This window comes from Zavarzinella sp. (assembly GCA_041399155.1).
GTDB lineage: Bacteria > Planctomycetota > Planctomycetia > Gemmatales > Gemmataceae > JAWKTI01.
This window is the reverse complement of the sequence record JAWKTI010000004.1, coordinates 173,015-634,387: the sequence shown is the minus strand read 5'-3', so window position 1 is coordinate 634,387 and position 461,373 is coordinate 173,015. Positions and strand designations below refer to the sequence as shown.

Below are 461,373 nucleotides of genomic sequence, written 5' to 3'. Positions count from 1 at the left end.
GAATGATCCCCCTCTTTCCTTTTTTTCTCATTAATATTGGCATGGGCCTGACTTCGATCCGCACCCGACCGTTTATGATCGCCAGTTGGGCAGGCATGCTGCCTGGCACCTTTCTGTTTGTGAATGCAGGTGCAGAGTTGGGCAGTGCAGCCACTCCAAAAGACCTGTGGTCAGCACGCACGGTGCTGGCGTTTGTGGCACTGGCATTATTTCCGCTTGTGGTGAAATATCTGTTCCGCAGCCGCACCACCCCACGTGGGGATGAAAAAATGAAAAATTGATGAGAAAAGCCGGATGACCGATTTTACAGAGATCGTAATTGTGAATGGGTCAGAATTTCTAACTGATTGGCGACAATGATAGCAAGTCAAAGCCATCACTTATCGTGTAAACTGAAGTACGCCAAGTTATACCAAGAGTAATAATTTAGTTTGGTGCAGGTAAAGTTATCGAATATCGTTTTGCTTGCTTCGTTTAGTCATCTGTCGAATGTAGTCGCACTCTAGCTCGATCAACTCTGTAACTATCTTCTCAGCTGGCCAACCCTTTGCTGCCATCTGGTGTTCTGGTCCTGCCGATCGCCATTTCCATCCACGGTTTACAGCGCAATATTCGCGAACTTCAAATCGACACTCTTCATCCCATCCAAGTGCGTAGCCGGCTGCCAAAGAAAAAGCACTTAAGAAATTGCGTGCATGTTCTGGCTCAACTGGACCAATATAGTGATCAGTCCGATTCTTTACTAATTCCAAAATAGCAAGTAATCCCTGTAATAAAGTGTTTTGATCCACCCGACTACCTCTTTGATCAAGTGCGTAACATTAAAGCAAACTTTATGTGTTGGCATCATGAGAGCAACGATTCTCCATTCGAAAAGTAGCCTTGCATGCAGAAGAATGAATTAGGCTCATAGCGTTGGGTGGAAGATTCTCAATAATCCAATTCACCAGATCACCTTTTTGCCACTTGAAGTCCCACGGACGATGATTTACAGTGGTTTCTTACTCTCCTTGACAAGGAAAACGGATGAAATTGACAACTGGATTGGCCGTGTTGTGCCTGATTTTCAGCCAACAGTTCGCCGAAGGTGCGGAAAAACGCCCACCCAACGTGATTGTGATCTTTGCAGATGACCTGGGCTATGGTGACCTTGGGTGCTACGGTCATCCGGAAATCCGCACCCCACACCTGGATAAGCTGGCGGCAGATGGGGTTCGATTTACCAGTTTTTATGTGGCAGCTTCTGTTTGCACGCCCAGCCGGGCGGGCATTCTGACGGGCAGGTTGCCTGTTCGCACCGGGATGTGCAGTGACAAACGTCGCGTGCTGTTCCCCAATTCTGCAGGTGGGCTGCCTGCCAGTGAACTGACGATTGCCGAAGTGCTGAAAACACGTGGCTATGCTACTGCAGCGATTGGCAAATGGCACCTGGGGCATCTGCCGGAGTTTTTGCCCACCAGACAGGGGTTTGATAGCTACTTTGGCATCCCTTATTCCAACGACATGGACCGTGTGAACGATTCCCCGATGGGGCGGGAGGCGTTCTGGAAACCGAAGAGCGAATACTGGAATGTGCCGATACTCGAAAACGAAAAAGTAGTGGAACGTCCCGCACGCCAGGAAACAATAACCAAACGCTATACGGAACGGGCGGTTGAATTCATTCAGGCGAATAAAGAGAAGCCGTTTTTCATTTATCTGGCACATTCGCTGCCCCACGTGCCGCTGTTTGCTTCGGACAGTTTTCTGGGCAAAAGCCCACGTGGGCTGTACGGGGATGTGGTGGAAGAAATTGATTGGAGCGTGGGACAGATCCAGAAAGCAGTTAAAGATGCCCAGCTTGATGACAATACCCTCATTGTTTTCACCAGCGATAACGGACCGTGGCTGATCTTCAACGAACACGGCGGCAGCGCGGGGTTATTGCGTGAAGGGAAAGGCTGCACCTGGGAAGGTGGCATGCGGGTGCCGGGCATCATGAAGTGGACTGGGAAGATCCGTGCGGGGCAGGTTTCGGCAGATATCGTGTCTTCTTTGGATATTCTGCCCACGGCGGCTGCGTTGGCGGGTGCCAAGCTACCGGAAAACCTGGTGCTGGATGGCTACGATCTGAGCAAATTCCTGACGGAACAGGCCCCCTGCCCACGTCAGGAGATGTTTTACTATCGTGGCACCCATCTTTATGCAGTTCGGCAGGGTGCCTGGAAGGCTCATTTCCGCACGCAGACTGCCTATGGGAAAGACGATCTGGCAATCCATCAGACGCCGGTACTGAACCACCTGACAGTTGATCCATCGGAAAAGTACAATGTGGCCCAGAAGCACCCAGAAGTGATTGAAAAAATCAATCACTTGGTACAACAGCACGAGAAATCGATGCTGTGTGCTCCCACCCAACTGGAAAAGATGATTCAGAACAAGAAGTAGTCGAAGCCTGAACTAATCCAGTGCACCTTCAGCAAGGATGGGGAAGTCAAACTTCGCTTTACTGTATTCCTGTTGCAGCCAACGGTCGAAGATTTCTTTCTTCAACTGGGTGCGTAACGTGTCATCCAGGATTGCCGGGGTGCGTTCCTGCACTTCAAACAGTACCCACGCATTCCCGGCGGCAAAAGGCCCCACGGTGCTGCCGATTTCTGCTGCAAAAATTGGTTCCTGCAGTGCCGGCAATAATTCCCGACGTCTGACAGGTGCCATCTGCCCACCTGCGGCTTTGGTTTGCTGGTCAATCGAATGCTGGGTGGCCGCATCTGCAAACGTGGTCATGTTCGACAGAATCTGATCTTTCAGTTCCGTTGCATGATTCTGATCTGCCACCACCAGTCGACGAAGGGTAACCAGTTCGAAGTGGTGTTTGTTATCTTCAAAGGTTTTGTCAATAAATGGCGTGGCTAACTGATCGCGAAATTTGCTGATCATCAGATCACGGCTCAGTCCCAGGGCAAAGTCGTTCTGGGTAATCCCATTTGCTTTGAACCAGTTCTGCACCTGTTCCGGGCTGAGTAAGCCATTCTGTCTGCGAAAGTTATCCGCGTGCGACTGCAATTCTTCATCCGATACTTTAATGCCCGCGTTGGTTGCCCGGTGGACAAGGTAGCTTTCCGTAAAGGCATCCACCAGCAAGGGCTGCAGGCGACGCGACCGTTTCAGTGCGGCAAGCAGTTGCTTGGTGGTAAGGCGAAACGGTCCTAATTCTACGGCAGTACTTTCCAGATCCATATCTCTCTCCTGATTATTCCGATGCGAACGAACGCTGCAGGACAGCACCATTTCGTTCGCCAAAACTACTGACACGTCCGGTGTGTAAGTTATTAAAGCTGATTTGTGCCGGTGAGAAGAGCAGTGGGTCGAGCTCGTAGAAATTCCCATTGTAGCGTTGAAAAATCTCTACAAACGGTCGACCATAATCCGGGGAACTGCCAGCTGGCACCCTGGGGCCGATTTCGGCAATCAACTCATCCAGTTGTGCTGCCTGGTCTTTCTCTTTGGCCTGCACATATAGGTCTACTTTACCACCGTACAGGATCGCATCGTTTGTGCGTCCAATTGCGGATATTTCATCTTTAGCAACCGGTGGCAATGGAGCCCAGCCAATCCCACTGACAATCGTATCCAGTGGGAAGTTCAATGCATGCAGTTTATGCAGTGCTGTTTCGAGGCACCGTGCAACAACCTGAATATTCCCGGCAATACTGGCTGCAGGTGCCACTGCCAGCACACATTGCTCGACAGTATCTGGCAGTTCGGCCAGAATTGCCTGACAAACTTCTTCCGTGGGCAGTTTTCTGGTTTCCAGCGCACCCACGGCAACAGGTGACTGTTCTACCAGGTGGGGGTATTCCTCGAAGATTGTTTCTTCGGCAAGAATTGCCCGCATCGGGCCGGAGGCCATTGCAAAGTATTTGCCGTAGCTCATCTGCCAGCCTGCGTATTGTGAACCCAGGCAAGCTGCAAGTGGGGCATCGGAATAGACCGCAATACCGTGCCCCAGTTCGCTGCTTTGCAGAGTAACTTCTGCAGCACCACCCAGGCAGATCCGGGCTAATTGCAGGCCTGCTGCAAGACTACCCAGCGTGTGTGCCCCACAATCAATCAAAGTCATGCGTGGAAAAGTCGCCACTTCACAGCGATAACGTGTGGTGTTCTGAAGAAAATCCTGGGCAAGCAGATTAGCAGATTTATTGAGTACAGACATTGTCGTTTCTAATGACTTGATTGTGGGTTGGCAGAGACTGATACAGGAAAGTAGAAATGTCAGGGACCACCGGGAACACCCGGTCCAGGCATAGGTGCTGGCCCTCCCGGACCGCCCGGAAAACCACCCCCGAAGCCACCAAAGTTCTGTTGGGGTTCGTAAAATTGTTTCAATTCCGGATACACCTTGTCGAAGCTCGGGTGGGGCAACAAGCCAGATACAATCACCATCGGTCCATTGCTGTAGACGTCCACCGATTTCGCATAGTATTCCAATGCATCGTTCAAATCACCTTGATTGGTCAGCTTGGGTGGTTCCAACTTTGGTGGTGCACCTGGTGCACTGTTAAATGATGGTTGTTTGGGCAAAAAGTTATTCAGACCATCGGGCTTGGTTTCGCTGTACATTTTTTCTTGAGCTTCACCAAAGGCACCGGAAAGCAGTTTTTTCACTGCTTTTTTCGACTTGGGATCACTGTAATGAGAAGCCTCTGCAACCAGCAATCGGTTACTGTCCGAAGCCACCCAGAATGCGTGGGCAGTTTCAATGTAAACACGCTTGCTGAGTGTCGGGTTGGCAGGATCGTAGATCCCTCTTACATCGTCCGGCACAAAACCCATCGACATCCCCACGTTGAACTGGCCCACACCACGCATGTGGCCCCGCGTGGCACGTACAAACTGACCGTCGCAGTTATCGGCCACTTCCCGCATGACACCTTTCAGGCTGATTTTGGTTTTGTCTCGATCAAGTAACAAATCCATCTCTTTCTTTGTGTCCGTGTAAACCAGGGTGCTTTTATTTGGGAAGTAAAAACTGCTGAAGTACCGTGGCTCCAGAACACCGTTCACCGGAAAATTCACGTAGGCAGTGTAATAGGCCTGCCCGCCTGGAGATTTGTTTTCCTGCAGCTTCATGAATCCATCATCAAGTGCTTTGATAAAACCATCTGTATCGGCATCCTGCAAAAAGGTGATCACTGTGATGCTTGAACGTCGATCCTGTGGCAGACGATCCTGATCTCCTTCATCCGGTGGCACGGAGCAATGGAAATACTTCTTAGCAAATTTCGTTGGCTCCTGCTGCTGGGTGCTGCTGAATAAGGAACCAGCCCTGGCTTTAAAAAATCCACCAGTGGCCTGCTGATTGTTGACAGTAATTGTGCTGTTGCTGCCACCTTGCCACCATGCCAGAATCGATTCCAGGTATGGTTTCATCTTGGTATTCTTGTTCATCTCAATCATATCTGCATAGACGAACGAATTAATCTCTTCCGGTGCATAGACCAGCAATGGCTTGTCGATGCCCATGGGAGAATAAACCCAGATAATCAGATAAAGCAGTGCGGCAGAACCAGCAATGGCACCAATAATCATCATGATCTGCTGGCGGGTCTTGGTTTTGCGTTTTTTCGCCTTGGGAACAAAGACTTCTTCCTCTTCATCGTCATCTTCTTCATCACGACGAGAGCGTCTGTCTTCTTTACCAGGTTTCCGATCATTGACGGGTCGGGAAGCTTTTGCCACAGAAGCTACCTCCAGGAATACAAGTTCGGTTTATGATACAACCTTCCACTTCGTTTGTGCAAGCGAATGCAGAAGTTATTCTGCCTTCGCAATCAATGTCACAGAATCACCTTACCCCAATGTAACGACATGTGATCATGCGAACATATATAATATATCCACGTTCACTAATTAGTGCGGTGATTTTCCCACGAATTTGCCAGCTGAAACCAGAAATGGATCAGCGTAAAACATTACTGGATAAGTACTTACAAAAAAGTAGATTTTTTCTGAGAAAAACAGGAAAATAACAATCAGACAAGTGTTATATAAATAGCAATGTGGAAGAATCACTCATTCGCAGTGGTGCGGCCGAGTGCCACGTCAAACTCTGTCAGCAGTGGCACCAGAAAGGCCGACATCGTAAAGCCAAACGCACTGGCGATGACCATTGCAGGCACCAGTGGGTCGCTGGATTCCAAAGAGCCCGGCTTCCCAATGAGAATATTCAACACCGAATAAAAGACCGCCAGCGGGCACAAAAATGCAGCAATCGTCAGTGCAGGGGCGGGGCGATCTCCTGAAAAGACAAACCACAAGCCTCCGATGCCCAGGCCCAGAAAGGCACTGAAACTGAGGAGCTGATTGCCCAGGCTGCCCCCGTTAATCACAATCAGGTAAATGCTGATCAGTGTGCCAATCGAGATGAAGAAAACCGTCCCCAGGGTGTTAACCACCGCCAAGCGACTGTTTTCCGTACGAAGTGCGACGTGGAGGCCCAGCGTCAGCACGAAACTAATGAGAATGGTGATGGTGCCCACCAATGCCAGGGTGGGGGCAAAATTCTTCATCAACACCGATTCATCTGGTGCCGTATAGGCAAGAGTGCCACGGTAGCCGTAGTAGAGCGCCACCAGGAGTGGTGGGATGATAAATTCTTTGGTGTTGTACAGCACCCCAAGTAGTTTGCCGAAAATAAACTCTTTCGGTTTCAAATCGGTTACTAGCAGCAAATCGAGGCATTTGCCATCCCGCTCCGACGTAATCGAAGTGACTGCTTGTGCGGCTACCAGCAACATCGTCAGCACAGTGATGGGCACCAATCCGTAGGCTGCAACGTAGTCTGGGCGATCGAAATTGCTTTGTAACTGCCCAAAACCGTAATAACAGATCAGTGCCAGCACAATCCCGTAGGCCAGTTTAATGAGAAGCGGCTTGCGACCGTATGCCAGCGTCTTCATTTCCCGCCAGAGGATGGGATTCTCCCACACTTCGCGGATTTTACCAGGTGCTGCATGGGCTTTTGCCCGCTGTTCAGCATCCATTTCCTCAGAATCTTCAATTTCGCTGCGTTTGATGGTTTCGCCAGATGGATTCCATTTCCGTAACTTCAGGATACCAAAGGAGTTCAGGAAAATGGTGATCCCACTCATCACGGCGAGGAATATCCAGGCACTCGGCACTACCGATTGGTCTGTGGCTTTCAAAACGCGGATCAGTGCGGTAAAGGGATCAAAATATCCAGCAAACTGAGCCCACGCAGGAGAAGGAAAGGCCAGATTACCCAGTAACCGAACCCCTTGCACCAGCATCAGGTACAGCATTAACGCCAATACCGACAGTGCCAGAGATTGATAAGTTTTGTCCCGCCAGAGGGCAATTAATGCCCCCAGAGACCCCGCAGCAATTGCGGTGGCAAACATGATGACCATTGCCTGCAGAATCTGCTGCAGGCCGATCCCACCAAGTAGCAGTAGAAACATGTAAAAAGGAATGGTCACCGTGAATAAGGTGACGATGGGCAACAAGCTGCCCAGCATTTTCCCCAGAACGATCTCGTAATCCTTCAGATCGGTCATCAGAAGCAGCAGAAAGGTTTTGCGGTCTTTTTCCTGCGAAACGGTGCTGGATGCTGATACCACCGAAAAGAACATCAACAGGGTTAGTTCCATTAGAGCGGCAATCTGAAAAAGCAAGGGGCCAAATCGGGCAATTTCGCCCAACGAGGCATCGCGTTGAAAGCCCACTGCAGCCTGCCAGGCGGTAATTCCCAGCACCCACAGAAACAGCAGGGCTGCCGCACGCACCAGGTGGTGGCGTTCTCGCCGGGGGACTGTCTGCAGTTCTCGATTAAACAACGGTCCTAACAAATTCGTTCCACCCGTAATCTGAGGAAGAAATGGACAATATCAGGCTACCAAACACAAGCCCAAACGGCGAGAAATCGCCCACAGATTGATTTCGAGCGCTGGCATCCGGAATGGGTTTGAAGCAGAATGACGGGAGTGCAGACGTTGTCCCACCCAAAGGATGAATTTTCATGAAATTCATCCCGCATCTCCAATAAATATCAGCGTGAACTGCAACAAAAATGGATTGTAGTCCCACCGCAGACAGATCGGCATCTATCTGCAAAAATGGTATAATAAATGATTGGAGGTGATCCAATGCCAATGCACGACTGGACAAGAGTAGAAGCTGGTATTTACCACGATTTTCATTTGGAATGGATATCATCCATCAAACAAGCACTCAATCGTGGTTTGCTGCCTTCTGATTACTACGCACTGGCAGAACAGATTGCGGTTGGATTTGGTCCCGATGTCTTGACCCTTCAGGAAGTTGACGAAGAAGACCCTCCTTCCACTGGGGGAACATTACTGCAAATGAAGCCCCGAACCCGCTTTTTTGCAGAAGAAATACCCGACGATAAAAGACGCACCAGCCGGATTTCTGTGCGGCATGTCAGCGGAGATCGCGTCATTGCGGTCATCGAAATTGTTTCTCCTGGCAACAAAAGCAGCCGCAATTCGTTTGAAGATTTTGTGGATAAAGCGATCACATTATTGCAAAAACGAGTTCATTTGCTTTTGCTGGATCCATTCCCACCCACCAATCGAGATCCAGCGGGCATTCACGATGCGATCTGGGAGGAATATACGGTCAAAAAATTTGCACTGCCTCCAGAACAACAACTGACAATGGTAGCGTATGAGGCATCCACTCCCACGCGGGCCTATATTGAAACACTGGCAGTGGGAGAACCCTTGCCCGAAATGCCACTGTTCCTTGCACCCGGATTACACGTTCCAGTACCGTTAGAAGTCACCTATCAGGCTGCATGGGAACAGGTTCCTGCACGTTGGCAACGGGAAATCGCCGGCACGAATTAATGAGGAATTCCGGCCAATTTCTCATAATAAGACAACACTTTGTGCATTCGCCGTTCAAGGTAATTTCTCGAAGACACTTCTAACTCACTTCCATTGGTTATTTCCTGCTTTTTCGGCGATCTCTTGAAAAAGTTTCACTTGGAATGTAACCCATACTAGAGGTTTTTTTGCGCATTTTCTTGGGGACAGGCAATGCCGGGTATGGAATCAGTCGAAGTTCTTGGCTTCAATATGAAGCTGATCGGAAAACGGTCAAAAAAGAAAGTGCTCATTTCTGCGGGAAAAGAAGCAGACAAGATTCGAATGTTTCCCGCTCTGGAAAAATTATCGCGGCTGAATGTGGAGTTTTTTGCCACCCCGGGAACCTACCGGTTTTTGCAGGACCGCCAGATTCCGTGCGAACAAATCCACAAAATTGCCGATCGTCGCGAACCAAATATCCGCTCATTTTTGAACGATAATCGGCTCGATCTGGTGATCAATGTGCTGACGGGCAATAATGATTACGATGAAACCAGCGATTGCAACCTGATTCGTCGATTGGCAATCGAAAACGGCATCCCACTGTTCACTGATGTGGATGTGGCGCTGATGACCATTGAGCAGATTGTCCAGAAGGACTCGGAAGGCCACTACCGGTATAAGGTGGACGACCGGACCCGTCCGTGGGACATGCAGACGGAATTTCTGAAATTAGTCGGCGAGCAGGGCGGGTTTGCCAATTACCACGCCCACTTCGATAAAGCGTATCTGATTTCACTGGAAAATCTGCGGCTCAGCATGGTCGATATGCAGAAAAAGTGGGATCTGTACAAGCACTTGAAGGAAAATTACACCCACGAAGACCTGGTGGAACGCATCAGCCGTGGTTTGCAGAAAATGATCGATCAGGGGGTGGCTTACTGTCGCACGATGGTGGATGCGGACAGTATTGTGGGCACAAAAGCGGTCGAAGCGGCTCTGGAAGTGAAGAAAAAGTTCGCCAAAGAGATTATTTTTGAAATTGGGGTGCAGCCACTGCAAGGTGTACTCGACCCGCAAAGTCGCGAGATGTTTGAAGCGGCATGTTCCATGGCCGACCTGGTGGGTGGGCTGCCATCCCGTGATCGCCCCACGCCCGAGAAACACCTGGATATTATCATGTCGATTGCCAAAAACCTGGGTAAGCGACTGGATGTCCATGTCGACCAGGAAAACAACCCCTATGAAATTGAAACAGAAATGCTGGCCCGCAAAACCATTGAACATGGCATGGAAGGTCGTGTATCCGGCATTCATGCAATTTCTGTTTCTGCGAAGGCCGCTTCGGAACAGGACAAAATCATTAAGCTGGTGAAAGATGCGGGTGTCAGCATTATTTGCTGCCCGTCTGCGGCACTTAGCATGCGTCAGTTGGATATGCCCGCACCACTACACAATTCGATTGCCCCAGTCACCAAACTGCTGGAAGCGGGAGTGCCAGTTTACCTCGGGGTGGATAATGTGTACGACCTGTTTATGCCATTTGTCGATGGGGATATGTGGTTTGAATCCCGGCTGCTGATGGAAGCCTGCCGCCTGTACGATATCGATCAGGTGGTGAAAATTGTCACCGACAAAACGGGCTACGATCCCACACCCAAAACCGCTGCCTGACGCCATCGTTCTTTCAGGATGGGCAATCAGCCCACATGAAAGGAATCTCATTTTTCTGAATTCATGTGATAATTTTTGACGTAACTTTATATCAAATAATAACTTACGTCAATTGATATCGGGATGATTCCGTCGATTTAGTAAAAATGGTTTCAGGGCAAAACTGTTCGTTCAGAAATGCTATTCTGCACAGGGCTTTTTGAAGCAATCGCCCAGCTTTTGCATGAAGTCTGCTTTCCAACTGCTTGAACCACAGGTGCTGAAGCAGGGATCGCACACAGGTTCGCATTTTGGCACCATTCGGCAGTTCACCGTGGTGTGGCAGTACGATTCCATGGAGCAGATGGTTTTCGGAACGCATCGTACTCGTTCTTCGGGAATCAGTTTGCAGGTAGTGTAAGGCACGCAGCACACTTTTTCTTCTGCAACCCAGTTGGTTTTGCAGCAGCGAATGGTTCGTACCCGTTCTTCCGGCACCATTTTGCATGTGGTGTAAGGAATCTGGCACACTTTTTCTTCTGGCACACTGTAGCAGTGGCGGCGGGTTTCGTACCGCACGTGCTGTTCCGGCACCACTTTGCAGGTGGTGTAGGGAATCCGGCGAACGTGGGTTTCCGGCACGGTGTAGCACTGGCGGCGAGTTTCGTACCGCACGTGCTGTTCCGGCACCACTTTGCAGGTGGTGTAAGGAATCTGTTTCACAAAACGATCGTATTCCACGTGGCAGCGGTAACGGGTTTCATGACGAACATGCTGTTCGTATTCCATACGACAGGTGGTGTAAGGAATCTGGCACACCTTTTCTTCCGGCACGGTATAGCACTGGCGACGGGTTTCGTACCGCACGTGCTGTTCCGGTACTACTTTGCAGGTGGTGTAAGGAATCTGGCACACTTTTTCTTCTGGCACCGTGTAGCAATGCTTACGGGTTACGTACCGCACGTGTTGTTCATATTCCATCCGGCAGGTGGTGTAAGGAATCTGGCACACTTTTTCTTCTGGCACTGTGTAACAGCGATAACGTGTTTCGGTGCGGGTGCAGGTTTCCGGTACCTGCCGACAAACAGTGTAAGGTTGATCCACGTAGGTGGTGTAGCATTCTGTGCGGCAGTAAGGCACCTGAACGGTGTAGGTTTCTGTTTTGCACACATTGGTGGTGCACTGTACGGTGCGGTATTCTTCTTTCGGGCACCACACTTTGCGGCAGCACCAGGTTCCAGGGCACTGTACTTTTTGTACCACGCAGCTGCCTGGGCAGAATGTGCACTTGAAAGTACATGGGTCGATGTCCCACTTGCCAGGTAACTGGCAGGTCTGGTCAACAACAGGCCCGGGGATGTATTCCCGAACTTCTTTCCATTCCCCACCACATACTTTGACGCACTGTTCCGTGGTAACGGGAACCATCACCTGGCGGGTGCGGCATTCCGTTCGACATTCCATCACCTGACGGGTTTGCACCACAGGGACCTTGCGGCAATGTTGTTCCTGAACGGTACGGTAGACTGTGTAAGGAACTTCTACCTGATATGGTTCAGTTACTTTCCGGTGCACCACGTAGCGATGTTCTTTCACATGCTGTTCATGCACTGGTTTGCAGGTGGTGTAAGGAATGGCCACCTGGTATTCCTGCACCATCGGCCGATGAACCGTGTAGCGGTGTTCCCGCACGTGCTGCTGATACTCTTTGCGGTAAGTGGTGTAAGGAATGGCCACCTGGTATTCCTGCACCATCGGCCGATGCACTGTGTAGCGGTGTTCGCGAACATGGTGTTCGTAAACAGGTTTGCAGGTTTTGTAAGGAATGGCCACCTGATAGGGGGTCACTACTTTGCGTGGCACCACGTACGGGATTTCCCGCATGTGCTGTTCATATTCCTTACGGTAGGTGGTGTAAGGAATAGCCACCTGGTATTCCTTCACCATTGGTCGATGCACCGTGTATGGCACTTCCTTGACGTGGTGCTCATACTCTTTACGGTAAGTAGTGTAAGGAATGGCCACCTGGTATTCCTGCACCATCGGCCGGTGAACGGTATAGCGATGTTCACGAACATGTTGTTCGTAAACAGGCTTCATCACCGTGTAAGTTTGCTGCACATCGTAGTGTTCGACGACGGGCTTGCAAACGGTGTAACGGTGTTCTTTGACGTGCTGTTCGTAAACAGGCCGCATCACTGTGTAAGTTTCCTGTTCCATCACCGTCTGATAGACAGGTCGTTGCCGTACCTCGGTGCACGTCTCGTACACCGGTTCGTAGCGGATGCGATACTGCACTTTGGGCATTTCGCATGGGTCAGCGCAGGTGGCTGCTGCCCCAGAATAAGAACATAACCCGCAAAACGCCCCCTGTACGTTGGGAGCAATGATCAACACCAGAAACACAGGTGCCAATCGCAAAAACATTTTCCTAAGCATGGAAAAGCGCCTCGATGTAAATTCGAGTGTTGTAAGTGCCTTCCTGACGCGATTCCTTCGGTATTCCGTTGTTATTCTGGCAGCGCCCCGCTGCTTCGCAATCCGAATTCATGTTAATTTACACAAGATGCGTTGTCTGGGGGTGTTACTGCATGAATCTTGATCTCGAACAGACTATTCAGTGCAATCTGCATAATTGCTATAATTGCTGAAATCCAAATGATCCTCGATGTTTCCCATGCAACCTTCCACCATCCTCGACCGTGAAGAATACATTGAGCAGGCATATTTTTTTCGCCTGTTTCGGGAGCGGCTGGGCGAAAATCTGCCTGCACAGGAAATTCTGACCATGGCGGATCAGGAACTGCTTTCTTCCACTCGCTTACCTATGGCGGTGCAGTTTCTGGCCAGCGAAATGAAGCATTCGGGCCTGCTGGGGAGTGGATTTGATCGTCTGTCGCACTATTTCCATCGTTTTCAGGCTTTTCTGATGAACGAATCGGAAGATGAAGACCGTAAATTCACCACCAACGTGGCATTACTGGTGCTGGAACGGGAAGCCTATTACCGTGGGAATCAGCCCACACCCGCGGGGCTGTTTGTCTTTCAATTTGAAACGATTACCCGCAACCGCCTGAACTACTTCCGTGGCATCGATGCCATGCTGGAAGACCCGATCTACGATTCGGACTGGCGTGGGTTTCTGGCCAACGTCCGCAAACAGGTGGGCACCACCGATTTCTGCGAACTGATATACCGCCGCTCTCAATGGATTGTGCTGGAACAGAAACGCCTGCACCCCAACTACGAGCCCAATGTACCCATTCTGTTTGCCGAAAAAGAAGGCAAAATCGCCAAAGCCAGTCGTGGGCGGGATCCCTTGTTTCTGTTTGCAGCCTTACAACGGCAGTTAGGCTATCCGGAAGTTCCCAAACCGAAAAAGAAAGATGAAGCTGCCACCCAGTTGGAAATGCTGCAACATAAGGTGCGCGAAATGGATGCCCGCCTGAAACTGGTGGAAGCCGAAACCCGTGGTGGGCCGATCGACTTACAGCAATTTATGGATAAACCACTACCCACAGATGATGAGTAATACGATGTATGACTACCTGATCTCCGGTGGGACAATTGTTGATGGCAGTGGGCTGCCACGTTACCAGGCCGATCTTGCCATCGTGGGCGACCGGATTGCCGCAATCGGGAAGTTTCCGAATGCTGTGGCAGCCAGGCAGATTGACGCCCGTGGCCTGATCGTGGCACCTGGGATGGTGGATGCCCACGTCCATGGCGACCTGATTCTTTTCCACGATCCGACCCACGAAGCGGCGATTCGTCAGGGGGTTACTACCTATATCATTGGGCAGGATGGGGTGGCAATGGCACCAGCGGGCCCAAAAACTCTCGACTACATGCGTCGTTACACTGCCGCATTCAATGGAAATTACCCCACGCCGGGCCTGGACTGGCAGACACTCGAAGAATACCTGAACTGTTTCAACAACCGCGTTGGGATGAACGCGGCAGCATTATTACCAAATGGTAATATTCGCATGGAGGTGATGGGTCTGGAAAAACGCCCACCGACTGCCACAGAATTGAAACAGATGCGGCACCTGGTGCGTGAAGGAATGGAACAAGGGGCCGTGGGGCTTTCCAGTGGGTTGGACTACATCCCCAGCCTCTATGCCGACGTTGCCGAATTTGTGGCACTTTGTGAAGAAATTGCCCCATACAATGGCGTCTACGTCACCCACATGCGTGGGTATACGCCCGCAGCGTATCTTACTGCCATGGAAGAAGTTGCGCAAATTAGCCTGGGGGCGAACTGTGCGGTGCACATTTCCCACTTTAATTCTGTGGCGAGCATGGTCATCCCAAAAATGGATGAAATGCAGGCACGTGGGGTCGACCTGACATTCGACCTCTACTGCTACCTGTTTGGTTCCACCTTACTGAACATGCTCTGTCTGCCACAGGAAGTTCAATCTGGTGGGATTGAAGCCACCCTGGAACGCCTGCGGGCCGATGATATCCGTCAGCGAATGCGTGGCTGGATGGATAATCCACGCTTTGACATTCGCAAGATCATCTTAGGATCGGTGCCTGCAGCACAATTTCAGCACCTGGAAGGGAAAACGCTGACCGAAGCGGCAGCAGATACCGGACTGGCGATCCCGGACCTGATTATTGAATTACTGCTGGCGACGCAGTTAGCCACCAATGGCATCTGCCCACATCAGCCTGGGCGGAACGATCAGGATATTGTGGCGTTGATGCGGGATCATCGGATGATGGCCGGCTCAGATGGCATATACGTTGGTGGGCACCCTCACCCACGCGGACGAGGTTGTTTTGCCCGCTATCTCGGTCATTATGTCCGCAATGGTGCGTGGACACTGGAACAAGCGGTGATGAAATGCAGCAGGCACCCAGCCCGTCGTCATGGTTTGCACGACCGTGGCCTGCTGGCACCCGGCTGTGCGGCAGATATCGCTGTTTTTTCTGCCACAGAGATTCAGGACCATGCCATGTTTGAACAACCGAATCTGCTGGCCACGGGCATGCACCACGTGCTGGTAAATGGCATACCAGTATTGCAGGAGGGAGTAATGACTAACTCCTTGCCTGGCAAAGGTTTGCGACGGACATTCTGATGCAGGACACCCCATCCGAACCGTTAACCGTTCTGGAATGTTTGTTGTTACCCCAGGGTCAATCGGCGTTAGAAACAGCAGCCACGCTGGTGCCCACGGAAGACAAGTTTTTGCAGCACTTTCAGATGCTAAGACGACAGTTTGATGATTTGCTGGCGAAAGCTGCTTTGGGCATGGCCATTCTCCGCACGCGGGGTGCGACAAAATTCACCCACGCGGGGCATATGTATTTTGAAAAGACAGCACTGGAACAGGCGAGTTCGGAAGCCGTAGCCACTTACCGGGCAAGACGTTACGCCGATATCCCCAGAGTGGCTGACTGGTGCGCCAGCATCGGCGGTGATACCATCGCCCTGCAACAGGTAACAAACGTAGTGGCCATTGACAGCGACCCCTATCGCTTGCGATGTGCGGAGTTGAACTCGGCAGTTTACCCCAGGCACGGTGGGGTAGAATTTCTGAATGAAGATCTCTTTCAATTATCACCAGCAAAGTATATTTTTGTTGATCCATCTCGCCGATCTGGCAGCAAACGAACGGTCAAAGGTGAAGAATATCAACCAAAGCTATCAGAAATAGTCACTTTTGCCGCCCAATCGCAAGGCTTGGGAATCAAAGTCGCCCCCGCAATCCCGTGGGTGGAACTGGAACAATACCGCGAAGCGGAAATTGAAATGATTTCCCTGCATGGCGAACTGAAGGAAACCATGTTGTGGTTTCACGACCTGAAATCGGCCAATTTGCGCGCCACCGTGTTGCCTGGCCCGCACCACCTGGAAGCGGAACAGGCAGAAGACGCACCTGTGACCAGCGAGATTCACGAATATCTGTACGATCCCGATCCTGCAATTGTCCGTTCGCAACTGGTGGGCAATCTGGCTAATCAGCTCGATGGGGAGCAGTTTCACCCAGCGATTGCCTATTTCACGTCGAATGAATGTCGCCCCACGCCATTTGCGACGGTTTTCCGCGTGATCGCCCACTTTCCGTACCACTTGAAACGATTGCGGGCGTGGCTGCGAGAACACAACGTCGGTCGCGTGACGATCATGAAACGAGGTTCGAAGCTCGACGCGAATGAACTAATGCCACAATTGAAGCTTTCTGGTACGGCCCACTACTGGCTGTTTCTGACCCAAACCGAAATCAGTCAGCACATCATTGTGGGGGACTTGCTGCACCGCGGCTTGGAATCTGTTCAATAGGCCATGCGAACTAATCCCAATTGGCGAAACTGAATGGCGTCGTTTCAGGCTACTTGCCAATCTTCGATCATCAAACCAGCAATTCTGTGCAACTCTGCAGTATTGTGGGTAACAAGAACACAATTATTTGCTAATGCAATTGCAGCAATTAACATGTCGTTACTTCCAATAAGCAAGCCTCGTTCTGTAAGATCTGTTCGTAGCAAACTGTAGGAAATGCAGCAGCATCATCGAAAGGGAGTGAAGAAAAGAGTTGCCTGATTTGCTGAACACCCAAAGCATTTTTTGCTCGGTGCTCAGGAGCTGATCGCTCGACACCGAATAACAGTTCTCCAACAACTACAGAACACAAAAAGATCATCCCTTGTGGTTTTGACTGAATCTGTGAACTGATTTGTGGTTGATTTTGGCGTAACCAACCAATACATGTGTTCGTATCATGTAAATAAGTCAATTGAATGACTCGAGTATTTCTAGTGGCAATTGCGTTGTTCGTACGTATGTATGATCGGAAATGCTCCCTCCCAATGATTGAACAATCGAACACCATTCTTCATGGGGCAATTGCTTTCGGACTGGTTCAATCACGATCCGCACTGGTTGGTTTGCGCTGTTCATGCCAACAGGAACTTTCAATTCGAGAGTCCCATCAGGACCAACAACGGATTCAATTACAATATGGCTCATTTTCGCTCCTTTAGTTATCATACAGCATTGCAATCTTCACACAAAGACTATCCTGTAGGTAAACTGGATCATGTAAGCTGATTTTGAGCAAACAAGGAACATCGGAACAACGCGAATACGTGCCAAAGCCTGGAAGGGCCTGGCAAAGTTGTCTTCGAATCCTCCAGAACGAAGCCAGTCATCAAATCATTGTTCGATTTGCTGCACCGCGGGGTTGACCTGGGACATTCCAAAGTCTTCTGAAGATCCGTTTGAAAATTATCATTTTTGCGATAGTTCAGCCACTTCTCATCTGTTACAATGCATCTTGCTTTTCAAAAAGCATTTTTCTGTTGAAATTTTTAGTGGAACGATGAAGCAGTGAATTTTTGGTCCACTCTACTAATGTTGGCAATGGCGTTGTACGTTTTCACGATGCCAGTGATTTCCATTGCGATGATCGTTTCGGGTATCGCAAGATTAATCGCTGGTGGTCAAAACCGTTTCTGGCTATTGGTGAAAGTGATACTCACCATTGTAGTCTGGTTCGTACTTTCAATTGTGATGCTGTGTGTTAATGTGGATCACATTATGCATGAATTAGAAAATCTTGTGCCAAACAGAATTCGCCAGCTTTCCATAGCATTTTTGAATTACATTTACACGATCGTTGGACTTGTTGTGTATTTTCTGGTGTTCAGGCCAGTAAAATGGAACATTTTCTACTAATTGCGTTTTTTCTGTACAATCGCTTTAGGTTGATGTGCAGTCTCAGTACGACACCATTTTTGCAGAGCGGATGCTTCCTTGCTTCATCCTTTTGAAGGATAAATACGGTGCGAATGTTCGCAGCGTGGCAATTCTGGCCACTTCCAACCAAAGTGCTAACGAGGGGATATGTAAACGCACTCATTTTTCTGTTCAGGCAGATCGTGTGCGATATCCCGATAACGCTGCAACCAGCAGATTCGAAAATACAGAGCACAAATCGCTTGTACCACCGCTATCCAGTAGTTAAAATACTCTCATTGCTATCTCAATTAGATTCATTAAGCAAAGCAAGTTTTCTTTGCCCTAAGATGGCAGAAGTCCTTGGGAAATACGATGAGCGACCAGCCGAAACAAGACCCCACGCTGTCGATTTCAGCCGACCAGGCGAAACTCGCTGGTGCCCTGCCAGAAGTTACCAATTCGATTGCAGACCCAGCAGTGACGACGGGTGCCGATTACGCCACAATTACTGAAAATACACCCAAACCAAATTCAGTTCGGTATGAACTTGGGGCCGAAATCGCCCGTGGTGGCATGGGGGCAGTTTTTCGCGCAATCGATACGGTGTTTGGACGTGAAGTTGCTGTAAAGGTATTGCAGGAAAAATACTCTCCCACATCGGGAGCAGCACGCCGGTTCGCCGACGAGGCCCGCATCTCCGGCCAACTCCAGCACCCGAACATCCCTGCCGTGTTCGACCTCGGCACCCTGCCCGACGGCCGCCCGTTCCTGGCGATGAAGTTGATCAAGGGGGAGACCCTCGACGACCTGCTGAAGGGCCGCACCGGCCCGGCCGACGACCGCGGGCGGTTCGTGGCGGTGTTCGAGCAGGTGTGCCAGGCGGTGGCGTACGCCCACGCCCACCAGGTCATCCACCGGGATCTGAAGCCGGGGAACGTGATGGTGGGGGCGTTCGGCGAGGTGCAGGTGATGGACTGGGGGCTGGCCAAGGTGCTCGGCACGCGGGAGGCGGAGCACACCGACCCGGACGCGACGGCCGCCCCGACGGCGATCCAGTCGATGCGAGAGACGGACAGTGCGTTCACGCAGGCAGGGAGTGTGCTGGGCACCCCGGCGTACATGCCACCGGAGCAGGCAGTCGGGGCCATCCACAAAGTGAACCAACAATCGGATGTATTTGGGCTAGGGGCAATTCTCGCGGTCATCCTTACTGGCAAAGCGCCGTTTGCGGGTTCGTCAGCCGAAACTACCCGTCTTCAGGCAGCCCAGGGTAATGTCGAAGAATGTTATGCCCGCCTCAACGAGAGTGGGGCGGAGCCGGAGCTGGTGGCCCTGTGCAAGCGGTGCCTGAGCAAGCGGCCCGACGACCGGCCGGCGGACGCGGGGGCGGTGGCGAAGGCGGTGGCGGCGTTGCGGGCGGCGGCCGACGAGCGGGCCCGCCAAGCGGAGTTGCACCGGGAGAAGGCCGTAGTGGAGAGCCGCGAACAGCGGAAGCGGCGCAACGTGATGCAGTGGGCCGGCGGGCTGATCGCCGGCGTGCTGATGATCGGGGTCATGAGCACCACCATGGGCTTGCTCGAAGCGAAGAAGCAAACCGACATCGCTCGGGAACAAGAACGGATTGCAAGGACGGAGACGGAGGCGAAGGAACAGGCGTTGGCGGCCGAAACGGTGGCCCGCAAGGACGAGCAGCAAGCGAACCGTGAACTCTGGGCCGGGTTGGATGCCATGACCGGCGACATCGTGGGAGATTCCCTGGGTGCCCAGGAGGATGTGAGCGAGGGGCAGCGGAAGTTCCTGTCCACGGTGCTGCCGCTGTACCAGAAGTTGATGGCGAAAGCGGGGGCCGACGCGGTCTCACGGAAGCGGGTGGCGGAGGCGGCGCTCCGCGTGGGGGAGATCGAGTCCCGGATCGGTCGGAAGGAAGAAGGCGCGGCCGCCTACCGCCAAGCGCGCGAGATGTTCGAGCAACTGGTGGCCGAGTTCCCGACCGATCCCGCGTACCGTGCGAACCTCGCCAGCAGTCACCACAACTTAGGGCAGGTGCTGAAGGATCTGGGGAAGTGGGTGGAGGCGGAGCAACAGCACCAGACGGCGCTGGCGGTTCGGGAGAAACTGGCGGCCGAGTTCCCCGCCGACCCGGCGTACCGCTCGGCCCTGGCGGGGAGCCATAACAGCCGGGGGAATGTGCTGCGGGCGCTCGGGAAGCGGCCGGAAGCGGAGGCACAGTACCGGACGGGGCAAACGATCTACGAGAAGCTGGCGGTCGAGTTCCCCGCCAACTCCAGGTACCGGTACAGCCTGGCCGGGGTTCACGACAACCTGGGAGGGTTGTTGAGGGAACTGGAGAAGCGGGCGGAAGCGGAACAACAACACCGGATGGGGCTACTGATCTACGAGAGGCTGGCGGCCGAGTTCCCCGCGAACTCGGCGATTCAGGTGAAACTGACCATGTGCCATAACAACCTGGGGTACGTGCTGCAGGACCTGCGGAAGCGGGCGGAAGCGGAGGAACAGTACCAGAAGGCGCTGGCGATTCGGGAGAGACTGGTCGTCTACTTCCCTGCCGTTCCCGAGCACCGCTCGCAGCTTGCCAAAATCCACCTCAATCTGGGAAGTCTGCTTCATGATCAGAAGAACTGGAGCGAGGCGGAGCAGCAGTACCAGAAGGCGGTGTCAATCTACGAGAAGACGGTGGACGACTTCCCCGCAGTCCCCGAGTACAAGGTGCACCTGGCGGGCAGCTACTGCAACCTCGGCAACGTGACGAGTGCCGGCGGTAAGCCGGCCGACAGTCTGGCGTGGTACGAAAAAGCCATCGGCACACTGCACCCCATCCACGAGGCCGAACCCCGGGAAACGACCACCAGGCTGTTCCTGCGAAACAGTCACTGGGGTCGGGCCAGGGCGTACGACCGGTTGGGGAAGCCCGCAGAAGCCCTCACGGAATGGGACCGGGCGATCGAACTCGGCGCGAACGACCGGCTTCTACCTCTGCTTCGCGCAAAACGCGTGACCTCGATCCTGAACGCCGGGCGAGTGGACGACGCACTGCTCGAACTCGAGGCGTTGCGGAAAAGCGTTTCCTTCGGCTGGCCAGACGAGTTCCTCTACGGCTTCGCCTGCGTGTACGCCGCCGCCGCGGGAGCGAGTGAGGACAACCAAGAAGGGTACGCCGCCACCGCGGTGCAACTGCTGCGCGACGCGGTACGTCGCGGGTACAACGATGTGGATTCACTCAAAACCGATAAACATCTCGACCCCATCCGCGACCGTGATGACTTCAAGCAGCTCCTGAGCACGGTACGCGAAACCGACCCCATGCCCCGGCTGGTGAAGTGAACTTTCATGCTCCCCGGACCATGAAGATGAAGTCGTTCACCACGGGGGCAGCTATTGCCGTGGTACGGGTGGTTCGTGGAGAGCCCGGACGACCCGCGTGGTTGGGGAGATTGCGGCCAAACGAACGGGCACGACTGGCGGAACTGGAAGCTGTTCAACTGGAAGGGGACCGGCAGAAAGCCGAAGTGCAGGCGAAAGAGCAAAGGAAGAGGCGACGGCTGTGGCTGGGGGCGACAGTTGCCGTGGTGCTTGTGCTGATTGTGGGCACAACGGTAAGCTTCCTGAAGTACCGCGACGCCGAAGCACAGAAAGGCATCGCAAACGAGCGGCGGAAGGAAGCCGAGACGGAAGCTGACAAGGCGACGAAGGCCCGGGAATTCCTGGTGAGCATCTTCCGGAAGGCCGAGACGGACGTGAAGGGCGGGAACGTGACGGTCCTGCAACTGCTGGCGGAGGCGGACACGAGAATCCCATACGAGTTCGCGGACCAGCCGGAATTGCAACGGAAACTGGTCGCAGCCCTCGGGAGCGTGAGGCGCGGCATTGCCCGACGAACGCCCCAGGCGATGATCCTGCAAGTGCGCGGGGTGGTGCAGTTGCACTCGGCCACCGGGGTGCCTAAAGCGGCGGTACCTAACGCACTGGTCAACCTTGATGACCGGCTGACCGTTTCGGCAGATGGCCAGGTTCAACTGGTCTTCCTGTCGGACCTGCACAAGGAGTGGGTGCAGCCAAGCCGGGAGGTGACCATTGCGACAGCCGGCTGTGAACCAGCCGACGCCGTGCTGGAACGCGACTCCAGTATCCTGATGACCTTCGTGAAACTGCCGAAAGGGACGACCTACCTGGGTTGGGACGGCACGCCTGGTTCGGCGAAAAAGACAGAGATCGAGGAAGACTTCGAGATTGCCGTGCACGACGTGACGCAGGGCCAGTGGGAGGCAGTCATGGGCAAGAACCCGAGCGATTTCTCCCGCACGGGGAACGGCCGGAACAGCCTTCTGGACCTTTCGGACGAGGAGTTGAAGCTGTTCCCGGTGGAGAATGTATCGTGGGACGACTGTCAGGAGTTCCTCAAGAATCTGAACGAACAAGAGCGTGGGCGAGGATGGGTGTACCGTTTACCGACGGAGGCGGAGTGGGAATACGCCTGCCGGGGTGGGGCTACTTCTGAAGATGAATGTTCGTACCGCTACTACTTCGCGAAGCCAACAAACGTCATTTCCTCGACCCAGGCAAACTTTTTTCATGGCGATGGCCTCAACCTGCGGCGGCCGACTCGGGTTGGTGCGTACCCCTCCAACAAGCTAGGGCTGTGCGACATGCACGGCAATGTGTGGCAATGGACCTCCACCGCCCGCGGGGCCTCACTCCGGGTGTTCCGCGGGAGAGGCTGGGGCAGCAGCAGCATCATGTGCCAGGCATCGAGCAACGCCAGGGCCGAGCCGTCATTTCGGGGCAACGACCTTGGCTTGCGTCTGGTCCGAGTTCCGTCGGCTCCGGCGGGCAAATAAAGCTGTTTTTAGAAAAATGAGATCGATTACACTAATTTCTGCTTATTCCTCTTCATCTTCCTCATACATTTCACTGCTGACGGTGCGAAGTGGCATCACGGCACCCTGGGCGTTGATGGTGTATACCATCTTGTCCGATGTCAATTCGGTAGTACGGCGGAGATACTTGGTTTTCACCGTTACGTTGCCACTCATCAGCAATTCGCCGGTGGCACTCATGATCGTCAGCTCGTCGCACGTACCTTCCAGACCGGGCCCAAAGAACTTCACTTTGCCTTTGGCGGTCAGGCCGGTCATGGCAGAAGAGGTCTTCTGATCTTCATTTTTACGGATTTCAATGCTGTCGCCATAAACCTTGAACAGTTGATCCAGAGTTTCCACATTCCGGATTTCGAAACGTGGGCGACCATCGCCCATCCGCAGCACCACTTTAAACTTGGACTGTACCTGGATGCGGTCTGGTTTGGCTTCCGGAGGAATGGGTGCTGGCATGGGTGCCTTTACTGAAGGTGGCTCCACTGGCGGAATATTATTTGCTGGCAGTTCTGGCTGCACCGCAGGTGGCGTAATTGATGGGGGAGCCATTGGCTTTTCTGGTGCGATTTTCGGCACCGAAGGCGGAGGCAGCATCGGTGATTTTTCGGCTGGAATCGGAATCCGTTCCACAATCGGTGGGGAACTGGGCGGCGTTGCCACTGGTTTTTCGGGCAGCGGTGGCAGAGTATCGGTGGCACCCGTCAGATTGATGGTACCTGTTGGTTTCGCAGGTGGCGTGGGAAGGTCATTCAGCGACGGGATCAGTGGTGCAGAAACGTCTTTCCCCGTACCACTGGTCGGTGGAATTTCATTGGGCAGTTCAATCGGCTTGCGTGGGGCAGGCGGCACCACTTCGGGTATCAGTTCCAGCATTTTCGGCGGTGCCACGGGTGCTTTTTCTGTCCCACCTGCAGGTTTCAGGTCAAACTCCAGGTTGCCCAGTTCCGGCATGGTAATGGTGGGCGGTTTTTCGCTGGCGGGCAGAGTCGGAATAGATGGGATGTCAATTGTCGGTACAGGAGTGTCTTTACTCACTTTCGGTGTGGGAAACTTGTCCGAAGGTGCTACGGCGGCGGGGAGTACAATCGGCGCATCCCCTTTAATGGTCGGTAGTTGCGGCGGGGTGGTTGTTTTATCATCTGCGGTAATGGTGTGGGCTGCATATCCACCTGTACCAATTCCTAACAGGCAGGCGATTAACTTCATCTTGCGACCAATCATCTCGTTCTCCGTGAACATCATGTTCCATCTGTCCGGCAAGACTTGTACCATTTACAAAGTGTGTTGTCTGCGCCAACTCGCCAATGGTGGTAATTTGGCCGAACCCATACGAATAACTGCACTTGACAAAAAAAGGTGGAATCGGCGGATGTCTGCAAAACCACGTGTTTTCGTAACCAGAAAAATTCCCGAAGTGGGGCTGAAAATGATCGCACCGTATTGCGATGCGGAAGTCTGGCCGGAAAAATTACCCCCTTCACCAGAAGTGTTACAAAAAAAAATCGTTGATTGCGTGGGGCTGATTTCGCTGCTGACCGATCAAATTAATGAGAGTTTAATGAGTGCCGCCCCCCAATTGAAGGTGGTTAGTAACTATGCCGTGGGGGTAAATAACATCGATCTGCAGGCAGCCACCCGCCACAAAATCCTGGTGGGCAACACGCCCGGTGTTTTGACGCAAGCCACTGCCGATATTGCAGTTACGTTGCTGATGGCTGCCGCACGGTGCCTGAAGGAAAGTGCCGCCGATGCCGAAGCAGGTCGCTGGCTGACCTGGGATCCGTTAGGCTGGCTGGGTCAGGACCTGCACGGTGCCACGTTAGGCATTGTGGGAATGGGCCGAATTGGCCTTGCCACCGCACAACGTTTGCACCATGGCTGGAAAATGCCCGTGCTGTACACCGCACGCACACCGAAAGTGGATGCGGAGCAGGAACTTGGGGCAAAACGCGTCGATCTTGAAACACTCTTACAACAATCAGACATTGTTTCTGTCCACTGCGATCTGAATAGTGAAACCACGGGGCTGTTTGGTGCGAAGCAGTTTGCATTGATGAAGCCCACCGCCATTTTTGTGAACACATCCCGCGGTCCGGTGGTGGATCAGGTGGCGTTGGCAAACGCACTACGCACAAAACAGATCTTCGCGGCGGGCTTGGATGTCACCACGCCGGAACCCCTGCCACCAGAGCATGAACTGTTCGCACTGCCGAATTGCGTGATTGCCCCACACATTGCCAGTGCCACCGTACACACCCGCAACGAAATGGCCCGAATCTGTGCGGAAAACCTCATTGCTGGCCTGGCGGATAAGCCACTGACCTCGTGGGTCAATCCGTTCTGATGTTGTTCATTCATTGTCACGCCATCCGGAGTAACCGGCAGACTTCCTGATATCCTACTGGATTCCCACCTACGCGGGAATGACGGTTGTTGCACAACCGTCTTAAGGCAAAAAGCAGGGGATACGGAGTTGAATCGAGTAGCAGGCACCTACCCGCAAGGTCATTCCCGCGCAGGCGGGAATCCAGTGCAGAAAACTGGAAGTGTTTTCAAGAATTCTTGAAATACCCCACATTCTCTGATATTCTGTTTTTGGCAATTTTACGCCACGGAGCCCACATGTCGCATCACGTCCACTACCGGTTAGAGCACCAGAGCGGATTGGTGGATTACGAGTTCACTTATGATGGTGCGAATCGGGTGACTTCGGAAAGCCGTGGCACCTATGTGAAGAACTACGATTACGACCGCACCTCGCAGGTGGTGGATGATGGGCTGAGCAGTTACAGTTACGATGCCAACGGCAATCGCACGATGGCGGGGTATTCGGTAGGCAGCAATAACCGCACCAGCACCGATGGCACGTGGGATTACACCTATAACGATGAAGGCTCCATTGTTAAGAAGGAAAATATAAGCACCGGGCTGACCTGGACATATGGCTTTAACCACCGCAATCAGATGGTTTGGGCGGAAGAACGAGCCACCGATGGCGGCACACTGTTGACACGGGTGGATTACACGATTGACGCCTTTGGCAATCTGGTGCAACAGGAAACCGATACAGGTTCGGTTAGTACGGAACGGTTTGCGTTTGAAATTGTTGATACTTCCCCAGGGATTACCCATTCTGTGCACCGCCGTTGGGCCGATCTGGATGGCAGCAATGCAATTATCACCCGCTATCTGGATGGCCTGGCCCGCAGTGATGGCACCGATCTGGAATGGCTGCTGACCGACCGCCTGGGCAGCATCACCGAAATACTTGATGACACCGGCGCGATCGTCAAGGAACTGGAATGGGATGCCTTTGGCAACATCGTCAGCCAATCCGGCAGTGCTGCACTGGGGAACATTGGCTTTACCGGCATGTATTTTGATGCGGCGACTGGCCTCGGTTTCACCAAATACCGGGCGTATAACTTCGACCTGGGCCAGTTCATCGGCGAAGACCCCATCGGCTTTGATGCTGGTGATGCGAATCTAAGAAGGTATGTGGGAAATAATGGGCTGAATGGGACTGATTTGACTGGACTTATAGTTGACGTAGTTAAACTTCAAGAAAGTTTGGGGTTACTAATTTTCGACCTAATTGATGCGGAAGATAGTGATAGCAATATGGTTAGGATTGGACTAATAAATGTTCAAATAAACACGATCCTTGATCAGCTAGTGTTCGAATGGGAGAGGCTACTCAATCAACCATTCAAACAGCAAATCAACAGACCATTGCCCGACTTCTCCAAACCCCAAAAGAATAATCGTCAGATTCTGTGGTACGTTTATGAATTATCAAAAATGAATAGAGGTCCACTGAATCTTAACCCGGTAGATATTGTTAATAGCAATACACTTTCAGAAATTGATAAGAATTTCGGCGAATTGGGCAATCCTAGCTTCAAAGTCAGAGAGAGTGCACAAACAGCTTTAGAAGAAATGTTGCTATGGATTTACGTGCAGAATCCGATGGAATTTTATGCCCTAATAAACAAATACCTTCAAGATGAAGATGCCGAAATAAGCACTCGCACTTCGAGAATTCCAAACAATGTTATTGGACGATTTCATGATATTTACGACATAGAATTTCAGGAAAAAGGTTGGAACTTTAGCTTAATAAACGGTTCGATATTAAATATATCAAACAAAGAAAAAATAAATAGGTATAAACAGTTACTCGTAAAGACTGTGAAAGATCGGCGAGTCGTTAGGGCCGATAAACATATTCTCATAGTCCAATTGCGATATGGGTTTAGCTATCCTGTTGAGACACTGTCAGAATATCTAAAAGATTGATTTTAGTGTAGTTTTATTTTGAGAGTAAACGATAATGTGGCACTTCACAATTATTCTATTGTCGATACTTAATAATCAGCACAGGTCACTGTTAGAACACAATAGTTCAATTAAAACATGGGTAAAGTTTAATGCCACAATTGGCTGGTATGAGAGCGGTTACTTTTCAGATTTTATTAAAATCAATCATTTTAACATAAAGCCAAGAATCCCTTGCATACGATGTGATAACTTCCTTATTGCTGAAAATGAGGCATGTGGTAGCTTACAACAGCCTACATTTAGCCATGGTATCTATATACAAAATTCACAGTTCGGATTAGATTTTCTTAAGAAGGTCGTTAATGACAAATTAAAAGTTCTAACTTTTCAACGATGCAAGCTAAGTGATGAAATGTTTGACTTGATAGCTTCAAATCAGTCGATAGAATCACTGCAGTTTCTCTCAACTAAAGTAGATGGAAAATCACTCGCAAAACTTGGAAAAATGAAAAATCTGAAAAATTTGATGTTGCGAGGCACAAGTACAAGTGACACTGAAATCGGGTGTTTGTCAGACTTTGCTAGTTTAGAAGCGATCTGCTTATCAAATACTCAAGTAAGTAACGATACGTTGTCTGTACTTCTATCAAAACTCGCATCTTTAAAATGCGTCGAGCTAATTTTTCGCAAAGTTGATAATAGACTTATTGACAAAATTACTTCATTAAAGAATCTCGAAGTATTAGCTATCACTGGCGCTGACATTACTCATGATATGATAAAATCAATTTCCAAAGTTAATACTATTAATTTTCTAGATTTGTCTGAAAACAGAATCTCCAATCAATTTCTTGAAGAAATTCAGAGTATGCAGTCACTGTCGGCGTTAGTGCTAAGAAACACTGGGTTAACAAATGCTTCCATTCCCGTTATTGCGAAAATAAAGAATTTATCACACTTATCAGTTTCTTACAATCGAATTGATGATAAAGGAGTATCGCATCTAAAGTCAATGGAAAAACTAACTCATTTTGAAGCGGCTTACACTGACATTAACGGGCTAACTTTGCACGAACTAGATGCAGTTGTTGTACTAGAACTATTCAATTGCAATATGAACGTTGACGCAATTTCAATTATATCAAAATTACCATGCCTTAAATTTATTGATCTAACAAACTCTTACTCACAGCTCGATAACAAGAATTATTCTAGCTTGCTTTGTTCTCCCAACTTATCAAGGTGTCTTCTAGTAAACACATCGTTAACACTTTCTAACATGTCATTTATCCATAAAAATGATTTTTTACATAAACTTGTTTTCAATTAGAGTGTAACCAGTCATCCGCGCAGAGTGGCATTTGGGGCAAGTTTAGCAATGTCAGAATTCGTCATTCCTTTGGTATTCTCGGTTGGCCAGGTAGACGTGAAAATCCCTACTAGTTCGACCTGGCAGAGGCCCGCGTACTCTGGCAAGAATGTCTGGCAGAACAGCCCAGCTTTACCCCCGCTCGGGATGCTTTGCAACGATTGTCTACCTGAGCAAATGATTCCAATTTTCAGCACAAAAATGCACATTAGCGAAGTACTGAACAGTGCATTTGAAATGTATACTTTGCCCGATTCTGTACACTTTGAGATCGCCTTTTCCAACGGAGGGTGATATCGATTTTGGAAAAATTCACAAAATAATTACCATAGACGCAAACTATTTGTGAATAAGCACTTACAGAAGCAACCTCTTCAAAAAACTCGTCCCAGCAACAGAAAAATTGCCGAAAGTGAACGGGTCGTGGATATATTAATATAGCGTGAAAATAATTCCATGCTTGGTAGGCGTTGGTTTTGGCAACTTACCTGAGTTGAAAAACTCCCAGGTAGCCTGCCTGAGCGTGGCGGTGCCAGCCCAGTTCACGAACGTGGGCATCAACTACCTGCCGCACCGCAGGGTGGGCAGGATCGGGATAATCGTGGAAGGCCAGGAAACCACCGGGTGCCAGTCCGGGTAAGGCCAGTTGAATATCCCGCTGCACACTATCGGCACCGCGCCCTGAAGAGGCTGTGGGATACCTCTTCAAGTTTTCTGTACTGGATTCCCGCCTTCGCGGGAATGACGATTGTTGGCACAATCGTCTTTATAAAACCGTAGCTAGCTCCAACGGCTTAGAAAACTCCTTAACGCACGTTGGCTCCCAGCCTTTGCCGGGAGGCCATTCGGGAGGGCTGCATAAAGACATCGATTGGTTCGCCCCAGTCGCTCTGTTGGAAATTGGCGACTGTTTTTTCTAGGTTGGCCCGGTTCTTTTCACAGATTTTTCTTTCATTTTTGCCTAATTTGGGGTACGATGAACCTAATCTCCTGCCCTGCCACGCCGCCTGTTTTCGGTTTTACTTCAGGATCGTTCCATGTTTCGTCATTGGTGCTGCAGCACTGCCGTTCTCATAATTGCCCTAAGTGCTTACGCAGCAGATAGTTCCGTCGTACGCATTGAGCTGGAACCTGGCCAGCACCGTGGGGATTCGCTGGTGTTATCCGGGCGGGATGCGACGCACCAACTGGTGGTAACCGGTATCGATTCTAACGGCAAACGCACCGATGTGTCCCATCAGGTGAAAATTACCCCCACTACGGATGTGGTACAACTGGAATCAGGTGGTTACCTGCGTGCCCACCGTGAAGGGAAAGGCACCCTGAAACTGACACTGGGGAAGCTGGAAACCAGCGTGGCGGTCGAAGTTCAGCACATTGAAAATGACCTGCCGGTTTCGTTTCGCCAGCAAATTGTGCCAATCTTCACCAAATTCGGCTGCAATGCAGGTGGGTGCCACGGTAAGGCGGATGGGCAAAACGGCTTTAAGTTATCGCTGTTTGGGTTTGAGCCGGCAGAAGATTATGAGTACATTGTGAAAGAGGCACGTGGGCGACGGATTTTTGCCTGTGCACCCGAACATAGCTTGCTGTTGGCCAAGGCCGATGGCACCGTGCCCCACGGTGGGGGGAAGAAACTGCCGAAAGATTCGCCCTTTCACACGGTGGTGAAACGGTGGATTGAACAGGGTTGTCCGGCGGGTAGTGCGGAAGATGCCCGCGTCGAGCGAATAGAGGTGCTGCCCCACGAACGGGTACTGGGGTTGAAGGATCGCCAGCAATTGGCAGTGATTGCCCATCTTTCTGATGGCCGCACCGTTGATGTGACACGAATGAGCCAGTTCGATGCCAACCGCACCGATCTGGTTGGTGTTAGTGCCAATGGCCTGGTGGAAAGCGCTGGCCTGCCCGGGTCCACCGCGATCATGGCACGGTATCAGACGCACGTGGCAGTGTGTCAGGCCACGATCCCACTGGGGCAAGCAGTGGAAAAGCTGCCCCCGGTGGCCAATATCATCGATGAACATGTTTTTGCCCAGTTGAAAGCGTTTGGGCTGCCACCATCGGAACTGTGCGATGATGCCACCTTTTTGCGACGAGCCACCATCGATATTACCGGTCGATTGCCCACTTTGGAGGAACTGGACCAGTTCAACAACGACAAATCAGCCGACAAGCGGACCAAATTAGTTGATCGATTACTGCATAGCCCTGCCCATGCTGATTATTTTGCCAATAAGTGGAGTGCTATTCTTCGCAACAAACGATCTTCACCGAACGATCCCATCCAGCCCACGCAGGCGTTTTACGACTGGATTCGCAAAGCGATTGCCGATAACAAGCCCTACGACACGTGGGTGCGGGAATTGCTGACGACTACTGGCGAAGAAGTTACTCACCCGCCGGTGGTGTGGTATCGGGAAACGCGCGACCCCACCGTGATGATGGAAGATACCGCACAACTGTTTCTGGGCCAACGCCTGGGCTGTGCCAAGTGCCATCATCACCCGCAGGAAAAATGGAGCCAGGACGATTACTATGGCTTCACGGCGTTTTTCTCCCGCGTGGTGGTGCAGGATGCCAAAAAAGAGAAAAAAGGGAAAAAGCCAGAGCCTGCCACCCCAGCTAATGTCAAATTTCAGCCGGGCACGGCAGAATTTGTGAACATTCGCTCTGGCAGTAAGGTCAAGCCCACGGGACTGGGCCAAGGCGAGCCAATGACCATTGACAAAAATACCGACCCACGTGGGGTGCTGGCCGACTGGCTGACCGAACCGGAAAACCCGTATTTCGCCCCCACCATTGTCAATCGGTACTGGAAACATTTCTTTGGTGTGGGGATTGTTGATCCGGAAGATGATCTGCGGGTAACCAACCCACCGAGTAACCCGAAATTATTACAGGCACTTTCGCACCAATTGCAGCAGAACAAATACAATCAGCGGGAATTGATTCGCCTGATCTGCACGTCCAGTACCTACCAACTGAGTGCGGTGCCCAACCAGTACAATGGCGACGATCGGCAGAACTTTTCGCGATATTTCCCCAAAAGATTACCCGCCGAGGTGCTGCTGGATGCCATTAATGATGTCACTGGTTCGGAAACCAGCTTCAAAGGAATGCCGAAAGGCACGCGTGCGGTGCAGTTGCCCGACAATATGTTTGATTCTTACTTTTTGAGTGTCTTCGGGCGACCGGATGCCAGCAGTGCCTGCGAATGTGAACGACGCACGGATACCACGCTGGCCCAGACACTGCACCTGTATAATTCAGCGGAGATGGCCACGAAAGTAGCTGGTCCCCGGGTGCAGGCAATGGCGAAAGATAAACGAAGCCATGAAGAAAAGCTCAGCGAAATCTATCGTCGTGCGGTATCCCGCCCACCCACGGATGCAGAACTGAAAATCCTGTTGGCCCACATTGAAAAGCAGGACAAGCCACAAACGGCCTACGAAAACATTCTGTGGGCGTTACTGAATTCAAAAGAAATGATGTTTAACCACTAATCAGGTGGGGAAGTTGCAATGATTACCCTGGAATTGAACCAACGAGCCGCACCCGATTGCTCTGGCATCTCACGCCGCAATTTTGTCCGTGCGGGTTTTCTTGGTTTAGGCAGTCTCACGCTGGCCGATCTTCTTCGGATGCAGTCCCAGGCTGCAGAAGGATCGTTCATCAAAGATAAAAGCGTGGTGATGGTTTTTCTTTCGGGCGGTGCCAGCCACATCGAAACGTTCAATCCCAATATGGACGGCCCGGAACCTTCCCGCAGTGTCACGGGCTCGGTGGCGACCAGTATTCCAGGCACCCACCTGGGTGGAACGTTTCCACGCCTGGCCAAACTGATCAACAACATTGCGATTGTGCGTTCGTTTGCCCACAACAATGGCAATCACGATCAGGCAATCAGCCATGTCCTTACCGGTGGGACTGATCCTAACGGGCAGGCAGCTTTGGGCTTCAGCATCGGTGCAGCCACGGCACGCCTGGGAGGCACGAACCATCCCAAAACGGGATTCCCCAGCAATGTGTTACTGACCGCACCCCACAAAGATCCACAGTACAATCGGGAAATACCGCGGGTAGTGAAAGGTTCGCGTGCGGGCACGCTTGGGGATCAGTTTGCCCCATTCATCCCGGCAGGAAAGGGACCTGCCATTGATAATCTGAAGCTGCGTCTTGATGCGGATCAACTGGAAGATCGCCGCACCCTGTTGAAACAGTTAGATGATCTGAAACAGGGCCTGGATAGTGGTACGGTTTCCGGTACCGATCAGTTTGATCGCCAGGCAGTTGAACTGCTGCTCAATGGCAGTCAATCGGTGTTTGATATTACCAAAGAACCTGCCGATGTGCGAAAACGCTACGATACCTCCTCCTTTAAATGTGGCAAGAAGATCTTTGAACCTTCTGTGCTGGGGAATCAATTTCTGATTGCCCGCCGATTGATCGAAGCGGGCAGTCGCTATGTCACCATCCACAGTGCGGGCTGGGATATGCACGCCGACGGCAATAACCCGGGCATCAAGGATGGCATCAACATGCTGGGCAAGCCACTGGACCAGGCACTGGGGTGCTTCATGGAAGACTTGCAGCAACGCGGCATGCTGGACAAGGTACTGATTGTGGTGACGGGTGATTTTGGCCGCACACCCAAGATTAACAATCGTGGGGGCCGCGATCACTGGGCCAGCCTGGGCACGCTGGCTTTCATGGGTGGCGGCATCGAAGGTGGCCCGATCATTGGCCAAACCGATCGCAACAATGCGAAGCCTGCCGACAAACCCTATACCACCATTAACATGTTTGCCACGGTGCTGAATGCCCTCTTCGACGTGGGCACCCTGCGCGTTCAACGCGGCATCCCCGGCGATCTGATGAAAGCAATCGAAGCCCCACCCATCCCAATCGTTGGCTAACTGCTTCCGTTCCGCCCCGTGACTTCAATTGCACTGCCCCACGCAGATGGTGCAGCAGATCACACACATATTAATATTGCCATCTCGCACCCAAATTGATTTTGAATTTCCCACAAAATGGAGAAATGGCGGAAAAAAGTCGAAAAGGGCTGATAGTTGATATATCAGGTGATTGAATTTCAATAATGAAGACGCCACAAGCTGAGAGATTCAACAAACTACGTTGTTGTCTCGAAGGCGGGAAGATGGTTTTACCAGAATCTGAATCAGTCGCCGCGGAGTTTTAAGCCCATTTCAGTGAGCTTTTCTTTCACTTCGTTCAGCGAGGTGACACCGAAGTTCTTAGCATCCAGCAGTTCATCGGAAGTGCGGGACAGCAATTCGCCGATTGTCGAGATCCCCAGCCGGTTCATACACTTGCGGGCACGCACCGTCAGGTTCAGTTCGGAAACCGGGCGATCCATCATCGCCTGCTGTTCTGGTGGCAGGCTGGCATGCTGGCGATGCACTGGTGGGGCAGGTCGCGTGGGCTCGAATTGCGTGCCTTGTTCCAGCGCCTGACCAATTCGCAGATTGTTTTGGTTCATTACCGCACGGATTTCGGTCAGTGATGTTTCGCCAAAGTTCTTGCTGGAAAGCAGGCTCATTTCGCTGGTGCGGGTCAAATCGCCCAGCGTGCGCAGACCCATTTTTTTCAGGCAGTTGCGGGAACGCACCGAAAGTTCGAAATCGGTGATTGGCAGATCGAGCACTTGACGAAAACGGCTGTCAAAGACTTCGTCTTCGGGAACTGCGGTCTGGTCGAGCGAAGCCTGAGCATCTTTCAGGAACAGGCGGGCCCGTTCATCGTTGTAATCTGCTTTCAGAAGCCGTTCGAAGCATTTGGCCGCACGGTCGTACTGGTGATTGTCTTCGTAAAGAATCCCCAGGTTATACAGCACGCCTTTGTTCACAGGTGGGTATTTCAGGCACTGTTCGTAATAACGAATCGCCTCGTCATCCTGACCTGCCTGATCATTAAAGAATCCTAATAAAAACAGTGCCTGCGAGTGAGAAGGATCAATCTGGACTGCTTTTTCCAGCGATTCAATTGCCTGCTTTTTGTGTCCCTCTTCAATGGCAATCGAGGCCATCTGAAAGTGAAATTCGGCAGAAAATGCACTCAGTTCGCCCAGTTTGCCGAGGATTGCTTTTGCCTTTTCAATCTGGCCCTGTAACCGCAGGATGCTGGCTTTCATCAGCAGCACCTGGGGTGCGGAATAGCCCGCCTTTTCTGCGTTATCGAATGCAGCTGCTGCCGCTTCGTAGTTGCGGCAGTTTGCCAGCGATTTCCCCAGGTAGAACAGACCCAAGGGGGTATCCACTTCCTTGAAATAACGAACAGCTTCCTTCATATAGCCAAGGAAGTAGTTGGTAATTCCGAGTTTCAACGCCAGTTTTTTCGACTGGGTAGCCGGTGCGGATTCGTACCGTTTGAATAAAGTTTCATTAATTTCGTTTAATACTTGAAACTGGGAGCCACCTTGGGACAAGCCTTCTTTCACCCGAGAGATGGTACCAGCGTCGCAATCTTCCCGTTCCAGGATGAATGCTTTCAAATCAATCGTCTGTTCCACGCGTGTGGTACTCCAGGAAATGCACAACCAGGACGCTTCGTCAAATTAGCAATTAATTATTGTAATAAAGTGGGCAAGGGAAAGGCAAGTGGCGGATGGGAAAGAGTTTAATATATAATTTATTGTTTATATAACTGATCCTGCAAAATTTGGTTGTTTTCTGATGATTCCAATACACCACATTCCTGTAAAATACTCCCACTGTCAGGTCTGGTGGGCAGCAGCATCGTAGGGGTTTCCATGTCTTCTTTCAATGCACCACGTGTGCCGGTTTTTGTATCGCTGCCGCTGCTTGCGGTGCTGTTCGTTGCCAATGCTGCCTCACTGGTGATGCAACTGTTAGCTGGTCGGTACCTGGCACCATACGTTGGCTCTTCCATCGAAACCTGGACTTGCATCATTGGTGTATTTCTGACAGGGATCGCGATTGGGAATGCTCTGGGTGGCCGAATCGCCGACCGCAGGCCAAATACCAAAACACTTGCAGCAATTTTGTTGGTTGCTGCACTGTGTACCGCCTGGTTTGTGGGGCTGCACCGTCTGCTGGATGCCACCAACCTGGATCAAACGATGGGTCTGGGGGTGCGAATTGTGGTGCTGGCGATTGTGTTCTGCCTGCCGGGTGCCATCACCTTCAGCTTTGCCACCCCACTGACCATTAAACTGCTCCTGCCCGATGTGGGTAATGCCGGCCGCATTGCAGGTTTTGTTTTCGCTTTGAGCACGCTTGGCTGCCTGCTGGGGAATTATGTCACTGGCTTCTGGCTGCTGGCATCCTTCCCGCTGGATCAGATTACGTGGTGGGTGACTGGTATCCTGATAGCACTTGCTGTTGCTTGTTATCTGATGAACTGGCACAAAGATCAGACCCTATCCACCACGCCTTCGACGACAAAATCATCGGAAAGTGTGCCGCAAAGTGATCTGCTGGGATTTCGCAAACAGCCTTCACGTGCTTTTGCCGTGGTGTTTCTCGCCAGCTTTTGTGGAATGTCGCTGGAATTGTCCGGCATGCGGGTGCTGGCCCCCACGCTCGGGGTATCGTTATATTCCTGGACAGGGATTATTGGTGTGATGCTGGCAGGCACCGTGCTTGGGAATTACACGGGTGGCATTCTGGCCGACCGTGGTGCCACCGTAGGCATTCAACGAATCCTGACAATTTTCTTCCCAATACTGATGGCTGCCATTGCACCCGTGCTGGTGCGGTGTGGTTTCCCCAATTCTGCCCTTGGTAATGCGATTGCGTTCGACAAACTGCTGCATGTACCTGAAGTTGATGGTTGGTTTTCTTACAACCCCACCGTGCTGGTACGTATTGCTGGTGCTGTTCTTGGTTGGCTTTGTATCCGATTTGCCATCAAGAACGATCCGAAACCGTATGGTCGTGCCTTAAACCTGCTTTTATTCGGCGGTTTTTTAGCAGCAATTTTCAGCCATATGTTTGTGCATTCGCTGGCAAATATTATTGAAAACGAAAAACTGCTCGATCTCCCCAAAACCAGTTTAGGAAGTGCGTTTATTTATATTCTGGGCTTTGTGGTGGGTGCGTTAATTACGCTGGCACTCTTTTATGATGTGAATCGCAAACCCTTATCCTTCCAACCCAATAGTATTCTGGGTGCTTGTCTGCTGCTGGCCGCAGCAATGTGCGTCGGGGTAATCATTCTGCAAATTGTGTTCAATCGGGTGAACAATCTGTTTGAAGTCTTTAACGCACCGGATATTGTTACGCGGGTGCTGGCCTGGACCTTCGCATTGTTTTTCCTGCCGATGTTTGCTCTGGGCACCATATCACCACAAGTGATCCGGTTGACCATTCGCGATGTTGGCAGTGCCGGACGTACTGCTGGTACGGTGTATGCATGGTCCACCACCGGGGCGATTGTGGGCACCTTTGTTACTGGCTACTTTTTGATCGATCTGCTGGGCACCGGCCGAATCCTGATGATTCTTGCCATTCTGCTGACGGTTGTTGCAGTGATTGTGGGGCAGCAGTGGAAGACGGTGGTGCTGCTTTTCGCTGCCAGCATTGTCGGGATTGGTTCGTTTGTTGGCATTATCTTTTATGGTGGTCGGCCTAACGACAGCGAATTGGTCTACTACGAAGAAACCAAATACTTCCTGATCGCTGTTCGGCACGAACAGGATCCCCCTGTTGGGCGGGGCAGTAATTATCGCTTTATGTCGCTGGATCAATTGATTCACTCTTTTGTGAATGTGGAAGACCCGGACTATCTGGGTTACGAACATGAAATGATTCAGGCTGAATTTATTCACCAGGCCCGCGTCGCAAGCAAAGAACCTGCACGTACCTTAGTAATCGGTGGGGGTGGCTATACCTTCCCACGTTATGTCAATTCCACCATGCCCGAAGTGCTGCAGGATGTGGTAGAAATTGACCCTGGTGTCACGGAAGCAGCCCACGTGGCGATGGGCTATCCACGCGATACGCGGGCGAAGTCTTACCATATGGATGGTCGACAGTTCATTCGCGAACGGGCACCCGCTGGTCACTATGATGTTGTCATTCAGGATGCGGTGAATGACCTTTCTGTGCCATACCATCTGATGACCAAAGAGTATTTTGCCCATGTGAAGAAATCGCTGAAACAGGATGGCGTATTTCTGCTGACGCTGATTGACAGCATCGATCGTGGGGAGCTGTGGGCAGCAGCGTTCCGCACCATGCAGGCAGAGTTCCCTTACGTCTATATGCTGCAGCCATTTGAAGTAATCGATCGCAAATCGAGAATTGTATACGTAATTTACGGTTCCACGCAGCCACTGAATGAAGAGAAGCTATTCAGTGCGGTGCAGCAATTCCGCCTGCCGGGCACAGAGCAAACCAAGCCACTGGTTACCAAAACGATTCCAGCGAATGTCCTGCAAGAAGCATTAGATAACAAAAAGCCGATCGTGCTGACCGATCAGTACGCACCGGTGGATAATCTGATGCTGAATATCTTCCGCCTGCGGGTAGAAGATTTCGATAAAGACCCGAAAAAGCCGTAGCGGGCGTTGGAATTACGTTCATCCCTGGCATGAATTGTAAGCGAAGCCACCCCACCATGCCGATAAAGCATTCATCGGCTTCTGCCGGAAATGGTGCGAAAAACGCGGTGCTCCGAAGTAATCTTATTGCAAATCAAGACTGCAAGAACGTGATATCAATGATGCAATTCGGGTCGTTGTTAAGTTCGGTTGTAACAATTCCTTCGTAGGTAACACTGACTTTCAACCCATACCAGCACGCAGTGGGGTCTTCCTTTCGAACTTTCCAAATTTCCCTAAACAAGTTCTTCATATCACGAGAGGTATAGATTCCGTGGAGTTTCTCGTTTGGTAAGATAATACGTAACTTTCCACTAAATCCTTCCGCATCAGCAAACCAACGCACATCTACGAAAGCGGAAAGCCAAGCAGGTTCTTCAGGCATTTTGTGCCTTAGGGATTGTTGCAAGGGGAATTCCTTATCTGCCTCAGCTTTGATTAGTCCACCAAGTTTCTGAATCAGATTTTGGTAGGTATCCTGGAAATTATCTGACACTTTTTACTCCGATTGTTGAGCGATTCAATTAGCTTGCGCGATGATTAATCGACTGCTTATTCTGTAAATACTTGCGTTGAGAGAAACTTTTTTATGAAATTTTCCCAAATTCGAATCAGTCTGCTCTGATCAGTGGGGTATTTTTCACGCGTATTGACCACAGTAGCTCCTGGTTGGGATATTTACTATCTGGAGCAGCAATGGATCACCGAACCACCCCACCATGCCGATAAAGCGTTCATCGGCTTCTGCCGGAAGTGGTACGAAAAACGCGGTGCCTCGAAGGAATCTCTTAGAACTCACGACTGCAAGAACGTGATATCTATGATGCAATTTGGGTCGTTGTTAAGTTCGGATGTAACAATTCCTTCGTAAGTTAAACTGACTTTCAACCCATACCATTTAGCGATATTGTTCGCTTTTCGAATGTCCGATAATTTCATGAATATTTTCTCTATTTCGGTAGTGGTCGCTAACGAATAAAGGTTTCCAGAAGGTAAAACTGCACGGAGTTTAGCACTCCAGCCTTCCGCATCAGCGAACCAACGTACGTCTACGAAGGCGGAATTCCAAGCTGGGCCATTTGACTTCTTGCTGTCCTTAACTTTCGGCAATGACAAAACCTTGTTGACCTCGTCTCGCACAAGCTGACCGAGTTTCTGAACCAGTTGCTGGAACTTTTCCTGTATATTTTCAGACATATTACTAGATTCCAATTTGCAAGTGTGGTTATGTTGTTTGGGCAACAAGTAATATATTCTCCAGATATTGCTTTTGTTGCGTGTTTAACTGCTGGTCGCTGTTTTCGAAGCTCAAAGAAAATCGAACACCTCGAAGTGTAATCATGATGTCGAACGACGAAGGTCTTAGTTCTTCATTCCCCCGAGTAATTCAGAATGATGAAGATATTGCTGGCCGCATTATGAAACCGCTTCAGTGAGAATGCGATCCCCAGGCACCAGATCGCGGGCGGCTATCCAGCCTTTATCATAGGCAAAGAATGGGAGTTTGTGCGTGGTGCGAATCACCTGCCCACCGACGTGCAGGCTGTGCAAAGCCGGAAGGCTTTTTCGAATTGTCAAAGATCAAAACCAAAGCATGGAATTATTTCCACGCTATATTAATATATCCTCGAGCTTTTCGATTTTGAAAATTTTCTTCTCGCCGGGAGGAGATTGTGCGGAAATTGGCTGTCACAACTGCTTATTCTGTAGATACTTGCAGTGACGAAAACTTTTTTGTGAAATTTTCCCAAATTTGAATCAGTCTGATCTGATCAGTGGGGTTTTTTCAAGAGATTGACTACCGTGTCCCCGCTGGGATAGCCCGAGCGACAGTGACAGGAATGGATCACCGAGCCACCCCACCGGACGATTTCGCCCAGATGTCAACTGCAGATCAGTAACACCGCTTCCGTGGTGCGTTCAGTGGGTCAATTTTTGCTGCCCGTCGTTGTTTGCGGGAGTGTACTTTTTTCGCAGTTTTGCGAATCACTGCAGATTTAATTGTTGTGGAACCGTGGTCTCGAAGCTGAATTGCTTTCGTCATGATGTTTCCCCATTGAAATGGCGACATCAGTTAGACAAGTGTAGTTGCCGCACGGTTCGCTTTTGAGGAATGATTAATATTTTCTCAGATTCGATCGCGCATCAGACGGGCCACTTCGGCACAATCTTTGTCCCCACGGCCAGAGAAACAGAGCACCACATTCGCAGTGGGGGGTAAGCTGGCGGCAATTCGCATGGTTTCCACCACCGCGTGGGCTGTTTCCAGTGCGGGTAAGATCCCTTCCAGCCGGGAACAGAGCGAAAAGGCATCCAAAGCCTCATCATCGCTCACGCTGCAGTAATCCACGCGGGCACTGTCTTTCCAGTAGCTGTGTTCCGGGCCGACAGCAGGATAATCCAGGCCAGCAGACACCGAATGAACATCGGCAGTCTGGCCATCATCATCCTGCAGCACATAAGTGAAGGTGCCGTGCAGCACCCCAGGCTGACCGTGGCTCAGCGTGGCTGCGTGCCCACCCAGCAGGGAATTGCGGCCACCAGCTTCCACGCCCACCAGTCGGACCTGTTCATCATCCACAAACGGGTAGAACATGCCAGCGGCGTTGCTGCCACCACCCACGCAGGCCACCACCACATCGGGCAGGCGATCCAGTTGTTCCAGGCACTGCTGGCGGGTTTCCAGACCGATCACCGATTGGAAATCACGGACCATCATTGGAAATGGGTGGGGACCAATTGCAGAACCAATGATGTAATGGGTGTTTTCCACCGTTGCCATCCATTCCCGCATCGCCTCGTTCACTGCATCCCGCAAGGTTTTGCTGCCTGATTCCACCGGAAACACTTCCGTACCCATTGCCCGCATGCGGAAGACGTTTAATTCCTGGCGGCGAATATCTTCCGAGCCCATGTAAACACGGCAGGGAAGGCCCAGCAACGCGGCTGCAGTGGCACTGGCGACGCCATGCTGGCCAGCACCAGTTTCGGCAATGATGCGCTGTTTGCCCATTTTTTTGGCTAACAGTGCCTGCCCAATGGCATTATTGATCTTGTGGGCACCGGTGTGGTTCAAATCCTCGCGTTTCAAAAAAATCTGTGCCCCACCTGCTTCTGCAGTCAGGCGTTCTGCAAAGTAGAGACGGGAAGGTCTGCCCACGTAATCGTGCAGGATCTGGTGAAAACGTTTCTGGAACTCGGCATCTGATTTCATCTGCTCGTAAGCTGCCGTCAGTTCTTCCAGAGCAAACATCAGAGTTTCCGGCACAAAACGCCCACCAAACTGGCCAAATCGACCACGTGCGTCCGGCACCAGGTGGGGAGAGGTTGCTATCGACATTCAAACACTCATTAGGTTGTATGGTTATCTTGCTGTCTGGGCGGTCTTATTTTGTTATTTTAGCCACCTCTGCCAACAAACCAATGAAATCCGCAGAATTGTGTCGCGATCAGGAAGGTGGGCGATTTCTCCAGGCGCCCTGTCCTATACAATAGTTAGGAAAACTTACGTAACAATCGAGTTGTTGATCGATGCATTTTCAGTTTGTGGTTGGCCCACCAGTGACCGGCCTGCCAACGCAGGCTCCCATGCCGCCTGACGAATCGACGCCGTTATTGCGGGAACTGATTCAGATTCAGCGGGAACAACTTGCCTTGTTGCATGCCACCCAGTTGCACAAACATCAGAATGCCCGCTGGCAGGCATTGCTGGAACGGTGGTCTGCCGAATTTCCTGAAATTGGCCTCTCCTGTCAATCGGCGTTGCCTCAGGTGGAGCGGGCATTTCTGGGGTTGATCGAGGATATGACCAGTTACCTGCTGGAAAATGATCGTGCGGACTCGCTGGATGAGTTCACGCTGGCAGAATTTCTGGACAGGTATGGTTCCCGCATTGGCCAATTGGGAACACTGCTGAATGTACTTGGCCCAATCTCGGAAGCTGCACGCTCAAAACAGCAGTAACGTTCTTCATTCGATTCGCACCGTTAGACGATCCCTTGCGAGTATTCAAGGAGTTACCATGGAAGTAACCACATCTGATTTATTGCCCATCCGTGAAAAATATTCGCAGGGGATGTACCTGCAGGCATATGAGCTGTCGAAACAATTCGGCCCACTGGAACAGTGGGAAAATACCCCCGCACGCCTGATGGGTGGGCGGATTGCCATTCAACTTGGTGGCAATCGGCTGGGGCGAAAGATGCACCTTCAGGCGTGGAAAGACACCCCCACGTATCCGGAAGCAATCTACTACCATGCTCGCTATCGGCTGGAGCAGTTCGGCCCGTTTGCGTGCTGGAATTTCATGCGAACGTTTACCGAAGACGACTGGTCGATTGCCCCACCTGATATCCGTGCGGACTGGTACGCACTGCACGCCTATATTTGTGGGCGGCTGCGGGATTTTGAACAGGCAGAACGCTGGCTGAACAAAGCCGATACGCTGTGCCAGGACCGTGCCTGGTTTGATGTGGAAAAATCGGCCGTGCTTGAGTTTCAGGAAAAATATGAAGAAGCCCTGGAAGTGGCCCGTCATTCACTTCAGTTGGTTCCGAACTTCCGCCCTGGGGTGCAGTCCGAATGCCATCTTCTTTTGGTGTTAGGGCGTACACAAGAGGCCTTAGAGCGGCTGAGGGAAGCTTCGCAGGCGATTGAAAGCAGCATCCTCTATGCCCACCTGGCTGCGGTGCAGATGGAACTGCGACATTTCCACGATGCGCGGGCAACCTACGAAAAATTTGTGCAGTTTTCTCCACTGCTGGATCGGGAAACCAAAAAATGGACTGCGGCACGTCTGGCCGATGTCGCCTACTATTGTGGGGATTTTTCCACCGCACTGGAGCAGTGTCCACATGCCAAAGATGAATTTTACGATGATCTTGCAAAACAACTGCCTTTAGTCAGCCAGCCAGAGCACTACCACGTGCGGATACCGTGCCTGACGCTGGGCGAAATGCAGTACCCTTCCCCACTGGATGTGGGCGTGCGCTATTGGCTGAATAAACAGGTCAATTGCCCACAGGAAGTAATTGCCAGCGACGGCCTGCCCGATGTGCGCGAACGGGAATGGGTTGAGGCACAGGGCCTGGTGTGCCGCGAGTTCCGATTTGCGCCCGAAATCGCCAAAGATTTACTTTCACGTGGGCTGCCATTCACCTTAACACTGTTTGATGGTGGTTACGGCCACCCGCACCTGGTGGTGGGGGTCGACATGGTGCGGCAATCGTTGCTGTTCCGTGATATTTATGAGAATCGCGACAATGAAGCATCGTTCAAACTATTAAACGAACGTTATCAGGGCACCGGCCCACGTGGTTTGTTGTTTGTCCCACCAGAAAAGGTGGGGGAACTGGAAGGGATCGAGTTTCCAGACGGCAAAGAATTAGAAAAACTTCATCAGTTGCAGCTTGCACTCCATCAGCACCGACGTGCTGAAGCAGTAAGCATTTACGACGAATTGCGTGCGGAATCTGCCACCCACCTCGTGACACGATTGGCACGACTGGCACTGGCTCGTTACGATGCCCACCCGGTGCTGATGGATGATGCGATCGACGCACTGCTGACGTTGGCACCCAACGATTCGGCATACCTATCAGTAAAGTTGAACACCTTACGGGAACTGAGCCGCAAAGACGAACGCCTGCAACTGGCCCAGAAACTGGCGTTATCGCCCAAAGTAGACCCCAGTTTCTCCCACCAGTACGTGCACATTGCCCTGGCCGATCCGGAATTACTGCCCGATGCAGAAATGGTGATGCGTCGAACGATCCGCAAACGTCCTTACTACCCAGGTGGGTATTATCTGTTGGCCAATGTGCTGTGGGAACGTGGCGAATTCGATTTATCGCGGGAGGTTTATCGCTTTTCGGCAGCACTGGATGACCGCGATGATCAATTCTGCGAATCGTACTATCGGGCCTCGCGAGCCACCAGTCACAATAAAGAAGCCTTGCGCTTTCTGGAACACCGCTACCACCGCACTCTGGGTAGGTGGTCCGCACCTGCCCGCGTCTATTTTTATGCTCTCAGTGAAGAAGGCGAGATGGACGAGGCGTTCGATTGTCTGCGCCGAGTTTGGGAGCCAAATCAGGAAACGGAAGCCACTCCTCCAATGGCCACAAATGCCAGCGAAGTGGGTGATGTGATTCTGTTTGCTGCCGAAATGCACACCAATTACAACGATGCGGAAACGGGTGAGCAGTTACTGGAACTGGCAAAAAAATTCAGCAATCGGCTGGCCATTGCCAAGGTAGAAACCCGCATTGAAATGACCCGATTGCATTTCAGTCGTTGTCAGGCGATCTGGAACGAAATTCTTGCTGCAGAACCACTTTCGAACGAAGCCCACCGCAATGTGGCACGGTTGATTGCCGATCTGCGAAGTCGTGATGAAGCGATCGAATGGCTGAAAAGTTACATCCAGACCTTCCCCCACCATTATCCATTACGGCAATTGCTGATCGACTGGCTGCGTGGGGAAACCGTGGCCCAGGGGGTGCGTCCACCAGCAGAGACGGTCATTCGGGAAATGATCGAGCAGTGCCCCACCGATGCCTGGATTCATCGCGAATTGTCGCTGCATCTGGCAAATGCGGGCTTTCGTGAAGATGCTCTGGTCGCACTGGAAGAGGCGAAACGCCTGGAGCCAGACAGCCCATCGTACTTTTACACGCTGGGACATGTCCTTACCCGCGCAGACCGGATTGAAGAAGCGAGGGAGGCCTATCAGGAAATTATTCGCCGGTCGGTGGACAATGATATTGCTATCGCGGAACTACTGACATTGTCGCCAGGTGATGAAGAGAAGAAAAATGCCATTGAATTTGTAGCAGACCAGTTTCAACTCCAGCAGAAATATGGTGAAGGAATTCTCACATTTCGGGATACCGCCTCCCAGGCTGGGGATGTGATTGAACCGGATGAACTGCTGAAAATTGTGCAGCAGGCATACGATGAATACCCCGAAGTGTGGCAGACCTGGTCGGCGTTGAGCCAGCAACTGGTGGATGCGGAACGGATAGAAGAAGCCCACCAGGTGGCACTGGAGGCGGTAGAACGCTTCCCATTACTGCCACGTCTCTGGAAAGAGCTGGCAGATATTCGCAAACGGCTGGGCAAAATTGAAGACCAGATTGCCGCCCTGCGACAGGCGGTCATTACCGCACCTGGCTGGAGTTATGTGGCTCGGGAACTGGCTGATCTGCTGGAAGTCCATGGTGATAAAGAAGAAGCACGGGCCATTCTGGAACAGGCGGTTGCCCGCAACCCGATTGATCCTGGAAACCACGGTTATCTGGCAGACCACCTCTGGAAAATTGATGAACCGGAAGAGGCATTACGACGCCAGGAAATCTCTGTAACGCTTGATCCTGGTTACGATTGGGCCTGGCGTACCCTTGGCGAGTGGTGCGACGAGGTGGGCCGTTCGAACGATGTGGTGGAAATTGCCCGTCGGGTCACCAAAGCGAAACCCGGCGACCCACGTGGCTGGCTGGCACTGGCACGCTGGCTTTACAATTCCGACCAGCACGAAGAACTGCTGCACGCACTGGATCGGTGCATCACTCTCAACCCACGTGGAACGGATGGCCACGACCTGAAAGCGGAACGGCTGGCAGAATTAGGGCGGTTTGATGAAGCCAAAGCTGCCGCCCTGCCGGATGTGTACGACAACGACATCCCGATTCTCCTGCAGGGGCGTGCAGCCTGGGTAGAAGCGAAGCGGGGGGATCTGATTACGGCCTGTCGCGAAATGCAGGCACTGGTTGCACTGGAGCCCACCTATTACTGGGGCTGGCAGCAACTTGCGGAGTGGTACAATCTGTTAGGCCGATCGGAGGATTTTCTGGAAGCGGCCAACAAAATGGTTTCTTTACGGCCAGACAATCCGTTCGCACTGACTGCACGTGGGGAAGCCCGCATGCAGAACGAAGACCTGGAGGGTGCCAAAGAGGATTTTCGTGCTTCGATGCATCTGGACCCGAATTATACCTATCCCGGGATGTTGCTGTTCGATGCTTTAATGGAAGATAAGGATTATGGTGCTGCGCGTGGAACGCTGGCGATTCTGGATGAAAATGCAGGGAGCAGTGGGCGACCATACGTGGTGGCCCGTTACGTCCAGCTTTATGCACGGTCGGGCGAAAAGGATGATGCTTTTGATGAATTTGAAGAGGTAATTACGCTGCCATGCGAATCTTCGTGGCCGATCAGCTCTTCGGCAGCAGAATTGCGGAAAGCTGGCTGGCAGGAGCATGTGGATGGCCTGTTGAAGCACAAAATACTCACTACAGATAATTTCCAGACCCCCTGTCTGCTGGCCTGGCTCGATAGCCCGATGGGCACTGCAGCCACCATGGAAGAACGTCTGGAAGTAGTGCGACGTGTCATCAAAATTCACCCCACCTATGTCACAGCACATGACCTGAAGGCAGAATTGCTTTGTCAGTTGGAACGATTTGATGAAGCGCTGGCGGCCTGCAAGCCGGAAGCCTTAGAAGACCAACTACCGATGATGCTGCTTGGGCGGGAAGCATGGATTTATGCCCAACGGGGGAATCGCACCGAAGCAATTAAGAAAATGCGCTTGATTGTCGAAACGGAACCGGATTACGACTGGGGCTGGAAGCAACTTGCTATCTGGTACGACGAAAATCAGCAGCCACAGGAATACCTGGAAGCGGCGGAGCATTGGTCGCAGTTACGCCCGAATGATCCGGTGGCTACATCGTATCTGGCCGATGCCCTGCAGCAAACAGGTGATCGACGGCGGGCGAAAGCCAATTTCCGGAAAGCCTATGAAACTAACCCCGCCTACGCCTTTCCTGGGTTGAACCTGTTTGATTTCCAACTGGATGATGAAGAGTTTGATGCGGCCAGCCTGACATTAACGAAACTTCAGGAGCATGTCGGTGGGCCACAGGTACAGTTGCGGCAGATTCAGTTGTTGGCACGCCAGAAAAATGAAGATGAGGCGATGGATGCCCTCTATTCGCTGTTGCTGATGGAAGACGCACCAAACTTTATGCTGACCAGATCGCTGGATGCTCTACGGACAGCAGGTTACCATCGCAGCACCCTGGCGTTGCTGGCGGAAGCAATGGAAGACAACGATATCCACCCCGCCACCGGCCGACTGTGGGTGGAAGAATCGATGAAACTGGACGACTGGGCGTTTTGTGAGAAATTATTAACATTTGAGACCGATACCAAAGCCAGCCTGGAGGCGGTGGCGACCTTTCTGGATAACTGTCGCCCACCCCACATGCGGGATAAGTTGTACGAGTTTCTGGAAAAGGCGGGCAGCCGAGTCCGCTCCAGTAATACCATCTGGGCGAAAGTCTCTGCCAGTTTGCTCCGGTTTCAGGATTTCGCCATGATCCGCACGTGGGGTGCTGATTGGCGGGAACGTGATCTCGACGAACAGTGGCAACTACATGCCTATGCCACCGCATTGCGTGTACTGGATGAAACGGAAGAACTGGTTGCAGTCTGCCATTTCGCACTGAACGAACTGGAGGAAGATGGCTATACCACGTGCGATTTTCAGGTGTGGTTGTTGTTCGAAGCTGCGAACAGCGGTAATGTGGAACTGGCAACACAATTACGCGAGGCGATTCAGGAAAATCTGGAAGAAGACGAGGATTACCTGGATTCTGCTGGCAAAATCCTCTATCAGATGGCACTGGGACTGCTGCAGGTAAAACAACAGGGTGGTGGGGCGTTTGGCGTTGCCAAAGCGGACGGTCGTCAGAAATATCTGGAACTGGCTGGCGAAGTGCCACGTCCGGATATGGTGCGATCGTACAAACGCTGGGCAAAAAATCTGGCATCCAGTGCGGGAGGCATTCTGCCACGCTTGTGGTTCTGGTTCCGCGGCAACCCACCGCAGTAGACTGCACGGTAGTTAGAGCGGGTTTCGAGTAACTGTGATCATGGCTGTTTAAGGCTTATTGTCTGTTGGCCCTGAAGGGGCCATTCTGTCAGCCCAGGGTGAGCGAAGCGAGCCCTGGGAAAAGAATTTACCATACCCGCAGCCCTGAAGGGGCCGTTCAAAATGGGTCTGTGTTCTGATTAAATCTGTTAGGTTCATCACTTCGAATTTGAACGGCCCCTTCAGGGCCGAAGATCCGGAATTACTGCGACTGGAAGAACTGAAAACTTTTCGGGAACTGGCGCAAAATGCAACAGCTCGGCTCTATGTGGATTTCAACAACCCCACCCGGTTGCAAAAAGACTCTGCTGCAGAAAGTGACATCGTCGACTGAACAACAGCCTTGAAGGATTTCAAGTGCTACTACTCCTCGCATCGATCTAGCCACCACGGTGTAGCTAAGAACAAAACAACTTCATGAAGCAAAAACAATTGTTACTGTCTATTTCATTGTTGCCATTACTTGAGCATCCGTTATTTCTTGGCATCCCGCTCTTTTAGCCATTTGACAAACTCGGCAAATTGTGGTGACTTGACGAACTTGGCATAGGTTTCTTCGTCACGAAGCGATGCTTCAGTTATTTCAATGTCAAGTTCAAGAATGATTATTTGAAGAAAATTCAGAGTGTCTTCATGATTGCCTTCCTCTAAGGCCACCTGAATCCTCTGCCAATATGCATCTTCGAGAGTTGGCTCCAATTCTATCGCTTTTTCATATGCAGCCTTGGCCTCTTTTAACTGCTTGTTCTCTAGAAATGCGTTACCTCTTAGTGTATACAAAAACGGGTCGCCACCAATCGATTTTTCAAGCCGATCAATACACTGAAAAAGGCCTTCTTGATTTTTCTTCAGAATATAGTAATCGATCAGAATGATGTCGAGTGATGGATCATCGGCATATTTTTTGCGGTATGTTTCAAGCAGTTGAAGATATACTTCGTCTTCTAATTGTGCACCTGCCCGCAATGCATGGAACAATACAAGTTTGTTCTGCTTTACTGAAGGAGATAATTGTTGATAAGTTGCGTAAGCTTCTTGATGGCGATTGTTATCAATGTCCGATACCATTGTTTTAATTTTTGGTAGGCTGTTGACTAATTCCTGGTCTGCCTTGTTTATTTTTGCAAAGAGATCTCTTCTCGATCCAGCCAAGATCTGAATAAATAATCTTCTGAGCACCTGGCTAATGCTTTCCCCTGCATGGACAAGATAAATATCTTCTGCAGCAACGGTGCCATCTGGATAGCGTGCAAGTGTAAATCGCCAATATGCCAATCCTTCATCGCCAGAAATTCTAATCAAAAGTTGTTGCTGACCTGCAATCGTTCGAAGTCCAAGAGATGTAAGTATTTCTCCATTCTGTACTTGTGTAATCAACTGTTTTACCAATACTCCACTTCCCTTAACAAATCCTGCCTTGATTTCCTGTTGAATCTGTTGTGAAATCCCCAAATCACTAATGCATCGCTCACACAAACTATTAAAGCGTAATAGATCTTCAGCAGCTTTTTGATCTGCATTGCGTATAGCTTCTTCGAGTTTTCTGCCAAAATCAAGGTATTCCTCATCCGTAGGTGGGGGGCCAGAAGAAACTACCGATGGGGCGGGGCTGACATACTTGTAATCTTCTTTTGCCTGTTTTTTACAGCCACCGATCAGGCTGAAAATGATTAACAGGGCCACTGTAGTGGGCCAGGAGGAGCGCTTCATCGGCTGTCCTTAAGGTTGTGTGCGATGTTTGAATTTCCCCATTATGGCGGGAATCAACCCCTGTTACAAGCAGTTTTCTGGAAATTCAACTGTTGCACTCCACCATGGGGCACATCCAGAAAATGAATTAATCCTCATTTTTCATTTTCTCATTTCTACTCCCTCATTGTTCAACGGTCGGGGAAATTGTAAGCTAACCGATACTCGTTTCAGGTGCGTATGATGGGTTCGGACCGATATGTGCGGCGGCAGGATCAGTTGATCCAATTATTAAAAGAGCGTCAGACCAAGTGCCTGCTGGTGACGCACACACCCAATATTACCTATCTTACCGGCTTTACCGGCGACTCCAGTTTCCTCCTGGTGCACACCGATCATCGGCCAATTCTCATTAGTGATCAGCGCTTTACCGTGCAGATTGCCGAAGAATGCCCCGACCTCGAAGCCAAAATCCGTGGGCCACAGCGAAATACTTATCAGGAAACGGCCGATCTCCTGAAACTCTTACAGATTCAGAACTTAGGTGTGGAAAGCAGCATCACATTTGCCAGTTGTGAGCTGCTGAAAAGCCTGGTCCCTGCGTTGCAGCTTCACCTGTGCAGTGGGGCGATCGAACAGTTGCGGGCGATCAAAGATTCTGCGGAAATCGAACTGATCCAGACCGCTATTCAAATTGCGGAGGCAGGTTTTCAGGCGTATCGACCGATGATTCAGAATCGGGATACCGAAAAAGATCTGGTGAACCTGCTGGAAATGCTGATGAAACGCGTCGGGGCAGATGGTCCCGCATTTCCCATTATTGTGGGGATTGGTGAACGTTCGGCGTTGCCCCACTGTCCGCCGAGCAGCAAAGTGGCCAGCAGTTCCGGCTTTTTATTGACCGACTGGGGTGCGAAGTACCACGGTTATCACAGCGATATTACCCGTGTTTTCCGACGCACCGGTGGGGAAATCAGCCCCACCGATCTGGCACGGATCGAACAGATTTACAATGTGGTGCACGAAGCCCAGCAACGCGCAATTAACAAATTATACCCCGGCACCCATGTGCGGGAAGTGGATCAGGCGGCACGTGGCTGGATCACGGAGCAAGGCTTCGGCGAGCAATTTAATCACGGTTTAGGCCACGGAATCGGGCTGGAAATTCACGAAGCACCGTCCATTCGATACAATTCCGAAGATATTTTACAGGCGGGAATGGTGGTCACCATTGAACCGGGTATCTATCTTGAAGGTTTCGGTGGTGTGCGAATTGAAGACGATGTCTTGATCACCGAAGACGGTCCACAAGTATTGACAAAACTGACAAAATCGTGGTCTGATTTGTGGTAAAATCGCAATTAGAGGCGAGTTATGGCGAATGAGCAACCAGCGGAACAAAGTCCCTTTCATGTGGCACGGATCCAGTCGCTGGTCGAGTTAATGAAAGAATTCGATCTGAATGAGATCGATTTAAACGATGGCGAACAACGTATCCGTCTGCGACGTGGGGCACGACTGGTGGCAGCACCTGTTGCAGCCGCACCAGTAGCCACGGCACCTGCACCCGTTGTGCCCACAGCAACGGCAGTGCCTGCAGCAGCACCAACGACACCAGCTGGGCGGAAGCTGATCGAAATCAAGAGCGAACTGATCGGCACGTTTTATGCCAAGCCCGCACCGGACAAGGACGATTACGTGAAGGTGGGCTCTCGTGTTTCTCCCGATACCGTGGTCTGCCAGGTGGAGGCCATGAAGATTTTTAACCAGATCACCGCGAAATGTTCCGGCACCATTGTGGAAGTGTGCGTGCAAAATGCGGAATTTGTTGAGTTTGACCAGGTTCTGTTCCGTGTGGAACCAGACTAAATCAACAAAAGCATCCCAAAATAGATCAAAACACTTATGTTTCAACGCATCTTAGTTGCTAATCGTGGTGAAATTGCCCTGCGGGTGATCCGTGCCTGTCGTGATATGGGCATCAGCACCGTCGCTGTGTATTCGACCGCAGATCGGGATGGCACCTGGCTGAAGCAGGCAGATGAAGCAGTTTGCATTGGTTCTGGCCCCGCCTCAGACAGTTATCTGAAAATTAACCGGATTATTGCCGCCGCTGAAAAAACCAACGTCGATGCGATCCACCCTGGGTATGGTTTTCTGTCGGAAAATGCCGAGTTTGCCCAGATCTGTCGCGATTGCAACATTGAATTTATCGGCCCACCCGCCGATGCGATGAGCCGCCTGGGTAACAAAAACGCTGCGAAAGCGATTGCCCGCGAAGCAAAAGTCCCACTGGTGCCTGGTTCCGATGGGCTGATTACCGAAGAAAACGTCGCACTGGATGTGGCAAAAACAATCGGCTACCCCGTACTCATTAAAGCTGCCGCAGGTGGGGGTGGCCGTGGCATGCGGGTTGCCCGCAACGATGGCAGCCTGTTTGCAGGTTTGCAATCGGCACGTCAGGAAGCGGAATCGGCCTTCAAAGACGGTTCCGTGTTCATTGAAAAATATCTGGAACAGCCCCGCCACATTGAAGTGCAGCTACTAGGTGACAAGCACGGCAACGTGGTGCACCTGTTTGAGCGGGATTGTTCGCTGCAGCGTCGGCACCAGAAACTGGTCGAAGAATCGCCCGCACCTAACCTGCCCACGAAGGTGCGGGACAAAATCTGCGATGCAGCGGTGCGTCTGGCAAAAGCTGCAGGTTATTACTCTGCAGGCACTTGCGAGTTTCTGCTCGATAAAAACAATAACTTTTACTTCATCGAAGTGAACTCGCGGATTCAGGTAGAACACCCCGTTACTGAACTGGTGACTGGCATCGACCTGGTGCGGGAACAGATTCGAATTGCTGCGGGCGAAAAACTGCGTTTCAAACAGTCCGAAATTGTTCAGCGTGGCAGTGCCATTGAATGCCGCATCAATGCCGAAGACCCCAATAATAACTTTCAGCCTTCTCCGGGTTTGATTACCCACTGGTTTGCCCCAGGTGGGCCTGGAATTCGCCTCGATACCCATGCCTGTACGGGTTATCGCGTGCCACCCAACTACGATTCGCTGGTAGCCAAATTACTGGTGCACCAACCCACGCGGGCAGAAGCATTTGCCGTCATGCGACGTGCGTTGGCCGAGTTTATTGTGGAAGGGATCAAAACCACCATCCCGATTCACCAGAAGATTTTTCAGACATCGGCCTTTATCGACGGGCAAGTGGATACCACGTTCATTGAGCGGGTGTTCTATAATCAAGTCACCGAACCTGGAAAGAGTTAACCGACGATTCCATCTCTCCGGATCGTCAATGTTGTGGACAAATCAGCTATGGAACCGATCGATCGCACCCGCATCTATGAATTAATGAATAAATATTCATTTTCTGGGGCGACGTTGCGGTCGTTCCGGGTGCAGCACCGCAGCAAAAGCCAGCTAAATGCTACTTTGGTGATCAGTTTACTGAACAAAAATCGCACCAAGCGGTATCGGTTGAAGATCGTATTCTTCAATGTGGTGGAATTTCGCTTTCAAAAACGTCCCAACTCCAGCCTGAAACGCATCAGCGATGTGCGAATGGCGTTCTTTAATGAGCAATTCTTCATGAATTTGGATCCGTATGAAGAAATCGGGTTACCCACCGTCGCCGATTTTCGCAATTCCGACGCCTTCCTGGGCAGCGAACGTGCGGAGTATGAGCTGGAAGAGATCCTGAAGAAGTAGGGGAATGCAGTATATCGAGGATATCAAAAAGGAAAAATATTCTGGTAATCAAGCTGTTTTCCTAATAGTATATAACTTCACTAGAACATCACACAACCTTGTTAGTCGAAGTCAAGCAATGCCATATTGCCATCAAGAGATTAACTTGTGAAATCCTTAACTGGTCTCGAATCATGCAACTTCATTCTTTTCTGATTAGAAAGCGGCTTGTTTTGCATATGCCACTCATTGGGCTATGTTTAATTGCTGTGAGTTGCTCTGATATATCAACTGATAATTCAGATACTTCTTCTATTTCTACAACTAACAACAGTAATAATGAAATAAGTAACGGCAGAAGCAGTAGTAGAGCTATAAAACCACAGAAAAAAGTCGAATTTTTAACGTTTGGTGCAAAATGGTGCGCAGTTTGCCGAAATGTGCCTGCGCAATTAGAACAATTGCGAAAAACGTATCCAAAATACTCGTTCACATACCTTGATGTAGACGATAACATGAAGTTATCTGAGAAATATAATGTAAATGCATTGCCTTACAGCTTGATCATTTGTGATGGAAACGTAGTTGCAAGAATAAAGGGGCTTATTCCACTCAATGATTTGACTGAGTTCATAGATAAAACGATAAAAACTCATGAGTGAATATTTGTCTACAGCATATTACTGAACAAGCACACTGTGCATTGCTTCGACAGAGGAACGATGCCATGGGCCGAAGTGAGGGTATGGGTGTCATGAGAAAATTTTCATGAGAATCTGCTCGATTTTTGCTGCAAACCACTTCGCATCGATTTATGCTGGTGCTGCAACGACTGCAGGTTCCAGATATGCAACATCAGATTCTATCAGCCGATCATCAATCACAAACGTCTCTCAGATCTCTGGGTATCATTCCGATCTTTTGTAGTGCCATCGCAATGGTCATTTCAGGCAACTTTTTGCTTTCAGCACCATTGGCAGCAGCAGCAGAATTATTCACTGAGAAACCTGTGGTCTCTCAGAAAGCGGGCAGCACGACAATTCAATTGACGCTGGCCGAAGAAACGGATCTGGAAATAGCGATTGTTAACTCCCACGGTCAGGTGGTGCGGCATCTGGCTGCGGGTGCTGTTGGTAGCAAAGCACCACCGCCAGCTCCACTAAAGCGAGGTTTGACGCAAACCATTGTCTGGAATGGACTTAATGATGATGGCCTGCCTGCCAAAGGTGGGCCGTTTCAAGTCCGCATCCGCACCGGCATGGGCGTGAAAGTAGATGCGGCTGCTGGTGGAGACCCTTACGCCTGGTGGACAGAAGATAGCGGGCAGGGTGATCACGCACAATTTCGCCTGACAGGGCTGGATGCCAAAGCCGATGGCAGCGTTTATCTGTTTGGAAACATCACTCCCTACGGCCTGCCCGCTCTGCGTCGGTATGATGCACGGGGCAACTTTGTCCGCACGGTTTTCCCACCACCTGCCGATCATCAGGCTACCAGCGTCGAGGGGTGGGGCATTAACAAGCGGTCTGACGGCACCTGGACGTTACAGGCAAATTACAGTTGGGGTGGCCACACTTCCGAATGGACACTGATGACAGGCACCAAAGGCAATATCTGGAGTGGGAGACTGGTACCCACGCCAGAACCGGACAAACTGTGCCTCGTTAGCCTGCCATTAGGTGGGAATCGAATGATGTACTTTGGCACCGATGGCAAATTGCCTCAATGGAACCCACAGCCGGCACTGGGTGGGGAGCCACTGCCGGAAAAAGGGCTGATCCGATCATTTTTTACCGCACTCTCGCCGGATGGAAAGCACCTCTATATCAGCGGCATGAGCACGCTGCAGGATGGCTTCTGGCGCGAAGGACAGGTCTGGCAGGTGGATCTGGCAACCAGGCAAACACGCATCTATTATTCACTTGGCGATGACGAGCGGAAAAACCGCACCGCAATTGGCCATTCTGCCGCCTGCCCCTATTCCGCATTTCAGGGTGTGGCGGTTGATCGCGATGGGCGGGTATTTGTTTGCGACCGGATGAACAAGCGGGTGCTGGTGCTCGATCCAAAAGGCAAGGTCATCAGTGAATTGCCTGTTGAAAATCCCGATGCGATTGCCGTCAGCCCCACATCGAAGGCGGTGTATGTTACCACGCGGTTTGGCAATTACAGTGGGAATGGCAAACTGGAACTGCTGAAATTTACGGACTGGACCAAAAAAGCCCCCGCCACCGTGCATGTGCTGTTACGAAATGGTATTGGCAAACGACAGGAATCTTCCCTGCTAACCGTCGTGGAAGACAAAGGCGAAACGCTGGTGTGGGTTGGCTATACCCAACTGCCCGTTCGCATCTACCGCGATCGCGGCGAGAAATTGGAACTGGTCAAAAACTTCTACGAAGCGGGCCCTCAGCGGGCGTTGGATCTGCAGCACATGACACTCGATCCGAAAACGGGCGACCTCTACATTGCCGATTCGCAGGGATTTCTTTCCCGCATGAGAGATTGGAAAAAACCACTGTTTGAACCCTGCATGCTGGATGCAAAAACCCGCCTGAATGCATCAACCATTGCCATTGATACACGCAGTCGGCATCTTTACAGTCGCAATCACTACCGCGATCCGGTACATCGCTGGAACCTGGATGGTGAATATCTGACACCCGCACCTATTGAAGGGTCCAATAATATCATCCCACCGGTAACCTGTGCGTGGGTCTTCACCGGATTGTGGGAACGTGGGATGGCTGCCTGCCCTGCGGGACTGGCCACACTGGGGGTGGTTGTTGATGGCACAGGTGGCAGATGGGATAACTATCAGGGCCCAATTACCTATTTTCGCGCCCATGGTGCAAAGACACCCTGGCCTGCCCAGCCATTTACCGGCATTGGTGGGCAAAGGCCGAATACGGGTGGTATCGCTTTCGACCGCCAGGGCAATCTGTATGTGGGCATTGTTGATATTAAGCCAACCAATGTCCTGCCTGGGTTTGAGAAAGACAAGGATTATCAGGCGAAAATTGGCCGAATCCACAAATTTTCAGCCACTGGCAGCATGGCTTCCGGCAATCTGTTTCCCACGGTGCCTGCAAAAGCATCAACCGTGTACGATATTCAATATGGTCCGCTGATGCATTATCCTCGCTTTACGGTCGATGATTTTGGCCGGATTTACTATCCCAACGGCCTGCTGCCCCAGGTGGGAATCATTGATAACGAGGGGAACAGGATTTTGTCTTTCGGGACATGGGGAAATCGTGATTCTCTAGCTGGTTTACCGGGCGATCTGGTACCCACGAAAGATGTGCCGATGGCCTGGCCAAACAGCGTGGCTGCGGACGACAACTATATCTACGTTTCGGATATTCTGAACGCCCGCCTGCTGCGACTTGCAAAAACATTTTCCAGCACCCAGCTGATCCCACTGAAATAACTCTGTGGGCGATTTCCGTGCGGAGAAACAATAACGCGGAAAATCCGAACTTTCTACTTAATTACCAACTCCTTTTCTCGTTCAGAGATTATCTGACGTGGCTTGGACGTTGCCACAAGGTGATCTACTTCTCTGGAATTTTGACGCGTGAGCATAAATTTTATAGCAGCGAGCGCATATCGGTTACATGGTGAGGAATCGCAGATTGATCAGAGGATAAGCGGTGCCATTTGATATTCGGCAAGTTTCACGCCCAAAGGGGCGTACGACTCGATTGCAATTTCGGGTAACAGTAGAGTCTGAAATCGTATTTGATTCAACATGGGTTGCAGTGCGATTTTCAACAGTACACGAAGCTGAATGGCTCGCAGCAACAATCGACCGACTTGCCCAGATTGGTAAATTCGCAGGGTGTCCTGGCCATCGCAATGAAGTGATACCAGTTTTTCAATTTTACGATTCATTTGACACCAACCATGGGAAAACAGTTGCGGGAATCATGTGTCATGCAGAGTACCTGGATGGCCCATATCGTGGCGGATGCTGGTATTGTCAGGTAGTTTCCGGAGGCACGCAGTTTTTTCATACTGCTGAAACGGCTATCACGCCAAGAAGTGGGTTAGCAGCGATGTGGTTGTGTGAGGTCGTCATTTCCGCAGTGCTGTCTGATGTTTGGCAACGTGGACCGACCCATTGCTGGCAGGATTCTCATTAAAAGTGAGCAAATTTTCATTTATCCTCTTTGGGCACCTGACAACTTCCGCTTGCGATAAATGCCACTTTGCGGTATTCCCACGGTGCGTGGGGGATGCAAAATGCGTAAGTTCTTACTGGGCAATCTCTTATTGATCGTTTGCCTCAGTTCAGGGTGCGTCGAACGTCGCTTCCGAATCGAATCAAATCCACCTGGTGCTCAGGTGCGGATCAATGGGAAGCTGCACGGTCCCACGCCAATCGATATCCCATTCCAACATTATGGCGACTATCATATTGAACTGCTGAAAGGTGGCTATGAAACTCGCACCACGGTGGTTCCGATCGATACACCCTGGTATCAACGCCCACCGATTGACTTTATCAGCGAAGTACTCTGGCCGTGGCAGATTACCGATATTCGCCAGTTGAACTTCGATTTACCACCGAATGTGAACCCCACTGTGGATGAATTGAAGGCGGAAGCAGAAGAATTACGCAATCAGGCAAAAGAAATGCCACAACCACGCCGAGCCCCGACTGAAAAAACAACAACGCCCACACCTGAACCACCCAAATCGTCAGATTTACCCGAATTGCCCAAGGAGCCGTAACGCTGGCCCTATTTTTCCCCTTCAGTGCGAAACAGCAGTGGGGCGAAATAGTACAAATCTGCCTTCCAGACAGCAAAATCGTGCTTGCCTTCCGCATGAACATGCCATTTGTGGTTGATTTTGTTCGATTCCAGATATTTGTGCACGTTTTCACTGATGCGGAATAGCCCGTCGCGGTCGCCGCACGACACCCACAGAAGTTGAAGTTGTTTGTTCGCCTGATCGGACTCTTTCAACAGGCTTTCCGGCCGCTTGGTGTTAGGAGCGGACGAAAAACCGCCCACCCAGGCGAAGGTATCCAGGTTTCCAAGGCCAAAATTGAGCGATTGTCCCCCACCCATCGATAGGCCGGCAATCGCACGTGACTTGCGGTCTTTCAGCACCGAATATTCCTTTTCAATGAAAGGAATCAGATCATTAAGCAAATCTTTTTCAAACGCTGCGAAGGCTGGCGACTGCTTTGGAATGGGGTCACGTGCAGTCAGATCTTTGGCTGCACGGCCGTTGGGCAGCACCACAATCATCGGAATCGCCTTTTTCGCTGCGTACAGATTATCCATGATCACATCGGCCGCACCACCCCGCGACCATTCGTATTCCGTCCCGCCTATGCCGTGCAGGAGATACAGCACCGGGTATTGCTTTTCTTTCGTATACCCAGGTGGGGTGTAAACCTGGGCCTGACGGGTGACTCCCACCGTTTTCGATGGGTATTTCACCAGTTCCAGCTTCCCTTTGGGATTCTCTGGATTCCGAACATCATACCCACGTGGTGGTTTGGCATGCTTTTGAGCAGGATCCTGTGCAATCGCCGCGGATAAGGTCATCGAGAATGCCAGAAGGCAGGAGAGTTGAAATAGCATTGAAAACCACCTTGATTGTGAGTGATTGAGTATCGCATTTCAGAAGGAGTTTGTAAATGAAACACGGATTTTCTCATGAATTTCTCATCGAAGGGCAACAGCTTTGGTTAGCAGCGCCACAATTTATTGCGGCCCACTGAATTGCTGACTTGGCAGAAAAACCACATAATGAGTGGTAACTTTGCCTGATAAAGGCAGTTCAATGGTTTCAAAAGCTGGTATCTACTCTCCCACCAGTATGGCAGTCGAACAATCAAGGTGCGCTAATGAGATTACTATTGTTGGGTTTGCTGTTTGCCTGTACCACGGGTGGGGTGCTGGCACAGCCCAAATCGAGCCGCAAACCAGTGGTACTGACCGATGAGGCCAGGGAAATCCACCGTGAAGCCCTGTTGGTGGATGGCCATAACGACTTGCCGTGGCAATTTCGCTCTCGTTCGGATGGTTCCTTTCGCAAAGTGGATATTTCACAGAACGAAAAAGAACTTCACACCGACATTCCCCGCCTGAAAGAAGGTGGGGTGGGGATGCAATACTGGGCAGCTTACGTGCCCGTAGAACGCTTTAAGGGCCCCACTGCAATCAAATCCACGCTGGAACAGATTGATACGATCCACCGGATGGTTAAACAGTATCCGGAAACTTTCGAAATGGCGGCCACCACAGCCGATATTTACCGGATCCGCAAACAAGGCAAGATTGCCTCGATGATCGGCGTGGAAGGTGGGCACAGTATTGATAACTCGCTGGCGGTTTTACGCACCTATTACGATCTGGGCGTGCGATACATGACGCTGACCCACAGCGAAACGCTGGATTGGGCCGATTCTGCCACCGATGAGGAAAAACATGGTGGATTGACCCCTTTTGGCGAAGAAGTGGTGCGAGAAATGAACCGCCTGGGGATGCTGGTCGATTTATCCCACGTTTCAGCCAAAACGATGCGTCATGCGTTGAAAGTGACACAGGCACCTGTGATCTTCTCTCATTCTTCGGCATTTTCGATTGCCGACCACCCACGGAACGTACCGGACGATGTGCTGAAAATGGTCACCAAAAACCGTGGCGTGGTGATGGTTAACTTTTACAGTGGCTTTATTGTGCCGGAAGCCTCCCGCCTGCGGAAAGAACGAGCCGATGTTGTTCGCAAGTTGAAAGAAGAGTTTCCGGATGAGAAAAAGTTCGATGAAGCCTACCGCCAGTGGCGAAAAGCCCACCCGATCCCACGTGGGGATATCCATGATGTGGTGAACCACATTGAACATATCATTAAAGTGGCCGGTATCGACCATGTGGGGCTGGGTTCCGATTACGATGGTATTGATGCAGTACCAGTACAACTGGAAGATGTGTCGAAGTTCCCACTGATTACCCAGGAGCTACTGAACCGTGGCTATAAGAAGGCAGACATCCTGAAGATCCTGGGAGGCAATGCCATGAGGGTGCTGGAGGAAGCGGAGGCCTTTGCACGAAAGAAGTAACTGTTAAAATTGTGTTGTTATCAATCAAAAATTCTTCTTGGCTGGCTCGCCTTGATTCATGGGAACAGAGCAGAGAAACAGAACCTTATTAAAGAAGGTGCCCAAAATCATGAGCGAAGAATACATAAAAACTGATTGATTAGTATTCCATGTTATTCATCGAGTTGAATCCAGTATGGTCGAATATCCAGACGGTCATTCCTCCAGCGTGACCCGAAGTTTTTGACCAAACTTCGGCATTTGTTCCGCTGGATCCACTTCCACGTGGCATTCCAGCACACGCTCGTCGGTCATCGTCAGTAGTTCTTGTGCATTCGTGGGACGTTTTGGCAAAAACTCGTTGGCCACGAACGTTACTTTTCCTTTCCACTTCACGGATGGATCTTCTTCATCTTCGATGATGGCGATCATTCCCATTTTTACTCGAGAGGAAAATTCCTGAGAGATTTCAATGCGTACAATCAAAGCCTGTTTTGGCAAAAACCAGAAAGCAGGTTCCCGCGTGTGGGGACCAAAGGTGATCCCGTCATGCACAAACGAACGCAGAATCACCCCATCGCTGGGTGCCTTGCAGTCCAGATATTTCAGGGCTAATTTAGCCTGGGCCAACTGCTGTTCTTTGTGCTTGACGCCCAACTTGGCAGAATCGATCGTGGGCTGGGGTGACTGCAGACGCACCGCTTCCTGCTTCCAGCGTGCCGAATCGATCATCCGCTCGGCAGATTGGATCGATGCCAGCGCAGCCTCATATTCTGCTTTAGACTTCTGCTGCAGGTCCAGCAATCTTCGTGTATCTTCAAATTCTGCTTTGCGATTCTTCAGATCTTCTTCGCGAGCCTGGAGTTCAAATTTAGCCGCATTCATGGAAGCATCAAACACCTTCAGGCCGGCTTCTGCTTTCACCAGGTCTACCTTGGCCAGTTCGAGTGCGGTAGTGGCCTGTGCCACCAGCATCTCAGCATGTTCCTTATCCATCGTCAGCAGAGATTGGCCCGCTTTTACTTCTTCACCAGTCTTCACCAACACGTTCAGTGCTTTGGATGGCTGGGGGAAGTTGTCCGGGAAGAGCTTCAGATACGATTGTCTGGTATCGACAAAGCCAATGCATACCAGGCGTTTCCCATTCACCCGTTCTGCTGGTGGTTGCGCAGGTTCACCGGTGCCCGTACCCTTGGCCGCATACAACATGGCCACCACGCTGAACAAACCAACAAGAACTGCAAACATCAAAAAGCGTTTATTGGTCATGAAGGTGACCTCCAGGACTCGACCCCATGGTGGGTGGGAATGGCGGATTCATGCAAGTGACCATCTTCCATCTGGTAATAAGTATCCACGTGCTCCAACAGGCGATGATCGTGGGATACCACGATAATGGTGGAATTATATTCGTGGGCAGCCTGCTGCAACTGATCAATCACCACCTGACCACTGGTCCAGTCCAGTGCACTGGTGGGTTCATCAGCGAAGCAGAATCGTGGACGTTTAATCAAGGCACGGCCAATGGCGACCCGTTGTTTTTCCCCACCGGATAGCTGGGCGGGCTTTTTGTGCTCTTTCCCTTTCAGCCCCAGCAATGCCAGCATTTCATCGGCCCGTTTGCGAGATTCGCGACCGGAAATACCATGGCCCCACCGCAGCACAATTTCCAGTTGCTGCCGGGCACTCAGTGCGGGGAACAGGTTGTAACCCTGAAAGATATAGCCACAGTTTCTCAAACGAAACTGTTCCCGCTGCGATGGACTGAGCTTCCAGATATCCACCCAGCGATCGGCTTCTCTTACCAGCACCTGACCTGCATTGGGTTGCAATAGGCCGGAAAGAATTGCCAGCAGAGTCGACTTACCGGAACCGGAAGGCCCCATGAGCATCGCCACCTGACCTGGGTACAGATCAAGTGAAATCGAATCGATGACGTTTCTCGCCGTGGCACCATCGGTGAAGGCCCGCGTTAAGCTAATGCTTCGCATCGATGGTTCCAGGTCGTCGGTCAACACAGTTGGTCCTCCTGCTGGTTATCGCAGCAGCGACATCGGTTCAATACGACGCACCGACCGTAAGGCAAGCACGCCAGAAACAACAGCCATTAACAAAGTTAATCCACCACACAACGCCAGTAATTCCCAAGGCAACGGAATCTGCACATCAAGCAGATCACCTGCGTAGGCCAGAAGTTGCACGCATGGATAGCCCAGGGCAATGCCAAACAGGCCCACGATAAATGATTGCGCAACCACGGTAACCATAATACGCCAGCGGGGAATACCCATCGCCAGCAGAATGGCATATTCTTTTGCAGAAGCCATCGTGGCAGCGAACAGCGTCTGGCTGGTGATTAACGATCCTACCAGTAATCCCAGCATGGCGGTGTAACCCAGAGCAATCCCCGCCTTGGTTTTAATTAACCAGTGGATACGGGATCGACGGGAGAACTGGTCGGATGTAAACACCGACATATCGTTACGATCCTTGTAAGATTCCTGCAACGAGGCCGCTACTGCGGGAGCATCTTTCGGATCGTGACACCGGATCAGCATGTAAGTCACATGATCCGATGGCGTGGTGCCGCGTAACAGGTTCTTCGCTGTGGGGCGAGAACAGAATACATAAGGCCCTGCAAGACTTTTCAGTCCGTTGGTTTCCCCCACGATACGAACTTTGACACGGTTGATCGTGGCATAATCGCCAATCCCGGTCACGCCCAGGCGTGCCCGTTCGGATTGATCAATAATGATGGTGTTCTCTTCGGTGATCGCATCCCGCAGGGTGGGGGTCAATTCGTTGATGGAACCCATACTGCCATCATCCAGGCAGGAACCAATCAGTACGCACAGTTCCGAACCACCGTCGGGTTTGATCCACGATGCGAATGATTGAAAGTAGGTTTCCACTTCCGCCACACGTGGATCTCCGGCAACGCGGGAAAAATGACTGGTTGGAATCGGTCTTCCCAGGTCAACGCTGAGAACCTCCGGCGATCCAATCCAAACGTCGGCCCGTGTTCGATCCACCGGCAAACTGGTAATCTTGAACAAACCAAGCAACATGCCACACTGAATTGCAATCAGCACTGCCGAAAAGGCCACCGCCACAATACCTGGAAGGTATCTTGGTCGTTCATGCCAGATGGTGGTCAATGAGTAATTCATTTCGCCTGTGCGGTCAATTCCTTTGTGCTTACCAGCCAATTGGTGCAATTGGTAATCAGCATTGCTGTTTACCTGAATTGCCCAACAAGTTTATTCTAGCAATTTTGCCAATGAAAATTCGTCCAATGATTGTATCGGACAAATCGATTAGCATGCTTGTGCAAAGATTACCAGGAACACCGAAGTAACTCAATATTCCTTAATATCAAACGGTTCCTGTTGCACAGAGAAAACAGAAGATAGCACCTGGAAACTGGTATTTACAAGTGGAAGAGCAGGCACGAACATGATCCGCCACCCAGATTGCCCAAATTAACTGTGAAATTAGGTAATTTGAGTTGTCTGTGCAATCAAATTGAGGTCTGCTTAAAAAATTGTGACAGAAAATGAAAATTTCATGAAGGGCTTATGGCCATCAATCAAAGTGGGGCCACGAGTGACTTTTTCATCTGCAGCAGTTGAAGCAAAAAGAAACCGAGCAGCATGTAGAACGGCCAATTGATGATCAGCAGCAATCCAATGGGGCCAGTGGGGTCGCTTAACAAACCCAGCCGCTCGCACCAGGTAAAAATCTCCTTCGGACTCAGCCAGAAAAACGCCAGAATGCCAATCAGGGCGTAGGCACTCCCACCTTTAGGTGGGATGCAGAAATTGCTGGTGCGGCAAAAGAGCACCACCGCAGGCATCAGCAGAAGTAAGGAATGGTCCCACGTCAATGGGCCCAGCAGTAACATCACCGTGACAAATAACCAGTAAAGTTGATCCCAACTGCTTTTGCTTGAAGACTTTACGGCAAATCGAAGTAACAGGAAGACGAGCACAGCCGCTGAGACAAAAGTTGCCCCCCATGCAATCCGTGGTTGGTGCAGGAACGGTCGAACCCCTTCGCTGATTTCACCCACAAACAGGCGGTGCCACACCCCCAGCACCGAATGATTCATCCAACTGCATCGGAAAGGTTTTAACGCTGGCACCACTGTTTGCGCATAATCAGTAATGGCATTTGTACCCAGTAATAGGGCGGAACCGCCCGCACAGACCAGTAACGTGACGCACCCCGCGACGATGGCACGATACTGCTTCCGGAGCAAAAAATAGAGTAGCAGAAAGCCGGGGAATATTTTGATCGCTGCTGCCAGGCCAATGGCAATTCCTGCCCATGTTGTGTATTGGCGGGCAGATGCCACCCAGCCACCGACAAACAGGAATAATAACAGTGCATTCAACTGGCCCTGATTGAACTGTTGCTTCAATGGGTTGCAAAAAGACAACAGCCCCACCGTGGGGAGAATCAGCCAGGCATAGTCCGGCTGCCATTTTATGCGTAACTCCTTAGCCAGTAAGAAGATAGCTGCCGCCAGCAATATCAGCGACAGCACGTGCCAGACTGCTAAAGCGGACAGAAAATCCAACTTGCCCAGTGGCAGCACCAGCACCACAGAAGGTGGAGGGTGGGCGTTGTATTGCAGTTCAATTTTTACATCTTCCAGCCGCACCGGCACATAGTCTGCCAGATTCTGCTTCATGTGCTGGTAGATGGGTCGACCAGTCCACCAGTTGCGTGCGGAACTCCACTCCTGAAAAAAATCGTTTGCAGTTTCGTTCAGTGGGGGCTGCAACTGGTACAACCAGCCACTTTTCTGGATTTTGCCATCAACGACAGTTTCCCGCACGGGGACCTGCATCCAAAGCACAAAAAGGGCAATCAGTTGCCAGAAAATACGGATACTCAACGGCCACTGGCGAATAGTCATGAAGGGATTTTCATTTTTGCAGGATAATATGGTGAAGTATACCACACGACCTGGTGAAGGCACCACCATAAGCATCGGGGCAGGATATCACCCCCACGAACCGCAAACCCACTGATACCCACCAGTGGGTGCAGCATTTTTTTGCATGAAACAAAAATTTTGAAAAAATTTCCTTTAGTAAACTGTTCCGAATACGGTGGATAAACCACAAAATCTTCCTGCAAACCCACCCGCAAACAACAAAATAGTGAAGGCAGGAAAATGGTAGCGGCGACTTGGCCCGCAGGCCTAAATTACCTAAGTTGATATTTGCTTTAATTCGTTATTTCCGACCGATTTTCATTTGGAACACGTGCTAGAATGCCTGCGAGTCGGCGACGAAAGCCAATCCAGTTGCTACATTAAAAAAACACCAGGATTGTACTGCCCAAAGAAGCCGACGATGCTGATTTTCATGTACCTTAGTAAGTAAAGGCCAGTCGGAACGTGACAACCCTTACATTACCTCACTTAAAGCAAAAACGCTACGGATCCTTCCTGCTGACTGATGCCATCCGGCCTGGTCAGGATGTCCCCGTGATCCCTTCCCAGGGTTACCGGATCAGCAGGCACCGTGATTTTCATACTGGCAAAGTAATGCCAGTGCTTGGTGCGGCTGTATCTGCAGAAATTATTTTCGATGTCTTTATTGAGCTGTTGGAACCACTTGGACAGGAAGTTCATGTGATTCTGGAAACCAGCCACGGCTTGCATTCTGCAGAGCACGAAGATTTACGTCGCTCCCACATTGATATGTCGGTGCTGATCAGTCATCTGTACGATTTTGAAGATTTGCTGTTGAATGACGGCTGCACTGGTGTGGCCGTTCTGTCGCGAAATCTGCGAATGGAAGTCCAGTTCGACGAGCACAAATTGTTCTTCATTTATGCACGCGACCTGACACCATTTCGCCGGATTTTACGTCGGCATTCGGTGCTGCGGAACAATAACCTGCGGCTGATCGCAGAAGCAGAACATCTGCACCACAGCCAGCTTCGACATGCAGAAGAATTTCAGGTATTGGCTAACCGCCTGAGCGCTGGGGACTATTCCGATCACTTTACAGCAAACGATGATCCCGTCTGGTAGCCACCTGCATTGTTAATTCTTTTGCAGGGTGGCCGCATCCTGTCGAATCTCATCTTCCAGCATATTCAACTGAATCTGATAATTCGCTGCTGAAATATCATCTGGCTGCACCAGTGAAACCGAAGCTGGCAGTGGTGGTGCGGCAGGTGTGGTTACTGTCGCTGGTGCGGGCTCTTCCGGCTTAATGACCGGTGCCTTACTTTTTTGTGGCTTCAATGGTACGCACCCTACGGTTGCAAGTACCAGCATCAGAGCCAGCTTGTAGCAAAAACTTTTCATCGTTGGCCCCCATTTCCGATGCGTGGTTCGTTATTAGCGCTGGAAGTTCCAAGTGGTGCAATCGGTTCCAGTCGCGTGGCATCGATGCCCATGTTCGGACGAATGCGGGATACCTCTTCCAGACCGGGCAATTGTGCCAGGCGTTGTTCGTAAATGGTGGTTGCTTCCCGTTCCAGTGCTTCTGCTTTCAGAACCAGGTCGCTGCGACCTTCCATATCGGCCAACTGTTTAATTTTCGAAATACTCGCGAGCCGTCGCAAGTACGTGGTTTTTTCCATTTCGAACGATCGGCGGATCGTTTCTTTGGATGGTGGCTGCACCACCGTGGGCGTTGGCACTTCTGCCTTGGGTTCAGGTGCAGATGCCTGACCTAAAAGGTTACGCTGTAACCAGTTAGGTTCGTCTTTATTCGTATTTGGCTTTGCTAGCGGCTGTTGTGCGGTTACCGCGGAAACGGTTCCTAACAGCAATACGCTGCACCAGCCTAGTCGGCGCAAAGTCATGATTTTTCCCCCCCAGGAAAAAGGAAGTTGTCCACAGCCCCCCGACTGTGGACAACTCGCAACATCTGGTGCCATTGCCAGAGCGAGGGTGTACATGCCAAACTTAGAAACCGTTGTAAAGCCCAGTTTGGCGAAAAATTCAATTTTTGTACCGAATTGCAATTTTGACAATTTCAAACGGTTTCCTGCCTGTGCAAATTTGAGCCACCCCAGGAAGATACCGTCTTATTTCCCCTTCCTGCGAGGGAAGGGGCTGGGGGTTAGGTTGTCTTCAACTTCATTGCTCTCAACACAAGCAAAGTATTTCTTCTAAAGATTGACCGCAAAGCCGCAAAGTGAACAAGGGAGTAATACGAGCCGGAAACGTGAGTGAGGTATTATCTCTGTGCCAAATTCGCGAAGTAGAAAAGGGACAAAACAATCTTTGAAATGTGAATCTGGGAAAAATGGGCAATCTGAGTAATATCCCCGAGAGGATTCGAACCTCTAACCTTTGCCTCCGGAGGGCAACGCTCTATCCAGTTGAGCTACGAGGACGTCTAATTAGTAATTGTAGCTGACAAGCACCTGTCGGCCAGTAAAGTTCAGAGGCAATTCAAGATAACAGGGACTTCTGAGCAGCACTTTACTTCATCACTTTGCCATCACCAATTACGAGTGCACGGCCGGCGTCCAGTTCGCCTTTTGGAGTTTCCACTCGGATCCGCAACAGATCACAATTCTGCAGATTCACATTGATCTCGGTAATCGGGCTGCCTGCTTTGATCTCATTTCGCAGCAGTGGGGTGCCGTCACCTTCCACCACCAGATTAATGCTGACATCCGAATTTCCATAATAACGTGGGTCAATCCCCACAGATGCCCGAAATGTTTTGAACTTTCTTTCCAGTGGGAACTCGAGAATCACATCAGGATGTACCCACAGTCCTTTGCGGTAGGTGACCTTTTTCAGTGTCTTGGCATCAACGTACAGTTCCAAACCTTTGCGATCGGGGAATTCATTCTTAAAAACTTTTAATAATTCGATTGGCAGCACACTGCTTTCATACGCCAGCTTATATTCCATCTCAGAAAGATATTTGACCGAATTCGAGCCAAAATCAAACTTGCTGATCTGATTGCTGGCCATTTCCAGTTTTAACCCTGCCACCGTGTTGACGGTAAAGCCATTCGCGGTGCGTTCCACACTTTTGGCGGCATAATTGTTGCCCAGACTGTCCTGAACCGTACAGATCGTGGGTGGGGCCTCACCAGGAAGCTGGTTGAAAATCATGCCGGCGATACGATCAATGGGTAAATCAAGCGGGTTAGCACCCTGGCGGGTAAACTTGATGCTGTTCTTTTCCAGATCACCTGGGCCAAACGTCCCGGGGATAGCATCGTAGGTTTCCTTATTTTCCATCGCACCTGGTTTGGAAATTACCCACAGGTCAAAGCGACCTCGGGAGCGAATCAGCTCGCGAAAGCGTAATTCCCGCCGTAAATCCTGCGCTTCTTTCAGCACCGTGAAAATCGTGGTCATCGGCACCTGCATCCGCGACGTGGTGCCTGCGGCAAAGTCCGGCACTTCCAGAATTGCGGTTTTCCCATCCAGTTTGAACGATGTGCACCGGATGGTGGTGCCATCGGTCAGTTCCACCATGGTATAGGTGGCGTTCGCGGGAATCGGCTTGGGCTTGTTTCCAAACTCGACGGTGTTCAGTTCGGTCAACGGATATTTTTGCGGCATCCCATTCACTTGAAAGGTCAGTTCCAGTTTGCCAATCGCCATCACTTCGCCAGTGGCTTTTTTCCCTTCCAGGGTGGTCAGTTCTGCACCGTACGCACCAATACACCAACCAGCCAGCACCAGAATACTCAAACGCATCGCAATCTTCCTATGTTGTGTGGGCCGCACCCGGAATCAAACCAACCAGAAGTTAATGTATTGTAACGAATTGCCCCCTAGTGGGGGAATGTTGTCCCACTCGTTACAAGAGTAAAGACGATTCAGGTGTCACGTACCTATCGAAGTTTCCCAAAAGTGGGAACTGGAGCTGTTTTCTCACTGGTTTTTAATGAAAATTTGTTCATTAAGAAGAATTCATGAAAATTTGATTAGTGTTTTGCCCCACGCACGGGGTATCTCGCCGGGAATTTCAGCTTTCTGTACCATTTCATTTGCGGCACTGGAAACATGGTGTTCCCAGACCGTACGGAAAATACACTCGAGTAATTTATGTTGCGGATCGGAATGGCGTTTGCCCTGTTCACATTGGTGGGGCTGGTAGGCTGTGATTCGGATTCTTCCAAGAGCGGAAGTGGCAGCGGTAGCAAGAATGCTCCCGCGTCGGCATCGATTGTTGGCACCTGGGAAGGCCGCGACCCGGAAATCAAAGGATTTGTGTTGGTAATGTCTTTCCAGGCGGACGGCAAAGCAACCATGGAAACCGTGCTTGAAAACATGCCAAAAGCAGACAATGTAACGATCGACAACGGCAAACAGGAAGGCACCTACAAACTGGAAGACAAAACGCTGTCCGCCACGTTCATGGGTAGCGAAAAGAAAATGACCGTGAAAGAACTGACTGCCGATAAAATGGTGCTGACCAACGATAAAGGGAAAGACATGACCTTTACCAAGAAGAAGTAAGCTGCGGGACTGAAGCCCACCAGAAGTGGCTGGCGATCTACACGCATCTACTCAACAAAGGCGGCAATGAGTCAAGCCCCTTAGTTGTATAACTTTCAGCGAAATGTCATTACTTTGTTATATTGTACACATCGCAGACATTGTTTTGAAAAAAAATCCATAATATGTAAGTAGTTAGATGGGACTGTCCCATCTATGTTTTCAACAGTGTTATTTTGCAAAATCGCAGGATAATTACAAGTTACGCCCATAGACTTACGCATCCCAGGTTGAATTGTTAAATGACAGCCTACGCAGATTATCAAGAACATTGCACCGCGTTAATTAGAGGTGTGATCAGTGATCGTGGTTGCCAGCCAATTATATTCGCTGGTTCAGGGCTTTCAAAGCGTTTTTTTGACTCTCCGAGTTGGGATGAATTGCTTGATCACCTCTGTAAAGCATGCCCGTCGATTGAGTACGACTACGCATACTACAAACAGAAGCACACCGATCTTCCGTCGATCGGTTCGGAAATTGCTGGGCATTACCGGGAGTGGGCTTGGTCAAAGTCAGGTAAAAAGAGGTTTCCCGCAGAACTATTCAATTCCGGGCAGACAAGCGACATATACCTCAAGTACTGCGTCGCTGAACACTTCCGTGAAATTACACCCAAGCCATCGGAGATAAGGAAGGATACGGCCAAAAGAGAGTTGGCGGCACTTCAAGAGATACAGCCTCATGCCATCATCTCCACAAATTACGATGAATTCTTGGAACGTGTTTTCCCAGACTTTGTGCCGATTGTTGGACAGCAAATTCTCCGAACAAATTATGTTAGCGTCGGAGAGGTTTTCAAGATTCATGGTTGCGCAACAGACCCAAAATCACTTGTGCTCACTTCCGAAGACTACAGTGAGTGGACACGCAAGAAGAAGTACCTCAGTGCCAAACTTCTCACCTACTTCGCCGAGCATCCACTAGTCTTTCTCGGCTACAGCGGATCCGATGACAACATTCGCGCAATTCTTTCCGACATTGATGAGATACTTGCCGAGCCGGATGGCCTGGTTTCGAATCTGATCTTCGTGACTTATAGACGTGATGCAGAGTTGGCAGTAAACCTCCCTGTCGAAAAGATGATTGAACTTCAAGATGGTCGGTCGATTCGAGTGCGAAACATTGATGCCGCCGACTACGAGTGGATTTTTCGAGCTCTCGGCACGGGAGCGCCGATCGAGAAAGTTGATCCAAAAATTCTGCGAGCATTACTGGCAAGAAACTATAACCTTGTGCGACACGACATTCCAAGAAAAACCGTCCAAATCAATTTTTCGACACTAGAACATGCAGTTAATACCGACGGGCATTTTGCACACTTGCTTGGGATCTCGACACTGGACAATCCAAGCGTTTTCAACGCTGTCTACCCATATACACTGACAGGGGTTGCGACAGAGCTTGGATTCACGCATTGGTCGCACGCTAACAAGCTTTTGGCGAAGATTGAAGACGAAAAGGGTGTCGATATCAAGAGTTTCGACAACAAGTACCACATTAGCTTCAAGGTAGGTGCCTCAGACAAGTCGATCGCACAGAAATATTCGCAGGCTTGTGTCGACCTCTTGGCAGCGGTCCGCGACGGAAAACCATATTTGATTGACCAGACCGAACTCAGTGGCCCTGAAAAAAAATCTATATAAGTAGATTTGCGTAACAATGCGACGCATGCCGAGTTGCCGATATGGCAGTTTTTGACAATGGAGGATCGCGAAGATTGACTCATCCAAGGTTTTAAGTGGCAATTGTTCATTTATCTGCTACAAATTTTTCATTTTAAGGCGTAGTGGTGGCATTTGCCGCAGGATATTTTTCTCAATGCACCTGTAGAAATCGATTTGTGAAAGAACAATAAATCAAACACAGACCTTCGCTGGTTCCATTTTCTTCCGCTCAAAACCCAGTTCTGTCGCCAGGCTTCAAAACGATTTCCCACCTTCATCATTTATTTGAACAAGTTCAAACTGAAAACTGATATCCCAAGCCTCTGATTATTGTGTCTGAGCGGGGTCTCGGTCGGCTTCAACCATCTGCCGTAAACGGAATTGCAGTACCGATACCCGGTCAGGCAGCTATAATAGAAGAGACTTGATCACACCGGAGGAGAAGTCTTGCCGATCTCTGCAGACGAACAGGAAAAAACCGGGCTAGGAAATTACTTCATCGCCAACTACCCCTCGTTCTCTTACTGGAAGCCAGACTACCTTGAGCAGGCCATGGAAGCGATCAATCGCCCACCGTTGCCTGGTGTGCCGATGGGGTTATATCTCCATATTCCCTTTTGTCGGAAGCGGTGCAAATTCTGCTATTTTCGCGTTTACACCGATAAAAACGCCAAAGATATCGAAGTTTACACCAACGCATTGATTAAAGAAGTAGAATTGCTGTCCAAAACACCCATTGTGGGTGGCAGATCACTGGATTACGTCTACTTTGGTGGGGGCACGCCATCCTACCTCAGTGCCAGTCAGCTCGAAAGCCTGATGACCAGTCTCGCAGCAATTATGCCGTGGGACAAAGCCCGCGAAGTCACTTTTGAATGCGAACCGGGCACTCTGCAGCAGCACAAACTGGAAACACTCCGCAAAATGGGTGTCACCCGCCTGAGCCTGGGGGTGGAAAACTTCAAACCGGAGATTCTGCAGTATAACGGGCGGGCCCACCTGGAAGAAGAAATCTATCGCGCATTTGGCTGGGCCAGAGACCTTGGCTTCCCACAGATTAATATTGATCTCATTTCCGGGATGGTGGGTGAAGATTGGGACAACTGGAAGGTGTGCGTTCAAAAAACGATCGACATGGGGCCGGATTCCGTCACCATTTATCAGATGGAATTGCCGTACAACACCACCTTTTCCAAAGAACTGCGGGTAATCGGGAACGATCAGCCCCCACCGGAATCGCAGGTGGCCGATTGGCCCACCAAGCGGGCATGGGTGGACTATGCTTTTGCCGAGTTTCAGAAGGCGGGTTACGAAATCTCCAGTGCGTACACCGTGGTGAAAAGTAAAGCTGCCAACCAGTTTGTTTACCGCGACGCCTTGTGGCACGGTGCGGACATGTTTGGCACCGGCGTGGCTTCGTTTGGCCACCTGAACGGGGTACATGTGCAGAACGTGGACACCTGGGAAAACTACATCGGCAAACTGGATCAGAACGAAATCCCACTGGGGCGAGCTTTTCCGGTGACCAAACGCGATGAACTGATCCGTGAAATGATTCTGCAACTGAAAACCGGCAAACTGGAACTGCCTTACTTCGAAACGAAGTTCGGCGTCAACATTTTGCAGGAATTCGACGAAAAGTATCGCAAACTGGAAAAGGATGGCTGGTTGAAAGTGACCGATACTGGCGTGGAGCTGACCCGCGAGGGGCTGTTGCAAATTGATCGCCACCTGCCGATCTTTTTTGATCCCCAATACATTGGCCCCCGCTATACCTAAACTGGCACCATGGCTGACGAACTGACATTCATGATGGGAAAGTACGCTGCGGTGCTGCCCAGTGGCTTTCGCTATTGCAAAAACCATATGTGGTGCCGCACGCTGGAGAGTGGCATCCACCGCTTTGGTTTCAGCAGCTATGCCATTCGCCTGATGCAGGACGTGTATTTTCTGGAATGGTCGATTGATGCCGACACACCCGTGGTGCTGAAGCAGCAGATCGGTAATATTGAAACCAGCAAAGCCACTTCCGACCTGTACGTGCCCATTGCCGGCCAACTGGTGGCCTTCAATCAGGCGGTGCTGGCGGATCCCTCTCTCATTAATATTTCAGGGTACGATCAGGGGTGGCTGTTTGATATCGCGGGCGATATTACCCCCACCCTCAGTCTGGAAGAATATTTTGCCTTTCTCGACGGTGCGTGGGAACTGACCCAACGCCATATCAAGAAACAAATGCACGAAGAATGAGTTTTTCCTCATTTTTGTGCCATTCCCCCGCCCACTTCTGCCGATTTAAATTTTGCTGTTCCCACATTTTCACTGTAAACTGAACTCTGCTTGAACAAACCTTCGCCTGTTTGCGTCTGATTATCATCTATGAGCCAATATCGTCTTACTGTTGTGCTGTCTCAGGCACCTGGGAAGCACCCTGCCAAGCGTTCTCTGGAAGAATCGATTGCTGCCGCACTGATCATGGAATCTGGTCTGGATGTGGCGGTGATTCCCAACCTGTACGATCTGGGGCCCGACCATACTGGCCGGCTTTACCTGGAAGGGGTGCGGGGTGACTTCTGCGTCCTGACCTGGCACTTCCCACGGGCCATTTTCTGGCTGCTGGACCGCATCGGCATCAAGGGGCACTTTGGTGAAAACCAACTGAGTGCCCCCAATGATGAGGATGAGGAAGAAATGGAAGCAGAGAGCACCAATCGTGGGATTGGTGCGGCGGGCGACATCCCGAATCGGCATATTTACTGCCTCGATTTGCGGGATCGCAACACGCCAGAAGCATTTGTTGCAGAATTGAAACGGATAGCCAAAGAATGTGGGGAACGTCGTCAGGCCGAAAGTGCCGCAAAAGCCCCACTGCTGCAGTTAGGGGTACAGCGGCCTGAACCTGCAAATGGTGTTTCTGCCAATGGCACCAACGGCAAGCACCACGAATTGCAACTGCTTGAGAATCAAGACTTTACGCCAGAAAAGCTGCTTGCCACTCCCAACCGCAGGTGGTACCCGGTAATTGATTACAGTCGCTGCACCAACTGCCTGGAATGCCTCGATTTCTGTCTTTTCGGTGTTTATGGTGTTGATTCGTTCGAACGCCTGTACGTGGAATCGCAGGACAATTGCAAAAAAGGCTGTCCCGCCTGCAGCCGGGTTTGTCCGGAACAGGCGATTATGTTTCCGGAATACAAATCTGCCGCCATTGCCGGTGCACCCGTGGGGGGCATTACGGGTATTAAAATCGACCTGTCGAAGTTATTTGGCGGAGAAGATGCTGATCCTGTGGCTCAGGCGGTTGCGGAACGCGACCGGGAATTAGTTGCCGATGGTCGCACCGCAGTGGGGGCGACAGTTGGTCTGCCCAAACGCCAGGAAAACAAATCTAACGCACCCAAGGACGATCTGGATAAGCTGGTGGATGATCTGGACGCATTGGATCTGTAGTTGCTTAGTGCCTGGGGCTGTGGCGTTTTCAGGATTCACCATCCTTTGTTGTCGACGCCTTTGGTCGAAGGCTCGAATCAGATCGATTTCGAGGATCATTTGATCGTGTTGTTTTTAATTATTGCAGCATCAATTGCATATCAAATCCAGTTTCAACCCTGAAAAAACTATCCCAGAAACTGTAAATGAATCGCTCGCTAACTAAGCTGGTAGCGAAATCAAGTTGTTTCATCGACGACGAGTTTTGTACTGTTGACTTCATTACGATACCGTTGAATCTCTACCCAGCGGGTGCGACGGCGGTACATGATCCACAAACCAAACATCGCCCAATATCCAAGTAGCAAACTGCCAAAACTCTGCCCCCCTGGGGCATAATCGAACATCATCGCGGTAAAGTAGAGAAAGTACATCGTCCCGGGCAGGCCGACAATGACGCCCATCCAGTCGAATAGGCGAAAATCGCTGTCTCGGCGGGGATCGCGAGTCCATTCCAGAGACAATACCAAGCCAAACGGGCTGGTGGCTCCATACGTGACAATGCCCAACAGCGCCAGAACTGTCCCGGCCAGTTGCCCCCGCTGTTTCTCGGTATCGATCATACTGTGCCACTGGAATTTGAAGATTTTCAGAAATGATAGCACACTTTTTGAAAACGTATTCAGCAACAACAGGAGCAATCGGTTCAGGTTTCCGCTCATTCCGTTGCCGGTGCCGAAAGCTTAAATCCTTATTGGAAAACAACTTATTTCAACAGCACCTTTGCCAGCGTGGTGCCGAAGGTGCTGGCGGAATCGAAGTTCTCTGCGGTAATGATTTTTCCATCAACTACCACGTCATCCGCAACTGTGGAGCGATTGCCCACCGAACCAGACGGGAGAACCGTGGCCTTATTGAACTCTGAATGCCACCGCGAGCTGGGTTGGGTTTGCTGGCGATTATGCACAAACTGTGGGCCGGCAATTGCTGGTGCACACACTTTTTTACCCGTCAGTGGGCTTTTCCCATCCACGCGGGCCCATGCCAACACGGAAACCCCATGGCAGATTCCACAGACATAGTTGTTTGCCGTCAGCGATTCGGTAATCAGGCGATTGGCCTGTTTGCGAATTTCTGCGGTGCCGTTGTAACTTGCTGTAGTGTAACTGTTTGTGAACGAATACTGGTAGCTGGAAGCACCCCAGCCACCGGCAAAAACGATCGCGGAATAATCGGCACCACGTGCGTCTGCGAGTGCGATGTCCGGCATCACTTCGCCACTATCCGACTGACCAGAACCTGGGTGGGGCCGACAGATTGACTTTCTGCCCGCACCAATCACCACCTTGATACCCACCTGCTCCAGCACCTGTTTCGGATCGGCATATTCGCGGTAATAAAAATCCTGGTTGGCAATAATCAGCAGCACCGGTTTTGGTTCTGCCGCATGTGCGGGAAATAAGCTGGCAATAGCACCTAAAGTAAAAGCGGTCAGCAACATTTTCATGATTGGTTTTCCTTTTTGAAGCACTTTTTTGTCTCACGTGGGAAAAATGGCCCACCAGTGGGGGCTTCTTTCAGGAAAACGGAAAAAAATCTGTGTGAAGGGTTTACCTGGTTGTCGCCAGGTCAATCGGTGCACCAATGCCAAACACCTTTACTTCGCCCAGATAAGAACTTGCGTGCAAAAAACCCTTTTTCGGTGCGACAAATGTTGCGGTGAAATCGGCACGCACAGCGTTCCCAAGTGGTTCGCCCGTGTCGGCATCCAGGCCAGAGGGAATATCCACCGCCAGGCAATGCCTACTATGTTGATTCATTAAGTCAACAATATCCCCATAGGGTGGGGCCATATTCCGGTTGAGACCTGTGCCAAATAACGCATCCACTGCCCACGGTGCCTGTTGCTGATGTGCTGCCAATTCCTCCTGCCAAGTGGGACGGCTGAAGATCTCATAAACGGGAATTTGCATTGCTGCCACAATATTCCAATTCAGTAATGCATCGCCCCGAAATCGGCTGGGGGCTTCGGCCAGCACTACCAGCACCTTCCAGCCCCACAGATGCAGGTGACGTGCCATCACGAGGCCATCGCCCGCGTTGTTTCCGGTCCCACAGTAGATCAGGCAACTGCCCACCCCACCTTGCAGGTGGTGCAACCACTCCGCAGCGGATCTGGCCGCATTTTCCATCAGAATGCAGCCAGGGATTTTGTATTTTTCGATGGCAACTCGGTCGCACTCTCGGACTTCATCGCGAAACAAATATACTTCTGGTAATGTCATCCGTTCCTCACGCTGGGTGTTCTCTCCAGTTCTCACGGGAGCTGTAACGGTTGTTTACCCACATTTTACTGGGAGCTTTGGTGGCATGAATCAATCTTCTGAACCGGAACAGTTTCAACCATACGTTCCAGACAACCAGCGAATACCTGAATTTACCATACTGCCGATCATCATGGGCACGCTGTTCGGCATTGTGTTCGGTGCGTCCTCGATTTACCTTGTCCTGAAGGTGGGGCTGACGGTATCGGCTTCGATACCTGTCGCCGTGCTGACCATGACAATGTTCAAAGTACTGGGTGTGATGCCCCGTTTTCGCCCACGCACCATTCTGGAAAGTAATACCGCCCAGACAGCAGGATGTGCTGGTGAATCAATCGCCTTTGGCGTGGGTCTGATTATGCCCGCATTATTACTGCTGGGCTTTGAAATTGACATTATTCGTGTGATGACCGTTTCGATTCTTGGTGGGCTGCTGGGCATTCTGATGATGATTCCCCTGCGGCGGGCATTTATTGTCAAACAGCACGGCACTCTGAAGTTTCCCGAAGGCACTGCCTGCGCGGAAGTATTGATTGCCGGAGAAAAAGGTGGGGCAACCGGTTTATATGTGCTGGTCGGCTTTGTGCTGGGCTTTATCTATCAGTGGTGCGTAAAAGGGTTTCTGTTATTGAAGGAAGAAGTCGCCCGCCACCTCAGCGTTGTGTCCGGTGGTAAAACTGTGGGCCTGAAAGGTGCCAGTGTAGGCATGGAAATGAACGCCGCCCTGATGGGAGTAGGCTATATTATTGGCCCACGCGTATCCTGCATTATGGTTGCTGGTGGGGTGCTGGCTTATCTGGTGCTATCACCCACCATTTACTTTTTCGGCGAACAGTTACCCACCCCACTGCCACCTGCGGTCAGTAGTGTGGAAATGATTGATGGCAAAGAAGTGGATACCGGCCTGATCCGCAATATGGATGAATCGCAGATCCGCAACAATTACATCCTTTACATTGGTGCGGGTGCCGTGGCAGCTGGGGGCATCATCAGCATGTTACGGGCATTGCCTGTCATTTTTGGTGCGATTGCGGGTGGCTTTCGCGATCTTCTTGCTGGTTCTGGTGCCCGCAGTGCTGCACGTACGCAGCGGGATCTTTCGATGGTGGTAGTGGTGGTGGGCAGCCTGCTGCTGGTGGGTTTGCTTGCTGCCATCCCTCAGTTGGGGCTGGGGATGTCGTTAACTGGCTTTCTGGGTGCCTTAATGATTGTGGTGTTCGGCTTCCTGTTTGTTACCGTTTCTGCCCGCCTGACAGGTGAAATCGGCTCTTCATCTAATCCCATTTCCGGTATGACGGTGGCCACCCTTCTGCTGACCTGTCTGCTGATTCTGGTACTCGATGCGGTCAATGTTCTCAGCATCACCAAGGAAATTAAGCTGACCGCACTGATGATTGCTGGGGTGGTCTGCATTGCATCTTCCAATGGTGGCAGCACTGCCCAGGCATTAAAAACCGGCCACATACTGGGTGCAACACCGATTTATCAGCAGATTTCGATCCTGATTGGTGCCTTGACTGCCGCAGCTGTGGTGGGCGTGGTCCTGCTTTATCTGGATCGTGCGGGTTCCACTTACACGAAAAAAGAGTTGCCCGATGTGGCCGTGGATGTTCGCACGCTGACAGAGAAAGATCATGTCCGCCGTGGAGAATATAGTGCGGATACCACCGAATACCATGTCCTGAACATTGGCGACAACGAAGAGTATCGTGCCAGCAACGATCAGGTGGTGCGGCCAGGTCGATATCTGGTCAATGATGAAGGAAAAATCATTTATCGGGTGGATCCCGCCATCAATGGCAAGCTGAAGACCGATGATTCCGGCAATCCGGAAACATTGAAGTTCGACGCACCCAAAACGCGCTTGATGCAGTTGATTATTGATGGGGTGCTGAGCAGCAAATTACCGTGGGACCTGGTGCTGATCGGCGTGTTGATTGCACTGACACTGGAACTGGTGGGTGTGCCCTCGCTGCCATTTGCGGTGGGAGTCTATTTGCCACTCTCCGCTTCCACCCCCATCTTTGTGGGTGGGGCGATTCGCTGGCTGACCGATAAATATCGCCGACGTTCAGAAGCAGAAGGTGACAAATCACCTGGGGTACTGCTCAGTTCTGGTTACATTGCAGGTGCGTCAATTGCCCTGATGGTGATTGCGTTTCTGAACTTCAGCAGCACCATTCCGAAGCAACTGGATTTAACCTCCAGCGTACCCGCCTGGTGGCTGACCTGGCAGGATGCCATTACCATGAGCGTCTTCGGCGTGCTGGGCATCATCCTGTTCTGGTGCGGCATCCGCAAACCGAAAGATTAAGGAAAACTCATTAGGATATGATGAAATTATTTGATACCCACGCCCACCTGGATGATGATCGTTTTGGGAAAGATCTGCCTGAAGTGGTGCAACGTGCCACAGAAGCTGGCGTAATACGAATTATTACCATTGGCATTGATGTGGCGACCAGTCGGGCGAATCTGGCACTGGTGGAACAGCACCCACTGCTTCGTGCGGCAGTGGGGATTCAGCCCAACCACGTGGCAGAAGCGGTGCAAGGAGATTGGGAAGTTATTCTGCAACTGGCAGCCGATCCGAAGGTAGTTGCCATCGGGGAAACAGGGCTGGACCGCTATTGGGATCGAGCACCCTTCCCACTGCAGGAAGACTATTTTTGCAGGCACCTGGAATTGAGTTATCAGTTAAAGAAGCCTGTCATCATTCATTGTCGCGAGGCCGAAGAGGATATCATCTGCACGTGCGAGCCATTTTTTGCCCAACATGGCACCGTACATGGTGTGCTGCATTCTTACACAGGCAACCTCCCATGTGCCTTACGTGGGGTGGAAATGGGGCTTTACGTTTCGTTTGCAGGAATGCTGACCTACAATTCTGCGGAAAATGTGCGTGAAGTGGCGAAAGAAATCCCTCTGGATCGACTGCTGATTGAAACCGATGCCCCCTATCTGGCACCTGTGCCGAAACGTGGGAAACGGAATGAACCAGCATTTGTTGCCCATACGGCGGAGTTCATGGCAAATTTGCGGGGCATTTCTGTGAGGGAACTATGCGATCTGACCACCCACAACGCCCAGACATTGTTTGGCTGCTGAAGGTTGCGGCAAGCAGTATCCTGCAGAAAAAGGGGCCTGAAAAACTTCTATGCTTGTGATAGGTTACCGAGGCTTCCAGAGAATGGCATGAAGAAGAAACTGGTCTATCGATCTTTGCATCAACTACGGATCAGCGACTTCTCTACAGCTAAAAAACAAGCATAATTCATTGCAAACTACCGAAAACTGCGTGATCTGACCCTGCTGCAGGTCTCTCTGGAATCTTGGAGAAACGATAACAAAGATCCTCACAGTAGTACAAAGGAATTCCGAAATCATCTAAGGAACAATTTTTCCATGATGGACGATATAAGACAACATGCTCGCCCATTCATCTGCAAAATAACTTGCATCTTTAACAAGCAAATGAAATGAAGAAGTAGATATAGAAATTCCAATTTTTGCGGCCAAATAATTATAATAAATATTGATATTTTCACTCTCTGATATAAATCGTTCAATTAAACAACGCGTTTGTTGAAGTTGAATGGAATCCAAATTGAAATAGAACAATAGTTCAATCAAGGATAGACAATCAACCGAATCGCTATCTGCATCAGAAGAATCAAGAAATAATGAATCCAGTTCGATTTCCAAAGATTTGTACACATGGACAAACAGTACATTATCAATATACTTGCTTTTTTTAGAATAATAATACAGAAATTGAAGAATGAATGACAATGAATGACGAGACATCAGCACTTGGACATGAGAGTGAAAAGCCGAGCTGATACATGAGCGATAGATACATTTACTAAATAACTGCAAGTCGACTGCTGGATTGCCCTGCAATCCCAGGTTACGCCAAAGCAAGTGCGCAATGCTATCAGGAACCCATATTGGATAGCATGCATCGATAATCAACAGAATTTCGTCGCTTAATAAATTGTGATTCTTTAAATGATCGGCAATTATTATGTCTTGTTTTGACCGATATGCTATCAGAAGACAGGCAGCAATTATTTCAGGTTTCTGAAAAGGCTTGTTAGCGATTTGCAATAGCTTTCTGTTGGAACTTCCTGCTTCATCGTAAAGTGCTAGCAACAAAAACTGCGAACAACAGAATTCTTCTGCAAGAACAAGGTGTGGTACATCATTTAAAGAATCAATTGTAGTCTCAATAAGCCAATCCAAAGACTGTTCCTGAAACTGATATTTTTTTATAATACACACTGAATACAGCGACATCAGCATTATTTTATCTTCAACACAAGCTCTTGCTGCATCAATAATCAGCTCCGGTCCGCAATGGTCACTGTAGAATTTGACAAGTCTGGCATATGAGAGAGAAATTGCATCATGTGAGTAATCGGTGCTCAGATAGCTCGCTGATTGCGGTGAAAAATATTTTATACATGTGCTATAAATACTATCCTGGTAGTAATTCAGAAAAATACGTTTGGAATGTAGCCGCTCTAACGCGTAATAGAACGCATCGCCATCAAAGTCTTCTTTGCGGACTCTTGCAATAAAATCCAAGACAATCTTTCCATAGAAATCTGTTACAGAGTTTGATAAGAATACAGCAAACTCTAAACGTGGATCACAATAACTTGCTTCATTTCTCATCAGTGCGGTACGCAGTGTTAAGCTGCTATAATTTGCACGTAGTGCCGAACTAGCAATACCATGAGGATTCTTGCATAGTGTAATAACATCTTTTACTTCTGAAACTAAAGCATCGATATCTTGATGTGATAGCAATGGAAATAAAAAATGAAACCACTCAGATCGTTCTTCCAGGAAGTCAAGGCGAACAAGTTTTGTAATTGTTTTGAGAGTTTCATTTGGTATAACTGCCGGGGGCATTCCAGAAATCCTATTGCTGGTACAGGAAGCAAACTTCAAGAAGTGAAAACCTCTTCTTAATCTCTCATTTTTGCACCGAAGTCGCGTTTTTTATCGCTGATGAAGTAGGTCATGCACGCAGAGTCAATCAGATCCGGGCTGAAATTGATCCGCTCCATGTTATATTTGGCCATCGAAATCATCTGATCCAGAATGTCGCGTGGCTGGCACATCCGGAATGGTCGGTTGGTTTTGTGGTACCACTTCTCAATCAGGTAATCGATCCCACGTGGGTCGAATTCCACTCGTTTGGCACGGCACACCAGTTCCCAGATCTGACGGTACTGGATTTCGTCTGGGTCACGGATTTCAATTTTGAACTTAATCCGTCGCAGAAAGGCCTCATCTGCCAGTTGGGTGGGGTCCAGATTGGTCGAAAAGACCAGTAATTGTTCAAACGGTACTTCGATTTTTGTTCCAGCCACCGTGGTCAGATAGTCGTACCGTTTTTCCAGTGGCACAATCCAGCGGTTGAGCAGATCCATGGGTCGCATTAATTGACGACCGAAGTCGTCGATCATGAAGATCCCACCGTTCGCCTTCATCTGCAGTGGGGCCTCATAGAACTTGCCCGTTGGGTTATATAACAGATCAAGCATGGAAAGGTTTAGTTCACCCCCCACCACGATCGTGGGACGCTTCACTTTCACAAAACGGGTGTCGTAGGTGATCCCACTGCGGATTACCCCTTCCGTGCCCTGATATTCCTCTTCTTCTTTTACCACCTGATGGAGAATGGGATCGAACACCTTAACAATCTGGCCGTTGGCTTCTACTGCGTATGGCAGATAGATTGTATCGCCCATCAGGCGGGTAATTCGCTCGGCAATACTGGTTTTGCCATTTCCCGGATAGCCAAAGAAGAAGATCGATGACCCGGAATTCACAGCGGGGCCGATTTCATTAAACACTTCGTTGGAAATCACCAGGTCTTCGAAGGCTTTCTGAATACTGAGCCGGGTTACCACCAGTTTTTTGATACTCTGGGCCAGCACGGAATCGGTGTAATCCAGAAAGGGGACCGGACAGGGGCCCAGATAGCCTGTTTTTGCCAGTGCGTCTGCGACAGCAGCAGTGCCTTTCGGCGGCTTAATTTCATACACGAAAGAGGCATCGCCACTACTGCCACGCTGGGCAACAATATCGACAAGCGTTTGCTTTCGCATCAATTGCAGGATCGGATTGACTGTTTGAAACGGCAATTGCAGTTCCAGTGCAATTTCCCCACCGGTCAGTTGGCCGCGGTTGTAGATCGTCCGCAGAATCATGTCGAACATGGACGATAAAGGCAGACCAATTTCCTCCCACTTGGTGGGTGGTTTGGGCACATACGCATTGTGAACGCGTGGCACGGCCTCTTCGATATCCGGTGGGGGGTCGCCCAGCAAAGTGACTCCTTCCAGCCCGCCTGCTTCTTCGGCTTCCTTCAATAAATGTTCGTAGTGGGAATAATGGAGACCTAAATGCCGGAGTGCTTCATCATCCTGACGCTCTTCCGCTTCCTGAAGACAGGCAATCAACGCAGGCACAATCACGTATTTTACGCCATCGATATACATGTGGTGCAGATACTCCCCCGGCCGCACGTAGCAATCGGCTTCATGAAAGGGTTCCTGCAGGAGTTGCTCGTAAAATTCGTTGGCAATGATAAAACGCATTGGTTTCCTGTGATCGTAACTAGGCGGCTGACTGTTGGCTACAAATCAGCAGTTCTGGTCAATTTTAGCACTCGTATCGCAATTTTCAGCAGAAAACTGCCATTTGAAATGGTGGGAGGTGCCAATTCACCCCCACAATCGAGTTTTTTATTGCTGGACCGAGAGGAGTGTGGTACATTCCAAACAATGAAAATTTGATGAGAACGTGCTTGAACGAGGTTATCATGAATCTACCAACGATGATCTGGTTAATCGGTGGGGGCACTATTTTTCTGGTCATCACCTGGCGGCTGGTGCGAATTCGGAAAAGAACATCGAATCGATCTGTGCATCGCCAGGAGTTTGGATTAACTGCAGCAGTGACGATGATGGTGCTGGCTTCGATGATTGTCAAAATGATTGATTTGTACCCAAATCTGACAATAATCGATGTCGTTGCACTCTTCGCGGTCAGCGGACTGGCAATCTTCTTTCTCTATCAATCGATTCTGCCACGTGCGAAATCTGCTTCCTGATGCCAGTGAACAACAGCTTCTAACAAATGCGACAAACTCCATAGCAATCTTCAAGCGTTAGATCAATCTGATTCCGATCACGAAATTCCAATGAAATTCCGTTTCTGGTCAAACAGTATTAATCCCACCAAAGCCCGAAGCGCGCTCGTTGAGCAATTCTAATGCAAACGCTGCAGTATCGTTTTCCGTGGTTTGCAGATCAGGGCAGAATTCCAACATCTCTTCGGCGAGCTTCTGGGCACCCAGAACTTCATTCAGAAATTCTCCCTCCATTCCATCGTGGGTCGCGGCAATCAGCCGGAAAGGGTTTTTCTGTTCCATTTTCTGCAGCCAGACGATGACATCGTGTGTACTGTGCCCGTAGTTATTTCCATTTGTCCCAATCATATGCAGAACATCATACTTTTCTGAAGATGGAAACAGAAGTAAAGTGCACCGGTCATCGGCAATGAAGTCGTTTCGAATCAATAAAAACCCAGATTGTTCGATTTCCCGGACAAAACGCCGAAGCAGCTCATCAACCTCATCGAAGTTATTTTTGAGCGGCAGTGCTTCTGAATAATACGTAGCAAGTTGTTCAGCGATTGGTACGTTGTGGAAACGCATCACCCCCGCACGCCGTTTCCATGTCGATTCCTTTCGATGAAATATCTTTCTGATTTTTTCTGTTACCAGCTTAAATTCGGGGGATGCAGCAGTTAAGGCAATTTGATCTGTTTTTGGCTTTTTCGGTGCAGGGGTCCTTGTTTCCTTTGATTCCTCCAGACCCAAATGATTCAGGACAAGTTTTAAGTTCGCTGATCGTTCGCCACGTAACTTTTTAATGAGTTTCTGTTGGGTGTCGGGGTCGATTTCCAGTTTGACACCACAATCGAAACATGTTTCCAACACTCGTTTTGTTGAATTGGCAGCAATTTCTGCGATGACCGGAATCCCCGTTACCCCCGCGGCCTGTGGGTCAGCACCCGCTTTCAACAACATTTTCGTCATTTTGACAGGCATATTCGGGTGGGCAAGCAATGGCCGAGAACCATATGGAGATCGATAGTTGACGTTCGCTCCGCGTTCAATGAGCAATTGCACCAGGTCCGGATTGTACTCCCAGATGGCACACATCAGCGCAGAGCGACCGTGGCTATCCAGATCATCAACTGGATGACCGCTGTCAAGCAATTCGATTATCCGATCTTGATCGCCAGCGGCAATAGCCCTGATCAGTGGGCTGGGGTCGTTTGTTGAATCAAACATGCAAATCTCCGGCACCGGGTTTCCAAAACAACCAAGCATTGACAGGAATTCTGGCAAAATCCGGATTTAGATTCCCAAATAACTTCACCACACCTCGTTTTTCAAAAATCTAGCACATGGAATCTGAATTGCCACTTTGTATCAGGTCTTTGATCGATCAACTGGAAGCCCGGGAGTTGCTGCAGCGATTTCACCTCACCCCAAAAGTTACTTTGTTCCACGGTGATGTTGCCGAGGTAGTCCCACACACCGAAGGACTGTTTCCCCGGATCTTGGTTGGACGAGCTGCATTTTCATGTTTGTCGATTACTAAATTTTCTCTGTTGTTCTGTCCTGGATTCTCGTGTTCGCGGGAAAGACGTTACAGGGGTGCGTTTCGGTGCTGTGGTACTTACTTCAAGTTTTCTGTCCTGGATTCCCGTGTTCGCGGGGATGACGTTTGTTGGGTTGCTTCGGTTAATTGGTTTTCGTTCGAGTTTCTGCTCTGGATTCCCGCGATCGCGGGAATGACAGTTTTGATCAAACGTTGCATCGAGCACCACAATCGGGTAAGCTGATGGAAATGTCTCCCGTGGGAGATCCGATGCTGTTGATTGGAAGCCAGCCACAGAAAAATCGAACACGTCGGGCCTTGCTCCAGGTGGGTGCCTGCACGTTGCTGGGGCTATCTGGTGCCGACCGTTTGCGGTTGCATGCCGAGGCTCCCTCTTCGTATTTGCAAGGGAAAGCCAAATCGGTCATTCTCCTCTGGCTGTGGGGTGGGCCTGCCCAACTGGATACCTGGGACCCGAAGCCAAACGCCCCACTCGATTACCGTGGGCCATTTTCTTCAATTCCAACCAGAACAGCCGGCGTGCGAATTGGGGAATTATTTCCCCAGATCGCCAGACTCAGCGAACAATACAGTATCATCCGTTCGCTTCACACCAGTTCCAACGACCATGGAATCGCAGGGACGATTGGCTTGACTGGTTCGAACGCGGGTGCACAGGGACTGGGTGGTCAACCTCTTTCTGGTGCCCCACGGCCAGCGTTGGGTGCTGTGGTTTCACGCCAACTGGGCGAACGCAACACCACCCCACCGTACATGATTGTGGGCGGTAAACTGCATCAGGGGAAAAAACAGGTCACTGGGGAAGGTGGGGGCACGCTTGGCGGAAAGTATGATCCGTTTCGGCTGGAATATGATCCGGTCAAAGGTGTCCGCATTCCCGGGTTGCAGTTGGCAGAACAGTTGACACCGGAACGCCTGACCGATCGACGCACCTTGCTGGATGCACTGGCACGTGCGGAACGCCAGATTCAGCAGCACCATGGCGATGCGTATTATTCACAGGCGATTGCACTGCTGACATCGCCTGACGCCCGCAAAATGTTTGATCTGTCGCAGGAAAAACCACAAACCAAGCAGCAATATGGATACACCCGCTTTGGTCAATCGTGCCTGCTGGCTCGTCGTCTGGTCGAGCATGGGGTGCCCTTTGTGCAGGTGAACTGGTCCGACCATGTGGAAGCGGAAGAAGATTCCGGTGACGGTGGCTGGGATCATCATTATCGCAACTTTCAGATCATGCAAGATCGACATGCTGCCTGGCTGGATCAGGCATATGCAGCACTGCTGACCGATCTGGCACACCGTGGGTTACTGGACCAGACGTTGATCCTGGCCGTGGGAGAGTTTGGCCGCACCCCACGAATTAATGAGAAGGCTGGCCGAGACCATTGGGAGCACTGCTACAGTGCCCTGATTGCAGGTGGGGGGATTCGTGGGGGCCGCGTGATTGGGGAAAGCGATGCAAAAGCAGAACGACCTATCCTTAAACCATTGACTCCCGCCGATCTGGCTGCCACGATACATCATCAGGTGGGCATCAGTAGCGAGCAGGCCGCTTTACTGGGCCTGCAACTGAACGGCACCGTCATTCAGGAACTGCTGTAAGCACAAACAAATCGACTAACTTGCAATCAGCATGATTCTGGCTATCCAATTTTTGGCTGCAATGCCTGTGCAATGGCCTCATGGTCGTAGACACACCCGCCCCAAACCCCACCGCTGGCATTCTGCAATAACGCCCAAAGATGAGTGTCAGCAGGCAGGGCAGCATCTGGTTTCAAGTCTGGTCGGCTGGTGCGGCTCTGCATTTGTGCATCCCCCCACGCAATACCGTGGTGCCCTGTCGCGTCTCCCACCAGGTTGATTTGACCCGCCAGGCGGTTGCGGTCGATCATGATTTCAATCAGATCACCATCACGAACCTTACCAATCGGCCCACCTGCAAGCGCTTCCGGGCTGATATGCCCGACGCACGCACCTGTGGAAACGCCACTGAAACGAGCATCGGTCAACACTGCAACTTCGCGGCCCCAACTGATGTGCTTCAATGCCGAGGTAACCTGGTAGGTTTCTTCCATGCCCGATCCCATTGGGCCGCGGGCACAGAGTACCAGAATATCGCCGGGTACTACTTTCAGATCACCCTGGCCTTTAATTGCCTGGATTGCAGCCTTTTCGGTGGTGAATACTTTTGCCGGTCCGGTTTTGCGATAGATACCGTCCGCATCCACCACACGTGGGTCAATCGAAGTCGATTTGATCACAGAACCCTGCGGGCAGAGATTGCCACGTGGGAAGCATAGCGAAGGGGTCAGCCCCATCTCTTTCGCTTTCTGCAGCGACATAATCACATTTTCCGGCGACACACCATCACCAGTGGCAAGTAACTCTCGAAATCGCTGTCGCCTTTCCGATTTTTCCCACCATTCCAGGTTGGTGCCTAAAGTTTCGCCGGTCACCGTCAGGCAGTTCAGGTCGAGCAGATTGGCTTCTCGCAGGTGCAGCATCGTTTCCGGCACGCCACCTGCCAGAAACACCTGCACAGTGGGGTGGCCAACAGGTCCGTTTGGCAGTGCATCCACAATACGGGGAATCTGCCGATTGATTTCTGCCCACTCATCAATTGACGCACGTGGGACACCCGCATGGAACGCAATTGCGGGCACATGTAAGAGTAAATTGGTGCTGCCCCCGAATGCAGCGTGTACCACCATAGCGTTTCGGAATGCAGCAGGCGTTAATATCTGGCGGGTCGTGATTTTGCGTACTTTCAGTTTTTGCAGGGCACGTGCGGAGCGACGGGCCATATCCAGCCAGACCGCCTGGCCGGACGGTGCCAGCGCACTGTGGGGCAACGACAACCCAAGTGCCTCACCGACAACCTGCGACGTAGCAGCCGTGCCCAGGAATTGACAGCCTCCACCAGGCGACGCACAGGTGTGGCAGCCTTCAATGGCGGCTTGCTCCAACGTGATTTCACCCGCGGCATACCGAGCACCAATTGTCTGCACTTTGCCAGTATCTTCGTGCCCTTTGGTGGCCAGCATTACCCCACCAGGAACCAGCACGACAGGGTGATCGTGTTCCGAAGCCAGAGCCATCATCATCGCAGGCAGACCTTTGTCGCACGTTGCTACGCCCAGCACCCCCGCACGGGTGGGCAGCGAACGAATCAGACGCCGAAAGACCATTGCTGCATCGTTGCGATACGGCAGACTATCGAACATCCCCGTGGTGCCTTGGGTGCGGCCGTCACACGGATCGGTGACGGCACCGGCAAACGGAATTGCACCGCCTCGACGCAATTCTTCTGCGGCTGCCTTCACCATCAGCCCCACTTCCCAGTGGCCCGTGTGGTATCCCAAAGCGATGGCATCGCCATTATCGGCACGCATCCCACCGTGCGTGGAGAGGATCAGATATTCATTTTTTCCTAATAAATCGACCTGCAGGCCCATCCCCACATTCTGCGACCAGCCAAAAAGATCCCCACTGGGGGCGTTTCGCAGCATTTCATCGGTCAGTGGTAAGGCACCTTCCGGCCCAGGGGTATGGGTGGCAAACGAATAAATACTGACATCGGTGCTGTCAAAGATCGGGTTCGTCGAACTCATGAGGAAATCTCATTGTGAGGGAGAGAGGCTATTTCTTACGATTCAAAAACGCTGCAATTCGTTGTTGTGCCAGTGGTTGTGTTGCAAGTTCCACAAATAATTCAGTTTCGTTGGCGATTCCTTCTCGCAGGGATGACAGGCACCCAGTCACCACCAGGCTGATCAGACTGAGTGCGACCGGAATGATCTGCTGATCCAGTTCTGCCAGCGATTCCTGCAGATTTTCGAGCATGTCATCCAGATCGGGCAATTCTTCCTTGCTCAGTGGTGCCTGTTTCGCAGCTCGGCGCTGTTGCCAGTCGGTGCGTTGCAGACAGGCTTCAATGGCAGACTGAAAGTCACCCGATTCCACATAATCGCTGATGAAATCTTCCGGTGGCAAATCTTGTGGGTCGTATGATTCGCCAGAAATCAGGCGCATGATCGCTTCTTCGATCCCCACGTATCGTGGCAGTCGCTGGGTGCCGCCCCAACCGGGGATCACGCCCAGGTTCAGTTCGGGCATGCCGAGCTTCCACTTGGGCGAACTGCCAATCAGACGATAATCGCACGCCATGGCCAGTTCGAAACCCCCACCCAGTGCGGCACCATCAATGCAGGCCACCGTGGGACAGGAAAGCTCTTCCAATTGGAATAACACGCGATGACCACGGTCGATAAAGTTCCGCACATCGGTTGCGGAGGGTTCGCCGCTCAATTCCTTCAAATCAGCCCCAGCCAGAAAGTTGCCCGACTTGCCACTTTGAATGATCACGCCGCGACATTCCAGTTTCCCCACTTCTTCCAGGTGGGAACCAAGTTCTTTCCATAAACTGGTGGACAGAATATTGACTTTCTGGTCGGGCTGATCAATCGTCAGCGTCACCACGCCAGCTTCCAAAGTTCTTGTGATCGCACTCATTGCAATACCGCTTGCCCTCCATTACAGGCGATTCCATTCGATGGGCGATGTTTACACAATCCTTTTATATCAAATGCCCATCCCACGTAGGGTGAGGTGATGGCACCTGTCAGGCATACCTGTAATCGCCCTACGACATTCAAACGATTGTCAGTGTTCCACGTGGAACGTTTTGGTATTTTCTGAATTTTGAGAAAATAGCTGAAAAGTGTTAGGTGCTGCTGCACTTTGTGCCTAAAGCAGATTCATGAAATTGCTTGATGAGAAGCAGGGCGATTAATCCTCGATTACTTCGCACCAGCTTTTTTCAAATCGTCGATCAGTGTGGTAGCCTGGGCACTACGGTCTACCACGATCCCTTGTGCGTTGGTAATGAAGATATTCGGCAGCACGGTAATCCCGTATTGTGTTGCCAGACCACTTTCCAGACCACCGGTTTCGTGGATGTGAACGCCATTCCCGATTTCGTTCTGTTTCAGGAAATCGATGGCCGATGCGGGATTGTTATCAAGATTGACCCCCACCAGTTCCACATTTTTATACTGGGCCATCGCAATGCGGATCTTTTTGAAATCATCCATTGCGGTTCCGTTCCAGCTTGCCCAGTAATACACCACGACGACTTTACCTGCCAGAGCTTTCACATCAAAGGACTGGTTTCCGGCCAGGGTTTTTCCGACCAGTTCCAGTTGTTTCCCTTCCAGGTTCATCCGGGTCAGGCAGCCTTGAGCCTTTCTTGCCAGCGGGTGGCGATCGAAATTCTTGATCAGCAGTTCGTACCACTTTTTGGCTTCGTCTTCCTTACCTGCAAACTCATAAACCATGCCCAGTTGCATCATGGCATCGGGGGTATCATCTGCGGTGCCAAAATCACTGACAAACTTGGTTAGTGTGGCTTTCCAGTCGTCCTGCAGTTTCTGCATATCCTGTGGGTTTGGCTCTTTCTGGCTGGCAAACTGGGCGAGACGAATTGCATAATTCGCAGTCAGCGTGCGGAAGGTCACGTAGGCCAGTAACTTCACCGATTCCGGGTCGTTGGTTTTTTCCAGTTGCTGGCGGAGGCCATCCAGCTTTTGCAGTGCGGTGCCATCTAGCTGCTGTGCTGCCGCAGCGTAACTTTCCGCCACCTGACGCACCCACACATCGCGATTAGCACGATCATCTGGTTTGATCAAGGCAACAATCTTTTCCAGAATCGCAGCCCGCTTCAGGTGATAATCGGTCAACTGAGCGCGGTCTGCAGGTGCGGCGTTCGTGTCGTGCGTTTTCAACTCTTCGATGAATTTTTCAGCTCCGGCAGGAATTCGCACGCCGCCGATATTATTGCTGGCAACCGCTTCTTCGGGTAAACCACCGTAAGGTGCCTGCACAATGCGCCAGGCTCGGCCCACCTGAATCAGTTCGCCAGTCTGAATATTCTGGGTTTTGGTATCGGTACCATTGCCCACCTGGGCCAGGATGGTGGCGTGGGGGTAACGAATCAGATCGATTTTTGATCCCAGTTCATCCGCAGCCAGTGTTTCTGGTTTGCGGGTTTCCAGGTGCAGCCAGACCGCTTTGTCATCAACATTGACCAGTGCGGCACAGGTTTTCTGAAAATCAGCTCCAGCAGCAGCCATTTTTTCGTTCAAACGGCTCAACTCTGCGGGTGGCAGACCCAGTGTTTCAACGTCTTTCTGGGTAAGCATCAGTGCCTTTACCCGTTCAAAATCGCGAGTGCCGATGGCAGCCAGAATTTCCTGACTGACTTCTTCGGGTGAAATGGCCAGCCAGGAATCGATTTTGCCATCTTCATCGACATCAACACCCCACTTGCTGCCATTTTTACCCAGCCAGCGGTATTGGTCGACGCGATTGTTGTTATTGGAATCGATTTCCCGATACGCTTCGACGCCATCGCGGAAGTAAGACCAGGTATTGATCTGGCCACTGCCAGACGCATCGACAAATTTTCGCAACGTGTTGCCGTTGCCATCGGTCAGAATCCAGCCGATTACCGAGTCACCTTTTTTGGCCGCTTCCACTTTACAAGCGGAAAGCTGGGCACCAGCAGGAATGGTAATTTCCACCCCACCGATCCGTGGTTTAAAAGCCAGAATATCATTCACAGCGGGGGGTGGGGCTGCGTGAGCAAATTGGTTGAACCCACCGACGATAAACAATGAAGCAAACAGACGCATACGGAAGCGTTTCATAACCATTCCTTTGGAACTCCCAATTTCACTGCAGGCAGCGTCCCACTGCCAATGCGTTACAGGGAAATTCATCGGCATTGATACCCACCGAATTGATGGTGCGTGGGTAAAATCCGCAAGATAGGCATATCAGGATCGGTACATCTTCTTTAAATTACCCACTTTTGCCCAATTGTTACAATTTGTCCGTTTGATGGGATTAGGTGACCACACCGCTCTTCCTTCTCAGAAAAGAGGGCTCTTGAGTGAGATTTCGGTATTTTTTCAAAATCGACCGCGAAGACGCGAATTCGGGAAGTGCAACCGGACAAAACAAGCCGGAAGCGTGCACCATGGAATTTTGCTGTGGGGCGATTGCAATTTCGTGGGTGTTCGCTTTGAGTTGGGTGCTGCGGATATAATAAACAATTAACCCGAATTGCCCAATTCATGCTTAGTTAAGTGGTGTATGCAGCAGATCTATCTGAATCAGTACGAATCATTGGGCAAAATCGGGTCAGGCGGGATGGGCGATGTCTTTCTGGCCCGGCCGATCAACGATCCCGCACGTAGTGTGGTGGTAAAAGTACTGAAACCACAAAAGCAACTGACAAAAACAGGTCGGGAGTCGATTATTCGGGAAATGCAGTTTGCTGGGCATCTGCACCACCCGTACATTGTCGAACTGCTCGACCGTGGGATTGATCCTGTTGCCGGGCCGTGCCTTGTATATGAATTTGTCCCCGGCAGCCTGCTGCGAGACATTCTGCGCGTCGAAAAACGGCTGGATTTACCACGATGTGGCTGGTTACTGGGGTGTATTTGCCATGCACTGCAGACCGCACACCTTGCGGGAATTGTTCACCGCGATCTGAAACCCGGCAACATCATGGTGGTGGGGGCTGGCACCAGTGAAGAACTGGTCAAAGTAATGGATTTTGGCATCGCTTCCGCAATGACACAGCCCTATCTGACCACGGATCAACTGGCTGGCAAGAAGGATGTTGTTCGCACGCAGGGCACACCGAAGTACATATCGCCAGAGCAGTTACGTGGTGAAACCACCGATGCCCGTGCAGATATTTACTGCCTGGGAGTGATGCTTTACGAAATGGTTACTGGCCAGCTTCCATTTCCTTATGAAGATGTGGGCAAATTAATTGATGCACACCTGAAGGCAGCACCACCCAGTTTTGCTTCGATTCAAGTTTTCCATATTCCCCCACAAATTGAGCGGCTGATTCTGAATTGCCTAAGCAAATACCCACCAGAACGCCCAGGTAGTGCGGGTGCGTTAGCAAAGCAGTTTGGCGTGGCATTGGGAACCGATATATGGGATGCCACCCGACCAGCAGGAGTGCGTGAAGTGGTGCCTCTGGCGGAAAGTTTGCCTGACATGCCAGAAATATCTTCTAACGAAATGGTGTTTGAAACAGATGCCTGGATGCCAGATGCTATTGCCAGCATGAAACTGGGTGGGTTTTTAACCTCCATCGGTGCCACAATTCTCGATACTCAGCCCGGCAAACTCGATGCACGCTTTGATTTTGCGGTGGAATCTCCCAAATCAGGCTGGCTGGGGAAGATCTTTCCCAAAAAAAGCACCGTACCAATTCGTATTCGACTGGAGTTGCACCGCCCGAATGTCAGCGAAGGAAAAATACATATCAGAATGATCATGAATGCCACTGAAGAACTCATGCAACGTAATTCTGTTCGCACAATGTGTGAAGCATTGTTTGCAGAACTGAAAAAGTTTCTGTAAATAACGTGCTGCACGGCTGAGGAACGCCTTATCGGTGGGTAGTTTCGAGTTGTCAAAGATCAAATCCAAAGCATGGAATTATTTCCATGCACATATAATATATCCTCGAGCCATCAGGTTTCGGCAATTTTTTCCTCGCACGGGTGACTTTTTTCGAAATTTCGCTGACACAACTACTTATTTTGAAAGCACTTGCGCACAAGTATACTTTTTTGTGAATTTTTGCAAAATTGATATCACCTGTTTCCGACTGTATTACTTTTGTACGTAATATCCCACCGATTAAATAACCGATTTCATATATAGCGAATTGGTTATTGGCTCGGGTAATGAGAACGAAATGAGAAAACCTTTGTCTTTGTAACGATCTGGCCCGCAGTTGTGTTACAAAGGTGTAGTTGAAATAAGGTGGGGTAACCAACATGAACCATTTCTACCAGATGAAGTCGGGTATATTCATCGCAGCACTCGCTGCCTGCCTGACCATGGGCAGTTCGCTTGTCGCACAGCCAAAAGGGCCGAATCCGGAAATATTAAAGCGTTTGTTTGAAACTGCTAACAAGAATGATGACAAGTTTCTGGACAAAGACGAATTCAAGTCGGCCATTGACAACATGCCGAAGCTGAAGGATAACCCACGTGCGGGTGATTTCATATTCAACTTTCTCGATAAAGACAAAGATGGCAAACTGAATGTCGAGGAATTTCAAGCGTTGGGGAACCTGCCACAGCGGAAGGGCCCTAATGGTTTTCCCCCACCGAAGAAAAATAATCCCGAACCGAAAAAAGATCCAGAGCCAGCCACAAATTTGGGGAAGCCCGCCTCAGCAGAGCAGATTGCCTTTTTTGAAAAGAAAATCCGCCCCATCCTGGTGGATAACTGTTACAGTTGCCACGCAGAAGAAAAACAGAAAGGTGGCCTGCGGGTAGATACTCGCGATGGTCTATTGAAAGGTGGGGATTCTGGCCCCGCACTTATTCCGGTAATGCGAATCGTAGCCTGCTGATTACAGCAGTGCGGCACACCGATCCCGATATGCAGATGCCACCCAAGAAAAAATTAAGCGATGCCCAGATTGCCGATCTGGAAACCTGGGTACGCAATGGTGCGGCCGATCCCCGCGATGGTGCGGTGACCAGCAAGCCAACCGAAATTGATATTGAAAAAGGAAAACAGTTCTGGTCTTTTCAGCCGGTGCAGCCAAGAAAGTTACCACCAGTGAAGAATCCCAAATGGGTCAAAAGCGATCTGGATTACTTCGTATTAAACATGTTGGAAAGCAAGCAGATGACGCCGGTAAACGATGCCGACCGCTATACTTTGCTGCGGCGAATCTATATCGATCTGATTGGCTTGCCACCCACACCAAAGGAAATTGAAACATTTATCAACGATAAATCTGCCAACGCCGTAGAAAAAGTGATCGATGAGCTATTGTTAAGCCCCCAGTTCGGTGAACGGTGGGGTCGGCACTGGCTGGATGTGGCACGCTTTGCCGAATCGACTGGTAAAGCGGTGAATATCTCCCACCCGTTTGCCTGGCGTTACCGCGATTATGTCATTGAATCTTTTAACAAAGATAAACCTTACGACCAGTTCATTCGTGAACAACTGGCGGGAGATCTGTTGCCTGCTTCGAACGATCAACAAGCGGCGGAACAGTTGATTGCAACAGGATTTCTGGCAATTGGGCCAAAGGACCTGAACGAACGCAACCGCTTGCAGTTCGAGCTTGATCTTGCCGATGAGCAGATCGACACCACCTTCCAGGCATTCCTGGGGCTGACGGTGGCCTGTGCCCGATGCCACGACCACAAGTTCGATCCGATCCCCACAGAAGATTACTATGCCCTGGTTGGCATCTTCCGCAGCACCTCCACCCTTTATGGCACAGTGCGAGGGCTGCAGAGCAATCGCCCCACCAGTCTGGTGCAGTTACCCAGTGGATCGGGTGAACCGGTGGGCCTGGCACCAATTACCAAAAAAGAATACGAGCAGATGGAAAAGCAGATTGCTGATCTGCGGAAAGAACTGCTGGAAGCAAACCCACGTGATAATAACACGTTGAATACCCGCCTACGGATTCTTATTCAGACTTCGACGATTGAAGGCCGCAAATCGATGTACAATGCGGATGGTACACCCAAGCTGCAGGCAATGGGGGTGCGGGATTCATCGTTCCCACGCGACAGTGTTGTCTACACGCGCGGTGAACCCAATCAACCAGGTAAATCGGTGGCACGTGGCTTTCCACAGGTACTGACTGACAAGCAACCCACCATTCGACGCAATAGTGGGCGAATGGAACTGGCAAACTGGATCGCTTCGCCAGAAAACCCACTCACCGCACGGGTGATGGTGAACCGGATCTGGTCCCACTTGTTTGGGCGTGGTCTGGTCTCTTCAGTTGATAACTACGGCACGATGGGACAACGCCCGGCAAACCAGGAACTGCTCGATTACATGGCAGGGGAATTTGTCAAGAATGGCTGGAGCATCAAAAAAACAATCAAGCAGATCATGCTGAGCCACAGCTACCAACTGGCAACCACCTACCACGCAGAAAACTTTGATAAGGACCCGGACAATCAACTGAACTGGCGGATGACTCCCAAGCGGGTGGAATCGGAAGTAATTCGTGATTCGATGTACTACATCGCCGATCAATTGGATTTTGCCCCACCTGCAGGTTCTCCATTGTTGCGGCAAGGTGAAGGGAACGTCCGCCCACAATTTGGTGGTGGTGCACCGTTTGCCAAAGGACCTCGCTTTGGCCAGCAGGGTGCATCACGCGTCAATCGCACTGTATACGAATCAGTGGTTCGCGAACAATTGCCGGAATACCACACTCTGTTCGATTTTCCCGATACCAACGTGGTCAATGGCGAACGAGCAACAACAATTGTCCCCGCCCAAGCACTCTACATGCTGAATAACGATGCGGTGATCGCGGCATCCCAGTCGGTTGCCCGCAAGATTACCCAGGCCCACAGTTCAGACAAAGATCGGATTGAATATGCCTACCTGCTGTTCTTCGGTCGACCAGCGACAGAACAGGAAATCGCCAACGCCACCAACTTCCTGAAAAACTATCAGGAGATTCCCGGGCAACGTCGCTTTGGCTTCGGACGGGAAGGCAACGCCTGGCCGGCATTAGCCCAGGCAATGTTTGCAGCGGCAGAATTCATCATGCGTAACTAATTGAACAAAACTAACGAACGAAATCGAATATAAGGAACTCAATATGAATCCGATCTTCTCTCGCCGGGCGGCATTGCAGACTACCTCGGCAGGTTTTGGCTATCTGGCGTTTTCTGGCTTGGCAACAATGGCAGCAGAAAAAGCTGCCGGGCCACTGGCACCCAAAAAATCACACTTCCCCAGCAAGGCGAAGCATGTGATCTTTCTGTGCATGGATGGGGCACCTTCCCACGTGGATACCTTTGATTACAAACCACGCCTGGGCACCGATACCGGCAAAACGTTTTCCAAAGCACGTCAGCCTTTTGCCAAACTGCTGGGATCACCCTGGAAGTTTCAGAAACATGGGCAGTCGGGCTTAGCCATCAGCGAACTGTACCCGAATCTGGCAAAACATGCCGATGAAATGTGCATCATCAATTCCATGTACACCGATGTGCCTGCCCACCCACAGGCATTTATGATGATGCACACAGGAAGTTTTCAGTTCAAACGCCCATCGTTGGGTGCGTGGACGGTCTATGGCCTGGGAACCGACAACGATAACGTGCCTGGCTTCATTACGATTGATCCTGCACGCAATAATGGTGGGCCAACCAACTACGCTTCGGCCTTCCTGCCCGCCTACTACCAAGGCACGCCCATTACAGGCCTGGCACGCTTTGCCCGCCCTGGTGGGGGTGGATTTGGCCGTCCAGGTGGTTCGCAGGCCAGTGTCAGCAATATCAAGAACCCCCAGCAGACGACGGATCAACAACGGGCACAGTTGGATTTCATTCAATCGCTGAATAAATCGCAATTACGCACCGAACAGCCCAATCCCATGATTGAGGGTGCCATCGAATCGTACGAATTGGCGTTTCGTATGCAGGCCGACCTGCCAAAACTGATGGATCTTTCGAACGAAACCAGAGAAACCCAGGCGTTGTATGGCATTGGCACCAATGAAACGGATTCGTTTGGCAAACAGTGCCTGCTGGCCCGCAAGTTTGTGCAGGCGGGGGTACGGTTTGTGGAAATCCGCAGTGGTGGCTGGGATCATCACCGGGCCTTGAAAGAAAGCCTGGAACGCACCACCACAGCAACTGACTTGCCGATTGCGGGCTTACTGGCCGATTTGAAACGCACCGGACTTCTGGAAGAAACGCTGGTGGTCTGGGGTGGGGAGTTTGGCCGCACCCCTTATGCACAGGGTGATGATGGCCGCGACCACAACCACAAAGGGTTTACCACCTGGATGGCAGGTGGGGGCGTCAAGGGTGGCACCACCGTGGGCAAGACGGATGAATATGGCTACGAAGCGATTGATAACCGCGTTCACATCCATGACTGGCACGCCACCATCCTGCACCTGCTGGGCCTCGATCACGAAAAACTCACTTATCGCCACGCTGGCCGCGACTTCCGCCTGACGGACGTGAAAGGGAACCTCGTTAAAGAAGTTCTGGGGTAATCTTCCAGAAGTTTGTTCATTCTAACTAACCAACAATCCATTCGATTTTACCTCAATTGAATGGGATTTCTATCGTTGCGCTTACATCCGGAGTGATGATGACTCGCAATGTATTCTTCGTAATTTACATTTGCATGGCATTGCTGCTGGCAGCACCTGCTATTCTTGCGCAAGCTAAACAACCACTAACGAATCCCGAAGTGGCAAACCCTACTGCAATTACTAACTTCAGTGATGGTATCAAAATGCAGGGCAACATCTATTTTCCGGCTGGATTCAAGACAGATGATAAAAGACCTGCAGTGATCTTCTGTAATGGCACGGGAGGTACTCGTAAGGGCACGCCTGCAAAGCTGGCCCCTCACTTCGTAAAGGCAGGGTATGTGTTTCTTGCATTCGATTACCGCGGCTGGGGTGACAGTGATGGTAAGTTGATGCCTGTTGAAGCACTTCCGAAGTCAGGGGACAAAGGCGAAGTAACAATTATGGCCCGCATCGCCCGCTGGCAGATGAACTACGCTGATCAAACAGAAGATATCCGCAAGGGGATGAATGGCTTCGCCATCGCGGATCTCAACCACGATGAACGGACAGACGGGTCGCGGTGTTCACCCCGCCGATCACCATGATGCTTGGCTGGCCTTTAACTCTCCGAACCCGTGGATACAGGATTCTGAGCAGGGGAGGTGGCGGTGGATGAATTCGCTGGGCAAGTCAAGCCGAATGCCTGCAAAAACTGCTCGGTGTCCATCACGCCATACCCAGTGCCTGGGTGCCAGGATCCGTTGCAGTGCATCGTAGACGTTTGAAGTGCGCTGCGAATTTGGGCAGCATTTACCTGCTGGCCATTTCCCTTGCCACGCTGGGAAAACAACAAGGCAATCGCCCCTGCTACATGGGGAGCCGCCATGCTAGTCCCGCTCTCGGCGTGCATAGCCGACACCGACCGACTGCTAGCTGCGGGGATCGAGACACCTGGCGCGGCGACTTCAGGCTTGTGACGCCCGTCCAGGGTTGGGCCATAAGCAGAAAAAGCCGGGTTTGCGATTGGAATGGTGGTCGTGACGGCACCTACGGAGATTACCGTCGCTGCTGTACCAGGGATGCTCAGGGTCCGCTGCTCCTCCACATGATTCAGAAAGGAAACAAGTTGAGAATCTGTTCGGTCGATCCAGGCATCGATGTAGATGCAAGCGTGAAGATGTTGAGCTTCGCAGCGCAGTTTCCATGTTCCCTCCAGGATGACCGGGCTCGTGCCGTGCTCAATGGTGATGTAGAGCCGACTCAGCCCGTTGTCCTTGTGGAAGCGCGTGTATGTTAGCCTGTAGGTGTTTCCGCCTGGGAAAGTGCCTGTCTCATAAGAGTTCGACCAGGAAACAAACGGCGAGGATTGTCCGGCTGGATCGATCAACGAAAACTGGAGTTTCGCTAACGCGGGCAGCCAGAGATCGATAACATCCTGTCGACGAGCCATCGGTCGTTGAGAGCATTTTTTCGGGGAGAGCCATTGTAAGTGGCTAACAGACATGCTGTTTACCGGAACGGTAGCGTGCAAACAACTGGCCCGGTCGTTCCCCGCAGACTTGACGATAGCGAATCCAGGGGTCTGCCCATTTCCGGAAAACTCGTCGAAAGCTAGTTCCAACAACGACCTTCCGTCATGAGCACCGGCCTGCGCTCCGAGGCTTACGTTAACGACCACGGGCAGACCCTTTTCTCTCGCAACGTCCCTGATGAAAGTCAACGCAGCGCAGTGGGCGACGGAATACCCAATGCTTGCTGGCTCGTCCTGCCCAGGTTGCGGGTTCGCAACAATGACAATGACGAGTTTTGCTTCCGGAGCCATGCCACCGGGAAAAGCATTGTTGCCAAACGTACTACCGGCTGCGATACTAGCCACATGCGTACCGTGACATTGATTTCGGATTATTAGATTGCCGGGGACGGTGTTTGTATTGATATATTCATCGATCTGATTTTGGGTGTGCAGTGTGCCGAAAGTCTGACCAGAAGGAGGCCTCCCCGTGTTGTCTCGTTGGTCCCACACTGCAAGAATCCTGGTTTGGCCACGATCGTCGCGGAACGCCTCGTGCAGCACATCAATGCCGACGTCGATAATGGCCACGATGGCCCCATCCCCCCGTTCGTTGTAGCGTTGGTGGATCGTGTCTGCTTTAATGAAGGAGAACGAATTAACGCATTCTGGGTTGGCGAAGGATGGGCTTGCTTCGACAGAGATGACTCCGGAGTAGTGTTCGAGGGCCAAGATACTGCGCGGACTGCCGACACCCGCAATGATCCGTCCGATACGCGAAACGGTCTTGAAGTCTGGGATGTCTGCGAGCTGCACTTTGTCATCATCGACCGCCACTAACATGGAGATTGGTCGAGGCTTAGGTAGTTCCTTGGCTGTCGATTCTTGCCCCGTTGGTGCTTCACTCGCGTCGAAAAACGAAGTGAGTGCAGCGTCAATGCGGGAGACATTAGGGATTACTTTTTGCAACAGTCCTTGCAAAGGATCAACTTGGTGAGCGCGTACGATGTGAAATTCTAAGCCGGGGGCCGTGGATTCTGCCCAAGTGACGAACTTCTCCGCTATCGTATCGCTCGTGCTTTCGGACCGAGACGGAAGTGATGCTTCCGGAAAAGCTTCGCAGACAGCGTGGAGAGCCTCGGGTGAGAGGGAGGAAATCGTTTTCACAACTTTGTCGCGATCAAAAGAAGTTTGCGAGGGTCTATACTTAACCTCTCCCGTCCACCAGCTGAAACGCACATCGCCTTTGCCCGACAGTCGTTTCGCCACTTCGGTAACCAAGCGTATGAGGATGCTGCCGTGCATCCCCGGGCCGTCCGCATCAATGTGGATTCTGCCGTACATCCCCGGGCCGTCCGCATAGATGCGGATTCTGCCGAGCATCCCCGGGCCGTCCGCATCAATGTGGATGCTGCCGAGCATCCCCGGGCTGTCCGCATCAATGTGGATTCTGCCGTACATCCCCGGGCCGTCCGCATCGATGCTGATTCTGCCGTTCATCCCCGGGCCGTCCGCATTGATGCTGATTCTGCCGTACATCCCCGGGCCGTCCGCATCAATGAAGATAAAGCCGGCAGTTTGTTCGGGTGGTAGCGGCTCGACCTTCATCGGCCAGCTAAAGTAGGAAAGGCGTGAAGTATCGATCGTTTCTGATGCCTCGATTGGCCAAGCGATGCCTACCGCCGGCACTCCATCGACGTGAAGTACCCAGGCAAAGCCTCGTTGCTCCCCTTCGAACAGGGGCAAAGCGATGGCTTCCCCACCACTCCTTATTAGGTATCGAAGTGTGCCGCACCTCTTGCCTTTGGAGATGATGTGAAGATGTGTTACTGAATGAGTGGACAAAGGACACCTTTGCTTTCGCTTACCAAAATGATTTCGTAGCTCATACGTGAATCATCTCTGGAATCGGCATTTGCAGCGATAATTGGGAAAATTTTTTGGATTTCTTTTTTGAAAAACTACATAGTTTTCGATATAGATGCCGTCGGAATACTCGGCTAGGTTAAAAAAATCGGGTTCGGAAAACGACACTCTCGTAACGGCTTCAAAACCGCTGTCGAACTCAACGTGTGCGATTTTCTCGCCATGCAGTTCGGCTGCCGCGTCGGCATTGCCACTTTTGCTTACAACGACATGCTTCCCGTCGTCCACACAGGCACCTGGGCAAAGGCCCATTTCATCGGCCAGTAGGTGGTCGATCCTCTGCGGTGAGACCGACTCCACCGGTAAGAGTTCGTGGTACATTATGGAAACTATTTTTTCCCAAGAATTGTTTTCATGTCGATTCCAGTGGTACCTACTTGAACAAATTCAAAATTTCGCCCTTGGTTTTGGGCTGGTTTATCCTGTTTTTCAACAATATCCACTGGCAACAGATACCTTTTTTCCTGCTCACCGGCATCCATAGATGAATCAAACTTAATTTGTGCAAGGTATGCCCCTGCTAACCAATACTGGTACGATTTGCGGGCAGGCAATTTGTATTCTTTCCAGACATTAAACATGTGAATATCCGTTGGTGTAACCATGATGAAACGGACGTCAAATACCAGATCAACATCCAGTTTATTGTCGATGTTGAGCACACCCATTCGTAGCCCAGGGTTGTGAAATTCGTTCAGAAGAAGTTTTTGCCCAACAAATTCCGGTTCTTTGGGGTGAGATACCACCTGATATTCCAGATTTCCATCTTGATTAAATGTTGCATTACCGTTTTCTCTGGCTCCTTCATCCCAGTCAATGGTAAGACGATTTCGGACATGGCTCCATTTTCCAGTAAGTTTCTGAACAGTATCGCCACTGGGCCGGAACTGATTTACTTTACCATAAGGTTCAAAATGCCATACAGATGTCTTAAGTTTATTGTTCACAGAATGAGACAGATGATATTGTCCTGCGAGTGTTCGGCCTGTGATGAGAACCTGGAACTGGCGGCTCGAACCATCTCGCAACGCCTCCAACTGTAGCCGGGTTCCTAATGGGCTAGTTGCGATAATGTCTTTGAATTCAGCAAGTTTCATGCCTGCAATCGCGTGACCATCATATCTGGTAATAATGTCATCTGTTTTCAATCCGGCATTGGCTGCTGGCGAATAAGGGATAACTTCGTTCAGTTTCATTCCCTCTGGGCATTCTGAAAAGACTACCCCCAGAAACGCACCAGTGGGCACGGATTTGGCTACGACTGATTTTGCAGGCACACCAGGTTTTGCAGAGGAACTGGTTTTCGGTGCTGTCACTGATAATGTTGCCTGGGTGGGTGCTTTCTCCCGACTGCTATCTTTCTCGTCGTTGTCCTGAAACAGATAAAGGGCTCCAACGATTCCAATAAACAGCAGCAGCATTACCAGGAAAATAATGAATAGTGTTTTACCATAACTCTTTGGCGGTGGGCCACTTCGGTCGAATGCAGGTGGGATGCGTTCCCGACGGCGACTTCCCCCACCCCGTTCCCGTGAAGTGCGTGGTTCCGGTCGACGCTCTCGTGCTGATCGAACTTTGGTTTCACGCACCGGCAGTGCTTCGGGAAGTTCTTCAAACTCATCGATCAATTCCACAACCACGTGGGCGTTATCAGCAATACTTTCACCCCGCCCACCCGCAGTGGAAACCATGCTCTGGTCGGGCAAATCGACCTTTTCAAACACGGTCGCTTTCGCCGTATTCGGTGCCTGGTAAGTAGTGTTCGCCGTATTCTGCGATTCGATTCGGTTGACAATCGCTATGAGCTGATCAATGGCGGCATCCGCACTGGGAATCCGTTTGGCGGGGTCGTGCTGCATCAGGCCATCAATAAACTCCACCAACTCTTGCGGTACCGCCGAGTTGTGCGTGGCGATCGGTGCGTATTTTCCACTGATAATCGCGACCATCACGGCGGGTGATGTTTTGCCTTCAAACGGGTAATGTCCGGTGCAAAGCAGGTAAAGCATCGTGCCCAGGCTGTACAAGTCAGATCGGGCATCCAGTGGGGTGCCCAGTGCCTGTTCCGGACTCATAAATGCGGGCGTTCCTACCACCCCACCGGTGCTGGTGATCCCTTTATTGGTGCTGATCGGCTTCGCTAGCCCAAAATCGAGGATTTTGATGCGACCTTTGGGAGATTCCAGCCAGATATTGGCGGGCTTGATATCACGATGGATGAGATTTTTCTCATGAGCAACTTTCAAGCCACGGCAGGTTTCCAGGGCAATCCGCACTACCTGCATGAAGTTGGGCAGCCCTTTGTTCCGCAAATAATAATCCAGCGAACAGCCATTCAGCAGTTCCATGGTGAAATACGGCAACTCATTAATGAGACCAGCTTCATAAATTTTCACCACGTTGATGTGGGAGATCTGGGCCACCGCACGTGCTTCGTCGATAAAGCGGGTCTGGGCAGATTGATCGTGCATCACCTCTGGCAGCATCAATTTCAGTGCGACTTTGCGATTCAGGAATGAGTCTAAAGCGACAAAAACGGCCCCCATGCCCCCACGGCCAAGCTCTTTCAGGATGCGATATTTGCCAAACGTGCCCAAATCCCCCACTTCGGAAGGTGGGCCAAACAGGTTTCGTTGGGGTTGAATCATGCGAGACTCCTTGACCTGTGCGATGAATCTGGGGAGGTCTGATTATTCTATTACGTCAAACGGTTTGTGGGAAAATGAAAAGAGTGTGTGATGTACATTCGATTTTGGCAGGGTTCCCCCACGTGGGTCTGTCAAACTGACAGATTCAGAAAAATAATGATATTTGTTAACAATTTTAAGCGCTTTATTCATAATAACTTACGAAAATTCAGCCTGCATTTTTCAAATTGGCATCTTCTTTGCTATTGAATTATTTTGTGTCGCACATAGCAGCCCGAGGTGGTCTCGGCGGATGTGCCTGTAAAATTGATTCAGCAAAGGAGCTTGTCATGCGTAATGTAGTTCGATGGACGGAAAATCCACTGCGTTGGGTAGATGCGCTTCATCAGCAAATGGACGATGTCTTTAACCGTGTTTACCAGGATGGCTCGGAAGTCGCCAAAGCCTCCACGTGGGCACCTCGGCTCGATCTGGTGGAAACCGAAGGTGCATATGAAGTGAAGGTCGACCTGCCGGGAATTGCACCGGAAAATGTGGAAGTGAACCTGAATGACAACGTGTTGACAATTCAGGGTGAACGCAAGGTGGAAACGGAAAACAAAGAAAAGAACTACCACCGCATTGAACGTGTCAGTGGGACTTTCTACCGTGCCATCACCTTGCCCGCCAAAGTCGATGACGAAGCTGTTCAAGCGAGCTTCGAGCATGGCGTGCTGCACGTGGTGGTGCCGAAAAAGCCAGAATCACGTGGCAAAAGGATTACTGTGCAGGCAAAACAGAACTAACGGTCATTTCGCAAGAAAGTTTGCAAAGCCTTTTGTCTGCACCGTTGTTTCTTTGTCACCCACCATCAAAGAGATGGAGCATTCCATTCCAGGAATCTTTTCGATCGCGGCAATGGCTTTCTCAGGAGCCCAGATGCTGGCCATCTTGGTATAGCTGTCCGCATCGATCCCGCGTGGGGCAATCACTGTAACACTGCGTCGGCCTTCAATCCCATACCCGGTGCGTGGGTCGATCAGGTGAGAATAACGCTTGCCGTCGATTTCCAGAAATTGAAAACTGTCCCCAGATGTGGAAACGGCCATCTCTTTCAGCAGCACCGTGCGTTTGTCAGTGCTGCCCACTGGTGGGGCGATATCGATCTTCCAGCCTTTGCTGTCCGGAGGTATACCCATTGTGGCGATATCACCACTGGCAGCCACCAGGGCAATTGAAATGTTGAACTTTTTCAACGTGGCAATCGCTTCATCGGCCGCATAGCCTTTGGCGATGCCACCCAAATCAAGCTGCATTCCAGGAACAAGTAATTCCACCGTGCGATCTTTGGGATTTAGTTTGACGTTTCGATAGCCCATCCTGGTAAGAGCTGTTTGAATTGTTTCCGCTGGGGGCAATTTCTTTTCCTTGCGTGCTGTCCGCCAGATTCGGCTGAGTGGTCCAATGCTGGCATCAAACGCACCTTCCGAAAGCTGGGAAAGCGCTGTGCATTTTTGCAGAACGTAGAACAGTTCCGCACTGACCTTCTGTGGGCCAGCCAGAGTGGTTTTGTTCTTGCTGCACAACTGCATCAGTTCGCTTTTGGGATCGTAATCGCTCATCAATGTATTCAGGTGGGCAACCCGTTCGAAAGCTGCTGTAACAGCACGTTCGGCAAGCTGCTCCGTTTCGGCATACAGTGTAATACTGAAGGTGGTGCCCATCTGGGGCGATTCGTATCGAAAGCGTTGGATTTCCCCACCTTGCAGGGGTGCGGCAAAAAGCAGCCCACAAATGATGGTAAAATGGCGTAAGTTCATAAAATTCACAGTTAGGCGAGAATTTCTCGATTGACAACGATTTTGGCGGTGCAACACGCGTATTATACAGTTAGTTGGCAAACGCCTGAAGATGATTAGAGTTCGCCCGGGGAGTGATAATGTATCTGAAAAAATTGATCCTTTCCACAGCACTGGCAACCGCCACCATCTGTGGAGTAACGTGCCTGGCAGTGCTGGCACAACCAGAGAAGCCAAAGCAGGAATTGCCAGCACTCAAAAATTACACCGAAACTGTCAAAATTACCGACCGCTCTTCGAAAAGTGAAGTCAAAGTCGATTTTGACATGGTGGCAGTCCCAGGTGGGGAATTCATGATGGGCAGCCCTGAGACCGAAGAGGGGCGAGCTTCCAACGAAGGCCCCCAGGTGAAGGTGAAAGTGGCACCATTCTGGATGGGTAAATGCGAAGTTACCTGGGATGAATACGATTTGTACTTCCGTTACAACAACGCCAACCTGCGTCCTGATGTGGAACGCGGCACCGTGATTACCCGCAAGAAAGAAGATATCAAAGAACCTGCCGATGCGGTCAGCCAGCCCACCAAGCCGTACGTGCCGGAAACATACAACCACCAACGCTCGAAGCATCCTGTGATCTGCCTGACACACCACGCAGCAATGACTTATTGCGAATGGCTGTCCAAGAAAACAGGCAAGAAGTATCGCCTGCCCACCGAAGCAGAGTGGGAATATGCTTGTCGTGCAGGTTCCCAAGAAGCCTATCCCTGGGGTGCAGATGCCGGCAAAGCAGACGATTATGCCTGGCACAAGAAAAACTCTCCCACGGAAGAACTGCCAGGTGGCACCACGCACGCAGTTGGTTCCAAGAAACCAAACGCATTTGGACTGCACGATATGAATGGCAACGTGTTGGAATGGTGTATGGACCATGCCATTGCTGATGCCTACAGCCGTTATCCGATGATGTTCGGTAAAGATGGCCTGGTGCTGAATCCGTGCATCAAACCAACCAATCTGAAATGGTCCCACGTGACCCGCGGTGGGCATTTCAAGAGCCGCAAGCTGACCGATCTGCGAAGTGCAGCACGCACCTTCTCTGATCCGGAATGGATGGAAGACGATCCCCAATTGCCCCAGAGCATCTGGTGGCTGACCAATTACGATACAGTTGGTTTTCGCGTGGTACGTTCGCTGGATGAAAGCGATGAATTGAGCAAAGTGAAGCCACTGATTGTGCTGGATGATGACAACGATAAAATATACAAACTGAAATAATTCTCAAACAAGATCGCAGTACGGGCGTTCCGCGCGTGGAAGAACACCATCGACGAGACATCCATGCTACGAGAAAAAATAATCCTTGAGAAACCGAAGCTGATTGATTAACATTGTGAAAAGAATTTAACTTACAGGGGATCTCTCTACATGTCAGAACAAAACAATAATCGTCGTGAATTCATGACGCACAGTGCACTGGCCGCAACGGGTGCCGCACTGTTGACCGGTGGTGTGCACGCAGGTGGCAGCGAAATCATTAAAGTAGGCGTCATTGGCTGCGGTGGTCGTGGAAGTGGTGCAGCTGGCAATATTCTGGATGCAGACAGCAAAGTGGAAATCACTGCTCTGGGTGATGTTTTCCAAAGCCAGGCAGAAGGTGCTGCACAGCGCCTTGGCCGCAAATATGGCGAACGGGTCAAAGCAAGCAAAGGAAAAGGGATCTTTTCCGGCTTAGACGCCTACAAGCAAGTGCTGGATACCGATATCGATCTGGTGATTCTGGCTACCCCACCTGGGTTTCGGCCGTACCACATTGAAGCGGCAATCGAAGCGAAGAAAAATATCTTCACCGAAAAACCAGTCGCTGTTGATGTCACGGGTATCCGCAAGTGCCTCGAGCTGGTGAAGAAGTCGAAAGATGCCGGCATCGGCATTGTTGCAGGTACGCAGCGTCGCCACCAGACAGGTTACATTGAAACCATCAAACGAATCAAAGATGGTGCCATTGGCGATGTCACTTCCGCACGTGCGTACTGGAATGGGAACGGCATCTGGTTCCGTGGCCGCCAGCCGGGCATGAGCGATACCCACTATCAGATTCACAACTGGTACCACTTCCTCTGGACCTGTGGCGACCACATTGTGGAACAGCACGTTCATAACCTGGATGTGATCAACTGGGTGCTGGGTGCCCACCCAATCAGTGCATCGGGCATGGGTGGCCGCAGCAATCGACCTGTAGGCGATCCCAACTCTGTGGGGCATATTTTTGACCACTTCTCCGTGGAATACGAATACCCCAACAACGTGTTCGTGCAGAGCTTCTGCCGCCAGATCGAAGGCACCACGTCGAGTGTTTCGGAAGCAGTCGTGGGCACCAAGGGTATCAGCCAGGTCAATGGTTACAACATTAACGGTAAACGAGTGTTTGAAGGCAAAGAAATCAACCCATACGTGCAGGAGCACATGGATCTGATTGCCAGCATTCGCGAAGGAAAACCGCTGAATGAACTGGAACAGGTGACGATCAGCACCATGACGGCGATTCTGGGCCGGATGTCCACGTATGCGGGCATTCGCCTGACCTGGAAAGATGTGATGGAGAAAGCAAAGGAAGATACTTTCCCCGCGAAGATCGACCTGACTGCCCCACTGCCCGTGACACCAGTCCCAGTGGTAGGCAAAACCCGCTTCTTCTAAGAAGCCCACGTTGCAAATTGTTCAGCCAATTGGTTTTGTGATCCTACGGTGTTAGCCGCAGGATCACAAGCCGGAAGCTTGAACGACGGAATCTTCTCAGCCGAAGTCAAGGGATAAACTTTGACTTTGAGCCTACGGTGTTGGCCGCAGTATGCTTTTTCATTTCGGTTTCATCGCCCGCGCGTGGGTCTTTCTTCTTCATCATCTTCCGCGAAGCCGCAAAGACACAAAGAATTATCCAACCGTCATTCCCGCGCAGGCGGGAATCCAGTACACAAAAAGTGAACTAGCATTCCGAACACCTGACCTGGAAGCCGATTGCGTTAGCCACGGTTGACTGGCTGGGGAGTAATCCAATAGACTACAAAAAACACTGAGGAAGTATTATTGTGAAATGGTTGTTCATCGAGATTAAATAATGAATGCAAGAATCCTATATGGCAATCGACAAAACTTTGGCATCGAGTTTTCGTTTGCAAAATCAAAGAATTACATTCATGTGCAACTTTGGCTCGGTGGACAATGGGTAGGTGATATTCAAGACTCGATCATGCCAGAATACATGTGTGCGAGTCTCTTAGAACTGGCCTGTCCTAAGCGCTATCCCAGATACGCATACGATTCCAAAGAAGACATTCCTTCCTACGAAGATCTGCTAGATAATTGTGGTTCGTTTGGGGAATCATTCGATCCTTTTGTACTAGCTTATTGTTCTTTGACAACACGTGAATATGTTAATTTCACATGGCGATTAGATGAAGATTACTACTACTTATTTCCAGATTACCCTAGGCAGATATTTCATCGCTCAGTGCCGCTGCCGACTTATAATAATGTTGTCAGAATGTTTATTATGACTATGATCAACGATGGATACTATGTAATCCGTAATGGGATTCCCACTCTTGACGATCTTGATTGTTTCTAACCATCAAATTAAAGAAGAAGGACAGTACAACTTTCAGCCATTTTGCTCCCTGGGTGATTTCAATAAGAAGCGAGGGCACTTGCATTCAGCTGGCGTACGTTTGATTCTGCGGTAGGATGCCGCTGCCAGGTGGCTTGAGCATCGTCATTCCCGCGCAGGCGGGAATCCAGTGAAATTTCTCAAATTTGCGGTCATCTCCTGTTTTCATCGCCGACAGCGCCAGTGAGGGACTGTTAAATAATAAGCGACACCCACGGAAAAGACACACCGCCTCCGGCTCTGAGAATTGGCAGTAGGCGGGAATCCATTGCTTGAGGCACTGAAAGTGCCGATCGTTTATCTGAAGGTGCTTGCAGTGAAGGTCAGGGTGAGATGATTGGCGAAGTTCCAACCCTGAATAGGGGGATTCGCTTTCAAGATTCATTGGTCATTAAGAAATTTTCATGGATTCCCGCTTTCGCGGGAATGACGATTTCAGATGAGTATCATTTGATGCGCCACCATGAATCAGGCCTGTAAGGGCATCTTACGAATTGAAAAAGCCGGCAATCTCATGCGTAAGTCGTCTAGCTATCCGGATTCGCGATTGAGCCTATACCAACTTGACAGACGCAGGCGACTAAGTAAGCGATTGGAGCAGAAATCGATCCATCATACCCCCACACCGCTGCTCTGTGTGGGTCGATTATCTAATTTCGTGACGCATGAATCATAGTCGAATTTTCACCATCGAACGATTTTTATCCTCAAGTGAATCTGCTTCACTGGCAGATTTGTGTGAAGGGATCGGTTTTGAAAACCAATATTCTGGAGAAGGGCTACTAATTCGCAGTCGGGCGCAGTTCGAGGATCATTATTGGGCTAAACTCATCTGGGAAAGACTCCAATCTGCACTTCCACGTCTGACAGACGTTTACACCAACGGATTTTCACCGGAGCCTGCCCCACCATATCCGTTGCATCTCTACTCGCCGGTGCAATTGAATGAACGTTTTCGGTGCTACAAATATGGCCCTGGTGAAGAATTTCGTCGCCACCAGGATATTGCCTTCGAATACTCGAAAACAAAACGAACTTTTTTTACTGTGCTGATCTATCTGAACGATGGCTATGCAGGTGGTGAAACCACTTTCGACGACTGTATTGTCACACCGAACCTTGGCATGCTCGTAATGTTCCCCCACGAACTGGAACATGCAGGGCAGAAAATTGTGTCAGGATTAAAATACACAATTCGTACAGATGTTGTGTACGAAGCATTCGCTGGGTAATGGAATCAGAGTGAATTGATTGTAAAACTTGCTCAAAGTGCAACCCGCTATTCAGGAAATCGCACCTTTCGAAAATCGTCATTCCCGCGTAGGCGGGAATCCATTGCTTGAGGCACTGAAAGTGCCGATCTTTCATCTGAAGGTGAATTGCAGGGAAGCTCCGGGTAAGATGATTAGCAAAGATCCAACCCTGAATAGGGGGATTCACTTTCAAGATTGATCATTAAGAAATTCTCATGGATTCCCGCCTACTGGGGAATAAATCGCTGTGTGAATGTTGATCCTCATACCCCTATAACCACGTGGGCAGGCAACGGCCACGATGGCAAGCATGTTTTGTATCAGAAGATCGCTCAATCCCGTTTTTTCCACACAATCGGGTGGATGGTGTAAACCAGTTAACAGAATTAAACGGCCACGGGAAGGTGGGAATTCTAGCCGCCACTCCTGCCAGTAATTTGCATTCTGGTGTAGAATATGCCCATGGAAGCGACATTTTTACCAAATGCGGAACGACGGAAACAGGTGCGGCTACGCACCCGTTCTGACCTGGTGATCACCCCACAGCGGTATGAGGGGAAGTGGTGCCAGGTGGTGAAAGACCCGGTGGCCCTGAAGTATTTTCGGTTCAACAAGCACGAATATTATGTTTTCTCCCGCCTGAACGGTGAAAATACACTGGAAGATATTCGGACGGGCTTTGAAAAAGAATACGCACCCGACCGCCTGAAACTGGAAGAAATTGAAGGGTTCGTGCGGCAACTGGTGACCGCCGGACTGGTACAGCACCAATCGCCCAATGCGGCCCGCGAACTGTTCGAAAAGCAGCGGAAACAACGCCGCACCAAGAAGCTGGCAGGCATTACCAACATTCTGTACATGAAGATTCCGGTGTTTGATCCGGATCGCCTGCTGAACTTCATGATTCGGTACACCCGCTGGATCTTCACAAAGACATTTTTGTGGCTCAGTGTGATGCTGATGATTTCAGCCGCACTGTTTGTGGCATTCCACTACAAGACCTTTTACGAAAAGCTGCCCGCCTACCACGAGTTCTTTGCTTTCCGCACCATGTTATACATGTGGCTGGCCCTGGGGGTGGTCAAGGTCATCCACGAATTCGGCCACGGGCTGAGTTGTAAGGCGTTTGATGGAGAATGCCACCAGATGGGCTTTCTCTTCATGTGCTTCTCGCCTGCGCTGTACTGTAATGTGACCGACTCATGGACGGTGGCCGACAAGTGGAAGCGAATCATCATCAGTTTTGCAGGTATCTGGGTGGAGCTGATTATTGCTTCGATTGCCACCTTTGTCTGGTGGTACACCCCCCACTGGCCGTTTGTCAATAACGTCGCGATGTGCCTGATGGTGCTGTGTAGTGTCAGCACGTTTCTGTTCAATGCGAATCCGCTGATGCGGTTTGATGGTTATTACATTCTGGCCGACTGGCTGGAAGTGCCTAACCTGCGGGAGCGAGCCAACCGCTACCTGGGTAATGTCTTCAAAGCGACCGCATTTGGCATTGAAGTGCCACCGGAACAGTACATGGCCCCACGCCGAAAGGTGCTGTTTGTTGTGTTTGCCATTGCCAGTTGGGTTTATCGGTGGGTGCTGACGATTTCGATTCTGCTGTTTCTTTCTGGCTGGTTAAAACCTTACAAACTGGAAAATTTAAGTATTCTGCTGGCCTTTTTCGCACTGGCATCAATGACGGTGTGGCCAGTGGTGAAAATGGTGAAAGGCTTTCGGCAACGGGGGAGGTTGCCCGATATGAAACGACCTCGTGTGATTATTACTTTGCTGATCTTTACCGGCATGGTGGCGGCATTTTTCTTTCTGCCACTGCCTGTGGCACGGGTGCGGGAAGCTGGCCTGGTGCAGATTGAAGAAGGCTACGCCGAAAAAGTGCACAGCCTGGAAACGGCAGTGCTGACGGAAGTGCTGGTGAAAGACGGCGAATATGTGCGTGAAAACCAGGATCTGGCCCGTTTTCGCAATCTTGATCGGGAGATGCAGCTCGATTCAGCGGTAAAATCGGAAGAAGCCGCCCGCGAAATGATGCAGCAACTGACTACCCGCCTGCGGGCAACCAACGACCTGCGAGCTAGGATTTCGCTGGAACAGGAGTTGAAAAAGGCGGAAGCTAGCTGGAACGATGCACGCACCAACCGTGTGGGGCTGGAACAACTGATTAAAGAAGTAACCGTGCTGAAAGCCCCGCGGGCAGGCGTGGTGATGGGCGTACCGAAACAGGAAGATATTTATCGCACGTGGGTGGTTGGGGAAAGCCCACCGTTCTGCACCATTGGCGATATCAAGCACCTGCGGCTGGTGGTGCCAGTTGATTCCACCGATTATCTGGAAATCAAACGCAATCTGGCGTTAGCAAAACAGAATCACCCACAGACACCATGGATTGATGTCGATATTCTGCCGAATTATCAGCACGACCGACGCTTGAAAGGGCGTGTGACCGAAGCGGGCATCCCACTGGTGGATCAGAAGAATATACCGATCGCCCTGACCAATCGTGGTGGGGGACCATTGGCAACCAAGCCCGGTGGCGACCCCAATGTGAATGAGCCATTGGTGCAGACCTACCTGATTCGGGTGGAAGTGGATGATCCCTACAATTGTCTGGTACCGGGCACCCGTACCACCGCAAAGATGAACCTGCAGTGGCGATCTGCCGCCTGGTGGAGCTGGCGTGCGATTACTTCTGCACTCGATCTGGGTTTGTGGTGATCGATGCTCCCCACAGTGGGGAAATGAATTAAACCCTACTATGGCGATCAGTTTAGTAGGCAATAATCGGTCTTCTTCTCGTCTTGGCGGTTTATTTTAATTCGATTCCAGGTATCCGGTTTTCGAAGAATTGAAGCCCAATTGAATCATTTGAAGTGTCAGAAATTCTTCCGATTTTCGAACAAAAGCTGGTTTAGCCTTTGTTTTTCACAATCATCACTTCCACGATGTTCAAAGCGGTGTCGCCATCGAGTTCCAATTCTTTCTGCAAGTGCTCCAGAAATGCCCGCTCTTCAGGTTCCACCACACCATCGGCCAGCACGATATCGCAGGCGTTGGCAAATGCCGTATCCCGCAGATCTTTCGGAAGTGCGGGAGCACACAGTTCTACCACACCTGGGGCACCTTCCCGACGCAGCATCTTGATCAGTGAATCCATCAGGTTGGTCCACTTCTTCTCATTCATATTCTCGAACATTTTCATTCGAGTGATCGTGCCGAACAAGCTGCCAATTTCTTCATCGGCAATGTGGCCATCACATGCACTGGCGGCAAGCAGAATTCCCGCAAAGGCCTGTTGACGCGTAATTTCACCACGGTTCGCGCTTTTATCGCCGAAGATGTTATCAAACAAACCCATGTGGATACTCCCAATACAGAAATGTACGTTTTGCTCAATTTACTTGTGGGAGAAGAAACTTCAAGCAATGGGCATGAGTTCCAATTCCCGGTACGACAGGACGTGCAACACGGCACCTAACCGGCTACAGGAAATGTCTTTGCTGCATGGTACAAAATCTCTGAAGCGATGTCAATCTGTTGCAGCTCAATCCATTCGTCTTTAGTGTGGGCCTGGGCAATATCCCCTGGTCCAAAGACAACTGCGGGAATACCCGCCTCTGCCAGCGTCGAGGCATCAGTGCCATAAGGAACTGCCAGCACCTGGTGGTGGCCGACAACCGCATTGATTGACGCACCTAATTGCTGGGTAAGCAGTTGCGACAAATCGGGTTGCAATGCAGGACAGGTCAACGTGGTGGTGACACTCACATCCGGCACACCCGACTGGGCAATCAACTTCATTAAATTCTCATGAATTTCGGCCGCTTTTTCGCCAGGTAACATCCTGCGGTCAATTTCAATCAGGCAGCGGTCCGGGACCGTGTTCACACTTACCCCGCCTTCAATTTTGCCCACGCTCAGGCTGGGTGGGCCCAGTAAAGGATGTGGCGGGCTGCTTTGCAGGTGTTGGGCATGTTCCTGTAAGAGCTGAATAATTCTGGTCATGCGATAAATGGAATTGACCCCATCCTGTGGGCGGGAACTGTGGCACGCCACACCGGTAGTCTGTAAGTGCCAGCGAATGACGCCTTTATGGCAATTCACAATATTCAGCGAAGTGGGTTCTGCAACGATGGCCCCGTCTACTTTCAGGCCATTTTTCACCAGATCCTGCACCCCAAGAAAGGTGTGCTCTTCATCCACGGTGCAGGCCAGGGTCACCTGGGCACACTGTTCTGGTTGTTCGCGGTGCAGCCGAAGAAAAGCCTGCAGCATTGCCGTCAGACCACCTTTAACGTCGCACGCACCCCGGCCGTACAGTTTCCCGTCGCGGGTGGTGCCAGCAAACGGATCGATTGTCATGCCGGTTACCGCCACGGTATCGGTGTGGGACTCCCACAACAGGTGACCTGTGGGCGATTTCGGGGTGAATGTAGTCAACAAATTATCCCGACCCGGAGCAACAGTCCGACGTGTGAACGGAATCCGGGCTTCCTGCAGCACCGATGCCAGCACGTCTACCACGCGGTTTTCCAGGTGCAGATCAGGTAGAATTCGCCCACCCATCGGATTGACGGTGGGGCAATTGACCAGGGCACGCAGGAGTTGTTCCGTATTCATGAATGCGACTCGATGACCACAGTATTCTAGGAGAAATCCCCATGGATGCCTGTGCCTGTGCATGGTTTCCGCCTTACGAAGGACGGGATTTCATTTCGTTGCCGTTCATCTGAAACACCATTTTCTCCAGCATTAGAGGCAGTTTCACAGATTTTCCTGTCGCTTGGGCAGTTGTCTGTACAATTTTCCCATATCTAGGAAAGGATGACGACTGCAGATGAACAGAATCAAACGGCTTGCCATTTTAACGGCAGGTGGGGACACTCCTGCACTGAACGCGACTCTCGATGGTGCAGTGACCCGCGCCAATCAGCTTCAAATCGAAATCCTGGGTGTGATTAAAGGTTTCAGTGGGCTGTTAAACCCGCGAATCCCCCACGTGGTGCTCAATCCGTTGTTTACCACCATTCCAGAACTGGATCCCACCCGTGGTGGCACCATTCTGGGTGCGTCGCGGGATTACGTTGACGCGAACGATCGCACGACAATCAAATCAATTGCAGATCGGCTGCAGCAGCACCAGGTCGATGGCCTAATCTGTATCGGTGGGGATGGCACCCTGAATGGAATGCAGGCGATCGGGGAATTGTTGCCCACGGCACTGGCGCCGAAAACGATTGATAACGATCTCGGCCTGAATTACCGCAACGAACCCGATGAGTGGCTTCTCGACGTAAGTGCTGATGGCAAAAAGAGTTATCATCGCACACCAGCCGCACGTGCGTTTGATCTTAGCCAGATGGTGAATTACGTGACGCCCGGCTTTGCCACCGCTGTCTACGTTTCCGCCAGTGGGGTAGAACGCATTCGCACCACGGCAGAAAGCCACCGTCGTATTGCAATTGTGGAAGTCATGGGTCGCCACAGTGGGTATATTGCGCTGGGATCGTCCTACGGTCAGCCCGATATTCTGCTGATACCGGAAAATCCCCTCAATTTGCCCCACCTGATTGAGAGAATCAAAGAATTATACGAACGTCAGAAACATGTGGTCCTGGTGTGCGGCGAGGGAATTGTTGACGAACAGGGGAATGATCTGGGGGCAGAACGTGCCTCCAGCGACCCAGCAGGCAACAAACTGCTCTCCGGTGCGGCAGAATCACTACGCCGATTGCTGATCGAAAATATCGGCGACGACTATTTCCGCTCGAAACGCCGCAATGAAAGCGCTTCGGCAGCGATTTTCACGCGGAAAATCGGCCACACCCAACGTGGGGGCCGCCCAATTCGTTTCGATCGGTTCTATGCCAATCTTTTGGGTGGGAAAGCAGTAGATCTGATCGTGGAAGGCCGCAATAATTTCGTCAGTGTGCTGCAATACGACCCCACCAACGGCTTTTATGTCGATGGGGTGCCCGCAAACGATTTCCGCGACCGCTGGGGCCACATCCACGCCCGCAAGGTGCACCTGGATTGTTACGATGCTCAGTACCTGCGGGCCTCCCGCACCGGTGTGGACTATTTGCGGCCGATTTTCGATAACGCACTGGGTCAGGACGACCTGCAGGCGATGCACCACATCTTCTCTCCAGGCCACGTGGGGCTCCCTTTCCATTCGGTACACGTGGATGTCAGCAAGCGAATCCGCTTTTTGGAACCAAATTCTTAATATTTTCTCACAATTGATTACTTTCTGGAGAATGTCCCATGCTGGGTCGCATCCGTCACAAAATCGTTCGATATTTTCTGAAAGGTGATGTCGATGTGCGGGATATTGACGCACTCCGCTGGAATTGTAAGAACTTTGGTTTCCAACTGGCCATCCAGCTGCAGGGGCTGATCCCGGAACGAATTGAAAACAATTTTCAGCAGGTGGGCCTGGTATGCCAGCCATGCCGTCAGGCCGATCTGGATTCCCCATGGACGTGGTACTGGCTGAATCGATTGAAGGTGCCTGTGATCTACCACCGAAAACTGTGGGAACTGGCTTATGTGATGCAGGCCATTATGGAAAACCTGAACTGGCAGCCGGGCCTGAGTGGGCTGGGTTTTGGTTGCGGGGAAGAGCCGCTACCCAGTTTGATGGTGCAGATGGGTGCCAAAGTCACAGTAACCGACCTGGCACCGGAAGCCAGTGCGGGTAAAGGCTGGGATAATACGAATCAGCATACCACCACACTGGCAAAAGCCCACAATGCCGGGCTGGTGGATCAGAAACTGTTTTTCGACAATGCCGAACTGAAATATGTGGATATGAATGCCATCCCAGCAGAATTGGATGGTCAGTATGATTATTGCTGGTCGGTCTGTGCGCTGGAGCACCTCGGTTCGATCCAGCATGGGCTCGATTTTATCCTGAATTCGGCGAAAACATTAAAACCGGGCGGAGTGGCAGTGCACACTACCGAATTTAACTACACAAAAACCGAAAAAACGATCGACAACCACGGCACGGTGTTGTTTCTACGAAAAAACTTTGAACAACTGGCCGTGCGTGCCAAAGAGCTGGGCCTGGAAATGAAACCACTCTCATTTGATGTGGGCGACAAACCACTCGATCGCTTCATCGATCTGCCACCCTATGTGTGCGATGACCAGACGATCATGACACAATGGCCTTTGCAGGTCGGCAATCACCCACCGCATATCGGGAATAACAGCCTGCAGCAGGCCCACCTGAAGATGCTACTTGATGGTTTTCCATCCACCTGTTATGGGATCATCGTCAAAAAACCGGCCTGAAACTGATCTCTGCACGAAACCTGGGCTGTTTACTCGCAAACCCAGTTAACCACCAGGATTGTATTTTCACTGTACAAGGAACTGTTGATGTCGATCTTAAAAAAAATCTATCAAAAGGTCATGATGCGCCTGTTCAGAACCACAATCTCACAGATTGTTGATCAACGGGTACATGAATTAGTTGACCATCGAATCCATCAATACATTCAACTTCGTGTGCGACCCTATCCAGATTCCTTGTTTGACAGTATGCTCCGGAATTGGACCGATATTGAAACATTGCGCTGGAATTGCAAAAACATGGGTTACCAACTCGCCATTCAGTTGCAGGGGCTGATCCCGGAGCGAGTGGAAACCAATTTTCAACAGGCGGGGCTCGTGTGCCAGCCGTGCCGTCAGATCGATCTGGATTCCCCCTGGACCTGGTACTGGCTGAATCAATTAAAGATCCCGATTATTTACCACCGGAAACTGTGGGAACTGGCCTACGTGATGCAGGCCATTATGGAAAACCTGACCTGGAATCAGGGTGTGCGTGGGCTGGGTTTCGGTTGTGGGGAAGAGCCGTTGCCCAGTTTGATGGTACAGATGGGTGCCAAAGTGACAGTAACCGACCTGGCACCGGAAGCCAGTGCCGGCAAAGGCTGGAGCGAGACGAATCAGCATACGTCTACCCTGGCAAAAGTACACAATGCCGGGTTGGTGGATCAAAAACTGTTTTTTGATAACGCCGAACTGAAATATGTCGATATGAACGCCATCCCAGCCGAATTGGATGGCCAGTACGATTATTGCTGGTCGGTATGTGCGCTGGAGCACCTTGGCTCGATCCAGCATGGGCTTGATTTTATCCTGAATTCTGCAAAAACCCTCAAACCAGGCGGGGTAGCAGTACACACCACTGAGATCAATTACACCAAAGCAGATGAAACGATCGACAATTACCCCACCGTAATCTTTTTGCGGAAGCATTTTGAACAACTGGCCGCACGTGCAAAAGAACTGGGCCTGGAAATGAAGCCGCTCTCATTTGATGTGGGGGATCAACCACTTGATCGTTTCATCGACATGCCACCCTACATCTTTGACAACGAAGCGGTGATGGGGCAGTGGCCTTCACAATTTGGCAACAGCCCCCCACAGAAGGGAAATAACAACCTGCAGCAGGCCCACCTGAAGATGCTGCTCGATGGCTTCCCATCCACCTGTTATGGGGTGATCATCAAAAAGCCCGTCTGAAGCCACTCAGTTCATCCCAAGGCTGGTAGTCGAACTGAAGTTGAAACTTCATCCGCACCACCACCTGGTTCAGTTCAACCAGCTCGACCGGAAGAGGTTTGTTCATCTGACAAGGCCCCACGGCTTTTTGCGATATTGCACCAGAGAAAAACCATGTGGAAAACGACCTGCTCCAGGCTGCAAAAGCAAATTGGGGAATTAGTGCAATTTATCAAGCTGAATCAGAAACATGACTGGATTGCTCGATATAATTTCCCAAACTGGCGAGACATGGCATGAATATGTACGCACGAAAATTACTTATGTGTTCAATGTATTTCAACAAAATATTGGTTTCGGGAATAGGTCGACAGTCAATTACCTTTGTTGTAATTTTCTTGATAGTATGTATGTGCGGAAGTTGTGGACGGAACGCCTCGAATCCGTCAGCACTGGAGCAATATTCTGAAGAAAACCAGCATTATGAGCCTCTAGCAGATGAAATTGTAAGAGCTTGGGAGAAAGCCGGAGCAATGATTGGCTGGATGAAGGTTGATAGTTTTGGCCACATCAATTTTCATAATGAACAAGAACATGGTGCTATTCCAGCATTTTCTTTTAAATATTGGAATAATGAAGCCATTGATTCGTTGCCCCCACCTAGAAAGCCGTTTGGGATTTCTATAGTTGATAATGGTCTTGATGAAATTCGTAAAGGATTTTCTGATCGATCTGCTATAAAATTAATTCGCTTTAAGAATCTGAGATTTTTACAATTAGCTGGTGCTCAATTAACTGATGAAGGGATATTGCATCTGCAATCACACGCTGAGTTGACCACACTGGATCTTGCGCGCACTTTAATAACTGACCTTGGTTTACAGTATTTAACACCGCTCAATCGATTGCATACTTTATGTTTATCGAGTACAGCGATAACTGATCATGGTTTGCCTTCAATGAAAGCATTAAAGAATCTCAATAAGCTAGACCTAAGTTTTACTGAACTTACTGGAACTACTTTTGACTCACTTAGGGATTTGCCGAACCTAAAGTTACTCAATTTGAATGGCATGAAGATCCATCAAAATGGATGGCAGAAACTATCACTTCTTACTACCCTGGAATATCTGGATCTTTCGTATGTAGTGATGGAAAATAATTACTGTAATCATTTAGCAAAACTCGAAAATCTGACCTGTCTGAGTTTGCATTCAGTAAAAATCCAAGATGATTAGAGTGCAACCGGTCATCCGGGCAAGGGTAATAAGTGGGACAGATTGAGCTGTTTGCGGAACCTGTCTGTTCTTTGGTATTCCTGGTTAGCCAGGTAAATATGAAAATCTCTGGTTCGACCTGCCAGATCAATTGCTCGGGCGTGTAGCATTGCCTGGGCCCCTTTCGTTTTCCATCTCATTCCCGTGCGGCACATTCGATCCATCACCAGGTGCCGACAAGCCCCTTCAATCACCCCAGTTGCAATCGGCAGCCCTTGCTGCAAATAGCTGTCATATCTCATCCGGTGGTAGTTCTTTTCAAAGTAGTTGCAAACCTGATTAATCTTCTTTAACTTTTCTGCTTTCAATTCGCTTTTTGTCGCTTTCTGACGGATTCCCGAAACCACACTTTTCACATCTCCCTTCAGGATTCTCAATAGGCGGTCTCGAGCAAACGCTTCCTGATGTTCACGGTGAGACTCAAACACTTTTGCCGCATCCCACACATAACTGGCAACATGAATGATATCCAGGATATCAATTGTTTCGTATGAATCGAAATTGACATCAGATGCTTCCCACAAACTGGTCTGACCATCCATCAGCCGTACCAAAGGCTGACCTGATTGGTGGCGACGTTCGACCTGTTCTGCTGCCCACACCATCGCGTGGTGCGTGCCTCTGATCAGCACCCCCTCCGCATCACATTGCGACAAAAATCCCGCAACCACTTTGCCCACCGGTTCGGGGCGTTTCTCCTCACGATTCGAGTTTTCTCGAAATAACGCTGCGACAATCTCTTCAGCCGTTCGAAAATATTCATTCACGGAATATACGGTCGCCAGCGTCGCCATACGCCGATTACCAGGAAAATACCGTTGATCAAACGCTGGAATCGCCTTCGTCTTGCGAACCATGGGGACTCCTTTGGCATCGGCACTCACCACCAGAATCTTTCCCTCTGCTGTTGGTGCAGGAATTGGGATCTCATTCAGAAACTGTTCTGCAGATTCACTCAGATTGTGGATATTTCGTTCCAGAGTATCGACCGGACTCTTTTGCAGATACAACAAAGAAATCACATCTGATGATTCCTGATACGACATCTTTGTGCTGAGATAATGCATGACCTCGCGAAACCACGGAGAATATGTGTTTGCTGGCATCTGAATCATGACATCCACAGGATACAAATCAATCTTGCGGCCAAGATCGACGCCATAAACATACTGCTCAAACCGATGCTCACCAAAGATCGTTCGGATGGACCGTTGTCGGGGTTCTTCGCTGCGATGAAGCACTTCACCTGTTTCTGTCTGGATCTTTTCTCCCACGTCGCCATCGCCAAGCATTTCCAGGTACAACGAGATTGCTGAAGCACCAATTTGAGCAACCGATTGTTGAACATGTTGCTCGAAATCACGAATCGGCATGCATTCCTGTACAGCACGATTGACTTCTGATGCGAGTCGATCAAATAGGCCAAACAGGAAGTTGGGGTTGATTGAAGAAGATGTGTCTGGGATAATCATTATTGGGTCTCCTGCGATGTTTGGTTGTCAGAACCCCTGATATCGCAGAAAGACCCATCTTTTTACACCCCAATTTGCTAAATCAGTTACCCAACCCTCCCGAATGACCGGTTGCACTCCTCTAACAGGACCAGATATTACTGGTGAAGGCTTTAAGGATTTGGCTTCACTACAGCAAATCAAAGGTCTTTATCTCTCAAAAACCAAAACTACGGATGAAGGACTGAAACAAATCAGCAGGTTTAAAAATCTTGAAGTTTTACGTTTGGACGAAACCCAAGTCACTGATGATGGCTTAAAAGAGCTGATTCAATTAAAACAATTAACGCGTCTTGATTTGCAAAAAAATCAGCTAACCGACGCCGGATTAGTACATTTGGCACACTTGACTCAACTCATTGATTTAAATTTGGAAGATAATCTAATCACAGATGCTGGGCTGCAACACTTGTCTAATTTGACAGAACTTACTGATCTGGATTTGTCCGAAAACGAAGTAACTGCCGTTGGATTGCAACACCTAGCGCCGTTAACAAAGTTACGTCGACTTAGACTTGCTGATGAATCAATAACTGACAATAGTTTGAGTGTGCTTCGAAAAATTGGTTTGCTTCATACGCTTGATAATGCCCATTCCGTTAACGGCAGCACAACTGATAATCCAGATCAAGTCGTGTACCTCTATTTATCGTATGCTTCTGTAACTGATGCAGGTTTGCAGGAACTCAAGGTATTTAAAAATTTAGAAAATCTTGACTTGCACGGAACTCAAATTACTGATGCTGGACTACCAGAACTGGCTGCATTCACACGCTTAACAGATCTCGATGTTGGCGATAACCACATCACAGATGCTGGGCTGAAAACGATCAGCAAATACAAAAATCTGACAGAACTGAATGTATCGTATACAAAAATTACAGATGTCGGGTTGAAAGAAATTGCTACTATAACAGCTCTGAAGGAACTTCATTTGAATCGAACCCAGATCACAGATCTGGGACTGAAAGAGCTGGCATCTTTAAAAAATCTTTCTTCACTTTACTTGATCGATACCAAGGTTTCCGATGCAGGGGTAGCAGAGCTGCAGAAAGTTCTGCCAGATTTGAGCATCAATCGATAATCCGCCATTTTTGTACACTATTCCCCATCTACACTGATCGCGATTTTGCAAAAATTCACAAAAAAGTTTCCTCTTCCGTAAATCCCTGCAAATCAATCACTTGCGGCGAATAATTTTCCGATATCGGTGCCACTTTCGAAACAAAATTGCATTTTTATTAATGGGCGTGGATATATTAATATGTGAACTAAAATACAGATAAAGGAGCTGTACCATGGTGCCCGATGTTCAATTACTACCCAACCCCACCTCCATGTGGGGGAGATTTCTTAAAACTTTTCACCGAATTCCCCGCAAGGTTCGTGCTTGTGAACCAGCCGTTGTTGCCTTGTTGGTCGTTTTAGGTGGACCAAGAACAGAATGATAGTACTTTTTTGTCACGATTTACGTGAAATGGTTAAGTAATGGTATGTGAAGATGGTGACAATAGGAATGACTCCGGAAATCTTCGAAGCGACACGACTTTGGACGTTAGCTGTACCTGTAGTTTCAGCGTTCATTACGTCCTTAGTGCGTGATTTTCCAGATCGCGACGACGTGCTTCAAGAAACTGCTGTAGCCGTTCTGGAATCCTTTTCCCGGTACGACCCGGCCCAGTCATTTGTCGGTTGGGCGATCGGAATTGCACGCAATCAGGTGCGATTGCATTTTCGACGAAAAAGTCGAGATCGAATCGCATTCGACTCCGAAGTTATCGATGCTCTGGCTAATGCCTTTGCTGAGCAACCACCACATGATATCAAACACGATCGTCTTGGTGAGTGTTTCGATGCGTTAGATTATCGCTCGAAAGAGTTGTGCCGGTTGCGATACGAGCAGGACTTGAAGCCAGCCATGATCGGTAAGAAAGTTGGGATGGCGCCCAATGCAGTGGCAAAAGCTCTCCAGCGAGTTCGTGACCGCCTTCGGGAATGTATCGAGCACAAAGCGAGGGAGGTTGACGCTTGAACCCTGAACATCGACAGTTAGTGAATGGTTACCTCGACGGTATGCTGACTCCGGAGCAAGAAGCGGAACTGAATACCTGGCTGAAGGCTGCACCAGAAAATCCAGCAGCATTCGCAGAGATCGTGCGACTTCATGACCGCTTGCATCACGAAATTGCAACTTTAGCGACAACGAAATGGCAGACGACGTCACCGCGGGTGGTTTACCGATATCGCAAGTTAAGGCAACAGCTTGTTGTGGCTGGCAGCGTGGTCACAGTCGCCGTGGTTGCATTTTTCTTTCTCTGGTCAGGCAACTCATCGCAGGTTAGTGCGTCTACAGAACTTGACCGCTTGATAGAGAAAGCCTCAGATAATAGCGACCGGTCCTACATTATTCGGAACCTCGATGATCAGCCGGAACAACCCGAAGAGCGACGGCCCCCGATTGATGGTGCAGCACTCTATATTCGCCCGCCAGATCAATATGTGCTGGTTCGGAATTTCCCAGACGGCCGCCGGTTCGTGACTGGATGCGATGGTGAGAAAAGCTGGGCAGTGCCTCCAAACGGTGTTGTGCGGGTGAGTGGCGATCCACTGAGATTCCGAGGACCACTGCCTGGCAACCAGCACGGAATACCATTCATCAACCTCCGCTCCGATCTGGTACAACTCCGCGATGCGTATGTTGTGACATCACTCAGCTCTGATCGGAACGGAAACAACGCGTTACTGGCGATTAAGAAACTTGCCGAATTTCGTGGACCAAATCGAGTAGAACTCTGGTACGACAATGCCACTGGAGTAATTCAACGAATGGTGTTTAAAGGGATGCCGAAAGCACGCGGTGGTCCTGATAGCGTTGAAGTGGAACTCCTGAATCGACGAGAATTAGGGAAAGATTTTTTTCAGCATCAGGCCCATCATGACAATAGTAGGCAGGTAGTCGAGGAGGATTAATGTGCGTGACATTCGAGCAACAAGGGGAGAAACAGAACTGGGAATCCTCTTGAAATTTATTACTTAATATCGACTTAATACCACTGCCCGGAGGAATGAGAAGTGAACTATTCTAAATCCATTTTACTGATTACAGGATTACTGTTACTTGTGGCTGGCAACGTATTCTCCCACCCAGGACACGATGACGTTGCTTACCTGAGAATGTGGAAAGATTCTGATGGGCGATTCGAAATTGAAGGTTCATTTGTCATGGCCCGAGATGGCAAGGTGCAAATACTCCAACAAGATGGATCGTTGATCTGGATGCCGCTCGATCAATTGAGTGATACCGACAAGGCCTGGGTGAGAGAACGGGTTGAGAAGATTAAACTCGTCAACGGAAAAACAAGAAGTCCAGTACCAGAGTCGACGCCCACAGAAGGTGTTGTACTGGATGGCACAAGCTCGTTCTCAAACTCCTTACAAGCTGTATTTGCAGCAGTAGTTCTCGGGATTCTGGCTTTGGGATTAAGTAAGTTGACATCGAGTCGTTCAGGAATGTTTGTTGGAACATCCGTGTCTACTGTGTGCATGGTTTGCGTTCTCGGCGTAGCACAGGAAGTGAAGACGAAGCCTATGATCCAGTCTCACTTTGAGCCCTTTAAAGACAAACTGTCATTTCGTTCTGATGATAAATGGTTCTATGTTGAGTCAAAAGGGATACCCGACCACCAGATGATGGTGGGTATCACGGCATGGCAACAACAAGTTCCGATCCCTCAGGCTTATGTGGGTCGAAATGCATGGCAAATACCACTAAATCCTAAATTTTCCGAGAAGCCGATATCTGCAAAATTTGCGTTATTTCGTGGCGCAATCGCCCTGGCTGCGAACGGTGTGCCGATCTTCAACCCAATCAAAAACGATGGCCGTACCGACACGTTTCTTGCTGGAGAATTGGATGAGTTTGGAGGGCATTGTGGCCGGGCAGACGATTACCATTACCACATAGCCCCGGTTCATCTGGAAAAGATTGTCGGTAAAGGGAATCCGATCGGATACGCGCTGGATGGCTACCCTTTGTATGGGTTCACCGATTCGAACGGTAAAGAACCGAACGATCTCGATGAGTTCAACGGCAGAATGGAGAAAACTGGTTATCGGTATTACTCGACAAGAAAGTACCCCTACGTCAATGGTGGGCTACGTGGTATCGTCACGGTAAAAGATGACCAGATCGACCCTCAACCAAGGGCTTACTCACCCCGGCCTGCACTCACTCCGCTGCGTGGCGCCAGGATTACAGGTTTTACACGTGATGATGCGAAAAAGACATCGATTTTGAAGTACTCCCTGGGTGGTAAGGTCGGCTCAGTAAAATACGTAGACGGTGGCGGTAGTTACCAGTTCACTTTTACTGATCCCAGTGGCAAGGTTACAACCGAGAGTTACCAGATCCGCGAGGATGGCAAACGGCCGCCACCAAAGAAATCGAATACCCCACCAAAAAAGAAAAACCCCGGACAGCCGAAGCAACAGGATCCCCTGAAATCACTCGATTCGGATGGCAAACAACTATTCAAGGAAGATGGTCCAACGCCCAAAGAAGTTAGTGGATTCACGCTTTCCAGTCCAGCTTTCTTACATCATGGAAAGATACCTCATGAATTCACGGGCGATGGCACTGGTGTATCACCACCTCTGAAGTGGTCCAACGCACCAGAAGGTACGAAGTGTTTTGCACTCCAACTTTGGCACAAACCTAAGGACGACGGCGATGAGGTGAAGTCGTATTGGGTGCTCACGAACATTCCCGCCACCATCACGAGCCTGGAGAAGAACAGTAAGGGCATCGGCAAGGATGGCATCAACGATAAGAAACGCACTGGCTACATTCCGATGAATTCGAAGGGGCCAGGTGTAAAAGAGTACCACATCACGCTATATGCCCTGTCCGCTGAGCCGAAGTTAAACACGGACAAATGGAATCGTGCCGAACTGCTCGAAGCAATCAAGGAAATTACCCTTGCAGAAACGACACTCAGTTTCACTCATGAGACGAAGCGAAAGTAGGTTCCCTTCAACCCAAAACACAACGAAAGACGAATAACCATGAATGATCAGCACACCGATCGACGAACATTTCTTGGAGCCAGCTCGGCTGCAGCAGGCAGCCTTGCAATTTTCCCTGAATTAGCAATCTCCCAGCAAAAGAAACCTAATGCCAGCAACTATGTGCTGCCAGATGACCTGTCATCCTACAACGTGCTCTCACTGGTGCTGGGCCGGGCCGGGAATACGTCGATCACTGCCAACCTCTTCGCGAGAGACCGGCTCGATGTGTTCTTAGAGTATGGCACAGTGGCAGGTAAGTACGAATACAAGACAAAACCAGCATCGCTGGAAGCTGGCCATCCTGTCGAGATAGTGATTAGTGACCTCCGCCCTGGAACCCGATACTTTTACCGACTCCATTTTCGCAAGCCCGGAGATATCGCGTTCCAAACGAGACCTGAGTGCCAGTTCCACACGCAGCGAAAGCCCGGAGATACATTTACATTCTGTGTACAGGGAGATTCGCACCCGGAACGCCCACAAATGAGCGAACCGAACCTGTATGCACGCACGCTTCAGCATGCCGCCTCGAACAGCCCCGACCTGTACTTCTGCATGGGTGATGATTTCAGTGTAGACAAAGTGCGGACAGTGAACGCAGAGAGTTTGACTGCCCCATACCTGCTTCAGCGGCCGTTCCTGAGTCTTGTTGCTCAGTTTGCATCACTGTACCTGGTTAACGGCAATCATGAGCAGGCATCGCTCTTCAATTTCAACCAGAAGAACGAACTGCACGAAGTAGCTGTGGGGGTACAGACCGCCCGTAACAGGTTCTTCCCAATGCCTGCCACGGAAGGTATTTACACTGGCGATGCATTGAAGTTCAAGGGAATCGGGCTGCTTCGTGATTACTTCGCCTGGACGTGGGGAGATGCTCTCTTTGTGGTACTCGATAACTACTGGCACTCTACTTCCCAGGTGGACAGCGGATTCAAAGGAGGTGGGGGCAAAAAAGGGGACAACAAGAAAAATCGTGACTGGTGGGGCATTACCCTGGGGGATGCGCAGTACCAGTGGTTCAAGAAGACGCTGGAAGGGAGCAAGGCGAAGTTCAAATTCGTCTTCGCCCACCACGTTTTAGGAACCGGACGTGGAGGAATCGAGGCTTCTGAGATGTATGAATGGGGTGGTAGAAGCAAGGGTAAGGAGAACGAGTTTAAGACAAAACGACCAAGGTGGGAACTGCCTGTCCATCAACTGATGGTGAAACATGGTGTCAGTATCTTCTTTCAAGGGCATGATCATCTCTACGCACGTCAGGAACGTGATGGTGTCGTATATCAGGAAGTGCCGCTGCCTGCGGATCATCTGTACGCAACTCACAATGATGATGCCTACCTCACCGGTATAAAGAAGCCCAACTCAGGTTATCTGCGGGTCGTCGTTTCACCGGACGAAGCGAAGGTGGATTATGTTCGGTGCTGGCTGCCCAAGGATGAAACAGCTACCCAAAAAACTGGAGATATCGCACACACTTACACTGTCAAGGCAAAATCATGACAACAATAACACCGCTTCAACGAAGCTACGTTCTCAGGTTCTTGACAGCCTTTCTGTGTGCCTTGCCAGCTACCATTCAACCGGTCCTGGCACAGAAACAATCGAAAAGCAAAGGTGGGCAGACGCACGTATTTTCCGGAGGTTCTGTCCCTCTGCATGATTTCAATGTGATTCTGACCCGTCCGACAGATCAGTCAGTGACAATAAGTGTTCTGGCTTACAAGGATCTTGTAATACAGATCGCTTACGGTACAGAATCTGGTAAGCTTGATAAACAAACACCTACGCAGGAGTTGAGTAAAGGTAAACCAGTAGAATTGATACTCACCAAGTTACATCCTGACACCAGATACTTCTACCAACTCCATACACGTGGCAGTGGGGAAAAGAAGTTCAAGGTCGACGAAGAACATACGTTCCACACACAGCGGAAACCCGGTAGTTCATTCGTATTCAGCATGCAATCTGATTCTCATCTCGACCAGGGTACTCGACCTCCAATGTACGAACGCACTCTTGCGAACGTCCGCGCCGACAAGCCTGACTTCTACATCGACATCGGTGATACATTCATGACCGATAAGTACGAAAAGTACAAGGATTCACTGCCGCAGTACTTCGCACAGAGGTACTACTTCAGCAGAGTAGCACACTCTGCACCCCTGTACCTTGTGCTCGGCAATCACGATGGCGAGCGATATGATCGCTACAACGGCACTGCCGACTGCATGCCAGTGTGGGCGTGTCTCACACGGAAGAAACTGTTTCCGAACCCTTATTCAGATGGTTTCTATACAGGTAACACTACTGAAATGAAACATGTTGGACGTCTGGAAAACTACTATGCATGGGAATGGGGAGATGCCCTCTTCATCGCACTCGACCCATTCTGGACCACCAACAAGGCAGGAAAAAACAAGGCTGATGGGAATTGGGCAAGGACGCTAGGCAAGGTGCAATACGATTGGCTGGCGAAAACACTTGCTGCATCTAAGGCAAAGTTCAAGTTTGTTTTCATCCACCATCTCGTCGGTGGTCTTGATGATTCGGGGCGAGGTGGCAGTGAGGCAGCAATCCTTTACGAATGGGGTGGAAAAGGCAAGAGTGGCGAAAATGAATTTCAGGCTAAGCGGCGTGGCTGGGATATGCCGATTCATCAGTTACTTGTCAAGTACAAGGTATCGGCTGTCTTCCACGGGCACGACCACTTTTTCGCCAGGCAAGAACTGGATGATATTCCCTATCTTCTAGTTCCACAACCGGGACACTCAGGCTTTGAACGTCTCCGAAACGCTCACGAATATGGTTACATTCGAGGTGATTTCCTACCACCCTCCGGTCATATTCGCGTTACTGTGACGAAAGAAAAAGCCATCGTCGAGTATGTTCGGTCCTACTTGCCACAGTCCGAAACTGCCACACGAAAGAACGGAGAAATCGGATATCGCTTTTCGATCCAACCATGAGATGAAAACTGCTTTCTGTACACTATCTCCAGTGCGGGTGATCGCAATTTTGCAAAAATTCACAAAAAAGTTTTCGACGACGTAAGCTATTTCAAAATAAGCACTTACGGCAATTCAATTTCCAGAAAGCCAGTCAAAATTTGAACAAAATTGCATTTTTCCTTGGTATAATGGATATATTTATACATGAACTAAAATACAGTTAAAGGAGCTGTAGCATGGTGCCCGAAGTTCAATTACTACCCAACCCCACCATTACGTGGGGAGATTTCTTAAAAACTTTTCACCGCTTTCCCCGCAAGTTGGTGCTTGTGAACCTGCCGTTTTTGCGGTACAATCCATCATTCCCTACCACACATAATCGCATTAAAACGATGACGAAACTGTTCACCTTATTTGCCCTCTTCACTACCATGCTGGCTGGAACTGCCAACGTGCAGGCCAAAGAGATACCCACCTACGAAGGTTCGGTGCGGCCCATCCTGAAGGCGTTCTGCTTCGATTGCCACGGCGAAGAAAGCAAACCGAAAGGTGGGCTGGATCTGCGTCTGGTGCGATTGATGCTGGTCGGTGGGGATAACGGGCCTGCGATTGTGCCCGGCAAACCCGAAGAAAGCGAACTGCTTGCTCGCATCGTCAGCAAAGAGATGCCCCCAGGCAAGGTGAAGCTTAACCCGCAGCAGATTGAAACCATCCGCACGTGGCTGGCCACAGGTGCAAAAACTGCCGCACCCGAACCGGAAAAGGTGGGCACTGGCCTGCTGATCACGCCCCAGGATCGGGCGTTCTGGGCGTATCAACCAATCAAGCGTCCTGTGGTTCCCACGCCACATGGGCATCCTCAGCACCCGATCGATACGCTCATTGAAAATCGACTGAAGAAGGAAGGACTAACCTTTTCACCCGAAGCAGATCGGCCGACTCTCATTCGACGTGCGACATTTGATCTGCACGGGCTGCCACCCACGCCGCAGGAAGTGGAAGCATTTATCATTGATCAATCGCCTGATGCCTATCCGAAACTGATCGAACGCCTGCTGGCATCGCCCCGTTATGGGGAACGGTGGGGCAGGCACTGGCTGGATGTTGCAGGCTATGCCGATTCCGAAGGCTTCGCTGCCGAAGACAGCCCACGTGCGAATGCCTGGAAGTATCGCGATTATGTGATCGGTGCTTTCAACCGCGACCTGCCCTTGAACGAGTTCATCAAACAACAGTTAGCGGGCGATGAGATGATCCAGAATTCTTACGCCAGCCTGACACCCCAGGAAAAGGAATATCTGGTGGCTACTGGTTTTCTGCGTATGGCACCCGATGGCACAGGTGGCCGGGGTGTCGATCAGAAGGAAGCCCGCAACCAGGTAATCTCCGATACGATCAAAGTAATTTCCACCACGTTCCTGGGCATGACGGTCGCTTGTGCCCAGTGCCACCATCATCGCTACGATCCCATTCCCCAGGAAGATTATTACCGCATCCGTGCGATACTGGAACCCGCCTACGACCTGCGAACCTGGAAGCCACCTGCAGCACGACAGGTTTCGCTGTATAGCAAGGAAGACATCGCCAAAGCAGCAGAAATTGAAAAGCAGGCAGTGGCAATTGATCAAGATCATTCGGTGAAGCAACAGGCTGCCATCGAAGCCACCTTCCAGAAGGAACTGGCGAAACTGCCCAAGGAAATCCAGCCTGAAGCATTAAAGGCACGCAACACCGCTGCGGATAAACGCGACGCGAAACAAAAGGATATCATGCAGAAGTACCCCAGTCTGAATGTATCGGCGGGGTCGCTGTATCTGTACGACAAGAAAGCAGCCGACGAGTTGAAGAAACTAACCGATCAGGCCGCAGCCATCCGTGCGAAGAAACCTAAACAGGAGATGATCCGTGCGTTAACGGAAGCTCCTGGCAATCGCCCGGTAACAAAGCTCTTCCATCGTGGTGATCCCGATCAGCCCAAGGAAACCATTGCTCCAGGTGGGCTGACGAGTCTGCAGGATGTTCTGCCACTGACCGTGCCTGCACGCACCGACAAGCAGACATCGGGCAGACGCATGGCACTAGCCAACTGGCTGACAGACCCCCGACATCCACTGACCAGTCGTGTGTGGGTGAACCGTGTGTGGTATCACCACTTTGGGCGTGGTATTGTCAACAGCATGGGCGACTTCGGCATGCTCGGTGAACTTCCCAGCCATCCGGAACTGCTCGATTGGCTGGCAGCCGAATTCATGCAGCCCAGCGACAAAACCAATCCCGCTTGGAGCACCAAGCAACTGCACCGAATGATCATGAATTCCCGTACGTACCGTCAATCATCGCGCCGCACGGACAAGCTGGATAAAATCGATCCTGATAACAAGTGGTATGGCCGCATGAATGTGCGTCGTCTGGAGGCCGAAGCAATCCGCGACAGCATTCTCGCAGTCAGTGGGGCCTTGTCGCTGAAAATGTCTGGCCCACCAGTGCCAATTCGGGAAAATGATGTCGGGCTGATTGTGGTAGGCAAAGGTGTGAAAGATCTCGCACGTGGCACTACGAAAGCAGAACCGATGCCACCCGAAGAAGAGTTTCGCCGTGGCATCTACATCACGGTGCGTCGCACTACACCGCTCACCATGCATTCCGCATTCGACCCACCAACGTTGGAGCCGAACTGCACCGGGCGAATTACTTCCACCAATGCCCCCGCAGCACTAGTGCTGTTGAACGATCCGTTTGTGGAACAACAGGCAGCACTGCTGGCCAAACGCATTGAAACCGAAGTGGGCAAAGAACTTCCGAAACATATCCAGCGTGCCTGGCAACTTGCTTACGGCAACCTGCCCACCGCACCGGAACAGGAAATGGCCAACAAATTCCTGGCAGAAGTCAGCAAAACGAAGACTGGCCCCAGCCCACTGACCTTGCTGTGCTGGGGGTTGTTGAATTCCAACCGCTTTGTGTATGTGGATTAACTCGTAGCACGGCGTCCCGCCCGTGATGAAAGCACATGGTCGAGACGACCATGCTACGAAAGCTGATGGTATGAACATCGTAGAACGGGCCGCCCGCCCGTGAAAACCCATGGGAATAAACATCGTAGCACGGGAATCCCGCACGTGAAAACTCCATGGTCAAGACGACCATGCTACGAAAGCTGATGGTATGAACATCGTAGAACGGGCCGCCCGCCCGTGAAAACCCATGGTCAAGATGACCATGCTACGAAAGCAGATGGGAATGAACATCGTAGCACGGGCGTCCCGCCCGTGAAAGCCCATGCTAAAAGAACGTAACTGAAAAAGATTCTTCGCCCCAACGATAATGAGAACCTCACGATGAATGGGAACCAATTCAGCCGCAGGCAAATGCTCCATACCAGTACTGGTGGTGTGGCCAGTCTGGCACTTAGCTGGTTGTTGCAGCAGGAGGCCCGTGGTTCGGTGAAGCCGAATCTGGAACGGCCGCACTTCGATCTGCTGCCGAAGAAGCCACACCACACGCCCCAGGCAAAGGCGATGATTTCGTTGTTTATGCAGGGTGGGCCCAGTCATATGGATCTGCTCGATCCCAAGCCCGCACTGGATAAGCTGGATGGAAAACCGTTCCCGGGCAAAATCAAGTACGATAACGCAGCCCAGGCCAGTTCTAAAGTAATGGCCAGTCCGTGGAAGTTCAAAAAACATGGCAAATGCGGCACAGAAGTTTCTGAACTGCTGCCCCACCTGGCAAAAATTGTCGACGACATTACCGTGGTGCGGTCGATGCATACCGGGGTCAACAACCACGGTCAATCGATCTACGCGTTGTTGAATGGTCGCATCGTTGCGGGTAATCCTGTGCTGGGAAGTTGGCTCTGCTACGCACTGGGGTGCGAAACGCAAAACCTGCCTGCATTTATTGCACTGCCAGACCCAGCCAGCCTGCCGGTGTGCGGCACCGATCACTGGTCGAATGGCTGGTTGCCATCGCTGTACCAGGGCACCGTGGTGCGTGCCAAGGAACCTCGCATCCTGAATCTCGATCCCCCACCTGCGATTGCGGGTGGCACGCAGAAACAGTTGCTGAACTTCATTGATCAACTGAATCAGAATCATCTGGCCCAGCGACCGGGTGAGCATGATCTGGAAGCACGCATCGCCAGCTACGAATTGGCTGCAAGAATGCAGGTTTCTGCCCGCGAAGCATTGGATCTGACGCAGGAAACCAAACAGACGCAAAGCATGTATGGCATGGATAACCCCGCCAGCAAAGACTTTGGGGCAAGGTGCCTGATTGCCCGTCGTCTGATTGAACGTGGTGTGCGTTTTGTACAGGTAATGACCCGCAATCAGTTCTGGGACCACCATGGCTCGATTCGCACCTCGTTGCCGCGTTCGTGCGAAGTAATTGACCAGCCTTCTGCCGCACTGGTAACCGATTTGAAGCAACGTGGGCTGCTGGACAGCACCCTCGTGGCCTGGGGTGGAGAAATGGGTCGCCTGCCGGTGATTCAGAACGATGCAGGCCCCGCCAAAGCAGGTCGAGACCACAATACATACGGTTTCAGCTACTGGCTGGCAGGTGGGGGCATCAAACGGGGTTACGTGCACGGTGCGACGGATGAGTTCGGCCACCATGCCGTTGAAGATGTAGTGACGCACCACGATTTTCACCGCACGCTGATGTATCTGTTCGGGCTGGATGCCGAAAAAGTGTCTTTCAAACGGAACACCCGTGAACTGAACATCCTTGACGGTCAGGCGGCAAAAATTGTGGAAAAATTATTGGCTTGAACTTCCGACCTGCTATTGTAATTTGCGTTAGGTAATCGGGGAAAGCTGGAACGATTATCGGGCTGATAGCTGTCGCAATATTTGCAGGATTTTCGCTACAGCCCGCATATTCTTTGGATTGTGGCCAGTCTGCCCGAATTCCCCGCTTTAATTGGGTAGAACTTTCTGGACGAATGGCCCCCACAGTGCCATACTCGATACTGTATGCCGACGCAAAACGGCTTAAGCGGCCTGGGAACTGCTTAACGCTGGTCGGTAGCAGAGGTGTCTTAATGCCTCTGCACGTGTGTCCATCATAGTTGGGCAGAGTCTCTTCAACCAACTACGACCCGCTGCTTCGGGAGTGACACGTTCAGCCACGTGACAGTAAGGCTGAAAGCGAACAAAACGTTTGTCTGCTTGATGTGCTTGTTCACAAGTAGTTTTCAAGAGAGGTTGGCTCGGAAGACAAACCACCGTTGTTCGTTGGAACCACCGGCCTGGGAACTGGTGGTTCACCATTCAATCGAAAGTACCCTGGACTCTGGGGGTATTTTCGATTGGATGACTTTTTTGAAAAGAAACGGGAAAATTTCACCTTACCCCAGTAATTCTTTCGTGCAATCTTATTCAGTGCAGATAACCGACACAAAGAATTTGAAAAGCAGTACCCGTTCAGTGAACGACTGTTCTGATTTCATACATCCGTGAGTTGAGTTTCTCACAACTTGCAGAGCTCGTTGAGATTTCGCAATTGTTTAGAATCGGGTAGATGGATTCAGGATGGTGTGGGATTGTTGTTGTCGAATTGTTGAGGTTTCCAGGCTGCAGGGGATAGCTCGCTCAGGCGATCCTTGGGCCAGGTGGGCAGTTTTGCCAGGATATCGGTCAGGTAGGCCTGCGGCTCCACACCCGCGTGCAGGCACGATTGCACGATGCTGTAGATGATGGCTGCATTGCGACCGCCTTGTTCACTGCCTGCAAACAGCCAGTTCTTGCGTCCCAGGGCAATCACTCGCAATGCCCGCTCCGCGGCATTATTATCAATATTCAAATACCCCTGCTCGGTATATCGGTGCAGGGCCTGCCAATGGCGCAACGCATAGTTCACCGCTTTGGCAATCGGGCTTTTGGGCAACAACTTTGGTGCCTCCGCATGCAGCCAATCGTGCAATTCTTTCAACACGGGAATTGCTTTTTCCTGGCGAATCTGCACTCGAGACGCTTCCTGCACAGACAATTCCCAGGACTGCTCAGCCAGATCCTTCTTAATCTCCTTTTCAATCCGATACAGTTTGCTGATCAGCACCATGGCCCGCGCAGCCTGCAGCGGTGCCGTAATCTGGGCCTCATGAAACTTGCGCGCATGTGCCCAGCACGCCACCTCGGTCATATTTTGCCGGGTGTACAACTGGTCGTACAAGTTGGCTGCATCCGCATGCAAGTAGCCGTTGTAATCATTCAGCAGTGCTTCTGGCCCTGCGCGTGCTTTGCTCAGTGTGAAGTCATAAATCAGATGCGGATGCAGTGCGCATCACCAATCGCTACCCACATGCGGGCGGGATGCAACTGACGCTGATTATCTTTTTCTGCAGTGGCAAACTGGTTTCATCGATATGAATTACCCGGGATTGCAAGAGATCCGCCAGCATCCAGCAATAAAGTGGCTCCAGCAATTGCGCGACATCGCCCAGCCAACTGCACATTGTAGAGCGAGATAACTTCAGAGCGGCTCGCTGAAACAATCGTTCGAGCCGGTGCAGCGGCAGATGATCAACAAACTTACTGACCAGAATAAAAGCCAGTAACCCAGGTCCAGCATTTCCCTTGGGAATCGGATTTGCAGGTGGTTCTGCCACGCGGATCAAGTCATTGACGGGTACAGGGTTGTTATCCGCAGGCCGGCGATCAAGGCAACGTTGACAGGCATATTTCTGACGGGCAAACTCCATCACAAATATTGAAGCAGGTTTGTATTCGTAACGACTACTGATCACTTCGCCAATTCTTGTCAGCGGCTGGTGACAGCAGGAGCAGGTTTTCTGTTCCGGCTCAAGATCAATCACTACCCGCTGCCGAGGCAAATCTGTCAGTGGCCGCTTGCGTCCATGACCTTTGCGACGAGTTGGCGATTCTGGCTCGATAACTGGTTCAGGTTCGAGTTCGATAACAGGCTCTGGTTCCGGTTCCGGCTCTTCAAATAACTCCCCTTGGCCCGGGTCAAAATATTCCCGTTTCTGATTCCGACCAGATCGCATCAGGTTGTTGATCTGGTTCTGAAGGGATTCAATCAGTGCTTGTTGCTGCAGATACTTTTCGGAAATTGTCCGAATTATTTCATGACACTGACCGAGGTCAACGGGTAGAGAAGGATCGTGATCAGCCGATGACTCGCTCATACTATTAAGACGCGAGGTAGCAAAAACTATCAATCAATCATGGAGAATTTTGATATTTTTTCTGAAATCAATTGAGAACTGATTTGCCAGTGAAATCTTCAGTCGGCTGGTCGCTGATAACGATGCTGACGTTGAACCTTACTCAGATCGATTCCCTGCAGAATCAGTTGCAGATCAATGCCGGTCAACGTCAGAACGGCACTGGGATCTTTCGGAAACAGAAAGTTGCCTTGTTCCAGGCGTTTGTACCAGATGGCCAGGCCATCACGATCCCACCAGAGCAATTTCAAGCAGTCGCCACGGCGATTGCGGAAGACAAACAGATCACCAGACAACGGATCCTGACCCAAATATTGCTGAACCAGGAAACACAAGCCATCAAAACTTCGCCGCATATCCACGGGATGCGTGGCCACGAATACACGCACGCTGTCGGGCAGATTCAGCATGATGATTCTCCCAGCAGGTGAACGATTTCTGCTAGTAATTGCCGATCGCATCCCGCCCGTACGCGGATCGTTTGTTGACCAGACAGAATAATCTCGATCGGCGTATCGCTATATTGTGGAACCTTGAGATGTTGAAAAACGACCGGGATGAACGCGGGCGGTTCTGCTTCCTTGCTTGTTGGTGCACCGGGCTGATGGTTGACTGGTGCTGATGCCTGGGCAGTTTCACCCGCTGCCACCTTTGGTGCCACCTGTCGTTTACCAGCGGAAGATTTTGACGGCATTGGTTCTGCTTTACCAGCAAACGACTTGGGCTGTATCGAAATAATCTCCTGTTCTCGCTGCATAATGGTTCGTTTCCAAAAATAAAATTGAATCGCACTCAAACTCTGCTGACGACAGTATTCCGCAATCGAAAACCCACTTGTCAATTGCTGCTGCAAATGCACTCGCCAAGATTGTTCCAGTTCTAAATTGCGACGATTCTTCAGCATCACTGATCTCCTTGAAACAAGAAACCAGCAGCTTACCACGCTACACAAGACAGTCGTTCACCGAACGGATACAAAAGCGTAAAGTTTAAATTCTGTTTCAAAGGCTTATTTTTCAATGTGGGTGCCTGAATATCACAACATCAATCGAGAATCATGTCCATGAATGAACAGAATGAAGCGATGGAAAGTGGCTATGGCAAAACAATTAAAATTGTCAGTTGGGTAGGTTTGGTACTTGCTGCAGTAATTTCGGCAAGCATGTTTTATTACATGAATTTCGTCAAAGCCGATGATGTAGACTTTGCTCGCAAAGGAAAAGAACTGATCGCATATTTCCTGCTTCCAGTAGGGGGATTCATTACCGGAATGGCTGGTGCCATCACGTGTGCCCCTGCTTCCTATTTGAAATCACCCCAGGGAGCAAAATGGCTGAAAGTTGTAGGCACCAAATCGATTATCGGTGCTCGTGTGGCCGCGTCCGTGGTTACGTTACTGGGTATTGCCTTCTTTACATTGCTTGTGGTACTTGTAATCACGGATGATTTCAAAAAACCACTATTTGGCTGATGAGATACGTTGGCGTTCAGGTGGCAGTATCATGGTCTGCATTTGGATGCCAAAGTTTGCGTATCTCTGGGCCACATACTTCTTTTTCGCACGACAGTAAAGTACATGCGGAAAAATAATGTGCCGAATATTGTCTCGAACTTTGTCAATCATCGACGAGGAGTTTCCTAAGCGGGAATGGCGATTTTAGAAAGGTACGAATTCCTGAATAGCGGGTTGCACAGTCCATGGTATCCCGCAATGCGCTTGTTTCGACAGACGGAGCAGGGAAAATGGCCCACTCCGATTCAGCAGGTGAAGAAAGAGCTCATTCAAATAGCTCAACATAAAAAAGCCGCGGATATGTAACAATTTTGGCTTTAGGTGTCGTCATCAACGATTGGCTCGCAAAAACCTGGGAATGCGACTCAGATTTCCTGTCATCTGCTAGAATCCTCATAGATCGCAACTTTACCAGTCGTGCCTGATTCGAGTGTACCATGATTGCCAGACAACATTTATCTGGGCTAACAATAATGCTTCTGCTGGTATTGCCAGCGTCAGCCTGCCAGTGGGATGAAGACACACTGATGATGGAACGAGTGCGGTTCCCATCGACGATGGAATTACTTACCGGCAGGTTTGTTCGGCATTCCGAAAAATACTACACTTGGCGTATCGAAGATCGTCTGAAAAAACTGCAACAAGACCCCAATAATCTTGAATTTCTTGATGATTTGGCGGTGGCGTACGAAAAAACCGGGCAAACAGATCTGGCAATTGCCACCGCACGAAAAATGCTGGAATTACAACAAGATCGCTACGAAACGTTGGCAAATCTCGGAACCTTCTATGTCCATGCAGGGAAACTGGAAGAAGGGGCCAAATGGATTCAAAAAGCGATCGAGATTAATCCAGACGCCCACTTTGGCCGTGAAAAGTACCAACTTTATCTGGTGCAGTACCTGATTTCGATTCCACCAGATCAAACCGCATTTTCTAACCAAAATGGGTTATTGAAGGCACTGCACGTCAATGACATTGCAGATCGCGGTCCAGCCATCAAGGGAGTGCTGGGAATGATGCGGTTTGGTAATTACCGTTCGCCAGTTTTGCTTTATACCCTGGGTACATTATTGGCAAATTATCACGTGGGCTATCAACCAGAAAGTGATGCCAAGTTACTGGCAGGCAGGGCATTTCTTCTGGCAGCAAAATACACCCCATCAGCAAAAGATCAGGAAACTTTAAGATATCTTGCAACAAATATCCTGCAAGAGCAATACCGTGAGGGTACCACGATTCCAGTGACACTTGAAGAGATTGAACAGCAACTGGAAACAGAACTACTCGAGGCTGAAAAGTGGTACGAGGAACTTCGCACCAAAGAACTTCAGTGGCTGAATGACGGACTCGATGTCAATGCGATGTTTGCCAGGCTGTTGAGACATGAACAGCTACGAGACAGTGCCACCTATGTAAAAATGGTGAATACCAAACTCGAAGTGGGCAAAGTTGTCGTCATTGCAATTTTAACGATCTTGCTCACGCTGTGGTGGCGTCGCCTGCGAAATCGCAGACTGGCACTCCATCGAACCTAAGCTGCCTTACTCAAAATCCAGCAGCCAGTTTTCGGCTACTTTCTTCACTTCTTCTGCCGTGCGGGTTTTACCGTGGGCTTTCAGAAAGCTGGTAATCGCCATTTGCAGGTTTTTCAGCAACATGGCATGTTCTTCCCGAAATTCCGGATTGTCTGGTGCAAAGCTCATTGGTTTGCCAGATAACTCTGCGTCCAGTTTGTTAATCAGCACCAACGATCTGCGTGCCCCCAGTTCAGCCTGCACATGTTTGCTGGCTCGCAGGCGGGCCATTAACTGATTTGCTTTCAGTGCAACGGAAGTATTCTTGTAAAGATCGGGAATGGGTTCCAGCATCAGGTAAGCCGTCACATGTTCCTGCTGCAGGATTTTATTGGCCTGCTCGACCACCTGCTGGCCGCCTTCAATTAATTCAAGTGCCATTTTCTTGATCTGGTCGGCATCCAGGCCACCGCTACCCCGCAACAATACCACCAGTTTTGCCAGCATTTCATCCGGATCCTGAGCACTTCGCAGAATAGCGGCTGCCTGCTCTGCTTTGCGGGTCATTTTCCCCACCTTGGAGCGTGCGATAGCCGCTTCACCAATTGCCAGATACATATGGCGTTCCGCATCCAGCAGACTGCCACGGAAGACGCACTTATCTTCATGATTAAAGATCATGCAGTGGGGTAACGCGAATGTATCTTCCGGAAATGGGATCATCACGCGTTCTACCACTGGGGCCTTAATGCCAAATCGCTGCCGTAACACCGCAGGATCAGTTCGTGCTGGCTGACTCGATAACACCATGTAACTATTCATGCTGAACTTTCGAACCATTCGTTCCAGCACGGAAAATCGGTGCAGTTCGACCAGAGATGCCTCACTGTCTGGGTGGAACATATAGTAGACGGTGGGGCGTAATTCACGTTGCTCTGGAGTTAATTCCGGCCCAACGACAGTGCGACCAATGCGAATTTTCTTCCCATCGATCGCCAGGCTGAAACGCCCATCGGCATTCGCTGAAGGTAATTTGGCACCAGTGCTACCCGAATCTGCAATAACCCCCCAGTAACGCTGCATCATTTTAAAGCCTTCAGCATCGTGCTTCTGCAAATCCCGGCGATCTCTGGGGAAGTAACTCAGCCGATCCAGATAGGCACAGGTTAATTCCGCACAATATTCCGCCGGATTGGTGGCAGCATACATTTTGGGATCGTACAGTTTGCGTTCCATCGCTTGTTTGTGGGTATTTGTCACCACCGAGTTTTCCATGCCCACCTGAAAGAAATGGTAAGCGTGGGCAAGTTCATGCAGGGTGACGCACCGATCCGAATCGGTTGCAGGCTGATGTTCTTCCGCAAGATTTTTCAAACTCAGCACGGTGACGGCATTAATTTTGGAAACTTTGCCGCCATTATTCATGGCCAGATTCGCCTGGTGGCCACCCATGAATACTGCCAGAGCACCCCCTGCCCGACCGTTGCTCATCATCAATTGTTCATCCCATTCCACCCAGATGGGCACTTGCTGCAGGATCTTCAATTTGTCCGTTGGCACCACTTTTTCGACAATCTGAAATTCTTTTTCCAATGCTTCCAGTGGTTTGCGTTCCAGGCGACTGCGGGCATCTTGCAGCACGGCCTGTTCGTTCACAAGCAGTGTAAACCCACCGTAATTCAACTTCTTGTAGCCATCGGGCACCTCAATTTTTGCAGGTAACTTGGGCAGTCTCCCCACTTGAGCAATCAGGTGGGCTGGTGTCGCTATCGACAGTATCGCAGATACAAGCAGGATCGACCGGAGCATCGGTTTTTACCTCGGCGTGGGGGAATTGTTATCGAAGATTCGATAACAAACGAGTTCTTTTCAGGCCTAAAAGAGGCCATTATCATTATAAAGAATGATTGCGGAAACTTGATCAGAATTCATGGAAAATACGGTACCTCATTTTCGTCAGAATCCCAATCAGTGGTCGAAAGCCATTCCACTGCTGATTCTTTGTTGTCTGTTTGCCTACGCGAATTCCGTCACCAAAACTTTTATTTTCGACGATGATGGCTGGCTGACCAATGCACCCAACCTGGACCATCCCATCAAATACTTGCGTGGGTTTCACACCCGCATGACGGTGGCAGCAGTCAATCTGCTGAATCACCAGATGGGAAAGAACAACCCAGTCAGTTTTCATATCACCAACATTTTGATCCACCTGGCAGCAACGCTGGTGCTGTACGGCTTAATCCGTCGCACGTTGCTGTTGCCACGCTTTGAAAACCGCTATTTCACCAGAGCCACCTATCTCGCCTTTGCCAGTGCCCTGCTTTGGATGCTGCACCCAATTCAAACACAAAGCGTTACCTATCTGGTGCAACGGTGCGAATCGATGGCTGGGCTGTTTTACATGTTTGTCCTGTATGCCCTGGTTCGGTCCGCAGACCACGATCAGCCGTTACCTCCAGAAGCCCGCAGCCGTTTCTTCCGCAGTCCCCACACCCGGTGGGGCCATTGGAAGTGGTATCTTCTTGCAGGCGTCAGCATGATCCTGGGATATTCTTCCAAAGAAATCCTGGCCACGGCGATGATCGCTGTGGTGCTGTTCGACCGTATTTTTATCGCACCCAGTTGGAAAGAAGTCAGCCGGCGCTGGCCATTTTACCTGTGGGTTGGTGGTATCTGGCTGGCCTATACGATCTGGAATATCGTTCGATCCACCAAAGCAGTAAACAATGTGGGCTTTGGGCTGGATAATGTTACCCCCATGCAATACGCCTACACCGAAATCGGTGTGATGATCCACTACTTCAAAATTACCTTCTATCCCACGCGGTTGTGCCTGGATTACCAGACGTGGCCCTGGAGCCATAGCTGGCGGGAAGTTACCCGCGAGATGATTGTCGTTGGTTCGATCCTGCTGACCTCCTTTGGTTTGATGCTTTGGCGTTTACCCATGGGCTTTGTGCTGTTCTGGTTTTTTCTGATTCTTGCACCCACGTCGACAGTGATGCCGATTGCCGATGCCATTTTTGAACACCGCCTGTATCTGTCGCTGGCCACACCAGCAATCCTGGTGGTGTTTGTGGGCGACTGGCTGTTACGCACGGTTCGGTTGCAGGTGCTGGCACCATGGCTATTATTTGTGCTGGCAGCCATTCTGACCATCCTGACAATCCGACGCACAGAAGACTATCGCACCCGCACCCGATTGTGGTATACCGTTACCCAGGTGATGCCAAAGAACGTGCGTGCCACTTCGAACCATGCCCACGGCTTAATTGCCGAAGGGAAGTTTGAAGAATCGATTCCCCACATGGAGCGGGCGTTGGCAATGTTTGCCTATGATGCTACCTCCTTACAAAACTCCGCATTTGTTTACGAAAAACTCGGCAGGTTAGACCGGGCCGAAGAATTCTACCGCTTCATCCGTGAATGTGGGTGCTGGCCAGATGATGACAACCATGTGCGGAACCACGGCAGCAGCTTGCTGGCCATCCGCAAATGGGATGAAGCTGCCGATGCATTCCGATATATGTTGTCCAAAGAACCGGATACTGCCAGCAACTACTATCGCCTGGGCGTGGCACTGCACTATCAGGGCGATGCCGCAGAAGCGAAAGAAATGTTTGCCAAGGCTACTGAACTGGATCCCAATTGGACAAACGACTTAATGAGTCCCCTGCGGGAGATGGCAATTAACCGCAAGTTCATGCAGCAAACCCACATGCAGCAGGCGATCATCATGTGGGGCGAAATTGCCAGCATGAACAACCCACAGTTGTATCTGGAATGTTACGATACCTGGGCGATGGCTTACGCTGCCGCCGGCAACTACGAACGTGCCGCACAGGTGCTGGAATACGCACTGCAATTCAGCAACGGCGGCCCCTGGTATAGTTTGCTGCGGGAAAACCTGGCTAAGTACCATGCTAAAAAGGCACCCTGGCCACCCGATCCGGAATAACTCCTTGACACTGCCACCGCGGCACAAATCAAGTGGAATTATTTCCATTCATATATAATATATCCACGTCGATCGTCAGATTGACTATTTTTTTCTGAAAACGACGAAAAATCACTCAGACAGATTTTTGTAAGTATTTGCACAAGAGATACTTACGTCGAAGAAAAATATTTTGTGAATTTTGCAAAATAAAGATCACCCAAGGTGATCTCGAGGGATTTCGGGCATTCTTCATACTTAGGGCTGGTTCGCCTGAATGCCCAGATATTTGCCACTGGCGGTGAGAAGTTGCTGCAGTTGTTCCGCTTTGGCTTTCAAGTCCACCACCCGGGCTCGTTCGTCTTCATCAAAAGCATTCTGTGCCAGTGCTGCCAATTTCTTCGCGTAATTATCCAGAATTTCCGGACCAGACAGGAAAAACTTCAGCACTGTGTAGCGATCGTTCACTTCCTGGCACTTGGTAATCGCCCGTTGCAGTGCGGGAATGGCCGCAGCAACTTCTGCTGGTTCCTGCATTTTGGGCAATTGATCGTAAATCAGTTGCCTGCTTTCCGCATGTTGTGGGTCGCGAATCAACCATTGATCATTCAGTTTTTTCAATTCGGCCTGAATTGCCATTTTCGCGGCTTCTTCCGCCCCCACCTTCATCAGTGCCAGTTCAAACTGAGCAATTGCTGCCGGAACGTCGGCTTTCGTCAGCAGTAAGCGGGCCTGCACCAGTGCGGCTTCCACCTGTTTCCGTTGTTCCTGAACCTGGGGGTCGTTGTCGAGTTTCTGCAACTCTTTCAGTTTATTCAGGTGATCTCGCAATTCGTTCGCTTTCACTTCCAATGCCACCACGTCGGCTTCTGCAAAATCCAGCATTTCTGCCACTTCCTGCCCCAGGCGTGGGCGAACGCGGGCCAGTTCTGCACGCACCGATCGCGCTTCGGCAACGGAAGAATCGAGTGTCTGCTGCCCCAGGTCAATCGCCTTCTGGCGATCTTTCTGTTGAATCTGGCTGAGCTTTTCAAAGGCCCCCACCTGCAGCAGACGTGCGGACCGCACCCGCTGCACCAGATCCTGGGCAATCCCTTGCGCATAGGTCAATTCTTCAATTCCCGGATCCACTTTCACACGAATGGACTGCACCTGTCGGGTGGTGTTGGCAAACGGCACACGGGCAATGGTTCGTTCCCCCACGGCAATACGCAAAAATACCAGGGGTGGGACTGGTTCCGCAGTAACAAACTCGTTTTCATTTAATTCCAGGCTGTTTTTGGCAGTGCGTTTCTCTGGATAGTTTTCGGTACCCAGGCACACGTTCAAATCGCGTACACTCAATGGTTTGCCATCCATATCCAGAAGTGTCAGTCGCATCGCTGTTTTCAGGGTTCCAAGTTTTACACAGTAATACTCTGCATTGGAAGTGTTTCTGCCAAAAGCGTTGCGAAAGCGGGAGAGGATTCTGGCACGCACCAGACCATTTTCGGCTGCGGCTTGTGCCTGCAACAACACACCTTCCACTGGTTGAGAAATCGACATGACTGTTTTCGTTTTAGGATCGCGGCGTTGTTGCATGCTAAGAACCATGAACAGGTCACCCGGTGCGGCCAACCCTTGCTGAATCGACCCACCCAACAGTTGAATTTCTGCCTGTTGTGGGTTGCTATAGCGGAATATGCCGACGATGCCAAAATCATTGGCCAAAGACAGGCATAGTTGCCGTGCGAGATACTTTTGCAGCACCACAGCTTCATCGCGTGCGTGCATTTGCCACGATTGGGTGGCACCATCGAACTGTCGGTGGGCGAATCTGAGAGTTCTCTCATTAAATTTCAGGTCAACCAGGTGCAGCTTTTGCCCCACGGTGCAAGAGGGCTTTTGCAGCACCGCAGACAGTTTCTTTTTGTCGATTTCCTGCCAGATGGCCTGCTGGGTGTTGTTTTCTGCGGTATCACGAACCACCACTTCGACCACAGAGCCCATTGCCGACTGAAGTTGCTGATGAACCTGTTTTAGAAGCTGTTTTTTCCAAATGGGCGTACAAATTTCATGTTTGGGAAAGCGAATTTCAATCTGAAGCTGGTAGCGTAGTTGCATCCAGCCTTCTTGAGCCTGCACCTGATGGCACAACCCCAGAGACAATAAAAAGACGCCAATCGCACGAAAAACAATCATCACCACATCCTGCAAAGTTATTTCTGAAAATGCTTCTTCGCAAAGGCAATAAATACTTCCCAGTCTGGGCGGATCATGGAGTGTTTGCCAGGTCGAATAAAGTACCCCAGGGTGCTATCCACTAATTGGTTATTCGGTGGGAACTCTTTTGTTGAGATCCCTTCTTTACCATACAGGCGATAGACCGGATTTGCTGCCTGAAGTACCTCAAATTGCCCACGTGGATTGGCCCAGCTATCTTCTTCGGCATTGGTAAACAGCACCGGACGTGGGGCACACAAGGCCACCAGCCCATGCTGATCGAATGGCAAACGAGCGGTATCTTTGTTAAATAGCTTAAACTGGTCGTTGAACCAGTGTGGGAAACTGGTATTGATCCGTTCCACGCTTTCCCCCACAGTGCCTCTGCTGGGTGCAGTGCCCCCACACCCTGCCTGGTGGGGCATGGCAATCGCAATCCGCTCATCCATCGCGGCTGCCAGAATGGCAGTTTTCCCAAGGCGGGAATGACCCACCGATACCACTTTTTTGGCATCGATTTCCGGCATTTTTGTCACTACATCGACGCACCGGGAAAGTGCCCACGCCCAGCAGGCAATGGTGGCAGTGGGATAGTTTTTCGGCAGGATATTGCGTACGCCTGCCCGCAAATCTTTATTGTCGGGATCAATTTCGCAGTAGTAGTAGGTGGCCACCGCAAAGCCGCTTTCGATAATCAGATCGATGTTCCAGGTGTCCTTATTTTTGCCACGTCCCTGTTCAGTCAGCCGATTCTCTACCACGGTGGGGTTATTGCCACGGCTCCAGGCGGAAGAAATCTGCACTTTGGGATCGTCCACCACGGAATGATTACCGGTAAAGTTTGGCCCCACAAAAATGGGTACGGGTGCCTTACTGTGGGGCACCACCACCAGCAGGCGAAAACGAAAATCGGTACCGGTAAACGCCAGTTCGATCTCTTTCAGCGTGGCTTTCCCACCGTAAGCCTGTTTGTCTTCATGCAGCACCTTTGAGGTAAATGGCAAATTGGTGGGTAGTGTGCCATACATGTAATGTTGGAATAATTTACGTAATTCCGGTTTGCGAATCGTCTCCCACTGCTCGGTGGTGGTGATGGTCTTGCCATCCATTGTCTTTAGCAGATCTGGCAAGCCAGTCTGCTTTGGCAGGTTTTCTGGTTTCGGAAAATCTGCCCAGGTGGGCAGAGCTAAAACCAACAGGCAAAGAGAGGTCAGCCGCATTCCAGTTCTCCAACGTTGCGAAGTACTCCCCCACATTGGGAGTTTCCCTACGAAGTTAGGATATTCTGTCTGGCAGTTCAAGAAGAATCTCCCCACCCACAGAAAAGCAAAAATCGCAAACTTTTCAACAAAATTGTCCCATGTGTTGCCCAGAAACTACTGGTTACTGGTAGGAAGTTGCGACCAGCATACCAGAATCTGGCGCGATGCGCCCGTGGCAACTCCATCTCCGCATGTATCAACTCTACTATCAACCTTCAACAATACTAAGGAGATTTGCATGAGCACTTCCTATGTTACCCTGCGTTTCCGCGATGGCAGCATTCCTGTTGGCAAGAAAGTAATCCTGAGTTTCAATGGAGCCCAAACGAGTCCAGCATTTACCGATTCCAGGGGCACAGCCGCAGTTCAGCACTCATCCAGCGGTAATGCCACTGTATATGTCGATGGCAGGAGCGTTGGAGTCATGCGGGCACTAGGTAGCGAATCGTTCCTTATTTAAGCTACATTTGTATGCATTACTGCAATATTTTCGGCTGCCAGATTAATCGTTTGAGCATTTGAATATTTATTTTCAAAAAATTCTCCTCTTTTGCTGTCCTCAATTTCTGTTGCCCGCATTTCATCTGTGTCATCCGAATCATCAGCCACTGGAGGCAAACTTTCAAATCGGGTGCCATTTATTTTGAGGAGAATGCAATGTTGACAGTTTCCCGTTCTTTCATGATTGTTGCCATCACCGTTGTGGGCTGCACCCTGACCAGCCAGTCCGCATTTGCTGGCGAAATGAATGCCGCACAGAAGGCAGCCCGCGACAACGCACTGCGAAGTGGGTCGGCAATCACCAAACTTGCCTATGTGACCAGCAACAGCCACACATCGACCACTTACCAGAAAGGGGTGGACTATGGAGATACCTTCGAATTGACCTTCCGCTACGACTACAAAGACAGCGATGGGGACCCACAGTACTTCGTACTGACCTACAAATTTCTGAAAAACGGTACCTACACAGGTTTCAGCAAAGGCCCCCACAGCAGTTTCTGGCCTCCATTCAATGTCATTGAAATATCGGGTGCCGTCATCGAAGAAGCTCTGAAGAAGTAAGCGGTCATCACAAATCTGAGATTAAATTACCTGCGTTTTTTCTGATCATTTTCTTTTGCTTGCAGTTCCAGGAAATAGCCCATATTGTTCCTTCATTTTTGTACTGCCAGCAATCAGCAAAGTTACATTAGCCCGGTTCCAATTTCGCTGATTACTGCGGGCTGAGTGATCAATGGACAATAATTCGTATTTCGAACTGTGCTAACGCAGTTGATTGAAAAAGAAATGAAAGCAGATTATTTTCGAATCACTGCCTTGACTGGCACTCCTGTACCGACGAAGTAGCCGACAGGTGTATCTTTGGTATCAGTGATCAGCCACACTGCACCCTTGCGGATGTTCTGGCGATAGTTATCATTTGGCTTCACTTCTGCATACAACTTGCGCTCGCCATTAGGATTGACCCAGTAAATCCGAACTGGTTGCCCCAGAGAGTTAACAAACTGGATGGTTGCAGGGGCACCTTCCGGTTTCGATGGTGGGATCTCTTTTTCAGGTTTTTTCATGGCGATTGCTTTCATTTCCGGTTCAACCACCTTTGCAAATACTGTCGGCGCGATTTTCCGCAGTTCGTTGAGTTTCTCACGGTGTTCCGGTTTGCCTGCAAGATTCGTCCACTCGTACGGATCAGCTTGAATGTCGTAAAGTTCTTCATCACCAGTGTGATACTTGATGTATCGCCAATGATCAGTACTCAGCCCGAAGCTGCCGGGAGTATCGAGATAGGTCACCGAAATATGTTTCCATTCCCCTGCGGGGTTCTTGAGCAGTGGCACAAGCGAAGGGCCGTCACACTCTTTATGAGCGGGCAGTCCAGTCAATTCGAGGATTGTCGGCATTAACGAAACTAAATTGACGGGGCGATCACATACCGCGGGTTTGTTCAGTTGTGGAACGCGGATCATTAATGGCACACGCGTGCAAGCTCGCCACGCTGTGTATTTCTGCCAGTGTTGTTTCTCACCGAGATGCCAGCCATGGTCGGACCAGAGGACAACGATTGTGTTGTCCTTGTGCGGACTCTTGTCGAGTGCATCGAGTACCCGGCCAAACATCGCATCCGAGTAGTAAATGGCTGCAAGGTAACCCTGGATACCTTGCTTCCACTGTTTGTGCTCCTGGATGTGAGCAAAATAACGGTTCGCCCCGCGGCGTTTTCCCTCGGCAGAGAGGTCATCAAGGTCATTCTCCTGATAACCAGGTGGGAGCTGAATTTTGTCGAGTGGGAACGGTTCGAAATATTTTTTGGGCACGAACCACGGTTCGTGGGGGCGATAGAGTCCGCACGCAAGGAAGAACGGTTTGTCGTGCTTTTTTGCAAGTTGCTGACCGACGTAATTAGCGACGAGCGAGTCACCGCCGTATTCCTCGTCAGTGGCATCGAGTGGCCCCCAATCGGTCTCAATATACTGCCATGGGCCAGCCCGCGGCAGGGAGAGTGGTCGCTGTTTCGGATAAAGAGTGAATGGAATTGGGGATTCGGTCTTCGCTTCAGGGTAGTACCCGTCCCATGACTTTGCATCGGTGAAGTAATGCAGGATTTTTCCGGAACCGAGGGCAGTATATCCCTGTTCGCGGAGAAGGACCGGTAGTAGCTTCGTGTCCGGCAAAACATCCCGCATCCGTTGTGTGTTGGTGTAAAGACCGGATTTCGCTGGCGACATCCCCGTCATAATGGCGGTACGAGACGGATTACATGAAGGTGCTGCACAGTGGGCGTTAGTGAATAACACCCCCGATTTGGCAAGCCGATCGAGGTTGGGTGTTTTCGCTTGTGGATGGCCTCCCATACAACCGACCCAATCATTGAGGTCATCCACTGCGATGAACAACACATTGGGTTTCTTTATTGGTTCTGCAGACTGGGACGTAGCCGTGAAATACCACACGGTTGCAGTCAGAATAGCGATAGTGAATCGGATCATGGATCGTTTCCTTGAAAACTGTTCAATCGTAACAGGTTACACAAAGTGTCAACAGAAACAACGCATCACTTCGGACCAGGGGGCAGATGATCGAGCAGGTAGCGGGTCATGAGCATTCTGAGATGGACCGAAGTCCCCTTACCTTCACGCAGGCCATGATCTCGGTGCGGATAAGCCATATAGTCGAACTTCTTGCCCAATTCTATCAGGCGATCAACAAGGCTTTCTGTGATTTGCAGGTGGGTATTCGTTTCACCAGTGCCGTGGACGATCAGCAGATCACCCCGCAAACCTTCAGCATAATTAATCGCGGCAGCGGTGCGATAACCTTCCGGGTTCACCTCGGGCGTACGCATGAAGATTTCCTGAAACCAGGCGTTGTACAATTCTGGCCGTGGTTTCGGTGCAACAGCGATACCAACATGATAAGTTTCTGGTTTGCGGAACATCGCATTCAGGGTATTGGAACCGCCACCACTCCAGCCCCAGATACCAACTCGTGACAGATCGATATATGATCGCATCCGGCCCAGTTCCTTCACACCTGCAGCCTGCTCGTCGCTGGATAGTGGTCCGAGGCTGCCAAACACCGACCGCCGCCATGCTGCGCCTTTGGGAGCTGGTGTGCCTCGGTTGTCCATCGACACTACCAGGTAACCGAGATCGGCAATCATTCGATGAAACATGGTGTGGTTCTGCCCGCCTGCCCAGTCATCAAGTACAGTCTGGCCATGTGGCTCTCCATAGATGAAGAAAAACACGGGATATTTTTTACTTTCGTCGAAATCTTTTGGCTTCAGCATCCAGGCATCCATCTCGACACCATTGCCAATATTCACCTTCAGGAATTCTGTGGGTCTGTGAATGTTAGGTTGGGCTCGTTTCCGAACCTGTTCATTCGCTTCCAGCACATGCATCGAGCGATGATCGGAAAGCCGAACTAAATCAATCACTGGGGGATTATCAAATGTCGAATATGTATGGAATGCCCACTTTCTGTCTGGTGAGAACAGATAACTATGCGACCCCGGCTGGTCAGCAGGTGTCACCCGTTCTGCTTCACTTTTACCATCCAGTTTGATGCGATAGAGATATCGTCGTGTGGCATTTGTCGGCGATGCGATGTAATAGAACCAGCCACCCGCTTCATCCACGGGACCACGCGAAATGATGTCTGACTTCTCTTTGGTCAACAGGGTTTGCTGCTTGCCGTCGCGGGAAATCAAATAGGCCTGCCGCCAACCATTACGTTCACTGAGAAGCAGGAATTCCTTCCCATTACGAATCCATTCCAGACCGGCATTGGCAGCATAACTCGCATCGATCCAGGCGGGATCTGTTTCTTCATAAGCTGTTTGAACCGCTCCACTTACGATATTGGCCAGCAGGAATTTGCGATGATCTCGGAAACGACTTTGCAACTCAATCAACAGTTCCTTGGAATTTCCCGCCCAACTGATGTTCTGGATATAAAAAGTCCCCGGTTCCGCAGGCAGTTTCAACCACTGCGAATCACCTCCATCACGATCCACGATGCCGATGCGAAGTGTTGGGATGGGGGTTCCTACCCTGGCGAAGTGATCAAACCGAACTTCGGGATAGGTGGGGTCGGTAGGCAGAATTACTGCCCGGCGGCGAACTTTTGAGTAGTCCGATTGGATAAAGGCGATCCGGCGCCCATCGGGGCTCCAGTGTGCGTCAAAATGATTGAAGTCGCTTCGATCATCCACTTTCGTTAAGGCCGTAATTTTCCCGTTTTGCAACTCGACGACCGAAAGATTTCTTCCACGACGGAAGACGATCCGATCAACTTGTGGCGAAAATGAATCCGCCAAAGCTGGTTGCGGTGCCACATTCGGAAGTTGTTGGAGTTTTTGAGATTTCACATCGAAGAGCCATTGGCCATTTCGGGTTTCGAGACAAAAAATGTGATCGATGGGTGTCTGAATGATCTTCTGTGCGTGAAGTGGCACTTTTTTGACAGGTTCGATGAGCTGATCTGCACTGATGAAAACAGTTCTTTTTCTATCCTGGACTCCGTACTTCACTACATCCGGTGCGGTGCCAGGTCTGGCACTTTCCAGCACCAGATAGCCGGAACTATCGGCAAGCCAATGACCAGCAAATGTGGCTGGGGCAAAGTCTCGGTTTTCATAGATCGATTTCAGGCGGGACTCAGCAATTGTGAGTAATTTCTCATGTGTAGTGCGTTCTTCCCCGACGAGGTCCGTGCCGCCAAAGATCAGGCTCCAGATCAGCAACAAATTCAATCGCATGTTGTTTTTCCTGTTTTAGAAACCGAGGATACCGTTTGGGTCTGGCGGCCCGATTTTGTCTGAATGTTGTTGTACTTTGTCGAAAAAGTCTGACCAACTGGAAATGGAATGCAAACCTAACCCCCCGGCCCCTTCCCTGGCAACGTAGGGGGAGCAAGCGGGGAGAGGTAATCTGCCGGCCAGCTTATTCCTGTGCTGGTTTTCTCATCATTAACTGATTGATGTAATCCAGTGGGGCGATGCCATCATACAGAACGCGGTAAACTCCGGTGCAGATCGGCATGTCGATTTCCATTTTCTGGCACCGCTCGTATACACTTTTCGCCGTGCTGACCCCTTCCGGTGTCGATGGGACACTGGCCAGAATATCGGCCAGCGACTCCCCACGTGCGAGGCGTTCCCCCACCATGCGGTTCCGTCCGTGGGGGCTGAAACAGGTGGTAATCAGGTCGCCCATCCCTGCTAAACCGTAAAAAGTTTCGTGTTCGGCTCCCAAAGCACCTGCAAAGCGGGCCATTTCCACCAGACCTCGTGTCAGCAACGCCGATTTTGCATTATCGCCAAAGCCAAGGCCATCGCTGATCCCTGCCGCAATACCAAGGATGTTTTTTAACGCACCTGCCAGCTCGACACCCACAATATCCTGGTTGGTGTAAACTCGAAAACGGTCGTTGGTGAACAGTTTCTGCCCCCAAGTGGTGAGAGAGCTCTCATTTCCGGCAATCACTGCAGACGTGGGCATGCCTCGAGCCACTTCTTCCGCATGGTTGGGCCCGCTGAGTGCCAGTAACTGGTGGGTACCCAGCACCTCACCGATAATCTGAGACGGTCGTTTGAATGTGCCAATTTCCAGTCCTTTGGTCAGGCTAATCACTGGTTGCTGGCGGTAATACCCAGGCAGCCTCATCATGGTGGAACGCAGATAGATGGTGGGGATGACACTGACCCAGCCTTCCGCATCTGCCGTGGCGGCTGGGTCGCACGTCAGGTGAACTTCGGCAGGAATTTTCACGCCGGGCAATAATCGTCGATTTTCCCGATCCCGCTCCAGTTCAAGGCCATGGTCACTGCGTGGACTCCATAAAGTGATGTGCAGTAAGGGGTTGCGCGAAAGGACAATGGCAACGGCAGTGCCCCAGCCACCGGCACCCAAAACAGCTAATCTGGTTTGTTGGGTCATGGAAGTTTCCTGCATAATCAGTGCAGTCGTTTCAACCTGCACAGCAATTTTTCACACTTGTGGGTTTTCTATGAACATCCCACGTGGGAAGCGCCGAAACTAAAGGATAGCGGGGGACTATCGCCAGAAAAAGACACCAATTCGAGTAGTATTGCTCGGGATTGGTGCCGTATTGCTCAACCACCAGGACATTACTACCGGGAGGGACTTCCATGGTACCATTTTTGAAGATCTATCGGGAGCCGGCTGCAGAAATACCTGAAGAAACCTATGACAGCGAAGGGGAGCCGGATGTAATTCCACTGCCCACCAATCGTGTATCGCTGCGAGATTTGTTACCACTGGTTTCGAACGCACAAAAGCGACATTTCATCTGGTTACAGGATTTTCTGGACGATGAGGTGTGCATCTCGAACGATTTATTAGAAATCCTTCATGAAATTCAGGGGAGTCGGCCTGCTTAACGAGCGCAGATTCGGCTTCTCATTTTTCATTTTTTCTTCATCACTTTGTCATTTTGCCCACCTAACAAGTTAGCTTTCGTGTACGATGAGGTCAATCCCTGATCTATCTCGATCCTTCGTTGTCGGGGCACACCAATGAAAGACTTGATCGCACCACCCGTACTGCCCCAGATAGAGATTCCAGGCTATGACATTCTGGAAATCCTCGGCCGCGGTGGGATGGGCGTGGTGTACAAAGCACGTCAACAACAGCTCAACCGGCTCGTCGCTTTAAAAACCTTGCGGAGTGGTTTGTATGCTTCGCCGGAAGAACTGCACCGCTTCCAGCACGAGGCGGAAGTCATTGCCCGCCTGCAGCACCCCAACCTGATCCAGATTTTTGAAGTGGGTGAAGCCCACGGCAGTCTGTTTCTGGCACTCGAATACGTCGAAGGTGGCACACTCGATCAACAACTGGATGGGACACCCTGGTCTGCGGTGGCAACCGCGACATTGATGGAGAAACTTGCGCGAGCGATCGATTATTCGCACCAGCATGGGGTGGTGCACCGTGACCTGAAACCAGCGAACATTCTGCTGAAATTACCCCCACCGAAGGAGGGTGGCAGCACCCACCCCAAAGCTGCCGAATCTACCAAAGAACAGTTCAGTGGGGCATCGACCATCCTGTATGTATCCCCACGTGACCAGACAGAAGCAATTCCAAAAATCACCGATTTTGGTCTGGCGAAAGATATTCAGGCCAATCAGGGTCAAACCCAGTCGGGTGCGTTCATGGGCACCCCCAGTTATGCCGCACCGGAACAGGCCGCGGGAGACAGTCACAAAGTCACTGGACAGACCGATGTGTATTCTCTGGGTGCAATTCTGTACGAATTATTGACAGGTAGCCCACCGTTCCGTGGGCAGGATATGCTGGAAACGCTCGAAATGGTGCGGCACAAGGAACCTGTCCCTCCGCGGCAGTTGTATCCCAAAACACCTATCGATCTGGAAACGATCTGCCTGAAATGTCTGCGAAAGCTTCCCACCGATCGATACCTGACCGCGAAAGATTTCGCAGATGACCTGCACCGTTTTCTGACAGGGCAGCCAATTGCAGCACGTCCGGTGGGAGTTCTGGAACGCACCCGCAAGTGGGTACGCAGGCATCCCACCCAGACAGGGCTGATACTAGCCAGTCTGGTAGCATTTGCCGCAGTTACTGCTGCGATTGTGGCTGTTGCCTATCAGGCAAACCTGCAGAGCTTGAACAAAGACCTGGTGATTTCTGCAGACAGGGAAAAAGCAGCTCGTCAGGAAGCGGATATTCAGCGTGATGCCGCCAATGAGGCGAGATTTCAGTTGGCCCACCAGCGCTATGTCTCCGATATGACGACAGCCCACCGCACCTGGCAGGCGGGCGATACCAATCGGATGCTGTCGCTGTTGAATCGTTATCAGCCGAAAGCTGGCGAGCTCGATCACCGGCAATTCGAATGGTATTACCTGCGAGGTCTGGAGCAGCAACACCTCTGGCAGACGTCTGCGGGTGGGGAGTACTTTCACAACGGCACGATGATCCTGGCAGACCTGGAAGACAAGTTGCGAATTCTGGATGCCACTACAAGAAATGTGGTGATGGAAATCGAACGAAATCCAGAATTTAGTATCGCCGGGTATGCTTCCAGCCGCGTTTCCAGTCGTTTCCTGGTGAATCCCACATTCGATACCATTGAAGTCTGGGATGCAAAGCAGAAGAAATCAATTCAACGCCTCCATGCAGATGACCAACTATTGGGAAATATGCTGATCAGCGATGATGGAAATTGGGTAGCCGCTGCTGGCACAGGTTCAGATCATTCCCTGCGTATCTGGGAAGTAGCAACTGGGAAACTACAATTACACAAAACGACTGGCACATATGCCAATGTGAAAGTATTTTCGCCTGATAACCAATACCTCGCTTTCCAACGTGGAACAAAGGTTGAAATTCTCAATCTCATCAACAATCAGAAAGTGCTGGAAATCCCACTGAAAAGTGGGTTCCTGCAATCGATGTGTTATCACCCTTCTGGAAATTGGCTCTTTGTTACCAACTCTGAAAATCAAATTCAGGTTTTTAATGTCAAAACGGGGACGACAGCCAAGCCACCTTTTCTGTCTGCTGATTTGCAAGGAGCTTACATTCAATGGTCAGCCGATGGAAAAAGAATGCTGATTGGGAATTCGAAAAGGAATACGATTGAATTGTGGAATACCGAAACGAAACAACTGCTCTCGCAACGCAAAGGGCTGTTGGGGACATTAACCGCAATCTCCCTTCATCCCGATGGTTTCAATGCAATCACAGTAAGTACGGAACGCGAGATGCGGATCTGGGATTTACGCGAAAGTCAGGAAGTACTGGAATTAGACACCCCTTTCCGCATGATGCGGCAGTTAAAGTATTGTTCCGGCAAACACTCCCACCTGATGGTATTTATTGATGAAATGGGGAAGCTGTATCTTTCGGATGGAAAAGAGCACCACACGTTAATTGATCAACACGATCCGATCAGCAGTTATGCCTTCAGTCCCGATGGCAAAACTCTGGTAGGCGCATCTCAGTTTGGTAGAACCTATTGGTGGGAGGTTGCAACCGGCAAAAAACTGCATGAACTCCAGTGCCCTCAGCGTTCCGTGGATAGCATTGTGTATAACAATGCAGGCACCTATGTTGCCACGGTGAACTTCGACAAAACAATTCGCATCTTCGATGCCACGAACGGTCGACAACTGCACCAGCTTCCTACCCCAAATACCAATAATGGCCGCGTGAAACTGTATTTCCAGCCGGGCACCGATCATCTGATTACTGCCCAGAGTTTTGATGGTTTCCAGCGAATTATCGTGGAAGACCAGCTCCGGGTTGAAGCCATTCCCAGCCAGTTGAAAACATATGAACTTCAATTCAGTCCAGATGGGAAATTTGTTGCTATGGGCAAAAGCCCTCTGGAAGTGGGGATCTATCGATTTCCAGAGATGGAACAGGTGCACGAGTTATCCGGGCACAGTAGCGTCATCAGTACCTACCGTTTTTCGCCTGATGGTCAGCGTGTAGCCACCATTGCAATGGACCAGACTTTAAAAATCTGGGATACTCGGACGGGCGATGCTTTATTGGATTTACAGTCTCCCGCAAATTACGATTTGGCATTTCGCAGTGATGGACTGCTACTGACCACTGTGGGGCCAAACAAAATAACCACTTGGGATATCTCGAAATCTTACCAGCGTAACAAGTGAGTGTTTTGAAACTGAATTACTGTCACTTACTTGGAGAGACATGGCTTGAAATCGTGATGTAGGCGACGCTGGACAACTCATTGGAACAAATCGTGGATCACTGAGCCTTCCGTAATTCTGACGGGGCGGTTTTGCAGATCATTCAGGTGGGTGTCTGCTGGTATGCCCATCGCGTGATAAAGTGTTGCAGTCAGGTCTGCGGGTGACACAGGATTTTCAGCCGGGTGGGCGGCAAAGCGATCCGAACTACCATGCACATACCCTGCACGGATTCCCCCACCTGCCAGCAGGCCACTGTAACAGAACGGCCAATGCTCGCGGCCTGCATTGTTCCTGGTAATCTCCGGTTTGCGGCCAAATTCCCCCACCCATACCACCAGGGTTTCATCCAGCATGCCACGCACCGCCAGATCGTCCAGCAGTGCGGTCAAACCGGCATCGGTGGGTGGCATCAGATCGCGTTTCAGCCGATTAAAATTGTCGCCGTGGGTGTCCCAGAAGTTTTTCCCATCCTGGTGCCAGTTGATGTTGACCACCCGCACGCCATTTTCAACCAGCCTTCTGGCCATTAACAGGCACTGTCCGTGGATGTTTCTGCCATACCGATCCCGTGTGGCGGGGGATTCTTCATGAATATTGAAAGCTCTTTGGACATTCGCTGAGGTCAACAGATCGAAGCCTTTCTGTTGCATCTGTTGAACCGCACCACCATTAAGTTGTGCCAGCAGATGACGCCGGGTGTCCATACGTGTTTCTGGCAGGTGCTGATTGGGCTTCAGGCCCCGCACCTCGAACTGTGGGTGGTTGGGATCGCCGGAAATGACAAACGGATCAAATTTCGTGCCGAGCCAGCCTGCGTGCTGGCCAGGTGCCATGCCACCGGGTGCGGCGGGGTGGGAAACAATCCATGGCAGGGTGATAAATGCCGGAAAACCATCCGCAACCGGGCGGAACTGTGCCAGCACCGACCCTAACGGTGGGGAATCCCGCCTGGAAGGTGGTTCAGCGTCTGATTTCGGCTTGGGTGCCAGTCGGCCCGTTGTCAGGTGGTGCACACTCGACAAATGGGCGGGGTCATCGTGCGTCAATGAACGCACCACGGTAAGGCGGTCGGCCATTTTCGCAAGTTTGGGAAAATGTTCACTGAACTGTACCCCTGGGATGCTGGTAGCAATTGGCTTGAACTGCCCACGAATCTCTTCGGGGGCATTCGGCTTCGGATCCAGCGTATCCAGTTGGGAAGGCCCACCCCAGGCAAAAATGAAAATGCATGATTTCGCCTTGCCCACTGTTTTGGTGGTGGCCTGTGCAATATTTGGGGTGCCAGCCAGAAAATGACTCGCTGCCCACCCGTAAAGCCCCACGTGCCCTGCTTGCAGCAGAGTGCGACGTGTGATTGCGCGGTTTGGAGATGAAGATTTCTTAATAACTCGCTCCCACGGTGGGTACCGGCAGATTTCCAAATTGCGTAGTGTTAATTGTAACCGAAAATCAGCTTTCCAGCAATGAGAAATGCCCCACCTGCAATGAATGTGGGTTAATCGAAATGATTGAAAACTCTTTCCAACTCATGATAATTTCAAAATGTGCCTGTTTTCCGGACCCCGTTTTCAGATACTGGTAGCACCTGATTCGATCGATGGAGAACCAAAATGATAGATGCCTGCCCACATTGTGGTGTAAAACTACCTGGCTTCAGGGATGTTGTTTGTCCGGAATGTAATGAAGATGTTACTGTTCGGCCCATTCAAAAACAACAGTCTGTGCCACAGAAGCAATCTCGAGATACATCGAATGATTTGGCTTCAGGTTTGTGGTATGCCACGGAAAAGCATTTATTTGCCTGGTGGAAGATTGGTTGGTATGTTGATCGCGGAGCAATCGGCCCCACATCCAAGGGGATCTGCTTTTTTGGGGGGAAAGGCCCACAAACATTCATCAATCCTGATCTCCAGATTGTAGGGCCGATTATCAGTTGGCAAACGATTGTTAGCCTGGCAGTCTCAATCCCGTTAACGATGTTAATGGCAGGGATGGGTGCGTTTAAAACCCTTAGCCTGGATGATCCAGTGTTGTACATCTTTTTAATCGTGATCAGTATCTTTGTGATTGCCAATATGCCCATGTATTGGGTTCGGATCGATTATCGTGATGAATATTCCCAGTCCGGCCGTGCGTATTTTACTGCGGGTTCGTTTTTAGGGCGTTGGTCAGGTGGGGTGAATCAACTCGATATCGCCATCCGCACATATCTTGACCAGAAAGAGCAGAGAACTGCAAAAAAATCTTAACCGCAGGAGTATTTAGTTTCCATCGCCTGGTTCGGCGTGCCTTCGCTTAGATGGACGACGAGTCGCTGGATGGCTGCATACTCTGCGACGGTTACGCGGAAGATGCTGATGTCCGGTTGCGTCGTCTAGTCGGGTGGCTCGATCCGCGTCAGCCGAAGCTTTGCCATCCTGGACACCCTCCACCGCTGAGCCGGATCCGCGATTGAGCAGAGTCGCTGAGTGGATACGATGCGATTCCTGCTCCAATCGCTCACATAGACGCTTGCGGCCGCCACCTTTACTGTATGCTCAATCGCGGACCCGTTAAGCCCGGCCTACTCAAGACACGAACTCACGCCCATCGTCTGGGTGCGCCACACTAAGTCTGAATCCATCAACACGGACGAAACCCGCAATTGCTTCAGCAACGACACTGGATGTAATTGCTATCGCGCACGCGCTGAAGAATGCTTTGACAACAGCTGGACGCTCGCCCGAATAATACGCCGATTTCATCTCTTGGCCCAACACGGTCGCAACTTGCCACGAGCCGAAATCACGAGCGAAATCGAAAAATCGCCATGCTGCCATCTCGGCTGGATCGTTAATGGCTTTGTCGGCGACCTCCTTTGCAGTGAGAGCCGCGATACCAATGTTGCCATGCCAAGGGTGGCAGTCCAAGGCCAGCATCGCCAGCGGTTCGGCGCCGACCTGTGGCGCAAGCTCGAGCAACGCACCAGCGATGGCCAAAGAAAGCCGCAGTGTCCAGTTCTTAAGGACCGTGTCGTTCAGCAGCTGTTTCTCCAATTGCATAACGGGTCCCGCGATTGAGTCGAGTCGCAGAGTGAATACGAAGCGACTCCTGCTTCAATCGCTTGTTAGGTGATCACTTGGGAGACGTTCTGTTGGATATGAAGGTTGCTAACCGCTCTGCAATTTCAACGATAGAGAAGCGTGTTGAATCTAGCGCTACAGCATCCGCTAAGGGAGGGCTGTAACTAAGAACCTCAGAGTGTGTAACATTGTACCAAACTGGCAGGATGACTCGCGGCCCTTCAATTTGTTTTGCAACTAAGCCATTCAACTCACGTTTGGTCCAATTCTTTTTTAAAAAGGCAGGAGAGACGACGACAATGCCATAACGTGACCATGCCAATCCAGCGTCGATTTTTTCGCGAAGACTATCTCCAACTGATAAAACATGCTCATCGTACCAAATCCGCAGCCCTTTTTTTTTCAAGCAATCGACGAGAGGCCGAACAAAATCTGCTTTATCTTCAGACGCATGGGAAACAAATGCATCGAAGTCGAAATCTGGGTGAGCAATCGCCACCTCACAAGGTGCATTCGTACTTTTTTCAACCGGTAGGACATTATTCTCAGAAACTTGTTCATAGATCAATCTTTGTCTGCTGCCCACAGCATCTAGGGTTTTACGAAATTCGGTTAACTCAAATTCATCAGAAAGAAAATCAGTGTAACTGAGATCAACAAATTGACATGCAGCGGAAAGTGAGTCGAATGACATACGTTCCGCACCAGATTCATAATCCTGAAAGCGGGATTTGTCGATCCCAAATTTCGTGAGAAAGCTACCCCAAGATTGCCGAGCATCCACACGAGCGGCGACTTCTCTAAGAATTATGGTTTGAGGGTCAGTGTCCATTAGCCTACAACCTTGTATCATCGAACGGGGTCCGCGATTGAGCAGAGTCGCGGAGTGTATACGAAGCGATTCCTGCTCCAATCGCTGGTTAGGCCGCTTGCGGCCGTCACTTTTAGTATACGCTCAATCGCGGACCCGTTAAGCCGGCCGCAGGCCGGCTTAACGATAAGGATAAGCTGCCGGGGCCGCCTGCAAAACCTTCATGCCGCGCGAAACCAGGATGGCGGCCCCAGTCAGCTTCATCCGTTGGTTCTATGGTGGCCGGAGCGCCGTCAGGTTCCGTAGACTTCGCCATGGCAGATCGGACATACCGAGTGCTTTGCCCAACTGATTGTGTCGTAGTCGCAGTGGCTTCCATGCTGACAAATCGGAGCGTGATCGACCCATTTCTCGTTCGGCACCGGGCAAACGAGCGACAACTGCCACGGCGCATTCGGATTGTCGTCGTCTAGATCGCGACTCGCGTAGCCGAGCACGAGGCGAACGTCGTACAACTGCTCCTCGCCCGGCCACGGGTGCACGCCCTCAACAGATTCGTAGAACAATACCGCGAACTGCTTCGCGGTGAGCCCACGTAGATAAGCGAGTACCGATGACCGATCCAAGTCGCGAACCTCCGCCATAGAACGACATAGCTCAGCAGCGGCGGGGGCTGCAAAGACTATGCCTGGAAAAAGCCTACATGCCCCCGCCGGCTGCTGCAGCACCTTGTTCGGCCAGTTCTGGTTTCACCGCAGCCCATACCTTCCGCATCGGGACGGAAACTCGGAAGTGCTCCTCGGGATCGTCGCGGCCAAAAATCGACCAATAGGCGATGCTGCTTGCATGCAGTCGTGGGTTGGCCTTCAGCAGAGCCGCGACGGGTTGCCATTGCGGCAGATCCTCGACCTCCTCCGGCAGCCCCCGGAGGGGCACCATGCCCTCAACACACTGGATCAACATCTCCATCAGCGAGAATCGCTCGTCGTCCGAAAGCGCTGCGTTTTGGTACGTCGCCAGCCACGCGTCGAAATGCGGCGGCCCGGCCACTTCCCACTCCCAATCCTGGGAATGCGGGTCGATAGTCAGGCCGAGCCGGGCTGCGAGCGCTTCCCGCCCGGCCTTGGTCGGATACCGCCTCAGATGGTCGGGCACTTCGTCCAATTCCGACCTCCGGTGGCCTAACGGGGTCCGCGATTGAGCAGAGTCGCGGAGTGTATACGAAGCGATTCCTGCTCCAATCGCTGGTTAGGCCGCTTGCGGCCGTCACCTTTACTGTATGCTCAATCGCGGACCGACGTTGAATGGCCGGCCCGGCGCCGACCATGCTTGCAAACGACAAGGACCGTTCCGCCGGGCCGGTCCATTCCAGCGGCTGGTTATTCCGCCGCCGGTTCGCCTTCAAGGTCCCAGATGTACGGCGAATCGATGAAGCCCGGCCCGAACGCCGCGACGAGACGCCCACTGACGTCTTGCTGACTGATCAGCGAGTTCTCAACGAGCTGCCCACGTGAGCCAGACCGACTGACAATCACTGCGCGCGAGGCGACACCTTCAACAAAATCCGCCCATTCGTGTTTTCCGAATTCGCGGAGTACCGAAGCCCACCTGCCTAGGTTCTGCTTCGTCTCGGCTTCCTCATCCCACATTGAGGACGCGTACTCTAACGAAATCCGATACAGCCAACCGAGAAAGCTAGGCGCGTACCATTCGCCTTCGTAGGAATCGCGTGGGCAGAGAACGATAGTTGGCTCGCCGACTTTGGAGACCCGCTCTGTTTGCCATGCCCACAAATCGCGACGGCCGCTAAAAGCGAATGCGACCAGACCCGGCTTCGGACTGCCCAGGTCCCCGAACCCGCCATGATCGAGCATATCTTCAGTCGGCAACCACTCAGCCTCGTGGACCCAAAGGTATGCGTCGCCGGGGTAGGTGACATACCCGCGCTCGACGAACGACCGGTACACGCTCGGCAGCGTGAAGCCGTACTTCTGTTCGACCTGTACGAGTGCGTCCATAGGCGGAATAACGGGGTCCGCGATTGAGCAGAGTCGCGGAGTGAATACGAAGCGATTCCTGCTCCAATCGCTGGTTAGGCCGCTTGCGGCCGTCACCTATACTATATGCTCAATCGCGGACCCCGTTAAGCCGGCCGCAGGCCGGCTTAACGGATCAACGTTCAATGGCCGGCACCGCACCGGACGACCTTCAATTTACCAAAACGCTCGACGCGGGGCCGGTCCATTGCAGCGTGTGGTTATCCGACATCGCCGTCCGCCGTGCCGAGCATGAGCAGAATTGGCACGCCGCGATCTTCATGCGCCGCAGCGGCGAACAACTGCTTGTCCTCGACGGACCAGATCGCGAAGCGAAACACGCTGTTGAGCGGAATCACCTCGTCATCCTCTTTGCCCGTGCGCGACGGCTTGCCGTACTCCTTGGTCAGTACGGCTTCCACGCGATCAAACTCGGCTGAGAAATCGGTATAGAGCTTCTCGATCGCTTCGTCGTCGTGCGCCTCTTCGTCTTCGTCGAACTCGTGAATGCGCAGTTCCTCAAGACCGCCGGTGTCGCCTTCGAGCAGTTCGCTCGCCAATGTTGTCGCGGACTTGGCCATATGCCTCCTGATGTCGGATAACTATAATTAGACAGAATTGATTTCTATCTATTCCGTTGAAGATTCTGTCTATCACTTTTTGTGTGTTATGTACCAATGCGCATGCAAAAGTTCATCCTGAGGAACGCCCTCATTGGACTGTAATATACTCAGTAGATCGTAGGGGTGCAATGAAAAAACCAGATAGCGATACAGAAACATACATTACGTGGGCAAAACTGGATTCCCGCCTGCGCGGGAATGACGGTTGTAATGGGCATCAGCTTATTGGTTGTAATTCGAGTTTCTGATATGGTTTCTCGCCTGGGAGGTAATAACGTTTTCCCTTACTCCTTCGCGACTTTGCCGCTTTGAGGTCAATTTGACTAAGAAATTCCCTCTCTGCGCTTCGGAATATGAAGGCAAAAGAAAAACAAACCGCGGCTCAAGGCAAATTCCGTCGCTCACGCTTCTGGCTCATTGCTCCGATGTTCTCATTGCGACTTCGCGTCTATGTGTGCGATCTCTTGCTAAGAAATTCCCTTGCTCACGCTGCGGGCTATGAAGGCAAAAGAAATGTAAACCGTGTCTAATGTCGTCGGTTCACAAAACGCGGTTTTCCGAATCGTCAAAACTCCCCAATTACAAGCTGGGGCTGCTTTCTACGGGTGGGGTCCAGCGCAGAATTGGCTGCTTGGCAGCTTTCACTTCATCTGGACGGCTGATAATAAACTCGTGGGGTGCCTGATGCAGAAAATCAGGGTCTTCCTGCGTGATTTTGATCATCACTTCTGCAAAATGATCCAGCGTTTCCTTACTTTCGGTTTCCGTGGGTTCCATCATCATCGCTTCCGCCACTACCAGCGGGAAATAGACCGTGGGTGCGTGGAAACCGTAATCCAACAGGCGTTTGGCGATATCCATTGCGCTGATTTTTCGCTCTCGCCTCAATAATTTCGCGCTGGCCACAAATTCGTGCATGCACCGATCGCCGTGCGGTACCTGATAGACATCTTTGATTTTGCTTAACAGGTAGTTGGCATTCAAAACGGCATGTTCGCTGACTTTCTTCAAGCCATCTGGGCCCAACGTGCGGATGTAAGCCCAGCCACGGAACAGAATGCCCACGTTGCCAAAGAAGCTTCGCACGCGGCCGATTGACTTGGGCAGGTCGTAATCCAGGTAAAATCGGTCGTCTTTTTTCCGAACAATCGGTGCTGGCAGGTACGGTGCCAGAAAATCACGTACGGTAATCGGTCCACTGCCCGGCCCACCACCACCGTGGGGCCCAGTGAAAGTTTTGTGGACGTTATAGTGCTGCATATCCGCACCGAAGTCGCCTGGGCGGGTGATGCCCAGGATCGCGTTCATGTTGGCACCGTCCAGATAAACCAGGCCACCCGCAGCATGCACTTCATCGGTGATGATTTTGATCTGATTTTCAAACAACCCCAGCGTATTTGGGTTGGTAATCATGAACACTGCAGTGTTGTTGTTCAGTTTGCTGCGAAAATCAGCCAGATCAACCATGCCATTGGGAGCACTTTTGACGGTGACCGTTTCGAAGCCGGCCAACACGGCACTGGCAGGGTTGGTGCCGTGGGCACTATCGGGCACCAGCACCGTTTTGCGGTGGGTTTCCCCACGATCACGAAAATAGGCGGCTGCCACGTACAGTGCGGTCAATTCCCCCTGAGCTCCGGCGGCAGGCTGCAGTGAAATGGCCGGCAGACCAGAAATATCCATCAGAAAATTCTGCATTTCCCACAGAATTTCGAGCATTCCCTGGCAGGTTTCATCATCCTGCAGTGGGTGCAGCCCGGCAAACGCAGGCAGCATTGAAAACCGCTCGTGACGTTTGGGGTTGTATTTCATCGTGCACGATCCCAACGGATAAAAGTTGGTATCGATCGACATATTTCGCGTGGAAAGGTTGTTGTAATGCCGAATCAGGTCGATTTCGCCCACTTCCGGCAGGGGTGGTGGGGCATCGGCAATCATTTCTGCTGGCAGCAATTCGTTCAGCGGACGCACTGGGACATCGCAATCCGGCAACAAATGGCACCGACGGCCACTTTTAGACAATTCAAACAAAAGTTCTGTGGATTGCGTGTTATTCATTTTCTGTGTGAACGGTTCGGCAACTTAACTAACGGAAAAGTAATATCCTATGCTAGGCGAAAAATTCCACAACGACCAGAGAAGTGGCTGGAAGGGTTATTTTCCGGTTTGTTCGCGGCATCACCTTTAATCCTATCTCATTAAAAACTCCCCTTGCGGTGCGCAGGAAGTTCGATTATGCCCCACGTGGGAGTACGTGGCGATGAAACTAATTAAAATTTCATGTTTGGCAACAATTATTTTCTTTTCTGGGTGTGAATCCCTGGAAGATATGGCATTTCATCCAGGTCCACCCGCCTCGACGCAGGCACACACCCGTGTGGAAGTGATTGGGCAGAAACTGGTTGCGGCGAAGCCGGATCTGTTTCAGAATCGCCCACAATTTTCGGTGGTGGGCATTCCCGAAAAACAGTTGTACCACCGCAAGAATATGATTGTGATTTCAGAAGGCATGCTGAACGCATTTCCCAATGATGATCAATTAGCAACCGCAATTGCCTATGAATTAGGCAGTATGGCTGCGGAAATGAAAAATCAGCAGGCGAAAGCTGCTTTGCAAAGTGCCGCACCGCGTCCCCTGGCTGGTGATGTCGTGGGGGGAAACATGGCACCTGATATGACCCACCAGGCAGAACAGGCGTTATTTCAACGCGATCAGCAGCGAGAAGTCATGGCGGCACGAGTTGATCCGCGGGAACTTTCTGAAGCGATTCTGATTCAGGCTGGGTACAGCACGCAGTTACTGGATCAGATTGCCCCCATCGTCGAGAAAACTCAGGTGGGCACCGGTCACCAATTCTTACGCTAGAAATGAATTAAAATTCATTAATGTTTATCCACCTTTACCAAATCTTCGCATCATTTAGCAGAGTCCGGTTTCAATCCCTTCGAATATAACTGTAATTGCAGGCACCTGAAGATTTCAGTATCATGCCCGCGTGCAGGAGAATTGTGGCATGATGTCTTGCTGGTCTCATCAACGGTGGTTTCATTATCTGTTAATCACCTGTGCGTATGCACTGCTGACCCTGCCGAATCTTGGCAGCCACACCCTGTGGGACATGGACGAGGGCGTCAATGGCGAAGCAAGCAGGGAAATGCTGGAAATTGGCAACTACATCACCCCCTATTTCAATTATGAAATCCGCGTTGCCAAACCGGTAATGCTTTATTGGCTGCAAACTACTTCGATTCGCATTTTCGGAATTAATGAGTTCGCATTAAGATTTGCATCAGTCTTTTGCTGCTGGCTGGCGGTGCTGTTGTGTTACGAGTTGGCACGCACCATGTTTGGAAGTACAGTGGGGCTGCTTTCAGGCATAATTCTGGCAAGTTGCATTCAATTCTGCATCTTGGCACATGCGGCAACTCCCGATGCGTCGTTGATGTTTTTTCTGATGGCAGTCATGGCCTGTTTTTACATCGGCTCCCACGGTGGGCGAAGGTGGTGGTTCTTCCCGTGTGGTATCGCAGCCGGGCTTGCCGTTCTGACAAAAGGCCCCATTGGTATTGGCTTGCCAGGACTGATCATCCTGCTGTACCTGATCTGGGATCGGCGTTTGAAAATTGTCTGGGATCGGCGTCTGATCTATGGCTTCCTGTTGTTTTACCTGGTGGCGTTGCCGTGGTACATTCTGGTCGCCGTAGATACCAAAGGGATCTGGCCCACGCGGTTTTTCATGGGTGAAAATCTCAATCGCTTTCAAGCCCCCATGCAGGGCCACAGTGGGGGAATCTGGTACTATCCCGCGTTGCTGCTGGTGTTGTTTGCACCCTGGAGTTTTGTGATTGTTTACACGCTCTGGAAGGCAGTGGACTTCTCGGTGAAACGTGATCGCGATACCGCACCTGAAGAACTTGAAGAGCGATCTGCAATTCGTTATCTGGTAAGCTGGTTTTTCGTTTGGCTGATCGTGTTTTCTGCGGCAGCAACCAAGTTACCGAACTATATTCTGCCGTTGTACCCCGCACTGGCAATTTTGACCGCACGTGTGCTGGTGCGGTGGTTTACAAAAGTAGCAGAGCCAGCAAAATCAATCCAGTGGTTGGCTTGGTCGGGTTTATTCCTTACCGGTGCGATCACCATAGTAGGCATTCTGATCGCCGGTGGCACGATCCCACTGCCGGGTGGCAAGTTCAAACCATTTATTGGCCTCAGCACTTACGCCTGGATCGGAGTATTTCCATTAATCAGTTCCGCATTTGTGTTGCGTGCATTGATTACCAGAAACTACTCGCAAGTCCTTCCTGTACTGGCAGTTACGGGCGTATTGTATACGGCTGGGCTTTCTGCATTCCCCCCTGTAGTGTTTAATGACTACAAAGCACCCGCGAATCTGATTCGAGAAAACAATTTATTGCAACCAGACAGTGATTTGCGACTGGCTTCCCATGGCTGGTTTCGGGAAAGTGCGGTGTTTTATGCCCAGCGCGAAATCAAGATTTTGTACTCTATCAAAGAAGTGAACCAGTTTCTGGAAGCACCCACGGGTGGGTATCTGTTTGTTCTGGAGCAGGAATACCCACGCATTCAGAAAGAGTTGACCACGCAACCCATCATCGTTGGCAGTCATTACGATTTTCTTTCGAACGGGAATGTGCTGGTGCTTTGGAATGGTTATCCAGTTTCAAAATAACAACAATTCATTAGTTTTCTTTCACAATTCTGCCCCCATCCAGGTGCAGGGTGCGTTTCACACACGTGGGGATTTCTTCCGCACGGTGCGTGACAAACAGAAGTGCCTGTTCGGGTTGTAAGTGATTATCCAGCCAGGATTTACAGCGAGCAATCAGCGTGGCATCCAATCCTTGAAACGGCTCATCCATGATCACCAGCGGGGGGGATTTCACCAACGCCCGCAGAATTAGAAGAAGACGTTGCTGACCGGTCGATAATTCCCGAAAGCGACGATTTTCGAGCTCGGTACATTGAAATTCAGCCATTAATTGCAGCACTCTGGCCAGCTGTGGTGCGGAAATAGGCCGAAAAGTCATTTGATCGTAAAATCCAGTCGCAATCACCTGCCACCCTGGCAACGATTCCCGAAAGTACAGATGGATTTCGGGCGAAACCAAACCGATGGGGCGTTTCGCTTCCCAGATCGTCTCGCCAGTGCCGCGTTTACGACCAAAAAGCACCACGTGGTTGGAAAATGCCTGGGGCTGATCACCTGCAATTACAGAAAGAAGGGTCGATTTGCCGGAACCGTTGGGCCCCACTAATGCCCAACGTTCCCCCGCGTGAATCGTCCAGTTGATGTGGGAAAGAAGCGTTTTCTGCCCATAGCGAATAGTGACATCCCGTAATTCCACAATCGGTGGGCCCTCGGACTGCTCTTGTGCTGTTTCTGTTAGCAGTTCTGCCGAAGAATTAGGCATAATATAGCTTGATTTTGCACAGGACTGAGCAATCCGCCCATCTTCGAGGTGCAGGACATGCGTGATCCAGTCTGGAATATCTTCAGGTGCCACAATCAGCAGCATTTGCCGCCCAGATCGATGGCAGTGGTGCAGCACATCCAGAATTGCCTGTTTCCCAGCAACATCCAGCCCCACCAGTGGGTTATCGAAGATCAGGATTGGCCGATCCATCAACAACGCACGTGCAATGCGGGCCCGACGAGTTTGGCCGTTCGAAAGATGAATCAGTGGGTGAGAAAGCAAGTCAGGCGACAGCCCCACCTGATTCAAGGCGGGAAGTAATTGTTCTGCTGGCCAATCGCCCAAAAACGCCCCCACCGTGGGGATATCCGCATCATTGGAGAACTCAAACCGCTGTTGGTAGTAGAGGTTGTCGTACCGAAAGCGACGCGAATCTTCTTTGAAGGATACTTCTGTAAACAACAGCCCAGGGTGGGTCAGGCGGGGATTTTTGGCCCGCAGACGGTCCCACAAGGGCCAGATGGTTTCGCCTTCCCGACGCAGCAGTTTCCCCTGAATGGCAGCTGTAAAAGTTGATTTACCCGCACCCGCCGCACCAGTAATTGCCCACTGTTGGCCAGACTGGAGTTGCCAGTTGAGTTGATGTAACACTTCACCACTGCCGGGACGTGCCAGTGTTGCCTGTCGAAAGTCGATCAGTGGTTGAGAATCCATCGCACCTTACCAACGTCTGGAAAACTAACATAATAAGAAAACGTTATTGAAATTGCAGGGCCGCAAATGACTTGGAAGGACTTCCTCTCCAGCAAATGGTTTCTTCTGTTGCTGATTTTCTTGTGGGCAGTTGCTTACTTGCCCAATTTCGGCAACCGCACCCTGCGATTGGAAGAAGGCCGTCGCGCCCTGCCAGCCCGCGAGATGTTGCAGTCAGGCAATTTCATCGTACCCACGTTATATGGGGATACCTATCTCAATAAGCCACCGTTGCACTTCTGGATCATTGCGGCAACTTCTTACGTGCTGGGTGGGGAAGTAACCACCTGGACTGCACGGTTGCCATCGGTAATTTCCGCTCTGCTCTGTGCGCTGGTGGCTTTCCAACTGGGCAAGCGTTATCTCAGCCCCGTGGGCAGAGCAATGTCTGCCTTATTTGTCCTCACCACCGCCACATTGCTGGAAAAAGGCATGCTGGCAGAAATTGATACCGTTCTGTGCCTTTTTGTCGCCTGGTGCATGAAGCTCTTTTGGGATGCCGAGGTAGAACATGAAAAAATTCCCATGAATGTCTGGGTAAAAATTGGCATCATTCTGGGCTTCAGTGCGTTGCATAAAGGCCCCACCGGTCCCGCGATCTTCTATATGACGGTCGTTCCTTACTGGCTGTGGGTAGGGAAGTTCCGTCAGTTATTCACCCTGTCGCATATCATTGCGGTGGTGCTGTCCACTCTGCCCACCATCGCCTGGGTGGTGGCATTAATGAAAGTTACCTCATTTTCTCTGTTTCAATTGATTAATATCGCCTCAGAACAAGTGGGAGTGCACCAGACAACTGGGATGATTGCTGGCACGAATTCCTTCAGCGATTCCAGCCATTATGTTACTTTTCTGCCAATTTCCCTGGTAATGATGGCACCCGGCGTGTTCTGGATTGTGTTTGCTCTGTCCCGCCGTTGGTCTGCATGGCTGAACATCCCGGAAAACTGGCATAAGTTCTTAATTTGTGGCTTCGTGTTTCCATTATTTCTGACCTATCTGTATCCGGAATCCCGCCCACGACACCTGATGCCGATGTTCTTCATGACAGCAATTTTTGCAGCCACGGTGGTGGATTACTGGATTCGCAACACCACCCGCCTGGATATCACCGACCGATTGGTGACCAAAATAGCGCTTGGTTTTTTGGCAATCATCGGTGCGGCAGCCATTTATCTGATGGTGCGATACTATCCCCAGGCAACCTGGGTTGCTATTCTGACAGGTGTTTGCACATTGGTTTTCGTAGTGATGATGTGGAAATGGAATCGCCCACCCAGCCACGGATTTCTGAATCTGGCAGCCACCACGTGTGTCTTTTTTGCACTAATCTGGATGCAGATGAATGCCTGCATTTACCCGTGGCTGGATACGAAGTCAGTCAAAAATCGGGAGATTGCCACAATTAAGAGTGAATTCCCCCATATCGAACAATTATGGACTACCCGAAGTTACGCACTGACAGGTGGGGACAATCTGTTCAACCACTGTTTCCACTATTCCAAACATGTTCGTGGGGTGGCAGTAGAAGATTTAACAGATTTTGAGGGGAAGCGGATTGTCTTGCTGTCTGAGAAGGAACTGGCAACAATCAAAGACCGGGGAAAAGTACGCATCTTAAGAGCCGCCCCACCAATACGCGAAGGGAAGATTCTGGTTGTTGAAATGGAAACGGTGCGATAGAAACACCACGCGAATACTTCCGGATCTGTGCTTGACTCAACATCCCAGTTTTTCGTTGTATTTTTGGCAGAAGAGATTATTCTGAAAGCAGGTCGCAGTCGGCGTCTTTGAGCGATTAGAGAAGGAATTGCTTCGTATCCACGTCCGCGATTCTGCTCAATCGCAGACCAGGTAGCATGTTTCGCAAGCGGCACTCGACCTTTGCGATGGCAGCCCGACCGTAACAGTTGTTTTCATGGATGAGCCCGGAGCACACCACTTGGTACTCACTGGTTCCCAGGATTCAGGCGCGGTACCAGAAATCTTGTAGAAGGACCAGAAAACACGCACCCATGACATTGTTTAACGGCCATCGACGACAGTGGATCCAGTTTGCCAGCGGCCTGGTCAGTGGGCTGATCTCATCTGCCACCGTGCATGCCAGAAAATCCACACCTGTCAAGACGGTGCTGGTAGTTTTCACTGGTGGCGGGATGAGTCAATTTGAATCCTGGGACCCGAAGCCGGATGCACCTGCCGAGATCCGTGGCGAATTTCAAAGCATTGCGACCAGCACGCCGGGCGTGCGATTCAGCGAACATCTCCCACGAACCGCACAGTTGGCCCACCGATTGTGCGTTGTGAGATCGATGAGCCATGACGACCTCGACCATGGCTCCGCGTGCTATGTCTCCCTCACTGGTCGGTTTCATGCCAGAAAATCTTCAAATCCGCCCATTTTGCCCACCGATTTCCCAGTACAGGGTGCGGTGGTGAAACGGCTGAAACCTGCCAGAGAATTACCATTTACAGCAGTACATTTGAATGGACCATTGCTGGCACCTATCGCGCTGTCTGCGGGGCAGAATGCTGGTTTCCTGGGACGGGGCTTCGACCCATTACTAATTGGTAATGTGCTGGAACCATTGCCGGTGGTCGAAGGAATCCGCATGCGTGCCGGCTTACCATTGGAAAGATTGGAAAGCCGCAAGGTACTGCGGGATCAATTACAGCAGACCGCAGCCTATTTTGCGGATCACGATCGCAGGATCAGCACCGAACAGGCCCACGAACTGTTGCACCGCCCTGCATACCTGCGTGCGTTTGATCTGCGAGATGAACCTGCCCGCGTGCGGGAAAGCTATGGCATGAATCGCTCCGGTCAGGCCTGCTTGATGGCACGTCGACTGGTGGAAGCCGAGGTTCCGTGGGTGAATCTCTTCTTCAACCATGGCATTCGCGGCCAGGATACCAGTACCCAGGCGGACGACTACGGGTGGGATACCCACAACGATATCTTCGATTCATTGAAGACTCAATTGTTACCTCGGTTCGATCTGGCCTTCTCGGCCCTGATAGATGATCTGCACCATCGTGAACTGCTGGAACAGACACTGGTGGTGTGCATGGGTGAATTTGGCCGAGCACCCAAAGTGGCGATTGAAGCGAATTTTGCGGGCAATTCCCCAGGGCGGAAGCATTGGGGGCAATGCTACAGCATTGTGCTGGCAGGCGGTGGCGTGAAGCCGGGTTTTGTTTATGGTTCGTCCGATCGTATGGGGGCCTATCCTTCTGAAAAACCAGTTTCCCCACCAGATATTACGGCAACCATGTATCACGCGCTGGGCATCGATCCGACAAGCCACTTCGATGATCTTGCAAACCGCCCGAACATCGTTTCCACAGGCACCCCACTGAAAGAACTGTTTCTGTAAGGGAAAGACAGTGAATAATAAAGAAGCAACCGATACTCCAGGTCTGGGCGGCTATGGCTGATTTCTTGTTCTTCACAATAATGGCTTTCATCGTCCTGATGCCAGGAATATTCCTTGCAATGATTGTATATAGCCTGGTAATTCTGATTGTTGGCGAACAAGATCGTATCTTGCTTGTGGTGAAACTGCTTCTGATGCTGATATTCTGGTTCGTAGTTTCCGCTACGATGCTGTATATCAATGTCCTTCATGTACTGTGGGAGTTGGAACAGCCAGTTCCAGACATGTGGAAACAAGCTGGCATTTTCGGCCTGAATCTTGGATACGGACTGTTGGGATCACTCTTAATTTACCTCCTTGGCAGCAGAATTTCCAACTGGAAGCTCATTCGGAAACGCCTAAGTTCAAAACAAGTTATCTGAGATTTGTTTGAAATACTACGATAAGATGCCAGCATCTTCAGATGAATGTGGCTTTCAGGCAAGTGAACCTCCCCACAATGCTAATGGGCAAAGGACGATGAAAACTCTACAGTCAGCAATCTCTGCATACGAAACAGGAAATCATTCTGAAGCATTGGGCATATTCCAGCAATTGTCAGCACAGAGCGAAGCTATTGCGATGCGTTATCTCGGTCGTATGTGTGCCAATGGGGAAGGACTTCCAGCAAATCTGGCCGATGCCGCCCGCTGGTATCTGCAGGCATGGAAAACAAATGATGAACAGTCTGCTTATGAATTAGAAAGCATTCTACCGCACCTGGAAGCTGAAGCAGCACACAATGAAGTCATTGTGCTGTTTGCTATTGGTTTGATCTACCAGGTAATCAAAAATGACCCTGTCCTGGGTGTTCCCTGGCTGATGAAAGCTGCAGACCAGAACCACCCGGAAGCCTTGCAACTGGTGGGCGACAGTTATCGCCAGGGCAAAGGTGTTCCGATGGATGAGCAGCTTGCATATCGTTATTACCACCAAGCCGCGCAACTGGGGAATGGGAAGTCAATGTACCAGCTTGGCAGGCAGTATTGTGAAGGACTTGCCGGCCAGCAACCTAACGAAGAACAGGGACTGGAATGGTACCGCAAATCGGCAGATCAGGGCTTCTGGCCTGCCAACATGGCACTGTGCAAACTGTTGGCAGATAGAAATCGCGATCTGGATGATGCCCGCGAAGTGGTTCAGCGACTCTGTGCTCTTTCTGCTGCCACGAAAAAAGAATGTTCTGTTTCTTCGAGCGATGGGCAATGGAGTGCCGTTGTCAGCGATGGTGGGAAAACGATCGGGCTCAGCGGGCTGACGATGGAAGATCTGGGTATAGAGCTGTAAACTGCAAATTCAACAATTACTTCCAGCCTTTCCCTTTCACGGTGGTGCGAATGCGGCACAGGTTTTTGTCGGCTGTCAGGTATAACACACTGCCATCGTTGCCCCAGCCACAGTTCGCTGTTTTTTCACCTGTGTAGACCGTGCCGATGTGCTTACCGGTGGCATTGAATACCCACACCCCACCTGGACCGGTTGCCCAGATATTTCCCTTGTTGTCTACTTTCATGCCGTCTGGCAGGCCAGGATCGCCCGCTTTGAACTCTTTGGTGGCATCGTGGATCAATTTGCCCGCACCGATCGTGCCATCGTCTTTCACAGGATAGCTCATCCAGATTGCTTTATCCGGATCGGAACTGGCGACATACAGCGTTTTTTCATCTGGTGACAGGGCAATGCCGTTGGGGCGTGTCACTTCTTTGGTCAGCAGAATCGGTTCTTTGCCTTCCCGCAGCAGATACACACCTTGAAAATCAAGCTCTTTCGCAGGATCCTGCATGATTTTAGGCAAGCCGTATGGGGGATCGGTAAAGTAGATATCGCCGTTTGATTTAATCGTCAGGTCGTTGGGGCTGTTCAGGCGTTTGCCCATGTATTTGTCTGCAAGAGTGACAAATTTGCCATCAACGTATTTTGCCACCCGTCGGTCACCATGCATGCACATCAGCAGTTCGCCCTTCGCATTGAATGCCAGGCCGTTGCTGCCCGGTTCGCGACCCGTGAATGGTGCTTTGCCAGTGTAACCGCTGGATTTCAGGAATTCTTTCAGGCCGTCTTTTTCACTCCACGACCAGATCATGTTGCGTGGGATATCAGAAAACAGCACCCGCTTGTTCGGTGCGTCCCACACGGGGCCTTCCGACCATTCAAACTTGTTGGCTTCCAGCAGTTCAATCACCGCACCGGGGGCCAGCAGTTCTTTGAAACTGTCATCAACTACGATAATTTTGCCAATCGAAGGCACTTTTTCAGCCGCGAGAGTCGGTGTTGCAGCCAGTGCAGCGACACACGCTGCGGTCATCATTCCGACGGAGAAGAGTCTCATGTACGTTTTACTCCCTGGGTTGTCTATCAGGATGGTTCCATCGTAACCATTCGCTGGGCGGTAGCAAGCAAAAAATCAACTATCAAATAAGTCGGGCTGTGGGGTAGGGCGAATGTTGGGCAGCTTCTGCAACAGCTCAAAAGAACGCAAGGTCGCTTCTCGCCCACGTGGCGTGCGACGGATAAATTGTTCCCGCAGTAAAAACGGCTCAATTTCATCTGAAAGTGTATCCGTGGGCACATTCATGGTAGCAGCCAGGGCTTCCACACCTGCAGGCCCGCCACCAAAGACATCGATCAGGATTTCCAGGTACTTCCGGTCCTGCCGATCCAGGCCTTCACGATCCACTTCCTGCATTTCCAGTGCAGCACGGGCCACATCCAGCGAGATTTCGCCATTCCCTTCGCTGGCTGCAAAATTTCGCACCCACCACAGGCGTGAATTGGCAATCCGTGGGGTGCCACGGCACCTGCGGGCAAGTTCGTGGGCGGCTTCATCCGAAAGAACTGCATTTAACTTGCGGGCATTAATGCTAACAATCTGTGCCAGTTCTTCCGTAGAGTAGAACTCCAGGTGTTCCTGTACCTTAAAGCGATCCCGCATCGGGCTGGAAAGCATCCCACTGCGGGTGGTGGCACCAATCAGGGTAAAGCGTTTTAAATTCATTGAAATTGTGCGGGCATTCAACCCTTCCCCCAGCACAATATCAATGCGAAAATCTTCCATCGCCGGATAGATGAATTCTTCCACCACGCGGGGCATCCGGTGGATTTCATCAATAAACAGAATCGACCCTTCTTCCAGATTTGTCAAAAATGGCAGCAGGTCTGCCGGTTTGGAAAGTGCCGGTCCACTGGTCATCTGAATCGGCTTGCCCAGTTCGTTGGGCAGCACCGTGGCGAAGGTGGTTTTGCCCAGGCCAGGTGGGCCATCAAATAAAATATGCCCCAGTGGTTCCTGCAGTTTTTTGGCCGCACGCACGTTGATCATCAACCGTTCGACCACTTTCCGCTGGCCAATTACTTCCCGCAGTAACTTGGGGCGAAGTGCAGCATCCCGATCTTTTTCCACCACTGCCGGCGTGCCGGAAATAATTGTCTCGCGTGTCATGCTCCATCCTTTGAGTTCCCGTCTGCGTGGCTGCCAACACATCATATCGATGCTGGGAAGTAGGCATCGAAAGTTCATCGCCAGAAAATAAATCTTTCAGGCAATTACGATTGCAGCCATTTTTCGAATGCGTTCAAACCTTCTTCCAGTTCCTGCATACTGTTGGCATAAGACATCCGCACAAAGTTTTCGGTGCCAAAAGCCGACCCGGGTACCAGATTCACATGGCCTGTTTCCAGACAGCTTTTACAGAAACTTGCGGAATCTGTTACCTGCTGCCCACCGATCGTCTTGCCAAAGTGCTGTGAAACATCGAAGAACAGATAAAACGCACCTTCAGGATCGGAAAAGCGAATACCGGGCACTTTTCGCAGGCGTTCGCACACATACTTGCGGCGTTCGTCAAATGCCTGGTGCATCTCGCCAACGCACTCCTGTGGGCCGGTCAGTGCCGCAACCAGTGCGTACTGGCTGATGCTGGAAGGGCAACTGGTTTCCTGGCTTTGAATATTCCCCATCGCATCAATCAACGGCTTGGGTGCAATTGCCCAGCCCATCCGCCAGCCGGTCATGGCGTAACTTTTGCTGGCACCACTTACGGTAATGGTGCGTGCGGCCACTTCGGGCGATAACGTGGCAACGCACGTCGCCTGGTGATCACCGTAGATTAATTGTTCGTAAATCTCATCGCTGAGAATTGCAACATCCGTGGTCATAATCACGTCGGCAAGTGCCTGTAATTCCGCACGCGAATACACCGCACCAGTGGGATTCGAAGGTGAATTCAGCATCAGCAGACGGGTCTTCGGTGTCAGTGCTGCCTGAAGCTGGCTGGGCAACATCTTGAAGCCGTTTTCAGGAAGTGCCTGCACAATCACGGGCACAGCACCGGTCATCTGTACCAGATCGCTGTAGCTAACCCAGTACGGTGCGGGAATGATGACCTCGTCGCCTGGATTTAACGTGGCAGCCAGCACATTATGAAGCGAATGCTTGGCACCGTTGGAAACCATTACCTGTTCGGGTGTGAATTGATAGCCGTATTTCGTTTGATACCACTGGCAGATGGCTTTTTTTACTTCCGGAATGCCATTAACGGGCGTGTAGTGGGTATGGCCCGCATCCATGGCCGCCTGTGCGGCAGCACAGATGTGCGGTGGGGTGGCAAAATCAGGCTCCCCCAGGGAAAAATCATAAATCCGGATCCCTTCTGCTTTCATCTTTTTGGCTTTCGCGCCGGCCGCTAAAGTAGCAGATGGTTGAACAGAATTGGCCAGTTGCGAAATACGGATCATCGTCGTACCCACTCCCAAGTTTCAAAAGAATTATCGTTTCCAGTCAGGTGGTCAGCAAACTTCACCAGTTGAAGCTGCGTGCCATTGTACAATGTATGTTTTCCGATGCAGAGTTGCAGCGGTAGGACCAGGCCCACGTCACGGTGGTTGGCTTTCTGGCCGCTTGGAGAAACCCTTTCCCTGCTGAGAATTCTTGATCAGAATCAAAGCATGGAATTAATTTCACTCACATATAATATATCCTTCTCAATTAATGAAAAATGCCTCATTTGGCATTTTTGGTGCAATGATTCACTTGGTAATTCGACGTAAGTTATTGCAAATTAGTAAGTTGAGCCAACAGAAATTATTTTTCACTTTTTTGAAAAATCGCGATCACCTGATGATCAGTTGCTACTGTCTGTTCAGTAGATAGCGGTACACAATTTCTGGGTGTGATTGCTATTTTGGAAAAATTCACAAAAAATTGTATTTGTCGTAACTAATTATCAGATAAGAACTTGCGGATTAATTCCTACATCCGTTGCGGGACATTCTGAAAGAAAAATTCTCATTTTGAAGCTCGACAAGGATATATTATATGTGCATGGAATTAATTTCATGCTTACAAAGTGAAGTTCGTGTCACTTAACGCAATTGGGATCCTACGCCAATGGTAGTTACGCAAATTTCAGGTAAAATTGTGATACGTGCTGTTGTGATGCCACATATCGGACAGCTCGCAAAGGAATGATCATGGGATGGAAAGCAGCCTGCATTGTTGCCACAACAACAGACAAGCCATTGTTGTCAAAAATCGCCCACCACGACCACGAATTGGCAGATCAGGTGGCGACACAGATCGCACCCAGCTATCTGTTCCATCGACAATCGAGCTTTGAGGATGGCTGTTATCCCCAGAATGGCAACTTGTATGTGGGGGCTTATCACCACTCCATTGTGATTGGCGACATCGCACTGACGAACAGTTGTTTTGAAGAAAAAGCCCCACCGATTATCAGCCAGTTGAATCAATTATTGCCCAACTGCTGTTGCGTGGCGTTACTGCTGCACAGTGTGGTGAACCTGTATGGCTATGCTGTTTTTCACAACGGGAAACCCGTGCGAATCCGAGCAGGTTGTGCAGATGACGGGGAGTATTTGAATTTTGGTGTGCCCATTGCGGAAGAGTTGCCGCTGGATGCGAAAGCCAGCACCACACCCACTGGGGAGCGAATCTGGACAGTGGATATCCAGGGCACGCCAGAAGAGTTCGACCATTCCAGCATTGGCGAAGAGTATGTGTTTGCGATTTCGAAGCGATTTTTTGGCGAACAGTTTGATCAGTTCGATCACGATCAATTAACCATGTCGGAGTACAAACTGCAGAAAAAATCGTTTCTCTCCCGCCTGATGGGGAAATAGGTTGAAAGGATCAATTTACCCTACGCTAAGGCTGTACCCCGAGAAATATCGCTCGAGTAATAACGTGTTATTGGCAGAAAATACTCCTGCCCACTACAGTGGTGGCGTTGAGTAATTGTCTTTGATTCACATTACTGCATTCCTACTCGGAGATTGTGACAGCGGCTACCGCAGCTAGGACACGCCATGCCTCGGAATACCAGATAGTGACCTGCTCCAAGTAATCTGCCGATCCCAACTCGCGGAGCTGCCGGAGGTACAACCCTCGCTCTGCTAGGATGTAGTACTTGTGCCTGTGCTCGTTTTCCTCTTGTAACAAGGACGGGATGTTGTGAAGATGCTCGGCCTCGATCCGGCACACATCAACGTTGCTTGCGTGGGCGAAGTTGCGAAGCAGCACCAACCCGTAGCCCAGTATCGCCAAGTACGCTTGCTCGCGGTTTTGGATTGCGCCACCCATGATTCGCCTTCTGTGGCCAAACGGTCCGCGATTGAGCAGAACGCGGATTAGATTCGAAATGATTCCTACTCGAATCGCTTATCCAGGCCAATTTGCGGCCGTCGCCTTTACTATATGCTCAATCTTAGACTCGGTAAGATATTGTTCATGAAACGATTGCGGCAACCACCCATCAATTGGAAAGGTTAGCTGATCGACACGAAATGAATCAGGCGGCACGCAGGTTGTGGTGGATGTGGGGCATCGAAAGATCGAGATTCATGCTTTCTCGCACGGTATAGGGGCGTTTGTTCTGGCTTTCGTAATACGTGCGGACCAGTACTTCACCCAGTAAGCCCATCGATATCAGTTGCAGGCCCATCAGAAAGAACGCCACTGCCAGCAATAACAGTGGGTTGCCGGTCATATCGATCCGTTCCCCCGTCACGCCCAGCTTCATGGCCACCGTGGTTGCCAATGAGAACGCACTCAACAGGAAAACCAGCAGACCAGCCCCACCCAGAAAGTGCATCGGACGGTTGAAATATCCAGAGAGAAACCTGATTGTAATCAGGTCGAGAATCACCCGACCTGTTCGTCCCAGTCCATATTTCGATTTCCCCGCTGTGCGTGCGTGGTGGTTCACTGGCATCTGGGTCATCAGTGCACCCGCATTTCTGGCAAGCACTGGCAGAAAACGGTGCATCTCACCATATAACCGCAAACTGTGGGCAATTTCTGCTTTCATTACACGGGTGGCACAGCCAAAATCGCGAAATGGCAGTTTGGTTACCTTACGAATCAGCCAGTTTGCCATCCGACTGGGAAGTTTGCGAATAAACCAGCCATCCTGTCGGCGGACGCGTTCGCCCAGCACTACATCGTAGCCTTCATGAATTTTTTCTAACATTTTGGGCAAATCTGCCGGATCATTCTGCAAATCGCCGTCCAGAGTGGCGATATAGTTGCCGAAAGCAGCATCGATCCCCGCCTGAGTGGCAGAAGACTGGCCAAAGTTGCGTCGCAGGCGAATTACCTTTACCCGGTCATCCGCAGCGGCAATCTGCTTTAATTTCAGATAAGTGTCGTCGGTGCTGCCATCATCAACCAGAATCAGCTCCCACGCCACGTGGTTGGTCAACGCATCGCGTACACGCTCGTACATTGCCTGCACATTGGCCGACTCGTCCTTCATGGGCACTACAACCGATAGCAGATCATCCTGTTGAGTCATTGTCTTTCCTTTCATCGTTTTTACAGCATCTGCAATCAGCGAACTTGAAAACTAACAAGTAGTGGTTTGGATCCATACTGGACAAAATCGGTTCTTCGTTCAATCAAGTCCGATCGGTGCGTCGCAGGCAACAGATTCTTCGGTGGCAGGTTTCCTGGTTCCGATAAATCCGCTTTTAGTGAATATACACCTGGCTCCAACTTTGGCACAGGCATTTTTAACGTAATCTTGCCACCCGGGGGCACCGTGCGGCGAAAATTGCCTGCCACACCGATGTAGGAGGCACGTTCGTAAAACGAAGTATTATTTCTGGTGGCCTGCTGCTGCGTTTCATCCACGACGGGGTGTACAAAATAGCGAAGATGAATGCCGGCACCTGTACCTGGGTAGAATTCCCACGGTTCTGCACTGATATTGGTGCAGGTTACCTCGATCAAAATCGGCTCACCAGCCTGAAATTCCTGCTTCTTGCCAACAATCTGCATTTCTGCTGCCCCCACGCCCGGCTGGTAGTGGTGCAGAATCCAATCGCGAAAGAGTGCGGGCTCATGTTTCCTGCCCGCCAGCCAGCGTTGGTACATCACAAAAAAGTAATCCATCGCGTAGGTAGACATCATGGGCAAATGCCCATAACGTGGGGATAATTGCTCCATTGCCTCATCGTAAGGCAGGTCAGAATAGAGCAGCATGTAACACGCACAGGCCAGGCCGGTGCGGTCGGCACCCTGCTGACAATGGATTAAAATGGGGTACTGTGTCTGGTCAAACACTTCCACCATGCGCTGCATTTCTGTGGGTGACGGTAGGTGATTGGCAGAAGTCGTGATATCTTCCTGAGAAATTCTTAATTCCTGGGTGGCACGTGCTTCCAGAGGGTACCAGTCTGAAGGTGCCCGGCCTCGCAGGTTTACCACGGTGCGGATGTTGTGCTTTGCGACAAAATCCTTCAGTTTATCTGGTGGAAGTTGAGCAGACCGGTAAACACGGCCTTCAACCACCGTATGTGTATTATAAAATAATACCATACGAGCGATTTCTGCACCGCCTGCGAGGAAAAGGCCGATGACCAGACCTTTCCATAGCGACCAGAAAATCTTTCGTTGTTTTTGTGGCTTGGGACTGGTTTCGTTAGTGTTATCTTGAACAGTGTGGGCCGTGCGACTGCGATTCTCCTCAGTAACTAACATCGATCCCACCCAGAATGTCCAGATTTTGGCATTGTAGCCAGTATCACCAGATGTTGGGAAGGTCAATTATCTGCTGCGATGCAAAGTTAGTCGTATAAGATGATTCAGTGAAGATTTTGCCGCCGAATCGGGCAAATTGTTCAAATTTTGCACAGTTTCAGCCATCAAATTATTGGCATACTCATAAGAGTGTTCAATTGCCTGGGAAAGCTGGAGAAAATAGCGAACCTGGCGAAGATTGTTGCCTTCAATCGCCTCACGTGCGGCTGTTTTGTCTTCAGGATGAAGCTTTTCCAGCATCATAATCAGTGGCAGCGTTAATTTTTTCTGTGCCAGATCGGTACCCAAAGTTTTGCCGGTTTCCTGTTCCGATCCGGTTAAATCCAGAATGTCGTCTGCCATCTGGAACAATACTCCCAACTGCCTGCCAAATTGGGTCAGTGTTGCAACGGTGCTGGGCGATGCACCAGCATAGTATGCACCCATTCTGGTGGCAACTGCCGTCAATGCACCCGTTTTTCCCGCAATCATCTCTTCATATTCATGGAGGCGTAGGTGCAGGTTACCCGCGTGGAACGTTTGCTGCATTTCACCCAGACAAACTGCCGAGGTGGCCTCGCCAATCATCTGGCCAGCGGTGGCATCGATGGTGCTGCACAAACGGTAGGCTTCCGAAAAGAGAAAATCGCCTAGCAGAATAGCTGCTTTGTTGCCCCACCGTTGGTGAATCGTGGCAACATCCCGACGACTGGTGGCGTTATCCAGAATATCATCGTGTACCAGTGTTGCTGTGTGGATCAGTTCCACCACCGCAGCTAAAGTATTGTGGGCACTGGTCACCTGCCCACAGGCACGTGCGGCCAGCAGCATCAGAATTGGTCGAAGTCGCTTGCCGTGGTAACATCGCACGTGCTGGAACAACTCGGGAAATTGCCCACGAATTGCATCCAGACTTGTGAGAAAAATCTCATCAACGCGTGCCAAATCGGGCAGCACCTCGCACCCAACGTGCGGCAACGATTCCGCAAAAGGTGTGTGAGCAATGGTGAATGGTGCCTTAATCATTTCTGTTCCGTGTCGCGGTGGTAATCACCCGATTTGCCACCTGTTTTAGTTTCTAACTGAATCTGGGAAATCACCATCGAACGATCAACTGACTTGCACATATCGTAAACAGTTAATCCGGCAGCACTTACGGCAGTTAATGCTTCCATTTCCACGCCTGTCTGCCCGCTGGTTTTCACTGTGGCAAGAATTTTCAGGCGGTCTGGCAATTCCACTTCGAAATCGACGGTGATCCCACTGAGCAGGATGGGGTGGCACAACGGAATGATCTGGCTGGTTTGCTTTGCCGCCATAATCCCCGCCAGGCGAGCCACCTCGCACACATCGCCTTTGGAAAACTGCCGTAACTGAATCATTTCCAGTGTGGTGGGTGCCATGATGATGACACCCGATGCCACCGCAACGCGTGCGGTGCTGGCTTTGGCAGAAATATCCACCATGCGACTGGCACCGGATTCATCGAAATGGCTGAGCTGGCTCATGATTCCCAGATTCCTGAAAAAGAAAATCTTTTTCTATGTGGCTAACCGCTGAAACGTGGTTGAGATAACTTATTTTCCCAAATTTGGGAATAGGAAGGGGGTGATAGACTGGATGTAGAATCTCTTTTTTGCATCCTGAAAAGAGATACCTTTCCGCACTCCTTGTGGGAGAGTGGTGGGAAGCCTGGGATTGGTAAAATTGATCCCAACTGAGCAACCCTGGGATGCAAGCCACTTAGAATATCAATGGAGACCTTTCAATGGCAGCGAGTGATGTAGAAGCAGTGCAGGAAATCGCCGCTGCCTACGAGCGAATGACCACGCAGATCGGCAAGATTATTGTGGGGCAGCACCAGGCAATTGAACAGATGCTGATGGCGATCTTCAGCCGTGGGCATTGCCTGCTGGTGGGGGTGCCTGGTCTGGCAAAGACCTTGCTGATCAGCACCGTGGCACGGATTATGGATCTGAGTTTCAAACGGATCCAGTTTACCCCCGATCTGATGCCCGCCGACATTACAGGAACAGATATTCTGCAGGATGACCCCGAAACGGGCCGCCGCACCTTTCGATTTTTACCCGGCCCGTTGTTTGCCAACATGATTCTGGCGGATGAAATCAACCGCACCCCACCGAAAACGCAGGCGGCACTGCTGGAGGCAATGCAGGAACGCCACGTAACCGCAGGTGGGACAACTTACGAATTGCCGGAGCCGTTTTTTGTGCTGGCCACCCAGAATCCGATTGAACAGGAAGGCACCTACCCACTGCCGGAAGCACAGCAGGATCGGTTTATGTTTCACATCAAGGTGCATTACCCCAGTCGGGCGGAAGAAATTCAGATTATGAAGGCCACCACATCCAGCCACCAGCCGGAAATCAGCAAGGTACTGGATGCCCAGACGATTCTGCGGTTACAGAAGGTGGTGCGGAATATCGCGGTGGGTGATCACATTTTTCAATACGCCGCCGACCTGGTACGCGCCACCCGCCCCAAAGAACCTGGTTCCCCCAAATGGCTGGCAGATCAGATTGCCTGGGGGGCAGGCCCACGCGCCAGCCAGTATCTGATTCTGGCAGGAAAGGCCAAAGCGGTCCTCAACGGTCGCTTGCATGTCAGCACGGAAGATATTCGTCAGGTGGCCTACCCGGTATTACGACACCGCATGATGACAACGTTTCTGGCTGATGCGGAAGGGATCAGTACGGATGATATCATCCGCAGACTGATTGAAGTCCTGCCATCACCAGTTGAAGAAGCTGCAGGCAAAACGAAACGCCATTAACCACCCAGCGATTGCCAATTTCTGCGATCAACAATCAGATATCATCGGAACGCAATCGTTCTGGCACACATCGGCCCAGACTTTCCTCTGGAACAGATGGCTACTTAACGCAATTTCCAAGACTGCTAAAGATACTTCCAGTGCAGTAGAATAACCAATTCTTACTGAAATAAAGGAAAACAATGGAGCCCAAAGCATCACAGTCTGCAAAGATCGACCGCACCTGGCTGGCATTGATACTGATCTGTGGAAGTGTCCTCAGTGCCTATCTTGCAACAAGCATTTTTGATGCGACAGTATCCCTGTCTGGCATTCTCTGCGTAGGGCTGATTGCGATTGGTCGACGTGAAGGATACATCATCGGCATTTATAACAGTCTTTCTTATTCGTATCTGGCGTACAAAAACGGTCTCTTTGGTGAACTCTATCTCAATTTGTTCTTCTTTGTTCCAATGGGCATTATTGGTTACATCATGTGGTCTCGTCACATGACGAAAGTCAGAACAGTCACCATGAGGCAGATGAGCTGGGGGCAGCGGTTCGCCGTTGCGGCCATCTGTATTGCAGGCACCATTGGATTGGGAATGCTGTTGAACCTCAATCCTCGACAGAACACGCCGTTCATCGATGCCACCACAAACGTACTATCTGTCGTGGCGACAATTCTAATGATGTGGCGTTACAAGGAACAATGGTTGCTGTATATCCTGCTCAACATCGTGACGATCTGGATGTGGGTTCTGCGCTTCCGCGCGGGAGGCAATGCTGGAGATCTGATGATCCTGATGTGGTCGCTTTTCCTGCTGAATGCGTTGTTTGGCTACTGGCGGTGGAACACCGGCGTCAAAAAATCAGTGTCATCGTCCACCTGTGAGAATACTGAGGTGCCGCCATGCGCCGTGGTCTAACCCTGGGGAAATTTGCCCCTTTTCATCTTGGCCACCAGTTAATGATCGAAACCGCTCTGGCTGAAGTCGATGAGCTATTCGTCATGGTGTACGCTACGGATGTCATCGAGATTCCGTTACAGGTGCGTGCCGGCTGGATAAGAAAGTTATACCCCACGATTAAGATTATTGAGGCTTGGGATGGTCCAGAAGGCTATGGGAATACTCCAGAGATTTGTCGCGAGCAGGAAAACTACATTCTTCGAAAACTCAACGGACTGCACATTACCCATTTCTATTCCAGTGAGTTCTATGGAGACCACGTCAGCCGTGCACTTGGGGCGGTTGACCGCAGGATCGATGAACCACGCAAGACTGTGCCGATCAGCGCGACTGCACTTCGCGAAGACTATTTTCTAGGTCGGCAATTTCTTTCACCCGTGGTGTATGCCGATCTGATTACAAAGATCTGCTTCATGGGTGCACCATCCACAGGAAAAACGACTCTCGCCAGTACCCTGGCAGAGTTTCACAATACCGTCTGGATGCCGGAATATGGTGCAGAATATTGGCGGAATCACCAGGTTGATCGCCGAATCACGTTGGAGCAATTTGAAGAGATCGCACCGGAACATCTGAAACAGGAAGACGAGCGGATCCTGCAGGCTCGAAAATACCTTTTCTGCGACACGAACCCGATTACGACCTATCTCTTTGCCAAGGACTATCACGGTACTGCTGGTCCTGTGTTGACGCGACTTGCAAAAGAAGCAGAGAAAGGGTACGACTTATACTTTCTCTGTGACACCGATATCCCCTATGCCGATACCTGGGACCGTAGTGGCGATCAGAAAAGAAAGTGGTTTCAACAGCAGATTATTGATGATTTAGCTGAAAGGCAGGTGCCGTTCTTTCGAATCAGGGGCACGTTGGATGAACGGGTAACGCAAGTGAGCGAAATCCTGCGACAGCATCGAAAATTTGGCAATATACTGGATATCACCCACCGACTTCAATGAAACATTTCATCCTAACCCAATCGCGAATTCCTTTTCCAACTGCAATATCGTAAACTTGGTGAATCATCGACATGAGAAACGGATACATCGCATGACACCCTACCAGATTGATCGTCCGGAAGAGATCTTCAGCCCGGGGCTGATTTTCTTTCGGGACATTATTGAAGAAAACCTGAAGGCGGCACTGGAGATTGCGGGCAGTGCCAGCCGATTGTGCCCACACGTGAAGACGCACAAGACACGAGAGATTGTGCGGATGGAACGGGCTATTGGTATTCAATCGAACAAGGCAGCCACCATCGCCGAAGCGGAAATGCTGGCACAGGAAGGGATGCCGGAGGTGGTGATCGCTTACCCACTGGTGGGCCCCAATCTGCTCCGTTTGGTGCGTCTGATTCAGAAATATCCTCAGACCCAGTTCAGTGTGCTGGTAGACAACTTGACAATTGCCCAATTGTTAGAGGATACTCTGTCCGCACATCAGGTAACGTGCGGTGTCTGGCTTGATCTGAATGTTGGCCAGAATCGTACTGGGATTCTGCCCACCGAAGAGGCGGTGGCACTCTATCAGGCACTGAATCGCTTTAAGTGCTTACAGGTGCTTGGTTTACATGTGTACGATGGCCACAATCACGCTGTCAGTTATGAACTGCGGCAGGAATTGGTGGTTCAGATTGTCGAACAGGTTCGGGAGTTTCGCAGCCAACTGGCCAAACTGGGCTTGAAGGCACCCAGAGTGATTGCAGGTGGCACACCATCATTTCGCATCTGGGCGGAACAGGATCTGGAAGGTTTGCAATGTTCCCCCGGGACGTTTACGCTCTACGACGTAGGGTATGGAAACAAATTTGAAGATTTAGGCACCCTTCGCCCCGCTGCCGTGCTGCTGACCCGTGTGGTGTCTTTACCTTCGCCTGGCAGAATTACCCTGGACCTGGGCCATAAAGCAGTTGCTGCCGACCCACCTGCAGGTCAGCGGTGCACCATTCTGGGCATTGATGACTACACAGTAGGCCCACAAAATGAAGAACATCTCACAATTGATCTACCCAATGGGCACGACTTTCGACCTGGAGATGAACTGCTGGCGATTCCGACGCATATCTGCCCCACGGTGGCGTTGCACCAGTTTGCATACATCCTTCAGGATGGCAAGCTGGTAGAACAGTGGGAAATTGCCGCACGTAACCGCGTGATTACAGTCTGACAGACAGGAAAAATGAATAAGTCTTAATTTTTCGACTTACAGACGATCCATTGTTTCGATCCAACGGAGCATTTCGTAGAAGATCGGCGGGTCATCATTGAGATACTCTTTGCCGGAAAGTTTCATTTCACGGAACATCGCATCATATTTCTTTTCTGTCAGTTTGTTGACACTTTCCTGAATTTCCTTGATCAGAGGGTCTTTGGCCCCTGCGATTACCAGGAAGCTGACTGGCTGGTTTGCCACAGGCTCTTTCGGATTATTGGCCATCACCGCACCAACCGCAACCACCCCACGGATGGTATCTTTGTGGTTGACGCCCAGATAAAAGGCCATTTGCCCACCAACACCCTGACCGTGAACGATGACTCGTTGCTTGTCGATGGTGTAGTTGGTCATCACCCAGCGGAGGTCAGCAATCACTCCATCGGATTCACCAGCGACCCAACCAGTGTTACTGCCAGCGATCGATCCCACCATGATCAGGTGGTATTTTTCGCAAAACTGTCCCCATAGTGCTGTCATGTCATCCGCATCACGGCCATCTCGGCCGGCAGGATGCAGCCACATCACAATACCGTGGGCGATATTCGGATCGTAATTTTCCGGAATGTAAATCCAGAAATTACGGCCAGCTTCGCCAATGTTTTTGATCTGCTGTAAGCCAGTTTTCAAATCTTCCTTTTTAGGAACCGGCTTGGGATCGACTTCTTTTTTCGGTGGGGCACCTTTCTTGGGTGGCAACGGATTTTTTACCGGTGCTAATGCCAGACCAGCGGACGATTTTTCTGGCAATTCTTCTGGAATATCTACCGGTGCGGCAGCCAGTGTCAGGCTGATCGTTTCCGTTTTCCCGTCTTTGCGTTTCACTTCTAACTGGATGTCCGTACCCACGCGGGTATTCTCGAGCAGTTTTGCGAGCTGGTCCCGACCTGCAAACGGACGGAGCAGCGAAGCACCTGGGGGTAACTTCGGCATCGGACCGGCAGGTTTTGGCCCCACCTTCATAATCCGGTCACCCACCTTCAGGCCAGCCTGCTCTGCGGGTGATTTGGGATATACAAAGCGAATTTCAACACCCAGTTCCGGATCGTCCCGCATTGGCAGGATGCCCAGGAAACCCGTTTGGGACACCTGCGTCACTGCAGAGAGTTCAATATCTTTGAACTCCATTTCTTTGTCATCACGCTTCACTTTCAGCGAAACTTTATCGCCAGCGTAGGTGGGGCCAAGAATATGCAACAGCGACGCCTGGTTGTACAACGCTTTGCCATTGGCTTCAATCACCACGTCGCCTACCTGCAGGCCAGCTTTCTGAGCCGCTGATGCTGGTGCTACGGTGCCAATGGTAATCGTTTGGGAATAACGGTCCTGTTCGCGAAAATTGACCCCGAGCTTGCCTGCTTCCAGAGTCACAGGATTTTCGGGAGTACCAGCTTTGTATTTGGGGAGCGTTTTGAAGACATCTTCCAGCGGAACGGCAAAGCCAATTCCGGAATCGTACCATTCAAAGCCAGCCGTTTCAGCGGTGGAGTTGGGTGAAATCGGCACCACAATGCCGTAAATATTGCCAGAGAGATCAACCAGTGGGCCACCGTAGTTTACGGGTGAAGTTTTGGCATCGGTCTGAACTGCTTTCCCCCACACGCGGTTAGTGGCACTGATAATCCCTTTGCTGATGCTGGGATTCACCGCCAGATCGGGGTTCAGGGTACGGCCTAACGCAGCACACCACTGACCGGATTCCATTTCCGAACGGCTGAGCGCCTTCGGAACTGGTAAGCCTTTGGCATCCACTTTCAGCATTGTTAACATACGGGTGGGATCGGTACCGACAATTTTCGCGACCATTCGGGGTTGGCCAGGCACGGTCACAAAGATGGCGGTTGGTTTGCCCAGAAAGTTGAAGCTACTGGTGACAATGTAACCATCTTCAGAAACCACAATACCAGTGGTAGCGCCTGTCCCACGGCGGAACATCACTTCCGGGCCTTTTTTGCCAGCACCCCACACGGCTTCTTGTCCGCCCGATGTTTCGATCCGTGCCACGCTGGGTGCGACTTTTTTGGCCGAATCCTTCAACATCGCATCCAACTCGGTCACAATATCCTGACCCACTGCGAACATGGGCAGGCAACAACCGAGCATGCATCCGATTAACCACTTCATGGTGAACTCCCAAAGATTATGAAGATTGCCTGATCCAGTTGTTATTTCTGAGGTTGGGGGGCCAATTCGAGGCTGAGGGCGGTTAACTTATCACCACGGCGGATTTCAATTTGCACTTTATCCCCCGGCTGATAACGTTTGATCAGATCCTGAAACACATCCAGACTGTAAACTGGCTCACCTTCGAGGTACACAATCAGATCATCCGCCTTCAGCCCCACCTTTGCAGCAGGCGAATCGGCCAGAATCCGTTCAATGTACGGTGGGGTGCGTTCCACCACGCGGGGCACAAACACAATTCCCGTGTAAGGGCCAGGTCCGCTGGCAGTGCCTGCGGGGCGTTTGTCCGGGCTTTTCCAGGTACCTGCAATCACGCGAGAAACGTATTCCTGCAGGGTGGCCTTGGTTTTTTCACCTTTGACAATCAGATCCGCTTCCGTCTGCAACGGCACCGCATAGTTCACCCAGGTTTCTGTTTGAACGTTGCGATATTCCTTGCCCACGAAGCCGAGCAAATCACCCTTGCGGTTGATCAGTGGGCCACCGGCTGCACCGGGATTGTTGGTAATGGCATCCAGATAGTAGACGTCGCCATTAAATGGGACCTCGAAGGCGCCACGGCGGGCGGAAAGTTTGCCCACGGCAGTGATGGTGCCCTGTTGCACGCTGACCATTTCGTCCCGTGTCGCCAGTGAGTAACAGTTGGTGAACGCGAGAACCGAATCGCCCGCTTCCCCAGGTACTTTCTTGATTTCAGCGGCGATATCGAAATAAGGCAGGTCAAGTTTTGTCGCCGTTTTCTCGTCCTGAACGATCTGCAACACCGCAGCGTCAAATTCCGGTTCGACATCCAGCACTTTGAACATAAACTTGCGGCCATCGGGCAGGTGCAGGCGAAGTAACCGCCCATCCAGGAAGGTGCTGGCGGCAGTCAGAATATGCCCCTGTGGGGAAACGATGATGCCTGTGCCGTACGATTCCGCACCACGGAAGCCGCCAGCACCGAACAATTTCACCACTTTTTCATTCGTTTGCGACACCACTTTTTCGATCGGCTGCACTTGTCCGCTGGCAATCGCAGGGAACAGGCAACAGAGCAACAGGGTGGGTATCTTCAGCAATTTTATCATGATCATCTGGTTATTTCGTGACGTAGTTGTTCAGGGTGATCAAAGCAAAGCGTTTTTCGGCGTGGCGAACATCGATTTTCGATGGCAGTGTTTTGCCATTAAAATCTTTGAATTCGTGGAAGTATAATTCACACGGATCGGCTTTCGGATCCACGAACAGTTCCATTGCAATCAGGGCACCTTCCGGATAAGGGTGCTTGCCCTTGAACTGCGGGTTGATGGCACTGTTGTAGAAGAAATACTTCACCGGGTGGGTGATATGCTTCCCACGGATCACCTCCGCCATGATTCGAACATCTTCAAATTTCACCGCTTTTGAAGCATCGAGTGGCATGGGATAGATCGGCTCGTAGCCACCATGGTGGCAGCCACCGTTGAAATCCGCTTCGGCTTATTTTGTCAAAAATCGACGGTAATAAAGCAGGCTCATCGCCAGACCACCAGAAAAGGGTGATTCAGAAATATCTTCGATACTTTGGTTAGGAATCGCAGGTACCACTTTGTAATCGGTCAAGCCCATTTGCAACGTGGCTGCGTATTTATCATCTTCCAGGAAAATCTTGGCACTGAAATCGCCATTTCGGGCTTCGCTGGCATAGGTGCCGACCATCAGCCAGTCACCCTTTGCCTCCCGCATATCTGCCAGCTTGCGGGAACCCGCCAGCAGGCGATCACGCTCCTGACGGTTGAAGTAGTAATTCACAAAGCCTGGTTTTGCTTCAAAGAACTGGGCTCCTTTCCCAAATGCTTTCGGTGGGGGAGCCAGCGGGCCTTTTTTCGGCCCAGGACTGACTTCCTGCGGGGTGTAACTCATCAGCCGCACCAGCGTTTCTTTGCGAGTTTTCCCTTTCTGGAAAGTAATGGGTAAACGCCATTCTTTGGGATAAATCCCCAGAGCACTTTTGAAGGTATTGGCATTTAACAGTGGGCGACCAGCAAAGCTTAATAACAGATCCCCTTCCCCAATGCCACGTCGGGCGGCATCGGAATCATCCATCACCGCATTGACCAGCATTTTGGGAAGTTCCGCTTCATCATTTCCTTCCGAAGCCACGGTCGCACCCAGGGTGGCGTGGTCGCACGCGTTACCGGACCGCAGGTGGCCAAGGAAGTTCTTAATTTTGTTCACCGGGATGCCGTACCCGACGCCGTTGTTCATGGAGCCACGCTTAACGGAGTTACCACCGAACACCAGGCCCATCAGCTCGCCTTTCAGATTAAAGATTGGACCACCGGAATTGCCCTTGTTAGCGGCAGTGTCGTACTGCAAAGCATCGGTATGTTCCGCAAAGCCGAAATCGCGATAGCGATTGACTCCACTGATCAAGCCAAAGCTGATGCTGGGATCAAAATCGGTGGCTAATAACGAGGGGTTACCAATAATAATGGACCATTCGCCGGGGCGAATCTGGTCGCTGTCGCACATTTCAACAAACGGGAATTCCTCGCCTTCTTTATTCGGGAAGAGTTTAATGAGTGCCACGTCGCCCACCTTATCGGTGCCAACAGTGACCGCATCATACATCTGACCATTGGGCAGCGAACAGACAAACGTGGGGCGGAATCCTGTGAAACCCTGGCCCGCGACCACGTGGTAGTTTGTGAGGCAGTAACCATCTTTATCGATCAGAACGCCTGAACCGCCACCCAGGATGTTGTTGCCTTCTTTGACAAAAACACACACTGATGCTTGTTTGACTTTGCGAATAGTGGCAAGGCGTTCGGCCTCGGCTTTTTTCACAACTTCTGACGCAGTAATGGGTTGCGGTGATTTTGTGGTGGTGATCCCAACCAGGACAGCCAACATGTAGATTGCCAGAAATGGCAACCACGAATATTTTCGCATCCGATCAATCCCCGAATGAAGAACCAGGTGCCCAGCATTTGCCCCACTTTTGCCACGACGGTGCGTCACAAAAAGTGAACAAATGGATAATAGCGACATTCGACTGCAATTCTGCGTGGGCAAGAACGAGCCGTATCCATAATGACGACTCAGTTACCCAAGTTTAACAATTTCTCTCCACCGTGGGGGAATTCTCATTAAAATTCGATTGCTTCGCCCTGAATCGTGGGAATGATGAAGATTTTGCCATCGCCAATCCGTCCGGTGCGTGAGGCACCTGCGATCTTTTCTGTGAGAATTTCTAATAATTCATCGCCCACCCAGGCGGTGATTTCCACTTTAGGCAAAAATGCCAGGCTGTATTCGCTGCCAATGTACTTTTCCAGGTAGCCTTTCTGCCGGCTGTAGCCTTTGACTTCACGCACCGTGTAATCGGTCAGTTGGTGGTCGGCCAGCACCTGCAGGACCGCTTCGGCTCGAAATGGTTTGACGATGATAATGACGTAATTCATTGAATGGTAGGCATTTAGAGATTTCTATTCTGCCCGAAGGAACACTTCGAGTTGTTGACCCACATAAAGATCCTGTGGGGTTGATTGTACAGCAAAAATCACCTGCAGAACACGCGTATCTACCCGTTCAGTGCCTAAGCCGGTCAGCGATTTTTTAGGCACCACCAGGGGTTCCACACGCACAAATTTTAATGGAATTTTCACTTCCCCATTCCCACGTGGGCTGGCAATCGCCTCGGCTTTCAGGTTCAGGCGGGGTATATCGGCTTCATCCACGTCCATTCGGATGTGCAGCGTGCTGGTATCTCCCAGTACCATCAGGGTACGACCTGCTGGGATTCCCACATATTCCCCCACGTGCAGGTCTTTTTGCAGCACCTTCCCACGGATCGGTGCGGTAACAATCATCCGTTTCCGTTCCACGGCCACCTGCCGTACTCTTTCCTCTGCCAGTTGGATGCGGGAACGCAGAACATCTTTCTGGCGTTCCCAAACTACTTCGACCTCTTTTTTCATTAAAGCCAGGTCCGCTTCGGCACGTGCCAGTTGTGCAATCGCCGTTTTTTCGGCGTTGCGTCGCTGCACCACTTCCTCTTCGCCAATGGCTCCCGTGCGTGCCAGATCGTTCGCTCGTCGTGAAGCATCCACCGCACTGGCCAGCACCGCTTTCGCTTCCTGCACTCGTGCTTCCAGTGGTAGCAATTCCTGTGGCTTGGGGCTTTGTTCCAACTGTTTTAATTCTTCCTTGGCAATCGTCAGTTCCGCCTTTTTCACTTCCTCATCGGCTGCCAGATGACGATCATCCAGCCGAAACAATGGCGTTCCTGGTTCCACTGTATCGTTTACCTTAACCATAATTTCCGTAACGATGCCTGGAAGATAGGCACCAATCGAGATGTTTTCGCTTTTGGGCTCCACAATCCCGGCCCCAGCTACTGTTTTGGCAAACGGTTGTTTTGCGGGTTCCACCATCGGTGGGAGTTTGGGATTGGTCTGATTCCCACTTACCACATGAATCAAGGCGAAACAAAGCATAGCAATCGAGATCAGTGGCAGGGCAATTCGTGTCAGCATTTTTCCACCTGTTTAATTAATGATCCTTCGGAAACTGATCTTTCGACAGTACTTGTTCAACCAAACCATCATTCATGGAAATCATTCGATCACCAAAGTGATACACGCGGCTGTCGTGGGTAACCACAATGACCACGCGATCGGGCTTGCAGGCCACTGCCGTCAGCAACTGCATTACCGTTTGGCCCGATTTACCATCCAGTGCTGCCGTGGGTTCATCGCAGACCAGCAGGCGGGGCTCGTGAACGAGAGCACGGGCAATTGCCACTCGTTGCTGCTGCCCACCGGAAAGCTGGTTAGGATACGAACGCACTTTGTCGCCCAGCCCCACCGATTGCAGCACTTCGGTGGCATGCTCCACCGCTTTCTTTCGCTTGACCCCACGGATAATCAGTGGGATGGCTGCATTTTCCGCCGCATTCAGTGCGGGCAGCAGATTGTATTGCTGGAACACAAAACCAATATTTTCGCTGCGAAAATTGGTTCGCTGATTCCCTCGCATCCTGCTGAGTGGGGCATTCAGGACATCAATCGTGCCTCCCGTGACATCGAGCAATCCACAAATAAGCGAAATCAGGGTAGTTTTGCCACACCCCGATGGGCCGACCAGCAAGGTCAATTCGCCATAGCGGGCTTCCATATCGACCCCACGCAGCACCTGCACACGGGTGTCGCCGCTACCAAAATCTTTGGTTACTCCGTGGCACCGCACCGCCGCATCGGCAGGTGGGGCGTTCAACTGATCGGAAATCGGCTGGGTCGATGCATTCATTTGGTATTACTTCGCTATACGCAACTGAGAACCAATTATCGAAACACCACTGCGGGTTCCAGCACCAGCACCTTGCGGATACTGAGCAAGCTGGCGAGTGTCACAATCACAAACACCACGACAGCAGTGCCACCCATGACCTGCCAGATCATTTTAAACCCTTTCAGTGGGAGCGAACCCTGTGTTGATTCAAAAAATGCTGCGGTGCAACCCATGCCAATCCCATATCCGAGCAGGCCCACAATAGTGGCTTGCAGCAAAATCATCCCCACAATACGGATGTTGTTCACCCCCATGGCTTTTAACGCACCAAATTGCTTCAGATTTTCGATGGTGAACAGGTAAAATGTCTGTCCGGCAATGGCCACCCCAACCACAAAGCCCAACATGACTGTAATGCCAAAGTTGAACGGAATACCGGTATTTTTCAGATAAAAGTTGATCGTTTTCCAGGCAAACTGGCTTTTGGTCAGTGCCTGCAGATTAGTGCGTTCCTGAATTCGTGCTGCCAGCACTTCCGGCGAAACATCCGGTTTCCCTTCCACCAATACGTAAGAAAGCAATCGCCTTTCGGGTGGGGAATATTCCATTGCCTGTGCGTAACGGGTATAAAAAATCGGCTGCGAAACGAACGGTTGCCCCACTTCGCAGACTCCCACCAGGACTGCCCGGCGGTCGTTCATTTCCAGTTCTTTGCCCAGTTGATGTGGTTCGCCTGGCCATAAATAGTTGTAGCCGGCCTCGTCAATAATCACGGCATCTGGCAGGCGGAGGTCATCGACGTTGCCCAGCAGCATCTTCCGTGGGGCACCGATCAGCGTGGAATCATCCAGTCCGATCAGGATCACGCCGCGGAAATCTCCACGGGCATTGGCACCATTCCCTTCGGCAAGACGTGCACGCACGGTGCCGCGGTATAGTTTTACTGCCCACGACACCCCTTCAATGCCACGGATGCGGTCGATATCGGTTTCGGCCAGCCCGATCACTTCGTCCACCTGCCGCACGTTGGGATCCATTACCCACACGTCGCCTTCCTGCACATTATTAATGAGGTAAGTGGTGCGATCCATAATACTGACGAAAATCGACACCTGGTGGGAGATCAGCAGTGCCGCAAATGCCACCCCAAAGACAATCCCAAAGTACTTGGTGCGGTCTCCGGTAAGCATTTTGATCGCAACCCAGCCCATGAAAGGATTCTCACAAAAAGAAGCTGTCTACAAATGAGAGAAATCTCATTAAAATTACTTGTAGATACAACTAAATTAATTGTAGTCACTTCGGTTCAGGCAGAGGTAAAAAATTACAGAAAAAATTGGCCCACAAGGCATGGAAAAATTAATGAGAAATGGGCAAATTAGTTTACACATCAATCAATTTGTGGAAAATTCTGACAATTTTGCAATTTTGTTGGTGCGTTTCGCGAGCACTTTCCGCATGAATGGATGAACTTGATCTGGAAACGATCCAATGAATGATGAAGCCTTGTTTGCAGCCGCACTGCAAATCACAGATCCGAACGCCCAACTGCAATACTTGCAGGAAAATTGTTTCGACCAGGCCCAACTGGAACGGCTGCAGGGGATGCTGGCGTGCGACCAGCAGTCCCACCTGATTGATCAGCCGGCCCAGTTACCGGAAACGGTTCTACGCCCACCCACGATGGCTGTGGGGGATCGCATCGGCAATTATAAACTGCTGGAGCAAATTGGCGAAGGTGGCATGGGCGAAGTGTGGGTCGCCGATCAGTTGGAACCCATGAAGCGCCGAGTGGCATTGAAACTCATTAAACCAGGCATGGATAGCCGCACGGTGCTGGGCAGATTTGAAGCAGAACGGCAGGCTCTTGCGGTGATGGATCACCCCAACATTGCCAAGGTGCTGGATGCGGGCACCAGCAGTGAAGGCAGACCTTATTTCGTGATGGAACTGGTGAAGGGAACACCCATCACCGAGTTTTGTGATGCCAGAAAACTGTCAACCAAACAGCGACTGGAACTGTTTGTGCCTGTCTGCCAGGCGATTCAGCACGCCCACATGAAAGGGATTATTCACCGGGATATTAAACCCAGCAATGTGCTGGTGGCCTTGCACGATGAAGTGCCAGTGGTCAAAGTAATCGACTTTGGCGTGGCGAAAGCAATCGGCCAGCAATTGACCGACAAAACCATCTATACGGGGTTTGGTGCCCTGGTTGGTACCCCCGCATACATGGCACCGGAACAGGCTACCTTCAACCAGCTTGATATCGACACCCGCGTCGATGTATATGCCCTGGGGGTGCTGATGTATGAATTGCTGGCAGGCAGCCCACCGATCGAGCAGGATCGCCTGCGGAAAGCCGCACTGGATGAAGTACTGCGAATCATTCGTGATGAAGAACCCCCACGCCCCAGTCAGCGGTTAAGCACTTCCCAATCCCGAGCAACCATCGCCGCCACCCGTGGGATCGAACCAACCAAATTATCCGCACTGATGAAGGGCGAGATTGACTGGATTGTGATGAAGGCATTGGAAAAGGACCGCACCCGCCGATACGAGACTGCGAACGCACTTTCCAAGGATGTACAACGTTATCTGACGGGCGATGCAGTCGAAGCCTGCCCACCCACGTGGATGTATCGTCTTCGCAAGGTGTATCGTCGAAACAAAACGGCGGTGCTCGTAGGCAGCGCATTCATTGGGCTGGTGCTCGGCGCTGCACTCATGGGTGGCGTGCTGGCTGTTCAAGCGCGTCGGGCAGAAAAGGTGGCCAATGCGAATGAAGATAGCGCCCGGCGTGCGGAAGCCGATGCGTTTCAGCAAAGGAAACAAGCAGAAATCGAGCGGGATACTGCCCAGGCAGCCCGTAATGAGCTTCGTCGAAATCATTACCTGGCAGCGATGGCGCTGATTCCCGCCGCCTGGAAAGCAGATAACGTCAGCCGAGTGATCGAACTACTCGATGAGCAACGACCCAAACCAGGCGATTCGGAAGATATCCGTGGCTTCGAATGGCACTACTGGGACCGGCTTTGCCGTGGACATACCCGCGAGATGTCACTGGGCGAAGATGTCTACTACTGTGCCATCAGCGGGGATGGCAGTCGTGCAGCGATGGCTCGAAAAACCAAAGACCCCCTTCCGGAACAGGTCGAGAGTAGGGGATCGCCTGTAGCTAACTACCGAATCGAGATTATCGATTTGGCGACTGGTCGTATGGTTCGCGAGCTTGCGACGCTGAATGCAAGATATTTCAGGCTGAAACTGAACCAGGATGGCAGTCGATTGTTGAGTTTGCTCGATGATGGGAAGAGCGGATTGATTGCCTGGGATGTGGCCACTGGTCGCGAGCTAATCAAGATGCCCCTGGATGACGAGCAACTTCCTGTTTCCCAAATTGCTCTCAGTCCCAGCGGTCGGCTTGTTGCGGTGGTGGAATATCAAGTGAGTCGACGACTATTTGAGGAACCATCCGACCAGGTTCGGTTCACGCTCATTGACTTGGAAAATGCGATCAATTCACAAAAATCCGTTCAGTTCCAACTGCAGAGACCTGTCTCAAAATTTCTGCGATCACTTGTTATCAACGACCTTTGTTTCAATGCGTTGGAAGATCAGGTTGCGTTCTTAACAAACCCGCGTGTCCAATCTACGTTTACCGGTGGAATTCAAGCAGAGCAATTGGACTGCTCCGTTTACCACATCGATATCCGTACGATGAAAGCTCGTAAAGTCGTCGATGTTGCAGCCGAAAAACTGTGTATTGCGTTCACTCCAGATGGCAAACACCTCACGGGAATCACCGCTGGCCCCGAACGTTTGCTTCGCTGGGACATCAGCAATCCTGACCAATGGAAAGAAGTGCTTGCCAGACAGCTGGCTTTTTCAATCCATCGTTCAGATTTTTTAAATTACAAGCCACCCTTTGCGATTCAGCACAGCCCGGATGGTCGAACTATTCTGCTGACAACTATTTATTCAACAACTTGGATCATTGATGCCGAAACAGGGGATTTGCGCCGTATCATCAAAAGTCCGGGCAATACCAGGGCTGCTTCCTTTGCGCACAGTGATGTAATCCGAGCAATCTTTAAGCAAGATGAGATAAAGCACACCGATATTGTAATGCAGGAGTGGGACTTTGCTAAAGCACAAGCTACAAATCGTGCGAACGATACCCCACGAATCCGTACGATTCATAGCCCCGATGGCGAACGACAAGCGGTCTACTTGTTGGATGAAAACAAGGTCAGTATTCGAAACCGTCATGGAAAGGAATTGCACTCCTTCGCGGTTGCAAAGTTGGGTGAATACCAAGAGCCAACGAGGACAATAGATCCCATTCCAACAAAAACAAAGTGGTCCTTACCCAGTGTATTGCTGACATTCAGCCAGAATGGACGCTATTTGTGCGTTCGAGAGAACAAAGTTCCCTACGGTTTTACGGGTCCCATTCTTGAGACAGACACGGGCAAGGTGTGTTGGACACCCGTCACTACGAACATCAACAATGATCCTTTAGATCGGATGATGAATCGTACTATCACCATCCTCAGTCCCGATCAACGCTATCTTGCGCTCTTTGGAGCGGGTCAGGTGCAGGTTGTTTCCCTGGACAATCCAGAAGATCGCTTAGAAATCAAGACAGAATCTCAATCGAACGGTACCTTCAGCCCCGATGGGAAGCGATTGCTGGTGGAAGATCGTCAGTCATGGGGCTCGGTGCGCGATGTTGGTCGGATGCAATTGTGGGATCTGGATAACAAACGCCTCATCCGCACCGAAAACTATGGCCCACCCTATGATGCCTTCAGTGCAGATAGTCAATATTTTGCTACGGTTGCAAAGGCTTCAGACGGAAAACACATCTTGCATTTTGGCAATGCGGCCAATGGTGAGGAACTTTGGACTGCGATTTTATCCGATCCAAATGGTTCTAGTCTGGCAATCCATCCCCGCGGCAAATCACTCATATCATTCTCAAGTATGTTGTTGTCCCAAGGTCGTCGATCAGCGCCGATTGTTTGGGACGCAGCAACAGGCAAAATCCTGGGATTGCTCGAAGGCTTTTCTGGTCGACTCGACGACGTTCTTTACAGTCCGGATGGAACGCGTATCGCCACCTTATCGCGAACTACAGATGATCATATCGAGGTGCGTCTGTGGGATGCCACAACATTCCAAGAGTTGCTCACGTTGACGCATTGGAGGGTTCCCTTTGGTACTCTCTCTTTCAGCTCGGACGGCAATAAGCTGACCTACGATACTTATATGATCCCGGAAGATCCAAACTACGGTGGGATCACCTGGAATGCAACACCTCAAGTCACAGGCAAAAAATGACCCCCGTTACCCAACTTCTGAGAGCGGCAGAACAAGGCGATCGGCAGGCTGCTGCTGAATTGCTGCCTGTCGTTTACACAGAGTTGCGTGTACTTGCCGCTGCCAGGATGGCACAGGAGCACCATGCCCAGAGCCTCGATGCCACAGCGTTGGTGCATGAGGCTTACCTGCGTCTGGTGGGAGATCAGCAATTTGCAGGCAGGGGCCATTTTTTTGCCGCTGCTGCTGAAGCGATGCGTCGCATCCTGATTGATCGTGCCCGCGAACGTGCCAGTCTGAAACGTGGGGGAAACCATCTGGTGCAATCGCTGGATCAATTGGACGTGCCCGCTGGCAATCAGGATGATGATGAATTGTTACATCTGGATGAAGCGATGCAGTTGTTCGCTGCCACATATCCCGACCATGCCCAACTGGTCTCTCTGCGTTTTTACGGTGGGCTGACACTGGATGAAATTGCCCAACTGCAGCAGATTTCGCCCAGCACGGCAGACCGACGCTGGCGCTTCGCACGTGCGTGGCTGAAATACCAAATGCAGCGGGACAAGAAAGCAGAATGAGAATTTTCTCATTTTTCAAGTTCGGCGATGGTGCAGTGCAAAACATTAAAATTCACTCATTTTCATTGGTCCACGTTTCAAGTGCAACGTGTTTTGTCCCTGTTGGCGATTCATTTTCATACTTCTCTCATTTTTCAGCTCGCGTTTTTTTCCCCGCGTGGGTAAAAGTTACACCCAGCACAACGATTTTTCCGATAATATCTGGAAGGTAAGGACGATGCATGTTTGCTAGAGAGGAGTTCGCCGGAAATGATGTGGAAGTTGACCATTTCCAATGGAACAATTCGTTACATTGCTGGAATTTTACTGGTAGCCGTGGGGGGGGTGATCTATTGGGCGGTTTCTCCGGAATCGCACCCCAGCCAAACAGCAACATTGCAGGCGGCAGAACCCAAAGGCACCCCACTTCCGCCTCAGGAGCTGTTTACCCACTGGCCTGATCCGGCAAAACAAAAACCGGATCTGGTGCTGGTGATTACCGGCCAGACTTACGGCTATCTGCAGAAGTGCGGCTGCTCCTACCCACAAAAAGGTGGGTTGGAACGTCGGTATAACTTTATCAAATCGCTGGAAGCACGTGGTTGGGACGTGGCAGCAATCGATATTGGCGATGTACCGAAACCGTTGCCTTACACCCCCACTCGCGAGCAGACGATTACCAAGTATGCCACCGCGATGCAGGCGATGAAAATGATGAATTATCGCGTGACGGGCGTGGGGTACGAAGAGCTTGCTGGCCCACTGCTGGAAATGCTGGCAAAGTATTCTCTACAGCCCGGCAATGAATTGCCCAAGGTGATCAACAGCAACATTGCCAATCCGAAAGATTTTGAAGGTTTTAGTGGTCCGATGATTCGGCCCGCAGAAATCCTGAAAGCCAAATCCGGCCTGACCGTGGGCATTACCAGTGTGATCGGCCAGAAAGTGATTGAGAAGAATCCAGATAACAGCGTGAAGTTTGCCGAACGCACCGATCTGGAACTGAATAAGGTGCTGGCACAATGGAAAAAAGATGGCGATCCGATGATCAAGATTCTGTTATATAGCGGACCGTTTGATCATGTTGATCCCACCACGAACAAACGGGTGGATGCCCAGGCTGCAGCGGAATTGTTTCCGGATTTCAATGTGATTGTGTCGCAGACTGCCGAATCGGAACCACCCAGCCTGCCGAAGGAAGTGAACAATAAGCGCACCATGATCCTGCAGGTGGGCCAGCGTGGCCAGAACGTGGGTGTGGTGGGGATTTATCAGACGAAAACCGGCATCCAGATGTATTACCAGAAGGTGGCGATGGCGGAAGAATTTGCCACCCCAGCCGATAAGACGAAAGACCACCCCATCCTGAACCTGTTGCAGGATTATTCCGACACGGTGAAAAAGCAGGATTATCTCAGCCAGATGGCCAGCCGCAAAAAGCTGCATCCGGTGCAGGCCCAGAACCCAACCGCGAAGTATGCTGGCGATCAGACGTGTGTGCAGTGCCACGCCAACGAGCACGCAATCTGGTCGAAATCGAAGCATGCCCACGCCTACGAGGCACTGGAAAAGATTGCGGCCTTCCCCACCGGTCGGAACTTTGATGGTGAGTGCATCATTTGCCATACGGTGGGCTATGCCTACCGCAGTGGGTATCTGAATGCCGAAAAAACGCCCACCTTAAAGAACGTGCAGTGCGAATCGTGCCACGGCCCTGCCAGCCTGCATGTGACGGAAGAAATCGAGAATCTGAAGAAAGCAAACCCCACCCACGCGATGAAGAAAAGCCTGACCCCATGGAAAACAGGTGGCCAGGGGCATTTACCATCACCTGAAAAACTGGCAGCCTACGCCGCGGAACCGGACCAGAAGAAGCGAGAGGCGATGCTGACCGTTCAGGAAAACGAAGTCATGAGCCGAGTCTTCCAGGTGTGCTTCGGCTGCCACGATTCGGATAACGATCCAAAGTTCAAGCTGGAAGATTACTGGAAAACAATCAACCACACCGGCTTCCTCAAAGGCCCCGCCAAGAAGTAAAGAAATCATTTCACCTGCCCAGCACAAAATACCTTCTCAACGCATCATGGTCTCTCAATGCACCCAAGATCCCTATTCCTGGCGGTGTTCAAAAAGCAGTCAGGATGCCTGCTGTCCCAGGAAAGCAGCAACTGACATTGACGAATTGTTTCTGTTTTTGATTGCATTTTGCTCATGAGAGATTATTCTGAATTCAGTTGAGGCCGCAAGGGCCTAAGTGAGCGATTGGAGCAGGAATCGCTTTGTTTTTTCACCATACATCCCGCGAATCTGCTTAACCGAGGACCCGTTTTCCCCATGGCGACACCACTCACTTTCGACATTATCCCGCACGTTGGTATCGGTCCGGTTCTTCTCGGGATGACTTTGGACGAGGTCAGGATGGCACTCGCTGATCTACCAGGTGCTTTCCCTGAAGTCAGAAAAGGTCAAACAATTCACTGCTATTTCGATGTCGCTCTGCAAGTGAGCTTCGGTCAGTCGAAATTGGTAGAATTCATTGGAGTATACAACACTTCGCTGCTCCTATGCAAATTTGAGGGCCATGATGTGTTTGACCTGCCAGGTCCCGAGCTATTCTCTTTGATTGCATCTAAAGAGCGAAGCGACCAGCACAAATATAATTCATCGGAGTACCTTTTCCCGGATCAGATTGTCACCCTATACGAAGCCAACGAGCAGTATGATCGCAAGCGTGGAGAATTGCGACCAGTCTTTATGGAGGTGGGTGTCGGAAATGCTGAGTATCTTGCAGCGATTGAAGCGATCAACGCAAGATACAGTGGTCATGAGGCTGGATAACCAGATGCAGCCATTTGAATAGGAGATGCGGCTGATGGAAGATGGACGTCACTTCTTGTTTTGGCGAGACCGATGAGCGAGCGTGAGTGGGCAACCGCTGCATACGAGGCACTGACCCGTGGTGAATCGGTTCAGGTACGACCCCGCGGGCATTCGATGCGGGGCCGGATCGACGACGGCTCACTCGTCACATTGGCCCCTTGCCTGCCTGACGAGTTGGTGGTCGGCGATGTCGTTTTGGCCCGTGTACGGGGCTGGCTGCTGGTGTTGCATCTCGTTGTCAGCATCGAGCGAGACAGGTTCCAGATCGGCACCGCGGCAGGCCGGTCGGACGGGTGGGTCTCTATCGCCGACATCGGTCGAGTGGTTGTTATCGCGGAGTAAAGGCACCTCAACCCACAAAGCCATCTGCTGAAGACGAATTTTCACATCAATTACATTCCGTTGTAGTTGGCATTTGGTTGCAATGAGGCGATCCTGGGCGAAACGATAGCGTTTGCGGTGGGCACAACAATATTTCTGTGATACCCCCAATGTAACTCTAGTACTATGCCTCACCACATCCTTGTCGGTCACAGTGCAAGTGCTGCACTTCCTTCACCAAGTCGCCTCTTTCGTTACAGCACATTTCCTCTGGTGGTCCCCCAACAAAATTCAGGTGTCCACAAATCGAACTTGGACGCTTTTCCTTTCACCAGGCCCACGTGGGGTGCAGAAAACACTAAAAATGAGAAAGATTTCATCAATTATTGGTATTGGGGTGCGAATAATCTGTTAGATTCCATTTCAGGTGGGTAACGTTCCATCTGAAAAGTCTGCTGGCCCCCACAACGTTCGAGGAGCGTCGAATGACTGGCAAATTAGCACCATGGAAATCAGCCTTTCTGGGGCTGGTTGTTCTCATCTGCCTTGCAGCAGCGGGCAGTGCACTGCTGGGCATTGGCAATTTCGGCCTGTGGAGCAGGCAGCACACCCTCATTATTCACGCACCGGACGCACAATCGATCCGACCTGGCAGCCACGTGCAGATGGCAGGGCTAAACATCGGTCAGGTGCAGGACGTGGCTTTTGCCAGCGACCACCCAGGGGTAACCATTACTCTGAAGATTGATGAAGAGGCCTATCGTCGGCTGCATGGCGATGCCGCGGCCCGCGTGTTAAGCAGTGGGCTGCTGGGTACCTCGCAACTGGCGTTATTACCCGGAAACAGTACAGCAGGACCGTATCAGGACCAGCCACTGCAACTTCGCAGTGCCGGCGGGGTGACGGAAGTAACCGATCGCCTGACGGTCGTTGCGGAACAGGTCGATACGATGCTGGCGAAAATTCAGGATGGCAAAGGCACTCTGCCCAAATTGCTGAACGATGAAGAAATTTACAACGATCTGAAAGTGATTACTTCCGATTCCAGAAAACTGGTGAAAAATCTCGATTCCGCAGTGGCAGATCTTCGCACTGATACCAGGAAAACACTGGCAAAAGTTGATGAAGGGGTGGATACCATCAAGAGTGATCTGGGCGAAATGAAGCAGTTTGTGCGAAACGGCAACGAAGCAGTGACAGCGATCCGCCAGGATGCAGAAGCGATAAAATCGATGCCGATCGTGCGGAGTTATGTGGAAGATGCTGCCAAGTTGATGGTACAGCCGAATTTCGATCGACATCGCGTGCTGTACAACCCGGATGCGTTGTTTGCCCACAATTCCAGTGTGCTGTCTGAAGAGGGGCATCGCCACCTGACGGAAGTAGCCAACTGGCTGAATTCCAACAAAATTAAAAAATCCAATGTGGTGGTGTGCGTTTTTGTAGACCCGGAATCGAAAGAGCACACCCCTGCTGGTGCCAAAGCGCTGTCGAAAATGCAGGCAGAGGCAATTGTGAAGTTTCTCAAAGATAAGAAAGTGGATGATATCAGTTTCTGGAGAGGTCGGGAAATAACCCCACTGGGGATGGGGATGGACCTTTCACCCGTAGTCGAACCCGCAGGTAGTTCCGTGTCACCCACGCGGGTAGAAGTGCTGTTTTTTCAGCCAAAGTAATCGCACTAAAATCGGGAGATAGGTGCAGAATGTTGCCTTATCTGCGGGCAACTGTTAAAGTTGGTATATGGTGAATACGGAACCGCCCCCACACGATCGGACTTTTGTCCTGTATCACTACTGCAGGATGCAACTTCCCGCACTGCAGTTGAGCATGGACCAATGCACTTACCACCTGCAACGCACATTGCAGCTTTATCTGGCTAAAAATCCTCATGAAGTGGTTACCTGGCCCACGTATTTCGATTCGCTGTACGTACTGGACTGGTACATCTGCAACGGCTGCATTGAAAACAATAACCGAGCCTGGGAAATTCTGTTTGCCACCCGCACTGGCCGAAGCGATACCCTGCTGGTGGATGCGTTGCGGGCACGTGCGATCCGGCTGTACCCTCGGGATGAAGAACGACAGGAAGGAGTCATTCAGGAATTCTGGACCCACCTGTTAGTGGCGAACAACCCTAATTCTCTGCCGATTATGGCCCGCTACGACGGTCAACGCCCACTGGCACCGTGGCTGATTCGCGTTTTTCAGAACTGGCACGTATCGCAAATGCGGTCGCACCACCCGACTGCGGCGTTACCGGATGACGATCTGGCACTGCCCATCCCACAAACTCAGGACGATCGGTGGCACGATGCCTTCTGCAGTGCCGCACGAGACTGGCTGAATTCTCTTTCCGATGCAGAAATTCTGCTACTGGGACTTCGTTGGCGGTATCGCTTTTCTCAACGGCAGATTGCCCAACAATTAAAAGTTCATGAAGGTACCATTTCCCGCCACACCGATGCGTTGCGGGATCGGTGCTATCAGGTGATTGGCCAACGCCTGACCAGCCAGGGCTGGACCGGCGATGAGCTGGAAACATTTATTCTGACAGAGATGCAATCGTTGCTGATGGATGAGCCACGTCTGGCCGCAGATCAGTTGACTTTGTTGCTGGCAAAAAAAGGAATTGAACTTCCAGGGGAAGCGTAAGACTGACGGAAGAACCTTCAGATAGGTTTCGCATCAGTTCTGGGCGATTTTTAAAGTTACCTGTGCTGAAAAGAGGTATTCGCGGTCGCCACGTGTCAGCGATTTGATGATTGTTTGAATGTTTCGCTGTACTTTGACGTTTTCCGATGCCTGGTTGGCAATTTCGATATCAACTGGCTTGTCGAGATCGAACATCCGGTCGTCGAGGTGGAGAATCAGCTCCGAAATGCCTTCAACCTGGGCAATTGTTATCTTGTCTTTGCTTCGCTGGGCAACCACTAGTGTGTTCGGCTTTGCCCCACCTTCGGGTAAGCCGACCCAGTAAAAATGTTGATGTGGGACACCCGTTTGCTTCCATACAACCTTATCTGGTAAGGGGTTACGCGTAAACTTTGCCATCCAGGGCAGGGCGATCTTATCTTCCAGGTTCATCCAGTGGCCTTTCCCTTCATGAATCTTCACCAGGTGGGTGTAGCCTTCGGGGTCTTCTTTGTGATATTTTTCTAATAGTTTGCCGTATTGTGCCCCCACTTCGTTGCGTTTGTAGGCACTGTCATTTCCACCGACCTGTAGTGCGAAGGGTAAATTCCGCACGGACAGCAGCGAAACACCATTCGGGTGGCCTGCCATCATTGCTGCAGCCGCAAACTGATCGGCCATTCGTGGGGCTAACTGGTAGACACCATCCCCACCTGCAGAGTAGCCCAGCATGTAAATGCGGTTAGGATTGACGCCATGCAGCACCACAAAGTTTTCGATCAGGCGGGTAAACATCCGGTCGATATGCCCTTCGTGCCACAAATTCCAGGTGTTGGTGGGAGCACGCGGTGCCAGATAAATCCCTTCCTCTAACTGATAAAGCTTCTTTTGATTATTCCACTGCTGATCGTTAACGCGGGCAGGTGCACCCCCACCTCCATGCATGGAAATCCACAAACTATGACCATCTTTGGGCTTTTTGCCGTAAATGGTGAAATCGTAAGGCATTTCGAGCTTGCCTTCAGTTATTTTCTTCTGTTCATCTTCCTGCTTTCGCTCCACCTTCAGGCGATCGGTGTGCCACTGCCAAAGAAGTTTCTTGGCTTCTTCGGCTTCCGCTTTCCCCAACGCGGTGGTCAAACACGAATCATTAAGGCTTTCTAATGATTTTGGGTTCTTTTCCAGAAACTTTTTCAATTGTGCTACCGCTTCTGTCGCAGGGGTTGTTTGCGCAAACCCTTGCTGAATAAGCAGTTGCGACAATAGCAGTGCGACGAAGAGTGCAGTCGGTTTCATCAGAACACGCAGCACAGCAACAACAGGTAAAAACATCGGATCTTCCTACGAAATGGTGACGGTTCTGTAGTTCTGTTCGATTTTATTCAGGAATTGAAGTGTTTCGCCGCTTCTGTGCATAATTTTTCCGCTTGATCCCGCGTGGGTGCCTCGGCGATGACACGCACCACTGGTTCTGTATTACTGGGCCGGATATGCACCCAACTGTCTTTCCAGTCCAAACGCAGGCCGTCGGTGGTGTCAATCTGGGCATCGGACCACTGATCCTGAATCGCTTCCAGTGCGGTTGGCAGGATGGCACGATCAATGTCATACTTTTGCTTTAACATTTCATACTTGGGCAGTTCGGCCACCAGTTGCGAAAGCGGCTTTTTGGTGCGTTGCATGTGCTGCAGAATCATCGGCATGGCCGCAAAAGGATCGCGTACCCAGCCAAGACGAGGATCGATCACACCTCCGTTACCTTCCCCTCCAATCACTGCCCCCATGGCTTTCATGCCCGCTACCACGTTGGCCTCTCCCACGGCAGTGCGGTGAAACAAGACCCCTGCCGCCATCGCCAGATCTTCCACCACACGGGATGACGACATGTTAATTACCACCGGGCCGGGAGATTCTGCCAGCCGAAACTGCACCGCGAGCGCTAAAGTCAGTTCCTCGGAGATGCATTTGCCGTTTTCATCAATCAGTGCCAGTCGATCGGCATCAGGATCGAGCACAAAGCCCACCGCACATTCAGCTTCCTTCACCCGTGGTGCCACATCGGTCAGGTGGGCAGGGATCGGTTCCGCTTCATGCATGAACACCCCATCCGCGTTGCATCCCTGTGCCACTACTTCGCACCCCAGGTGGTGCAGCAGATTCAAGCCTAACGGCCCACCCGCACCGCCATTGGCATCCAGCAGCACGCGAAAGTGACGGGATTGTAAGTCTGCCACACTGACAATATCACACCCCATGCGGGCGTGGTCTTCCAGCAGATCCGGTGGGATATGCACTTCGCCCTGCTTGCTCCAATCGGCCCACTTCAGTGGTCCACGTTCAAACAGGCGTTGGACTTGTTTGCCCCGCTCTGCCGATAGCACCGCACCATCGTTGCCAAACATTTTCAACCCGTTCCATGGTGCGGGGTTGTGGCTGGCGGTAATCTGGATGGCACCTGCCGCAGAAAGCTGACGCACTGCAATGCCGCACGTGGGGGTTGCCGCAACGCCAATATCGTAAACTGAACAGCCCACCGCCGTTAAGCCAGCGATTACCGCTTTGTTCAGCATTCGGCCACTGGGTCGACTGTCGCGAGACACCACCACACGGCCCCCACCCAGATAGGTGCCCAGTGCCGCAGCAAACGTGGTCGCTGTAGCAGGCAGCAGCGATTTTCCAACGATCCCACGGATGCCGGAAACGGAAACAATCAATGAACTTGGTATTTCGGGATTCATGCAGAAACCTAGCACAGTTTGAGTAGATGACACGGAAATTCGAGCGACACGGAAAGTAGTTTCCTGCAAAATCTGGATGAAAACTGGCGAATTCGAATTCCAGATAGAGCGGGTTTCGAGTAATTGTGATCATGGCTGTTAATGGCTTATTGTCTTTTGGCCCTGAAGGGGCCATTCTGTTAGCCCAGGGTGAGCGAAGCGAGCCCTTGGAAAAGAATTTACCATACGCGCGGCCCTGAAGGGGCCGTTCAAAATGGGTCTGTGTTCTGATAAAATCTGTTAGGTACATCACTTCGAATTTGAACGGCCCCTTCAGGGCCGAAGATCTTTTGTATCAGCTTCCCAGGGCTCGCTTCGCTCACCCTGGGCTGACAGAATGGCCCCTTCAGGGCCAAAGACTGTTTATTATCTAGCCAGCTCAATTCATATAATTCATGGTAGCGAGCAACAGCATTTAATAATTGTCGCAAATAGATAATCAATCGAATTGATCTCAAAATATTGAAACCCGCTCTAAACCAAAATCAGTTTGAAATTCGGTGTTTCTGGTATTTTTCGATCCAACCGCGGCAAACGCCGTCGGCTCACAAACCCAACCGTCGGTTGGGTTTCAGACAGTTGTGTCTACAACCGTCATTCCCGCGAAGGCGGGAATCCAGTACTAAACACTTGAGTTGGCAACTCAACATCATGTTTTGTGAGCCGCGGTTCGCATGATAGACGTTAAAACACCGATTTTTACATGAAATTGGGTTTAGTTCGGTAAGTGGCTTAATAAACCGATCGCACCAGCGATTCACTTGAAGATATCTTACCTGTTCTTTTCTGCCATTGGTGGCAGTGGCAGCACCACGCGTTCGTTGCTGGCAAAACTTTCCACCACAATACCAGTAGGATTCACTCGAACGCTGATCGCGCCCATGGGCCAGGTCGACCAGTATGGCACACCCAGTGCCTGCATTGCTTCAATCGCCTTGCCCGCATCTCCCCGCCCCTGGCTGGAAATGGCCAGTTGAGGCGTGCACCATCTGGCCAGAATCGCTGGACCAGATTGCAATGGACGCTGACCATCCCGCCCCAGGCTGCCATGGTGCGGGACCATCATCATCGGCATCGCACGTGGGGGCTGTTCTGCCAGATCGGAGATTCCAGGCCCTTCCAGGTCGCCCGTCAGCAGCAGCAGTGGGCGATTCTGCTGGGAAATCTGCAACACAAGACTGCGAACATTTTCCACCCCACCTGGCCCTTCCTGTGGGGGATGCAATACATCCAGTTGGACTACTCCCGCTTCCAGATGATCTCCCGCCTGCAGCGTGCGAATGGGAATGCGGTATCGTTCGCATAGTTGCACAAACTGTTCTGTTAACGCGGATGGTTTTTCACGAAACGATGGTGTCAACGAAATCTGGCCAATGGGAAACCGCTCAATCAGATCGGGCAAACCATTGTAATGATCAAGATCGGCGTGGGACAAAAAAATCTCGTCAATGTGGGCAACCCCCTGCGACCACAAATAAGGTGCAATGATATTCCGGGCCACGGGTGAGCCCACAGAAGAACCTGCATCATACAGAAAAATCCGGTCATCGGGCGTACGCATCACTACACAACTGCCATGATCCACTGCCAGAAATGTCACCTGCAATTCATCGGTGCGGTGGGGCAGGCGATTCCAGAGAATAATCATGGCAAACCAGGCACCAAGCAGCCCTACACACAGCAGACGGGATGGAATGGCACTGATCAGATGGATGAACAAGCGGTGGCGAGCCAGTAACAGTACAGCCAACAGAACGTAAAAGCCAATCAACCACCAAGATGGTGGACTGGGTGCATAAATTACCCCACCTGGCAGGCCATCTGCAGAATGCACCAATCGCTGGCACAGTATCAGCAGGTTTTCTGTAATCCAGGCAAACGGTTCCACAATCCCCAGTGGGCTGAGAATCAGAAACAGAAAACCCATGATCAAAGCGAGTGAAGTTAACACGATCGCGACTGGACCAATAAGGATGCCCACGGGAGAGCAGAGGTGTTGCCAGGCGAGTGTCAGTGGCATCACGCATAACGATAGTACCAGCGTGATCATATACATGCGGGCCAGCCACCGCCCAATGGCTTTCGCTCCCAGCCAGAACAGGGATGGGTTTTCATCCATAATGTCGGCATCGTTTCTGTTTGGCAGACCCCAATCCGGGATTCCCCAACATAACAGCGCAACGCACACAAATGACAGTTGAAAGCCAGGTGTAAACAGATCCGTAGGCTGCAGAACAAGCACCAGCAGCCAGGCAAATGCAAAAATATTTGGCTGGTGCAATGATCTCCGGAAAATGATGCCGGAACACACTGCACTGACCATAATTGCGGCACGCATCGCAGAAGGTCGGGCACCAGTCATCAGGGCATAAACCGTTACGGTGGTGGCTACCAGAAAAGCAACTTTGCCCGGTGCCACCGGAAACAGTCGAAACAGGCACCACAGAAAAAAGCTGAGCACCACCAGGTGCTGTCCGGAAATTGCCAGCACGTGAATGACACCCGTGCGGATATATTGTTGCCATTCATCCTGTGACATGGCAGTCCCATCACCCAGTAACAGGGCGATCGCCACTTCGGGCTGCTTCTGGAAGTGTTGCTCGATCCGCGTCCGGCATGACGATTGCAACTGGTTGAGAGACCGTTGCAGAGACCAGTTGCCCGTGACCAGCCGCACCGCAGCATCGGGCGTCTTCTTGCACTGCATGCTGGCAACAACCAATTGATCGGCATAACGATTTGCCCAGTCGAACTCCCCCGGATTCAGTGGGCCTGCCATTGGGGCAAGCCAGCCAAACAGTTCAATTTCGTCACCAATCGTCACTGCAGTCAATTCGCCAGAAATGCGAACCTGCACCCCGCCGGAAACGGGCAGCCAATCCCCACGCACCTGAAGGTGGGTTGCATCGATCCGTAACGTGGTAGATACTTCAAAAACATTCGGATTTTCTACAAATCGTGCAGGCAGTTTGCGGTAGACAGGTCGCTCGATGACCACACCACGCACACGGGAGATGACGGGGTCTTTGTGTAACTGATGGCTGAGACTGTCTGCGGGTTGATACCACCGATAATAGTGATGGTACGCCCCACCTGCAAAGAAAAAACAGAGGATCAGTAGCCAGCCTCGATCAGCGGGGCGATACGCAACCACGAAGATGATCCCAAGTACCACACTGATTGCACCTGCGGTAGTCCAGGGAATATCATTGGGATAGTAGCGATCGAGCAATATCCCCAGGGTGGCTGCTGCGGCCAACAGCACCAGTGGGCACTTGAGTTGCAGTTGCAGATAGGCAGTGCAGCGAGCCCATGGTGGCGACCCTTTTGACGAAGATTATAGCGAATCGGAATCCACAGATGTGCGACAGAAGCCCATGGAAAATGCTGGTAAATTGTCTTTCAGCTTGATTCCAATTCAGAATACGCCGAAAAATCTCACACTGAATAGAGCAGAAATGAAAATTTATTCATTACTTGCTTTCAGCAAGCGGTGCAGTTCTTCCAGTGCCTGGGGAATGACTTTCGTGCCTCCAACGACGGGCATAAAATTGTTATCCCCCTGCCACCGTGGGACAATGTGCCAATGAAGATGACCTGGTAATCCGGCACCTGCAGCAGCACCAAGGTTCAGCCCCACGTTAAATCCGTGGGGTGAGATCAAATTTCTTAATTTTTTCACATATTTGACGAGCATGTGCTGAATACTATGTTGCTCTTCATCGGTCAGGTCCACCAGATCTGCCACGTGGCGTCGTGGGCAGATTAACAAATGGCCATTGTTATATGGATATTTGTTTACTAATATGATTGTTTGATCGTTCTGCTCTACCACCAGCAAATCTGCATCGTCGGGGTGCGAATCGGCATGGCACACGAAGCACCCTGCAATCTTCTCTTTAGGCTGAGTCACGTAGCTAAGCCGCCACGGTGCCCACAATCTATCATTCATTTGTATGCGCAACTAATTATATAACTACTTGCCTTTGGCTTCCCGCAGCAAGTTGGCAAATTCCACATTCACGTTCGATTTGGTGGTGGCATCAGTTTTCACGTCAGATGATAATTTATTCAGAATATTCACATATTCTTTGTAATTGGCGTTCAGGAAATCAACGCGGGCCCGCAGCACAGGATTGACCACCAACTGGATTTTCCAGTACTTCTTTTCGCCTTCCTGCACCAATTTGGGATTAGTGACATAACTATAGGTAGCTGGGGCATTAAAAGCAAAAGCGTTGTTGCGGAACAACGCACCCATGATGCGTGCGTCGAGAGAATCATCACTGAACAGGTGGGCGTCTTTAAGCCCCACTGCGTTCGGGCAGGTGATGGTGATGCTGGCCACCGCTTCGGTGTCTCCGGTTTTCGCCAATTTCACTTCGGTGGTTTTGGGCAACGGGTCGAGAAAATAGAGCATCAGCTTTGCTTCGTCTGATTTCACGCCAGACTGCTCCAGGCGGGCATCCAGATCATCAATTGCTTCTCCAAAAGCTTCGGCTGCTTCGGCTGCCTTCACAAATTGCTCTGCGTATTCGGCAGAAACATATTTCGCAGCCATTTTGTAGTTACGTTCTTTGATCGCTTTCTGGAAGCGAGTGACGCACTCATCCGGCGTGGTGGCAGAACCATAGCCGGCCAGTTTGTCTTTCAGTTCCAGGGTGTCTTCTTTTTTGTAGAAGTACAGGAAGGCTCCCACACCCAGCACGGCCAGAAGGCCTCCAATCACAAGAATTTTTCGCATTTTGCACCTGATGAAACAATAATTCAGAAAAATAGTGGATAGAACATCCAATAACCATGAAGATAGTTGCATTCCTTGCAAGATGCAAGAATGAAAAAGTCCAATTATCCATAAGTCACAGGTAGACTCTTTTGTCCACAGCAGCACCGCTACCCCCATATACACGCCTGGCAACCAGTTCGCTGGCTTTGTTACTGGCGATTAATTTATTCAATTACATCGATCGCCAGGTCCTTTCAGCGGTGTTATCACGTCTGGAAGTAGACCCCAGCATCCTGGCAGCAGACGACCCACTGAAAAAGACGAAACTGGGTTGGCTGACACCCGCTTTTCTGTTCACCTATATGTTCGCCTCACCTATTTTTGGCAGACTTGCCGTGCGTTACCGTCGCTGGGCGTTAGTGGGTATTGGCGTCATCGTCTGGAGCCTGGCCAGTGGGGGGTCTGGACTGGCACGCAGCATCGGGCCGATCGATGGCTTCTGGATTCTGCTGATCACCCGCTGTCTGGTGGGGATTGGCGAGGCGGCCTATGGTCCAGTCGCACCCGCAATGATTTCTGATCTCTTTCCCGAATCCCGCCGTGGGCAGATGATGGCCTGGTTTTATATGGCCATTCCGGTGGGCAGTGCTCTGGGTTTTGTGCTGGGTGGGCTGATGGTCGACACATCGTGGGGCTGGCGTGGTGCCTTTTACCTGGTAGTGCTGCCGGGGATTCTTCTTGGCTTTCTGGCTTTCACCATGCGTGAACCGCCCCGCGTGGGCAAGCAGGAAATACAACCCTGGCGGGCAGTGCTGAAGGAATTACGTGGAATTCGTTCTTTTGTGCTGTGCAGTGCCGGCATGACCTTCAGCACCTTTGTGTTGGGTGGTGTGGCAGTCTGGGTGGTGACCTATATTTACGAACGCGAAGCCCGCTTTGATTTTTCCGAAGCGAAAATTGCCCTGGTGAGTACGGAGCAGGAAAAATTAACCAACGGCATTCCCTCTGAAGTCCTGCAGAAGTTGAAGCAATTTCCCAAAAATGAGAATCTCACTTATAAAGATGCCCAGTCCCACCTGAAAGTGGCAGGATTGACCGACAAAGAACTGGAAAATGAGCAATCGAAGATCTTCAAGGCATATTCTGCCCGCCCCAGCATGGATCTGGATGCGATTAACCAGAACTTTGGGCTGATCCTGGTGATTGGTGGGATAATTGCCACGTTTACCGGAGGCATTCTGGGGGATAAACTCCGTGGCAAAATCCGTGGGGCCTACTTTGTGGTTTCGGGTGGTTCTGCCCTGGTGGCACTTCCACTGTATCTGGCGGTGTTTTTTGTGCCCTTCCCACTGGCGTGGGTGTTCCTGGCGGGTACGATCTTCTGTTTGTTTCTGAATACCGGCCCCGCCAATACCATTCTGGCGAATGTGACCCGCTCACCGATCCGTGCCACCGCTTTCGCGATTAACATCCTGATTATTCACCTGCTGGGTGATGCGATTTCACCTGCAATCATTGGCATGATTGCCGATTTCAGCAGTCTGGAAACGGGCCTGATGCTGGTGACGCCGTTCATTCTCGGTGCAGGTGTGCTCTGGTTATACGGTGCGCGCACACTGGATGAAGACACCGCGGTGATCAGCCAGGCAGAACACCCCGCGCCATCGAGCCCCACTATATGATGCATAGGGGCCAACCTGGAATCGATAATGATGAGAAAATTATTAATCTTCACCTTGTTGACCGCTGGTGGGCTACCATCGACTTCTCCCGCTTACATTGCAGTTCAGGCCGACAGGCTCACGCTGTGCGAAGTAATGCTGGAGTTCCCCACAATAGTTGTGCTGGAAATGCAGAAGGGCGACCCCGCACGTGGGGCCTATCTGTTTGACATCAAGGAGGTTTTGCAAGGACCTGCACCCAAACAACCAGTCCGATTTTCATTGCTGGAAGATGGCAAGGTACCATCGCGAATTGGGAAATTGGCAAAAAGCCAGCAAATCGTTGCCTTCATGGGTTCTCCAGATAATCGTTCCTTGATTGTCACGGCTGGGGGATGGTTCCTGACCCAACCAAATCAGGGGTGGGAACGATTCAGCGGTTTTCGCGATGATTTCCGGTCTCTTTTTGCCGGAACACCCACCCAACTGATCGAGGCGATTCGGAGTTTGAAAGGCGGTGGCATCGTCACTGTGGAAGTTCATCCGAAAGGACTTGGCGAAAAAGAACGACTGCTGATCCGTTACGACAGCGACTACCCCCACCGACGCTGGCCGACATTACCACGAGGATTTTCGGATCGAACCATCGATACATTACGCAAAGAATTCAACAGTTCATCCGTGGTTGTGCGTCAACAGGCGATGTTGGCCGCAGCAAAATTTCCTACACTTGAAGAGAATCTTCGGGCAGGGATGCGGGATCCCCATACGGAAGTGCGACTTGCTGCGATTGTCAGTCTTGGCGACTTGCCAGCACTCACAGCAGAAACGATGAAAGAACTTACTCGCTGTCTGAATGATGAGGATCGATTTGTCTGTGCGATGGCAGCCTGGCGGTTGGGGCGGCTTGGACCTGTGGCAAAGTCAACAATTCCGGAATTGCTGAAAGCATTGAATGATCGGGATGCGAATTACGATTTTCGTCCTCATCGTGCTGCGGAGGCGGCTGAAGCGATCCTGGCTATCGCACCGGATAGCGATGCTGCACCAAAAGCCGTGCAATTCTTTCTGTCCAACCGCATGCTCAACGACCACCGGATTGACAGTGAAGGCACTCGCACTGCTGCGGCACGTGCATTGGGACGAAGTGGGAAAGTTGCCAGCGCTGCTCTGCCGGATCTGACTGCCGCCCTGAAGGACAAATTGCCCGCCACACGAATTGCAGCAGCGGAAGCGGTTCATCTCATCGGTGGGGATGAGAAACCCAGAGAATTTGCTCTTGCGGTATTACAAGTAGAAATTTCTAAGGGCGAACTGGCAACTCGGATTCAGGCGATTCGTGCAGCAGCGAATATTCGCGCGACTACCCTGCGGCCCGCATTGCAGAAATTTCTCAATGATCCCGCCCTGAAAGTTCACATTGCCGAGGCACTGCAGCGGCTGGAGAAATAATAGAAATTAATGAAAATTCATTCATAAAATCCGTAGCCAGGCAAATTCTATCAACGGGAACTTCAGCCACTTCTGGCGTTATTGCCACGGATTCCCCCTGAAGTCAGCGACATTCTGATCGGTGCCTATTGTTTTCTGGATGCTGAAGGCCGACCCCGCACTTGGGGCCTATCTTTTTGATATCAAGGAGGTTTTGCAAGGGCCGCACCCATACAACCAGTCCGATTTTCATTGCTGGAAGATGGCAAGGTACCACCGCGAATCTGGTCTCCAGATAATCGTTCTTTGATTGTCACAGCGGGAGGATGGTTCCTGCCCCAACCAAATCAGATGCGTATTCAAAAAAAGTTATGGAAAAAACATGAAACAAAACTCAGTTTTTGCAGGTAACTTGGTAGTGACTTGGGATGCAATTGGAAATTACATGATGAAACTACTTTTTAGCTGGATCACACTTGTTTCCACGATTGGCGTGGTGCGTGCTGCCGAAGATCCATTGCGATTTTTTCCGGCTGATGCACCCCAATTGATTGTGAAAATTGAACGCCCACTGGATCTGATTAATTCTGTGGTGAACCACCAACTAGTGAAAGAAGCAGAAAAAATCCCACTGGTACAGGATTTTCTGGATGGTGCGGACGCCCGCCGTGCCTTTCAATTATTAAAATATTATGAGAATGACCTGCAAGAATCGTGGCCAAAACTGGTGGAAAAGACCACCTCAGGCGGGGTTGTTCTTGGGTTACGCCTCCCCAAAGAGGGTGAGCCTGTGCCGTTGCTGGTCATTCAGGGTTCGGATGAAGCCACCACGAAGGCACTGATTGATAGTGTGGCACGTATCGTCAAAGACGAGTTGGCGCAAGAAACACCCCCACAAGCACTTAAGGAATTCAAAATTGGCAAAGCACAGGGGTATCGCCTGGGAAATGACTTCCACCTGGTGCGTAGCGGTGCGGCTATTTTGATTGCAGGAAATATGCCTGTTCTGGAAGAAGCGTTGCAGCAAAGTGCTAAGCCTACCAGCTTTATGACCAGCAAAGGGATGCAGCAGGTGAAAGCGGCTTTGCCCGGAAAGCCTCTCGTATGGCTGTGGTCAACGCTGAAACCGGTGCATGAGAGCCCGATGGGTAAAGATCTGTTTACTAACCCACGGAATGATCCCGTCTTAACTGTATTGTTCGCTGGGCTGATTGATATCGTGGGGCGATCTGATCATATTGCAGTCGGCCTCTACCACGAAGATGGTGATTTTCGTATTGCTGTCCGAATGCCTGCGGGCAAAAAAGGCAGTGCGGGCGATGTGGCGATCCACGTTCCGGTTGATGGAAAGTTGCCTGGCACTTTGCCCCCACTAGAACCGGAAGGGGTGCTGTTCAGCCACAGTTTCTATCTGGATTTGAACACACTCTACACTGATCGCGAAAAAATATTCCCCAAAGCGATTGCAGAAAGTTTTGCGGAAGGAGAGAAGCAGATTTCTCGCTTCCTGGTTGGTTCCAGTCTGCCGAAATTTCTCGCTCAAAGTGGTGTGAATCACCGGATTGTCATTGCCCAGCCAGAAACGGTAGAACGTTACAAGGTCAAGCCCACACAGAAGTTGCCATCGTTTGCGTTTGTTACGTCGATGCGGGATCCTGGTTTTGCCCGCACAACCAAGAGCATCATTCGTGCGGGTGTGTTGGCGGCCTCTGAAGATATCCCACTGCGTTCCTGGAGCGGGGAAATCGAAGGGGTGGAGGTTTATGGTTATTACTTCCCGGAAAAAGGGAAGTTTCCTGATGATGAGGAAAATCTGCGGTTCAACTATGAACCGGTGGTGGGCGTTGTCAATGATCAATTGATTCTGTGCAGCAACCATGGATTGATGGCCAGCCTGATTAAAGAAATTAAGAAATCGGCACCACCTTCCAAAGAAGCCAATCTGCAAACGAAGGTTTTTGCAAAAGGGTTAGGCGATTTTGCTCTGGTGGATCTGGATTCCACGTTGGCAGGAATGATTCTGGCCCAGGGGGTGAAATTGCAGGATGCTAAGCAGCAAACCAAAGATCTGTTGAGCCTGTTGCAGAAACTGGGCACAGGCAGTGTTACCACAAAATATTTTGATGACAAGTTTGAATTGGACATCCAACTGAACACGAAAGCGACACGCTAAGCGAGAACACCATGAATACGATTGATCCAGCCTGGGCGTGGGATGCCTATTCCCCCAATGCCAAGACACCATGGAATCTGCAACGTGCTGGCCATTTATACCGCCGAGCGGGCTTCAGTGCACCGTGGGCAGTGCTGCAGAACACTTTGAAGATTGGCCCAGAGAAGGCAGTCGATGAGTTATTGCTGCCCGGCATTCCCAGTGGCAATTACGATGAAACCACTTCGGAGTTTCTGGAAAAGAATGCTACCCGGCTGAATTCGGGTGAAGAAGCGGCAGGCTGGTGGTTGTACCGAATGCTGTATGGCCCCCACCCACTGCAGGAGAAGATTTCGCTGTTCTGGCACAACCACTTTGCCACCAGCTACGCCAAAGTGCTGAATGTGCAGTACATGGTTGGCCAATATCGGCTGATCAATCAGCACGCCCTGGGGAAGTTTGACCAACTCCTGCAGGCAATGAGCAAAGATCCAGCGATGATGATCTGGCTGGACACGGTGGAAAGCAGCAAAGAAAAACCCAACGAAAACTATGCCCGGGAACTGATGGAACTGTTTTCGCTGGGCATCGGCAATTACACCGAAAAGGATATTCGTGAAGCAGCGAAATCATTCACGGGCTGGAAAATCGAAAACGACAAGTTTTCCTATGACGAAGCCGACCATGATGAAGGGCAGAAGACGGTTTTTGGCAAATCCGGCAACTTCCGTGGCGAAGATATTGTTGCGATGTGCCTGGCAAAGGATGCCTGCCCGAAGTTCCTTGTGCGTAAGATGTTTCGTTATTTGATCAGCGAAACAATGGAACCGGAAGATGCGTTACTGGCCCCACTGGTGAAGCAGTTTCATGATGGTTACAACGCTGGCAGGCTGGTCGAAACGATCCTGCGTTCCAACTTGTTCTTTAGCGAAAATGCGTACCGCAATCGCATCAAGTCTCCGGTAGAATATGTACTGGGCATGGTGCGGGAAACAGAATTGACTATCGGTACTGTCAACCCGGCATTGAATCTGGAGGAAAACCTGGCGAATCTGGGGCAGAAAGTGCTACACCCACCTTCCGTAAAGGGCTGGGATGGTGGCACCAACTGGCTGAACGGCCAGACGTTGCTGTTTCGACAGAACTTTGCACTGGAACTGGCCCGCAAGCCACGTGGCTATCGACAGCCAGCAAATGCCTATGCGTTGGCAAAGTCGAATGGCATCAACAAAGTGGAAGAAGCTGTGCCATTCTTTCTGGATCTTTTCCTGCAAGGGGATGTACCGGAAGAAACGCGTAAAGAAATTACAGAATACGCCCGCAAAGCCGCCAAAAAGCCTGCTCCCAGTTATTGGGACCCGGCAATTGTACAGGAACAGAACATTGTGAGTGTGTGTCATCTTGTGCTGGCATTACCAGAATACCAACTGAGCTAATTAATGAGGAGTCCAATATGTTTCGCCGTGATTTTCTAAAAACAGGTTCTGTCCTCGGTATGGGGGCTTTTGTTCCGGGTTTCATCGCACGCACTGCACATGCAGCACCGGAACTGGGCAGCAAAGGTGCCAAAGACACCATCCTGGTGGTGGTGCAACTGACCGGTGGGAATGACGGATTGAATACCGTTATCCCGATCAAAAATGAAAAATATTATCAGCTCCGTCCGACGATATCCATTCCCGCCGATCAAACATTAAAAATTGATGATTCCCACGGTTTGCATCCCAGAATGAATGGCTTTTCTGGTCTGCTGGAGAAAAATGCGCTGGCAGTGGTGCAGGGTGTTGGTTACCCCAACCCCAGTCAGTCCCACTTCCGCTCGATGGATATCTGGAATGCGGGCAGTACCAGCGAAAAACTGGTCGAAGGCTGGGTGGGCAATGCGTTGAAGCAGATGCAGTGCCCCGCATTTCACATTGCAGGTGACAACGAATCTGCCCCACTGGCATTGAATGGTTCCCCTGCCAAGGTCCCATCGATTACCACGGTTGAAGATTTCATCCTGAAATATATTGACAAGAAAGGCCAGAAGCCGATCATCGAAGCGACCGCCAAAGTGAAAGGAAAGCCCGGCCTGCTCGATTTTGTGCAGAAAACTGCCACCAGCACCTATTCCAGCAGTCAGCGGTTGCAGGAAGTAGCGAAAAATTACCAGCCGAAAGTCACTTATCCTGCATACGGATTGGCCAACCGCCTGAAAGTGTGTGCCCAACTGATTGATGCGGGCATGGGAGCACGGATTTTCTATGTTTCGATGGATGGGTTTGATACCCACGCCAACCAAGGTGGTACGGCAGGCAATCACGCCAACTTGTTGCAGGAAGTTTCAGATTCTATCTCCGCGTTCTACAACGATCTGGCCGCACGTGGGCATGAAAAGCGGCTGATGGTGATGACGTTCTCCGAATTCGGCCGACGTGGGATGGAAAATGGCAGTAAAGGGACAGACCACGGTTCTGGTGCCCCGATGTTTGTGGTGGGGGATGCAGTGAAATCGGGCCTGATCGGGAAGCACCCCAGCCTGGAAAAACTGGATAATGGGAATCTGCCCCACGCGATTGATTTTCGCCAGGTTTATGCCACAATCCTCGACAAGTGGCTGGGCGTTTCCAGTAAAGACGTTCTCGGTGCGAAGTACGACCACATTGGTGTTCTTTAAGCTCTCATTTGGCTTTCATTTTTTAGCCCAACGAATCAACCATTCATTTTGTCCTAACGGTGCATTCCAGATTGATGCTTATTTCACCAGGTTGCGTCCAAATTCTTTCCCACTTTTGCGAAAATCTCTCAGGCACAGGAAATGAAAAATTGATGAATAATTAATTGACCGACTGGTCAGTCAATTAATTCTGCTACAATAGATTCATGGGAGATTCGGAAAAAAAACCTGGTCGTCCGGCTAATCCGGAGCTGCGTTCCCAACGCACGGAAGCGATTCTGGATGTTGCAGCACAACTCTTTGCAGAACAAGGGTTTGCGTCAACCGATCTGCAGCTTATCGCAGATCGCTGTGGGGTGGCTAAGGGCACAATCTACCACTATTTTCCCAACAAGGAAGAATTGTTTCTGGCTGCGGTAGACAGGGGATTGGAACAATTAAATGCAGCTATCGACTCAGCCATTGCTGATTGCACAGATATTCTGGAAATCTATCGGCGGGCGATTGTTACATTTCTGAAATATTTTGAGCAGCACCGGGACTTGGTAGAACTTTTTCTGCAGGAACGTGCTCTCTTCAAAGACCGAAAAATGCCCGCGTATTTTGCGATGCACGAGCAAAAATGTGGTGAATGGCAGGCGATGCACCAGGAACTGATTGCACAAGGGCGTGGCAGGCATTTACCACCAGATAACGACCCAAGTATTTTTAATGATTTTCTGTATGGCACGATAATTGCCAATCATGTTACCGGCAGGCAGGTTTCATCGGAAGAACAGGCCGCCAAAGTAATCGACATTTTCTTTCACGGCATTCTGTCGGAGTCGGAGCGAAAGAACAATCGCGAGTAAGATGATGATGAATCAAACACCCATCTTGGTTTCAGAACAACCGCCCCATGTGGAACCCCCGTCCCGCCTGCGTTACTTAAAGTGGGTCGTGCTGGCCCTGATTGTAGGTGCCGCGGGCTATGCCGTGCTGAATGGAGGCTTGACCAAAGACACACGGGAAGAACTCCCACCCATGGACCTGCCACCGCGGGAAAGTACGATGGTGACTGTCGATGCGGTGCAGTATCGTCCGGTGCAGCGAAGTATTGAAGCGATTGGCTCGCTGCATCCATTCGAAGTGTTCAAAATCAGTTCGCAGGTGGAAGGCAAAGTCCAGCAACTGTATGCCGATGTTGCCGATCAGGTTGGCCCACAGCACATGTTGTTGCAGATCGACCCCACCGATTATCAGTTGGCAGTCAATCAGGATCAAAGTGCGTTAGTGGCAGAACTTTCCAAAATTGGCATTTCGGAAGAACAATTGCCACGATTTCAGGTGCTGGATGTGCCAATGGTCAACCACGCTCGTCTGAAAATGGAGCACGCCAAGCAAAAAACGGTGCGGTATTCGAGCACCCCGGACGCATTTTCGATTGATGAACGCACCAACGCGAAAAACGATTATGAACTTTCCACTTCGGAATATGCCAACCAGATTCTGCAGGCGAATTCGATTCTGGCGATGGCAAAAATGAAAGCGGCGACATTGGAATTGTCCCGCAAGAAATTAAAAGATACTCATATTATGACTCCCGATTTCCAACGCACCATGCCTGGTGTGGCGGGGGAAGTTCAGTTTGAAATTACGAAAAGGCACGTTTCGGAAGGGATGCTGCTTCGACCTGGCACTGAAGTTTACGAATTAATGATCACTCAGGTGATTAAGCTGAAACTGGCTGTCCCAGAACGGTACATGCTGGATATTCAGCCTGGCCAGAAAGTGCTGGTCGAGATCGCCTCCCAAAAAGAACCTGTGGAAGGGGTAGTCAGGCGGATCAACCCAAGTGTCAATGTGGAATCCCGCACCGTGGAAGTGGAGGTAGATATTCCCAACCCCACCCGCACCCTGAAGCCGGGTAGTTTTGCCAGGGCTAAGGTGCTGACACGGGTGGACAACAATGCCTGCACTGTCCCACTGACAGCAATTTATACCTTCTTAGGTAAAAACCGCGTTTTTGTCATCGAACAGGGGAAAGTCAAAGTCTACGATGTTGAACTAGGTATTCAGACCCGCGACTGGGTAGAAATTGTGGAGCCCAAACTGCCCAAAACTGCCCAACTGATTACCAGCGGCCATGCGTTGCTCAGTGAAGGTATGCCAGTGCAGATCCGAGGAGAAAAATAATGACTATCTCGGATATCTGTATTCGCAGACCGGTCTTTACATGGGTACTGGCAGCAGTTCCCGTTGTGCTGGGGATTGTTTCCTACTTCGAACTGGGTGTCGATCTTTTTCCCAAAGTCGACTTTCCGGTTGTTTCGGTGACAGCCAACCTGAATGGCATGAATACCGAAGCAATGGAAACCAGTGTCACGAAACCGATTGAGGAAGCAGTCAATTCGATTTCCGGTGTGGATGAATTGCGTTCCACCACCCGCGAGGGTTCCACCCAGGTAATTGTGCAATTTAAACTGGAAAAAGATGGCGACGTGGCTGCCCAGGAAGTGCGGGACAAAGTGACGGCGATTGTGCGACAACTTCCGGAAGGAATTGAAACGCCCATTGTCAATAAATTCGACCTGGATGCTGCGCCCATTATTACGCTGGCCGTTTCTGGTAAGCGCGATGTAAAAGACATTACCGAAATTGCCAAACGCAAGATTCAGGAACCACTACAAACCATTTCGGGCGTGGGGGCAGTTTTCATTTCCGGTGGTCGGAATCGTGCCATCAATGTGTATGTGGATGTCGAATTAATGTCCGCCCACGGCCTGTCCATTGATGAAGTGCAACTCGCCCTGAAACGCCAGAACGTGGAGATCCCAGGTGGGATCGTCGACCAGGGACAGCGGGAACTAGTGCTCCGCACCCTGGGACTGATTGCCAACCCGAAAGAGTTCAACGAACTCATTATTGCTAACCGCAAAGGCATCCCCATTCGACTGAAAGATATTGGTCGGGTGGATGATTCCATCGAAGAGCCTCGGGGCGAAAGCAGCCTGGACGGGAACAAAAGCGTCAGTTTGTACATTCAGAAGCAATCCGGTGCTAACACGGTAGAAATTTCCGATGCGGTGCAGGAAAAGCTCGAAAAAATCAAGAAAACACTGCCGCCGGATATTACGATTGAAACCACCCAGGATCAATCTCGCTTTATTCGCGATTCGATGCGGGAAGTAAAATTCCACATTATTCTGGCAGCGTTTCTGGTGGCAGGCACCATCCTGCTCTTTATTCGGGATTGGCGTACCACCTTTATTGCCACGATGGCAATACCCACTTCAATTATCCCCACTTTTCTGTTTATGAATTACATGGACTTTACGTTGAACAACATTACCATGCTGGCACTGATTCTGGCGATTGGGATTGTGATTGACGATGCGGTGGTGGTGCACGAGAACATTTTCCGCCACATGGAAGAACATGGCCTGGATGCGATGACCGCTTCCCGCAAAGGAACGCAGGAAATTGCCCTTGCGGTGCTTGCCACCAGTATATCGCTACTGGTCATTTTTCTGCCTGTTGCCTTCATGGGTGGTATGGTGGGGCGCTTCTTCAGTAGTTTTGGCTTAACCGTTGCCTTTGCCATTGTCATGAGCCTGTTCGTTTCGTTCACATTAACCCCGATGCTCTGTTCCCGCTTCCTGAAGCTGGAACAGAAAAAACCAGGTGAAAAAAGCACGAAAGATGGGGTGATTTACCGCTTCACTGACAATGCCTTTGGCCGGATGTTACGGTGGTCGTTGCGGCACCGTATTCTGACGTTGTTTTTCTGTTTCCTGATTTTCTGTTCCACCGGACCAATTGCGATGGCGATTGGATTTAACTTTGTGCCACGCGATGATCAATCGGAATTTCAGATCAGCTTTATCACACCGGAAGGGTATACGCTGGAACGCACCAAGAACGTCATTAATGAAATTGAAAACCGCATTGGAAAATTGCCTGGTGTGAACCACCGCTTTACCACGATTGGGCGAAATACCGAAGCAAAGGGCCAGGGCGATGTGACGCGTGGGTCGATCTATTTTCGAATGAAAGACCTGGAGCATCGCAAATACAGCCAGTTCGACATTATGTTCCGTGCCCGCCGAATTGCAGAAGAGTATCCCGAACTACGTCTGGCAGTGATGGACGTCGCGGTCATTGGTGGCGGCCCAGACGGTGACAGCCGTGTTTTTCAGCTGAATATTCAAGGGCCTGATTTGAAAAAGCTGGAAGAGTATTCTGCGACGATGATGGAAAAACTTCGCACTCTCGGTGGGTTGAAGGATATTGATTCCACTTTATCATTACGCAAACCGGAAGTTCAGGTAGAAATCAATCGCGATCGTGCCAGCGACCTGGGCATTCCAGTAGAAACGATTGCCAACTCCATGAATGTACTGGTCGGTGGGCAGATTGTTTCCCGTTACAAGGAAGATACGGAACAATACGATGTCTGGTTGCGGGCAGATAAAAACTTCCGCGTGAACCCACAATCGCTGGGCAATATTACGTTGCAATCACCCACGGCAGGCAGTGTGCAGATGAGTAGCTTTGCCAACTTCAACGAAGAACGTGGGCCCAGCCAGATTGATAGACTCGATCGGCAACGCACAGTAACCATCCTGGGCGCACCTGAGGAAATTTCGCTGAACGATGCAATGCAGGCTGCCCAGAAGTTTGCTCAGGAAATGAATTTACCCCCTGGCTATGAAATCAATTTCAGTGGTCAGGCAAAGATGCTTGGTGAAACCGGATATTACTTTATGATTGCTCTATTATTGAGCATCACCTTCATGTATCTGGTATTAGCCGCACAATTTGAGAGTTGGTTGTACCCAGTCAGTATTCTGGCAGCACTGCCTGTGACCATCCCTTTCGGTTTGCTTTCGCTCTTTATTTTCCGCGAACCAATGGACTTGTACTCCATGTTTGGCTTGTTCATGCTGATCGGTATTGTGAAAAAGAACGGCATTCTGCAGGTGGATAAAACCCTGGAACTGCGGCGGGCAGGCATGGAAAAGAACGCCGCCATCCTGGAAGCAAACCATGTGCGACTGCGGCCAATTCTGATGACCACATTCATGCTGGTGGCAGCAATGATCCCACTGGCACTGGGACAGGGACCAGGTGCGGGGGCACGTGCCAGTATGGCCAAAGTAATTATCGGCGGGCAGATCCTCAGTCTGTTCCTGGCGTTGCTGGCAACACCTGTCACCTATTCGCTGCTGGACAGCATCCAGGAACGGTTCCGTCGCAGGAAGAGTCTCCCGCCCACAGTGGCTGACCCAACCGTCTGACCAGAATTATTCCTGGGTCAGGTCGTCCACACGGGCATCGGGTGCGTTTGTCATCACCGAAGCAATCCCTTTCTCCATCGAAGACTTGGATTTGTACATCTCACTGCGACCCAGGATTTCTCCATTGGTGGCAGTCAGCACAAAGTAAGGCTCCCCTTTCTTCGATTCTTTCCGTTCAAAGCGGGTGTCCTTCTTTGAATTGGTCTTCACGGAATTAATTCCTTTGGTAGCACCAGCACGTGCTTCGTATGATTCGCTGGTGAAAATCACCTGGCCATTTGCTGCCTTCAGATTGAAGAAAAACTGGCCATTCTTACTTTTCTTCACTTCAAATTTTGCTGCCATCTGCTTACTCCTTGCTGTGAGAGGTAATACCCAAGATAAAGTGGGTCGTTGTCCCAGGACAAATTGTCCCAGGCCAGGCAACATCTTACCCATACTCCATCTTTACACGATCCATATTCAGATGACAAGCAGAAAATCAGAATGAGGCTGCAAGAAACGTTGAAAAGATGGTTTGCTGACTTTTGAATTGTGCCAAGAGTAGCGAGATTTCAGGGTAAGTACTTTTCTCCGAGATTAAATGATTGCCCACTTGGCTCGAACTTCGCGACTGGTTAACTTATTCGCTTCCGCATCATCAAACTGTTCCTTGACGGGGTCCCACTTCAGGCGTTTGTGCAGGCGATAGCCAATGTTGCCCAGGTGGCAGATGGTTGCCGAGCGATGCCCCGTTTCCGCGGTGCAGATCGGCTGCTTGCGGGATCGAATGCATTCAATCCAGTTTCGTTTGTGGTTATTTGAAGGATAGACGTGCCACTCTTTCTCACCCGTGGGTGTTTCCACAATTTCTTTCGGATCACTTTCGATTTTGCCACGCGAGACGCGAATGGTGCCCGTGGTGCCGATGAAGACACAATCTGCCTGGGCACCGTGGACCATTTCCACGCCACTGGCGTAGATAAACTTCAAGCCGCTGGTTCCTTTCTCTGGCGGGATAATTTCTACCGGGCCAGATTCATCCATCCCCATTGCCCACTGGGCAATATCAAAATGGTGCGCCCCCATATCGGCCAGGCCACCCCCAGCAAACTCCTGGTAGTTTCTCCAGGCGGGGAAGTGCTTGTGAATCCCCTTCGGGCAGAGAATTTCGTTGTATCCCCGCATCGCTGCAGGCCCCACCCAGGTATCCCAATCGGTGCCTTCCGGAATTTCCTGCGTGGGTAAAGTGCATGGCACTGCCGGACCGCCCACGCCAATTTCTACTCGTTTCAACTTGCCGATGCGACCATTACGAACGTACTCCACCGCACGTCGAAAGCGATTGCCGAACTCACTGCGTTGCTGGCTGCCCGTTTGAAAAATCACATCAGCTTTCTTGACGGCGTTGACAATCGCCCGCCCTTCAGCAATATTGTGGGTCAGCGGTTTCTCGCAATAGATATCTTTGCCCGCCCGTGCTGCCAGAATCGCTGGTATGGCATGCCAGTGATCTGGTGTGGCGATCACCACCGCATCGATATCTTTGCGATCCAGGATTTTGCGAAAATCGCTTTCCGAGGCACATTCTGGTGGAGTGCCTTTCTTTGCTGCTTTGTAGCGATCAAGCACCCGCTTCTGGGCATCATCGCGGCGTTCCTTCACCACATCACACACCGCCACAACGTGCACATCGTTCATCCCCAGAAAACCACCCAGGTGGCCACGGCCCATCGTGCCCACACCAATAAAGCCCAGGCGAACAGGGGGTAATGGTTTTTCTTCCGTAAAGCCCACGTGGGGAAATAAACCAATCGCTGCCAGGCCACTTGTGGCATGCAGTACTTGTCGACGAGAGAGGTTTTTCATCGGTCGCTCCTATGTTGTAACAGATTCCTAAACAATCCGTGAAGTGTAACGGAAATGCGTTGCTGGTGGTAGAAAAATCCACACCAGCGATTATGGAACTGACAGCATCACCCCAGGTGACTATCCCGGAATCGTGATACTGTATATTAATATACGCTATGAATCCCAAATTGTTTCAAAAATTTTGAAAAAAACTTTGATTCTGAGGTGGGAAATTACCTGGTTCGTATCATCCAGGACTCAGATATCGGCAAACGATTCAAACAACGTAATCGCCACCACGTCGGAACGGAAAACAAGTACTTTGCGACGGTTCCGTTTGATTCCCGTCACCAGTGATGAGGCGATGTAGTTCTCCCGCGAGGTATCGGTATCCCGCAAATCGTGGAAATCGGCGTTTTTCACTTCAAAGAATTCCGCATCGTACTTCACCAGCGTGCCCAGACACACGTACGGACTTTGAAAATCGATAATGACCTTTTTGCCCAGATAATCATCAAGCATGAGAGAGTTTTCATCTATTGTGGGGCCTTCTTATCCAATGATAGACTACCTCGCCAAAAAATAAATACTTTTTTGGACCCCACCGGTGAAGGTGCCGTCTATTCGACCCAATTTCAACGTTCAGTTGTCCCACTCAAACAGTTATGTAAACAAAAAGCAGGTGCTACTGATCCCATTTTGGAAAAAAACAGTGAAAAATAACATCTTTCTGGTGGTTCTGTGGGCTTCGCTTGGTTCGTTTCTGTCTGCCCAGGAAAAATTGGAACGTGGGAAGGATCGGGTGGATATTCCCGCCCAGGCAGAAGGGCTGATCCTGCACAACATGTTTCAATCCGGGATGGTCATCCAGCGGGAAAAGCCAATCCGAATCTGGGGCTGGGCCGAAGCGGGTGAAAAAGTTTCAGTTACCTTTGGCGAACAAACTCAATCGGCCATTGCGGCAGCGGATCGCACCTGGAAGGTCGAACTGCCCGCGATGCAGGCCAGCAGTACTCCCACAAAGCTGCTGGTGCAAGGCCAGAAGCAGAAAATCGAACGGGATAACATTCTGATTGGCGATATCTGGGTGCTCAGCGGGCAGAGCAACATGGAATTTGAAATTGCCAAGGTCGATAATGGCGATCTGGAGATTGCATCTGCCAATTTCAAGAATATTCGGCTGTTTACAATGCCCCACCTGAATGGTTTCGAACCTCAGAAATCGTTCCCGATCCTCTATCAGTGGAGCGATTGGTCAAGTCGGCATTACCGCCAGGGATATTGGGATCTCTGCACCCCAGAGACCGTACGGGATATGTCGGCGATTGGTTTTGTCTTCGCAAGACGGATCCACCTGGCGACTCAGGTTCCAATTGGTATTGTGGATGTGTCACGTGGGGGCACCACCTTAGAAACCTGGATCCCCACCGAAGTGCTGAAAACGGTCGATACCGTGGAAGTAAAGGCAAAACTGGCAGAGTGGGATGCCAAAGTAGCAGCATTTGACCCACAGAAAGATCTGGAACAGCGAATCAAGAACTTTCAGGACCGGGCAGCCCGCCTGAAGGCCCAGGGGAAGGAATTACCACCCAATTCCGTTGCCCCCTCCGATCTGAAACCAGGACCTGCGTTTGATCAGAATCGGCCAGGAAACTGTTACGCCAGTATGCTGGCACCTATTGCAGGTTTTCAGGTAAAAGGGGTGATCTGGCATCAGGGGTATAACAACGCACTTCAGCCCAATGGGCATGTCATGTACCATCAGTTATTTGCCAAAATGATTGATGCCTGGCGTGCGGCATTCCAGGACCCCCAGCTGCCCTTCGGAATTATTTCGCTCTGCACTGCTGGCGATCCCCAGGATCAGGATGATTATCTGGAAAGAATGGTTGATGAGGGAATCTTCATCCGTGCGGTGCAGTACCAGACTTTTCTGGAGTTGTACAAAGCTGGGGACAAAAATATTGGTTTTGCCAGTAGCTTCGACCAGCGTCGGTCGTGGTATCATCCCCAGATCAAAGTTCCCGTGGGAGAGAGGATTTCACGTTGGGCGTTAGCCACCCAGTATGGCATGGCTAAGCAGATTCGCTGGCTCCCACCCATGCTGAAGGAAATGTTTCTGGAGCCTGGGGAAATGCGCTTGCAGTTGGATAGTCCTGCTGGGCCGTTCAACGATGGAGCAATTGAAGGTTTTGCGATTGCTGGTCCCGATGGTTTATTTCAGCCAGCAAAAGCCGAATGGCTAACTAAGAAAGACAGCCAGGGCAAGGCCCAGCAAAACCGCAGCATGATTGTGCTCACCAGCCCTTTGGTGCCAGAACCACGGTACTTTCGCTATGCGTGGGGCCGAAATCCGCTGGCAAATCTGAAATCGCTGGACCATACGGATTTACCATTTGCCACTCAGCGCAGTGATACCTGGACGATGGCTGGAATGTATGAAAAGTACACCCAGAAAAAGCCTGTCGACCCCAATCTGCTTGATGGTCGCGAAATCGGCGAACTGCGTAACGCCCTGAAAACGGCTGATCTGCAACGTCGTCTCTGGTTGGCAAAAGAATTGCTCCAGTCTGCTGAGAAACCCAAAAAGAAATAACACCGCGGAACAAGGCAACATTGCAATCTGAACTGGATAAGGCCAAAATCCAGGATTGTCGAGTGATGTGTTCAGATTTCCGCCTTTTTGCCAGGCGATATTGGAATTCTATTTAAGAAATGAGCAAAAATTAATCTTTGGCGGTCACTGATGCAGGGCCGTTTGCCGCTGGGGAGTGCCCACCTGTTGCCCGAGCGGCACGAATCCGGTCGATCAGCATTTTCGAAGCGGTCGCTGGGTCAACCACAGGGGCTTCTTTCGGTTCGGGTGCGGGAATCACTTCCGGTCGTGGCAACCTGCGGGACGAGATGCGTGGGTTTGTCCACGGTTTGCCGTTGTCGATCATATTCGTCAACTCTTCGAGCGTGATTTCCTTCTCGAGTTTTAGCAGCACCATATGAGAATACGGGATGAAAAACGCCCGGGCTTCATCGGTGGTGCCCGCTTGTCGACCGCGCATCACCAGATAATTGGGTTCCAGGCGAAATAACGTATCCATGGTGTACTCGATACCCGTATTGAGCACCACAACCAGTTTCGTATGTTCGGTTTCCGGGATACTGCGGAGCAGATCCATCCATTCCTGATTTGTCATCGTTCGTTCTCCGGCTGAAGTATAGGACAGGAAAACGGGCACAAAAACAGAAATTTAATCCTCATCGGGTGTTTCGGGCTCTTCATTTCGCTGGTAAATGGGTAAAAAGCGGTACTCTACTGTCAGGGCTAACACTGCCATTGCGGTGCAGTAGTTCACTCCGTAAATCCGGTCATCCCAACTGTCGCTGGTCCAGTAACCACCTTCCGCAGGTGAAAAATCGCTTAAGAGTAACTGGTGTAATACTTTACGATAACTGGCCCAGTAGCCACCACCCAGTTGAAACATGGCCTGCGACGTGTAGTAGATACCATAAAAAAAGTGGGGGCGATTCTGAGTCAGGCGGTTTTCTGTCCGCAAAATGTACGACCCTGCCCTGCGGGCTTCCAGAGACAGGTGAAACTCTTTGCCACACAGTTCCAGTGCCAGCACACTGGTGCCTGTGCACGGCACTGTCACCTGAGCGGACCGCATGTAACGATACCCACCTGATAGAGGGTCGTGGCACCGTTTGATATATTCCACCGCACCATCGATCGTATCAGTGGGGATGTCGCACCCCACATTGCGTGCGGCCCGCAACGCCATCACCTGCCAGCCTGTGACACTGATATCGGAATCCAATGACTGCAGCCGATATCGCCAACCCCCACTGTCGAGCCCATTGGTGCATTGGGCAGCACGGATCAGCTTAATGGCTGCCACCAGTTGTTCGCGGTATCGATCGGCCACTTCTCGCGAATTGATCATGCCGATCACTTCTGCCAGCATTAGCGTACAGATTCCGTGCGAGTACATAATCGTCTGACTGGTGGGCTGGGCGGCAAACAGGCCGTTCCGATGCTGGCTGCTGGTCACATAGCGAATGCCTTTGTCGATCACTTCGGCATATTTCCCTTCACCAGGCACATGTCCTGCGGAAAGAAATGCCATCACTGCCAGTGCGGTCACGGCTGGTTCGCGAATCCCCCGTCCCTGATTGATGTTGCCAAAGGCCCGCCCAGTCATCCAGGAACCATCCTGCGATTGATTTTTCGACAGCCATTCAAGGCCACGATCAACCGCATCTTCAAAAGGCTCGCGGGTGGGTGCTCGCTGCTGTGCCAGCGCATCAGGTGCGACGACAACATTGGTACAAACTACGATCAGAAGAAGAGTGAAGAATTTCGCCATGAAATCATTTTACACCCGAAACCAGCCCAAAGGGAACCAGTAAACAGGTAATTCACTGAACTGCTTCTGCGGTCTTGTCAAAGAGGCAGCAGCAAATCAAGAACTTGACCCCAGGGTTTGATTCAGCTAAACTGCTAATGTGGACAAGATTGTCCAATTTAGGGGTCCAACCATGCATCGAACACTTTTCAGCACCGTCTGCCTGATATTTTCAATGGCTGCCATGGCAGATGAACTGGAAAACGCCCCCATTTATTACTCAAAATCGCAGCCCAATAACGCCATCGAACGTCTGCAGGAAAGTCTGCGCAAGAAAAAAATCTCGCTGGCCTACACGGAAGACCATGGCTGGCTGAAAAGTGTGCTGGCTGCTCTGGAAATACCAGAATCTTCTCAGACGCTGGTATTTTCCAAAACCAGTTTGCAGCGGAATTACATTACGCCGAAGACCCCTCGGGCGATTTATTTCAACGATGATACGTACGTGGGGTTCTGCTGGCGTGGCAAGGTGCTGGAAATTTCGACCGCCGATCCCGAATTAGGCACTGTTTTTTATTCCATGGAGCAACGCCAATCCGAAAAACCGAGGTTTGTGCGGGAAGTAGATTCCTGCACGATCTGTCATTCCTCGTCGGCGTTGTACGGAAAACCAGGTCATTTGATGCGATCACTCTTTCCAGACCGACGTGGCGATCCCAATTTCGCCTCGGGTTCGTATCGCACCGATGCGACCAGCGATTTTTCCAAACGTTTTGGTGGGTGGTACGTCACTGGCACCCACGGAAATCAACGTCATCTTGGAAATCAGATATTCACCAGCAACGAAGCACGGCAGGAAAAGCCGGTGTTTGACGATGCTCAGAATCTGACCAGCCTGTCCAAGCGCTTTACGTCGGCGATGTACTTAACCCCCCACAGTGATCTGGTGGTACTGATGGTGTTGGCCCACCAGACGAGTATGCACAACCGAATTGCCCGTGCCACGCTGGAAACCCGGCTGGCGATCCATCAGCAAACAGAAATTTTAAAAGCATTGAAAGAACCTCCTGATACGATGCTGGATTCGACGAAATCCCGCATCAAGTCGGTGGGGGATAGTTTGCTGGAATGTCTGCTGTTTTCGGAAGAATATCGGCTGACCGATCCGATAAAGGGCACCACCACATATGCAGACGATTTTTCCAAACGTGGGCCGCACGACAAAGAAGGGCGATCGCTGTACCAGCTTGATCTGCAACGCAGGCTCTTGAAATATCCCTGCAGTTACCTAATTTATTCCGATTCTTTTCAGAAGTTACCCGCACCAATAGCGGAATATGTGCTGAAGCGACTCTATCAGATTCTGACAGACCAGGATTCTGACCGTGCGTACCAGCACCTCAGTAAAGCTGATAAAACGGCAATTCTGGAAATTCTGCGTGGGACGCTGCCAAATCTACCCGAATACTGGTTCAAATAAATATTATGAGAAAAAAACTCATGAGGTTGTTTTAATCCAGATTCAGTGTTTCCCCACCATTCATGGTGCTGACTGCCTGCCAGGCGGCCAGCGTGATTCCGTTGCGAACAAATCGTACGGACCCATCGCACAGAGCCACATTCACCCCACCGGTATGGCGGCTGCGGGCAGAAACTTTCCCATTATTGCTGGTGGTACAGGGCAGGCCTTGTGCAGGCATATTGGTGCAATACGGAGCCCGGATCTCGTCGATCCCGTTGTTTGGCTGATCCAGCGTCATGAATCGCCCGCACTGGTCATCATCGTTCAACATATCACCACGCCAGTCAACATTGTTATCTGAACTGAACATAATCTGTTCGGACATCATCAACGTGTTTGACGTGCCATCCGTGATATCGGCAAAACGTGAAGTCAATGGTTGGTCTCGGCTGGCGTTATTCCGGTAACCGAATGGTGCAGCAAACGGTGCCAGTGTGGCACTGGGTTGACGAATCGGCCCCCAGTTGACTGCATAGTTACCACGTGCCCGCCAGTAAATATCGCCAGTGGCATAGGCTGGGCCCCCACGGTCGCTGGGGCAGTAATACACCTTTGAAGTGGCCGATTGCGGCCCGTTGTGGGTGCTGGTAATGGTATTTGGTGCAGCGTAGAAGTGGGTGTTGATGTTGTATTGATTGGCAACATTGCCCATTTCCACATAAGACCACAACTGCACCACCCAGGTGGTGCGGGGGTTACTACGTGCACCATATGGGAGGGTACCCACCGTATCGTGGTGGGCGTGCATCGCAATCCCCCACTGTTTGAAATTATTGGTACACGATGCGCGATTCGCCGCTTCCCGCACCTTCTGCACAGCTGGCAGTAACAGCCCAATTAAAATGGCGATAATCGCAATTACCACCAGCAACTCAATCAGGGTAAAGCCCCGACGACCACGAATTGGAAGAGAGGTCATTCGTTTTGTCTCACAAAAGAAAGAAATGATGGACAAGTGAAAATCACTTCATTATTTTATCGGCTACAAAGATTAAAAAACAGTGAAGAATTTTCTTTCTGGTGCTCGACAGGCGAATTCATTTCCAAGAAGTTCCATTAAATTGTAGTCGCCACTATCATCCTTGGTGGGTCGACATTTGCTGAAAACACCCACTCCAGTCACTTTTTTCAGATCGATCCTGATACAAGTTTCCACCAGATCCGCTACTTTGAATTGAGACGAATAGCAAAACCAGCTTTGAAGCAGTGGCGGAGCTTATGAATAATTCCTGCTCATCCAAAATAGTGGACTCTCTCGTGTTAGTTCGCCACAATTAAGGTATCTTTTCCCAGTTATGATCTGTAATCCAAAAGCCTTGATGGCCTTTTCTAACAGTTTTCCTTATACAGTGTTAATTCAACTACCTAAATTTAAGAGGTGTACTCTTGGTAAGAGCCAGAGATGTTCTGCAACCAGGGAACTATTCAACCTATCGCAATGTACGAGCGGTACTATTTTTAATTGTTTTTGTTGATAGTTGCCTGTTTATTGGTGGAATCATCGCAATATTGAATCCAACTGAGAAGGACGACTTTGAAATAGGGATATTTCTTTCCATACTTGGATTGGTTGGAGTTGTGGGCGGCATTGCTGGACTTCTTGGCAGGCGAAAAGTGGTACCATTACTTTATGTTCTGACAGTAATGCACATGTGTATGTTGCCTTTAGGAATCATTATGGCGTTAGTTTTGTTCACGGGACTCTCAGACTACTTCATGAGTGTGGAGCAAATTCGAGATGCAGAAAAAAATCCACACAGACTTACCTGGTAAAGCCCAACTACTTCGACCTCAAACTGAGCAAAATAGTACAGACAATTCATTTTTGTGATCTTTGCCGTTTACTTTTCCGACATAACACTTGTGTTGATGATGGAATTTTCAACAATCACATCAAAGACATGCCTGTCGATTCATCAACTTAGTGGCCACATGGCTAATTTTGAATTCTGGGTGGTTGAAGTGTAAGCACGTGAATCAGTGGCTCGATAATGTCTTCTATTTAGGGAACTGTGAGTCCTTTGGCATCTGTCAAACCAACACATGATGCGCCAATGCAAGAAGCATACATCAGGCTGTTTACCAACGGATGAATTTTTGAATTCTGAATTGTGTGATAATCAGCCAGCCGGCTCACTACTGGTATCGCTAGCGGCTTTGAAGTTAAGGAAATGTAATTACCTTGAGTAGATCAAGCAGAAAAGCAGGAAGCAAGTTTTCATTTTTACCTCTATTGTTTGATAAACTTGTTGCTTCAGTTGAGGCTCATCTCATCATAACTTCATGTCAATGGACTTTTGCGTTTGATCTCCCGGATATCAAGTCCCAAAGTGTCTCCTGCTTGTTGAAGCTGTAGTTCTGTAATCAGTTTTTCTTTGAAACTGCGTTGAAGTATGTGATACATTGCATTCGCGAGGCGAACGCGCAGATCGTTCAATTCGAGATGTTTTATCCCACGTCTAATCGGTGGAATGCGACGGCCAGCATTGTCTTTTTCGGCTTGAGTCATCTTCTTGAATCTTGTCTGATAGCCATCAATCACATCAAAGGCATGTCTCACTTCACCCACCCAGAATTCAAAATTAGCCATGTGGCCGGCAAGTTGATGAATCGGCAGGCCCCCTGTGTGCGTCAGCACGTGAATCAGTGGTTCGGTAATGTCTTCAATGTAGGGCACAATCTCGACCTATTGCATTTTTTTGCAGACTTTCATTCTGCATTATTGTACTCCCGACGTACGTGGGTCGCAAATGGAAGCATCGTGCGTGCACCCTAGAAATCATCTCACATGTAAACTAATTGCCAGCACCACAGCGTGGGTGGGATTGTATCCTAACTCAGTTGCAAAATGTCCATTCTCAACAGGTACCGTTTCCTATGAAGTTGATCAGTGCCGTCGTCGAAAATTTTCGTTCGATTCACCACAGCAGCCCCGTTTCGATTGATCCGAAAGTTACCGTGCTGGTGGGACAGAATGAATCGGGCAAAACCGCTTTCCTGCAAGCTCTCCACCATAGTCGCCCGGTGGAACAGAATGGTGGGTTTGATGTCGACCGCGATTACCCTCGAGCTGCCGTAAACGAATACCGCGATCGTCATGAGGCGAATCCGGCCACGGTGGTCACGCTGACGCACGAATTGACTGCAACGGAACTGGATGCCATCACCTCCCATCTTGGGGTGCGGCTGTTTCATTCCCTGCAGGTCACAACCACCCACCACTACAAGAATCATTTCACCATTGGCATTAAATTTGACGAAGGACCCTATATTCGCCACCTGCTGGACGATGTTTCCCTGCCACGGGAGATCAAAGCGGAAGCACTGGCTATGACCTCCATTCGTGGGCTCTTCGACCTGCTGCGGGCGCGGGATTTGAATGTGGAAGGGAAGGAATTTGTCGAAAGCCTGACCAGACGCTTTCAGCCCGATGCCCACAAAAACTGGCAGAACCTGCTGGCCCACGAACTGTGGGAGCAGTTTTTGCAGAATTGGCTGCCCAAATTCTTCTATTTCGATGAATACTACCTGCTGCCCGGCAAAGTGAACCTAAAGACGCTGGCTCTGCGTGCTCAGCAGGAAAATTTGCTTTCGGAAACCGACAAAACTGTGCTCAGCCTGCTGCAACTGGCGGGTGTGCAGTTACAGGAATTAATTGCTCCCCAGGGATATGAGCAGATCAAAGCACGGTTGGAAGGGCTGCAGAATTCCATCACCGACCGAATTTTTGAGTATTGGACACAAAATCGCGAGCTGGAAGTCGAGTTTGATATTCGGGAAGATCCCAAAGAGGCCCCACCTTACCAGGATGGGCCCAACTTGTACCTTCGAATCAAAAGCAGGCGACATCGCGTGACGGTGCCATTCAACCAGCGAAGCCGTGGGTTCATCTGGTTTTTCAGTTTCATTGTGTGGTTCGATACCATCAAGCGACAGGTGGGAAATTCCCACGATCTGGTGCTGCTGCTGGATGAACCCGGCCTGAACCTGCATGTACTGGCACAAGCCGATTTTCTGCGGTATATCGACGCACTGGCCGAAAAAAAGCATCAGATCGTTTATACCACGCACTCTCCATTCATGGTGCCCAACAATCGACTGCAACAGATACGACTGGTGGAAGATCGGCCAGAACAAGGCACGGTGATCACCACCGACTTTTCCAATGTGGCGAGCAGCACGCTCTATCCGATTCGTGCCGCACTGGCCAATTCTGTGGCAGAAAATCTGTTCCAGAATGAACCCACCTTACTTGTAGATAGCCCCACCGACCTGGTTTTTCTGAGGATATTCTCATCTATATTGGAGAAGGCAGGTCGCACCGGCCTGCGGGACGATCTGACCATCGTTCCTGTGGGTGGTCTGGATCGCGTGGCAGCAGTGCTGGCGCTGCTGGGCACTCACCCACCCGAAGTGGTGGTGCTGCAGGCCACCCACGATCATCAAGTGCCACCACACGAACCGCTAGTGGAAAAATTCATGAAAACCAATCATGTGCTGCAATACGGGCAGTTTCGCACTGTAGACACGGACGGTGAAGGAACAGAAAATGCCCCACCTGCATCTGGGATTGAAGACCTCTTCTCGGTGGGCTTTTACCTGAAGCTATTCAATGCCACATTTACGAACAAACTGCCCAAAGTGGTGAAGGAAAACGATCTGCCAGCGGGAGATCGCATCGTCGAACGCCTCAATCGCTACCTGATTGCTAATTCCGTAATGCTGCGAAGCCAGGAAGGATACAATCCCTATTCTTTGGCGAATTATCTGGCCGCAAACCCACCCAAAACGTTCGATAAGGACACGCTCGCCCGCTTTGAGGAGTTGTTTGAAGCAATCAATTCGATGTTTTCTTGAAAGTTGCTCGGCCATAACTTCTTATTTAGCAAGCACTAACAACTTTTTTTAAAAATATTCCAAATTATAGGGAACAAAATACCACTATGTTCGTCTATATACTATAGGTGGGATTGGTGCACAACTGCGGTTGTACAGGAATCTTTTCACCCACGTGCGGGTTGAATTGGTACACTATTCATTTGGTGGTATCGCTTCCCAACGAGATTGAAAGAGCAGTCATGGCACGGATTAAGAGAGTTCAGGCAGAAGTTCCCGCATGTTTTGCCGTGGTGCACCCTGGACTGGAGCCAATTGCTGCCGATGAAATTACCCGCGATTTAGGCGGGGTGGTGAAAAAAGCGGAGCGAGGCATCGTGGTATTCCGTGTGGATGCCATTACGCCCGATCTGTTGGAACTGCGTACGGTGGAAGATCTGTATCTTTTCGCCTGGGGTACCGATTCGCTGACGCACCGTGCCATGGATTTGAACCAGATTCGCCAGTGGACCGTCCGCGATGCCAACTGGAAAGATCTTTTTCATTTCCACCATCAGGTGCGGCCACAGGGAAAGCGGAAGCCCACCTATCGGTTGATTACTCAGAAAGATGGCACGCACGGCTATCGCCGCATTGATGCTCAGGATGCGTATGCGGAAGGTTTGCGCCGAAAGATTCCAGAAACCTGGCGTCTGGGTGACGATGATGCCTGGGTTGAGATGTGGTTGATTATTCGTGGCCCCACCGCCATTGCGGGAGTGCGACTTTCCGACCGCACGATGCGTCACCGGACGTACAAAGTGGAGCATTTGAAAGCATCGCTGCGTCCCACAGTGGCTGCTGCAATGGTTCGTCTGGCGGGTGCTGGCCCAGGCGATTATGTACTCGATCCCATGTGTGGTGCGGCAACCATTCTTGCAGAACAGATTGAACTGAGCAAACTTCGGCGTGCTGGAAGGATCGAAACTATTGGTGGCGATCTGGATATGAATATGCTGCGGGCCGCACGTTCCAATTTAGCGAAGGTGGGCCCCGCAGTATTGGCAAACTGGGATGCACGCACGCTGCCATTGGCTACCGATAGTGTTCAACGGATTATCTGTAACATGCCATTCGGCAAACAGGTCAGCACGCCGGAAGAAATTGGCCCACTATACCAGCGCACGGTGCGTGAACTGGATCGCGTGCTGCAGATAGGCGGTCGGGCAGTGCTGCTGGTTTCAGAAATGGAACCACTGCGGGCGGCAATCCGCAAAACAGAATGGAAAGCCCTGCGACAACTGGATGTGGAAGTGCTGGGTCAGGATGCCACGATCAGCGTCTGGAATAAACTGTAATTTTCCTGTACATTGATCGGTGCGGGTAGAAAGTAGAATTTTTGGCTTTTTACCCACGTTGCGAAACTTATCTTGTGTGTTTTTACCCCTGGCGGACGAAATGACACGATATCAATGTCCCGAATGCGATGAGATATTGAAGCGGGCAACGCCGCTACCGGAAGGGAAAAAAGTTCGCTGTCCCAAGTGCGACGCGGTATTTGTTGCGAAAGCACTGGCAGAGAAGAAAGCTTCTGCCCCACCACCTCCACCTAAGAAAGAAGCACCCAAGCCCGAACCAGTGATGGCGATGGCAGATGATGACGAGGAAGACAGCAATCCTTACACATTGAAAGAAGAAGAACTGGGGGAAAAAGAAAAGCCCGATCTCTTCTTTGGCAGTCTGCGCGATAAGTTTGCGAAAAGCCAGATCGGCCCCGCCATGAGCCAGACGGTAAAGCCATCTAACTGGCTGATGCGGATCGGCTTGGGCACAGGGGTGCTGTCAGTCATCATCATGGTACTGGCACTATTTCCGGTGGTTTTTTCCGAAGTGGATCCGATCAGACCTTTTCTTCGGCCTCAGGTAACCAAGTTGCTGTTCGGCATCTTTGTATTTATCTGTGCTTCGCTGATGGTATGGGGTGCCTCGAGCATGCATGCTGTCAGTAATTTGCCCATGGCGATCGTTGGCTCCGTAATGGGTATTCTGGTTTATGTTGCACAGGGAATCATCGCTTACAATCGCGTCCACCAGTTTGGGGATGGGTTTGAGCGTTACATAGGCTACTTGGGTGTTGCGGTAATTTTCGCATCTTCGCTCATGGGTGTGTGGTGCCTGGTGGTAATCTTTAAACCGGTTGTCCAAACGGGATTCAAAGAATATCAGGAAAGGGCGAAGGATAAACGAATTGTGTAGAGGATTGTGACAAAATCGAGCCTGTACCAAACCTCAACGTATCGCCTTTCTGCCGCTTTGACGTGCGTGCCTACAATAATAATCTGATTTCCAATTGAAGGAGTACATCGATGAAAATGGCGATTGTTGGATTGCTGGGATTAACGCTGGTCGCTGGTTCCATGGCCGCAGATATTGAATTTGCCGGTTTGAAAGGCAAAGTTCCTGCGGGCTGGAAGGAAGAAAATCCTTCTAACACCATGCGTACCGCTCAATACAAACTGCCGAAAGCAGAAGGCTCTGAAGATGCCGAACTGGCAGTGTTTTACTTCCGTGGCGGCAGTGGTTCTGTCGATCAGAACCTGGCCCGTCAATTGGCCAAATTCAAAGCCGCAGGCGATGTGAAGCCCAAAGTGAACGTGGAAAAAATGAAGCTGGGCGAAAAGGAAGCCACCTACCAGGACATTCAAGGTGTGTTTCTGTCGAAATTCCCACCATTTGCTCCTAACGCAAAAATCACGGAAAAGGCAGACTACCGCCAGATTTATGTGATCTGTACCACCGACAACGGCGATTACTACATCACCCTGCTGGGACCTGCGAAAACAGTAGAAAAGCACAAGAAAGACTTCGATGCCATGTTGAAAGCCCTGAAGTAATCGATTCGATTTTTCCAATTGAGTTTACTGCCTAAATCACATCAGCAATTGTATTCGCATGTTCATCAATTAGGATTAAATTCGCCCCAATATGCCATCCGGATCAGATGGGGTGATTTGAATTTTGCAAAAATTCACAAAAAAGTTTTTCTTGCCGCAAGTTAATAATTTGTAAATGCTTACGATGATTTCATTTTTCAGAAACGGATCAATTTTGAAAAAAAATTGCGATTTGAAACCGCAACGTGGATATATTAATATGTACACGTGGCAATAATTCCATGTGTGGGGAGAGTGGTTGACACGTTGAAAGGAGTCAGAGTGGCTGGTGCAGATTTACCTGTACCCAACGGTTCACCGTGTTTCGGCCAATTTTTGCCCCTCCCCTTGAACTACGTGCGGTTTTTTCTTGTCTTAACTTTCAGGGAAAATGATTTCCTCTTCCAGAAAGCTACCCGTTTGAGGTTGGTATGCGTACGGCGAATGAAATTCGGCAACAGTTTATCGATTTTTTCTGCAAACAGCACCAGCACCGCTTCGTGCCATCCAGCAGTGTGGTGCCGCACGATGACCCCACGTTACTGTTCGCCAACGCCGGCATGAACCAGTTCAAGCCCATTTTCCTGGGCTTCGAAAAACGCGACTATGTGCGTGCGGCCAACACCCAGAAATGTATCCGGGCTGGCGGTAAGCACAACGACCTCGAAGATGTGGGCAAGGACACGTACCACCACACCTTTTTTGAAATGCTGGGCAACTGGAGCTTTGGCGATTACTTCAAGCAGGAAGCAATCACCTGGGCGTGGGATCTGCTGACAAATGTGTGGGGGCTGGACGCCGCCCGCCTGCACGTGACGGTATTTGAAGGCGATGCAGAAAATAATGTTCCTGAAGATAAAGAAGCAGCCGATATCTGGCGTGCCGTGGGGGTGCCAAACGACCACATTCACCTGGGCAACAAGAAAGATAACTTCTGGGAAATGGGCGATACCGGACCGTGTGGGCCGTGCACCGAGGTCCACATCGACCTGACGCCCGATTGCAAAGGCGGCCACCTGGTGAATGCAGGCACGCCCGAAGTAATTGAAATCTGGAACAACGTCTTTATTCAGTTCAACCGCAACGAAGATAAAAGCCTGACCCCACTGCCCGCGAAGCATGTGGATACGGGCATGGGCTTTGAACGGATCTGTGCGGTGCTGCAAGGCAAAACAAGCAACTACGATTCGGATGTGTTTACACCTTTGTTTTCTGCGATACAGGAACTAACGAAAGTTGCCCCCTACGGAGGGGATTTAAAGGATCGCGTGGATACTGCGTACCGCGTGATTGCTGACCACATCCGCACACTGACCTTTGCCCTCAACGATGGAGCTGTTATTGGCAACGATGGCCGCAACTACGTGCTGAAGCGAATCTTGCGGCGTGCGTCGCGTTATGGTCGGCAGGCACTCAACACCACGGGGCCATTTCTGCACAATCTGGTTGGTGTGGTGGTGGAGCAACTCGGCGGAACCTTCCCGGAATTGAAACGCAACCCGGAAAAGGTGCGGGAACAGATCTACGACGAAGAGACTTCCTTCCTTCGCACACTGGACCGTGGGCTGAAGCTGTACTCTCATTTGAGTGAACGAACGAAGGCTACTGGCAGCACCACCATCGATGGGGCGGATGCCTTCAAACTGCACGATACTTACGGCATCTACATCGATATTACCCAGCAGATGGCTGAAGAAGACGGTCTGAAGGTGGATGAAGAAGGCTTCAAACAGGAATTAAAGGATGCCCAGGAACGAGATCGTGCGGGCAAGAAAAAGTTTCATACCGCGGCAGTAAAAGGTGACCTTCCTCCCACAGATGATGCACCGAAGTACCTGCCGGAAGTTCTACAGGCAACGGTGCTTGGGTGGGTGATTGGCAACGAAGTACACCGCACGGGCGAACTGCAGGCAGGCGATGCGGCAGCGCTATTGCTCGATCGCACCAACTTTTATGCGGAACAGGGTGGTCAGGCAGGTGATACGGGCATCATCCGCACCGAAGATGACTGTGAGTTTGAAGTGCAGGATACCCAACGCCTGGGCGATACGATTCTGCACCACGGGATTCTGGTTTCTGGCAAACTGGCCGTGGGCACCAGTGTTTCAGCAATGCAGGCAACCTTCCGCCGTATCGATATCATGTGCAACCATACAGCTACCCACCTGATGAACCTGGCATTGCGTCAGGTATTGGGTAACCACGTGGAGCAGAAAGGTTCGCTGGTGGATGAAGACAAAACCCGCTTCGATTTCAGCCACGAAAAGCCACTGACTCAACGCGAGTTGCGACAGGTGGAACATAAAGTAAATGAGATGATTCGCCGCGACCTGGCAGTAAATGCGGTAACTCTGCCACTGGCAGAAGCCAGCAAGATCACCGGTGTGCGAGCTGTCTTCGGTGAAAAATACCCCGACCCTGTGCGGGTGGTGATGATTGGCCCGGAAACGCCAGAACAGGCCCGCTACGACGATTCGATTGAATTCTGTGGTGGCACGCACATCCCACGTACTGGGCATATTGGTTATTTCAAACTGGCCAGCCAGGAAGGGGTTTCCAAAGGTGTTCGCCGTGTAACCGCTGTTACAGGTCGTGTGGCCGCACAGGATCTGGCGACGCTGACCAACACAATGGAAGATTTGACCAGTAAGTTCCAGTGCAAACTGGAAGAACTGCCTACACGGCTGGAAGCCCTGCAACAGGAATTCGAGCAACTGCAGAAGCTATTCCTGAAGAACAGTTTGCAGGAATTACAGCGGGTGGCAGATCAGTTATTTGAAAGTGCTGTCAGCATCGGTGCGTCGAAAGTGATCGTTGGTGAAGTCCCACCTGCGGATATTGAGGTGATGCGTGGTCAGGTTGATCGGTTACGACAAAAAGCAGAGTCGTGCATCATCATCCTTGGTTGGAAAAACCCGGACCAGTCCGCAGGTTTTGTGGTGGGGGTATCGAAAGATCTCAACCAGGCGGGGCTGAAATCAAATGATCTGATGAAGCCCGTCTCTGCAATTGCGGATGGCAAAGGTGGCGGCCCACCTCACCTGGCAACGGGTGCAGGCAAAAATGGCGCTGCACTGCCAGCAGCACTGGCGAAAGGAACGGAACTCGCCACAGAGTTTTTGAAAAAGAAGGGGTAGGTTTCAGTGGTTGAACCTGCTTATTACTCGGCCAGATGAATCGAAGTGGACACCAATTGCAGTTATGCCAAGAAAATCTTTATCATAGTACCACGTCGTTGTTCCATCTGGCCTTGTGTATTCCTCAGAAGGTGGTCCATACCTTGCCCGCAGCTCTTCCATGGTATTACCTTTCTCTGCTTGAAAATTAACATATTCACTGCTGCTATGCCTGTTAATCAGACTAAGCACGAAACAGCTACACAGGAGAGCAGAGAAAGAAAAATAAATGTACACTAACGATCTGTTACATTTGGAGTGTGGGATATTAGCTTTCGTTTCTGCCACGGTAGAAAACTCCGTCTGCTAGAGCGGGTTTCGAGTAATTGTCATCATAGCTGTGGAATGCTTATTGTCTTTTGGCCCTGAAGGGGCCATTCTGTCAGCCCAGGGCGAGCGAAGCGAGCCCTGGGAAAAGAATTTACCATACCCTCGGCCCTGAAGGGGCCGTTCAAAATGGGTCTGTGTTCTGATTAATTCTGTTAGGTTCATCTCTTCGAATATGAACGGCCCCTTCAGGGCCGAAGACTTTATACCACTTACCCAGGGTGAGCGAAACGAGCCCTGGGGAAAAGAATTTACCATACCCTCGGCCCTGAAGGGGCCGTTCAAAATGGGTCTGTGTTCTGATTAAATCTGTTAGGTTCACCTCTTCGAATATGAACGGCCCCTTCAGGGCCGAAGACCTTTTGTACCACTTGCCCAGGGCTCGCTTCGCTCACCCTGGGCTGACAGAATGGCCCCTTCAGGGCCAAAGACTATTTGTTAACTAGCCAGCTCAATTCATGGAATTCAAGGTAGCGAACAACAGCATTAAAGATTTGTCGCCAATAGAAAATCAATCGAATTGAACTCAAAATATTGAAGGCTGCTCTAAATTTCGTTTGTTGCACTTCCGCGCAGAGCTTGGGTTCCAAGTGTAATCACAAAACAATTTGATGAACCGCGCATGGGGTAGCCCAATGTAGCATACACAAAACAGAATTTCATCGCTGAGTTCCGGCTTGGTTTTTTCTACATGGCGACTTTGCGGTCAGCATAAACCATCTGAATTCAGGCGTAAACGTAGGCCCAATTGACACACAATTTAGTTCGGCTTTCGTAACAGGTGCAGTCGTAAGAGATTCAAAGCCATTTTGGCGGTGCGACTTTGAATTTCGGTACGGGTTCCTCCCCAGGTGTGGTGCTGCACTTCACAACCACCGTCCCATGCTAATGCCACAAAAACGGTGCCTACCGGCTGATTTTCCCCACCTGTGGTGGGGCCTGCTAATCCTGTACTGCTCAGGGCAAAATTGGTCTGCAGGCGTTCGCGGCAGCCAATGGCCATCGCACGTGCTACCGGTTCGCTTACCGCACCATGTTCTGCTAACAGTTCCCCAGGCACACCCAATAATGCCTGTTTTGTTTCATTGGTATAGGTAACAAAACCACCATGCAGAACACTGGAAGCACCCGGCACCTGCCCGATTCGGTTGGCAATCAGTCCTGCCGTCAGGCTTTCTGCGGTGCTGATCGACAATTTTCGCCGTATCAGTTCTTCGACCACCACTTCGTGCAACTCTTCGTGATCCACCCCAAACACCAATTCACCCAGCCGTTCGCGTATAATCGCCTCAATTGGTGCGTACTGGGCCTGGGCTGTGGCAAAATCGTTGCCACGGGCAATTATCCGAAGTGAAATCACTGCATCGCTGGCGGTAATCCCCACTTCCGGTACGTGCCCACGTCGGGTCAGGTCGCTTACCTTCTCTTCAACGGCAGATTCCCCCCAACCGAAGGTGTTTATTTTTCGCTGGACAACCACCCCGCCGATCAGGCCAAGTTCCATCAGGCGTGGGCGAACTTCCCGTTCGTACATCAGCTTCATTTCCGATGGCACGCCGGGCATACAGGCAATAATGCTGCTGCCCACCTGCATCCAGATTCCGGGTGCGGTGCCATTCGCATTGAAAATCGCCATAGCTCCTTGTGGGAAAAGAGCTTGCACACGATTTCGCTCTGGCATTTCCCGCCCACGGCGGGTGAACATATCGCGAATCTGTTGCAGTGAAACCGGGTCTTCCACCAGGGGAACATTCACCAGTTTTGCCAGCACTTCGCGGGTCAGATCATCCAGCGTGGGGCCCAGGCCTCCCGTACTGAGCACCAGCTTTGCCCGTTGCACCGCATTGTGAAAAACCTGAACATTATCGTCAAAATCGTCTGCCACGGTGGTGTGAAAGCCCACCGGAATACCATCTTCGGCCAAGCGCTGACTCAGCCACTGGCAGTTGGTATCCAGATTCTGGCCGCTGGTAATTTCGCTGCCAATGGAAATCAATTCTGCCTTCATTACCCACCTGTGGTCTCGGAAAAAGATTATTGTAAGCGACCACCGCAATCACTGGGCCACTTCAGCCCGGAATGTGGGCAATCGGCATCCTCGGGACCTACAAGTTAGACTCGTAAAAACGTGATCACCCATAGTCTGCTCGTACATGCAGAAAAACTTCTGAGAGCTTAATGAAGTGGGATGGTTTAGACAGATGAGAAAAAAATGAAGGCGCTGGGACTTGAACCCAGGACCCACGGATTAAAAGTCCGATGCTCTACCAACTGAGCTACGCCTCCAATCTGAACAGTAACACTGCCAGATAGACCTATGTTAGTGGGCAGAGGTTCGTTTTCCACACCAAAATGGGGTAATTTTTTGGTGATTTTTCTTCCACGTGACGGTGGGGAGTCGAAACGGCAAACTTTGATAGCAGCTCAATTATATTTCCAAATCGCAATATTGTAAATCATGCAGGCTAATTGTTTACTGCCCACCTTATCTTGATTTTGAACATGCTACAAAATTCTCATTCCCACACCTGAATTCGCGAATTTTTCTGTCTGATTTTTCAGATTATCGCGATTATTTCTCCGCTTCGTGTTCCGAATTATGCTAAATCTCAGCATGGAATAGTCCCCCTCCAAGTTTACCAAGGAACATAATTCGCCTTCCCTATGTGGTGAAAGAGGTAGTTGCGTATGTCCAGCCCAAAAACAGTTCAACAATTGTTTGATCTGGTAGTACGAAGCGAACTGCTGACAAAGCAGGAAATCGAAAAATATCTGCTGCAGCGGGAAGCGGAAAATGAAAAATTTTCTGATGCTTCCGCAATGTGCTCTGGCATGGTGCGGGACCACCTGCTGACACACTTTCAGGCCAAATTGCTAATGCAGGGCCGCTGGAAAAACTTTTTCCTGAAAGGCAAATACAAGGTATTAGAGCATCTTGGTGCCGGTGGCATGGGGACGGTTTTCCTCTGCGAGCACCGCCATATGCGTCGCAAAGTGGCGATTAAGGTTCTCCCGCCCGATCGCGTGGATAGTGCCACGCTGATGCGTTTTCAACGGGAAGCCCAGGCAATTGCGATGCTGAACCACACCAACATTGTGCGGGCGTTTGATATTGAGCAGGAAGGCTCCCTGAACTTTCTGGTGATGGAATACATTGATGGCGTCAGCATGCAGCACCTGGTGGAGCATCTGGGGCCACTACCCATCCCACGTGCGGTGAACTATCTGTGTCAGGCGGCTAACGGTTTGCAGCACGCCCACCAGAAAGGTTTGGTGCACCGAGACATCAAGCCCAGCAACCTGATGCTCGATTTTCTGGGTGTCATCAAGTTGCTGGATCTGGGGCTGGCACGATTCACCAATCCCATGGATAATTCCGAAATCACGATGGCGGGTGGCTCCAGCCCCACTGTGTTGGGAACAGCCGATTATCTGTCGCCGGAACAGGCACGCGATTCCACGGTAGACCATCGGGCCGATATTTACAGTCTGGGTGCGGTCTTTTACTACTTTCTGACTGGCCAGCCACCATTTCATGGTGGGAACGTGGCGATGAAACTGGTTCGCCACCAAAGCGAAAAGCCCAAACGCGTCGATCAGGTGCGGTCCGGTATTCCGGTGGGGATTGCAGATGTGGTGTCTCTGATGCTGGAAAAATCACCCAATGCACGCCCGCAGCAGCCAAAAGATGTGATTCGCTATCTCGAACCGTGGCTGGTAGATGTAGAACCACCGACACCCGATGAAGTGCCGGAAAACCGTTTCTCATTAAATCGGGAACTCGCCAGTATGTCGAAGGCATCCACGGTATCGCTGATGTCCCACTCTGGCCGAACGTTTATCCTGAAAACGACCGATACGCAACAACATATGTCAATCCTCTCAGCCCCAGGTGTGCGGATTGAATCATCGCCTGCGAGCCACTATCCCAGTACCCCCAAGTAACAACATTGTCCACCATGACTACTGCAACACATTCGATCGATCGGCACCAGCTATCGAACCTGAAAAAGATCATCGTGCAAAGCGAATTGATCCCACAGGCGAAGTTTGACCAGTTTCTTTCTGGCCTGCACGCACGTAACGTGGGATATAATGAACCGATTGATTTACTGCAACTACTTGTTTACGAAGGACTTCTGACGAAATTCCAGGCCCGCCTCCTGTTGCAGGGCAAGTGGAAGAATTTTCTTATTGATAACAAGTATGTTATCCTGGACCAGCTTGGCAAAGGTGGGATGGGGACAGTTTTTCTGTGCGAACATCGCCACATGAAACGCCGGGTGGCCATAAAGGTGCTCCCACCTGAAACCACCAGCAGCCCCACCATGGTGCACCGCTTTCAGCGGGAAGCAGAGGCAGTGGCACGGGTCAATCACCCCAACATCGTGCGGGCCCACGATATTGGCTCTCACAAAAACATGCACTATCTGGTGATGGAGTACATTGATGGGGTCAACCTGCATGAACTGGTGACCGTCAATGGGCGTCTGGCGATCGACCGTGCCGTCGATTACATCATTCAGTCCGCACGCGGGCTGGCCTGTGCCCACGCAGCTGGCGTGGTACACCGAGATGTCAAACCAGGGAATATTCTGGTTGACCGCAGTGGCACCATCAAGGTACTCGACCTGGGTCTGGCACGAATGGTGAACGACGACCGGGGCTCCGTAACCATGGCAGGTGGCAATGGCACCCTGTTGGGCACAGCCGATTACGTTGCACCAGAACAGGCACTCGATGCCCGCAATGTCGGCCACCTGGCCGATATTTATTCGCTGGGGGCAACGTTCTACTTCTTACTGACTGGTCGTGCGATGTATCCCGAAGGGAATATGGCTCAGAAGTTAATTTCACACCAGATTCGCCACGTTCAGTCCCCACGTCAGATTCGGCCAGAGGTACCCGACATGGTGAATTATCTGGTGATGTCGATGATTGCGAAAAAGCCGCACGAACGGCCGGAAGATATGGTGGAAGTGATTGAAACATTACAGGAATTTCATGTTCCGGTGCTACCGCCTGATCCGGATGAAATGCCGGTAACGGCTTTTGCTGGCCGCACCGATATGAGCCAGTCGATGCGTGGCCCCGCCTCCCAAACAACCCGCGTCTTCCACCAGGCAATGATGAACACACGACACTCTTAAAGATTTCTCATTTTTGTAGGCTAAAATCGGGACATCGATTCGTGTTATTTCCTCGAATTCGTAACATGGGCGTCCCGCCCATGGCTGTCCTGCACAGGCGAGTCACCGTGCTACGAAAAAGGCTGAGATACGCGGCTTACTGACAGACCCGATTTTGAACGCTCAAAACGATCAAGCATGATTGTACCCATGTGCGAAGTCTGTCGAATTAGGGAATTGCGAAGCGGCAACTCATAATCGAAGTGGAGGGACTCAATTCCGTGTAAGATGCTCCACAACACACCCCCTCCATCGGCACGACGCACCGTCGGGCAGAAGTTTTTTATGTGATCCTGGACATCGTGCCATTCGTTTTCTCTTCATAGCCCGCAGCGTTAGCAAGGGTTTTTTACTTTACAAACCCTTGCTAACGCTGCGGGCTATGAAGCAATTTGCAGGCTTCGGTTAATATTTACGACATTTCGGCCCAGTTTTTCGGCTGCAGCCAGTAATTGGTTAATTCATGTTCCGGTGTGCCTGCTTCTGGGTGGTAGTCGTACCAATACCGCACCGTGGGTGGCAGCGACATCAGGATCGATTCGATCCGCCCACCAGTTTTCAGGCCGAATGTGGTACCACGGTCATAGACCAGATTAAATTCCACATATCGCCCACGGCGGTATTCCTGAAAGCGGCGTTCCCGCTCGCCCCAGGGGGTGTTTTTGCGTCGTTCGATGATCGGTGCGTAACTGGGAACGAACTGATCGCCGCAATCCTTCACAAAATCAAACAGTCCAGCCATATCTTCCGAACGATAATCGAAAAAGATCCCGCCGACACCACGTGCCTCTTCGCGGTGCTTCAAATAGAAGTATTCATCGCAATCGTGCTTCATCGTGGCAAAATTGGCCACGTGGGCGTGGCGGTCGCAGACCGCCTTCCAGGTGCGGTGGAAGTGCACAACATCTTCGAGAAACGGGTAATACGGTGTCAGATCGGCCCCACCACCAAACCACCAGTGGTTGCCTTTGGTCAGATAACGGAAATTGGCATGCACGGTGGGGCAATACGGATTTCGTGGGTGCAGCACCAGCGACACACCTGTCGCAGAAAATTTTGTACCTTCACCAGGGATCGCTTTTGCAAATTCAGGGCTCATTTCGCCATAAACTTCAGAAAAATTGACGCCCGCTTTCTCAAACACGCCCCCTTCTTCCAATACACGGGAACGACCCCCGCCCCCACCTTCGCGGTCCCAGCGATCTTCGCGAAAATCCTTCAAACCATCCAGTGCAGCCAGACCCTGGCAGATTCTGTCCTGCAAACCGAGAAAATAATCCACACATTCTTGGTGCAATTCCGCTGCAGTCATGGGAGCCCCTGACAAGTTACATAATTGTTACAAAAAGTTCGCGGTGGGAGGGCAGTTGCCTGTCAACACGTCTCTCTACGCTTTCTTACCCACCTGCACGCCGGATGGGAAGTTCATTTCAGCCAGAATTTCTAGGATGAACAGCACAGCACGTGCGAGAAGTTTATGAAGTATGTTATTGTTATACCGGATGGCTGTGCGGATGATCCCCAGGAAAGCCTGGGAGGGAAAACTCCGTTGCAGGCAGCGAAATTGCCCAACATGGACCGACTGGCCGCCATGGGGTGTGTGGGGCAGGCAAATAACGTCCCGAAACCACTGACACCTGCCAGCGATGTGGCCACACTGAGTCTATTTGGTTACGACCCGCTGGAAGTGTATACCGGTCGAGCCCCACTGGAAGCGGTTGCCATTGGCGTGAAATTAGGCCCCAACGACTGGGCGATCCGCTGCAATCTGGTGCACATTCGCGATGGTGCGATGAACGATTTCACGGCAGGCCACATTGAAAGCACCGATGGTGCCCCACTGCTGGCCAGTATGAATGCCGAAATCCGCAAACATTCACAGTTCGATCGTTACGAATTTGTGCCTGGGGTGCAGTACCGCAATCTGCTGGTCTATCGTGGGGATGGTGCACCCGCCCCATTCAGCACCGAAACCAAAACGCAGGCACCGCACGATATTCCCGACCAGCCAATCGAACGTTACCTGCCCAGTGGACCTGGCAGCGACGTTCTGCGGGAACTGATGGAACTGTCCCGTGGGGTGTTTCTGGATCATCCGGTGAACCAGAATCGCCACGCTGCGGGCAAAAAACAAGCCACCCGCATCTGGTTGTGGGGCCTGGGCAAGGCACCACAGGTTCGCCCATTTACCGAACAGTACGGCCCGAAAGGTGCTATCATATCGGGGGTTGACCTGGTTCGCGGAACCGGAATGCTGATCGGGTGGGATCGCATCGATGCACCGGGCAGCACCGGCTATCTGGATACCGATTACGCCAGTAAAGGCCGCACGGCGATTGCTGCCCTGGCAGACCACGATCTGGTGTGCGTGCATATTGAAGCCCCAGATGAGGCCTCCCACGAGGGCCGCACCGATGAAAAGATTCTGGCTTTGGAACGGATTGACGAACTGATTGTTGGCCCGCTATTAGAATATCTGCCCACAGTGGGGAATTGGCGGATGTTCATTAGTCCGGACCACCGCACCACCTTGCAGACGCGTGCCCATGCCTACGGTATGGTGCCCTTTGTGGCAGGTGGAACCGGCATAAGCACAGATTCTGCAAGCAGTTACGACGAAGTGACTGCTGCCGCTTCGGGCCTGGTTTTTGAACGTGGCTGGCAGGCAATGGGCTGGTTGTTACGCACCGAAAACCAGTGACAGAACAGAAAAGGAATTTTTCCTGATTTTTTTAGTTTGATCCAATCTATTGCAGGAACTGCATCGTCTTAGGGATAAGGAATCGCACATGGACCAATCCGCAGCGAGCCTGAAGCAACACCCAGGGGATAGCACCTCCACGGGAGAAAACCCCCAGCCACAAGCGGGGGAATCTGGAGTATCCAATGTCATGGAACCAGTGGATGTGCTGACAAGTGCTTTCAACGAATATCGAGACGAGCTGATCAGCACGTTGATGTACATATTGGGGAATCGGGATGATGCCCAGGATGTGGTCCAGGATGCTTTTCTGAAATGTTGGCGAAATCGCCAGCAGTTATCGGAAATTCAAAACCTCAAGGCGTTTATCTTTCGCGTGGGGCTGAATGCAGCAAAGGATTTTCAGCGTTCAGCCTGGAAGAGAAAGTGCAAGACATTTAAGGGAGAAGAATCGATGATCGCCGATGCATCTACAACGGGTCAATCGCTGGAATTCCAAGAGGAAGTCGCCCGCGTATCGATGGCGATATCGGGCCTGCGGACAGAAGAAAAGGAAGTTTTTCTCCTGCGGCAAAACGGCGGCCTGACCTACGAAGAAATTGCAGAAATCCGGCATGCCCCCGTGGGTACTGTCAAAACGCAAATGCGTTCCGCACTGCAAAAACTTCGCAAAGTACTGAATTAGTCTTCCATCCTGTAATTGATTAATAACGGTTATACCAATGAATACAAATGAACGAATGCAGGCTTTGGCCCTGGAACAACTCTATGGCCTGATCGAGCCTCAAGATGCCAAAGAACTGGAGGCCTATCTGGCTTCTCCAGAAGGCCAGCCATTAAAGCAGCAAATGGCACAGTGGGGGACCGTGCTGTCCACCGCAGCCAAAACAACTTTTCCGGAGGTGCAGTTTGCACCGCCCGTGGCAACGAAGATCACCCCGACCTCGACTGGTGTGCGTGCCCCACGAAGTATGTATCGCTACGCACTGACGGCTGCCATCTGTGCGGCTATTGCAATTCTCGCCGTACCAGCAGGTGTGCAGTTTTCCGGCTGGTGGAGTGCGTCGCAGGAAGTTGCAAGGCAGGAACTTGCGCGAAACAAAGCGAAAGATGAACAGGCGACGCTGGAAAAGGAAATTGCCAGCAAAGCAAAAGCAATTGTGGAAGAACGGAAGCGTGCACAAGACGAACTCGCTCGCCTGACTACCGAACACGACCAGAAACTGAACGAAATTCAGCGAAAAGCAGCCGACCAGGAATTCAGTGTCAGCCTGATGGGACCTGCCACGATTCAGCCGGGTGCCCCCAACTCCTGGAAGATGATGGTGCGGAACCAGAAAGGGAAATACGCCATTCCCAACCGTCTGGAAGTAGTGGTGAAAGACCAGAACGATACGGAACTGGTGCACCAGAGCTTTGAAAAGCCGAACGAGCCACCCGTACTGAACCTGACTACCGCATTCTGGAACAAAGTGCAGCCAGACACGCAGCTATTCATGCATGTTACGGCGATTTCCACCGACAACCGCAAAAGTACTTTGATGGAAAAGTTGCCCCTGGCACGACCAGTCTATGTGACGCAACTAACTACGGATAAGCCACTTTACAAACCAGGTGAAATGGTATTTTACCGCTCCCTGACCCTGGACCGTGGGACGTTTCTGCCACCGGAACAGGATATGTTGCTGGTGTTCAAAATGACCGATCCTTCTGGTGCCACCAAAGAAATCGACCGCACCAACGGCCGGATTTTCGATGGCCAGAAGCTGATTACCGGACCAGACCGCAAGCCGATCCGTGGGATTGGCGCTGGGCAGTTTGCACTGGCGGATGCCGCCCCAGGTGGGGAATACCAGTTGCAGGTGTTTGAAGTGGAGCCTGCCACGAACAAGGAAAAACTGCTCGAAACCCGCAAGTTTATCGTGAACAATTACGATCCGGATATTTTTGAAAAGAAACTGGAATTTGATGGCAAGACATACGGTGCAGGCGATCTGGTTCAGTTCAAACTGACTGCCAGCCGCACGGAAGGTGGTGCCCTGAAGCAGGCGAAAGCTACCGTTGTTGCCCGAGTGGACAATAAAGAAATCCTCAATTCTCAGGCACGCCTCGATAATGAAGGTGCATTGCGAATCCGTTTTGAATTGCCCAAAACATTGGCCAAAGAAGAAGGTACCGTTTCTGTCACCATTCAGGATGGTGATTCCGTAGAAACGATCGTGCGTCCGATTCCGATTATCGGTACCAAACTGAATATCGCCTTCTTCCCGGAAGGTGGGGAACTGGTTGCTGGGTTGAAGAGCCGGGTTTACTTCCAGGCACGCACCCCACATGGGAAGCCAGCTGATCTGAAAGGCTATCTGACCGATGGCAAAAACCGTCTGGCAGAACTGAAAACCCTGACCGATGAAGAGCTCCCTGGTGTAAACCGTGGGCAGGGAATGTTCGAGTTTACTCCTGTGGCTGGTCTGAAGTACCACGTGGTGCTGGAAAAACCATCGAAAATTGTCCCACCCAGCCCGGAAGGTTTTGCACTGCCCACCGTCCAGGCCAGCGGCGTGGTGCTGAAATCGCTCGATCCCATTAACGAAGTGGGCAAACCAATCCGACTGGAACTGCAAAGCACCCAGGACAAAGTGCTGCACGTTGGTGCGTATGCTCGGGGCAATCTGTTCCAGCACGTACCGGTGGATGTGAAAGCCAATCAGCCCACAGCGTTCGAATTAACGGGTGCCGCATCTTTTGGTGGTGTTACACGGATTACCGTGTTCGAAGAAATTGGCAAAGACGACCAACTGGATCTGAAACCAGTGGCAGAACGATTAGTGTATCGTCAGGCGGCTGAAAAGCTGGCATTGAGTGTACAACCAAACAAAACCGGTTACACACCTGCCGGCAAGGTGGAATTGAATCTCTCAACTTTTGATGAAAAAGAAAAATCTGTCCCAGCAGTGGTGATGGTTGCTGTAGTGAATCAAAGTGTGATCACCATGGCGGACAACAAAACAGATCGACTGTTACCCACGCACTTCTATCTGGCTGGCGATGTCAAGAATCCTGCAGAACTGGAACATGCTGATTTTCTGCTGACCGACCACCCCAAAGCGGGCGTGGCACTCGATTTACTGTTAGGCACCCAGGGCTGGCGTCGATTTGCAGAGCAATTGACAGCACCTGCAACGAAAGATCGAGAAGCTGTGGATCAACTGTTGATTTCAACGGGCCAGAAGGCAACAGAAGCCGTTGAAGTAACCAAATTGCAGTTCGAAGCAGTGAATGCCAAATATGTACCACAACTGGAGGCAAGTGCGTTGGCCGTGGCTGATGCACAATCGGCTTACGAAGAGTTTGCAAATACACAATTGCCGATTCTTCGAACAACCTTCAACGAAAAACGAGCCGAACTGGAACGTCTGAATAACTCCCACACCAATGCCTTGAGTGTGCTGCATGGCTATGAAACCCGTGCCGAATCGTTCCGCACGCTTGCAATGCCGATACTGTTCTGCCTGATGCTGACCGTGGGGATTATCATGGGCATCCGAGCGATGCTGGCATCGACCCAACGTCGGCTGATCATTTCAGGCAGCATGGCTTCATTTGCAATTGCCGGCATCCTGGTTGCTGGTTTGATCATGACCCGCCCCACCGAGGAAACCACGGAAGCTTTCTTTGCCAAGGCCAATGACAACAAGGCTGTTGCAACTGCAGAAGGGATAGAAATTGAAGATCAGGCTGCGTGGCATTTTAACGCAGACAATGATCGACTTAACTTGATGGAAGGCGGTGGATTCGGTGGTGGAGGTGGCGAACTGGAAAAACTGGCCGAAGGCAAAGGATTTCTTCGCAATGAAGATCTTTTCCAAGGCCGTGGTGGTGTCAGACGGGAGAAGATGCTGAAAGCTGGTGGGGGTAACTTTCCAGCACCTGGAATGATGGCACCGAGAGCACCTGGTGGTCCCCCTGTATTTGATGGTGTACCTGAAATGGCCGTACCCCAAGCGAACGCTGTCGATCCAGGACAGAAGTTCGATGCGAAATTAGCACTTGGATTACAGAAGAAAAATGCAGAGGATAAAGCGAAAGAAGCACGTTTTGGTGCCAATCGCAAGCAACTAATGGATCAGCTGATGCGTCAACGCCGGCCCAATGATGGACCGAACCGTGGTGTTGGCTTTGGACGCGGGATGCCCGGTGCAGGAGTGCCTTTCGAAGCTGGCATGGCAGCCGAAGAACTAAAAGAACAAGCTCAGAATGGTATGGTACCTGCATCCCCTGCATATATTCGCGAGTTTGCCCACACACGTGATGTGACTCTGGGTGAAACCCGTTCGGACTTTGCCGAAACTGTTTTCTGGCATCCCGCATTGGTAATGCCGGAAAATGGTCAGGCCACCGTCAGTTTTCAACTGTCGGATTCGATTGCCCGCTATCAGGTGCTGGTGGCTGGCCACACTCTGAACGGCCGCATTGGTGCAATGACACAAACCATTGAAGCCCGCAAGCCGTTCTCTGTTGAACCGAAACTGCCTCTGGAAGTCACCAATACCGATCAACTGGTGATTCCGATTCGCGTAGTGAATGATTCGGACAGCAGCAGGTCGATCAGCTATCAGGCAACTGCCAATGGTTTGAAGTTCGGCAATGAAGTCACGGTGAAGGATCAGATGAACCTGGGGCCGAATGGCAAAGGTCGCAAACTACTCCATGCTACCCCATCGATCCTGCAAGGCCCAGCCGGGGTGTATGTGGAAGGGAACAGCGAACCCGCAGCAATGCCAGACAGTTCGCAACGGTTATTGAAAGTAGTGCCCGATGGTTTCCCATATGCAGTTGCCTACAGCGATGTGCTGGAAAAAACTGCCCACGGTAAACTGTTTCTTCCCAAGGATGTAGTGCCTGGAACATTACAGGCACGCCTGGAAGTATACCCCAACACAATGAACGATCTGGTGAAGGGACTGGAAGGTTTACTGCGGGAGCCACATGGTTGCTTTGAACAGACCAGCACCGTGAACTATCCCAACGTGATGATTCTGAATTACCTGAAAGACACCAATCAGACGAATCCGGAACTCAGCCAGAAAGCGAAAGGCTTGCTGGAAAAAGGTTACCAGCGTCTGGTTGGTTACGAATGCCCCAATACACCCACCAGTGCCAAGTTGGGCTTTGAGTGGTTTGGAAATAAAGATCGTGCCCACGAAGCCTTGACTGCATACGGATTGCTGCAGTTCAAAGATATGGCCAAAGTGTTTGATGTGGACCCCACCATGATCAAGCGGACCCAGGAATTCCTGATGTCCCGCCGCGATGGGAAAGGTGGTTTCCTGCGTGATTCCCAAGCACTGGATAGTTTTGGTCGTGCTCCGGAATACACCACCAACGCCTACATTGTCTGGTCGCTGGTAGAAAGTGACCCAGACAACAAGGAAAAGCTTGACCTGGCAAAAGAAATCGCGGCACTGAAAGAGCAGGCCACGGATGCCAAATCGGTGGGGTATAGCGATTCTTACTTCCTGGCAATTGTCGCCAATATCCTGGTGCAGCGGGATGATCGGGAAACCGCCCTGAAGATTCTCGATCGTCTGGCAGGCAAGGATCTGTTCAAGGAAGGGAAGGTAACTGGTGCGAAGACCAGCATCACCAACTCGGGTTGTGTGGCACTGGACATCGAAACCACTTCGATTGCGATCCTGGGCTGGTTGCGTTCCAACGAACCACGCTTTGCCAAGACATCCAAGGATGCCACCCAGTGGCTGACGGCACAGAAAGGTGCATTTGGTGGCTATGGTTCAACACAGTCGACCATCCTGGCACTGAAAGCGTTGATAACCCATGCCAAGAAGAATGCCCGCCCTGCAGAAAGTGGCACGATGGATGTTAAGATCGATGGCAAGCTGGTTGCCACCCGCAAGTACAGCAAGGACGATCTGGAAGTGATTGCAATTGAGATTCCTGATTATGCCAAAATCCTGACCCCAGGCCAGGAACACACCATTGAACTGGTGAAGACCGTAGATGAAGCGGGCAAAGAACCGGAAGCGGGTTATCCCTTCACGTTCGCCTGCGAAGCGACGGTGCTGACACCTGTATCCAGCAAAGAAACCGCACTGCAATTAACCACTTCGTTAAGTCGTGCGGCTGCAGTGGAAGGTGAAACCGTGCCAGTACAGGTGAAACTGCAAAACCTGCAGAATAAAGGTCAGGGGATGAGCATGGCGATTATTGGGATTCCTGCGGGGATGAAAGTTCCCACTGATATGAAGCAACTGACCGATCTGCGGGAACGCAACAAGATCAGTTACTTTGAAATCAAAGGCCGTGAACTGATCCTCTACTGGCGGCAGATGGAACCCAACCAGACCGTGGAAGTCAGCGTTGATCTGGTGTGCGACCTGCCCGGCAAGTACCGTGGGCCTGCAAGTCGTGCCTATCTGTACTACACCAATGAATATAAACATTGGGTGGCACCACTCAGCATTGAAATTGCTCCCGCCGATGAAGAAGTGGTCGCCGGGAAATAGTTGATGATGTGTGATTGAAGCCCACAATCACTTTTTTTCTAACAGTGATCGCAATTCGCCCAGATATTTCGGCACCGCCACCAGTGGGTCTTCACTGCCTTCATATTCCAGTGCCACGTACCCACGATAGTTTACTTTGTTCAGGATTTCGACAAACTTGCCCAGGTTTGCCTCCTCCTTGGCTTTTCCTTTGGTAAAGATGTCGGTCTTCACCTGCACATTGACCGCATAAGGGGCCAGTTTTGCCAGATCGCCATAAGGGTCTGCGGTGCGGAAGTTGCCTGTGTCCAGGTTCACGCCAAAAGCGTCGCTTTGCACCCCCTGCACAATCTTCAGCATGTCGTCTGCTTCTGCAGTAATGCCACCGTGGTTTTCCAGTGCCACAAATACGCCAAACTTTTTGGCATGTTCCGCACATTCCTGCAAAGCCTTGATCGCCTGCTGAATTGCCTGGGTGGGGTCCAGATTTTTGGCAGGTTTGCCTGCAAAAAAGCGAATAGTCTTCCCACCCAGCATTGCGGTATGTTCAATCCATTGTTTGGCCGTCTTGATCTGAGTGGCCAGTTGTTCGGGTGTGCCCACGCAGAAATCGTTGCCGATGGCAGTCCCACTGATATCCAGGCCAAGGCGGGTACTGTGCAGTTTTAATTCTGCCAGATAGCTGGCATCGGTGGATTTGAAATAGTACCCAGTCAGCTCCACAGCATCCAGCCCTTGTGAGGCGGCATATTCGATAAAATCGATAAAGGTCCATTCTGGCTTTTTCAGATCCAGTTTTTTGCGGAAGGTATACGCTGCCAGACTTAATCGGATGTGCGGTTTCGCCGTTTTCCGAACGATTGGTTCAATTGCAGCAAGCGGGTTCGTCAGCAGCACCGCAGCACCAGCTACAATTGCTTCGCGACGTGTGAAATTCATGAATTATCTCCTGACCGGTATCTTTTGGCCGGTTGTTCGTGGTACATCCTGTACTATTGGAAATGCTGGCGCAATGCTTGTCAACCTTCAAAATTGTTTAACAGGCGAAAAACTATTATCCCGTACTCAATTCCTGGGAGATTTCCCCCACGTGGGCGAATCGGTCTGTCGCTTTTTGAACGGTGTGCCATGATGGACATGGTGGGAATGGAATGTTGCAAGAGCATGGAGCAAAACGTGGCACAAGCGGTCAATATACTTGTACTAGTGAAAAACAGTATTCGCCATGTGTACGTTTACGATCAGGAAAGTCGGACGGAACTGGCCCAGGCAATTCGAGAAGCTGCCGCCAACCCTGAGGTGGCCCTCTCCTGGTTTGATGCTTCTGTGCTGATCCAGCGTGCCCGGCAGCAAAGCGAAGAATCCAGCTACATGATTGCAACGCCGGACCCGGAATGACGCGAGGGCATGATGAAGACGATGGATAGCTATCTCGCGGACTTCATGCGGTACCTGTCGCTGGAGAAAAACTCATCGAATTATACGGTCAAATCGTATCGGGAAGATCTGCACCAGGCCGTGGAGTTTTTTCGAGAGCGAAGTGGCAATAAGAGCATTGCCCCCTTAGAAATCACCACCCGGTTGATCCGGGCTTATCAGGCCTGGCTTCATGAACAGGGCTACGCAAAAACCACCATTGCCAGGCGAATGGCAGCAGTTCGATCGTGGTTACGCTTCCTGTGCCGGGCGGGTGTAATTACCGTGAATCCCGCGGAAGGGTTACGCAGTCCAAAGGCCGATCGCAAACTACCACATTTTCTGAGTGTGGACGACATTCAGCGGTTACTTGATGCCCCGGGATACGAAACGGCATTGGGCTTGCGAGACCACGCGATTCTGGAAACGCTTTATTCCGCAGGCTTGCGGGTGGGCGAACTGGTGGGCCTGAACCTGGATGACCTGGAACTTTCGGAAGGTCTGGTGACGGTACGTGGCAAAGGGAAAAAAGAACGACTGGCCTTACTGGGCGACTATTGCGTGCATGCAATTCGTCGCTGGCTGGTTGCACGGGAACAGATGCTGGAAGCTGTTGGGAAACGATCACCTGCGGTTTTTCTGAACAAACTGGCGACGCGGTTATCCACGCGGAGCGTGGGCAGATTACTGGAAAAGTATCTGCAGGAAACAGGTCTCGATCCGAAAACATCGCCCCATACGATACGGCATTCCTTTGCCACTCATCTGCTGGATGCAGGCGCGGACATTCGCGGGGTGCAGGAATTGCTGGGCCATAAAAACCTGACGACCACCCAGGTATACACACATGTCTCGACACAGAGGTTGCAGGAAAGTTATCGAAAATCCCATCCCAGGGCGTAAGCGGAGGAAAATCTTGAATTGCTTTCTCACACGAAACGTGGTGCCTGGTCCCACGTTAATGTTACTTGTTGTTGGTGCCGCCAGTCTGCTATGGGCTCCAATTAATGGATTTTCCCAGGACGTACCACAAATCAAGTGGCGTGCAGATTACGATTCTGCCAGAAAGGAATCTGCCGATAAAGACCTGCCAATGTTTGTGGAATTTCAGACGGATACGTGCATCCATTGCCGCCGACTGGAACAGGAAACCTTTGCGGACAAAGGCATCATTGACAAACTGAACCAGCATTTTGTGCCTTTGAAGGTCAATGCATCGCTGTTTCCACGTCTGGTATCCGCTCTGCAGATCAAACTTTACCCCACGATGGTAATCGCATCGCCCGATGGCAAAATCGTGGGCTTCATCGAAGGTTATCAGGATGTCAAAGCCCTTGATGGCCAACTGCAGAAAATTATTGAACAAGCCACCCCCACCTGGATGGTGCAGAAACAGGAAGCAGCCGAGAAGGCAGTTGAAGAAGGAAACTATCTGCTGGCAATGCAGCACCTGCAGCTCATTCTGAAAGATGGCAAAGAACGCACAATTCAGAAGAAGGCAAAACTACTTCAGGCGGAAATCGATCAACTGGCCGCTGCCCGCCTGGTGCGGATCCAGCAAGTGGTGAAGCGTGGGGATAACGATACGGCAGCCGACCTGTTGACCGATCTGCAACTGCGATTTGCCGGCACCAAAGCTGCTCTGGCCAGTGCCAAAGAATTTCCGGCAGATCACGAGATCTTTACAGCTCAAGCCAATCAGGAACAACGTCAGGTGCGTGATTTACTGGTGCAGGCCAAAACAGCATACCAGAAAGAACGCTACCACGATGCGCTGGAAGTCTGCCGACTGATCGAAAGCCTGCACGCAGACACCCCGGAAGGGAAAATTGCCCGCGACATGGTGGCTGATATCCATGCCGACCCAGCCAAACTGGAAGCAGCAACGATCAGCCTCAATGAAAAGCTTGCAGAATCGTATCTGTATCTGGCAGAATCATTTCTGGAAAAAGGCGAGCAACATGCTGCAGCACTTTATTTTGAGCGTGCTGTCCGAACAGCACCCGCTTCTGTGGTGGCTCGTGAAGCTCAGTTGAAACTGGTGCGGTTACAACCTAGAACCGTTGCTACCCCAGCCAGCCTGAAGAAAGAGAAATAAGCCTTTTCAGTGAAGAGTGTTTGCCTACAGAATATATTTGCTCAGATCTTCGTTCTTCACAATATTCCCCAGGCGTTCCTGCACATACTTCGCATCAATCACCACCTTTTTCGCCACCTGGTCGGGTGCGTCGAAACTGATCTCTTCCACCACTTTTTCCATGATGGTATGCAGTCGGCGGGCACCGATATTCTGTGCAGTGCGGTTTACTTCAAATGCAATATCGCCCAGTGCTTCAATTCCATCCTGGCTGAATTCCACCTGCACCCCTTCCGTGGCAAGCAGTTGGGCATACTGCTTGGTGATCGCGTGCTTCGGCTCTGTCAGAATCCGAAGGAAATCGTCTCGCGTTAAATCAGTCAGTTCCACCCGGATGGGGAATCTTCCCTGCAATTCCGGCATCAGATCGGCTGGTTTGGCTACATGGAACGCACCTGCGGCAATAAACAGAATATGATCGGTGCGTACCTGCCCGTACTTGGTATTCACGGTGGTGCCTTCCACAATCGGCAGCAGATCGCGTTGCACGCCCTGCCTGCTGACATCCGGCCCACTGCTGGAACCCTGTACGCACACTTTGTCAATTTCATCGAGAAACACAATCCCCTGATTCTCAACTAAGGCCACTGCCTTCTCGTGCAGCGTGCCACGGTCAATCAGCGATTCCGTTTCATTTTCCAGCAGAATCTTGCGGGCTTCCGCCACCGTAATCTGACGCGGCTGCGTCGATTTGGGCATCATCCGTTCGAACATGTCCTGCAAGTTCATGTCCATCTGTTCCATCCCACCGGTGGATGAAAAAATGCCCACGGGAATTGCTTTGTTTTCTACCTGCAATTCCACTTTGCGGTCTTCAAGTTCGCCATTTAACAGCATCTGGCGAAACTTCTCCCGCGTGCGTTCTCTGCGGGCGGCTTCATCTGTGTCTTCCGGTGGCAACCACTGATCCTTCGGTGCGACCAGCATATCCAGCAGGCGTTCATTCACCTGTTCTTTGGCTTTTTCAGCCACCTCAACGCGTTGTTCCTGCTTCACTAAACCCACGGCAATTTCGGTTAAGTCGCGAATAATGCTTTCGCAATCGCGGCCAACGTAGCCCACTTCAGTAAACTTGGTGGCTTCCACTTTCACAAATGGTGCCCCCACCAACGTGGCTAATCGGCGGGCAATTTCTGTTTTCCCCACACCAGTGGGACCAATCAGAATAATATTCTTGGGTGTAATGTCTTTGCGTAACTCTTCCGAAAGTTGCTGTCTGCGCCAGCGATTGCGGATAGCCACAGCCACTGCTTTTTTGGCATCGTGCTGACCTACGATATATCGATCCAGTTCCTGCACGATTTGTCGGGGGGTCATGTTCATCTTCATCCTCTGTATTTTTGCCGCACGTGGGTGCCCAAAAGCAGCCCGGGGTGTGGAGCATTTGTTCCGGTTAATCCAAACTCACCACATCAATGTTCTGGTTGGTGTAAATGCAAATTTCGCCAGCAATATTCAGCGACGCACGCACAATCTCTTCCGCAGGCAGGGTGGAATGTTTTACCAACGCACGTGCGGCTGACAATGCAAACCCACCACCAGAACCAATCGCCAGAATATCGTCCGTGGGCTGAATGACGTCGCCCGTCCCGCTGATCAGCAGCAGGTGGTTGCGATCCATTGCAATCATCATTGCTTCCAGCCGACGCAACGCACGATCGGTTCGCCAGTCTTTGGCTAATTCTGTCGCAGCACGTGGGACAGACCCTTGAAAATCGCGCAGTTTGGCTTCGAAACGTTCCAGCAATGCAAACGCATCGGCACTGGCACCTGCAAAGCCCACTGCCACTTTACCATCGTACAATCGACGAATCTTGTGGGCGTCGTTCTTCATCACCATCGGGCCCAGCGTTACCTGGCCATCACCACCAATGGCGCTTTTGCCCTGGTGCCGCACGGCCAGGATTGTGGTTGCCCGAAATTGCATGTCCATCGTCTGCTGCACGTTACTTCCGCCTTTGGTTACCTTCACCCACCGTTCGTGGTCGATCATTCCTACCAGCAACGGGATACCATCTGAAATAGTTCTCGTTTTTCGGAAAGCGCTTTATTGTACCCACGTGGGAAAAAGGGAGGCTAGATGCCCGTCAATAAAATCTGTGTGGGGCATTGAAAATAGTCCCCCACGGTGGTCAAAACGTTCCAAGCTGGAACATCTGGAATTATTTCCAGATAATATAATATATCCACGTGATGTTGCTTACTGGCCATTATTGTTTGAAGTAGAACTGATTCTGGCCATGACGACTGACGTAACTCTTTATTTGGCAATAACTTGCTCGATTTGCAATTTTCTGATGAATTTTTGCCAAATAACGATCAGACAAATATCAGAACACAAGGTTATTGGGCAAAAAGGTCCCTGCGAGCCTGCTCAACTGTGCCACCGTAGCAGTGGGAGCACCCCTCTCATTTCTTCATTTCGGGTGCCTGACCACAAGAAAGATAAAGCAAATTGCGAGAATCGTTGCTATTCAAACGGGACGAAGTCTTCAAGGAACTCGTCCCAGTGGTCCGCTCTAGTTAGGCTGATTGATTTTTGATCCTCTTCGCCGACATAAAAGCCCGTTAGACTCAGACCAAGTTTCAAAAAAAAGATCACGCCTACTGCTGACTGCGGCGAATCGTCAAATTTCCGAAGATAATCGATCAAGTCGGCGATCGAAAGGAGATTCACACCTTGGAAATACAAATCACCCTTTGAGAAGACAGCTTCGGTGAGCAGTCCAGAATTTGCATCGTAACCCAGCGAGTAGCCTGATCTTGATTCGGATCGATTTCCAAAGGGATCGGAAAACGTTCTGATAGGTGGGCCTATCAGAGCTGTGACTTCGTCTGGGGTCATCCCAAATTGAAGAGGTAACGAGCCGATGAACGGCACAAACGTAAACATTTTCATTCATTTAGATCTTTCTTCATCCAAGGCTCAAGCTGGTCGATCATCTCTTTGATTGCTCGTCATAATTTATCACCAGACCGCTGTATTCTTTGCTTTCCCACCAATGAAGCAGGATGTCGTGGAGCCATTCGCGTTCTGGTTCTCTTAGCCCAGCGCCGATCTCAATGCGGTCCGCACCAATGTCAATCGCAAGTCGCTGGGACTGGCCAGTGCCGTGTAACGCAATTTTGTCAATATGTTTCCGCAGATAGGTTTTTGGCTTTCTGCTTCGGAATAATTCGCCAAGCGTTACAAATCGATGGATCATTTCCTGATTGTTTCTCATTGTCTTTCTGCCAATGAACTGCGAAGCGACAAACTTTTGTGCCGTTGCAGCTGTGCCTATGTAGTGGGTGAGCGAATCTATATCCATGGTGATGGACTCCGGACGTAGGGGCAGGGCAACAACAATGCTAATACCAGTTATCCATACCATTGATAATGCTGTAAAGACCAGAAAAAAGATAGTAGACGGGTTCAAAGCAAACTGTTGAAAAACATTAAGCCATATTGAAGTCATGAATACCAGAAATGCTGAAATGCAGACAATCGCAAAGATTCGTCCCAGGGTGTGCGGCTTGACAGTCCAGCTGATTTTGACAGCGCCGGGCATATCTTCCACTGAAAAATTCGAATTCAATGGAACCGGGGGCACATACAATCGCATCAGGCAATCTCAAGTGACATTACACAAGGTGGCATCGGCTTCCAGCCGGTGAACAAGAAAAACCAGCGGCAGGATGCCGCTGCCACTTGTTTGACCCTAAACGCGGGCTTTGTTCTTGATCAGTGGCAGAACCACGGCGTGGCGAACTGCGCGGTACGGTTTTCGGATCAGATTCGCGTGCAGACGCAACAGGAAACCCTTTTGGTTTTTTGCCGTAAGTTCTTCATTGGTAAAGTCTTGCGGCCGGTCTTTCATCCGATGCTTCCGCAGGTGGTAGCAGTCGACACTTTGCATGTATCCCAGCACTTTTCGTAACAGGTGGTGCAATGGCCGTAACCGCGAGCTGAAACAGTGGGCAATCTGGAAATCGATAATTACTGGCATTCCCTGCTGATCCACCAGAATGTTCTCTGCCTTGCTCAGGTCGTTGTGGGAAAAACCCTGGGCATGAATCGCCGTAAGTGCCTGCTCCAGCCGAAGATAGAACTCTTTGGTGGGCAAGTTTCCTGTTTTGCGATACTCCCGCAGGTGGCATCCAGGGATATATTCGCGGATGAAGCCCGTTTCTCCGAAACGTTCCAGCACCTGCACCACGTTGGGAATGCCGAGCACCTTGGTCTGGTAATATAGTTCGCGATTGGCCAGCATCCGGCCCAGCCACCCAAGTGGGATTTTACACCAGGGTGCCTGATGATAAATTTTTAATACTATTTTGTCCGGAACAGCCGCACCGGTGGGGTTGCTGTGCAGTTCGTACAGCCCAGTTGCAGCGTAAAAATCTCGCTTAAAGTGGGTCACACGCTGGTAAGTGCAACCACGGAACGGAATTTGTTCAGGTAATTCCTGCCCACGAAGTTGTTTGTAACTGGACCAGTCTGAATCGGCCATGGTATCCCTGTGGATGGCAAAAGTTCAGCATCCTGCTGGGTCACTGGCGTTCCATCGTGCGAAGATGCCTTGAACAGGTAGTATCGGCGGGATCGCACCTGGAAGTTAATTTATCAGAATTTGAAGAAAAATTGGGGAAGAAATCGGGAAAAAACACCCCGTTTGCTTCTTCGTACAGTTTACTTCACCACGTAGCTTTCTACTTCTGCCACGGGTCCGTTGCGGGATGCCCCACCCAGAAAGATCATTTCTTTTGCCTTTCCGGGCACCAGACGGTGCACAATACGGGTGTGGTGCAGGTCAGTTAATTGCTTCCACTTTTCTTCTTTGGTAAACTCGTAAAGTGTTCCATCAGCAGGACTTACGTACAATTTTCCATCAAGGCTGAGTGCGGCAGACGAAAACCCACTCATCGTGCCCGTGGGCAGATCGGTACTGGTCGACCAGCTTTTGGTTTTAGTATCCAGCACATTCACTGTGCGTTTCAGGCCACCTTCCGCATCCATCCCACCCAACACGAAGATTTTGCTTTCATGGGTAGCGGCAATCAGTGCACGAAGCACGAATGGTTGTGAGTGGCTTTCCCACTTCATTTCCTGTGCATTCAGGTTAATCGTCAGGTAAGTGTTGTGCCAGGTAGATTTGGCATCTTTGCCATTCATTTGCCAGCCACCTACTACGTACAGGGTGTCGCCAACCACCACGGCATCGTGGGAAGAACGGCCCGCAGGCAACGAAGGCAGGTCGGTCCACTTGCCGGTTTCAGGATCATAGCTGGCGAAGGAATCCACTGAATACATATCAGTTTTTTCACCTTCCGCATTCCGTGGCTGGGTGCCCGCGATCCGATAAATTTTGCCACTGTGGGCAACCAGTGCCAACCCTTGCAGATGGGGCCCTTCTGCCAGTTTTTCCCAGTTTTGGCCACCATCCAGCTTCAGGCGATGAAAAGTTCCTAAAGTTGTGTCTTTTGAATACGTGTGGGCTTTGCTGCAATGTCCACCGTAGACGTAAATGTAGCCATCTAACGTACAGGCACCCAGGCTGGAAACGCCTTTCGGCAGTGCAGGGTAGCTATTCAACTTTGTTTTCACCACTGAATCTTCCGTATTAACCACTAAAGTGGCGTAGTCACGCTGTTCTTCATACTTCATGCCTTCGAGTTCGCCTGTTTTTGCGGTAGAAACCTTCCCCCACGCAGCGATCATTCCGGTGGCGGCGAAGACCGGAGTATACCCTTTATCGTCTGTGGTGAACTTATCGCTTTTGTCCCCACTGTGTTTGACGGTAATTTCCACACCTTTCACCGGTTCGCCCGCAGCCAGAAATTGCAACTGGCTGCCCGATTTGTCTCGCATCCAGTTTATTTCTACAGGAACAGACTTGCCGATAGCGGGTTTTTGCTTGCCGATAATCGCTTTCGCGTGGTACTGCAGCAAAAACGGCTTCCCTTCGCCACGTTTCAGCACGCCATAAGTGACAGAACCATGCAGAATGCCCGGTGCGGTGGGTTCTGCAGACAGGTGGTGCTCTTTTTTCTTCAGTGCCACTGCCACCGATTTGCCATTTTCGAACTGCATTAAGCCGAACTTGGCAATTTTTTCAATCGGTACATTCTCATCAGGTTCTAATGAATCGCTGAAAATGACCTGAATTTCTTTTTCTTTGGGCACAATGTACAAAAAGTGGCCAAAACCTACGCTGGGAAGCAGAGCCAGCAAACTGGCGGCTGCCAGTGTAAAATATCGAATCAACGGAAATCTCCTGAGTAACGATCAATTTTGTTATACATTATCATACCAATAGTGGCATGCTAACCTTTCTTTTTCAAATGTGGGGGTAAGGCGTCTTCGGGTGCCCCACCTACTTCTTTGGGGATGGTCTGCGTTCCTGTGATTGTGGGTGTTCCACTACCAGAAGACGATTGGTCGTCGCACCCCACCGATATTATTGCAGTCCAAAGCAGCAATGTTGCAAAAAATCGCTTCAACATTTAGTATTCTCCGGGAACTTCCCCACCATTGCGGGTGCTTAACGCCTGAAAGGTGGGCAGTGCCAGACCATCGCGAAGCATTCTCACAGAGCCATCGCCAAACAGGTAGTTGCAGCCACCGGAATGGTCGCTGCGGAACGATTGCAGGCGATCAATCATGCCGTAATTAGTCGTTTGCAGGTGGGTGTTCTGCCCAATGAAGGTGGAAGCAAAGCTGTAGCCGGGATAGCCCCAGGCCCAGGCACCCAGTCCTCCACGCAGTTGGCCGAGATTCGGTCCACTCGTGTACATGTAATCGGGCATCCGATAGTTGGTTTCGCCAAAAGCAATCGTATTCGACGTGCCATCAGTAATGTCGGCCATCCGTGTACCGTTCGGTGCGGTGGTCAGTCGGGCAATCATGCCGTTACTGCCTGCGGCATTGTACCAGGCGTGGGCATTTCCGACGGATGCGACGTAGCTGCTCCATGCCACATCGCCCGCGATGGGATTGGGAGGGGGCACCATCGAAGGACAGCGGTAAAGCTTTACCGGGATGGAAGTTACAGCATTATTTGGTGGTGTCGTCGGTGGCAGGGTGTGATTGTAGCCCCGTTCCAGATTGCCTTGTTCGATATAAGGCAGCAATTCCGTGAAACTACTGCCAAACGAAGCCGTATCTGCATTTGGGAAACGCTCGCGGGTATCGTGATAACCATGTAGTGCGATGCCAATCTGCTTCAGATTGTTGTAACACGATGCCCGATTGGCAGCTTCCCGCACTTTTTGCACAGCGGGCAACAGCAACCCAATCAGAATGGCAATAATGGCGATCACGACCAGCAGTTCAATCAGAGTGAAACCACGTCTCAATATAAGCCTATTCTTCGATGTACGATTCACTTTACTACCTCCGTTTCTGAATATTTTCAGAAAAAGCAATCAAAATCCAGGGAAATTCATGCGTATCACCGATTCAGAAGATTGGTGGTGACAATCTATTGATACTGAATCTCAGTTGCGCTAAGGTTTCTTATCCGATCCAAACTTCCATGGCAAGTGATTGGGATTTTTTTTTGAAATGTTGTTTTGTGCCCACCAGCAGTGGGAGGAACAGCAAATAAGATGAGCCCTACTTCTGATACGATGGAGAGTTTTTCAGATGTCGAAATCACCAGCCGAAGATGGACCGAAAGAAAAGAAACCACGTCGTTCGCGGAAGAAATCGCCCGATATCAGCGTGCAGTTGCGGGCCGCCATCGTCGAAAGTGGGATGCCATTAATTAAACTTTCTCAGAAAAGTGGTGTCCACTCGGCACAGATCAGTCGTTTTTTGAACCAACAACGCACGTTAACACTGCCAGCAGTGGTGAAAATTTGCCACGTGCTGCGTCTGACACTGGTCCCCTTTGAAGGATAATGAGATGGTTATATAGCTGACTTGTTTGTTATGTGTATCTGACTTGTTTCATTGCTGCCAGAAAGTTTCATAAAATTCGCAACAGGAAAACCAGGAATAGCCAGGAACAATACCAACAGGTATTGGCGTTTTTATGCACGTTGCGTGGTGGTATTGGCCGTTGTGTTATCTCTGTGGTGCGGTGCCTTTTGCCTGGATTATTGCCAGAGCCAAAGGCGTCAATCTGTTTCAGGTGGGCAGTGGCAACATTGGTGCCACCAACCTGGGCCGCACCCTCGGGCGAAAATATGGCATTCTGTGCTTTCTGCTCGACTTTTTGAAGGGTGCAGTGCCGGTGGGCATTGCCAGCCTGTTTGCAGTGGCGGATCGCACCGTGTGGGGGATTCCACAGCTCCTGAATGTGGGTGCCGCCGTGGCGACATTTGCAGGTCATTTATTCCCCATCTATCTTCGTTTTCGAGGCGGAAAAGGAGTGGCAGCGGGTTTGGGAACAATCTGCGTTCTCGTGCCCGGGCCAGCGGCCATTACGGGCCTGTTCTGGATTGCTACCACCACCAGCACGCGGATGATTTCTGCAGGTTCCATGGTCGGTGTGGTCGTGCTGTGGCTGAGCCGATATTTCAGCACGCCCGAGTGGTTTTCTCTCCCAAATCTGGCCACCAGCACTTATTTACTGGTCGGTGGGGCGTTTGTATTGCTGAAGCACTACCCCAACGCCAGGCGAATGCTGGCTGGCAAAGAAAATCTTTTGAAGGATACGTCAATGAACCGTTCTCTTTCCCGCTCCATCCATGTGATGGCACTGGGACTCTGGTTTGGCAGTGGGGTGATGTTCAATCTGATCAGTGCCCCGAGCATTTTTCGATCGTTTGAGGAAGTTGTCCAGACCGCACCGAATGACCGCACCGTGGGGATTGATATTACGGCCAATGGCACTGCGGAACAGAAAAAAGCCTTGTCCAGTGCCCTGGCAGGTGCCGCCGTCGGGCCAATTTTCCCGAAATACTTTATTCTGCATGCAGTATGTGCCGGATTAGCATTGATAACTGCCTATTCAATGCGGCACCACGGTAATTTCCGCTGGATCATCATTGCAGCAGGGAATCTGACCGTCTGGGCGGGGTGGCTGATTTCTGGCAAGGTTGCAGATTTGCGACTGGAACGGCTGAGCGATCCCTCGTTAAAGGAGGCATTTGCCCAGTGGCACCTGTTGAGCCTGGGCCTGAGCCTGTTGACCATAGTCATTTCGGGCATTGCATTGGGATTCGCGGGCAACTTACCCAGCCAGCAACAGAAGTAATCTGTTCTGCAGACCCAACAGAGGCAGAAATTGTGAGGAAATTATAATACTTTTACCACATCGTGCGTTGCAAATCGCACCTTCGGCATGGTTGCAGCTCGGTCGGTTGCGGCACGATAGCCCAGGGCACATGCCACCACGGTGTGATAGCCTTCGGCGTTACAATTCAGCAATTCATCGTATTTTGCCGGCACAATCCCTTCCATTGGGCAGGTATCCACACCCAGAATGGCTGCGGTGGTCATTAATTGCCCCAGAGCAATGTAGACCTGACGTGCTGCCCACTCATTAATGTCAAAACCTTTGGGTGGCACCAAAGTATTCACCATCATCGAGCGGAAACCACCCAGTGCAGCAACTTCGCCCCCACGCACTTCAACAATGCGGTGCAGGTACCGGTCGATATCTGCCTCACTGAGATCTTTTTTGATCGTCAGCACCACAAAGTGGGAGCAATCCGCCGGTTGACGCTGATTCCAGGAAAATTCCGGTAGTTGGTCTTTGATTTCCTGACTGGTCACCACGTAGAACTTCCAGGGTTGCAAACCATAACTGGAGGGTGCCAGCACCAGCGACTGTTCGAGCACTTCCCACGTGGGCTGGGGAATTTTTTGGGTTGGATCAAACGCTTTCGTTGCATATCGCCATTGCAACTGCTGATGTACCACCGCCGGATTCAGTTCACTCATTCCTTCCCTCTCTAAATGTTTTATTCGTTATATAACTGCAACACAATATTAGGGCAGTGGGCAGTCGTTTTGCCAAATTCAGAAGTGGGATTTTCATAAAAAGAATTGCCGATTCACTGAATTAACTCAGGATCAAATGCGGTTCTGCACCTACATTGAAGGGATTGCTCTTCAAAGAATCAACCTTCGAAATAACTCGATCAAGTAGCAGCAAATACCTTTGCCAGCACCCATGATATTGCAATGAAATCATCATGCAGGCGTGGATAGGCTACTTGGGTTCCTGTTGTGTCATGCAGTGCAGTGTTCCCAGACCCCACACCAGATCGACGCAGTGCACACCCACAACGGTCCGATCGGGAAACAGGTCTGCCAGGATCCCCAGAGCCAGTCGGTCTTTCGGATCGTTGAAGGTGGGCACCAGCACAATACCATTGGCGATGTAGAAATTGGCGTAGCTGGCAGGCAAGCGCTGCTTGCGAAACACCACCGGATTTGGCATCGGAATTGGGACCACTTCCAGTGATCTGCCATCTGGATCGGTCAACGCCCGCAACCGCTGCAGATTAGTCTGAGTGGGGGCATAGTTTTCATCGTCTTCATTCTCTTCTACCGCCAGCACAATGGTCGTGGGATTGACGAATCGTGCCAGATCATCCACATGACCGTGGGTATCATCGCCAGCGATGCCCCTGCCCAACCATAATACTTTGCGAATCCCCAGGTATTTGGCAAAAACCGCTTCATAATCTGACCGCGTCATCCCTGGGTTGCGGCATTGCACATCGCTTAATAAGCACTCTTCGGTAGAAATCAGCAGTCCGGTGCCATTGACATCAATACTGCCACCTTCCAGCACAATGGGCTTGCCTTGAAAATCCGGCGATAGTGAAGTGACGCCTACCGCACCAGCGACTTTCTTCGGCAGGCGATTATCGTGCTGGTAATTATCGTACTTTGCCCACGCATTAAACTTCCAGTCGAGTGCCACCCGCTCCTTGTTTCGGTTATTAACGAAAATCGGGCCGGAATCTCGCGTCCAGGTGCGATCGGTGGGCCAGTGCCACAATTTTACGGCGGCTGGATCGGCACCTGCTTTGGCCAGAATGCTTTCCACGGTCGCCAGTTTGGTGGCAGTCGAAACTACAATATTGACCAGTTCATGCTGGCTGAGTAAACGGACAAATTCCGCATACACCCACGGAATGGGGGTCATTTTGCCTGGCCAGTCCGAAGCCTGATGTGGCCAGGCAATCCATGTCGAGGCGTGCGGTTCCCATTCGGCAGGCATCCGCAATTCTGGTACCGAATTTGCCTTTTTCTTTGCCATAACGCTGGATTTCCTTAGGTCAGATCGTGCGATTACATGCGAATCAGACTGACTTTATTAGAATATGGAAAGAAGATACTTTTCGAAAACCACCTTCTGAACCCGAGCCGACGATGACAGATGTGCGAACAAGATCTCCGCGGCTAATGCCGTCGGCTCACAACAATTAATCAACCGTTGCAACCGCCGTTAGAATGCCAATTCAAATCTTTCGCCCTGGATTCCCGCCATCGCGGGAATGACGGTTATTAGCAAAATCGTCTGAAGGGAACCGCAGTCCCTGAAAGAACAAACCTGCGACTAACTGCCGGTGAACAAACAATTGCGGTCAAAATGAATGGGAGAACTGATGCTTAGTAGATCGTCATTTTGGGATGCATCTGTTTAGCTTTTTGAATGGCGGCGGGGGTGACTTTGCTGCCGCCTACTGTAATGGATTTCAATTTCGGCAACTTCAGTAATTGTTCGAAGCCGGTATCATCAATGCTGGTATTGCCGATGTTGACTGTTTCTAGTTGAGCCATTTTCAACAGGTCTGAGATGCAGGCATTGGTAACTGCGGTGCGTTCCAGCGACAAGCTGGCTAATTCAGACATCACAGTTAATTCAGCGACTCCGCCATCGGTTACATTGGTGCTGCCCAGGTAGAGGTATTTCGTGCCCGTACACGGCAGTAGCAGTTTCAGTCCGCTATCGGTCATAGTACTGTTTGAAAAATCAATCGAAGTGACGGCTGACGCTGTTGCAGGCTTCTGTTTTTTTCCTGCTTCTGGACTGCCAGGGCCGTACAACCAGTTCTTTTTCAGGAGAATTTCCAGTAATTCATCATCCAGGAGTTTCTTGTTGAACTCGAACTTGTAGGGCATGTTCTGTTCGGCGATTGTCTTCACCCCTTGTTTGGTTAATTTGGTCTGCAGAATACTGGACAATCTGAGTTCCATTAATTTCGGCAGTTTGGCAATCGCAGCAGCCCCTTCATCATCAATGTCGTTCATATATTCACATGTCAGCGAGCGTAATTTCTTCCAATTCTGCAACGCTGCAAAGCCACTGCCAGTAATTTTCAGATTGAGCAGATAGAGTGATTCCACATTGGTCAAAAGAGCCAGTTTCGCGATTCCCGCATCGGTCACTTTGTCCATTAGTATTAACGTCAGATTATCCAACTGGTTGCACTGAGCGAGGTGGGCAATCCCAGCATCGGTGACATTCTCTCCAGAGAGAATCATCGAAGTAACTTCCCGGTTCTTACCCAACTCAGCAAGGCCGGCATCGGTCAGGATGACATTGCGCAGATCCAGCACTTGGACCGACTGCACTTTGCCCAGTATTGCAAAGTCTTCTTGCGTTAATTCCAGATTTTTGAATGGGTCTTTACTATCAGCAATCGTAAGATATCGCATTGGTTTACCATCGGAAATGCGAATATCTCCATATGGTTTCCAGCCTTTCATCGCCAGATATTCTGCCACTTCAGGTGTATCCGATTTGGTGGGCGGTGCCTTCGGGAAATTGGGAAATGCTGGCGGTTTGGGTGTGGCAGAATTCGCTTGCGAATTACTACTTGTTTCTTTCTCTTTTTTGTCACACCCCAGCATCAGACTGAAAAGCAAAATACTGGAAATGATGAATGATGAAGGTTGCAGGTATCTCACGTTGTTCTTCCTGAAAGTAAGTCATTGAGCGTGCCGCCAGTGCCGCACTGCAAAGGGTGGTATACGGATTTGGTAGCGGGTTTTGTAACAAGCCGACAGGTGATTACGCGTCGATGACGGGCAAGGAACGCAGTTCGCGTGGGAGTTGGAAGTGGACATCTTCCTGTCGAATGACCCGCTGATCGATTTCCGCCTGGAAGTTGGCTTGCAGGTATTGCACCACTTCCTGTACTTTTTCTTCGGGTGCACTGGCACCCGCAGTAATGAGCACCGTATCGGTGGGTGAAAACCAGTTTTCGGACAGATCCGCTACCCCATCAACGAGGTAGGCGGGCTTGCCTGCGGCCAAAGCGATTTCCTGAAGTCGCCGACTATTCGAGCTGTTCTGGCTGCCCAGCACAATCACCCGATCAACTTCTGAAGAGAGAATTTGCACAGCTTCCTGCCGATTCTGGGTGGCGTAACAGATATCGGACTTGTTTGGCCCAACGACCTGTGGGAACCGGTTTTTGATCGCAGCGATGATCCCCCTGGTTTCATCCACAGAGAGGGTAGTCTGGGTGAGATAGGCAAGCCTTGCACCCTCCCCAAACTGTAGTTGAGCAACATCGGCTTCCGATTCGACCAGTGTAATGGCATCCGGGGCTTCACCCATCGTGCCAATCACTTCATCGTGGCCTTCGTGGCCAATGAAAATAATGTGGTAGCCATCTTTGGCATACCGCACCGCCTCGGTGTGCACTTTAGTCACCAGTGGGCAGGTGGCATCGATTGTCCGCAGGTTGCGTTGCTTTGATGCTTCGCGGATCGCAGGTGAAACACCGTGGGCACTGTACATCAATGTTGCCCCGGTGGGGACTTCATCAACAGAATCCACAAAAACCACCCCTTCATTGCGAAACCGCTCCACAATTGAGTGGTTGTGAACAATTTCGTGGTAGACATACAGCGGGGTGCCATAGGCTTTGATGGCTGTTTCCAGTGCCTCTACCGCCATATTGACACCAGCACAGAAGCCACGGGGATTCGCTAAAAGGACTCGCATACCTGCAATACCTGAAAAAATCTTAATGAATCAGCACTATCAATGAAAAAAGGGAACGTCCCGCAGTATTAACCGCGAAAGTTCCCCCACAGTTTAGCAGAAAAACAGTTTCTGCAGCAGAATTACTTCTTGAATTCCAGCGATTTCACGGTGATCACCATTTTATCGCCATCTTTCTTCACTTCACCAGTCACGGTGCCTTGTTTGATGCCTTTGCAGCATTCCTTGTGGTACTTTTTGTGGGCAGCGGCATCAAAGTAATAAACTTTGTCGTCCACTTTGATCACGCTGGCACAAGCATCGGCAACACCCAGTTCGCACTTGGCGCACTGGATCCCACCTTGCAGTTTAACGGTTTTTTCTTCGGTCATCGCAACGGTGCTGGTAGCAAAAGCAACTACCAATGCAAAAATGGTCTTCAACATGTATTTCTCCAACTATTAAAATTCTGTGATTGTTCTAACCACACTAAAAGTATAACCGCACTGTGGGGAGATGATCAAGGCAAATGTGAAAAAAACAAAAGAACACAAAATGGCAATATTACAATATTGCCAGAATATCTTTAGGTAATATTCCAATCAAGGAATCATTTCACAAAGTTTGGTGATGTGCCGCACAGCATCGCGTGCGGTCAACAGGCCAAGTGGGCGATTTTCCTCGTCCACGACGGGTAAGTGGCGATAATTCCCCACGTCCATTTTTCGCAGTGCAAGTGCCACAGTATCGTTCATGGTCACCGTTTCAGGTGCGGGCTGCATAAAGTGTCGCAATGGTAAGCGGTTGTAATCGAGCAATTTGCCCACTACTTTAATGAGAAAATCCCGCTCGGTGACAATTCCGGCCAGTTTGCCTTCTGAATCGGTCACCAGCACCGCACCAACTTTCTCAGCAACCATGCGGTCGAGTGCAATGCCCAACAGTGCGTCTTCATGCACAATCACTGGTTCTCGCACTTTGAGGGAACTGACTGTTTCGGTGAGAAAGGCCTCTTCCACCAGATCCACCCCACTGGGCAGATCCAGGGGTGCGAGCGAAAACTGACATTTTTCACAAGTATCAGCGCCGGGGATGTTGGCATAGCCACAAGAAGGACAAATCATGAGAATTTCCTCACGGATCGACCGCACGCACAGAACTGCGATCAGACAATGACAGTTATCTTATGGCGGAGAACCAGAAAATTGAATCCTGCCCACAGAAATCGCCAAAATGCTTTATTTGAGTTGATTCGCAGTGAAAAACTCTTGTACCGTTTTTTCGTTGATTGATTCCAGTACTTTCAGGCTTAGCAGGAACTCCCGATCCCGAGGGAATTCCAAGTTCGCATGCAGCACTCGAATCGGTATTCCATGTGCAGGAGATAAATCAGTAATTGGAGAATCATTACAAGCCAATTTGCGCAATGTCATGCCTTTCACAACGGATATATCTCTGACAGCAGTATTTTGGATCAACAACTCTTTCAAAGGCATGCCACGGAGTGGTTCAAGGTCGTAAACCTTCGCATGGTTCATGCACAGAAATTCTAATTTCATCCCTTCCAGCGGCGACAAATCCGTCACAAGACTGTCACCAGCATTCAAATAGGTTAAAGGCATCCCGCGCAGTGGCTCCAGCGTGTCACCCCGAAACGACCAGATACTCAACGCTTCCAGCGGCAAACCACGTAATGGCTCCAAACTTTTGAACGGGTGGTTGTTCATATGCAATGCTTTCAGTGATTTCATCTGCCGCACGGGGGATAAATCCTGAACATTACCACCAAAGATACCCAGTGTCACAAGCGGTAAATCTGCAATTGGTGATAGATCATCCACTTTCGTGTATGCCAATTCCAATTGTTCTACCTGCATACCGCGAAAACTATTCAAAGTGGTAATTGCAGATTGTTCACCTGGAGTCGGATCAATGAATAGTTTTTTAAGGTGTGGAAAACCCTGTAAAGGCGAAGCGTCATGAATTTTTGAAGAACGGATCCGCACTTCGATAACTTTCGCATCTCTGTCGATACCATCCTTGTAGATTTGCATAACAGCGAGATTCTTGGGATTCATTCCCGGATTCGTATCTTCTAATCGTTTATAAACCGCTTCCAGTTGCTGCATAGGTGGTAACTTGTGGACACGTGCTTTCCATTCCAGGAAATCTTCCTGATGATAACCCCGGTGCTCCGGCGGTGGCGGCAAATGCATTTTTGGGTGGGGGCCAAACGGTGGATGTGGTGGGGGCAAATGCTGTTCCGGGAAATTGTTTGGTGGTTGTACCCCACTTGGTTCGGTGTTTGCAGATACCTTTGGGCTGCGATCACCCATCAGCAGAACCGAAACCACACTGACACAGATAATTGCCACACATACGGGAATCAGATACCACGGTGGGGTCCGTTTTGCCCGATCATCTACCACTTTTGGCACCACGTGGAAATTTTTGATCGCATCTACCACTTCTTTGGCCGTCTGAAAACGCTGAACTGGGGATTTTTCATGAAGTCGATCCACCAACTGGCAGACAAAATCAGGCAAATCGGGATTGACCTCTTTGATGCAACGCGGGCGATCCTCTACCACTCGCTTCAGCACAGCCATTTGAGTATTTGCCCGAAATGGCGGACGGCCAGACAGCACGGTGTAAAGCACACTGCCAAGGCTGAAGAGGTCTGAGCGATGATCGACAGGATCACCATTTGCCTGTTCTGGCGACATATACATCGGTGTGCCCACCACAGCACCACTTTGGGTCAGGCTGGCATCATCCACGGTGCGTGCAACGCCAAAATCAGTAATTTTGACGCGATTGCTGCTCCGTTCGATCATGATGTTTGCTGGTTTGATATCGCGATGGATCAAACCATACTGGTGGGCTGCTTCCAGGCCTGCGGCAATCTGTTGACCGATTTCGATCCCCTGATCGACTGGTAATGGCCCTTCGCGATCCAGTTTATCCTGAAGTGTTTCCCCCTCGATATATTCCATCACCAGATACGGAGTAGGAGATTCTTCAACAGCAAAAATCTGCACTACGTTCGGGTGGGAAATTTTTGCCGCACAGCGGGCTTCACGCAGAAAGTATTTTCGTGGGGCCGAAGTGACCGCCAGACGGGGATCGAGCATCTTGATCGCTACCAGCCGATCCAGTTTCAGGTCGCGGGCCAGCACCACTGTGCCAAAGCCGCCTTGACCCACCACTTTCATGATCTGAAAGTGGGAAATCTGTCCAATACTCCCGGGGGCACCTGGCTGCAGGTAGCGACGGAATGGTGCCAGTTCATCGACAGATGAATTTCCCTGCTGATCACCAGGCATTCCAACCAGTAGTGTCCGTTTTTCATCAGTGATATCATCCATGGTGCTCGCCCCGATAATCAATTAACTAATGTTTCAGCTTCCAGACGGAGTAAAAAGTTGCGATTTCCTGGACTACCCAGGCTTAGCTGATACCCATGATCCTTTCTTAATCAGTTCCCACCAGCCTTTTTCCGGTGAAGGAACCCCATCGTAATTCCTGATGTTGGGATAGAGCCGAAAGTAGTGATATCCGTGGTCTGTAATTTTTACCGATGGGCTGCTGCGATCGAATGATTGAAGTTGCAATTCACCGCTCTCATCGGTGATTGTCTTGTAATTTCCCAGAAACTCATTACCAATGAGATTACTTAAATTGGCGGCATCTAATATTAGCACTTCACTACGCCAATTACCAGCACTTACTTCTTCAAAAATGACACGTTCCACAATGCTTGATTGATAGGTCTTATTCAGATAAGGCGGTGCGTCATAAAGATATTTTCGCTTTTGATTTTTGAAAACAGGTTTTGCCGTAACAGTTGCCCCATTGATTTCAACTGGTGCGGGTGTTGCAGGCACTTCTACTTTATCGGCTGGTGGATTCTTTGAATCCTGTCCCGCAATCACAACCGGTTGGTGTTTGTCTGATTGTACCGCAATGATGATGGATAGCACCATGATGATGCAACAACATGGAACCAGGTACCACCATTTTGAAAGTGGCTGTTTTGGTTTTTTGGTATCCGTGGGCTCCACCTTCATCGTCTGCAAGGCTTCCAGTACCTGCTTTGCCGATTGAAAGCGATCCTGTGGGTTTTTCTCATGCAGTCGATTGACCAGGTGGCTGATGAATTCGGGTAAATCCGGATTTACCTCCAGAATATTCCGTGGGCGATCTTCGGTGACTCTTTTCAACACGGCAAATTGATTGCCGGCTCGAAACGGTGGCCTGCCTGAAAAGATCGTGTACAGAACACTGCCCAGGCTGAAAAGATCGGAACGATGGTCAACGGCATCGCCATCAGCCTGTTCCGGCGACATATACATTGGTGTGCCAATAATGGCCCCACTCTGGGTGAGACTGGCATCATCCACCGCTCGGGCAACTCCGAAATCGGTGATTTTTACTTTTTCGCTCTTTTTTTCGATCAGAATGTTAGCTGGTTTGATGTCGCGGTGAATCAACCCATACTGGTGGGCTGCCTCGAGTCCCGATGCCACCTGCCGACCGATGTCAATTCCCTGCTCCACCGTCAGTGGGCCATCGCGGTCGAGACGATCCTGAAGTGTTTCCCCTTCGATGTATTCCATCACCATGTAGGGCGTGGGGGAATCTTCCACCGCAAAAATCTGCACCACGTTGGGGTGGGAGATTTTTGCCGCACAGCGGGCTTCCCGCAGAAAGTACTTTCGTGGGGCCGATGTCACTGCCAGCCGTGGGTCCAGCATCTTAATGGCCACCAGGCGATCCAGTTTCAGATCGCGTGCCTGCACCACTGTGCCAAAGCCGCCCTGTCCCACCACTTTCAGAATCTGAAAGTGCGAAATCTGCCCCATGCTCCCTGGTGCTCCAGGCTGCAGATAACGCCGGAATGGCGCTAACTCGTCCTTTGGCTTTTCCGGATCATGATCATCAGCAAAGCCTAACATGGTCCGTTTCAATTCTGATTCTTCAAACATGGTGCGAATCCCATTCTCTGCGAGAGACAATGAAGGATAGTGCACCCAATCGAAAGAGGATCAGAATGAACAATGAGAAAATTCAAATTTGTTATCGCAGGATTTGAAAATTATTATTTGGCGTGAATTCAGGACCCGATTTCGCTGGTAATTTCCTGGCACGTAATGCCCAGGGTGGCTAAAGTTTCTTGAAATGGCTGCAGGAATTCTCTGCTCACAGCAAAACTGGTGGGGCCCAAACGCTCACTGATCCAGCGTTTTGTTTCCGGCCACTGCAACAATCCTTCCGCTGTGGTGCTGTCCGGTACCGACACCACCATCATGGTGCGGCACGTAATCAGTGGGTCATCACTGGCATTGAAGAACACTTTTACCGCTGGTGGAATATCGTGTCCGGTGCGTTCCTTCGACCACTGTTCCAGTTCTTCCAGTTTGCCCCCACCCGCACGAAACTGCTGGACGATGGCAGGCGTCATCCGAAAGATTCGGTCATTGCCACGATTCTCCATCGGCACCGCCAGACGCAGCAGTTCTGCTTCCAGCAATAAATCAGATGTGGGCAGCACAGTGAAGGTCACGCCATCCGAATCAAACACCACGCACTGCGGTGTTTTGGTGCCATAATCCCGATTCCCCAGCAGACGCAGGCGGGAATAATCCGGTTCGGTGGTGGTAATTCCAAAACGATCTGACAATCGAACAGATATCAGACCCTGCTCCAGTGCTGCTTCCAGCTCACTTGGATGAGAAAATTCTAATAAAGTGGCATTATCATAGACGGCAATCCGATCGCGTTGCCCAGCCCAACTGTCAATCAGGTGCAGCACATTTTCCGGAACAGGATAAGTGGTGCCATTTTTCAGCACGCGGTGCATTTCCAGTTGGGTCAGCCCCGCTTCCAGACCGTGGTACACGCTGTTGGAAGTTAATTCAAGTGTGCACGCCGGCCCCACCGTTTGCCATTTGGCCATGCGGGTCAATTTCGAAATCAGCTCCGGCGTCAGCCCTTGCCTGTAGAGGATGATGGCACCGTTCGGCTGCACCACCAGTGGCTGGGTCGTCTGTGGTTCCCCACCTGGCATGGGGCCGAACATCACCAGCTTGCGGCCCAGTTCGCTTAACTGAAACCACTTTTGTGCATCCGCTTCCATCCATTCCACCAGTCCGGTGGAGGCACCCAGACCCAGCAGCAATGCCTCATACCACGCTGGGGTCAGCGCGTCGTATTCACGCTGATCGAGGATTTCCTGAATCTGCTGTGCGGAGAGCCAGGTATCGTGCTCTTGGTATGACAATAGCACAAGTGTTAGAATTAATTCCCAGCCCACGTGGGTGAGATTCTCTTCGGTGAAACCTTTTAAGGGATCCCACGAGGTGAGGAAAGATAACGCCTCTAATATTCTTGCAATCATTTGACTGGAAGATTCCTGCCAATGACTGCCAAAACCTTTCGGGTGGAATTCCTGTTCAATTTCGGTCAGCAGGTCGAGGTGTCTGGCCATGTGCAGGGCAATCCAGCCAGCTTCCGGCAAACTGCCCTGAGATTCAACTGCCAACGCCTGGATAACAGGGTCGTTATCAAGAATATTCCAATCGCGTTTGTACAGACTTCCCGTGGTGGTCTTTTTGAAACGGGATTCCTGCAGCATTGCCCATACAGAAGCTGCGGCAAGCATCCAGTCGAAACCATCCCGCACCGGGTGGGGCTGGCCCACAACGGCTTGCCCCACTTTCGGCAGGTTGGGTGCGGGCATCCGGATCGCGCGATCACGCACCGGTGGGGGCAACCATAGCTGAATCTGGTGTGCAGGCGATTCCAGCAGCGTCTTCCAACTGGCAACGGGCACCACCTGCTGTTGTACCAATGGCAGCAGTAAACCATGATCCAGCAGGATAATGGCAGTTTCCAGTGACTGTTCTTCGAACAGCAACTGGCTGAGCCGGATTAATTGATAAGTTCCCCAGTTATTCGAACGAAAGCGGGCCAGAAAGGCCAGCAACTCTTGAGCGTGCGGGGGTAATTCCTTCAACCGGCGATCGAGCATCGGCGGATTGTTCAGTGTTTCTTTACACCGCGCAATCAGCTCTTCCACCGGCCAGAGGGAGCGTGGTTTAATGAGTTTCTGGGCCACCGTGCGGAGTAAATCTTCACGATAGGCACCAAGAATTGATTCCACACGGTCTTGATTAGCATCCTGTTCCATCTCATTAGGATACGGATTTTTGCCGTATGATGCAGGAGAATCCTTTCCCACGTGGGGCCGATTTTTCCAGTTGGGAGGGTGTTGTGGGCAGGTTGCAATCTACGGAAAGATTCAATTTTCTTTATTATCCGTTTCTTGTGAAGAGAACTTTGCAGGAATTGCTGTGTGCTGCCAGAAAGCTGCGTAGCACTGCCACCCGCAGGCCGATAACAACCGCGATCATACATTACCCGTGGTCACTGCCCACAGAATGTGGAACGCAGGCTCGGGAAAGGAATCCAAACGATGAAAAAGTTATTTCTGCTGGTGGCCTGCGCCATTGCTTTATCTGTCGGTGCCAGTGAAAGTGCCGCCCAGCAGCCTGGTGGTTGCCCAGGCGGTTGTGCAACTCCTGGAATGCCAGCAATGCCTTCTCTCGGCCATCCTGGAATGGGAATGGGCCACCCGGGCATGGGTGGCGGCATGTTTCATTCCAACGGCCGATTTGGCTGGAATCCAATTTTCTCGCGGTTGTTCAGCTCCCACGACGACAACTACGGCAAAGGCATGTTCCGCCGCGCCGACGTAATTCCACTGAACTACCAGCCCTACTACGGTGGCACGCTGGTATTCCCAGTGAATCCGTACATCCGCAGCCCACGTGACTTCTTCATGGCCGATTAGTAACCCGAATCAGGCAGAAAATGGCAGCCGATATTCACCAGATTGCACGTTGGTTACACATTGCTAGTGGCACTGGTGGTTTTGTTCTCGGTTTTCTGGTTGCCTGTGCTCCTAAATTCGGTCCACTTGGCCGTTTTCACCGGTATCTTGGCCGTTTGTATGCCATTTGCATGTTGCTGATGGCAATACTGTCGATCCCACTGGCATATCGATTAGGAAGTGAAATACTTCTCATTATTGGTGTGCTGACCACGCTGGCGATTCTGTTTGGTTGGCAGGCAATCCGCACTTTCAAGTCTGGGAAAGCCAGTTTACGGTCGTTGCGCCGCCACATCATCCTGATGGGAGCATCTTACATTGCAGCATGGACTGCCTTTCTGTTAACCAATCCAGTTCTGGCAACTGGTCAATGGTTCGATCCTCACCTGCATCGTTACGGTCCTACGGTGGTTGGCACTCTCTTGATTAGTTGGTATATCCGCATTCGACTGCCGAAATTGCTGCAACAGAAGTAAGCCAGCGCGCGACAATCAGTGGCAGAACTTGCCGGGACCAGAAACACACCCAACAGATTTTCATTGTTGTCTTCGGCCCTGCATGAAATTATTTTCATTGTTGTCTTTGGCCCTGAAGGGGCCACTCTGTCAGCCCAGGGTGAGCGAAGCGAGCCCTGGGGAACTGATGTAATAAAATCTTCGGCCCTGAAGGGGCCGGAGGTCGTTAAATCAATCACCCAGGGCCGACAGAGTGGCCCCTTCAGGGCCAATGGCTGCGAAATCCTGTAAGCGTTCCATCGATTTCTAAAAGGTGCGGGCTTGGATATCCGCAAGAATGTGGAAATAATTCCTCATCGGCAGCGGTGGCAGCGGTCGCGATCTTTTTGCCCATCGTTTTTGTCAATGGAGTGTTTTGGTTCTGGATACATCGTTCTAATATTCAATTGCATATCATCGCGTAATGCTGGCATTGGCCAAAGTATCTCCACAACAGGCTGAATTGATCGAACGCAGGAAAATTCTGCCACAAAAGCCCCTTTTTCGGATTCCCGCGGTGGCATCTCGCACATCACCCACCAGAAAACTAACATAACTTCATGGATATTCGTTCTGTCGCCATTGTGGGCGTGGGGCTGTTGGGTGGTTCCATCGGTCTTGCCATCCGCAACCGTTTCCCCCACGTGGATGTACTGGGTATTGGTCGTTCGCGCGAACGCTTAGACGTTGCTGTGCAGTGTGGGTCAATCAGTCGTTACCTCGTTCAACCCACCAGTCAGCCGATACCTGCCGATCTGGTGGTGATCTGCTCTCCCGTGGATACAATCGCCGAACATGCAGTTGCGATTGAACGGAACAGCCCCCAACCAATTCTGATTACCGATGTCGGCAGCACCAAAGCCTCCATTGCCCGCATGGCAGTGAGTGCACCCTGCCCGCGATTTGTGCCTGCCCACCCGATGGCTGGGTCGGAAAAGCAGGGTGTGGAACATGCACTGGCGGGCCTGTTTCAGGATCGATTGTGTCTGGTGACCCCCACACCGATCAATTCGGCCGAATTGATCGCCAAAACCAATCAATTCTGGCAGCATCTGGGCTGCCGGATCGAAATCATGACGCCGGAAGAGCACGATCGCGTGCTGGCACGGACCAGCCATGCACCCCACATGGTGGCGACAGCGATGGTGCAGGCGTTACCCACAGCAATGCATCTGTGCGTGGGCAGTGGTTTTCGCGACACCACCCGGCTGGCAGCAGGAGACCCCACCATTTGGCGGGCAATCTGCGACGATAATGCGACCGAAATTGGTGGGGCATTAGCAGAACTGATTACTGAATTAACTCATTTAAAACAGCTCATTGAAGAGAAAAACCCCACCGCTGTGGGGGACTACCTGGAAAGTGCAAAGAAGGTGCGTGATGATTTGGGAAGTTGAAATACACCCAAACTTGAAAGATACCGAACGCGAGCGAGTGTGCGATGAATTCGACCTGCTCACCCACAGCGAACGTGGGGGCGATCTGGTAAAAGCATCCAGTCGCGGCTTTCTGCTGGAAGGGGAAATCACACGACAAGCCGTCGAACGCTTCTGCCACGATCTGCTGGTAGATCCCGTGGTCGAAAATGTGCGCGTTTCGGAAGTGGGCACCCCACCGGATGGGCACTGTTACACCGTGTTATTGCAGCCCGGCGTGATGGATCCCGTTTCCCAAAGTGTGCTGCAGGCCGGCAGCGACCTGGGGATCAGTCTGCAGGCAGTACGTACATTTCGCCGTTATTACGGTCCGGCAGACGTCACCGAAGTGGATGTCGATGTACTTTCCCACAAGATTCTGGCGAATGATGCCATTGAACAGGTGGTGGTGGGGCCAATTGAAGCCAGTCATCTCGCACTCGGTGGGCAATATGCCTTTCAGCCCATATCCGTCCCACTCCGCAGTCTGGACGATGCCGGCCTGGTGGAATTGAGCAAATCGGGCCAACTGGCACTGAATCTGGATGAAATGAAAACAATCCAGGCCTACTTTGCCCAGCAGGATCGTGACCCCACCGACATTGAACTGGAATCGATTGCCCAGACCTGGTCGGAACATTGCTCCCACAAGACCTTACGTGGGTCGATTACCTATACCGAAACGATCCATGGTCAGCCCAAAACCAGAAACATTAAAAATCTATTAAAAGAAACGATCTTCGGTGCCACCCAGGAACTTCGGCAACGCTGGGGCGACCGCGATTGGTGCGTCAGCGTATTTTCCGACAACGCGGGCGTGGTGCAGTTTCTGGACGATCTGCACGTCTGCTTTAAGGTGGAAACCCACAATCACCCCTCAGCCATTGAACCGTACGGTGGGGCAAACACTGGCATCGGTGGTGTCGTTCGCGATCCAATGGGCACCGGGCGGGTGCGAAACCAATTTGCAATACCGATGTGTTCTGTTTTGCTCCGCCCGACTATCCACCACAGGATTTACCCCCGGGAACATTGCACCCACGACGCACGATGATGGGCGTGGTGGCGGGTGTTCGCGATTACGGCAACCGGATGGGTATCCCCACCGTCAATGGTGCGGTGCTGTTCGACGAACGATATCTGGCGAATCCTCTCGTTTACTGTGGCACGGTGGGGGTCATTCCTGCTGATCGGATGCACAAAGCAGCCCAGGTGGGCGACTATATTGTGGCAGTGGGTGGCCGCACCGGTCGCGATGGGATCCACGGTGCCACCTTTTCATCGCTGGAACTGACGGCAGAGTCCGATAGCGTCAGTGGTGGTGCAGTGCAGATTGGCAACGCCATCACCGAAAAGATGGTGCTGGACGTCATTCTGAAAGCCCGCGACCTGAATCTGTACCACGCGATTACCGATTGCGGTGCGGGTGGTTTTTCTTCCGCTGTGGGCGAAATGGGGGCCGATCTGGGTGCCCGCGTCGATCTGGATCAGGCACCTCTGAAGTATTCCGGCCTGAGCTATACCGAAATCTGGATCTCCGAATCACAGGAACGGATGGTGCTGGCTGTCCCACCGAAAAACTGGGATGCTCTGCGTTATTTGTGTGCGGAAGAAGGGGTGGAGGCCACCGTGATTGGTGTGTTTGAAGATACCAAACACCTTCGCCTGTACTACCAGCAGCAACTGGTGGGCGATATCGACATGGATTTCCTGCACGATGGCCGCCCCGATGTGGTGCGATCTGCCACCTGGAAAGAAAGCCAGCAGGTGCCATTCGATGAAACATTGCCGCATTCACATATTGAAATATTGAAGAAGGCGTTGGCCGATTACAGCACCTGTTCCAAGGAATGGATTATCCGCCAGTACGACCACGAAGTGCAGGGCGGCAGTGTGGTAAAACCACTGACGGGTGTGAAGAACGATGGCCCATCTGATGCTGCGGTGGTGATGCCACAACTCGGCAATTGGAAGGGACTTGCGGTGGGCAATGGCATCAACCCGTGGTACGGCGACCTGGACCCTTACTGGATGGCTGCAGCCGTCATTGACGAAGCAATTCGCAATGTTGTAGCAGTGGGGGCCGATCCCAGCCGCATTGCGATTCTGGATAATTTCTGCTGGGGAAATACCAACGACCCGGTGATTCTTGGTTCGCTGGTGCGTGCAGCAATTGCCTGTAAAGAAGTCGCACTGGCTTACAATACCCCCTTCATCAGTGGGAAAGACTCGTTAATGAACGAGTATCAGTCGGCGGATCGTCGCATTTCTATCCCCGGCACACTGCTGATTTCTTCGCTGGGTCAGGTCGCAGATGTGCGGAAGTGCGTGACGATGGATGCCAAGGCACCTGGTAACCTGATTTACCAGATTGGTGAAACCCACGACCACCTGGGGGCTTCCCTGCTGTCGCGGGTGCTGAACAAAACCGGCGGCCTGGTGCCACAGGTCGATTTGTCTCTGGCACCCACGTTATATCAGGCGGTGCATCGGGCAATTTCCAGTGGCCTGATTCGCTCGTGCCACGATCTGTCGGAAGGTGGGTTAGCGGTGGCACTGGCAGAAATGGCATTTGCGGGTGGCGTGGGGATCGACATCGATCAACTGCAGGCCATTGAGCCCAACATGTCCGATGTGGTGCTGCTCTATTCCGAAACACCCAGCCGCTTTGTGGTGGAGGTAGAACCAGGTCAGCAGCAACAGTTTGAAACAGTATTTACGGGGCTGCCTTACACCCTGATTGGTAAAACCACCAAAGAAGCCCGCTTGCGAATTGCCGATCATCGTGGGGAATGGCTGTTGTGGGCAACACTTTCGGAATTGAAAGAAAACTGGCAGGCCCCACTGCGTTGGTAATGAGATAACGGGAAGATGGACTGATGCCATTTACGTTGAAATATCGTGCCGGGTCTACAGACCGTTCCGGTCCCTGGGCTGGCACGCTGGCCATTGCCCGCACCTCGTTCGCGATGCTGACACGCAGAAGAATGTTCTGGGTGCTGTTCATCATCAGCATGCTCATCTTCACTTTTTATTTCTTTGCCCAGTATCTGCAGGTCTTTCTGGAACAACGGGTTTCTGCCACCGAAATACGCACCGGTGGGATCTTTGGCAGAATGATGAAGCCGGACATTGCCGTGAAATTATTGCGGGATGCCCTGCACATGAACGGCACCACCGATACGTATGGCGATTTCATCTGGACTGAAGGCTATATTGCGGTCATTATCCTGGCCTTTGCAGGTTCTATCCTGATCGGCAGCGATTTTCAGCATAACAGCTTGCCGTTTTATCTGTCGAAACCAATCGGCCGCAGGCATTATGTCTTTGGCAAAGTTCTGGCCGTTGGTGTGGTGATCAACTGCATGACCACCCTTCCCGCACTGGTGTTGTTTATCCAGTACGGCTTTATCGATACCTGGCGTTACTACATCAAGGAATTTCGCCTGGCACTGGGCATCATTGCCTATGGCAGCGCCATTACTGTGGTTCTCAGCCTGCTGCTGATCATGGTTGCCACGTGGGTCAGGCGAACAGTGCCAATCGTCCTGATCTGGACTGCAATGTTTGTGCTGTCTCGACTGATTCAACGCTGGCTGGTGGATGGACTGGAACTTTCCCCGCGCTGGCGACTGATCGATGTCTGGAATAATCTGTACCTCTTCGGCATGTGGTGCATGGGGCACCCGCACAGTAAGATCCGCCCCACGGACGATCCCCAGCCTGCCTACTGGGAAGCCACCGCAGTTCTGGTGGGCATCACACTCTTTTCCATCTGGTATCTGCAACGCCGCGTGCGTGCGGTGGAGGTCATTCGCTGATGGTGGCCCAGCCAGTCCTGAGCTTTGACCGTGTTTCCAAGTGGTATGGGCCTGTTATCGGGCTGAATGAAGTTTCGTTGGAATTACACCACGGCATTACTGGTCTGGTGGGGCCCAACGGTGCTGGAAAAAGTACCCTGATTCGACTGGCGACAGGCCAGATTCAACCCAGCATGGGGACCGTGCTGGTGCAGGGTGTGCCAGCCTGGAACTGGCAGGCCAAACAACTGATCGGCTACTGTCCGGATCACGATTCCTTTTTTGAAGATATTTCTGGACGGTCATTTGTACTGGCGATGGCACGCCTGAACGGTTTCCGCAAACAGGAAGCACGCACCCGCACGGAAGAGGTGCTGCAGCGGGTGACCATGGGGGATCGTGCAGACCGCAAAATCCGTGGCTACTCCAAAGGGATGCGGCAACGTATTAAACTGGCCGTGGCACTGCTGAACAACCCACCGTTACTGGTGCTGGATGAGCCATTATCCGGGATTGATCCGGTGGGGAGGCAGGAAATGCTGCAACTGTTCCGCACCCTGGCCGATGAAGGGCGGTGCCTGCTGATTTCCAGCCACGAACTGGAAGAACTGGAAAAACTGACGGAACAGATGGCAATTTTAACCCGCAGTCGCCTGGCTGCATTCGGGACAATGGATGTCATCCGTGCTCAGTTGAACGACCAACCGTTAACCTTGCGAATTGATACCCCCAGCCCACGTGACTTGGCGGGTATTCTGATCCATTGGCCCGAAGTAGTATCGATTGAATGCCCCATCGAAGCAGATCGGTGCATCGTGCGTGTCCACCAGACCAATCGCTTTCTGGAACAGTTGACACAGGAAATTGCTCGCACTGGCCATCCAATAACCCGTCTGGAACCACTGGACGACAGCACCCAGGCGGTGCTGGAATATCTGCTGGATGGAAAATAATGAGAAAAAAATCGCTGTCCCTGAAAGACACTTTAACGGACATTAGAATATGTTCCACGTGGAACAGTTAAGAATTCGATGAGAATTATACATTTGTATACACAAAATGCAGTAAATTTAGCTGTTCATGCGCAGAATTGCCCGCATTTTTCGCGCAAGTTCGCTTACTGGCACCGTTATTCTGGCAGTAAGATCATATGTGGGGGATATACCAATGACGAATCGCGTTCAACCAAGTATTGCCGAATTAATGTCTGGCTTTTTAAATCGTCAGGACGATGCGGCACTGCTGGCAGCAGCAGCGGATGCCATTGGCGATGTCGAACCACACGAAGTGACTGCAGGCTTCCGTACGGAACCACGCCTGGCATGGAACGAAGCCACCAGCATTGCCACATTGGCAGGACAAACCACCGAAGCTGTTTCCCCACCTTCTCAGTGGGGCGACCTGGTGGCCCGTCAGGCACCTGCATATGCCTTGCCAATGGCTTACGGAAACTACCCACAGCGGGTCAGTGATTTGTCGCAACTGGTGCAGGCCAAAGATCTGCAGAAGTTGCTGTCGACCACCACCCAGCAGGATGCATCCGCCCCATTGCACCAGTGGACGGAAAAATACCTCAGCAATGGCAAGACACCGGAAAGTCTGGTAGCAGTGGGGATGTTGCGTGCTGCAGGTGATCTGCAGGCCACCGAAAAAGCGCTCGAACTTCTGCAGGGGAAACTAGGCACCGAATGGTCTGCATTGCTGCAGAATGAGCGAGCCACCCTGGCCTGGAGCCGCGGGAATCATGCAGAAGCGATAGCGATCTGGCAGGAACTGAAAGACACCGTGTTTGGCCGTTTCAACCTGGGGATGGCGATGCTCTTCACCCACCAGATCGCCGAAGCGATTGTGTTGCTGAAAGGTGCCTTAAAAGACCTGCCAGAACAATCTGGCTGGTACCACCTGGCCCAGTTGTATGTTTCGCTGGCAGAAATGAAGAAGTAGTGCGAAGCAATTGCCAGAGATTCAATTGAAGAAATGTTTCTTTCGCTCCAAATAAATTCTGGCATCATCCAGCAATAAAGCACTTTCAGATCCGCTTACGATTTTTTTCTCTCGCAGAAATCAACGTCCATTTCCAACAATACTCCACGCTACTCTCACGCACAGATGGACAATTTCGGAAGCGATTTTTCAACCAGGGAGCGTTTTTTCTGCTTCGATGGGCCTGTTTTTACCCATTTCCGCGGTGGGTAAATACGATACCCAAAAGAGAAAATTACGATGAATCACCTGATGAACATTACTGTGCAGGCCAGCCAGGTGCCGAAACGCCTGGCGGAACCTGTCACGCGTGGCGTTCCGATCCCACGTGGGAAGTGCCATCACCCACTGCACCTGGAATTACGCGATCAACAGAACCAGGCCCTGCCACTCCAGGTGAAGGTGCTGGAGCAGTGGCCAGATGGGTCCGCAAAGTGGGTGCTGTGCGATTGGCGAGCCACCATCAGTGGTACAGCAAGCTGGAAACTTTCGGTCCTCGATCAACCCGCCAGCACTACCACCGTTGCGGCACCCGCAAGTGCCATGAATGCCGAACAACTGGTGCAGGAACTAGGCAGGCATGGTGTGCGTGCGGCCTATCCCGTGGCATACATGGAAGTGAAAAACGAACATGGCAAACCGCTGAAAATTGAACCCACCCAGGATTGTGTGGTGGAAGAATCCGGCCCGATGCGGATTTGTGTCAGCGAAGTAGGCACCTTATCAATTGAAAATGCCGTTCTGGCACGCTACCACGTGCGGACGCACTATTACCCTGGTACTGGGCTGGCCAAAGTATCTCTGTCAATTCACAATCCCGCCCGAGCTGCCCACCCGGGTGGGTGCTGGGATTTAGGCGATGCGGGCTCAATTCTGTTGAAAACTGTTTCGGTAATTGCCCCGTTCCCAGCTGCACAGGAACTTCGCTTATCGCTTTCGGCAGAATCTGGCTGGCAGACGATCACCCAGCCAGCACTTCTGATTCAGAATTCCAGCGGTGGGGAAAACTGGCAGAGCACCAACCACATTACCCGCACTGGTACGATTGGCCCACAGTTCCGTGGTTACAGCCTGCTGGTAGCACCGGAAACCAACGATACCACGGCTTCGATCAGCGATGCGAAAAATCGTGGGCACCGTGCCACACCCATTGCCCAGGTGGTGCAGAACGATCGCCAGCTTTCGTTGTCCGCACCGTACTTCTGGCAGACCTTCCCCAAAGGATTGCAGTTTGGCAAAAACTCATTAACTCTGCAATTGTTTGATAATGGGGAAGGCCAGCCACTGGAACTTCAGGGTGGGGAACGCAAGTCCGATCTGTTCTGGATCTGTTACGGCCCCGACACCATCTCAGAGGAACCATTAGCCTGGACTCGCGAACCATTGATCCCCACGCTGGCTGCAGAAGATGTGATGCACAGTGGGGCAGAAAGTTATCTGACACCTGCCGATTCAGAAGCGGAAAAAGTGTATCTGGAACTGGTATCTTCTGCAATCGAAGGCAATGATACATTCTTTCATAAGCGTGAAAAAATTGACCAGTATGGCTGGCGGAATTTTGGCGATATCTGGGGCGACCATGAAGCGGTGCTGCACCAGGAAGTCGGGCCGAATCCGAGAATTTCTCATTACAACAATCAATACGATTGTGTTGCTGGTTTTGGCTGGCAGTGGCTGCGAACAGGCGACCACAGGTGGTATCAGCAGATGGTCGAATTAGCCTACCATGTGCGTGATATTGATATTTACAACACCGATGAAGATAAGCCTGCGTATAACCATGGCTTATTCTGGCATACGTATCATTATGTCGATGCAGGCACTTCGACCCACCGCACCTATCCGAAGGCCGGTGTTGTCCCGCCGAAAATGACTCCCATCCACGGTGGGGGACCAGGTAACGAGCAAAACTATCCCTATGGATTAATGCTGCACTATCTGCTGACCGGTGATGCTGCTTCTCGCGAGGCAGCGATTGGACTGGCACAGTGGGTGATCGATATGGACGATGGCTCTAAAACGATCTTCCGCTGGCTGAGCAAACGCCCCACCGGAGTGGCAAGTGCCAGCCGCAGTCCCGATTACCATGGACCGGGCCGTGGGTCTGGCAATTCTCTGGCCGCACTACTGGTAGGTCATCGTCTGACGGGGGAACAGAAGTTTCTGGATAAGGCCGCCGAGCTGATCCACCGCGTCATCCATCCGGAAGATAACATTGCCACCATCGTGGGAATGATGCACGATGGCAAACAGTGTATCGATGCGGAAAATCGCTGGTTTTATGTGATGTGCCTGGTTTCACTTGGCAAGTTTCTGGATCGCAAAGCAGAACTGGGGCAAGTAGATCAGGATTATGCCTACGCTCGGGCGTGCCTGCTGCATTATGCCCGCTGGATGCTGACCCACGAGTATCTGTATCTGGACCGCCCGGAGATTCTGGAATATCCCACAGAAACGTGGGCCGCGCAGGATCAGTGGAAGGTAGAAGTGTTTCAGTATGCTGCTTTACATGCCGAACCAGCAGAGAAGCAGAAGTTTCTGGATAAGGCCGCCGAATTTTATCAGCAGTCCTTGCAGCAGTTACAGGCACTGCCCAGTCGCACGCTGTGTCGACCAGTGGTACTATTAATGGCACATGGCTGGCAGCGGAACTGGTTTGCCAGAAATGCAGATGCCACCAGGCCCGCGCCGGTGCATCAGGGTAAGTTCCCTGCAAAACAGCAGTTTGTCCCACAGAAGGCGGTGGCAATCAAACGGGCAAAACTGTTCGTGCTCGCCAGTGCCTTCGCAGGATTCCTGTTATTGCTCTTTGGCCTCTACTTACTGTTTCGTTAAGTCACCTGAATATTCGCTCTGGAGAAAATTAATATCGTGTTTAAATTCCTTACCAGTATCAGTGTACTATGCCTTGCGATGGCAGTTCATGCCAATGATGAAGACGCCAAACTACAGCAGGTTTTTCAGGATTACCTGAATGCCCAGATGAAGGCATCCCCAGTGGAAGCCAGCCAACTGGGTGCCCGCGATTATGATGGCCTGATGGACGATCTGTCTGCAGCCGCACGCCAGGCGAATATCGATCGCCAACAGAAAATGTACGATCAGTTACCCAAACTGGTGGCGTACGACAAATTATCTGAAAACGGCAAAGTGGATTTTGAAATCTTCCGCGACCATCTGGCGAAACTGCTGTGGCTGGCAAAACACAGCGACCCATTCGCCAACGATCCACGCGTGTGGAATAGTTATGCGACGGATAGTGTGTTTTTAATTTTAACACAATCCACCGCACCCAAAGCACAACAGGTGCGTGCGGCTGCCAGCCGCATCGCTGGGATTCCCAAGGTGCTGGCTGAAGCGAAGAAAGCCGTCAAAAACCCGCCCAAAGTGTATACAGAATCGGCAATTCGCCAGGTGGCGGGTTCGATCGAGTTTTACAAACAAGGGATCTTTGGGATCACCGGCGAAACACGCGGGATCAGTGCGTTAACAGAACCGTGTGCTGCAGCAGTAAAAGCACTGGAAAGTTACCACCAGTTTTTGAAAGACACCGTTCTGCCGCGTTCCAACGACAATTGGCGTTTGGGCAAAAAATTGTTTGCCGAAAAACTGCAACATGAATTGAACCTGGATATCACTGCCGATCAATTGCTGGCAGATGCCCTGGCAGAATCGAAACGAGTGAATGCCGAAATGTATGTGGTGGCAAGGCAGTTATGGTCGCAACTGTTTACTGGCAAACCATTGCCACCTGATGATGCGGCCGGGCGTTCGCAATGCATTCAACTGGTGCTGGCAGAATTAGGTAAAGAGCACGGCACAGTGGAATCACTGGTGCCGGATGCTCAGAAAACAGCTGAAGAGATCAAACTGTTTCTGCAGAAGAACGATCTGCTGCGACTGCCTACCCCCGATCGGTGCGATATTATTGAAATGCCAGAATTTCAACGTGGCTTTTCGACAGCGTATTTGAATCCCGCACCGCCACTGGATCCGAAAGCGAAAAGTTTTTATGCAGTCAGCCCCCCACCGAAAGACTGGGACGACCGCACGGTGCAAAGTTATCTGCAGGAATACAACCGGGCGATGATGAAACTCCTGACGATTCACGAAGCGTATCCTGGGCATTACGTGCAGTTGGAGTATTCCAATCGCTGTCCATCGCTGGTGCGGCGGATTTTGTCTTCAGGCGTTTTTGCAGAAGGCTGGGCGGTCTACACTGAACAGATGATGGTGGATCAGGGGTTTGGCAAGGGGGATCTTTCGCTCCGCCTGCACCAACTGAAGTGGTATCTGCGGGCGGTAACCAATGCCATCCTGGATTATCGCATGCACTGCGACGCACTGAGCGATGAAGACGCCTTCAAGTTACTGGTGGTGGATGCATTTCAAACGGCGGGCGAAGCCAATGGTAAGATTATCCGAGCCAAGTTAAGTTCTTGCCAGTTAAGCACTTACTTTGCTGGTCGGATGGCTTTTTATCGTCTGCGGCAAGCGGTCAGTAGGGAACAGGGCAGTGAATTCCACCTGGGCCGGTTTCACGAAGCGGTGCTGGATCATGGCACCCTGCCGGTGAAGTATCTGCCAAAACTGGTCCCGGAACGCCTGAAGCACCCACGGTAGTGGACGATTGGGCGAAAAAAAACACGGCCGAAAGTGGCCGTGTCACTGATTAACCTTTCAAATTCCAGAGCCCGAATTACTCGCGGGTCAGATAGAGGATTCGCAGGATGTGGTAGAACAACAGGACTACATCAGCCAGCAATTCTAAAGCGGCACCCACGTGCTCTGATGGGTGGTAGTGGTGCAGAACATTCGAGGTGTTGTACAGGATAGCCGCTGCTGCCAAGGCCACAAATGCGAAGCTGAACCAGAGACCCACTCCGAATGAACCAGGGATCAGAATTGCCACCAGAAGAATCCCCAACAGGCTCCAGCTGGCAATGGAGATGATTCCACCCAGGAAGCTGAAATCTTTCTTTGTCAAAAAGACGGTCAGGGTCAGTCCGGCAAATACCACAAAAGTGAGCAGTGCGGCTTCATTAACAATCGACAACCCATATTTCATGGTGCTGATGTAAATGATTGGCAGCAAAAAGAGTGCCTGAATGCCGGTATACAATGCCAGACCGAGGTATTTCACCGCAGGAGGCATCGCTGCGCGGGCCATATAGCGTGCCAGAAACCCACCGCCAATAAACAGTGCCAGTACCACCAGGATAGAAACAGGGCTGGCAAACCACTGCAACATAAACTGTTTGCCTGCAGGTTTTTCGATTGCAGTCAGCAACAACGCTTCCATACCAATCAGTGCGATGATTGACATGGTCAGCGTCAGGTATGTGCGGCGAATGAACGCTAAACGCTCATCGACTGGGCGCGACGCAACTGTGTCGTCTTTGAAATAACCATCCGTCAAGTAAGCTCGTTCTGAATAAGATCGTGGCATCTTTTTTCTCCTGTAGACTTTATTCAATTGGACGCATCGTCTCGCGTTTCAGATTCATTATTATACTACCTGTCCGAAACAAATGCTTCAAGCACCACTGGAATCCCGCATGAGCAGCCAAATATATTGTGTCGAATCAATGCCATTCGCTGAAAACACTTACATTTTATGGCATTCGGGAAGCCCCGAGTGCGTTGTTTTCGATCCAGGCATGGAACCGGAACTCATATTCGACGCGCTGCAAGACAAAAAGCTCCAGCCCGTTGCCATTATCAACACCCACGGTCATTCCGATCATATCGCGGGTAATGCCGCAATGAAAGCTCGATTTCCGGATATTCCACTGATTATTGGTGAAATCGAGGCCCCATTTCTGAGCGACCCCAACCTGAACCTCAGCAGAAAATACGGGTACGACCTCATCAGTCCACCTGCAGATCAGTTGGTGAACGAGGGTGATACTATTCTATTCGCGGGATTCACCTTCCATATTTTGCATATTCCGGGTCATTCTCCAGGAAGTTTGGTATTTTGGGCAGAAAATGAGAAAATACTCATCGTAGGCGATGTGCTGTTCTCTGGGTCGATTGGTCGCACCGACTTCCCCGGTGGGAGTTTTGCCACCTTGGCTGCGGGGATTCAGCAAAAAATTTACACACTGCCCGACGATACCAAAATCTACCCTGGTCACGGACCTGTCACCACTGTGGGGCAGGAAAAACGCACCAATCCCTATGTGCGAGCGGCAAACTGATTCGCAATATTGCAATATAATATATTTGAAATATTTATAGTCCGTTATATAATTAGCCCGTATTCGAGAGCATATGGCAACACCAGACTGGCAACTTCCCGATGGCATCGACCGGGGACTGTGGGATTACCTGCACAGTCTGACCATTGCACAGGAATACGACCAATACATTGCCACGTCACCCGTGATCGCCCGCGATGTGGCATTTTGTGAACAATGGTTTGCTGAACCAGCACCGTTGGTGGATCTGGGCTGTGGCACGGGTCGCCTGGCGTTGCATTTTGCCGACAAGCAGTTCCCCTGCACAGCGGTGGATCTCTCTCAGCCAATGCTCGATGAAGTTTCGCACAAGGCAACCGAGTCCCACACCCACCTTACGTGCGTGCAAGCCAATCTGGTGGACTTATCGGTATTACAGAATCATACATTTCGGTATGCTGCCTGCTTATTCAGCACTCTGGGGATGATTTGTGGTGCAGAAAATCGGTTGCAGGCACTGAAAGAGTTTCGCCGCATCGTTCAGCCAGGAGGTACGCTGGTGCTGCACGTCCACAATGCTAACTACCGGTTTGGTATGGGTTTAGGGCGAAAAGGCAAAGAAGCAGGCGACCGCACCATGAAACAACTGCGTGCCGGAATCGAACTCACCATCCACCACTACACGTGGGGGGAAATTGTGCGGCAATTACACGCTGCAGGCTGGTCTGTGGTTGGTTCGGAACCTATCAGTACTGCCAACGACGGCGTTTTAAACCGTCCGCACTGGCTTCCACGTTACCGTGCCCATGGTTATTTGCTGGCAGCACAGTAAAATCAGAGTTATTCTTATTGTTTGCCGAATGTCATTGCCTCAGGTGCTTGAATCCACTTGTACGCACAGTTCGTTTCCTTAGGATAGGCACAAAGTGAGAAATCCATGAATCAAGTTGAAGCTGCCGCACGCTACTTTCACCAAGCTGCTGACCTGCTGGAATTGACAGAGTGGCAGCGAACTCAATTGCTGACCCCCCATCGCGAAGTGAAGGTAGAGTGCAATATCGTGCAGGATGATGGCACGATTGGCACGTACATTGGGTTTCGCGTGCAGCACGACCTGTCGCGTGGGCCGATGAAAGGGGGGATTCGCTACCACCCAGATGTGGATCTGAACGAGGTCAATGTGCTGGCACAATTAATGACCTGGAAGACCGCTGTTGTTGATCTGCCTTTCGGTGGTGCGAAAGGGGGGATTTCCTGCGACCCACGGAAGCTGTCTCAGGGCGAATTGCAGCGGTTGACGCGTGTCTTTGTTCAGAAACTGCACGAACTGATCGGCACCTATTCCGATATTCCAGCACCCGACATGGGCACGAACGCCCAGGTAATGGCCTGGATTGTGGATGAATACAGCAAGTTTCAGGGGTATAGTCCGGGCGTTGTCACTGGAAAACCAGTCGAATTGGGTGGCAGTTTTGGACGGGAATCTGCCACTGGCCGTGGTTTGATGCTGGCGGCACAGAACCTGTTTGCTGCCCACGGGCAGAAGATTAAGGAATTCTCATATGCCATTCAGGGATTCGGCAACGTGGGTTCCTGGGCCGCACGCGATCTTTACGATCAAGGTGGCAGAATTTTCGCCATTTCCGATATTTCTGGTGCTATTCGCAACCGCGATGGCATTAATATTCCGGAACTGATGGAGTATGTGAAGACCCACCGTGGGGTGGCAGGGTTTCCCGGTGCCCAGGAGTTTTCCTCCGACGACATCTTTTTTCAGGATGTTGATGTGCTGGTACCTGCGGCATTAGGTGAGGTGATCACCAGCAGTAACTGTGGGGATATCAAGGCGAAGTACATCATAGAAGGTGCGAACCACCCCACTACATTTGATGCCCACCAACTGCTGACGAAACGCGGGGTGATTATCCTTCCCGATATCTACGCGAACGCAGGCGGCGTTACCGTCAGTTATTTTGAATGGGTACAGAACATTCAGCAGATGCGCTGGCCCGATGACCGCATCGACAGCGAACTGCACAAAGTGATGTTTAAAGCATTCAAGGATATTCAGGAAACGAAGGACAAGTATCAGTGCGACTACCGCACGGCCGCCTTTACACTGGGCGTCGACCGCGTATCGAAAGCCAAACGCCTCCGAGGGTTGTAAGTACGGAGGGAACGATTTCGTTATCCTTACATGTTAAAATTCAGCGATACTTAAACGGTTTTTAGTACAAGTGTCTGAAGGCTATTAAAGCGTACAAAATGAAACTACTCAATCCAGGTCATCAGATCCTGTTTAAGTACTCTTCAGTTGGGCCAGGATGGCTCTGTGGGAAAGAAAACGATCTGTAAATTTGATCTTTCAAAGTACACAACTGATGCAATTCATCTTGAAAAGATTGAAAACATGCTTTTTGTCGAGCACGCTTTGCCATTTGATGGCGGATATTTTCTCGATATGGTTCGGAATGTACTTTGATCGACAAATCTTCTACAAATCCATTGATCTCAGCAGACAGCACATCCAATTCCGCTTGAACAAATAGTTCGTCCAGCACAGCATTTCGATATTCAGGATAGCTTCTAATCAGATTTTCCGTTTGGTGATGTAAAATCGCAATGGCCTCTAATTGAGCAGTAATTGCCGCAAATTCCATGATTGTTCTTTGCGATTCCGATATCAGCAAACAAGACTTTCTGGCATGCTCCAGCTCATCCTGTTGATTTAAATAATTAAAAAAAATGAGTATTAAGCCGAATGCGATCAGCACGGTTGCAGCACTGACAAACGGAGTTTCACCGGGAAAGTGCAGTTTAAAAACACTCGTGAGTAGAACAATGGTGATGAGAAAAAGATGGAAAACAACCATTCCACGATGTTTGTCAAAAAATTCAATCAATTTCTGAAAATTCTTCCTTTTGCTGGCTTCCATAAAGATCCTACAATGTGTTGCGTGGTTGGAGGGAGAGAACGCAAATAGTTAGTTTAGCACGATTTTCTAGTCAGAAAATAATTTGCCAGCGAATCGACTGCAGTGGAAAAATTTGCTTTGTCTTTGAAAGATAGGTGTTCGATTTTCTGAAACCATCCGCCATCGTTTGCTACTTGCTGGTAGCCTTCTGAAGCTAAACAGTGACGTAAAACATCGACTTTTTCTTTAACCGGCTCTTGTAGCTGTGTACCCGCTAAACAGATTAGAAGTTCTTCACATTTCAAAAAGGCGTGGATCAGTGAATCTGTTTCAGAAGAATGAGGCAGCATGAGGTGCTTTCGAGCCTCACAAAGAAGGTTTGCACACAATTCAATATCAAGCATCCGACCAAAAATCTCCGTGGGGATAATCAGTAAAAACAATTTTCGTACAGAAAAGCTAAAAATTGTAAACAGAGTTGAATTATTTTTCTCAAACATTAACCTAGTGCTCTGTCACGACTTAATTGTCGGGTAAACCGATTTTAATTTCGTTCGTGCTTCGTCGATCTTCATTTGCCAGTCAACGCCACGCTGTGTGGTGTTGACATCGTTCGACCATGCCTCGGTTTCTTCACTCAAAGTGGCAACATCTTCAAAGCGACGGTCCGCGACACATTGGCGGGTTAACGAACTCAGTTCATTCTCTGCGATGTTCAGCCAACTTCCATGCTTGGGTGTGTAGCAGAATTCGATCCGTCGAACCAAGGTCCGCGCACGCGCGGGTTCAAACGCTTCATAGAACGCGCCCTTGGTGTGGGTGTTGAGGTTGTCACACACCACGATCACTTTGGCACATGACGCATAGCGACCCTCCAACAACCGAGCCATTTCGATGGCCCAGTCAATCTTCGTCCTCCGTTCGCGAACGGAGACTTCACGCCAACCGACCAGCGGTTCGGTAAACATGAAGATAGCCGCCGTGCCCGCTCGTTCGTATTCGTAGTCAACCCGCTTGGCATGTTGGGCCGTGGCGGGAATAGGAACGCGTGTTTCTTTCAACAACTGCACCGGTTGTTCGTCCATGCACAGGACCGGCACGTTCGGATCGTACGGTTTTTCGTAGGTTTCCAGCACATCTTCCATATGGGCGACAAACTCGGCGTCCGCCTCCGGAGGAATCACCCAATATTCAATCTTCCGATTCGTCATGCCATTTTTTTTAGCGTGCGTCGGACCGTTTCGTAGCTCACCGACTCCACGATTTCCAACTCCACGACCTTGCGTGCCAGCAACCGAAGCGTCCAGTTGTTGTAGCCTTTCGGAGGCGGCCCAAGCCGAGTCGCGATGATGCGGGCCTCTTGGTCGCCCGTCAATAGCTTATCCACGGGTGGTTGCTGACGTTTAGCTCGGTTGAGCGTTTCTTCAAATCCTTGCTCGACGAACCGCTGGCGAAGCCGTTCCACGGTTCTAGTCCGACACGAAAACGCCTCGGTAATACGCTCATCAGTCCAATTCGGACCATCGGCATCTGCCTTCAGCAGAATTTGAGCACGTCGAACTTTCTGCCCGGTTCCCTTCAACTTCTTGACGACACTCTGAAGCTCGACTCGTTCTTGCTTTGTCAGTCGAATGATATACAACTTCCGCATGGCACCCTCCTTGTACCATGCAGTATCGCAGATTTGACTGGAATTGCCAATCCGACTTTTTAGATGTGACAAAGCACTAGACAACCTGCCGAATCTTGCTCACGATTTAAAAAAGCGTTCCAATCGGCTTCGTTCTAGGTTAATTTGATTTAGAATAATTCACATTTTGTGCCCATCCTTACGCATGAAGTGGGGCGCCGGAATAGGCCATGCGTGCGGCTTCGGCAAGCGATTCCGACAACGTCGGGTGGGCGTGGGTGATGCGGGCGATATCTTCCGCCGAACCTTTGAATTCCACAATCGTGACCGCTTCGGCGATCATATCAGACGCACGTGGGCCGAAGATGTGTACCGCCAGCACCCGATCAGTGGCGGCATCCGTAATTACCTTCACCAGTCCTTCCGATTCATCCATGCAGCGGGCTCGGCCACTGGCTGAAAACGGGAACTTGCCCACCTTGTAGACGGTGCCGCGGGATTTCAATTCCTCTTCCGTGGGGCCAACGCTGGCAACTTCCGGCCAAATGTAGATCACACTGGGGATGGTATCCAGATTCACGTGGGCAGGCTTACCAGCGATCAGTTCCGCAACCGCCACCCCTTCTTCCTGAGCCTTGTGGGCGAGCATCGGGCCACGCACCAGGTCGCCAATGGCGTAGATGTGTGGCACCTTTGTGCGATAGTGGTCGTCAATTTCCACCCGGCCAGATTTGGCATCGATCTGGATTCCCACTGCTTCCAGGCCCAGATTGACACTGTTCGGTCGACGGCCAACAGCTACTAACACCTTATCACCAGTGAACTTACGCTCGTTACCGTCGCCATTGACCGTTGATATCACTGCTTGGTTATCAACGATCTCGCTCCCAGTCACTTTGGTGCCCAGGTGGAAGGTCAGGCCTTGTTTTTCTAACGATTGTTTGACCATCTTGCCGATTTCGGCATCGGTCAGCGGTAAAATCCGTGGCAGATATTCCAGCACGGTCACGTTGCTGCCAAGGCGGGCCCAGACGGAACCGAGTTCCAGGCCGATATAGCCCCCACCTACCACAATCAGGTGCTTGGGAACTTCGCTGAACGATAAGGCATCCGTGGAATTCACCACGTATTGGTGGTCGAACTTCATGAATGGGAGTTCGGCGATTTCGCTGCCGGTGGCCAGAATAATATTGGTTGCTTTGACTGTGCTGGTTTCCCCACTGGGGCTGGTTACCAGCACGTGGTGGGGGTCCTGCAGTTTGGCGGTTCCCTGAATCGCAGCCACTTTGTTCTTTTTCAACAGGTAGGCAATGCCATCGGTCAGCCCTTTGACCACTTTGTCTTTGCGTTCCAGCAAACGCTGCAAATCCAGCTCGACACCGGTAGCAACAATACCATGCTGGGCGAACTTACTGTGGGCCTGGTGGTACAACTCGCTGGAATCGAGCATCGCCTTACTGGGAATGCAGCCCACGTTCAGGCAGGTGCCGCCATAGGTTTTTCGCGATTCAATGCACGCCACCTTCATGCCCAACTGGGCAGCACGCAGTGCCGCAACATACCCACCTGGGCCACCCCCAATTACAACAACGTCGAAAGAATCCATAATGCTGCCAATCCAAAAGATGAAAACTTATCATTAATTTTCATTAATGTTTTATGAAATTATTTTAATCAGATTAAATCTCGAGAAGTAATCGTTCGGGCTGTTCCAGGCACTCTTTGACACGCACCAGGAACTGTACTGCTTCCCGCCCATCGATCAGGCGGTGGTCGTAAGAAAGTGCCAGGTACATCATTGGTCGCACCACAATCTGATCGTTTACCACCACGGGGCGTTTCTGAATGGAGTGCATCCCCAGGATGGCTGTCTGTGGGGGGTTCAGAATCGGTGTCGACAACATCGAGCCGAAAATTCCCCCATTAGTAATGGTGAAGGTGCCACCTTGCAGGTCGGCCACCGAAATCTTGTTATCGCGGGCTTTCACCGCCACATCGGTAATCGATTTTTCGATGGCAGCAAAACTTTGCAGGTCAGCATTACGGATGACAGGCACCATCAGCCCACGTTCGGTGCTGACCGCCACCCCGATATCGTAGAAGTGCTGGTGGACAATCTCGTTCCCATCGATGCGAGCGTTCACAGTCGGAAACTTTTTCAGCCCTTCAATTACGGCCTTCACAAAAAACGACATAAATCCGAGGTTGATGCCGTATTTTTCTTTGAACTTATCTTTGAATTTGGCCCGCAGATCGTTGATAGCGGACATATCCGCTTCGTTGAAGGTGGTCAGCGTGGCAGTGGTCTGTTGCGATTCCACCAGTCGTTCGGCAATTCGCTGGCGAATGCCTGACATTTTGCTGCGGGTTTCGCGTGGTGAATCCCCACGTGAAGGTGGTGCTGCTGGTACAGGCTGGCTGGCCGGTGCTTTTGCGGTGCCGTTCGGTTTTGCTGCGTAAATATCTTCCTTAATGATCCGCCCATCACGGCCCGTGCCTGTGACCGTTGCCGGATCGACACCTTCTTCTTCTGCCGCACGTTTGGCAGCAGGCGACAGGATCGGCTCTTCGGTTTTTGCAGCAGGTTTCGACGTATCTTCTTTTGGAGCAGGTGTTTGCGGCGAATCGTCCTTTTTGGCGGGTACTGCCTGCGGTTCAATTTCACCAATGACCGCACCCACGGCAACAATTTCGTCCTCACTGGCACGTGGGGTTAAAATGCCCGCAGCCGGTGCGGGGATGGGCTGGGTGGCTTTGTCGGTTTCAATTTCGCAAACAGGATCGTCTTTTTCGACGAACTCGCCTGCTTTTTTGAACCACTGCACCAGCCTGCCTTCCACGACAGACTCCCCAATTGCCGGAATCACGACAGGAATTGCCATACCTTACCCACGCACCAGAAAGTTCGAACTCTATACAGTCTTTATAGGTGTTCTGTCTCCTAGCCATCGACCGCAAATGGGAGAAATTCCGATCCAAGCAGGTTTCCGGCTGAAAAACCAGCACTTCCGAGAGGCAAAATCGTTATAAGTTGGAACACCCACAGGTGGGGTACCGGATAAATGAATTTTTCATGAGAAGTCGTTCGAAGTGGCACGTGGGCAAATTGTTGCAGAATTGGATTTTTGTGTTCCGGAAATCAATTTCCAGTGCCTGGGTGCTTCGCGACGGGTCTGAGGCTGAATGAAATCAACACCGCACCCAGCAGGATCGCCCCAGCCGTAGACAAGTTGGAACTGGGCTCTGCGATACCTTTAATCAACAAAACGATGCCGGTAATCAGCAGTACAATTGGAAACAAACTGCCAAGAAAGTACGCCATTGACAATTCCTCTCGATGGTATGAGTATTTCGAAAAACCATTCAGCTGTTATAGCTGGGTTTCTGCAATTTCCAGTGCCCGCATCAAGCCAGCGGCTTTGTTTAATGTTTCCTGATATTCTGAAGCGGGATCGCTGTCGGCCACAATTCCCGCCCCCGCCTGAATGTAGGCAGTCTGGCCCTGCAGCACCATCGTGCGGAGGGCGATGCAGGTATCCATATTGCCGTGGTAGTCGATGTAACCCACCGCTCCACCATAAGGGCCACGGCGGTGGGGCTCCAATTCGTCAATAATTTCCATCGCACGCACTTTCGGAGCACCGGAAAGGGTGCCGGCAGGCAGGCAGGATCGCAAGGCATCGAATGCTGTTTTGTCTGGCAGAATCTGCCCCACCACCGTGCTGGAAAGGTGCATCACATGGCTGTAGCGTTCCACCGTCATTAATTCACTTAATTCCACGGTGCCATACTGCGAAACCCTGCCCACATCGTTCCGGCCCAGATCGACCAGCATAATGTGTTCCGCACGCTCTTTTTCGTCTGCAAGCAGTTCTTTGGCAAGTGCCTCATCTTCGGCGGGTGTTTTCCCTCGTCGGCGGGTGCCTGCCAGTGGGCGGGTAATCACGTAACCTTCTTTCACCCGTGTCATAATTTCTGGCGACGCCCCCACCAGTGTGGCGGGGCCTACCTGCAGGTAAAACATGTATGGGGAAGGATTCACACTGCGTAAAGCGCGGTAAATATCGAAGCTGCGAGCGTTGGTTTTCATCGCGAAACGCTGGCTGAGTACAATCTGGAAAATGTCGCCCGCCAGGATGTACTCCTGACAGCGGCGTACTGCATCCTGAAACTGTTCTGCCGTAAAATTGGAAGTGGCAGGGATTTTCAGTTCACCGGGAATGGCGATATCAGTGATTTGCAGATCTGCCACCCCACGCTGCAGGCGTTCTACCAACTGATCGACCTGACTGCACGCTTCCCAATACGATTGGCGAACATCGTTCGGATTCACCTGGGCATAAACCACCACCGTCATGGTTTTGTCGACGTGATCAAACATTACCATTTGATCATATAATCCAAAAGCAATATCGGGCAAATGCCGGTCATCCACTGGTGGGTGGGGGAGATTTTCCACATAACGGACGCTGTCGTAGCCAATATACCCCACGGCACCGCCACTGAAGGTTTTCAGCCCCGGTACAGGTACCGTGCGGTAGTCTTTCAGCAACTCCTCGAGTTCTCGCAGGGGATCTTCGGCGTGGTATTCGTGCGCCTGGGCCCCCTGCCGCACCACCACACGATTGCCGTACGCTTCGAAAGTTTTAAACGGCTTGGTGCCCATGAAACTGTGGCGGCCATGCCGTTCCCCACCGACAACGCTTTCGAAGAGATACGACCATTCTCCCTCGCGGATTTTGCAGAATGCGGTGACCGGTGTCAGTGAATCGCTCAATAGCTGGCGATAGACGGGCACCATGGTGGCTTTGCCGGCAAGTTCAGTAAACTCTTCGATCGATGGATAGTACTGCAACGAACATTCCCTCTGGCAAACGGTTATCCAGGCCGATTTTCGCGTACCAGATCAGGACAATCACCCACGATTTCCTAAAAATAGTACGTCTCTCTCAGTCACTGTTTTACGGAGTTTTCAACATGATGCGCACCCTGTTTGCAACTTTCATTGCCCTTGCTCTTTGCCTGTCGGTCCAGGCCGCCGACAAGCCCCACATTGGTCATATGGTGTTCTTTCAACTGAAAGATGCCTCGCCGGAAGCCCAGCAGAAGCTGGTGGCTGCCTGCAATAAATATTTGAAGGAACACGATGGGGTGGCCTACTACAGTGCCGGCGTCCGTGGCAAGGAATTTGATCGGGAAGTGAATGCCCAGGATTGGGACGTTGCCCTGCACCTGGTGTTTAAAGACAAAGAATCACATGATAAATACCAGACCCACCCGATGCACCTGAAATTTATCGAAGAAAACAAGGAAAACTGGAAAAGCGTGAAAGTGTTCGACTCCCACATCGCCCCCAGCAAGTAAACAGTGGCCCGTTTGACGTTACTTCATTGCGAGATATCAGCATATTGTGGTTTCTTTCTGGTCATTCCGGCCAAGGTGGGAATCCAGTGTTGGTTTCAGAGAGCAGGGGGCTAATGCAAGAATGTGAACAGCATGGTGTTCAAGCTGAAGTAATGGTCTTAAATAACTGATGTCCTATTTATTAGATACAATACGTATTTTTCAGTTACAAAGGGTTTGGCAGCGGAGAAATTTGAATACTAATGCGTTCTCTGACTTCCTCATAAATCGGAATATCGAGGCCTTCGGCTACTTCAAGCGATATGGCCAAACCATATGGAATCGAATCACTCATCTTCCCTGCGTCGGCCTTGCAGTTGACTCGGATTTCAATTCGTTCGTCATCTGGAATCACGACGATCTTCTCGCTCTCCCACACTAGATGCTGAACAGTGCCTCGCTGTGAAGTCTTTTGGTCCAGTCCGGCCTTTTCGAGTTGTAGCTTTTCCTTGCCAGCGATGTCGGTCCAAAGAAACGCTTGCCGATAGTTCCTGTGCCGCACATTTATGGGCGAAAGCCACGCCAAGGTCACACTTACTTTCCGTTTTACCTTACGCCCACTGAGGGAGGGCGGAAGCGGAAGTGAATAAACGTGACTCTTTCCATCGGCTAGGGAATCCCACGCGAGCACGGTAGCTCGTTGATCTGTTGCGGATTGTGCCTTTAGTGGGTCAACCTTTCCGCAGCCGATAAAGCGGTTCAGAATTCGCTGAAGATGCTGCCAGTTACGATTTCCATTCTTTCCTTTGAGCCCATCTGGCGGTAAAGCTGCTTCGATCATTTCGGCCTCGTTACCCCAGGAAGCGCCATGAACTAGAAGAGTTTTCAGGATAACTGCAAGGTATTCATCGGTGAGGCGATCCCAACCCGGTTGATTCCGGTATTCGAGAAGCCGTTCGTATGCCAAACCAACAGAATGAGTAGCTAGTGCAGTCGCGTGACTTGTGCCACGACCATGACTCACAGTGGTCAACTCGCCTGAGTTGGTACCTGGCGCAGCCACTTTCAGGCCAGGTGGACGGTTAGTAGTAACAGGCGTGAATTTCGTCGGGTTCACATCTTCAATCGTAGGCCCTCTGTAAAGCTGTCGCCCACCGGGAAAGTACACTTCTGGTTTTACTGCCTGAGCATAACCAGCTGCAACGGTGCAAAATGGACTTGGAAGGGAACTGTCCTTGTACAAATCCACCGCATTTCCTTGCAGAGTAGTGCTTGCATCCTCGTGCCACGCACCTACTGTGATTGCGTTCACTGACTCTGCGGGGGAGAGCGGCCGGCGGGCAACTTGATCGTTTCGAATCGCCTGAATGACCTCGTTCCGCAACTGATCAGGTGAGAGGTTTTTCCACTGATCCGCTGCGGTATTTATCATGATTTCGCGGCCGTGGTTCCCAACGCTTATGATGAAGAGCAACTTGTACTTCCACGCAAGCCAGTCCAGCAAACGAGCGAGCGGGCTGTATCTATTTTCAAAAGGTTGCCAACGATTCCCGAACGAAAGGTTGATAACTTTCACGTTCGGCGCTGCTGCCTGTTCGTTTCCGTCAGCATCGACGATGCGGCGAATAGCCCGGTGGACGAGATCGATGAGGAGTATTTCTTCGGGCGTACCTTCGTCCCGGTATTGCCCGTTCCAATCTGTCAAAGGAACGAAGATCGGGCGCACGTAGATTTTCTGCGAAAGCCGCTGCTCGTTCTTGTTCAAGTCGCCGTTCACAATGAGCGAGCACATTGCCGTCCCGTGTTGTTGGTGGCCCGGCTGAGTGTAGTGTTGACTAAACTGATCCGGATCATCAACGATCAAGTGGTCTCGGATCAGAGTGTGGTTTTCGAGTGGCAAACCATCAAGAACAGCAATAACTGGGGATGTGACCACAAGGGCCCCAGGTGCGGCTGAAACTGGATTCTTTTCTTCGCTCAGTTCACAAAGTGGATGGAGCGATTGTGAGCAAGGGCGAAAGAACATAACATCTTTGCAGCGGAGAAGTTCTGTGTATTCTTGAGACTGGATAGCAGAAAGTGTATCGGCAACTGCATCGGCTGGAAGTTCGGCAAGAACACCATGGTAGCATATGTCCCTGATAGCAGATTGAGCAATACAACGGCCGCCAGCATTCTTAATGATATCCTCAAGATGTGTGTAGGCATTAGTGCGTGTCGCATCAACGTCCCGATACCAAAGCTCAACCTCAAACCGGACTGGCGGCTGATTAGTTTCAGCATCAAATTGAAGGTTCGCTCTCCAGTCTTCAAGAACCCCGGTTCCTGTCAAGCGGTCAAGGGGGCCCCATCGGCGGATGTCCTTCAAATGCTGAAAGATATTCTTGAAAGGGCCTAAGCCCCGTGCGGCTGTCTTGTCCGGTTCCAGCAACCAGTTATTCCACAGCGACAGAAGCGATTGGGCCGCTTTTTGGTTGCTCATTACGGCGTACAGTCGGGCTGTAAGAGGCTTATCTTCACTACCTTCTTTATCAATATGAAAATCGTTGTCGCTCGCTTGGTCACCGAGATCTAATTCACCGACCCATTCAAGTCCCTCGACATTTGCGGCAGCTTTTGAGAACTCCTTTATGTCATCGGCTATCGTCTCAAAAACGATAACTAGCTCCGGTTCAAACCCCTCCACATCTGGCTTCATGTCATCGAATGCACTAACGATCTCATTGAATTTTTGTTCCAAACGCTCACTCTGTCGTGACGCTGAAGGTAGCTGCATCTTTGGTAGTATAGCTTTATTGAGATCGGCTCGTTTGACGGTCTCAGCACTGGGAAAAAGCAGAAATGGTTGGTTAGGCATAGTAATCGAAAGGAGAGGTTTACTCGTTAGGACAGAAACGGTGCTGCCATTGAGCAACCCGTTGGGCAACAATCTTCTTAAGGCCCTGATTCGGAAGGCTCAACACATAGCGGCGGAAAACATCTGCGACGAACTCTTCCAGTTCAGCAAAACTGGCACCGTGGAGCTTATCTGCCAATCCATTCAAAGACGTCTCGAACAAGAGATTGGATCGGTTTTGTGCTCTTCGAAGATATTCTTCGATCTGAGCTGGAGTCGGATTCGGCAGTTCCATTCGAATTTGGAATCGACGCCATACTGCTCGGTCGAGCAATTCCGGATGGTTGGTTGCCGTGACTACTACGACGTATGTGGGCAGGTCGTCTACTTGAAGGAGCAAAGAACTAACGACACGTTTAATTTCACCAGTTTCCTGTCTGTCGCCACGTTCTTTACCAATGGTGTCGAACTCATCGAAGAACAGCACACACGGCCGCGTGCGTACGTGATCGAAGATTCGCTTGATCCTACTCGCGGTTTCGCCGAGATAGCTTCCAATGAGTCCTTCGTACCGAGCAACGATAAGAGGCAGCATAAGAGAGTGTGCGAAACCCTCGGCCAGAGAAGTTTTCCCGTTTCCCGGCACACCCGCGAGAAGAATACGGTTGCGTGGTACAAGATTGTACGAGCGGAGCAAATCGGCCCGCTGATGTTCTTCGACAAGCTCGCGGCAAATTTGCTCAACATCATCTGGAAGTATCAGAGTATCGAACCCTCTTTGTGGGATCTTTTCAGCCCACAACTCGTTCGGCGACTTTACGACCCCGTTTAGATGGCCGTTTCCGTTCAATTGTGGTGGCGGATTTAGCGGCTTATCGTTCAAGAAGGTGGCTAAACGATCGGCAAGAACATCGTGCTTTTTTCCACGTTCCTCGGCAACGAGTGCTTCCACAGTCTTACGGAATAGAATCTCATCGCCTGAAGTTCCAGCGTGAACCAATTTCAGTAGTAGATCAGACCGTGCCATGATTTTTGGGAAAAACTTTCGTTTAGGTGTCTTTCAAGTGGGTTTGGAGCACGTTGGAGCGAGACTGCCATTATTATTAATATTATTGCACAAGATCATCATTTAAACTACACTAATTGCCACAAACCCGCGCCCTGAACATTTATTGTATTCTATTAAAAGGTTTGCATCTCAGGAATAGGATTGGCGAAGGGCTGGAGGCGAGATATTTACTTCACTGGAACATAAACTGACGCACTGTCTTCAAAATCGAGTAACTTCGTGCCAGATTTCAGTTTGCAGCCAGTAATTTTGAATTTGACATCGAACTGCTCGTACACACCGATGCCGCCGTCTTTCTTGCCGGACGATTTGCTGGCGAGTACTTTCCCGCAATCTGCAGGCAGGTCTTCCGTGGCAGATGCTTCGGGTGCGTCTGCATACAGCCCGTCGGAATGCTGGTTGTTGAGCCATTTTGCCAGACCTTCCGCGTTGACCTCTTTGGCAAAGTGGTAGACTTTGCCCTTGATCGGAAAGTCTTTTTTGCTGTTGTCGAGATGAATGACTACCACCAGATTCTGATCGACAATGGTGTAGAATACTCGGGTGCTGACATACCCAATCTGTGATTGGTTGGCGACAAATCGTTTCACTTCTTTGCTTTTCACATCAATGCCGTCCTGCTTCTTTTCTGGCTTCACTGGTGCCAGTGCAAAAAGCGTGGCTGGTTGTGCGACCAGCGTTGTCAGGGTGAAAAGTATGGTGCCAACCGCCATTAATGAAAGCTTTTTCATTTTTTGCTCGTCTTTTGAAGAATTATGCATGGTTAACTAAGTTGTTGATTATAGCAATTACTGCCACCGAACCTGCCACGCCTGAACCCGTGGGTGCCATTGATATACTGCTGGCCGCACAGCCCGCTGTGGGGCGGTACTGGGTTCCCGCAGCACGACATAACGGGCGATCAGCAAAAAGCCGCCGTACCATAACCAGTTATGTCGTAAGAGGTTATGGCCAAAATTTCCCTCAAACAACAGTAAGAACAACCCCATCATCAGTGCGTTGTTCAGGTGCTTCACAAAATCATCCTGCGGTGCAGTTCGTGTCCGCTGGCGAATATCCTTCCACGTGCGATAAAAACACCACAAGATGAAGCTGAACGCAATAATCCCTAAAAATCCCAGCTCGCCTGCCAGTTGCCCGTACAGATTGTGGGATTCGAGCGAACTGCCGGTTGCGGGACGCCAGGCACCCGGGCCCACCCCCGTAAGTGGATACGCTGCAAGGAGTTCAAACCCTTTGAAGAAGCCTTCGAGGCGACCTTCACCGGATGTGCGGGCGTTTTCCGGCCCCACATCGGGGTTCACAATCGTTTCAAAACGGGTTTGCAGAGAATCTGGCAGTGCAAAAAAGGCCATTGGTGCCAGAAAAGTCACTGCCAGAATGGCAGAGTAGCGGTATTTGCTTCGAAAAACTACCCAGCTTCCCCAGACCACCAATCCTAGCAGCGAAGAACGGGAGCCGGTCAGCAAAATGCACAGAATCGAGAGGCCAATGTAACTTAACACCCCTGCCCGCAACCACTTACGACGATCACTGTGCCAGAAAGCCATCACCACAGGTAACGCAAAGACAATGCTGGCCCCAAAACTGTTGGGATCGCCCAGCGAACTGTCAATGCCCAGCATCCGCACAATGCCCATGCGGTAGGTGTGCCTGCCACCGACATATTCCTTTAATGAGTGCAGCATGTAGATGAACATGACGCACAGAAAACCAGCGACAACCAGCCTTAACGTGCGACGATTGGAGACGCTGGTGACGAGTAAAAAGTAGAAAACCAGTATTTTGAACCAGTTTTCGACGACAATCTGCCCACGATCGGCCCAGGGGGACATCAGCCACGCACCCGCGATGCAAGTGGCGAAAAAGAGATAGGCAGCGTGCAGTGGGTTGGGAATCCAGCGTTTTCCGGGTGCCACCAGCCAGCAGAGGATCACCAGGATAATGTAGACCCGCTCGATGTGCATTTCGCCCAGCATCGGCCAGAATTCGAACGGCCGATGAATAAACAGAAACATGTAACCAATGAGCAGCCAATGCATGAGCACTTCCCTGTGCAGCCACCCGTGGGTGGATTTCTTCCGTGACAGATAGCCTACCGCGTAGGTAATTCAGGTGGAAAGGGCAATTTGCCGATTATCGCAATTTTTCTGGTATTTCTTTCCCACGGTGGGAGCCAAGTGAAATAAATGAATGATTCTTAATATTTATCGCAAGACAACTAACACGTTAAAATGTTTCTAACCTATCTCGGACGATTCAGGATCAATCGATGCACAGGATATCAGCCACATGATCCTCATTCTGGAAGATGATGCTGAGCGTACAAAGCGTTTTCAGGCTGTTTTGCAAGCTTTGAATTGCTCGCACGCATTGTACATCTGGCGAGATGCCCACACGATGATCCTTGAAGCGGGACCACTGCTCGAAAGTTCGCTTTTTCTCTCCCTTGACCACGATTTATTTCCTGAAAGTGGTGAGCCAGACCCAGGGGATGGTTATATGGTTGCGCAATGGCTTACTTCGATGCCTGTAGTCAAACCGGTTATTATTCATTCCAGCAATGGTGAACGTGCTGGTTGGATGGCCGGTGAGTTTGACCTGGCTGGTTGGCCGCACTGGCGGGTACTTCCATTCGGTGATGACTGGATAGAAACTGATTGGCGGAGAATTGTCCGGAAGTTGATTAAAACTCAGAGTCGAAAAAGTAATTGAAACACATACCTAAAAGAGCCAACCTCATCGGCAATTATTCTAAACGAACGATGATCGAGGCAACGGTGCGGACTTTTTCATACTTTTTGCCATCGAGTTCACCTTTTTTATCCACCTGTACCTGTGCTGCGAGTGCGTAAGTGCCTTTTTCTTGAAAGACCTGGGTGTAACCGTCCTTGTCCGTTTTTACCTTGATATCGTCTTCATCAGCGTTGAAGGTCAGCGTTATTTCTGCAGTGGGAACGGGTTTGCCATCCTGAAGCAGTTGAAATCGCACCCCCTGTTCGTGTTTCGCCGCAGTGAATTCCAACGCCAATTTGGCTGCCACTGCTTTGTCGGTCAGGGTGGGGACTGTTTTAGAGTAGTACGTTGATAACATGGGTGGCATTTCCCCACGTTGGGTAACGCCCGCTTTGGTTTCGCCATAAATCACTTCGGGTGCGGTCTTTGGCATTTCCGCCACGTAGTAATTGCCTTCCGCCTTTTTCACGGTCAGTTCGGTCGCGGTATCGCCTGTTTTCGCAAACAGTTTGGTTCCTTCAGCACGTGCCACCGGTACATCCGGATCGGGTGTCGCACCATGGCCAAAGACCACACGGATATCTTTCGCCTGTGGGTCGACATACACAAAAATAAAGTGTCCCTGGGCAATTGCTGCCGATGCCAACAAGCCACACAAGATGAAAAACGCTCTCATTTCTATACTCCGGTTGAATATTTCAGTAATGGCAATGAAAACTATCGAAAAACCAATCACGGCTCGCAAAGCAGGATCGGTTAGAAATCGCCTGGGACTTCCCCACCATTGCGGGTAGCAAGTGCGGCCCAAGTGGTTGGATTGACGGCATCGCGAACAAAGCGAACACTGCCATCACCCATCAGCATATTGACCCCACCCGTGTGGGCACTGCGGGCTGCTTTCCAACCTGGATTGCTGTGCCGCAGGCAATCGGGCGTGCGACTGTTAGGTGTCATTACGTGGTTGTAAAGCCCAGTGGGAAAGGCACCATCTGCCCAACTGGCGTTCCGTTCTGCATTCCAGGTCAGCGTGGCATCGCACTCGGCGGTTGTTAAGGATTGGCTGGTTCCAAGTGCCTTGTAATATTTTTGCGGATCAGCAGTAACACCCGTAGGTGCGGTGCCACCGGGGCCACGCAGCGATTCGGAAAATGCTGCAGTGTTGCTCAGGCCATCGGTCACTTCTCCCACGCGAACTTTGGAATTCATGAAAAACATCCCTTCGCCAGTGGCAGCATCGCCACCATTCGCACCGTTGCCGGCACAGGCATTGTAATTGGAAGGTGCCCGACCTGCCCGTACCTGCAGTGACGCTGGATCGGATGGGCAATTGAAAATGGTTACCACCTGAGCTACCGGTGCCACGTTTTGTGGGAAAATACTGTAAGGCGGTGCCTGATTGGGCCCACCGATCAGTGGCACGGTCAAATCCAGGGCATCGTACAGATTGCCTTGTTCCAGATAAGGTGTCAACTGGGCCAGCGTCGACCAGCGAAAGTGCCCGGCAGGCACGGTTGGGTCTGGTGCCCACGATTGGCTGAGGTAGGCTGCCGGGTAATGCTGCAACGCACCTTCAAAGTTGTGCTGGGCCAGGCCGATCTGCTTCAGATTATTCGAGCACTTCGCCCGATTCGCCGCCTCCCGCACTTTTTGGACTGCGGGAAGCAATAGCCCGATCAAAATGGCAATGATGGCAATCACCACCAGCAATTCAATTAAAGTAAAGCCGATTCGCTTCATGATGCACCTCCAGGGGGTTCGGTGTTACGAATCTGAAATTTGTATTACCAGAAGTGCCGAGTGGGGCAATGCCTACGCACCATATTCATCCAATTTTAATGGAACAAGAATTGCAGTATTACGATATGTGCATATGGAGATATTGGTTGGTATCAATTCCGGCTGCCCACCAACAGGTTTTTGCTGTCTTGGCCAGCAAATACGAATCACCATACAACATGAGAGTACTTTCACAGGAGAATTGACATGGCTGATTGGCGAAAATTGTCGAAGGCATTAGCATTGGCAGATGGTCGGATCGATACCAAGGAAACGGAGATCATCAAAAAAGAACTCTATGCTGATGGCAAAATCGATCGCAGTGAGCTGGAATGGCTTCTGGATGTCCGTAAGTCCGCACAGAGCACTGTTCAAGTGTTTGATCTGATGGTTTTCGATGCCATTAAGCCAATCGTGCTGGCAGACGGTACGATCGATGCCAAAGAAGCAGACTGGTTACGCAAGTTCATCTATGCGGACGATGTGGTCAGCGAACTGGAAAAGCAATTCCTGCGTGAACTGAAAGCCGCAGCCAGCTCTGTTGATCCTTCATTTGATAAGCTGATGGCCGACGCTGGCTGCTAATCGGCTTATCTGATTCTCGGGCTACACTCGTCTGAATAGCAGTTCTTATCATCTGTAACCCAAATCTATAAATAGCAGTTAAAAGTGCCCAACATAACAAGACCTCGGCGCAGCACCTGACACCACCGACTGATTCGGGACGCACTGCTCATCGTGTGGTGGCTGTGAAGGTGAGCTCAATGTTAGGTTCTGTTGACGAATGAACGGCATTTGATGAACGTAGCAGCCAGATGAATGAAGCTCAGAAAGCAGTCTGACAGTTTGTCGTATCGAGTTGCAATTCTTCGAAATTGCTTCAATTTATTAAAGAATCTTTCTATTTTGTTCCGGCTTTTGTAAGCTTCTTCGTCGATTGGCCATTCTTCCTTCGCATTTGATTTGTTTGGGATATGTACTGGAATATCCCCTTCTTCGATCACTTTTGATCGGATACTATCGCTATCATAAGCTTTATCTGCAACAACTTCCTCAATATCAGGAACTTGTATGATGCTTTCATCAAACAGATTGTCGAATTCAGGTGCATCTCCAGATTGTCCAGGAGTTACTTCCACTGCGATTAACGTGTTTTCGTCAAGACATGCAACGTGAATCTTCGTACTCAATCCCCCTCTACTTCTCCCAAGATCCTGATCATCGTCATCACCAGTTTTTTGCCGTGCCAGCAGCATGTTGATGTGCTCGAACTACTGAGCTATCGATGAATATTCGTTTGATGTTTTCCAGTGGTGTATCTTTCGGCATGTCCTCAAAAAGTCGCTGAAAAACATTGTTTTCACGCCAACGTTTGAACCGCTGATAAACTGCATTCCAGTCGCCAAATCTTGAAGGTAAATCTCTCCAAGGAAGCCCAGTTCTGATAAGAAATAACAGTGCCTCAAAGAACATAAGATCAGTAAGTTTTGGCTTTGCACCAGCAGCGGATCTCTTGGCTCGTTCGACCAATGGCCTAAAAATTGCCCAAATTTTGGGTGTAAGCATTGCTCTCATGATGCGCCTGCCTTGACGTTAAGTGCCTGTAATAAAAGGGTTTAGAAAGAAACTCCGATTCGTCAACACGCCCTAGGCTGGCCTGCGACCAGCTTAACGGGTCCGCGATTGAGTATATACTAAAAGTGACGGCCGCAGGCGGCCTAAGTGAGCGATTGGAGCAGGAGTCGCTTCGAATCCATGTCCGCGACTCTGCTCAATCGCGGACCTGTTTGGTTTGGGACATTGGGTCCCGCTTTCTGAAAGTCGAGGAAACCATGCCAATCGTGAGATGCCCAAAATGCAAAAAACGATACGATCCTGGTATCGACGAAGCGCTCGATGATATCGATGATGCGCCGGTCGAAATGTCTTTAAAAGTGGTTTGTCCTTCGTGTGGCCAGTGGCTGCGCTTGCCTGAATACGAAAAGATACCCGCTCCTCCTTTACCACCCCACATACTAAAAGAAATGATGTCGCAATCTCGCTTAGTTGACGACGTAGATGAAGACCAGCGGCCGAAGAAATCAAAGCAGGTAAAGAAACCAAAGCGCGAGATGCAAGAAGTGAAACCTTGGTGGAAGTTTTGGTGATGCAGGTCCAGCAGCGTTCTTGATTGCTACTTGGAATCCTTGTCAGTTTGCTGTTTGGTGGGCTGTTTCCGAATGTACCACCAACAAGCGCTTAACTTGACCGGGGCCGAAGGCCGCATTACGGTTTCGCGAGATTTGAGGTTGCAGCGATCCCGGCAAGTTAACGAGTCCGCGATTGAGCATATACTAAGGGTGACGGCCGCAAGCGGCCTAAGTGAGCGATTGGAGCAGGAGTCGCTCCTTAATCATTCTGCGTTCGGCTCATTCGCGGGCCCGTTAAGCGATGAAATCCAACCATGACACCGAGTGATACAGCGCGTATACATCTTCTGCCAGCGAAGGCAACCCCCTACGTTCTCGTGATCCGCCGAAAACCCTCAAAGTGCTTCCACTTAATCCGTTGGAACACGCAATCGGACACACTTGAACATGGCTCGTGGTTCCACGGCAAATTGTATCCGAAACGCTGCGATATCTCGTTCGATGGCCAATGGATGATTTATCTCGCCATGGGTACATCGGGTGATACATGGAACGGCGTCTGTCGCCTCCCGTATCTCCGCACGTTCGTTGAAGCGCCGAACATGGGCACATGGTACGGCGGAGGATATTGGCGTGATCGCCAGACCCTACTCCTCAATCAATGGCAGCCCGCAAAGGGATCGGTTCCATTCAAATTCGCCGAACTTCAGCCTGAATTCGGCGGCGAAGATTTGGGCGTTCTCTATCCGAAATGGGAACGTGATGGGTGGCAACGTCGCGGCGAGAATTATGGAACAAATCGTGAGATAAGGAATGCATCCAAGTACACGGTCAAATGCGATGCCGATGACGGCTGGCAAAACAGACCATCGCGCAGACATCCAGCGTTGATCGTACGGTATATTGGCTATCTGGATCACGGTTACACATTCAGGTTTGCGCTCGATGGTTTTGACAACCTGCTCGACGATCATGTCGATTCGGCGTGCTGGGATAGTCTTGGAAATCTTGTGTACTCACGCGAAGGGATTCTGTACAAATACTCGTTGGATGACCTTGCCAGTGGTCACCCGGGAACCGTCCACGATTTGGAACCGCTGGCACAAAACGAGGCATAACCATGCGGCGAACGGAGTCCGCGATTGAGCATATACTTAAAGTGACGGCCGCAAGCGGCCTAAGTGAGCGATTGGAGCAGGAATCGTTTCGTACTCACTCCGCGCTCTACTCAATCGCGGACCAGTTCATTCACTTCCGACTATGGACTTTGTGCGATGACGACATTAGCGTTTGAAAAGGTGGAGCGGCTGCAAAGCCTCTATAATAATTTTGGGCCTCCCGATGAGATTAAATCACTTAAAGCATGGCTACTTGCACACCCCAGCGAGACCGTGGCTGCCATAGCCAAATTAAAACTGTACAAGTTTGACGTGCCTATCGCCGAGGTTATTGCCAACATTGGGCCCCCAGTTGCAAATGTTTGCCTTCCCCAGCTTTTGGGCCTCGTAGCAGACATAAACTGGCCAGTTTATGCTAAAGCGTGCGAAGCCTTGACTCGATTCAGTTGGCCTCTGATCCTGGAGGCGCTGGCCCAACTGGTCGAACAGAGTGAGATAGAAGATGTATCCCGTTTCTGTCTTTGGGTGCGATATACTCAACCGAGCCTGGTCGGTGAAGTGAGACAGTTCCTCGCCGCAGTGATCGCACAACCAGGCCATCATGAAATTGATCTGGAAAATGCCCACGAAGCATTGGCAGATATTGATGAATCGCTTGGCACGGGTACCGTAAATATCTAAGGGAAATAATCAAACAACGGGCTCAAGACATGTCCTTCAGTGCTCACAAGCGAGATGCTCTTGATCCGACGTTGCCGCTGAATTACCGGATGTCGCATGTCCGGTCCTGCGCGATGCTGATGGGGCATAAGTACCGCGTCCACCGCGACGTTGTCATCGATCGAGTGCGCGAGTTGTGCGGGGTCGATGTACGTATAGTCGGCACGGAGGAAGATGCAGTGAAGGCCGTCACCGCTCTGATACACATCAAGAGTGTCGGCTTGGATGTCGAGCCCGATAACCGGGCCGGATAACTAAACGCTGGAATGTTCCAGAGGCGAGATAACCAGCGGCATTTCATCTGACAACGACTATTCTTGTAGCCATGCTCGGGTATTCCTGGGTTCACAACAGATCAACTTCCTTAATCACACCGTTTTCCAGTCGAAAAAGGCAATCTGCAAGCTGATTCGCTTCCGACTGTTGGTGGGTGACGTGTAGCACCGTTACGGTGCGTTGATTCCGGATGGTGTTCAGCAACAGAATCAGACTGGCACGCAGCGATTCATCCAGCGAACTGAGTGGCTCATCCAGCAACAGCCAGTTCGGTGCGGCAGCCAGGGCACGCCCCAACGCCACTCGCTGGGCTTCCCCACCGCTCAGGTGGCTGGGAAATCGCTTTAACAGGTGGGCAATATTGAACTGTTCGGCCAGTTCTGCCACGCGGTGGGTAATTTCGTTCCGTTTTCGTCCACGCAGGCGAAGTGAAAAAGACAAATTGTCTTGCACGGTCATCGTGCGGAACAACCCCAGGTCCTGTGGGACGTAGCCGATCTGGCGTTCATTTGGTGCCAGATCAGTGACATTTCTGTCACCCAGGTGAATCGTGCCCGAAGTGGGGGACCTTAAGCCCGCGATTAACTCTAATAATGTGGTTTTGCCATTTCCCGACCCACCCATCAGTACCGCATACTGCCCCTGTGGCACCACCAGGGAGATTCTGGAAAGTGAAAATTGCCCCTGACTGATAGAGACTTCGTTTAAGGCGATCATCCCAATCGAACCTCAAAATTGCCGTAAGTCACGATCATACAGTCAGTTGCAGTGGTGCGGGGCCAAGTGTTGCCAGACTGATCGGTGCTGTTGGGTGCGACCGCACATATTCCAACACCTGTTCAATTGTCATTGCTTCCACTTCATTCCGAATCTCTTCCAGGAGACGGATTCGATCGTAAATTCTCCAATCGCTGCTCAGGCTCGACGCACGGGAAGCGGTTGATTCCTGGCTCATAATCAGTGCAGATTTGACGCCAATTTTCACCCGATCCAGTTCTTCAGCATCGATTCCCTGGCTGAGATTGTGGATTTCTGCGAGGGTGCGATCCAGGGTTTCCTGTGCCTTATCTGGTCGGGCAGCCGCCATGCCAATGATGTCACCGCGGTAGCGCTTCCCCTGATAAAACGCTTGAACAGAGTAACACAAACCGTATTTTTCCCGCACATTCATGAACAGGCGGGAGCTCATATCCATGGAAAGCACCGCAGTGGCCATACGTGCGGCAAGTGCGTCGGGGTGGTTCATTGCCACCGCAGGAAACGCAAAAGCGATCTGCGTTTGATCGAGTTCTTTCTGCACATGCCTCGAGGTGGGGGTAAAATCGGGATAGTTCCGTGGCTGACGCACATCGGTTCGCCAGGTTCCAAACAATTGCCCCACGCGATCGAGCAGTGCGTTCCATTCAAAATCGCCTGCCACGGCCAGCACCACCCCACGTGCGTGATAGTGCCTGGTAATAAAGTTCTGCACATCCACGTGGGTAATGTTCTCAATCCCAGCCACGGTGCCGTTGGAATCCCTACTAAGTGGATCGGGATAGTAGGCTTTGCTCAATTCGGACATCACTTTGCCCATCGGCTCGTCTTCCAGTCCCGCAATCTCCTGGAGTGAAATTGCCTTCGACGCATCCAGATCGTCCGCTGGCAGGTGGGGGCGTTGAATCATATCCGCGTACAGTTCCATTGCGGGAAAGAGATTTCTCCCCAGAAGTGAACAGGCAAACGAATGATATTCCTTGTTGGCACTTTCGGATCGATCGACGCCCAGTTGATCGAAAGCATCTGATAATTCGCGGTTGCCCCGCGTTCCCGCACCGCGGGTGGCAAGATCGAGACTGATCGTAGAGAGCCCCAGCTTCTCTGCAGGGTCATCAACAGCGCCGCACGGAATGGAGATTCCGAAGGCCGCCGACCGCACGTGCGTCATCCGTTCTGCAAGCAGGGTAAAACCATTATCAAAAACATGGGTAAAAATTTCTTGTTCCACGAATTGCAACCTGGATCGTAGTAGTAGCGGGCTGATTACAGGCGGATTCAGGCACTGAAGACGCCATCAGTTATGTATTCTATGAGCTGAAAAGCGCGAACAGGGCCCCCAGTTGGGACAACAAATGAAAAATTAATGAGAGATTAGCGACTGCGGCACATCACTTGACGTCTTTGAAGGCATCAAACGCCAGATACAGCAGCACCGCAGAAGCAATGATGCCGCCAATGTCTGGCAGGAGAAATGCACCGAATCCTTCGCCGCTAAAGGGAACACCGATCACCAGATCCAATGCACACAGGATGAGCACCAGTCCGGCAACGATCATGGATCCGAGGCACATCCATTTCTGCATCGTTTGGCCTCAAGTACAAGAGAGTAAGAGATTTACGTAATTACTGGCAATTGTAGCTGATCGCGTTGGTATCGCAACGGTGGGGGAATTAAGTAAATCTGAATTTCTCAAAATTAAAATCCCTACGACCGGAATACTCTCTCAGTGAGGCGAATAATTTTGTTGGGGAAAAACGAAATCAGGGAGTGGAAAAATCGGCAGTTCATTCTCATTAATCTTCAATCGATCATCAAGGATTCTGTACTTTACGACCGAAACTCAGCAGCGATGGTGGGCCAGGTGAAGCTGGTCTGGCGTATCTGGGCAATCAGGTCGGCATTTTCCTGTTCAATTCTTCTTGCCTCTTCGGTGGGGGTTGCCTGCAGGGCCAGCACGGCTGCCTGACGATCCCACGTGGTGGTGGCACGCAGTAATTTCTGATAACTTTCTAATATTTTGCCGTCGGCATGGGGCCCAATCGCGTACCACAGTAACGGATTCACCACCCGTTTCGCGGCCCAGCGTTCTTTGGCATACTGAAACAACATCTGGGCCAGGTGGGGATTACTTCGCTCCCAAATACCTTGCACATCAATTATTGATACATCAACAAACAAACACTTCAGCACCATCTGATTCCAGGCCATTTCCTCTAACTGTTCTGCCGGATAGGGGTTATGCGTGGCAATGGCAGCAAACACCGGCTTCATATTGGTGCGGACACCTTCTGCCGCACGCAGGCGGTGTGCTGGGGGAAAGGGTAGAATCGGCAACGCCTGATACAACGCCACCAGTTCTTCAACGCCCGAGGTGGCATAAAGCTGATCAAGCACTGCCACGTAATCTTCGGAACTGCTTGCAGGCCAGATACTTACAAAAAATGCCCGCGTGGCCTGATCGATGCTCCAGCGACTGGGATCCCAACCCGGTCTGACCTGCTGTGCGTCTGCAAGGGAATCCGCAGACAGGTTCAGGTCGGCCTTGCCCACCTTACGTGGTGCCAGACTGAACGCACGGAACAACGCAGTTTTATCCCCTGCCGCGATGGCATCGTGGGATGTTTGCAGCCACGAGAGACCGGTGACATTCAGACGACCGTTTAGCCATTTCAGTATCAGTGCTGCACCGTTCAAAGTTCTGCCTCGCTGGTTTTTGCATGTATCATGCCACATTAATAGATTATCAGTGAATACCAGAATCAGGGCAACTTTCTCAGGGTGGGGCACATGCAACCGTTATTTCCAACTTTTCAGCCCAGCCAGCCAGTTCACCATCGTCCCCGTCGACTGCGTCGTTACCCGTGGATTCGGGAAATGGTTGCCGAAAACACGTTGTCACCAGCCGATTTCATCTGGCCGGTGTTTGTGCATGAAGGTGAAGGGGCGATTCCCATCCCCAGTATGCCTGGGGTGGAACGGTTGTCGATCGATCTGTTGCAGCGTGCGGCAGAACAGGCTGCAAATCTGGGCATTCCGTCGATGGCTCTGTTTCCAGCCACCCCACCAGCAAAGAAAACTGCCGAAGCAGAAGAAGCGATCAATCCGGAGAATCTGGTTTGCCGCGCGGTGCGTGCGGTGAAAAAAGCAGTCCCCCACCTGGGCGTGGTGTGTGATGTGGCACTCGACCCCTATACCAACCACGGCCATGACGGACTGCTTCGCAACGACTATGTGGTGAACGATGAAACGGTTGCGGTGCTGTGCCAGCAGGCAGTCGTTCAGGCACAGGCGGGGTGCGATGTGATTGCTCCTTCCGACATGATGGATGGTCGCGTGGGGGCAATTCGCACCGCACTGGATCATCAAGGATTCATTGACACGTTGATTCTGGCTTATTCTGCAAAATATGCATCGGCGTTTTACGGCCCATTTCGGGATGCGGTGGGCTCCGCGAAAAATCTGGGTGGGGGCGACAAAAAGACCTATCAGATGAATCCCGCCAATTCTGATGAAGCGATTCGGGAAGTGGCATTGGATATCGCCGAAGGTGCCGACATAGTGATGGTGAAGCCCGGCATGCCCTATCTGGATATTGTCCGGCGGGTGAAAGATACTTTTGGCGTGCCCACGTTCGCCTACCAGGTCAGTGGGGAGTATGCCATGATGCTGGCTGCGGTAGAACGTGGCTGGCTGGACCGCACCCGCGTGGTGATGGAAAGCCTGCTGGGCTTCAAACGTGCTGGTGCGGATGGCATACTGACCTATTTCGCAGTCGAAGCGGCAAAATTTATGAAAGAAAATTCATAAAGGACCGCGAGCAGACATTTCTAACTTGCCTAAAGATCACATGATTCAGAAGTTACAGGATCGTTACAATAAAATCTTGTTTCAACTGGTGAGTAAATGGCAACAGTTCTGTTGGGTGTAACCGGGTCCGTGGCAGCAATTAAAACGCCCGAGTTGGTGCAGTTATTGCTGGAAGCCGGTCACGAAGTGCAGGTGGTCACCACCCACTCAGCGCTGTATTTTTTCGACCCTGCCAGCTTGAATACCCATCGCACCGTGCGGTTGATTACGGATGAAGATGAATGGCCCGGCCAGGACACTGGCCAGCGTTACCACCGAGGGCAGGATGTGCTGCATATTGAACTGCGACGCTGGGCAGAACTGTTTCTGGTGGCACCGCTGGATGCGAATACGCTGGCAAAGTTTTCCCACGGAATCTGCGATAATTGCCTGACTTCCGTGTGGCGGGCCTGGGATTTCCAGAAACCAGCGATTCTGGCACCAGCGATGAACACTCTGATGTGGGATAAGCCCTTAACTCACAGGCAGTTACAGCAATTGCAGGCCGATGCCACATTGGAAGCTGGGCGGGAGGAAATGTTGCAGATTATCCCACCGATTGAAAAAGAACTGGCATGTGGCGATACGGGCACTGGTGCCATGGCAGAACTGCCCACAATTGTGGCAGTTTGCCAGCAGGTGCTGGACAAGCGGATTCAAGAAGCGTAAATCATCCCACTGTGGGAAGTATTCCCAGAAATTCTTAAAAACAGGAAAATAGCATGAAAATTTTCAGCAGTCTGGTAGTTTTGGCATTCGTAGCAGCACCGTTGTTCGCACAGGACAAGAAAGAAACTAAAATCGATGTCAATAAGCTGTATGGCACGTGGGAACTGGTAAAAGGCCCCGAAGGTGCCCCCATGGGTGCCACCGCCGAAATGAAGAAAGACGGCACCATGCTGATCAAAGTGAAAATTGGCGACATGGAAATCAAAATCGATGGCAAGTTTGAAGTGAAAGGCGACAAACTGACCGTGATTCTGACCGGCCCAGGCGGCGAACAGGAAAAAGAAACCGACACCATCAAAGAATTAACCGACAGCAAAATGGTGACGGAAGACAGCAAAGGCAAAACCACCGAATTCAAAAAGGTGAAGTAAGGTTTGCGATTGCCCATCAGTTACGTTGACAATTCTCCAAGCAAACGCGATTCTGCCCACATTGATTGAACTCTCACGCCCACCTGTTTCGACAATCTCCAGGTTTCCAATCGCCCACGAATCAAGTGGAAACAGAAAGACTAAACGGGGACAGAAAACTGCCTTTTCCTGGAACCGCGGGCATCCTGCCCGCTTTTTTTGATATCCCAATTCTAAATGCATAGCCTGATGTTAGTTTCAGCTTCGATGATCGCAAGTGTATTACAGTTTCTCGAATTCACCATCAAATCCTTCTGGCCACACAACTTCATAGGTCCCGCTCTTGCAACGAATGATGATCAGCACTTTGTCGAGTGCATTGTGATGCTTCAGGTAGGCCATGATGATGGTCAAAGCCGATTTCCAAGAGCCACGGGGAAATATGAAGATGTTTGCGGTTCCGTTACCGAAATCGTGTCCATCGACCATAGCGAGATCATTCTGCGAAAAAGCTTGGATGAGTGTATCTTCAAGAGCGATTAGCCGATCCCAATCACCTAATGCGCCATCTGTCTTGAACTGCAAGATGATGGTGTTTTTTTCTTGAGCCACTTCTTGCACGCCTAACATATCCGCGATTGAGCAGAGTCGCGAAATTGGATACGAAGCGATTCCTGCTCCAATCGCTTACTTAGACCACCTTGCCAAATACACATCTAGTATATGGTGAAACACGGACGCCGTTCATTAACCTGAACTTACTTTTTCCGCCACTGAATACGATCCAGGCTCCAGGGGCCGGAACCCATCCCCAGTACAAACACCAACCCACCCAGAATGGAAGAGTTTTTCATGAATTGCAGCATTTGCAATTCCGCTTCGCTACCAGTTAACTTCCAGAACGCATGAAAATATGCGGTGGCGAGGATCAGGAAAATAATCAGCAGCACGCTGCCAAAGCGGGCGTAGTAACCAAGTATCAAACTCAGGCTGCCCAGCAGAAGGAAGACAATCGCACCGACCAACGCCAGTTTCGGCTGTGGGACGCCCGCACTGGCCATGTACCCCGCCACTTCATTGAACTTGGGGATTTTGTTCCCCAGCGCACTCATCAGGAATATCCCCGCCAGCAGGATTCGACCCAGTAATGCAAATAGACCTTGAAACAGATTCATTTCTCCTCCGTTTATGCCAGATCAAACAGCATGATTTCCGCCGCACCGTTTGCAACAATGTGCAGGTGGTTCTCTTCACTGATCGCCGCACCATCGCTGGTGGCCAATTTCGTACCATTTACATCCACCGCACCACGCAACACCTGCAGCCACGCATGTCGACCTTCTGCCAGTGGGAGTTCCACGTGGGCACCATCATCCAGTTTGCTCAGATAGATCCGCGCATCCTGATGGATCAGCAGTGAGCAATCTTCCGCAGTGCGGGAAGCCACCAGTCGCAATTGGTTTTGCATCCCTTCATCGGGGAACTTTTTCTGCTCGTAACTGGGTGTCAGGCCCTTCGCTTCTGGAAACAGCCAGATCTGGTACAGATGCACTGCTTCTTTTTCAGACGGATTGAACTCGCTGTGGGTAATCCCAGTACCGGCAGTCATCCGTTGAAATTCCCCAGGCCGCAGCACTTCGCCATTCCCCATGGAATCTTTGTGTTCCAACGCACCTTCCAGCACGTAGGTTACAATTTCCATGTCGTTGTGGGGGTGGGTGCCAAATCCCTGCCCCGGTGCCACCCAATCTTCGTTCATTACCCGCAACGACCGAAAACCCATATGGTTGAAGTCGCGGTAGGAAGCAAAAGAAAAAGTATGCCAGGTATCCAGCCAGCCATGGTTGGCATGGCCACGTTCTTTTGCAGGTCGAATCGTTATCATTGAAAATCTCCGTTTTTTTGGTTAACGAGCTAAAAATCCTCCATCAACTGGTAAAGAAATCCCGGTGGTGAACGATGCGGCATCGCTCGCCAGAAACAGCACTGCCGCTGCCACTTCTTCCGATTTACCCATTCGACCAACTGGGTGCAGTGCAGCCAGCATCTTGTTGCCTTCCGATCCTGCGGGACCTGCAAACCTTTCGATCATATCGGTCACGATGGCACCTGGGGCTACTGCATTAATCCGAATGTTTTGTTGAGCAAATTCCAGTGCGGCCGTTTTTGTAATCCCTTCCACCGCATGCTTGCTGGCGATGTAGATTCCCGCGCCTGCCATTCCGATATGCCCAGCAATGCTGCTGGTGTTGATAATGGAACCACCTGTTTTCAGCATGGCAGGAATTTCGTACTTCAGGCTGAGAAAAACCCCTTTTACATTGATGTCAAATACACGCTGGTAATCCTCGACCCGAAACTCCGTGGTGGGGGACGCATACTCAACACCGGCATTGTTGAATGCAATATCCAGCCGCCCAAAGTGGGTAACGGTGGTATCCACTAGATTTTTCACATCTTCTTCATTTGCCACATCAGTGCGGACAAAAATGGCCTCTCCACCTGCTTTGGTGATTTCCGCAACTACGTCCTGTCCTTCTTTTTCCCGACGACCAGCAACCACTACCTTCGCACCGTGGTGGGCAAATTGCAGTGCTGTTACTTTGCCAATTCCTGAAGTACCACCGGTAATTAACACCACTTTTCCTGAAAACATCACAATTTCCTCACATAAAATAGATTCACATGTCAAAAAATCACATATCAACTATCAGGCCAAAAAATTTTTAGCCTGCTGTGCGGGCTTTTTCCAGCAACCGCGACAATTCTTTCAGTTCTTCTTCGTTGAGATGACCAATCAACGCTTCGTGCATCTGTTCAATTGGCTGATCGATCATCGAGAGCACTTCTGTGGCACGTTCGGTCAACGAAATAAACACCGACCGTCGATCTTCAGCGGATCGCTCCCGCACAATATAATCCTGGGCCTCGAGACGATCGAGCAGGCCAGTCATTGCGGGCACCACCTGGATCATCCGGTTCGATATTTCCTGGCACGGCATCGGCGTGCCTTCCCCACGCAAAATCCGCAGCACGTTGTATTGCGACTGGGTCAGCCCGTATTCCCGCAAAAGGCGACCAATGGCGTTGTGAAATACATCGCTGGTTCGCAGAATGTTCAGAATTGCTTCCTGGCACGGCGAATCAAACTCGTTTTTCTTTTTCAATTCGTCCTTCAGCTTTCCAGTTGACATTACTGATGCCTCAATTGATCACATGAAAATATATTACATGTAAAATAATAATCTGTCAAGTACTAATTCCAATTTTGCTTATTTGAGGTCGAAAAGAGGCCAAACAGAATGAAACAAGTTTACTCACATTTGAATTTGAGGTGCATCGCCAGGTAGTTGGTGCAGTTGTATTCTGGCAGAAATTGCCTACCCTGTTGATTAAGGTGCTACCGTGACGTGGGCGTCGCATGTCTGAAGTTTCGAGTCTTGCTGCGAAATTAGTGACCAACATCAGCAAAGTGATTATCGGCAAGCGACCGGTGATTACGCTTGCCCTGGCTGCTTATCTGTGCGAAGGCCATGTGTTACTGGAAGATGTCCCTGGGGTGGCCAAAACGATGTTTGCCAGAGCCCTCGCCATCAGTGTGGGGACTTCCTTCAAGCGTCTGCAGTGCACCCCCGACCTGTTACCCACCGATGTGACAGGTGTTTCCATTTTCAACCAGAAATCCACCGAATTTGAGTTTCGACCGGGGCCTGTTTTTGCCCAGACTCTGCTGGCAGACGAAATCAACCGTGCGACCCCACGAACGCAGGCCGCCTTGCTGGAAGCGATGGCAGAACGTCGCGTGACCGCAGACGGCAAAACCTACAACCTCAAGCCGCCTTTTCTGGTGATTGCCACCCAGAACCCGGTGGATCAGGAAGGTACTTTTCCATTGCCAGAAGCCCAGCTCGACCGGTTTCTGGTGCGTCTGAGCCTGGGCTATCCCACGATGGAAGAAGAAGCCAAAATGCTCTCCCGCCTGCAGTTAGGTCACCCCATCGACGAAATTCAGCCGGTGGCCAAAGCAGAAGAGATTATTGCCGCACAACAGGCGATTCGGGAAATCTTCATCGACGACAAAATCCGCGACTACATTCTGGAAATTGTCCACGCCACGCGGGAACACGAAGATGTTCTGCTGGGTGCCAGCCCACGTGCGTCGATTGCCCTGTTTCGCACCGCACAGGCACTGGCAGCGATGACGGGTCGGGATTTTGCACTGCCAGATGACGTCAAACGGATGTCGATCCCCATTTTGGGGCACCGCATCATCTTAAAACCGGAAAGTCGCCTGCGGAAACGCACCGCAGCACAGGTAATTGACGAGATTGTTGCCGATACCGCAGTGCCAGCACTGGCGAAAGCTTATGAAGGAGTGAAAGACCACTTTGGGTAACCAGACAGTTATATAACTGATCTATAATTATTAATAATTCGCCATATCGCAATATTTAATTATTAAAATATTGCTAAATCATAATATGGGTATAAATTCATGAATCCTCTCTCTCGACGTGATTTTATCGTAACCGGTGCGGCACTGGGTGCTGCCAGCACTCTGGTGGGGCAGGATTTGCCCACAAAAGCGATCGTACATGGCAAAATCAAGCAATCGGTCTGCTCGTGGTGTTTCACTGGTAATGGCAGCAAGTGGTCGCTGGACCAATTATGCCAGATTACGGTGAAACTGGGCTGTCCTTCGGTGGAACTGCTGAGCCCGGATGCCTTTCCCACGTTGAAAAAGCACGGCCTGACCTGTGCGATGACTTCCAACACAATGCCAGGTGGCTTTCGCCGTGGCTTTAATAATTTGAAACACCGCGAAGAATTAACCACCCGCACCAAGAAAGTGATTGATGCGGCAGCCGAATTTGGATCTCCCAGCGTCATTGCGTTTACAGGAATGGAGTGGATCGACCCCGAAGATCCCAAAAGTGGCACCATCAGCCGGGATGAAGGTGCCAAAAACTGCGTGGCCGGTTTGAATGAAATCGCAGGTTACGCAGAAAAGAAGAAGGTAACTGTTTGTCTTGAACACCTGAATACTCGCGACGACAGCCACCCAATGAAAGGCCACCCTGGGTATCAGGGCGACGATCTGGACTATTGTGTCGATATTCTGAAGGCGGTGGGTTCCCCGCGGGTAAAATTGCTGTTCGATATCTACCACGTACAGGTAATGCATGGCGACGTGATTCGTCGACTGGCACAGAATAAGGAGTGGATTGGCCACATCCACACCGCAGGAAACCCGGGTCGTGGCGAACTGGATGAGAATCAGGAGATTTTTTATCCCGCCGTCATGCGACAATTGCTGAAAAACGGTTACACTGGGTTTGTGGGGCAGGAATTTATCCCCACCCGCGATGCCCTGAGTGGGCTGACTGCCGCACTGAAGTGGTGCGACGTGTCGGAATGAGAACTTTTTCCAGATTTTTTGGATTTCGTTCGTAACTGCTTGACAGATAACGATGTTCCCTTGAAAATTAACAAAACGTGAAAGATACCTACAGGCCCACCCCAACGGGAGCGAATCAATGAGCCGTCGATTAGAAGTGGAAGACAATGGCGATATTTCGATTGTCAACTTTGTGGACAAAAAGATTCTGGATGAGCAGAACATCCAGAAAATTGGCGACGATCTGTTCCGTCTGGTGGACGAACTGGGCCGCCGCAAGATTCTGTTGAACTTCAGCAACGTGGAATTTCTTTCCAGTGCCGCACTCGGCAAGTTAATGGCCATGAAACGCAAAGTAGACGCAGTGCGTGGCAAATTGGTTCTTTGTGAAATTGCCAGCGACATCATGGAAGTCTTTTCTTTGACAAATCTGGACAAAATTTTCACGATTACCAAATCGGAACAACAGGGCCTCGACTCCTTCTAGCAGTTGGGTGCTATAATGTCATTACGGGTGCATCACGCACGTCTATCCTTTCTGAAGGCGATTCTAACCTAGTGGTAAAATGTTATGGCAACTACTGGTCGTGAAGCCGTTCTTCCTAGTGATCTTTCCGTTGTGCGGAAAATTCAAGACGAAATCAGCACAGCGTTACAGGAAGTGGTTTTTCCGGAAGAGCACCACTTCGCCATTAAAATGGCAGTAGAAGAGGCACTGGTAAACGCAATCAAACACGGCAACCAACTGGATCCCGATAAAACGGTGACTGTTCGGTACGAATTTAACCACGAATGGTTTGAAATCGAAATCAGCGATGAAGGGAGCGGCTTTGATCCGGAAGATGTTCCTGATCCCACCGCACCGGAGAATCTGGAACGACCCTGCGGGCGGGGCCTGTTGCTGATGAGATATTACATGAACCAGGTGGTATTCAAGAACAGTGGCCGCACACTAGTCATGCGGAAACTGCGAGAAAAGAAGCCGGCCTGATTTGTCGCATTCGTTTCGCCTGTTGTTTGCGAAGTCGATGTTCTGCTTTTCTCGTTTATCCAGGTGGTTTACTACCTTCTCAATCTTCATCTACTTCATCTTCATCCTTGCGTTGCCTGCGACGGCGTTTACGTTCGTATTCGTCGAAATCGTAGCGCTGGCTTTGGGCCGATGACGTTCGTCAAATGAACGCCGCAGTTTGCCACCATACCTGCCAATATGTACCCAGTATACGATGTAAAAGACGAGAAATAAAAAAGCAACAATGTTCAAATGATTTTGGCTGGTTTTTCCATATCAATCGAGAGTTGCATTAGTAAATAAATCGCTGTTGGAAGTAAGACCAATCCTGTCACACTAATGATGGCCAGGATGATTCCCGTTATCTTATTAAACAGTAAAGTACGGGTATTCCAGTCACGTGCAATGAATTCTTGTTGCAGTGAACTGCTCATTTTCAGTACTATGAAGAAAAACCAGATAAGATGAAACATCGGGATCAATACTAGAAATACCATTCCCGGGGCCATCGTTCGATTGTCTGGATGAACAGCGGAAAGTGTTCGATACAGGGTGATTGGGAACAGCATGATTGCGATCAATATCACCAGAAAGACGATCACACCGCATATCAAAGCGCCTACAATCAGGTACTCAGGCATTTCCTATCTTCCTGTTCAATTGAGATTTAAGCAATAATGCGAAAGATGCATAGAACACCAACTGTGTGTGCCGAAACTTAATAGCTGGTGCGAGGCGTCCGCGGACCCCCGCCTTCATTGTCATCATCTTCATGATCTTGATCGTCATTTCTCCTGCCCCCACGCTCCCTGCGACGGCGTTTACGTTCGTATTCGTCGAAATCGTAGCCGCGCTTGGGCCGATGACGTTCGTCAAATGAACGCCGTAGTTTGCCACCATATCCGCCAATCTGAACCCAGTAAATAATGAAACCGACTAAAATAACCAGGATCAGTAGATTGCCCATCAGACCGAAAGCGGCTGCTGGGGCAAAATCTTCCAGGTTGTTCATTTGAAGTAAACTGGAAAGTCCATGAATTATGATCGAAACCATGATCAATACGGCAGTTGACAAGCCAGTCGTTTTGCCAAACGATTCCCCCTGTGTATTCCAGCCGCGATCGCGGTACTCATTCTGGAGTGATTCTGCCATTTTCAGTACGACGACAAATAACCAGAAAATATTGATGACTGGCAGCAGCAATAACCACACCAGTGCTGGTGCCAAAGCTCGATTCGCTGGTTGAACGGATCCTAACGTACTTTGCAACGTGGCTAGAAACAGGATAGCCACAATCAGCACTAATAGCAGAACGATTCCGAAGCAAATCAGCAAACCAGCGAAAAACTCAATCATGAATCAACTCTCAATGTTGCAGATTTTTTCTGTATGTGAGCCACTGAATGGAAGAGATGATGATCCGACCCCAAAAGTTTCGGAAGTCATTATCCTTCTCGGTGACGCTGCCTACTTTCAGGGAACCAAGGTAGAGGTCGTAACGCATAAGACTTTGTGGCCCAACGGGGTCCGCAATTGAGCAGAGTCGCGAAAGTGGATACGAAGCGATTCCTGCTCCAATCGCTCAATTCGGCTGCCTGCGGCCGTCACCTTAACTATATGCTCAATCGCGGACCCGTTAAGCCGGCCGCAGGCCGGCTTAACGGTCAGGATAACGCGGTCGAGAGTTGACGTTGCCGAGCGAAGCGAGCCAGCCGGCTTAATCCGGCTCGCGTTCATCCGTTTGTTCGGTGCTTGCTATAGCTAGACTCGATCGCCTCGCTATCCGTTTTGGCATCACGAATACTAGCTGGTAGTTCGGACCAGATTAACAAGTCCCTTTGCTCCGTGTGGAAAGTGTATCGCATGCATTCTCCATCCATATCCTCGTGGGCTCCGATGATTGACTCCATGCATTCATCATCTTGGTCGTCCCATGTCGATTCGATTTTGGTAACGGCAATAAATTCGATCAATTTCTCTGTGGTGGAGATTTCAGGATTGTGGGTCAATCCGATGCGCACCGTGCTCGACGAATCGTCCGAAGTGACAAACGTGATCCACTGGGCGAAATCGCCAGTTATTCGATCTTCAAAATTGTCATCCAACATCGTGCACCGAACGGGTCCGCGATTGAGCAGAGTCGCGAAAGTGGATACGAAGCGATTCCTGCTCCAAGCGATCACTTCGGCCGCCTGCGGCCGTCACCTTTACTATACGCTCAATCGCGGACCCCGTTCAGTAAAAGAGGGTAGACGATGGAGATACCGGGGCTTGGCTCATTTACCAAGGACACGCACTCCGGCTGGCTCGTCAGCGATCCGGTGCAGGTACCGGTCATCGGTGGGAGGATGTGTCAGTTCCTTGTCAAGGGGTATGAGGGCGACTCCAGGAGAGAGGAGTTCCACGCGGCCATCGTCAATTTCCTCTCGGCTTCGCCCTCCGTCCTCAAGGAGGTCGAGCCACACCTGTTCCAGTATTACCGGGATTGTTGCGAGGGGTTGGAGCCGGAAGACTTCGAAGACCTGGGGATCACCGAACTCCAATCCCCCGCCGATGTCTGGCAATATGTCCGCCTCGGCAACGACCCGCTGGTCACTCGGCGGGCATACGGCGATCACGGGATCTATGTATCAGTCGAATGCGGGTGTGATTGGGAGCAGGAGCACGGGCTGCAAATCATCTTCAAGGATGGCCTGCGGGTCAACAAGATCGGTCCGTATGATGGCCATGTCACGAATTCCGATGCCTACGGCGATGACCCCCTCGAAAACGTGATCTACCGGCAGGTAAGGGCTTGACCTCGTGCTACTGCCCAATTTCGTGAGCAAGCGCAGATGGCGAAGGACAGAAGGAGTTCTTCACTCGAACGTGTCGTGGACGCAATCGGATGGATTGACTCATCTGCTTACTAAGGATATTGTTGCGCAGGAAGCCACGTTGGCTTTCCTTTGGATGAGACAGAACCACATCCGAATTAGACAGAAATAGGTTCGGTCAAATAACAACATTCGATAAGGATAACATGAAACGCATTCTGATCAGTTCTGGTTCGACATTTGAAGGTGAAATCGGCTACAGCAGAGCGGTTGCTCAAGGCGATTGGGTATTTGTTTCGGGAACGACTGGGTTCGACTACGCGACGATGACAATTGCGGAAGATATTGAAACACAGACTGACCAGTGCTTCAGGAACATTTCCGCCGCACTTGAACAGGCAGGATCAAGCCTGAACGATGTCGTCCGGGTAACCTACGTTTTAGCTGACGGCAGTGAATTCCCCAAATGCTGGCCGGTGCTAAAGAAGTATCTCGGCTCGGTCAGACCCGCCGCGATGATGATTTCTGCAGGACTCTCTGACCCGCGAATGAAAATTGAGATTGAAGTGACCGCACTGAAGCAGGCACAGTAGCGTGGGCAGTCATTCTTCAATCGGCGGATAGTTTGCATATCAAGTATTCTTTATTTCATTTGCTGATATATTTACGTTGATGGTCACAGGTGGCTTAAGTAATCGATTGGATCAGCAATCGTTTCGGATCCGCTTTAGCTGCCTCCTCAAATGCGGATTTATTTGTCGGTAGTTTCCTGCTACATCATTCAGTCACATTGGAGTTCACCATGAAGCGAGTTACAGGCATCGGCGGTATCTTCTTCAAAGCCAAAGACCCCAAGGCGATGCATGCCTGGTACAAGCAACATCTCGGAATCGATGTTCAAGAATGGGGCGGCGCAGCATTTCTTTGGGTTGACGATGAAGGCAAACCGACATCAGGCAGTACCATCTGGTCTGTGGGGGCACAGGAAAGCAATCACTTTGCACCCAGCACAGCACCATTCATGATCAACTATCGGGTTGCTGACTTGAAGGCACTACTGGAAGCCCTGCGAGAGGAAGGCTGTAACGTACTCGATAAACTGGACGAATCTGAATATGGCAAGTTCGGTTGGGTGATCGATCCTGAGGGAAATAAGGTCGAATTGTGGGAGCCACCTGCTGGCCAGTAAGTCTTGTAATCACTGAGGTGGATCCCATTTCATCCATATCCAATGCTACCACCTACGTGGGCAACTATTCTTCGATCGGCGGATAGTTTGCATATCAACTATTCACTTGATCATTTACTTAGTATCAAGAATTTGATCAGTAAACCATTCTACCGTGGGCCAGATTTTCCTTCCCGCCTGGTTTCCCGTAAAATAGCCTTTTAATGCTTAATGAAGGATAACGACGAGTGGCCAAAATCATCGAACCCCGCACACTGAGAGGGTTTCGCGATTATCCGCCGGAACTGATGATCCCACGGGAACGATTCATGGAAATCGCCCGTGGGGTGTTTCGCTCCTATGGCTTTGCACCGATTGACACTCCCGCACTGGAATTGACCGAAATTCTGCTGGCCAAACTGGAAGAGGGTGCGGAGATCAACAAGCAACTGTTCCGCTTTACCGATGCAGGTGGGCGGGATGTTGCGTTGCGATTTGATCTGACGGTGCCACTGGCCCGCTTTGTGGCCCAGCACGCCAGCAAGCTGACACTGCCCTTCAAACGGTACCACCTTGCCCCCGTCTGGCGTGGGGAAAGCCCGCAGGCAGGCCGATTTCGCGAATTCATGCAGTGCGACTTCGACATTCTTGGCACCGCCACAAACTACGCGGATATCGAAATTGCCCTGGTGATGAATCATCTGCTGGAATCGCTGGGGTTCGACCGATTTTCGCTTCATGTGAATAACCGCAAGATTCTGAATGGCCTTCTGACGCAGTTGGGCATCGTGGAACACACCACCGCCGTGCTGCGGGTGCTGGACAAATTGCCCAAAGTGGGTGCGGCGGCAGCACTTGAGGAAATGGGTCGCGAAACGCCGATCAGCACCGACCAGGCTCAGGCGGTGATCGATCTGGCAGCCACAGTGGGTAGTAATGTGGAAATTCTGGAGCAATTGCGGGCTCGCTTTGCCGATAATCCTGCCGCACTGCAGGGGGTGGCCGACCTGCACCAGATGAACCAAGTGTTCCGCGAGGTGGGCATTCCCGAACATCGGCTGAAAATCGATCTTTCCATCTGCCGTGGGCTGGATTACTACACAGGCACGGTATACGAAACCTTCCTGCACGATAAAAGGGAAATTGGCAGCGTCTGTTCCGGTGGGCGGTACGACAACCTGACTGGTTCCTACACCAAAAATGTGATCCCAGGGGTGGGGGCCTCATTGGGCCTGGATCGCCTGTTGGCAGCAATGGACGCCCTGAACATGCTGCCCACTGTGGCCACACCGGTGCCCGTGCTGATTTTTCAACTGGATGAGGCACTGCTGGGTGATTATCACCGCTTTGCCCACGTGCTGCGGTCGCACAAGATTGGTGTGGAACTGTTTCCGGACAGCAAAAAGCTGGGTCAACAGTTCCAGTATGCAGAGAAAAAAGGCTTCCGTGTGGGACTGTTGGCAGGCACCACCGAACGGCAGCAGAACCAGTGGAAAGTGAAGGACTTGCACGCACGCACCGAGGTGACGGTGGCAGAATCAGAAGTGCTGGCAGAAATACAGCGAATCCTGGCAGTTATATAACAAAATAGTTATGTCATCTTTTAGCCTAGCCCAAAAGTCAAAATTCTCTCACATCGGTCAGAGTGTGGTATTCTGGGAGATCTGGCGAAAGCAAATTGCAGAAAATTCAAAATCTGGTGCCTCAAATCGTAAAAATTGCTCTACTTTTTTGAAAAAATTTCTGGTAATCTTCCACTCTCGACGTTGGGGGTGCGGCTTCAGGAAGAAGTTGCAGATGGTTCGAGGGTTCTACAAGGAGGTTCCCAGTGGCACGACGGCGTCTCCGCAACCGAATGTTGCTCGGTTTGTGCCTGGTTGTAGCCAGCTTAGCAGTGCTGCTCGCTGGGAGTATGTACGGACTGTCGGCATACCGTGCCAACATGCGAACCACCGAAGACAAATTAACCGAATTATTAAAACTTGATGAGTTAAAGCCGGTCGCAGCAGGGATTCTGGCCCAACCTGTTGCCAAGCCCGCACCTGCGGAAGGTCCCCTGGAGCTGTTTCAGGACGATCCACGCACAGCGGAATTGCGGCACGCCAACGAGCGATTACTGCAGACCCGCGAACTCTTTCATAAATATGTGGCCACCTACCGCCAGGGTGCCACCAGCGACATGGCTCAGCCCGAACTGTTGCCCGCTGTGGATAAGGCGTTGCAGCAACTGGAAGCCGCCATCGATGGCTTTTCCGAAGTGCAACCAGTCAACCGTAGCACCCCACTGGCAGTGGACCCACAGGCCCGGCAGCACCACGAACAGTTATTACGGCTGATCGATGAGCTGCGTGCGGAAGTTTCGACAGGCATGTACGAAACAATCCGTGCCTCCCGCACCACCTATCAACGGTCTGCCCTTACTGTGGGCATCGCCAGCGTAGTAGCAGTGCTGCTGCTGATCAGCCTGATCAGTTGGTATTCCAGCATGATCTTCCGCCCGATCCGCCAGTTAATGGCTGGGGTGCGTCGCGTTACCAATGGCGATTTCAGCCAGCCGATTATGTTGAAGTCGGGTGATGAACTGGAAGAACTTGCGGTGGCATTCAATGAGATGACCGCCCGCCTGCATGCGGTTTATGTCGATCTGGAACATAAAGTCGACGAACGCAGTCGGCAGTTGGTGAAATCGGAACGGATGGTCAGCGTGGGTTTTCTGGCAGCCGGGGTCTCCCACGAAATTAATAACCCACTGGCCAGCATCGCTTTCTGTGCGGAAGCACTGCAGACCCGCCTGGCAAACTATCTGCAACGCTACCCGGAAGAAACCGAAGTCATTGCCAAATACCTGAAAATGATTCAGCAGGAAGCGTTCCGCTGCAAGGGAATTACCAGCAAGCTGCTGGAATTTAGCCGCATGGGCGAACGCCGCCGCGATCCTTCCGAAATGACCGAACTTGTGCAGACGGTGCTGGAAATTGCCCAGCATCTGCAACAGTGCCGTGGTAAGCGGATTATCTTCCAGCCTTACACCCGCGTTACTGCACTGGTCTGTGCGGAAGACCTGAAATCGGTGGTGTTGAACCTGGTAGTCAACGCACTGGAAAACATGGATGAAGGTGGCGTATTAACCATCACTCTGCGAGTGGTTGGCCCCACGGTGGAAATGCAATTCACCGATACAGGCGTGGGGATGAATTCTGAGACCCTGCAGAATATTTTTGAGCCCTTTTTCACCCGCAATCGCACAGGAAAAGGCACTGGCCTTGGCCTGTTTATCAGTCACCATATTGTGGATCAGCACGGTGGGGAAATCAACGCCACCAGTGCCGGTCCCGGAAACGGTAGTACATTCACGGTTCGGATTCCGCTTCAACCCAGTAACCGGCAGGATGCTGGCGACTGGATGAATGTTTTGCCTTTCGGCAATGGAGCGCAATCGCATACGAAAACGGAGGAAGGAATTGGCCACGCAGCCTGATACCCTACGCATCCTGGTCGTGGATGATGAAGCGAACCTGCGGGATATTCTCAAAGATAATCTCGAGTTTGCCGGTCACCAGGTAACAGTGTGCCCCAACGGCACCACTGCCATTGAAGTGATGCAGAAAGCCACCTTCGATGCGGCCATCTTGGACCTCAAGATGCCCGACATGACCGGAATCGAAGTGCTGACACACCTGAAAAGCGTTTCGCCGCACACAGAAGTGGTGATGATGACTGGTTTTGCCACCCGCGAAACCGCATTAGAAGCCATGCGCCTGGGTGCGTTCGACTATATTGAAAAACCATGCGAGATGGTGGCGATTAAAGCCTTATTAATGAAGATTTCCGAACAGCGGAAACTGAAACATAAAAATCTGGCTCTGCAGACCGCAATGCAACAGGCGGAAGGCACCATTCGCATGATTGGCGATTCACCGCCCATGCAAGCGGTAAAGCGTCTGATTGCCACGATTGCTCCCACCGATTCTCCCGTGCTGATTCAGGGCGAAACAGGTACGGGCAAAGATGTGCTGGCCCGCACCATTCTGCAGATGAGCAAACGGGCAGAAATGCCGTTTGTGCCGGTGAACTGCGGTTCGCTTTCCCCCACCTTGGTGGAAAGCCAACTGTTTGGCCACCGGAAAGGTTCATTCACCGGTGCCGATCGCGACCACAAAGGCTTCTTCGAAGTGGCCAACGGTGGGACGATTTTCCTCGATGAGCTAGGTGAACTGGATAAAAACATCCAGGTCAAGTTGCTACGATTGCTGGAATCGGGCGAATTGTACCGTGTGGGCGATACGGAACCCCTGCGTGTGAATGTACGGGTTATCTGTGCCACCAACCGTGACCTGCGTGGGATGATTCGCAAGGGGGAATTCCGCGAAGATCTGCTCTATCGACTGAATACCTTCGAGATTATGCTGCCCCCACTGCGAGAGCGTCTGGCCGACCTTCCTGCACTGGCACGCCAGTTATTAGCACGGAATGCCAAGCGGCACGTTGATTCCTACACCGATCTGCTGTCACCAGAGGCACTGGACGTGATGTTCCAGTACAGTTGGCCAGGAAACGTGCGGGAATTGGCCAACGCCATGGAATATGCCTACATTGTTTCCGGTGGCAGCCCAATTATCCCCGCCCACCTGCCCAATCAGGTGCGTGCTGGTGGTACCTTGAAAGCCGTTCCCTCACCCGCACACGACTTGACGGATGAGGATATCCTGCCCATGCCTGGGATGGCGGGTGGGAAAACCCTGCACGATGTGGAAATGGAGCACATCCTGAAAACCCTGGACAAGAATAACGGCAATAAACCGTTGACTGCCAAGGAGTTAGGGATCAGCTTGAAAACGCTTTACAACAAACTGAACCGCTGGGAAGAACAACAACGCTTCGCAGGATAGGCGGGCAAACGGTTCGTATTTATTTCGGCATATTTCCTAGTTGCCTGTCTTTTTTCATCGCCCGCAGTGCCAACAAGGGAACTTCTTCCCAACTATCGTCGTTCCCACCATCGGGGACTTCCTGTTCGTCATGTTTTTTTTCTCTTTCGACTTTGTAGCATTGCGAGCAACCGTCTTAAGAAATTCCGTTGCGGTCGCTAAAGGGTAAAACAACCGCGACTCCCTTCAGAAGATTGTGCCAAAAACCGTCATTCCCGCGAAGGCGGGCGAAGAAAACGGGTTGGTAATGTAACAGACTGACTAACATGGGAGCGAGGATGACCCATCCGCATTGGAATTTGAACCTGTCCATGTCTTCAAGAAGGTTTAAATTTTAACCGCGCTTAATTTATGTTTTGTGAGCCGATGGCGTAAGCTGCGGCTTCAAACCTAATCGTCATTCCCGCCTTCGCAGGAATGACGATAACGTGTAATGGTGAAAGGTAGAGCTTTCTTTGATCAACCGTCGCTGACGTTTCCGGTTCGTAAAGGAAATCACCCTGAAGTATGCTACTCGACGGATGCGAAGGCCACGGAGCAGTTGTGGCCACCGAAGCCAAAGCTGTTGGACAGCACCCGCTTGACCTGTTTTTCCCTGGGTTTATTGGGGACATAATCCAGATCGCAATCCGGATCGGCATTCATCAGGTTGATGGTGGGGTGCATGATGCTGTTTTTAATCGTCAGGGCACAGGCAATCGCCTCAACGCCCCCGCTGGCACCTAGAAGGTGACCAATCATGCTTTTGGTGCTACTCATCGAAATGCGTTTTGCATGGTCACCAAAAACCTGCTTGACCGCCATGGTTTCCGCTTTATCACCCAATCCGGTGCTGGTTCCGTGGGCGTTAATGTAATCCAACTGATCCAGGTTCCAGCCCGCCTGTTTGATGGCAATTTTCATCGCCATCGCTGCCCCAATGCCTTCGGGGTGGGGGGCAGTAATATGGTTGGCATCAGCCGTATTGCCACAGCCCACCACTTCACAATAAATCGTTGCACCGCGTTTTTTGGCCCGTTCGTATTCTTCGAGAATCAAAACGCCCGCGCCTTCACCCAGAACAAAACCATCGCGATCCCGATCAAACGGTCTGCTAGCTAATTCGGGTGCATCGTTGCGACTCGATAATGCCCGACACGCCACAAACCCACCCAGGCCCATCGGGGTAATCGCAGCTTCTGCACCACCTGCCACCATGACATCGGCAAGATCCCACTTGATGGCGTGAAAGGCGTCACCAATCGCATGGCCTGCTGTGGAGCACGCCGTCGCAACAGCAGTGTTTGGCCCCATCAGGTTGTATTCAATGGAAATGGTGCCCGTGCCGGAATTGGCAATCATCATCGGAATGGTGAACGGACTGAGCCGACTGGGTCCACGCGTGCGATAAATTTCGTGGGCGTTTTCCCAGGTAGCCAGACCGCCAATCCCACTGCCCACAATTGAGCCGCAACGGAAGGGGTCTTCAGTTTTGAAGTCAATCCCGCTGGCTTCAATTGCTTCCTTGGCAGCAGCCAGGGCAAATTGTGCGAAACGGTCGAGGTGTTTGGACAGTTTCTGGTCAATCCGGTTTTCCGGCTGCCAGTTTTTTACCTCACCGCCGAAATGAACCTTAAAGGCGCTGGTGTCGAACAACGTAATCGGTGCGATACCGCTTTTCCCAGCGAGAAGATTCTGCCAGTACTCAGCAACATTGTCTGCAATGGGATTGACCGTACCCAGTCCGGTGACGACAACACGCCTCGACATAGTTAGTTCGACTCCCGGTTGCGTGCGATGTAATCGATTGCTTCGCCCACAGTCTTGATCTTTTCCGCTTCCTCGTCCGGAATCTGGATGTTGAACTCTTCTTCCAGTTCCATGACCAGTTCCACGATATCCAGCGAGTCGGCACCAATATCTTCAATGAAGTTGGTTTCCCGCTTGATCTGATCTTTATTCACAGCGAGATGTTCACAAACAATCTCGATCACTTTCGGCTCGATTTGATCTACAGTCACTCGTTTTCCCTCCAAAAGGCGGGTAGCGGTAGCCCACCCTGCCAGCGTCAATGATAGAACTTATCCAGCAATTATCCGCACGGGTGTACCACGTGATGGATAGAATCTATGATATATCCCGCAAATGTAAAGAGTTGATTCTATTGGCTTTACCACCAAAAGTAGATCACGCGGGACAACTTCTGCACTCAATTTTTCGGTTAATTCGTTTGAGCAGTCCTGCCAGTACTTTTCCTGGGCCAATTTCGACGCACCGTTCCACGCCAGCATCCAGCATTGCCCGCATCGATTGTTCCCACTGTACCGGTTGAAGTACCTGGCGAACAAGCAGATCACGGATCTCATTCGGATCACTGTGGGTGCGGGCATCCACGTTCGACCACACAGGCACGGTGGGGGCGGAAATGGTCACATTCAACAACGCCTGGGCCAGTTGATCATCTGCCGGTTTCATTAATTCCGTGTGAAAAGCCCCAGCCACACTTAATTTTTTAGGTGACCCCCCACGTGCGGTGATCAGTTCGCAGGCAGCATCCAGTGCGGCGTGCTCGCCAGAGAGGACGGTATTGCCCGGACACAAGTAGTTGGCAATCCAGATTCGCCCGGCACTACTGGCTTCCTGCACCACTTCCTGCAGGTTGGGCAGGTCGATAATCAACGCACTGACCATCCCACTGGGAGTGGCATTGGCAGCAGCCTGCATCGCACGCCCACGTTCCTGAACCACGCGAAGTGCATCGGCAAATTGTAACGCACCTGCAAAAACGAGGGCGGTGTATTCGCCGAGGCTAAGTCCTGCTGTAGCAGTCACTTGCGGCAACAGGTCCGGTTCTGATTCTTTCAGCACTTCCAGTGCGGCAATGCTGGCCACAAAAATGGCTGGCTGGCTGATATCTGTGGCGTGCAGACGTTCTTCGGGGCCGTTCAGACAGATGTCTAACAGATCGAACCCCAAAATTTCATTCGCATGATCGTATAATCGTTTTGCTGTCGGGTGGCTTTCGACCAGATTTTTGCCCATACCAAGGTACTGGGCACCTTGACCAGGGAAAAGGAACGCGACATTGCTCATCGTTTGGTTCCTGAAATGTAGGTTTCGCGGGTTCGCACGGTAAGCGAACACCATGCTGCATCAGCGCAAGTTATTGACAAATAATTAGTTAAGCGAATTCGTTTCGGATTGCGAGTTACTCATCGTCCTTCGGTTGGGGCAATTGCTCCAATTCCTGAACAATTTTCTCATTAATTTTGCTTTCCACAAACTTGGCACCAAATGCCAGCGCATTGCGAATGGCGACTTCTTTCGAACTGCCGTGACAAATGACACACGCCCCATCGACACCAAGCAGTGGGCCCCCACCGAAGCTGGTGTAATCGTATTCTGCGATCAATTTTTTGAGGGCTTTCATCGCAAATTCCTGGTCGTTGGGCAATGGACCGATCACTTGCTTCACAATGGAATGCATCAGAAAGTCGAGAACACCTTCCGACAGTTTCAGGATGACATTGCCGACAAAACCGTCGGTGACAATGACATCACAAACGCCCTGATGGACATCCCGACCTTCAATATTACCAACAAAATGGTCTTTCAAGCCGTTTTTCAACAGCACATAGGCACGCTGGGTCAGTTCATTCCCTTTGCCAGCTTCTTCGCCAATATTCAACAGACCCACGGTGGGATTTGGTTTGTTGAAAAAGTGACGGGCAAAAATCAGGCCCATCACCCCATACTGGTAAAGGTGACTCGGCTTGGGTGCAACATTAGCACCCACATCTACGACAAGTGACAGTCCCTTGGCGGTGGGCATAAATGCACAAATACCTGGCCGACGAACATTCGGCAGAAAGCGACGTGATCGCAATCCACCAGCTACCATCGCGCCGGTATTGCCCGCAGATACCACACCGTCAACTTCTTTGTCTGCAAGCAGTTTCCAGCAGCCACTAATTGAGCTGTCGGGTTTACCACGAATCGCATCGACTGGCGATTCTGCCATGCCCACAACCTGTGTGGTGTGAACGATTCGAAGACGCTCAGCAGGTGCATCGGAAGGCACTAATTCGCCGATAGCCTCGGAATCGCCTACCAAAGTCAGGTGTAAGTTCGGGTTGGCATGCAATGCCTCTAATGCACCAGCCACAATGGGCTGTGGTGCATGATCCCCACCCATCGCATCCAGGGCCAATCGCATGGAAGCCTACTCCGCCGTTTTTTCTTGTTCGGACTGAACTACTTCGCGGCCTTGAAACCAGCCACAATTGTCGCAAACACGGTGGCTGAGCACTGGTTCGTTACATTTCTTGCAATAATTCGTCTGGCGGGGCTTCACTGCGTGGTGGCTACGTCGATGCCCCTGTTTTGCGTGCGACGTGCGTCTCTTCGGTACTGCCATGACCCTAACCGTCCCGTTACCGTAAACTGATCAATACGAAATAACTATTCTGAAAGGCACTGTGGTAGAATTCAAGGTACACACAAATGAATTTTCCCCACTTTAGGCATATCCGACTTCCATATTGCAATATTGCGAATTAGAAATAATGCAATATTACTGATGTAGTGTATCATTTCATTGTTGCTAATGCGGGAAATTTCGACACGAAGTCGTCACTTCCTAATTGCAGATTGATTTGTGGTTCACTTCTGCCAGAACGAGGGCAGGTCGTGGGTTAAAAATCGCCATGTGCCATAAGCGGCGAGGATGCTTTTCTTTGCTTTCTGGCGTTTGTTGAAGCACAATCGGATGCCCGCCTGCAGCAGTTTCGCCATCAACGTAATCGGTGCGTCCATCGTCAGTGCCAGTTTGAACAGCAGCACCTTTCGTGGCGAGACACCTGTTTTGCGGAAATAGAGCACGATCCCTTTGAGGTGACTGGGGGCACTAAAGGCGACGTTCCTGCGGGAACTCACCCGCCCGTAGTGCTTGATTCGCACGGAAGGTAGGTGCATTAATGAGAATTTTTTCCCAATTCGGGCACAATATTCCACATCTTCAACGCCAAATGGAAAATCTTCGTCCCAGCCACCACATTGGTGGTAGACCGCACGCGGGACCAGAACCGCCGCACCTAACAGCACTTCGACCGTGCGTTGTTCGTCCGGCCGGAAATCTTCAGAACGATAGGCCAGATAGTCCCGACGAAAACGAGGCACCCACCGAAACAGACAGGTGCGATATAACATGCCTGCCACCGTGGGCATCCGGCGGTGCGAAATCTGTAGGTGGCCGTTCACATCATATAGTTGCGGCCCAAACATCCCCACCTGGGGGTGATTTTGGGCAATTTTGAACAGGGCAGCCAATGCCCCTGCTGGCACCACTGTATCGTTATTCAGAAAAAACAGGTACTGGCCTGTCGCAATCCGGGCGGCCTGATTGTTAGCCTTAGAAAAGCCCACGTTTGCCGAGTTTCGGATCAGCGTCACTTGTGGAAAGTCCTGTGCAACCATTTCCGGTGCACCATCACTGGAGGCGTTATCCACCACAATGACATCGAAAGGAACACCCTGATCCTGTTGAAAAAGTGATTGCAGGCATTCGCGCAGGTAAGCGACACAGTTCCAGTTGACAATGCAGACAGTAATTGCCAATTCCGTATTGGGTGGTTGCTGCGTCTGTCCAGCGGGTAATCTGGCAGTCGGGTGGCTGGTGGGTGAAGAGATGGTCGCGATTGCTTCATGCCTGTCCATCAAACTCATCTCTTCCTGAGATGCTCACTCGGTGCGGGTGAAACTCCCGCCAATTGTCCCTGATTCCCGAAAAGCTGTCAACCGGAAGGTTATTCAAAGTTTTTCAGTTCCCATGTTCCAAACTTGACTTTCATTCACTACCGGGTGAAGATAGTGCTTGTTTATTTGGAGAAATGTACATGAAATCCCTTTCCCGCACGCTCTTTGGTGGGCATTTTGCCCTGCTGGCGTTACTTTGTGCACCGCTGGCGGCCCGTTCTGCAGAAGTGACTGCGACCAAAACAGAAGACACGATCGAATTTCGCATTGGAAAAGAGCTGGTCACCACGTACCACTTTGGACCGAAGGTGGCCAAACCGTATTTCTGGCCACTGTTAGCTCCAGGTGGGGTGCCCGTTACCCGCGATTGGCCCATGAAAAAAGGTGCTCCCAAAGAAACGGTTGACCATGTGCACCAGAAATCGGCCTGGTTCTGCCACGGCGATCTGATTCCCGAAGGGCTGGAACTGAAGGTAAAATCAGCAGACAAGCATGTTACTGGGGTAGATTTCTGGTCAGAGGCACCTGGCCACGGCAAAATGAAGTGCGTGAAAGTGGGCAATCCAGAGAGTTCAGGCAATTCTGTGCGAATTGACACCTTTAATGAATGGCAGACCGCAGATGGGGTGAAAATTCTGGATGAACAACGTACCATTGAACTGATTGACCTGGGCGAAAGCCGGCTCCTGGTGCTTTACATCGAACTGGAAGCCAGCACCTATCCAATTACATTTGGCGATACCAAAGAAGGTTCGATGGGCGTGCGAATTCGCGACGAAATGCGGGTGAAAGGTGGGAATGGTGCCATTTTTAACTCATTTGGCAAGAAAAATGAGAAGGAAATCTGGGGCCGCGAAGCCGACTGGAATGACTATGTGGGCAAAGTTGGTGACAGCGAAGTGGGCTTGGCTATTTTCGATGATCCCAGAAACCCCCACCAGGCGGTATGGCATACCCGTGAATACGGATTGATGGCTGCCAATCCGTTTGGACGCACCAAATCGGGCTTCCCTGACCGCAAAACACAGTCCGACTTAGTGAAATTGCCGAAAGGTGGGCACATGAAACTGCGCTATGGCCTGTTAATCCATAGCGGTAATACGGAATATGCCAAAGTTGCTGAACATTACAAAAAGTTCACCGGCAAATAGCCCCACCTTTCATCGACAACCACCTGCAATGACGTCGAAACAATAGCCTGTTTCCAGTCTTCCAGGTAGTGTGATGAATTCTGATATTCGCTTGCATGTCCAAACATTAGAAAGTCGTGAATTACTCTCCACTGCAGCAGCAGCCTTTGCCCTCCGTGGGATTACCGCGGGTTCCGTTCGCAGAATGCCTACTACCCCTACTAATCCAGTAGAGAATGATCCAGAGCCTGCACCTGTACAGTCTGCGTACCGTATTTTTGGCGGCGGAACAATAATCACTTCATCCAGAAGGCAGATTCCCGCACCCACAGGTGGGGGTGAAACGGGCAATCTTCCCCAGCGAATGTCGCACATCCGTCTGGCGATGCTGGCATATTCGTCCCTGTCTTACGGTGCATACGAGCAAAACCTGTTACAAAACCGTGTCGATCTGGTGATTCCGAATCCACGTTTTCTGCAACAGTTTGAAAACGATGCCCCCACCACCGGGAAGATTCTTTATTCCAATGCGTCGAATATCTACCTGGAATTACTGACTGACTGGCTGAAATATGCTGATGACCAGCAGATGGATCGTGAATCGGCCTTCTACCACGTGAATCAACCGGTAGCTTTTCAAGGAAACAGCCCTTCCAGCATTCCGGTCAGCCGTTTCTGGGCGATGAATCTGACCCGCAGTAACGGGACAGTACAGGATGTGACCCAGAGATCGAATTCGGCCAACCCCGTTGCCCTGCCCACCGTGGGGGAAACCTTAGCGATTGGCTACCCGGAAAAGTTTGCCGAGATTACCCTCGAAATCGCAGGTGGTGGGGCCTGGACGGGACGTTGGGAATACGCAGCCGGATTCAACTCCAGCGGTCAGCCGATCTGGAAAACCTTGCAACCCACCTCCGTTGGTGGGGGCGTTTTCCGATTCGATCCGCCAGCAGATTGGAAAGCGGGCAGCGTCAATGGTTCGCAGCACCTGTTCGTCATTCGCATGGTGGGGCAAACATCAACACCCGTTGTAGCGAATCGCATTTCAGGCAGAGATTATGTAAATGCCGGACAAGGCACAACAGGTACGATACCGGCGTATGATTATCAGGCAGATTCCAATGGCGATGGTTACCTGACCGATGCGGAATATGCCAACCGCCGCAGTGGTTTTGAAGCACGTTTTGAATATGAAAGCAGGCTGTTTTACCCCTATTATGGCCAGCAACGCTATGCCACGCGGCCGGACAGTGCGGAGTTCACACAGTGGGCTGTCGATTACCACCAGCGGATGCTGGCTGCCCACCCGGATGCGGACGGCATTTTCCTGGATAATTCGATTGGTCGCCTGCAGATTACCCCCACTACAGTGGTGGAAAACTACAACGGCTATGCAGCAAACTACGGTCTGCTCGTGGGTGCCATTCAACGTGGGCTGGGTACGAAACTGGTCGTCACCAATATCTCCGGTGCCCGCCAGGATGCCATCCCACAGTTACAGCAAGGTGTTTCCGGACTGGATGAATTTGCAATTCGGCCGATGCAACACCACCATAGTTTCTTTGAGGATCTGGCAACCAATACTCGTGATCGGCTGGCGGCATTGCAACAAGGGCAGTATCTGATTCTGGACACCCACCCGAACGGTGGGGATATTACCGACCCACGCATGCAACTGGCGACATTGAGCTATTATTATCTGCTGGCCGATCCCACTGATACGATGTTGATGGTAAATGGTGGTAACGAGCCCTCCAGTGCCTGGACCCGGCACTATATTCCTGCCGCGGAATATAACGTGGGACAACCGAAAAGCGACTGGATTACGTATGCCACTGGAGGCGATCCCAGTAATACTGCCTTGGAGTATCGTGTGTACGCCCGCTCGTATGATAATGCTCTCATTCTTTATAAGCCGTTATCCTACACGCGGTTAGTGGGCACTGGCACCACTGCAGACAATACTGCAACAACGCACCAATTGAAGAGAAACTACCAGATTCTGAACGCCGACGGCACCCGCGGAGCCATTGTCAACAAGATCACTTTGCGAAACGGTGAAGGTGCGATCCTGATCCCAGTCTAAAGTGAAGACTGACTTTGCTCAATTGGGTGGCTTACATCACCAGGAAACGGCAACTCAATTGCCTTTCTGTATACTATCATATCAGTTCTCCCATTGTGGGGGTGATATCGATTTTGGAAAAATTCACAAAATAATTTTATCAGACGTAAGCTTATGCCAAATAAGCATTTATGGCAGATGCTTATCCAGAAAACTCTTTCAGGCAACAAAAAAATTGTCAAAATATAATGGGTCGTGGATATATTAATATAGCATGGAAATAATTTCATGCTTTGTTCTGGCCGGCTTCGGTTGTTCACATGCTTTGAACAACCCCTGAGCGTGGCGTTACCAGCACTGCTTTTCAAACGTGCGTGCAAGTGAATCGCCTTCGCGGCACTCATATAGTTCTGGTAGGGGCTTTTATCGTGCAACCGCTGAAAAAATGAGAATTACATCATGAAATACTGCATCCTGTTACACAAGCATCTCCTTTTTCAACTGAGTGCGTGCATGAAATTATCCTTCCTGATTGCACTGTTCGCTGCTGTCATTCCCCAGTCCGCTTCAGCTCAATACCCAAAGTGGAAGCATTCAGGGTCGATGTTCATTCTGACCACGCCAGAAGGGGTGGGGCTGCCTGCTGAAGAATCTGTAGCAAACTTCCCGCTACTGGTGCGGCTCCACAAAGATTTCTTTGATTTCTCGCAGGCACAGCCGGACGGATCAGACGTGCGTTTTTCGACTGCACAAGGAAAGCCGTTGGCCTATCAGATCGAAGAGTGGGACGCTGCCAAAGGTAACGCCAGCGTTTGGGTGCGAATCCCACTGATCCGTGGCAACGCCCGGCAGGAAATCAAAGTGCACTGGGGCAATGCCACAGCGAAGTCGGAATCGGATGGCAAAGCAGTTTTCAATGAATCCAATGGCTATCTCAGTGTCTGGCACATGAACGGCCCAGTGCATGATACCGTAGGAACACTGCAATCGCAGGATACAGGCACCACCGCAACTGATGGTGTGGTGGGAGGTGCAAGGCACTTTCCCGGCCAACGTGGCATTTTTTGTGGCGACAAAATTACTAACTACCCCGTTGGTGCCGGTTCCCACAGTACGGAAGCATGGTTCCTTGCTGAAAAGCCTAATGCCAACATCATCGCCTGGGGCAACGAACAAGCCCAGGGCAAGGTGGTGATGCAGTACAACAGCCCACCACACATCCGCATGGATTGTTATTTTTCCGGCGGCAATGTGATGGGGAAAACCATTCTTCCAAAGGCGGAATGGGTGCACGTTGTTCATACCTACGAAGAAGGTACCGCCCGCCTGTATGTGAATGGCGTTCTGGATAACACCAACATGGCCAAATCCGGCCCACTGAACATCCGAAATCCCGCACGTTTGTGGATTGGTGGCTGGTACAACAATTACAACTTTGTGGGCAAAATTGATGAAGTGCGCATTTCCAACGTGGTGCGATCATCAGCATGGATCAAACTTCAATACGAAAATCAGAAACCGCTGCAAATGCTTGTGGGACCGATTGTTCAGGCGGGGGATGCCTTCGATGTCGCCCAGTCGCAACTGGTCATGAAAGAAGGCAGCAGCGTGAACCTGCTGGCGAAGGCTGGAGGTGCCCAGAAAGTGTACTGGACGGTATCGCACGGTGGGAAGGAAAAGATTGTTGCGACTGATCGGTTTTCCTATACCTTTGAGGCAGGCCGCACAACTGGTGAAAAATTCCCAACTATCCGCTTCATGGCGGTTTATCCCAGCGAAGTGCGTGGCCGACAGGTTCCCGTCAAGATTACCGAAGATATTCCAGAGCCAGAGTTTGAGTTGCAGGCACCACAAAGCTGGGATGGACGGACACCCATTGAATTGGTGCCAAGGATCACCAATCTGGCGGCGATGAAAGCCAGCGGCGCGGACAAATTAACATACCACTGGCACATCGGTGACCTTGCCACCATCAATGAGGCTGTGGGTAATAAACTGGTTCTGAAACGGTCTCAGAACAGCGGCAAGTTGACCGTGACTGCCAGGATCGACAATGGGGGTCAACCCACGGAAAAATCGGTGACAATTGCAGTCACAGAGCCCACGTCCGATGCGTGGGTGCACCGCGTACCCGATCAGGATGAAAAGCCCGTTGATGGACAGTTCTACGTCCGCGACGACAAAAATGTGGGGACATTGTTTTACAATGGTACCTTGAAGGAAAATGCCGACGAAGTCTTCCTGAAAGTATTTGCCGATGACAAGCCATTCAGTACCACCAACCAGCAATTAAAAGCAGATAAGACTTATTCATTTGCGGTGAAGTTGAAGCCCGGTTTGATCAAGTATCGACTTGAATTCGGCTACCGACAGAATGGCAAAGAAACGGTGCAGCACCAGGTAGGAAATCTGCTCTGTGGGGATGCCTTTCTGATCAACGGTCAATCCAATGCAGTAGCCACCGATTTTGGGAAAGAAGACCCGAACTTTCAGAGTGACTGGATCCGCACCTATGGCACCATGTCTGGGAATGCTCAGTCAGTTGCACAGTGGGGCAACGCGATTCATCGCAGCCGCGAAGGCGGCAAGTTCCAGATTGGTTACTGGGGGATGGAACTTGGTCGGCGACTCGTGGAAACCCACAAAATCCCAGTTTGTTTCATCAATGGTGCCGTCGGTGGCACGCGTATTGACCAACACCAGCGGAATGCTGCCGAACCGGAAGACGCGTCCACAATCTATGGAAGGTTGCTTTGGCGTGTGCGTCAGGCAAAACTGACCCATGGTATCCGTGGCATCATTTGGCACCAGGGAGAGAACGACCAGGGTGCAGACGGCCCCACCGGAGGCTATGGCTGGGAAACATACCGCCAGTACTTCATTGATCTGGCGGCTGCCTGGAAGCAGGACTACCCGAATGTGCAGCACTACTATGTGTTCCAGATCTGGCCGAAATCGTGCTCGATGGGCATCAACGGTTCCGATAATCGCCTGCGGGAAGTACAGCGAAACCTGCCAACCGCGTTCTCCCGCATGAGCATCATGTCGACGCTGGGCATCAACCCACCGGGTGGGTGCCACTTCCCAGCAGCAGGCTATGCCGAATTCGCACGTTTGATCGTGCCACTGATTGAACGGGATCACTATGGCAAGGTACCCACAAAATCGATTACCCCACCCAACTTGCAGCGTGCGACAGTTTCTGGCAGCGATCAACAGGAAATCATCCTGGAGTTCGACCAGCCAGTGGCATGGGATGATGCACTGATCGGCCAGTTTTATCTGGATGGACAAAAGGACGTTGTTCTATCCGGCAAAGTGAATGGAAACCGCCTGGCACTCAAATTAGCTGGAAAATGCACTACGAAACAGATCACGTATCTGGACAGTGCCTCCTGGAGCCAGAAAACACTACTAATGGGTACCAATGGCCTCGCCGCCCTGACTTTTTGTGAAGTCCCACTGAATTACGGCGAGAAATAGTGCATGACGTTGAATAACAGTGCATGAAACTGCCGATGTTGGGCAACCTGTGAGATCTGATTCCAGAAGGTACCGAATGCCAACGTAAGGCTGACTAACACTGACAACAACGCACGTGGTACAGTTGCCCAGGCCTCGAAAGAAACATTTGCGAGCCGACTTCATTCGCCGCGGTTTTATCAATTCTATTGTGCAACAACCGTCATTCCCGCGCAAGCGGGAATTCAGTACAGAGAACTTGAAATGGCCTTGCACAGATTGGTCGGAACACGATGCAGGAAGTGTGCAGCGGGATATTCAACTGGCCTCAGCCAACCCAACTCCAGCAGTAGTCTCGCCAGATTGTGCTTCTCTTTGTGCCCACACAAGCCGCTATCCGCACTGGCAAAATGAGGTGCTTCATTACTGGCCAGTAATCGCCGAAAAAAGTATCTATTGCTAAGTTTGTCCACCTACTAACGCTGCCCGGATTACTTATTGCATTCCCTGCGATGTTAGTTGTCAGAACCGAATATCGGAAAAGATGCATTTATTACAGTCCAATTTGGTCAATCCATTACCCAACCCTTCCGAATATCCGGTTGCAGTCTTTTCAAAGTGTAAAAGGGCTTTCTTTTTAGTCGGCAGATTGTATAAGAATTATTTACAGCAACAAAGCAGAAACCAAGCAATAGCATAAAATTTATCGTTTGGGAATCAATGCAAGTCTAAAGCCAATATATGTTTCAGGATAATCATCCGTCGCTAGTCTTGATGCGCCGCGGCAGTTCCATGGTCTAGATATCCAACAGCCTCCTTTACAGATTCTTTTTTTTGGGTTTGTTGAATCTACGGAGTCTGTCAGTTCCCAAACATTGCCACTCATATCAGATAATTTCCATGGATGCGGAAAAGTTTTTGCATAATTTCCACTTTTAGAAATTTTACCTAAGAATGTCCCTTTATCATTATCTCCGTCGAGTGCAACCGGTCATCCGGGCAAGGGTAATAAGTGGGACAGATTGAGCTGTTTGCGGAACCTGTCTGTTCTTTGGTATTCCTGGTTAGCCAGGTAAATATGAAAATCTCTGGTTCGACCTGCCAGATCAATTGCTCGGGCGTGTAGCATTGCCTGGGCCCCTTTCGTTTTCCATCTCATTCCCGTGCGGCACATTCGATCCATCACCAGGTGCCGACAAGCCCCTTCAATCACCCCAGTTGCAATCGGCAGCCCTTGCTGCAAATAGCTGTCATATCTCATCCGGTGGTAGTTCTTTTCAAAGTAGTTGCAAACCTGATTAATCTTCTTTAACTTTTCTGCTTTCAATTCGCTTTTTGTCGCTTTCTGACGGATTCCCGAAACCACACTTTTCACATCTCCCTTCAGGATTCTCAATAGGCGGTCTCGAGCAAACGCTTCCTGATGTTCACGGTGAGACTCAAACACTTTTGCCGCATCCCACACATAACTGGCAACATGAATGATATCCAGGATATCAATTGTTTCGTATGAATCGAAATTGACATCAGATGCTTCCCACAAACTGGTCTGACCATCCATCAGCCGTACCAAAGGCTGACCTGATTGGTGGCGACGTTCGACCTGTTCTGCTGCCCACACCATCGCGTGGTGCGTGCCTCTGATCAGCACCCCCTCCGCATCACATTGCGACAAAAATCCCGCAACCACTTTGCCCACCGGTTCGGGGCGTTTCTCCTCACGATTCGAGTTTTCTCGAAATAACGCTGCGACAATCTCTTCAGCCGTTCGAAAATATTCATTCACGGAATATACGGTCGCCAGCGTCGCCATACGCCGATTACCAGGAAAATACCGTTGATCAAACGCTGGAATCGCCTTCGTCTTGCGAACCATGGGGACTCCTTTGGCATCGGCACTCACCACCAGAATCTTTCCCTCTGCTGTTGGTGCAGGAATTGGGATCTCATTCAGAAACTGTTCTGCAGATTCACTCAGATTGTGGATATTTCGTTCCAGAGTATCGACCGGACTCTTTTGCAGATACAACAAAGAAATCACATCTGATGATTCCTGATACGACATCTTTGTGCTGAGATAATGCATGACCTCGCGAAACCACGGAGAATATGTGTTTGCTGGCATCTGAATCATGACATCCACAGGATACAAATCAATCTTGCGGCCAAGATCGACGCCATAAACATACTGCTCAAACCGATGCTCACCAAAGATCGTTCGGATGGACCGTTGTCGGAGTGCAACCGGTCATCCGGGCAAGGGTAATAAGTGGGACAGATTGAGCTGTTTGCGGAACCTGTCTGTTCTTTGGTATTCCTGGTTAGCCAGGTAAATATGAAAATCTCTAGTTCGACCTGCCAGATCAATTGCTCTGGCGTGTAGCATTGCCTGGGCCCCTTTCGTTTTCCAGCCGCATTCCCGTGCGGCACATTCGATCCATCACCAGGTGCCGACAAGCCCCTTCAATCACCCCGGTTGCAATCGGCAGCCCCTGCTGCAAATAGCTGTCATATCTCATCCGGTGGTAGTTCTTTTCAAAGTAGTTGCAAACCTGATTAATCTTCTTTAACTTTTCTGCTTTCAATTCGCTTTTTGTCGCTTTCTGACGGATTCCCGAAACCACACTTTTCACATCTCCCTTCAGGATTCTCAATAGGCGGTCTCGAGCAAACGCTTCCTGATGTTCACGGTGAGACTCAAACACTTTTGCCGCATCCCACACATAACTGGCAACATGAATGATATCCAGGATATCAATTGTTTCGTATGAATCGAAATTGACATCAGATGCTTCCCACAAACTGGTCTGACCATCCATCAGCCGTACCAAAGGCTGACCTGATTGGTGGCGACGTTCGACCTGTTCTGCTGCCCACACCATCGCGTGGTGCGTGCCTCTGATCAGCACCCCTCCGCATCACATTGCGACAAAAATCCCGCAACTACTTTGCCCACCGGTTCGGGACGTTTCTCCTCACGATTCGAGTTTTCTCGAAATAACGCTGCGATAATCTCTTCAGCCGTTCGAAAATATTCATTCACGGAATATACGGTCGCCAGCGTCGCCATACGCCGATTACCAGGAAAATACCGTTGATCAAACGCTGGAATCGCCTTCGTCTTGCGAACCATGGGAACTCCTTTGGCATCGGCACTCATCACCAGAATCTTTCCCTCTGCTGTTGGTGCAGGAATTGGGATCTCATTCAGAAACTGTTCTGCAGATTCACTCAGATTGTGGATATTTCGTTCCAGAGTATCGACCGGACTCTTTTGCAGATACAACAAAGAAATCACATCTGATGATTCCTGATACGACATCTTTGTACTGAGATAATGCATTACCTCGCGAAACCACGGCGAATATGTGTTGGCTGGCATCTGAATCATGACATCCACAGGATACAAATCAATCTTGCGGCCAAGATCAACGCCATAAACATACTGCTCAAACTGATGCTCACCAAAGATCGTTCGGATGGACCGTTGTCGGGGTTCTTCGCTGCGATGAAGCACTTCACCAGTTTCTGTCTGGATCTTATCTCCCAAGTCGCCATCGCCAAGCATTTCCAGGTACAACGAGATTGCTGAAGCGCCAATTTGAGCAACCGATTGTTGAACATGTTGCTCGAAATCACGAATCGGCATGCATTCCTGTACAGCACGATTGACTTCTGAGGCGAGTCGATCAAATAGGCCAAACAGGAAGTTGGGGTTGATTGAAGAAGATGTGTCTGGGATAATCATTATTGGGTCTCCTGCGATGTTTGGTTGTTAGAACCCCTGATATCGCAGAAAGACCCATCTTGTTACACCCCAATTTGCTAAATCAGTTACCCAACCCTCCCGAATGACCGGTTGCACTCCCGTTGTCGGGGTTCTTCGCTGCGATGAAGCACTTCACCTGTTTCTGTCTGGATCTTTTCTCCCACGTCGCCATCGCCAAGCATTTCCAGGTACAACGAGATTGCTGAAGCACCAATTTGAGCAACCGATTGTTGAACATGTTGCTCGAAATCACGAATCGGCATGCATTCCTGTACAGCACGATTGACTTCTGATGCGAGTCGATCAAATAGGCCAAACAGGAAGTTGGGGTTGATTGAAGAAGATGTGTCTGGGATAATCATTATTGGGTCTCCTGCGATGTTTGGTTGTCAGAACCCCTGATATCGCAGAAAGACCCATCTTTTTACACCCCAATTTGCTAAATCAGTTACCCAACCCTCCCGAATGACCGGTTGCACTCATCTCCGTCAAATGAATTACCGAAACAATTGGCTTCTTTGCCAGTTAATTCGCTGCCCCAATAATACGGTCGCTTTTTTTGCAAGCCAAAATATGCATATTCCCATTCATCCTCAGTTGGAAGGCGTAGCACGAATCCTGCGGGTGGATCGCATTTTTTCAGAAATCTTTGTATGCTGGCATAAGTTATTCCAGTAATAGGGTATTTTGAAGGTTCATCAGTCGGCAATTTTCTCTCATAATTATCATCAGTCATTACTTGCTTCCAATCAGCAATTGATAATTCATTCATTGCTAGCCAGTAGCCATTGCTAGTGTATTTTCCTCGTGTGCGATTAGCTTCAGAAAACAAATGATCTGGTGTGATATTTTTCTTTTTGAGAAATTGGGATAGTTTTGATATCTCTTCGTCACTTGAGCCTAACTGCAATTCACCTTGTGGAATGTAGCAAAATGCAATACAAACATTCTTAAAGATTTTGACTTGGCATACATCGCCGGGCTTAACTTTTGTGTCAACAATATGTTGTAGAAGCAAGAAAATCACAAAGTATGAATAGCACATTTCACTTTACTGCCTTAAAATGGACACTGATAAATTCGGGAAAATCAAAATAAAGCGGGTCTTCACGAAAGCTTACTTCAACAGAATTCAGTTCATTTGAATCTAGAAGTCTTATACGACTAATCGTTAAAGAGTGGTCACAAACAATAGTTGAAGTATTAGACTGTAACCCGTATTCGTGCTGAACAAACGAAGGGACTTCTGGGTGTGGGGCAACAAGATCCTGGCTAGGGTATAGGTATATTTCATCAATAGTTGATGAGTCATTTTTTTTGTATCGAATTACAAATCGTAAAGAATCCTTGGGCTGCAGTTCAATTACTTTCACGGCAATATCAGGCCCGCCTGACACATTGGCAAATCTCTTTGTGGCTGGCTGCTCAACCCAACAGTCAAGAATTTCAAATTTTCCTAGTCTCCCAATTGTGATAAGAGTGCAACCGGTCATCCGGGCAAGGGTAATAAGTGGGACAGATTGAGCTGTTTGCGGAACCTGTCTGTTCTTTGGTATTCCTGGTTAGCCAGGTAAATATGAAAATCTCTAGTTCGACCTGCCAGATCAATTGCTCTGGCGTGTAGCATTGCCTGGGCCCCTTTCGTTTTCCAGCGCATTCCCGTGCGGCACATTCGATCCATCACCAGGTGCCGACAAGCCCCTTCAATCACCCCGGTTGCAATCGGCAGCCCCTGCTGCAAATAGCTGTCATATCTCATCCGGTGGTAGTTCTTTTCAAAGTAGTTGCAAACCTGATTAATCTTCTTTAACTTTTCTGCTTTCAATTCGCTTTTTGTCGCTTTCTGACGGATTCCCGAAACCACACTTTTCACATCTCCCTTCAGGATTCTCAATAGGCGGTCTCGAGCAAACGCTTCCTGATGTTCACGGTGAGACTCAAACACTTTTGCCGCATCCCACACATAACTGGCAACATGAATGATATCCAGGATATCAATTGTTTCGTATGAATCGAAATTGACATCAGATGCTTCCCACAAACTGGTCTGACCATCCATCAGCCGTACCAAAGGCTGACCTGATTGGTGGCGACGTTCGACCTGTTCTGCTGCCCACACCATCGCGTGGTGCGTGCCTCTGATCAGCACCCTCCGCATCACATTGCGACAAAAATCCCGCAACTACTTTGCCCACCGGTTCGGGACGTTTCTCCTCACGATTCGAGTTTTCTCGAAATAACGCTGCGATAATCTCTTCAGCCGTTCGAAAATATTCATTCACGGAATATACGGTCGCCAGCGTCGCCATACGCCGATTACCAGGAAAATACCGTTGATCAAACGCTGGAATCGCCTTCGTCTTGCGAACCATGGGAACTCCTTTGGCATCGGCACTCATCACCAGAATCTTTCCCTCTGCTGTTGGTGCAGGAATTGGGATCTCATTCAGAAACTGTTCTGCAGATTCACTCAGATTGTGGATATTTCGTTCCAGAGTATCGACCGGACTCTTTTGCAGATACAACAAAGAAATCACATCTGATGATTCCTGATACGACATCTTTGTACTGAGATAATGCATTACCTCGCGAAACCACGGCGAATATGTGTTGGCTGGCATCTGAATCATGACATCCACAGGATACAAATCAATCTTGCGGCCAAGATCAACGCCATAAACATACTGCTCAAACTGATGCTCACCAAAGATCGTTCGGATGGACCGTTGTCGGGGTTCTTCGCTGCGATGAAGCACTTCACCAGTTTCTGTCTGGATCTTATCTCCCAAGTCGCCATCGCCAAGCATTTCCAGGTACAACGAGATTGCTGAAGCGCCAATTTGAGCAACCGATTGTTGAACATGTTGCTCGAAATCACGAATCGGCATGCATTCCTGTACAGCACGATTGACTTCTGAGGCGAGTCGATCAAATAGGCCAAACAGGAAGTTGGGGTTGATTGAAGAAGATGTGTCTGGGATAATCATTATTGGGTCTCCTGCGATGTTTGGTTGTTAGAACCCCTGATATCGCAGAAAGACCCATCTTGTTACACCCCAATTTGCTAAATCAGTTACCCAACCCTCCCGAATGACCGGTTGCACTCTTGTGATAATTGCAGTGCTAGGCTGGAATCTCAAGACGAGCAAATTTAACCTTTCAGCCTGTGTTGAACTAAAACATGGTTTCTCACTCTTGTAAGTAACCTTGGAAGAAATGGTATTGCACGAACATAAAAAAAATATCAATAATGCTGCTGGCAAAAATATTAGATTATTCAACATTGATTGATCCTCGAAAACTAATTATGCTCAAATCGTAGTTCTTGACATAATTACCACGGTTTTCCTATGTCACCCGATCGGCACCATCATAGGTGAATTCGAAATCCACCAATGTGGCCAGCGACCTGCTCTGGTGCTTAATCCAGTAGATGGTGGGATGCGATATGTGGGCCCCGTGGCGAAAAACTGCCTACTATAGGATAACAGAGAAGGCAGGGAATTGCAATCCTTGTTGAGTCTGCTTCAAGTTTTCTGCCCTGGATTCCCGCGTTCGCGGGAATGACGTTGCAGGTGGGCTGCAGTGTAGTGGTAACTAATTCAAGTTTTCTGCTCTGGATTCCCGCTTTCGTGGGAATGACGGTTAGCTGTAGGTAAAGATCTTGCCAAACAGCCCCGAATTGGTGCTCACTCGCCCCAGATCGTCGCAGGTGAAGGTGTAGGTGCCCGCATTGTTCGCGAATGCCTCCAGCATCCATTTTCATACCACAGATAATCGTGTTCCTCGACGATGTCGCCCACAGAAATCTTTCTAGGTTTCGGTCAGCAACTGCCCCACAGCATCGTAGGCGTATTCTGTGCGGCGATCCAATCGATCCACGTACGCACTTCGGTGGGACAGGGAATCGTATTCATAGCTCTTTTTTCTTTGGAAAGCGGATCGATTTCCTTCACCAACTAACCACCTACATCGTATTCCCATTGAGTGGTGTTCATCAGGGGTCGATTAAGGCAATCTGCAAGCCTCCGCTGTTGTAGTGGGCACAATTTTTCCCGCTTCGTAAAATAATCTTCGACTTTTCGGACACACTCCATGGCAGAACAAGACAGGACGTTTGTATTTTTAGGCACAGGAACTTCGACCGGTGTGCCCGTAGTGGGGTGCGACTGCACGGTATGCCGCTCCAAAAACCCAAAAAATCAGCGATATCGAGCTTCCGGACTGATTCAGACCCCACGTGGGAACATTCTGATCGATACTGGCCCGGAAATGCGCTTACAGTTATTGCGGGAAGAGATTCGCCGTGTCGATGCAGTGCTCTACACCCATTACCATGTGGATCATCTTTATGGGATGGACGATTTGCGGGTGCTGGGCAAATACCACACAGAACCGATCCCGGTGTATTGCACCGAGGAAGTAGAAGCGGTAATTCGGCGGGTGTTCGCCTACATGTTTGAATGGGACCACGCCAACCGTAACTACTTACCCCGCCTGGAGTTCCGAACGATTGACGAACAGCCGTTTGAGGTGCTGGGTGAGAAAATTACCCCCATCCCGTTGCAGCACCACACTTTTCATGTATTTGGCTATCGCGTGGGCAACATGGCCTATTGTACCGACGTCAATGAATTCCCCAGCCGCAGTTGGCCCTTGCTGGAAGATCTGGATGTTTTCATCATTGACACCCTGCGGTATAAATCGCATCCTGCCCACATGGGGCTGAATGAATCGCTGGAAGTGATTGAGCGATTAAATCCGGGTCAGGCCTATCTGACCCACATGTCCCACGAATTGGACTATGATGCAGTGAATGCCAGCCTGCCCGGTGGGGTGGCAATGGCCTACGATGGCTTGCGTTTTCGATTTTGAGGCAGAATCAGATGAATCCCATACCTACCGACCTGCGACACCGCCTGCGATTACACCACCAGGAACATCTGCTGAACGGCTGGGATGCTCTGACGGTCGATACCCAGCACCGCCTGATCCTGCAACTGGCTGGGGTCGATCTGGAAGAAATCGACCAGTTGTTTCAATCCAGCAGAACCAGCCACGCCGCATTTGATGAACATTCGATTGCCCCGATTCAAGTGCTGGCCCAGCAGGAAGTTACGGCAATTCATCGGGATCTCGGTCACCAGGCAATTGCAGATGGCAAGTTCGCCGTCTTGCTGGTTGCAGGTGGACAGGGGAGCCGCCTTGGCTTCCCCAAACCAAAGGGAATGTACCCCATTGGGCCGATTTCGCAAAAAACGCTTTTTCAGATCCATGCCGAAAAGGTATTGGCGTGCGGGTTACGCTACGGTCGAAAAATCCCACTGATTCTGCTGACTTCGCCCGCAACCCATGAAGAAACTCTCATTTATTTGCAGGAAAACCACTACTTTGGCCTCGATCCGAAGTGGGTATTTCTGATCCAGCAAGGAACGATGCCTGCAGTTGATCGCACGACAGGAAAATTGCTTTTGGAGGCACCCGGGGTGCTGTTTACCAGCCCCAACGGGCACGGTGGCACCATCAGTGCACTGATTGAAGATGGGATGATCGACCGCCTGACTGAACTGGGCGTTGAGCATCTCTTCTATTTTCAGGTGGATAATCCGCTGGTGCAGGTGCTGGAACCAGGTTTTGTTGGTCTGCACATCGAACAGCGGTCACAGGTTTCGTCCAAAGCAGTTGCCAAAGCATATCCCAAGGAAAAAATGGGTGTTTTTGCCACCATCGCTGGCAAATGCGGCATCGTGGAGTATTCTGACCTTCCCGAAAAGAAAGCCGCGGAAATCACCAACACGGGCGAATTGGTGTATCGTTTCGGCAATCCGGCGATTCATATGTTCGAATTGAAATTTCTGTCTGAGATCAGCGGGACGGGCCTGCCGTACCACATCGCCCACAAAAAGGTGCCTTACATCGATGAACATGGGGTTAAAATTGAGCCCACCACAGAAAACGCACTGAAATTTGAAAAATTCATTTTTGACAGCCTCCCACTGGCAGAACGGTGGGTGCTGTTGGAAACCCCACGTGCCGATGAGTTTGCACCGGTAAAGAACCTGGAAGGCACCGACACCCCTGAAACCTGTCAACGTGGGATGATTGAACTGTTTGCCCGCTGGTGCGAGTCTGTCGGCCTGGATGTGGAACGCACCGAACAAGGGTTGTCGAGCCACCCGATTGAGATTTCGCCCCGCTTTGCCAGCACCCCGGAAGAACTTGCCGCCCGCATCTGGGGCAAACTGGCGATCCGCGACGCCCACCTGTGGGAGTAATGCGGCGGCAAACAGAGGACTATTTCCTTCGCCCAGACTCCAGGCTCGTATTTTATGCCGGGAAGATCACCCGTAGTGCCAACCATAAAACTGATACCCACCTGAATCGTCATTCCCGCGTAGGCGGGAATCCAGAGAAGATCACCCTTTATGGCACCGCGGTAAACTCATCATGGACCGTTAGATTCCATTTTGACCTTATTCATCCCTGTGTGATTCTGCCGGGGCTGGGGATTGCTCCCCACCTTCTTCTATTGGTGGTGGGGCCAGCAGAGAAGGCAGGTTTGCCGCACCTGCTTCTGGCCGTTGTTCCAGATCCTTCCGCAGTTGCCGTAACCAGTCGCGTTCAGGCAGCTTAAACGGGCGGAATTTTTCCAGTTGGCCAGTTTCATCGGTGTAACTAATTGCTCGATAACGACTTAGCCTGTTTGCTACGGGTGTATCTATCAGCAGACTCGAATCGTTGGCACTCATCTGGAACAGGATCCGTTGCGAAAATTCCCGCAGACCCTGGCGGTCCACCGCACGCAGAATGTTGGCGGTGGAATCTGCCCAGACAACACAATACACCCCCACCGCAGGCCCATCCCGCAGAATCGTGGCGAAAGCCTGACCTGGGGTGACTGATTTATCCCCACGGCGGTTGAAGCCAAAATCATCGTCCTTCTTCAAATCGCGATAGCGGTGAACAGCGTGAATGATACAGAAAACAGGTGTGCGGTCTGCCGCTGGATCACCATTTCGGTGCTGCACCAGATCGTGCAGTCTGGTGAATACGCTCTGGATCTGAGTGCGATCCACCAAATCTACACGGTGGGGCAAAACATTGGCCACGCTGGCCAGAATCCCCGCCTGCGGGTGATCGTCCAGGGTGCCATCCAGTACCACAAACTGTACTTTGGCAGGGTGGTGACTCAGACCCAGCGATAGCAAGGTGGTGCTGGCAACGGATAACGCCAGCTCTTCATCCTGCCCCACAATGAGCAGATTCTGGCCAGAATTGTAACGGAAAATCACGTTCGTGGGATCCTTAATCGCAATCGGATCACCCAGCCAGACCTGATATTTCCGCGATGCTTCCGGCCACAGATTCTCACCCACCAACTTCAGGTAAGTGGGGGAAGATTCCAGCATCGAAGGCACATTCCCTTCAAAAACGAGTGGCGAGAGCTGTTGAAATTGCAACAGATCGGCCCGTTTGCGGATGTCCTTCAACTGGTTTTCCCGTGTTTCATCCGACATCCAGACTACCTGGAACAGGTTGTTGCCTTCAATTAAGCCGTTGCGATCGTTGAAAATCGCTTCCCCAGGTCGATTGAGCAGGCGGGCGGCGTTATTGTCCTTGCTGAGAATCAGTTGAGCATCTGCTTCAGAGCATTGCAGTGCAATGCGGATCGCCATCTGATCGATCGTGCTGCGTGCAAGCGAATAGGCACCACCCAGCGTTTGCGAACCAAGCAGAATATGCAGTCCAAACGCACGGCCTTGACGCACCAGTCGGTCGAGGAGCAGGGCAGCATCCTGAGCCAACCGGTCGTCTTCCACAAAAAATTCCTGGAACTCATCCACCACCAGCAGGATGCGTGGCATCACTTTCGGCAGACCCTCCGTGGGCTGACGGTCCAGATGATCACGATATTCAGCAATCGAATTCACCCCGATCGATCGGAACATATTCCCACGTTCCTGAAGTTCCAGATCGAGCTTTTGCAGCACACTCAGACCGAATTCACGTTCACTTTCAATCGCCACCGCTTTGGCGTGGGGCATTCGGTAAGCAGCGTAATCCTTAAACTCTACGCCTTTCTTGAAGTCAATCAGGTACAGGTTCAGTTCGTTGGGGGAATAAGTCAATCCCATGTTCACGATAAGTGCATGCAGCAAGGTCGACTTACCCGAACCGGTTTTCCCAGCAATCAAGGCGTGTTGTGCAGTCCCTTTACCAAAGGAAAGGATCTGCCGGCGGGTTGCACCTGCACGGCCGATGGCAACGGACAACCCATGGCGGGAATCGCCCTGCCAGATGTCATACACGGTGGGTGCAACGTATTCAAAGGGCACTTCGACAACATTGGCGTTTTTGCTGTTTTCACCCACCCAGCGGACAATGCGCGACATTTCGCTTTGCACTGGTGGCTTGCCCAGTTCCAGCGGAAAATCTTTGAAGGAATCGTCCTTCCAGACAAATGCATTTTCTTTCCAGACCAGGTTGATTGACTTTTCTTCCAGATCGGCAATAGAAAAGCCCTGGGGCAACGGTTGTCTGGGATCGTGGGTAATCAGTGTATAGACCCCACAGGATGGCCCACTGTTGACAATGCTGACTAGCCGCCTAGCCGCCTCCAGCGTAAAGTTCGCGGGAAAGTTTGCAATCACCAGCACGCGAAACGGCTCTGCTACCTCACCCGCTTCGCGATTGTAATCTTCAATCGTTTTGTATTCGTTGCGAAGATACTTCTGGATAATCGTTTCCATGTGGCCTGTCAAATCGAGCAAACGCTGCTCAATATGGGCAGGTTCCGTCCAGATCCGGCTGCCCACCAATTGCTCATCATAATCAGACAGGTGCATGAACGAGGCAAAGTTTTCACCCAGCCCCACCGGGTCAATAATGGTGAAGCGCAACTTTCCAGGTGGGATCGCCGTCAGCAGTCGCAGCATAATTGCCTGTAAGGCGGCAATGGCATGTTCGCGGGCATCACCCGTGGAGCGGATCAGGAACGAACAGTGGTCGGGAAACGGCAAAAAGGCGGGCACCTTCATCCGAATCGGCAACGTGGGCTCGGTACCTTCATCTTCGAACGAAATCCCGCCCGGCAAACGGGTAAGATCGACCTGAAAATCGCCAAATCGCACCCCGGCAGGCACTTTTGTTGCCACTGTGGGCGAATACCAGAATGGGCTGTTCCAGTCGGGAAAATGTTCCAGTCCGTTTGCTTTCAGTTTGTTCAGCATCCTCCCCACGCGATCCTGTCCATCGCCCCAGGCGATGGCGATCGCACCTTCCATGCTGTCCAATGTGGCTTTCGCCTGCACAGCCATGTCCAGGTGGGTGGTTTCTACTTTCTGAATCGCCTGCTGAAAGGCAGTATCGCATTTCTGCTTACTGGAGTTGAAGTGGGTTTGTGCCTGTGAAGTGGCATCTTCCCGCCACTTCTGCAGTTTGGTTTTGGTGCGGGTGTGCTTATCGCCCGCTTCAATCAGTTCTCGTTTGCGATCTTCCAGAAACTGCTGTAATTTCGGATTCGCCGTTTCTTCTGCCATTTTGATATCATGGTTGCGTTTTTTATTCGCTTCCATGATGGTGTGGCGAAAGGTCATTTCCGATTGCTTCAGATATTGTTCGCTTCCTGTTTCAATCGTCTGGATCGATTCCACCAATTCCTGCACATACTGGCTGATTTTGCGGGTAACATTTTTCACCAGCACCCAGCGGAGCAGAATGGCCAGAGCAGTAGCAATAATTGCTCCTACGGTGGCACCCAGCCACCAGGGATTGGTAAATTGAGCCACCACCCCTGCTGCCACGCACAGTGGGAGGAGAAACCACAAAACAGAGATTGGTTTGAGAAAACCAATAAACTTTAAATCCCGCAGTGAGTGCACTGCGGCGGCACCAGAAACCAGGCCAGATTCCATTTCCTCTTCTGGATTGCCTGGGATGGGGGTATTTTTGGCGATTCTCTTCTGTACATCCTCAATTTTCAGGCCAGCCCTCAATAATGGGCCAGTCGCCGACTGCCACAATTCTTCTACGCGGATCGCGGTATCACCCACAATCTTCTTGGCATCAACATTTGCCTTCCTGGCTTCTTTTTCAACTGCTTCATGGATCGAATCTGCAGACCAGCGTGCATCCTGCAAGGCGGCTTTTGTTTCTTCCTCCAACTGATTGTAACGTGCGGTGACCTCCGATTTCGTTACTTCATACTCCCGATCTGCTGCACCGGTTTCATCGCGAAATTTCCGTTCAATTTCTTCCAGAGTGTTTGTCAGCGATGCCTGTAATTGCCCAAGTTCTTCCTGGTGTTGCTTTTCCAGCAATGTTTTTTGCCGCACCAGCTCTTTTTCCGAGCGGGCCAGCGCATTCTGATAGGCTTCCCGTGTGGTCTTTTCAGTTCTGGCACGTGTTGCCACAATATTCAGCAGTTCGGACAGTGCTTCGCGCTGGATGTCGAACAGGTTTTTACGCTCTGTTCCTACTTTCGCGGTAGTCAGTTGATTATTCATCCGCCCCAAACTCCTGATTCATCGGAACATTCCTGCCGACATTGCCGGAGGATAGTGGATAACTGTTCCATAGCACGTATTTCGTTCGCGACAAGCTGCTTCAGTGGCTCCCAGAAATTCTCCTGAAAATCCTGATGAACAGTGTCATTCCAGGTTTCGCTGGTCAGATCCCAGTGGGCTTGAAAAGTTTTCCAGGCATCGGCCAGTTGCCCTTTGGGGCCTTCCACGTGCATCATGGTATTATCCTACTCCCCCACCGGTGGGGCGATTGTTTGCAGGTACGCCCGCAATGCCTCGATCCGCACCGATATGGTGGTCAGTGCCTTATTCATGTTGTCGTCAAGAAAATTCGACAGGTGGCGGGCGTGTCCATCGTAGGCCTCTTCGATCAGTTTGGGCAATTTTCCATGCCAACGCTGGCATATTTCCAACTGGTCACGTGCGTGCTCGACGGCATATTTGGCACGTCGCAGATTTTCTTCCTGGACCGATGTGTCTGGAATCCGACCATCAAAATTGGGTGTCTGCCTCTGCCGTAATTCCATTTTGGCACGATAAACTTCGTCTTCTAACTTTTGTATCTGTTTCCGCCAGTGGGCACTTTTCTCATCAATCCAGTGGTACGCTCGGCGGATTTCCAATGCAACAGCAGTTAGAATTTCACGAAACTCCACCTGATACTTGCTCATTTGCTGGTACCAGTCGTGCAGAACATCGATTGAACGGACATCGGCTCCGGGATTCATCGTAGCCCCCTCGCACTGACAGGATTATTTCTGCTGCAGATATTCTTCGATCCGTTCCGCTTTCCGCTGCAAATAAGGTACGTGCTGGTCGGAAATATCCAGAAACTTCTCCAGCACCGCAATCGTCTGCTCAAATTCGCCAGTGAAGTGGATATGTTCCTGATCGCGCCAGGTATCCCCCAATGCAATCAATTGGGCGTGCAGCCCAGCCAGATTTCCACGGAGATCTGCATTAAAAACCTTCAGGGCGTGGGCAAAGCGCCGGAGTTCGGCTGGATCGACAATTGCTTGAGACATGATCCCATTCCAGAAAGGATAATATGTTGCATATTGACAAATCATATCCGTTGAGGCAAGAGAGAAATGTCAGAGAAGATAAAGAAATGGGGCGATATTACCTGCTGATACCAGCAATTCTGGCTGGGCAACTGAAATTAACGGCTTTCTTTGCCAGCCTGTTTCGAGTTTGGTGCTGTGTTGGAACCACTGGCGCCACTTGATGAATCATCGCAACCAACTGCAACCAACATGGTTACCAACAACAAACTCGCCACACAAATCTTAAACTTTTTCATAATTCACCAAAAATTAAAATACCTTCATAAAGGCGACTATGTTTTTCAGTGGGCTATCACTGATTAATTCCAATCGCTGCCTAGCACTTCACCGCCGGATGCGGTGCTGGCTGCCCACCAAGTCAAACCGCTGACACTGTTGGTGACGGTGCGTACGCTGCCGTCAGCCATACCTACCAGAATGCTGCCACCGGAACCATAAGCGGTAGCCAGTCGAAAATCACAAGTTGCTGCCGTACCAGCCCAGGTAGGGTTTGCCTGGAACTTGGTTGCGGCACCGGTCAGGTAGCCAGGAGAAGCTGCGCCATCACGCCAGTAGTTCACCACCGGCATCCATTCGTACCAACTGCTGGCGTTGGCATAAGGAGCAATGTTGTACAGGGGTGCGGTGTAACCAGGACGATAATAGCTGCTGTTTCTTTCGCACACCGTGGTACGTGTGGTATACATGATGGTGTTGGATGTACCATCGGTAATCCCAGCCATGTAGCGGAAGCTGTTGAGGCGAGGGGGATTGGTAGCCGGATTGCCACCAATGAAGCCACCTAAACACTCATAGTTCGCTACGTAGCCAGTGACAGCATAAACGCCCCACCCACTATCGTTGTAAGCACCATTGCTGCTCGAAGGATCCAGCGGATTGATGAAAATCTTGGGTGGAGACTGATTGTAAGTAATAGCGTAATACTGACCGCTGGTTGCAGTGTTGTTCTCAACAAGTCGCTTTAAGTTATCTTGTTCAACATATGGAAGAATGTGCACAATGTACGAGCCATCTTTGTAACCTTTGGTCGAGCCGAATTCCACGAAGCTGGGAGGCATGTGGCCAATTGCGTCATGGTAACCATGAGATGCAATTCCCAATTGCTTCAAATTGTTCTGGCTCTTGGTGCGGTTGGCCGCTTCCCGAACTTTCTGCACTGCTGGTAACAGCAAACCAATCAGAATTGCGATGATGGCAATGACCACCAGCAATTCAATTAACGTAAACCCACGACGCATGGTAAAAACCCCTTAAAATGAGTGAAAACACACTTTCATGTTAGGTAGCCACCTTTTGAAAATGATAAAGATCTCATGTAGATCACATGAAGATTAATGCAGGTCACATCCACGCAGCTTTCTTACGCGAGAAAAGCTCGCAAATTCTTAATTGAAAATAACTTACATCGATTCAACACACAAAAGGTCTCCTTGAATTCACCGAATAGCCCTTCATCTATGTGAAAATATATCCACATAATAGTAGACGATTAAGAAGTGTAATTTGTTCCACAAAAATTAGAAATTTGGCAAAATTCGCCAATTTCTCTTTCAACCCTCTCTGATACGTTGGGTAAACTAGAGAATTGACCCAATGTTATCTTTCAACCCACATAATCTGGCGAAACGTCTGCGATTTCAATTATGAACAACGACCCAAAACAGTATTCCGATGGGGAATCGGGCATGTTTTTGCATTCCCAGCCGTCTGAAGATTCCGCGGTAGACATCATGTCCCGTGGAGCCCGCGTCGATTTGCCTGTCAGTGGGGAGATGGTTCAGGCCAACTTGCCTCTTGCACAGGCTACCGCTTCGTTTGCACCAGAAGCCATCGCGGGCAATTCCCCCGTATTGGAGATGGCGACTTTTTTACGCAGTTACGAGTTGGGGGTACCAGTTCAGCAACTTCCTCAATCAACACTGTTTGAAGCGATTGATCGGCGAATGAACCTGCCCGTGTTGATTCGCATGGATGAGGGCCGCCAAACAGCCGACTATTCACCCAGCTTTCGCCGTGAACTACAGGTGCTGGCACGTCTGCATCACCCTTGTATTCCCACGCTGCTGAACTTTGGCCTGCTGCCTGATGGCAAACAGTTTCTGGTAACCAGCATGATCCCTGGAATACCACTTGATAAGCTGTTCGGCGAGCGGTTAAACAGTACATCCGATCGTGATCTCTGGTTGGAGCGCTTTGCCCAACTGGTGCGTGCGATGGTCAGTGCCCACCAGGAAGGGGTAGTGCATGGGGCACTGTCGCCCACCTGTATCCTTTGTGGGCCACTGAATGAATTGGCCATTGTCCACTGGAGCAAGGCCTTTTTGCGAAGTGATCGTGCTTCGATCCAGCAGCTATTACCTGTCGATTCGAAAACGATTACCTGTTATACCGCACCTGAGTGGGCACGCAACGAACAACACCGCATTGATGAACGCATTGATGTATTCAGCCTGGGGAGTATTTTGTGCGAAATACTGACAGGAACACCCGCATTTTTAGCCACCCCCAGCCTGCCAGATCAGGTGTGTGAGGGGAATACCATCGATGCCTTGAACCGCCTGAGCCACTGTGGTGCACCAGGCGACTGGATTCAACTGGCAAAACAATGCCTGCAGAATGATCCGAACCTGCGACCTGCAAACGCCTTCGCGGTGCTGCAATATATCCACGAAATTCACCGTTCTGCTGCACCAAAAACGACGCTGGCAACAAAAATTGCACCAGTGAACCGCAAAACATTCAGCGAACCCGCCATCACCCGCGTGGTAGAGCGAACGTTGGAACGCACCAGCATCTGGGGCACCTGGATTGCTCTTGCGGCAATTGCCGTGGCAGCAATCTTTGCTTTTGCCTGGTACCGGACCATGCAGGCCGGAAACGATGGGGCAAAGGCATTTGAACAGGCGAAAATTGCATCCACAGACTACACCCAGGCGGCGTTGAAACAGTCTACTCAACTGTTTGATACGGCAAGCGAGCAACTTCCCAACGCCCCCACCGATGCATTGAAGCAGGCTAAAGAGGGTTTTCAGTTGGTGCAGGCCGCACGCAACTATCGAGAGATTGCCACAGTATCCCCGGAAACCAACGATCAGCTTCAAGCCACTTACCACCGAGGGGAGAAGCTGGTAAAACTGGCCCAGTTTACGGTTGATCTGCAACAACAGCAACTGGAAGCAGTGCGTGCCCAGCAATTGCCATCGGTCAGCATGTATCGCCGCCTCTTTGAATCTGTGGGCATTGATCTGGTGCTGCAGAACGATGAATCGACTCGTGATTTCATCGCTGCATCCACCTACCAGGATTCTTTACGCGAAGGCTTATTCAACTGGCTGCTGGTTAGTGACCGTGCCAGCGAACGCAGCAAGCTGGCGCAACTGCTTTCCCAGGCCAAACTGATGCCAACTTCCATTCTGGAACTGGCACAATCGACCAATTGGAACTATCCTCGTTTTGCAGAAGAACTGGAACAGTTACCCCCTGCCAGTAGCTGGTTGTTCGCACAACAACTGACCGTACAACAAAAGCCAGTCTGGGCGAGAGATCTGCTTTTGGCTGCTGTCAAACGATATCCCACGGACTACATGATTAACATTCAGTTGGGTGAACTGACCCGTGGCGATGATCCTGCAAGTGCGACCGCGTATTACACCGCTGCGCTTGCATCCCAGCCTGGGGATCTTTTCACCCAACGCCGCCTGGCGGATGCCATGTTGGCTCAGGGCGATACCAATGCGGCCAATTCACTGCGTAGATTACTTGCTTTGCAACATCCCAAATCTGCAGTAGCACAGCAGGAGTACGCCACCCAGATACTGGCAGGTGGGAATGTTGCGGAGGCAAAATCCTTTTACCAGCGGGCCATTGCCGCCGACCCAGGTGATACCACTTCGCTGGTGCAGTTGGGTAAACTGGCACTGGAAGAACAACAACCGGATCAGGCGTTGCAGTACTGGCGCACCGCACGTGCGTTTGATACCTACGCACCAGAACCATTGCTGCGGGAGACGGAATATCTTACTGGTAACAAGCCAGCAGAAGCGGATGAACTGTTGCAGGCACTTCTCCTGGAAGAACGCGTGCGATACCGGATGACCTTCGAACAGCATCTTCGCGTGGCCCGCCTGACCAGTGTGCGTGGCTACGATGACTGGACATTGACAGCCACGGCACCGTTGTTGGCCAGTCAACCGAATAATCCAGAGCTACAATTCCTGCGTGGGCATGCACTGGTTCGCAAAGATCGTCGCGAAGGTCTTGAGCTACTGCAAAAAATTGCCAGCCAGCCCCAGGCACCGATTGAATGGCAATTGGCGCTCGCAAATGCAGAACTGCAGTTTGGCATGATTGCTCAGGCAAGCAAACACTTTACCAATATTCAAACACAGCTACCCACACAGTCACCTTGGCGGACCACGCTGCTGGATAAATTGCGGGAGTGCCGCACGTGGGACAGCGTGGGCATGCAACTTCCCAAAGCACTGGCCGCACCAGAGGCAGTGGATGCGAAAGACTGGCCGATGCTGGCAGAATATTGCCGCCGCACACAACAATATGTAGAAGCGGTAAAGTGCTATCAATTCACCAGGCCCAGCTTGGAGATGAATGAATTGCTGAACCGGTTTGGCTGTCGCTTGCTTGCTGGCCTGGGCATGGGGCAATCGAAACAGAAATTGCCGGTGGCAGAAGCACAACGCTACCGCGATGATGTGGCTCAATCGATCCTGGCATTGCTGGAAACCAGACCCGATGAAGTTGATCAAATCAAGTCGTTTCCTGCTTTTCAACTGGCACGAATTGCGATCCCGCTGCAGGCGTTGAGCGATGCAGAAAAGAAAAACTGGCAAACCATTTGGAATAAAGTTGACCAGACGATGCCCGCTGGGGATAATCCACAACGATAACCCAGGTGGGGCTTTTCCCGCCGTATCGTTGCGTGCAACAATGAACCTCGTTCGCAGTCTGTTTGGCATTTCCTTTTTCATTTTCATTTTCTCGAACAACATGGTACATGGGCAGGAAGGCCCACTTCCTGGGACAAAACTGCTGCCCGAAGATGATTACGCAAAAAAAATGGTGCAGGTAATTCGCGCCGATCTTCTGAAGGAAACAGACAAAGTAAAACAAGCCACCCACCAACGCTGGCTGGCTGCTGTGGGCATACCCAATGAATTACCCAACTACATCGCCCAGCAACGTGCGGCGTTGCGGCACTCACTAGGCATGATCGATCCACTGATCGAATCTCTCAGAATCGAACTGGTGGGCACTCTGGAACAACCAGCCCTTTGGCACCAGGGGCCTGATTATTCTGTCTACCACATTCGCTGGGAATACCTGCCAGGCGTCTATGGACGTGGGCTGTTACTGGAGCCCAAAGGCAAGGTGGTTGCAAATGCCATTTGCCTGCCTGATGCAGGCACCGCACCGGAAGTGGCTGCGGGTCTGGTTCTGCCCGGCGAGCACGAAAGTGCGTTCGGCATTCCCCTGGCCACTGCGGGTGTGCGTGTGTTTATCCCTGAACTGATCAACCGCGATGACCAGTTCTCTGGCAGCACCCTGGTGAATCGCTGGACCAATCAACCTCATCGGGAGTTTATCTACCGGATGGCCTATGAAATGGGCCGCCATGTCATTGGCTACGAACTGCAAAGCATTCTTGCCCTGGTTCGATACTGCCAAGCGAAGGACCCCACCCTCTCCATGAACGTGGTGGGTATTGGCGAAGGTGGGCATCTTGCCCTGTTCGCCGGTGCCATTGATGAACAGATTCGCCACACCATGGTGGTGGGCAGTTTTGGCGACCAGACCAAACGCTGGCAACAACCGATTGATCGCAACATCTGGGCTCTGCACCAGATCGCCAATTCTTCCGCACTGGGCTTTCTGTGCATCCACGGCAAAGCCCCTCGAACGCTTGCAATTCAACAGGCCCCCACGCGAACAGCCACCTTCCCACTGCCGGTGAAGCCACAACGCTCTGCAGGTGGGGCACCAGGGAAACTGGAACCGATTCCTGCAGAGGAATACGCCGCACAAGTGGAGCAGTTGCAGGCACTCGTGCGTGCCGGTGGCAAAGAACAATCCATTACTGCACTTCCTGCCAACGATACCACATTCGACGAAATCATCATCCGCACCGACAACGCATCGCTGAAGTTAGCAAATACTGCGATGCCAAAGCCATTGGCAACAATTCCCAGCAGTGCTGCAGAACGCCAACAGTTGCTGGTACAGGATCAGATCGCATTCACCCAGCGTGCGTGGCGAAACAGCGATGCTGTGCGTCAGGCACAATTCGACCCACTCCTGAAACATCTGCAGCCAGCAAGCCGCAATGATGCTGCCTACCAGCAGGGAATCGAGCAGGCACGTTCCTTCTTCTGGGAAGAAGTGATTGGCAAGATCCCACTGGCACCCGCAGGTACCAACGTGGAAGCTTCATCTCGGTTGTGGAAAGAAACACCACGGTGGACAGGGTATGAAATCCAGCTCCGCACCAGTGGGGAAATCTTTGCCTACGGCATTCTACTCTTACCAAAAAACCTGAAGCCAAAAGAACGCCGACCCGTGGTCGTATGTCAGCACGGTCTGGAAGGCACCGCACAGGTTGTCTGCGACCCCGAACTGCCCAGCACGCCCTACCGTGCCCAGGGTGCCCAACTGGCCGACCTTGGCTACATCGTATTTTCCCCACAGAATCCGTACATCGGCAAAGACGATTTCCGCGTGCTGCAACGAATGGCCAACCCATTGAAAAGGTCGTTGTTTTCCTACATCATCTACCAGCACGATATCATTCTCCGGTGGCTGAAACTGGGTGCGAACGTGGATGCGAAACGCATCGGCTTTTACGGCCTGAGCTATGGTGGCAAGACGGCAATGCGCGTACCGGCAGTGCTGCCCGACTATTGCCTGTCGATCTGTTCGGCGGATTTCAACGAATGGATCGGCAAGAATGTGTCGCTGGGCCTGCGCAGCAGCTACATGTTCACCGGGGAATACGAAATGCCCGAGTTTCAGCTAGGCCAGACATTCAATTATGCGGAAATGGCCTACCTGATTGCCCCACGGCCATTCATGGTGGAACGCGGGCACGATGATGGTGTGGGGATCGATGAAATGGTGGCATATGAATACGCAAAAGTAAGGCGATATTACGCCCGCCTGCAGAAGCCGGACGCCACCCGGATCGAATTTTTTGACGGGGGACATGTGATCCATGGCAAAGGGACATTTGAATTTTTAGCACAACACCTCCAGTGGCCAACCAAAAAATAGCCTGCACATGACAGTGCTATTAAATACACTATTTAAGTGTACACTTGGATTGTCACCAGGTCAAGTGGTGAGTGCAAATTTTTTCACTATTTTTAAAAAAATGCCCACGAGTCGCATTGACTTTATGTGGGAAGATTTTAGGATACCGTTTGCCGCACAACGGGGTGTAGCTCAGTTTGGTAGAGCGCTACGTTCGGGACGTAGAGGCCGCTGGTTCAAATCCAGTCACCCCGACTATCTTTCTGAAGAAGCCCTTTGGCCAACAGGTCAAAGGGCTTTCTCATTGCCACGCAAAGGTTTGCGTCAACGAGAGAGCAGTTCAAACAGATGATTTCGAGGATACGACGTTTAGCGGCGTAGTCAGCCGTAACCCACTTCTCTCGCAGGCTTTGCGAAAGTTCAAACGCTTTCACCGCAATGTCGATGATTTCGTGCCTGCATCGGTCAGAAGCGTCGATTTCCAGCTTCAACTCCGCTTCACGATCACGCATGTCTCGGCTCGTTGAGGCGAACGTTTCGGCGTCGATCTCTTCAAGCATCCGCAGGTTGAGTAGTTGCTTCTGCCGGTGACGTACTGACGTAAGTTCTTCCTGTAACTGCGCCACTTTCGAAATAGCGCCATCCTGATCCCAGTTCGTTGCCTGCCGAAGTTGTTCTCGGAACAGGTCACGGAACTCGGCGTCCTCCACACGCAGGGTGTCAAAGATGGCAAGCATTTGACTGTCGAGTTCGTTCTCGGTCAGACGTGTGCGGGGATGATCGCCTTTGTGGTACTGGGTGCATCGGTAGTAAACGTATTCCCGCTCACCGCTCTTGGTCATCTTGAACTTTCGCTCGCCGGTGATCGGCGATCCGCAGTGGGCACACTCGATCAGATCGCTGGCGTAGGTCATCTGGTGCGACTTGTAGACTTTCTGGCCGAGGAGAATCTGCACTCGCTGCCAGAGTTTCTGGTCAACGAGTGGCTCGTGTGTTCCCTGATACCACTGACCTCGAAACTTGATCTCGCCGATGTATGCTCGGTCGGTCAGGATTGTGTAGAGCTTGCTGCGGACAGCCTTCGGCATGGAAGGAAGGTACTCGATCCCTTCGCTCAACAACGCATCTGGGAGTGTATCCAGCGTGTGACTGTGATATCCGTACAACTCGAAGATGCGTCGAACTGTGCGAGCGTTCTCAGGGTGTACTTCGATGATGCTGCGGCCATCGATGCGAACGTTCTGGTAGCCATAGGGCGGTCGGCTCGGGAACAAGCCGCTCTCGACCCGGCGTTCGATGCCTTCCTTCACATCAATCGACTGCTGTTCGGTGTAGAAGCTGGCCATGCTCGCCAGCATTCGCCGCTGCATTCGACCGGCAGGCGTATTCTCGGTGGGCTGGGCCACGGAAATGAACTGAACGCCAAACTCGGACTCCAGCCGTTCAAGCTCGACGTAATCGAAGAGATTCCGAGCGGCCCTGTCCACTTTGTAGAACAGTAGGCCGTCGAGCTTGTGGGCGTTCTTCTTGGCGAACGCCATCAGTTCCTTGAAGGTGCTACGCTCGTCGTACTTGGAGGCCGTCTCAGCAATGCGGAAGAGCCGAACGATCTCGCCGTTGTTTCGCTCGGCATACTGACGCAAAGCATCCACCTGAACGTCGAGAGAAAATCCCTCTCGCTCCTGTTCCCTGCTGCTGACCCTCGCCAATGCGACGTACCGCTTTTCCACTAAAACCATCCCCAAAAGAAAACAGACTTCACCATGAGATGAAGTCCATTTTCTCCGAGGAGTCTCGATAATCAACTAATAACGACTATCCGGCCAGAAATAGTTCTAACGGTGTCCCGTTGTCTGGGATCAGCGTTCGGCGTTCCAGTCGAAAGCCTCCAAACAAGGCCGACAACGCAAGTTGTCTGGCCCGTCGCTCAATCTTCAACCATTCGTCCGGCAACGTGTCGAAGACTCTTTCAGCATGTAAGCAGGCCGAATTGATTTGTCGTCCGATCTGCTCTTGGCGAGTCATTTGACTCCTGAGTCGCCGCTCTTGTTCGTCGTACTCAGCACACTGCTGGTCGTACAGGTCATCCGAAACCGAGCCTGACAGATTTCGGCTCAAAAGTTTCTTTCGCTGTGTCTCCAACAGCGAAAGTAGCCTCTTCGACTCCGAAGCCTGAAGTCGCTCGTCGTCGAAGCGAGACTCCAGAATGGATCGAGCCACGAAACCGATCATCTTGCGGTCATCGTCCGACAACTTGGGAAGCGAGGCGAGCATCGTCTGTAGCTGATCGTCAAGTTCCTTCTCAGTGAGACGTACTTGTGGGTGGCCTGCCGTTCGATACCGAGAGCATCGATAGTAGATGTAGGACTTGATGCCCTTCTTGGTTGGCTTGAACTTTTCCTCGCCGGTCACGAAGTGACCGCAGTGTCCGCAACAAATCAGTCTGCTGGCATACACGAGTTCGTGAGAGCGATAACTTTGCTCATTGAAGGAGACCCTGACTTGATCCCACGTCACCGGATCAACCAGCATCTCATGTTGCCCCGGATGCCAAGTTCCTCGAAACCAGATGAAGCCAAGATACGCCCGGTCGTGCAAGATCGCACTGAGCTTTGACTCTGAGAACTTTGGCTTCGAGTCCGAATAGAACAAACCTTCCTCGAACATTCTCTCTGTGATCTCTGGAACAGTAAGTCCGAAGTTGGCCCGCAGGTCAAAGATTCGTCTGACCTTGTTGCCGTTCTGGACATGGGTTTCCACAACGCTTCGTTTGTTGATACGACGGGTGCAATATCCAAAGGGCGGCCTCGAAGGAAACCAGCCTTCTGCAACCCTTCTGGCGATGCCATCTCTCACATCGAGTGATTGTTGCTCAGTCTGAAAAGCAGCCACCGTTGCCAATGTGCGGCGCACCATCCTGCCTGTCGGTGTGTTTTGAACTGGCTGAGTCGTGGCAATGAACGGCAAGCCGTACTCCGACTCGATCTCCTCAAGGGTCATGAAATCCTTGAGATTTCGTGCGGCTCGATCAATCTTGTAGAAAAGAATGCCATCGAGTTCTTTGGCGTGCTTCTTGGCGTAGGCGACCATCGCCTTGAACTCGTTTCGCTCTTCGGTTCTCGTGCCTGTTTCTGCGACCTTGAACGTCTTCTGGATGGTGGCTCTTTCACGCTTTGCAAAATCTTCGAACGCATCCATTTGAACATCAAGTGAGAACCCCTCGTCTCTTTGCTCACGGCTACTCACCCTTGCCCAAGCGATGTAGTTCTTCTTCATCATCGATCTCCAGCTTCAACTTCCCAGTTGCTTCAAGAAGCTGGTTCAACGAGATCAATAACTGCACAGCCTCGGGTTCGCCGAACGATCCAGAACTTTTGGACTCAAAGTGACTGACAATCTCCTTGACGAGTTGTTCATTCATCCATCTAGGACGCTCCAAGTCACCGTCGCCGATCAGTTGTTCGTTGTCGCCGTTCACTGCACCACTTTCACCTTCGTTTGAACCAGCAAGGGAACACCTCATCCCCTCTGGTGAAGAAGTCCACACATGGCGTGTAGCATCGTTACTTCGAGCGTAGCGCTGGAAAATTGGGAAGGTGGATTGACGCTGCTTTACAGTCTTCAGAACCGCCGTAGAGTCCCTGTAGACAATGATGTTGTTGATTCAACTGAGGACTGCACCATGAAACAGAACTCCCCTCAAATCCGAAAACCAACTGCTCAGTTGAGCCTGTGGGCCGCAGCACCTCCTCAGCCAGAGGTCGTGCTTTCGGAAGTTCTCAAAGAACTCAGCGTGTTACGGACTGAACAGCAAAGGCTGTTGGCATCGATGTCCAGTGACACTCTTTCTCCCAAAGTTGAGCAGTATGTTGGAAGGCCAGCACAGGCTGAACCTGACAGGCAGCTTTCCTGCTGTCATCAACTGACGTTCGAGGGCTTGAACTGGCGTATTCATACGATGGACGGTCAGGATCACCAGATCGAAAACTCGGTCGGAATCCGGCACATTGCCGTCCTGCTTAAGTCCCCGAACGAACGATTTCCTCCGATGGAACTGGCTCGGCTGAATGGAAGGAAGTGCAAGCAGTTGGGGCAAGCTTCAACAAGGCTGTCCTCCGACCACCAAGCTGCCACCGAACAGGGGTTCAATATCAGAGATTCATTGGATCGGAATGAAGCTGTCATCGATCAGGAATGTGACGAACAACTTCGACAAGAGTACAAGCGACTGCGTTCCGCACTGGATGATGCGTATGAGTTAAAGAACACTGAAATGATCCAGCAGCTTCAACCCAAGATTGAATTCCTCGTCAAACAGTTTCGTCAGGATCACGACCCCAAGGGCAACATTCGGCTGTTCGATAAGCGAGAGTGGGAACGATCACGGGCAAGCGTGACGAATGCGCTCACCCGGTCACTCGCAGCGATTCGCAGGAAGTCTTCTGAGATCGCAGACCAGATCGACTCACAGATTGACCGAAGGGCTGGGTTCACCTATCGGCCACTTGAATCGCTACCACTCTGGAAAGTGGTCGAGGCAAAGTAGATGTCAGGCACCCCCTGTGGCTTCCAGTTTCGACCTCAAACTGGGAGACACACATGTCACGACGCACTTCTGCCTACTCCGTTCTCATTCGATTCTGGGTCGTCGCCTTCTTGCTGTCTCTTCCAATCGGCATTCCAGCCGTTCTGGTCGGTGCGATCTCATTGTCGTGTCTATCGCTGCTCGTTTGGGGCGCCGTTCTGCTCTTCAATGGCTTCCAATGGATGGCTCACCGGCTCGTTTTCTGGGGACTCTTCGGCGACGACGAGGATTACCAGAAGTTCCGTGCGAGCGGTGGCGATCCGTGGATCGATGTCGGATGCCCAGCGCCCTTCAACACCGATTCCGAGCAAGTCAAGATGACCGGCAGTGAAGAGCCTGCGACTCGATGGCTTTGTCGCCGCTGCGGAGCGGGCATGTCTGATCCCCGAAAGTCATGCCGAGCTTGCGGATTTGGTCGATGGCGATGTGGTCAGTGCGGTTCGATTGTCCTCGGCCAGTTCACTCGTTGCGCCGAGTGTGGAAATCATCCTCGGCCCGAGTGAGGCACCCCCTAGTACGAGATGATTTTCAACTTTCCACGAGAACTGGAGGATCATCTCATGCAAATGGACGTGAGCGACTGCGAAGTCCTTTCGCTGGATTCTGGCATTGCCGACTGTCCGATCAATGACGAACCACTGCCGGTCTTATTCCTGACCATCCGTGTAACTGGGCAGGGCATCGTCAATCTGGCGATCAGAAATCCGCACCGTCTGGCCGAGGACTTACCAAGAGTCATCGAGCGATCCGCTGTTCTCAACGGTGGTGAGTTCATACCAGAGCATCCCGAAGGAGATCAAGAATGAGTAAAAACCCAACCCCACCAATTCTGTCGCTCGTCAAAATTGGAAGTGACGAGTTTCCTCGCTACCGGATCGTCAAAGGCGATGTCCTGCGAAATCCTGTCTACTGGAACTGCGAGTCCGAGACGTGGACGACGATTGAAGCCGAGGCCAGCGTCTATGCCGACATGAACCAAGCCCTTTGGGATCAACATGACCTGCTGATGGAAAGCGTCAGCGATAGTCCTTGCCACCGCTACGTCGCTCCTCTCTGTATCGAACTCTATGGGAAAAAGCCAGACTTGGCTCGGTTTCGAGAATGGTTGGAACGAGCCATTCGGATCGTGGTAAACACACCAGATTACGGCTATGGCCCTGACGGTGCGGTCGGCCTCATCGTGGCGCACTTCGGCGAATTGAAGGAAGAATGAACGTGACTTGCGGGACGATGGGAGAAAGGCTGGGAACTCGCTGTTCCAGTATTTGCATCTTCAATCGATGACGACCCACCGCCCATCGTTCCCCATCCCACTCGTGTCGAACACATTCAATCCTTCGACATTCTCTCCCTTGTAGATCAACACCGTTTCGTCGTCAGCATCGAACTCTTGGTCAGGAATGGAGTTCTCCGAGAAACGTGATCCTCGGCTGATCCGCACGCAACGGATTTGGCCGAGGAACTGCTCGGAGATGCTTGTCGTGCTGCTGCCGCCGATCAGAAATCGCTCGTCGGGATTCGGAGTACACGCCGCCGCATTCCAGACCTTCTTCCCATCGACGAAAAGATATGTACCCTCTTCGGTGAAGACGGCTGCTACATGTGTCCAACGACCAGCTTCGACTTCGGCGTCACCCGTTTCGTGGCCAGTGAAACCCTCGGGAGCGAGGTCGAAGCCTCGAAGCGTGAGCGACATGGACGGTGAACCGACAATGTGACGAATGCCGTCCGAGGTCTTGGGCAAAACCCACGCCTCCAATGTGCAGGGAAGAAATGTCTTCACCGGCGTCTCGATCACCGCACCACCCTCGAAGTGCAAGTTATGACGAGTGAGTTCCGGCCAAGCAGCAGTGACAGGGGATTCTTCCAGTTGGCCGTGGTTGCCCCTTCCGCTCAGATCGATGACTTGTCTCCCCGACACGTCTCGCAGGTCGTACAGCAGCACCGTTCGGTTGTCTGGCTGAAAGTTCTCTTGTGGTGAGAAGTCTTGGTCGTACTGATTTCCTTCCGTGATTCGTACCCATTTCATGTGCCCTCGAAATTGAAGCTCTCGGCTGCCGTAGGATAAGCCTCCCACCACGAAAGGAGCGTCACCAAAAATGGCAGTCGGCTCGCCCTCACCAACTTCAGCACCATTGAGGAACACTGTGGTTCTTTCGGTATTGAAAACCACAGCGACGTGCGACCACTGACCCGACGGGACACGAGCATCCGTCTCGACCGATCCGCTCAGCCGTTCAGCGAACAATCGACCGCCGTGTGTTCCGAGGGATAAGCCATATTCTCCTCGGACATCACTACCGACGAACGCCGCATGTGCGTCGTGTTCTGGCCGCACCCAAGCTTCCAGTGTACAGGGAGCAAGACGAGCCAATGGTGTCACGATCCGGGTCTGACCGTCGAAGTACATGCCTTCGACCTGATGTGCCTGTTCAGCGGTTGTCTTTGTTGAATCGTTCGACCAGTCGAAACCGCTGATCCCCCCAAAGATGACCAATGGGACAAGTACGATCAGGCCAAGGAGCAACGGTAGTAAACTCAGTCGTTTCCGCTGCACTGTGCGAAGTTCATGAGCCAATTGCTCGGCTGTCTCGTACCGTTCTTCCGGGGCTTTTGCTAAACACTTCAAGACGATGGCTTCCAGCGCAGGCGGGATGTCCGAGTGGATTCCTCTTGGTGGGAGCGGCACATGGTTTCTGATCTGTTCGCACAATTTCGCAGGCGAGATGTTATCGAATGGGAGTTTCCCAGTGAGAAGTTCATACAGCACGATGCCAAGCGACCAGATGTCTGTGCGAGGATCGCCGACAGGCGGTTCTTCTCCCAGTTGCTCTGGTGCCATGTAGGACAGTGTGCCAGTGATCTGCGTCTGGGATTCTTCAAGTGCGGTGGCAATTCCGAAATCAGTCAGTAACGGTCGGCCCTGCTGGTCGATCAGGATGTTCGCCGGTTTGATGTCTCGGTGGATGAATCCCTGTTCGTGAGCAGCGTGAAGACTCTCTGCGATCTCGGCAATGAGAGCAGCAGCTTGTTGTGGAGTATGTGGCCCGGCTGCGCAGAGCGTCGTGCCGGATACGAAGTCGCTGACGATAAACGGCCCTCCTTCGTGCTGCCCCACGTCGTACACGGTGACGATGCCGGGGTGTCGCAGCCGGGCGACCTTGCGTGCTTCTTCGAGAAGGTCGCTCGTGTTCAGCCTGCGGTCGTTCGGCAGCTTGATAGCGACCGGACGTTGAAGTTCAGGGTCGAAGCCACGGTAGACTTTTCCGTGTCCACCTTCACCGACGAGTTCATCGATTCGGTAGCGAGAGGCCAGCGTCGTTCCAACTTTTGGATCAGGTGTATCGGATCGTGGCCGGGTCATCCAATCCATGCGTCGTAGGGCGGTGATCCGCTTCCGCACAAGTTCGATCAGTTCGGGATAGTCAGCGCAGAGAATCTCAGCGTCGAGGTCTTCACCTCGTTCTTGGGCCTCTTCCCACAGAAGAAGCAGGTCGCTGATCTTCTCATCATCACTCACTGAAAATCCTCTCCATTCAGACATTCACTCAATCGAAGTCGAGCCGCCTGCCAGCGTCGTTTCACCGTCGCCAGCGAGACGCCCAACACATCGGCGGCCTCGGGCTGTGTCATCTCTTCGTACCAAAGCAGGTTGACGACTTCTCGTTCTTGATCCGGCAAAGCTTCGACTTGCTCGTGGAACTTCACCCAAGCCTCGATGGTCTCGGGTTCAGCAGTGTTCGGCTTGTTCTCTGAGGCGATGCCTCCATCCGTGTGGTGATTCGCACCGAGTCCTTCTGCTCCAAAGTGCTTTCGAGCGAGATCGATCAGTTCCCGACGCATGTGCGTAGTTGCCAGCCCGTAGAACTGCCGGGAGGACTCTGGACGTACCTCGGACAATGACCGGTGTAGCCGGATCAACGAGTTTTGCAGCACATCGTCGGTCTCGGCCCATCGTCGTACTCGTTGATTTGTGCGCATCATCCGACTCGCCAGCGATCTCAGCCGGTCGCAGGCATGTTGTAAGGTCGCTTCCCACGCCGAGTTGTCGCCCTTTGTCGCAAGGTCAATCAGATTTTGCAGTTGTGTCGTGTGGCCAGTCATGCCGCCATTCTACCGATCGTGACAAGTCAACCGAACGCATCCGCCATTCGTTTTAGCGAGATTCATCTCAAAACCGGCTCAGAAAATTTGAGCCGGTTCGCTCAGCGGTCTCGCTCAGGCTCTCAGTAGAGGCACCCCCTGATGGTTCACGAATCAATAAACACCTCACCACGGGAGACTTTGGATGACGCTGCAACCACTACGTTCGGTCGGAGGATTCAACGATCCTCCCGATCCTCAATCGGAAATCCTGCGTGAGATGGCTCGCAAACGGGCTAACGACAATACATGGAACATCGTTCATACGGGCATGATGGCCGCACAACTGGCCGTACAGTCTGACATTCACGATCAGATGGAAGAGGTGAAACAGCAGAACGCCAACGCTCTCGCCGTCCAGCAGGAACTTCTCAACCGGGAACAACTCCAGCAGTACCTCGAAGAGTTCATCTTTCAGACTGAGAAGCTCGTCGAGAAGTTCTCGGCCAAGTCCGATGTACCAGCCTCCACCCGTTACTTCCTGCTCCAGAGTGTTTTGGCACAAGTCGAGGAGGACGGCATCGACACAGCCACTATTCGAGGCAGGGACAATAAGGCGGCGTTTCAGAAAGTCATGGCCAACGTCCATCGGCTCACCGAAAGGCTTCTCGAAGATTCGGAAGTTCAGGAAGCCATCGAGTGGGCCAAGAAGCAAGAAACCAAACGAATTGCCAATCAGCAGAAGATCGAGGCACGGCTCAGCCAGCTTCAGACGCATCGGGCTGAAATTGAATCAAGTCGCAAGTCGATCACATACGCCTTCGCCGCCAACGATCTGTTCAACGAAGTCAAACCCAACGTCCCGTCGTGGGCATGGATCGCCATGGTGCCGGTTTTGGCACTTGCGACCTTCATGGTCGTTCCGTTGGTCATCGCCGTAATCGTTGCTGCGGTCACGATCCATCGAACTCGGGCAGAACTGGAGGAAAAGTACAACAGTCCCATCAATTACCAACTCTCTGTTATCGACGAACAAATCAACGGCTTGGAAACCCAACTCAACGAACTCTAGGAACAAAATCATGTCGAAGAACTGGCATTATGCAAAAGGCGGTGAGAAGCACGGGCCTGTCACCGCCGCTCAACTGAAAGAACTCGCCAAGAACGGGCAGCTTGCATCAGACGATCTCGTCTGGCGTGAGGACATGAAGGAATGGAGAAAGGCAGGCACGGTCAAGGGCCTCTTGCCTGAACAACCTCAGCCCTCAGCCGCATCCTCGCCTCCCCCTGTGGTCAAGAGAAAATCGCCTGATGATGCTCCATCCATCTGGGAGCATCCGGCTGTGATCGCCCTGTTGTTCCTCCTCTTCTGGCCTCTTGGCGTCTACTTGCTATGGAAGAAGCAAGCTGGAAACACTGGCAGTTCAACGAATCCGAGAATCTCCAAAAAGTGGGTGGTTATCGGAGCTTGCGTTGTGGGCATCATGGTCATCGGTGGCATCTTCCTGACAGTCACGCAGACGAGTGCGGCCCGCAAAGAAATTGCAGAAGCAGCCACGCTCTGGGAACAAGGCAAGCACACCGAAGCAGTCGCCATTTACCAGTCCGTCATCACCGAACGAGGGCCATTCATTCCCGACGATCAAGAATCACTGGCCTACGGACGAGTCATCGATCAACTAGCCCAAGAGGGGCGAGAGCAAGAAGCGAAGCAGATTCTCGAAAAGCTGAACCGCCTTTCCTCGTCGTCCTCAGTCATACCACTCGTCGAAACTGAGGCCGGTCGGCAATTGCTGGCGGACATCCGCAGAGAGCAAGAGGCGGAACGCCAACGATTAGAAGAGGATAGACGCAAGCAGGAGGAACAAGAAGCCTTGGCTCGTGCTGCAAGCAACCCCATCACTTTGGACAAGTCGGAGCGAGCAGACTTTCTCGACAACACCGCCGACTATAAAGGCAAAGCCGTAAGATTCGAGTGCGAATGGATCGGAGGCGGTCTGCGAAGTCGCAGTACGGGTCGGATGACCGTCTTGGAATTGGACGTGTACCACGGGAGCGGACTCTTCAATGTCAACGTGCGAGTGCCTGAAGAACTGGAGATTCCCAACATCCAAAAGGCCGATGATCTCGTCGTCACATTCCTTTGTGAGCAGGGCAAGTTAAACACGGGCAATAAGGCTCTGAAGATCGAGAGGCGTTGAAATTGCGACTTTTTTGAGCCGCATTCGGCTCGGGTCTCGCTCAGTCCACTGGATGCCACAAGGCATCTGCTGTGAACAATCAGATCACGACACCAACCCCAAACCACAGGAGTCCATCGAATGAAGCTACTTCGCAAGTTACTCGCCCTTTCTCTCGTTGTGACCGTTCATGCGATCATGACACTGCCTGCTCATGCTCAGGTCAAGAAAGTCGAGGTTGAGATCACCACTGTTGATCCCGAGGCTCGAACGATCACTGTTACTCAAAGCGGAAAAGCACTGCAACTCGACATCAGCCGCAAAGCAACGATTTCGGTTGCCGGTAAGGAGGCTGATGTCTCGGCAGTTCTACCGGGGGATAAAGCGACCATCGAGTATCACGACGACTTGGGTGTCGTTACCAAGATCGAAGCAGCAGGCAGTGGAGGCAACGGTTGGAAGTTCTACGATGTGTTCAACAAAGGCATCGACCCTGATCGAGCCATCATCATTACCCGTGACGGTTCGCTTGTCTGCCAAGGAAAGGTCAACGGTTACTGTCTGGCTTCGCTCCGAGATTACTCCGAGTTCACCTTCTCAGTCGAGTACCAATACGACTCTGAAAAGATCGTTGGTGGCCCATTTGTAAGCGTTGCTTCCAGCCTTCCGAATCCCAAAGCGAAAGACTTTCGTGAACTGTATCCGTTTGGAATCGAGGTGAAGCTCGCACCGGCGAACATTGGAGAACTCGTTCTCCCCAAACCCGACTTCAAGGTTGAACTTCCTCTGGGGCAGTTGCGGGATCAGAGAAAGGTTGTTGCGTTACGCAAACCCACCCTGAATGTCTCGGACTGGAATAAGCTGGAGATTACCTGTGACCAGCATCGGAACGTGACCGTGAAGATCAACGGCACGACGGTCAACGCCGTTGCGAAGGCGCAGACGACAACCGGCCACATCGTTATGTTTCCGCAGAATGCTGAGATGCGATTCCGCAATCCCATTATCGTATTGGGGGAAGAGCAGACTTCGTTGTCATTTGAGACTGTCCAGTGACTTCATCGGCTTTGGATGCCAGAGGGCACTTTCTGTGAACGACCAAACCACTACTAAGAAATCTCAACCACAGGAGTCAAATTGATGAAGCATGTCACCGCTGTTTTCTCATTCGCTTTGTTTTTCGCCGCCGTACCTGTTCTGACCGCCGTTGGGGATGATGCCACCACCTTCACTTCGGTTCGTCTTGCTGTTGATGACAAGGGCGCAGGCGTGTTGACCGTCGATAGCCGTCCTGTAGAAAAGCAGCCTGAATCGTCGTCCTCCGAACACGTCAGTCTGAAAGTCTTCGGCAAGGCGACGGTCTCTAAGCGTGAAGACGGTCGCCTCGATGTCACCTACGACTTCAAGAACATTACGGAAATCGCCGATGTGATCCCTTCGTATGTTCCCCCGCAGGTTCGCACTGCACTGGAGAAGCAACTCAACATTGACGGATACGAGGGTGTCCTTGTACTGATTCCTAATGAGGCCCAGCGGATTCAACTTCCCTTTGCTCGGATGATTCGACCACCATTCGAGATTCAGGTAGACCTGATCGGGCATTCTGAGGGTTTGCTTCAACTGACCACCGCACCGGGAAACTACCTGCTGGGTGTTTCTCTGCATGGCGCAAACACGCCCGAGGAGGGTGTCGAGCCAAACACTGTCGCCGTCTTTGAGCGGCCTGCTCCGAAAGAAGAGTTCAAGACGCTTCTCAAGATCACACACGGAAGTTCGGAACAACGTGAGTACCGCTTCCGTGCGAATGCCGACGCCATCCAGCGAAACACGATGCTGTCCATCGGCTACTTGGGTGAGTTGCCGTTGGCAATCCGCAGGATTCAAGTGACAGCAAGTTTTCCGGCCTCATTCGGCATGGCTCTTGGACAGCGTGGAAACCGAGTCATGGTGACGCAAGTTCTCGAAGGCAGTGCTACTGAGGAAGATGGGATCAAGAAAGGTGACATCCTGCTTGCCGTGGATGGCAAGGCGGTCGCCGATTCTGCAACGGCTCTAAACCTGCTGGCAGCGTGTGAGATTGGTTCGCCAGTCAAGCTCAGTGTTCTGCGTTTCGGGAAGAAACAAGAGATCGAAGTGACGCCAAAGTAGGCGTAGCAAACGCAGAAAAAAGCCGTCTGGGAGAAACGGACTCCCAGACGGCCTACTGCCAAGAAGGAAATACTACATTCCGGGGGGAGAATGCACTACACGTTCGCCTAAACGTAAGAACTGCTGCGTTTCTTTCTCACGGGACTGCCAAGATTGAGGAGATCGTCATTTATAGTGCGACTACCCGGCTTACTGATGGGCATTCAACTTCCCTTGCTGCATCTTGGTCGATTTCCGACAATAGCGTTATTTACCCCGAAATGAGGGAAGCCAATGAACGAATCTGACGACGCACTTCAAAGAGAAGAGATTCAGGAAGAACTCTTGGAGTCCGAACAGGCAGGGCTTGAAATAAGCGTGGCGAAGGAGAATCTTGATCTCGTGATCGGGTGGGTGGGTCACGCTGACGCCAAGGCGACGTTCTACCTTACGGTCGTACTCGTCCTGATCGGAGCATCATTGACCGAGATTCCAATGCTCGTGACCGTGTGCCAGAAGTTGCCACACTGGGCCTGCTCGGCGTTACTTGTACTTAGCCACTTAGCCTTTTACAGCTGTGCAGTCCGATCAGGCTGGATAGCAATGAACATCGTCAAGCCACGTCTCGCCCCAGACAGTAGTACACATTCATGGTACTACTTCCAGTCTGTGGCCGAGTTTGACTCCACCGAGAAGTTTCGTGACTACAGCCATGGCTTGAATCAAGAGGACAGAACGAATCTACTGCTTGACCAGATTTGGAACGTCTCCCGTGTAGCCAAATCAAAGTTCGCTGATGCTGGAAATGCGGATTGCTGGCTACGGCTTGCCGTTGTGTTTGGAGTCGTTTCCGTCTCGATTACACTTGTAGCGAATTCCCTTATGGAGAAGTAGCGTGAAGAGTTCGTATCAAGCCTATGATTTGGACAAAAGTGTTGATCGCATCGATGCAATCTTAGATGCTCCAACTGGAAACTACAAAGAGGTCAAGTCGATCCCGTCCAGAGATTCGCTGACTTTTACAAACGGCTACTATGTCAACTGCACCAGCATTTACATGGACATCAAAAACTCGTCGAAGCTACCCGAAAAGCATCAGCGTCCACGACTCGCCAAGATTTACCGATCCTTCATCAGTGAAGCGGTGGCTATTCTAAATAGTTCCACGCTTTGTGCCGAAGTGAACATCCATGGCGATGCAGCGTGGGCTGTGTACGAAGGACAATACACGAAGAATATCGACGAAGCATTTAGTGTGGCTGCAAAGTTGTCAAGTCTTGTCAAAATCATCAATTGCAGACTCCAAAAACGTGACATTGATGGAATAGCAGTAGGAATTGGCGCTGATTACGGTCGTGCCCTGATGATTAAGGCAGGATACAGCGGCAGTGGAATTAACGATCTCGTGTGGATGGGGGACGTTGTGAACCGGGCTGCAAATATGTGCAAGAAGGCCAAAGAACTCTCGTACCACAGCCAATATATCTGTGTCTCTAGCGTTTTTTATGAAAACTTGAATGACGACAACAAGAAGCTACTGACGAAGGACTTCTACTCTGACTATGCGCACGGATCGGTAGTGAACAGCGCTATGGAAGACTGGTGGGAAAAGAACTGCAAAGACCAATAGTGGCATGGCGTCCCTACTCGTCGTGCATGGCAATCTCGACCGGCCAGTAACCTCGCTCGCTGAAGCGTCAATCAACTAAAGCGCCTGCATGTCTTTTGACATGCAGGCGGCTTCACTTCAAGTCACTCTTCGAGACTGGCGAACTCAAGCTCTTTAAGCAAATCCTCGTCACTCATCTCGGGCGACGTGGTAGGTTCACCCTGTGAAGCAATCCATTCGTGGACATGACGCTTGACGATGGCCTTCCATTCATCGCCTTCCGTTCCAGCTTGCCTCAGTTCGGGCATGGCGGCATCAAGGATGCGGTATCGTTCCGTTATGGAACACCGACGCTCATTCAGAAGTTGTCCGATATGCCGATGAACGGCTGCCGAGTCCACTGGTCGCCAAGACTTCGCTGGCTCGCTCATGCCGGGAATGCCGCCCGGAGCGTAACCCTCGTCAAGCTCTCGCATGTCTGGCTCGAACGTCCCCAGAGTGATCTTCTCCTTCACCGTGTATTCTTCACTCTTGCGAATGAACCACTCCTCTTGAAGCAGCTTGAGATGTTCAGGGACAGCCCATTGACTGCCTGACACTTTGAGAAGGCACATCTTTTCGAGACGGGCGATGGCGTCTCGGACGGTTCTCTTGCCGAGCTTCAGAATGTGAGCCAAGTACGGCACAGACCATCCTTTCGGCGGCTCGAAACTTGTGACTTGACCGTACCAGATGTAGGAGAGAACGCATTGGTCAGTGACCAACATCGTTGAGCCTTGGTTACGGACAAGACACTTCCAGAACCGGAGTTGCTGTGACCAGTGTTCCACCTGCTTCTTGGGATCAGCAGTGAAAAAATACTCGGGCCGATTGACAGGTGATCGATCTTCCAAGACCAAACCTTCAGAGTAGAGGTTCTTGAGTAGCTGAGGAATCGAGTTGCGGTTGAGACCTGTACTCCAAGCCAGCTTGGTGTTTGTAGGCTTCCATTCTCGTCGGTCGGCGTGAGCGAGAGCGGAGTAGACCAGCAGTTCCTTGTTACGCAATGGGAACTGCTTTTGCGGATTAAAAACCCAGAGGGTGACAAATCCGTCAAAGACGGGGTGGGTAATGTGTTGAGACATCACTGCCTCCTTGCCTTAATAACTGCCGGGGCTGGGACATGCCCAGCACGATTACGACCCAAGGCTGCTCCATTTCGCCCGGCCCGTGCATCATCCCGTGCCCGATAAGGATAGTAGGATGCACGTTATTTTGCAAAATTGCTTGTCATTCACCCAATTACTTATTGAACAGAGTGTAAACGAGTGAACCACTCAGTTGTTTAATTAGTCGCAAGCTCGCATTCGCTCGCTTGGAATTAGTGGCGTATTTACTCCCAGCTTCTTTGAGCAGGAGCAGATTGCCTTTCAGTCGCCTTCTTTCAGAGCGACTGGAAGGCAAGTCAAGCTGAACTGGAGAAGACTTTGAGATCGAAAGTTGCGTGGTATCTGCGGCAGTCTTGGCTGGCTCGCTTCGCTCGCTGCGCCAAGACAATCGGAAGGCTGCGCCTCCCGATTATGATTCACGCTGACGCAATCTGATGGACAACACTGCCAAGTAATAGCGGGCTTTCTCAAGCTTGCCTGATGTGATCTCCTGTCAGCGTCCAGTGCCTTCCGGCCACATTGGTCTGGTGGCTCTCTGGCATGAACCATCTGTTTCAAGAATGCAGGTTTGAGGCTCAAAGTGTGCCGACTGTCTGTTGAGCATCCGACTCGGCGAGCGTCAGGAAGTTTTGTTGTCACCGTCTTGCTTCCTCTGACTTCTGCGGTACGCCCAGAGACCAACCAGCAAGCCGACAGTTCCGCCCACCGGAGCAGCAAGTAGGCCGAGGAACGTTGTGATACCCGGCCTCATCGTCTGTTCCCCTCTGGTAAGCTCGTCAGCGTTTGCGAGATGCGCAGAGAGCAGGAAGGGCGCTGCGATAAGAATTGCACCGGCGACAAACGAGAATACGCAGATCAGGGTGGTTCTGGGCATTGCTCCAGCTTATCTGTTTTGCCCGCTGACTGCCCGCCGACCCTCTGGGATTTCCGAGAAGGCGGCGGCGGTGCTATCGGAGTCCCGTCCTTTTAACCACCCGTTTCACGCCCACGGCCAGAAGAACATTCGCCCGGTCATTACAACTTTTGCAACAACTCTGAGTAGACGACCTTCAGGCAGGCTGGATTTTTGCGGCGGGCGATTTTTCAACTTCCGATTTCTGACACTGACTTCAGCCCCTACGGAAAAATGAATCTGCCGAGGAACAATAAAAAAGGTGGGCCTATAGTCAACAGGAAGCCCACCCTCCCTACTTCTACCGGCAGGTTTTCAACGGAAGTTTCTCGGTTTTCAACTTTGCCGCCCACTTTTATCAGTCACAGATGCTTCATCAACCGGCGTCATCAAAGCGTATGGCACGTTCCACCGGCATCCTTCCGGCTTCGATTCACTCCCTGCGATGACGACGACCTTTGCTCTGGCTGGATTCACCTTCAGAATGCGTGCGACAGTGGCCGGTTCTCCGTCTCGGTTGAACTCCACCAGCATTCCGATGTGTGCTTGCTCTCGCTCCATGTTCTATCTCCCACAACGAAAAGCCAGCCTCGATCCCACCAGAAGCAGAACCGAGGCTGGCCCGGAGACCATCCGATCAATCTTCCTCGAATCCGTAATACAGCCGGGGAGCGTGCTGGAAATACAAGCTGCCCTTCACGCCATCGCTCTTCCGCTGCACGACTACCAGAGGGGAAAGAAAACCAAGGACATGGAAATCACGTTGGAGTTCCTGCGAGTCCCACACCTGTCCTTGCTCCTGTTCCAAGGCTTCTCGACTGTCCGGCTCAGCATTGATCTCGGCTGCCATCTGCTTGCGAATGTTCTCAGTCGAATCGCTCATGTGTCCGTATCTCCTTGTGAGTGAGTTGTTCTGACGCTGGACTAGGGGGTGCCTCGATTTGCAATTCAATACTCATGACTGCATAACAACGTCGTCACGGATCGATCCCACTCGGTGATGCAGTACAGCTTGACTCCCAGCTTCGTCTTATAAACGCTGAGCAGCCGCTCGTTGTTGCGAAGAGCATCCTCGTTGGCTTGTCGGTCTTCCTCGCAAACCAATCCCCAGTTTCCGGTGGCATGTTGTTGGATGAATTGAAGAGGCGTCTCGCCCGAGCGTTCGAGTTCGCCGACGCACTGCTGGGTAGCAACGACTTGTCCAAGTGGAAACAACTGCTTTCTTTCGGCGACCATGTATGACTCCTCGTGCTGAGCGGCGATGATGTTGTGACGTTGAACTAAGGGGTGCCTCTCCACCGCAGTCAGATCGCATCGCTGATGTGGTCGGCGAAGTAGGCTTCAAGCGTGGAATTGGTGTCGGAATTGAGGACTTCTGCCCAAGTCTCAATGAAGCCGGGAGTGCCGGGATAAAGGTTGTGACCGTCTTCGTCGAACAGTGTGTCCACGCCGTCGCCCACCGGGTGTTCGTCACCCGATGGGTTATGGCGAACAGCAAAGAAGCTGCTGTATTCGACGACGGTGAAGTGTGGTTGTTGAGGCATGTTCTGCTCCTGAGTGATGGTTGTGGTTTGCCAACACTCAACTGGAGGGTGCCTCGTCCGAGCCAGATCAGACGATGATGGCTCGGCATTTCCGCTTCTCCGCACGACGGCGGTGATGCTCGATCACTTGCTCTCGCCATTCTGTGTTGCCGCCGTAGCGGTCGATGGGGACGAGATTGAGATAGCCGAGCGGACAACTGAAATAGTAGGGGAACATGCTCTCTTCCAAGTCCTTGAAGCCCCAAGTCCCCTGATCGCAGCGAAGCAGGTCGCATTGAATCCAGCGCTCGCTCGGCTGCACTTCTTTGTCATCTTTCGTGAAGGTGCGTTCCCACACGCTCCAAAGGACTCCCGAGAATACGCCGCCTCGATAGCAGTGTTTGAGGCAGACGCTCTTCACCAGCATCTCGCCGGTGTCACGCTCCCAGCCTTCAACTCGCTGGGCAATCAGTTGTTTTCGGTTCAGGCCGTGTGGATACGTCCAACCCATTCGTGGTCTCCTGTTGCTTGAAGAAGAGTGACTTGTCTACCCAACAAGGGGGTGCCTCAGTCGTCCACTTCGCAGCAGTCCCAACAGAAGTCGGTAGGAAGGACGCCGCCATCGGGAAGGCCGTCCCCGTGGTAGCGGCAAAGAAAGGGAACGTCGCATCCCTCGCAACCGTGAATCATCAGGTGGTCGAGGTCGATCACTTGACCACTCGGCCCGTAGTGGCACGTTTCCGAGTCATAATCGCCGAGGTCTTCATCGGCGACCACGATGTGATGGCCGAACTCTTCCGACTCGGCGAGTTCGTCGATAGCGTCACTCGCCGAGCCTGCTTCAACGATCAGGAACAGCGGCGAGTAACATCCGCCGATTTCGAGAAGCCACGTTTTCCCAAACCAGTCGCCAGCATTCAGCACAAGTACGCCGGTGAGTTCGTGGCCATTGAGATTGCAGCTTGCTGTGATTTTCGTCATCGCCAGTCTCCGTTTGCAAAAGTTGGATTGACTGGTGTACTTGGGGGTGCCTGATCGGGACGGTGGACTGACGAAGTAATCGTTGCGACAATGTTTCAAACACGAACGAGATGACAAGGATGCACTGCCATGACGATTTCACGACGCCAATTTTGCACCGCAGTTGGTGCTGCCGGACTATCCGCCGTCACTCTTCCAGCCTTCGCTGACGACAAGAAGCAGCAGCCACTTCGAGTAATCGCTTACAATGTCTACGCCTGCAAAGGTTGGCCGGAAAACCGACCATTGGCGAAGAAAGCCGTCGAGAAAGGCCAGATGGCGAAGCGACTGGCGATGGAATTGGCCTTGTATGAGCCGGACATCATCAACTTCTCCGAATCACCGAGTGAATCGATTGCGAAGGAAGTCGCCAAGCATCTCGGCATGAACCATGTCCGTTTTCCCAGCGGCGGCAACTGGCCGGGGACGCTGCTCAGTAAGTATGAGATCACCAGTTCAGAAAACGTTCCGCTCGGGTACGAGCGTCCCCGTGACTTGTTCACTCGGCACTGGGGACGAGGCACGGTCAAGTTGCCCAACGGTGAGTCTTTGATCGTTCACTCGGCTCACCTTTATCCGGTTGCCGATCCGACCGTTCGCCTGAAAGAGATCAGGGCGATGCTGGCTTCGATGAAGGACGACCTCGAATCAGGCCGCTCGATGTTGCTTATCGGCGACCTGAACCACGGCCCAGATTCAGACGAATACAAACTTTGGATCGACGCTGGCTGGATCGATACGTTCGCCATAGTGGGCGAAGGTCAAGGTTTGACGATCAAGGCCGACGATCCCAAGTATCGCATCGATTACGTTATGGCAACCGGCCCGATTGCCGAGCAAATCAGCGAATCGAGACCACTCTTTGAGGGAGCGTTTCGTCTGAACGTTGCAGATGACAACTCGTACGCCCTCAGCGATCATCTGCCTCAGTTGGCCGTGTTCGGAGCAACGAAATGAGTCCTTTGGAAGGACGAATGGGTGCCCGCAGAAGTTGTTCTCTCTGTTGATCCGTAATTGTTGAACCGTCGAACGTCATCGTCAGCACGAGATGATTTCGGAAACGAGCGTAGTCGATGCCGAGTTCTTTGGCAGCCTCACGCATCGTGTACTGTTTCCCGGTTCGCCAGTTGATGCAATGAAATACTTGCCGAAAGAGCTTCCCCTCCTCCCACGTCGTCAAAGTCTCGTTCCGAAGCCGTCTCTTGGACTCGGCGATCACCTTGTTTCGATGTCGTTGGCGAGCAGATTCCAGATCGATCTCGTGTGTGGGCTGCTCGTCATTCACGTCTGCCCAAATGAGCAGAACGAGCCGATCGCCACGATTCTCCAGACGCACCAAATCATTTCCGCAACGATAATCGTCGGCTCGAATGTGGACGCTGTTGGTCGCACACTCGCAATGAATGACTTGATTTGGTGCGTTGTCGTCGTCAAGTGAAAACTTCGTCTTGTTCGTCATTGGATCGGTCATAGTGGAAGTACCTCATACTCAACGTTTTCGCCCGCTTCCAGCTTGGTGATGGCGTCGAAAGCGGCCATCTCACGGGGCAGCGACATCCGGCACAGGCTGTTGAGCTTGCTGGTGAAGGCGATGGTGACGGGATGGTTCATTAGATCGTCGCCTGAGATTCCGACACGATGTAGCGCAACGAGGTGTCGGTGAAAGCAGCCGACGACGGCCACGACATTACACGCATCTTGCACGGCGTTCGCATCGCTGGCAGCTTTTTGGACGACCTCTTGGTTGCCTTGGGCAGTGGTGGTCTTCGACATGAAATCCTCCGAGAGAAAGTATCGTCATTGTTCGCTCGGACTAGAGGGTGCCTCGGTATCCACTTCTACCCAACAGGCAGATAGTTGCCGCTGGATTCTGTCGGCCTCGCATGAAGGTATCGTCCAGTCGTCGCAATCGACGAGTGCCCCAGCGTTGCCTGAACCAAGTGAATCGGACAACCACGATCCAAAGCATGGCTGGCGTGTGCATGGCGAAACCAGTGGCATGACACATCCTTGTCGATCCCGGCTCGCTTCGTAGCCTTCTTGACGATCCGCCAGACCGCTGACTCGTGAAGATGACCTTTCTTTCGACTGCGAAATACTGGCTCATCGGCGGCAGCATCACCTTGCAGTGTCATCAAAGTTTCCCAGACGCTTTGCGGCATCAGCACGGTGCGAGTCTTGTCACCCTTACCAAAGACGGTGATCTGTCCGGCAGTGTCACGCTCTTGGAGGTGCCTCCATTTGAGGGAACAAATCTCGGAAACTCGGAATCCACCAGCGTAGAACGTCAGCAGGATCGCACGGTTTCGGGGGTTCGGTTCGAGTGAGATGATCCGAAGCACTTCGGATTCTCCGAGAATGCGCTCGGCCAATTCATCACGGAAGCCCGGCAGTTTCAACGCCCGCCCTACGTCGAACTGGAAGAATCCAAGATGGAATCCAAAGGCGAACAGGCTCTTCACAGCACTCAGACTGCGATGGACTGACGATTCCTTGAGGGTTGCTGCCAGATTGTCGGCGAATGCTTGGAGGTCGATCAGCTTCACTGACCGAAGCGGTTTGCCAGCGAAGTCAATGAAACGCTGGGCATCTCGCTGATAGGCTCGCTGGGTGTGTTTGGGACGACCATGCAGCCAGAGATGCAGGAGTTGCTCGTCCGAGTCGGCTTGCCGGATGATCTGGCCATTCTGATCGCTCGGTGAATCAGGCGAACGCAAGATAATGTTTCTACTCTTGCCTAATTCCGAACAGTCTTCGGACGGTTTCTCGCTCATTCTTCTTGCTCCTTTCGTAACAACTTCACACACAATCCGAACACTGGTCGCACGGACTTCAACGGCGACCGAACGCACTTCGACGGCGTTTCAAACAGACTTCGTGGAAACACCGACCAGATTTCGACGACAAATCAACCAATTCCCGCACGCTTCAAGTGTCGGAAGACTGTGCGAAGAATGTCGTTTTCATCTTCAGTGAGGGTGCCTTTCGGGTAGCACTGATCGACCGCTTCGGCCACTTGCTTGGCCGTTACGCTGGTCAAACCGAGCGATTGCAGGCCGTGCAGCAATTCGGTGTGATCGCTCTTCGGCTGTGGGGTCTCACGAGGCTTCGATGGCTCATCTGTCCGCTCGTAGAAGAGGACGTACTCGCCGTTGACTCCGATGCCGAGTTCCCGAGCCTTGAGGTTGTCCTCGACCTGAGAAGCATTGAAGTATGGCCGCCCGTTCGACAGTCGCAGCGGTGCATGGAACGTTCTCTTTTTGACGTGCCAATAAAATTGGCTTCGTGACATGGAAAGCAGCGAACACATTCTGCTCACCGTGATAGCGGCTTTCGGCTGGTTGTCGGTCATCGGCTTCACATTCACGATCAAGTCTCCGGTCAAGAATCAAACAGTTCTGCTTCATTTTGAGTTGAGATGTTCGAGGCCAGCAGGCGTTAAACTACGGCCTTTCTCGTTCTTCGTGACGAGTCCCAATCGGATGAAGTCGCTTTCGAACATTTCCACAGTCTGCCGAGGCAACCCCAAGTGTGTGGCGAGTACGTTCAGACGCATTGCTGCTTGATGTTCTTTAAGAAGTCTGAGGTATCGCTGCTCGACAGAATCAAAGCCCAGACCATCGATGCCCTCCATGTCGAGCATCTCGGCAACATGTTCTGGAACGATGATCTCGTCGGCATTGGCTGAGCAGACCCGCCTCGCACTCTCAAGCATCCTGACCGCCAAGCGGGGAACGCCACGGCTTCGGCGGGCAAGTTCGGCAACCGACTCACTATCGATCTGCCAACCCAGTCGTTGGGCACGCTGACGAATCAACTGGGCGACCTCATCCTTCTCGTAGTGATTGAGCCTAATGACCAGCTTGAAGCGTTGCTGCATACTTGTGTTGAGCATGTATTCGTGAGTTGTCGCTCCAGCCAAGCAGAACGGCGGCAGTTCAACTGGCTTCCGGTTGCCGCCGAGAAACAGCTTGCGTTCCTCCAACGCCCGATAGAGGCAGACCTGCACCGTGTCATTGAGTTGATGAATCTCGTCGATCAGCAAGATGTGCCCCGGTTCAAGCATCATGAGAAGCCCCTGCATCTGGCTGATGTTGCCGATGTTTTGGGCCAACTCGATGTGTGTCTCGGTGCAGAGTTCTCGGGCAATCAATTCAGTTAGCGTTGTTTTTCCCGTCCCACTCGGGCCGACGACCAGCAGGTGAGGGAACGCATCTTCTTCGCCGGTCTTGGATCGCTCGTTCCAGTAAGCATCCAGCGCCGTTTTCAACACTCGCACTGCTCGTCGCTGGCCGACGACATGCGAGAGGCTGGCAATGATTGGTTCAGTTTCGCTCATAAGTTTCTTGTCTCCGACTCAAATACCTTCATCTTCAACATTGAACTAAGGGGTGCCTACTCCAGCACGACTTTGTGGTAGCCCTCACGGTCGATCCAGTAGGCGAATCCGCCGTTGTCGCAAGTGTTGTTCTCTTCGATTAGTTCGTATGCCCGATCTGCGAGAACATTGTGCGGCAGGTTTTCGAGCCGCTGGCGTTCGGCGTCGGCGGCACTCTGGACATGATGCTCACCGCCCTTCTCGCTGACTCGCTCAAATGTGTCGTCGCCAATGGCAGCGATCAGAGACGCCCGATCCCAGTCATCGAGCTTGTCCCTGATTTGCTGCCACCCTTCGGTGGTGATGCTGATTTCCCAAGCCATCGTCATTCTCCTGATTGAGTTGTGCTGACGATGGACTAGGGGGTGCCTCGGTTCTCAGCAGGCGGCTTCGACTTGCTCGTATCCAAGAGCATCGAAAGCGTCTCGAAGATCGCTTACATCCGGCCAGCCGCCCTGATCGTCCATGTTTTCGAGGGCGTTACAGCGGTTGTCGCTGAGCCACTGGTAGACGTGTTCGGCCCAATCCTCGGGCAGTTCGTAATCGTCCTTGATGCCGATGGCGGCGAGGGGGATGTTTTCCCACGTCGCATCGAGTTCCATCTCGCTGTAATGGTGTTCGCAAAGAATGGGATAAATCGCCATCCGTTCGAGCAGACCGTGCAGCACCTTGAATGCCTCCGTTATTTCGCCGTCTCGATAGACCCGCACTGACCAGCCCTTGATCCACCCCACTGCCCAGTGAGTGTGATCTTCTACGATCAAGTCAGGATCGTCCGAGTCGGCATCGATAAAAGGTTTGAGTGCCTTGCTGATCTGTGCGGAATTGCTTTGGTTGAGTAGCCCCGAGTCACGGTGATGCCCGTAATAAATGAACCAATCCTCGGGGCGTTCCCGGTCGCTCGCACCAAACCATGCGAATGAGTCCCATCGTTGCCAGTTGCCTGCTGCTTCCTTCGCTGCATCTTCGAGATCGAGTTCGCCAAGATCGTTGCTCATGTTAGGTCTCCGTGAGAGTAGTGAGTTGTCTGGCAAACTAGGGGGTGCCTCGTTGGTTGTTGGGCATGACTCGAAACACATAGACGGCAACCAGTGCCATCACGTCCGGCGTGGGGCAGTCGCTTTGCATCAGACGCCGCCAAGCATCGCCCGTCGCCTCGTTGTTGCGACCCATCCGCCGCCAAATCTGGAAGGCCATGAGTGCGTGGTCGGCGCAGTCGAAGAACTCGCCGGACATCGTGCGAATCGAAAGCTGGTCAGGATCACGAATGAGGGCCAGCATCGGCTGAAGGGCGTCACGTTCCTCGGCGGTGATTGCTGCGGGGATGTGCTGCATAGCTGCTCCGTTACAAAAAATGGATTGGATAGACCGAGAGAGCCGTCTGTGGATGATCCACACGGATGCGTCGAGACCCCGCAGGGGCAGAGCGATCACTTCACGCTGCGCAGACCGTGGGAGTGATGCTTGCTGCTGCGATTGAGCGTCGAGGCCCGAGAGCCGATGGGATCACCTAATGGGCGGCACGACTCGGCTGTCCCGATCAGGAACGCTTGACTAGGGGGTGCCCACAGTTTCGGAGACGGGCTGCTCTTCTGGCTGGCGAACATGGCTGAGCAGAAAATCCACCGCTTTCGAGGCCGTGGCAGCCGCACGGAAGATGAAACGGGTGTCCCCTCGCATACCTTTCAACCAGTGGCCGACGTAAACAGCATGGCTGTCGAGATTCTCGGTCGTGGGCAATCCGAGTTCGCCCATGAGAAAACATGCCCCCAACTCAGCGACCAGTTCTCCAAGGGCGTAAGCGTTAGTTTCCTGCTTCCGGTCGAATCCGATCCTCCGTTCGCTCCAGTGAATTGCTTCGTGAGCCAGAGTCTCGTAGTAAGCTTCGGACGACTCGAATTGGTGGCGGTGTGGCATCTGGATGTAATCATCGCCCGGCGAGTAGTACGCTCGGTTGCCGCCGTATCGAATGTCCGCACCGATAGCGTCGAATAACCTGTCGGCCTGCTCGTAACTCTCGAACGTGTTTTCCTTCGGCTCCACAAAGCCGACCCGGAACTGATCGAGGCCGGTGGTTTGCTCGACGTTGAATACGCTGAAGGTACGCATTACGAGGAACTTGTCCTCGACTTCTTCGCCTTTCTCATTCATGCGTTCCCGCTTGATGGGCTTCCACAGGACGATCTGAACCGCCTTTTCTCCCTTCTTCACGCTGCCACCAGCATGTTTGATCTGCTGAAACGTGGAAAACCATCGGCTCTGGTATCCCCGTTTCATTGAAAGACACTGAAGGACGAGTTGATTTATGCCGGAATACGCTCGACCCGTTGACAGACTCGTCGCCAGCCCAAGACCGTTGGGATCGTTGGCCCACGGTTTTCGCCAAGCCGGGAGTCCACCGGCCTCAAGGCTCTCGACGATAGTGTCGGTGATGGTGGTGCGGATGTCGCTTGCGGTTTGCTTCGCCATGTCGTCGTCTCCGTTGTGTGAGTGAATCGGAACGACGAACTTGGGGGTGCCTCATCTGTGTTGAAATGGGCGATACAACTTTGGGAACGGGTGCGTTATTAACCGCCCTTGCCTTCTCCACGGCATCAACCCCTACGCCTCCAAGCCAAGTGTCACAGGTGTCACAGGCAAAACAGGGGTTTTGTTTCCATTCAGTATTTTCAATTTCTCCAAACTCAAAAATTGCATAAGAATTAAGGATTTGCCTGTTCCTCCTGTGACACATGAACGCAAGTCCTTGCAAACAAGACAGTTAAGGTGTCACAGGCAAATTGGTTTTGCCTGTGACAGTCCTGTGACAACCTGTGACACTTTGCGGTTCAGACGCCGATGGTGATGCGGTTGAGACGATTTCGGGCATCGGAATTGAGCGTGAGACCGACGTACCAACGATCTCGTCGGCCATCCACTCGTCTTTGCTCGTCCACGATCTTCGGAAGAACGGCCCGCAGCTTCCGGCCAAAGTCGGCGATGCTGCCGGGGACGTGGCCGTTTTCTTCGCACCAGATACGCCAAGCAAGCTGGATTTCCTTCCGCCGCACCGAATGATCTGGCTCAACTTCGCAACACTCGTCCAGAAACGCCTGCATCGGCGAAGACAGGTAGACGAAATCTCGCAGAATCGCCTCACCTGCTGCTGGATTCTCGAATCGCTTATTAACCGTCAACCGCTTGAGGCCAGCCAACGCCCAATTAGTAACACCGGGAATCTCGGCTAATAACCGATCCACCAAGCCCACGTCTTCGTTTCCCTCGTAGCTGTTGAAGTACGGGATCACCAGCAGGCGAGATCGCATGGCGGCAGAAGCATCGGTGAGTCTGGGAAGCTCGTTCATGGCGAGCGTGAACCGAACTTTGAGTGAGACGTTGGCCAGCGCAGCGATGCCTTTGCGATCCACGGTTTGTTCCGAACCACCAGAGATTGCTTTCAATCTTTCCAAAATCAGGGAGGTGTCGCTGTATTTCCCTAGATGTCCTTCATCGATCAGGGCCGACATTTTGCCGATCAACGGTTCTAATCCAAACCGTCCTCCAAGAGCGGCCAGTGAGGTGTTGGCGACGTTGTGTCTGCCCAGCATGGCCGACATCACCGCCAGCGTCGTGCCTTTGCCACTACGAGGTGGCCCAAGCAATAACGCCATTTTGTGGTGGCGATTGTCCGATACAAGGTTGTAGCCGAACCACTGCTGGAGAGTTGAGATTCGCTCGTGGTCGCCGTCAAACACTTGATTCAGAAATGCCAGCCAATGGGGACATTTCGCTGTCTCATCAAATTTGTGAGGAAGGCAGTTTGGAGAAAACCACCGAGGAGTGTGAGGCAGGATTTCCAGCTTTCCCTTGAGCAATCCATCCACATCCAGCAAACCATTCTCGAAAGCGATGATCTGTTCTGGGCCGCCTGACAACCAACAGGGTGCTTCCAGCGAAGACGGTTTGTTGGCGACTGCCTTTAGAGCGTCCATCACGCTGGAAACCACATTGCGAGTTGGTTGAAACGATTGCAGCTTTCCCTTCTTGGAGTAATTGCAGCGAGACAACCACTTCCAGAGACGAGCTTTGATGTCATCGTCACTGACGACCTCGTAGCGTTTGCCCGTCCATTCATGCCATGTCGCCTGATGATGGATCAATGTGCCCTCATCAAAACAATCCCGAAAGAAGTGTCTGGCGATTTCCAGTTGATCTTTGGGATCAATCGTCGGCCCAACCTCGAAGGGTTCGACGACTTCATCGATCCGGGCCTCCAGCTTTCCAAGTTCACGGGGCGCATTCAGCCGGTCGCCGACCTCTCCTCGGTATTCTTGGTGACAGCACCAGTCGATCTTTCTGGCGATCTCTTCTTCCGTCCACGGATACCAGCCACCAGCGTCGTCAAGCTGGTCATGCCGTTGTCCCCACTCGGCGAGTATTGACTGGACATTCCCAGCAGGTAGAGCAAAGCCAAACAGCAGCTTCATCGTCAGGGCTGTACAACGATTGTCTGCTCCGTTGCCTTGCTGAGTGCCGGGGACGGAATCCAGATACCGACGAGCCAATGCCTCACGCTCTTCGACCGCCAGTCCAATTTCGACGATCTGATCGGCATGGCTGTCGTTGCCAATGGAAGTTGGAACGGAAACTGTGGCTTTCTTCGGCTTGCTCTCCGAATGTTCGCATGGCAACCAAGCTGGATCAAACACCGGACACTGCATCAGGAGTTCGAGCGTCCACGGTGTCACCTCTTGGTACAACTTTCCGGTACGGGGATGGATCGAGCCGGGTGACATGATGTAGCCACCATCGGCACGCAGATCGACGTTGTACTGCTTGCCATCAACCCAAGTCTTCTGGCGGTTGCCGAGATACTCCTCGCTGGCTGGCCTGCGGTAGACCCGATGAACACCGCCACTGCCGGTGATCTGCCGCATGGGAGTCTCGGGGCAGTTCTTGGCAACCAGTCGCTCTGCCTCTTTGTCATCGGTGTCCACCACCACGATGCCGGGATTCCTGCTCGACCACGGCGTTAAGCCAGTCAGCAAGGCGAAGTTGAGGTTCTCAGCTTTCCAGAAAGTTTTCCCCTCTTTGGTTGGAAATTTGCCACGCATCCATTCTTTAAGTTCTTCGGGCGTGACTCGCTGAGTTTGGAACGGCTTCCACTCGATGCACGGAGGGTTCTTGCCGTTGACCGGGATCAAGTTGAAATCCATGCCGTACAGTCGGCAGAGGATTTCGGTTCTTTGGGATTTTGTCCTTTCGTCAAGGAGAATTGGTTTCGGATTACTTACATACATTGTGTTCCTTTTTTCCGACTGCTTGGCAGTCGGATCGTTGCAGAAATTGGAATAGATTTGAGAAGCCGTCAGCGACCCTTATCGCTGGCGGTTTTTGTCATTCTGCAAAATCAGCGTATCGCTCACGGAGGTGGCTCAGATCGTCGATTCCGAAGTACAATCGCCTTCGGAGGCGAACCTTTGGCGACGGCACACGACCAGCCCGGATGTCTCGATGAAGCCGAAACACGTCCATTCCGATGAGACGTGCTGCTTCCGAGACATTGAACAGGTTCAAGACGTTTCGTCGTTCGTCTGCCGTTACGACCATGACTCCTCCACACGCAAGATGTTGCTGCCCTTATGTAGTAAGCTGGCCGCAAAATCTGATGCGTTTTTTTTCGGCGAGCATAGATACCCTGATGACCAACTTCGACGAGATCAAATACACCCTGAGACTCTTCGCCACCCACCAGCAGCATCCGACTCAGGTGGACGAGGCCCACGCTGCGCTCAATGGCTTCGGCGATCTCGTAATCGACGGCGTGATTTGGGCGCTTCAACAGGACGACATCGATCTGAAGTTGCTCGCCCTCCAACTGCTCCAAGAACACTACGCCGACGCCAAGCGTGCGTTGCCTGCCGTGCGTGCCCTGATCTCAGCCGACGAGGATCGGCTCGTGCGAGTGACGGCGCTCAACACAGCCAACGTGATGGGCGACACCAGCGCCGCCTTGATGCCGCAACTGTCGCCACGCCTCGAATCCGACGACGACTTCGAGCGACTTTGTGCGGCGGCACTTCTGTGGCGTCTTTGCCGCTCGGAGGATGCGTATGTCGTGCTGCGGAGGGAAGCGGCTCGGGAAGGATCGCCGATGGCAGAAATGGCGATGGGGTATCTAAATGAGGCTGAGGCATGACTTGCGAATAATCTGAATCAAGTTCCCCTTCGAGACGGGGCACCCGTCTCGGCCATCAGCCTCCAAACAGGCCGATGCGAAAAACATTCGGTCCGGTGCTTTTAGCCCACTCGCTTGACTCTGTAGTATAGTCCAGAGTGTAGAATTCTCTGCGGTATTGCTTGTTGCGAGATCACATTCCATGAGTTCAATGAAAATCGGAGAAGTGGCCAAGCTTTCGGGGACCGGCATTGAAACGATTCGGTACTACGAGAAGCAAGGGCTGTTGTTGGAACCGGAGCGAAGACCATCCGGCTATCGCCAATTTGACGAGTCCACGGTGAAGCGGTTGGTCTACATCCGACAGGCCAAAGAACTGGGATTCACGCTGGCGGAAATCCGAGAGCTACTGGAACTGTCTTTCGCTCACTCCGATTGCTCTCACATTCATCTGCGGGCCGAGAGCAAGATCGGAAACATCGAAAACAAGATTCGCAGTCTGCAACAGATGAAACATTCGCTCCAAAAGATCGTGCAGCGGTGCAAGTCAAGCAACTTGTCTGCCGACTGCCCGCTTGTTCACAAGGGCGAACGAGACACTCGATAGACTCAATTTCACGAGGAGGATGGTTATGCGTCGGCTGTGGATTACCTTCACACTCATCATGGTGGCTTCGTTTCTCGTGCTGGGCTGGATTGGTACACGCATCTATCAGGAGATGCCGCCAATTCCAGAACAATTCGTCACGACAGACGGTCAGACACTCATCGGGAGTGGGGACATCACGGCTGGCCAGAACGTGTGGCAGTCGATGGGCGGCATGGAGGTGGGTTCTATCTGGGGGCATGGTAGCTATGTTGCTCCCGACTGGACTGCGGACTGGCTACACCGGGAAGCAGTGTACATTCTCGACCAATGGGCCACGTCGGACCATGACAGCGAGTTCGAGAAACTCGATAACGAGCAGCAGGCCCAACTCGTTGCTCGGCTGACGAAGTTGTTTCACACCAACACTTATGATTCTTCTACCGGCACGGTCACAATCGATCCCATTCGAGTCGAGGCGTTCAATTCCAACCTTGCTCACTACACTGAAGTCTTCTCGGCAGGGAACTCCGACTACGCCATTCCCGCTGGAGCGGTCTCCGACCCGGATCGGCTGCGCAAGCTGTCGGCCTTTTTCTTCTGGTCAGCATGGGCGGCGGGAACCGACCGGCCCAATGACATCAGTACCTACACGAACAACTGGCCTCATGAGCCGTTGATTGGCAATCGCCCTACCGGAGACACCATCGTCTGGACCGGCGTGAGCATTATCATGCTGTTGGCGGGTATCTCGGCGATGGCATGGTGGTACGCCTCGAAGCGTAGTGAAGAAGAGGAGCCAATCCCACCTGAAAGCGACCCCTTGGCGCTGTGGGAAGCCACTCCGTCTCAAAGAGCCACCATCAAATACTTCTGGGTCGTCTCCGCATTGATCCTCGTGCAGATGCTCCTTGGCGTCGTGACGGCCCACTACGGCGTCGAAGGCGACGGCTTCTATGGATTTCCGCTCTCCGACTGGCTGCCTTATAGCGTGTCTCGAACATGGCACATTCAGATGGGACTGTTCTGGATCGCCACAGCGTGGCTGGCAGCCGGATTATTCATCGGGCCGCTCGTTAGTGGCGAGGAACCCAAGGGACAACGACTCGGTGTCAACGTGTTGTTTGGAGCGTTGCTGCTGGTCGTCGTTGGCTCACTGACGGGCGAATGGCTCAGCATCCACAACAAGCTGTCCGACACGGTTTCGTTCTATCTGGGGCATCAAGGTTACGAATATGTTGATCTTGGCAGAGTCTGGCAGATCGCCCTGATGGTCGGACTTTTGCTCTGGCTCGTCCTGATGATTCGAGTGTTGCTCCCGGCTCTGCGAAAGACGGGCGAGGCGAAGCAACTGGTCGCTCTGCTGGCGGTGGCCACGGGTGCCATCGCCCTGTTTTATGGGGCGGGGTTGACATGGGGACAGCACACGCACTTGTCGATGGTCGAATACTGGCGGTGGTGGGTGGTTCACTTGTGGGTAGAAGGGTTCTTTGAAGTCTTTGCCACAACGGTTATCGCTTTTATCTTCATGCGTTTGAATCTGATCCGCCCCGGAGTCGCAGCGGCGGCGGCCTTGTTGTCGGCCACGATTTTTCTCTCGGGCGGAATTATTGGGACTTGCCACCATCTCTACTTCTCGGGGACTCCGACAGTGGCATTGGTCTGGGGGTCAGTGTTCAGTGCGTTGGAAGTGGTCCCACTCGTACTGGTTGGTTTCGACGCCACTGAAGATTTGCGACGGTCCCGGAAGTCGCCGTGGGTTCAACGGTACAAGTGGCCAATTTATTTCTTTGTGTCCGTCGCCTTCTGGAACATGGTGGGAGCAGGGCTGTTCGGGTTCATGATTAACCCGCCCATCGCCTTGTACTACATGCAAGGTCTCAACACGACGCCGCTCCACGGCCATTCCGCCTTGTTCGGAGTGTACGGAATGCTGGGCATCGGACTGATGCTCATTTGCCTGCGTGTATTGATTCCCGGCAAGGAGTGGAAGGACGGCCTGCTGCGGTTCTCATTCTGGTCATTGAACGGCGGCTTGATGGCGATGTGCCTGCTCAGTTTGCTGCCAGTTGGTCTGTTGCAAACGAATGCTTCCGTACAGCACAGCTATTGGTATGCACGCAGTCCAGAATTCATGCAGACCGATCTGATGCAGACATTGCGTTGGATGCGAGTTCCGGGCGACACTGTGTTTTTCTTAGGTGCCGTTGCTCTGGTCCTATTCGTCGCAGGTCTGAAGACCGGGCACTCGTTTAAGAAGGCAAATGAATCATGAGTGCGTGCGATCTCGACACCTCCGTCCCTGACTGGATCATCGAGCATCCTGAAACCCTGACGGTGTTTCTGGACTTCGGCATTGACTATTCGTGTGGCGGAAAGTCGCTCGGATACCTTTGCGATCAGCACGGCTTAGATCAAGAAGTCTTGTTTGCTGCCCTTCTCTCGAAGATTGAGGCTTCTGGCGTCCCACGGGATAACGCACTGAATCACACCGGAGAGGGGGGCCACAATCCATGACGAACAGCGAGACCAGACCACGAATGCTGTTGGGGTGGTTGTGGAAGTGGGGGCGATGGTTGATCGTTCTGGTGATCGCAGGCGGCGTTGTCTATCAACTTCGCTTCGCCCCAATTCCCGTCGTAAGCATCTCTCCCATCCGCCAGACCATCGTTTCCGAGGTGATGGGCACAGGGACGCTGGAGGCCCGTGTTCAGACCACCATCAGCCCGAAAATCGCTGGGAGAATCGGTCAGGTCGTGGTCGATCAGGGGGACGTTGTTAAGCAACATCAGTTGTTGGTCCAACTCGACGATGAGGAACTCCAGCAGCAGGTGGAGATTGCGAAAGCCAATTTGGAAGCGGCTGAGGCGGCATTGGAGCGACTGAAAGCGGACAAGGCCCGGTCTGTGGCCGTCTTCGACCAAGCGCAGACACATCATGGACGTGTGCAAACGCTGCATCAGAAAGGGGCCACAACACGGGAAGAATTGGATCGAGCGGTCGAGTCTCTGGCTGTTGCAACTTCAGATACGACTCGGGCTGAGGCCGCTATCCGTGAAGGTCAGAAAGGACTCCTCGCCGCAGAGAAGACTCTGGAGTATCACAGGGCACGACTGGCGGACACGATCATCAAGGCACCGTTTGACGGACTCGTTGTGGCTCGCCAGCGAGAGGCAGGAGATATCGCTGTTCCCGGCAGTGCCGTGCTGACGCTGATCTCCACCGACGTGTTATGGATTAGCGCTTGGGTCGATGAAACGGAAATGTCAAAGCTGGCAGTCAAGCAGCCTGCTCGAATCGTATTTCGCTCGCAATCAGAGCAGAGTTATCCGGGGACTGTGGTACGGCTTGGAAAGCAGGCCGACCGGGAAACTCGTGAGTTCGTTGTGGATGTCCAAGTCTCCCAGCTTCCTGCGAATTGGGCAATTGGCCAACGGGCCGAAGTCTATATTGAGACACACCGTCAAGACGACGTGCCAACAATCCCTCTGACCGTGTTGTGTCGTCGTGGCACACAGGACGGGGTACATGTCTCAGCAGAGGGAGTTGTTCGCTGGAAGCCGGTCACACTTGGACTGAGGGGACAGGAAGTCGTGGAAGTGCTGGACGGTCTGGCCGACGAGGATATTATCGTCTTGCCTGCAACCGGGGCGGCTACGCCCATTGAGGGACGGAGGGTACAAACCCCATGAATCTCGCCCTCAAAGATATTCGCCACAATCTGGGACGCTTCACCCTGACAACTGTGGGTGTCGGCTTGCTGCTGATGATTGTGATGGGAATGGGCGGCATTTATCGAGGAGTGATCGAAGATGCCACGTTGCTTATTGACCGGGTGGGGGCCGATCTCTGGATTGTCCAGCGCAGTACCAGAGGACCATTCGCCGAGATTTCTCGTGTGCCGCCAAGTCTGGTTCATCGGGTTCAGGCAGTTCCCGGCGTGCATACCGCTCGTGAGTTTGTCTATCACACGGTCCAGCGGGAACGAGCGGGAAAGCCTCTGCGCATCGCCGTGATGGGGCTGAGTTGGCCGACCGACAAAGGAGACTGGCTACCGCTGACAGCAGGGCGTCACCTCGGGCAGAATCATTTTAAAATGATCGCCGACGAGACGTTACGCCTTCCGGTGGGAAGTCAGATCACACTCGGCAAGGAGACCTATCATGTCGTCGGCACAACTAAGAATTTCATCAGTTCCAATGGCGACGGGATCGCCTTTGTTACTGTACAGGATGCGCAGTCCATTCAGTTCGACTCTCCCGGCGAAGGGATACGTCTGGAGCGTGCGGCTCGGGAAGCCAGAGGCGAGTCATTTGAGGCGGCGATTAAGCAGCCCGCACTGCTCGACAACGCAGTCAGGCCGACAGGAGAACTCCCGGCCATTGCCCGCCCACAGTTGAGCGCAGTGATGGTCACGGTTTACCCCGGAACGGATATCGATGATGTGGCTGCCATTATCTCTGGCTGGAGCGATGTCTCGGTGTTTACACGAGACGGCCAACGGGAGTTGTTGCTAAAGGGGTCGGTCGAGAAGATTAAGGCGCAGATTGGACTCTTCCGAGTTCTGCTGACGATCATCGCCGCCATTATCATGGCCCTGATTCTCTATACGCTGACGCTCGACAAGATTCACTCGATTGCCCTGCTCAAACTCATTGGAGCGCCGAACAGCGTCATTCTGGGACTCATTATGCAGCAAGCGTTGCTGCTGGGGGGAATGGGGTTTGGCATTGCCTACCTGCTCGGCCAACGAGTGTTTCCGCTGTTTCCCCGCCGAGTCATCATCACCGAAGGTGATGTCAGTCAATTGGGGCTGATCGTGCTGCTGATATCGGTCGCTTCCAGCGTGCTGGGCATCTGGAAGGCGATGAAAGTGTCTCCGAACGAGGCGCTGTCATGACTCGTACCTCCCCATCAGAACCTGCGTTCCAGCGGTCTGCAACAGATGTTCCTCTGGCCATTCAAACCGAGCATCTGACAAAGGTGTACGGAAGCGGCAATACCGAAGTCATCGCCATGCAGGATGCGTCAATGCGAGTTCGGCGTGGGGAAGTCGTGGCCCTGCTTGGCCCCAGTGGTTCAGGCAAATCGACCTTTCTGACGGCGGTGGGTCTCATCAATCCTCCCACATCGGGGCGAGTCTACATCGGCGGACAACTCGTCCTTGACGGTCCAGAAGCTCGAACAAACCTGCGATCCTTTCGGCGACAGCACATCGGTTTTGTTTTTCAAAAGTCGAACTTGATTCCGTTCCTGTCTGCTGCGGAAAATGTGCGCATTGCGATGGAACTGAACGGTGAATCTCGGCGTGGTGCGACCGAACGCACAATGGAATTGCTCGAATACCTCGGAGTGGCTGACCGAGCCGGGAATCTTCCGTCCATGCTGTCCGGGGGGCAGCAGCAACGGGTCGCAGTCGCACGGGCACTCGCTAATCGCCCCAGCGTCATTCTGGCTGATGAGCCGACAGCGGCCCTCGACAGTCATCGGGGGAGACAGGTGATGGAACTGTTTGCCAAAGTCGCTCACGAGCAACAGGCCGCCGTCATCGTCGTCACCCATGACCACCGTTCACTGGATGTGTTTGACACCCGCTACGAGATGGAAGATGGGCGATTGCTCTCACCGGCGTAACTTGACCTGTTCTTGCAGTTTTTCGACAAAGACATCGACGGCTCGTAGCGGTGCATGTCCCACGGCTCGTAGCAGACAGACCTGACGTGTCGGTGTCGGTTGTTCAAGGCGAAGCACTTTGGCAGTGGACTTCTCCACTCCCAGCTTGGGAAGGATCGTTGCTGGACCCCCAGCTTCCGTGACGGCCACAAGACCTGAAACCGAGTTGAGTTCGACGACGACATGACAGGGAACATCGGCTTGCTGAAACACTCCCTCGATCATGCGCCGAGTACAGTAGGCACGGTTCAACAGGGCCAACGGAACATCTCGAAGCTCTTCAATTCGGACTCGCCTTCGAGCGGCGAGGGGATGGTGTGCATCCACGACCATCACAAACTCTTCGTTGAATATCGGTTGTACAGCGAATTCCCTTCTCACGCTCGGCTCGAACGAAACTCCCAAATCGAGCGTACCTGACAGTACACCCTTCTCAATCTCGTCAGCGGAAAGCTCCTTCACGCTCAGGAAGACGTTGGGAACGTCAGCCACAAACTTCGCCACGACGGGCGGCGTCAAGTAGGCGTTGACCGTCTGCACGACGCCCACAGTCAGGCTTCCTCTCAGCAACTCATCGTACTCGTGCAGGACCGCCTGACCTTCCTCAAGGACGTTCAAAGCACGACGGGCATAGTCTCGGTAGGTCTCGCCTGCTTGAGTGAGTCGAACCCGCCGACCGACTCGTTCGAACAGCGCTATCCCAAGCTCGGCTTCCAAATCCTTGATCTGTTGCGATAGCGTGGGCTGCGAAACCAACAGTTCCTCGGCAGCATTCCTGAAGTGGCAGTTTTCAGCAACTGCCAGAAAATATCTCAAGTGTCGCAGTTCCATGTCACACCCACTGATAGTCTGTGACTATCGAAACGATCAGAAGTAAGTATTGGACGTATCATTCTATCATTCGTATGCTTCCGAGGAACAGTGAATCTTCGTTGCCGACACACGCTTGGCGGATTCATTGGAAAGGCTCTTTGGAGAGATCACAATGTCCAACGCTATCTTCTATCATGCGGGTTGTCCGGTCTGCGTTTCAGCCGAACACACGGTCGCTGACGCTTTGAAAACGCCCGTCGAAAAAGTTCATCTTGGCGAAGCCAAGAGTCGAGTTGCCGAAGCTGAGCGGTTGGGAGTGAAGTCTGTCCCGGCTCTGGTGATTGATGGACAGGTCTTTCACATCAATCACGGTGCCGATCTCTCGGTGCTTAAGTAATCATGCAGCCAACGGTCGAATCGATTCAGGTTGGTCGCCCTCAGCATTTCGCCTCTGAGGGCGACCCCTTCAAGCCGTGGTCATCGGCCATCATCAAGGAGTCTGTGTCCGGCACTGTGTGGCTTGGAGCGACCACCCTCGATGGGGACGAGCAATCCGATCTGATTCATCACGGTGGACCAGACAAAGCAGTGTTGGCCTATTCTGCCGAGCATTATCCCGGTTGGCGGCAGTCGATGAATAATCCGTTGCTGCCCTTCGGAGCCTTCGGCGAGAACTTCACCGTAGCCGGACTGACCGAAGCCGATGTGTGCATCGGCGATACATGGCAGGTGGGCGGCGAGGCAGTCGTCCAAGTTTCGCAACCTCGCCAACCGTGCTGGAAGCTGTCTCGCCGGTGGCGAATCAAGTCGCTTGCCTTGGACGTGCAGCAGACCGGGCGAACCGGCTGGTACTTTCGAGTGCTGACTGAAGGGATGGTTGCTGGCGGAATGAGTCTGACTCTGCGAGAACGACCGTATCCCGACTGGACCATTGAGCGAGCGAATCGGGTGATGCACGCTGAGAAGTCCGACATCGCTGCTGCGTTGGAACTGGGGGCGATCCCGCTGCTCTCCCAGAACTGGCGAACAACACTCACTCGTCGGGCCAACAAGCAGGAGCCTGATCCACAGAATCGGCTGATCGGCGAGAACGAGTGAGCTTGGGCATGGCTCACGTCTTTTTTTCGAGATATTCCTTCAACGCCACTGCACTGTTCCGTTCCTCATCGCTGGCGGCGAAGACGAATGTGACGGTTCCTTCCGTTGTTCGGTGCTTGAGCAGCATCAGCAGATCACCTTTCTCTCCCAGTTCCGACCAGTAGCGTTTGCGAAACTCGTCCCATTTCTCCGGGTCGTGGCCGTACCACTTTCGCAGTTCGGTGCTGGGGGTAAGGTCTTTCAGCCAGAGATCGACCGCAGCCTTCTCTTTGCTCACGCCCCTCGGCCACAACCGCTCGACGAGGATGCGCATTCCGTCCTGCTTGGAAGGTTCATCGTAGGCACGCTTGAGGCGGATCATGCTTGGCTTCCTTCCAGCACCACCTTCAAGGTTTGCAGATCGGCTTTGACCATCCCGGCGTCTTCGGCAAACTGCTCGTCCGACATGCCGGGAAGCTGAAACAACGTGAACATCACCTCGCTTCCGATGTCGTTGACGACGACTCGCACGGGGTTCAGAATCGATTGGCCGTCAGGCAAAGTGACGACGTGATTGAGAACTCCGTAGTCGTTGACGGCAACGTAGCGAATCCCAACCCAGCCGGTGGGCGTCTCCATCTGCCATTCGTCACCGGACTTCCGAACCGACATGCAAAACGACAGCACCCATTTCGGCAGGTTCTCTGGGTTCGAGGCGAACTCGAAGACCGTTGCCGGTGGCTTATTGATCGAGCAGGTGATCGTTCGGGAGTTCAGCATGGCTGGCCTCTAATGATGCGGGACTTTGATTTCGACGCCATATCGGGGCGCAGCTTCAAGCAACTTCTTGATGTCGGCCTGACTTGGCGGTGGTGCGGCCTCTGCGTCGTCGGCGAGCGGCTGTCCCACCTCGAAGAACATCTTTTCCAGTCCGGCTGGCGCTACCGAGATCAGCAATCGAGCCGTCTTGTTGCTTTCATTCTTGAAGCAGTGCAGGCTGCCGACCGGCATGTTCAGGAACGTTCCTTCGCCAGCGACCAAACGGTCTTCCCCAAGCTGAAAGGTCATCTCACCTTCGAGGACGAGAAACGACTCTTCTTCCCGGCTGTGGATATGTGGCGGAGGGCCACTGCCGGGAGGCACAATGGCCTCGAATGTGGCGTACTTGCCGTTCGTCTCGTCCCCTGTGGCGAGGAAGCGGTACACGTCACCGACAACGCCGATCCTTCGGCCTTCGTTCGATTTGCGGATGGTTGCTGGGTGGTTCATCATTCCCTTCCGAGGTTGTCGTAGCAATCCAGTAGCTTGCGACCGACATCAGGCGGAACGCCGAGAACTGCCAAGTCCTCGACGCCGGTGGAAATCGAGATCAGGGCTGCAAGCAACTTCTTTTCGTCTTGGTCGGGCAGCAGTTCATCACCGAGGTACTGCTCGTGGTAGGCAATCCATGCAGCGGTGATGCTGCACCAGATGGCGATTTCATCAGCGGGGTTCGCATCCCGCATAAAACTAATCTCAAATTGCTCCAGCGAGTTGCTGACATAATTGCCGATCACGTCGTAGACCGCCCGAATCTGTTCGAGCATTTCAGGTGAGATCGATTCGTTGCGGATCGGCCCCGGACGCAGGTTCTTGGGATCGATTGGTTCAGGATCAGTCATGACTCGATCTTACCTTTCTGCGCTACCAGCCGCTCACACGCCTCCAGCATCGTCTTCAGTGGTTCAGGATCGGCAAGGCGGTGATCGTCGCCGACTTCAATGAGCGTCTCGGGCGGGAGACCGCTGTTGTTCGTGAGTTCCTCGGAGTCGCTGAATGGGATAACGTCGTCGTGGCGTGAGTGCAGGACGACCGAGTTCGGCTTGAGTTTCTTGACCTTTCCCCAGTTTTTCCAAGCTGGACAGAGCAGAACAAGCGGCGTGTCGCCGCTGTTGATATTCATGGCGACCGCCCCACCACGAGATGACCCTACGATTACGTCCGGTTGGTGCTGGTCGTACTGGGTTTGGGCCGTGCGTACTGCGGCGTCAAAGTCGTCGTCATCAAGGGCAGGATTCAGCACGTCGTGGCCTGCCTCTCGAAGAAAGGCCGGTTTCACGCCACCGACGACGCTGTGCCAGCCATGCAGGAAGAGGATTTTCACGAAGACCCCACCTTCTTTCGAGCAAGCTGTTTCGCCAGTTGCTCCAATGCGGAGTCGTCAAGATTGGCCACGGCATGGAACACGTCGGGGTGTTCGCAGATTCGCTGGCGCAGTGCGGCGGGCACACGGTCGGTCAGAAGCAGCAACTCGTCTTCACTCGCATCGAGGGCCTTCGCCAGCTTCAGAACGAACGCCTCGGACGGATAGTCGCCTGCATTGAGTCGCTCGTTTTCGACCTTCGAGATGTACGAGAGGCTGACATCGAGACGCACGGCGAGCTTCTGCTGCGTCAGCCCTTTCTCTTTTCGAAGTTCACGAACTCGTTCGCCGAACTGCATCGCTTCGCCTTGTACCTCGATTGCCGAAACGCCCCATTCACTGTATTGTAGTGGTACAGTTTGGTCAACTCGCCCGAAATTACGGAGTGAAGTGAATGGCAGCAGAAAGCGGTCGCCTCAGGGTATTCATCAGTTCGACCTGCTTCGATCTTCGTGATCTTCGGGCGGAGTTACGTCTCTTCCTCGAAGACAACGGCATGAGTGTGGCCTTGTCAGAAGACCCAAATTCGCCATTCATCGTTGACCCCCTAGAAGACTCGATTGAATCCTGCCTTGATAACGTATCTGCATCCGATGCCGTTGTTTGCATCATCGACAGGAGATATGGCGGAGTCATCAATACTGGTGAACATGAAGGCCTGTCAGCAACCCATGCCGAGATTCGCCGTGCAAGAGACAACCAGATTCCCATGTTCTTCTTTCTTAGAAATTACGCATGGCAGGACTACGAACAGCTAAGGAAAAACGATTCATACAGCCCAAATTGGATGAAGGAGAAGGGCGAGCGGAAGCAGAAGTGGTTCGATATGGTCAAAGAGTGTTCCAAGTTGCCAACTCACGGCTCTATGTCGAACTGGTGCGATCAATTTCAGTCAAGCGTTGATCTGAAGCTACTAGTGGTGAAGAGGCTTCTTGATTGCTTCCCGCAATATACTGGAGCATCAGCGCTCCAACCCGATCATCTCGTTCGTATTCACTTTGTGATGAAAGAAAGCGGAATCGATGGCAAGGTGAAGGGCCACTTCAGAAATGTTGGAGTCGGGCCAGCACTCGACATCTACCACGGCTTCAGGATAGGCGAAACGGCACGACTTGTTGAGACAAGAGGCGCATTGGGAGAGAGCGAGAACATCAAGTCCAAGAAAGGCAAGGAATACTGCTACGACATACCGCCGAACGAAGCTCCTGTCTTGTTCTGCGAATACAACAACCGATTTGGCGAAAGGTATCGAGTCGAAGTATTGCTCGCTTGGTCGGAAGAGGGATACATCACCAGCGGCGAAGAGAAGTTTTTCCCATTAGCTCCCGCAGAACGAATTGTTTAGCGGTGCTGTCTGGGAGAGACGGCAATAGATCAGGAAACAGCATGGCAAACGGAAACGGCAAACAATCCGCAACGGTTTCTCAAGACGAGATCAACGGCATTCTCTGGAGGGCGTGCGATACGTTTCGGGGGGCGGTCGATCCTTCGGAGTACAAGAACTACATCCTCGTGATGTTGTTCGTGAAGTACATCTCCGATGTCTGGCAAGATCACTACGACACGCTCAAGGAGGAATACGGCGACGACGAGGAGCGGATTCAGCGGCGGCTGAAGCGGGAACGGTTCGTGCTGCCTGCACATTGCACGTTCACGTCCTTGTACGAACAACGAAACGAAGCCAACATCGGTGAGATCATCAACACGGCTCTGGATGAAATCGAAGACTCGAACAAGGAGAAGCTCGAAGGCGTCTTCCGCAACATCGACTTCAACTCGGAAGCCAGCCTCGGTCAGACGAAAGAGCGGAACAACCGTCTGAAGTCCTTACTGGAAGACTTCAGCGATCCCCGTCTCGATCTGCGGCCCAGCCGGGTCGGGAACATGGATGTCATCGGCAATGCTTACGAGTATCTCATCGGCAAGTTCGCCGCCAATGCCGGGAAGAAAGCCGGTGAGTTTTACACGCCTCCCGAGGTCTCGCAACTGATTGCTCGACTGGTCGATCCTCAACCGGGGGAACGCATCTGCGATCCGGCCTGTGGTTCAGGATCACTGCTCATCAAGTGCGGCCAACAAGTGGGCACGAGGGACTTTTCGTTGTGGGGGCAGGAGAACATCGGGGCGACATGGGCGCTCGCCAAGATGAACATGTTCCTCCATGGGATGGACAATGCTCGGATTGAGTGGGGCGACACGATCCGCAACCCCAAGTTGCTCTCCGATGACAAGCTGATGAAGTTCGAAGTGGTCGTCGCCAATCCACCGTTCTCACTCGACAAGTGGGGGCAGGAAGAAGCGGGTGCCGATCACCACGACCGTTTCCATCGTGGCATCCCACCCAAAAGTAAAGGCGACTTCGCCTTCATCTCGCACATGGTCGAAACGATTACCGAGACCAGTGGACGAGTGGGTGTCGTTGTCCCCCACGGTGTGCTATTCCGGGGATCGAGCGAAGGAAAGATTCGGAAGCAACTGATCGAAGAGAACCTGCTCGACGCTGTGGTGGGGCTTCCGGCGAACCTGTTCTACGGCACTGGCATTCCTGCGGCCATTCTGGTCTTCCGTAAGCAGAAGCCTGACAAGACCGTCTTGTTCATTGATGCCAGCCGGGAATACGACGACGCCAAAACCCAGAACCGACTGGGCGAAGAACACATCGAGAAGATCATCGCCACCTACACGGCACGGGAGAACGTGGACAAATACGCCTACGTTGCCGACTTCGATGAGATCAAAGAAAACGACTTCAATCTGAACATTCCCCGTTATGTGGACACGTTCGAGGAGGAAGAGGAGATCGACGTTCAGGCAGTGCAGGAAGAGATTGATTCTCTTGATGCCGAGTTAGCCCAAGTCCAAGAGCAGATGCACGGGTATCTGAAGGAGTTGGGTCATGCGCCTTGAACGTCGAGAAGTGTTACGCCATCTACCGCACCCGGTGGCTGAATCTTTCGCTGGGACGCCATCAGACTGGGATATTTGCAGCCTCGATTCGCTTGTCGAAAGTGATTCTCCCATCTGCTACGGAATTCTTATGCCGGGCGAAGACCAGCCTAATGGCGTACCCGTAGTCAAGGTGAAGAACTTCGACAACGGGAAGATCGACATATCCTCTTTGCTGCGGACGACGCCGGAAATCGACAAAGAGTTTCGCCGCTCAAGGCTCCGTTGTGGCGACGTATTGCTCTCGATTCGAGGTTCTGTTGGTCAAGTTGCGATTGCATGTGAAGAGTTAGAAGAGGCAAATATCACTCAAGATACTGCTCGCATCCGACTCAACGGGGAGTGTGACCATCGATTCGTTTTCTTCGCATTGCAGTGCGGTCTCCTGCAAAGGCAGATTGATCTCAACACGATTGGGCAAGCTGTCAAAGGCATAAATATCGGAGAGGTTCGCCGTTTGGCTTTGCCATTCCCACCCCTCCCCGAACAACGAGAGATTGCCGCCATTCTTTCGACGTGGGATCGGGCGATTGAATTGAACGAGAAGCTGATCGCCGCCAAGCAGAGACGAAAACATGCACTCATGCAACAGCTTCTCACCGGCAAGGTGCGATTGCCGGGGTTTGAGAAGAGTGTTTGGAAGAACTGCCACCTTAGCGATGTGGCAAAGAACTCCACACGTCGCAATGTGACATCTCCCGATCAAGCGACTGTCTACTCGGTCACGAACAGTGTCGGCATGATCCCAATGGATGAAGGAGTGATCGGCGAGAACATCGAGCGTTACAAGACCGTCAGCCACTTCGACTTCGCCTACAACCCGATGAGGATTAACGTCGGCTCAATCGCCATGTGGGATGGGAAAGAGGATGTTCTCGTCAGCCCTGATTACGTTGTGTTCCGATGTGGCCCGAAACTAGACGCACAGTTCTTGGAACAGTTTCGGCAGACGCATTATTGGCGTCACTTTGTGACTCGTGCAGGTGGTGGTAGCGTGCGTGTGCGAATCTATTTCAACGATCTCGCAGCGATGAAGTTGAACCTTCCGTCACTAGAGGAGCAAAAGGCCATCGCCGCAGTGTTGAATGCTCAAGACAAAGAACTGCAACTGATCGAAAGAAGGCTAAATGCCTTGAAGCAGCAAAAGAAAGGTCTGATGCAGCAACTTCTCACCGGCAAAGCCCGGGTCAATGTGGACGCCGAAACGGTGAAGGGGTGACGCATGGCGGTCTCGGAGTTCCTCGAAGATTTGGTCTCGCACCTGCCTGCGTTACAGCTTTTGCAACAGGTGGGCTACCACTACATCACACCGACCGAGGCGATTGAACTTCGAGGTGGTAAACGCAACCGGGTCGTGTTGGAATCGATTCTGCTCGACCAACTTCGCAAGCTGAACCAGATCACGTTCAAGGGACAAACCCACGACTTCACTGAGACGAACCTCAAGAATGCCGTCGATGCCCTGACGAACATTCCCTTTGATGGTTTGGTGAAAACCAACGAGCAGGTGTTCGACCTGCTGACGCTGGGCAAGGCTCAGGAGCAGACCATCGACGGGAACAAGCGGAGCTACACGCTTCAGTACATCGATTGGGAACACCCGGAGAACAACGTTTACCACATCGCCGACGAGTTCGAGGTGGAGCGGACAGCCTCCCACGAACTGCGGCGACCGGACATCGTGCTGTTCGTCAACGGCATTCCCTTGGCCGTGATCGAGTGCAAACGCCCCGACGAACACGATGCCGTCGAAGTGGGAATCAGCCAGCACCTTCGCAATCAACGGCAGGACGAGATTCCCGGCCTGTTCATCTACTCGCAGTTGCTCGGGTCGATCTGCCAAAACGCAGGCAAGTACGCCACAGCCGGGACGCCGAGGAAGTTCTGGTCGGCATGGAGAGAGGAACACGCTGACGACCTCGACGTGAAGCTGGCCAAACTCATCAACACGCCACTCTCGCAGAAACAGCTTGAACGCTTGTTCGAAAGCCGGAAGCCGTGGATCGTCGCCAAGATAAAAGAACTGTTGGCTTCAGGACAACGACTTCCTTCGCCGCAAGACCGCTTGCTCTATTGCCTGTTCCGGCCCGAGCGTGTGCTGGAGATGGCGTATCGGTACATCGTCTTCGACAAGAACCAAAAGAAGATCGCCCGCTACCAGCAGTATTTCGCCATCGGTGAAACACTGGCGAGAGTCACGAAGGCGAAGGGGGATGAACAACGACCGGGTGGGGTGATCTGGCACACGACCGGCAGCGGCAAAAGTTTGACGATGGTGATGTTGGCCAAGGCGTTGTCGCTTGAGCCGTCGATCAAGAATCCAAAAGTTGTGATCGTCACGGATCGGGTCGATCTCGACCGGCAAATCTGGAAGACGTTTCTGGCCTGTCGAAAGTCCGTCGAGCGAGCAGGCAGCGGCAGACACCTCGTGGAGTTAGTGTCGCAGGCCAAGGCCGACATCATCACGACGATCATCGACAAGTTCGAGTCGGCGGCTTCGACCCACGAGTTGCGTGATGAAGGCAGCAACGTCTTCGTGCTGGTCGATGAAAGCCATCGCAGTCAGTACGGGTTGGCCCATGCGAAAATGAAGCAGGTGTTCCCCAATGCGTGCTACATCGGCTTCACCGGAACGCCGCTGTTGAAGAAGGAGAAGAGTACGGCCACGAAGTTTGGCGGCTTCATCCACAGCTATCCGATGCGGCAGGCCGTCGAAGATAAGGCTGTCACGCCGATCCTGTACGAAGGTCGGATGTCTGAACTGCACGGCGACCAGAAGGCCATCGACAAGTGGTTCGACCGCATCACCAAGGACTTGTCCGCAGAACAGAAGGTCGATCTCAAGAAGAAGTTTCGCCGGGAAGAGGAACTGACGAAGACTTCCGAGCGGCTGTACGAGATCGCTTTCGATTTGGTGACGCACTTTTGCGAGAACTTCAAAGGCACGAAGTTCAAGGGCCAGTTCGCCGTCAGCAGCAAGGCAATGGCCTTGAAGTACCACCAGTTGTTCGAGGAGATCGGCAAGGAGTACCCGGAGCGTAAGGTCTCGTCTCGTGTGATTATCTCACCGCCCGACACTCGGGAGGACAACGAGACGATTGACGAAGAGGACATGCCGGAAATCCAGAAGTTCTGGAAGCAGATGATGGAGGAGTTCGGTTCGGAGAAGAAGTACCTCGAACGAACCATCGATGATTTCGAGAAGAAGCCGACGCCCGAAATCATCATCTGCGTGGACAAACTGCTCACCGGATTTGACGCCCCCTGCAACACCGTTCTGTACATCGATAAGCGGCTGCGTGACCACAACATCCTGCAAGCCATCGCTCGGGTGAACCGGCTCTTCGACGGCAAGGATTTCGGCTTGGTCGTCGATTACCGAGGCATCTTCGGGGCACTCGATGAGGCGGTGAAGAAGTATGACGCCTTGAGTGGCTTCGATGAGGAAGACCTCGAAGGGACGTTCACGGCGGTTGAGGAAGAGATCGCCAAGCTCAAAGAGCGGCACACCAACGTCTGGGCTGTCTTCAAAGGCGTGCAGAACAAGCAGGACTTGGAAGCCATGCAGCAGCATCTTCGCCCCGAAGATGTCAGGCAGGACTTCTACGACGCCTTGAACGACTTCTCGAAGACGCTGCAACTGGCGATGTCGTCCGCCAAGTTCCACGAAGATACGCCACAAGAGACGATTCAGCGTTACGTCGATGACATGAAGTATTTCCGCAACCTTCGGGCTGCGGTCAAGCAACGATACAACGAGGCGGTCGATTACAAGGAGTACGAAGACCAGATTCGGAACATGGTTGACAAGTACATCGGTGCTGACGAGGTGAAGCAGATCGTTGAGCCGGTCAACATCTTCGAAGTCGAGAATCTGGACGAGGAACTCGAAGGGATCGAAGGCACGGCGGCAAAGGCGGACTTCATCGCTTCACGGGTCAAAAAGACCTGCGTGGAGAAGATGGAGGAAGACCCCGTTCTTTACCAGAAGCTCTCCGAAGTTATCGACGAAGCGATTCAGGCTTATCTCGAAAAGCGTCTGAGCGAGGAAGAGTACCTTCAGAAGATGTTCGAGGCTTGGAAGGAGGCCAAGGAGCAGGGTTCTTCCAAAGTGCCTGCGGAACTGCGCACCGATCCAGAAGCCAAGGCTTTCTTTCGGCTGTTGCAGGAGGGATTCGAGAAGGTTGTCTCCGAGGAACGGGACGACATAGCGGGGATCGCCGCCGAAACAGCGTTGAAAGCCAAACGGATCATCGACGAGAAGAAAATTCGGGACTGGGTGGACAACCGAGACGTTGAGAACGCCATGATTAACGATCTCGACGACCTGATGTTCGCCGCCAAGGGCCGTTACGACTTGGCCCTGACGGGCGAAGACATCGACGAGATGCTCGAAGGGATCATGCGGGTCGCCAAGCGAAGGGAGACCCAACAGTGAGCAATCTCCAAGGAACACCGAAACAGAATGGCCACGCTCGCCAACTGGCGATCCAGTACGGTCGGAAGCAAATCGAATTCCAACTTTTGTATTCGGATCGCAAGACCCTCGCCATCGACGTCCATCCTGACTTGTCCGTTGTTGTGACTGCTCCCAAAGACGCCGAGGACGAGGCGGTTGAGGAGAGGATGCACAAGCGGGCGTCTTGGATCGTGCAACAGCAACGTTTCTTCGAGAACTATCTTCCGGCCATCCCACCCCGGCGATACGTCAGTGGCGAATCGCACCGATACCTCGGACGGCAGTACCGCCTTCGTGTTCACGAAGGCGATGAAGAAGCAGTCAAAATGGCCCGAGGGCAGATCAACGTATATCTAACCGACACAGCACAGAAGGGCCGCATCAAGACCCTCGTGGTTGGTTGGTTTCGCCAGCGTGCTGAGGTCATCTTCCAAGAGCAATTTGACGCAATGGTGTCCAAAGCCAGTCGGCACGGGATCGAAGCGGAGAGCTTCGAGATTCGCCGCATGAAGAATCGCTGGGGTAGTTGTACGAAGGAAGGACGCATCCTGCTTAATCCTGATCTCATCATCGCCCCCAAAATGTGCATTGACTATGTGATCGCCCACGAACTCTGCCACCTTCAGGAACACAACCACGGCCCACGGTTCTACCGTTTGCTGAACACGCTCATGCCTGATTGGGAACAGAGACGAGAGCGGTTGAATGAGTGTGTAGTCGGATGACGCTACCTAAATCCATTTGGAAACACAGAATGAGTTTCGTCACCGAGGGAAACGAAATTGCGAGCCAACGATTGAAACGAGGTGGCGAGTGAAAATCGGCATATTGCACATTTCTGATCTCCACCGAGACCCCAAGAATCCGATCTCGAATGAGGCGTTGCTCAGTTCGTTGCTGCAAGATGTCGAGAACTCTGTTGCAGAAGAACCACCTATTCCTCGGCCTCAAATCATCATTGTCAGTGGGGACATTATTCAGGGAACAGGAAAGGAGACCGAAAGTCCAGACGAGGTGTTGCGAGAACAATACAAGCAGGCCGAGCAGTTTCTTGGAGCTTTGGCGGACAATCTGTTGGAAGGGAATCGAGACAGACTCATCCTCGTGCCCGGAAACCATGACATCAATTTCCCCCGAATGTTCTCGGCTCTCAAAGAAATTGATTACACCGGAGCAGATGCAAAAACACGATATGAGTTAGCAGGCCTGATCTGGGAACACCAAAGCAGATTTCGATGGTCATGGAGCGAATTCAAGCTCTACGAAATTCAAGACATGCCATTGTATGAACAGCGTCTCGCAGAGTTCATTGCCTTTTACGAGAGGTTCTACGGAGGGGCACGCAAATACTCGGATGACCCAACGCAACAATTCGATCTGTTCGACTTCCCTGAGTTCAACTTGGTAATCGCTGGCTTCAATAGTTGCTTCCTTAACGACCCGTGGCACAGACAGGGGGCAATACACCCACAGGCGTTTTCGAATTGCTGCAACAGACTGAGGACACGGCAGTTTCGAGGGCGTCTGCGACTTGCAGTTTGGCATCACAGTACCAAGGGTGCCCCTCGCCAAGACGACTACATGGACACGGACTTTCTCCAGCAGTTGGTGAATCATGGATTCAGCCTCGGGTTTCATGGGCATCAACACAAGCCAGAACTCATTGACGAGAAGTATGCGTTCGGCGGCGATCGAAAGGTCAATGCACTGAGTGCCAGCACATTGGCCGGGGGGGAACGTGCCTTATCGCCCGGCGCAACTCGTGGCTACAACCGTGTGATTCTGGACACAATCGGCTGGAGGGTAGCACTGCATGTTCGCCAAATGGCGAATCCAGACTTCCTGAATCCTATCTGGAGCAAGGGCCGGTTGGCCAATCAGGAGAGCTACCAGACATTTGATCTCCAACAACCTAGGCCGGTCGAACCGAGTGCGATACTTGCGGTAGACCTGCCTGAAGCCGAACAGTTATTGCGGGAGAAGCGACACGAGGAGGCTGTCCGAATACTTGAGCCGCTTGCTCCGCACAATGACATGGCGAAACGACTGCTCTTGAAAGCGTTCGAAGATGGAGATGACCGAGAAGGGATTGCCCGTTGTTTTCCCGAGCCAATCTCTTCGGAGGAGATGATTGCCGTTTTTGATGCACTTTGGGAACTCGACAGGCATGATGAACTCAGGAGTGTGTTGTCACAACCAGCCGTTGTCTCGCATGGCGACCCCGCTGTAAAAAGCTATCGGACTAAACTTCTTGGGAGGCTGGGATGACGAGCGATCAAATCAAGTTTGAAGTAGAAACACAACGAGTGTTGGAGATTCTCTCTCGGGAAATCTACGACTCTCCCCTCGCTCTGCTTCGAGAGAATGTGCAGAACGCATACGACGCCGTGCTGATGCGTTGTGCGAGAGACGATGCTCCTCTTACGACCGGGCGAATCGACATCACTCTGCAAGGATCGCTTCTGCGAATCAGCGATAATGGCATCGGGATGACAGAAGAGGTGCTTCGGAACAATTTTTGGAAAGCTGGCTCAAGCGGTAAGAGAACGCAGCTTGCTTCCAAGGCAGGGGTTATCGGCACCTTTGGGATCGGTGCAATGGCGAATTTTGGAATCGCCACGAAGCTCGAACTGGAAACCAGATCGAAGGACTCTCCATACACGTTGAAAAGTGTGGCGCTGCGAGAGTCACTTTCCATTGCGGAGGAGTGCATCACGCTCCAACGTATTGAGGATGATAGAGGTGAAGGCACAGAAGTCACCGTCACTTTGGAGAGCGAATCGCAACTTAACGAACAGCAGGCAAAACAGTATTTGCAGGGTTACATTCGCTATGTCCCCGTCCAGATGTTCCTCAATGGGGAACTGATTAGCAGTCAGGTTCTCAACACTTCAGTTCCCTTCTCCACGGAAGAACTTGTTGACCTTGGAACGCACGAGGCGAGAAGCGGTTCATTCAATTTCGACGTTCATGTCGCATTGAATCCACAAGGGCTGGTACGAGCCGAAGTTACCAATGTGCGGCTGAGCAACAACTCAATGGCCGGTTCTATGTTGTTGTCACAGGGCGCTGGCACGATCATGGGGTACCGGAACTTTTTCGGACTGGCAGCCATCCCAGTTTCAACCCAGTTTGAGTTGGGTGGTGTGGCAAACCTGTCCTTCTTAACACCAACTGCTGGTCGGGAAGCGCTGAGCCGAGACAGCATCACGCATGTGCAACAAATCGTGAATGCCACCGAACAGATCATCGCCGAGCGGATGGCCACCACGGATTTTGCTGACCGAAGTGCAGTTTTCCAGTCCTACATCGCCCGGCACAATCGCTACGACTTGGCGGGGAACATTACCGTGGAGGTTCACCCAGAATCAGAGTCAGTCCGAATGCGTGACGTAAAGCAGCACACGGATGGTCGCCATCTGCATTACTACACCGGACGAGACGCAAGCCTGATTCGGCAATTTGCAACGCCCCAGTCGGCGTTGATCGTCATAAGTCAAACCAAGCCTCGACGGACAATACAGAATCACTACATCGCAAACACACTCAACATCCCGGCGGTACCGGACAGGGCAACGGTTACTAGAGAGTATTCTCCTAGAGAATTGACTCTCGCTGAGGCTGCGTTGTCTATCCGCATTTCCACAACTCTAGCCGATGACTACTTCCTCAATGACTTTGAAGTGCAGTTTGTTGACATCACTCACGGTGTCCACTTCATAGCTGAGGGCGACCAGAACAAGGGGCGGCTCAGAGTTGCCCGCAACTGCCCCCCGGTTCGCCCACTTCTTGAGTGCTACGACACCGCTCCCGAAGTCTTCTCACCGTTCGTGAAGGACTTTGTGCGTAGCCAAGTATATCCGCATGTGAAGCACATCGTGCCGTCAAGTACGCAAGGAGGAGCAGACGCCCTGAGAAAAGTCTTGCTTCGCAACAGGGAGCTTTATCGCTACGAGGACAGCGACCTCGGCGAGCTTGACCCGATCCTGTCCGATTATCTTGCCGGGGAGACGAGTCTGGGAGAAGCAATCCGCAAAGCACGAACAACAAACAGGCCGCAGTCGCAGAGTGTCCGCAGCGATCAGGTAGGGAACGTTGAATCGGTGATTCAAGATGTCGTCGAATCTCCAGTTCAAGCGGAGGCTACGCCCGAAACTGAGCCGAGACCAGCGATCATCCGTGATGACACCGAGTGTGCGTTTAAGATTTTGACCACGGAGAACCGTCACCAGAACCTCAACAACTTCACTTTGTTTTTGGGGCTTTCCGACCGGCTTTTCAAACGTGAATCTTACTTTTTCAAGTCTCCCCACACGACAAGAGTGATGTGGGGTGGCCATCGGGTCATTTACATCTTCGACCATCCTTCTGGAAGCATCACGCTATACTACGACATCGAGCTTAGGACACCTCTTGCCGAACATAAAGCTGACGGAATGATGCTTCCCACAACCACCCTGATTCTGAAGAACCGCCTCTTCGTCCCAGTCCCAGCCGATCTGGAGGACGAGTTTCGAATCTCAGAAGGGTCAAAACAGTTTTACGTCAACTTCGACACGATTCCGTAATACTTGGTGAGCGGCAGTCGTAGGCAAGACTGGTTGCCTTCGTAGCTGCAAATATTTTCTTCGTCTTCGAAGTGGCCGCCCCTGATCCCCATATCTTCAATACAAATGTTGGAATTGGCGTCTCAGGTATATGCAGATACATTGCCCCCTGCGATTCCGCCTACACCAGCTTCCCTGTCTTCTCGCTGAACATCCACCTGCGATCCTCGAAGTCGAAGTTCCCCTCGTTCCGAAAAAGCATCACGGCGGTCTTCGCTGAGATGTTCTTGAGCATCTCAGGCTGGTCATCGATGTAGAAGCTCACCTGCCGCTCGGCGATCACCTCGGCCTTCTGGTCGAAGGAGTTCACGAGAACGACATCGGTGAAGCGAATCCGATGCTTCTCAAGATCGGCAATGGCCCTCTCCCGGTCGCTGCGATACGTCACCACGATCACATCACCGGGCCAGACGGTTGTGAGGATGTGAAAGAAGCCCGGTGCTTCATCCACACAACCATCAAGGTCAATGCCGAGCGTCGGCTTCGGCTGATGAAGCGCCGCACGGACGACCTCGCTGGCGTGTTGGATTTGGTCTTTGAGATGTTCATTGCTCATGGCAGTTTTCCTCGCTGACGTGAATGTTGCGTCTTCGACACTCGGGGGTGCCTCGTTACTCAGCTTCTTCGTTGACACTCTCTAGTTCACCTCCCCCGACCTCGCAGGCACAAATCCACACCGCTTGTGTGTATCGACGGAAAGCGAGACTACAAGCCCTCCTGTTGCCAGTTTACTCGGTCGCCAGAAGACTCCTCATTTTTAGGGCAATCCTCCGACAACTCTCTGAGAAAGTCGTCCATTGGTTGCTCAGTTGGCTGCCCCGCTGACTGGAGCGATGGCCGTTCAGCCAGATTGTCAAGCAGGAAGTCATTCAGACTTTCAACATCAATGTGATCGAGCAGTAGTTCAACAACTGTTTCAGTATCGAAGTAGGCGATGACAGCGTGTTGAGCAGCGTCCATTCCATGTTCTTCGACGTAATCCCAGTATACGTCTTTCGCTGTTCGTGCTGCCTGATGAGGTGGAGTTACAGACACCGACGCCATCGGAACAGCTTCATACCGCCACGTCTGGAAGTCGCCGTCAAAAGCTTCCTCCTCGAAGGCATTTGCAATCTCGGCATTCAGCCTCGCTGCCTCATTGCGAGCGTCAGACTCAGAGAAAAGCGTGGGGCTTTCGGGTGTGCCAAGATAGTGAAGCGGAACATCCGAAGCACCGTGGCAGTAAGCGACCAACCACTTGTCGTCATCTTTTGCCCACTCTCCAGTCCATGCCGACGCCATCGGATCGTGGCCCTCGCAGTCGCAGGTGATCCGCTGGCCTCCGCAGACCGAGCAGCGTTCTATGTCGCATTGGTTGATATGCGATTGGCTCACGGCCACACCACAATCGGGGCAGGAGTCTTGCGTTGGCATTTCTTGATTCCTTTTGTTCAATGACAAAGTTGTAGTTACATAATGTCGGTCGTCACAAACGGTGATTAAAAGAAGTGTGACGGCACCCCCAGTGCAACGTCGCACCGAGGATGCCAATGGGAAAAGTGCCTTCAAATGTCGTCGCCCATGAAGACTTCCTGCATGACTTCCATACATTCTTCGATGGCACGCATTTCGTCGGCCCATCGTGCTTCACCGTTCCTATAGTGTCGATTGGCGAAATCTGCCGCCAACGCCAACAAGATTTCTGTGGCGTCGTCAGCATTACAGCCTGCCAACAACTCTCTGATCTTGTCCATGCGTGTTGGTTCGTTCTTGGGTAACTGATCACTTGTCATCTCTGGAATCCTTTCAGTGCAAATGGCCGCTCACCATGAACAGCCTAGTTTGTTGGGGCTAGTCCCATTCCAATTCAACTGGCTTATACGGCATGATGAAGTCTTTGACGGCCACGGCAATCGGTTTCCCTTGCTGGTTGACGCCGATCAGTTGGCCGGTCTTCGGGTCGTATTTCTTCGGAGTGAAGATCACCTGTCGTCGATCGTCGTCGAGAAAAGTGAACTGTTTTTCTCTTGTTGTGGCGTTCTCGCTCATTGGTCGGACTCCTTCACAAACGCATAAGAAAGCCGGTACATGCCGGGTGACTCGCAGTTCCAATTCAGGAAGCCGCTCATCCATCTCCGCATAGCTTCTTCACGATCCAACTTGCGACCGCTGAGATACCGCCGACCATCTCCGTCCATGAGAACTGCCAATTCGACGCCATCCTCGCTACCGTACACCCAGTAGCCTTGACGGTCTTTGTAAAGCACGAGCGTCTGCTGGATTCCAAATGCCGAGCCATGAGCTACGGCGATGAGATCGATTTTCCCGGCTTTGGCTCGGGTTCGATGATCCTCGTCCAGTTGAGACAAAGCCTGCTCGAACGCCACATCCTCGGCAAGCGGCATGTAGAGCGCTACTGAGAGATGCCTTCTTTCGGCATTAACCTCGCCACTGGCGAACTTCCTGATTTCGTCTAACACGGAACACCTCCTTGGTTTCGTTTCTGCTCTGGCAAACACTTCGCCAGATTGATGTGAGAAGAATACAACTCGTCACTTGTGGCAGGAACGAACAAAACAGCGAGCAGCTACTCACTCATTTGCCACTCAAGTCGATAGCCCTTTCTGTCGCTCTTGATGAATTGACCGATCCCCGACTTGTGAATCTTTAATTTCCTCTTGATCGTCATGTCCAGTCGCTCATCAAAGACGTAATTCGGGTAAGCCAACTTCATCTGCGTAGTTGACCTCGGCTCACCTTTAGCGTCGAGTAGGCACTGCACGACAGCAGCAAGTTGCTGGTCAATTTCGTATTGAACGCCGCTAACTGTGATCGTGCCCGATGCCACATCTACCTGTACGTCAATGGCCATTGTCGGATCAGTTGACCTATCCATTAGCCACTGCTGCCAAGCGATTACTTCATCGGCTGTGGCCGCTAAATGCGGATTAAGTTGGAAACCATGCTGCTTCATCAACTCCAAAGAGTCTGGGCCGAAAAACCGCAGAAGTTCCGCTTCCGACCAGAAGTTGTGTAAGCCACCTTTGACGCCAACTTCTCGAAGAAACTCGACAGATTCGCCATCGCTAAGAATGTAGTCGGAAGCAACGGTCTTGCCGCCGACCAAAGCTACGGCGTCATGTGAAATGTTGAAGGCTTCACGAAGCGCCCTCGAAACAAAACCTACCGTTTTCCCTCTTAGATCGAAGCGACCTTCGTTTGCTCCGTGTATAACCCGGATTGTCATGGTCTATCCTTATTGAGTTAGATGGGCTAATAGTCTAATTTCTTTTCAAGATGCTTGAGTAAGCTGGCAACCTTCGTGAGACCCTGAGGCTGACAACAGGAGTAACCTGCTCAGCATCCCATTTTTTGGCGGACACGCTTCCTGCGCCCAAAGGAGAAGAGTCGGGAAATCCCGGCTCTTCTCCTGAAATCGACTTGGCACACCCAAGAGGCGTTATCAATCACGGTTCTCATCTCCTTGTTGCAAACATTGTACTGTTAAGCGGCACGACTCTGGCCGCTATTAAGCAACTGCTAAACTGTGAATGTCACGCACTCGCCGCATCACTTCCCAAGCGATGTCGTGCGATCCGGTACATCTCAGCATTTCGGTCGCAGCCCACAAACCGCCTTCCATCACCCAGAGACAAACAGGCAATTCCCGTTGTTCCCGTTCCCATGCAGGGGTCGATAATAAGATCGCCGGGTCTGGACAACCGCTTCAGCAGTTCTTCAAAGACGCCAACGTTCTGCTGGTAGTCGTGGTAGTCCTTTTCTGGCCCTTCAGAGAAGATCACATCGTCGCCATGCAGTTCCTTGGTCTTAAGTGCAAATACTGGAACTGGTCGCCAGCGTTCAATCATCTTGGTTTCCGTCCAGTTTCTCCGTCCTTGTTTGAGGAACACGGAGATAGCTGCAATCGGTTGGAGATGCTTCATGACCTCTTGGTAAAGATGTGGAAGAGAGAACGAGCCGATCATCGTGGCGAACACGCCAGATGGCTTGAGCCAGCGAGTCGCTTGCTCGGCAAGGGCACACCAGTCCGAGCGATGTTCCAATGTCCATAGAACGTCGGTGAGAATGACATCAACGCTGGCATCCTCGATTTCCAAGTCCCGCCAATCGCAGTGATGCAAGCTCGTCTCGGCAGGGAGTTCGGAAACCTCCTTCACTCCGGCGAGCTTTCGCCTTCGCTTGGCCGTGGAAGAGAACTTTTTCGGGCGGCGGATAATCCCTTGCAGATTATCGCCGACTTCCACGATGTCCGGCACAATGGAGTCGAACTCCTTCTCGCTCTTGATCGTGAGCCTAGCACCGCCACGTTTGCCGACCCTGCGACGAACGCCATCCTTTCCAATGGTGGCTTGCACCGCTAGTAACTTATGCGTTTGCATGAGTTCCTTTTTCCTGCGGTTGATCGTGGATTGATTCACGCCGAACAATTCGGCCACCTGCGTCTCGGAAAGCTCGGGGTGAGCGATGAGATATACCTCGATCAATTCGTTTCGTTGATTTCGAGGCAGATGGAGGGGCTTCCGCCACATGTTGAGATCGATGGCCAGCGCCTTCTTCTGCTCGTCCGTTAGACCGATCCGAATGTCAGCACCGGCCAACCAGTCGATGCCAAGCTCGATGCAGACATCACGACGGTCGTGGCCATCGATGACATTCTTTTGCTCATCGACAACGACCGGATTCTGAAGCCCCACAGCTTCGATGGATCGCTTCAATTCGGCACGCTGGGCCTCGGTTGCTTTTGGAAAGATACGGTAGGGATCAGTTGAGTGTGTCATGATAAAGGTCTCCTTGGTGCGCATGGGTTGGGTTGCCGACCTCGCTGAGTGCGCACCTTCAGCGCAGCCGGTAAACAAGGGGAAAAATCAGCAGCAGAGGCTACTGTGGGTCAGACGGTCTGGATTTCAGACTCGACTTCATTCCGACGCTTGTAGAACGTGGACTTGCCGAGACCGGAGTAGTCGAGTTGACGCTTCGGGTCGTCAGGGAACATGCTGAGTGCCTCTTTAACCCGCTGGCGATCCAATTCAATACGCTCGGCCTTCGATAGACAGTCCTGTTCCAAGCACACTGTCTTCTGGAGACTTGTTCGCACGAGTTCTTGCCACGAACATCCAGTGAAACCGTCCCGGTGTTGGCGGAAGTCCTGCCATGCCTTCGTGAGATGTCTCAGATCGAGGCGTCGGTCATGCTCCCTCGTCTCATCGATCACAAACTCGGCGACTTCGAGGCATTCCTCGGGCGACAGATCGTCGTGCCCCTCGGCGGCAAGATGCCGCATGAAACCGGCAACCTCCTCGTCGGTCGGTTCATGCTCCAAGACGACCACTCGGCTACCGAATGCACGAGCCAGCGGATCGTGACGAAGGGCCACGTTGCTGATGGCGATGATGCCTCCCGAGAATTCTACGTCGTGCTGCTTGTCCTTGGACTTGTAGGTGACACGCCGTGGCTTACTCGGATCGCCACTGGTTGCCGCCATCAAAATCTGCATCGCTTGGTCGTTCTTGAACAGTGTGCCAATGTCGTCGAGAACAAGCACATGCTCAGGACGCTCAGCGATGAAGTCGAATAATCCCATGGGCGTCATTCGTGCATTGCGGTAGGCAAATGGCTCGCCAAGCTGTCGGAGTTCTTCCATGACCGTGAAGGTTTTGGAAGTGCCGGGTCTACCCACGAGGTAGCAGGCCGTGTGATAGCGAAGTGCAACACTCTTCACTCGATCTCGGATGCGTTGAATCCGGCGATTCAGCGCTTCAATTGGAGCGGGATTGCTGCGGACGTGAGTTGTCATGTAGTTCTCCTTTCGTTGAATTCCGATTTCCAGCTTTTCTGGAAACTGGAATGTGGAAATCGGACTCGGGAAGATGTCATTGTTCACGAGTATTAGTACGGCGGCATTTTTGGGCTTGTAAAGCAAATCAAATCACGAGTCGCTGTAACTGACTGTGGACTAGGAAGATGCGAATTAAGAAAAAAGCGATTGAAGAATGCAAAAAACACAGCCATTACAAAAACTGTTAATGTTGTAATGGCTGAAGTTGGCGGTTCTGAGCGTCGTTGCACGATATAGTCAGACCTTCGGCATCTCCCGCACACGCACGCTCTTGGGCCATTCCTTCCAATCGCCTGCGTGGTTGTTCTTCAAGCCGAGCCGGTTTGCCCCATCGACGACGTGACTGCCCAACTGCTTTAGGAAGTAGGCAATATCGTGGCGACGACACTGCTCGATCAGATTCGTGGCCCACCGGATGTCGAATGACCGTGCGCCGTGGCCGGATTCGCCGCCGTGAATGAGCCAGTCCACCTGCCGCAACCACTGTTCGAAGTCGATCTCCTCGACCTGCGGTTCGACGGAAAGAAAACGGATCGTGCCCTCATCGCCAACGCCGAGTAAATGCTTGATACCGCTGGTCGTCTTCTGGTTGGTGATGCTCGTGCCAGCCCAAACGTTGCTGGGCCACTCGACGCCACGATCCCTAAGCCACGCCGAGAACTCGGCCATCCGTTTAGGTCGTTTGGTCAGCCAGAGCCAGTGGTGTCGTCGTCCCGCCTCACTGCTGACGTTGGCGATCACTTCGTCCATCAGGTAATCGAACGTCACGACCTTCGAGAGCGCATCTGACATGTCACTGACGAAGATCAGCCGAGGCAGACCGTTCAGCCACGGTTTGTCAGGTCGATCCTTTCCTCGCAGGTCAGACCAACGGGCGGCCTCAGCCATGCGACCGGGGAAGAGCGTTACATCCTCGAAGCTCGGTGCGTATCCCTTGGTCGCACCACCGAATCGCATGTGAAGAATTCCGGCGTAGCAGGACTTTCTGTTTGTGTCCCAAAGTTCGCAGCCGTCACAGCCCATCGTCGGATTGATGGTGCTGTCGCACCATTGGATTTTCGTGTTCTTACTCATGTGTGATCTCCTTTGCGGAAGATGGGAATTCAAGAGTTGGAGTGAGACATCAGATCAGTCGTCGCTTCTCAGGCGTTGGAGGAAACTCGTGACCGCATTTGGCACACACTTCGTTCCTCAATGGATTCCGATGACTGCACATACGACACTTCTTCTGGAAGGATCGCTTGGGCTTCTTCTTTGCTGCTTTCTCCACCCAGAAGTCGTCCGCTTCGTCGAGCAGGACGAGCCACTTTTGTTTTTTGTGAGTGACTGTGGCCAGCACGCCTTGTTTTGCACCAGTCGCTTTGGCCCAATCCACATTGTTCTTCCACTTCGGTCGCTGGCTGCCGTTTGGCAGGTTCATGAGCCGCTTATCAGCGGTCGAGAAGTTCCGTCCGTACTGGCGTTTGATGGCGTCGAACACCTCGGTCATAGGCAGCACGCCGTCGTTGCACGACAGCAGGTCGATGATGAACTCGTAGTATTCGGCGGGGGCGATCTCGGGTTTTCGGCTTTTCATGTCATAGTCTCCTTGATTGGGACATATCGGGAGCGTCGCCCGATGCGCAATTGCGAATTGGGCTTCTCTCAACGGTTGGGTATGGGCATTAAAAAACCCGGCATGGAATCGCCGGGTTCACAAGAGTTGAAATGCGAGCCTGATCGTCAGGCGACTGTCTGTTGCGCTGTCATACACTTTGGCTTCGGTAGGTCGTCAAACATGAAGGACTCGCCGAGACCTTCAATCAGTTCCTCGACGTGCATGATGTCCTCATCAACATTTTCAAGACGGTACTCGAAAGTGAGCGGAAGCTCGTCGTCGTGGTCATTGGGGTTGCCGAACAACTCGACGTAGTCGATGCCAACCCGAAGGTCTTGCCAGTGATCGATGATGAGTGCGTCTCCGTCGAAACGGCCCATGTCGTATTCGACCAATCGCAGCTTTCGCAGCAGATCGCCAAGCGTGTTGATGTATCCGTTTTCATGCCAAGACCAGAAAGCCGAATGGATTTGCTCGCCTGCGAATGTCAAGTCTTGGGGGAATTGTTTCGATGTCATGTCATGGGTCACCTTAGATTGAGGAATCTTGTGTGCTGCCCCCGACGATGCTGTCGTCGGGACTTTCGATGTTGGAGCGGTGGCCTGCGATTCAGGCGGTCATTTCCCTCCTTTCTGTGACGTGTCTTGGCCGCTCTTTCGGCCCTCGGCTAAGGGGTGTCCAAAACCGGAAAATTGACGCCACCCATAAATCACATGGCATTACCATTGCGATAGTTACGGCGGCGTGCGAAAATCACAGATAACACAAAGGATGTCACATTCGATCCGAAAGCACGAAAATGCCGCCATCCGAGACGCAATTCAGGTCTGCCGCACAATGTTTCCAAGAGCGGCTCACAGAGCTTGTGAAATCGAAGGGCTTGTCGATCAAAGCAGTGGCTCAGGCGACCGGAATCGATTACGACAAGTTCCGCCGTTGGTGCAGCCGTGGGATCACTCGGCCTGACAGCCGATCATGGGAGGAGTTGTCGAAAGTTGCCGTTTACTTTGACGTTCGACGACCCGTTTACCTATGGGTGAGCCACGAAGTAGCGAGCGAGATCGAATCGTTCCGAGCGCATGGCGACTGGCAAGTTTACTGCGGTCATCCCGACCTTGATTTCGACAAGGTGGTGGAGTTTGGAGAACGGCTCAGGTTGGGAGAAACCGCAGAAGAGATTCGCCGATCAGTTCGGTGGAGACGCCCTAAGAAGAAAGTCAGCGTCGAGCATCTTGCAATGGCTCGAAACGCAGCCTTCCGAGTCGAGGACGTTTGTGTCTGGCTACCGGAAGAAAGCGCAAGATCGCTAGTGGACGAAGTTGACGCCCTGATCTGGAAGCATCGCAGTCGTCACCATGAGAAGATGACAGAGAGTCAAGATGGCTCTTCCGGGTTGTAATGGTCGTCAGATTCGATTTTGGAACTCAAAGTCTGAGTCAGACTGGATAATCTGGCTTGCTCTGCAATTTCCAAGTCGGTTCTCACCTTTCGGATGGCTTTCTCAATAGGGAGGCCACGGAGAATCCATCTCAGACAGGATGCGACAGCTTTCTCGTCGTGGTCGAGGGCGGCATCTACAATATCGGTGTCAGCGACGAGTAGTTTGAGTTGAGCAATTTTCAGAGGCGTGTACTGATCTCGTCCACCAACCTTGAGGCTGGCGAAATGACGAAACCTGAGATCAGACATGGGAGTGGCAGCGATCTCTTGGATCGTCACCGTTCTGGGACGGCTCATCGGACATTCCTTTCCTTCGAGGTTTGCAGTCGATGGCACGACGCCATCGGAACAAACAAGAAGGCGGAACATCACGAGTAGCAGCGCTACAAGCGAAGTAGCGCCTTGGATGATAGAGAGTGAGTCGAGCTTTTAAGCGGCGAGAGCCGACTGGTCACGCCGCCAAAACGAGGTGGGAAACATGGGCGTCCCACTCGGCGACGGAGGCAATGAAAAGTTCAACTGGGCCTCTGAACTCTCGACTGGCGCTAAAACGGCTCTCCGCAATAGTTGGCGGCGAGCCGTTTCTTGTTTTATAGCAATGCTTTACGGCTAATTTTGAGAATTGTCGTCGATTTCAAACAACCAGCGATTTCGGTAGGACAACAGGGCATTTGTTGCAAGTTATTGCCAGTAACGATGTTGCCGAGTTCAAATCCCGTCGCCTGTTTCACCCAAATAGCAGCCGACAGAGCCGAGTTTAAGTTGGACACCCCCTGAAGTGCGTCAATGTGTCGGGCCTCCGCTCACGACGGTTTTTGACTTCGCCACTTTGCACGACGCGTCCTCTGCTCCGGACGGACACCAAAGGATCGGCTACCGTGCCGGTAAGCGGATACTTGACTGGCAGGTGGCCGGCCAATATACTGCAAGATGGGGGTAGCGGGCGCTGGGGCGCTATTGTTCGAAACCCATAGCCCTCGTCACCTTGGCATGGGTTGCCACTACGGGCCTCCACGCCTGCGAGAGCAGACAGGAGACGCACGATGCAGATCCAAGGCTTAGGAATCGAGTACGAAACTGGCGAGCTGCTCTTCCCTCCCATGGATGAGCGAGTGTTTGCCGCGACCATACTGCAAGCGCTAGTGCGCAATGCTGACGAGATTGCTGACCAAACTAGGATTACTACGACCGGCACAACCTTTCGAAATGAGATCGAGCGAGTGCCGACAGTCGATTTGGGTGAGCCACGGGCAGCGGGATGGACCTTCCTGGTAAATGAGCAAGACCCGGACCGCTCCCAGATCGTAGATATACTCCGCCCATTGGCTAACCATCGCCGCATGGCGAATCCTTCGGAGCCTCTCATTTATCGAGGTGAGCCGGCCGAGGAGTGGTGGTTCTGGCTCCTCGACAACTACTCAAGCCTGGGAGGCAGAAGACCTCCTCATTATGTTCTGATGGTTGGTGGACCGGAGCAGATTCCGTTCAAGTTTCAATCGCTCCTCCAGAGCGCTGCCGCAGTCGGTCGCGTCGCTTTCGATTCTCTCCAAGACCTCGAGGCCTACGTCAAAAAGGTCATTCGGCTCGAGAATGAGGACGCCCCCGTCACCACCCGAGAGGCAATCGTCTTCGCTCCAGACGGAGGGTTACAGGACCCAACCTACTTCAGTCGCCTCTATATGGCTAAGCCTCTGGCAGACGAGATCAAAGACAAGCTGTCGTTAGACGCCAAGCCGATTCTGGGTTCAGAGGCGACCAAGCAAAACCTGGTCGAAGCTTTGCGACGTTCCCGACCCGCTCTGGTCTACACGGCAAGCCATGGACTAGGTGCTCCGAACGCCACCGCAGAAATCCAGAAGGCTATCCAGGGAGCGATATGCTGTCGAGTGCAACCGGTCATTCGGGAGGGTTGGGTAACTGATTTAGCAAATTGGGGTGTAAAAAGATGGGTCTTTCTGCGATATCAGGGGTTCTGACAACCAAACATCGCAGGAGACCCAATAATGATTATCCCAGACACATCTTCTTCAATCAACCCCAACTTCCTGTTTGGCCTATTTGATCGACTCGCATCAGAAGTCAATCGTGCTGTACAGGAATGCATGCCGATTCGTGATTTCGAGCAACATGTTCAACAATCGGTTGCTCAAATTGGTGCTTCAGCAATCTCGTTGTACCTGGAAATGCTTGGCGATGGCGACGTGGGAGAAAAGATCCAGACAGAAACAGGTGAAGTGCTTCATCGCAGCGAAGAACCCCGACAACGGTCCATCCGAACGATCTTTGGTGAGCATCGGTTTGAGCAGTATGTTTATGGCGTCGATCTTGGCCGCAAGATTGATTTGTATCCTGTGGATGTCATGATTCAGATGCCAGCAAACACATATTCTCCGTGGTTTCGCGAGGTCATGCATTATCTCAGCACAAAGATGTCGTATCAGGAATCATCAGATGTGATTTCTTTGTTGTATCTGCAAAAGAGTCCGGTCGATACTCTGGAACGAAATATCCACAATCTGAGTGAATCTGCAGAACAGTTTCTGAATGAGATCCCAATTCCTGCACCAACAGCAGAGGGAAAGATTCTGGTGGTGAGTGCCGATGCCAAAGGAGTCCCCATGGTTCGCAAGACGAAGGCGATTCCAGCGTTTGATCAACGGTATTTTCCTGGTAATCGGCGTATGGCGACGCTGGCGACCGTATATTCCGTGAATGAATATTTTCGAACGGCTGAAGAGATTGTCGCAGCGTTATTTCGAGAAAACTCGAATCGTGAGGAGAAACGCCCCGAACCGGTGGGCAAAGTGGTTGCGGGATTTTTGTCGCAATGTGATGCGGAGGGGGTGCTGATCAGAGGCACGCACCACGCGATGGTGTGGGCAGCAGAACAGGTCGAACGTCGCCACCAATCAGGTCAGCCTTTGGTACGGCTGATGGATGGTCAGACCAGTTTGTGGGAAGCATCTGATGTCAATTTCGATTCATACGAAACAATTGATATCCTGGATATCATTCATGTTGCCAGTTATGTGTGGGATGCGGCAAAAGTGTTTGAGTCTCACCGTGAACATCAGGAAGCGTTTGCTCGAGACCGCCTATTGAGAATCCTGAAGGGAGATGTGAAAAGTGTGGTTTCGGGAATCCGTCAGAAAGCGACAAAAAGCGAATTGAAAGCAGAAAAGTTAAAGAAGATTAATCAGGTTTGCAACTACTTTGAAAAGAACTACCACCGGATGAGATATGACAGCTATTTGCAGCAAGGGCTGCCGATTGCAACTGGGGTGATTGAAGGGGCTTGTCGGCACCTGGTGATGGATCGAATGTGCCGCACGGGAATGAGATGGAAAACGAAAGGGGCCCAGGCAATGCTACACGCCCGAGCAATTGATCTGGCAGGTCGAACCAGAGATTTTCATATTTACCTGGCTAACCAGGAATACCAAAGAACAGACAGGTTCCGCAAACAGCTCAATCTGTCCCACTTATTACCCTTGCCCGGATGACCGGTTGCACTCTATGCTGTCAGCGATCAGGCCGTCAGCCTGACGATGAATGGCTGTTCACGGCGGACGATGTGCCCCGAGCCGAACCATTTCTAGAAGGCTCGTTGTGGTTCCAATTCGCCTGTTTCGGTTACGGAACACCTGCCGAGAGCGACTTCATGCACTGGCTTGGTCGGCCTGGGTTAAATGCCTCCTCCGACTTCATCGCAGCCCTGCCCAAGGCACTCCTGGCACATCCCCGCGGGCCCGTGGGGTTCATCGGGCACCTGGACACGGCATGGCTGCATGGGTTTGCCGATCCGGATAACCCGCACATCCTCGACCGCTGGCATTCGAGAATCGAGCCATTTGTCGAGGCGGTGCGGACAATACTTCGAACAAATCCCGCAGGTTTGGCTTTGGCGAATATGAGCAAGCGATACGACATCTGTAATGCGCTTTTGACAGGGACAGTTGACCGGCTCCGCAAGAACAAGCTCAAGGTGACGCCGGAATTCGAGATCGCTTTGGCGAGCACGTTTATCACGCGGAGCGACGCGCAAAACTACATGATCTTCGGCGACCCTGCCGCCCGACTCAGAATCCCCGCCGCGAAGTGAAAGGTGGTTGCCATGCCGACTCATTTCGATGGGTTCACTGAGGACGAGATCGACCAAGGCTACGAAGCCTTCTTTTCAGCTCGTGATTGCGATGAACTTGGCCATGCCATTGACGATCTTCCCGTCCTCAGGGCGCCAATCTTCCACGCACTATTGCGGAACTACTTCCAAAAGCATTACCAGCAGGACGACCCCAGATCTAACATCCTGGAAGAGCGCTATTACGCTTTCTTCGAGGTGCTGCACAATCGAATCTACAACCAGCTGGTACAGAATCGATTTGGAGCTTCCCTGGAGGGTTCCATCCAGCCGGAGCGGAAGCCCTCCTTTTATGCGCCTCCTTTTATGCAATTCACGCTCGATTTGGTGGAAGGAATCGTGCCCGCGAGCGGGCCAACCTACATTCTGCCGAACGACCAAGGGCGCCTGACCGATGAGGTCAGCAGGCTAATTGGAAAGCGCGCCAGCCTGTTGCCTCACCGTCCAAGACCGGGGTCACGATGGTCCATGCTTGTCCTGAGATGTCCGGCTTGCGGGGAATATCGACTCGAAGTTCGCGCGTTCGTCGTTAATCTTGTCACTGAGCCCGCCCTATTGGAACCCCTTCGCGAGGGCCTAATTAACAACTCGCGCTGCAACGCTTGCAGTGGCGAGCTAGTCGAACCACTGCGTGTTTGGGCTGTAGAGGAGCCAACTCCTGATAATGATGCGTTGTCTTTGTTGTCTTGTGCTTATGTATTTGGCCCATCGCTCCTAATCTATCAACCCCCACCGGGGACGGTCCGTGACAAGACCGTGGACCGAGTGCTCGAAGTTCGCTTCCAACAGCTACTTCGTGACAGCGGTGTTAATGATTGGCTACGTGCCCAACCGGGCCAGGAAGGCCCTCGAATGATGGTGTTCGGAGTCGCATACAACCTTAAGGAACTCGTCTCATATTCGCAGCAACAGGACGATTCCGAAGACTTCCCCTTGGACATGAGGACGTTTGTCTCGGACCAAGCCGAAAAAGTTCGCAGTGGATTCGCGCCGCTCGGGGCAACCCTGAAGGCGGTCCGGGAGGTGGCTTCCGCGGTCGGCCACGATTGGCCTGTTGTTGTGCCTTCCCTGCCTGAACACGGAGGAGCTAGAGATCCTTATGAGGTGGTGATCGTAGCAGTCATCGCTGAGGAGTGTGCCCGGCTTAAAGGTCTCCCAATTCCAGCCCGCGTGCTACTGGCGGGGGTCACAGCACAAGCCCTTAGAACCATCAGTGAAAACGGCATGGCTGAGGCAGCTGTCGCGGCGGCCCGCGACCTTCTTGACGAGGTCGATGACAGCGATCCGATGAAAAGAAAGGTAGAGATGGCGCTCCGACTTGGCGAGGCGGAACAAGTGCAGGCACTCGGCGAGGCGGAACAGTCACTCTTGTTACGATCGGGGTTTCTCCAGGATTCAAGCGAGCTTATCGACGAATCGAAATACGAACTCAGCATCTTTCAGGAGCGTGAAGCGCAAGCCTCTTTGAATCATATGACAGGGAAAATCGCCGAGTCGGTGGCAGGCTACGCGGAATGCTTGCCTCGCCTCGAAAAAATGACCAGTGAGGTGCAATCCACCGCGGAAGCGAACCCAGATGATGGAGAGGCTGTAGCGCGTTCGATTGCGGCTCAACATGCCCTAAGCGGGTCTATGGCCAATTGGGCGACCGTTGTCATGCATTTGGCGGATCACATTGATGGCCTTTCTGTGGTCTGCACAGGCTCTACGAGGATGGCGAGCGGTGGCAATCCAAGGATAAGGGATTCGCGACACGATGCAGAGCTTAGGGAATCGCTTGACGAAGCGGTGAGGGAATACGAACGGCGTTTCAAGGGTCCAATGTCATCAGCTGCACTTCGCGACATAGGCTGCAAACTGTTTGAGAGGGCGCTATCGATAAGCATCGCAGTTGAGGGTTGGCGCTTCGCCGCCATCCAGGCCGGCCATCTTTCTTACATACATGGGAGGGCTGGGCGTATACTGGAGTCGAAGCGCTACGCCGAAAAGATGATGGAGTATGCAGCGCGAGTCGGGGGGCATGAGCAGCTGGCGGTGGCTCACCATTGTCTTGGCGACATTGCGATAGACGAGAAGGACGGAGGAAAGGCGCTCGAGCACTATCGAAGCGCGGCCCGTGAATGCGTTCATCTTGCTGTGAGCTCCGGCCAACACATCGGAAACTATATCGGGCAGGCAGAACAGTTTGCCATCGGAGCGATGATGGCTTCCGAGTTTGGTGCGGAGCCGATAGAGGTTTTCCTCGTTACAGAGACAGTTAAGGCTCTGCCCACGGCAATTGCAATAGGCCGACGTGGTTTGGACGGCGACCAGGTCGTGGTGAACAAGGATCGGGCTGAACTTGTTGCGCTCAGGGAACGGCGGGAAGAACTGCGTCTCAGTGCGGTTTGGGATAGGGGTAATCTCCGAGCGATTCAGTCAGATATTGACGCGGTTGAGCTGGAGATCGAGCACCTTACCCGTTCGTTAACAGTTCGTGATCCAGGCTACCTCCTGCAGTGCGACGCCGCAGGTCTAGAGTTCCCGCGACCCGGTGAGTTCTTGAGACGTCTCGATGCCCTTGGCTCGGCTACAGTCTTTCTGGGAATCTACCCCGAGGCCCGTGGGCTGTGGTCCTATATGATTGGTGCCGATGGGTGCACTTACCGACTGACGCCTTGGCCTCTTAATGCCGACGGCAAGCCGATGTTCGACCAGCTCTCCAGGTCTCAGTGGGCGGAGATGATCCTGTCGCCACATCAAGATCGGCTTCGGAGCCGAGCACCCACCGACCGCCTCGTGTTTTCTACTCACGATGCATTCCCGCGGCTCTCGCTCTCCTCGCTCCCGTTCGACTCTGAGCCTCTTTGTCGTAGGATTAGCATTTCGTATATCCAGAGCGGCGAGGTTTTCACTGCCGTTTTGCGCTCGTCACGTTCTAAGTTCAAAACGATCGCTTGCTTCGGGAACCCGGACCGCAGTGACTGTGGTTCATTGCCACATGCAGAAGACGAGGCGGCAGAAATCGTCACGTTGTTCCAAAGGCACAATCTGGATGCAGAGATATTTGTTCGAGATCGAGCTTCTGTCACGGCCCTCAAGCAAATTGCCGTGCAGAGTGATGTGTTGCACTTCGCGTGCCACGCTGGGGGTGACCTTTCGGGTTCGAACCTATCGCGCCTGCTGCTTGCTCCCGACCCGATGAATAGGGACAGCGGAGACCTGACCGACGGGCGGGTATTGACCGAGATCAGGTTCAAGCCGGGTTGCTTCGTGAACCTCGCTGGGTGTCGCACCGGTGGAATGCATGACAACCGCCGTGCGCTCCCCCGTGGCCTGGTGGGCGCTTTCCTGTACGCAGGCGCCGTCGCCGTCATGGGAAGTTTGTGGCCTGTTGCCGATCACGAGGCACGTCTATTCCAGAACGAGTTTTACCGACATGTCCTCTCCGGTTCTGGGCTGGTAGCGAGCTTGGCCGCTACCCAAAGAGCGTGCCTTGACGGCAATCTCGGCGTGATGATGGAACACCCAGGTGCTTGGGCTGCCTACGTCATTTACGGCGAAGGATAGGCGCCTGCGCCAAGGTGGAGCAACTCCGAGCAGCCCGCCTAAGATGCAGTCGCGATCGCGTCACTCTCCAGCCCAACGCCGGGCTTGGCGAGAATCCATCCTTGCCTTCCTGTCTGCTGGCCCGACGCGCGTAAGCCGAGTTCACCAGCACGCTTAGGACCGACAGGCCGAGGGTAATTCATTTCTCGGCGTTGCGCTCTCCGGGTGTGATCGACCGCGGCACTGAACTCCACCCGGACCATTGCAAGCAAATTAGCCCATCAACGACTTTACCCATTGCCACAGCGATACTTCTTGTGTTTGCATTTCGCGGATGTCGTTGCAAAAAAAGTTCTAACGGTGTCTTGTTGCCCCGACTTGACAATACAAGAAGCGCTTCTGCAATCAAGCCGAAGAAGTACTCACCGCCCCTGCATTCTTTGTCATGATGATGGAACTTCACTCGTTAAGTGCGGACAGACAAAATTGGCTGATCTCGTAAAAACACAACAGAAACAGATATTATGCTTTGACAGAATCGACGAATGGGCGCCAGTCCTTTCTGAGATTCTTTTGCCTCTTGCACCTGCCGATATTCAACTTAGACTCAAGGAATCCGCACCCGAATACATTGAAGATGCGAAAGACTTATTTTTAGAACATGTGTCGCGTGAGTCAGTTATTGACGCAATGCTAGGATGGATCAATGGATCCAGAGTAGCTGCTTTTCACGGTGGGATCAATTCGCTTGTCACCACTTAAGATCTCTACTCATCAATATCTGATCTATCAACAAATTACTTGAAAAGTATTTTTCTGCAACAAGTTAACAGCCTGCTCCCAATGCTTCAAAATTATTTTTCAAAATTTTTCCATTTTTCGGGAATCTTTCCCACTCCAAGTGCGTCTTATCTAATACTGTTATTAAAAACAGTTGAAAAGTGGATATTTGTTTACACTAAAGGAGCTTCAGGATGGGTGATTTCAAACTACGGTTCGGGTGACGGAGGACAGCGGTAAACAGCAACCTTGGCCTCATTCGCGGGCACATCTTCAGGATACTGGTATACCAGCTCACCCTGCTTCATGAACTCGCGCACTTCTGCGATGTAGGGAAGCTGGGAGTGGCTGGTTTTGGAATTTGGCTCAAAAACTACGTAAATTACCGGGCCACGGTACGGTCTTGGGAATTTTTCCGCATTGGGTTCTGCAGGACTGTACCCATTCTGCAGCAGGTATGAAACGGTAAGAGTTTCAAAACCAAATTCCAGGTCTGATTTACCTGCGTAAAACTTGGCCCAGCCAAATGGGTCCATTACTTCCGCATTTGCTGGTACATGGTGGTACATCCACATGCCTACCGCACGATGCCCCACGCGGTGGGCGTGCAATGCTTTGAAGTTCAGTGGCAATGTTGATGCGACAGCTATCGTCAGGTAAATTGTTGTCCACAGCATGGGGGTGCCTTTTTTCCAGATTGCTGCTGCCCACTGCCCAATCAGGAAGAATCCCTGGATGGCAAAAAAGCTCATGCACATTACAGGAAACAAGGTGTGTCGCTGGGATAAATACCCCGCCATGGAGGACACGTAAACCAACTGCACCAGGTAGCCCACCATCAGAAACAGCAGCAGGATGCCGGTGCGTGTCATTGACTGCCGGAAACGGAAGATCAACGCCAGGGCGCTCAGACAAAACAGGATGTAAAAGCTGGTTTTGCAGATTTCCTGTACCAGTGCCTTTAATGCCCAGACGACTTTCGGCAAATGCCCATGCTTATCCTGGTGGTACCATGCAGCAAATGGCTGTGCCACGATTCCGGGCAACTTGCTTTCCTGTGGTTCTGCTCGCTGGTAAAAGGTTTTTTCCATTTCACCAGTCAGAAAATAGTCCAGCAGGCCCAGGCCGGTGCGTTTGTTGGTGAGTTTGCCAATCACCGAAACATACGGTGCGGCAAACAGGATGGCACCCAACAACATGGCAAGCCCCTGGATCATCGCCTGGGCCCCCACGCGGGTGCGGATGTACATTATCATGCGGATGAACAGAAACAGCCCAATCAGGCCAAAAACCATCAGGGCATCTGGCCGAATGAGGAACGCAACGCCGCACGCAAAGCCACTGGCGGTGAACCATGCGAGGGCAGATCGGAAATTTTGGGCAAGATTGCCCGCAACCGCGAACCACACGGCAGTGGTAATTGTCGCAAGATAGAGAGTGTCTGATAGCCCATCGCTGCTGACTTCTGCAAAAACAGGGATCATGGCAAACAGCAGCGTACCCCAGAAAGCGGGTGCCGCACCCAGGTAGCGTCTGCCAATCCAGTAATGTGGGAAGATCATGAAGATTGCAGCGAATGCCGATACCAGTTGTGCCGCAAAGATATAGTCGGTAGGTTCCAGAGGCCCACGGATCTGGGAAAGCAGTTTGCCCATTCCCCAGATGGCGAATGGAAAGCCAGGTGGATGATCGGACCGCTGAATGACTTCCTTCGCATCTGAAAAGCGGCGGGCAGGATTTTGCGGATCGAGCGGTGGCTGATCCAGTTGCCGTGCGTAACGGCAGAAAATAAGGCAGTCGCGCGAAGGTACTTCTGTTCTGGCAATCATTACCCCACGGGTAAGCAGTACCAGCAGTACAATAAATAATAGTCGGTGCCATTCTCGGTGAAATGGCACATAAACCGTGCGTGCGTTTGGTGTAACTTCTGGCATCATTCGCGAAATAACGTACAACCAGTTACGAATAGGTTAGTAGGAAAACAGGATTATTCAGGGATAAAATCATGATTACCGTCAGCCCAACGATCCAGATTCCCCTGGATGAATGCCACTGGACGTTTGTGCGTGCCAGTGGGCCGGGGGGTCAGAATGTCAACAAAGTGGCATCCAAAGTGGTGCTGCGCTGGTCGCTGGAACAAAGCCCCAGCGTGCCTGACCTTCTGCGCACCCGTTTTCGGGAGCGTTTTCCCACGCGGTTGACCAGTGAAGGTGATGTGATTATTACCTCGCAGCTCACGCGGGACCGGGAACGGAATCGCACCGATTGCGTGGAGAAGCTCACTCGTTTGCTGCAACTGGCAATGGAAATACCCAAGAAACGGCTGGCTACCAAGCCCAGTCGTGGGTCGAAAGAACGTCGCCTGACCAACAAGAAACAGAATTCAGAGAAAAAATCGATGCGTCGCACCACCCCCACGGATTAGTGGTGATTACTGTTCAGAATCGAATCGATTAACGCTCCCATATCTGCAAAAAACCGGTCTGGCTGTGCTGCCAGCAAATCCTGTTCACTGTTAGAACCCGTCGGCACCACCCATACAGGAATCTGTGCGTTCCGTGCGGTTTGAATATCGACAATCATATCACCCACAAACAGGGTGCTGGCTGGGTTTGCCTGAAGTGTTTCGATGGCGGAATGGACCATATCTGCAGCCGGTTTTGGCTGGGGCACCAGATCCGGTCCAAGCACCGTGGCAAAATAGTGCTGAATATTCAGCCCACGGCACAATTCCTGGGTAAAGTAGGACGGTTTATTGCTGCAAACGCCCATTTTTACCCCACGTTGGTGCAGTTGTGCCAGCCCCACTTCCACGCCTGGTAACAGTTCGGTGTGGGAAAACATTACCGATGGGTGATGTTCGCGATAGATTGCTGCCGCCTCTTCAGGATTTATTCCGGGCAGCAGGGTATCCATCAGGTGCTCAAGCCCGTGCCCCACCAGAATGCGCAGATGGTCTTCGGAAATCGGTGGCTTGCCATAGTGGCTCAACACATGGTTGGCACTGGCAGTAATTGCGGGATAGCTGTTGGCTAGTGTCCCATCAAAATCGAATAATACAGCAGAAAAGCCCAACGGTTCATCCTTGTGATCAGTATGAAAGTATTTTATGATGGCCGTGGAATATTTCCCTTGCAAAACAACAGTTCCTGTAAGGAACTTCGCTCTCTCAGGAGTTATTCATGGATTGGTTCAAACTTGGATATGCCTTCGCATGGTGGGGAATCTCGGCTGTCTGGTGCGTTTCGCCCGCTGCCGAACAAAAAACAGTTACCAATTCCATTGGCATGAAACTGGTGGAAATTCCTGCGGGCAAATTCCAAATGGGCAACGGCCAAATTGCACCGGTGGATCGTGCTGATTGGGCGACCCGCGACCATGATGAATCCCCAGCCCACATGGTAACGATCTCGAAGTCGTTTCTGATGGGTGCTACAGAAGTAACTAATGCTCAATTTGAACAATTCGATCCGGATCACCGTAAGTGGCGTGGGAAACGTGGTGTCAGTAAGGGGGATAACGAGCCAGTGACGTTTGTCACCTGGGATGAAGCGATTGCTTTTTGTGCCTGGCTGAGCAAAAAGGAAGGTAAACCCTATCGCCTGCCCACCGAGGCAGAGTGGGAATACGCCTGCCGTGCAGGTACCACCACTACCTATCATACCGGTGATACGATCAGCGATATGCATGCAAACCTGGGTGCCACCAAATCAACTGTGGAAGTGGGAAAGTTTCCCGCAAATGCCTTCGGCCTGCACGATATGCATGGCAATGTGATGGAATGGTGCCACGACTGGTATGGCCCCTACTACGAGGCCCACGCACAGACCGATCTGGTGGGGCGTGCCGATGGCGACGCCCGCGTGGCACGCGGCTGGTGTTTCCATCAACCTGCACGCAGTTTTCCAGCAGCCCGATATGCCAGATCGGCCAATCGTTCTGGGTTTTTGCCCCACGATGCCAACATGCAAACCGGCTTCCGCGTGGTGCAGGGGGAATTGCCTGCAACCAAACCAGTTCCACGTGAAGTGCTGCCCTATCAGGTAAACGTAGTTCAGGAAAAGAAGAATCCAAAGGAACTGCCCAGCACGAATTACATCAATTACCTTGCTGAAAAAAAGAATCCCAAACTGCCACCGAATATGTTTGGGCCAATCTTCTCCAACCATAACCATTACGGTGCGGTCACTGTTTGCCCCAATGGTGATGTGCTGATGGCCTGGTATACCACCGTGGGGGAGCCTGGACGCGAAATGACCCTGGCCTGTAGCCGATTGCGGGCGGGTAGTGATACCTGGGATCCCGCCTGTCTGTTTTTTGACATCCCCGATGTGAATGATCACGCACCGGTGCTGCTGACCCATGGTAAGCGGATTTACCACTTCTGCACGCAATCGTTGATTGGCTGGGATTACGCCACCGATATCGTGCGGTGGTCGGAAGACAATGGTGTTACATGGAGTAAACCAATTGCGATGGTCACAAGGGATGCGGTGATGCCTTTGAGCCAGCCTTGCTCCGCACTGGTAGCCAAAGACGGCACGATCGTGGTGGCATGTGATGGTGATGTGCATAAAGATGAGCGATTGATCGTCAGCAAAGACAATGGTAAAACCTGGCAGGTTCAGGCAGGTGATATGCGAAAAACTGCGGGAAGTTATGCCATCCACCCCGCGATTGCCGAATTAAACGATGGTCGAATCATCAATTTTCTACGGGGGCCAAATCCAATGCCAGTACAATATTCCAGCGACCTCGGTGCCACCTGGCAGCAGGAAAACAGCCCGTTCCCGGGCATCAGTTCCGGCATGAAGGCAAGTGCAATGCGTTTGAACAGCGGCAATCTGTTGTTGATCAGCATCGACACCGCTGGCAAATTTGTGGGCAAGAACAAAACCTTTGCCGCACTGTCGAAGGATGATGGCAAAACCTGGCCCCACATCAGGCAACTGGATGGTGTGGGTGGATACATGGCGGCATGTCAGGCGGAAAACAGCACCATTTACGTCGCCGGTTCCCGCATGGGTGTGGTGGCGTTCAATGAGAAATGGCTTACTGGGAAATAATGAACTGATTCGTAGGAGAATCCTGTTACAACAATGAAGCCCAACTGGGATGTCGTCGTCGTGGGTGCAGGTGCTGCGGGGCTGATGGCAGCAATCCGTGCAGCCGAGTCGGGTGCACGCACCTTACTGCTGGAAAAAAACCGCAAAGTGGGTGTGAAAATCCTGATGTCCGGTGGCACACGCTGCAACATCACCCACAATTGCACCACTCGGGAAATTGTGACTGCGTTTGGCAAAAACGGGAACTTTCTTCATTCGCCGCTGGCAAACTTTTCAGTGCAGGACGCCATCCAGTTTTTTCATCAGGAAGGTGTGCCCACCAAAGTGGAAGATACGGGCAAAATCTTTCCGGTTTCCAATAAGGCACTGGATGTGGCGAACGCACTGGAAAAACGCCTGCAGCGTGCGGGAGCGATCCTGGCCCTGGAAGAGCCATTGCTGCAGTTGCAGACTGTTGAAAATGGCTACGAACTCACCACACCAAAGCGCACGGTCACCACTGCGAAAGTGATTATGACGACCGGTGGAAAGTCGTATCCTGGCTGCGGCACCCGTGGGGATGGTTACCCGATTCTGACCAGATTCGGACATTCCATCGTTCCCACTCAGCCCGCATTGGTGCCCATACGCGTGCTGGCAGAATGGATTGCCGATTTGAAAGGGATTACGCTGGCCGATGTTGACCTGAAGGTAATGGAACAGCAGAAAAAGCTCTCCCAGCGTCGAAATGGCTTTCTGTTTGCTCATTTCGGCTTGTCCGGGCCAGCCCCATTGGATGTCAGTAAGGCAATCAGCACGCACGAGCGGCCAGCATCGCTTCATCTGGAGTGCGATTTTCTCCCCACGTGGGATCGCCCAAAGCTGGATGCCCACCTGCAGGCGATTTCTTTGTCGGCAGGGAAGAAACTACTGGCCAGCGTGCTCAGTGAATTACTCCCACGTCGACTTTGCGACCATTTTCTGCAACGAATTGGCGAAGATGTCGAACGCAAAGCGGCGGGATTAAGCAAAACCACCCGAGGATTGCTTGTCGATGCAATCAAACAACAGCACTTACCTGTTGTGGGCACGCTGGGCTACGAAAAAGCAGAAGTCACCACAGGTGGGGTCGCGCTGGCCGAGATCGATTCCCGCACCATGCAAAGTAAACTCCAGTCTGGGTTGTATGTGGCGGGTGAACTGTTAGATTTAGATGGGCCGATTGGTGGCTTTAATTTCCAGGCTGCCTGGAGCACCGGTTGGTTAGCAGGTCAAAGTGCCGCCCGTGCGGTGCAAGAGGAGCGAAATTTCGAATGAGTTTATCGGCACTAGACTTTCCAACCACAGACCCCACACCCATTTTCGAAGTTTTTCGCAATGGTTATGCCACCGATCTGTTGACAGTAGCGGCGATTGATTTCAAGCTGTTTGATCGTCTGGACCAAGCGAAAAAATCGTTTGAACAACTGGCGGCTGAGTTGCAATTAGCCCCACGTGCGTTGAATGTGCTGCTGACTGCGATCCGCGCCATGGGTTTGGTGGAACAGAACGACGATGCCACCTATTCGCTCTCTGCGGGTGCGGCGGAGCATCTTGTTTCGGGAAAATATTTCGAAGTGGGCGGGTATATCGGGCTGGTTTCCGAAGCACCCAGCGTGCGGGCAATGGCAGAACGCTTATGCACCAACAAGCCCGCGGAAAATCGTGCGGACGACACCGGTGCGGCATTTATTTACCGCGAGGGGTTGGATTCGGCGATGGATCAGGCCGATTCGGCACGCCGACTGACAATGGCACTGGCTGGGCGGGCAAAAAACGTGGCACCGTACCTGGCGGCAAATGTCGATTTTTCCCAAACCAAACTTTTGCTCGATGTGGCAGGTGGGACAGGCATTTACGCGATTGCCTGCCTGCAAAAATATCCCCACCTGCGGGCGATCGTCTGGGATCGGCCAGAAGTATTAAAAATTGCTCATGAAATGGCTCTGGCATACGGCGTTGCAGACCGCATGGAATTCCAGGCGGGTGATATGTTCACCGATCCTGTCCCAGGTGGGGTGGATTGCATGCTGCTTTCGAATGTGCTGCACGACTGGGATGTGCCTGAGAATCTGAAGTTGTTACAAAGATGTTACGAAGCACTACCCCAAGGTGGGAAATTGCTAATCCACGATGTGTTTCTGAACGATGATCTGGGAGGCCCATTGCCATTGGCGTTGTATTCGGCAGCACTCTTCACGCTGACGGAAGGCCGGGCCTATTCTGGTTTAGAATATCGCACCTGGCTACAGCAAGTTGGCTTTGAACCCACCACAGAAATCATTCCCACGCTCGTCCACTGTGGGGTGTTAAGTGCCACAAAAATCAAAATGTAAGGAAAAGCAGAAACTTGAAAGGAGAATTTTTGCTGGTACAAACTCAATATCTTTCAAATCGCACCATGATTACAGTTCTGGGAGATGACGCCCATGAGAAAGGCATTTACGCTGATTGAATTGCTGGTTGTGATCGCAATTATTGCCGTGCTTGTTGGTCTGTTAATACCAGCAATTCAAAAGGTACGCGAAGCTGCATTGATGTCTCAAAGTTTGAATAACTTGCGGCAGATGGGTCTGGCGTGCCACCAACTGGCAGACCAAAACGAAAGCAAATTACCAGGGCACATCCACTTCTGGCCAAACTATCGCCATCAGACTTTAATTGAACTTCTCCTTTACTTAGGTGAACTGTCAGCTTACCAACGTTTCGAAAGTAAGGATTTTAATTGGTTCGACGAAGTGTATTGGTTGCCCATTCGGACTTATTTTTCTCCATTGGATCCCTCGCGCGGGATGACTGCTCCGTTATTAGCCCAGTTTGAAGGGCCATACGATTCAGAAAAACTCTCGGCTTCCAGTTACGGCATCAACATGCAGTTTTTCGCTGCCCGACCAGACTTGAAGAATATTACTGACGGATTGTCCCAAACAATTTGGTTTTCAGAACACTATGCATGGAATTGCAGTGGCATCGCGTTTATTTACACCGTAGGTACCGTACAAGGGCCACAGGGTAGTTGGGGGCCAGTGCAACCTGCCACTTTTGCAATGGCTAATAAACATGGCCGACCCAAACCTGGCGATTATGTCCCTGTTACCTCTGGCAACCCACCTGTAACTACTTCTGAAGGTGGGGTGGTATTCCAGGTACGTCCACGAGTAGAAGATTGCAATCCCCGACTTCCGAACGCAGCTTCAGCACGTGGCCTTCAGGTTGGGCTTGCAGATGGCAGTACTCGCATTCTAAGTCCTTCCATTACACCCCAGGTCTTTTGGGGCATGGTAACTCCAAATGGGGGAGAAGTACTTGGGGATTGGTAGAACTATTTCCCGAGGTTTATACAAATCTTGTTTGCTCTCAGCCCTAAAATCCGCTTGCATCTCCCCCACCAATCGGGGATACTGTGCAGGCGGTGTTTCACCCACAACCCAGCGGAAAAGATGAATACCCAGGAATTAAAAGAATTACTGCTCACCATTGTTGCTGATCAACGGTTACAGAAAGCAGAGAAAAATACGTTAAAGAGTTGGCTGGAACAGCACTGCACCACCGATCAGCAGCGGGGGGTTGCTCGTAGTCTGGTGTTTCAGGTGGCCCAGGAACAGGTAACCAGTGGAAATCCTAAAGATATCATCGACTGGCTGGAAGATGTCAATAAATTGTTGTTGCCACAGTTGGGAAATGACAGTCAGGAAGATGCATTTGCCTGTTTCAGCCCAGGGATGGCCTGCATCCAGGAAATCCTGCGACAGATCCAGCTTGCTCGCACTTCGATCGATGTGTGTGTCTTCACCATCACCGACGACCGGATATCCGATGCACTGATCCAGGCTCACAGCCGTGGGATCAAGGTTCGCGTGATTACCGATAACGATAAATCGGAAGATCAGGGGTCCGATATTGTTCGACTGGTGCGTGCAGGCATTCCATGTATCATGGACGAAACCGAAGCCCACATGCACCACAAATATGCTATTTTCGATGATGTCCGGCTGCTTTCGGGCAGCTTCAATTGGACACGAAGTGCGACGGAATACAATAATGAAAACCTGATCGTCACGCCGGACTCCAAATTAGTGAAGGAGTTTCGTAGCAATTTTGAAAAACTCTGGAAACAACTGGGATAATGATGCAACGAATCATACTGGCTTGCTTACTGGTGACCCCACAATTACTGTGGGCAGAACCACCGAACGAATATGTGAAAAAAGGTAATCGACGCGACTCGATTCGTGCCACTTTGAAAGCCAACAAGCTGCCCAATCTGGAAGGAAAGTGGTACTGGGTGGGGCCGTTTGACAATACCGATAACAATGGCCTCGCCGCGGAATACGCACCCGAAAAAGAGCTCAAACTGGATGCGAAATACCAGGGGAAAGGGAATGCTGCACTGCAATGGAAAGAATTCCCCCAGATGAAGCTGGGTACGGTGGTAAATCTGAAGCAGATTATCCCAAAATCGAACGATACGGTGGTTTACCTTTACCAGGAAATTGAGATTACAGGTGATGAACCGGAATTAATGCCACTGCAACTGGGTAGCGACGATGGCATTGCTGTCTGGTTGAACGGCAAACGATTGCTGCAGGAAAACGCGGTGCGTCCGGCAGCGCCCGACCAGAACAGTTGCGAACTGGCCTTGAAGCCAGGTAAAAATCAACTGCTGATCAAAATCAGTAACGTAGCTGGCGATTTTTCTGTTTACGTGCATCCAGAACTAACCAAATCGATTCCGGCTGTGGTAAAAAACCAGCTCCGCCGCGATTTCCCTGATGGAAATTCCAGCGCCGTGAATAGCTCTGCGGAAGCGAAGCACTATCGAATGTCGACGATCCCACTGCCGGAAGATTGCGTTCTGGAAGTGGGTGGGCTTGCTTTCCGGCCAGACGGTAAGCTGCTTGCCTGCACCCGACGTGGGGAAATCTGGCTGATTCACAACCCCACTGCAGCCGACCCGAACGATGTGAAGATGACCCTGTTTGCCAGTGGCCTGCACGAATCGCTAGGCATTCACGTGGTGGATAACAATAAAGTGTACGTGGTGCAGCGTCCGGAAATGACGTTATTAACCGATAAGGATGGCAACGGCACTGCTGACGATTTCAAAACCATTTGCGACAAGTGGGGCAACGCTGGCGACTACCACGAGTTTGCCTTTGGGCCTGCTGTTGACAAAGATGGCAATTTCTTCATTACTTTGAACGTGGGCTTTGGTGGGGGCCACCAGGGCAAATCACCTTACCGTGGCTGGTGCGTGAAAGTGTCTCCCGATGGCAAGATGGAACCATACGCCTATGGGTTGCGTTCACCGAACGGTGTCAACTTCAGTCCGGATGGCGACCTGTTCTACTGCGATAATCAAGGAGAGTGGGTGGCTTCCAACAAAATGCACCACATTCGCAAGGGCGAATTTTATGGCC

General features: G+C 51.4%; 389 protein-coding genes and 3 tRNA genes (2 of these 392 only partly in view). 191 read left to right on the top strand and 201 right to left on the bottom strand.

All coding sequences use genetic code 11. From position 1 onward, the window contains the following. Window positions 1-281, top strand: the 3' end of a protein-coding gene (locus tag R3B84_20315) for a TVP38/TMEM64 family protein (GenBank protein ID MEZ6142915.1). Its footprint begins 397 nt before the window's first position; the window shows 281 of its 678 coding nt (coding positions 398-678); the start codon falls outside the window, past its left edge; it ends in the stop codon at window positions 279-281. Between the two features lie 165 nt (window positions 282-446). Here the strand turns inward: R3B84_20315 and R3B84_20310 are convergent, their stop codons facing one another. Then, window positions 447-791, bottom strand: coding sequence for a hypothetical protein (locus R3B84_20310; protein ID MEZ6142914.1), 345 nt, complete (start codon window positions 789-791; stop codon window positions 447-449). Window positions 792-1,026: 235 nt separating this feature from the next. Here R3B84_20310 and R3B84_20305 point away from each other — a divergent pair, with 235 nt between their 5' ends. After that, complete coding sequence (locus R3B84_20305; protein ID MEZ6142913.1) at window positions 1,027-2,427, top strand: sulfatase; 1,401 nt, start codon at window positions 1,027-1,029, stop codon at window positions 2,425-2,427. A gap of 12 nt (window positions 2,428-2,439) precedes the next feature. Here R3B84_20305 and R3B84_20300 read toward each other — a convergent pair whose 3' ends face one another. From R3B84_20300 to R3B84_20285, 4 genes are all read right to left on the bottom strand, one after another. Next, on the bottom strand, window positions 2,440-3,219 hold the full coding sequence (locus R3B84_20300) for a peptidylprolyl isomerase (GenBank protein MEZ6142912.1): 780 nt from the start codon (window positions 3,217-3,219) through the stop codon (window positions 2,440-2,442). A 13-nt stretch (window positions 3,220-3,232) separates the two neighbouring features. Next, a complete protein-coding gene (gene mch / locus R3B84_20295; GenBank protein MEZ6142911.1) occupies window positions 3,233-4,195 on the bottom strand; it encodes a methenyltetrahydromethanopterin cyclohydrolase in 963 nt (320 codons plus the stop codon). Window positions 4,196-4,254: 59 nt separating this feature from the next. Continuing rightward, window positions 4,255-5,721, bottom strand: coding sequence for a hypothetical protein (locus tag R3B84_20290; GenBank protein ID MEZ6142910.1), 1,467 nt, complete (start codon window positions 5,719-5,721; stop codon window positions 4,255-4,257). 329 nt (window positions 5,722-6,050) lie between these two features. Next, window positions 6,051-7,850, bottom strand: coding sequence for an ABC transporter permease (locus R3B84_20285; protein MEZ6142909.1), 1,800 nt, complete (start codon window positions 7,848-7,850; stop codon window positions 6,051-6,053). Window positions 7,851-8,147: 297 nt separating this feature from the next. Here R3B84_20285 and R3B84_20280 point away from each other — a divergent pair, with 297 nt between their 5' ends. Next, complete coding sequence (locus tag R3B84_20280) at window positions 8,148-8,873, top strand: DUF4058 family protein (GenBank protein ID MEZ6142908.1); 726 nt, start codon at window positions 8,148-8,150, stop codon at window positions 8,871-8,873. A gap of 192 nt (window positions 8,874-9,065) precedes the next feature. Further along, complete coding sequence (locus R3B84_20275) at window positions 9,066-10,508, top strand: amidohydrolase family protein (protein MEZ6142907.1); 1,443 nt, start codon at window positions 9,066-9,068, stop codon at window positions 10,506-10,508. Between the two features lie 180 nt (window positions 10,509-10,688). Here the strand turns inward: R3B84_20275 and R3B84_20270 are convergent, their stop codons facing one another. Next, window positions 10,689-12,908, bottom strand: a complete 2,220-nt coding sequence (locus tag R3B84_20270) for a hypothetical protein (GenBank protein ID MEZ6142906.1) — start codon at window positions 12,906-12,908, stop codon at window positions 10,689-10,691. A gap of 256 nt (window positions 12,909-13,164) precedes the next feature. Between R3B84_20270 and R3B84_20265 the strand changes: the two genes are divergently transcribed. The 5 genes from R3B84_20265 (at window position 13,165) to R3B84_20245 (ending at window position 23,039) form a co-directional block, all read left to right on the top strand. Further along, window positions 13,165-14,019, top strand: coding sequence for a hypothetical protein (locus tag R3B84_20265; GenBank protein ID MEZ6142905.1), 855 nt, complete (start codon window positions 13,165-13,167; stop codon window positions 14,017-14,019). A gap of 4 nt (window positions 14,020-14,023) precedes the next feature. Further along, window positions 14,024-15,580 (top strand): D-aminoacylase, encoded by a 1,557-nt coding sequence (locus R3B84_20260; GenBank protein MEZ6142904.1) that lies wholly within the window; start codon window positions 14,024-14,026, stop codon window positions 15,578-15,580. After that, complete coding sequence (locus R3B84_20255; protein MEZ6142903.1) at window positions 15,580-16,785, top strand: class I SAM-dependent methyltransferase; 1,206 nt, start codon at window positions 15,580-15,582, stop codon at window positions 16,783-16,785. Before R3B84_20260 ends, R3B84_20255 begins: the two co-directional genes overlap by 1 nt. A gap of 1,770 nt (window positions 16,786-18,555) precedes the next feature. Continuing rightward, window positions 18,556-21,525 (top strand): tetratricopeptide repeat protein, encoded by a 2,970-nt coding sequence (locus tag R3B84_20250; GenBank protein MEZ6142902.1) that lies wholly within the window; start codon window positions 18,556-18,558, stop codon window positions 21,523-21,525. Between the two features lie 110 nt (window positions 21,526-21,635). Next, window positions 21,636-23,039: a formylglycine-generating enzyme family protein gene (locus R3B84_20245; GenBank protein MEZ6142901.1), complete on the top strand. Its 1,404-nt coding sequence runs from the start codon at window positions 21,636-21,638 to the stop codon at window positions 23,037-23,039. A 42-nt stretch (window positions 23,040-23,081) separates the two neighbouring features. Here the strand turns inward: R3B84_20245 and R3B84_20240 are convergent, their stop codons facing one another. Next, entirely contained in the window at window positions 23,082-24,296 is a 1,215-nt protein-coding gene (locus R3B84_20240; GenBank protein ID MEZ6142900.1) for a hypothetical protein, read from the bottom strand. A 148-nt stretch (window positions 24,297-24,444) separates the two neighbouring features. Between R3B84_20240 and R3B84_20235 the strand changes: the two genes are divergently transcribed. From R3B84_20235 to R3B84_20225, 3 genes are all read left to right on the top strand, one after another. Continuing rightward, on the top strand, window positions 24,445-25,419 hold the full coding sequence (locus R3B84_20235; protein MEZ6142899.1) for a D-glycerate dehydrogenase: 975 nt from the start codon (window positions 24,445-24,447) through the stop codon (window positions 25,417-25,419). A gap of 218 nt (window positions 25,420-25,637) precedes the next feature. Beyond that, window positions 25,638-27,374 (top strand): RHS repeat-associated core domain-containing protein, encoded by a 1,737-nt coding sequence (locus R3B84_20230; GenBank protein MEZ6142898.1) that lies wholly within the window; start codon window positions 25,638-25,640, stop codon window positions 27,372-27,374. 34 nt (window positions 27,375-27,408) lie between these two features. Next, entirely contained in the window at window positions 27,409-28,686 is a 1,278-nt protein-coding gene (locus tag R3B84_20225) for a hypothetical protein (protein ID MEZ6142897.1), read from the top strand. A 523-nt stretch (window positions 28,687-29,209) separates the two neighbouring features. Here the strand turns inward: R3B84_20225 and R3B84_20220 are convergent. Then, on the bottom strand, window positions 29,210-29,389 hold the full coding sequence (locus R3B84_20220) for a hypothetical protein (GenBank protein ID MEZ6142896.1): 180 nt from the start codon (window positions 29,387-29,389) through the stop codon (window positions 29,210-29,212). Window positions 29,390-29,762: 373 nt separating this feature from the next. Here R3B84_20220 and R3B84_20215 point away from each other — a divergent pair, with 373 nt between their 5' ends. Both R3B84_20215 and R3B84_20210 read left to right on the top strand, forming a co-directional pair. Further along, window positions 29,763-32,231 (top strand): DUF1549 and DUF1553 domain-containing protein, encoded by a 2,469-nt coding sequence (locus R3B84_20215; GenBank protein ID MEZ6142895.1) that lies wholly within the window; start codon window positions 29,763-29,765, stop codon window positions 32,229-32,231. An 18-nt stretch (window positions 32,232-32,249) separates the two neighbouring features. Continuing rightward, window positions 32,250-33,644, top strand: coding sequence for a DUF1501 domain-containing protein (locus R3B84_20210; GenBank protein ID MEZ6142894.1), 1,395 nt, complete (start codon window positions 32,250-32,252; stop codon window positions 33,642-33,644). 266 nt (window positions 33,645-33,910) lie between these two features. On the opposite strand, the gene R3B84_20205 is transcribed toward R3B84_20210, so the two are convergent. Continuing rightward, entirely contained in the window at window positions 33,911-35,260 is a 1,350-nt protein-coding gene (locus R3B84_20205) for a DNA-directed RNA polymerase subunit alpha C-terminal domain-containing protein (protein MEZ6142893.1), read from the bottom strand. A gap of 240 nt (window positions 35,261-35,500) precedes the next feature. Between R3B84_20205 and R3B84_20200 the strand changes: the two genes are divergently transcribed. Next, window positions 35,501-38,275 (top strand): fused MFS/spermidine synthase, encoded by a 2,775-nt coding sequence (locus tag R3B84_20200; protein MEZ6142892.1) that lies wholly within the window; start codon window positions 35,501-35,503, stop codon window positions 38,273-38,275. A gap of 133 nt (window positions 38,276-38,408) precedes the next feature. Here the strand turns inward: R3B84_20200 and R3B84_20195 are convergent, their stop codons facing one another. The 5 genes from R3B84_20195 to trpB all read right to left on the bottom strand — a co-directional run bounded on the left by R3B84_20195 (window position 38,409) and on the right by trpB (window position 41,654). Beyond that, a complete protein-coding gene (locus tag R3B84_20195) occupies window positions 38,409-38,810 on the bottom strand; it encodes a hypothetical protein (protein ID MEZ6142891.1) in 402 nt (133 codons plus the stop codon). A 299-nt stretch (window positions 38,811-39,109) separates the two neighbouring features. Further along, complete coding sequence (locus tag R3B84_20190) at window positions 39,110-39,511, bottom strand: hypothetical protein (GenBank protein ID MEZ6142890.1); 402 nt, start codon at window positions 39,509-39,511, stop codon at window positions 39,110-39,112. Between the two features lie 219 nt (window positions 39,512-39,730). Continuing rightward, window positions 39,731-39,892 carry a hypothetical protein gene (locus tag R3B84_20185; GenBank protein MEZ6142889.1) on the bottom strand — a complete coding sequence of 54 codons (162 nt, stop codon included), beginning with the start codon at window positions 39,890-39,892 and terminating at the stop codon, window positions 39,731-39,733. A gap of 316 nt (window positions 39,893-40,208) precedes the next feature. Next, the gene (locus R3B84_20180) at window positions 40,209-40,358 is read right to left on the bottom strand and encodes a hypothetical protein (GenBank protein MEZ6142888.1); all 150 of its coding nucleotides are present in this window, start codon (window positions 40,356-40,358) and stop codon (window positions 40,209-40,211) included. An 84-nt stretch (window positions 40,359-40,442) separates the two neighbouring features. Then, complete coding sequence (gene trpB, locus R3B84_20175) at window positions 40,443-41,654, bottom strand: tryptophan synthase subunit beta (GenBank protein ID MEZ6142887.1); 1,212 nt, start codon at window positions 41,652-41,654, stop codon at window positions 40,443-40,445. A gap of 191 nt (window positions 41,655-41,845) precedes the next feature. Between trpB and R3B84_20170 the strand changes: the two genes are divergently transcribed. From R3B84_20170 to R3B84_20160, 3 genes are all read left to right on the top strand, one after another. Continuing rightward, the gene (locus tag R3B84_20170) at window positions 41,846-42,277 is read left to right on the top strand and encodes a hypothetical protein (protein ID MEZ6142886.1); all 432 of its coding nucleotides are present in this window, start codon (window positions 41,846-41,848) and stop codon (window positions 42,275-42,277) included. A gap of 58 nt (window positions 42,278-42,335) precedes the next feature. Beyond that, window positions 42,336-48,212: a tetratricopeptide repeat protein gene (locus R3B84_20165; GenBank protein ID MEZ6142885.1), complete on the top strand. Its 5,877-nt coding sequence runs from the start codon at window positions 42,336-42,338 to the stop codon at window positions 48,210-48,212. Window positions 48,213-48,420: 208 nt separating this feature from the next. Then, complete coding sequence (locus R3B84_20160; GenBank protein ID MEZ6142884.1) at window positions 48,421-48,585, top strand: hypothetical protein; 165 nt, start codon at window positions 48,421-48,423, stop codon at window positions 48,583-48,585. Window positions 48,586-48,725: 140 nt separating this feature from the next. Here the strand turns inward: R3B84_20160 and R3B84_20155 are convergent, their stop codons facing one another. Continuing rightward, window positions 48,726-49,961 carry a tetratricopeptide repeat protein gene (locus R3B84_20155; protein ID MEZ6142883.1) on the bottom strand — a complete coding sequence of 412 codons (1,236 nt, stop codon included), beginning with the start codon at window positions 49,959-49,961 and terminating at the stop codon, window positions 48,726-48,728. Window positions 49,962-50,180: 219 nt separating this feature from the next. On the opposite strand from R3B84_20155, the gene R3B84_20150 reads away from it, so the two are divergent. The 8 genes from R3B84_20150 (at window position 50,181) to R3B84_20115 (ending at window position 58,373) form a co-directional block, all read left to right on the top strand. Further along, the gene (locus R3B84_20150) at window positions 50,181-51,293 is read left to right on the top strand and encodes a Xaa-Pro peptidase family protein (protein ID MEZ6142882.1); all 1,113 of its coding nucleotides are present in this window, start codon (window positions 50,181-50,183) and stop codon (window positions 51,291-51,293) included. Window positions 51,294-51,314: 21 nt separating this feature from the next. Next, window positions 51,315-51,809 (top strand): acetyl-CoA carboxylase biotin carboxyl carrier protein, encoded by a 495-nt coding sequence (gene accB / locus R3B84_20145; GenBank protein ID MEZ6142881.1) that lies wholly within the window; start codon window positions 51,315-51,317, stop codon window positions 51,807-51,809. 36 nt (window positions 51,810-51,845) lie between these two features. Continuing rightward, entirely contained in the window at window positions 51,846-53,213 is a 1,368-nt protein-coding gene (gene accC / locus R3B84_20140; protein MEZ6142880.1) for an acetyl-CoA carboxylase biotin carboxylase subunit, read from the top strand. A 48-nt stretch (window positions 53,214-53,261) separates the two neighbouring features. After that, complete coding sequence (locus tag R3B84_20135; protein MEZ6142879.1) at window positions 53,262-53,654, top strand: hypothetical protein; 393 nt, start codon at window positions 53,262-53,264, stop codon at window positions 53,652-53,654. Between the two features lie 173 nt (window positions 53,655-53,827). After that, window positions 53,828-54,295, top strand: a complete 468-nt coding sequence (locus R3B84_20130; GenBank protein MEZ6142878.1) for a thioredoxin family protein — start codon at window positions 53,828-53,830, stop codon at window positions 54,293-54,295. Between the two features lie 158 nt (window positions 54,296-54,453). Beyond that, on the top strand, window positions 54,454-57,066 hold the full coding sequence (locus R3B84_20125; protein MEZ6142877.1) for an SMP-30/gluconolactonase/LRE family protein: 2,613 nt from the start codon (window positions 54,454-54,456) through the stop codon (window positions 57,064-57,066). A 331-nt stretch (window positions 57,067-57,397) separates the two neighbouring features. Continuing rightward, window positions 57,398-57,781: a hypothetical protein gene (locus R3B84_20120; GenBank protein ID MEZ6142876.1), complete on the top strand. Its 384-nt coding sequence runs from the start codon at window positions 57,398-57,400 to the stop codon at window positions 57,779-57,781. Window positions 57,782-57,881: 100 nt separating this feature from the next. After that, window positions 57,882-58,373 (top strand): PEGA domain-containing protein, encoded by a 492-nt coding sequence (locus tag R3B84_20115; protein MEZ6142875.1) that lies wholly within the window; start codon window positions 57,882-57,884, stop codon window positions 58,371-58,373. Between the two features lie 8 nt (window positions 58,374-58,381). Here R3B84_20115 and R3B84_20110 read toward each other — a convergent pair whose 3' ends face one another. After that, window positions 58,382-59,200: an alpha/beta hydrolase-fold protein gene (locus R3B84_20110; protein ID MEZ6142874.1), complete on the bottom strand. Its 819-nt coding sequence runs from the start codon at window positions 59,198-59,200 to the stop codon at window positions 58,382-58,384. Between the two features lie 302 nt (window positions 59,201-59,502). Between R3B84_20110 and R3B84_20105 the strand changes: the two genes are divergently transcribed. Then, on the top strand, window positions 59,503-60,717 hold the full coding sequence (locus R3B84_20105) for a dipeptidase (GenBank protein ID MEZ6142873.1): 1,215 nt from the start codon (window positions 59,503-59,505) through the stop codon (window positions 60,715-60,717). Between the two features lie 195 nt (window positions 60,718-60,912). On the opposite strand, the gene R3B84_20100 is transcribed toward R3B84_20105, so the two are convergent. The 4 genes from R3B84_20100 to R3B84_20085 all read right to left on the bottom strand — a co-directional run bounded on the left by R3B84_20100 (window position 60,913) and on the right by R3B84_20085 (window position 65,620). Next, window positions 60,913-61,965: a hypothetical protein gene (locus R3B84_20100; GenBank protein MEZ6142872.1), complete on the bottom strand. Its 1,053-nt coding sequence runs from the start codon at window positions 61,963-61,965 to the stop codon at window positions 60,913-60,915. Then, window positions 61,962-62,714, bottom strand: a complete 753-nt coding sequence (locus R3B84_20095; protein MEZ6142871.1) for an ABC transporter ATP-binding protein — start codon at window positions 62,712-62,714, stop codon at window positions 61,962-61,964. Before R3B84_20095 ends, R3B84_20100 begins: the two co-directional genes overlap by 4 nt. 18 nt (window positions 62,715-62,732) lie before the next feature. Beyond that, entirely contained in the window at window positions 62,733-63,914 is a 1,182-nt protein-coding gene (locus R3B84_20090) for an ABC transporter permease (protein MEZ6142870.1), read from the bottom strand. A 371-nt stretch (window positions 63,915-64,285) separates the two neighbouring features. After that, the gene (locus R3B84_20085; protein MEZ6142869.1) at window positions 64,286-65,620 is read right to left on the bottom strand and encodes a glycosyltransferase family 87 protein; all 1,335 of its coding nucleotides are present in this window, start codon (window positions 65,618-65,620) and stop codon (window positions 64,286-64,288) included. A 486-nt stretch (window positions 65,621-66,106) separates the two neighbouring features. On the opposite strand from R3B84_20085, the gene R3B84_20080 reads away from it, so the two are divergent. Continuing rightward, window positions 66,107-66,748 (top strand): hypothetical protein, encoded by a 642-nt coding sequence (locus tag R3B84_20080; GenBank protein ID MEZ6142868.1) that lies wholly within the window; start codon window positions 66,107-66,109, stop codon window positions 66,746-66,748. Window positions 66,749-66,760: 12 nt separating this feature from the next. On the opposite strand, the gene R3B84_20075 is transcribed toward R3B84_20080, so the two are convergent. From R3B84_20075 to R3B84_20060, 4 genes are all read right to left on the bottom strand, one after another. After that, window positions 66,761-67,027, bottom strand: coding sequence for a hypothetical protein (locus R3B84_20075; protein ID MEZ6142867.1), 267 nt, complete (start codon window positions 67,025-67,027; stop codon window positions 66,761-66,763). Then, window positions 67,024-67,530: a hypothetical protein gene (locus tag R3B84_20070; protein ID MEZ6142866.1), complete on the bottom strand. Its 507-nt coding sequence runs from the start codon at window positions 67,528-67,530 to the stop codon at window positions 67,024-67,026. Before R3B84_20070 ends, R3B84_20075 begins: the two co-directional genes overlap by 4 nt. Window positions 67,531-67,993: 463 nt before the next feature. Next, window positions 67,994-68,067 (bottom strand) — tRNA-Arg (locus R3B84_20065). Between the two features lie 88 nt (window positions 68,068-68,155). Beyond that, window positions 68,156-69,397, bottom strand: coding sequence for an NPCBM/NEW2 domain-containing protein (locus R3B84_20060; protein MEZ6142865.1), 1,242 nt, complete (start codon window positions 69,395-69,397; stop codon window positions 68,156-68,158). Between the two features lie 351 nt (window positions 69,398-69,748). Here R3B84_20060 and R3B84_20055 point away from each other — a divergent pair, with 351 nt between their 5' ends. The 5 genes from R3B84_20055 to R3B84_20035 all read left to right on the top strand — a co-directional run bounded on the left by R3B84_20055 (window position 69,749) and on the right by R3B84_20035 (window position 75,315). Further along, entirely contained in the window at window positions 69,749-70,162 is a 414-nt protein-coding gene (locus tag R3B84_20055) for a lipocalin family protein (protein ID MEZ6142864.1), read from the top strand. Window positions 70,163-70,443: 281 nt separating this feature from the next. Then, complete coding sequence (locus R3B84_20050; GenBank protein MEZ6142863.1) at window positions 70,444-71,844, top strand: SIR2 family protein; 1,401 nt, start codon at window positions 70,444-70,446, stop codon at window positions 71,842-71,844. Window positions 71,845-72,312: 468 nt separating this feature from the next. Then, complete coding sequence (locus R3B84_20045) at window positions 72,313-73,644, top strand: coproporphyrinogen-III oxidase family protein (protein MEZ6142862.1); 1,332 nt, start codon at window positions 72,313-72,315, stop codon at window positions 73,642-73,644. 9 nt (window positions 73,645-73,653) lie between these two features. Next, complete coding sequence (locus tag R3B84_20040) at window positions 73,654-74,115, top strand: glycine cleavage system protein H (GenBank protein MEZ6142861.1); 462 nt, start codon at window positions 73,654-73,656, stop codon at window positions 74,113-74,115. A gap of 129 nt (window positions 74,116-74,244) precedes the next feature. Beyond that, window positions 74,245-75,315, top strand: coding sequence for a ferredoxin family protein (locus R3B84_20035; GenBank protein ID MEZ6142860.1), 1,071 nt, complete (start codon window positions 74,245-74,247; stop codon window positions 75,313-75,315). A 218-nt stretch (window positions 75,316-75,533) separates the two neighbouring features. On the opposite strand, the gene R3B84_20030 is transcribed toward R3B84_20035, so the two are convergent. The 3 genes from R3B84_20030 to R3B84_20020 all read right to left on the bottom strand — a co-directional run bounded on the left by R3B84_20030 (window position 75,534) and on the right by R3B84_20020 (window position 77,579). Further along, window positions 75,534-76,016 carry a hypothetical protein gene (locus R3B84_20030; GenBank protein MEZ6142859.1) on the bottom strand — a complete coding sequence of 161 codons (483 nt, stop codon included), beginning with the start codon at window positions 76,014-76,016 and terminating at the stop codon, window positions 75,534-75,536. Between the two features lie 44 nt (window positions 76,017-76,060). Next, window positions 76,061-76,801 (bottom strand): hypothetical protein, encoded by a 741-nt coding sequence (locus tag R3B84_20025; GenBank protein MEZ6142858.1) that lies wholly within the window; start codon window positions 76,799-76,801, stop codon window positions 76,061-76,063. Between the two features lie 103 nt (window positions 76,802-76,904). Continuing rightward, window positions 76,905-77,579, bottom strand: coding sequence for an NAD(P)H-hydrate epimerase (locus tag R3B84_20020; protein MEZ6142857.1), 675 nt, complete (start codon window positions 77,577-77,579; stop codon window positions 76,905-76,907). An 85-nt stretch (window positions 77,580-77,664) separates the two neighbouring features. On the opposite strand from R3B84_20020, the gene R3B84_20015 reads away from it, so the two are divergent. Together R3B84_20015 and R3B84_20010 are read left to right on the top strand one after the other, a co-directional pair. Beyond that, entirely contained in the window at window positions 77,665-79,932 is a 2,268-nt protein-coding gene (locus tag R3B84_20015) for an oligopeptide transporter, OPT family (protein ID MEZ6142856.1), read from the top strand. 17 nt (window positions 79,933-79,949) lie between these two features. Next, complete coding sequence (locus R3B84_20010) at window positions 79,950-80,726, top strand: TatD family hydrolase (GenBank protein MEZ6142855.1); 777 nt, start codon at window positions 79,950-79,952, stop codon at window positions 80,724-80,726. A 279-nt stretch (window positions 80,727-81,005) separates the two neighbouring features. Here R3B84_20010 and R3B84_20005 read toward each other — a convergent pair whose 3' ends face one another. Beyond that, window positions 81,006-82,538 carry a hypothetical protein gene (locus R3B84_20005; protein MEZ6142854.1) on the bottom strand — a complete coding sequence of 511 codons (1,533 nt, stop codon included), beginning with the start codon at window positions 82,536-82,538 and terminating at the stop codon, window positions 81,006-81,008. A 56-nt stretch (window positions 82,539-82,594) separates the two neighbouring features. Beyond that, window positions 82,595-84,235: an ATP-binding protein gene (locus tag R3B84_20000; protein ID MEZ6142853.1), complete on the bottom strand. Its 1,641-nt coding sequence runs from the start codon at window positions 84,233-84,235 to the stop codon at window positions 82,595-82,597. A gap of 224 nt (window positions 84,236-84,459) precedes the next feature. On the opposite strand from R3B84_20000, the gene R3B84_19995 reads away from it, so the two are divergent. Next, window positions 84,460-84,750, top strand: a complete 291-nt coding sequence (locus R3B84_19995; GenBank protein ID MEZ6142852.1) for a hypothetical protein — start codon at window positions 84,460-84,462, stop codon at window positions 84,748-84,750. A gap of 108 nt (window positions 84,751-84,858) precedes the next feature. Here R3B84_19995 and R3B84_19990 read toward each other — a convergent pair whose 3' ends face one another. Further along, window positions 84,859-85,998, bottom strand: coding sequence for a DUF4253 domain-containing protein (locus tag R3B84_19990; GenBank protein ID MEZ6142851.1), 1,140 nt, complete (start codon window positions 85,996-85,998; stop codon window positions 84,859-84,861). 526 nt (window positions 85,999-86,524) lie between these two features. On the opposite strand from R3B84_19990, the gene R3B84_19985 reads away from it, so the two are divergent. Beyond that, entirely contained in the window at window positions 86,525-87,937 is a 1,413-nt protein-coding gene (locus R3B84_19985) for a DUF1501 domain-containing protein (GenBank protein MEZ6142850.1), read from the top strand. A gap of 41 nt (window positions 87,938-87,978) precedes the next feature. Here the strand turns inward: R3B84_19985 and R3B84_19980 are convergent, their stop codons facing one another. The 3 genes from R3B84_19980 to R3B84_19970 form a co-directional block, all read right to left on the bottom strand. After that, window positions 87,979-89,946, bottom strand: a complete 1,968-nt coding sequence (locus tag R3B84_19980) for a YjhG/YagF family D-xylonate dehydratase (GenBank protein ID MEZ6142849.1) — start codon at window positions 89,944-89,946, stop codon at window positions 87,979-87,981. A 28-nt stretch (window positions 89,947-89,974) separates the two neighbouring features. Further along, a complete protein-coding gene (locus R3B84_19975) occupies window positions 89,975-90,847 on the bottom strand; it encodes an enoyl-CoA hydratase/isomerase family protein (protein ID MEZ6142848.1) in 873 nt (290 codons plus the stop codon). A gap of 287 nt (window positions 90,848-91,134) precedes the next feature. After that, the gene (locus tag R3B84_19970) at window positions 91,135-93,042 is read right to left on the bottom strand and encodes a thioredoxin-like domain-containing protein (protein MEZ6142847.1); all 1,908 of its coding nucleotides are present in this window, start codon (window positions 93,040-93,042) and stop codon (window positions 91,135-91,137) included. A 448-nt stretch (window positions 93,043-93,490) separates the two neighbouring features. Here R3B84_19970 and R3B84_19965 point away from each other — a divergent pair, with 448 nt between their 5' ends. The 5 genes from R3B84_19965 (at window position 93,491) to R3B84_19945 (ending at window position 100,070) form a co-directional block, all read left to right on the top strand. Continuing rightward, on the top strand, window positions 93,491-94,786 hold the full coding sequence (locus tag R3B84_19965) for a serine/threonine-protein kinase (protein ID MEZ6142846.1): 1,296 nt from the start codon (window positions 93,491-93,493) through the stop codon (window positions 94,784-94,786). Between the two features lie 422 nt (window positions 94,787-95,208). Continuing rightward, window positions 95,209-95,793: a c-type cytochrome domain-containing protein gene (locus R3B84_19960; GenBank protein MEZ6142845.1), complete on the top strand. Its 585-nt coding sequence runs from the start codon at window positions 95,209-95,211 to the stop codon at window positions 95,791-95,793. An 8-nt stretch (window positions 95,794-95,801) separates the two neighbouring features. Then, the gene (locus R3B84_19955; GenBank protein MEZ6142844.1) at window positions 95,802-97,988 is read left to right on the top strand and encodes a DUF1549 and DUF1553 domain-containing protein; all 2,187 of its coding nucleotides are present in this window, start codon (window positions 95,802-95,804) and stop codon (window positions 97,986-97,988) included. A 43-nt stretch (window positions 97,989-98,031) separates the two neighbouring features. Next, complete coding sequence (locus R3B84_19950; GenBank protein MEZ6142843.1) at window positions 98,032-99,441, top strand: DUF1501 domain-containing protein; 1,410 nt, start codon at window positions 98,032-98,034, stop codon at window positions 99,439-99,441. A 95-nt stretch (window positions 99,442-99,536) separates the two neighbouring features. After that, window positions 99,537-100,070, top strand: a complete 534-nt coding sequence (locus R3B84_19945; GenBank protein MEZ6142842.1) for a CocE/NonD family hydrolase — start codon at window positions 99,537-99,539, stop codon at window positions 100,068-100,070. A gap of 14 nt (window positions 100,071-100,084) precedes the next feature. Here the strand turns inward: R3B84_19945 and R3B84_19940 are convergent, their stop codons facing one another. The 3 genes from R3B84_19940 to R3B84_19930 form a co-directional block, all read right to left on the bottom strand. Next, window positions 100,085-102,721, bottom strand: a complete 2,637-nt coding sequence (locus R3B84_19940; GenBank protein ID MEZ6142841.1) for a S8 family serine peptidase — start codon at window positions 102,719-102,721, stop codon at window positions 100,085-100,087. A 150-nt stretch (window positions 102,722-102,871) separates the two neighbouring features. Further along, window positions 102,872-103,222, bottom strand: a complete 351-nt coding sequence (locus tag R3B84_19935) for a hypothetical protein (protein MEZ6142840.1) — start codon at window positions 103,220-103,222, stop codon at window positions 102,872-102,874. 8 nt (window positions 103,223-103,230) lie between these two features. Next, window positions 103,231-105,549, bottom strand: coding sequence for a protein kinase (locus R3B84_19930; protein ID MEZ6142839.1), 2,319 nt, complete (start codon window positions 105,547-105,549; stop codon window positions 103,231-103,233). A gap of 329 nt (window positions 105,550-105,878) precedes the next feature. On the opposite strand from R3B84_19930, the gene R3B84_19925 reads away from it, so the two are divergent. Then, window positions 105,879-106,334 (top strand): Hsp20/alpha crystallin family protein, encoded by a 456-nt coding sequence (locus tag R3B84_19925; protein ID MEZ6142838.1) that lies wholly within the window; start codon window positions 105,879-105,881, stop codon window positions 106,332-106,334. Between the two features lie 3 nt (window positions 106,335-106,337). On the opposite strand, the gene R3B84_19920 is transcribed toward R3B84_19925, so the two are convergent. Continuing rightward, the gene (locus R3B84_19920) at window positions 106,338-107,348 is read right to left on the bottom strand and encodes an FAD:protein FMN transferase (protein ID MEZ6142837.1); all 1,011 of its coding nucleotides are present in this window, start codon (window positions 107,346-107,348) and stop codon (window positions 106,338-106,340) included. 119 nt (window positions 107,349-107,467) lie between these two features. On the opposite strand from R3B84_19920, the gene R3B84_19915 reads away from it, so the two are divergent. The 5 genes from R3B84_19915 to R3B84_19895 all read left to right on the top strand — a co-directional run bounded on the left by R3B84_19915 (window position 107,468) and on the right by R3B84_19895 (window position 114,970). Next, on the top strand, window positions 107,468-108,604 hold the full coding sequence (locus tag R3B84_19915) for an SUMF1/EgtB/PvdO family nonheme iron enzyme (protein MEZ6142836.1): 1,137 nt from the start codon (window positions 107,468-107,470) through the stop codon (window positions 108,602-108,604). A gap of 150 nt (window positions 108,605-108,754) precedes the next feature. Then, a complete protein-coding gene (locus tag R3B84_19910; protein ID MEZ6142835.1) occupies window positions 108,755-110,026 on the top strand; it encodes a Gfo/Idh/MocA family oxidoreductase in 1,272 nt (423 codons plus the stop codon). 418 nt (window positions 110,027-110,444) lie between these two features. Further along, window positions 110,445-110,954, top strand: a complete 510-nt coding sequence (locus R3B84_19905) for a hypothetical protein (GenBank protein ID MEZ6142834.1) — start codon at window positions 110,445-110,447, stop codon at window positions 110,952-110,954. A gap of 704 nt (window positions 110,955-111,658) precedes the next feature. Next, window positions 111,659-112,225, top strand: coding sequence for a 2OG-Fe(II) oxygenase (locus R3B84_19900; GenBank protein ID MEZ6142833.1), 567 nt, complete (start codon window positions 111,659-111,661; stop codon window positions 112,223-112,225). Between the two features lie 483 nt (window positions 112,226-112,708). Further along, a complete protein-coding gene (locus R3B84_19895; protein ID MEZ6142832.1) occupies window positions 112,709-114,970 on the top strand; it encodes a hypothetical protein in 2,262 nt (753 codons plus the stop codon). A gap of 193 nt (window positions 114,971-115,163) precedes the next feature. Here R3B84_19895 and R3B84_19890 read toward each other — a convergent pair whose 3' ends face one another. Next, window positions 115,164-115,610, bottom strand: a complete 447-nt coding sequence (locus R3B84_19890) for a tellurite resistance TerB family protein (GenBank protein ID MEZ6142831.1) — start codon at window positions 115,608-115,610, stop codon at window positions 115,164-115,166. 116 nt (window positions 115,611-115,726) lie between these two features. Then, complete coding sequence (locus R3B84_19885; GenBank protein MEZ6142830.1) at window positions 115,727-116,872, bottom strand: M20 family metallopeptidase; 1,146 nt, start codon at window positions 116,870-116,872, stop codon at window positions 115,727-115,729. A gap of 217 nt (window positions 116,873-117,089) precedes the next feature. On the opposite strand from R3B84_19885, the gene R3B84_19880 reads away from it, so the two are divergent. The 3 genes from R3B84_19880 (at window position 117,090) to R3B84_19870 (ending at window position 120,793) form a co-directional block, all read left to right on the top strand. Beyond that, entirely contained in the window at window positions 117,090-118,481 is a 1,392-nt protein-coding gene (locus R3B84_19880; GenBank protein MEZ6142829.1) for a 6-phosphofructokinase, read from the top strand. Window positions 118,482-118,519: 38 nt separating this feature from the next. Further along, complete coding sequence (locus tag R3B84_19875; GenBank protein MEZ6142828.1) at window positions 118,520-119,554, top strand: methyltransferase domain-containing protein; 1,035 nt, start codon at window positions 118,520-118,522, stop codon at window positions 119,552-119,554. A 300-nt stretch (window positions 119,555-119,854) separates the two neighbouring features. After that, window positions 119,855-120,793, top strand: a complete 939-nt coding sequence (locus R3B84_19870) for a methyltransferase domain-containing protein (protein MEZ6142827.1) — start codon at window positions 119,855-119,857, stop codon at window positions 120,791-120,793. On the opposite strand, the gene R3B84_19865 is transcribed toward R3B84_19870, so the two are convergent. Continuing rightward, window positions 120,777-120,899: a hypothetical protein gene (locus R3B84_19865; protein ID MEZ6142826.1), complete on the bottom strand. Its 123-nt coding sequence runs from the start codon at window positions 120,897-120,899 to the stop codon at window positions 120,777-120,779. The genes R3B84_19870 and R3B84_19865 overlap by 17 nt on opposite strands. Window positions 120,900-121,068: 169 nt before the next feature. On the opposite strand from R3B84_19865, the gene R3B84_19860 reads away from it, so the two are divergent. After that, window positions 121,069-122,010, top strand: a complete 942-nt coding sequence (locus R3B84_19860) for a hypothetical protein (protein ID MEZ6142825.1) — start codon at window positions 121,069-121,071, stop codon at window positions 122,008-122,010. 11 nt (window positions 122,011-122,021) lie between these two features. Here the strand turns inward: R3B84_19860 and R3B84_19855 are convergent, their stop codons facing one another. Then, window positions 122,022-123,521, bottom strand: a complete 1,500-nt coding sequence (locus R3B84_19855) for an ISKra4 family transposase (protein ID MEZ6142824.1) — start codon at window positions 123,519-123,521, stop codon at window positions 122,022-122,024. Between the two features lie 103 nt (window positions 123,522-123,624). Here R3B84_19855 and R3B84_19850 point away from each other — a divergent pair, with 103 nt between their 5' ends. From R3B84_19850 to R3B84_19815, 8 genes are all read left to right on the top strand, one after another. Beyond that, window positions 123,625-124,644: a hypothetical protein gene (locus R3B84_19850; GenBank protein MEZ6142823.1), complete on the top strand. Its 1,020-nt coding sequence runs from the start codon at window positions 123,625-123,627 to the stop codon at window positions 124,642-124,644. Between the two features lie 432 nt (window positions 124,645-125,076). After that, window positions 125,077-125,592, top strand: coding sequence for a sigma-70 family RNA polymerase sigma factor (locus R3B84_19845; GenBank protein MEZ6142822.1), 516 nt, complete (start codon window positions 125,077-125,079; stop codon window positions 125,590-125,592). Beyond that, the gene (locus tag R3B84_19840) at window positions 125,589-126,530 is read left to right on the top strand and encodes a hypothetical protein (protein MEZ6142821.1); all 942 of its coding nucleotides are present in this window, start codon (window positions 125,589-125,591) and stop codon (window positions 126,528-126,530) included. The genes R3B84_19845 and R3B84_19840 overlap by 4 nt, the downstream gene beginning before the upstream one ends. A gap of 102 nt (window positions 126,531-126,632) precedes the next feature. Beyond that, the gene (locus tag R3B84_19835) at window positions 126,633-128,585 is read left to right on the top strand and encodes a YHYH protein (protein MEZ6142820.1); all 1,953 of its coding nucleotides are present in this window, start codon (window positions 126,633-126,635) and stop codon (window positions 128,583-128,585) included. Between the two features lie 39 nt (window positions 128,586-128,624). Beyond that, the gene (locus tag R3B84_19830; GenBank protein ID MEZ6142819.1) at window positions 128,625-130,127 is read left to right on the top strand and encodes a metallophosphoesterase; all 1,503 of its coding nucleotides are present in this window, start codon (window positions 128,625-128,627) and stop codon (window positions 130,125-130,127) included. Further along, the gene (locus R3B84_19825; GenBank protein MEZ6142818.1) at window positions 130,124-131,593 is read left to right on the top strand and encodes a metallophosphoesterase; all 1,470 of its coding nucleotides are present in this window, start codon (window positions 130,124-130,126) and stop codon (window positions 131,591-131,593) included. The genes R3B84_19830 and R3B84_19825 overlap by 4 nt, the downstream gene beginning before the upstream one ends. A 218-nt stretch (window positions 131,594-131,811) precedes the next feature. Continuing rightward, window positions 131,812-134,550, top strand: coding sequence for a DUF1553 domain-containing protein (locus R3B84_19820; protein MEZ6142817.1), 2,739 nt, complete (start codon window positions 131,812-131,814; stop codon window positions 134,548-134,550). Window positions 134,551-134,913: 363 nt separating this feature from the next. Further along, window positions 134,914-136,350: a DUF1501 domain-containing protein gene (locus tag R3B84_19815; protein MEZ6142816.1), complete on the top strand. Its 1,437-nt coding sequence runs from the start codon at window positions 134,914-134,916 to the stop codon at window positions 136,348-136,350. 757 nt (window positions 136,351-137,107) lie between these two features. Here the strand turns inward: R3B84_19815 and R3B84_19810 are convergent. From R3B84_19810 to R3B84_19795, 4 genes are all read right to left on the bottom strand, one after another. Next, window positions 137,108-137,842, bottom strand: a complete 735-nt coding sequence (locus R3B84_19810) for an IS66 family transposase (protein ID MEZ6142815.1) — start codon at window positions 137,840-137,842, stop codon at window positions 137,108-137,110. Between the two features lie 31 nt (window positions 137,843-137,873). Continuing rightward, a complete protein-coding gene (locus tag R3B84_19805; protein ID MEZ6142814.1) occupies window positions 137,874-138,728 on the bottom strand; it encodes a transposase in 855 nt (284 codons plus the stop codon). Window positions 138,729-138,826: 98 nt separating this feature from the next. Further along, a complete protein-coding gene (gene tnpB / locus R3B84_19800; GenBank protein MEZ6142813.1) occupies window positions 138,827-139,177 on the bottom strand; it encodes an IS66 family insertion sequence element accessory protein TnpB in 351 nt (116 codons plus the stop codon). After that, window positions 139,171-139,671 (bottom strand): hypothetical protein, encoded by a 501-nt coding sequence (locus R3B84_19795; GenBank protein ID MEZ6142812.1) that lies wholly within the window; start codon window positions 139,669-139,671, stop codon window positions 139,171-139,173. Before R3B84_19795 ends, tnpB begins: the two co-directional genes overlap by 7 nt. Before the next feature lie 159 nt (window positions 139,672-139,830). On the opposite strand from R3B84_19795, the gene R3B84_19790 reads away from it, so the two are divergent. Both R3B84_19790 and R3B84_19785 read left to right on the top strand, forming a co-directional pair. Continuing rightward, the gene (locus R3B84_19790) at window positions 139,831-140,238 is read left to right on the top strand and encodes a hypothetical protein (GenBank protein MEZ6142811.1); all 408 of its coding nucleotides are present in this window, start codon (window positions 139,831-139,833) and stop codon (window positions 140,236-140,238) included. Between the two features lie 515 nt (window positions 140,239-140,753). After that, complete coding sequence (locus tag R3B84_19785; GenBank protein ID MEZ6142810.1) at window positions 140,754-141,818, top strand: hypothetical protein; 1,065 nt, start codon at window positions 140,754-140,756, stop codon at window positions 141,816-141,818. A 6-nt stretch (window positions 141,819-141,824) separates the two neighbouring features. Here R3B84_19785 and R3B84_19780 read toward each other — a convergent pair whose 3' ends face one another. Further along, a complete protein-coding gene (locus tag R3B84_19780; GenBank protein ID MEZ6142809.1) occupies window positions 141,825-143,606 on the bottom strand; it encodes a hypothetical protein in 1,782 nt (593 codons plus the stop codon). A gap of 121 nt (window positions 143,607-143,727) precedes the next feature. Here R3B84_19780 and R3B84_19775 point away from each other — a divergent pair, with 121 nt between their 5' ends. Next, entirely contained in the window at window positions 143,728-145,758 is a 2,031-nt protein-coding gene (locus R3B84_19775; protein MEZ6142808.1) for a tetratricopeptide repeat protein, read from the top strand. 237 nt (window positions 145,759-145,995) lie between these two features. On the opposite strand, the gene R3B84_19770 is transcribed toward R3B84_19775, so the two are convergent. Together R3B84_19770 and R3B84_19765 are read right to left on the bottom strand one after the other, a co-directional pair. Beyond that, window positions 145,996-147,918: a hypothetical protein gene (locus R3B84_19770; protein ID MEZ6142807.1), complete on the bottom strand. Its 1,923-nt coding sequence runs from the start codon at window positions 147,916-147,918 to the stop codon at window positions 145,996-145,998. 17 nt (window positions 147,919-147,935) lie between these two features. Beyond that, window positions 147,936-149,159 carry an acetylxylan esterase gene (locus tag R3B84_19765; protein ID MEZ6142806.1) on the bottom strand — a complete coding sequence of 408 codons (1,224 nt, stop codon included), beginning with the start codon at window positions 149,157-149,159 and terminating at the stop codon, window positions 147,936-147,938. Window positions 149,160-149,439: 280 nt separating this feature from the next. On the opposite strand from R3B84_19765, the gene R3B84_19760 reads away from it, so the two are divergent. Beyond that, entirely contained in the window at window positions 149,440-149,661 is a 222-nt protein-coding gene (locus R3B84_19760) for a hypothetical protein (GenBank protein MEZ6142805.1), read from the top strand. Here R3B84_19760 and R3B84_19755 read toward each other — a convergent pair. Then, window positions 149,658-149,810 (bottom strand): hypothetical protein, encoded by a 153-nt coding sequence (locus R3B84_19755; protein MEZ6142804.1) that lies wholly within the window; start codon window positions 149,808-149,810, stop codon window positions 149,658-149,660. The genes R3B84_19760 and R3B84_19755 overlap by 4 nt on opposite strands. A 48-nt stretch (window positions 149,811-149,858) precedes the next feature. Here R3B84_19755 and R3B84_19750 point away from each other — a divergent pair, with 48 nt between their 5' ends. Next, the gene (locus R3B84_19750; protein MEZ6142803.1) at window positions 149,859-150,266 is read left to right on the top strand and encodes a hypothetical protein; all 408 of its coding nucleotides are present in this window, start codon (window positions 149,859-149,861) and stop codon (window positions 150,264-150,266) included. Window positions 150,267-150,502: 236 nt separating this feature from the next. Here the strand turns inward: R3B84_19750 and R3B84_19745 are convergent, their stop codons facing one another. From R3B84_19745 to R3B84_19735, 3 genes are all read right to left on the bottom strand, one after another. Further along, window positions 150,503-152,191, bottom strand: coding sequence for a sulfatase-like hydrolase/transferase (locus tag R3B84_19745; GenBank protein MEZ6142802.1), 1,689 nt, complete (start codon window positions 152,189-152,191; stop codon window positions 150,503-150,505). 65 nt (window positions 152,192-152,256) lie between these two features. Next, window positions 152,257-154,467 (bottom strand): DPP IV N-terminal domain-containing protein, encoded by a 2,211-nt coding sequence (locus tag R3B84_19740; protein MEZ6142801.1) that lies wholly within the window; start codon window positions 154,465-154,467, stop codon window positions 152,257-152,259. Window positions 154,468-154,651: 184 nt separating this feature from the next. Continuing rightward, a complete protein-coding gene (locus R3B84_19735) occupies window positions 154,652-155,647 on the bottom strand; it encodes an NAD(P)H-dependent glycerol-3-phosphate dehydrogenase (GenBank protein MEZ6142800.1) in 996 nt (331 codons plus the stop codon). A 212-nt stretch (window positions 155,648-155,859) separates the two neighbouring features. On the opposite strand from R3B84_19735, the gene R3B84_19730 reads away from it, so the two are divergent. Together R3B84_19730 and R3B84_19725 are read left to right on the top strand one after the other, a co-directional pair. Then, entirely contained in the window at window positions 155,860-156,111 is a 252-nt protein-coding gene (locus R3B84_19730; GenBank protein MEZ6142799.1) for a hypothetical protein, read from the top strand. 135 nt (window positions 156,112-156,246) lie between these two features. After that, the gene (locus tag R3B84_19725) at window positions 156,247-159,378 is read left to right on the top strand and encodes a serine/threonine-protein kinase (protein ID MEZ6142798.1); all 3,132 of its coding nucleotides are present in this window, start codon (window positions 156,247-156,249) and stop codon (window positions 159,376-159,378) included. A 77-nt stretch (window positions 159,379-159,455) separates the two neighbouring features. Here the strand turns inward: R3B84_19725 and R3B84_19720 are convergent, their stop codons facing one another. Next, window positions 159,456-160,742 carry a DUF1501 domain-containing protein gene (locus tag R3B84_19720; GenBank protein MEZ6142797.1) on the bottom strand — a complete coding sequence of 429 codons (1,287 nt, stop codon included), beginning with the start codon at window positions 160,740-160,742 and terminating at the stop codon, window positions 159,456-159,458. A gap of 288 nt (window positions 160,743-161,030) precedes the next feature. On the opposite strand from R3B84_19720, the gene R3B84_19715 reads away from it, so the two are divergent. After that, on the top strand, window positions 161,031-161,669 hold the full coding sequence (locus tag R3B84_19715; GenBank protein ID MEZ6142796.1) for a hypothetical protein: 639 nt from the start codon (window positions 161,031-161,033) through the stop codon (window positions 161,667-161,669). 318 nt (window positions 161,670-161,987) lie between these two features. Here R3B84_19715 and R3B84_19710 read toward each other — a convergent pair whose 3' ends face one another. The 7 genes from R3B84_19710 to gcvPB form a co-directional block, all read right to left on the bottom strand. Next, on the bottom strand, window positions 161,988-162,461 hold the full coding sequence (locus R3B84_19710) for a hypothetical protein (protein ID MEZ6142795.1): 474 nt from the start codon (window positions 162,459-162,461) through the stop codon (window positions 161,988-161,990). 73 nt (window positions 162,462-162,534) lie between these two features. After that, complete coding sequence (locus tag R3B84_19705) at window positions 162,535-163,314, bottom strand: toll/interleukin-1 receptor domain-containing protein (GenBank protein MEZ6142794.1); 780 nt, start codon at window positions 163,312-163,314, stop codon at window positions 162,535-162,537. 272 nt (window positions 163,315-163,586) lie between these two features. After that, window positions 163,587-163,919, bottom strand: a complete 333-nt coding sequence (locus R3B84_19700) for a hypothetical protein (protein ID MEZ6142793.1) — start codon at window positions 163,917-163,919, stop codon at window positions 163,587-163,589. A gap of 73 nt (window positions 163,920-163,992) precedes the next feature. Then, the gene (locus tag R3B84_19695) at window positions 163,993-164,457 is read right to left on the bottom strand and encodes a hypothetical protein (protein ID MEZ6142792.1); all 465 of its coding nucleotides are present in this window, start codon (window positions 164,455-164,457) and stop codon (window positions 163,993-163,995) included. Window positions 164,458-164,672: 215 nt separating this feature from the next. Beyond that, complete coding sequence (locus R3B84_19690; GenBank protein ID MEZ6142791.1) at window positions 164,673-165,311, bottom strand: SMI1/KNR4 family protein; 639 nt, start codon at window positions 165,309-165,311, stop codon at window positions 164,673-164,675. 239 nt (window positions 165,312-165,550) lie between these two features. Beyond that, window positions 165,551-165,910: a hypothetical protein gene (locus R3B84_19685; protein MEZ6142790.1), complete on the bottom strand. Its 360-nt coding sequence runs from the start codon at window positions 165,908-165,910 to the stop codon at window positions 165,551-165,553. A gap of 621 nt (window positions 165,911-166,531) precedes the next feature. Then, complete coding sequence (gene gcvPB, locus R3B84_19680; protein MEZ6142789.1) at window positions 166,532-168,010, bottom strand: aminomethyl-transferring glycine dehydrogenase subunit GcvPB; 1,479 nt, start codon at window positions 168,008-168,010, stop codon at window positions 166,532-166,534. Between the two features lie 202 nt (window positions 168,011-168,212). Between gcvPB and R3B84_19675 the strand changes: the two genes are divergently transcribed. Together R3B84_19675 and R3B84_19670 are read left to right on the top strand one after the other, a co-directional pair. Continuing rightward, window positions 168,213-168,818 (top strand): hypothetical protein, encoded by a 606-nt coding sequence (locus R3B84_19675; protein MEZ6142788.1) that lies wholly within the window; start codon window positions 168,213-168,215, stop codon window positions 168,816-168,818. A 148-nt stretch (window positions 168,819-168,966) separates the two neighbouring features. Next, window positions 168,967-170,646 carry a glycosyltransferase family 39 protein gene (locus tag R3B84_19670; protein ID MEZ6142787.1) on the top strand — a complete coding sequence of 560 codons (1,680 nt, stop codon included), beginning with the start codon at window positions 168,967-168,969 and terminating at the stop codon, window positions 170,644-170,646. Window positions 170,647-170,656: 10 nt separating this feature from the next. On the opposite strand, the gene R3B84_19665 is transcribed toward R3B84_19670, so the two are convergent. Next, window positions 170,657-172,105 carry an ATP-binding cassette domain-containing protein gene (locus R3B84_19665; protein MEZ6142786.1) on the bottom strand — a complete coding sequence of 483 codons (1,449 nt, stop codon included), beginning with the start codon at window positions 172,103-172,105 and terminating at the stop codon, window positions 170,657-170,659. A gap of 66 nt (window positions 172,106-172,171) precedes the next feature. On the opposite strand from R3B84_19665, the gene R3B84_19660 reads away from it, so the two are divergent. The 4 genes from R3B84_19660 (at window position 172,172) to R3B84_19645 (ending at window position 176,847) form a co-directional block, all read left to right on the top strand. Further along, window positions 172,172-173,827, top strand: coding sequence for a glycosyltransferase family 39 protein (locus R3B84_19660; protein MEZ6142785.1), 1,656 nt, complete (start codon window positions 172,172-172,174; stop codon window positions 173,825-173,827). Window positions 173,828-174,159: 332 nt separating this feature from the next. Continuing rightward, entirely contained in the window at window positions 174,160-175,521 is a 1,362-nt protein-coding gene (locus R3B84_19655; GenBank protein ID MEZ6142784.1) for a DUF1501 domain-containing protein, read from the top strand. A 119-nt stretch (window positions 175,522-175,640) separates the two neighbouring features. Next, entirely contained in the window at window positions 175,641-175,943 is a 303-nt protein-coding gene (locus R3B84_19650) for a hypothetical protein (GenBank protein ID MEZ6142783.1), read from the top strand. 97 nt (window positions 175,944-176,040) lie between these two features. Then, on the top strand, window positions 176,041-176,847 hold the full coding sequence (locus tag R3B84_19645; GenBank protein ID MEZ6142782.1) for a tetratricopeptide repeat protein: 807 nt from the start codon (window positions 176,041-176,043) through the stop codon (window positions 176,845-176,847). Between the two features lie 16 nt (window positions 176,848-176,863). On the opposite strand, the gene R3B84_19640 is transcribed toward R3B84_19645, so the two are convergent. From R3B84_19640 to R3B84_19630, 3 genes are all read right to left on the bottom strand, one after another. Next, window positions 176,864-177,889, bottom strand: a complete 1,026-nt coding sequence (locus R3B84_19640) for an SMP-30/gluconolactonase/LRE family protein (GenBank protein MEZ6142781.1) — start codon at window positions 177,887-177,889, stop codon at window positions 176,864-176,866. Between the two features lie 75 nt (window positions 177,890-177,964). Continuing rightward, the gene (gene ruvB / locus R3B84_19635) at window positions 177,965-178,999 is read right to left on the bottom strand and encodes a Holliday junction branch migration DNA helicase RuvB (protein ID MEZ6142780.1); all 1,035 of its coding nucleotides are present in this window, start codon (window positions 178,997-178,999) and stop codon (window positions 177,965-177,967) included. A gap of 104 nt (window positions 179,000-179,103) precedes the next feature. Next, complete coding sequence (locus tag R3B84_19630) at window positions 179,104-180,294, bottom strand: pyridoxal phosphate-dependent aminotransferase (GenBank protein ID MEZ6142779.1); 1,191 nt, start codon at window positions 180,292-180,294, stop codon at window positions 179,104-179,106. Window positions 180,295-181,029: 735 nt separating this feature from the next. Here R3B84_19630 and R3B84_19625 point away from each other — a divergent pair. After that, a complete protein-coding gene (locus R3B84_19625) occupies window positions 181,030-181,698 on the top strand; it encodes a hypothetical protein (protein ID MEZ6142778.1) in 669 nt (222 codons plus the stop codon). Between the two features lie 668 nt (window positions 181,699-182,366). Here the strand turns inward: R3B84_19625 and R3B84_19620 are convergent. From R3B84_19620 to moaC, 4 genes are read right to left on the bottom strand one after another with little or no spacing between them, the layout of a single operon-like run. Further along, a complete protein-coding gene (locus R3B84_19620) occupies window positions 182,367-183,371 on the bottom strand; it encodes a glycosyltransferase family 2 protein (GenBank protein MEZ6142777.1) in 1,005 nt (334 codons plus the stop codon). 35 nt (window positions 183,372-183,406) lie between these two features. Continuing rightward, entirely contained in the window at window positions 183,407-184,624 is a 1,218-nt protein-coding gene (locus R3B84_19615) for a dual specificity protein phosphatase family protein (protein ID MEZ6142776.1), read from the bottom strand. Further along, complete coding sequence (locus tag R3B84_19610) at window positions 184,625-185,623, bottom strand: polyprenyl synthetase family protein (GenBank protein MEZ6142775.1); 999 nt, start codon at window positions 185,621-185,623, stop codon at window positions 184,625-184,627. After that, the gene (gene moaC / locus R3B84_19605; protein ID MEZ6142774.1) at window positions 185,620-186,105 is read right to left on the bottom strand and encodes a cyclic pyranopterin monophosphate synthase MoaC; all 486 of its coding nucleotides are present in this window, start codon (window positions 186,103-186,105) and stop codon (window positions 185,620-185,622) included. Before moaC ends, R3B84_19610 begins: the two co-directional genes overlap by 4 nt. A 260-nt stretch (window positions 186,106-186,365) precedes the next feature. On the opposite strand from moaC, the gene R3B84_19600 reads away from it, so the two are divergent. From R3B84_19600 to R3B84_19585, 4 genes are all read left to right on the top strand, one after another. After that, entirely contained in the window at window positions 186,366-187,391 is a 1,026-nt protein-coding gene (locus tag R3B84_19600) for a MoxR family ATPase (GenBank protein MEZ6142773.1), read from the top strand. A gap of 182 nt (window positions 187,392-187,573) precedes the next feature. Further along, on the top strand, window positions 187,574-188,299 hold the full coding sequence (gene pnuC / locus R3B84_19595) for a nicotinamide riboside transporter PnuC (GenBank protein MEZ6142772.1): 726 nt from the start codon (window positions 187,574-187,576) through the stop codon (window positions 188,297-188,299). After that, window positions 188,284-189,297 carry an AAA family ATPase gene (locus tag R3B84_19590; GenBank protein MEZ6142771.1) on the top strand — a complete coding sequence of 338 codons (1,014 nt, stop codon included), beginning with the start codon at window positions 188,284-188,286 and terminating at the stop codon, window positions 189,295-189,297. The genes pnuC and R3B84_19590 overlap by 16 nt, the downstream gene beginning before the upstream one ends. A 91-nt stretch (window positions 189,298-189,388) precedes the next feature. Then, window positions 189,389-190,504 (top strand): D-TA family PLP-dependent enzyme, encoded by a 1,116-nt coding sequence (locus R3B84_19585; protein ID MEZ6142770.1) that lies wholly within the window; start codon window positions 189,389-189,391, stop codon window positions 190,502-190,504. A 36-nt stretch (window positions 190,505-190,540) separates the two neighbouring features. On the opposite strand, the gene R3B84_19580 is transcribed toward R3B84_19585, so the two are convergent. The 8 genes from R3B84_19580 to R3B84_19545 form a co-directional block, all read right to left on the bottom strand. Beyond that, window positions 190,541-192,673: a PDZ domain-containing protein gene (locus R3B84_19580; GenBank protein ID MEZ6142769.1), complete on the bottom strand. Its 2,133-nt coding sequence runs from the start codon at window positions 192,671-192,673 to the stop codon at window positions 190,541-190,543. A gap of 41 nt (window positions 192,674-192,714) precedes the next feature. Next, complete coding sequence (locus tag R3B84_19575; GenBank protein MEZ6142768.1) at window positions 192,715-193,809, bottom strand: S1C family serine protease; 1,095 nt, start codon at window positions 193,807-193,809, stop codon at window positions 192,715-192,717. A gap of 4 nt (window positions 193,810-193,813) precedes the next feature. Continuing rightward, the gene (locus R3B84_19570; GenBank protein MEZ6142767.1) at window positions 193,814-194,137 is read right to left on the bottom strand and encodes a hypothetical protein; all 324 of its coding nucleotides are present in this window, start codon (window positions 194,135-194,137) and stop codon (window positions 193,814-193,816) included. A gap of 57 nt (window positions 194,138-194,194) precedes the next feature. Then, entirely contained in the window at window positions 194,195-195,748 is a 1,554-nt protein-coding gene (locus R3B84_19565) for a trypsin-like peptidase domain-containing protein (GenBank protein ID MEZ6142766.1), read from the bottom strand. Window positions 195,749-195,846: 98 nt separating this feature from the next. Next, window positions 195,847-196,161 carry a P-II family nitrogen regulator gene (locus tag R3B84_19560; GenBank protein MEZ6142765.1) on the bottom strand — a complete coding sequence of 105 codons (315 nt, stop codon included), beginning with the start codon at window positions 196,159-196,161 and terminating at the stop codon, window positions 195,847-195,849. Window positions 196,162-196,185: 24 nt separating this feature from the next. After that, complete coding sequence (locus R3B84_19555) at window positions 196,186-197,235, bottom strand: HlyD family efflux transporter periplasmic adaptor subunit (GenBank protein MEZ6142764.1); 1,050 nt, start codon at window positions 197,233-197,235, stop codon at window positions 196,186-196,188. Between the two features lie 16 nt (window positions 197,236-197,251). Further along, the gene (locus tag R3B84_19550) at window positions 197,252-198,007 is read right to left on the bottom strand and encodes an ABC transporter ATP-binding protein (GenBank protein ID MEZ6142763.1); all 756 of its coding nucleotides are present in this window, start codon (window positions 198,005-198,007) and stop codon (window positions 197,252-197,254) included. 35 nt (window positions 198,008-198,042) lie between these two features. Beyond that, window positions 198,043-199,200 (bottom strand): ABC transporter permease, encoded by a 1,158-nt coding sequence (locus R3B84_19545; protein ID MEZ6142762.1) that lies wholly within the window; start codon window positions 199,198-199,200, stop codon window positions 198,043-198,045. A 280-nt stretch (window positions 199,201-199,480) separates the two neighbouring features. Here R3B84_19545 and R3B84_19540 point away from each other — a divergent pair, with 280 nt between their 5' ends. From R3B84_19540 to R3B84_19510, 7 genes are all read left to right on the top strand, one after another. Continuing rightward, window positions 199,481-203,335: a protein kinase gene (locus R3B84_19540; protein ID MEZ6142761.1), complete on the top strand. Its 3,855-nt coding sequence runs from the start codon at window positions 199,481-199,483 to the stop codon at window positions 203,333-203,335. Next, window positions 203,332-203,895 (top strand): ECF-type sigma factor, encoded by a 564-nt coding sequence (locus R3B84_19535; protein MEZ6142760.1) that lies wholly within the window; start codon window positions 203,332-203,334, stop codon window positions 203,893-203,895. The genes R3B84_19540 and R3B84_19535 overlap by 4 nt, the downstream gene beginning before the upstream one ends. 249 nt (window positions 203,896-204,144) lie before the next feature. Then, the gene (locus R3B84_19530) at window positions 204,145-205,911 is read left to right on the top strand and encodes a multiheme c-type cytochrome (GenBank protein ID MEZ6142759.1); all 1,767 of its coding nucleotides are present in this window, start codon (window positions 204,145-204,147) and stop codon (window positions 205,909-205,911) included. A 297-nt stretch (window positions 205,912-206,208) separates the two neighbouring features. Continuing rightward, a complete protein-coding gene (locus R3B84_19525; protein ID MEZ6142758.1) occupies window positions 206,209-206,712 on the top strand; it encodes a hypothetical protein in 504 nt (167 codons plus the stop codon). Window positions 206,713-206,784: 72 nt separating this feature from the next. Then, entirely contained in the window at window positions 206,785-207,096 is a 312-nt protein-coding gene (locus R3B84_19520) for a S24/S26 family peptidase (protein ID MEZ6142757.1), read from the top strand. Between the two features lie 464 nt (window positions 207,097-207,560). Continuing rightward, a complete protein-coding gene (locus R3B84_19515; protein MEZ6142756.1) occupies window positions 207,561-208,751 on the top strand; it encodes an MlaD family protein in 1,191 nt (396 codons plus the stop codon). Between the two features lie 154 nt (window positions 208,752-208,905). Next, window positions 208,906-209,730 carry a sigma-70 family RNA polymerase sigma factor gene (locus R3B84_19510; GenBank protein MEZ6142755.1) on the top strand — a complete coding sequence of 275 codons (825 nt, stop codon included), beginning with the start codon at window positions 208,906-208,908 and terminating at the stop codon, window positions 209,728-209,730. A gap of 33 nt (window positions 209,731-209,763) precedes the next feature. On the opposite strand, the gene R3B84_19505 is transcribed toward R3B84_19510, so the two are convergent. The 5 genes from R3B84_19505 to R3B84_19485 all read right to left on the bottom strand — a co-directional run bounded on the left by R3B84_19505 (window position 209,764) and on the right by R3B84_19485 (window position 217,230). Further along, entirely contained in the window at window positions 209,764-211,041 is a 1,278-nt protein-coding gene (locus R3B84_19505) for a hypothetical protein (protein MEZ6142754.1), read from the bottom strand. 50 nt (window positions 211,042-211,091) lie between these two features. Beyond that, window positions 211,092-212,447, bottom strand: coding sequence for a phosphoglucosamine mutase (glmM, locus tag R3B84_19500; GenBank protein MEZ6142753.1), 1,356 nt, complete (start codon window positions 212,445-212,447; stop codon window positions 211,092-211,094). 811 nt (window positions 212,448-213,258) lie between these two features. Then, window positions 213,259-215,751 (bottom strand): ComEC/Rec2 family competence protein, encoded by a 2,493-nt coding sequence (locus R3B84_19495; GenBank protein MEZ6142752.1) that lies wholly within the window; start codon window positions 215,749-215,751, stop codon window positions 213,259-213,261. 201 nt (window positions 215,752-215,952) lie between these two features. Continuing rightward, complete coding sequence (locus R3B84_19490; protein MEZ6142751.1) at window positions 215,953-216,438, bottom strand: HIT domain-containing protein; 486 nt, start codon at window positions 216,436-216,438, stop codon at window positions 215,953-215,955. A gap of 24 nt (window positions 216,439-216,462) precedes the next feature. Next, window positions 216,463-217,230 (bottom strand): hypothetical protein, encoded by a 768-nt coding sequence (locus R3B84_19485; GenBank protein ID MEZ6142750.1) that lies wholly within the window; start codon window positions 217,228-217,230, stop codon window positions 216,463-216,465. 131 nt (window positions 217,231-217,361) lie between these two features. Here R3B84_19485 and R3B84_19480 point away from each other — a divergent pair, with 131 nt between their 5' ends. From R3B84_19480 to R3B84_19445, 8 genes are all read left to right on the top strand, one after another. Then, complete coding sequence (locus R3B84_19480) at window positions 217,362-218,894, top strand: MFS transporter (protein MEZ6142749.1); 1,533 nt, start codon at window positions 217,362-217,364, stop codon at window positions 218,892-218,894. Between the two features lie 27 nt (window positions 218,895-218,921). After that, window positions 218,922-220,325, top strand: a complete 1,404-nt coding sequence (locus tag R3B84_19475; protein ID MEZ6142748.1) for a HEAT repeat domain-containing protein — start codon at window positions 218,922-218,924, stop codon at window positions 220,323-220,325. 361 nt (window positions 220,326-220,686) lie between these two features. Beyond that, a complete protein-coding gene (locus R3B84_19470; protein ID MEZ6142747.1) occupies window positions 220,687-222,477 on the top strand; it encodes a hypothetical protein in 1,791 nt (596 codons plus the stop codon). Between the two features lie 11 nt (window positions 222,478-222,488). Then, window positions 222,489-223,892 carry a DUF1800 domain-containing protein gene (locus tag R3B84_19465; GenBank protein ID MEZ6142746.1) on the top strand — a complete coding sequence of 468 codons (1,404 nt, stop codon included), beginning with the start codon at window positions 222,489-222,491 and terminating at the stop codon, window positions 223,890-223,892. A 17-nt stretch (window positions 223,893-223,909) separates the two neighbouring features. Further along, the gene (locus R3B84_19460; GenBank protein MEZ6142745.1) at window positions 223,910-225,115 is read left to right on the top strand and encodes a DUF1501 domain-containing protein; all 1,206 of its coding nucleotides are present in this window, start codon (window positions 223,910-223,912) and stop codon (window positions 225,113-225,115) included. A 206-nt stretch (window positions 225,116-225,321) separates the two neighbouring features. Then, window positions 225,322-225,966: a TetR/AcrR family transcriptional regulator gene (locus R3B84_19455; GenBank protein ID MEZ6142744.1), complete on the top strand. Its 645-nt coding sequence runs from the start codon at window positions 225,322-225,324 to the stop codon at window positions 225,964-225,966. Between the two features lies 1 nt (window position 225,967). Then, a complete protein-coding gene (locus R3B84_19450; GenBank protein MEZ6142743.1) occupies window positions 225,968-227,290 on the top strand; it encodes an efflux RND transporter periplasmic adaptor subunit in 1,323 nt (440 codons plus the stop codon). Further along, window positions 227,290-230,394: an efflux RND transporter permease subunit gene (locus R3B84_19445; GenBank protein ID MEZ6142742.1), complete on the top strand. Its 3,105-nt coding sequence runs from the start codon at window positions 227,290-227,292 to the stop codon at window positions 230,392-230,394. Before R3B84_19450 ends, R3B84_19445 begins: the two co-directional genes overlap by 1 nt. A gap of 6 nt (window positions 230,395-230,400) precedes the next feature. On the opposite strand, the gene R3B84_19440 is transcribed toward R3B84_19445, so the two are convergent. From R3B84_19440 to R3B84_19430, 3 genes are all read right to left on the bottom strand, one after another. Beyond that, on the bottom strand, window positions 230,401-230,739 hold the full coding sequence (locus tag R3B84_19440; protein ID MEZ6142741.1) for a YegP family protein: 339 nt from the start codon (window positions 230,737-230,739) through the stop codon (window positions 230,401-230,403). 234 nt (window positions 230,740-230,973) lie between these two features. After that, window positions 230,974-232,242 carry a Gfo/Idh/MocA family oxidoreductase gene (locus R3B84_19435; GenBank protein ID MEZ6142740.1) on the bottom strand — a complete coding sequence of 423 codons (1,269 nt, stop codon included), beginning with the start codon at window positions 232,240-232,242 and terminating at the stop codon, window positions 230,974-230,976. 240 nt (window positions 232,243-232,482) lie between these two features. Continuing rightward, a complete protein-coding gene (locus R3B84_19430; protein ID MEZ6142739.1) occupies window positions 232,483-232,746 on the bottom strand; it encodes a hypothetical protein in 264 nt (87 codons plus the stop codon). 190 nt (window positions 232,747-232,936) lie between these two features. Here R3B84_19430 and R3B84_19425 point away from each other — a divergent pair, with 190 nt between their 5' ends. Then, window positions 232,937-234,820, top strand: a complete 1,884-nt coding sequence (locus R3B84_19425; protein ID MEZ6142738.1) for a sialate O-acetylesterase — start codon at window positions 232,937-232,939, stop codon at window positions 234,818-234,820. 130 nt (window positions 234,821-234,950) lie between these two features. Here the strand turns inward: R3B84_19425 and R3B84_19420 are convergent, their stop codons facing one another. Both R3B84_19420 and R3B84_19415 read right to left on the bottom strand, forming a co-directional pair. Then, the gene (locus R3B84_19420; protein MEZ6142737.1) at window positions 234,951-235,415 is read right to left on the bottom strand and encodes a hypothetical protein; all 465 of its coding nucleotides are present in this window, start codon (window positions 235,413-235,415) and stop codon (window positions 234,951-234,953) included. A gap of 54 nt (window positions 235,416-235,469) precedes the next feature. Beyond that, entirely contained in the window at window positions 235,470-236,588 is a 1,119-nt protein-coding gene (locus R3B84_19415) for a prenyltransferase/squalene oxidase repeat-containing protein (GenBank protein MEZ6142736.1), read from the bottom strand. Window positions 236,589-236,760: 172 nt separating this feature from the next. Here R3B84_19415 and R3B84_19410 point away from each other — a divergent pair, with 172 nt between their 5' ends. Beyond that, window positions 236,761-238,047, top strand: a complete 1,287-nt coding sequence (locus R3B84_19410) for a hypothetical protein (protein ID MEZ6142735.1) — start codon at window positions 236,761-236,763, stop codon at window positions 238,045-238,047. A 31-nt stretch (window positions 238,048-238,078) separates the two neighbouring features. On the opposite strand, the gene R3B84_19405 is transcribed toward R3B84_19410, so the two are convergent. Beyond that, window positions 238,079-239,008, bottom strand: a complete 930-nt coding sequence (locus tag R3B84_19405; GenBank protein ID MEZ6142734.1) for a DUF1559 domain-containing protein — start codon at window positions 239,006-239,008, stop codon at window positions 238,079-238,081. A gap of 467 nt (window positions 239,009-239,475) precedes the next feature. Between R3B84_19405 and R3B84_19400 the strand changes: the two genes are divergently transcribed. After that, a complete protein-coding gene (locus tag R3B84_19400) occupies window positions 239,476-239,862 on the top strand; it encodes a hypothetical protein (GenBank protein MEZ6142733.1) in 387 nt (128 codons plus the stop codon). A 508-nt stretch (window positions 239,863-240,370) separates the two neighbouring features. Here R3B84_19400 and R3B84_19395 read toward each other — a convergent pair. After that, the gene (locus tag R3B84_19395; GenBank protein ID MEZ6142732.1) at window positions 240,371-240,766 is read right to left on the bottom strand and encodes a hypothetical protein; all 396 of its coding nucleotides are present in this window, start codon (window positions 240,764-240,766) and stop codon (window positions 240,371-240,373) included. Window positions 240,767-240,966: 200 nt separating this feature from the next. Between R3B84_19395 and R3B84_19390 the strand changes: the two genes are divergently transcribed. The 5 genes from R3B84_19390 to alaS all read left to right on the top strand — a co-directional run bounded on the left by R3B84_19390 (window position 240,967) and on the right by alaS (window position 248,974). Then, window positions 240,967-242,946 carry an AAA family ATPase gene (locus R3B84_19390; GenBank protein ID MEZ6142731.1) on the top strand — a complete coding sequence of 660 codons (1,980 nt, stop codon included), beginning with the start codon at window positions 240,967-240,969 and terminating at the stop codon, window positions 242,944-242,946. 221 nt (window positions 242,947-243,167) lie between these two features. Beyond that, the gene (locus R3B84_19385; GenBank protein ID MEZ6142730.1) at window positions 243,168-244,262 is read left to right on the top strand and encodes a methyltransferase domain-containing protein; all 1,095 of its coding nucleotides are present in this window, start codon (window positions 243,168-243,170) and stop codon (window positions 244,260-244,262) included. A gap of 100 nt (window positions 244,263-244,362) precedes the next feature. After that, window positions 244,363-245,160: a hypothetical protein gene (locus R3B84_19380; GenBank protein MEZ6142729.1), complete on the top strand. Its 798-nt coding sequence runs from the start codon at window positions 244,363-244,365 to the stop codon at window positions 245,158-245,160. 110 nt (window positions 245,161-245,270) lie between these two features. Beyond that, entirely contained in the window at window positions 245,271-245,798 is a 528-nt protein-coding gene (locus tag R3B84_19375; GenBank protein MEZ6142728.1) for a hypothetical protein, read from the top strand. A 470-nt stretch (window positions 245,799-246,268) separates the two neighbouring features. Further along, complete coding sequence (gene alaS, locus R3B84_19370; GenBank protein MEZ6142727.1) at window positions 246,269-248,974, top strand: alanine--tRNA ligase; 2,706 nt, start codon at window positions 246,269-246,271, stop codon at window positions 248,972-248,974. 1,126 nt (window positions 248,975-250,100) lie between these two features. On the opposite strand, the gene R3B84_19365 is transcribed toward alaS, so the two are convergent. Then, window positions 250,101-251,348, bottom strand: a complete 1,248-nt coding sequence (locus tag R3B84_19365; protein ID MEZ6142726.1) for a competence/damage-inducible protein A — start codon at window positions 251,346-251,348, stop codon at window positions 250,101-250,103. Between the two features lie 205 nt (window positions 251,349-251,553). Continuing rightward, window positions 251,554-251,626, bottom strand: a tRNA-Lys gene (locus R3B84_19360). Between the two features lie 402 nt (window positions 251,627-252,028). On the opposite strand from R3B84_19360, the gene R3B84_19355 reads away from it, so the two are divergent. Both R3B84_19355 and R3B84_19350 read left to right on the top strand, forming a co-directional pair. Beyond that, on the top strand, window positions 252,029-253,285 hold the full coding sequence (locus R3B84_19355; protein MEZ6142725.1) for a serine/threonine-protein kinase: 1,257 nt from the start codon (window positions 252,029-252,031) through the stop codon (window positions 253,283-253,285). A gap of 14 nt (window positions 253,286-253,299) precedes the next feature. Then, window positions 253,300-254,490 carry a serine/threonine-protein kinase gene (locus tag R3B84_19350; GenBank protein ID MEZ6142724.1) on the top strand — a complete coding sequence of 397 codons (1,191 nt, stop codon included), beginning with the start codon at window positions 253,300-253,302 and terminating at the stop codon, window positions 254,488-254,490. A 451-nt stretch (window positions 254,491-254,941) separates the two neighbouring features. Here the strand turns inward: R3B84_19350 and hemF are convergent, their stop codons facing one another. Further along, complete coding sequence (gene hemF, locus R3B84_19345; GenBank protein ID MEZ6142723.1) at window positions 254,942-255,841, bottom strand: oxygen-dependent coproporphyrinogen oxidase; 900 nt, start codon at window positions 255,839-255,841, stop codon at window positions 254,942-254,944. Between the two features lie 165 nt (window positions 255,842-256,006). Between hemF and R3B84_19340 the strand changes: the two genes are divergently transcribed. The 3 genes from R3B84_19340 to R3B84_19330 all read left to right on the top strand — a co-directional run bounded on the left by R3B84_19340 (window position 256,007) and on the right by R3B84_19330 (window position 263,754). Then, window positions 256,007-257,230, top strand: coding sequence for a cofactor-independent phosphoglycerate mutase (locus R3B84_19340; GenBank protein MEZ6142722.1), 1,224 nt, complete (start codon window positions 256,007-256,009; stop codon window positions 257,228-257,230). A gap of 88 nt (window positions 257,231-257,318) precedes the next feature. Continuing rightward, window positions 257,319-257,915 carry an RNA polymerase sigma factor gene (locus R3B84_19335; protein MEZ6142721.1) on the top strand — a complete coding sequence of 199 codons (597 nt, stop codon included), beginning with the start codon at window positions 257,319-257,321 and terminating at the stop codon, window positions 257,913-257,915. Between the two features lie 37 nt (window positions 257,916-257,952). Beyond that, the gene (locus R3B84_19330) at window positions 257,953-263,754 is read left to right on the top strand and encodes an alpha-2-macroglobulin family protein (GenBank protein ID MEZ6142720.1); all 5,802 of its coding nucleotides are present in this window, start codon (window positions 257,953-257,955) and stop codon (window positions 263,752-263,754) included. A 27-nt stretch (window positions 263,755-263,781) separates the two neighbouring features. On the opposite strand, the gene R3B84_19325 is transcribed toward R3B84_19330, so the two are convergent. Further along, window positions 263,782-264,672: a sugar phosphate isomerase/epimerase family protein gene (locus R3B84_19325; GenBank protein MEZ6142719.1), complete on the bottom strand. Its 891-nt coding sequence runs from the start codon at window positions 264,670-264,672 to the stop codon at window positions 263,782-263,784. A gap of 237 nt (window positions 264,673-264,909) precedes the next feature. Here R3B84_19325 and R3B84_19320 point away from each other — a divergent pair, with 237 nt between their 5' ends. The 3 genes from R3B84_19320 to R3B84_19310 are packed head-to-tail and all read left to right on the top strand — an operon-like array spanning window position 264,910 to window position 267,247. Further along, window positions 264,910-265,131: a hypothetical protein gene (locus R3B84_19320; GenBank protein MEZ6142718.1), complete on the top strand. Its 222-nt coding sequence runs from the start codon at window positions 264,910-264,912 to the stop codon at window positions 265,129-265,131. Between the two features lie 21 nt (window positions 265,132-265,152). After that, window positions 265,153-266,052, top strand: coding sequence for a tyrosine recombinase XerC (gene xerC / locus R3B84_19315; GenBank protein ID MEZ6142717.1), 900 nt, complete (start codon window positions 265,153-265,155; stop codon window positions 266,050-266,052). 13 nt (window positions 266,053-266,065) lie between these two features. Then, on the top strand, window positions 266,066-267,247 hold the full coding sequence (locus tag R3B84_19310) for a thioredoxin family protein (GenBank protein ID MEZ6142716.1): 1,182 nt from the start codon (window positions 266,066-266,068) through the stop codon (window positions 267,245-267,247). Window positions 267,248-267,271: 24 nt separating this feature from the next. Here the strand turns inward: R3B84_19310 and hslU are convergent, their stop codons facing one another. From hslU to R3B84_19270, 8 genes are all read right to left on the bottom strand, one after another. After that, window positions 267,272-268,603, bottom strand: a complete 1,332-nt coding sequence (hslU, locus tag R3B84_19305; GenBank protein ID MEZ6142715.1) for an ATP-dependent protease ATPase subunit HslU — start codon at window positions 268,601-268,603, stop codon at window positions 267,272-267,274. 76 nt (window positions 268,604-268,679) lie between these two features. After that, window positions 268,680-269,219: an ATP-dependent protease subunit HslV gene (gene hslV, locus R3B84_19300; protein MEZ6142714.1), complete on the bottom strand. Its 540-nt coding sequence runs from the start codon at window positions 269,217-269,219 to the stop codon at window positions 268,680-268,682. Between the two features lie 537 nt (window positions 269,220-269,756). After that, window positions 269,757-270,185 carry a hypothetical protein gene (locus R3B84_19295; protein MEZ6142713.1) on the bottom strand — a complete coding sequence of 143 codons (429 nt, stop codon included), beginning with the start codon at window positions 270,183-270,185 and terminating at the stop codon, window positions 269,757-269,759. 40 nt (window positions 270,186-270,225) lie between these two features. Beyond that, the gene (locus R3B84_19290) at window positions 270,226-270,891 is read right to left on the bottom strand and encodes a hypothetical protein (GenBank protein MEZ6142712.1); all 666 of its coding nucleotides are present in this window, start codon (window positions 270,889-270,891) and stop codon (window positions 270,226-270,228) included. A 96-nt stretch (window positions 270,892-270,987) separates the two neighbouring features. Next, the gene (locus R3B84_19285; GenBank protein ID MEZ6142711.1) at window positions 270,988-271,779 is read right to left on the bottom strand and encodes a hypothetical protein; all 792 of its coding nucleotides are present in this window, start codon (window positions 271,777-271,779) and stop codon (window positions 270,988-270,990) included. 179 nt (window positions 271,780-271,958) lie between these two features. Beyond that, window positions 271,959-273,533: a hypothetical protein gene (locus tag R3B84_19280; protein MEZ6142710.1), complete on the bottom strand. Its 1,575-nt coding sequence runs from the start codon at window positions 273,531-273,533 to the stop codon at window positions 271,959-271,961. 59 nt (window positions 273,534-273,592) lie between these two features. After that, the gene (locus tag R3B84_19275) at window positions 273,593-273,772 is read right to left on the bottom strand and encodes a hypothetical protein (protein ID MEZ6142709.1); all 180 of its coding nucleotides are present in this window, start codon (window positions 273,770-273,772) and stop codon (window positions 273,593-273,595) included. Then, window positions 273,773-274,654, bottom strand: a complete 882-nt coding sequence (locus tag R3B84_19270) for a DUF1559 domain-containing protein (GenBank protein ID MEZ6142708.1) — start codon at window positions 274,652-274,654, stop codon at window positions 273,773-273,775. 259 nt (window positions 274,655-274,913) lie between these two features. Between R3B84_19270 and R3B84_19265 the strand changes: the two genes are divergently transcribed. Together R3B84_19265 and R3B84_19260 are read left to right on the top strand one after the other, a co-directional pair. Beyond that, entirely contained in the window at window positions 274,914-275,171 is a 258-nt protein-coding gene (locus R3B84_19265) for a helix-turn-helix transcriptional regulator (GenBank protein ID MEZ6142707.1), read from the top strand. Window positions 275,172-275,304: 133 nt separating this feature from the next. Next, window positions 275,305-276,471, top strand: coding sequence for a glycerol-3-phosphate acyltransferase (locus tag R3B84_19260; GenBank protein MEZ6142706.1), 1,167 nt, complete (start codon window positions 275,305-275,307; stop codon window positions 276,469-276,471). A gap of 41 nt (window positions 276,472-276,512) precedes the next feature. Here the strand turns inward: R3B84_19260 and R3B84_19255 are convergent, their stop codons facing one another. The 9 genes from R3B84_19255 to R3B84_19215 all read right to left on the bottom strand — a co-directional run bounded on the left by R3B84_19255 (window position 276,513) and on the right by R3B84_19215 (window position 288,412). Beyond that, window positions 276,513-277,160: an NAD(P)H-dependent oxidoreductase gene (locus R3B84_19255; GenBank protein MEZ6142705.1), complete on the bottom strand. Its 648-nt coding sequence runs from the start codon at window positions 277,158-277,160 to the stop codon at window positions 276,513-276,515. Window positions 277,161-277,431: 271 nt separating this feature from the next. Further along, window positions 277,432-278,490 (bottom strand): agmatine deiminase family protein, encoded by a 1,059-nt coding sequence (locus R3B84_19250; protein ID MEZ6142704.1) that lies wholly within the window; start codon window positions 278,488-278,490, stop codon window positions 277,432-277,434. Between the two features lie 353 nt (window positions 278,491-278,843). After that, the gene (locus R3B84_19245; protein ID MEZ6142703.1) at window positions 278,844-280,145 is read right to left on the bottom strand and encodes a hypothetical protein; all 1,302 of its coding nucleotides are present in this window, start codon (window positions 280,143-280,145) and stop codon (window positions 278,844-278,846) included. A gap of 103 nt (window positions 280,146-280,248) precedes the next feature. Then, window positions 280,249-281,190 carry a 4-hydroxy-3-methylbut-2-enyl diphosphate reductase gene (gene ispH / locus R3B84_19240; GenBank protein MEZ6142702.1) on the bottom strand — a complete coding sequence of 314 codons (942 nt, stop codon included), beginning with the start codon at window positions 281,188-281,190 and terminating at the stop codon, window positions 280,249-280,251. 122 nt (window positions 281,191-281,312) lie between these two features. Further along, window positions 281,313-281,615: a DUF6370 family protein gene (locus R3B84_19235; protein MEZ6142701.1), complete on the bottom strand. Its 303-nt coding sequence runs from the start codon at window positions 281,613-281,615 to the stop codon at window positions 281,313-281,315. A 156-nt stretch (window positions 281,616-281,771) separates the two neighbouring features. Beyond that, window positions 281,772-282,293, bottom strand: a complete 522-nt coding sequence (locus tag R3B84_19230; GenBank protein MEZ6142700.1) for a CBS domain-containing protein — start codon at window positions 282,291-282,293, stop codon at window positions 281,772-281,774. 114 nt (window positions 282,294-282,407) lie between these two features. Next, window positions 282,408-284,537 (bottom strand): serine/threonine-protein kinase, encoded by a 2,130-nt coding sequence (locus tag R3B84_19225; GenBank protein ID MEZ6142699.1) that lies wholly within the window; start codon window positions 284,535-284,537, stop codon window positions 282,408-282,410. Window positions 284,538-284,609: 72 nt separating this feature from the next. Beyond that, window positions 284,610-286,157, bottom strand: a complete 1,548-nt coding sequence (locus R3B84_19220; GenBank protein MEZ6142698.1) for a serine/threonine-protein kinase — start codon at window positions 286,155-286,157, stop codon at window positions 284,610-284,612. A gap of 128 nt (window positions 286,158-286,285) precedes the next feature. Then, window positions 286,286-288,412 (bottom strand): helicase-associated domain-containing protein, encoded by a 2,127-nt coding sequence (locus R3B84_19215; GenBank protein ID MEZ6142697.1) that lies wholly within the window; start codon window positions 288,410-288,412, stop codon window positions 286,286-286,288. Window positions 288,413-288,646: 234 nt separating this feature from the next. Between R3B84_19215 and R3B84_19210 the strand changes: the two genes are divergently transcribed. The 10 genes from R3B84_19210 to R3B84_19165 all read left to right on the top strand — a co-directional run bounded on the left by R3B84_19210 (window position 288,647) and on the right by R3B84_19165 (window position 301,378). Beyond that, window positions 288,647-289,024 carry a hypothetical protein gene (locus tag R3B84_19210; GenBank protein ID MEZ6142696.1) on the top strand — a complete coding sequence of 126 codons (378 nt, stop codon included), beginning with the start codon at window positions 288,647-288,649 and terminating at the stop codon, window positions 289,022-289,024. A gap of 20 nt (window positions 289,025-289,044) precedes the next feature. Further along, a complete protein-coding gene (locus R3B84_19205; GenBank protein ID MEZ6142695.1) occupies window positions 289,045-289,539 on the top strand; it encodes a hypothetical protein in 495 nt (164 codons plus the stop codon). A 578-nt stretch (window positions 289,540-290,117) separates the two neighbouring features. Continuing rightward, window positions 290,118-290,954: a prephenate dehydrogenase/arogenate dehydrogenase family protein gene (locus tag R3B84_19200; GenBank protein MEZ6142694.1), complete on the top strand. Its 837-nt coding sequence runs from the start codon at window positions 290,118-290,120 to the stop codon at window positions 290,952-290,954. After that, entirely contained in the window at window positions 290,938-292,026 is a 1,089-nt protein-coding gene (locus R3B84_19195; GenBank protein MEZ6142693.1) for a hypothetical protein, read from the top strand. Before R3B84_19200 ends, R3B84_19195 begins: the two co-directional genes overlap by 17 nt. Beyond that, window positions 291,951-293,828, top strand: a complete 1,878-nt coding sequence (locus R3B84_19190) for an AIR synthase-related protein (protein ID MEZ6142692.1) — start codon at window positions 291,951-291,953, stop codon at window positions 293,826-293,828. Before R3B84_19195 ends, R3B84_19190 begins: the two co-directional genes overlap by 76 nt. A gap of 23 nt (window positions 293,829-293,851) precedes the next feature. Beyond that, a complete protein-coding gene (locus R3B84_19185) occupies window positions 293,852-294,793 on the top strand; it encodes an ABC transporter permease subunit (protein MEZ6142691.1) in 942 nt (313 codons plus the stop codon). Then, entirely contained in the window at window positions 294,793-295,725 is a 933-nt protein-coding gene (locus tag R3B84_19180) for an ABC transporter ATP-binding protein (GenBank protein ID MEZ6142690.1), read from the top strand. Before R3B84_19185 ends, R3B84_19180 begins: the two co-directional genes overlap by 1 nt. Window positions 295,726-295,939: 214 nt before the next feature. Then, window positions 295,940-296,716: a hypothetical protein gene (locus R3B84_19175; GenBank protein ID MEZ6142689.1), complete on the top strand. Its 777-nt coding sequence runs from the start codon at window positions 295,940-295,942 to the stop codon at window positions 296,714-296,716. 279 nt (window positions 296,717-296,995) lie between these two features. After that, entirely contained in the window at window positions 296,996-299,590 is a 2,595-nt protein-coding gene (locus R3B84_19170) for a hypothetical protein (GenBank protein ID MEZ6142688.1), read from the top strand. A gap of 36 nt (window positions 299,591-299,626) precedes the next feature. After that, on the top strand, window positions 299,627-301,378 hold the full coding sequence (locus tag R3B84_19165) for a DUF885 domain-containing protein (protein ID MEZ6142687.1): 1,752 nt from the start codon (window positions 299,627-299,629) through the stop codon (window positions 301,376-301,378). Window positions 301,379-301,454: 76 nt separating this feature from the next. Here R3B84_19165 and R3B84_19160 read toward each other — a convergent pair whose 3' ends face one another. Continuing rightward, on the bottom strand, window positions 301,455-302,204 hold the full coding sequence (locus R3B84_19160) for a Bax inhibitor-1 family protein (GenBank protein MEZ6142686.1): 750 nt from the start codon (window positions 302,202-302,204) through the stop codon (window positions 301,455-301,457). A 109-nt stretch (window positions 302,205-302,313) separates the two neighbouring features. Between R3B84_19160 and R3B84_19155 the strand changes: the two genes are divergently transcribed. From R3B84_19155 to R3B84_19145, 3 genes are all read left to right on the top strand, one after another. Further along, entirely contained in the window at window positions 302,314-302,958 is a 645-nt protein-coding gene (locus tag R3B84_19155) for an MBL fold metallo-hydrolase (GenBank protein MEZ6142685.1), read from the top strand. Window positions 302,959-303,031: 73 nt separating this feature from the next. Continuing rightward, on the top strand, window positions 303,032-303,769 hold the full coding sequence (locus tag R3B84_19150) for a class I SAM-dependent methyltransferase (protein MEZ6142684.1): 738 nt from the start codon (window positions 303,032-303,034) through the stop codon (window positions 303,767-303,769). Between the two features lie 105 nt (window positions 303,770-303,874). Next, the gene (locus R3B84_19145; protein MEZ6142683.1) at window positions 303,875-305,104 is read left to right on the top strand and encodes a Glu/Leu/Phe/Val dehydrogenase dimerization domain-containing protein; all 1,230 of its coding nucleotides are present in this window, start codon (window positions 303,875-303,877) and stop codon (window positions 305,102-305,104) included. Between the two features lie 121 nt (window positions 305,105-305,225). Here the strand turns inward: R3B84_19145 and R3B84_19140 are convergent, their stop codons facing one another. The 8 genes from R3B84_19140 to trpE form a co-directional block, all read right to left on the bottom strand. Continuing rightward, the gene (locus R3B84_19140; GenBank protein ID MEZ6142682.1) at window positions 305,226-305,873 is read right to left on the bottom strand and encodes a hypothetical protein; all 648 of its coding nucleotides are present in this window, start codon (window positions 305,871-305,873) and stop codon (window positions 305,226-305,228) included. A 53-nt stretch (window positions 305,874-305,926) separates the two neighbouring features. Further along, window positions 305,927-306,352 (bottom strand): hypothetical protein, encoded by a 426-nt coding sequence (locus R3B84_19135; GenBank protein MEZ6142681.1) that lies wholly within the window; start codon window positions 306,350-306,352, stop codon window positions 305,927-305,929. 15 nt (window positions 306,353-306,367) lie between these two features. Then, a complete protein-coding gene (locus tag R3B84_19130; GenBank protein MEZ6142680.1) occupies window positions 306,368-307,063 on the bottom strand; it encodes an IS630 family transposase in 696 nt (231 codons plus the stop codon). After that, window positions 307,060-307,503, bottom strand: a complete 444-nt coding sequence (locus R3B84_19125) for a helix-turn-helix domain-containing protein (GenBank protein MEZ6142679.1) — start codon at window positions 307,501-307,503, stop codon at window positions 307,060-307,062. Before R3B84_19125 ends, R3B84_19130 begins: the two co-directional genes overlap by 4 nt. A gap of 178 nt (window positions 307,504-307,681) precedes the next feature. Continuing rightward, window positions 307,682-309,088, bottom strand: a complete 1,407-nt coding sequence (gene lpdA, locus R3B84_19120) for a dihydrolipoyl dehydrogenase (protein ID MEZ6142678.1) — start codon at window positions 309,086-309,088, stop codon at window positions 307,682-307,684. Window positions 309,089-309,161: 73 nt separating this feature from the next. After that, window positions 309,162-310,364 carry a 2-oxoglutarate dehydrogenase complex dihydrolipoyllysine-residue succinyltransferase gene (gene odhB, locus R3B84_19115; protein MEZ6142677.1) on the bottom strand — a complete coding sequence of 401 codons (1,203 nt, stop codon included), beginning with the start codon at window positions 310,362-310,364 and terminating at the stop codon, window positions 309,162-309,164. A gap of 257 nt (window positions 310,365-310,621) precedes the next feature. Further along, window positions 310,622-310,804 (bottom strand): hypothetical protein, encoded by a 183-nt coding sequence (locus R3B84_19110; GenBank protein MEZ6142676.1) that lies wholly within the window; start codon window positions 310,802-310,804, stop codon window positions 310,622-310,624. Between the two features lie 48 nt (window positions 310,805-310,852). Next, on the bottom strand, window positions 310,853-312,337 hold the full coding sequence (trpE, locus tag R3B84_19105; GenBank protein MEZ6142675.1) for an anthranilate synthase component I: 1,485 nt from the start codon (window positions 312,335-312,337) through the stop codon (window positions 310,853-310,855). A 122-nt stretch (window positions 312,338-312,459) separates the two neighbouring features. On the opposite strand from trpE, the gene R3B84_19100 reads away from it, so the two are divergent. Beyond that, the gene (locus tag R3B84_19100) at window positions 312,460-312,846 is read left to right on the top strand and encodes a Dabb family protein (GenBank protein MEZ6142674.1); all 387 of its coding nucleotides are present in this window, start codon (window positions 312,460-312,462) and stop codon (window positions 312,844-312,846) included. A gap of 205 nt (window positions 312,847-313,051) precedes the next feature. Here R3B84_19100 and R3B84_19095 read toward each other — a convergent pair whose 3' ends face one another. The 4 genes from R3B84_19095 to R3B84_19080 all read right to left on the bottom strand — a co-directional run bounded on the left by R3B84_19095 (window position 313,052) and on the right by R3B84_19080 (window position 318,772). Beyond that, window positions 313,052-315,565 (bottom strand): S8 family peptidase, encoded by a 2,514-nt coding sequence (locus R3B84_19095; protein ID MEZ6142673.1) that lies wholly within the window; start codon window positions 315,563-315,565, stop codon window positions 313,052-313,054. Between the two features lie 136 nt (window positions 315,566-315,701). Further along, the gene (locus R3B84_19090; protein MEZ6142672.1) at window positions 315,702-316,688 is read right to left on the bottom strand and encodes an ATP-binding protein; all 987 of its coding nucleotides are present in this window, start codon (window positions 316,686-316,688) and stop codon (window positions 315,702-315,704) included. 209 nt (window positions 316,689-316,897) lie between these two features. Next, complete coding sequence (locus R3B84_19085; protein MEZ6142671.1) at window positions 316,898-317,461, bottom strand: hypothetical protein; 564 nt, start codon at window positions 317,459-317,461, stop codon at window positions 316,898-316,900. A 57-nt stretch (window positions 317,462-317,518) separates the two neighbouring features. Then, window positions 317,519-318,772, bottom strand: a complete 1,254-nt coding sequence (locus R3B84_19080) for an O-antigen ligase family protein (GenBank protein MEZ6142670.1) — start codon at window positions 318,770-318,772, stop codon at window positions 317,519-317,521. A gap of 250 nt (window positions 318,773-319,022) precedes the next feature. Here R3B84_19080 and R3B84_19075 point away from each other — a divergent pair, with 250 nt between their 5' ends. Beyond that, window positions 319,023-319,445, top strand: coding sequence for a cyclic-phosphate processing receiver domain-containing protein (locus R3B84_19075; GenBank protein ID MEZ6142669.1), 423 nt, complete (start codon window positions 319,023-319,025; stop codon window positions 319,443-319,445). Between the two features lie 34 nt (window positions 319,446-319,479). On the opposite strand, the gene R3B84_19070 is transcribed toward R3B84_19075, so the two are convergent. Together R3B84_19070 and R3B84_19065 are read right to left on the bottom strand one after the other, a co-directional pair. Then, window positions 319,480-320,142 carry a DUF4198 domain-containing protein gene (locus R3B84_19070; protein MEZ6142668.1) on the bottom strand — a complete coding sequence of 221 codons (663 nt, stop codon included), beginning with the start codon at window positions 320,140-320,142 and terminating at the stop codon, window positions 319,480-319,482. Between the two features lie 80 nt (window positions 320,143-320,222). Next, window positions 320,223-321,203 (bottom strand): DUF1559 domain-containing protein, encoded by a 981-nt coding sequence (locus tag R3B84_19065; GenBank protein MEZ6142667.1) that lies wholly within the window; start codon window positions 321,201-321,203, stop codon window positions 320,223-320,225. A 246-nt stretch (window positions 321,204-321,449) separates the two neighbouring features. Between R3B84_19065 and R3B84_19060 the strand changes: the two genes are divergently transcribed. Then, a complete protein-coding gene (locus R3B84_19060) occupies window positions 321,450-321,827 on the top strand; it encodes a hypothetical protein (protein ID MEZ6142666.1) in 378 nt (125 codons plus the stop codon). Between the two features lie 182 nt (window positions 321,828-322,009). Here the strand turns inward: R3B84_19060 and R3B84_19055 are convergent, their stop codons facing one another. Next, on the bottom strand, window positions 322,010-322,498 hold the full coding sequence (locus tag R3B84_19055; GenBank protein ID MEZ6142665.1) for an IS5 family transposase: 489 nt from the start codon (window positions 322,496-322,498) through the stop codon (window positions 322,010-322,012). Continuing rightward, window positions 322,470-322,817 carry a transposase gene (locus R3B84_19050; GenBank protein ID MEZ6142664.1) on the bottom strand — a complete coding sequence of 116 codons (348 nt, stop codon included), beginning with the start codon at window positions 322,815-322,817 and terminating at the stop codon, window positions 322,470-322,472. The genes R3B84_19055 and R3B84_19050 overlap by 29 nt, the downstream gene beginning before the upstream one ends. Before the next feature lie 257 nt (window positions 322,818-323,074). On the opposite strand from R3B84_19050, the gene R3B84_19045 reads away from it, so the two are divergent. From R3B84_19045 to R3B84_19030, 4 genes are all read left to right on the top strand, one after another. Next, complete coding sequence (locus R3B84_19045; protein MEZ6142663.1) at window positions 323,075-323,389, top strand: hypothetical protein; 315 nt, start codon at window positions 323,075-323,077, stop codon at window positions 323,387-323,389. Window positions 323,390-323,685: 296 nt separating this feature from the next. Beyond that, the gene (locus R3B84_19040) at window positions 323,686-324,489 is read left to right on the top strand and encodes a hypothetical protein (GenBank protein ID MEZ6142662.1); all 804 of its coding nucleotides are present in this window, start codon (window positions 323,686-323,688) and stop codon (window positions 324,487-324,489) included. A 156-nt stretch (window positions 324,490-324,645) separates the two neighbouring features. Further along, on the top strand, window positions 324,646-325,170 hold the full coding sequence (locus R3B84_19035) for a hypothetical protein (GenBank protein ID MEZ6142661.1): 525 nt from the start codon (window positions 324,646-324,648) through the stop codon (window positions 325,168-325,170). A 29-nt stretch (window positions 325,171-325,199) separates the two neighbouring features. Continuing rightward, on the top strand, window positions 325,200-325,463 hold the full coding sequence (locus R3B84_19030) for a hypothetical protein (protein MEZ6142660.1): 264 nt from the start codon (window positions 325,200-325,202) through the stop codon (window positions 325,461-325,463). A gap of 91 nt (window positions 325,464-325,554) precedes the next feature. Here the strand turns inward: R3B84_19030 and R3B84_19025 are convergent, their stop codons facing one another. From R3B84_19025 to R3B84_19010, 4 genes are all read right to left on the bottom strand, one after another. Then, window positions 325,555-326,202, bottom strand: coding sequence for an ABC transporter ATP-binding protein (locus R3B84_19025; GenBank protein ID MEZ6142659.1), 648 nt, complete (start codon window positions 326,200-326,202; stop codon window positions 325,555-325,557). A gap of 34 nt (window positions 326,203-326,236) precedes the next feature. Beyond that, window positions 326,237-327,472, bottom strand: coding sequence for a pitrilysin family protein (locus R3B84_19020; protein MEZ6142658.1), 1,236 nt, complete (start codon window positions 327,470-327,472; stop codon window positions 326,237-326,239). 160 nt (window positions 327,473-327,632) lie between these two features. After that, window positions 327,633-327,827 (bottom strand): hypothetical protein, encoded by a 195-nt coding sequence (locus tag R3B84_19015; protein ID MEZ6142657.1) that lies wholly within the window; start codon window positions 327,825-327,827, stop codon window positions 327,633-327,635. A gap of 245 nt (window positions 327,828-328,072) precedes the next feature. Continuing rightward, entirely contained in the window at window positions 328,073-328,978 is a 906-nt protein-coding gene (locus tag R3B84_19010; protein MEZ6142656.1) for an EboA domain-containing protein, read from the bottom strand. 54 nt (window positions 328,979-329,032) lie between these two features. Here R3B84_19010 and hemB point away from each other — a divergent pair, with 54 nt between their 5' ends. The 3 genes from hemB to R3B84_18995 all read left to right on the top strand — a co-directional run bounded on the left by hemB (window position 329,033) and on the right by R3B84_18995 (window position 331,191). Then, window positions 329,033-330,052: a porphobilinogen synthase gene (gene hemB, locus R3B84_19005; GenBank protein MEZ6142655.1), complete on the top strand. Its 1,020-nt coding sequence runs from the start codon at window positions 329,033-329,035 to the stop codon at window positions 330,050-330,052. A 96-nt stretch (window positions 330,053-330,148) separates the two neighbouring features. Next, window positions 330,149-330,760 (top strand): flavoprotein, encoded by a 612-nt coding sequence (locus R3B84_19000; protein MEZ6142654.1) that lies wholly within the window; start codon window positions 330,149-330,151, stop codon window positions 330,758-330,760. Window positions 330,761-330,813: 53 nt separating this feature from the next. Then, window positions 330,814-331,191 (top strand): hypothetical protein, encoded by a 378-nt coding sequence (locus R3B84_18995; protein ID MEZ6142653.1) that lies wholly within the window; start codon window positions 330,814-330,816, stop codon window positions 331,189-331,191. Between the two features lie 261 nt (window positions 331,192-331,452). Here the strand turns inward: R3B84_18995 and R3B84_18990 are convergent, their stop codons facing one another. The 5 genes from R3B84_18990 to R3B84_18970 form a co-directional block, all read right to left on the bottom strand. Continuing rightward, a complete protein-coding gene (locus R3B84_18990; protein MEZ6142652.1) occupies window positions 331,453-331,791 on the bottom strand; it encodes a hypothetical protein in 339 nt (112 codons plus the stop codon). 137 nt (window positions 331,792-331,928) lie between these two features. Then, window positions 331,929-332,345, bottom strand: a complete 417-nt coding sequence (locus tag R3B84_18985) for a DoxX family protein (GenBank protein ID MEZ6142651.1) — start codon at window positions 332,343-332,345, stop codon at window positions 331,929-331,931. Window positions 332,346-332,356: 11 nt separating this feature from the next. Further along, window positions 332,357-333,055: a pirin family protein gene (locus tag R3B84_18980; GenBank protein MEZ6142650.1), complete on the bottom strand. Its 699-nt coding sequence runs from the start codon at window positions 333,053-333,055 to the stop codon at window positions 332,357-332,359. A 21-nt stretch (window positions 333,056-333,076) separates the two neighbouring features. Further along, complete coding sequence (locus R3B84_18975) at window positions 333,077-333,826, bottom strand: glucose 1-dehydrogenase (GenBank protein MEZ6142649.1); 750 nt, start codon at window positions 333,824-333,826, stop codon at window positions 333,077-333,079. 70 nt (window positions 333,827-333,896) lie between these two features. Then, window positions 333,897-334,364 carry a MarR family transcriptional regulator gene (locus R3B84_18970; GenBank protein ID MEZ6142648.1) on the bottom strand — a complete coding sequence of 156 codons (468 nt, stop codon included), beginning with the start codon at window positions 334,362-334,364 and terminating at the stop codon, window positions 333,897-333,899. A gap of 227 nt (window positions 334,365-334,591) precedes the next feature. On the opposite strand from R3B84_18970, the gene R3B84_18965 reads away from it, so the two are divergent. The 4 genes from R3B84_18965 (at window position 334,592) to R3B84_18950 (ending at window position 337,559) form a co-directional block, all read left to right on the top strand. Continuing rightward, complete coding sequence (locus R3B84_18965) at window positions 334,592-335,566, top strand: MoxR family ATPase (protein MEZ6142647.1); 975 nt, start codon at window positions 334,592-334,594, stop codon at window positions 335,564-335,566. Between the two features lie 99 nt (window positions 335,567-335,665). Beyond that, on the top strand, window positions 335,666-336,589 hold the full coding sequence (locus R3B84_18960; GenBank protein ID MEZ6142646.1) for a TIM barrel protein: 924 nt from the start codon (window positions 335,666-335,668) through the stop codon (window positions 336,587-336,589). Between the two features lie 118 nt (window positions 336,590-336,707). Beyond that, a complete protein-coding gene (locus R3B84_18955) occupies window positions 336,708-337,055 on the top strand; it encodes an STAS domain-containing protein (GenBank protein ID MEZ6142645.1) in 348 nt (115 codons plus the stop codon). Between the two features lie 84 nt (window positions 337,056-337,139). Then, window positions 337,140-337,559, top strand: a complete 420-nt coding sequence (locus R3B84_18950; protein ID MEZ6142644.1) for an ATP-binding protein — start codon at window positions 337,140-337,142, stop codon at window positions 337,557-337,559. A 269-nt stretch (window positions 337,560-337,828) separates the two neighbouring features. Here the strand turns inward: R3B84_18950 and R3B84_18945 are convergent, their stop codons facing one another. From R3B84_18945 to R3B84_18935, 3 genes are all read right to left on the bottom strand, one after another. Next, window positions 337,829-338,221, bottom strand: a complete 393-nt coding sequence (locus R3B84_18945; protein MEZ6142643.1) for a hypothetical protein — start codon at window positions 338,219-338,221, stop codon at window positions 337,829-337,831. 77 nt (window positions 338,222-338,298) lie between these two features. Beyond that, on the bottom strand, window positions 338,299-338,937 hold the full coding sequence (locus R3B84_18940; protein MEZ6142642.1) for a hypothetical protein: 639 nt from the start codon (window positions 338,935-338,937) through the stop codon (window positions 338,299-338,301). A gap of 377 nt (window positions 338,938-339,314) precedes the next feature. Next, window positions 339,315-339,689 (bottom strand): hypothetical protein, encoded by a 375-nt coding sequence (locus R3B84_18935; protein MEZ6142641.1) that lies wholly within the window; start codon window positions 339,687-339,689, stop codon window positions 339,315-339,317. 147 nt (window positions 339,690-339,836) lie between these two features. On the opposite strand from R3B84_18935, the gene R3B84_18930 reads away from it, so the two are divergent. The 6 genes from R3B84_18930 to R3B84_18905 all read left to right on the top strand — a co-directional run bounded on the left by R3B84_18930 (window position 339,837) and on the right by R3B84_18905 (window position 346,454). Next, the gene (locus R3B84_18930) at window positions 339,837-340,379 is read left to right on the top strand and encodes a hypothetical protein (protein ID MEZ6142640.1); all 543 of its coding nucleotides are present in this window, start codon (window positions 339,837-339,839) and stop codon (window positions 340,377-340,379) included. A 224-nt stretch (window positions 340,380-340,603) separates the two neighbouring features. Next, entirely contained in the window at window positions 340,604-340,990 is a 387-nt protein-coding gene (locus tag R3B84_18925) for a RidA family protein (protein MEZ6142639.1), read from the top strand. 209 nt (window positions 340,991-341,199) lie between these two features. Further along, window positions 341,200-341,586, top strand: a complete 387-nt coding sequence (locus R3B84_18920; protein MEZ6142638.1) for a VOC family protein — start codon at window positions 341,200-341,202, stop codon at window positions 341,584-341,586. 227 nt (window positions 341,587-341,813) lie between these two features. Beyond that, a complete protein-coding gene (hisS, locus tag R3B84_18915) occupies window positions 341,814-343,148 on the top strand; it encodes a histidine--tRNA ligase (GenBank protein ID MEZ6142637.1) in 1,335 nt (444 codons plus the stop codon). 245 nt (window positions 343,149-343,393) lie between these two features. After that, window positions 343,394-345,043, top strand: a complete 1,650-nt coding sequence (locus tag R3B84_18910; GenBank protein ID MEZ6142636.1) for a HAMP domain-containing sensor histidine kinase — start codon at window positions 343,394-343,396, stop codon at window positions 345,041-345,043. Further along, on the top strand, window positions 345,027-346,454 hold the full coding sequence (locus R3B84_18905; protein ID MEZ6142635.1) for a sigma-54 dependent transcriptional regulator: 1,428 nt from the start codon (window positions 345,027-345,029) through the stop codon (window positions 346,452-346,454). The genes R3B84_18910 and R3B84_18905 overlap by 17 nt, the downstream gene beginning before the upstream one ends. Before the next feature lie 549 nt (window positions 346,455-347,003). Here the strand turns inward: R3B84_18905 and fabF are convergent. The 6 genes from fabF to R3B84_18875 all read right to left on the bottom strand — a co-directional run bounded on the left by fabF (window position 347,004) and on the right by R3B84_18875 (window position 352,196). Then, complete coding sequence (gene fabF / locus R3B84_18900; GenBank protein ID MEZ6142634.1) at window positions 347,004-348,242, bottom strand: beta-ketoacyl-ACP synthase II; 1,239 nt, start codon at window positions 348,240-348,242, stop codon at window positions 347,004-347,006. A gap of 2 nt (window positions 348,243-348,244) precedes the next feature. Then, window positions 348,245-348,493: an acyl carrier protein gene (acpP, locus tag R3B84_18895; GenBank protein ID MEZ6142633.1), complete on the bottom strand. Its 249-nt coding sequence runs from the start codon at window positions 348,491-348,493 to the stop codon at window positions 348,245-348,247. Between the two features lie 166 nt (window positions 348,494-348,659). Beyond that, complete coding sequence (fabD, locus tag R3B84_18890; protein ID MEZ6142632.1) at window positions 348,660-349,565, bottom strand: ACP S-malonyltransferase; 906 nt, start codon at window positions 349,563-349,565, stop codon at window positions 348,660-348,662. A gap of 115 nt (window positions 349,566-349,680) precedes the next feature. Continuing rightward, window positions 349,681-350,688, bottom strand: a complete 1,008-nt coding sequence (gene plsX, locus R3B84_18885; GenBank protein MEZ6142631.1) for a phosphate acyltransferase PlsX — start codon at window positions 350,686-350,688, stop codon at window positions 349,681-349,683. Window positions 350,689-350,694: 6 nt separating this feature from the next. Beyond that, the gene (gene rpmF, locus R3B84_18880; protein ID MEZ6142630.1) at window positions 350,695-350,889 is read right to left on the bottom strand and encodes a 50S ribosomal protein L32; all 195 of its coding nucleotides are present in this window, start codon (window positions 350,887-350,889) and stop codon (window positions 350,695-350,697) included. Between the two features lie 245 nt (window positions 350,890-351,134). After that, window positions 351,135-352,196, bottom strand: coding sequence for a glycosyltransferase family 2 protein (locus tag R3B84_18875; protein MEZ6142629.1), 1,062 nt, complete (start codon window positions 352,194-352,196; stop codon window positions 351,135-351,137). A gap of 170 nt (window positions 352,197-352,366) precedes the next feature. Between R3B84_18875 and R3B84_18870 the strand changes: the two genes are divergently transcribed. From R3B84_18870 to R3B84_18860, 3 genes are all read left to right on the top strand, one after another. Next, window positions 352,367-353,377 (top strand): PmoA family protein, encoded by a 1,011-nt coding sequence (locus tag R3B84_18870; GenBank protein MEZ6142628.1) that lies wholly within the window; start codon window positions 352,367-352,369, stop codon window positions 353,375-353,377. Between the two features lie 73 nt (window positions 353,378-353,450). Next, the gene (locus tag R3B84_18865) at window positions 353,451-355,442 is read left to right on the top strand and encodes a hypothetical protein (GenBank protein MEZ6142627.1); all 1,992 of its coding nucleotides are present in this window, start codon (window positions 353,451-353,453) and stop codon (window positions 355,440-355,442) included. A gap of 438 nt (window positions 355,443-355,880) precedes the next feature. After that, complete coding sequence (locus R3B84_18860; protein ID MEZ6142626.1) at window positions 355,881-358,904, top strand: DUF2341 domain-containing protein; 3,024 nt, start codon at window positions 355,881-355,883, stop codon at window positions 358,902-358,904. A gap of 970 nt (window positions 358,905-359,874) precedes the next feature. Here R3B84_18860 and R3B84_18855 read toward each other — a convergent pair. The 8 genes from R3B84_18855 to R3B84_18820 all read right to left on the bottom strand — a co-directional run bounded on the left by R3B84_18855 (window position 359,875) and on the right by R3B84_18820 (window position 366,636). After that, the gene (locus tag R3B84_18855) at window positions 359,875-361,107 is read right to left on the bottom strand and encodes an ISKra4 family transposase (GenBank protein MEZ6142625.1); all 1,233 of its coding nucleotides are present in this window, start codon (window positions 361,105-361,107) and stop codon (window positions 359,875-359,877) included. 139 nt (window positions 361,108-361,246) lie between these two features. Further along, complete coding sequence (locus tag R3B84_18850; GenBank protein ID MEZ6142624.1) at window positions 361,247-361,792, bottom strand: hypothetical protein; 546 nt, start codon at window positions 361,790-361,792, stop codon at window positions 361,247-361,249. Next, window positions 361,786-362,631: a hypothetical protein gene (locus R3B84_18845; GenBank protein ID MEZ6142623.1), complete on the bottom strand. Its 846-nt coding sequence runs from the start codon at window positions 362,629-362,631 to the stop codon at window positions 361,786-361,788. The genes R3B84_18850 and R3B84_18845 overlap by 7 nt, the downstream gene beginning before the upstream one ends. Before the next feature lie 86 nt (window positions 362,632-362,717). After that, complete coding sequence (locus tag R3B84_18840) at window positions 362,718-363,014, bottom strand: hypothetical protein (GenBank protein MEZ6142622.1); 297 nt, start codon at window positions 363,012-363,014, stop codon at window positions 362,718-362,720. An 86-nt stretch (window positions 363,015-363,100) separates the two neighbouring features. Then, window positions 363,101-363,670, bottom strand: coding sequence for an SUMF1/EgtB/PvdO family nonheme iron enzyme (locus R3B84_18835; protein ID MEZ6142621.1), 570 nt, complete (start codon window positions 363,668-363,670; stop codon window positions 363,101-363,103). 471 nt (window positions 363,671-364,141) lie between these two features. Beyond that, on the bottom strand, window positions 364,142-364,711 hold the full coding sequence (locus tag R3B84_18830; protein ID MEZ6142620.1) for a hypothetical protein: 570 nt from the start codon (window positions 364,709-364,711) through the stop codon (window positions 364,142-364,144). After that, entirely contained in the window at window positions 364,677-365,639 is a 963-nt protein-coding gene (locus R3B84_18825) for a hypothetical protein (GenBank protein MEZ6142619.1), read from the bottom strand. Before R3B84_18825 ends, R3B84_18830 begins: the two co-directional genes overlap by 35 nt. Before the next feature lie 826 nt (window positions 365,640-366,465). After that, entirely contained in the window at window positions 366,466-366,636 is a 171-nt protein-coding gene (locus tag R3B84_18820; protein MEZ6142618.1) for a hypothetical protein, read from the bottom strand. Between the two features lie 111 nt (window positions 366,637-366,747). On the opposite strand from R3B84_18820, the gene R3B84_18815 reads away from it, so the two are divergent. Next, entirely contained in the window at window positions 366,748-367,527 is a 780-nt protein-coding gene (locus R3B84_18815) for an MBL fold metallo-hydrolase (GenBank protein ID MEZ6142617.1), read from the top strand. A gap of 11 nt (window positions 367,528-367,538) precedes the next feature. Continuing rightward, window positions 367,539-368,927, top strand: a complete 1,389-nt coding sequence (locus tag R3B84_18810) for a UDPGP type 1 family protein (protein MEZ6142616.1) — start codon at window positions 367,539-367,541, stop codon at window positions 368,925-368,927. Window positions 368,928-369,125: 198 nt separating this feature from the next. Here the strand turns inward: R3B84_18810 and R3B84_18805 are convergent, their stop codons facing one another. The 5 genes from R3B84_18805 to R3B84_18785 all read right to left on the bottom strand — a co-directional run bounded on the left by R3B84_18805 (window position 369,126) and on the right by R3B84_18785 (window position 375,480). Next, window positions 369,126-373,157 (bottom strand): FtsK/SpoIIIE domain-containing protein, encoded by a 4,032-nt coding sequence (locus R3B84_18805; GenBank protein MEZ6142615.1) that lies wholly within the window; start codon window positions 373,155-373,157, stop codon window positions 369,126-369,128. Further along, entirely contained in the window at window positions 373,154-373,393 is a 240-nt protein-coding gene (locus R3B84_18800; GenBank protein MEZ6142614.1) for a hypothetical protein, read from the bottom strand. The genes R3B84_18805 and R3B84_18800 overlap by 4 nt, the downstream gene beginning before the upstream one ends. 9 nt (window positions 373,394-373,402) lie before the next feature. Further along, window positions 373,403-373,903 carry a hypothetical protein gene (locus tag R3B84_18795; GenBank protein MEZ6142613.1) on the bottom strand — a complete coding sequence of 167 codons (501 nt, stop codon included), beginning with the start codon at window positions 373,901-373,903 and terminating at the stop codon, window positions 373,403-373,405. A gap of 24 nt (window positions 373,904-373,927) precedes the next feature. Continuing rightward, window positions 373,928-374,200: a WXG100 family type VII secretion target gene (locus R3B84_18790; protein ID MEZ6142612.1), complete on the bottom strand. Its 273-nt coding sequence runs from the start codon at window positions 374,198-374,200 to the stop codon at window positions 373,928-373,930. A 341-nt stretch (window positions 374,201-374,541) separates the two neighbouring features. Further along, on the bottom strand, window positions 374,542-375,480 hold the full coding sequence (locus R3B84_18785) for a DUF1559 domain-containing protein (GenBank protein ID MEZ6142611.1): 939 nt from the start codon (window positions 375,478-375,480) through the stop codon (window positions 374,542-374,544). 405 nt (window positions 375,481-375,885) lie between these two features. On the opposite strand from R3B84_18785, the gene R3B84_18780 reads away from it, so the two are divergent. The 3 genes from R3B84_18780 (at window position 375,886) to R3B84_18770 (ending at window position 381,757) form a co-directional block, all read left to right on the top strand. Further along, entirely contained in the window at window positions 375,886-379,146 is a 3,261-nt protein-coding gene (locus R3B84_18780) for a protein kinase (GenBank protein MEZ6142610.1), read from the top strand. Beyond that, window positions 379,106-381,523 carry a hypothetical protein gene (locus R3B84_18775; protein ID MEZ6142609.1) on the top strand — a complete coding sequence of 806 codons (2,418 nt, stop codon included), beginning with the start codon at window positions 379,106-379,108 and terminating at the stop codon, window positions 381,521-381,523. Before R3B84_18780 ends, R3B84_18775 begins: the two co-directional genes overlap by 41 nt. A gap of 160 nt (window positions 381,524-381,683) precedes the next feature. Further along, window positions 381,684-381,757 (top strand) — tRNA-Pro (locus tag R3B84_18770). Here R3B84_18770 and R3B84_18765 read toward each other — a convergent pair. From R3B84_18765 to R3B84_18755, 3 genes are all read right to left on the bottom strand, one after another. Continuing rightward, a complete protein-coding gene (locus R3B84_18765; protein ID MEZ6142608.1) occupies window positions 381,739-383,232 on the bottom strand; it encodes a recombinase family protein in 1,494 nt (497 codons plus the stop codon). The two genes, R3B84_18770 and R3B84_18765, sit on opposite strands and share 19 nt — an antisense overlap. Window positions 383,233-383,317: 85 nt before the next feature. Then, window positions 383,318-384,781 carry a recombinase family protein gene (locus R3B84_18760; GenBank protein ID MEZ6142607.1) on the bottom strand — a complete coding sequence of 488 codons (1,464 nt, stop codon included), beginning with the start codon at window positions 384,779-384,781 and terminating at the stop codon, window positions 383,318-383,320. Beyond that, entirely contained in the window at window positions 384,741-384,980 is a 240-nt protein-coding gene (locus R3B84_18755; GenBank protein MEZ6142606.1) for a hypothetical protein, read from the bottom strand. The genes R3B84_18760 and R3B84_18755 overlap by 41 nt, the downstream gene beginning before the upstream one ends. 204 nt (window positions 384,981-385,184) lie before the next feature. On the opposite strand from R3B84_18755, the gene R3B84_18750 reads away from it, so the two are divergent. The 3 genes from R3B84_18750 to R3B84_18740 all read left to right on the top strand — a co-directional run bounded on the left by R3B84_18750 (window position 385,185) and on the right by R3B84_18740 (window position 387,300). Continuing rightward, the gene (locus R3B84_18750; protein MEZ6142605.1) at window positions 385,185-386,048 is read left to right on the top strand and encodes a hypothetical protein; all 864 of its coding nucleotides are present in this window, start codon (window positions 385,185-385,187) and stop codon (window positions 386,046-386,048) included. Window positions 386,049-386,647: 599 nt separating this feature from the next. Beyond that, on the top strand, window positions 386,648-386,893 hold the full coding sequence (locus tag R3B84_18745) for a hypothetical protein (GenBank protein MEZ6142604.1): 246 nt from the start codon (window positions 386,648-386,650) through the stop codon (window positions 386,891-386,893). Next, entirely contained in the window at window positions 386,890-387,300 is a 411-nt protein-coding gene (locus R3B84_18740; GenBank protein ID MEZ6142603.1) for a hypothetical protein, read from the top strand. The genes R3B84_18745 and R3B84_18740 overlap by 4 nt, the downstream gene beginning before the upstream one ends. 60 nt (window positions 387,301-387,360) lie before the next feature. Here the strand turns inward: R3B84_18740 and R3B84_18735 are convergent, their stop codons facing one another. Continuing rightward, a complete protein-coding gene (locus R3B84_18735) occupies window positions 387,361-389,607 on the bottom strand; it encodes a protein kinase (GenBank protein ID MEZ6142602.1) in 2,247 nt (748 codons plus the stop codon). Continuing rightward, on the bottom strand, window positions 389,604-390,191 hold the full coding sequence (locus R3B84_18730) for a sigma-70 family RNA polymerase sigma factor (protein MEZ6142601.1): 588 nt from the start codon (window positions 390,189-390,191) through the stop codon (window positions 389,604-389,606). The genes R3B84_18735 and R3B84_18730 overlap by 4 nt, the downstream gene beginning before the upstream one ends. 184 nt (window positions 390,192-390,375) lie before the next feature. Here R3B84_18730 and R3B84_18725 point away from each other — a divergent pair, with 184 nt between their 5' ends. The 6 genes from R3B84_18725 to R3B84_18700 all read left to right on the top strand — a co-directional run bounded on the left by R3B84_18725 (window position 390,376) and on the right by R3B84_18700 (window position 396,107). Then, window positions 390,376-391,242 (top strand): hypothetical protein, encoded by an 867-nt coding sequence (locus R3B84_18725; protein ID MEZ6142600.1) that lies wholly within the window; start codon window positions 390,376-390,378, stop codon window positions 391,240-391,242. A 10-nt stretch (window positions 391,243-391,252) separates the two neighbouring features. Continuing rightward, window positions 391,253-392,371 carry a GYF domain-containing protein gene (locus R3B84_18720; GenBank protein ID MEZ6142599.1) on the top strand — a complete coding sequence of 373 codons (1,119 nt, stop codon included), beginning with the start codon at window positions 391,253-391,255 and terminating at the stop codon, window positions 392,369-392,371. Between the two features lie 120 nt (window positions 392,372-392,491). Next, the gene (locus R3B84_18715; GenBank protein ID MEZ6142598.1) at window positions 392,492-393,406 is read left to right on the top strand and encodes a family 16 glycoside hydrolase; all 915 of its coding nucleotides are present in this window, start codon (window positions 392,492-392,494) and stop codon (window positions 393,404-393,406) included. 84 nt (window positions 393,407-393,490) lie between these two features. Beyond that, on the top strand, window positions 393,491-394,498 hold the full coding sequence (locus tag R3B84_18710) for a PDZ domain-containing protein (protein ID MEZ6142597.1): 1,008 nt from the start codon (window positions 393,491-393,493) through the stop codon (window positions 394,496-394,498). Window positions 394,499-394,771: 273 nt separating this feature from the next. Continuing rightward, window positions 394,772-395,371, top strand: coding sequence for a hypothetical protein (locus R3B84_18705; protein MEZ6142596.1), 600 nt, complete (start codon window positions 394,772-394,774; stop codon window positions 395,369-395,371). Between the two features lies 1 nt (window position 395,372). Further along, window positions 395,373-396,107, top strand: a complete 735-nt coding sequence (locus R3B84_18700; protein MEZ6142595.1) for a hypothetical protein — start codon at window positions 395,373-395,375, stop codon at window positions 396,105-396,107. Window positions 396,108-396,229: 122 nt separating this feature from the next. On the opposite strand, the gene R3B84_18695 is transcribed toward R3B84_18700, so the two are convergent. The 7 genes from R3B84_18695 to R3B84_18665 form a co-directional block, all read right to left on the bottom strand. Continuing rightward, the gene (locus R3B84_18695) at window positions 396,230-397,210 is read right to left on the bottom strand and encodes a hypothetical protein (GenBank protein ID MEZ6142594.1); all 981 of its coding nucleotides are present in this window, start codon (window positions 397,208-397,210) and stop codon (window positions 396,230-396,232) included. Window positions 397,211-398,462: 1,252 nt separating this feature from the next. After that, on the bottom strand, window positions 398,463-398,687 hold the full coding sequence (locus R3B84_18690; protein ID MEZ6142593.1) for a hypothetical protein: 225 nt from the start codon (window positions 398,685-398,687) through the stop codon (window positions 398,463-398,465). Between the two features lie 76 nt (window positions 398,688-398,763). Further along, window positions 398,764-399,009, bottom strand: a complete 246-nt coding sequence (locus R3B84_18685; protein MEZ6142592.1) for a hypothetical protein — start codon at window positions 399,007-399,009, stop codon at window positions 398,764-398,766. A gap of 65 nt (window positions 399,010-399,074) precedes the next feature. Then, window positions 399,075-399,362, bottom strand: a complete 288-nt coding sequence (locus tag R3B84_18680; GenBank protein ID MEZ6142591.1) for a hypothetical protein — start codon at window positions 399,360-399,362, stop codon at window positions 399,075-399,077. Between the two features lie 68 nt (window positions 399,363-399,430). After that, a complete protein-coding gene (locus R3B84_18675) occupies window positions 399,431-399,670 on the bottom strand; it encodes a hypothetical protein (GenBank protein MEZ6142590.1) in 240 nt (79 codons plus the stop codon). A gap of 67 nt (window positions 399,671-399,737) precedes the next feature. Next, the gene (locus R3B84_18670) at window positions 399,738-400,160 is read right to left on the bottom strand and encodes a hypothetical protein (GenBank protein ID MEZ6142589.1); all 423 of its coding nucleotides are present in this window, start codon (window positions 400,158-400,160) and stop codon (window positions 399,738-399,740) included. Between the two features lie 56 nt (window positions 400,161-400,216). After that, complete coding sequence (locus R3B84_18665) at window positions 400,217-400,630, bottom strand: hypothetical protein (GenBank protein ID MEZ6142588.1); 414 nt, start codon at window positions 400,628-400,630, stop codon at window positions 400,217-400,219. Between the two features lie 129 nt (window positions 400,631-400,759). On the opposite strand from R3B84_18665, the gene R3B84_18660 reads away from it, so the two are divergent. Further along, entirely contained in the window at window positions 400,760-401,626 is an 867-nt protein-coding gene (locus R3B84_18660; protein ID MEZ6142587.1) for an endonuclease/exonuclease/phosphatase family protein, read from the top strand. On the opposite strand, the gene R3B84_18655 is transcribed toward R3B84_18660, so the two are convergent. From R3B84_18655 to R3B84_18605, 11 genes are all read right to left on the bottom strand, one after another. Continuing rightward, window positions 401,580-402,140: a hypothetical protein gene (locus R3B84_18655; GenBank protein MEZ6142586.1), complete on the bottom strand. Its 561-nt coding sequence runs from the start codon at window positions 402,138-402,140 to the stop codon at window positions 401,580-401,582. The two genes, R3B84_18660 and R3B84_18655, sit on opposite strands and share 47 nt — an antisense overlap. Next, window positions 402,137-402,442, bottom strand: a complete 306-nt coding sequence (locus tag R3B84_18650) for a hypothetical protein (GenBank protein MEZ6142585.1) — start codon at window positions 402,440-402,442, stop codon at window positions 402,137-402,139. Before R3B84_18650 ends, R3B84_18655 begins: the two co-directional genes overlap by 4 nt. A 65-nt stretch (window positions 402,443-402,507) precedes the next feature. Next, window positions 402,508-403,443, bottom strand: coding sequence for a tyrosine-type recombinase/integrase (locus R3B84_18645; GenBank protein ID MEZ6142584.1), 936 nt, complete (start codon window positions 403,441-403,443; stop codon window positions 402,508-402,510). A 134-nt stretch (window positions 403,444-403,577) separates the two neighbouring features. Continuing rightward, a complete protein-coding gene (locus R3B84_18640) occupies window positions 403,578-404,036 on the bottom strand; it encodes a hypothetical protein (protein ID MEZ6142583.1) in 459 nt (152 codons plus the stop codon). A gap of 36 nt (window positions 404,037-404,072) precedes the next feature. Then, the gene (locus tag R3B84_18635; GenBank protein MEZ6142582.1) at window positions 404,073-405,008 is read right to left on the bottom strand and encodes a Holliday junction DNA helicase RuvB C-terminal domain-containing protein; all 936 of its coding nucleotides are present in this window, start codon (window positions 405,006-405,008) and stop codon (window positions 404,073-404,075) included. A 56-nt stretch (window positions 405,009-405,064) separates the two neighbouring features. Next, complete coding sequence (locus tag R3B84_18630) at window positions 405,065-405,370, bottom strand: hypothetical protein (protein ID MEZ6142581.1); 306 nt, start codon at window positions 405,368-405,370, stop codon at window positions 405,065-405,067. A 54-nt stretch (window positions 405,371-405,424) separates the two neighbouring features. Beyond that, entirely contained in the window at window positions 405,425-406,045 is a 621-nt protein-coding gene (locus R3B84_18625) for a hypothetical protein (GenBank protein MEZ6142580.1), read from the bottom strand. A gap of 37 nt (window positions 406,046-406,082) precedes the next feature. Then, the gene (locus tag R3B84_18620) at window positions 406,083-406,382 is read right to left on the bottom strand and encodes a hypothetical protein (GenBank protein ID MEZ6142579.1); all 300 of its coding nucleotides are present in this window, start codon (window positions 406,380-406,382) and stop codon (window positions 406,083-406,085) included. Between the two features lie 219 nt (window positions 406,383-406,601). Next, a complete protein-coding gene (locus R3B84_18615) occupies window positions 406,602-407,516 on the bottom strand; it encodes a zincin-like metallopeptidase domain-containing protein (protein MEZ6142578.1) in 915 nt (304 codons plus the stop codon). Between the two features lie 359 nt (window positions 407,517-407,875). Further along, window positions 407,876-410,230, bottom strand: a complete 2,355-nt coding sequence (locus R3B84_18610; protein ID MEZ6142577.1) for a phage/plasmid primase, P4 family — start codon at window positions 410,228-410,230, stop codon at window positions 407,876-407,878. Window positions 410,231-410,423: 193 nt separating this feature from the next. Further along, on the bottom strand, window positions 410,424-410,636 hold the full coding sequence (locus R3B84_18605; protein ID MEZ6142576.1) for a hypothetical protein: 213 nt from the start codon (window positions 410,634-410,636) through the stop codon (window positions 410,424-410,426). Between the two features lie 58 nt (window positions 410,637-410,694). Between R3B84_18605 and R3B84_18600 the strand changes: the two genes are divergently transcribed. The 7 genes from R3B84_18600 to R3B84_18570 all read left to right on the top strand — a co-directional run bounded on the left by R3B84_18600 (window position 410,695) and on the right by R3B84_18570 (window position 417,424). After that, entirely contained in the window at window positions 410,695-411,225 is a 531-nt protein-coding gene (locus tag R3B84_18600; GenBank protein ID MEZ6142575.1) for a hypothetical protein, read from the top strand. A 181-nt stretch (window positions 411,226-411,406) separates the two neighbouring features. Then, window positions 411,407-411,811, top strand: coding sequence for a MerR family transcriptional regulator (locus R3B84_18595; protein MEZ6142574.1), 405 nt, complete (start codon window positions 411,407-411,409; stop codon window positions 411,809-411,811). Between the two features lie 25 nt (window positions 411,812-411,836). Continuing rightward, complete coding sequence (locus tag R3B84_18590; protein MEZ6142573.1) at window positions 411,837-414,065, top strand: nitric-oxide reductase large subunit; 2,229 nt, start codon at window positions 411,837-411,839, stop codon at window positions 414,063-414,065. Continuing rightward, window positions 414,062-414,307: a DUF542 domain-containing protein gene (locus tag R3B84_18585; GenBank protein MEZ6142572.1), complete on the top strand. Its 246-nt coding sequence runs from the start codon at window positions 414,062-414,064 to the stop codon at window positions 414,305-414,307. The genes R3B84_18590 and R3B84_18585 overlap by 4 nt, the downstream gene beginning before the upstream one ends. Window positions 414,308-414,366: 59 nt before the next feature. Continuing rightward, window positions 414,367-415,482: an efflux RND transporter periplasmic adaptor subunit gene (locus R3B84_18580; GenBank protein ID MEZ6142571.1), complete on the top strand. Its 1,116-nt coding sequence runs from the start codon at window positions 414,367-414,369 to the stop codon at window positions 415,480-415,482. Continuing rightward, complete coding sequence (locus R3B84_18575) at window positions 415,479-416,690, top strand: ABC transporter permease (protein MEZ6142570.1); 1,212 nt, start codon at window positions 415,479-415,481, stop codon at window positions 416,688-416,690. The genes R3B84_18580 and R3B84_18575 overlap by 4 nt, the downstream gene beginning before the upstream one ends. Continuing rightward, a complete protein-coding gene (locus tag R3B84_18570) occupies window positions 416,687-417,424 on the top strand; it encodes an ABC transporter ATP-binding protein (GenBank protein MEZ6142569.1) in 738 nt (245 codons plus the stop codon). Before R3B84_18575 ends, R3B84_18570 begins: the two co-directional genes overlap by 4 nt. On the opposite strand, the gene cynR is transcribed toward R3B84_18570, so the two are convergent. Continuing rightward, window positions 417,413-418,294: a transcriptional regulator CynR gene (gene cynR / locus R3B84_18565; protein ID MEZ6142568.1), complete on the bottom strand. Its 882-nt coding sequence runs from the start codon at window positions 418,292-418,294 to the stop codon at window positions 417,413-417,415. The two genes, R3B84_18570 and cynR, sit on opposite strands and share 12 nt — an antisense overlap. 154 nt (window positions 418,295-418,448) lie before the next feature. Here cynR and R3B84_18560 point away from each other — a divergent pair, with 154 nt between their 5' ends. Together R3B84_18560 and R3B84_18555 are read left to right on the top strand one after the other, a co-directional pair. Beyond that, a complete protein-coding gene (locus tag R3B84_18560; protein ID MEZ6142567.1) occupies window positions 418,449-418,673 on the top strand; it encodes a thioredoxin family protein in 225 nt (74 codons plus the stop codon). 104 nt (window positions 418,674-418,777) lie between these two features. Further along, window positions 418,778-419,374: an MOSC domain-containing protein gene (locus R3B84_18555; GenBank protein MEZ6142566.1), complete on the top strand. Its 597-nt coding sequence runs from the start codon at window positions 418,778-418,780 to the stop codon at window positions 419,372-419,374. 13 nt (window positions 419,375-419,387) lie between these two features. Here the strand turns inward: R3B84_18555 and R3B84_18550 are convergent, their stop codons facing one another. From R3B84_18550 to R3B84_18525, 6 genes are read right to left on the bottom strand one after another with little or no spacing between them, the layout of a single operon-like run. Beyond that, on the bottom strand, window positions 419,388-419,735 hold the full coding sequence (locus R3B84_18550) for a DUF488 domain-containing protein (protein MEZ6142565.1): 348 nt from the start codon (window positions 419,733-419,735) through the stop codon (window positions 419,388-419,390). Beyond that, window positions 419,732-420,133, bottom strand: a complete 402-nt coding sequence (locus R3B84_18545; protein ID MEZ6142564.1) for a hypothetical protein — start codon at window positions 420,131-420,133, stop codon at window positions 419,732-419,734. Before R3B84_18545 ends, R3B84_18550 begins: the two co-directional genes overlap by 4 nt. 9 nt (window positions 420,134-420,142) lie before the next feature. Continuing rightward, the gene (locus R3B84_18540; GenBank protein ID MEZ6142563.1) at window positions 420,143-420,625 is read right to left on the bottom strand and encodes a cupin domain-containing protein; all 483 of its coding nucleotides are present in this window, start codon (window positions 420,623-420,625) and stop codon (window positions 420,143-420,145) included. Continuing rightward, the gene (locus tag R3B84_18535) at window positions 420,622-421,014 is read right to left on the bottom strand and encodes a hypothetical protein (GenBank protein ID MEZ6142562.1); all 393 of its coding nucleotides are present in this window, start codon (window positions 421,012-421,014) and stop codon (window positions 420,622-420,624) included. Before R3B84_18535 ends, R3B84_18540 begins: the two co-directional genes overlap by 4 nt. Next, window positions 421,011-421,496, bottom strand: coding sequence for an alpha/beta hydrolase (locus tag R3B84_18530; protein MEZ6142561.1), 486 nt, complete (start codon window positions 421,494-421,496; stop codon window positions 421,011-421,013). Before R3B84_18530 ends, R3B84_18535 begins: the two co-directional genes overlap by 4 nt. Continuing rightward, on the bottom strand, window positions 421,493-421,834 hold the full coding sequence (locus tag R3B84_18525; GenBank protein MEZ6142560.1) for a helix-turn-helix transcriptional regulator: 342 nt from the start codon (window positions 421,832-421,834) through the stop codon (window positions 421,493-421,495). The genes R3B84_18530 and R3B84_18525 overlap by 4 nt, the downstream gene beginning before the upstream one ends. A gap of 95 nt (window positions 421,835-421,929) precedes the next feature. Between R3B84_18525 and R3B84_18520 the strand changes: the two genes are divergently transcribed. The 7 genes from R3B84_18520 to R3B84_18490 all read left to right on the top strand — a co-directional run bounded on the left by R3B84_18520 (window position 421,930) and on the right by R3B84_18490 (window position 433,508). Beyond that, a complete protein-coding gene (locus R3B84_18520) occupies window positions 421,930-422,880 on the top strand; it encodes a DUF4062 domain-containing protein (GenBank protein MEZ6142559.1) in 951 nt (316 codons plus the stop codon). A gap of 41 nt (window positions 422,881-422,921) precedes the next feature. Continuing rightward, window positions 422,922-424,442 carry a type I restriction-modification system subunit M gene (locus R3B84_18515; protein ID MEZ6142558.1) on the top strand — a complete coding sequence of 507 codons (1,521 nt, stop codon included), beginning with the start codon at window positions 422,922-422,924 and terminating at the stop codon, window positions 424,440-424,442. Then, window positions 424,432-425,700 carry a restriction endonuclease subunit S gene (locus R3B84_18510; protein MEZ6142557.1) on the top strand — a complete coding sequence of 423 codons (1,269 nt, stop codon included), beginning with the start codon at window positions 424,432-424,434 and terminating at the stop codon, window positions 425,698-425,700. The genes R3B84_18515 and R3B84_18510 overlap by 11 nt, the downstream gene beginning before the upstream one ends. Before the next feature lie 3 nt (window positions 425,701-425,703). After that, the gene (locus tag R3B84_18505) at window positions 425,704-428,919 is read left to right on the top strand and encodes a type I restriction endonuclease subunit R (protein MEZ6142556.1); all 3,216 of its coding nucleotides are present in this window, start codon (window positions 425,704-425,706) and stop codon (window positions 428,917-428,919) included. Continuing rightward, window positions 428,916-429,665 (top strand): SprT family zinc-dependent metalloprotease, encoded by a 750-nt coding sequence (locus R3B84_18500; protein ID MEZ6142555.1) that lies wholly within the window; start codon window positions 428,916-428,918, stop codon window positions 429,663-429,665. The genes R3B84_18505 and R3B84_18500 overlap by 4 nt, the downstream gene beginning before the upstream one ends. A gap of 88 nt (window positions 429,666-429,753) precedes the next feature. Beyond that, entirely contained in the window at window positions 429,754-431,208 is a 1,455-nt protein-coding gene (locus R3B84_18495; protein ID MEZ6142554.1) for a metallophosphoesterase, read from the top strand. After that, the gene (locus R3B84_18490; GenBank protein MEZ6142553.1) at window positions 431,205-433,508 is read left to right on the top strand and encodes an ATP-binding protein; all 2,304 of its coding nucleotides are present in this window, start codon (window positions 431,205-431,207) and stop codon (window positions 433,506-433,508) included. The genes R3B84_18495 and R3B84_18490 overlap by 4 nt, the downstream gene beginning before the upstream one ends. A gap of 160 nt (window positions 433,509-433,668) precedes the next feature. Here R3B84_18490 and R3B84_18485 read toward each other — a convergent pair whose 3' ends face one another. From R3B84_18485 to R3B84_18430, 12 genes are all read right to left on the bottom strand, one after another. After that, window positions 433,669-434,103 carry a hypothetical protein gene (locus R3B84_18485; GenBank protein ID MEZ6142552.1) on the bottom strand — a complete coding sequence of 145 codons (435 nt, stop codon included), beginning with the start codon at window positions 434,101-434,103 and terminating at the stop codon, window positions 433,669-433,671. Window positions 434,104-434,252: 149 nt separating this feature from the next. Then, window positions 434,253-434,960, bottom strand: coding sequence for a hypothetical protein (locus R3B84_18480; protein MEZ6142551.1), 708 nt, complete (start codon window positions 434,958-434,960; stop codon window positions 434,253-434,255). Window positions 434,961-435,091: 131 nt separating this feature from the next. After that, complete coding sequence (locus R3B84_18475) at window positions 435,092-435,319, bottom strand: hypothetical protein (GenBank protein MEZ6142550.1); 228 nt, start codon at window positions 435,317-435,319, stop codon at window positions 435,092-435,094. Between the two features lie 58 nt (window positions 435,320-435,377). Then, window positions 435,378-435,575 carry a hypothetical protein gene (locus tag R3B84_18470; protein ID MEZ6142549.1) on the bottom strand — a complete coding sequence of 66 codons (198 nt, stop codon included), beginning with the start codon at window positions 435,573-435,575 and terminating at the stop codon, window positions 435,378-435,380. Next, complete coding sequence (locus R3B84_18465; protein ID MEZ6142548.1) at window positions 435,572-436,006, bottom strand: hypothetical protein; 435 nt, start codon at window positions 436,004-436,006, stop codon at window positions 435,572-435,574. The genes R3B84_18470 and R3B84_18465 overlap by 4 nt, the downstream gene beginning before the upstream one ends. Window positions 436,007-436,113: 107 nt before the next feature. Beyond that, window positions 436,114-436,773: a hypothetical protein gene (locus R3B84_18460; protein MEZ6142547.1), complete on the bottom strand. Its 660-nt coding sequence runs from the start codon at window positions 436,771-436,773 to the stop codon at window positions 436,114-436,116. Between the two features lie 307 nt (window positions 436,774-437,080). Further along, window positions 437,081-438,325 carry a DNA methyltransferase gene (locus R3B84_18455; protein ID MEZ6142546.1) on the bottom strand — a complete coding sequence of 415 codons (1,245 nt, stop codon included), beginning with the start codon at window positions 438,323-438,325 and terminating at the stop codon, window positions 437,081-437,083. Window positions 438,326-438,435: 110 nt separating this feature from the next. Further along, the gene (locus R3B84_18450; GenBank protein ID MEZ6142545.1) at window positions 438,436-439,341 is read right to left on the bottom strand and encodes a hypothetical protein; all 906 of its coding nucleotides are present in this window, start codon (window positions 439,339-439,341) and stop codon (window positions 438,436-438,438) included. Window positions 439,342-439,620: 279 nt separating this feature from the next. Next, window positions 439,621-440,457: a DUF5131 family protein gene (locus R3B84_18445; protein MEZ6142544.1), complete on the bottom strand. Its 837-nt coding sequence runs from the start codon at window positions 440,455-440,457 to the stop codon at window positions 439,621-439,623. Between the two features lie 49 nt (window positions 440,458-440,506). Further along, window positions 440,507-440,959, bottom strand: a complete 453-nt coding sequence (locus tag R3B84_18440) for a hypothetical protein (protein ID MEZ6142543.1) — start codon at window positions 440,957-440,959, stop codon at window positions 440,507-440,509. Between the two features lie 146 nt (window positions 440,960-441,105). Continuing rightward, the gene (locus R3B84_18435; protein ID MEZ6142542.1) at window positions 441,106-441,498 is read right to left on the bottom strand and encodes a hypothetical protein; all 393 of its coding nucleotides are present in this window, start codon (window positions 441,496-441,498) and stop codon (window positions 441,106-441,108) included. A gap of 856 nt (window positions 441,499-442,354) precedes the next feature. After that, entirely contained in the window at window positions 442,355-442,717 is a 363-nt protein-coding gene (locus R3B84_18430; GenBank protein ID MEZ6142541.1) for a hypothetical protein, read from the bottom strand. 746 nt (window positions 442,718-443,463) lie between these two features. On the opposite strand from R3B84_18430, the gene R3B84_18425 reads away from it, so the two are divergent. The 5 genes from R3B84_18425 (at window position 443,464) to R3B84_18405 (ending at window position 450,851) form a co-directional block, all read left to right on the top strand. Next, complete coding sequence (locus tag R3B84_18425) at window positions 443,464-444,396, top strand: hypothetical protein (GenBank protein MEZ6142540.1); 933 nt, start codon at window positions 443,464-443,466, stop codon at window positions 444,394-444,396. Window positions 444,397-444,423: 27 nt separating this feature from the next. After that, a complete protein-coding gene (locus R3B84_18420) occupies window positions 444,424-445,923 on the top strand; it encodes an ISKra4 family transposase (GenBank protein MEZ6142539.1) in 1,500 nt (499 codons plus the stop codon). Window positions 445,924-446,081: 158 nt separating this feature from the next. Continuing rightward, window positions 446,082-446,522 (top strand): hypothetical protein, encoded by a 441-nt coding sequence (locus R3B84_18415; GenBank protein MEZ6142538.1) that lies wholly within the window; start codon window positions 446,082-446,084, stop codon window positions 446,520-446,522. A 12-nt stretch (window positions 446,523-446,534) separates the two neighbouring features. Further along, complete coding sequence (locus R3B84_18410; protein MEZ6142537.1) at window positions 446,535-450,110, top strand: CHAT domain-containing protein; 3,576 nt, start codon at window positions 446,535-446,537, stop codon at window positions 450,108-450,110. 465 nt (window positions 450,111-450,575) lie between these two features. Next, the gene (locus tag R3B84_18405) at window positions 450,576-450,851 is read left to right on the top strand and encodes a hypothetical protein (protein MEZ6142536.1); all 276 of its coding nucleotides are present in this window, start codon (window positions 450,576-450,578) and stop codon (window positions 450,849-450,851) included. Between the two features lie 227 nt (window positions 450,852-451,078). Here R3B84_18405 and R3B84_18400 read toward each other — a convergent pair whose 3' ends face one another. Continuing rightward, complete coding sequence (locus tag R3B84_18400; protein ID MEZ6142535.1) at window positions 451,079-452,806, bottom strand: glycosyltransferase family 39 protein; 1,728 nt, start codon at window positions 452,804-452,806, stop codon at window positions 451,079-451,081. A 68-nt stretch (window positions 452,807-452,874) separates the two neighbouring features. Between R3B84_18400 and arfB the strand changes: the two genes are divergently transcribed. Continuing rightward, window positions 452,875-453,294, top strand: coding sequence for an alternative ribosome rescue aminoacyl-tRNA hydrolase ArfB (gene arfB, locus R3B84_18395; protein MEZ6142534.1), 420 nt, complete (start codon window positions 452,875-452,877; stop codon window positions 453,292-453,294). Here the strand turns inward: arfB and R3B84_18390 are convergent. Then, window positions 453,291-453,944 (bottom strand): HAD-IA family hydrolase, encoded by a 654-nt coding sequence (locus tag R3B84_18390; protein ID MEZ6142533.1) that lies wholly within the window; start codon window positions 453,942-453,944, stop codon window positions 453,291-453,293. The two genes, arfB and R3B84_18390, sit on opposite strands and share 4 nt — an antisense overlap. A gap of 107 nt (window positions 453,945-454,051) precedes the next feature. Between R3B84_18390 and R3B84_18385 the strand changes: the two genes are divergently transcribed. The 6 genes from R3B84_18385 to R3B84_18360 form a co-directional block, all read left to right on the top strand. Continuing rightward, window positions 454,052-455,935: an SUMF1/EgtB/PvdO family nonheme iron enzyme gene (locus tag R3B84_18385; GenBank protein MEZ6142532.1), complete on the top strand. Its 1,884-nt coding sequence runs from the start codon at window positions 454,052-454,054 to the stop codon at window positions 455,933-455,935. 33 nt (window positions 455,936-455,968) lie between these two features. Next, window positions 455,969-457,231 (top strand): NAD(P)/FAD-dependent oxidoreductase, encoded by a 1,263-nt coding sequence (locus R3B84_18380; protein MEZ6142531.1) that lies wholly within the window; start codon window positions 455,969-455,971, stop codon window positions 457,229-457,231. Further along, entirely contained in the window at window positions 457,228-458,289 is a 1,062-nt protein-coding gene (locus tag R3B84_18375) for a methyltransferase (GenBank protein MEZ6142530.1), read from the top strand. Before R3B84_18380 ends, R3B84_18375 begins: the two co-directional genes overlap by 4 nt. A gap of 93 nt (window positions 458,290-458,382) precedes the next feature. Continuing rightward, the gene (locus R3B84_18370; GenBank protein ID MEZ6142529.1) at window positions 458,383-459,273 is read left to right on the top strand and encodes a prepilin-type N-terminal cleavage/methylation domain-containing protein; all 891 of its coding nucleotides are present in this window, start codon (window positions 458,383-458,385) and stop codon (window positions 459,271-459,273) included. Window positions 459,274-459,393: 120 nt separating this feature from the next. Continuing rightward, the gene (locus R3B84_18365; GenBank protein ID MEZ6142528.1) at window positions 459,394-460,080 is read left to right on the top strand and encodes a phospholipase D-like domain-containing protein; all 687 of its coding nucleotides are present in this window, start codon (window positions 459,394-459,396) and stop codon (window positions 460,078-460,080) included. Next, a protein-coding gene (locus R3B84_18360; GenBank protein ID MEZ6142527.1) for a hypothetical protein crosses the window boundary here: on the top strand, window positions 460,080-461,373 show its 5' portion. 791 nt of this gene lie beyond the right edge of the window; only the first 1,294 of its 2,085 coding nucleotides appear in the window; the start codon lies at window positions 460,080-460,082; its stop codon lies off the right edge, out of view. Before R3B84_18365 ends, R3B84_18360 begins: the two co-directional genes overlap by 1 nt.

Excerpts from the sequence above, each read along its gene's own strand:
- R3B84_19820 (MEZ6142817.1), top strand. The coding sequence starts at position 131,812 with ATGGTGCCCGAAGTTCAATTACTACCCAACCCCACCATTACGTGGGGA.
- cynR (MEZ6142568.1), bottom strand. The coding sequence starts at position 418,294 with ATGGAACTGCGACACTTGAGATATTTTCTGGCAGTTGCTGAAAACTGC.
- glmM (MEZ6142753.1), bottom strand. The coding sequence starts at position 212,447 with ATGAATCCCGAAATACCAAGTTCATTGATTGTTTCCGTTTCCGGCATC.
- R3B84_18400 (MEZ6142535.1), bottom strand. The coding sequence starts at position 452,806 with ATGATGCCAGAAGTTACACCAAACGCACGCACGGTTTATGTGCCATTT.
- R3B84_18980 (MEZ6142650.1), bottom strand. The coding sequence starts at position 333,055 with ATGATAACGATTCGACCTGCAAAAGAACGTGGCCATGCCAACCATGGC.
- R3B84_19785 (MEZ6142810.1), top strand. The coding sequence starts at position 140,754 with ATGCTTCTGCTGGTATTGCCAGCGTCAGCCTGCCAGTGGGATGAAGAC.
- R3B84_18585 (MEZ6142572.1), top strand. The coding sequence starts at position 414,062 with ATGAGTGCGTGCGATCTCGACACCTCCGTCCCTGACTGGATCATCGAG.
- R3B84_19155 (MEZ6142685.1), top strand. The coding sequence starts at position 302,314 with ATGAGCAGCCAAATATATTGTGTCGAATCAATGCCATTCGCTGAAAAC.
- R3B84_20130 (MEZ6142878.1), top strand. The coding sequence starts at position 53,828 with ATGCAACTTCATTCTTTTCTGATTAGAAAGCGGCTTGTTTTGCATATG.
- R3B84_20030 (MEZ6142859.1), bottom strand. The coding sequence starts at position 76,016 with ATGAGCGGAAACCTGAACCGATTGCTCCTGTTGTTGCTGAATACGTTT.
- R3B84_19205 (MEZ6142695.1), top strand. The coding sequence starts at position 289,045 with ATGGCAGCCGATATTCACCAGATTGCACGTTGGTTACACATTGCTAGT.
- R3B84_18975 (MEZ6142649.1), bottom strand. The coding sequence starts at position 333,826 with ATGTTTTCAGGAAAAGTGGTGTTAATTACCGGTGGTACTTCAGGAATT.
- R3B84_18420 (MEZ6142539.1), top strand. The coding sequence starts at position 444,424 with ATGATTATCCCAGACACATCTTCTTCAATCAACCCCAACTTCCTGTTT.
- R3B84_20075 (MEZ6142867.1), bottom strand. The coding sequence starts at position 67,027 with ATGAAAAGTTTTTGCTACAAGCTGGCTCTGATGCTGGTACTTGCAACC.
- R3B84_18545 (MEZ6142564.1), bottom strand. The coding sequence starts at position 420,133 with ATGCTGAACTCCCGAACGATCACCTGCTCGATCAATAAGCCACCGGCA.
- R3B84_19825 (MEZ6142818.1), top strand. The coding sequence starts at position 130,124 with ATGACAACAATAACACCGCTTCAACGAAGCTACGTTCTCAGGTTCTTG.
- R3B84_19585 (MEZ6142770.1), top strand. The coding sequence starts at position 189,389 with ATGACACCCTACCAGATTGATCGTCCGGAAGAGATCTTCAGCCCGGGG.
- R3B84_20035 (MEZ6142860.1), top strand. The coding sequence starts at position 74,245 with ATGAGCCAATATCGTCTTACTGTTGTGCTGTCTCAGGCACCTGGGAAG.
- R3B84_18745 (MEZ6142604.1), top strand. The coding sequence starts at position 386,648 with ATGCAAATGGACGTGAGCGACTGCGAAGTCCTTTCGCTGGATTCTGGC.
- R3B84_18570 (MEZ6142569.1), top strand. The coding sequence starts at position 416,687 with ATGACTCGTACCTCCCCATCAGAACCTGCGTTCCAGCGGTCTGCAACA.
- R3B84_19860 (MEZ6142825.1), top strand. The coding sequence starts at position 121,069 with ATGAATATGTACGCACGAAAATTACTTATGTGTTCAATGTATTTCAAC.
- R3B84_18870 (MEZ6142628.1), top strand. The coding sequence starts at position 352,367 with ATGAAATCCCTTTCCCGCACGCTCTTTGGTGGGCATTTTGCCCTGCTG.
- R3B84_19380 (MEZ6142729.1), top strand. The coding sequence starts at position 244,363 with ATGACACGATATCAATGTCCCGAATGCGATGAGATATTGAAGCGGGCA.
- R3B84_18600 (MEZ6142575.1), top strand. The coding sequence starts at position 410,695 with ATGCGTTTTTTTTCGGCGAGCATAGATACCCTGATGACCAACTTCGAC.
- R3B84_19865 (MEZ6142826.1), bottom strand. The coding sequence starts at position 120,899 with ATGAACAAACCTCTTCCGGTCGAGCTGGTTGAACTGAACCAGGTGGTG.
- R3B84_19170 (MEZ6142688.1), top strand. The coding sequence starts at position 296,996 with ATGAATCACCTGATGAACATTACTGTGCAGGCCAGCCAGGTGCCGAAA.
- gcvPB (MEZ6142789.1), bottom strand. The coding sequence starts at position 168,010 with ATGAATAACACGCAATCCACAGAACTTTTGTTTGAATTGTCTAAAAGT.
- R3B84_19220 (MEZ6142698.1), bottom strand. The coding sequence starts at position 286,157 with ATGTTTGAAGAATCAGAATTGAAACGGACCATGTTAGGCTTTGCTGAT.
- R3B84_19830 (MEZ6142819.1), top strand. The coding sequence starts at position 128,625 with ATGAATGATCAGCACACCGATCGACGAACATTTCTTGGAGCCAGCTCG.
- R3B84_19910 (MEZ6142835.1), top strand. The coding sequence starts at position 108,755 with ATGTCAGAACAAAACAATAATCGTCGTGAATTCATGACGCACAGTGCA.
- R3B84_19580 (MEZ6142769.1), bottom strand. The coding sequence starts at position 192,673 with ATGAAGTGGTTAATCGGATGCATGCTCGGTTGTTGCCTGCCCATGTTC.
- R3B84_19520 (MEZ6142757.1), top strand. The coding sequence starts at position 206,785 with ATGAGCGAGCGTGAGTGGGCAACCGCTGCATACGAGGCACTGACCCGT.
- alaS (MEZ6142727.1), top strand. The coding sequence starts at position 246,269 with ATGCGTACGGCGAATGAAATTCGGCAACAGTTTATCGATTTTTTCTGC.
- rpmF (MEZ6142630.1), bottom strand. The coding sequence starts at position 350,889 with ATGGCAGTACCGAAGAGACGCACGTCGCACGCAAAACAGGGGCATCGA.
- R3B84_20055 (MEZ6142864.1), top strand. The coding sequence starts at position 69,749 with ATGTTGCGGATCGGAATGGCGTTTGCCCTGTTCACATTGGTGGGGCTG.
- R3B84_19410 (MEZ6142735.1), top strand. The coding sequence starts at position 236,761 with ATGCATCGAACACTTTTCAGCACCGTCTGCCTGATATTTTCAATGGCT.
- R3B84_19015 (MEZ6142657.1), bottom strand. The coding sequence starts at position 327,827 with ATGCAGAAATGGATGTGCCTCGGATCCATGATCGTTGCCGGACTGGTG.
- R3B84_19555 (MEZ6142764.1), bottom strand. The coding sequence starts at position 197,235 with ATGCTGACACGAATTGCCCTGCCACTGATCTCGATTGCTATGCTTTGT.
- R3B84_20155 (MEZ6142883.1), bottom strand. The coding sequence starts at position 49,961 with ATGAAGCGCTCCTCCTGGCCCACTACAGTGGCCCTGTTAATCATTTTC.
- R3B84_19405 (MEZ6142734.1), bottom strand. The coding sequence starts at position 239,008 with ATGACCTCTCTTCCAATTCGTGGTCGTCGGGGCTTTACCCTGATTGAG.
- R3B84_18430 (MEZ6142541.1), bottom strand. The coding sequence starts at position 442,717 with ATGAGCCGTCCCAGAACGGTGACGATCCAAGAGATCGCTGCCACTCCC.
- R3B84_19875 (MEZ6142828.1), top strand. The coding sequence starts at position 118,520 with ATGCTGGGTCGCATCCGTCACAAAATCGTTCGATATTTTCTGAAAGGT.
- plsX (MEZ6142631.1), bottom strand. The coding sequence starts at position 350,688 with ATGCGATTGGCCCTGGATGCGATGGGTGGGGATCATGCACCACAGCCC.
- ruvB (MEZ6142780.1), bottom strand. The coding sequence starts at position 178,999 with ATGACACGCGAGACAATTATTTCCGGCACGCCGGCAGTGGTGGAAAAA.
- R3B84_19485 (MEZ6142750.1), bottom strand. The coding sequence starts at position 217,230 with ATGCGAAAAATTCTTGTGATTGGAGGCCTTCTGGCCGTGCTGGGTGTG.
- R3B84_20000 (MEZ6142853.1), bottom strand. The coding sequence starts at position 84,235 with ATGCGTTTTATCATTGCCAACGAATTTTACGAGCAACTCCTGCAGGAA.
- R3B84_18945 (MEZ6142643.1), bottom strand. The coding sequence starts at position 338,221 with ATGCCTGAGTACCTGATTGTAGGCGCTTTGATATGCGGTGTGATCGTC.
- R3B84_19575 (MEZ6142768.1), bottom strand. The coding sequence starts at position 193,809 with ATGATCATGATAAAATTGCTGAAGATACCCACCCTGTTGCTCTGTTGC.
- R3B84_19880 (MEZ6142829.1), top strand. The coding sequence starts at position 117,090 with ATGAACAGAATCAAACGGCTTGCCATTTTAACGGCAGGTGGGGACACT.
- R3B84_19030 (MEZ6142660.1), top strand. The coding sequence starts at position 325,200 with ATGTCCTTCAGTGCTCACAAGCGAGATGCTCTTGATCCGACGTTGCCG.
- R3B84_20150 (MEZ6142882.1), top strand. The coding sequence starts at position 50,181 with ATGATGGGTTCGGACCGATATGTGCGGCGGCAGGATCAGTTGATCCAA.
- R3B84_18960 (MEZ6142646.1), top strand. The coding sequence starts at position 335,666 with ATGAATCCTCTCTCTCGACGTGATTTTATCGTAACCGGTGCGGCACTG.
- R3B84_18790 (MEZ6142612.1), bottom strand. The coding sequence starts at position 374,200 with ATGTCTCAAGCAATTGTCGATCCAGCCGAACTCCGGCGCTTTGCCCAC.
- R3B84_18460 (MEZ6142547.1), bottom strand. The coding sequence starts at position 436,773 with ATGACAATCCGGGTTATACACGGAGCAAACGAAGGTCGCTTCGATCTA.
- R3B84_19645 (MEZ6142782.1), top strand. The coding sequence starts at position 176,041 with ATGAAAACTCTACAGTCAGCAATCTCTGCATACGAAACAGGAAATCAT.
- R3B84_18875 (MEZ6142629.1), bottom strand. The coding sequence starts at position 352,196 with ATGAGTTTGATGGACAGGCATGAAGCAATCGCGACCATCTCTTCACCC.
- R3B84_18950 (MEZ6142644.1), top strand. The coding sequence starts at position 337,140 with ATGGCAACTACTGGTCGTGAAGCCGTTCTTCCTAGTGATCTTTCCGTT.
- R3B84_18560 (MEZ6142567.1), top strand. The coding sequence starts at position 418,449 with ATGTCCAACGCTATCTTCTATCATGCGGGTTGTCCGGTCTGCGTTTCA.
- R3B84_18425 (MEZ6142540.1), top strand. The coding sequence starts at position 443,464 with ATGCAGATCCAAGGCTTAGGAATCGAGTACGAAACTGGCGAGCTGCTC.
- R3B84_18865 (MEZ6142627.1), top strand. The coding sequence starts at position 353,451 with ATGAATTCTGATATTCGCTTGCATGTCCAAACATTAGAAAGTCGTGAA.
- R3B84_19140 (MEZ6142682.1), bottom strand. The coding sequence starts at position 305,873 with ATGGAAGCCAGCAAAAGGAAGAATTTTCAGAAATTGATTGAATTTTTT.
- R3B84_18595 (MEZ6142574.1), top strand. The coding sequence starts at position 411,407 with ATGAGTTCAATGAAAATCGGAGAAGTGGCCAAGCTTTCGGGGACCGGC.
- R3B84_18660 (MEZ6142587.1), top strand. The coding sequence starts at position 400,760 with ATGACGATTTCACGACGCCAATTTTGCACCGCAGTTGGTGCTGCCGGA.
- R3B84_19255 (MEZ6142705.1), bottom strand. The coding sequence starts at position 277,160 with ATGAGTGAACTGAATCCGGCGGTGGTACATCAGCAGTTGCAATGGCGA.
- R3B84_18780 (MEZ6142610.1), top strand. The coding sequence starts at position 375,886 with ATGAACAACGACCCAAAACAGTATTCCGATGGGGAATCGGGCATGTTT.
- R3B84_19350 (MEZ6142724.1), top strand. The coding sequence starts at position 253,300 with ATGACTACTGCAACACATTCGATCGATCGGCACCAGCTATCGAACCTG.
- R3B84_18375 (MEZ6142530.1), top strand. The coding sequence starts at position 457,228 with ATGAGTTTATCGGCACTAGACTTTCCAACCACAGACCCCACACCCATT.
- R3B84_18920 (MEZ6142638.1), top strand. The coding sequence starts at position 341,200 with ATGAAGCGAGTTACAGGCATCGGCGGTATCTTCTTCAAAGCCAAAGAC.
- R3B84_19725 (MEZ6142798.1), top strand. The coding sequence starts at position 156,247 with ATGAAAGACTTGATCGCACCACCCGTACTGCCCCAGATAGAGATTCCA.
- R3B84_18970 (MEZ6142648.1), bottom strand. The coding sequence starts at position 334,364 with ATGTCAACTGGAAAGCTGAAGGACGAATTGAAAAAGAAAAACGAGTTT.
- R3B84_18655 (MEZ6142586.1), bottom strand. The coding sequence starts at position 402,140 with ATGACCGATCCAATGACGAACAAGACGAAGTTTTCACTTGACGACGAC.
- R3B84_18365 (MEZ6142528.1), top strand. The coding sequence starts at position 459,394 with ATGAATACCCAGGAATTAAAAGAATTACTGCTCACCATTGTTGCTGAT.
- R3B84_19630 (MEZ6142779.1), bottom strand. The coding sequence starts at position 180,294 with ATGATCCGTATTTCGCAACTGGCCAATTCTGTTCAACCATCTGCTACT.
- R3B84_19235 (MEZ6142701.1), bottom strand. The coding sequence starts at position 281,615 with ATGTTGAAGACCATTTTTGCATTGGTAGTTGCTTTTGCTACCAGCACC.
- xerC (MEZ6142717.1), top strand. The coding sequence starts at position 265,153 with ATGGATAGCTATCTCGCGGACTTCATGCGGTACCTGTCGCTGGAGAAA.
- R3B84_20305 (MEZ6142913.1), top strand. The coding sequence starts at position 1,027 with ATGAAATTGACAACTGGATTGGCCGTGTTGTGCCTGATTTTCAGCCAA.
- R3B84_18380 (MEZ6142531.1), top strand. The coding sequence starts at position 455,969 with ATGAAGCCCAACTGGGATGTCGTCGTCGTGGGTGCAGGTGCTGCGGGG.
- R3B84_18815 (MEZ6142617.1), top strand. The coding sequence starts at position 366,748 with ATGGCAGAACAAGACAGGACGTTTGTATTTTTAGGCACAGGAACTTCG.
- R3B84_19230 (MEZ6142700.1), bottom strand. The coding sequence starts at position 282,293 with ATGATTTGTCCTTCTTGTGGCTATGCCAACATCCCCGGCGCTGATACT.
- R3B84_19225 (MEZ6142699.1), bottom strand. The coding sequence starts at position 284,537 with ATGGATGATATCACTGATGAAAAACGGACACTACTGGTTGGAATGCCT.
- R3B84_19975 (MEZ6142848.1), bottom strand. The coding sequence starts at position 90,847 with ATGAGTGCGATCACAAGAACTTTGGAAGCTGGCGTGGTGACGCTGACG.
- R3B84_20070 (MEZ6142866.1), bottom strand. The coding sequence starts at position 67,530 with ATGACTTTGCGCCGACTAGGCTGGTGCAGCGTATTGCTGTTAGGAACC.
- R3B84_18715 (MEZ6142598.1), top strand. The coding sequence starts at position 392,492 with ATGAAGCTACTTCGCAAGTTACTCGCCCTTTCTCTCGTTGTGACCGTT.
- R3B84_18845 (MEZ6142623.1), bottom strand. The coding sequence starts at position 362,631 with ATGATTATCCCAGACACATCTTCTTCAATCAACCCCAACTTCCTGTTT.
- R3B84_19325 (MEZ6142719.1), bottom strand. The coding sequence starts at position 264,672 with ATGAATTTCACACGTCGCGAAGCAATTGTAGCTGGTGCTGCGGTGCTG.
- R3B84_20085 (MEZ6142869.1), bottom strand. The coding sequence starts at position 65,620 with ATGACTATTCGCCAGTGGCCGTTGAGTATCCGTATTTTCTGGCAACTG.
- R3B84_19565 (MEZ6142766.1), bottom strand. The coding sequence starts at position 195,748 with ATGTCGCTATTATCCATTTGTTCACTTTTTGTGACGCACCGTCGTGGC.
- R3B84_19295 (MEZ6142713.1), bottom strand. The coding sequence starts at position 270,185 with ATGAAAATGTTTACGTTTGTGCCGTTCATCGGCTCGTTACCTCTTCAA.
- R3B84_18385 (MEZ6142532.1), top strand. The coding sequence starts at position 454,052 with ATGGATTGGTTCAAACTTGGATATGCCTTCGCATGGTGGGGAATCTCG.
- R3B84_18520 (MEZ6142559.1), top strand. The coding sequence starts at position 421,930 with ATGGCAGCAGAAAGCGGTCGCCTCAGGGTATTCATCAGTTCGACCTGC.
- R3B84_19535 (MEZ6142760.1), top strand. The coding sequence starts at position 203,332 with ATGACCCCCGTTACCCAACTTCTGAGAGCGGCAGAACAAGGCGATCGG.
- R3B84_18635 (MEZ6142582.1), bottom strand. The coding sequence starts at position 405,008 with ATGAGCGAAACTGAACCAATCATTGCCAGCCTCTCGCATGTCGTCGGC.
- R3B84_19065 (MEZ6142667.1), bottom strand. The coding sequence starts at position 321,203 with ATGAAGCGAATCGGCTTTACTTTAATTGAATTGCTGGTGGTGATTGCC.
- R3B84_19080 (MEZ6142670.1), bottom strand. The coding sequence starts at position 318,772 with ATGCATTGGCTGCTCATTGGTTACATGTTTCTGTTTATTCATCGGCCG.
- fabD (MEZ6142632.1), bottom strand. The coding sequence starts at position 349,565 with ATGAGCAATGTCGCGTTCCTTTTCCCTGGTCAAGGTGCCCAGTACCTT.
- R3B84_18730 (MEZ6142601.1), bottom strand. The coding sequence starts at position 390,191 with ATGACTGGCCACACGACACAACTGCAAAATCTGATTGACCTTGCGACA.
- R3B84_19475 (MEZ6142748.1), top strand. The coding sequence starts at position 218,922 with ATGATGAGAAAATTATTAATCTTCACCTTGTTGACCGCTGGTGGGCTA.
- R3B84_20215 (MEZ6142895.1), top strand. The coding sequence starts at position 29,763 with ATGTTTCGTCATTGGTGCTGCAGCACTGCCGTTCTCATAATTGCCCTA.
- R3B84_18615 (MEZ6142578.1), bottom strand. The coding sequence starts at position 407,516 with ATGGCGAAGCAAACCGCAAGCGACATCCGCACCACCATCACCGACACT.
- R3B84_19135 (MEZ6142681.1), bottom strand. The coding sequence starts at position 306,352 with ATGTTTGAGAAAAATAATTCAACTCTGTTTACAATTTTTAGCTTTTCT.
- R3B84_19290 (MEZ6142712.1), bottom strand. The coding sequence starts at position 270,891 with ATGCGATTGTATGTGCCCCCGGTTCCATTGAATTCGAATTTTTCAGTG.
- R3B84_19715 (MEZ6142796.1), top strand. The coding sequence starts at position 161,031 with ATGATAGATGCCTGCCCACATTGTGGTGTAAAACTACCTGGCTTCAGG.
- arfB (MEZ6142534.1), top strand. The coding sequence starts at position 452,875 with ATGATTACCGTCAGCCCAACGATCCAGATTCCCCTGGATGAATGCCAC.
- R3B84_19365 (MEZ6142726.1), bottom strand. The coding sequence starts at position 251,348 with ATGAAGGCAGAATTGATTTCCATTGGCAGCGAAATTACCAGCGGCCAG.
- R3B84_20225 (MEZ6142897.1), top strand. The coding sequence starts at position 27,409 with ATGTGGCACTTCACAATTATTCTATTGTCGATACTTAATAATCAGCAC.
- R3B84_19000 (MEZ6142654.1), top strand. The coding sequence starts at position 330,149 with ATGGCAACAGTTCTGTTGGGTGTAACCGGGTCCGTGGCAGCAATTAAA.
- R3B84_18800 (MEZ6142614.1), bottom strand. The coding sequence starts at position 373,393 with ATGATGCACGTGGAAGGCCCCAAAGGGCAACTGGCCGATGCCTGGAAA.
- accC (MEZ6142880.1), top strand. The coding sequence starts at position 51,846 with ATGTTTCAACGCATCTTAGTTGCTAATCGTGGTGAAATTGCCCTGCGG.
- R3B84_20100 (MEZ6142872.1), bottom strand. The coding sequence starts at position 61,965 with ATGACCAATAAACGCTTTTTGATGTTTGCAGTTCTTGTTGGTTTGTTC.
- R3B84_19675 (MEZ6142788.1), top strand. The coding sequence starts at position 168,213 with ATGAAACTAATTAAAATTTCATGTTTGGCAACAATTATTTTCTTTTCT.
- accB (MEZ6142881.1), top strand. The coding sequence starts at position 51,315 with ATGGCGAATGAGCAACCAGCGGAACAAAGTCCCTTTCATGTGGCACGG.
- R3B84_18825 (MEZ6142619.1), bottom strand. The coding sequence starts at position 365,639 with ATGATTATCCCAGACACATCTTCTTCAATCAACCCCAACTTCCTGTTT.
- R3B84_19905 (MEZ6142834.1), top strand. The coding sequence starts at position 110,445 with ATGAATGCAAGAATCCTATATGGCAATCGACAAAACTTTGGCATCGAG.
- R3B84_19045 (MEZ6142663.1), top strand. The coding sequence starts at position 323,075 with ATGCCAATCGTGAGATGCCCAAAATGCAAAAAACGATACGATCCTGGT.
- hslV (MEZ6142714.1), bottom strand. The coding sequence starts at position 269,219 with ATGGACATGCAATTTCGGGCAACCACAATCCTGGCCGTGCGGCACCAG.
- R3B84_18540 (MEZ6142563.1), bottom strand. The coding sequence starts at position 420,625 with ATGATGAACCACCCAGCAACCATCCGCAAATCGAACGAAGGCCGAAGG.
- R3B84_20015 (MEZ6142856.1), top strand. The coding sequence starts at position 77,665 with ATGAATCAATCTTCTGAACCGGAACAGTTTCAACCATACGTTCCAGAC.
- R3B84_18955 (MEZ6142645.1), top strand. The coding sequence starts at position 336,708 with ATGAGCCGTCGATTAGAAGTGGAAGACAATGGCGATATTTCGATTGTC.
- R3B84_19655 (MEZ6142784.1), top strand. The coding sequence starts at position 174,160 with ATGACATTGTTTAACGGCCATCGACGACAGTGGATCCAGTTTGCCAGC.
- R3B84_19175 (MEZ6142689.1), top strand. The coding sequence starts at position 295,940 with ATGACGAATCGCGTTCAACCAAGTATTGCCGAATTAATGTCTGGCTTT.
- R3B84_18645 (MEZ6142584.1), bottom strand. The coding sequence starts at position 403,443 with ATGAGCGAGAAACCGTCCGAAGACTGTTCGGAATTAGGCAAGAGTAGA.
- R3B84_19060 (MEZ6142666.1), top strand. The coding sequence starts at position 321,450 with ATGGCTGATTGGCGAAAATTGTCGAAGGCATTAGCATTGGCAGATGGT.
- R3B84_20025 (MEZ6142858.1), bottom strand. The coding sequence starts at position 76,801 with ATGAAAATGTTGCTGACCGCTTTTACTTTAGGTGCTATTGCCAGCTTA.
- R3B84_19515 (MEZ6142756.1), top strand. The coding sequence starts at position 207,561 with ATGACTGGCAAATTAGCACCATGGAAATCAGCCTTTCTGGGGCTGGTT.
- R3B84_18720 (MEZ6142599.1), top strand. The coding sequence starts at position 391,253 with ATGTCGAAGAACTGGCATTATGCAAAAGGCGGTGAGAAGCACGGGCCT.
- R3B84_20040 (MEZ6142861.1), top strand. The coding sequence starts at position 73,654 with ATGGCTGACGAACTGACATTCATGATGGGAAAGTACGCTGCGGTGCTG.
- R3B84_19110 (MEZ6142676.1), bottom strand. The coding sequence starts at position 310,804 with ATGGCGTACTTTCTTGGCAGTTTGTTTCCAATTGTACTGCTGATTACC.
- R3B84_18925 (MEZ6142639.1), top strand. The coding sequence starts at position 340,604 with ATGAAACGCATTCTGATCAGTTCTGGTTCGACATTTGAAGGTGAAATC.
- R3B84_19765 (MEZ6142806.1), bottom strand. The coding sequence starts at position 149,159 with ATGCGGCTGACCTCTCTTTGCCTGTTGGTTTTAGCTCTGCCCACCTGG.
- R3B84_18455 (MEZ6142546.1), bottom strand. The coding sequence starts at position 438,325 with ATGACACACTCAACTGATCCCTACCGTATCTTTCCAAAAGCAACCGAG.
- moaC (MEZ6142774.1), bottom strand. The coding sequence starts at position 186,105 with ATGAGCCAGCTCAGCCATTTCGATGAATCCGGTGCCAGTCGCATGGTG.
- R3B84_18550 (MEZ6142565.1), bottom strand. The coding sequence starts at position 419,735 with ATGATCCGCCTCAAGCGTGCCTACGATGAACCTTCCAAGCAGGACGGA.
- R3B84_20005 (MEZ6142854.1), bottom strand. The coding sequence starts at position 82,538 with ATGCCCCCGGCAGTTATACCAAATGAAACTCTCAAAACAATTACAAAA.
- R3B84_20300 (MEZ6142912.1), bottom strand. The coding sequence starts at position 3,219 with ATGGATCTGGAAAGTACTGCCGTAGAATTAGGACCGTTTCGCCTTACC.
- R3B84_19265 (MEZ6142707.1), top strand. The coding sequence starts at position 274,914 with ATGTCGAAATCACCAGCCGAAGATGGACCGAAAGAAAAGAAACCACGT.
- R3B84_19460 (MEZ6142745.1), top strand. The coding sequence starts at position 223,910 with ATGTTTCGCCGTGATTTTCTAAAAACAGGTTCTGTCCTCGGTATGGGG.
- R3B84_20165 (MEZ6142885.1), top strand. The coding sequence starts at position 42,336 with ATGGAAGTAACCACATCTGATTTATTGCCCATCCGTGAAAAATATTCG.
- R3B84_19815 (MEZ6142816.1), top strand. The coding sequence starts at position 134,914 with ATGAATGGGAACCAATTCAGCCGCAGGCAAATGCTCCATACCAGTACT.
- R3B84_19950 (MEZ6142843.1), top strand. The coding sequence starts at position 98,032 with ATGAATCCGATCTTCTCTCGCCGGGCGGCATTGCAGACTACCTCGGCA.
- R3B84_19845 (MEZ6142822.1), top strand. The coding sequence starts at position 125,077 with ATGACTCCGGAAATCTTCGAAGCGACACGACTTTGGACGTTAGCTGTA.
- R3B84_19355 (MEZ6142725.1), top strand. The coding sequence starts at position 252,029 with ATGTCCAGCCCAAAAACAGTTCAACAATTGTTTGATCTGGTAGTACGA.
- R3B84_19790 (MEZ6142811.1), top strand. The coding sequence starts at position 139,831 with ATGAATGAACAGAATGAAGCGATGGAAAGTGGCTATGGCAAAACAATT.
- R3B84_20110 (MEZ6142874.1), bottom strand. The coding sequence starts at position 59,200 with ATGACCTTATCCGCGGCGATTGCACAGGATCCTGCTCAAAAGCATGCC.
- R3B84_19590 (MEZ6142771.1), top strand. The coding sequence starts at position 188,284 with ATGCGCCGTGGTCTAACCCTGGGGAAATTTGCCCCTTTTCATCTTGGC.
- R3B84_18625 (MEZ6142580.1), bottom strand. The coding sequence starts at position 406,045 with ATGAGCAACGATCTTGGCGAACTCGATCTCGAAGATGCAGCGAAGGAA.
- R3B84_19490 (MEZ6142751.1), bottom strand. The coding sequence starts at position 216,438 with ATGAATGATAGATTGTGGGCACCGTGGCGGCTTAGCTACGTGACTCAG.
- R3B84_18620 (MEZ6142579.1), bottom strand. The coding sequence starts at position 406,382 with ATGCAGCACATCCCCGCAGCAATCACCGCCGAGGAACGTGACGCCCTT.
- R3B84_19945 (MEZ6142842.1), top strand. The coding sequence starts at position 99,537 with ATGATGACTCGCAATGTATTCTTCGTAATTTACATTTGCATGGCATTG.
- R3B84_19870 (MEZ6142827.1), top strand. The coding sequence starts at position 119,855 with ATGGGTTACCAACTCGCCATTCAGTTGCAGGGGCTGATCCCGGAGCGA.
- tnpB (MEZ6142813.1), bottom strand. The coding sequence starts at position 139,177 with ATGCTGAATCTGCCCGACAGCGTGCGTGTATTCGTGGCCACGCATCCC.
- R3B84_19920 (MEZ6142837.1), bottom strand. The coding sequence starts at position 107,348 with ATGAACTTACGCCATTTTACCATCATTTGTGGGCTGCTTTTTGCCGCA.
- hemB (MEZ6142655.1), top strand. The coding sequence starts at position 329,033 with ATGCAACCGTTATTTCCAACTTTTCAGCCCAGCCAGCCAGTTCACCAT.
- R3B84_20135 (MEZ6142879.1), top strand. The coding sequence starts at position 53,262 with ATGGAACCGATCGATCGCACCCGCATCTATGAATTAATGAATAAATAT.
- R3B84_20275 (MEZ6142907.1), top strand. The coding sequence starts at position 9,066 with ATGCCGGGTATGGAATCAGTCGAAGTTCTTGGCTTCAATATGAAGCTG.
- R3B84_19430 (MEZ6142739.1), bottom strand. The coding sequence starts at position 232,746 with ATGCTTGATGATTATCTGGGCAAAAAGGTCATTATCGATTTTCAAAGT.
- R3B84_18440 (MEZ6142543.1), bottom strand. The coding sequence starts at position 440,959 with ATGAAAAGCCGAAAACCCGAGATCGCCCCCGCCGAATACTACGAGTTC.
- R3B84_18480 (MEZ6142551.1), bottom strand. The coding sequence starts at position 434,960 with ATGCCAACGCAAGACTCCTGCCCCGATTGTGGTGTGGCCGTGAGCCAA.
- mch (MEZ6142911.1), bottom strand. The coding sequence starts at position 4,195 with ATGTCTGTACTCAATAAATCTGCTAATCTGCTTGCCCAGGATTTTCTT.
- R3B84_20180 (MEZ6142888.1), bottom strand. The coding sequence starts at position 40,358 with ATGACGAAAGCAATTCAGCTTCGAGACCACGGTTCCACAACAATTAAA.
- R3B84_18690 (MEZ6142593.1), bottom strand. The coding sequence starts at position 398,687 with ATGGAGCGAGAGCAAGCACACATCGGAATGCTGGTGGAGTTCAACCGA.
- R3B84_19275 (MEZ6142709.1), bottom strand. The coding sequence starts at position 273,772 with ATGTTGAAGCGATTTTTTGCAACATTGCTGCTTTGGACTGCAATAATA.
- R3B84_19450 (MEZ6142743.1), top strand. The coding sequence starts at position 225,968 with ATGATGATGAATCAAACACCCATCTTGGTTTCAGAACAACCGCCCCAT.
- R3B84_19930 (MEZ6142839.1), bottom strand. The coding sequence starts at position 105,549 with ATGATTCAACCCCAACGAAACCTGTTTGGCCCACCTTCCGAAGTGGGG.
- R3B84_18725 (MEZ6142600.1), top strand. The coding sequence starts at position 390,376 with ATGACGCTGCAACCACTACGTTCGGTCGGAGGATTCAACGATCCTCCC.
- R3B84_19375 (MEZ6142728.1), top strand. The coding sequence starts at position 245,271 with ATGAAAATGGCGATTGTTGGATTGCTGGGATTAACGCTGGTCGCTGGT.
- R3B84_19035 (MEZ6142661.1), top strand. The coding sequence starts at position 324,646 with ATGACGACATTAGCGTTTGAAAAGGTGGAGCGGCTGCAAAGCCTCTAT.
- R3B84_19125 (MEZ6142679.1), bottom strand. The coding sequence starts at position 307,503 with ATGCGGAAGTTGTATATCATTCGACTGACAAAGCAAGAACGAGTCGAG.
- R3B84_19560 (MEZ6142765.1), bottom strand. The coding sequence starts at position 196,161 with ATGAATTACGTCATTATCATCGTCAAACCATTTCGAGCCGAAGCGGTC.
- R3B84_19995 (MEZ6142852.1), top strand. The coding sequence starts at position 84,460 with ATGAATCTACCAACGATGATCTGGTTAATCGGTGGGGGCACTATTTTT.
- R3B84_19690 (MEZ6142791.1), bottom strand. The coding sequence starts at position 165,311 with ATGGACGCACTCGTACAGGTCGAACAGAAGTACGGCTTCACGCTGCCG.
- R3B84_19285 (MEZ6142711.1), bottom strand. The coding sequence starts at position 271,779 with ATGGCCGATTCAGACTGGTCCAGTTACAAACAACTTCGTGGGCAGGAA.
- R3B84_18840 (MEZ6142622.1), bottom strand. The coding sequence starts at position 363,014 with ATGATTATCCCAGACACATCTTCTTCAATCAACCCCAACTTCCTGTTT.
- R3B84_19570 (MEZ6142767.1), bottom strand. The coding sequence starts at position 194,137 with ATGCCACTCGATGCTTCAAAAGCGGTGAAATTTGAAGATGTTCGAATC.
- R3B84_19055 (MEZ6142665.1), bottom strand. The coding sequence starts at position 322,498 with ATGCTGCTGGCACGGCAAAAAACTGGTGATGACGATGATCAGGATCTT.
- R3B84_20105 (MEZ6142873.1), top strand. The coding sequence starts at position 59,503 with ATGAGATTACTATTGTTGGGTTTGCTGTTTGCCTGTACCACGGGTGGG.
- R3B84_19625 (MEZ6142778.1), top strand. The coding sequence starts at position 181,030 with ATGGGATGGAAAGCAGCCTGCATTGTTGCCACAACAACAGACAAGCCA.
- R3B84_19670 (MEZ6142787.1), top strand. The coding sequence starts at position 168,967 with ATGATGTCTTGCTGGTCTCATCAACGGTGGTTTCATTATCTGTTAATC.
- R3B84_18795 (MEZ6142613.1), bottom strand. The coding sequence starts at position 373,903 with ATGAATCCCGGAGCCGATGTCCGTTCAATCGATGTTCTGCACGACTGG.
- R3B84_20260 (MEZ6142904.1), top strand. The coding sequence starts at position 14,024 with ATGTATGACTACCTGATCTCCGGTGGGACAATTGTTGATGGCAGTGGG.
- R3B84_18810 (MEZ6142616.1), top strand. The coding sequence starts at position 367,539 with ATGAATCCCATACCTACCGACCTGCGACACCGCCTGCGATTACACCAC.
- trpB (MEZ6142887.1), bottom strand. The coding sequence starts at position 41,654 with ATGTCGATAGCAACCTCTCCCCACCTGGTGCCGGACGCACGTGGTCGA.
- R3B84_20170 (MEZ6142886.1), top strand. The coding sequence starts at position 41,846 with ATGCATTTTCAGTTTGTGGTTGGCCCACCAGTGACCGGCCTGCCAACG.
- R3B84_18630 (MEZ6142581.1), bottom strand. The coding sequence starts at position 405,370 with ATGGCTTGGGAAATCAGCATCACCACCGAAGGGTGGCAGCAAATCAGG.
- R3B84_18535 (MEZ6142562.1), bottom strand. The coding sequence starts at position 421,014 with ATGACTGATCCTGAACCAATCGATCCCAAGAACCTGCGTCCGGGGCCG.
- R3B84_18515 (MEZ6142558.1), top strand. The coding sequence starts at position 422,922 with ATGGCAAACGGAAACGGCAAACAATCCGCAACGGTTTCTCAAGACGAG.
- R3B84_18805 (MEZ6142615.1), bottom strand. The coding sequence starts at position 373,157 with ATGAATAATCAACTGACTACCGCGAAAGTAGGAACAGAGCGTAAAAAC.
- R3B84_18490 (MEZ6142553.1), top strand. The coding sequence starts at position 431,205 with ATGACGAGCGATCAAATCAAGTTTGAAGTAGAAACACAACGAGTGTTG.
- R3B84_19965 (MEZ6142846.1), top strand. The coding sequence starts at position 93,491 with ATGCAGCAGATCTATCTGAATCAGTACGAATCATTGGGCAAAATCGGG.
- R3B84_19545 (MEZ6142762.1), bottom strand. The coding sequence starts at position 199,200 with ATGGGCTGGGTTGCGATCAAAATGCTTACCGGAGACCGCACCAAGTAC.
- R3B84_20115 (MEZ6142875.1), top strand. The coding sequence starts at position 57,882 with ATGCGTAAGTTCTTACTGGGCAATCTCTTATTGATCGTTTGCCTCAGT.
- R3B84_19550 (MEZ6142763.1), bottom strand. The coding sequence starts at position 198,007 with ATGAATGCATCGACCCAGCCGATTTCCGATCAGTTGAACGCCCCACCT.
- R3B84_18940 (MEZ6142642.1), bottom strand. The coding sequence starts at position 338,937 with ATGATTGAGTTTTTCGCTGGTTTGCTGATTTGCTTCGGAATCGTTCTG.
- R3B84_19750 (MEZ6142803.1), top strand. The coding sequence starts at position 149,859 with ATGTTGACAGTTTCCCGTTCTTTCATGATTGTTGCCATCACCGTTGTG.
- R3B84_19390 (MEZ6142731.1), top strand. The coding sequence starts at position 240,967 with ATGAAGTTGATCAGTGCCGTCGTCGAAAATTTTCGTTCGATTCACCAC.
- R3B84_19510 (MEZ6142755.1), top strand. The coding sequence starts at position 208,906 with ATGGACCAATGCACTTACCACCTGCAACGCACATTGCAGCTTTATCTG.
- R3B84_19780 (MEZ6142809.1), bottom strand. The coding sequence starts at position 143,606 with ATGCTCCGGTCGATCCTGCTTGTATCTGCGATACTGTCGATAGCGACA.
- R3B84_18370 (MEZ6142529.1), top strand. The coding sequence starts at position 458,383 with ATGAGAAAGGCATTTACGCTGATTGAATTGCTGGTTGTGATCGCAATT.
- R3B84_18710 (MEZ6142597.1), top strand. The coding sequence starts at position 393,491 with ATGAAGCATGTCACCGCTGTTTTCTCATTCGCTTTGTTTTTCGCCGCC.
- R3B84_19505 (MEZ6142754.1), bottom strand. The coding sequence starts at position 211,041 with ATGTTTTTACCTGTTGTTGCTGTGCTGCGTGTTCTGATGAAACCGACT.
- R3B84_19960 (MEZ6142845.1), top strand. The coding sequence starts at position 95,209 with ATGAACCATTTCTACCAGATGAAGTCGGGTATATTCATCGCAGCACTC.
- R3B84_20060 (MEZ6142865.1), bottom strand. The coding sequence starts at position 69,397 with ATGCGTTTGAGTATTCTGGTGCTGGCTGGTTGGTGTATTGGTGCGTAC.
- R3B84_19330 (MEZ6142720.1), top strand. The coding sequence starts at position 257,953 with ATGAATACAAATGAACGAATGCAGGCTTTGGCCCTGGAACAACTCTAT.
- R3B84_18785 (MEZ6142611.1), bottom strand. The coding sequence starts at position 375,480 with ATGCGTCGTGGGTTTACGTTAATTGAATTGCTGGTGGTCATTGCCATC.
- R3B84_18445 (MEZ6142544.1), bottom strand. The coding sequence starts at position 440,457 with ATGAGTAAGAACACGAAAATCCAATGGTGCGACAGCACCATCAATCCG.
- R3B84_18740 (MEZ6142603.1), top strand. The coding sequence starts at position 386,890 with ATGAGTAAAAACCCAACCCCACCAATTCTGTCGCTCGTCAAAATTGGA.
- R3B84_20255 (MEZ6142903.1), top strand. The coding sequence starts at position 15,580 with ATGCAGGACACCCCATCCGAACCGTTAACCGTTCTGGAATGTTTGTTG.
- R3B84_19970 (MEZ6142847.1), bottom strand. The coding sequence starts at position 93,042 with ATGAAACGCTTCCGTATGCGTCTGTTTGCTTCATTGTTTATCGTCGGT.
- R3B84_19440 (MEZ6142741.1), bottom strand. The coding sequence starts at position 230,739 with ATGGCAGCAAAATTTGAAGTGAAGAAAAGTAAGAATGGCCAGTTTTTC.
- R3B84_20265 (MEZ6142905.1), top strand. The coding sequence starts at position 13,165 with ATGCAACCTTCCACCATCCTCGACCGTGAAGAATACATTGAGCAGGCA.
- R3B84_20250 (MEZ6142902.1), top strand. The coding sequence starts at position 18,556 with ATGAGCGACCAGCCGAAACAAGACCCCACGCTGTCGATTTCAGCCGAC.
- R3B84_18965 (MEZ6142647.1), top strand. The coding sequence starts at position 334,592 with ATGTCTGAAGTTTCGAGTCTTGCTGCGAAATTAGTGACCAACATCAGC.
- R3B84_20235 (MEZ6142899.1), top strand. The coding sequence starts at position 24,445 with ATGTCTGCAAAACCACGTGTTTTCGTAACCAGAAAAATTCCCGAAGTG.
- R3B84_19660 (MEZ6142785.1), top strand. The coding sequence starts at position 172,172 with ATGACTTGGAAGGACTTCCTCTCCAGCAAATGGTTTCTTCTGTTGCTG.
- R3B84_19525 (MEZ6142758.1), top strand. The coding sequence starts at position 206,209 with ATGGCGACACCACTCACTTTCGACATTATCCCGCACGTTGGTATCGGT.
- R3B84_20190 (MEZ6142890.1), bottom strand. The coding sequence starts at position 39,511 with ATGTCTGAAAATATACAGGAAAAGTTCCAGCAACTGGTTCAGAAACTC.
- R3B84_20050 (MEZ6142863.1), top strand. The coding sequence starts at position 70,444 with ATGACAGCCTACGCAGATTATCAAGAACATTGCACCGCGTTAATTAGA.
- R3B84_18830 (MEZ6142620.1), bottom strand. The coding sequence starts at position 364,711 with ATGGATGGTCAGACCAGTTTGTGGGAAGCATCTGATGTCAATTTCGAT.
- R3B84_19980 (MEZ6142849.1), bottom strand. The coding sequence starts at position 89,946 with ATGAGTTCGACGAACCCGATCTTTGACAGCACCGATGTCAGTATTTAT.
- R3B84_18680 (MEZ6142591.1), bottom strand. The coding sequence starts at position 399,362 with ATGGTCGCCGAAAGAAAGCAGTTGTTTCCACTTGGACAAGTCGTTGCT.
- R3B84_20200 (MEZ6142892.1), top strand. The coding sequence starts at position 35,501 with ATGTCTTCTTTCAATGCACCACGTGTGCCGGTTTTTGTATCGCTGCCG.
- R3B84_19435 (MEZ6142740.1), bottom strand. The coding sequence starts at position 232,242 with ATGAAAAACCTCTCTCGTCGACAAGTACTGCATGCCACAAGTGGCCTG.
- fabF (MEZ6142634.1), bottom strand. The coding sequence starts at position 348,242 with ATGTCGAGGCGTGTTGTCGTCACCGGACTGGGTACGGTCAATCCCATT.
- R3B84_19710 (MEZ6142795.1), bottom strand. The coding sequence starts at position 162,461 with ATGCAATTGGAGAAACAGCTGCTGAACGACACGGTCCTTAAGAACTGG.
- R3B84_19705 (MEZ6142794.1), bottom strand. The coding sequence starts at position 163,314 with ATGGACACTGACCCTCAAACCATAATTCTTAGAGAAGTCGCCGCTCGT.
- R3B84_19640 (MEZ6142781.1), bottom strand. The coding sequence starts at position 177,889 with ATGAGACTCTTCTCCGTCGGAATGATGACCGCAGCGTGTGTCGCTGCA.
- R3B84_19335 (MEZ6142721.1), top strand. The coding sequence starts at position 257,319 with ATGGACCAATCCGCAGCGAGCCTGAAGCAACACCCAGGGGATAGCACC.
- R3B84_18415 (MEZ6142538.1), top strand. The coding sequence starts at position 446,082 with ATGCACTGGCTTGGTCGGCCTGGGTTAAATGCCTCCTCCGACTTCATC.
- R3B84_19150 (MEZ6142684.1), top strand. The coding sequence starts at position 303,032 with ATGGCAACACCAGACTGGCAACTTCCCGATGGCATCGACCGGGGACTG.
- R3B84_19610 (MEZ6142775.1), bottom strand. The coding sequence starts at position 185,623 with ATGATTAAGGCACCATTCACCATTGCTCACACACCTTTTGCGGAATCG.
- R3B84_18705 (MEZ6142596.1), top strand. The coding sequence starts at position 394,772 with ATGAACGAATCTGACGACGCACTTCAAAGAGAAGAGATTCAGGAAGAA.
- R3B84_18685 (MEZ6142592.1), bottom strand. The coding sequence starts at position 399,009 with ATGAGCGATTCGACTGAGAACATTCGCAAGCAGATGGCAGCCGAGATC.
- odhB (MEZ6142677.1), bottom strand. The coding sequence starts at position 310,364 with ATGGCAATTCCTGTCGTGATTCCGGCAATTGGGGAGTCTGTCGTGGAA.
- R3B84_20280 (MEZ6142908.1), top strand. The coding sequence starts at position 8,148 with ATGCCAATGCACGACTGGACAAGAGTAGAAGCTGGTATTTACCACGAT.
- R3B84_19885 (MEZ6142830.1), bottom strand. The coding sequence starts at position 116,872 with ATGAATACGGAACAACTCCTGCGTGCCCTGGTCAATTGCCCCACCGTC.
- R3B84_18665 (MEZ6142588.1), bottom strand. The coding sequence starts at position 400,630 with ATGACGAAAATCACAGCAAGCTGCAATCTCAATGGCCACGAACTCACC.
- R3B84_19760 (MEZ6142805.1), top strand. The coding sequence starts at position 149,440 with ATGAGCACTTCCTATGTTACCCTGCGTTTCCGCGATGGCAGCATTCCT.
- R3B84_18575 (MEZ6142570.1), top strand. The coding sequence starts at position 415,479 with ATGAATCTCGCCCTCAAAGATATTCGCCACAATCTGGGACGCTTCACC.
- R3B84_19145 (MEZ6142683.1), top strand. The coding sequence starts at position 303,875 with ATGAATCAAGTTGAAGCTGCCGCACGCTACTTTCACCAAGCTGCTGAC.
- R3B84_19895 (MEZ6142832.1), top strand. The coding sequence starts at position 112,709 with ATGGAAGCGACATTTTTACCAAATGCGGAACGACGGAAACAGGTGCGG.
- R3B84_19740 (MEZ6142801.1), bottom strand. The coding sequence starts at position 154,467 with ATGCGATTGAATTTGTTGCTGATCTGGAGCCTGATCTTTGGCGGCACG.
- R3B84_19530 (MEZ6142759.1), top strand. The coding sequence starts at position 204,145 with ATGATGTGGAAGTTGACCATTTCCAATGGAACAATTCGTTACATTGCT.
- R3B84_18505 (MEZ6142556.1), top strand. The coding sequence starts at position 425,704 with ATGGCGGTCTCGGAGTTCCTCGAAGATTTGGTCTCGCACCTGCCTGCG.
- R3B84_19185 (MEZ6142691.1), top strand. The coding sequence starts at position 293,852 with ATGCCATTTACGTTGAAATATCGTGCCGGGTCTACAGACCGTTCCGGT.
- R3B84_19770 (MEZ6142807.1), bottom strand. The coding sequence starts at position 147,918 with ATGATTGTTTTTCGTGCGATTGGCGTCTTTTTATTGTCTCTGGGGTTG.
- R3B84_19935 (MEZ6142840.1), bottom strand. The coding sequence starts at position 103,222 with ATGTACCACGAACTCTTACCGGTGGAGTCGGTCTCACCGCAGAGGATC.
- R3B84_19685 (MEZ6142790.1), bottom strand. The coding sequence starts at position 165,910 with ATGGCCAAGTCCGCGACAACATTGGCGAGCGAACTGCTCGAAGGCGAC.
- R3B84_19775 (MEZ6142808.1), top strand. The coding sequence starts at position 143,728 with ATGGAAAATACGGTACCTCATTTTCGTCAGAATCCCAATCAGTGGTCG.
- R3B84_18670 (MEZ6142589.1), bottom strand. The coding sequence starts at position 400,160 with ATGGGTTGGACGTATCCACACGGCCTGAACCGAAAACAACTGATTGCC.
- hemF (MEZ6142723.1), bottom strand. The coding sequence starts at position 255,841 with ATGACTGCAGCGGAATTGCACCAAGAATGTGTGGATTATTTTCTCGGT.
- R3B84_19025 (MEZ6142659.1), bottom strand. The coding sequence starts at position 326,202 with ATGATCGCCTTAAACGAAGTCTCTATCAGTCAGGGGCAATTTTCACTT.
- R3B84_19925 (MEZ6142838.1), top strand. The coding sequence starts at position 105,879 with ATGCGTAATGTAGTTCGATGGACGGAAAATCCACTGCGTTGGGTAGAT.
- R3B84_19665 (MEZ6142786.1), bottom strand. The coding sequence starts at position 172,105 with ATGGATTCTCAACCACTGATCGACTTTCGACAGGCAACACTGGCACGT.
- R3B84_20020 (MEZ6142857.1), bottom strand. The coding sequence starts at position 77,579 with ATGACATTACCAGAAGTATATTTGTTTCGCGATGAAGTCCGAGAGTGC.
- pnuC (MEZ6142772.1), top strand. The coding sequence starts at position 187,574 with ATGGAGCCCAAAGCATCACAGTCTGCAAAGATCGACCGCACCTGGCTG.
- R3B84_19420 (MEZ6142737.1), bottom strand. The coding sequence starts at position 235,415 with ATGACAAATCAGGAATGGATGGATCTGCTCCGCAGTATCCCGGAAACC.
- R3B84_19415 (MEZ6142736.1), bottom strand. The coding sequence starts at position 236,588 with ATGGCGAAATTCTTCACTCTTCTTCTGATCGTAGTTTGTACCAATGTT.
- R3B84_18935 (MEZ6142641.1), bottom strand. The coding sequence starts at position 339,689 with ATGTTGGATGACAATTTTGAAGATCGAATAACTGGCGATTTCGCCCAG.
- R3B84_19385 (MEZ6142730.1), top strand. The coding sequence starts at position 243,168 with ATGGCACGGATTAAGAGAGTTCAGGCAGAAGTTCCCGCATGTTTTGCC.
- R3B84_18450 (MEZ6142545.1), bottom strand. The coding sequence starts at position 439,341 with ATGACAACTCACGTCCGCAGCAATCCCGCTCCAATTGAAGCGCTGAAT.
- R3B84_19260 (MEZ6142706.1), top strand. The coding sequence starts at position 275,305 with ATGCACGTTGCGTGGTGGTATTGGCCGTTGTGTTATCTCTGTGGTGCG.
- R3B84_18930 (MEZ6142640.1), top strand. The coding sequence starts at position 339,837 with ATGGAGATACCGGGGCTTGGCTCATTTACCAAGGACACGCACTCCGGC.
- R3B84_19855 (MEZ6142824.1), bottom strand. The coding sequence starts at position 123,521 with ATGATTATCCCAGACACATCTTCTTCAATCAACCCCAACTTCCTGTTT.
- R3B84_19850 (MEZ6142823.1), top strand. The coding sequence starts at position 123,625 with ATGACCGGTTGCACTCCTCTAACAGGACCAGATATTACTGGTGAAGGC.
- R3B84_19180 (MEZ6142690.1), top strand. The coding sequence starts at position 294,793 with ATGGTGGCCCAGCCAGTCCTGAGCTTTGACCGTGTTTCCAAGTGGTAT.
- R3B84_18695 (MEZ6142594.1), bottom strand. The coding sequence starts at position 397,210 with ATGTCTCAACACATTACCCACCCCGTCTTTGACGGATTTGTCACCCTC.
- R3B84_19915 (MEZ6142836.1), top strand. The coding sequence starts at position 107,468 with ATGTATCTGAAAAAATTGATCCTTTCCACAGCACTGGCAACCGCCACC.
- R3B84_19600 (MEZ6142773.1), top strand. The coding sequence starts at position 186,366 with ATGGCAGCGAGTGATGTAGAAGCAGTGCAGGAAATCGCCGCTGCCTAC.
- R3B84_19340 (MEZ6142722.1), top strand. The coding sequence starts at position 256,007 with ATGAAGTATGTTATTGTTATACCGGATGGCTGTGCGGATGATCCCCAG.
- R3B84_18605 (MEZ6142576.1), bottom strand. The coding sequence starts at position 410,636 with ATGGTCGTAACGGCAGACGAACGACGAAACGTCTTGAACCTGTTCAAT.
- R3B84_18750 (MEZ6142605.1), top strand. The coding sequence starts at position 385,185 with ATGAAACAGAACTCCCCTCAAATCCGAAAACCAACTGCTCAGTTGAGC.
- R3B84_19990 (MEZ6142851.1), bottom strand. The coding sequence starts at position 85,998 with ATGTTTGATTCAACAAACGACCCCAGCCCACTGATCAGGGCTATTGCC.
- R3B84_19650 (MEZ6142783.1), top strand. The coding sequence starts at position 175,641 with ATGATTGTATATAGCCTGGTAATTCTGATTGTTGGCGAACAAGATCGT.
- R3B84_18475 (MEZ6142550.1), bottom strand. The coding sequence starts at position 435,319 with ATGACAAGTGATCAGTTACCCAAGAACGAACCAACACGCATGGACAAG.
- R3B84_19805 (MEZ6142814.1), bottom strand. The coding sequence starts at position 138,728 with ATGAGCGAGTCATCGGCTGATCACGATCCTTCTCTACCCGTTGACCTC.
- R3B84_18675 (MEZ6142590.1), bottom strand. The coding sequence starts at position 399,670 with ATGCCTCAACAACCACACTTCACCGTCGTCGAATACAGCAGCTTCTTT.
- R3B84_19010 (MEZ6142656.1), bottom strand. The coding sequence starts at position 328,978 with ATGTGGCATGATACATGCAAAAACCAGCGAGGCAGAACTTTGAACGGT.
- R3B84_19455 (MEZ6142744.1), top strand. The coding sequence starts at position 225,322 with ATGGGAGATTCGGAAAAAAAACCTGGTCGTCCGGCTAATCCGGAGCTG.
- R3B84_19075 (MEZ6142669.1), top strand. The coding sequence starts at position 319,023 with ATGATCCTCATTCTGGAAGATGATGCTGAGCGTACAAAGCGTTTTCAG.
- R3B84_19745 (MEZ6142802.1), bottom strand. The coding sequence starts at position 152,191 with ATGATCCGATTCACTATCGCTATTCTGACTGCAACCGTGTGGTATTTC.
- R3B84_19100 (MEZ6142674.1), top strand. The coding sequence starts at position 312,460 with ATGATGCGCACCCTGTTTGCAACTTTCATTGCCCTTGCTCTTTGCCTG.
- R3B84_19160 (MEZ6142686.1), bottom strand. The coding sequence starts at position 302,204 with ATGCCACGATCTTATTCAGAACGAGCTTACTTGACGGATGGTTATTTC.
- R3B84_19540 (MEZ6142761.1), top strand. The coding sequence starts at position 199,481 with ATGAATGATGAAGCCTTGTTTGCAGCCGCACTGCAAATCACAGATCCG.
- R3B84_19890 (MEZ6142831.1), bottom strand. The coding sequence starts at position 115,610 with ATGGGTTTGTTTGATAACATCTTCGGCGATAAAAGCGCGAACCGTGGT.
- R3B84_19465 (MEZ6142746.1), top strand. The coding sequence starts at position 222,489 with ATGAATACGATTGATCCAGCCTGGGCGTGGGATGCCTATTCCCCCAAT.
- R3B84_19050 (MEZ6142664.1), bottom strand. The coding sequence starts at position 322,817 with ATGAGAGCAATGCTTACACCCAAAATTTGGGCAATTTTTAGGCCATTG.
- R3B84_20210 (MEZ6142894.1), top strand. The coding sequence starts at position 32,250 with ATGATTACCCTGGAATTGAACCAACGAGCCGCACCCGATTGCTCTGGC.
- R3B84_19470 (MEZ6142747.1), top strand. The coding sequence starts at position 220,687 with ATGAAACAAAACTCAGTTTTTGCAGGTAACTTGGTAGTGACTTGGGAT.
- R3B84_19130 (MEZ6142680.1), bottom strand. The coding sequence starts at position 307,063 with ATGACGAATCGGAAGATTGAATATTGGGTGATTCCTCCGGAGGCGGAC.
- R3B84_19250 (MEZ6142704.1), bottom strand. The coding sequence starts at position 278,490 with ATGGCAAAGAAAAAGGCAAATTCGGTACCAGAATTGCGGATGCCTGCC.
- R3B84_18985 (MEZ6142651.1), bottom strand. The coding sequence starts at position 332,345 with ATGAATCTGTTTCAAGGTCTATTTGCATTACTGGGTCGAATCCTGCTG.
- R3B84_19195 (MEZ6142693.1), top strand. The coding sequence starts at position 290,938 with ATGATTTGGGAAGTTGAAATACACCCAAACTTGAAAGATACCGAACGC.
- R3B84_19900 (MEZ6142833.1), top strand. The coding sequence starts at position 111,659 with ATGAATCATAGTCGAATTTTCACCATCGAACGATTTTTATCCTCAAGT.
- R3B84_18820 (MEZ6142618.1), bottom strand. The coding sequence starts at position 366,636 with ATGGGAATACGATGTAGGTGGTTAGTTGGTGAAGGAAATCGATCCGCT.
- R3B84_19090 (MEZ6142672.1), bottom strand. The coding sequence starts at position 316,688 with ATGGCACGGTCTGATCTACTACTGAAATTGGTTCACGCTGGAACTTCA.
- R3B84_20240 (MEZ6142900.1), bottom strand. The coding sequence starts at position 24,296 with ATGATTGGTCGCAAGATGAAGTTAATCGCCTGCCTGTTAGGAATTGGT.
- ispH (MEZ6142702.1), bottom strand. The coding sequence starts at position 281,190 with ATGCGAGTCCTTTTAGCGAATCCCCGTGGCTTCTGTGCTGGTGTCAAT.
- R3B84_20010 (MEZ6142855.1), top strand. The coding sequence starts at position 79,950 with ATGATGAAATTATTTGATACCCACGCCCACCTGGATGATGATCGTTTT.
- R3B84_19445 (MEZ6142742.1), top strand. The coding sequence starts at position 227,290 with ATGACTATCTCGGATATCTGTATTCGCAGACCGGTCTTTACATGGGTA.
- R3B84_19070 (MEZ6142668.1), bottom strand. The coding sequence starts at position 320,142 with ATGAGAGCGTTTTTCATCTTGTGTGGCTTGTTGGCATCGGCAGCAATT.
- R3B84_19210 (MEZ6142696.1), top strand. The coding sequence starts at position 288,647 with ATGAAAAAGTTATTTCTGCTGGTGGCCTGCGCCATTGCTTTATCTGTC.
- R3B84_19040 (MEZ6142662.1), top strand. The coding sequence starts at position 323,686 with ATGACACCGAGTGATACAGCGCGTATACATCTTCTGCCAGCGAAGGCA.
- R3B84_19795 (MEZ6142812.1), bottom strand. The coding sequence starts at position 139,671 with ATGCTGAAGAATCGTCGCAATTTAGAACTGGAACAATCTTGGCGAGTG.
- lpdA (MEZ6142678.1), bottom strand. The coding sequence starts at position 309,088 with ATGGATTCTTTCGACGTTGTTGTAATTGGGGGTGGCCCAGGTGGGTAT.
- R3B84_18435 (MEZ6142542.1), bottom strand. The coding sequence starts at position 441,498 with ATGACATCGAAACAATTCCCCCAAGACTTGACATTCGCAGGCGAGCAA.
- R3B84_19730 (MEZ6142799.1), top strand. The coding sequence starts at position 155,860 with ATGGTACCATTTTTGAAGATCTATCGGGAGCCGGCTGCAGAAATACCT.
- R3B84_19620 (MEZ6142777.1), bottom strand. The coding sequence starts at position 183,371 with ATGACTCAACAGGATGATCTGCTATCGGTTGTAGTGCCCATGAAGGAC.
- R3B84_18860 (MEZ6142626.1), top strand. The coding sequence starts at position 355,881 with ATGAAATACTGCATCCTGTTACACAAGCATCTCCTTTTTCAACTGAGT.
- R3B84_18650 (MEZ6142585.1), bottom strand. The coding sequence starts at position 402,442 with ATGTCGAAGACCACCACTGCCCAAGGCAACCAAGAGGTCGTCCAAAAA.
- R3B84_19085 (MEZ6142671.1), bottom strand. The coding sequence starts at position 317,461 with ATGAAAAAGCTTTCATTAATGGCGGTTGGCACCATACTTTTCACCCTG.
- R3B84_18485 (MEZ6142552.1), bottom strand. The coding sequence starts at position 434,103 with ATGAGCAATGAACATCTCAAAGACCAAATCCAACACGCCAGCGAGGTC.
- R3B84_18995 (MEZ6142653.1), top strand. The coding sequence starts at position 330,814 with ATGAAAATTTTCAGCAGTCTGGTAGTTTTGGCATTCGTAGCAGCACCG.
- R3B84_18525 (MEZ6142560.1), bottom strand. The coding sequence starts at position 421,834 with ATGCAGTTCGGCGAACGAGTTCGTGAACTTCGAAAAGAGAAAGGGCTG.
- R3B84_19735 (MEZ6142800.1), bottom strand. The coding sequence starts at position 155,647 with ATGACCCAACAAACCAGATTAGCTGTTTTGGGTGCCGGTGGCTGGGGC.
- R3B84_18410 (MEZ6142537.1), top strand. The coding sequence starts at position 446,535 with ATGCCGACTCATTTCGATGGGTTCACTGAGGACGAGATCGACCAAGGC.
- R3B84_18510 (MEZ6142557.1), top strand. The coding sequence starts at position 424,432 with ATGCGCCTTGAACGTCGAGAAGTGTTACGCCATCTACCGCACCCGGTG.
- R3B84_18590 (MEZ6142573.1), top strand. The coding sequence starts at position 411,837 with ATGCGTCGGCTGTGGATTACCTTCACACTCATCATGGTGGCTTCGTTT.
- R3B84_18470 (MEZ6142549.1), bottom strand. The coding sequence starts at position 435,575 with ATGAGCGAGAACGCCACAACAAGAGAAAAACAGTTCACTTTTCTCGAC.
- hslU (MEZ6142715.1), bottom strand. The coding sequence starts at position 268,603 with ATGACCCCCCGACAAATCGTGCAGGAACTGGATCGATATATCGTAGGT.
- R3B84_18760 (MEZ6142607.1), bottom strand. The coding sequence starts at position 384,781 with ATGATGAAGAAGAACTACATCGCTTGGGCAAGGGTGAGTAGCCGTGAG.
- R3B84_19200 (MEZ6142694.1), top strand. The coding sequence starts at position 290,118 with ATGGATATTCGTTCTGTCGCCATTGTGGGCGTGGGGCTGTTGGGTGGT.